This window comes from Halobaculum rarum, assembly GCF_040025155.1.
GTDB classification, from domain to species: domain Archaea; phylum Halobacteriota; class Halobacteria; order Halobacteriales; family Haloferacaceae; genus Halobaculum; species Halobaculum rarum.
In genome coordinates, this window is the sequence record NZ_CP157275.1 from 2,330,172 (window position 1) to 2,784,249 (window position 454,078).

The window sequence follows — 454,078 nt, forward strand, 5'->3', positions numbered from 1 at the left end:
CCTCAAGGAGGGCGTCGGGCTTTCGATCGAAGCGAACGACACCGCCATCCAACAGGGCAAACCCGTCAAGTTCACCGTCACCCGCGACGACACGGGAGCGGCGACCGACGCCACGCTCACCGTCGACGGACCTGACGGCGTCGGGACGCTCTCGACGGACTCGGACGGCAAAGCGGTCCTCACGTTCGGGTCGGTCGGGACGTACACCGTGACCGCCTCGAAGGCCGAAACCGAGACGACCGAGTTCTTCGACGACTCCGTCTCGATCGAGGTGAAAGAAGAGGTCGAGGAAGCATACGTCACGGACTTCACGCTCTCGCCGAACAAGACCGGGACGAACGAGAACGTCACGGTCAAAGCGACCGTGTATAACCCCGCCGACAAGACTCAAGGCGAGACCCTGGAGCTGTACGTCGACGGGGAGAACGTGCAGACGAAGCACATCGACGACCTCGAACCGGGCGAGACAACAGTCGAGTTCGACCGTCCGCTCTCGTTCGACACCGAGGGCGTCCGGGATATCTCCGTCGACAACCTCCCGCCGAAGCAGCTCGAGATCGACGACGAGGCGTTCGCCGAAAGCTTCAGCCTCTCGCGGAGCTCCGTGTTCATCGGGCAGTCGGTGACGATCTCGGCGACCGTCACGAACCCCGGTGACTTGGACGAGGGCGAGACGCTGGAACTGTTCGTTGACGGGAATCGCGTCGAGACGAAGCACGTCCGCGTCGCCGCCGGCGATACTATCACGGTCACGTTCACCCGGACGTTCCGTTCCGCCGGACAGCGCATGATCGCCGTGGACAACTTGAAGGCGAAGCGGCTCAACGTCCGCCGTCGTTCCTCGCCTGACCCGGACCCCGATCCGGATCCTGATCCCGATCCGGACCCGGGAGCCGGTGAGGGGCCGCCAGACGGCGTGCCGGGGTCCGACGTGACCGATACCGACAGAGGGGCGACGGTCACCGTCGACCGCGTCCGCAGCGGCGACACCGTCGGCGTCGAGCTCGGGAACCGGACCTCACGGAACGGGACCGGGCTGACCGGGCTCGAGATGCGGGTCGGTGGGAACACTTCCTCGTTCCGCGTGAACGTCACGCCCGCGCAGGCCGATCCGCCGACCGGCGTGCCGCCCGTGAACGAGACAACCGACGGGGCGAGCGCGCTCAGCTACTTCACCGCGACGCCCGAAGGCGAGACGGCGCCCGAGTTCGACGGCGTGAACTACACCTTCAGCGTCGCAACGTCCGCGCTTCCGGACGGCGTTTCCTCGGACCGAGTCGTTCTGCTTCGCTACAACGAGACGACGAGCCGGTGGGACAGGCTCCCGACGGAGGCGCTCGGCAACGGGAGCTACCGTGCGCGCTCGCCGGGCTTCTCCGCGTACGCGATCGGGGTCCGTCAAGCGCAGCCCGAACCGCGGTTCGCCATCGACGAGACGAACATCGAGTCGCGCTCGCTGGAGGTCGATGAAGAGACCACCGTCACCGCGCGGATCAGCAACGACGGAAACGCCGGCGGGACGTTCACCGCGAACCTCTCGGTCGACGGGCGGGTGATCGACTCGCGCGAGGTGACGATCGACGCCGGCGAGACCGAGTCCGTCGAGTTCACCGTCAGCTTCGACGAGGCGGGCACCTACGGCGTGGCGATCAACGACGAGGAGATCGCCTCAGTGACGGTCGAGGACGCCCGGCAAGCAACCGTAACTCAGACGCCGGCGGACGGTGGCCCGTCGAGCACGCCGATCGATGAGCCGTCCGGCGTCCCGCTGTGGCTCTCGCTCGGACTGCTCGCACTGTTCGTCCTCATCGCAGGGTTCGCCGTGTACCGCGTGCGGACCGGACCCGAATCGGACTCCGAGCCGCTCGAAGAGGAGTAGTCCGTCTCTTCGGTCGGAACGAGACCGAGGGAATCGAGCCGATAGCTGTCTTCGATCGCATCCGCTTCAGAACTCAGTTTTGATAGATTGACAGCGTTTCTTTTCATCAGTATCGGCGTGGCGTCGGTATGGACGCAGGTGGCGTCGCCGAAACGCGGACGGACATCGCGCTGCTGGTGCTTCCGGCGGTGGCGATGGTGCTGGTGTATCCGCTCCCTGAGCAGGTGAAACGGTCGTTTGCGCTCACCTATACGGATCCGACCCTCGCGACCGCGTTCACTGCACACTTCGTTCACCTCGGCGGCGAACACCTGGTCGCGAACCTGATCGCCTACCTGCTGGTCGTCGGGGTGACGTATCAGCTCGCGAGAATTCAGCGAGCGCTTCCGCAGTTCAGGGTGCTGTTCGTCGCGACGCTGGCGGCTGTCCCGTTCGCGCTGTCGGGGCTCAACGTGGCGCTGGTTCGTCCGCGCGTAGGGTTCGGATTCTCTGGGGTGCTCGCCGGGTTTTTCGGCGTGCTCTCGCTTACGCTGTCCGGGTACGTGCGCCGGGGGATACGAGTCGATCTCTCGCGCGAGTGGGACTCACTACCGTACTTCGCAGACCTCTCGTTGATCGGGGTCGTGCTGTTGTGGCGTGCACCCGGAACGTGGGTAGTCGCGTTGACCGCAGGAGTCGTCACCGTCTGGTACACAGGTCGCCTGTACGCGAGTCTCAGCCGCACCGAACCGCTATGGCACGACTGGGTGTTGCGACCGGGGTACGCGGAGCTGGGCGTGCTCGGCGGGGTGCTCGTCCTCGCGTTCCCGATCTTCGCGTTCCTGCCGACCGGTGGGGGCGACAGTTCGGTGGTGAACTTCTACGCACACTTCCTCGGGTTTAGCCTCACCGCGATCGCGGGGTATCTCCTTCCGCCGGTCGATGACGCCGAGACGGCGGTTCCGACGGGCTGACTCGCCGATCGACCGTGCCGACGCACCGACACGTTAGTAAGCGCCGGCGTGGACGATTCGTGTACAGATGGCGACACGCCGGCGCACACGGTTCGTTCGCGCACAGGTGGCGTGGATGCTGGGCGCCACACTGGTGCTCGTCTTGCTGGAGTCGCTCAGCTTCGAGCTCGTGTTCGTCGTGTCGCTGATCGGGTTTCTCGTCGTCACCGAGCTGACGGCGCCGTTCGCGGTCACGCCCGACTGGCGTCGACGCCTCGTGTGGATTATCGCGCTCGGGCTCGCGGTGTTCGGCTACGTCGTGATCCGCCGGATCCTGTCGATCCTGCCGCCGGGGGTGATCTGACGTGCGCGTCGGACCCGTCGACTGGAACTACCCCCGCGTGCTCCTCGCGGGACTCGTCGCCGTCCTCGTCGTCGCCGTGGTGTTCGCCGGCGGCACCTCCGCGGCCGCGTTCGGCTCGTACAACCCCGCATGGGACGGGGCGTCCCAGCTCCGTGCGGTGGGCGCCGACGCTGGCGCCGAGGTGACGGTGCTCACGAACGCCTCGGAGTACGACGGCGTCGATCCGAACGGAACCGTCGCGGTCGTTCTCTCGCCTGACCGCCCCTACACCGCGGCCGAACGCGACCGGCTCCGGCGGTTCGTCGAGCGCGGCGGCACGCTCGTCGTCGCCGAGGATTTCGGCGAGCACGGGAACGCGCTGCTGGCCGCGACCGGATCGTCGCTCCGGGTCGACGGTCGGACGCTCCGGGACGAGCGCGAGTACTACCGGTCGCCCGCGCTCCCGGTCGCCCCGAGTGTCGCTGACCACCCCCTGACGACCGGTGTCGACCGATTGACGCTCAACTACGGGACCGTGGTTACGTCCGCGTCGTCGGCGAACGGCTCGTCGGTCGCCGCGACGAACGCGACGGTGCTCGTGAACTCCTCGCGGTTCTCGTATCTCGACGGGGACGGCGACGCCGAACTCGACAACGAGGAGCGACTGCGCGCGCGCCCTGTCGCGGCGGTCGAATCCATCGGCGACGGGCGGGTAGTCGTCGTCTCCGACCCGAGCGCGTTCATCAACGCGATGCTGGAGCGGTCGAACAATCGCCGCTTTGCGGCGGCGCTGTTCGGCGCGCACGATCGGGTGCTCCTGGACTACTCACACACTGCAGGGCAGCCGCCGCTGGCCGCACTCGCGCTCGCACTGCGAAAGTCGTCGCTCGCGACCGCACTCGTCGGCGGCGGACTGCTCGCCGCCGTCGGCCTCTGGGTCAGGCGCCCGTGGAACGGCCGCCTGAAAGGCAGACTGCGGGCGGATGGGCGGTACACGGGCGATCGGCGACCCGAAGGACGCCGAACGACGGGCGCTGCGGACCCGGGGGCGTCCCCCGACGGGAGGTCGGTTGCGGCGTCGCTCGCGACACTGCACCCCGACTGGGACGACGCCCGAACCCGGCGCATAATGACAGCGGTTTTCCCACGCCGCGCCGAGGATTCCGAGGATGAGTGATGCCGCCGACGCACCGGCCGCGGTGTACGAGGCGATCCGCGAGGAGGCCGGTCGTGTGCTTATCGGGAACGAGGACGTGATCGAGGGGATCACCATCTCGTTGCTTACGCGGGGACACGTGCTGCTCGAGGGAGTGCCCGGCGTCGCGAAGACGACGATCGCGAATCTCGTCGCGAGATCGACCGGGCTGGAGTTCACCCGGCTCCAGATGACGCCGGACCTCCTCCCCGCCGACATCACGGGGTCGCACGTCTACCGCGAGAACACCGGCACCTTCGAGCTGAACAAGGGACCGGTGTTCGCGAACCTCGTCGTCGCCGACGAGATCAACCGCGCGACGCCGAAGACGCAGTCGGCGCTGCTCGAGGCGATGCAAGAACGGAGCGTCACGATCGAGGGGCAGACCCTCTCGCTACCGGACCCGTTCATCGTCATCGCGACGCAGAATCCGATCGAAATGGAGGGCGTGTTCGAACTTCCCGAGGCCCAGCGCGACCGATTCCAGTTCAAACTCCGTGTCGACCTCCCCGATCGCGACGACGAACGGGAACTGCTCGATCGGTTCGACGAGGACCCCGATCTCGGGCCAGACCAGGTGGAACAGGTCGTCGACGAGAACCGACTGCGCGCTGCCCGCGAGGCGGTCACCGGGATCCACGTCGCCGACGGCGTTCGCGAGTACATCCTCGACATCGTCGCGCGAACGCGCGAGGACGCGGATATCGAGTACGGCGCCTCCCCGCGCGCGACGCTCGCGTTCCTCAACGGCGGGAAGGCGCGGGCGGCGATCCACGGTCGCGACTACGTGATCCCGGACGACGTGAAAGCGCTCGCGAAGCCGATCCTGATCCACCGGCTGTTGCTGTCGACGGAGGCGGAGATCGGCGAGGAGTCCGTCGAGGACGTGGTCGACCGGATCCTCGGGACGGTCGAGCCCCCCGCGGGCGCGGCGTCCAACGCGCAGCCGACCGAGTAACGTCCCCTGATCGAGTAGCGTCCTCCGACGCCTGCCGACTCCGCGAGGGGGACCCGAGAAGCCGAAACGAGACCCTCTGCCCCACCGTTATACTGACTCTACTTCCGCTGAGTCGGCGCCGCCCTCGTAGCCGGAGTCGTCGCTGACCGCGTCCGCCTCCCAGCGACAGGTGATCGTGTAGCCCCGTTCGGTCGACGCGACCTCGGTGGACACCGGTGTGTCGAGCCCGACCGCGAGCCCGACCGCGAGCGTCGACGCGACGGGGTCGTCGAACCGGGTCCCGTCGCCGAGAGTGCCCTCGGCCACGTCGAACGAGGCACGGCCGTTGCCGGCGTCGACATCGACCGTCACCGACGAGGCGAGCTCGAACGCCTCGACGATCGCCTCCGCGATCCCGTCGCCGATGCGCCCGGGGGTGGACCCCGGGTCGCCCGCCGCAGACCGCTCGAACTCGCGGTACAGCGGCCCGCCGGTCGGCGTCAGGGACAGGCCCCGCTGGGCGTCCGACTCGGTGACGACGAGCGTCGTTTCCGAAAGCGTCTCCCCGTCGGGAAGGTCGTAGTCGCGTCGCTCAGGGACGAACAAGCGAGCGGTATCGGGGCCGCCGACGGGGACGTACACCCGGTCCGATCGGAGGCCGAGCTCCGCCGCCAGCGACGCCTCGTTGTCGGCGAGCGCCGCGTACACGCGCTCGCCGACGGCCGCCGAGACGAACCGTTCCGGGGTCAGATACCGGGTAAGCACGCCCGCGAAGACGCCGATCGCGGCGACGACGACGAGCACCTGCCTGACCGACGGGAACGCCGCCGCACCGACGAGCGCCGCCGCGCCGACGCCGACGAGCGCGACCGCAGCACGGCGGTATTCGGTCGTTCGCTGGCGTGCGTATGCGCGGCGGAGACGCCGGTTCTCCGCTTCGAGGAGATCGACACGGGCGCGCAGCGTTCGTCCGTCCGGGTCGCCACGCTCGTCGTCGGAGTCCCTGCCGCTCCCGTCGATCCCGTCGACGACACCGGCGTTCTCGCTCGCGTCGCCGCTCATCGGTCACCTCCCGGATCGACGTCGGCGACGAGCCCCAGTGTGACGAGCTCGAAGCGGTGGAGCCCGTAGCTCCCTAGCGCGGCCACCGCGACCAGCGTCGCGGCGACGGACCACAGTCCATCGGTACTGCTGGCTGCGATCACCACGATCCCGGCGAGCCCGGCGGCGGCGAGCCACGCGATCGCGGCGTCGGGGAGGTGGACGCGGCCGGCGACCGGCATCGCGATAAGCGGTGCGAGCGCGGTTTCGAACGCGACGGTAGCGACCGGCCCGACCGTGCCTGCCACGCCAGCCGAGCCGAACACGGCGATCGCCGCCACGTGTGCGGCGAGGATCGCAGCCCCGGGACCGACCAACACCGCGACGGCGGCGACTGCCACGCCCGCCGGAGCGGCGATCGGTCCGGCGATCCACCCGAACGCAGCCGCCAGCGTCGCCCCCGCCACTGCGGGGAGCGCGAGCGAACGACCGGGCGTCGCCTCCGGATCTGCCATACCGGTGATATCGACGGCTTGGTAAAGAAGTGACTGCTTTCGTACCGCTTTCACGTGCTCGGCGACCGGTCGACGCGCGGCCAGTCCGGCGCCGGCGGCGCCCCCTCCGTGGTTCACCGCCGTCGGCGACGCGCGGCGGCCAGCAGCCGATCGAGCCGGTCGCCCGGACCGACCTCGAAGGCGGTAACGCGGGTGATCCCGTCGAGCGTCCGCCTGAACCGTTCGAACTCGAGGTATCGATCGTACGCGGTCTCCGGGTCCACCGGGTCGTCAGCGTCGAAGAGTACGCGCGGCGCGACGAACACGAGCGCGTGCCCGCCGCCGCGGGTCGCCAGGCGCACGGCCTCGAGCAGCCGGTCGGGGTCGGCGTCGTCGGTCACGATCACCGACAGCGTCGTTGTTCCCCCCTCCGTGCGCGCGCGCTCGACCGCGCCGAACAGCGCGTCCCCCCGGATCCGGCGGACGTACGAGTCGCGTGCCTCGAAGAACGGTCGAACTCGCCGGGCGAACGGTGCGTCGTCGGTCAGGCGCTCCGCCCGCGCCACGGCCGCGGCGGGGCGGACCTGCGCGTGGCCCGTGCCGACGATCGACGGGCCGACTCCGTCCGCGGAAGCCGTCCCCCCACCACCTGCACCGATCCCGTCGTCCGTGGGTGTCAGATTCTGGAGGTGGCTCCGGATGCGGTCGTAGCCGGCGCTCGCGCTCGTGGCGTCGAAGCGGCCGGTGACCCCGTCGTCGCCGACGGTCCAACAGCCCAGCGGGTCCGACAACGCCTCCGCCCCGGCGACGAAGCCGAGGGCGACCTCGCGGACGTAGTCGAACAGCGTCGCGCCGGCGGCGCCGAGATCGGTTCGCGCGCGGTGGTCGACGATCAGGACGGTTCGACGGTCGGATTCGGCCTCGAACTCCCGGACGTAGATCTGTCCGTGGCGAGCAGTCGCCTTCCAGTCGATCCGGTCGGCGGCGTCGCCCGGTTGGTACTGCCTGATCTCCTCCGGCGTGATCCCTCCGCCGCTGCGTTCCGCGGGGTGGTCGCCGTACGACAGCGCTTCCCCACCCTTGCCGACGTGAAGATCGGAGGGCGTCCGCGGGTCCGCACGAACCGTCGGCATCGACCCCCGCGGAAGGGATTCGGTGAACAGGCCGTCGGACGAGCGGATCGTCACGTTCGCCGGCGGGAAGCTGAATCGACCCGCCGTCGGGAACGAACACGAGAACGTGGTCGCCGCCTCGCGCTCGCCCGCCGGGATCTCCAGCGTCCGCTCGGCTCGATTCGCACCGGTCGCCCCGACCGGCAGCGGAACGGTGACGGTAACCGGTGTCGGCGCCGGATCGGGTCCCTCGAACCGGGCCGAGGCGGTGACACGCACGGATTCGTCGACGGTCACCGCCGCCCGCGCCGTCGACACCGAGAGTGTCAGCCGGTCGTCGACGTCGCGAAACGCCCGAACCGCGCTCGCCTGCCGGCCGACGATCCATCCGGCGAGCGGAACGCCGGCGAGGACGAGCAACGGTTGTCCGGCGAACGCGCCTAGGGCGACGATCGCCATACCCGCGATCGCCGTTCCCCACGTCCGTCGCCGGGCGTGCATACCTGGGTCGTCATGTCGGTCGACACATGAGTGTTCCCTTCCGGGTTAGTTCGGTGTCGGTGAGCTCGGCGCCGGCACGTGCGGCGATCGCGACCCCGCGAATGGGTACACATAACTGTCGAGCGGGCGTCGTCTTCCTCGTGTACGGGCCCCCGACAGTGCGAGCGGCGGTCGCCTGCCTGTTGCTCGTCGTCGCCGCCAGCGGCGCGGTCGCGGGGGCCCCCATCGATAGCGCAGCGGTCGGGCAGTCGACGCTGTCGGGGAATGCGATCCTCCAGCAGGAGACGCCGGTGGACCAGCGAAACAACTCCAGCGTCAGACACGAGGACCCGGACGCGGCGGACGGACAGGGAGATACCGAGCGCGTACGGTCGTTCCTCGCGTCGTCGCTCGGCGAGCGCCTCGAGGGGAGCGTGATAAACCTGAGTCAGGGCGAGTACGAGCGCGCCCGCGGGATGCTCGGCGACGAGTACGACGAGGACCTCGGCAAGTTCGTCGACGTCGCGGGCGATACCGAGGGAGGTACGGGTGGCGACGCGTTCGAATCCGCCGTCGAGCGCCAACGCGAGTACGTGAACCGGACGCAGTCGTATCGCGAGACGAAAGCGGAGTATCGGGAGGCGATCGAAGCGGGCAACGAGACGCGGGCGCGGGAACTAGCGCGAGAGTTGGCTCGGACGGCCGCGGCGGTGAACCGAACCGGAGAGAACCTCACCGCGTCGTACACCGCCATCGAGAACGCGACGGGGGCGAACATGAGCCGGGAGGAGCGGACCGTTCGTACCATCTCGGCGAACATCTCCGCCGACGCGGCAGCCGTGACGCAGTCGACGTTCGTCTCGACGAGGTTGACGCTGTCGGCCGACCGCGAGTCGGCGTCGTTCCTCGACCCGTTGGAACTGACCGGGCGGTTGATGACCGAGAACGGGAGCCCCGTCTCGAACCGGTCGATCACGCTGTCGGTGGGTGACCGGACGATCGACGTTCGAACTGGAGAGAACGGCTCGTTCTCGACGGCGTACCGCCCGACGACGCTTCCGCTCGACCGAGAGCGGCTCTCGGTTCGGTACGCCCCCGACGACGGGTCCGTGTATCTCCCGAGCACCGCCACGGTGCCGATCGCGGTGCAGCAGGTGACCGCGGCCGTCGACGTGGACGGGCCGGAGACGGCGGCGTTCGGGGAGCAAATAACGGTACGGGGGAGCGTCGCCGCGGAGGACGTTCCCGTCTCCGGGGTTCCGGTTCGAGTCACCTTGGGGGACGCGGTGCTCGGCACCGTCCGGACGGACGACGCTGGCGAGTACGTCCTCCGGACGGCCCTGCCGGCGGGAGTGGACGACGGAAACCGGACGCTGTCGGCGACCGTCGCGCTCGCCGACAGAGCGGTGACGAGCGACGCCGCCTCCGACACGATTCGGGTCACCTCGACCGACACGCGGCTCCGGCTCAACGCCTCGATGTCGGGGGACGCCGCGGCGGTCTCCGGTCGGCTGACCACCGTTGAGGGCGACGCGGTCGCGGGACGCGCGATCGACGTTCTCCTCGACGGAAGGGTCGTCGCAACTGCGGACACGAACGCCTCAGGCGCGTTTTCGACAACGGTTTCGATCCCTGATTCGGTTCCTGCGGGGACGTCGCTGACCGTCCGCGTGACGTTCGACGGCGTGGGCTCGAACCTCGACGGAGCGAGCGCGACGGCGACGCTCTCGCTGCCGGAGGGAGATGACGGCGGCGCCGGCGGAGCGGGTGATGGCGCGTCCGGCGGGCTGCTTCAGGCGATCGTGGACGGTGATGCCCCGATCGTGCTCGGGGCGGCAGCGCTGGTCGCGATCGCGGCCGCGGCGGCTGCGTTCATCCTGCTCCGCGGCCGCGGCGACGACGCCGATCCCTCGACGGACGGAGCCCCCGCGAAGTCCGCGAGCGATACCGGAGGCGACGCAGAATCGACCGGAGCGCTGCTCGAGGAACTGGCCGGCCGTCACCTGGACGAGAGCCCGTCCGTCGCCGTCGAGATCGCCTTCGGTGTGCTCCGTGAGTCCGTCGAGTCCAGGTTCGACATCGACCCATCGCTCACACACCGCGAGTTCGCGGCCGCCTGTCGCGAGCGCGGACTCTTCGACGACCGGGCCGGCGATCTCGTCGCGCTGACCGACAGCTACGAGCGGGCGGCGTTCGGGCCTCGGGGCGTCTCACGGTCGACGGCTGCTGACGCCATCGAACGCGTCCGGGCGTTGCAGCCGTAGCGAGGCCAGGGACCGGCGAATGCGGTGGGTTCGCTTCTCCGTCGTCGACACCGATTATATTTTGCATGACGAATACCTCCGCGTTCACATGGGCGTGGACTCACGGTGGCGACAACTCCTCCCGGCTCCGATACGCCGCCTCCCCGCCGATCTCGCGGCGGTCGTCGCGGCCGTCGCGCTCACGATCGCGGCGGTGTTCACGCCGGTGGTCAACGAGACGCCGCTGCGCGTCGTCGTCGGGCTCCCGTTCGTGCTGTTCGTCCCGGGATACGCGCTCATCGCCGCGCTGTTCCCCGAAGCGGGGTCGGGCCCCGCGACCGACGACGGCACGACCGGTGACGAGAGAACTGGCGATGGCCCGCCCGGCGACGCGAGTGGCGAGCGGGAGGGCGCTACCACGGAACCGGACGGAGAGTCAGGTATCGACGGGATCGAACGGGTCGCGCTGTCGTTCGGAACGAGCATCGCCGTCGTCCCGCTTCTCGGTTTGGTGTTGAACTTCACGCCGTTCGGGATCCGGCTGGTTCCGATCGTCGCGAGCGTGAGCGGCGTCACCCTCCTGTTGACGGCCGTCGCGGCGCGACGGCGCCTGGCGCTCCCCGAGGACGAGCGATTCCGCGTGCCGTACCGCCGCTGGGCGTCGGACGCGCGTGCCGAACTGTTCGAGCCGGACACCCGGACGGACGCGGCGCTGAACGTGCTGCTCGCGATCAGCGTGGTCATCGCCGTCTCGAGCGTCGGATACGCCGTCGCGGTTCCCAAGCAAGGCGAGTCGTTCACCGAGTTCTATCTCCTCACGGAGGGCGACGACGGCGAGCTCGTCGCCGACGACTACCCGACCGAGTTCACGCAGGGGGAGCCCCAGTCGCTGGTCGTCGGAGTCTCCAACCACGAGCACCGACCCGTCAACTACACCGTTGTGGCCGCGATCCAACGCGTCGAGGTGTCGAACAACTCCACGACGGTAGTGGATTCCTCGCAGCTCCGCCAGTGGCGCGTAGAGTTGGCGGACAACGAGACGTGGCAGCTCCGCCACACTGTCGCCCCCGAGATGACCGGATCCCGGCTGCGCTTGACGTACTTCCTGTACACCGGGGATCCGCCGGCGACGCTCCGGACCGACACCGCCTACCGCGAGCTCCACCTCTGGGTAAACGTTACTACACCGACGTGAGCACCCATCTCTGTCGATATGGTGTCGTTTGAGAGTGTGAGCGGGCTCGCCGGAGGAATGGTGTTGCAGTGGATCGTTTCGGGGTATCAGACGATTCCCTCTGTCGGTGCCAGCCTCCTGGCGTTCACTGCGATCGCCGTGGGCGTTCAAGCGGTGCTCGGGAGCTGCTTCATCGGTATCATCCACGACGCCTGCGGTCGCCGCTCGCGCAGCTCGGACTCCGCTCGGCGGATACCGACTTCCTAACCAAGTACCGGGCGTGCAGACGCTCTCATATGCCGGAGTTGGTGTCTCGGGAGTGCCCCGCCTGCGGTCACAGGACCGTCGTCCGGACGGTTCCGTGGCAGGATGACTTCTGCAAGACCTGCGGCGAGTCGGTCCGGCTATCGAACAGGTGACGAGCCAGCCCGCCGACCCGGTCCCGCCGTGTCGTCGCTGAACCGGTCGTACACAATTCCAACAACAAAAGCTAACAGAGTTAACTGTGAAGAACTGGCTATGGGATTCGAAAAGTTCGACGAGTCCGGAGCGGGGCGGGGACGGCCGGCCGGAACGGAGCCGATGATCTCGTTGCGGAAGTCGGCGAGCATCGGCGTGAACAGGCCGGCCCTCGAGGAGTACTTCGGCGACAGCGAAGGGGCGGTGATGTACTACGACGAAGACGAGAACCGTGTCGGGATCGAACCGGTCGCGGACACGGACGCCGACGAGGCCGCCTACACCGTCTCGGTCACCGACTCCGGCGGGACGATCGCGCCGAAGGCGTTCCTCGAACGCTACGATCTGGTTCCCGACGTGACGACCCAGTTCGACCCGGCGTGGGCCGACGAAGACGAGCAGTCGCTGATCGTCCTCCCGCTCGATTCCCCGTCCGGGACGTACGGCTCCGCCGACGACGCTGACGAGGACGCGGGCGATGCGGATGCCGCCGGCGACGCCGCATCCGACGCCGAGAGCGACGCCGCATCCGACGCCGAGAGCGACGCCGACGAGGAGTGATCGGCCAAGTCCGACCGCTCTGTCTCGCTGCGTCCGAGAGGAACCAGCCGTTTGAAGCCCCTCGCGGGTGCCCGTGCTAGCATGACCGTTCGCATCATCGGCGCGCCGACCGACTACGGCCAAGACCGGCGCGGCGTCGACATGGGTCCGTCAGCCATCCGCTATGCCGGCCTCGCGGACGCGCTGGCGTCCGCGGGCGTCGACGCCGTCGACGCCGGCGACCTCACGGTACCCCGTGCGGAAGAGCGCGACCCGGACGCCCGACAGCCGAGCACGGGGAACGCGAAGTTCCTCCAGGAGACCGAGGAGGTCACGACCGCGCTCGCCGACCGCGTCGCCGACAGTATCGCCGCCGGTGAGACGCCGCTCGTGCTCGGCGGCGACCACTCCGTCGCGATCGGATCGCTCTCGGGCAGCGCGCGCGACGCCGAGATCGGCGCCGTCTGGTTCGACGCCCACGGCGACTACAACACCCCGACGACCTCGCCCTCGGGCAACGTCCACGGGATGCCGCTTTCGGCCGCGCTCGGATACGCGGAGTGGGACGGCGTCGACTGGGCGAACGCGTCCGGCCTCCGCGAGGGGAACGTCGCGTACGTCGGACTCCGCGCGCTCGATGACAGCGAGCGCGAGGCGATCCGCGCCTCCGAGATGACCGCCTACACCATGTCCGACATCGACGAGCGCGGGATCACCGACGTGGTCGAGGCGGCGCTGTCGGTCGCCCGCGACGGCGTCGACGGCGTCCACGTCAGCCTCGATATGGACTGGCTCGACCCGACGATCGCCCCCGGAGTGGGAACGCCCGTCCGCGGCGGTGTCACCTACCGCGAGGCCCACCACGCGATGGAACTCGTCGCCGAGACGGACGGGCTCCGATCGATGGAGGTCGTCGAGGTGAACCCCGTCCTCGACGAGTCGAACGAGACGGCCTCGCTCGCGACCGAACTCGTCGCCAGCGCGTTCGGCAAGCGTATCCTCTGAGGCGACGCCCGCTGCCCCCGCGCGCTGATCCTCGTTATGACCGGCTCGTCCCCGATAGATTGAGGGTCCCCTCCGATCCACCCTCACGCATCCGCTGGAGCGACGTCTCGACCGACGCCGATCTCATCGCCTACAGTCGCGACTACGCCGAGTCCGCGGTCGCGACGTACGACTACCGCCTCCCGTCGCTGTCGGTGGTCGCCGACTGGCGCGTCTCCGGGCGCGCAAAGCGCCGCGCGGCGGTCGTGAAGCATCCGAAAATCCCCGGCTCCGGGGTCGGCGACCCACTCGACTGGGACGCCCTCCGGCGCGAGCACGGCGACCGACTCTCCGGTCCCGACTCGCGGTTCGACTCCCTCCGCGAGTGCCACGTCGTCTGTTCGCGCCGCGCGGCCGACGCCTACGACGAGGCGGAGTGGCGCCGGGTGCTCCGCCACGAACTCGTCCACGTCGAGCAGTTCGCCCGGTTCGGCGCCACCGGCCACGGCGCGTGGTTTCGCGACCGGGCGGCGACGGTGAACGCCGACCGCCACTGTCCCACGTTCCACCGCGGGCGCTACCTGGTCCGATGCCGTGGGTGCGGGGAAGTCGTCGCGGATCGGTGCCGGCGCTGTCGGACGACGCGGCTCGCGGCGTTGTCGACGCGAGAACAGCGCGAGCGGTTGGCGCCGACCGACTGCTGCGGAGCGTTCTACGAACTGGAGGACACCCGCGCGGGGGAGTGACCGCGCCGGCTACTCGGCGTCGGCGGCGGCCGACTCCGTGGTCGGCTCCCGCGTCTCCTCGGCGCTCCGCTCCGCCGAGACGCGCTCGGCCGAGAGCACGTCGACGGCGGCGACCGTGTCGCCCTCGTCCAGATCCATCACGGTAACGCCCATGGTGTTGCGCCCGATCGTCGAGATGTCCTCGACGCGGGTACGCATGATCTGTCCGGCGGCGCTCATCGCGAACAGGTGATCGCCGTAGGTCACCGCCTCGACGGCACACACCCGCCCGTTCCGGTCGGCGGTCTTGATGTCGATGAGCCCCTTCCCGTTGCGGCTCTGGGTGCGGTACTCGTCGAGGTCGGTCCGCTTCCCGTAGCCGTTCTCGGTCACGGTGAGCACCCAGTCGTGGGCGTCCTCGTCGATGGCGGCGATGCCGGCGACGCGGTCGTCGCCGGTGAGCTTGATCCCGCGGACGCCGCGGGCGGTGCGGCCCATCGAACGAACCTCGCTCTCGTCGAAGCGGATCGCCATCCCCCCGCGGGTGCCGATCACGAGGTTACGCCCGCCGTCGGTCACCTCCACGTCGGCGAGCGCGTCGCCGTCCTCCAGTTTGATCGCGCGGATCCCCGTCGAGAGGATGTTGTCGAACTCGTCGCCGGCGGTCCGCTTCACGTAGCCGCCCTCGGTGACCATCGTGAGGTACTCGTCGCCGGTGAGGTCGGCGGTGTTGACGACGGCCGTCAGCTCCTCGTCGCCGTCCAGATCGAGTACGTTCACCGCCGACTTCCCGCGGGCGGTGCGCCCCATCTCGGGCACCTGGTACGTCTTCAGCTGGTAGACGCGGCCCTTGTCGGTGAAACACAGCAGGTAGTCGTGCGTCGACGCGAGGAACACCGAGGACACCCGGTCACCCTGCTTCAGGTCGGCGCCGATGATCCCCTTGCCGCCGCGGTTTTGCGCGCGGAAGTCGGCGGCGGGCATCCGCTTGATGTAGTCGTCCTCCGAGAGGACGACCACCGACTCCTCCTCCGGGATGAGGTCCTCGTGAGTGACGGAGCCGGTGTCCTCGACGAAGCCGGTACGGCGGTCATCGTCGTAGGTGTCCTTGATCTCACGGAGCTCGTCCTTGATGACCGCCAGCAGCTCCGATTCGGAGTCGAGGATCTCGTTCAGGCGCTCGATGGTCGCCTGCACGTCCTCGTACTCCGTCTCGATCTCGGCGGCCTCCATCGAGGTGAGCGAGCCCAGCTGCATCCGGACGATGTGTTCGGCCTGCTCCTCGCTGAACTCGAAGACGCTCCGAAGGGCCGTCTTCGCGGCGTCGCGGTCCTCGCTCTCGCGGATCGTCTCGACGACGTCCTCGACGTTCTCCAGCGCCTTCAGGCGCCCTTCGAGGATGTGCGCGCGGTCTTCCGCCTCCTGCAGGTCGTACTCGGAGCGCCGGGTGACGACCTCCTTGCGGTGCTCGATGTAATGCTCCAGCGTCTCCTTCAGGGTCAGGACCTTCGGCTGCCCGTCGACCAGCGCGAGGTTGATGACGCCGAAGGTGGACTCGAGGTGGTGCTCCAGGAGCTGGTTCTTCACGACCTCGACGTTCGCGCCGCGCTTCAGTTCGATGACGACGCGGACGCCCTCGCGGTCGGACTCGTCGCGGAGGTCGGAGATCCCCTCGATGATCCCCTCGTTCACGTCGTTGGCGATGCGCTCGACGATGCGCGCTTTGTTCTCCTGATACGGCAACTCGGTGACGACGATACGCTGGCGGTCGTTGCCGTACTCCTCGACCTCCATCTCGGCGCGGACGCGGACGCGGCCGCGACCCGTCGTGTACGCCTCGCGCACGGAGTTGCGGCCGACGATGTTCGCGCCCGTCGGGAAGTCCGGCCCCTTCACGTGCTCCATCAGGTCCGCGACCGTCGCGTCGGGGTCGTCGATCAGCTCGATCGTCGCGTCGATCACCTCCCCGAGGTTGTGCGGCGGCACCTTCGTCGACATGCCGACCGCGATGCCGGTCGAGCCGTTGACCAGCAGGTTCGGGTACGCCGCCGGGAGCACGTCCGGTTCGGTCAGGCGGTCGTCGTAGTTCGCCGAAAAGTCGACGGTGTCCTTCTCGATGTCCGACAGCAGCTCCTCGGCGATATTGGCCATGCGGGCCTCCGTGTACCGCATCGCAGCGGCGGGGTCGCCGTCCATCGACCCGAAGTTCCCCTGCCCGTCGATCAACGGGTAGCGCATGGAGAACGTCTGGGCCATGTTCACGAGCGTGTCGTAGATCGCGGCGTCGCCGTGCGGGTGGTAATCACCCATCGTCTCCCCGATCACCGAGGAGGACTTCCGGTGGCTGGTGTTGGAGGTGACGCCCATCTCGTGCATCGCATAGAGGATGCGTCGGTGGACGGGCTTGAGGCCGTCCCGCACGTCGGGCAGCGCGCGACCCGCGATGACCGACATCGCGTAGTCGATGTACGACTGCTCCATCTCGTCCTCGATGCGGACGCGGTCGACCTGGGCCGCGGGGACGTCTTCGGGACCTCCGTCGGGGACGTCCGAACTCATCGGAACACCTCCGTCGTCCGGTGGTCGGATCGCGTCGCTTCCGTCGCCTGTGTCGTCGGTGTCGTCGGTGTCGCGTTCGTCATTGTCGTCACCGGCATCAGATGTCCACCCACTCCGCCTCCGGCGCGTGCTCCTTGATGAACTGCTTGCGCGGCTCGACCGAGTCGCCCATCAGGACGTTGAACATACGGTCGGCGGCCGCGGCGTCGTCGATCGTGATCTGCTTGAGCACCCGGTTCTCCGGGTTCATCGTCGTCTCCCACAGCTGTTCGGGGTTCATCTCGCCCAGGCCCTTGAACCGCTGGACTTGGTCGGGCTTCCCGTCGCACTTCTCCTCGACTATCGCCTCCCGTTCGGCCTCGGTCATCGCGTCGTAGGTGTTCCCGCGGTACCGGATGCGGTACAGCGGCGGCTGGGCCGCGTACACGTAGCCCGCCTCGACGAGCGGGCGCATGTGCCGGTAGAACAGCGTGAGCAGGAGCGTCCGGATGTGGGCGCCGTCCACGTCGGCGTCGGTCATCATGATGACCTTCTCGTAGCGCGCCTCCTCGATGTCGAACTCGTCGCCGATACCGGTGCCGACGGCGGTGATCATGTTCCGGATCTCGTCGTTCTGGAGCACCCGGTCGAGCCGGTGTTTCTCGACGTTGAGGATCTTCCCGCCCAGCGGGAGGATCGCTTGGAATTCGGGGTTTCGCCCCTGCTTGGCCGAGCCGCCCGCGGAGTCGCCCTCCACGATGAACAGCTCGGCGTCCTCGGGGTCGCGCGACTGGCAGTCGGACAGCTTGCCGGGCAGCGCCGTCGACTCCAGCGCCGACTTGCGCCGGGTGAGCTCCTCGGCCTGCTTGGCGGCCTTGCGGGCGCGGGCCGCCTCCGCGGCCTTGCTGACGATCGTCTCGGCGGTGTCGGGATTCTCCTCGAAGAACGTGCCGAGGTGCTCGTGAACCGCCGACTCGACGATCCCGCGTACCTCCGAGTTGCCCAGCTTCGTCTTCGTCTGCCCCTCGAACTGCGGGTCGGGGTGTTTCACCGAGATAACGGCCGTCAGCCCCTCGCGGACGTCCTCGCCCGTGAGGTTGCCGTCGAGGTCGCCGATCAGCCCGTTGTCGTTGGCGTAGTCGTTGACGACGCGCGTCAGCGCGGTCTTGAACCCGGTGAGGTGGGTTCCCCCCTCGCGCGTGTTGATGTTGTTGGCGAACGCGTGGACCGACCCCTGCAGCTCGTCAGTCGCCTGCAGGGCGACCTCGACCTGTACGATGCCGTCCTCGGCCTCCTCGTCGGTGTCGAAGTACACCACGTCGCGGTGCAGCGGCGTACGCGTCTCGTTGAGGTACTCGACGAACTCGCGGATGCCGCCCTCGTAGTGGAACGTCTCCACCTCGCCGTCGCGCTCGTCGGTGAGCGTGATCGTGACGCCCTCGTTGAGGAACGCGAGCTCGCGCAGGCGGTTCGCGAGCGTGTCGAAGGTGAAGTCGATCGTCTCGAAGATGTCCGTGTCCGGCCAGAAGCGGATGGTCGTGCCCGTCTCCTCGTCGGAGTCCATGTCGCGGACGCGCTCGAAGGCGCCCTCCTCGGGCTCGCCGTGGTCGAAGCGGTGGCGCCAAACGGCGCCGTCGCGCTTCACCTCGACCTCCAGCCAGTGCGACAGCGCGTTCACCACGGAGACGCCGACCCCGTGGAGCCCGCCCGACACCTGGTAGGACTTGTTGTCGAACTTCCCGCCGGCGTGGAGGATCGTCATGATGACCTCCACCGCCGGTCGGTCGTACTTCTCGTGGGTGTCGACGGGAATGCCGCGTCCGTCGTCGGAGACGGAGACGGAGCCGTCCTCGTGGACGGTCACCTCGATCTCGTCGCAGTAGCCCGCGAGCGCCTCGTCGATGGAGTTGTCGACGACCTCGTAGACCAGATGGTGGAGGCCGCGAGAGTCCGTAGAACCGATGTACATCGCCGGGCGCTTGCGGACGGCCTGAAGGCCTTCCAACACCTGAATCTGCCCGGCACCGTACTCACTATCCCCTGAATCTGACATAGGAACCTTACGAACCCCTAACGGAGCCCCGGTTATAAGTCCTCCCACGCGCGCGCGTAAGCGACCCGTGATACCGTCCGGTGGTCACGCTCATCCGGCCCCCTTGGTCTGACGCTCCGCGCGCTCACCGCGGCATGGATCGGCTGAACGAGCGATCAGGACATACCAATAAGATTGTTGACTGGTCCCGAACCGTCCAAACGCCGACGACTGCCCGTTCACTTCCACCGCGGTGAGGACACGGTTATAACCCCGCGTCGGATAGGGATTGCCACGAGAATGACGTCGTTCCAGTCGCAACTCGGCGAGGACCAGGGGATCGCCGACGAGCTGGCCGAGGGCCAGCGGGAGATCTCCATCGCCGAGTTCTTCGAGAAGAACAAGCACATGCTCGGGTTCGACTCGGGCGCCCGCGGGCTGGTCACCGCCGTCAAGGAGGCCGTCGACAACGCGCTCGACGCCTGTGAGGAGGCGGGGATCCGCCCCGACATCTACGTCGAGATCAGGGAGGTGGGGGACTACTACCGCCTGATCGTCGAGGACAACGGTCCCGGGATCACGAAAGAACAGCTTCCGAAGGTGTTCGGGAAGCTCCTGTACGGCAGTCGCTTTCACGCCAGAGAACAGAGTCGCGGTCAACAGGGGATCGGTATCTCCGCGGCCGTGCTCTACTCGCAGCTCACCTCCGGCAAGCCCGCGAAGATCACCTCCCGCCCGAAGGGCGAAGTCGACGCGCAGTACTTCGAGCTGATCATCGACACGGACACCAACGAGCCGGAGATCAGAGCCGAGCGGACCACGTCGTGGGATCGATCACACGGCACGCGCATCGAGGTGGAGATGGAGGCGAACATGCGCGCGCGCCAGCAGCTCCACGACTACATCAAACACACCGCCGTCGTCAATCCCCACGCCCGGCTCGAACTCCGCGAGCCCGGACTGGAGGAGCCGCTGAAGTTCGAACGCGGCACCGACCAGCTTCCCGCCGAGACCAAAGAGATCCGCCCGCACCCACACGGGGTCGAACTCGGAACGCTGATCAAGATGCTGGAGGCGACCGAGAGCTACTCCGTGTCGGGCTTCCTCCAGGAGGAGTTCACCAGGGTCGGCAAGAAGACCGCCGACAAGGTGATCAAGAACTTCCGTGATCGCCACTTCGGCCGGGAGCTCGGGTGGAGCGCCGACGAGGACGCGGTCGCCGAGGCGATCGCTGCCGCCGTCTCCAACAAGGGTGCCGACGCGACCGACTTCTTCGCGAGCGAGGTCGCGAGCACCCTCGGCGGGCGCGAGCGGACGAGCCATCACGAGCTCGTCGAGATCGTCGACAACGTCGCCGACGCCGCCGAGGACGGGCACGGCACGCGCTTCGGCTCGACCGTCCGCGACAACGCCGTCGAGGCCGCGTGGGCGACGATGACCGCCTACGACGAGGACGCCGACGAGGACGCCCTGACCGGCGACCTGTACGGGCTCGTCGACGATGCCACCTCCACCCGGAAGGACGACGCCGTCGTCACCGGGATGGCCGAGCGGCTCGCCCGGCGGTTCGCCGCCGGCGACGAGAGAACCCGCGCGACGCACTCGGATCTCTCGACGCTCGTCGACGAGGCGGCCGACGACACCGAGGAGTTCGACGACGCGACGTTCGGCGACACCGCCCGCGAGAACGTCATCGATGCGCTGTGGTCGCGGATGGTCACCGTTCCCGACGACGCGCCGAAGGTGCGCGAGACGGCCGCCGACCGCGACACTACCAGCGAACTGCTGGAGGCGATGCGCGAGACCGACATCCTCGCGCCGCCGACGGACTGTCTCGCGCCGATCACCTCGGAACTCGTCGAGGCGGGGCTGCGCAAGGAGTTCGACGCGGACTTCTACGCGGCCGCGACGCGCGACGCCGAGGTCCACGGCGGCGACCCGTTCATCGTCGAGGCCGGCATCGCTTACGGCGGCGAGCTGGAGGACGGCGGACAGGTCGACCTGCTTCGCTTCGCCAACCGCGTCCCGCTGGTCTACCAGCGGGGTGCCTGCGCGACGACCGACGTGGTGAAGCGGATCGGCTGGCGAAACTACGGGCTGGACCAGCCCGGCGGCTCGGGGATGCCGAACGGCCCCGCGGTGATCATGATCCACGTCGCCTCGACGAACGTGCCGTTCACCAGCGAGTCGAAGGACGCGCTCGCGAACATCCCCGCCATCGAGGACGAGATCGAGCTCGCTGTTCGGGAGGCCGCCCGCGAACTGAAGAGCTACCTGAACAAGCGCCGCTCGATGCAGAAGCGCCGGGAGAAACAGGACGTGCTCGGGCGCATCCTCCCGGAGATGGCCGACAAGGTCGCGGAGGTCACCGGGCGCGAGCGCCCGAACATCGACGCCGCGTTGGCGCGCATCATGAACAACGTCGGCATCGAGCGCGAGCGCGACGGCGACACCGTCCGCCTCATCGTCGAAAACCACTCCGACCGCACCGAATCGCCGGACGTGACCGATATCGTGAGCGTCGAGCCGACGGACGTGCCCGAGGAGGCGACCGTCGTCGACCTCGACGGCGAGTGGTTCGTGAAGTGGAACCCGAGCGTCCCCGGCGGCGAGGAGGCCGTCCTGGAGTACACCGTCGCCGGCGACGCCGACTTCGACGTGAACGTCGACGGCATCGAGACCGAGAAGCTGACCGTGAACGCCTGATATGAGCGCAGACACACCCCACACCAAGCTGAACGAGGAGAAGGCCCGCGAACAGCTGATCGACCTCGCGGCGGAGTTCTACGACCAGTTCGATCACGGGGACATCCCCGAGATGACGCTCCCCACGCGGACGAAGAGCAACATCGTCTTCGACGAGGAGGCGGGCGTCTGGGTGTACGGCGATCGCACCTCCACCCGCTCGGCCAACTCCGTGCGCGGCGCGCGAAAGCTCCTGAAGGCGGTGTACGCCGTCGAGTTCCTCGCCCAGCAACTGGACGAGGACCGTTCGTCCACCCTTCGTGAGCTGTACTACCTCTCGGAGTCGTGGGACTCCGAGGAGGCGCAGTTCACCTCACAGGACGAGTCGAACCAACTGATCGAGGACCTCGAGATCGTCTCGGGGGTCACCCGCGAGGACTTCCATATGCGCCCGGAGGAGTCGGGCGCGAAGGTGATGGGTCCGCTCCGGCTCCGCGAGCAGACCCGCCGCGGCGACCGCGATATCCACTGTCAGGAGGACGTCGGGCAGGGGGGATACCAGATCCCCAACAACCCCGACACGATCGAGTTCCTCGACAACGACGCCGAGTTCGTCCTCTGCGTCGAGACCGGCGGCATGCGCGACCGGCTCGTCGAGAACGGCTTCGACGTCGACTACGACTCGATCGTCGTCCACCTCGGGGGGCAGCCGGCCCGCGCGACCCGCCGGCTCACCAAGCGCCTGCACGACGAGCTCGACCTGCCGGTCGTGGTGTTCTGTGACGGCGACCCGTGGTCGTACCGCATCTTCGGCTCCGTCGCCTACGGGTCGATCAAGTCCGCGCACCTCTCGGAGTACCTCGCGACGCCGGAGGCCGAGTACGTCGGTATCCGCCCGCAGGACATCGTCGACTACGACCTCCCGACGGACCCGCTCGCGGACTCGGACGTGAACGCCCTCGAGTCGGAGTTGGAGGACCCGCGGTTCCAGACCGACTTCTGGGAGGAGCAGATCGAACTGCAGCTCGACATCGGGAAGAAGGCCGAACAGCAGGCGCTCGCGGCGCAGGGCCTGGACTTCGTCACGGACACGTACCTCCCCGAGCGGCTCGGGGAGATGGGCGTTCTCTGAGGCGTCGGCTCCTACCGTCGTTCGAACAGCTCCTCGCGTTCTCGCCCGTCTTCGTCCCGCAGCCGGGCCAGCTCCGCGTCGACATCGTCGACGGCGGACCGTCCGTCCGACTCGTCGGCGCAGGCGTCGCAGTAGACGTTCTCGCCCGAGCTCGTCGTCCGCAGCGGGATCCCGGCGACGTAGAACCGCTTCGCGTACCGGCGGTGCTCCCCGCGGAACACCCGCCGACCGCAGGCGGCACACGGCTCCGACGGGTTGCGGACACGCTCGTGCTCGACGGTCTGTGTAGTGCCGAACGTGCCCGGTGATTCCAGCCCGTCGCGGGCCACCTGGGGGATCGCGATCGCGACCAGCGCCGACAGGACGAACACGAGCGAGCCGAGCACGGCGGCGACCACCGAGAGGTTCGCGGCCACGGCCGCGCCGACCCAGACGGCGCCGCCGACCACGAGCAGCCCGGCGGCGGCCGCGGCGATGGCGGTCGCGAGATCCCGCTTGCCGTCGTTGCCGCCCGAGAGGGACCGTTCGGTGCCGTCCGCGTACACCACGCGACGCGGCGCGCCCGAGGTGTAGCGGTACAGGGCGTACAGGAGATTGCCGATCCCGCCGGTCAACAGGAACAGGACGACGTGGATCGGGAGCCGGCCGAAGCCGCGCTTGCGGACGACGACCCGCTCGCCGTCGTCGGCGACCGTCTCCCACCCCTCCGCGTGGAGGTCGGCGACGCGTCGGCGGAGCCACGCGCGGTCCTCCGCGCTCGGGGATCCGCGCCCGGGCTGGTCGCGGTCGGTCGACCGAACGGGGCGGCCACAGCCCGAACAGAACCGGTCCTCGGGATCGATCCGGGTTCCGCAGCCGTCACAGGTGCGCGAGCGATCGGCCGCCGACGATCGGGAGGGCATCGACCGGAATGTCACTCGCCGGAAGGGAAGTAGCTTGCGTGCAGTGTCGTTGCGAGGTGGCTTCACCGCGGCGTCATCGTTTCGTACTGGGCACTCCGCGACCGCAGCCCTGCCCCGGTTCCTTGGTCCGAGTCGCGACTCCCTACTCCGCCGACTCGTCGAGCGCGACCGGGATCGCTCGCTTCGCAACGTCGCTGGCGAACGCCGCGGAGTCGGCCTCGAGAAACGCCTGCGTGTTGTAGTGGATCGGGACGACCAGGTCCGGGTCCATGCGCTCGGCGAGGGCGGCCGCCTCGGGACCGCTCATGCAGACGGACCCGGAGAGGTTCGCGAGGAACAGCGACACGTCCAACTCGGCGAACGCCGCGAGCGCGTCGGAGTCGCCGGGCCAGAACACCGAGGTCCCCTCGCTCCCGACAGTGAACCGGTAGCCGACGCCGAGCCCCTTCGGATGCGGCACGGAGCCGTCGTCGTCCGCGTGCGGCCCGTCCGCCTCGTTGTACGCCGGCATCGACCACACGTCGCCGACGCCGTCGACGGCGACGTGGTCCGCCTCGCCGACGCGGACGACCTCGAACGGCAGCTCGTCGACGGGCTTCGCGTCGCGGTCGATCCCGGCGGCGTCGACGCCCTCGTACACGACGACGGTGGCGTCGTCCGCGGCGACGCGCTCGATCCCCTCTGAGTCGTAGTGGTGGTCGTGGGTGACGACCACGAGGTCGGCGTCCATCGGCCGGTGGTCGGTGGCGCGTGGGTGCGCGGCCTCCTTCGGGTTGCCGCCGCCGGGCGGCGTCCACTCACCCGAGAGCACACCGTAGCGGCCGGGATCGGTGTACGCGACGGTGCCGTCCTCGCTCTCGATGCGCGCGGTGGCGTAGCCGTACCACGTGACCCGTAGGTCGTCGTGTCGAACCGTCATGTGGGTGCGTCGTGGCGGGCGCCGTCTATAGGTATCGCTCGGCGAGCGGGCCGGCGGAAAAGCCGACGGCGAACACGAACAGCACGGTCGAGAACGCGGCGAGTCGGAGCGCGAGCGACAGCGGACCCCCGCCGGCGGCGACGACGGCGGTGGCGACCAGCGCGGCGACGGTCGCGAGGCCCAGCAGCGCCTGCAGGGGGTACGTCGCGACGGTCCGGCGTGGGTTCATATCGGCCCCACGACCGCCCCCCGCTAGTGTCTTGTCACTCGTCCCCGACGAGCCGGCGAACCCGCGTCAGCGAGTCGGCGTCGGCCGGGGACTTGTCCTCGCGGACCGCGAGAAACCGCGGGAACCGCAGCGCGTACCCGGAGTCGTACGTCGGCGACGCCTGGATCTCCTCGTACCCGACCTCGAAGACCACCTCGGGGGCGAACGACACGGTCTGTCCGGACTCGGCGCGCACGTGCGGCTCCAGCAGATCCGTCAGGTCCGCCAGCTCCTCGTCGGTGATGCCGGTCGCGACCTTGCCGACGGTGGCGTACCCGTCGTTGCCGCGGTCGCGGTCGTCCCTGCTGCCGGCGTTCCTGTCGCCGTCGCTCCCGTCGACGTCGCCGGCGTCTCCCCCCGTGCGGACGCTCACCTCGAACGTCCCGAACAGCTCCGCGCGGCGCCCCTCGCCCCACTCGGCGCCGGTGACGACGAGATCGAGCGTCTCCACGTCGGGCTTGCGCTTGAGCCACTCCTTCCCCCGGTTCCCGGGGTCGTACGTCGATTCCGGGCGCTTGAGCATCACGCCCTCGTGACCGGCCGCCAGCGCCTCGGCCTCGAACGCCTCGATCTCCGCGGCCTCGTCGGAGACGAGCAGGTCGGAGACGCCGTCGGCGAGCACCTCGCGGAGGCGGTCGTGGCGCTCGGCCAACGGCGCGTCGAGCAGGTCGTCGCCGCCGGCGTGCAGGCAGTCGAACGCCCGAAGCTCGACGCGCACCTCCTCGCGCATCCGGTCGACGTCGTGCTTGCGCCGGAAGCGCCGGAGGATCTCCTGAAACGGGAGCGGCTCGCCGTCGTCGTCGACGGCGACCGCCTCGCCGTCGAGGATCGCCGGCGCCGTGGCGTGGTCGCGGACGTGCTCGACCAGCTCCGGGAGCGCGGCGGTCACGTCCTCCATGTTCCGCGAGTAGATCGAGATCGCGCCGTCTCCCCCGGCCTCGGTGGTGTCGCCCCCGCCCTCGCCCCCGTCGGCGTCGTCCCCGGTTCCGTCCGCGTCGTCGTCGGCCTCGTAGTGGATCTGCACCCGCGCGCCGTCGTACTTCGTCTCGACGGCGACAGCGTCCCACGCCTCCAGCGCGTCGGCGACGGTCCCCGCCTGCGCGAGCATCGAGCGGACCGGCCGCCCGACCGACAGCGACACCTCCCGGAGTCCCCGTTCGCGCTCGTCGCGGGCGAGTTCGGCGACCCGGCCGTGGTCGTTCGTCACCTGCAGCGCGCGCTCGACGAGCGCGACCAGTTCCTCGGTGCGGTCGTCCTCCGCGCGCTCCTCCGTCGGCGTCGTCACCGACGCGCCGAGGAACGCCTCGGCGGTGGCGTCCCGGAGCGTGCCCGAGCCGACGCCGATCCGCATCTCCCCGAGGACGAGTCGCGCGAGGTACTTCGCCTCGGTCGGGTCGGCCCGCGTGAACAGTCCGAACAGCGTGTCCTCGCGGAACGACTCGCTGCCGTCGCCGGTCGCCTCGGCGACGGCGACGAGTTCCTCGTACACCTCGCGGACGGTCAGGTCGCCGCCGGCCCCGGCGTCGCCGTCGGCGCCGCCGCCCGCGAACGCGGCGAGCCCGGTCTGTCCTCCCAGATCGAGGTCGGCCGCGACCGCGCCGATCTCGCCGGTCTCCGCGAGTCGCTGCTCGATGTCGTCGGCGGTGACGTTCGCGCCCGCGGCCCGCGCCAGCGCCGCGTGACACAGTGACGGGCCGACCGAGAGCGTCCGGCCGTCCCACCCGGGAAACACGGCGCCGCGGAGGAACCGCGCGACGATCGCGAGGTCGTCGCCCCCGGTGGCCCCGTCGTCCTCGGATACGTCGTCGCTTCCGGACGCCGCGTCAGCTCCGGTCGCTGTGCCGCCGCCGGCGGCCGCCAGCGCGTCGGCGACGAGCGCGACGGTGGCGAGGTCGCCGGACTCGGCGGCCATCGACTCCGCGCGCCCGGCGAACGTGGCGAACTCCATGCCCGGCCGGAGTCGGGCGGCGAGAATAACTCCGACGACTCGCGCTTGCGGGCGATCGCGACTGTCGCCCTGGGGCCGTTCGCCGGGCCAGTTCCTTGGACGGCTCTCCGAGTCCGTTCCTCAGGACAGCTCGCCGGACGTCGATCCGAGATCCGCCGCGGTCGGATCCGCCGCGTCCCGCCGGATCGCGAGCTGTTCATCGAGCCACCGCTCCTGTCGCTCGCGACCGCCGATCCCGGCCAGCGGCTCGACCGTCTCCGCGCCGGCGGCGGCGATCCGACTGAGCAGCCCGCCGCGCTCCTTCAGCGCGTCGCGCATCGGTCGGTCGGCGAACACGACGACTCGGTCGTGCTCGTGTTTGCGGACCCGAGAGGCGATCTCGGCCACGACGTCCATCGACCACCGCGCCTGTGCGGCCGGCTCTAGGGCCGTGAACTCCCGGTCGACCCCCTCGACGGTCTCGTCGGGGTCGATCGCGCCGTGACGCTCCGAGAGGACGACCCACTCGTCGCAGACGAGCTCGGCGAGCTCGGCCTTCTTCGTGAAGAACGCCGTCGCGTAGCGATCGACCGCGGTCCCCCGCCCCCGGAAGGGACAGGCGCCGGCCTGCACGAGCCCGAAGGTCTCCATACGCGGGGATCAGAGGTTCAGTTTATAAATTTTGGTTCTCGATCGCGATATCGGTAGCTGTCTCTCTCCCCCGACGGGTTCAAGGCCGACGCGACTGCACCGGGCACCATGACCGACGACGACGGCCATCTCGCCGACCGAGTGCGGGGTGTGTTGGAGACCGACCCCGAGGAGTTTCGACAGCGGGCCGAGGCGGACGCGGAGACTGTGAAGGCGGAGCTTCGCGACGGGACCTTCGACAACCACCAGTCGATCATCGGTCTGGAGTACGAGTTCTACGCCGTCTCGGAGGGGCGGTGGCGGGAGGGGGGCGACGAGGACGTCGACGGGGCGGGACAGGTCGCGGCAGACGTGAACGCCCCACACCTCAGCAGGGTTCCCCGTCGTCTACTGGAGCTCATCGGCTTCGAGAAGGAGTTGGGACTGCACAACGCCGAGATGACGACGAGCCCGCAGCCGCTCAATGCCGCCGGCGTGCGCGCGCAGGCGGCCGAGGTTCGCGCCCGCCTCGAGGCGGCCGAGGAGACGACCGGGGCCGAGGGGATGCGGCTCGTCTCGGACGCGATGTGGACGGTCCCGCCGATCGGCGAGACCGCGCGTGAGTACCTCACGGACTCCGTCGAGGACGACGGGGTTCGGGTCGCGACCAACATGAGCGACGCCGTGCGCTATCACGCGATGGCCAACGGTCCCGGGTCGGGGTCGTACTCGGTCGACGCCCCGCACGTCGAGTTGACGGCGGACACGGTGATGCCCGAGAGCCTCATCACGTCGATCCAGCCGCACTACCAGGTCGCGCGCGCGGAGGACATCCCCCGGATCCACAACCTCGCGCTCCGGATCGCGGGACCGCTGCTCGCGCTTGGGGTCAACGCCCCGTTCTTCCCGCCGGACCTGTATGCCGACGACGCGACCGCGGCGGACGTCCTCGCCGACGGCTGGCACGAGAACCGCGTCGCGGTCTTCGAGTCGGTACTCAACGAGGAGGGCGCACAGAAGGTGACGTTCCCCGAGGACCTCGACACCGTCGAGGAGGCGGTCGACCGCGTCGCCGCCGACCCGACGATCGTTCCGATGCCGGTCGCGGAGGGCAACCGCTTCGACGACGCGTTCGCGACACTGCGTCGCAAACACGGCACCTACTGGCGGTGGGTGCGCCCGGTGTTCGACGGCGCCACCCGGTCGGCCGCGAACGCACGTATCGAGTTCCGGCCGATCCCCGCTCAGCCGACCGTGGGCGACTCGATCGCGTTCCTCGCGGCGTACGCGGGCCTGCTGGAAAGCCTCCCCCGGCGGCGCCATCCCGTGTACGATCTCGACTGGGAACTCGCCCGCGACAACTTCTATGCGGCCGTCCGCGACGGCGTCGAGGCGGATCTCTCGTGGATTACGACCGACGGCGTCGAGACGACCGACTCCGACGCGATCTTCGACGACCTGCTGTCGCACGCCGAGGCCGGCTTGGAGGACGTCGGCCTCTCGGGATCCGAGGCCGAGTCGTATCTCGCGCCGCTGCGCTGGCGGGCGGAGACGGGAGTGACGCCCGCGGCGTGGAAGCGTCGTCGCGTCCGCGCGCGCCTCGACGACGGCGCCGACCTCGCCGACGCGATCCCCGCGATGCAGCGGACGTACGTGGAACGACAGCGCGAGACGCTGGTCGACGGGACGCTCGCCGACTGGGTCGACGAGTAGCGCGTCGATCGGTCGGCTCGTAGCCGGTTCCGACTATCCGGTCGGCCGTGGCCGACCCCGATCACTCCGTGACTCAAAAGCCGATGTGGGAGGTGGAACTTGGACCGTCGTTGTCGTCGTCATCGTTGTCCCGAGGCCCGTCGTGACGGTACGTGTAACCCTCGTCGACGAGGGACACCGCGCCGTCCTCGACTGCGATCTCCACGGCGGTCAGCGTCGTCCCCGCCGCCTCGCCGTTGTCGCAGTCGCCCGCGCAGGCGTCGAACATCGACCCGTGCTTCGGGCAGATGATCTCGCCCTCCCGCATCGCCGCGCCGCGACCCCGGTCGAGCCGCTGGTACTCGTGGGGGCAGACGTTGACCCACGCGCGGACGCCGGGGTCCTCCCCACAGCGGACGAGGATCACCTCGCGGTCGGTGCCGTGGCTGTCGCTGACGGTGAACAGGTGCGAGCCGCGCTCCGGTACCTCGTCGATCGACGTGATCCGCGCGCCGGCGGCCATCGACGGCGCGTTCGCTGGCGGGGGTGAAAAACGTCGTCCTCCCGGCGCTCCGGGTGGCGAGAACCGTGGGGGAGCCGACCCGTCAGTCGAGGAGCTCGTCGATGTCCTTGTGCTTCGTGACCTCGACGCCCTCGTCGGTCACGACGCACATGTTGATGCCGTTGCCGGTGGCGGTGTCGCGCTCCAGCGCGGACTTGACCGAGCGGGCGGCGACGTGCTTCGCGTCGTCGATGGACAGGTCGTCGGAGTACTCCTGCTCGAGGACGCCCAGCGCGAACTGCGAGCCGGAGCCGGTGACGGTGTACTCCTCCTCGGTCGTGCCGCCGGCCGCGTCGATGGAGTAGATGTGTGCGCCCTCGTCGTCGACGCCGCCGAGGATGGGCTGAACGATGAAGAACGCGCCCGAGCGGAGGAGGTTCCCGGTGAGCGTCGACAGCGCCTGCATGCTCATGTCCTTGCCGCGGCGAGTCTCGTAGAGGTTCGTCTCGGCTTTCAGCGTCTGGATGAGGTTCTGCGCCGCGGAGACCGAGCCCGCGATGGTGAGCGCGCCCGTCGGGTGGATCTGCTCGACCTTCTGGACGTCCTTCGAGGAGACCATGTGACCCAGCGAGGCGCGCATGTCCGTCGCGAGCACGACGCCGTCTTCGGTTCGCAGGCCGACAGTCGTCGTTCCGGTCTTCATCTCGCCTTCGCCGGTCGCCTGTGCACGACGCTCGTCGGCGTTGGGGAACTCTCCGAGTTCCGGCCCGAACACGGTTTCGTCGCCGCCGATGGCGTCGAGGTCCGCGAGGTCACTAGATGGTCGCATTGACACGCGGTAAGGCTCCGCCGCTGATAAATGCACCCTTTCAGGAACTCCTCTGATGGCCGGGCTATCTCCCGGTCTCGTCGGCGGAGTCTGCGGCGGCGGCGTCGTACGCCTCGTGGACTCGAGCGACGATCCCTCCGATCGGGAGGGTGACTCCGGCCCGGCGGCCGAGGAGTACGACGGGGAACGCGAGGATCCCCGCGAGGACGGTGAGGTGGTGGAGCGCGTTGAGTCCGACAGTTTGGACGGCGCGTGCGGCGTGCGTCATGACCGTTGACAGCCCAGGAACGTCTCTCAATGATAAACTTTTCGTGGCACTGTGGCCATCCACCCCTCCGCAGTAGTGCGGTTTCATCGATCGGCCCCGATCCGCCGTTGGAGCCGAACCGGTCCCGTGAGAACTGAGGCTTTCGGAGGACGGACGCACCGGATTCTCGTAAGTTACGAGAAACCCGCGGGTGTCGTGCGGGTTCCCATCCAACCGGACCGGCGGCGCGCGTTGGAGCGTGACGTCGTGGACCGCGGAGTGGCGAGGAACGAGGGGTGATGACGAACCGATCGATCAGTTCCGTAGGGACTCGGTCCGCGAACCTGACTGGGTGTCGGCTCCCGGGACCCCCTGCGCCCCGAGTACCGACTCCAGTTCCGTCGGCGAGATCCCGCTCTGTGTGGCCGCCTGCTCGACGGTGAGTGACGTGCCGCGATACAGTGTCAGGGCCGTGGTCAGCGCTTTCAAGGACATTGGCTAGGTACACCGATATAACAGAGTTGCCGGTATTAACTCTTTCTAGTGAATCGGTGGCCGACTCACAGCCGATCCGACTGTAGAACAAAACAATAGTGGCTATTTATTCTCTAACTCTGGGTATACGTGTGATTTACTTTGTCCCCGTGCTGATCGTGTTCTGCCCGCACTGACGTCGGAGCAGATCAGAGCGCATCCGAGGGGAGAGGTCACCTCACCGGAGCCATCGAATGCCCGGCCCCGGAATCAACGGGTTATTGTCCACAGGTCGGCGAGTAGGTGTATGAGCAATTATCTCGTCGCGCTCGAGGCGGCTTGGTTGGTACGAGACGTGGAGGCGATCGACGACGCGATCGGCGTCGCCGTCAGTGAGGCCGGCCGCCGGCTGAACGAGGCGAACAAGGAGTTCGTCGACGTGGAGGTCGGCGCGACGCCGTGTCCCGCCTGTGGGGAGCCGTTCGACTCGGCGTTCATCGCCGCCTCGACCGCCCTCGTCGGCCTGATGCTGGAGATCGACGTGTTCAACGCCGACAGCGAGGAGCACGCCACCCGGATCGCGAAAAGCGAGATCGGCGGCGCCCTCCGCGACGTGCCGCTGGATGTGCTGGACGTGATCGAGACGGAAGCCGACGACGACGAGGACGACTGAGCCGCAACCGTCGGTAACCACCCGGTGCGACCGAACGATTTTTAATTACCTTGGGTAATTCGGGTACATGGAACTCCCGACGCCGCAGGACCTGCGTGAGCGGCGGACGTCGCTCGATCTCACGCAGAGCGCGCTCGCCGAACGTGCGGACGTGTCGCAGCCGCTGATCGCCCGTATCGAGGGTGGAGACGTGGACCCGCGCCTGTCGACGCTCCGGCGCATCGTCGAGGCGCTCGACGAGGTCGAGGGAGACGTGGTCCGCGCTCTCGACATCATGCACGAGTCGGTGATCAGCATCGCGCCCGACGACTCGGTTCGCGCGGCCGTCGACCTGATGGAGGAGGAGGCGTACTCCCAGCTTCCGGTGATCCAGAACGGGACGCCGGTGGGGTCGATCTCCTTTTCGGACGTGAACCAGGCGGGCGAGGACGCCGCGGAGCTCCCGGTCAGCGAGGTGATGTCCGAGTCGTTCCCGCCGGTGAGCCCGGACGCGACCGTCGACGAGATCCGAAACCTGCTGGAGCACTACAAGGCGGTCGTCGTCACCGACGGCGGCGACGCCATCGGGATCATCACCGAGGCCGACTTGGCGGCGCAGCTATCCTGACGCCGGAATCGAGATCGAACTCGCGACCCTCCACGGAACCGCCTACAGCGAGTTCTTGATCTTCTCGAAGAATCCCTCGCTCACGTCGATCTCCTCGCCGCCTTCCTCCGCGAACGTCTTGAGCGCCTCGCGCTGCTCGCTCGTGAGGTCCTCGGGCGTGACGACCTGCACCTGCACGTAGAGGTTGCCGTTCCCGCGCCGCCGGAGGCGGGGCATCCCCTTGCCCTTCAGGCGGAACGTCTCGCCGCTTTGGGTGCCCGCGGGCACCTCGAACTCGACGCTTCCGTCGAGCGTCTCCAGCTGGATCGTGTCGCCGAAGACCGCCTGCGGGAACGAGACGGGCTCGGTGAGGTGGAGATCGGCACCGTCGCGCTCGAACCGGTCGTCGCCCTCGACGCGCACCTCGATGAGCAGGTCGCCGTCGCGCGCGCCGGGCTCGCCGGGCGCGCCCTCGCCGTCCATCCGCAGCGTCTGGCCGTCCTGGATGCCAGCGGGCACGTCGACCGAGAGGCTGGCCTCCTCGCGCGTGACGCCCGAGCCGTCACAGACCGTACAGTCCTCGGAGTACAGTTCGCCCTCGCCCTCACAGCGCGGGCAGGTCCCGGTTTGCTGGACGCGCCCCAGCGGCGTCTGCTGCACCTGCCGAACCTGCCCGCGCCCGTCGCACTGCGGGCACGTCTGTACGTCGGCGTCCTCGGGGTGACCGCTCCCGTCGCACTCCTCACAGCGGCTCGGACGCGCGACGGAGAACTGCTTGGTAACGCCGTCGTGGGCCTCCTGCAGCGAGATGTCGAGGTTCGTCCGAAGGTCCTTCCCGGGGCGCGGGCCGCCGCGACCGCCGCCTCCGCCGCCGAAGAACTCCTCGAAGATGTCGCCGAGGCCGCCCATGCCGCCCCCACCCATCCCGCCACCCATTCCGCCGCCGCCGAAGGGGCCGCCGCCCATCCCGCCGGCGCCCGCGCCGCCGCCCTCGAAGCCGCCGCGCTTCTCGGCCTGCTCGAACTGCTCGTGACCCATCTGGTCGTACGCCTGGCGTTTCTCCTCGTCGGTGAGGACCTCCTTGGCCTTCTTGACCTGCTTGAACTTCTCCTCAGCGTCCTCCGCGTCGCTGACGTCCGGGTGGTACTCGGTAGCCTTCTGACGGTACGCCTGCTTGATTTCCTCCTCGGAGGCGTCCCGCGAGACCCCGAGCACGTCGTAGAAGTCCTCGCTCATTCGTTGTTCGTGGTTGGTCGCTCGTGCTATTTCAATCGCGTGGCTCGCGGAAGGACTGATAGACTTCGGGTTCGACGGATCCTGTTCGGATAGTCACCGAGTAGCGGGGGTGTCAGACCGGTATCTTTCGGGGATCCCCTTCGCGTTTCAGTCGACTCTGTCGAAATTCTCGAATCGTGAATCCGGTCTGAGCAGAGTTTAATAGCGCTCCGTCTGTATCACGTCGGAAGACGAATGGAAGAACTCGACCATGTTTTGCAAAAGTACGCCACCAGTCAGGATCTCATGGACCAGATCCGATATGTTGCCGAGACATTGAGTGTGGAATTCGATAAGTGGGACGACCAGTTCGTGAGTGGTCCTAGTTTGTACTTTCTGGTCGTTGCCGAAACCGATTTCGAGGAATACACCGACCCACTCGGAGAGAACGTCTGGCCGACTGATCGGTGTAAGATCGTACTCGACTCACCTGAGGCGTTCCGGCGGGTCGCCGAAGATGTCGCATTTAGCCGGGATGGCGCTATCATCGTGACTGGAGACGGAACGATTCAACGACAAATGGTTCGAGTTCGGAGCCCCAATCACGCGGAGGTGTCGGCGGTTGCGGACCTTGAGTACCCTGACTGGATGGGGACCAAACACATGAGTGCCCTGGAAACCTCGCTCCGAAAGAACGTCCTGTGGGCGATCACGCTCAGTGAAGAAAACGGCCGTGTCACCACGTATCTTGATGGCACATACCAGGACTATCCCCGTGAGGAGATCGGCGGCCGGTGGCGACCTGATCAATAGTGCCGTCCTCGTCAGTCCGCCACGGTCCTGAAACGGTCCCTTCCGGCAACAAACCGTCCCTGCGTGTCTCTACAGACGATCAAATACCTGTCTGAAAACTGGAACACGGACGCTGTGTATTCACCGGGCAACTCTCAGTACGGTTTGAATACGACCGAAGCTCTGGTGGCCTATTCGCAACCCTACGTCCTCGTCCACTTCAGAACGCTCGCTCCGCTCGCGTTCTGAAAACTACGAAAGACGAGCGAAGCGAGTCTTTCGAGTGGACGACTCGTCGGACGCTTACGCGTCCTCCTCGTCGTCAACGTTCACGAGAGCTTCGCTCTCGTGAGCAGACGAGACGAGTCTACGACTCGTCTTCGTCTACGTCCTCGAAGTCGGCGTCGACGTACTCCTCGTCGTCGCCCTCGGCGCCAGCGGCCCCGCCCGGGCCCTGGCCGCCCATGTCACCCATACCGCCGGGACCGGCGCCCGCGGCGCCTTCGGGGCCGCCCGCGCCGCCGGGCCCGGCTTGGGCCTGCTGCTGGTACATTTGCTTGCCGATCTCCTGGAGCGCCTCCGAGAGCGACTCGGTGGCGTCCTCGATCTCCTCGGTCTCGGCGTCCTCGTCGGCGAGCACCTCCTCCAAGTCCTCGATCTCCTCGCGGATGTCGGACTCGAGGTCGTCGTCGATCTCCTCCTCGTTCTCGTCGAGGAGGGTCTCCGCGCGCTGGACCGCGCTCTCGGCCTCGTTGCGGGCCTCGATGCGGCGGCGACGTTCCTCGTCCTCCTCGGCGTGCTGCTCGGCCTCCTCTTGCATCTGCTCGATCTGCTCGTCGGAGAGGCCGGCGCCGCCCTCGATGGTGATCGACTCGGCGTTGCCCGAGCCCTGGTCCTCGGCCTCGACGTTCACGATGCCGTTCTCGTCGATGTTGAACGACACCTCGATCTGCGGGGTGCCCGCCGGCGCCGGCGGGATGCCGGTGAGCTGGAACTCCCCGAGCAGCTCGTTCTCCTCGGCGATCTCGCGTTCGCCCTGGAAGACGCGCACCTGCACCGAGGTCTGGTTCGCCGCCGCGGTCGTGAAGATCTTCGACTCCTCGGTCGGGATGGTGGTGTTCTTCTCGATGAGCCGCTCGAAGAGGCCGCCCTTCACCTCGATGCCCAGCGACAGCGGCGTCACGTCGAGCAGCACGAGGTCGTCCACGTCGCCCGAGAGGACGCCGCCCTGGATGGCCGCGCCCAGCGCGACCGCCTCGTCGGGGTTGACGTTCTTCTTCGGCTCGGTGCCGAGGATCTCCTCGACCTTGTCCTGTACCTGCGGCATCCGGGTGGATCCGCCCACGAGGATCACCTCGTCGATGTCGTCGGCGTCGTAGCCGGCGTCCGAGAGCGCCTGCTCGGTCGGCTCGACGGTGCGCTCGATGAGGTCCGAGGTGATGCTCTCGAACGTCGCGCGGGTGATCTCGGTTTCGAGGTGGACGGGACCGGAGTCGGTCGCCGTGATAAAGGGGAGATTGACGCTGGCCTGCTTGCGCGAGGAGAGCTCGATCTTCGCCTCCTCGGCGGCGTCCTTCAGCCGCTGGAGCGCCTGGCGGTCCTCGCGGAGGTCGATCCCGTGGTCGTTCTGGAACTCGTCGGCGAGGTGGTCGATGACCGCCTCGTCCCAGTCGTCGCCGCCGAGGTCGTTGTCCCCGTTGGTGGCGACGACCTCGTAGACGCCGCCGCCCAGATCGAGCACGGACACGTCGAAGGTGCCGCCCCCGAGGTCGTACACCATGACGGTCTGGTCGGACTCGTCGTCGAGGCCGTACGCCATCGAGGCGGCGGTCGGCTCGTTGACGATGCGTTCGACGTCGAAGCCGGCGATCTCGCCGGCGTCCTTCGTCGCCTGGCGCTGCTTGTCGTTGAAGTACGCGGGGACCGTGATGACCGCCTTCTCCACGTCGTCGCCGAGGTACTCCTCGGCGTCGCGCTTGATCTTCTGGAGGATCATCGCCGAGATCTGCTGGGGCGTGTAGTCCTCGCCGTCGATCTCGACGGTGTGGCCCTCCTCGCCCATGTGCCGCTTGATCGACTGGATCGTGCGGTCGGGGTTCTGGACGGCCTGGTTCTTCGCGGGCTTGCCGACGAGTCGCTCGCCGTCATCGGTGAACGCGACGACGGACGGCGTCGTTCGGTCGCCCTCGCCGTTTACGATGATCTCGGGGTCGTCCCCCTCCATCACCGCGAACGCGGAGTTCGTGGTTCCGAGGTCGATCCCGAGGATCTTGTTTGTCGCCATCTTGGCCCCGAATAGCGCCGCGAGTCCGTTAAACGTTACTAGACAGAGCGTACCGCGGTCTCCGTGCGACCCGCCGCAGTCTTGCGATTCGGGCTATCTCGTGTTCGGGTGAGTGACAACGCTTATCACGAACCGCGAATCCAGCGGACCGTCCCACCGCCGTGCACGGCATCACCGCCGCGGCCGGTCGCGTGTTCGCGGGCGGGTTCTCTCCACTACGGCACGCTACCGGAGCACACCCGGTCCATCGCGAAGCGCGGCGACCGCGTCCGCGACGACCTCCGTCCGCCCGGGCGACGCGAAGCACTCGTGGCCGCCGTCGTACAGCCGTACCCGGTCGGCCGGCAGCCGTTCGCCGATCGCGTCGACCCCGACGAGTCCGTCGGTCAGCGTGCAGAACGCGACCTCATCGTCGCCGGCGGCCGGCAGCGACGACTGCGCGCGTCGGATCTCCCGTACGAACGACGGAGCCAAGCCGATCGGGTCGCGCGCGCTCGGCTCCGCGAGCTCGCCCAGCGTTTCTCGGTCCGGTTCCACCGAGACGAGTTCCCTCCCCGTGGGGAGGTGTCCGAGCACGCGAAAGAGGATCCGTTGACTCGGGTGCAGCCCCCACCACGGGCTGAGGTGGACGGCGCGCTCGGGCAGTACGCCGGCGTCGATGGCGTGGGCAGCGATCAGTCCGCCGGTGCTGTGTGAGAGCACGCTGTCCGCGGGTGGTCCGTCGTCGACGGCGGCCGCGAGCGGGTCGAGGTACTCACGCTCGAAGCGCCGCACGTTCGTCGGGATCTCGACGGCGCGCGTTCGGAATCCAGCGTCCGCGAGCGCGTCGAGCAGCCAGCCGACGGCGGGCTGGTCGGGCGTGTTTCCCCACCCCATCACGAACCAGAGTGGGTCGCCGTCTGCGGGACCGTGGACGGTGACGTTCACACGAGCATGTCTCGTCGCGGCGACAAAACGGTACGCCTACTCGTCGTCGCTGCGTGTCCGACGGCTCGTTCGCTCGCATCCGCTCACGGCTCGCTTCGCTCACCGTTCGCGTGTCGAGGACTCACATCCGTTCGGCCTCGCATCGCTCACTCGCCGTCGCTAACCGTGACCTGCGCGGCTTCGATCACCTTGTCGGCCATCTCGTACCCCTGCTTGTACACGTCGGCGACCGTTCCCGCCGGGTGCTCGGAGTCGACGCGCATCATCACCTCGTGGCGCTCGGGGTCGACGTCCTGCCCGGGCTCGGGGTCGATCACGTCGACGTTCTCCTCGCCGAGGACCCGGTCGAACGTCTCCAGCGTGGACTCGACGCCGGGACGGATGTCGGCGTCCCCGTCCTGGTCGAGCGCGCGCACAAGGTTGTCCCGAACCTCGGTCAGCCGGCTCACGAGCGACTCGGTCGCCCTCGCCTTCTCCTGTTCCTGGCGCTTCTTCGCGCGCTTCTTGTAGTTCTGGAAGTCCGCCTTCGTCCGCCTGAGGCTGGCTTCCAGTTCCTCGACGCGCTCGGCCGACTCCACGGCCTCGCGTTCGAGCGCGGCAACGTCCCGCGCCAGTGCCTCGTCGTGTGCGGCCACGGCGGCCGCGAGCCCGTCCGGGTCCCGCGCGTCGTCGTCGCCCGCGGCGCCCGCCGGTTCGTCGTGTTCGACGTCGGCCTCCTCGCTCATACCAGCCCGGAGCGGTCCCGCGGAGATACGGATTGCGGATCCGAACGCGCGCGCTCCGGGCGCCCGGCGGCGATCACTCGTCGCCGGCGGCGTCGGGATCGCCGTCCGCGTCGGCGGCAGCGTCGCGGAGGTCGTCGATCCGGCTCGACAGCACCGACAGCGCCGCGTCGGCGTCCACGTACCCCTGGTCGTAGTCGTCGTACACGTCGTCCGCGCCCGCGAGGAACCGCGAGACTGCCTCGTTCATCCCGGCGTCGGGTCGGTCGCCGCCGTCGCTTCGTTCGTGGTCCCCGTCGCCGTCGTGGGCCGCGTCGTCGCTCATGTCTCCCGGTTGGTCCGTGGGGCTTGAGTGGTTTGCGGCGCGGGACGCGCGACGCGCGGCGAGTACGAGGGGGATAACCAACCGCCCGGGCACCGAGACACGACACAGAGATGTCACGGTTCCCCATCCGGGCGCCCGAACGCCGGCCTCCTCCGTCCACATGAGCGACGGGCGAGCGAGGGCGACCGTGGTCACCCTCCGGGCCGTCTTCTTACGAGCCCGCGACGAGTGGATCGGTTTCCTCGCGGCCGCTGTCGCCTACTACGCGCTCGTCTCGATCGTGCCGCTGACGGCCCTGGTCGCGCTCGCGGTGGCGACGGTCGCCGGCGACGCGGTCGCGGGGTGGGTCCTCGCCGCGCTCGGGGACACGCTCTCGGGCGCCGGGCAGGAGGCGATCCGGCGGGTTCTCACCACCGCGACCGCCCGGTCGCAGGCGACGGTCGTGGGACTCCTCGTGCTGCTGTGGGGCGGGTCGCGGCTGTTCCGCGGGCTCGACCGCGCGTTCGGGCGGATATACCGGACCGACGACGGCGACGACACGGTCGGTCACGTGCGCGACACCGTCCTGGTACTCGTCGGCGTGTTGTCCATGGCCGTCGCCGTTGCGACGGTCGGGGCGGTCGCGATCGCGGTCGCGCTCGCGGTCGCCACGGAACTCGACCAACTGCGGTCGCTCGCCGGGGTGCGGGGCGCCGTCGAGGGGATGACGGACGGAGCCGTCGGCGTCGTCGCTCAGGTCGTGCTCCTCGGCGCGCTCCTGTTCCCGGTGTACTACGTGCTCCCGAACGTGCCAGTGACCGTCCGGGAGGCACTCCCCGGCACCGTCCTCGCCGCTGTCGGCTGGACGACGCTGTTCGCCGGGTTCGACCTGTACGTCAGCCTCGCGAGCGGGAGCGCGCTCTCGGGCGTCCTCGGGGGCGTCGTCGTCATCGTGACGCTGCTGTACGCCGCGTCGTTTCTCCTGCTCGTGGGCGCCGTCGTCAACGCGGTGCTTGCCGAGGAGTGACCCGGGTGACGTGCGGAGCGAGCCGACGGTGCGGAACGCATCCGGAGCGCTGGCGTCCCCGACGGCGGACTTATCCACCGCGGAGTCCCACCGCCGATCGTGTCGTCGGTAACGCTCACCTACGAGGACGGAACAGTCGGGGTCGCGGGCGCGCTCGAGGAGCCGCTTCCGGGGGTGGAGACCGACGACCGCTCCGGCACCCGCCGAGCCGCCGCCTACCGCTACCCGGCGCTGCGCGACGCGCTCCGCGAGGCCGGCCACGAGGTCGACGACCGCGTGCTCGAACTCCCGGAGCTCCCGCCGCTGTCGTCGACGTATACCCTCCGCGAGTACCAGCGCGAGGCGCTCGACGCTTGGGAGGCGAACGACCGCAGCGGGGTGCTCGAACTCCCGACCGGGAGCGGGAAGACCGTGATCGCGCTGGCGGCGATCGCGGCGGCGGCGACGCCGGCGCTCGTCGTCGTCCCGACGGTCGACCTGCTGGAGCAGTGGCACCGCGAGCTGTCCGCCACGTTCGAGGTGCCGGTCGGTCGCCTCGGCGGCGGCGAGCAGACCGTCGAGGCGCTCACCGTCGCCACCTACGACTCGGCGTACCTCCGTGCCGACGAGTTGGGCGACAGGTTCGGCCTGCTCGTCTTCGACGAGGTCCACCATCTCGGGGGCGAGGGGTACCGGGACATCGCACGGCTGTTCGCCGCGCCCGCCCGTCTCGGACTGACGGCGACGTTCGAGCGCCCCGACGGCGCCCACGAGACGGTCGCGGAGCTGGTCGGCCCGGTCGTGTACGACCTCGGCCCCGACGACCTCGCGGGCGAGCACCTCGCGGACTACGAGGTCCGCCGGATCGAGGTCGAACTGACCGACGAGGAACGCGAACGGTACGACGAGGCGCAGGGGACGTTTCTCGAGTACGTCCGCGATGCGGGGATCACCTTCCGGTCGGGCTCGGACTATCAGGAACTGGTGAAGCGTTCCGGGAACGACCCACGAGCGCGCGAGGCGCTGCTGGCCAAGCAGCGCGCCCGGGAGGTGATGATGAACGCCGACGCGAAGCTCGCGGAGCTCGCGCGGATCCTCGATCGCCACCGCGGCGAGCGCGTCATCGTCTTCACGGCCCACACCGCGCTCGTGTACCGCATCTCCGACCGGTTCCTGATCCCCGCGATCACCGCCGAGACCGGGACCGAGGAGCGCCGCGAGATCCTCTCGCGGTTTCGCGACGGGACCTACTCGCGGGTCGTCGCGGCGAACGTGCTCGACGAGGGCGTCGACGTGCCCGAGGCGAGCGTCGGCGTCATTCTCTCGGGAAGCGGCTCCGAGCGAGAGTTCACCCAGCGGCTCGGGCGGATCCTCCGGCCCGGAGCCGACGGCGCGAAGACGGCGACGCTGTACGAACTCGTGACGAACGAGACGGCCGAGGAACGGGTCGCACGGCGGCGACGGTAAGGGAAATCGGGCTGGTCCTGCGGCCGCGTCGGATCGACGCCGACCGGCGCTCGACTCAGACGATCTCGACGCGGATCGACCCGCTCTGGCTGAACGACTCGAACGACAACGACGTGGGGATGGTCACGTCCGTTCGCTCGCCCGAGGCGACCGTCACTTCCTCGGAGGCCGTTTCCTCGGATTCGGATCCGTCGACGGTGCCGGTCACGGTGACGATCACGGTCCCGGTGCGCTCCTCGCTGCCCCGGTTCTCGACGGTGACGCGGACGAGTAGGTCGCCCTCATCGCCCTCCACGTCGGTGAAGTCGGTGACGACGAGCCTTTCGCCCTCCGAGGCCGTCGCTTCCGGCGAGCGCGGCGGCGTCATCGGACCCGACGGCTCGGCCGAGTCCGTGCAGCCGGCGAGCGCGGCGACGCCGCTGGCGGCCGCGAGGCGCGCGCCCGTCGCGAGTAGGCGCCGGCGGTTCACGTCTCCCCGGTTTCGCGGATCCGGTATGAGCCTTGTCCATCGCGGCGTCCGACGCTGGCAGCGCGGGTGCCGGTGCCGAGACGGGAACGACACCGCCGCCGCTTTATCGCCCGGTGCGGTACACCCCGTGACAGGCGTGATCACGAAGGACCTCCTGCGCGTCAGCCGCCGCGGCGGCTACCGCCCGCAGTTCGTCGCGGGCGACGCGGACGCCCGTCGTCTCGCCGCGCGCGTGTTCGGCGTCTATCAGGGCCACGTCGGCGAGCGCCGGGCGGATCTCGACGAGGCGCTTTCGGCGCTCGAACGCGAGGCCGACGACTACAAGCTCGTTCGCGGGTTCGCCTCGCTGCTCGATCGGGAGGCCACGTTCGAGACTCGGGCGCCGCTCCCGCCGCGGCGCGCCCGCCGGATCGCCTTCGAGGCCGCGGAGGCCGTCGGCGTGACGAGCGACGAGGAGCGCCCGGCGGCCCTCGGCCGCGCGGGCGACCGCCTCGGCGTCGACCCCGCGGACATCGACTCGTCGCTGTACGCCGACCGCGACGCGAACCAGGTGCTCGCCGCGTTCGACCCACGCTGGACGCCTGCGGAACTGCTCGTACAGTACGACCTCTCCCTGGCGCAGACGGCCCTGTTCGACGCGACGGAGGTGCGTGTCCGGTCGACGGACCCGAAGGCGCTCGTCTCGGCGGCCAAGCGGCTCGGTCTCCTGTACGAGATCCGAGTGCGCGAAGGCGACGGCCCGACCGACCGCGAGGTTGTGATCACCGGTCCCGACGCGCTGTTCCGCCGGACGCGACGCTACGGGACCGCCTTCGCCCGCCTGCTGCGCACCGTCGCCGCCACCGCGGACGAGTGGACGCTTGAGGCGGACATCGACGACCGCGGTCGCGAGTACCTGCTCGAACTCGACGACGGCGACGTGGCGGTTCCCGGCGTCGAGCCGCTCGCCGAGCCCGCGTTCGACTCCGGCGTCGAGGCCGACTTCGCCGCCCGGTTCCGGGCGCTGGATCTCGACTGGGACCTCACCAGGGAGCCGGAGCCCCTCGAGGTCGGTGCCCGAGGCGGAGACGGGGCCTCCGCCGAGGTGGGCGCGAGCGTGATGATCCCGGACTTCGCGTTCGAGTACCGCCACGCCGACTTCCGCGTGTTCTTCGAGGTGATGGGCTTCTGGACCCCCGAGTACGTCGAGAAGAAGCTCGCCCAGCTCGCCGACGTGGAGGACGTGGAGCTGGTCGTCGCCGTCGACGAGAGCCTCGGCGTGGGCGAGGAGATCGCCGCCCGCGACCACCGCGTCGTCACCTACTCGGGGACGGTCCGCGTGAAGGACGTGGTCGACGTGCTCCGCGAGTACGAGGCGGACCTCGCCGACGAGGTGACCGCCGACCTTCCCGCCGAGCTGATCCCGGAGGCGGACGTGGTCGGTGTCGACGACCTCGCCGCCGAGCACGGCGTGCCGGGTGACGCCCTCGACGAGGTCTCCCTTCCGGAGCACGAGCGCGTCGGCAGGACGCTCGTGCGACCCGCGGTGCTGGACCGCGTCGGCGACGAGATCGAGGCGGGGATGGCGTACGCCGACGCCGAGGCGGCGCTGGCGGACTCCGGGCTCACCGACGCGAGCGCGGCGCTGTCGGCGCTCGGCTACCGCGTCGCGTGGGAGGGGCTCGGCGATGGGACGGTGCGCGAAACGGAGTGAGCACCCTCGATGGAGCACTGATCGGCCTAAAACGTCGCGGCTACGGCTCCGTACTCGCGCCGTCGTCGACGAGCGACTCGCCCTCGGCCGCCCTGAGCTTCTCGCCCGCCTTGTACAGGTCGTAGCCGAGCAGCGCCATCCCGAGAACGCTCGCTGGCGGGATCAGCAGAACCACGCCCAGGATCAGTCGCCACCGCGGGACGTACTCGATCCGGGCTTCCACCTCCTCGATCAGGTTTCGGTCGCTCACGGTCGACCCTTCTCCGGGGGATCGGATAGCGATTGTGGGGGTTCTCACTCGCCGAGGTCGGGCAACTCCTCCTGGTACCCTTTCGGCACCACCGATCGAAGCTCGTCGTAGAGGAACAGCCCCACACCGATGGGAACCTGATCGCCAGCCAGCTCGTGGGTGGCGATGAGATAGCCCCAGTCGCCGTCCCACTCTGGGAGGTCCTGATCGTGGCCGGCGGCGAACGCGGTCGCCTCCCCCGGCGACAGTTCGATGACGTTCCTCGTCGCGAGATGGCCCCACTTCCTGACGGCCGTGGTCGTCGGCTTCCAGTGCTCCTGTCGCGTGCGAAGCACCGTCATCCCGACGCCCTCGCGCTCCTGCGGGCTGGGGAGGTCGTCCGCGAAGACCCAGATCTTCCCCTTCCCCTTCTCCCAGAAGGTGTGGGTCTCGAAGGTCTCCGGCGCGATCCCGAAGCGCTCGTCCCACCAGTCGAGCACTTCCTCACGGGTCGCGCGCCCGTCGACATCGCGATCGGCGGCGGTCGCAGGCAGCCGGTCGAACTGGCTTCCGTCGTTGCCGGGGGCGCCGTCGCCGTCGGCGTCGGTGGTCATGCTGTCACCTCCGACTCCGCATCGTCGTCGCCGGCGGCGTCTCCGCTCCCGTCGCCACCCACCCGAAGCTTCGCGAGGAAGAACCCGCCCGTGTCGTTGTGGTGCGGATAGATCCGCGTCGCCTTCGCGACGCTCGGGTCGTACTCCTCGTCGTGCCACTCGGTCACGCCGGAGATGGACTCGAGCGGGCAGTCCCACTCGATGACCTCGCAGTCCTCCTCGCGAAGCACGTGGTCAAGCACGGCCTCGTTCTCCTCGGGCGCGAACGTACACGTGGAGTAGACGACCGTGCCGCCGGGTCGGGTCGCCTGCACCGCGCGGCGGAGGATCCCCTTCTGGATGCCGGCGACCTCGTGGACGTGATCGAGCGTCCACGTGTCGAACGCGTCGGGGTTCTTGCGGATCGTCCCCTCACAGGAACAGGGCGCGTCCACGAGCGTCGCGTCGAACTCCTCGAAGTCGAACCCGTTCAGCGAGTAGTTGCGCGCGTCCTGCTGGTCGACGACGAGGTTCGTCACGCCCAGCCGCTCGGCGTTGTGCCGCAGCGCCGAGAGTCGACCGAGGCTGGTGTCGTTGCCGACGAGAATGCCCGTGTCGTCCATCCGCGCGGCCACCTGCGTCGTCTTGCTCCCCGGCGCGGCGCAGGTATCCCACACGCGCGTGCCGGGCTCGGGGTCGAGCGCGAGCGCCGGGAGACAGGACACTTCCTCCTGTCCGTGAACCCACCCGTGGGCGTACGGCCACGTCGTCCCCGGCGAGCGGTCGGCCATCCGAAACAGGCCGTCATGCCAGCCGGCGCGCTCGTACTCGGTGCCCTCCTCGTCGAACGCGCGGGCGACGCGGTCGGCGTCGGCCGCAAGGGTGTTGACGCGCACGACCGACGGAAGCGGTCGCTCGCAGGCGGCCCGGAACGCCGCCTCGTCGTCGACGAGCGAGGCGTACCGGTCGAGCACGCCGCCGTCATCGTTCATACGCACGAATCCGTGCCGCCGCGGTTGTCCCTTTCGGACGGCGTCGACGCGGATCGACCGCCGCGGCGATCGGCGCCGGTCGCCGCCGCGCACGGCCGGCGTAGCTTTATGCAGCGTTCGGAACCATTCGAGAGTATGGGACACATCGACGTGGTCTCCGAGCGCTCGTTCGACGATCCGGTGCTCGTGGAGGGATTGCCGGGCGTCGGGCTGGTGGGGAAGATCGTCGCCGACCACCTCGTCGAGACGCTCGACATGGAGCTGTACGCGACCGTCCACTGCGACGGCCTCCCCGCGGCGGCCGCCTACGCCGCCGGCGACCGTGCCGTCACGACCCCGGTACGGCTGTACGCCGACGCCGACGCGGACCTGCTCGTCCTCCAGTCGGACGTCCCCGTCTCCCCGGACGCCGCCGAGGAGTTCGCGGGCTGTATCGAGGGCTGGTTTCGCGAGGAGTCGGTCACCCCGCTGTACATCGCGGGGCTCCGACGGGAGGGCGACGGCGAGGAGTTGCCGACGTTGACGGGGCTCTCGGTCGCCGGCGCCGACGCGGTGCTGGACGGACTCGATATCGCCGCCCCGGACTCGGCGGGGCTCGTTTCGGGTCCCACCGGCGTCCTCCTGTCGCACGCGATGGAGGCGGACCTCCCGGCGGTCGGACTGGTCGTCGAGGTCGACCCGCAGTTCCCGGATCCGGTCGCCGCCCGCGTCGTCCTCGAGGCGGCCATCGACCCGATCACGGGCGTCGACGTGAACGTCGAGAAACTGGACGAGCAGGCCGAGCGCATCCAGCGCGCGAAAGAACAGCTCGCCGCGCAGCTCGAACAGCAGCAGGAGGAGAACATCTCGCAGGCGCAGCGGCTCCGGATGTACCAGTAGCGGAGCGGCGTGGCTGTGTTGAGATCGGCCTGACCCTGACCGGGTCTGGATCGGCTACGCGGTCGGTCTTGATCGATCAGTGCAACATACCCGGACCGAGCTGTAGTCCGCTCAGACAGGCGCTTTCGGTCGAGCAGGCTCACCCACTCTCCAGTGTCCAGCACGTTTGGGAGAGAAGGCTGTGATCGATGTGGCTGCGCAACTCACGAACCATCCGCTCTTCGGCCAATCGATACACCGCCCGATGAGTGTACGCATCGGGTGGGAGTGCCGTCGGTGTCGTCCCGTCCGCACCGGTAGTCGGCGTCACCGGCACTGCGTCGAACGTGAGACTGACGATGTATCGACTGCCCACGGTTTCGACAGAGTGTATCCGGAGCGACTCGACACCCCCGTACTCGTCATTGGTCGCGACGGCGTACACGCGTTCGAAGTCCCTGACGAACGTCTCGGCAGTGTCCGCTGTCAGTTCCGACGGCGGCGTGGGCAACCCATCGATATCCGGCAGTGGCTCGCAGGTCTCGGGGAAGGGAACCGGCGTTTCGGTTGGCGTCGGTGTCGGTGACTCCGTGGGCGTCGATCGAGGTCCGGCGCTGCCGGTCGAATCCGACGGTCGGCCGCTCGTGCAACCGCTCAGTCCGCCAAAGCCGAGGACACCGATCCCGGATTTGAGGACGTCACGCCGATGCATATCCGCTGGTATACCCGCGGTATGAAAGTGAATATCGATAGCTCAAACCCCCATTTGTTTCTTAAAACGAGGAAGCGCACGACGGCGCGGGGTATTCGATGGAACTACCGACCACGAGCCGAACGGCTCACCCAGCGAAACGACGACCACGAGACACGACCCCGAAACGGCCGAACCGTCGACGGGCATGGGGAAACGACTAACACCGCCGCAGCCGCGCGTTCTCACATGACAACCTTCTCCGATCGCGTGGAACGGATCTCCATCAGCGGCATCCGCGAGGTGTTCGAGGCCGCCGGCGCCGACGCCATCAACCTCGGGCTCGGCCAGCCGGACTTTCCGACGCCCGAACACGCCAGACGGGCCGCGATCGACGCCATCGAGGCCGGCGACACCGACGCCTACACCGGCAACAAGGGTATCGAGGCACTGCGCGAGGCGATCGCCGACAAGCACGCCCGCGATCAGGGGATCGAGGTCGCCCCCGGCGACGTGATCGCGACCGCCGGCGGCAGCGAGGCGCTGCACCTCGCGATGGAGGCGCACGTCGATGCCGGGCAGGAGGTGCTCATCCCGGACCCGGGATTCGTCGCCTACGACGCCCTGACGAAGCTCGCCGGCGGCGAGCCAGTGCCGGTCCCGCTGCGCGAGGACCTGACGATCGACCCGGCGGCGATCGAGGCGGCGATCACCGACGACACCGCCGCGTTCGTCGTCAACTCCCCGGGCAACCCCACGGGAACCGTCTCCTCGGAGGAGGACGTCCGCGAGTTCGCGCGCATTGCCCGCGAGCACGACGTGCTGTGCATCTCCGACGAGGTGTACGAGCACTTCGTGTTCGACGGCGAGCACCGCTCGCCGATCGAGTTCGAGCGCGACAACGTCGTCGTCGTCAACGCCGCCTCGAAGGCGTACTCGATGACCGGCTGGCGCCTCGGCTGGGTCACGGGGGCGAGCGACCGCATCGAGCGCATGCTGCGCGTCCACCAGTACGTCCAGGCGTGTGCCTCCGCCCCGGCGCAGTACGCCGCCGAGGCGGCCCTCTCCGGACCGCAGGGCGTCGTCGACGAGATGCGTGCAGCCTACGAGCGCCGGCGCGACCTCGTCGTCGACGGCCTCGCCGACGCCGGGCTGGAGTGTCCGACCCCGCAGGGCGCCTTCTACGCGATGCCGCGCGTGCCCGAGGGGTTCGTCGACGAGTGCATCGAGCGCGGCGTCGTCGTCGTCCCGGGCGAGGCGTTCGGCGAGCACGGCGCCGGCCACGCGCGCATCTCCTACGCCACCGGCGAGGACGACCTTGCGGCGGCGCTCGATATCATGGCCGAGGCCGCGGAGGTGGTCCGGTGACGGCACCCGAGTTCGACCCGGACCTGGACGCCGATCACGGCGAGCGTCCCGACTCGCCCGACGCGCTGCGCGAGTCGATCCCCGCGTGCGACCGCGTCGCCTACTTCAACACGGGCGCGACCGGTCCCTCGCCGGGCCGCGTGCTCGACGCGTCGGCCGCGTGGGAGCGGTACCACAAGGTGGACGTGCTCGCGGAGTCGGACCCCTACGAGGTCGCGTTCGCCGAGTACGAGCGCCTCCGCGAGCGACTCGCCGCGTTCCTCGACGCCCCGCGCGACACGGTCGGGCTGACCGAAAGCACCGCCGACGGCATCAGCGCCGTCGCCGCCGCGCTCGACTGGGAGCCCGGCGACGTGGTCGTCCGCACGGACCTCGAACACCCGGCGGGCACGCTCCCCTTCGAGCGGCTCGCGCGCCGCCACGGCGTCGAGGTTCGGGTCGTCGAGACCGAGGACGGCCGGATCGATACGGACGACTTCGCCGACGCCGTCGCCGACGCGGATCTGACGTGCTTCTCGTCGCTGTCGTGGAACTACGGTACCCGGCTCCCGGTCCGGGAGCTGTGTGAGATCGCCGACGACGCGGGCGCGTTCACCCTCGTCGATGCGGTACAGTCGCCGGGGCAGCGCCCCCTGTCGGTGCCCGAGTGGGGCGCCGACGCCGTCGCCTGCTCGGGGCACAAGTGGTGTCTCGGGCCGTGGGGCGCCGGACTGTTGTACGTGGATCCGGCGGTCGAGGCGGACCTGCATCCCGCACAGATCAGCTACCGGAGCGTCGACGACGCCGGCGCCGACGAGTACGAACTGAACCCGGGCGGCGCGCGCTTCGAACGTGGCACCGCGTCGCTGGCGCCGCACGTCGGCCTCCGCGAGGCCGTCGAGACCATGGAGTCCGTCGGGCTGGGGACCGTCCACGAGCGCGTGCTCGCTCTCGCGGATCGGCTGACCGACCGGCTCGACGGCGAGCGGCTGCTATCGCCGGCCGATCCCGACTCTGGGCTCGTGACGGTCGCCGTGGCTGACCCCGAGTCGACCGTCGAGCGGCTCCACGATGAGGGGATCGTGATCCGCGATCTCCCGCACCCGAAGGCGGTTCGGGCGTCCGTGCACGCGTTCAATACCGAGGGCGAGGTCGACCGGCTCGCCGAAGCGTTGAACGGTAGTGAATGACCGGGTCCCGCGGGCCGCTCTCGTTGTCGATACCCGGTAGGTGACGTGCCGCCTCTGGTCTCCATACGGAGGATTCCGAACGATACCCAGTCAGTCAACGGTACCAACGGAGTTGTTGCGATCGCGAGTATGTCGACTCGATGAACCGACGCACCTACCTCGGGGCGGTGGCTGGATCGACGTTCCTCGCTGGCGCGGGCGGCAGCCCGTTCGGCGACAGGGTCGTCGGTCGTGACGGATCGGACGGCGGAAGACTAGCAGAGCGGCAGACGAACGGCACCGGCACGACGTCGGCGTCGACCCCCGGGACGGAGACGACCGGCGCAGCGTCCTTCGGACCGAGGACCTTCTCCGGTCGGGGCACATCGACGACGGGGGAGTTCGAGCTATCGCCCGGGCCGATCGTCGCGGAGTTCTTCCACGACGGCGAGTCGAACTTCATCTCGGAACTCCTCACCGTCGAAGGGGAGAGCTACGAGGATGTGGCGCTCACAAACCTCATCGGGACCGTCGAGGGTGCACAGGTCCGTTCGGTGTCGGCTCCCGGAGCACACGTCCTCAACGTCGACGCCGACGGCGAGTGGGAGATCACCCTCACGCAGTCTGCGAGCCCGGAAGTGAGGTCGCTCCCGCAGACGGCGTCGGGAACCGGACCATCGGTGGTCGCGCCGATCGGGTTCGAGGGACTGACCCGCGCCGAGGGAACCCACGAGGGCGCGTCGAACTTCATCGTCGAGGCGGTGCCGCTGGATCCGGAGGCGTTCGGGTCCCTCGTGTTCAACGAGATAGGCGAGTTCGACGGGGCGACAACCGCCCGGATCCCCCGCCCTTCGTACCTGAACGTGGCCGCGGACGGCGAGTGGTCCCTGTCGCTGTCGGCCTAGTGAGAGAAGCGACGTTCCGGTCCCCCCTCACTTCGCCGTCGAGACGATCTTGATCACGTCGCCCTCCCCCAGTTCGGTGTCTTCGCCGATCCGACGGTCCGCGCGGGCGTCGACAGCGTGGAGATAGCCGTCGCCGATGTCAGTATGGACAGTGTAGGCGAGATCCTTGGGACCGCTACCGCTCGGGAGCAGGGACGCGTCCGGGAGGACGTTCCCCTTCGCGTCGGTCCAGTGGGTCTCGTTCTGGACGGGGAAGGCGGTGATCAGATCGAGCAGGCCGTACACCGCCTCGTTCAGCGCCCCCTGCACGCCGGTCCCCCCGAACTCGTCCATCACCTCCCGGATCTGTTCCAGTCCCTGCGCCTGCTGGTCGTTGAGGTCGCCGACGATCTCGAAGTCCTCGTCGCCGGGGTCGTACTCGATCACGCCGGCCTCCGCGGCTCTGCGCAGTGCGAGTTCACCGTCCGCGGTCGCGGGGATCACGGGCTTGTCGGTCTCGCGCAGGCGTTCGATGTTCTCCGCCGGAGCGATGTCGGCCTTGTTCGCCACGAGGACGATCGGCTTCGTGCGGGCGCGGATCGCCGCCGCGAGCGCCTCGCGGTCCTCGTCGGTCCACTGGATCGGGTCGTCGGGGTACTCCAGCCCGCGGAGCACGATCGTCACGTCGTGCTCGGTCGCGCCGAAGCCGGTCAGTAGGTCCGTCAGTGCGTCATCGAGATCGAAGTCGGGCGAGCGCGACTTGCGCTCGACGGACTCCCAGTTGCGGTCGAGGATGCCCGCGATCCACGCGTCCATCTCCGCCTCGATGAAGTCGACCTCCTCGACGGGGTCGTACTCGCCGACCTCCACCGGCTCCCCCTCGGCGTTCGTCGCGCCCGCGGCGTCGACCACTTGTAGGATCACGTCGGCGTCGGTCAGGGCGTCGAGAAACTGGTTGCCCAGTCCCTTCCCCTTGTGGGCACCCGGGACGAGCCCCGCCACGTCGAGGAGTTCGACGGGGACGTACCGTTTGCCGTCGTGGCAGTCCTCGTCGCCGCAGCGCTGCTCGCGGTCGAGACACGGGCAGTCGGTTCGGACGTGGGTGACGCCGCGGTTCGGGTCGATCGTCGTGAACGGGTAGTTACCCACGTCCACGTCGGCCATCGTCGCGGCCGTGTAGAAGGTGGACTTGCCCGCGTTGGGCTTGCCCGCGAGCGCGATGGATATCATGGGGACCACTCGACTGTGCCGCCGAAAGGCGTTTTCGGTCCCCGGGCTCGGGTCGTCCCCTCACTGTCGCCGCCGGCGGGTCGGGATGCTCGCTCCCTCATCGTCGCCGCCGTGTCCGCCACCACATCCGTTGCCCCGTCTGCTGACGCATCCACCGCCGCGATCGATGCCCCGCACGGTGCCGTTCGTTTAAATACGACGACCGGCTACCCTCGCGTATGACCACGCTCTCGTTCGACGAAACCGGCGTCGACGTCGTCTATCAAGGGACCGAGTTCCGACTGGAGAAAGACCTCATCGAGGAGGCGACCCGCAAGTCGTACATGGACGTGACCGACCACGAGGTGCTGCAGATCGTCGAGGAGTCGCCGTCGCTGTCCGGCGAGCCTCGCCGGATCGGCGACATCGTCTGAGGCGACCCGGAGCCCGGCCGGAGTCACGTTCGGTCACGTTCGACGACCGCCCGCTCCCGTCCGCTACCGCCCGCCGAGCGTCGTTCCGATCGGGTCGTCGCCGTCGGGGACCGTCTTCCGGTGGAGCCGCCCGGCGACCTCGTCGGCGAGCGTCCGCAGGTTCACCGTGTCGTCCCGGTTGTAGGAGATCAGTTGCTCCAGCGACCGCTCGTCGCCGCGCTCGTACTCGTGCCACAGTCGAACCGCGTCGCGGCCGGTGATGTCCGGCCCGTCGCGGGCGATGCCCAACTCCTGCTCGATCGGCTTCAGGCCCCCCGTCAGCCCGAGCGTCCGGCACGGGTACATGAGATCGAGGTGCGGCGTATCGATATCCATGCCGAAGGAGGTCTCGAGGAACGGGACGTCGAAGCTCGTTCCGTTGAACGTCACCAGGAGGTCGGCATCGCGGAACTGCTCGCGCAGCGACTCCGCCGAGAGGTCGCGTCCCTGGACGAGCGTCGTCGTCTCGCCGTCCCGGTGAAAGGAGACGGTGGTGACGCGATCGCGGTCGTGCGAGAGGCCGGTCGTCTCGATGTCGAAGAAACACGCGTCGTCGCGGAAGTCCTCGTACAGCCGCCAGCGCTCGCCCGACGGGAACGCCCGATCGAAGAAGGGGGCGTCGCGGTCGTCGAGGCGCTCGGTCGCCTCGTCGATGAAGGACTCGATGCGCGAGGCCGTCGTCGCGCCGACTCCGGGCGCGCGGTCCTGGCGGAACTCCCCCCACTCGCGGACCCCGTTCTCCCACATACGGCGCTCGGTTGTCGCGCCGACTCCCTCGACCGGAATGAAGCTGTTTCTGATGCGCATGGTGTGTGCGCGACCGCGGGGGCGAGGTGTCGCCCCGAGCCGCGGCCGCCGTGTTGGTCGATGTGGAGTCACACCGAGGCTAAAGGGTTCTGTTGCGCCCCGCCCGACTGTTCGTCCGCCGGCGGCGACCGACGCAGTGGGTAGCTTCACGCGGTACGGTTATTCTGTCCGCGGTATTCTGTCTCGGTATGTGCGGTCGCTACTCGCTCACGCTCTCCGCCGGCGACCTCGCCGAGCGGTTCGACGCCGCGGTCCCCGACGACTGGGAGCCGCGGTACAACTGCGCGCCGGGGCAGGACCTCCCCGTCGTCGCCGCCGACGCCCCCGACGAGTTCCGGCGGATGACGTGGGGCTACACCCCGCCGGGAGCCGACGAGGCACGCGAGTTGATCAACGCCCGAACCGAGACCGTCGACGAGAAGCGCGCCTTCGCGGAGTCGTTCGAGGCGCGCCGCTGTCTCGTGCCCGCGGACGGCTTCTACGAGTGGAGCGACCGCGACGGCAGGAAGCGCCCATATCGAGTGGCCTTCGAGGACGAGCGCGCGTTCGCCATGGCCGGCATTCACGCGACGTGGGAGCCGCCGACACCGGGGCGGCAGGCCGGCCTCGGCGAGTGGGGCGGCGGCAGCGACGACGGTGACGGCGACGAGCGCGTCGAGGCGTTCGCCGTCCTCACGACGGAGCCGAACGAGCGGGTGGCCGATCTCCACCACCGGATGGCGGTCGTCCTGTCCCGGAACCGGGAGCACGACTGGCTCGCGGGGGACATCGGGAAATCGGACCTCCTCGCGCCGTATCCCGGTGACGACATGCGATACTACCCGGTCTCGACGCGCGTGAACTCCCCCGCGAACGACGAGCCGTCGCTGATCGAGGATCGGACCGCTCGGTGACCGTGTGCCGATCGCCCGCGTTCGGATCCGCTCCTGTCGAGTAGGCGGAGCCTACTTGAGCGAGCGGCCGGACCCGACAGTATGGGCAAGCCGCCCGGCCGGTTCGACCTCGCCGACCTGACCCAACAGGTGCTCGGGGCGGTTCTGATCGCCGGGGGGTTGTTGATTCCCGGCGACATCTGGGAGGTCGCCGCCGGGATGAGCCTCGTGCACGCGGCCGCCGGCGTTGCGCTCGGACTCAGTCTGACATACATCGCGCTCTCCACCACCGTCGAGCGACGCGACTCACACGAGCGGCCGATCGCGGGGTTCCCGCTGCGGTTCGCCTCGACGGTCGCCGTCGCGCTCGCCGTCTCGCTGCTGTTCGTTCTGATCTACGACCTCCCGCTGGACGGCGAGAACTCTCTCGTCGAGACAGCCAAGGCCGTGCTGCTCGCGACGTTCTTCTCCGCCCTTGTGGCCGCCGTCGCGGACTCGGCGATCGAGTGACGCGGCCGTGGCCGACCCATTCCTCGACCGTACCGCGGAAACCCGACCGCGTTCGGTGGTTCTTGGCCTCGATGTTCTCCCGGGATCGAAGTCAATTCGATATAGCGATATACAATTTACCCGACCGGCAGCGAACTCCTCCTGCACGATAAATTCATGTATAGTTTCGACAGGATTGAGTGAGATCCCCTGTCTCGGGAGGATACCGGCCGGTCGACGCGGGCGTCGGCGACGCCGTTCCCGCCCGCTCGCCTCCGTTCTGCTACTCCAGCAGCGAGTAGATGTGCTCGTCGTACGTCTCGCGGACGTTGTCGCCCCAGTTGTGGGTGTACGTGTCGATGATGTCGTCACCGACGTCGCCGCGGAGGTACTTCACGACGCCGCGATCCCCGGTTCGGTCCCGCAGGTGGGTCGTGAAGAAGTGCCGGAAGTAGTGAGGAGTCACGTTCTCGGTCGCCCCGGCGCCGCGCTCGTACCAGCCGACGTCCTCCGCGTGCGTTCGGACGATACGCCCGACCTGTTCGGGCGTGAGGCGTTCGCCCCAGCCGCTTCCGGTGCCCGCGAACAGGGGCTCGGCAGGCGAGACGGCGTCGGGGCGGATCGCGAGCCACCGAACGAGCGTTTCGGCGAGTTCGTCGTCGATCGGGATCACCGTGCCGCGCTTGCGCTTGTTCGAAGCGGTTCGCTCTTCGCCGTTGTACGGCTCGCCGACCGACGGCTCGCTGGCGACGAACAGCGAGTCCGGCCGGCCGTCCAACTGGGCACGCGTCCCCGCGTCGTACCCGTCGAGACCCCGCGAGAGAGCCATATCTCGACGATCGAGGTTGCACAGCTCGCCGACACGCATTCCCGTCTTCAGCAGCGTGACGACCAGCGCCCGTTCCAGCGGGTGAGTGATGCCGCCGACGAAGCTCCGCATCCGCGACACGGAAATCTCTCGGCGGGTGGGATCGGTGTCGATCCGTTCGTCGAGTTCCTCCATCACCAGCGCCATCGGGTTCGCGTCGAACGCCCCGACCTGCGTCATGTACGCGAAGAAGCGGTGGAGGTACGCCGCGTACGTCGCCGTCGTCGAGTCCGTCAAGTCAGGGTCGCGACGCAGCTCGTGGACGAACGCCATGCAGTCACGATGGGAGGCCGCGGCCGGCTCGCTCGCGCCACCGGCCGGCCCTCGGCTCTCGTCCGTGAGAAACGACTCGAACCGCCGGAGCACGCGGCCGTACTCCGACTGTGTCCGCCGGCTTTTCCCGTGAAGCTCCATGTCCTCGAGGAAGTAGCCGACCGGATCGTCGCCGGCATCGTCGCCATCGCCGTCCTCCATCCCGTCTGCTGCGCTCATGACTCCACCAACACGTAGCCGCCGTCGCGACCGCTGTAGCGAACCCGACCTCGTGACTGGAGGTTGCCCATCGTTTCGTCGACGCGCGCCTCGATGTCGCCGGCGACCGCCTCGACGAGTTCGTCGAACGACAGAACCTCGGCGTCGGAGAGCGTATCGAGGAGGTCGTCTTCGAGGCCGCTACCCCTGGGGTCGGAGGGGGGAGAACCACCCTCCGCGTTTGCGGAATCGGTTGCCGGTTCGTCGCGATCCTCGGTCGAGCGCGACTCGACTCCGGCGGGCGGGCCGAACTCCTCGGCGATGCCGAGGTCGCGGCGCCCCGCTTGGACCATCGTCCGGAGGAACTCAGATTGAGACATATCGAGGCGCTCGGCGTCTGCGACCCACTCCGCCTTCTGGTAGGTCGGCACCCGCGCGGTCACGGCGACTCGTTCGGTGTCGGCGTCCGCTTCGCTCATATCTCTCCTCTTCGGGGCGGCCCACATGAATCTGATGCAACCTCGTGTCCTAATGCACTAATTCTGTATATTTCATCAAAACACAGAACCGCATCAGCTGCGTTATAACGGTGCTTATCGTCGAGTAACGCCGACTTACCGGACCACGAAACTTGAAGCAATAATCTGTCTTTGTCTCTCCGAAGAACCGCTCAGTCCGTGACGACGTGTTCCTCGACCAGCCGATCGATCTCGTCGATCTCGTCGATCTCGTCGATCTCGTCGATCTCGTCGATCTCGTCGATCTCGTCGATCTCGTCGATCTCGTCGATCTCGTCGATCTCGTCCGTCTGGTCGTCGACCGCCTCGACGATCTCGGTCGTTCCGGCCGCCGTCTCCTCGGTCGACTCGACGACTTCCTCGACCATCGTGGTCACCTCCTCGGTGCCGGCGGCCTGCTCGTCGGTCGCCCGGGCGACCTCGTGGATCTCCTGATCGGCCTCCTCGACTACTTCGTCTCTCTCCTCGAAGGTCTCCGTGGCCTCCTCTACGGCCGTGACCTCCTGCTCGATCCGCCCGTTGGTCTCCGTTAGACTCTCGACGGCGGTCTCCGTCTTCGCGTGGATCCCGTCGATCATCGACTCGATGCTCGCGGCCTGCTCCTGTGAGTCCTCTGCCGGCGACGTGATCTCGTCGGCGACTACACCGAACCCGCGGCGCCGTCGTCGACGCGTGCGGCCTCGATAGAGGCGGTGAGTGCCAGTATGTTCGGCTGTTCGGTGATCCCGTTGAATCAACCTCGATCACCTCGTCGATCTGTTCGACGCTTCCCTGAATGCCCTCTACGTCGGCCGTAACGCTGTCGGCGGCGGCGCTGATCGCCGTCATCACGTCGGCGATCTCCTCGACCGACTCCGCGTCCGACGCCGCGACCTCGCGGGCGTCGGAACTGGCTCCGGCGACCTGTTCGGAGGAGGCGGCGATCTGCTCGACGGCGGCGCTGAGGCTACCGACCTCATCGCAGACCTGCTGCATGGCCTCGTGCTGCTGGGCGACCTGATCGCGTATCTCGTCCACCTGTCGGGCGATCTCCACGGACGATCCCTGCAGCTCCCCGATCGAGGTCTGGATCTCGCTTTCGGTGTCCACGTCGAACCCGTCGTCCGGGTCAACGCCCTCCCGGACCTCCTCGTCGAGTCGACGTCGGCCTGTGAGACGACATACACTGAGCAGTGACCGGCGAGTGAAAATTCAGGTCTCGAACTATCGGGTTCGATCACGGATCCCGTTCGAGCGCGAGGTCGCGCGGCGGCGACGCACCGCATAAATTTCATGTCGCGATATCTAATCGGCCCGCCCGTCACTCAGTCGCCGTCGTACCGTCGAGCCATGACGGCATCGGGCGACTCATACTCGTCGTCGTGGCGGACACACGCGCTGAGCCGGCCGGCGTCGTCGACCGAGTGGTGGTCAGGTCGACGCTCGTCGCATATCGAGCCGAACGTCTCCGTGAGGATCGCGGTCGCCTCCTCGTCGTTTCCGCGGCGCGCGGCGTCGACGGCCTCCTCGACTGCGGCGCGCGCGTCCCCCGACAGGAGCGGCTCGCCCGGACCGACACCCTCGGTGGTCGTCCCGTCACCGGGGCGCCAGCCGAACAGGTCGGCGACCACGTCGTCGATGTCGTCGGCGGCAGTCGCCAGCCCGAGCCGACGCTTCACCTGCTCCGTGAGTCCTGTCTCGGCGTTCGCGCGCTCGCGGAACACCGTGTGCAGTGCGTCGAGCCGTTCCCAGGCGGTTCCCGAGAGGTGGTCGAACTTTTCAGGGCGGACCTTCGCCGGGCAGCGCGTCGCGAAGCGACACCCGGACGGCGGGTCCCGCGGCGACGGGGGCGTCCCGCGCAGCGTCACGCGGTCGCGGTCGGTCCCGGTGTGGCTGCCCGGGATCGCAGACAGCAGCGACAGCGTGTACGGATGTGCCGGGTCGGTGTACACCGGCTCGGTGTCGCCCAACTCGACGATGTCACCGAGATACATCACCGCCACCCGATCGGCGATGTGTCGGACGACGCTGAGGTCGTGGGCGATGAACAGGTACGTCAGCCCGAGTTCCTCCTGAAGGTCCTCGAGGAGGTTGATAACCCGGGCCTGGACGCTCACGTCGAGCGCGGACACCGGCTCGTCGAGCACGATGAACTCCGGTTCGAGCGCGAGCGCGCGCGCGATGCCGACGCGTTGGCGCTGACCGCCGGAGAACTGGTGCGGGTAGCGGTAGTAGTGCTCCTCGTTGAGCCCGACCAGATCGAGCAGCTCGAACACCCGCTGTTTGCGCTCGGACCCCGTCTTCCAGTCGTGGGCGTCGAGCGGCTCCCGGACGATCTCCCCGACGGTCATGCGATCGTTCAGGCTCGCCTCGGGGTCCTGGAACACCATCTGCGCGTCTCGCTGCCACTCGCGAAGCTGCGTTCCCGAGAGGCTCGCCACGTTTCGGCCCTCCGAGACGACCTCGCCGCCGGTGGCGTCCTCGAGTCCGAGGATGGTCCGGCCGAGCGTCGTCTTCCCGCAGCCGGACTCGCCGACGAGTCCGAGCGTCTCCCCGCGGCGGATGTCGAAGGAGACCCCGTCGACGGCTTTGACCGGGTCGTCGCCGAGGAACCCGTCGTCGTCGTAGTACGTCTTCAGCTCTCGAACCTCGACGATCGCCTCAGCGCCGTCAGCCTCGGTGTCGTCGTTCGAGGTCGTCGCCTCGGCCTCGCCGTGGTCCGATCCCCGATCGATCGCGTCGCCGCTGCTCATTCGCGCTCACCCCCGTCAGTCGCGGCGTCTCCACCGGTTGCGGTGCCGTGCCCGGAGCTGCTCGGATCGGAACCGGCCGAGGAGTCCCCGAACTCGTGGTCGTATCCCTCCTCGTGGAGCAGACACGCCGCGGAGTGGTCGGGGCCGACCCTGACCGGCTCCGGGTGTACCCGTTCGCAGGCGTCGAACGCCTCGGGACAGCGGTCCGCGAACCGACAGTCGGTCGGCTCACTCGTCGGCGTCGGGACCTCGCCGCCGATCGTCGGCAGCCGGTCGCCCGACACCGTTCGGCCGGGGATCGACGCCAGGAGCCCCCGCGTGTACGGGTGTTGCGGGGAGTCGAACAGTTCGTCGACGGGGGCCGACTCCACGATCTCGCCGGCGTACATGACGTTCACGCGGTCGGCGGTCTCCTCGATGACGCCCATGTCGTGGGTGATGAACATGATCGCGAGATCCTCCTCCTCCTGGAGTTCGTCGAGCAGCTCCAGTATCTGCGCTTGGATCGTCACGTCGAGGGCGGTCGTCGGCTCGTCGCACACGAGGAGATCAGGATCGCACGCCAACGCGACGGCGATGACCGCCCGCTGGCGCATCCCGCCGGAGAACTGATGCGGGTACTCGGTGACTCGGCGCCGCGCGTCGGGGATGCCGACCGACTCAAGCAGTCGGACGGCCTCCTCGCGCGCCGCTTGGCCCCGCAGCCCCTGGTGGATCCGCAGCGTCTCCCGGATCTGGTTGCCGACGGTGTACACCGGGTTCAGCGAGTTGCTCGGGTCCTGAAACACGATCGAGATGTCGCCCCGGTGGGTGTCCCAGTTGTCGTCGGTCAACTCGTTGCCGCGGAACCGGATCGAGCCCGACTCGACCACCCCGGGAGAGTCGATCAGTCCGAGGATCGACCGGGCCGTCACGGACTTCCCCGACCCGGACTCCCCGACGATCCCGAGGGTCTGACCCTCCTCGACGGCGAAGGAGACCCCGTCGACCGCGCGGATCGTCTCCTTGTCGGTGTGGAAGACGGTCGTCAGCCCCTCGACCTCGAGGAGGGCCTCGCGGCCGCCGTCGGTCCGAGCGGCCTCGCGGGACGGTTCCGCCGCGTGCGTGTCGCCGTCGCGGTTCGGGCGCATCAGGCACCACCCCCGCGGCCGCTGGCGGCTCCCTGGTCCTCGGCGTCGGACTCCGGATCGATCGCGTCCCGGATCCCGTCGCCGAGGGCGTTGAACCCTGTCACGACGAGGGTGATCAGGATTCCGGGAATGAGCGAGATGTGCCAGGAGGCGGTCGTCACGTAGTCCTGCCCGGCGTTCACGGCCCGGCCCCACTCGGGCGTTGGCGGGTTGACGCCCAACCCGAGGAACGAGAGCCCGGCGATGGCGATGATCGCGCCGCCGAGCGTCATCGAGCCGTACACGAGCACGTAGCCGGTGATATACGGGAGCATGTGTTTTCGCATGATCGCCGTGGGTGTCTGTCCGAACGACTTCGCGGCGTCGACCCACTCCCGGTTCGACACCTGCAGCGCCGGACCGCGGAACGACCGCCACATCGCCGGCCAGCCCGTGCCCGCGAAGATCAACGCGAGCACGAACGCCCCCGAGTAGATCTTTCCGATCCACGTTCCAGAGAGGATCACCGAGAGCATGATGAGCAGGAGCAACTGCGGCATCCCCATCACGGCGTCGGAGACCAGCACCGCGCCGAGGTCGATCTTTCCCCGGTAGTACGCCGTCACCAGCGCGAGGACGACCGCGATCGACACCGACAGGCCGACCGAAACGAGGCCGATCACCAGCGAGATCCGCGACCCGTGAGCGATAAACGTGAACAAGTCCTTCCCGCTCGGCAGCGTTCCGAACGGGTGGATACGCCCGTAATCGTCGTACTGCATCGGACCGACGTTCTCCTGTGGTGTCCCCTGCGACTGCGACCCCAGGTTCGCCTGCCCGACCGTCACCGTCCGGGTCTCGCCGTCGGCCCAGTAGGTTACCTCGTGTTGGTAGGGGTTCTCCAGGTTCGCCGCCGTCGTCGTGGGACTGAGCGCCGGCGCGAACATGACCATCACGAAGAACATCGCCACGACGACGACGCCGAACAGCCCCCACTTGTGGCGGCGGAACCGGTCGATCACGTCGTCACGGGGCGTCCAGTCGGCGATCCGGTAGTGAGTCCGGTACCGCTCGTAGCCGACCCACAGCCACGCCAGCGTCGCGAACGAGTACGCGTAGATGAGCGCGACCCGGAGGAGCCACGCCAGATCCGGCGACAGGCCGAGGAACGTGCCGACGTAGCCGCTGCCGTCGTAGTACCCCCGGTTCGGGACCGTCTCGCGCGACAGCAGCGTCGGGACGGCGTCTGCGGCCCGTTCGAGGGCTGCCACGCCGGCGGGGACGGCGACGCCCGGCACCGCGGCGACGGCGTCGGCCAGCAGCACCGCGAGGAACTGCACGACTGCGCCGGCCTGCAGCGCCAACAGCACGGCGGCGATTCCTACCCACACTGCCGCCGGGCGCGGGTTCGCCATGACTCGGTCTCGAAGCGGTGCGGCCTCGCCTTCGGTGGACGTGCTGAATTGTGTAGCCATGGAGTCAGGCCCCGTCGTACCCGACTCGGGGGTCGATCAGGGTGTAGAGGATGTCCTGTGCGATGTTGATGGTGAGCATGAGCAGAATAAACACGAACATGAGCGACCCGACCAGCGGGAGGTCGCCCTGGATCGCGGCGTCGAAGAACAGCTTCCCCATCCCGTTGATCCCGAACACGGACTCGACGAGGACGCTGCCGCCGATGAGGAGGAACGCCTCAGTGGTGATCACGGGGACCAGCGGGACGAGCGCGTTCCTGAACACGTGCTTCCAGACGATCGCCCGTCCGGGGACGCCGCGTGCGCGGGCGAAGTCGACGTACTGTTCGTTCTTCGTCTCCAGAACTGCCGTCCGTCCGATCCGCATCTCGTTGCCCATCGACGCCGAACCCAACACGAGCGCGGCCGGCAGGATCTTCTTGATCGCCGCGAGCGTCTCTCGCGGCTGTGTGAACAGCGCGAGGGGGTCGCCGGCCATGTACGAGAGTCCGGGGTTGCCGGTTACGCCGGACGGGAGGTTGACCAGGAACGTGTCCCAGTCGAAGCCGAACAGCGACTCCGAGCCGACCAGCAGCGCGAGGAGGATCACCGCGAGCCAGAAGTTCGGCATCGCGCGCCAGACGATCCCCGAAACGGAGGCGATGTAGTCGGCGACCGTGTTCGACCGGATCCCGGCGTAGAAGCCCAGCGGAACGCCGATGCAGATCGCGATGAGCACCGACCAGAAGCCGAGCCAGACGGTCCGCGGCAGGAAATCGAGCACCAGCGCGCCGACGTTCGATCCGGTGTACACGAGCCAGGTCTGGCCGAGATCGAGCGTGAACAGGCTCCACATCCAGTCGACGTAGTGCTGTAACGGGGGTTGATCGAGGCCGAGTTCGGTCCGGGCCGCCTCGTACTTCGTCTCCGTGAGTCGCTCGTTTCCGCTCAGGAGATTGGCGGCCGGGTCCACGGGACCCTGATAGATGATGAACCAGGTCATACTGGTTCCCAACCACAGGACCGGGACGGACATGAGAACGCGCTTGACGATGTATTTCAGCCGGTTCATGTGTTTCGGAGGTCTGGGGTCTCGTTGGTCACTTCGATCGTAGTATAAAAATACTGTTGAATCGACGAGTGTCGCGTTCGACCAGTCAGTTCCCGTCCTGGTCCTCGAGCGTGAGGGTGTTGAACGTCTGGTTCTCCATCGTCCCGGCCATGCGGACGTTCACCCGGTCCTGCCAGAGCCGCTGGGAGACGGAGTGAACGAGCGGGAGCTCTTGGACGGCGGCCCAGTTGACCTCCTCCTGGAAGTAGTAGACCTCGTCGCGTGCACGGACCGACTCGTCGCTCGGTCCGCGGTTCTCGAGGTACGTGTCCCACTCGCGGTCCGACTCCGGCATGAGCGGGTCGAACGGCGCCTGCGTGGACTCGGCCTCGCCGTAGTTGTAGCCGGCGTCGTTGACTGCCGACTCCAGTTCGTCGGGAGTGACGTTCTCGATGGCGACGCGGACCCGGTTGTTCTCGGTGTCGACCTTCACGTGGTCCTCGGGGAAGTCGCCGTCGAGCTGCTCGTACACGTTCGAACGGACGGCGTCGACGCCGTCGCCGTCGAAGTCGACGTCCGAGCAGACGACCTGGTAGGTCCACCGGGTGAACATCCCGCTCGGACTGTCGTACGGCGGCATGAATCGGAGGAAGTTGTCCGACTCGGGCCACTCCATCCCGTCGCCCAGCGAGAACATGTCCATCGCCCCGTCGAGGGCCTGCCCGATGATCGTCCCGAAGTCGGCCTTGACGATGTTGATGTCGATGTAGGCGGCCGTCGCCTTGTCGCGCAGCGTCTGGGCGATCGATTCCCAGGCGCCGTCGCCGGAGAACACCGTGAACTCGACCTCCGCACGGTTGTCCTCGCCGTAGCCGGCCTCCTCCATCACGCGCTGAGCCTCGCCGATCCGCGCCTCGCCGACGCCGTACGGGTAGCCATCCGAGAACTGATCCATCCGGTTTCGGTGCCCGTCCTCGTAGTGCTTGGTGTAGTTCTCGCCGGGGTTCTCGCCCTCGCGGGCCATGAACGCTCCGGGCGGCGTGAGGTGGTACGCAGCGGGCTGAAGCCCCTTGTACACGTCCTGAGAGATACGGTTCTGGTTGATCAGGTAGGCGATAGCCTGCCGGACCGGCTTCTCGGTCCGGGCGCAGTTGAACACTAGGTAGTCCGTGTCGAGCGCGGGCGCCTCGCCGTAGTTGACGGTGTTTCCGTTGTCGAGTTCGTAGGTTCCCGTCCGGTAGGTGCCGCGGTTGCGATCGATGGACCGGCGGTTTGAGTTGAACTCAGCCGTCGGCATCCCGTTGAGGAGCACGTCGAGGTTCCCGTTCTTGAACCGGGAGAACCGCGTCTGCTGGTTGCCGATCACGGTGTAGACGATCTCGTCGATGTACGGCCCCTCGCCGTAGTAGTCCTCGAACGCCGACAGCGTGATCGCGTCGCCCTTGCTCCAGGAGTCGATCTGGAACGGGCCCGTGCCCGCGAAGTACGGGCCGTCACCCGACGTGGAGAAGTACTCGTTGTACTCGTACTCGCCCTCCCACATGAGGCCGTCGACGCCCTCGTGGTCCTCGTAGTCCTTCGGGTACGCGACCGCACCCTCCGGAATCGGGGCGAACGTGCCGCTGGCGATCTGCGACATCGTCCCCGTGAACGGGGTCGCCATCGTGAACTCGAAGGTGTAGTCGTCCACCGCCTCGACGGCCAGCGTCCCGGGGATGTACGCCGCGACGCCGTCCATGTCGTCCTGCTTCTCGTGGTCGATGGCGAACGTGTCGCCGACGATGTCGTCGGCGTTGCGCGTCTCCTCGGCGCCCGCGAGCCGCTCCCACGAGTAGACGAAGTCCTGCGCCGTCAGCTCGTCGCCGTTGTGGAACTGTACGTCCTCCCGGAGCTGGAAGGTGTACGTGAGGCCGTCATCGGAGACCTCGTAGTCCGTCGCGAGCCCGGCGACCGGCGGGAGGTCGCCGTTCTCGAACGTCATGAGCGTGCCGTTGTACTGGTTATAGCCCGCGCCCGACCCCTTGGCGTTTATCGGGTCGAGCGTCTGGACCGGACCGTTGGAGGCCAACTGGAGCGTCCCGCCGGTGTACTCCCGCTCTGACTCCGGCGTCGACGTCGCCGTCGAGGTCGACCCCGGCGTGTCGGTGTCGGCTTCGGTCGACTGTTCGTCCGGTTGGTTCCCGGAGCAGCCCGCGAGCGCCGCCGCCACGCCCGAGCCTGCCGCGGTGAGAAAGCGCCGCCGAGTGGTATCCTCGGACATCAAGTACATCCGTTAGTCCGGGCATAATGTAACTTGTCATCTACAGTCCTGTGTGTGTATATACCTCTCCAGTTCCCTCTCTATTCCACATATCTGTATTTCCACGTATCGTCCATGATAGACGTTCGCCCGCGGACCCGGTGTGATCGGTCGGTCTGCGAACGGCCGGGACCGGGACCGTTTTGAGCCGGCTGTCCCACGCCACCGATATGGTCACACCGCTCGACAGGTCCGGCACCCCCGAGGGCTCGCTGATGGCCACGCTCGACCGCCCGTCCGCCGACGAACGGACGCGCGTCGCCGTCATCGCCGACCCGCATCTCTCGACCGAGGAGACCGGCACGTCGAAACTGTTCGACCGCACCGAAACGCACGTCGCCAACGCCGTCGCGGATATCGCCGAGCGCGACGTGGACGCGACGCTGTGTGTCGGTGATATCACGAAGGACGGCGAGCCGTGGAACTTCGATCGGTTCGACGAGCTCGCGGCGGATCTCGATGCACCCTTCTACTCGATCCCGGGCAACCACGACGTGCCCAAGGAGGGGTACGACCACGAGAACCTCCCGATGGCCGAGTTCGAAGCGCGGTACACGCCCGACGGCCAGGGCGTTCCGTTTCACGTCGCCGTCGGCGGGATCGACGTGATCGGCGTCAACACCGCGGGAACCGAGGACTGGCACTACGACTCGCACGCCGGGACCGTTCCCGCCGACCAGCTCGAGGAGCTGGACGCGATGCTCGCGGACGCCGACACGCCGCTCGTGCTCGCACATCACAACCTTCCCGCCATGTCCGAGCAGGTACACGAGCACCGCGAGTTGGCCGAGCCCGACATGTTCGTCCCGCCGGAGATGGACGACCCGGAGCCGTTCGTCGAGACGCTCGAACGCCACGACGCGCCGCTGTTGCTCACCGGGCACCTGCACATGCCCTCGGCCGCGGCTCAGAGGTCCGTCCGCGAGCTGATGATGCCGACGACGTGTTCGTTCCCGCAGGGGTACTGTCTGGTCGAGATCGGACCCGAGGGCACCGAGGTGCGGTTCGTCCCGGTCGCTGACTTCGATGAGATGGTCGTCGGCCACCGTGAGCGATCGACCGACTCGGTGACTGCACGGGGGCTGACCGCCATGGCGGCCACCCGCCTCGCGCAGTTCCCGCTGGTCGAGGAGTGAGATGGCCGGTCGCGACGCGGGGAGCAGCTCCGAAGGAACCTCGGTCGCCGATTCCTCAGCAGCCCCGGACGTGGTCACGCTCGGGGCCGCGACCGTCGATCGAACGTACCACGTCTCGAACATCCCCGAACCGGACGGCGGCGCCTACGCCGACGAGGTCGCCGAGGTGTTCGGCGGTGTCGGCGCGAACGTCGCGGTCGCGAGCGCCCGCCTCGGTCGGTCGGCCGGACTGATCGCCCGGATCGGCGACGACGACGTGGGCACACGCGTCGCCGCCGACCTCGACGGGCTCTCGATCGACGACACCCGCGTCCGGCGAAGGCCCGGAACGAGCACACACTGCGTGATACTCCGAGACGACGACGGGAAACGGAGCATCGTGACCGCCGGCGACTCGGCGAAACGCCTCCGGCTGACCGCCGCCGATCGCGCGTATCTCCTGGACGCCGACGCCGCCTTCCTCACCGCCTACAACCCCGATCCCGTCCACCGCACCGCGCTCGATCTCACGGAACAGGCCGACACGCCCCCGTTCGTCTTCGATCTGTCGGGGCCGCTCGCCGAACTGGCCGGTCGGGGCGCGCGCGAGGAGACGATCGACCGGTGGGTCGGGGCGGCGGACCTGTTCGTCGTCGGCACGGTCGCCGCCGAGTCGTACCTCGGCTGTACGGGCCGCGAGGCTGTCGAAGAACTCCGATCCAGGGGGGCCCGTCGAGTCGCCGTCACGGCCGGCTCGGACGGCGCCGTCCTCGGCGACGAGGAGGGGCTCCACGACCTGCCGGCGTTCGACGTGGCCGTCGCCGACGAGACGGGCGCCGGCGACGCCTACGTGGCGGCGTTGATCGACCGCTGGGTGCTCGGCGGGGACGACGCTCGCGAGGCGGGCCGCTTCGCCGCGGCCGCCGCCGCGCTGAACGTGACTGCCGCGGGAGCACGCGGCGGAGTGGCGACCCGGAAGGAGGTCGAGGCGTTTCTCGCCGACCGGTAGTCCCCGATCGGCGGTTCACTCCCGCAGTTTCTACGGCCGGGCGGCTTCGACGAGGTCTCGCACGCGAGCTTCGGAGACCGGATTCCCCACGTCGCCGTCCTCCTTGAGCGCCGTGCCGACGATGACGCCGTCGGCGAGGTCGAGCAGGCCGCCGACGGTGTCGGCGGTGACGCCGCTGCCGACGAGGATCGGCGTGTCGAGGTCGTTGGCGTCCCGGCGCTCGACGGCGTGTTCCAGATCCGAGCGGTCCGTGTCGTGACCGGTACCGGTTCCGCTGACGACGACGGCGTCCGCGAGCCCCCGCTCGACGCCGTCGGCGACGGACTCGGCGGAGAACCCCCGGGCGGCGATCGGCGCGGAGTGTTTCACGTCGTGGTCGGCGAGCACCGCCACGTCCGCGTCCAGCCGCTCGCGCAGGCGCATCGTCTCGTGTGCCCGCCCGTCGATGACGCCCTGGTCGGTCACACGGGCACCGGTATGAATGTTCACGCGGACGAAGTCGCCGCCGGCGGCCGCGGCCACCGACAGCGCCGCGTCCGCGTCGTTTCGGAGGACGTTCACGCCGACCGGCACGTCCGCCGTCTCGACGACCGCCCGCGTCGCGCGGGTCATGCTCGCGACGACGTGTTTGGGCACGTCGTCCGGGTAGAAGGGGGCGTCGCCGAAGTTCTCGACCATGATCGCGTCGACGCCGCCGGCCGCGAGCCGCCGGGCGTCGCGCTCGGCCGTCTCGATGATCGCCTCACGATCGCCGTCGTACTTCGGGGCTCCGGGAAGCGCCGGGAGATGGACCATCCCGATCACCGGCTGTCTGCCGTCCGCGAACAGCGAGTCGAACATAGCGCCTGCTACCCGCGGTCCCGGCGTTAGTCTGACGATCGGACCGGAGATCGCGTTGTCGTCTCTCGAACAGATCTCTGCCCCAACAGCGACAAATAAACTGTATTTCGCGATATAGAATTACCCTGTCAGTCGAACCGTGCAGTCGACTCACAGTACCGAGACACCTGTCGCCCGATCGGGCTAGGAGACGAACGAATCGAGCGTCTCCTGGCGGACCTCGAAGCGTGCGCCGCCGGACTCGGATTCGGCGAGGTCGACACTCCAGCCGTGGGCGTCCACGATCCCCGAGACGATCCCGAGGCCGAGTCCCGTCCCGCCGTTCAGGGAGTAGCCGAACTCCAGGACGCGATCTCGTTCGGCTTCGGGGATACCGTCCCCGTCGTCGCTCACCGCGAACCCGCGGGCGCCGTCGATCGCGTCGACCGTGACGGTCAGCGACGGAGCCGCGCGCTCGCCCGACGATATCGATCCGGGACCGGAATCGTTCCCGGACAGATTCCCGCTGTCGACGCGCTCGGCGGGGGGTTCGGCCCGGAGTTCGCTCGCCGACGAGGCGTGCTCGACGCTGTTCCTGAAGAGGTTCTCGAGCAGCGTTCGCACCCGCGCGGGGTCGCCGAGTACCATCGGGTCGGCTCGTACCCGCAACGTCGCATCCGGTGCGGCGACCGTCGCCCACGCGTCCCGCGCCGCCTCGCCGATCGACACCGGGACGGGCTCGGTGACCGGATCGTTCACGCTGCGTAGCGACTCCAACGACTCGACGAGATCGCCCAGTCGGTCCACGCCGACCTCCAGCGCGGACAGGTGTTCGTTGGACTCGTCGGCTCCCGCGGGGAGCGATTCCTCGGCGAGGAGGGCTCGGCCGCGGATAACCTGGATCGCGTTTCGCGCGTCGTGAGCGACCGCACTCGACAGGGCTTCGAGTCGATCGCGCTCCTTGCGGAGCAATCGCTCGCGATCGACCCGGTCGGTCACGTCCCGTAGCACCCGACCGACCACCGGGTTACCGTTCGCCGTGTCTCCCGAGAAGTGGACGACATCGAGGACGCGCGCCTCGCCGTTCACGTCCGTCTCGATGCGGTGCTCGCGGCGCTTGCCGTCGGCGAGTACACCGTCGCTGTGCTCGCGGAGTGCATCCGCCACGTCGGACGGAAACAGGTCACGGTCGGTCGCTCCGAGAACACGCTCTCGGGGAAGCCCGAGAATGTCGACGTAGGCGCCGTTGACTGTTCGGTACCGCCCGTTCTCGAGCACCGCCATTGGCTGGTCTGCCCGGTCGACGAGGAGCCGGTGCAGTTCGTGGTCCGCGTCCGCGACGCCGTCGAATGCGTGTCCGTCGATCGTCTCGCGAACGCGCCGGGCGAGCGTCCGGTACGGGTCGTGCCGGTCCGATCGGACGTACTCGGAGACGCCCGCCGTGATCGCGTCGATCGCGATCTCCTCGTTCCCCGCGTCGGTGAACAGGACGAACGGGACCCCCTCGCGCTCGGCGCGTACCTCCGCGAGCAGATCGAGCCCGTCCCCATCCGGAAGCTCGAACGCGCTGACGACACAGTCGATCCGTCGAGCGTCGGCGACGACGCCGATCGCCGCATCCGCGGACCCGACGGCCGTCACCGTCGCGTCCGGGAATTCCCGGTGCAGTTCGTCCGCGGCCCGGGTACAACTCCCCGAATCCGGGTCGACGTAGAGGACGTGTGGGGGAGAAGCTGTCATCGTGCCGTAGATATTAGCCATTCTAAATAACGTTGCCCATTGCGTCCGATCCACACGGCGAGCGCGGAATCGACGGGACGTAGGGGCGGTGACTCGAAACACATCGTCGCGTTGGGTGTACAGTCCGGACAACTCACTCGGGGGCTAACGCAGTGTCGACACCGCTGGCGAGCGCGATCTCGAGCGACCGAGTCGCACGCGTCGCCTCCGCCTCGTTTTCCATGAGGACGGTCTCGCTGGGGAACAGATCCTCCCCGAGCACGAGCCCGTACTCCCGGGCCGTCCCGCCGGTGACGGTAAGGTAGACGCCGAGGCCCGTCTCGGCGATCGCCGCCTCCTCCTCCTCCTGACCGGCGTCGGGGTAGACGAACTCCACGCCGTCGAGCGCGTCGGTGCCGAGGACCGCCTCGACGAGCCGCTCGTAGCGCGGCGAGATACACAGCGGTCCCTCGTAGTCGGCGACGAACGAACGGTCGAGGTCGGCGCCGGCGGGGAGCGTCTCGGGCGTCGCCATCAGGGTGTGTCGGACGGTGTCGCCGAGGCCGGTCGCGATGCGTACGTCGGTGTCTCGGGGGTCGATGCGGGCGTTCACGTCCGCGAGATCGGAGACGCCCTCGGGCTTCAGGCCGACGACTTCCTCCAACACGAGGTCCGCGGAGTCGAACCCCAGGGCGAACTCGTGGGTGCGAAGCGCGCGGAACGGCTCCTCCCGACCGACGAGACGGACGTCGTTGCCGTCGATCGCGATCAGCGCCGAGTCGAAGACGATGCGACGGGGATGACCCTCGCGGTCGTCCCGAATCAGCGTGTACTCGGGGCCGCGCCCCTCCGGGTCGCTGTAGGCGGCGAGCCGGTCGTACACGCCGCGCTCGTCGCGATCGCGGCCCTTGGTGATCGCCTTCTCGTATCGAAGCGTCGAGGACACGTCGTCGGCCAGCGCCGTCGCGTCGTCGCCGGCGACCGCCGCGAGCCGCTCCAACGCGGCCTCCAGCGGTCGCCCTTTCCGGGGAACCGCGACGGAGACGGGTCTGCTCATTGGCGGACCGTGGGGGCCCCGGTGCAAAAGCGGCGCGTTTCCGTCATGCGGCGGTCGACCTCCGACTCGGCTCGTCGGGGCGCGATACCGATCGTCGGCCCGCGATACCGGCCGCTGTCCTGCGACATGGATCTCCGACCGAAAAAGCGCCGACGGGAAGGAAAGGCTCCCGTGGCGGGCGTCGCCGTGTTACTCCCCGCCCGCGTCGTCGTCGGTATCGTCGCCGTCGGCGTCGGTACCACTGGCGTCGGTGCCGCCGGCGCCGGCAGCGCCGCCGGGTCCGAACACCGACGAGAGCCGCGTCCGGAACTCCTCGAACCCCGCGAGGTCGTCGTTGACGTCCTCGAGTTCGGCGCGCATCTCGGACAGTTCGTCGTCGACGAGCGCCGAGACGGACTCGACCTCCTCGCCCAGCGACGCCAGCTCCTCGCGCACCTCCGCGACGGCCTCGTCCTCGTCGGCGACCTCCTCGGCGAGGTCGTCGAGGTCAGCGCTGACCTCCTCGAGCGACGCTTCAAGCGATTCGGCGGTGTCGCCGACCTCGTCGCCCAGTTCGTCCACGTCCTCGCGAAGCGTGTCGACCTCCTCGCCGAGGGAATCCATCTCCTCGCTGGCGGACTGCGCGTCCTCGCCGGCGGTTCGTGCGTCTTCCCGTACCGAGTCGACCTCGTCGCGCATGGACGCGCGCTCGTCGGCAGCGTCGGCGATCTCATCGCGGGCGTCCGCGATGTCGTCGGTCAGCTCGTCGAGGTCGGCCTGAAGCCCGTCCATCCACTCGCTGGCGAGGCCGTTCTCGTCGATGAACTCCTCCAGCGCGTTCGAGTACGCCGCCATGTCCTCGACTTTCGACTGGAGTCGGGAGATGCGCGCGTCGACACTCGTCGAACGGTCGAGTTCCAGTTCCTGCTTGAGGAGTTCGCGGTCCGCCTCCGAGACGGTCCCCGCGCGGAGTTCCTCGGCGAGCGCGGCGGCGACACCGCCGGCGGCAGCCCCGGCTGCGCCCGTTCCTGCGGCAGTTCCGGCGGGCCGATCCGTCTCATCGGTGGCGGTATCAGCCTCGTCGGTGTCGTCGCCCATGTCGCCGACGGCGTCCGTTTCGGACGCTTCGTCGTCCGCGATCTCAGCAGGCTCGTCGTCGAGGTCACTGTAGGCTGCTGCGGTGTCGACACGGTGGTCGTCGGCTCCGCCGTTGAGGTCGCCCTCGCTCTCGTCAGCTGCGTCGTCGTCGAGATCAAGCGGAACATCGGCGTCGGAGTCGGCGTCGGCTTCGACACCGAGGTCGTCGACGCCGGACTCGCCGTCGGTGTCGTACGCCTCGTCGCCGTCCTCGTCGGGATCGAGATCGAGCAGTCCGTCGGGGTCGTCCGCGTCGTCACCGGTCGCCTCATCGACGGTCGTCTCGTCGTCCTCGTGGGTCTCGTCGGCGTCCAACTCGTCGAGTTCGGATTCGACGCCGCCGCCCGCCTCGGAGGAGTCGTCCGCGGCGAGCGGGTCGGTCGCTTCCCCGGCGCCCAGATCCGATTCAGCGCCGGCGAGGTCGAGCCCGTCGGACCCGTCGTCGTCCGCGGCCTCGTCGTCGGTATCGTCCCCGGCGAGCACATCTCTGACGGCCTGCGAGGAGTCGTCGCCGATCACGTCGGCCACGTCGCCGACGGGGTCGTCGTCCTCGGACACCTCGGCGACCGTCGGCGCCCCGAGGAACTGCTCGCCGTCGTCGGGATCGTCGGTTCGGATCCCGTACACCGTGACCACTTCCTCGCCGGCGTCGAGTCGGCGGCGGTACTCGACGCGGTGGTCCTGATACGCCGTCCAGTGTTCGGACTCGTATTCCGGGTGAAAGCCGATACGCTCCATCGGGAAGTCCTCCGGGATCTCGTCGACGAGACGGAACTCGGTCGCGTCCTCGCGGTCCGAGCGGAGGGTGAACTCGATCGCGGGGACGGGGAACTCGTCGGCGGTGAATCGCTTCTCGACGGTGACGCCGTCCTCCTCGACGGTGACGACGCCTGTGGTATCGGGCCCCTGACTCATGGATACATCGAGCCGAGTACAGTATAAAAAGTCACCGGGCCGATTATCGCATCGACAGGCCGCGAGGCCGCCGGACAGCGGTCTCCGGGGTCGGACTCGTCGGCGGGGCGCGCGTCTCCTCAGTCCGCCGCCGGCGCCGTCACACACGCCGGCGGAGGTCGTCTCCGGCTGTCGCCCGCGCGAGCGCTACTCGGTGACGACAGTGACGGGCACGTCGGCCTCGAGGATGATGCGCTGAGTGTCGTCGCCGAACAGCGCCTTGCCGGTCGGCGAGCGCTTGCGCCCGGCGATGAAGACGTGATCGCAGCCGCGCCGGCGCGCCTCGGACAGGACGGTTTCAGCGCGGTCGCCGACCGTGCCGACGGCCTCGTACTCGATATCGATGTCCTCCAAGACTTCGCGGCCGATATCGGAGGCATACGCCCGCGCCCCTTCGACGGCTTGGCCGACGCTGTAGGTGGAGTTGCCCCGGGTCACCTGTGCGAGCTGCTTGCGCTGTTCGTCGTACTCGTCCTCGTCGGCGACGTATAACAGCGTGAGGTCGGCGTCGACGCCGGCGGCGAGCCTGCCGGCCTCCAGCGTCAGCGTCTTCGCGGTTTCGGTCGGTCCGACGACTGCGAGGGCGTGGTCCATGACACCCGACTGTCGGGAGGGAGTGAAAACCCTGAGGGTTTGCGGACGTCGAATCGCGACGGCCGTCGCGTCGCGGGCGTCCCTCAGAGGTCGAGCCGGTCGCCGATCTCGACGATGTCGAGGCGCTCGGGGTACTCGAAGCCACGAACGTGCTTGTGGAGCGCGGTCGGGTCGGCTGTCAGCCCCTTCCACATGTCCCAGTGGCTCGGGAGCATGCGATCCGCCCGCAGCGCCTCGGCGACCTCGACGGCCTGGTTCTCGTCGCAGTACCAGCGCGTACGCTGGGGTTCGCGCGTCCGCTTGTCGGGGACGCGCCCGACGGAGCCGAACGCGACGACCGCCAGGTCGATGTCGTACTCGGCCCCGAGGTCGGCGAAGCCGTCGTGAGGCTTCGTGTCGCCGCCGTGGAAGACGGTCGTGTCGCCGTACCGGATCACGTAGCCGATCGGATGGGTCGCATCGGCGTCCTCGACCCGAACCACGTCGATCTCGAAGCCGCCGACGGAGAACGAGTCGCCTTCCTCGACCTCGTTCAGTTGGTCGTCGTCGACGTCCCAGTTGTCGGTCCAGTCCTCGTCGTCCGTCACCGCGAGGGAGTCGTCGGCGGCGTAGAAGTCGGCCTCGGAGTTCGCGAGGATCGGCGCCTGCGAGGGGCCGTGCGTGTGGTCGGTGTGCTCGTGGGTCGAAAGCACCGCGTCGGCGTCGTACACGTCCCGCGGGTCGAACGGCACCGGGATCATTCGGACGGTGCGCGGCGGGTCGCCGAGCCCGACGTACGGGTCGATCCAGAGGCTCGTCTCGTTCGCACCCTTCAGGACGAAGCCGTTGCAGCCGAGATACCAGACCGCCACGCCGTCGGGCTCGGCGGCCTCGATCGTTCGCGGGAGCCAGTCGCCCCAGTCGGACGTGATCGCCGGGTCGCTCGCGTCGCTCATGGCTGGCGCTTCCGGGCATGAGCGGTAAGGCCTGTCGACTCGACGCAGCCGGCGCCCGCTGGAACGCAGGCCCTGTGACTTCCGTATGGTTCGCTTCTGGAAGCGACCGACTACCGGCGACGCAGCATCCGGATAACAATTAGCCGTGCTATCATCCCCCAAAAGCATATGTCGAAGCACACCACCGACACAAACATGACACCGAGTGCACATCGAACGCTCGAGTTCGCGGCGATGCGCGACAACATCGCCGAGTGCGTGGCGCTCGTCGACGCGCAGACGTTCGGCCGGTCCGCGAACTGATCCTCCGGTGGTCACGAACCGACGCCGTCGGCGTCGTTGGCGTCGCCGTCAACCGCGCCAGGAGCGGTAGAGGTCGTGGCCGACCATTCCGACGCCCGGGAGGGTGACGATCCAGTTGATCAGGCCACCGACCACCGGGATCGCCGTCGCGAGCGCCAGCACGAGCGCGCCGACCAGCACGGCCGTCCCGTCGGGGTCGTCCCCGCCGGTGAGGGAACTGCCGACGACGCCGACCATCACGGCCGAGCCGACGATCCCGACGCCAGCGAGGACGAGTACCCCCGGGATGGCGATCACTAACCCGATGATCGTGATCGCCAGGATCCCCAGCGCGATCGGGACGCCGATCCCGACGATCAGCCCCCAGACGACCGCCTCGCCCGGGTCGTCGCGGAGCTCATCGAGCTTTCGCGCGGCGTACTCCGGGCCGAAGGCGACGAGCGCGCCGCCGAGGAGGAGGTTGATCACGAATCACGCGCCGAAGTTCACCGCGAGCCTGGTTCCGAGGTCGAGCGAGGACCGCGGGTCCGTGGCCCCGGGCTGTGCGGTCGCGACGCCGGCGGCGGCGATCAGCGCCAGCGTGGCGGTCACGGCGACGGCGGCGACGACCGCGACGGCGCCGCCGACCCTGCGGGTGGAGGGCATCGATGTGGAGGGCATCATCGGCGAGGGCGTCGCCTGTGGTGAATAGTTTGCGATGGGCGGTCGGCGATCCTCGTCGTGTTCGTGTGACCGCACGAGAACTCGGACGAAACCGGTGATCGCAGGCGGGTAGTCGACTACGTCGCGCCTACCAGGTGCCGTGGAAGGTGTCGAACTCCAGGTCCTCGAGCGGCTCGTTGCCGACGGCGATCTCGTACTCGCCGGGCGTGAGCATCGGCTTGTGGAACCGCGGCCCGTCGTCGGTGGTGATCCGCGGGCAGCCGGTGTTGACGAACGCGTCGAAGTCGAAGTTGCGCAGGCGGTCGGGCGTCACCTCGTCCATCGTGATGAGGTGGGCGTTGTCGTTGTTCTCGACGATCTCCTCGGCCTTCTCCCAGCGTCCCTGCCCGATCTTCGTGCAGAAGATGACGCCGAAGGTGTCGGCGTCCATCGCGCGGTGGACGGCGCCGTAGCGCTGCTTGAGGAACTTCTCGGTGTCGGCGATCGTGACGACGTTGTTGACGGGGTCGCCGATGACGACCGTCTTGTCGGGATGCTCCATCGCGAGGCCGAGCGGGTGAAACTTCCCGCCGCCGATGTACAGCACCTGATCGGCGTCGATGTCGGCGCTGGCGTAGTTGCAGCCGAGCACCTGCCCCTCGTGGGTGAGGCGGTCGTCGCCGCGGCGGGTGTGGACCTCGTAGCCGCGCTCCTCCAGCCAGTCGACCATGTCGCCGAAGAGGTTCATGTGCTGGGCGGTCGTGACGAGCCCCACGTCGGGGTCGTCCTCGGGGTCCTCGAGTTCCGCCAGCGACTCCTCCATGATCGGGAAGGGGTCGACGTTGGAGAACAGGGGGACGTAGATGATCTTGTCCGAGTCCTTCATCGGCGAGTGGCCGAAGTGGACGAACACGTCACACCGGCGCATCAGGTAGGTGTCGAGGTCGCAGGCGCCGTAGCAGGGCTGGCCCGAGATGAGGTACGTCACGTCGTCGGTCAGCTCCCGGAGGTCGTCGGCGACCGCGGGCGCGCGGCGCTTCAGCCCCTCGGGGAACTGGAGGCCGACCTTGTCGGCGTCGCGCTCCTCGACCGCCTCGACGATGCGGTCGAGTTCGTAGTCCCACTCGCGGTCGTGTTTGAGCGACATCCCCGTCTTGGTGAGGTCGCCCTCGCTCCGCTGGCTCATTGCACCTCGGTAACTACCGGAGGCGGTTAAGCGGCGCGCTCCGGCGACTCCCGCGAGAACGCCTCGCACGCCGCCGATACGCCCTTCAGGGTCCCCGACGCAGTCGTCGACATGACCGGCCACCGGTTCCACGTGGTGGACGTGTTCGCCCGCGACGGCGAGCGCTTCACCGGCAACCAGCTCGCCGTGTTCCACGACACGGCGGACCTCCCCGACGAGGATCTGCTCGCGCTCACTCGCGAGACCAACTTCTCGGAGTGTACCTTCGTCGAGGGGACGACGGACGGCGGCTACGACGTCCGTATCTTCGACCCGGCCGAGGAGATCCCGTTCGCGGGCCACCCGACGCTCGGCACCGCCGCGGTGCTGCGCGAGTTGGTCGACGGCGACCGCGACACCGGCGGTGGGACGGCCGCCGACGGCGACGACACTCCGATCGACCACGACGGCGACGACACTCCGATCGACCGCGAGTGCGACGACGCTTCGACGGACCGCGACGGCGACGAACTGACGCTGAATCTCGGCGTCGGCCCGATCGACGTGTGGATCGAACGCGTCGACGATGGCGGACCCGACGGCGACAGCGTCGCGGACGGTGTACCCGACCGTGACGGCGGCAGTTCCGTTCGTGAGGAGTACTGGATGCGCCAGATCCCGCCCGAGTTCGGCCAGACGGTCCCCGCCGGGGTCGCCGCCGACGTGCTCGGTCTCGACACGGCCGAGGTCGACACGGAGTACCCGGTGCAGTCGGTGTCGACCGGCCTCCCGACGCTGGTGGTGCCGCTCGCGTCGGTCGGCGCGGTCGAGCGCGCGGCCACGACCGAACCCGAATACGGCGAGTTCATCGACGAGTACGGCGGCCACAACGTGCTCGCGTTCGCCCGCGGCGGGGTCGACGGCGGCGACCTCCACGCCCGGGTGTTCGCCGACTGGGCGGGCGTTCCGGAGGATCCGGCGACCGGGTCGGCCGCCGGCTGTCTCGCCGGGTGGCTGCTCGAACACGGATACCTCGGGGACGGACCGGTCGCCGCGACCGTCGAGCAGGGGTACGAGATGGGTCGGCCGTCGCGGCTCCGCCTCCGTGCCGACCGCGATCCGGACGGGGAGCCGGCGATCGAGGTCGGCGGCGCTGTCGTCCCGGTCGCGGCGGGCCGAACCCTGTAGCAAACGGCCCGTGAGGAATCAGATGCCCGGAACGAGCGCCGTGACGCCCAGCGTCTCCAGCACCATCCACGCGAGGAAGACGCCGTACAGCCCGAGCAGCGACACCGCCTCCGGACGGTCGAGTTCGAAGTCGGTTCGCGTGACGACGAGGAAGCCGATCGTCGCGACGGTGAGAAAGCCCATCATCGGGACCGCCGTGCCGAAGTCCAGCGCAACGGTGCCCCCCGGAACGAGCAGGACGCCGACAGGGACCGCCACGAGCAGGTCGAAGGTGTTGCTACCGAGGACGTTCGCGAGGCTCGTCGGCCCGCGACCCGCCTCGGCGGCGCGTACAGACACGACCGTGTCCGGCAGACTGGTCCCCGCGGCGACGACGGTGAGCCCCCAGACGGCCGAGGGGACGCCCAGCGCCGCCTCCAGCGAGAGCGCGGCCTGGACGAGGGCCTCGACGCCGGCGACGATCGCGACGAGCGATCCGGCGAGCAGGAGCCACTGACGGGCGGCGTTCACGTCGTCGACCTCGGGGGCGTCGAAATCGGACACGTCCTGCGACTGGATGAAGAGGTACACGGCGTACAGTCCGAGCGGGATGAGGGCAAGCGGCCGCGTGAGCGTCGAGGTGAGCCCGCCGGTGACAGGCTGTGGCGCGTAGATCACGCCCAGCGAGAACGTGAGCAGCAGCACGGCGACCGCGAGCATGTAGAACTGCGTCTCCTTGTACACCACGTCGCGATCCGCCCGCAACCCCCGACCACGCAGGGCGCTCCAGCCGGGAATGACGAGGATGTTGAACACGGCGGACCCGACGATGGCGCCGACCCCGAGGTCGAAGTCGCCGTGCAACAGCACCGACACCACGACGCTCGTCAGTTCCGGGAACGACGAGCCGACCGCGGCGATGACGGCGCCCTGCACGACTGCGGGGAGGCCATAGTGGGCGCCGAGGCGTTCGCTCGCGGATTCGAGTCGGCCGCCGGCAATCCAGACGACGGCAGTCCCGACGAGCGCGAGCCCGATCGCGGGGAGCAACGAGACCATATCCGGGGGCGGGGACGTCGGACCAAAAACACACCTGAAACGCGACGGCTCTGTGATCGAGACGCGACGACTACGCGATGTCGCGGGAGGTGTCGATGGCGACGCGCTCCTCGAGTTTCAGCTTCACCGTCTCGTCGAGCGCGCGGCCGCCGCGGAACTTCGGGACGGCGAGCTTGTTGACCACGTCCGAGCCGCGCACCTGGGTGTCGAGGTCCCACACCACGTCGGCGACGTGCTCGGTCATCGCGCGGTTGCGCGGCTCGTCGTCCTGCTTCATCGCGTGGAGGAAGGCGACGCTTTCGGTGTTGACCATCGCCGTCTGCAGTTCGGTGAGGAAGCGCCGGTACCGCGAGCGGTCGGCCCGCTCCAGCGGGTCGGCGACGTCGATGATGAGGTTCGCGTTCTCGGGGAGCGCGCTGACGAGCCGGTTGGCCGCGTCAAGCGGCGCGTCGCCCCCGATGTCGCGAACGGTCGGGGTGCCCGCCCGCGACTTCGTCCGTTCGAGCGCGTCCTCGACGGCCTGATCCGAGCGCAGCGTCGTGAGGTACAGCGTGCCGCGCGCGTCCGTGAGCTCGTACAACAGCAGCTCCGACTGGCTCGCCGGATCCGCCGAGAACAACACGATGCTCCCGGCCGGGATCCCGCCGTCGAGACGGCGATCGAGCACGTCGATCCCGGTCGGAAGTCGATCCGCCATGCGATGGAATGACGATCCGGCGCGATATAACCGTTTCTCACGCTCGTGTCGGGTCAGTTTCACTCGGACTCGTCCCGGCCACCGCATCCGCACCCCGCGCGTACGCGTCGACGACCCGCCCGTCCCCGAGCACGGGATCGGATCCGCTCGCGTTCCCGTTCCCGTCCTGCGGCGCCGACGCGCGGGGCACCCGCGCGACGATCGGGCACCCGAGGAGATCGCGCACACCGGGTGGAACGACGGTCGCTCTCGTCACGACGGCGCCAACGACCGGCGTGTCCAGTCGCCGGGCGACGGCGGCGGTCTTCGCGGCGTCGCGCAGGGCCGCCGCGCACGGCTCGGTCACGAGCAGCGCGCCGTCGGCGACGCGCAGCGGCGCGACCGCGTCCGGGGCGGCCCCCGCGGGACAGTCGACGAGCACACGGGTTCCCTGCGGCGCCGACGCGCCGACCGCCCGGAGCGACCCCCGGAGGTCGCGGTCGCGACTGTCGGTCGGCGCCGGGAGGACTCGGACCGCCGGCGCGCCGGCGTCGGCAACCGCGGCAGCCAGCGGCGAGTCGTCGTCTCTCCGGTCGGGATACGTGACCCGTCGCCGCACTCCGGACAGCGCGCCCAGATCGGGCAGATCCCAGTCGGCGTCGACCGCGATCGCCGGCGTCCCGGCCCTCCCGAACGCGCGAGCCAACCCGAGCGCAGTCGTCGTCTTTCCCGTGCCGCCCTTCCCGCCGGTGACCGCGAGCATGGGCTGGCTGGGTCGGTATCCGGTTTCAACTCTCGCGGCGTCGCCGCTGGTCGGAACCGAGTGAACGGACGACCGGGAACACGGACACGGCTGGCAACTACTGGCCCGGCGCCGGCGGTGTGGTCGTCGGAACCGCGCGTCAGTCGTGGCAGCAGCCGCCGGCCTTCCCGCCGAAATCGACGTCGAGCGGATCCGAGATCGCCATGTTCAGCGTTTCGAGGCGGTCCTGTAGCTCGTCTTGCGCCTCGACGTACTCCTGCATCACCGGCAGCGAGTGCAGGTCCTGTTGGGCGGCCTGTACCTTCTCCATCGTCTCTTGGTCGGCCTGCCCGGCCTGCTTGGCCACCGCGAACTCCTGGCGGAGCTGTTCGAACTCGGAGATGCGTTGTTGGGCCTCCTCGTCGTTCTGCACGGCCTCCTTCGCCTCCTCGAACCGGCGGTACGTGGAGGAGTCGGCGATCGCGGCGCCGAGCTCTGCCGCCAGCGTCTCGACGGCGTCGTCGGTCGCGGACGCCTCCGGCGCGTCGGTCTCGATACTCATAGCCGGGCTTGGGTTCGATCGCTGTTAAGCCCCGCGGCTGGGGAACCGCGGGAGCGAGCAGTCGCTCCCGGAGAACGTGCGGTGTGTGCGTCGCTGGCGGACGGTCGTGTCACGTCGCGAACGCGTAGCCGGCGGCAGCGACGGTGACGACGACCACCAGCACGGTCCAGTTGCGCGGGGTGTCGAACGAGCCGTAGGGGCCGCCCTTTCGGGTGAACAGGTACGCGAAGTAGACGACAACCGGGGCGAGCCGGGCCGGCGTTGACACCGACACGCCCCCGAGGAAGTCGAGGCCGAGCGTCAATGCGAGCGCGCCCAGTGCGGCCGCCGCGGCGACGGCGAGGTCCTCACGCGCGTCCGAGAGATCCATCTATCGGGTGATGTGTGAACCGCAAGTAATCGGTGTCGGTTCGGGACCGGCAGACCGGTGCACCGCGCACGGCCGTCGTCCCGCGTGCGACGGGTCAGGTTCGGTCGCTCGCAGGGCGCGGGCGCGTTATTCGTCGGCGTCCTCGAGCTCGTCGACGAGCTCGTCGGCGTCGACGTCGACGTCGTCCATGTCGACGTCGTCGAGGGCCTCCTCGATGTCTTCGCCGCCCATACCGCCGCCCATGCCGCCCATCATGCCGCCCATGCCGCCCATCATGCCGCCGGAGCCGTCGATGACCTCCTCGACGACGACGCGGTCGAGGTCGAGGCGACCCATGATGTCCTGCGCGATCTGCTGCTTCGAGAACATCCACTGCTGGTTCATCTGCATCATCGGCGTCGCCTCGATGTACAGCGTGCGCTTGTCGACCTCCTGCGTCTCGGTCTCGGGCTCGCCGTCCTCGTCGTCGGACTCGACGGTGACCTCCTCCTCGACGGTCTCTTCCTCGATGCGGACCTCGGGGGTCTCCTGGAGGTACATGCCGATGAGGCCGGCGGCCTTCTCCTCGTCGTCGTCGACGAGCTCGAGGATCTCGTAGTCGTACTCGAGGTCGTCGCCCGCCAGCGGGTGGTTGAAGTCGACGCGCGAGCGCCCGCCGATGACCGTCTCGACGTAGCCCTGCTCGCCGTCGATGGTGACCTGGGCGCCGGGGTAGCGGTCGTCCTCCGGGATCTTCTCCGCGCTCACGGTGCGCACGTCGTCGGGGTCGAACTCGCCGAACCCTTCCTCTGCGGGCACGGTGACGACGTTCGTGTCGCCGACTTCCTTGCCAACGAGGTCCTCGTCGACGGAGTCGAACACGTGGCCCTCGCCGACGACGATGATGCGCGGGGAGAAGTCGTACTCGTCGTCGTCGATGCCGGCCTCCTCGGCGACCTCCTTGTGGGTCGTGTCGACGACGCGCCCCTCCTCCTCGTCCTCGCCGGGGACGGTGCGGACGGTGTAGTCCAGCCGGAGGAAGTCCCCGTTCTGGATCCCGTCGTCGGACTCCTCGGTGTCGACTGCGTCCTCGCTCGCCTCATCGCCGGCGTCGGCAGTCTCGGCTGCCTCGGCCTGCTCTTCTTCGCTCATGTGCGCATCGTCGCTCGTCCGCTTCTTAACAGTCACGTTTCGGCCGGACAGGCGAACGCCACGACAACGGCGGAATCGGGCGGCGATCCGGCGGACGACGTCTCTGTGGACACGCCATCCTTTTGCTCGGCCGTCCCCACCGCGGTCGCATGTACGAAGTGGAGGTGAAGGTCCGCGTCGACCACGACGGGGTTCGCGCCCGACTCGCGGACATCGACGCGACCCGCGTCCGGCGCGTTCGACAGGTGGACACCTACTACGACGCGCCTCACCGTGACTTCGCCGAAACGGACGAGGCGCTCCGGATCCGGCGCGAAACCGTCGCCGGGGACACGAACGCAGCCGGCAACGACGAACCGCGAGCCGCCGACGCGGACGGGGATGGGGACGGAGACACCGAGACGAAGATCACCTACAAGGGCCCGCTCGTCGAGGCCGAATCGAAGACACGGGAGGAGTTCGAAACGGCCGTCGCCGACGGCGACGCCGTCGAGGGGATCTTCGAGGGCCTCGGGTTCTCCCCCGCGGCGACCGTCGAGAAGGATCGCGAGTTCTTCTCGGTCGACGGCTACACTGTTACGCTCGACGACGTGGCCCGCGTCGGCGAGTTCGTCGAAGTGGAGCGCGAGGCCGCCGAGGCGGAGATCGAGTCGGCTCGCGAGGGCGCCTACGCGGTCCTCCGTAAGCTGAGGATCGATCCCGACGATCAGATCCGAACTTCGTACCTCGGACTCCTGCTCCGATCGCAAGATATGCCGAACAATTCCTCAGAGTAATCGACTGGTTCGGAACTCTTTCCGCAAGTTATACTGCGACCGGATTCCTCCCATCGACTAATGAGGAACATTCAGGTCTCCGAACTCGACCGGAGGGCGGTTGAGGACCACGAGGTAGAGATCGTCGAGCGAAAGGGGATCGGCCATCCCGACTCGATCTCCGACGGCATCGCGGAGGCGGTCTCGCGTGGCCTCTCCCAGTTGTACCTCGACCGCGTCGGCAAGGTGCTCCACTACAACACCGACGAGACGCAGTTGGTCGCCGGCACCGCGGCACCCTCCTACGGCGGCGGCGAGGTGATCGACCCGATCTACGTGCTCATCGTCGGCCGCGCGACGAAGCAGTACGAGACCGACGACGGGACGGAGCTGACGCTGCCCGTCGGCCGCGTCGCGCTGGAATCCGCCCGGGAGTACCTCCGCGAGAACATCCCGGAGCTGGAGGTCGGCACGGACGTCATCGTCGACGTGAAGCTCGGGGAGGGGTCGGGCGACCTCCAGGACGTCTTCGGCGAGGACGGCGCGCAGGTTCCGATGGCGAACGACACCTCCTTCGGCGTCGGCCACGCGCCGCTCACCGAGACCGAGCGGATCGTCCGCGAGGCCGAGCGTGCGCTCAACGGGTCGTATCACGACGAACATCCCGAAATCGGCCCCGACGTGAAGATCATGGGGAAGCGCGAGGGCGACCACATCGACATCACGGTCGCGGTGGCGATGGTCGACACGTACATCGACGGCATCGACGACTACCGCGAGGCGACCGAGCGCGTCGAGGCGTACGTCACAGATCTCGCCGAGAGCTACACCGACCGCGAGGTGAGCGTCGCCGTCAACACCGCTGACGACCTGGATGCGGGGTCGATCTACCTGACGACGACCGGCACCTCCGCCGAACAGGGCGACGACGGCTCCGTCGGCCGCGGCAACCGCGCGAACGGGCTCATCACGCCGAACCGGCCGATGAGTATGGAGGCGACCTCCGGCAAGAACCCCGTCAACCACATCGGGAAGATCTACAACCTCCTCTCGACGGACATCGCGGAGGCCGTCGTCGAGGAGGTCGACGGCATCCGCGACCTGCAGGTCCGCCTGCTCTCGCAGATCGGTCGACCGATCGACGAGCCCCACGTCGCCGACGCGCAGGTCGTCACCGCCGAGGGCGTTGCCGTCGCGGACATCGAGGAGGAGGCGACCGCGATCATCGACGAGCGCCTCGCGAACGTTACCGACGTGACCCGGCGCGTCATCGAGGGCGAACTCTCGACGTTCTGAGAGGCGCGGTCGCTCGACGCCTTCTGGCGGTAGCGTACACCCAGCGACTGCTGTCGCGCGCGGCGGCGTCGCCGGGAGTTTCGCTGGCCGCCGCGCGGTCGTCGTCAGACCACGCGGTGGCTGGTCCCGTTTTCGCTGAAGAACCTTCGTCCTCAAGTCGGCCGAACAGCGCTCAGCCGTCGGCGAGTTCGCGTGCGAGGTACGTCGCGATGTCGCTGTCGGCGGATTCGACGAATCTGGCCACCTCAGTCCCGCTGCCGTCGAACACGATCACCGTCGGGATGTACTCGACATCGTACTCGTCCATCCCCGGCCCCTGCTTCTCGCCGTCCACTTTCTCGACCGGGAACTGCTCGATGCGGTCCGCGGCGACGCCCGCGGCGTCGAGCGCGGCCGCGAACTGGGGGAGCTGCTGCGTGCAGTCGGGACACCAGTCGCCGCCCCACACCTTGTACGTCAGTCCCTCGTCGCCGAGCGCGGCGGCCACGTCCGGGTCGATGTCGGTGGCTGCGTCGGCATCCATCGTCGAAAGCGTCGTGCTCATGTGCGCTGTTGGGGCGTACGTCGGGTTAAGCACGACGCCGCCGGCAGATCGGGCGCGCAGTCGACGGAGCCGGCCACGCGTTCGTGCGCGCCGACCGCCAGAGGGCTTGCCGCTGACTCGGGAGCATTTACGCGTCACGCGAGTACCGTGGGCATGGACGATTCGGTACTCGACACCATCGGCTCGCCGCTGGTCAGGGTCGACTCGCCGCCCGGCGCGACCGTGGCGGCGAAGCTGGAGTCGCGCAACCCGGGCGGATCGGCGAAGGACCGGCCCGCAGTGCGAATGATCGAGCGCGCCGAGGGCGACGGAACGCTGGAGCCGGGCGACACGCTCGTGGAGCCAACCTCGGGCAACACCGGTATCGGCATCGCGATGGCCGGCGCCGCGAAGGGGTACGACGTGACCGTCGTGATGCCGTCCTCGAAAAGCGAGGAGCGACGGCAGATCATGGCCGCCTACGGCGCCGACCTGGAGCTCGTCGACGGCGGCATCGACGCCGCGAAGGCGCGCGCCGACGAGCTGGAGGCCGAGGGGATGGTCCAGCTCCGGCAGTTCGAGAACGGCGCGAACCCCGGGGCACACTACGAGACCACCGGCGTCGAGATCCTGGACCAACTCGACGGGCGCGAGCCGGACGCGCTCGTCGCCGGCGTCGGCACCGGCGGAACGATCTCCGGCATCGGCCGCCGGCTGCGCGAGGCGTTCCCCGAGATGGACGTGGTCGCCGTCGAGCCCGAGGACTCGGCGGTGCTGTCAGGTGAGGAGCCGGAGTCGGACTCCTTCCAGGGGATGGGTCCCGGGTTCGTCAGCCCCAACCTCGACACGGATCTCCTCGACGGCGTGCTCACCGTCGGGCTCGACGAGGCGGAGGCCGAGTGTCGGCGACTCGCCCGCGAGGAGGGGATCCTCGTCGGGCAGTCCTCGGGAGGCTCGAATCTCCGCGCTCGCGACGTGGCCGCGGCGTTCGCCGCCGGCGAGGACCCCGGCTACAGCGACGTGGCGATCGAGGGATGGGAACCGCGGTCGGCTGATCGCGTCGGCGTCGCCGGCGACGACCCGCTGGTGCTCACCGTGTTCTGGGACTCCGGCGAGCGCTACATGTCGACCGGATTGTACGACTGATCAACGGCCAGCTCCGACTCAGTCGTCGAACTCCTCACGCGTGACCCGGACGCCGACCGTCTCGTCCACGTCGCGGAGGTCGTACTCCGGGAGCTCGGCGTCGTCGCTGCGCGCGAGGTACATCGGCTCGACGAGCCGACCGTCCTCCAGCCCGTACAGCTTCAGGAACCGGTCGGTCTCCTCGCGACGGACGGCGTCGTTGCGGACGGCGGTCGCCAGCGTCCGGGAAAGCCACTCGTCGCGGGTGATCGACGGCTCCCGGATCAGCACCTCGTCGACGAAGCGGACGAGATACCAGTTGAGGTCGTTGCACAGCGACACCGCGGCGCCGAGGCTGACGGTGTCGAGCGCGATCGAGTTCTCGAACGGGGACCGGAGGTCGTACGTCGCGAGCGCCTCCCGTGCCGTCTCCCGCGAGAGCAACTCGTAGCGCAGGTCGGTCTCGGGCTCGCCGACGAGACAGACCGTGGTCATACCTCCGGGTCGCCGCCGCCGGGCAAAGCGGTTACGCTCTGCGGGCGGTGTCACCCTCGGCGTGGACGCCGGGGGCGATCCGCGGCACCGCCGAGCGGCAGGAGGTCACTCCCCGGCGACCCACTCCAGCGCCGCGCGGAGGTCGTGGTTCGGCGGCGAGCAGGTGAAGTCGCGGCACGCGTACGCCGTCGGCGCCCCGTCGCGCGCGTCGCGGTCGCGCCAGATCGGCGGGACGTCCGCGAGCCCGAGGTCGTCGACCCAGGCGGCGACGCCCTCCGCGGTCGGCGGACGCGGGGCGATCACGACGCCCGGAAGGTACCGACTCGCGAGGGTGTCCCGCCAGTCCGCGGGCACCTCGTCGCACGCGAGGGTGAGTTCGAAGGGGCCGGCTTGATCGCGCGCGGCCGCCAGCGCCAACGTGACGTGCTCCAGTGGCGAGGTTGTCACGTCGCCTGCGTGGGTCGCCAGCGCGTCGCGGGCGACGGCGGCGAAGTCCTCGTCGGGCGCGAACAGGTCGAGATCGAGCAGGAGTCGCGTCGCCACGCCGAGGCTGGAGGGGGTCGAGGCGTCCGTCGGTTCCTGCGGGCGGACGACCAGGTCCTCGGCGTCGCTCGGAGTCGAGTAGATCGTCCCGTCGTCGGCGTCGTAGAACGTGTCGACGACAGTCCGTCCGAGCGCGAGCGCGAACCCGAGGTGGTCCGCGTCGCCGGTGACGCCGTACAGGTCGAGGGCCGCCCGCCCGAGGTACGCGTAGTCCTCGAGGTACCCGTTCTCCTTCACCTCGCCCTCGCCGACCGCGTCGCCCTCGCGTTCGATGTAGCGTCGGCTGAGGCGGTCGCCGTCCCAGAGGTGCTCGCGGACGAATCCGAGCGCATCGGTGCCGCGGTCCGCCAGCTTCGGGTCGAGCGTGTGGCCGGCCGCGGCGAACGCCGAGATCGCGAGCCCGTTCCACCCCGCGAGCACCTTCTCGTCGCGCGGCGGGCGCTCGCGGGTCGACTCCCGGTAGTCGAACAGCGCCGTCCGGGCGCGCATCAGTCGCTCGCGTACCGCCTCGACCGGGAGATCGTGCGTCTCCGCGAGGTCTTCGACGGCGGTCGCACGAGTGAGCACGGTCGTCCCGCCTTCGAAGTTACCGCCCGATTCGACGCCGAACCGGTCGCACACCAACTCCGCGTCGTCGGCCTCGAACTCGTGATCGGCGGCCGCGAGCGCCTCCGCGACGGACTCGGGCGTCCAGACGTAGAACTCGCCTTCTCCCTCGCCGGAGTCGGCGTCGAGCGTGCCGTAGAACCCGCCGTTCGGGTGGGAGAGCTCGCGATCGAGGAACGCGAGCGTCTCCCGAGCGACGGTCGCGTACTTCGGCCGACCGAGCAGGCGGTGGGCGTCGAGGTAGACGCGCGCCAGCTCGGCGTTGTCGTACAGCATCTTCTCGAAGTGGGGGACGACCCACTCGCGGTCGGTGCAGTAGCGGTGAAAGCCGCCGCCGACCTGGTCGTACAGCCCGCCGTCGGCCATCGCGTCGAGCGTCTCGACGGCGACGTTCAAGGGTTCCTCGCGGCCGCTGCGCGCGTACGCCTGCATGAGGAGATCGAGGCGCCCCGTCTGCGGGAACTTCGGCCCCTGTCGACCGAAGCCGCCGTGCTCGCGGTCGGCGCTGCGAAGCGCGGCGGTGACGGCGTCCGAGAGTACGTCCGAATCCGGGAGTTCGTTCTCGGATCCCCCTTCGGTCAGGGACGCGTCAGTGCCGCCGGCGCCGGTCGATTCCAGTTCGTCGCGGGCGGCGGCGGTCCACTGGTCGGCGCGGGCCTCCATGTCCGCGCGCTGGTTCGGGTCGTTCCACGAGTTCGCGATGTTGCGACACACCTCGAGTAACCCGGGCATCCCCTGGCGGCCGTCGCGCGGGAAGTACGTCCCGACGTAGAACGGCTTCCCATCGGGCGTGAGCCACACCGAGAGCGGCCAGCCGCCGCGCCCGTTGACGAGTTGGTTTACGGTCTGGTACACCCGATCGAGATCGGGCCGCTCCTCACGGTCGACTTTCACGGGCACGAACTCGTCGTTGAGAACCTCGGCGACGGCGTCGTCCTCGAACGACTCCTCCTCCATGACGTGACACCAGTGGCACGCCGAGTAGCCCACCGACAGAAAGAGGGGTACGTCGCGCTCGCGGGCCGCCGCGAGCGCGTCGTCGTCCCACGGCTGCCAGTGGACCGGGTTGTCCGCGTGTTGGCGCAGGTACGGGCTGGCCTCCTCGTCCAGCCGGTTTCGCGCCGTCGGATCGCTCATTGCCGGTCGGTCGGCGGCGGGACGGATAAGCGGGGCGGCCGTGGGTCGCCTCTCCCGCGCGCGGCGATTTATGATGCACGCACGTGAGCACTGGGTGCCGTTGAGAGAGTAAAGCTTACACGCCCGTGCAGTATCGCATCGAGCATGTCCGAGACAGTGCTCCTCGTCGGGGGCGGCGGACGCGAACACGCCATCGCCCGCGCGGTCGCCGACGACGCCTCGCTATACGCCTGCGCGAGCAACCGTAACCCCGGGATCGCGTCGCTCGCTGACGGGTTCGAGCAGATCGGCGAACGGGACGCCGACGCCGTCGTCGACTATGCCCGGCGGGTCGACGCGGACCTGGCGGTCATCGGTCCCGAGTCGGCCCTGGAGGCGGGCGTCGCCGACGCCCTCGACGGTGCCGGCGTCTACACCTTCGGCCCGCGAGCCGAGGAGGCCCGTATCGAGACCGACAAGGCGTTCCAGCGACGATTCATGGACGAACACGACGTCCCGGGGAACCCGGACTTCGAGACGTTCGATTCGGCGGAGGCGGCCGCGGAGTACGTCGAGGGGTACGACGGCGACGTCGCAGTCAAGCCGGTCGGTCTCACCGGCGGCAAGGGCGTCCGCGTGACGGGCGACCAGCTGACGACCGAGGCCGCGGTCGACTACATCCTCGACGCCGAGTGGGACGAGTGGGTGATCGAGGAGCGCCTCGTCGGCGAGGAGTTCACCGTGCAGGCGTTCGTCGCGAACGGCGAGGTCCGCACCACGCCCGCGATTCAGGACCACAAGCGCGCCTACGAGGGCGACGAGGGGCCCAACACTGGCGGGATGGGCAGCTACTCCGACACGGACCGGACGCTTCCGTTCATGACCGACACGGACTATGAGGCGGCCGTCGAGGTCATCGAGGCCGTCGTCGACGGGCTCCCCGAGTACAAGGGCGTCCTCTACGGCCAGTTCATGCTCGGCGCTGACGGCCCGAAGGTCGTCGAGTTCAACGCGCGCTTCGGCGACCCCGAGGCGATGAACACGCTGCCGGTGCTCGCGACGCCGTTCATCGACGTGCTGACGGCTGCCCGCGACGACGAGCCGCTTCCGAACCTCGAATTCTCCGGCGAAGCGACAGTCTGCAAGTACGCGGTGCCGGCGGGTTACCCGGTCGAGCCGGACGCCGGCGCACGGATCGAGGTGAACGAGGACAGCGTCGGCGACGCGCTGTTGTTCTACGCGAGCGTCGACCAGCGCGAGGACGGCCTGTTCACGACCACGTCGCGCTCGTTCGCGGTCGTCGGCCTCGGCGACTCCATCGCGGCGGCGGAGGCTGACGCCGAGGACGCGCTGTCGATGGTCGACGACGGGTTCCACGTGCGCCACGATATCGGCACTGCGGAGCTGGTGCAGTCACGAATCGATCACATGGCGGAGTTGCGCGGCGAGTAGCCCGCCGGAGTCTCCGGTCGTCTCGGTCGCGTCGCTGGCGGCACGGACGCGTCGCTGACGGGTGGCTGCTGGCGAACACGTGACGCGGCCGCGACGGACTCGGACCGCCCACGTCACGATTTCGCGACGCGGTCCGAGGCGTGAGTCACTGCATGGCGGCGGTGGTCCCGTCATCGGTGAAGAACCCTCGTCCGTGAGGCACTCCCCGTTCGCTCGGTCTCGAACGCACGAGATTGATTAGCGGCGACGTCGATGCTCACCCTGTGACCACCGACGACGAGGCCGACGCACACCGCGCCGGAGACGGCGTTGCCGACGGCGGGGACGGCCGCCCGGCCCGCTATGACCGCGTGGAGCGCCACCCGACGCCGAGCGGACACAACTCCCTGCGCTACTGGACCGACGCGAGATCTCCGGTGACGGTCGCGCTCAACTACCTCGTCGTCTGGCTGATCCGGATCTCGCCGAGCCTGCGACTGAAGAGTTGGCTCCTCCGTCGCCTGGGTGCCACGGTTGGATCCGGCGTTTCGTGGGGGTTGGAGGCGACGCCGGACGTGTTCTGGCCAGAGCGGATCGAACTGGGCGACGACGTGATCGTCGGCTACGACTCGGTGTTGTTGTGCCACGAGTTTCTCCAGGACGAGTACCGCCTCGGCGACGTGGTCGTCGGCGACCGCGCGATGCTGGGCGCGAACGTGACCGTGCTTCCGGGCGTCCACATCGGCGCCGACGCCCAGGTGGCGGCGAACTCCCTCGTCGCCGACGACGTGCCGCCGGGGGAGACCGTCGCCGGCGTGCCGGCGGAGCCGGTCGAGCGGGAGACGGGCGACGGCGAGCAGAACGAGAACTGAGGCGTCGGGCGAGTCAGCGTTCTCCTTATTCCCGGATGCGGACGACGCCCTCGGTGAACGCGTGTCGGTTCGGGACGACGTACTCCGCGCCGTCGCTCTCGACGTGCGTGACGAACACGTTCACCTCTTGGACGACGCCGTCGGTGTCGCCGATGCGGACGCGGTCGCCGATGCTGTACGGCTGTTCGAGCAGGAGATAGAAGCCGGCGGCGCCGGACGCGAGCAGGTCCCGGAACGCGAGCCCGCCGAACAGGACGAGCGCGAAGCCGTACGTGGCCAGGAGGACGACCAGCGCGGCGGTGTCGACGCCGATCTGCCCGAGCGCGACGAGCACCGCGATGAACACCACCGACCACTTGGCGAGGGAGGGAACGATCCCGGCCTGCGGGAGCTTCACCCCGCGCAGGCGGTCGTCGATCAGCAGTTCGACCTTGTCGCCGACGACGAGGCCGACGATGAGCACGAGGACGGCGAGAAACAGCGACGGAAGGAAGCCCGCGGTTCGGTTCCAGAAGGTGGAGATGTACTCCACCCGAGCGATCGTCAGCGCGACGATGAGCCCGAGGATGAAGATGAAGTACCCCGAGAGGTTCGCGACGAGCGAGACGGTCGACGTGCCGAACTCGCGGGCGGTCCGCTCGAACGCCGTCCCCTCGATCGTCTCGGGGACGCCGGCGCCGACGAGGATCCGGCGGTTCACGCGAACGACGAGATAGCCGAGGAACGCGGCGAGTACGATCACGCCGAGCGCCAGCCACAGGCGCGCCGGAAGACTCGTCAACGCCGAGCGAACCGGCTCACCCACGGACTGGAGCGGCGGTGCAGCCGAGGCGACACGCGATGCCGTCGACGGCACAGGCTCGACGGTCGCGATGGGACTCACGTCGATCATGCGTCAGTACTCCTCCGGGTCGAGTTCGAGGATGAGCCGCCCGCCCTTGAACGCACGGACGAGTCCGTCAGACTCCGAGAGCACGATGGCGATGGCGTTCGTGTCGCGCGTGATGGCGCCGCCGGCCATGTGGCGCGCGCCCAGTCCCTTCGGGATGTCGACCCCCTCCGCGCCCGGCTCGAGGTAGCGGTACGCCGAGGCGATCTTCCCCGAGTCGCTGATGACGAACGCGCCGTCGAGCCGGGAGAACTCCTTGAGCATCACGTTCACGATGGGGTCGCCCACGTGAACGTGGCTCTTCTCGAAGGGGTTGTAGCTGAGCGGTCGCGACTTGTTCATCACTTTGCCCGCGTCGCCGACGACGAACAGCGCGCCGACGGGCTTGCCCTTCTGTCCTTTCTTCCCGAGTTCGATCGCCACGTCGAAGACGTCCCGAACGACGGCCGGGTCCGCGCGAGAGTTGGCGAACAGGTCGTAGATACCCGAGTGCATCGACTCGGTGACGGGCGTGCGGATCACGCTGTCGATCGGGTCGCCGAACACGCCGACTGCGCACGCGACCACGTCGCCGTCGGCACAGTAGCCGTGGTCCATTGCCCCCTCGACGCCGAAGCGGATCCGGTCGCGAACGTTGTCGAACTCCAGCGGAAGCTCCACGTAGCGCTCGGCGTCGTGGTCGTTCTCCTGAGCGACGACGACGACCGACTCGCCGTCGACCTCGCGGTAGTCCTCGTACGTCGATCCGGTCGGTGCGAAGAGGAATACCCCGTCGACGTCCGCGACGAGGTCGGCGAGGAGGTCGGCCGAAGTAGTCATTGTCTGAACGTTTCGCGGCGCGTTGATATCGGTTTCGGCACCGTCATGCGATCGTCTTACGCTCCCGCTGGATGTCGCGACGGCCACGATGCCGACGGTACCTCGCCGGCACCGAGTCTCTCCCGACGTGCGGTATGGGAAGTCTCGCCGTTTGGCGAGGAGGACCTCACGCGATGTCCTGCCCGCTAAGCTGGACGCTCCAGCTCTCGGGGTCTATGAGATCGGCGGCTCCGAGCCGCCAGCGCTCCGCCCCACTCGGGTCGACCCGATCCCCGGTATCGGGCTCCGCGTCGGCGTCGTCCTCGCTGTCGACGACTGTCGGCCGGGCGATCAACCGAGTCGGCGTCGAGACCATCGACAGCGGGAACTCGTCGTCCGCCCTGAAGCCGTACCGGCGCAGCACCGACCGCGGGAGTGACGCGCCTGCGCACTTCAGCACGTCCGCGTCGTCGGCGTCCGCGACGAGGGCCGACAACAGCGCCTCGTAGCTCCCCGTCGGCGCCGATCCGTCGGCCGGTACCACATCGAGCACCGAGACCTTCCGCGGCCCGGTGGAATCGGACTCGCCACGGCGGCCGTGGGCGACCGCGACGAGCGCGGCGGCCGGCGTACCGTGCTCGTCGTTGACGACGTACGTCGTCGGGTCCCACCGTGGATTCGCGAGCCGCCAGCGGTACCAGCGGGGGTCGCGACGGACGTGGATCGTCTCCGGAACGCTGGACCGGTACAGATCGACGAGCGTCGCCGTCGGCGTCGTCTTGTGTCGATCGACGGTCCACTCCCCGGGTGGATCGGTGGCCCCGCCGTTCAGCGATGTGAGCCCGCTGACCACCGGTGCGGCGAGGTATCCGAGTCCGGCCGCCGCCTTCCACTGTGGCTTCTCTGTCGACCGCGCAGCCGCGAGCCGGGAGAGGTCCTGCACCCGGTAGTACGTCGAAAGGGTACCGACCTCGCGCCAGTCGAACGACTGGAGCCCGGGGAGGATCGCCGCCGAGGGGAAGTTGTAGTAGAAGTCCGGCGGCCCGTCTTCGTACCGATCTAGCAGCCGTTCGGTCATCTCGGTGAACAGCCCGCGACGGCGGTGGTCCGGGTGGACCATCCAGTCGGCAGGCTGGAACGCCAGCGCCGACGCGTCGCCGGCGCGGAGGGGGACGGCGAGGCACGGCTCCGCGCCCACGAGTTCCCCGTCGGCCTCGGCGACGACCATGGGGACCTCCTCGACGTACGGATTCGCGGTGAACCGCCAGGCGAACCACTCCTTGCCCTTACGGGTCCCCCACACCGCCTCGTAGAGGTCGAGGAAGGCGTCACGGTCCTCGGGACGGAAGGGCCGAACCGTCGCCCGTCGCTGTGTGTGCATGGGTTGGACTCGTTCGGTGCTCCTACGCCGAGCTAATTCGTTATGGACGCGTTTACGGGGGATCGATGCCCGCGCTCGTCTCGACCGATCGTCGTTCTTACTCGGCATGTACCGCTGTCACCCCCGGTAAGTGCCGGCTATCTCGGCGGGTACGAGCGGGCGGTGACGCTCTTTCCCGTTCTCATCGAGGCGCGAGCGAAGCGATCGCCTCGCTCTTCGCTTACGGGTCGCTCCGCTCCGTGTCTCATTCTCACGGCTCTCCCTGCGGTCGATCCGAAGAATGCGCGGGACCGGATTCGAACCGGCGGACCTCTACAGGACAGCGTCCTAAGCGCTGCGCCGTTGGCCTGGCTTGGCTACCCGCGCTCGCCACACAGTATCCCGATTCGCCGTAAGTAGCTGTCGGACCGAGGCGACACGATTTATCACCGCCCGCCCCGAACCAGATATCGATGTACCGCGCCAGCGACGAGGTGGAGAACGAGGAGTGGCTCTCGCGACTCCACCGAGCCGCCGAGTCGCTGGAGCTGTCCGCCGAGGCACGCTCGAACGCGACCGACCTGTTCCTCTCCGGCGTCCCCGAAGACGACCGGTCGAAGCCCGCGATGGCCGCGGCCGCGCTGTACGCCGGCGCGCTCATCGCCGGCGACGAGCGGCCACAGACCGCTGTCGCCGAGGCGATGGATGTGACACGTCTCTCCGTTCAGCAGCACTGGAAGGACGTCCTCGAGGACGCCGGGTTCCGACCGCCGTCGTGGTGAGGCGACCGCTCTGAGTGGTCGACGACGTGGTTTGGGCTACTCCGTGAGCAGTCGATACGCGAGCAGCGCCAGCCCGGTGAACCCGGCCAGTTGGCCCAAGAGAAACAGCGCGCCGCCGACGTACGCGAGTTCGCTGCTCGGGTCCCGTCCGGCGAGGCGAATCGTCTGATAGCCCAGCAGGAGCGCGACGACGCCGACGAGGATCAGCTGCGTCGCCCGCGACCGACGCGCCAGCCAGTCGATCGCGGCGTCGACACCGGCCATCGCCCCGTCACTCCGCGTCCGGCTGCTCGGGGCCACGCCCCTCGCGGTCGGGCGTGCGGTTGCCGTGGCGGTCGATCTCCCCGCGGACGATCCGCGTCGACGAGATCCGATCGCCGTCCTCGGCGGGGACGTGGTCGACGACCTCGATCCGGAGGCTGGGCAGGCCCTTCTGCTCGCGGATCTCGTTGACTCGCTCCGCGCCCGACTGCGTCTCCGGGGAGACGATCAGCGCGTCGAACCCCGGCTCGACGGCGATCCCTGTCGGTTTCGTCAGCTCGCGGATCTCGTATTCGCGGCCGTGTTCGGCCGCGAGCGGCGCGATCTCCGCGTCGAGGTCGCGCTTCCGTTCGGCGAACGGCCGAACGTACCGGTCCGTGTGACGTGTCTCCGGGGCCAACGTGTCGGAGGTGAGTCCAACGGTGAGGTCCCCGAGCTCGAACGCGCGCTCGAACAGCGCGCGGTGGCCGTCGTGGACCGGGTCGAATGTCCCGCCCAGCGCGACGTTCATACCCGGCCGTGGACGCGCCGGCACCTAAAAGCGACGTTACTCGTCGTCCCGCTCTGTCTCGACGGAGATGCGAACCGGCTCGCTCGTCTCGCCGGCGGGCTCGCCGTCGCCCGTCAGTCGGGAATCGAGCGTGAACACGGCGTTTAGTTGGTCTTGCACCTGCCCGACCGCGCCCTCGACGAGCGCGGCGGGCTCGATCGCCTCGTACTCGTACGGGTTGTTGCCGGCGCCGGCGGACTCCCGTTTCGTTCGGGTGACGGTCTCCTCGTCGTTGAGCTCCGCGAGCGCCTCGCGCACGGTGCTCGGGTACAGCCCCGTCCCGTCCGCGACCTCCTCGCTCGTGGAGCCGGGATGCTCGCGGAGGTACACGTAGATCCGCGCCCGCGTCTCGGTGTCGAGCAGCCACGCCAACAGGTCGACGATACGCTCGTCGAAGCCGTCGGCGACGTGGGCGACGTCGGCCGCGCTCGACTCGAGCCGCTGTGCGGCCTCGCGTAGCTCCTCTCGCGGGGCGTCCTCGTCGTCGGCGCCGTCCGTCTCGCCGCCGTCTTCGGGGGCCTCGTCGGTAGCCATGTGTCCCATCTCGCCGGTCAGAACTCCGCAGGGAAAACCCCGTCGCCGACTCTCACGGTGGCCGTTCGGACCGGACCGATCCGCCGGCCTAGGCGTCGTGCTCGTCGATCAGGAGATCGCGACACAGGGCGTCGATGCCCCGCTCCTTGCGGATCCGGCGCTGGCGCGACGCACCCGACTCGCGCTCGAGCAAGAACCGCAATCCATCGACGTCGAGACGGTCGCACTCGCGGTCGACGACCGTCGTCAGGTCGACCACCGAGTCGCCGTCGCGGTCGACGAAGTCGGCGTCGCGGCCGTGGCGCATGGCGCGCCACTTGTTCTCGTCGAGCAGCTCCCGGCGGAGCCCGCCGGCGTGGCCGGAGCCGTCCGCAGCACCTCCCCCGACGTCGCCGGTAGTCGGGTCGGATTCGTCCTCATAGCGTTCGGCCAGATCGACGACGAGCGCGTGGACGTACTCCACGAACGCACAGACGACGTCGGGATCGGACTGTCCGTCCGGCGTACGAACCTCGACGGTGCCGTGCCCGGTGTGCGGGCGCACGTCGAACCAGAGTTCGCCGCGGTCCTCGATCGAGCCGTGTTCGACCATTCGCCGCTCGAAGGCGTCGTACGCCGCGAAGTCGGAGAAGTACCCGGGCATCCCGGTGTTCGGGAGGTTCTCGAACACCTTCGCTCGGGCGGACGCGAGCCCGGTGTCGAAGCCGTTCCAGAACGGCGAGTTCGCCGACAGCGCCAACAGCGGCGGGAGAACCCAGCGGACTCGGTTGGCGATCCACGTCGCCTTGTCCGCGTCGTCGACGCCGACGTGAACGTGGAGTCCGGCGGTCGTGTTGCGGTGTTGCGGGTACTGGATCCGGTCCAACTGCGATCGGTAGCGTGGTTTCTTCGCGTGGTCGAGCTCGCGCCAGACCGCCGCCGGGTGGAGTCCGGCCCCCGCGACCCGGAGGTCGTACGACTCGGCGTGCTCGACGAGCGTTTCCCGCACCGTGCTCACGTGCTCGCGAACGGAGCCCGGCTCCTCGATCAACGGGGTCTGGGTCTCGATGACGGACTTGAACAGCTCGTGATCGATACGTCCCGCGAGCGGCTCGGGGGGCTCGCGGTCACCGTACACGAGCTGATCGCTCCCGGAGGTCGGCCGCCCGTCGCTGTCGACGACGTAGAACTCCTCCTCGACTCCAAGCGTGCCCATCCGCTCGAACGGCGACGCCGAACCCGTATCCATCGCCGACGGCTTCGGCGTGCGGTGGTATATATCTCGGGAAACCGGCCCCCGGACCTAGCGTTGTATTGACGTGACTGCCCCTGTGTTATCCGGCGCGTCGAGACGAACGTTCAAACCGGATGACGAGGGCAGTGCGTCCCGGACGTGCAGGCGTCCGGTCGGGTGACGGGGCCGGACGTGCAGTCCGCGTAGCCGCGCCGACGCGCGGCCGAGCAATTACCGCCGGCGTTCAGGGACAGGGAACCGAACCGTGGGCCCCGAGCGTATGGAGAGCGGTGAGCATGCGAAGGGCGGCGAACGCGCGTAGAGCGGCGGACGTACCCAGTGGCGGCGCTATCGCGGCGTCGCGACGACGCCGAGGTGGTCCTCGTGGAACCGGCCGAGCGGCTGGGTCTCCAGCACCTCGTAGGTCGACTTCAACTCCGAAAGCACGTCGTCGAACACGGCGTCGGGAGCGGCGGCCACGTCCTCCGAGCGCGCCTTCACGGCCAGCAGGAGTCGGCCGTCGTCGGCGAGGAACGTCCGGTTCCTGACCGCCACGTCGGCCTGTCCGCGAGTCGCAACGTCCTGCACGACCACGTCGCAGTCGGCCTCGACGACGTGCGCGTACGTTTCCGGTCGTCGTGCGTCCTTGAGCAGCGGGAAGAGGTTCGGTCGTGGCTCGCAGGCGTCGAGCAGGTCGCGAACCGGGCGCGGCGAGAACTCCACGGCATAGGTCGGCCCGGCGAAGTCGGCGACGTGGCTGACCGTGGTACCGTTTGCGGCGCCGAGGTAGAGTACTGTCTCGTCGCCCACGAGTCCGGTGTCCATCCCGAGTTCGAGCATCCCGCCGAGCTTCGACCGGCCGGCGTCCCACGCGCGCCACTCGCCGTCGGTCGGCTCGCCGTACACCGGCGTCCCGCGCGTGCAGAGTCGCTCGTCGCCGTCGAATTCGCGGCGCTCGACGCCGTTCGGGAGCGACGCGTCGGGTCCGGTCATTCCGAACCACCGCCGTCCTCCTCAGCGCGGACACGGATCGTCCGCATCCGCTCGTCCAACTCCGCCTCCAACTCGGGGCGATAGTCGCCCGAGTAGTGGTCGATGCGTGCGGCGATGGTCAGTTTCCCGGCGAGCGCCCGCGAGGCGGAGCCGCGGTCCTCCGGCCGCGTCCCGCGGACGTACTCGTGGGTATAGATAACGCCGTGTTTAGGCGAGGTGCCGTGACCGCGGAGGTGCGCGAACAGCGCGTCCTCGGCGCCGAGCACCTGCAGCGTCCCTGACGGCTTCTTCGCGAGCGTCTCCAGCCCGCCCGCCAACGAGATGAGTCGCGCGGCGAGCACCGGCCCCGCCAACGCCGAGAGGTTCGGCGCGGCGACGGGCGCGCGCGACTCGATGAAGGCCTCCAGCTCCCCCGCCTCGTGTGCGAGGTCCGTGACGCGGGTCGCAAGCGAGACGACGCGCTCCTCGGCCGAGCCATCCGGATCGCGTTCGGCCAGTTTGCGACAACCCTCAACACCCGTGCCTGCATCGGGGAACAACGTCCCCGCCCACTCGGAGACGCGCTCCGCGAGCTCGTTCGCGACGCGCTCGGCGTCGTCCATTGCGCGAACCGCGTGGAGCAGTTGACGGTCGTCGGCGCGCTCGCGCTCGTCGACCTCGGCGCGGGTCGCTGCCACGGTCGCCTCGCGGAGCGTCGCGTAGTAGTCGTCCTCGTCGGCCGCGAACCCGGACTCGACGGCCAGCGCGGGCCAGTCCGCCGGTGCCTCAGCGTCGCCGTCGCGGACGCGGTCGGCCGGCGACTCCCCGTCGCCGCCGGCGAACCACGCCCGGGAGCCATCACCCGGGTGGTGTGCATCGTCGGTAGTCATGCACATCCGTTCCCGGCGGCGGTTCATGAGCGTTGTCTCCGCGGCCCGGGATACGAACCGAGTAACCTTTGCCCGCGCCGGCGGACCACGCGAGCATGCACCAGCCGAAACTCGACGAGACGGACGCCCCCGAGGTCGGCGAACTCACGCCCCCGACGCGGACGCTGATGGGGCCCGGTCCGAGCGACGTACATCCGCGCGTCCTCCGCGCGATGAGCACGCCGTTGGTCGGACACCTCGACCCGTCGTTCCTCGATATCATGGACGACACCCAGGAGCTGCTCCGGTACACCTTCCGCACCGACAATAAGTGGACGATCCCCGTTTCGGGCACCGGATCGGCATCGATGGAGGCCGCCATCGGCAACCTCGTCGAGCCGGGCGAGACGATGCTCGTGCCGACGAACGGCTACTTCGGCGGTCGGATGGCCGAGATGGCGCGACGCGCCGGCGGCCACGTCGTCGAGGTCCACGCGCCGTGGGGCGAGCCGCTCGACCCGGTCGACGTGCAGGCGGCCTTCGACGAGCACCAGCCCGACGTGTTCGGCTTCGTCCACGCCGAGACGTCGACCGGCGTCCGCCAGCCGGACGTTCCGGAGCTGACGAGCATCGCGCACGACCACGACGCGTACGTGATCGCCGACTGCGTCACGTCGCTTGGGGGCGTTCCCCTGAAGGTCGACGAGTGGGACATCGACGCCGCCTATTCGGGGCCACAGAAGTGTCTCTCGTGCCCGCCGGGCGCGTCGCCGCTCACGCTCAACGACCGCGCGATGGACAAGGTCCTCTCGCGCGAGGAGCCGACCCGCTCGTGGTACCTCGACCTCTCGCTGCTGGAGGGGTACTGGGGCGAGGAGCGTGCGTATCACCACACGGCGCCGATCACGAACGTCTACGCACTGCGTGAGGCACTGCGCCTCGTCGCCGAGGAGGGCATCGAGTCGCGCTGGGCGCGCCACCGCGAGACGGCGGGTGCTCTGAAGGCCGGCGTCGAGGCGATGGGGCTGGAGATGAACGCCGCCGACGAGTACTGGCTGCCGAGCCTGAACGCGGTTCGCGTCCCGGAGGGCGTCGACGACGCCACGATCATCTCCGATCTGCTGGACGGATACGATCTGGAGATCGCCTCCGGACTCGGCGATCTGGCGGGCGAGATCTTCCGGATCGGCTGCATGGGCCACTCGGCTCGGCCCGCGAACGTCTCGCTGCTCGTGTCGGCGCTTGGGCAGACGCTGGCGGAGCACGGCGCCGACGTTGACGTGGGCGCTGGCGTCGAGGCGACCGCCGAGCGGCTGTAACGACGGATCGGCGGATCCTGTTGCTGGGGTGGCCACCAATTCCAAGTGGCCGGCACCGCCACCAGCCCTTCACATGGACGAAGCACTCGAAGCCGCGGAAGCGATCGCGGACTCCGAGTTGGAGGGTGCCGTCGTCTGGGTGTTCCGGGTTATCGGTATCCTGGCCGCGCTCGCGGGCATCGGGCTGTGGCTGTTCACGCAGTCCGGGTTACTGTGGCTGCCCGCGATCCTGATCGCGGTCGGGATTCTCCTGGCGGTGATTCCCGGCATCCTGCTGGAGTTGATCGACGTGTTCGCGTAAGCGGCGATCGTCGCTCGACCCCGGCGACGGGGAACCGGCGGACACTTTTTCTCCCCCGCATGCCAACATCAAACTGATATGTACGAGGACATTCTGTTGGCGACGAACGGCGGCGTCGCGTCGATCAACGCCACCGATCACGCGCTCGATCTCGCGGCCGACCGGGCCAGACTGCTCGACGATCTCGACATCGCGGTCGACCGCGAGGCGACACTGCACGCGCTGTTCGTCGTCGACGAGGACGCGATCACGACGTACCCCGGCGACGAGTACGTCGACGGCCACGAGGGCCCCGAGTACGGCTTCGAGGACCTCGGCGAGGAGACGCTCGCCGAGGTTCAAAAGCGAGGAACTGACGCCGGCGTTACCGTGGAGACGCACATTCGGCACGGAACGCCCGACGAGACGATCCTGGAGGTCGCCGACGAGATCGACGCCGACCTCATCGTCGCCGGGAGCCAGCGACGCCCCGACGAATACCGCATGCTCGTCGGCAGCGTCACCGAGCGCGTCGTGCGCGCGAGCGACCGGCCGGTGCTTGTCGTGAAGACGCCGGTCGACGAGGCGGGCGAGCCGATCGCGTAATCGACACCGGCGGCGACGATCCGGACCGTGTCGCGGGCGGTCCAGCTACCACTCGGCGAGGGCGCTCGTGCCGTGATAGCGTCTGAGGACGGCGAGGAAGGTGAGCGCCCCGAGCACCGCGAACCCGCCGCCGACGAAGAACACCCACTCCATCCCGACGGTTCCCATCAGCCACCCGGCCGCGACCGGGCCGATCACCGACCCGGGACGCCACACCAGTTCCCGGATCCCGAAGCTGGAGGCGACCCCGTCGCCGTCGCTCCCCTCGTCGGCGAACAGCGCCATGCTTGCGGGTTCACGGAAGCTGTCCGCGATTCCAAGCCCAGCGTTCAACAGCAACAGCGGCAGGAACGCGGCGGAGACGGCGCCGAGGTACGGCAGCGCCGACGGCAGCCCGAGCGCCTCCCCGAGGGCCGGCGTGAACGGGACTACAACTGCGACGAGTCCGTAGGCGCCCCCGCCGGCGAAGACGAACAGCGCGCGCCCGCTGGCGTCCGAGAGGCGGCCGGTGTACGGCTGCAACAGCATGTTCGTGAACTTCTCCGAGACCGTGATCACCGAGACGGCGAACGCGGGCATCGCCAGTCCGCCGCTGGCCGCGGCGTAGCCGGCGAACACGGGGATCCAGTTGCGGACGAGCGTGACCGCGACGGAGTACTGCGCCCGAAACGACGTGAGCGTAAGGATCCGGCGGTTGAGCGCGAGATCGGTGAACGGGAACCCCTCGACGCGGGTCTCGTCGGCCGAGAGCAGCAGCGCCGTCGCGAGGAACGTGATCACGTACAGCCCGGTGATGATGAGGAACAGCTCCCGCGACCCGTCGAAGTAGTCGTAGAGCCCGCCCGCCGAGAGTCCGCCGACGATCGACGCCGCGAACGAGGCGGCGTTGGCCCGGCCGATCCGGCTCGCACGGGTTCCCCTCGTGGCGAGTTGGCCGACCAGCCCTAGGGTCATCAGCCCCATTCCGGTGAAGACGATGCCCTGCATCGCTCTGACGGCGAGCAGCCCCGTGTTGTCGGTGACGACGCTGAACGCGCCGTACGTGGCGATCCCGACCGCGAGGGTGCCGAGGAGCACGATCCGCTTGTCGTAGCGGTCGCCGGCCCACGCGAGCGGAACGACCGCGGCGGTCTGCGCGAGCGTGAACGCGGTGTACAACAGCCCGAACGCGACGCCGTCGATGCCGAGGTCGGTCGCGATCTTCGGGAGGACGATGATGAGCGCGATGCTCCCGAAGCCGCCGGCGAACCGCGAGAGATACAGCGTCCAGAACTGCAGACGCGAGGCGGAGGAGTCGGTCACGTTCTCGGCTTCGTGTCGGCGGTCAAATGACCGTCGAACGAGTCTCCCGCCGTCGGTGCGCTGAGAGAAGTCTCACCGTCGGTGCGCCGAGAGAAGTACGGGCTTGGAGGGAGTTGAACCCCCGACCGACGGATTAAGAGTCCGTCGCTCTCCCTGACTGAGCTACAAGCCCCTGCGTCCCAAGGATACGAGGGTACGCTAAAAGACCTTCCGTTTCACCGACGGCGGCCGGAGGCGAACATCACCGCTTAAGTGTCGTCCGTCCCGATTCCGCTCCATATGAGTACCGGCGTCACCGTCTCGTCGATGTCGACGTACGCCATTCTCGGCTGCGGGAGCGTCGGGCACGCGGTCGCCGACGCGCTGACGGTCGAGGAGAAGGACGTGCTGATCCTCGACAAGGACGAGTCCCGCGTGGAGGCCCTGCGCGATCAGGACCTGAACGCCCAGCAGCAGGACATCTCCGACGACGACGTGGTCGAGGCGGTCGCCGACCGCGACGTGATCCTCATCCTCTCCTCGGACGTCGACGCCAACAAGGCCGCCGTGCGCGCCATCCGCGAGCGCGGCGGCGACCAGTACGTCGTCGTCCGCGCCTCCGACCCGGTCAGCGAGGACGAACTCGCCGACCTCGGCGCGGACGTCGTTATCAATCCCTCGACCGTCATTGCCGACTCCGCGCTCCGGTCGCTCGAGTCCGGCGAGTTGGAGTACAAGGCCCGACAGCTCGCGGACATCCTCCGCGGGACCACCGGGACCCTCGCGGTGCTGGCCCACGACAACCCCGACCCGGACTCCATCGCCGCCGCCGTCGCGCTCGCGGCGATCGCCGCCGAGTACGGTGTCGAGGCGGAGATCCTCTACGACGGCGAGATCGGGCACCAGGAGAATCGGGCGTTCGTCAACACGCTCGGGATCGATCTCCACGCCCGCGATGACGCCCAACCGCTCTCGGAGTACGGCGCGCTCGCGCTCGTCGACTACGCCGAGACCGGCGGCAAGGAGATCGACGCCGAGGTCGACATCTACATCGACCACGACGAGCCCGAGGCGGTCATCGACGCCACGTTCACCGACATCCGCAAGAACGTCTCCGCGACCTCGACGATCCTCACGAAGTACCTCCAGGAGTTCGACCTCTCGCCGAACGAAACGGTCGCGACCGCGCTGTTGTACGGCATCCGCGCGGAGACGGTCGACTTCAAGCGTGACACCACGCCCGCGGACCTGACGGCCGCCGCGTACCTCCACCCCTTCGCCAACCACGACACGCTGGAGGACGTGGAGTCCCCGAGCATGAGCCCGGAGACGCTGGACGTGCTCGCGGAGGCCATCCAGAACCGCGAGGTCCACGGCAGCCATCTCATCTCCAACGCGGGATTCGTCCGCGACCGCGAGGCGCTCGCACAGGCGGCCCAACAGTTGCTCAACCTCGAGGGGATCACGACCTCCGCCGTCTTCGGCATCGTCGACGACACGATCACGCTGGCCGCGCGCTCGAAGGACATCCGGATCAACATCGGCAACGTCCTCCGCGACGGGTTCTCCGATGTCGGCGAAGCGGTCGGCCACGCGAAACAGGGCACCGCCGAGATTCCCCTGGGACTGTTCACGGGGATCGAGACGACCGAGTCGAACCGAGACACGCTGCTCGCGCTCTCCGAAGAGGCGGTGCGGAAGAAGCTGTTCGACGCGATGGGCGTCGAGAGTTCGACCGGTTCCGGGTCGAACGAGTCAGCGAACGGTACGTAGCGACCCCACTCCGACCGCCGATAACCGGTTCGCCGGCTCCTCCGCTGTCCTTCTGCTCTTGCCCATCCGCCAGCGATCGATCTCCAGCGTCGCCGATGCCGCGGCAGAAAGATATTTATATCCGTGTGACTTAGTACCACACGAGAGGTGGGCGGCATCAAACGAGGACACACGAACGGCTCGAACGTGGCAGCGACCGCCGACCGACACCCGAACTCCCGGGTCTGACCCCATAGCGCAGCTCGATCCGGCGTGACCGATAGCCGGGTCGAAACCACCGCACAGGCGTTCGATCACAGCACAGGCGTTCGACACGGAACAGGCGATCAACCACCGCTCGGGCGGCTCACCAGTATCGTACGTCGGACGGCCGCGGCAGCGTGCCGCGGTTCCCCGGGTTCTCGAGCAGATTGTAGCGAACGCGACGGGGATCCCGTCGAGCGCGACGCGGACGTAGGCGCAGCTGCGGGACCGGAGATCGGAAACCGGGGACGACCCCCTGCAGTCAGGCGATATCCCGACTCGTGTCGACGACGACGCCGTCGGTGAGCTTCAGCTTCAGGGGCTCATCGAGTGCGGCACCCCCGCGGACCCTCGTGACGTACAGCCGGTTCTCGATGGTCAGCGTAGCCATGCGCACGTCCAACAGCCAAACGCCGTCGACCCGAGCGAGCGCTCGGGTCCGGCCGGCCGCGTCGGTCGCCGGTTCCGGACAGTGGAGGTAGCCCGCCCCGTCGGCGTCTTCGACGGCGGTCGCGGCCGCATCAAGCACCTGACGGAAGTCCGCCGGTGCGAGTTCCTCCAACCCGAGCGTCGGCGTCACGACGAGCGTCCCTCCCTCGGGAAGCGCGGCGAACGTCTCTTCGGGGGCGGCCGCCAGCGTCGCCGGGTCGCGTTCGACGACCGTCGCCTCGTCGGGGTAGCGGTCGGCCACCGCAGGCGCGGGGCGGTTCAGCGAGACGACGAGCGCGTCGCTCGGCTCGGCGGCCGCCTCGAGAAGGAGTTCGGCGCTCGACCCGACCGGCGCGACGAGCGCCGTCAGCGACCCGACGGGGACGCCGCCGCCGAGGCGTCGGTCGAGCGGGTCGATACCGGTCGCGTGCACCTACGCGACCGCTTCTTCGTTGGTCTCGTCTTTGAGGCGCTCGATGGTGTCGTTGACGAGGATCACGTCGCCGACGGCGCGCACCCACCGGTACGGGATCATCACGCCCTTCCCGGGTTCGACCCGGCTGGCGAACAGTTCGTCGCTGAGTTGTGCCAGCGCGAGGCCGGTGACCGCCCGCGAATCCAGGTCGAGGCGGACGTCCTCGACTTCCCCCACGAACACGCCGTTGTTGGAGTAGACCTCCCTCCCCACGAGAGTCGTGATCTCCTGCGGCGCTGCGTCTGCGTTCATGTCCCGCTGATCGGCGGGGCGGGTCTTAAAATCGTTCCTCGCGGGCTCACACACGTCAGACACAGGGCGGACGCCCGTCGCGGTTCCGCGAACGCATCGCGGACGGCGGCTACCGCTCAGGGGGCGCGATCACCTCGATCGGGTGCTCGGCCGACGAATCGAGGAGCGCGTCCAACTGCTCGCCGCAGGAAGTTCCGGAAGCGAGCACGCGGTCGGCGTCGCCGAACTGCTCGACGAGCGGCTCGCCCACGTCCATCGACAGCTCGTAGTACGCGGATTTGTAGCCGAAGCTCCCCGCCATGCCGCAACACTCGGTCTCGGAGCTCTCCACCTCGTAGCCGAGACGCTCCAGCACGGCGACCGTGTACGGCTCCAGATCCAGCGTCCGCTGCTGGCAGTGGGCGTGGTACGCGACCGTGCTATCGTCGGCGGCGACCCCGTCTCCGCCTCTGTCCCCGTTCCCATCCCCGTCGCCGTCGGCGGCCGCGGTGAGGCCGCCCGGATCCGCTCCGTTCTCCAGTAGCCCGTATACGTACTCCAACACCTCGTAGCACCCGTTCGCGACCCGTTCGGCGTCGTCCGTAGGGAGCAGCCGCTCGTACTCGCGCTCGAACGCCGCCAGGTCGCTGGGTTCGATCACGACCACGTCGCGGCCGGCGTCGATCTCGGGCAGGAGCGCGTCGCGACAGCGCTCGGCCTTCCCGCGGGCCGTCTCGATCATTCCCTGCGACAGCGGCGCGCGCCCGCTCGCGACCGCGACAGACTCGGGGACATGCACCCGAACGCCGAGCGCTTCGAGAGTTCTGACGGCGGCCTTCCCGCGGTCGACGGCGACGTGGTTCGTGTACACGTCGGGGTAGACGACTGCCTCCCGACGCGCCATCGACTCGCTCACGCGGGGGCCGCCCCGCGCCGCGAACCAGTCGACGAGCGTCTCGCGCTCGAACGTCGGCAGATCGCGCTCGGGGGCGATCCCGACCCACCGGTCCATCGCCGTACGGACCGGACCGAGGCTCGCTCCCCAGTTCGACAGCGGCGCCGTCGCGCTCCCGAGCTTTGCCAGCGTCTCGAAGTTGCCGAACAGGCGCTTGGCCGGGTCCAGTCCGGCCGGCTCCTCGTCGGGTGTCAGCCCGTCGACGAGGAAATCCAGCTCTCCCGGGTCACCGGAGCGGTTGATCCGGTCGCGGACGACCGTGTTGATCCACGGGATGTCGATCTCGACGGGGCACGCCGGCACGCACCGCGAGCAGCCGGTACAGAGGTCGTTGAACTCGGCGGCCGTGTCGAGCCCCTCGACGCCCGCCTCCCAGCCGGTGGCGATGCCGCCGGAGTACGTCTCGCCGCCGAAGGCGTGGCCGCCGACCGACTGGAAGTTGCCGCAGGAGTTCGAGCATGCGCCACAGCGGATGCAGTACAGCGTCTCGCGGAGGTCGTCGTCCTCGCGCATCGCGAGCCGGCCGTTGTCGACGAGCACGAGGTGGAACTCCCGGTCGGGATGGGGCTCGGTCGCGCCGTCGCCGGCGGCGGTTCCCGGGTCCGCGATCGGTTCGTCGGGGTCGTCGAACCCTATCGGCGGCGACGGCGTCGGGGGCGTGAACAGCGACACGTAGGAGGTGATGTCCTGGCCCGTCCCGGAGCGGGCGATGAGTTCGATGAACGGCGCGAGGTCCTCGACCGTCGGGAGCACCTTCTCGACGCCGGAGACGGCGACGTGGGTATCGGGAACGACCGCGGTCTTGCGGGCGTTGCCCTCGCTGGTCACGAGCGCCATCGTCCCGGAGTCGGCGGTCAGGAAGTTCGCGCCCGTCACGCCCACGTCGGCCTCGCGAATGTCCTCGAGCAGCTTATCGCGGGCGAACGCGGTGAGCTCCTCGGCCGTCTCGAACGGTTCCTCGGGGTCGAACCGCTCGTTGAACAGCTCCGCGATCCCCTCGCGGGACTTGTGGATCGCGGGGCCGACGATGTGGCTCGGTGCCTCGTCGGCGAGTTGGAGCACCCACTCACCGAGGTCCGTCTCGGTGACGCGGGCGCCGTCGGCCTCCAGCGCCTCGTTCAGATCCAGCTCCTCGGTCGTCATCGACTTGCTCTTGACGACGTTGCCGCCGTCGACGACCTCACGAACGTACGCGTTGGCGTCGGCGGCGTCGTCGGCGACGTACAGGTGTCCACCGCGCGCCTCGACCGCCTCGCGGAGGTCGTCGATCAGTTCGGGGAGGCGCTCGATGGCGCCCTCCTTGATCGTCCGCGCCTCATGCTTCAGCGAGTCGTAATCCGCGAGATCGCGGGTCGACTCGTACCGTCCGCGATTGAACCCGCGCGTGTTCTCGGCGACGGCGTCGCCCTCGGTGTCGAGCAGGTGGCGGATCCGGGCGGCCGTCTCGGCGCGTGAGGTGGACTTACTCATCGGTCGCACCCCCGTCGAGATCTCCTTCGTGCGCGGCGATTTCGTCGCCCGCAGTCGTTGACTCCACGAGGACGATCTCCACCTCGCGCGGGCCGTGCGCCCCGATCACCAAGTCCCCCATGTCGGCGGTCGCGGAGGGGCCCGTCGCGAGCACCGCGCTCGCGCCGTCGCGGAGGCGGTCCCCGAGTCGCCCGATCGCCTCGGGCATCCCGGATACCACGTCCTCGGCGCGCACCACCGCGACGTGGCGCTCGGGGAACAGCGAGACAGCCTCGCTGCCGGCGGCGTCCGACTCCAGCACGATCGTCCCGTAGTCGGCGACCGCGAGGCTCGCCGCCGTGACGCCCGTCGCCGCCGCGTCGAGGTCGGCCGGGGTCGGGTCCGTGTCGACCGCGTCGGGGAGTTCGATCCCCCACGAGGGCGGGAGCGGAACGCCGACGGCGGGCGCATCGACGAGGCTCGCGATCGTCGACGTGACCTCGTCGGGGGCGACGCGGTGGACGCTCGCGTGGTGGCGCTCGACGGAGTCGACGAACGTCGAAAGGGTGTCCGCGGTCATGGCAGGCCGTTGTGAACGCCGCGGCTTGTGTGTTGTGTTACCATACTCGACGGTTGGGGCCGTCGTGCGTCGCAATCGGATCGAGCGCGAGGGCGATCGATCGGTCCCGCGGGCTTATGTGACTCCCAGGCACACCTTCGCCCATCCGATGTCTTCCGACGCCCCGACCCCGCCCGACGGCGGACCGGACCTGACCGACGCGGACTACGACTACGGCTCCGAGGACGTGGCACGACCGGGGCTCGTGGCGGACCTGGAGGGACTCGTCGAGGGCGACGTTCGCTTCGACACCTACTCTCGACAGCTGTACGCGACCGACGCGTCGGCGTACCAGCGGACACCCATCGGCGTCGTTCTCCCTCGCTCGACGGAGGACGTTGCCGCGGTGATGGAGTACTGCGCCGACCGTGAGATCCCCGTGCTCCCGCGCGGCGGCGGCACGTCGCTGGCCGGGCAGACGGTGAACGAGGCGGTCGTCCTCGATTTCACGCGGTACATGGGCGAGATCCGCGACCTCGACTCGGACGCCCGCGAGGCGACCGTCGACGCCGGCTGCATCGTCGAGGAACTCAACGAGGCGGCCGCCCCGCACGGGCTGAAGTTCGCGCCCGACCCGGCGTGGCGCGACAAGTCCGCGATCGGCGGCGCGATCGGCAACAACTCCACCGGGTCGCACTCGCTGCGGTACGGCAAGACCGACGCGTACGTCGAGTCCTGCGAGGTCGTCCTCGCGGACGGCTCCGTCGAGACGTTCGGCGAGATTTCGGTGGCGACGATGCGTGAGGAGGCCGACCCCGAGGGCGCGCTGCTCGAACGGATCTACGCGGAACTCGTCCGAGTCATCGACGAGGAGGGCGAGGAGGTTACCGCGCGCTACCCGGACATGAAGCGCAACGTCTCCGGGTACAACCTCGACGTGCTCGTCGAGGAGGCGCGCGGGGAGTGGGGCAGGCAAGGCGAGGGCGCCGACCAACCCGGCGATCCGGGGACGGTGAACCTCGCGCGCCTCATGTGCGGGAGCGAGGGAACGCTCGGAATCGTCACCGAGGCGACCGTCTCGCTGGTCGAGGTGCCCGAGACGAAGGCGATCGCGATGCTCACCTACGACTCGCTGCTCGACGCGATGGAGGACGTGTCCCGGATCCTCGAACACGACCCCGCCGCCGTCGAGGTGATGGACGACACCTTCCTCGACCTCGCCCGCGAGACGGCGGAGTTCGGCGACGTGGTCGGGCTGTTGCCCGAGGGAACCGACTCGACGCTCCTCGTGGAGTTCTACGCCGACAGCGACGCCGAGGGGCGACAGAACGTCGCCGATCTGATCGCGGATCGCTGTCCGGGAACCGACACCGAGGTCGCCGCGACCGCTGACGGCGTCGACGCCGGCGACGAGGTGTTCGCCACGCACGCGCTGGAGGCACACGAGCCCGAGCAGCGCGCGACGTTCTGGAAGATGCGCAAGGCGGGGATGCCGATCCTCCTCAGCCGGACCTCCGACGCCAAGCACATCTCCTTCATCGAGGACTGTGCGGTCCCGCCGGAGCACCTCCCGGAGTACGCCGCCGACTTCCAGGCGTTGCTGGAGGAGGTCGGGACGTTCGCGTCCTTCTATGCCCACGCCGGTCCGGGCGTGCTCCACATCCGGCCGCTCGTCGACACGAAGACCGTCGACGGCCTCGACCAGTTCGAGCGGATCGCCGACGGCGCCTCGGATCTCGTCGTGAAGTACGGCGGCAGCGTCTCCGGCGAGCACGGCGACGGCCGCGCCCGAACGCAGTGGAACCGGAAGCTGTACGGCGACGACCTCTGGCGCACGTTCCGCGATCTCAAGACCGCGTTCGACCCCGACTGGCTCCTGAACCCGGGGAACGTCTGCGGCGACCACAGCCTCACCGAGCACCTCCGGTTCGACCCCGAGTACGCCTTCGACGCGGGCTTCGAGCCGGAGCTGAACTGGGACAACGAGAACGGCTTCCAGGGGATGGCGGAGCTGTGCCACGGCTGCGGCGGCTGTCGCGGCGGACAGTCGACGACCGGCGGCGTGATGTGTCCCACCTTCCGCGCGGCCGACGAGGAGATCCAGAGCACCCGCGGCCGGGCGAACCTCCTCAGGGGGGCGATGTCGGGCGACCTGCCCGCGGACCCGTTCTCCGAGGAGTTCGCGAGCGAGGTGATGGACCTGTGCGTCGGCTGCAAGGGCTGCAAGCGGAACTGCCCCAGCGGCGTCGACATGGCGAAGCTGAAAGCCGAGGTCGTGCACGAACGCCACGAGCGCGAGGGGCCGAGCCTCCGCGACCGGCTGTTCGCGAACGTCAACCTCGTCTCGCGGGTCGGCTCGGCGCTCGCGCCGGTGTCGAACCTCGCGACCAGGCTCCCCGGGTCCGGGTTCCTCGGGGAGAAACTGCTCGGCATCGCCGCCGACCGCGACCTCCCCCGGTTCCACCGCACGACACTGCGCGACTGGTACGACGCCCGCGGCGGCCCGGCCGTCGGCGAGGCCGACGCCGAGCGCGTCGCCGTGCTGGTTCCCGACACGTACACCAACTACAACCACCCCGACGCCGGGAAGGCCGCGGTCCGCGTGCTCGAAGCGGCGGGCGTGCGCGTCGAACTCGCGGACGTGGAGGACACCGGTCGCCCGGCACACAGCATGGGATTTCTCGACGCGGCCCGCGAGCGAACCGCCGCGGCGGTCGAGGACCTCGCGCCCCGAATCGAGAACGGCCGCGACGTGGTCGTCGTCGAGCCCAGCGAGGCGGTGATGCTCCAGTCGGATCTCCTCGATCTCCATGACTCGGAGGCCGCCGCCAGCGTCGCCGCCAACAGCTACGGCGTGCTGGAGTACGTCGACGCCTTCCGCCTCGACGAGGGGATGGACCTCGGCGGCTCGGGGTCGCTCACCTACCACGGGCACTGCCATCAGAAGGCGACGAAGAAGGACCACCACGCCGTCGGCGTGCTGCGACGCGCCGGCTACGAGGTCGACCCGCTTGACTCCACGTGCTGTGGGATGGCCGGCAGCTTCGGCTACGAGGCCGAGCACCACTCGATGAGCGAATCGATCGCGTCGATCCTGTTCGACCAGGTCGAGGAGAGTCGGGGCGAGGAGGTCACCGCACCGGGCGCCTCCTGCCGGACGCAGCTCGCGGAGCGCGACGGCGCCGACAGCGACCCGCCCCATCCGGTCGAGAAGGTGGCCGCGGCGCTCCGGTAAGCATCCCTCGGACGACGAGCCGACTCCCCGGGACGCTCCGTCGCCCTCGTGCTCGCCGCGATACTGTTAACAGGGGTCGTACCCAGCCGTCGGTATGAACCGACTCACCGCCCTCCCGCTGTTCGGATTTTTCACCGTCCTCGCCGCGCTGTACGTCACGGGAGCGCTCGACGGCGTCCCGTTCGTGGACCGTGCCGTGGGTGTCGTCCTCGGACTGTTCGCGGTGTTCGCGATGGTTGCGGGCTACTCGTTCGGGCGGGGCTATCGCGGCGACGACGAGGACGCGGCGGAGTAAGGGATCGGAGTTCGAGACGACGCATGGAAGGTTCGCAGGGTCGGCCGGACGCTGCACCCCGTTTCAGAATCGGTTCTGGAAGACGCGGCCGTCGACGACGACCGTTCCGTCGCCCTCGACCGCGACCTCGTGATCGCCGAGGGAGAACTCGAGCCGCCAGTCGGTCCCGTCGTGGCGCGCGAGCGACGCGAGCGCGTCGGCGTCGACCGCCCCCTGGAGGGTCGTGTTCAGGTCCATCGGGTCGACTCCGTCGACCGTCGCGACCGCGCTGACGACCGCCGAGACGGGCGATTCGGCCGGGGTCGCGTCGGTCGCCTCGCTGGCGTCGGTTCGAGCGTCTTCGAGCACTTGTGTCCGTGTCATTGTGTGTTCGTGGTCCGGATCGCCTGCGAGGCGGCGCACGATGCGGTGGAGTGTCCGCCGCGTTCGGGACTCGCCCTCCAGCGATCTCGTTGAGACAATCTATTGACTTGTGTGTACAAAAACATCCGTCAGACGCACGGATGACGACACGAGAGAGAAGGGAGAGCTGAAGGCGCTCGCTCCGGTCGTCGTCGGGGGTTACAGCTCGTCTAGCACCCGGCCGAACGCATCGAGCGCCGTCTCGCAGTCGTCGGGCGCGCGGCCCAGCGAGACGCGGACGCCGTCGCTCGTCCCGAAGAACCGACCGGGGACGACGAGCACGCCGGCGTCCCAGGCGGCCGCGCTCACCGCGTCGCCGTCGGCGCGTTCGTGTTCCAGATACGCGAACGGCGACCCCGGCTCGACGGACCCGGCGAGGTCGTCGCGGTCGGCGAGGAACTCGGCGAGCAGCTCGTGGTTCCGGCGGCAGTGGTCGCGGGCGTCGGCGACGAGGTCGTCGCGGTGGGCGAAAAAGCGCCGCGCGAGCGCGACGCTCGGCGCGGCGAGCGCGGGGACGTGGTGTTCCACCAGCCGTGCGCGCTCGATGAACGCCTCGGGTCCGGTGATCCAGCCGACACGGAGCCCGCCCAACCCGTGGAACTTCGTGAGCGATCCGACGGTGACCGTCGCCGTCAGTCCGGCGCCCGTCGGGCCGCCGAAGGCGTCGCCAACGCGGGCGCCGTTGTCCACGACCGCACTCTCGCCGTCGGTCCCGCCCGTGTACGGCGCGTACACCTCATCGACGAGCAGGTAGCCGCCGTGGTCGGCCGCGACCTCGGCGGTCGCCGCGAGCGCCGCGCGGTCGACTACGACGCCGGTCGGGTTGTGTCGGTTCGTCACCGTGACGTGCGCGAGCGGTCCCGCGAGGTCGGGGGCGGCCGCCGCGACACGCTCCGGGTCGAGATCGTATCCCGGACCGGGGCGACGAAAGCGCGCGACCCGGCTACCGATCCCGCGTGGCGTCTCGACCAGCGGCTCGTAGGCGGGGGCTTCGACCAGCGCACACGGCTGTGGTCCCTCGTTCCGGGCGGGACCGGTGGGGATCGCGGCGCGCTCCTCGAGTGTCTCGTCGGCGGTGCGCTCCCAGGCGAGCGCCGCGGCCGTGGCGCACGCGAGGAAGCCGCCGTGGGTCGCGCCGGCGGTGAGCAGCACGTTGGCCTCGTCGATGTCGTACTCGGCGGCGACGTACTCGCGCAGTGACCTGTCGTCGCTCGGCTGTGACAGCCCGCGGAGTCGGGGCGGTACCAGGTCGTCCGGGTCGCCGGCGGGCAGGCGCCGGAGGTCGCTGGTGCCGAGGTCGTGCTCGGCGGCGGCCGGACGCCCCTCGATCCACTGCAGGTACGCGAGCGGCGGGAACATACCGCCGAGTTCGGGGCGGCCCCCAAAAGCGCTCCGTCAGCGGACGGGAGCGGGCCGTCTCACTCGCTCGACCGTCCGCCCGCCCGCATCTCGTCGTACGCCGTCGCCGCCGCCGCCTCCGCGGCCGCGACGCTCTCGAACCGCGCTAGATGGGACGGGCAGTCGCAGTCGGAGGCGCCGAAGCCGGCGACCGGGTCGCCGGCGGCGGCCGCCGCCGCGAGCGTCCGCGCGAGGCGACACTCCTCGTCGCGGCCGCCGCCGAGGCGCTCAACGGTCGACAGCGACACGTCGTCGTGGCCCCCCAAGTAGTCGACGTGCCAGTGACGCACGTCGTGCTCGCCGGCGGCGACCCGGCGGTGGCGGTCGATCCGCGAGAACCCCCCGGAACCGAGCGCGCTGCCGGTGTAGACGTACCCGCCCGCGGGGAACTCACAGCGGCCGAGCGCGCCCACCTCGACGGCGATCGGCTCGGGAACGGCGAACACCAGCGTGTAGGTACCGGCGTCGCTCACCGTTCAGCCCCTGCGTCCCTGCCGCGCCCGCCGCCGTCGAACCCGGCGGTGGGGTCGCCGCCGGTGCCGTCGAGCGTGACCTGCACGGAGTCGCTGCGCTCGTGTTCGAGCAGCCGTCGCTTGAGTTCGGGCCCGCCATCGGCGGAGAAGCCGCCGAGCCCCTCGGCGGCGACGACGCGGTGGCACGGGACGACCAGCGGGACCGGGTTGCGCCCGCAGGCGGCGCCGACCGCCTGCGGCGCGTTGTCGAGGTCGGCGGCGACCTCGCCGTAGGTCCGCGTCTCGCCGTACGGGATCGCCGCCATCGCGCCCATCACCCGGCCGGTGAAGCCGTCGGGGTACCGGACCGAGAGATCGAACGCCGTCCGGCTTCCCTCGCGGTACTCGCGCGCCTGCCGTTCGATCTCGTCGGCCGTGGCGTCGACGTACGACGCGTCCAGCGTGAGCTGCCCGCCGGGGACCGCGAGCGTCACCGGGTCGTCGTACGCCGCCCGCTTCGCCGTCGGGTCCATACCGGTAGTGACGGCGGCGTCGTATTCAACCCGGCGGCGATCCGAGGCTCGACGACGGCCGGGGCGCCAGCAGCGGACGGGACCGATGCGGTTTTTCCCCGGGGCGGCCGTACCGCGACGTATGCGCCACCCGGCCGACAGACTCGCCTCGCTCCCGGACGGGGAGTTCGCCGCCTTCGCCGAGCGGTTGGCCGGGGTCTGGCCGGAGTTCGAGGCGGCCGCTTCCCCCGCGACCCCCGACGGGACCGTCGAGGTGTCGCTCACGCGCCGGCAGTCGGACGCCCCGCCCGAGCGAGCGGTCGTCAGCCTCCGTCGCGAGCCCGTGACCCTGGAGGACGTGAACGAGTTCGCGGTGTTCGCGGCCGAACGGGAGCTCTCCTTCGCGGTGCTCGCGACCGTCGACGACGTCGATCCGGAGGCGACTCGGCGGGCCCACGCCGCGCCGGTCGACGTGTACGACGGCATCGGGCTCGTGTCGCTGGCCCGCGACGCCGGCGTCGCGCTTCCGGCGGCGGACAGCGGAGACGATCCCGAGACCGAGTGAGCGACGGTCGGACCCGGACCGACCGCCGGTGGACCCCGAACCGACCGCAACCGGTAAGCGCGCCAGCCACCACGCACGATCACTGTGGACGACACCGTCGAGTGGCTCCGCTCGCGGCCATATTACGAGGGACAGATCGCCGACCGCCGGACGCTCCCCGGCCGCGAGGCGTCCTTCGCCGACGTGGACCTGGAGCCGCGGCTCGCGAGCGCGCTCGCCGACGAGGGGATCGAGTCGCTGTACGAGCATCAGGCGCGCGCCGTCGAGGCGGTCCGCGACGGCGACGACGTAGTGCTCGCGACGCGCACCGCCAGCGGCAAGTCGCTCGCGTACACCGTGCCCGCCTTCGAGCGCGCGATGGACCACGGCGGCCGGACGCTGTATCTCGCGCCGCAGAACGCGCTCATCGCCGATCAGGAGGAGACGCTCTCTGGTCTGGCTCACGGACTCGGCTTCGGCTCGCGCGTCTCCGTCGACCAGTACACGGGTCGGCTGTCGAAATCGGAGAAACGCGACGTGCGCGACCGGCAGCCGACCGTCCTCCTCTCGAACCCTGACATGCTCCACTACGGGCTGCTCCCGTGGGCGTACAAGCACTGGGAGTGGTTCTTCGGGTCGCTGGAGACGGTCGTCATCGACGAGGTGCACGGCTACCGCGGCGTCTTCGGCAGCCACGTCGCGCTCGTGATGCGCCGGCTGAACCGGATCTGCGAGCGGTACGGCGCCGACCCGCAGTTCGTCTGCTGTTCGGCGACCATCGGCAACCCCGTCGAGCACGCCGCGCGCGTGACCGCACGTCCCGAGTCGAACTTCACGCTCGTCGACGCGGACGCCTCCGTGCGCGGGCCGCGCCACTGGCTGCTGTGGAACCCGCCGGAGTACGAGGGCCGGCAGGCCGACCAGCAGTCCGGGCGACGGCGGTCGAGTCACACCGAGACGAAGCGGATCTTCTGTGACCTCGTGCAGGAGGGGTACCAGACGCTCGTGTTCACCCGGGCGCGCCAGACCGCTGAGCGATACGCGAGCGACTCCGCGACGGAACTCCGTCAGCGGGGCGAACACGATGTCGCGGGACAGATCGAGGCGTATCAGGCGAGCCTGACGGACGGGCGTCGCCGCGAGATCGAATCCGGGCTCCACTCGGGGGACGTGGCCGGCGTGTGGTCGACCAACGCGCTCGAACTCGGCGTCGACGTGGGCGGCCTCGACGCGGTGATCCTCGACGGGTACCCCGGAACCCGGATGTCGGCGTTCCAGCAGGCCGGCCGCGCCGGCCGGGGCACCGACGACGCGCTCGTCGTCATGGTCGGCGGGGAGGACCAACTCGACCAGTACCTCATGGCGAACCCCGACGACCTGTTCGAGGGTGACCCCGAACGGGCGATGGTCGACCCCGAGAACGGCGAGTTGCTGCCGGCGCACGTCGCCAGCGCGGCCGACGAGAACTGGCTCCGCCCCGAGGACGAGTCCCACTTCGGCGACAGCTTCGCGTCGGTGGTCGAGTCGCTGGAGGCCGACGGCACCCTCGAGCGGATGGACACCTCCCGCGGCGTTCGCTGGACGTACGACGGTCCGGGGAGCGCCCAGCACTCGATGAGCCTCCGGACGATCGACGACCGCGAGATCGACCTCATGGACGCGCGGACCGACGACACGATCGCGTCGCTGTCGTTCGCGGACGCCCTGCGGGATGCACATCCGGGCGCGGTCTACCACCACCAGGGACAGACGTACGAGGTGGACGAGCTCGACCTCGATCGCGACGTGGCCCGCCTGCGGCCGACGTGGGCCGACTACTACACCCGCGTGCTGACCGACAAGGACGTCGTCGTCAACGAAAACCTCCGGTCGCGATCGCTCGACGCCCGCGAGGACACGGAGGTGCGGTTCGCCGACGTGACCGTCACCGAGCAGATCACCGGGTTCGAGCGGAAGGACGGCTCCACCGGCGAGCCGATCGGCTCGGAGGCGCTGGATCTGCCGGAGACGACGTTGCGGACGCGGGCGCTGTACTACACGGTTCCGGCGGACGTGGAGGGGGAGATGCGCGAGTTAGCGAGCGAGGCCGGGCGAGGCGACGCGGGCTTCAACGGCGGCATCCACGCCGCCGAGCACGGCTCCATCTCGCTCATGCCGCTGGACCTCCTGTGCGACCGCGCGGACATCGGCGGCGTCTCGACACCGTTTCATCCGCACACCGGGCAGTCGACCGTGTTCATCTACGACGGTCACCCCGGCGGCGTGGGGCTGACGCGTTCGTCGTACCGCGACGCCGACCGCCTGCTCGCGCGCACGGCGCGGCTGATCGCCGCCTGCGACTGCGCCGACGGCTGCCCCGCGTGCGTCCAATCGTCCCACTGCGGCAACGCGAACGAGCCGCTCTCGAAGCCGGAGGCGGTCACCCTGCTGAACGCCCTGGCCGGAACCGACGAGCCGATACCTCAGCCGGATTCCGAATCGAGCACGGACGACGGTTCAGCCGAGGGACGCTGACGCACCCTGTCGCCTCGACGCCGGCGAGTCCGTCGTCGCGCGGTTCCCGTCGGGCGCGGTCCACCTGTTCGACGCCGCCAGCGGCGACGCGTCGCACAACCGCTCGCTGGAGGACGCCGCCGACACCGAGCCGCGGATCTGACGGTCGGCCCGCGCTCGTTCTCACGGCGCCCGTCGCCGCCGGTCGACGGCGAGCTTCCGGCGACGCGGGCGTTATCCCCGTCGGTCGACTCGGTGTCGCCATGGAGGCGACCAGTCGATGACCGATCCCGAGCGAGTTGACCACGCCGGGCCGATCCCCGGCGGACGCGTCCGCCACGGAACTGGCGTGAACGCGACGCGAGCGTTCCCGACGGAGGCGCACCCGACGAACCGCGACCCGTTCGTCCTGTTCGAGCGGTTCTACATCGACCCCGACGCGGGGTTCCCGATGCATCCGCACCGCGGGTTCGAGATCGTCTCGTACATGCTCGACGGCGGGATGGAACACGAGGACTCCCTCGGAGTGTCACACACCGCCCGCGAGGGCGACGCGATGCGGATCACGACCGGCGGCGGCATCCGCCACTCGGAGTTCCCAGCTGATGGGGCCGCCTGCAACGGGCTCCAACTGTGGGTGAATCTCCCGCGCGAACGGAAGGAGATCGAGGCCGATTACGCTGACGCCGCCGCTGCGGATCTCCCGACCGCGACCGAGGACGGCGCGACCGTGACGACCGTCATCGGCGACGGCTCTCCGCTCGAACTCCACACCCCGATGGAGTATCTCGACGCCCGCGTCGACGACGCGTGGACGTGGACGGTCCCCGACAACCGGACCGGCTTCGCCTTCGGCGTCGCGGGCGCCGGAACCGCCGACGGCGACCGGATCGACGCGGGCGACGTGCTCCCGGTCGACGGCGGTCGATCGGTCGAGTTCGCTCCCGAGGATTCGGACTCCTCGTCCGACGATGACGACACGGAGTTCCGCGTCGTCTGTGTCGCCGGCGAGCCGCACGGCGAGCCGATCCGCCAGCGCGGTCCGTACGTGCTGTGATCGGCTCGCAGATCCTGTCGGAATCGCTACGTAAAGCGGATTCAGGGAACGCTCTTTTGCCGGAGGGACGTACGACGGTACGCACATGAGCTACGACCTCGATCCGTTGCCGTACGACTACGACGCACTCGAACCGCACATTTCCGAGCAGGTGCTGACGTGGCATCACGATACCCACCACCAGGGGTATGTCAACGGCTGGAACAGCGCCGAGGAGACGCTCGAAGGAAACCGTGAGGAGGGCGACTTCTCCTCCTCGCCCGGAGCGATCCGGAACGTGACGCACAACTCCTCGGGACACATCCTGCACGACCTGTTCTGGCAGAACATGAGTCCCGAGGGCGGCGACGAGCCCTCGGGCGCGCTCGCCGACCGGATCGCCGAGGACTTCGGCTCCTACGAGGCCTGGAAGGGCGAGTTCGAGGCCGCCGCGGGCAACGCCAGCGGCTGGGCGCTACTCGTGTACGACACGTTCTCGAACCAGCTCCGTAACGTGGTCGTGGACAAGCACGACCAGGGCGCGATCTGGGGCGGCCACCCGATCCTCGCGCTGGACGTGTGGGAACACTCCTACTACTACGACTACGGCCCCGCCCGCGGCGACTTCGTCTCCGCGTTCTTCGAGGTCGTCGACTGGACCGAACCCGCCACCCGCTACGACCAGGCCGTCCAACTCTTCGAGTAACTCCGTCTTCGAGCGGCGACGACGGACGGGTCCGGAGGGACCCGAGCAGAACACCCGATTTCTTTCGACGCCACGCCCGGTAGCTGCGGCGCCGCAAGAGCCCACCCGCGCACCGGCGAACCGTCCCGATCGCTCGCAGTGTGCACTATCAGTACCTCGACACCCACAGTTAGGACCCTCACGACCCACACGATACCCATGGAACTCGCCGATGGCGTGTACACCCTGGAGTTGACGATGGAGCGGGAGGAGGGAACGGCCGCGTTCCATCCCGTGGCCGTCGAGACGGCGCGGGGGCTGCTGCTCGTCGACGCAGGGCTCCCGGGACAGACCGACCAGCTGGCGGCGGCGCTGTCGGATCACGGACTCGACCTGGCGGACGTTCGTGCGATCGTCCTCACGCACCACGACGGCGACCACGCGGGCAGTCTGGCGTCGGCGTGCGAGGATGCGGCCGACCCCGTCGTGTACGCCCACGAGGCGGCCGCGCCGTACGTCGACGGGCGGGAATTCCCGATCAAAAGCGATCCCGACGGAGGGCGCTACGAGCCGGTTCCGATCGACGTGGAACTGCAGGACAGCGTGACGTTCCGGACGAAGGCCGGGCCGATGCGGGCGGTGTTCACGCCCGGCCACGCGCCCGGTCATCTGGCGTTTTACCTCCCCGAATCCGGCCTGCTGCTCGCGGCTGACGCGCTCCGCGGCGACGACGGTGACCTGGTCGGCCCCGCGGAACACTTCACGCCCGACATGGCCGAGGCGACCCGATCGGTCGGACGGCTCGCCGAGTTGGACGTGGAGACGGTCCACTGCTATCACGGCGGCACCGTCGACGCCGGGACCGCCGAGATCGAGGCGATATCCGAGTCACTAGCGGCCGACCACTTGGGATAGGGAGTCGAGGTCGAGAACGGACCGCGCCACGGAGGTTCCGCCACCAGACAATTCATGTCGTCACCGACCGAGACGCCGATCGATGGAGCACATCGAGATCGACGAGGTCGAGACCGGCGGCTTCGGCAACGACGTGGAGATGCGACCCCTCACCGACGCGCTCGGGACCGAGGACATGGCGATCAACCACTACCGGCTCGATCCGGGCGAGGGGTTCTCCGGCGGGATGCACACCCACCTCGACCAGGAAGAGGTGTTCGTGATCCTCTCGGGCACGGCGACGTTCGAGACGGAGGACGGCACCGTCGAGGTCGGCGAGGGGGAGACGGTCCGATTCGCGCCCGGCGAGTACCAGACCGGGAGCAACGACGGTGAGGAGTCCGTCGAAGCGCTCGCGCTCGGCGCGCCGGCCGACTCGACGGAGGTACGCGTCCCGGCCGAGTGCCGCGAGTGCGGCCACGAGGCGCTGGCGGCGGTGCCGGGCGAGGACGGCATGGAGTTCGTCTGTCCCGAGTGTGGGACCGAGGCTGACCTCCCGACGTGACCGCCGGCGATCGCGGTCGCTTCCGACCCGTCGCGTTTTAGCGACGGGGCGGGCTACGAACGTCCATGCCGATCGAGAAATCGGAGTTCCCCGGGCTGTTCCCGTGCGACTTCTACACGCCCGCGGAGCTGTTCGAGCCGGACCGGATGTACACCGTCTACGAGATCGCGCGGCTCCTGCAGGGGCTGGAGCCGGACGCCGAGATCGACGAGGGCACCGAGGAGGTGCTGCTCGACTGGGCGATCCCGTGGATCATGACGAACTCTGAGGGCCTCGTCGTCGCGGAGCCACGCGGGGACGACGAGCCCGGCTACTACGGCGTACGCCGCCCGGAGGACCTCGACGATGCCGGTGACTCGGCCGCCGCCGACGACCCCGAGCATCCGGACGACGTGTCGGCCGACGGAGCGTGAAGCTCCTCGTCGCCGGGGGCGACCCCGTCGACGCGGGCAAGACGACGTTCGCGGTCGGGCTCGCCGCGCGGCTCCGTGCCGACGGCTCGCGACTGTCCGTGTTCAAGCCCCGCGCCGGCAACGACCGGTGGTTCGACCACGACGACGTTCGCCGCGCGGCGGGCGAGAGCCGGCTCTACGGAAAGGACATCGACCGACTGCTTCGGGCAGCCGACAGCGACGCGAGCCACGAGCGACGAAACCCGATCCACCGCCTCTGGCGACCGACGCCCGGCGAGACGGGGGTGCTCGGCGAGTCCGGCCGGACGTTCCTCGTCGACCGCGTCCGGACGGCCGCCGGCGACGAGTGGGTGATGAACGGAACCGCCGAGGTCCCGTCCCGGCTCCGCGACGACCTCCCGCTCGCGGGCGCTCGTCGCGTCGACTCGGTCCGGGCGTTCAACGACGCGATGCGTGAGTTGCACCTGCCCGCGCTCGACCGCCTCGCGGACGACGTTCGCGACGCCGGCGAGTCGGGCGTGGCGCTCGTGGAGTCGTACGGCGACGTGGCGATGCCGCTGCGCGGGGTCGGCTTCGACGCCGTCGCCGTCGTCGATCCCGGGCGGTGTCGCGTGTACGACGGCGACCGCTGGGCGCTCGCGCGCGAGACCGCGACCGGCGACCGCGACGAGGGGGCGCTGGAGGTCCACGTCGATCGAGTGACCGCGATGCTGGATCCGCTCTCGACGCACGACCTCCGACCACTGACCGGCGAGGAACAGGGGGATCCCGACGCCGTCGCGTCGGCGTATCGAGACGCGTACGGCGAGTTGCTGGCGGCGGCGCGAGACCGCTGACGGCTGCGCTGCGGCTGGTCGCCCCGCTACCGCGTCCGCGCCGCCCGCCCGGCGAGTTCCACGTGATCGAACGGCGAGTCCAGCACGCTCGGCCCGTGGCCGACGTGGAGCTCGCGGAGGCCGTCACCGTCGACGCGGTCGCGAACGCGGTCGATGCTGCGGATCAGCGCGTCGCGGTCGCCCTCCTCCAGGTCCGTCCGGCCGAAGCCGCCGTTCTGGAAGATCAGGTCGCCCGCGAACAGCACGCCCGCGTCCTCGTCGTACAGGCAGAGGTGGTCGTTCTTGTGGCCGGGCGTGTGCAGCGCCTCGTAGTCGCCGAGGCCCAGTTCGACGCTTCCGCCGTCGGGGATCTCGTTGTCGACCGAGGGCTGGCTCGTGTCGAAGCCCCAGGTCTCGACGCCGAAGGCATCGCACACGGCCTCGAGGTTGCCGACGTGGTCGTGGTGTGTGTGCGTGAGGACGACCGCATCGAGGTCGTCGACGCGCTCGCGAACGAGCGGGAGAACGTCGAAGTTCGAACCGGTGTCGACGAGGACACGCCGGCCCGCGTCGCCGTCGTCGGTCGTCGCGGGCGAGTCGGCGCTTGCGGGACCGGACACGAGGAACGCGTTGCTCGTGAACGCCTGCACGCCGGCGGCGAGATTGTGGATCATGGCCGTGCGTTGGGCGGCACGGGTCTTGGGGGTTCCCGTCGCGGCCGGACGCTCGGGCTCGGGTCCGGGTCCGGGTCCGGTAGGTCTATGATGGACGCCCCGCGCTTCTCGCGTATGCAGCAGTACCTCTCGACCGTGGAGGACGTGCTCCGGGACGGCACCTACAAGCCCAACCGGACCGGCGTGGACACGCTCTCCGCGTTCTCCGCGCACTACGAGGCCGACCTCGCGGACGGCTTCCCCCTGCTCACGACGAAGGACCTCTCGGGCTTTCGCTGGAACTCGCTCATTCACGAGCTCCTCTGGTATCTCTCGGGCGAGGAGCACGTCCGCGACCTCAGCGAGAAGACCGGCATCTGGGACGCGTGGGCCGACGAGGAGGGGCGCCTCGACACCGCCTACGGTCGGTTCTGGCGACGCTACCCCGTTCCCGAGGAGGGGCTGGAGGGCGAGACGTGGCCCGACGAGACCCACCGGTGGATGAACGACGACGAGCGCACCTTCGACCAGCTCGCGTACGTCCTCGACACGCTCCGCGAGAACCCCAACTCCCGGCGGATCGTCGTGAACGCGTGGCACCCCGCGAACGCGACCGTCTCGACGCTTCCCCCGTGTCACTACACCTTCGTGTTCAACGTCCAGGGCGACCGCCTGAACCTCCATCTCACCCAGCGCTCGGGCGATCTGGCGCTCGGCATCCCGTTCAACATCGCCGCCTACTCGATCCTGCTGACGGCCGTGGCCCAGCGCACCGGCTTCGAGCCCGGGACGTTCGCCCACAGCGTCGTCGACGCCCACGTCTACTGCGGCACGGAGGATCGCGGCGATTGGTACGGGCAGAACCGCGAGGAGTTCGCCGAGCGCGTCGCCGCCGCGGAGTCGAGCGAGGCGTACCGCGAACTCGCCGACTGGGTCGAGGACGCCGCGCCCGCGGAGGTCGACGACGACGAGAAGAAGGACCACGTGCCGGGCCTGCTGCGGCAGTTGGCTCGCGAGCCGCGCGAGAAGCCGACGCTGCGCGTCGCCGACGAGCCGCTCGACGAACTGACGTTCGACGACATCGAGCTGCTCGACTACGACCCCGCGCCGGGCATCGAGTTCGCGGTCGCCGAGTGATGGACGATAGCGACAGATCCCTGCCGAGTGACGGGGACGCTGACAACGACAGCGACGGTCGCGTCTCGCTCATCGCCGCCGTCGCCGCCAACGGCGTCATCGGCGCCGACGGCGGGATGCCGTGGCACTTCCCGGCCGACATGCGCCACTTCAAGGAGACCACGACCGGTCATCCGGTGATCATGGGGCGCCGGACGTACGAGTCGATCGCGAGCGACATCGGCGGCCCGCTCCCGGACCGGACGAACGTCGTCCTCTCGCGGTCGAGCCCGGACCTCCCCGAGAACGTGATCGTCGTCGAGTCCGTCGAGGAGGCGCTCGCGGCCGCCCGTACCGACGCCGCCGAACGGGGCGTCGGCACGGTCTACGTCGCCGGCGGCGGCGCCGTCTACGAGCAGTTCCTCCCACTCGCCGACGAACTGGTGTTGACGGAAGTTCACGAGTCGTACGTGGGCGACACCACATTTCCCGAGTTCGACCCCGACGAGTGGCGGGAGGTCGAGCGAGACGAGCGCGACGACTTCGACTTCGTCGTCTACGAGCGCGCTCGGTAGGCCGGTTCGCGCTCGTCCCGCCCGATTCCCCCGGTCGCTCCAGAACGCCTTTCGACGTGCCACCCGACGGGTCGGGTATGTCCACCCGCGGTCTCGCCGCGCTCGCGTGTTGCCTCCTGCTCGTGATCGCGGGCTGTGCCGCCGAGCCGGCCAGCCCGTCGACGGCCACGACCGCCGACGCGACGCGGACGGCACCTCCCGGATCGGGCGGAACGCCGGTCACCGCCGCACCGCCGGCTGACGGACCTCGCGTGACGGTCGTCGAGATCGTCGACGGCGACACGTTCCGGTTCGAGTACGACAACGGCACGATGGACACCGCACGCCTCCTCGGCGTCGACACCCCGGAGGTGTACGGCGAGAACTCCCCGGACGAGTTCGATGGCGTCCCCGACACCGACGCCGGCCGGTCGTGTCTGCGCGAGTACGGCGACCGCGCCAGCGCCTACGCGAAGAACCGACTCCTGGGCGAGGAGGTGACGCTCGGGTTCGATTCGAACGAGCCCCGCCGCGGCTATTACGACCGCCTGCTCGTGTACGTTCACCACGACGGCGGCTCGTTCAACTACGCGCTGATCGACCGCGGACTCGCCCGCGTGTACGACTCCTCGTTCGAGCGCGGCGACACGTTCTACGCCGCGGAGGAGCGCGCGATGACAGCGGATCGCGGACTGTGGTCCTGCCGCGACGGCACACCCGGCCCCGCCGGCGACGACGAAACGACCGCCACCGCGACGGTGACCGCGACCCAGACCGGCGACGGCGTCGTCGTCTCGCGGATCCACGCCGACGCCGAGGGCGCCGACGGCGAGAACCTCAACGACGAGTACGTCGTCCTCACGAACCGCGGCGACGGGGCGGTCGACCTCTCGGGGTGGACGCTGTCGGACGAGGCGGGCTTCACCTACGAGTTCCCCGACAGTGTGACGCTGGCGGCGGGGGCGTCGGTCACGCTTCACGTCGGCAGCGGCGAGGACACCGAGACCGACCTGTACTGGGGTCGGGGTCGACCGACGCTGAACAACGACGGCGAGACGGTGATCCTGCGCGACGCGAGCGGAGCCGTCGTCGCGGAGCGGTCGACCTGAGGTAGCTGCGGCACCCGGGGCGGTTGCGATCGACCCGAGACCCCAGTCGGCGGCGACACAGCTATCCGTCATACGCGGATCGTTCACTCGTGCCACACCTTCGATTCGATCTCTCCGTCGCCGTCACCGATTCTGAACGCACGTCGTTCACCGACTGGGTCGCCGAGACGTACGCCGAGGTCATGAACACCGGAACCGACCACGTGGGTGTGTCGGTCGTCGAGAGCGACCCGCAGTTGGGCGGCGCCGACCCCGACGATCCGGTCGCGCTCGTGAACGCGGACGTCCGCGTCGGGCGGACCGTCGAGCAGCGCCACGCGCTCGCCCGCCGCCTGACCGACGAGCTCGGCGACCGGTTCGGCGTGCCGGAGCGAACGGTGTACGTCGTCATCACGGAACACGAGGGCGTCGACTTCGTCCTCGGCGGCGACCCGTTGGACGCGTGGGACCCCGCCGAGCGCGACGACGGAGACTGAGCGATCCCGAGGAGTCAGCCCTTCCGTAACACCACCTCGTAGTGGTGGTCGTTCGTGTACCGCACCTCGGCGACCGACCACTCGGAGCCGACGCACGCCTCCCGGAGCACGTCGGGCGCGAACGGCCGGAACAGCAGGGTGTCGCCAACGTCCCCCTCGTACTCGAAGTGCACCACGCGGTAGCCCATCCCCGGCGTGGGGTCGGGCCGCCATCCGAGGAGGTCGCGCGCGCCGTCGGCATCGGGGTCGTAGTTGTCGAGTACGGCGACGGCGTCGTCAGCGGTCACGACCGCCAGATCCGCCAGAAACTCGCGGAGTCGGTGTGGCGGGCGCGCCAGCCCGAGTTGGGTACCGTGGGCGTAGACGGCCCGGAAGCGGTCGCGGTCGAACGACTCGCGCAGCGCGAACATGTCGCCTCGAACCGCCGACGCGACGCCGCGTTCGCGCATCGTCGCGACGAGGTGTGCGGACGGTTCGAGGCCGACGACCTCGCCGTCGTACCGCTCCTGAAATCGGAGCACGTCGCGCCCGGCCCCCGCGCCGAGGTCGAGCAGCGGCGTCGCCACCCCGTCGTCGTCGAGCGTCTCGTACACCGCATCGTCGCGCTCGGCGAAGTAGAACCGCTCGATCGGGTGTTCGAGGCGCTCGTCCCCGTCGACGCACCACAGCGGCTCCGTCCGCTCGCCGTGCGCGACGTCACGGATCGCCCGGCCGAACGGGTCAGTTCCGTCGCTCTCGGCGGCGTCGCCTCCGGGATCGGCGGTCGACATACCTACCACGACGGAAGTGGTCGGGAAAACGATATGTGATGAATGGTGCCAGTAAATACGGAGCGTGTGCACATGTAACGCGGCGCAGGAACCGGCAAGGTTGGCAGCTACCACACCGACTACCGACGCGGCCGGCAGTCGGGTGGTATGTCCCAACTGCTCCCCGACGAGGCCGCGGATCGACTCGTCTCGACGTGCCGGACCACCGTCGGCGACAACGCGCGCTCGGTGACGTACTTCTCGCGCACCGACCACGAGCAGCTGTACCTGCGCGACGACCTCGAACAGGACGCCGACCTGATGGCGTTCATCGGCACCGAGCGCCAGGACTTCGCGATGGCCAGCGACGGCTACTCCGGCACGGAGCTGGGGAGGTATCGATACACCCTGCGCGTGTTCGAGAACGGCTACGCCGTTCGCATCGACGGTCGTGACAAGGGCGTGCTCGTCACCAGCGACGGAATGGAGCTTCGGGACTTCAACCACCTCGTCAACGCGGTCTCCGCGACGCTCGAGGAGTGGGAAGGCGAGGACTGAGCCACGGTCCAAAGGCGTTTCTCGTCCGCTGACTGAGTGTGGGTATGGTCCTCCCGCTGGAGATGGGCTGGCGACACCTCCTGTTCGAGAACTGGCCGGTCGACCCCGCCGTGATGGACGCACACCTGCCCGACGAACTGGAGTCGGACACGTACGACGGCTCGGCGTGGCTGTCGGTCGTCCCGTTCACGAACGTCGCCGTCCGGCCGAAGGGCCTCCCGGCGGGGGCCGGCATCCGCCTCCCCGAGTTGAACGTCCGGACGTACGTCACCCGCGACGGCGTCCCGAGCGTCTACTTCTTCAGCCTCGACGCGCAGGGCGCCGCGAGCGTCGTCGGCGCGCGCGTGTTCCACCACCTCCCGTATTACTACGCCCGGATTTCCCTGAACTCGGACGGACGCGGCGGCGTTCGCTTCCGGAGCCGGCGGCTCCATCCCGGTTCGCGCCCGGCGCGCTACGAGGCGACGTATCGGCCGACGGGCGAGGGGTTCCGCGCCCCCGACAACCCCATGGCCGAGTTCCTCGTCGAGCGCTACCGCTTCTACACGGAGGCGCAGGACGGCTCGATCCGCTACACCGACGTCGAACACGAGCCGTGGACGCTGTACCCCGCCGAGGCCGAGATCGAGACGAACACCCTCCTGACGTCGCACGGCTTCGCCGAGCCGGACGCCGACCCGGTGTACCACTACAGCCCGGGACTGGACGTGGTCACCTCGCGGAGCAAGCGGTCGTAGGCGGCACCGGTCGACGGGTGCGACCCTTGGCCGACCGTACTACTCCCAGAAGCTCTTCGTCCGCGCGTACTGCCGCTCCTGCTTGAGGATGTCCCGGTAGAAGTCGTCCTCGTTCTCGCGGAGCTTTCCGATGATCCGCGCTGCGTTGTGCGGCCCCACCCCGCGGGCCGCCAGCGCGATCACCGCCTGCTTGCCGTGCGCCTGCACGAGGTTCGCCGAGCGGTTCGCCTTTCGAGTGAGCTTCTCCTGTTCCTCGTCCTTCTCGCTCGCGCGGACCGCCTTCACGACCTCGTCGGCCCACGGATTCAGCGCCGCGATCCGGGTGGAGCCGCACTCGGGGCACTCCGGGCTGTCGCGGACGCGCCGTACCTTCGTGCGCTGGTCCCAGTCGCCGCAGTGGACACACAGCTGGATCACGTGATCGTCCATAATTCGATCCCGGATCGTCTCGATCACGGAGGCGTCGGCGTTCTCGGGGACGAGGAATTCCCGACCCGACGAGCGGCCGTCGGTCCCCAGCGGCGTGCGCTCACGGGCGGCGACGACCGCCACGTCGCCGGCGTGAATATCGGCGAGCAACTCGGCCGTCTCCTCGACGGCGAGTTCCGTGTGGAACACCTCCCTGACGGCCTCGTCGAAGACGGGCGTACCCTCCAGCGCGGCCATGAGGCGGTCGCCGCCGAAGCGCTTGTTCCCCTGATACCGCTTCAACGCGCCGAACTTCGCTGCGACGTGTGCGAGCGTGAACTTGAGCGTGTCCGAGTGCTTCAAGGCGAGTTCCAGTAGCGCCTCGACGTGGGCGGGGTCGGTCTCCTCCAGCACCTCGATAACCGTCCCCGGCGTGACGCCGTTGGGAACCTCCAACTCGATACGGTAGGGGTCGGCCTCCATCCCGACCGACGAGCCGGTCCGCTGGCCGACGAGCGCCGAGAGCAGGCGCCCGAGCGTGCGGTTCACCTCGTGGCCGAAGGCGGCGTTGACGGCGATCGATCGCCCCCGTCCCTCGACGACGATCCGGTCGTCCGTCGGCATCGGGTGACCCGCCTCGACGTGGCGTCCGACCGTCTCGAGTCCCACGCGGATCGTCTCGGCGTCGGCGGGGTAGCGACCGACGAACTCGCGGGCGACCGCGTCGGCGTCGGCGCCGCCGGCGAACTGCGGCTCCGCCACGTCGCGCATCTCACCCACCTCCGCGGCGACGGCGCGGGGGACCGGGATCTCCTGACCGGTCCAGGACGGAACCTCGCCGGCGGGGTCCTCGATGGGCGTCACGTTCACCTCCGCCTCCTCGTCGTCGATGTCGTTGATCCGCCACATCTCGCCGCGCTGGATGAACGCCTCGCCCGGTTGGGCGAAGTTGACGACGAAGCGCTCGTCGAGCGTGCCGATCTGGCGGCGCGAGGAGATGTCGTACACGTCGTACGTCTCCTCGTCGGGGATCATCGAGAGGTTCCGGTAGTAGTACTGCCAGGTCCCCCCCGACGTTTCCAACACGTCGCGTTCCTCGTCGATCCACAGCAGGCGGTTGCCCGACAGCTCCCGGGCGACCTCCCGGAACGTCTCCTCGGGGAGGTCCCGGAAGGGGTACGCCCGCGTGATCAGCTCGTACGCCTCGCGGGCGTCGACCTCGCCCATGTCCATCAGGAGGCCGACGATCTGGTTGGCGAGCGTGTCGAGGCTACCGTGGTGGATGCCCGACTCCTCCACGTCGCCCTCGACGGCCCGCCGGGCGATCGCGAGCGCCTCCATCGTGTCGTCGGGGCTGTCGGTGACGACGGTGCCGCGGCTCACCTCGTCGCGGCGGTGACCCGCGCGGCCGACCCGCTGGAGCAGGCGCGCGACCTCGCGCGGGGAGTTGTACTGCACGACGTGATCTACCCTCCCCACGTCGATCCCCAGTTCCATCGACGAGGTACACACGAGCCCCGCGACCTCGCCGGATTTGAACCCCTCCTCGACCTCGATGCGGGCGTCCTTCGACAGCGACCCGTGGTGGACGCCGATGGGCTCGCCGAGCGTCTTGAACCGCGATCCCAGCGCCTCCGCGGTCTGCCGGGTGTTCACGAAGATCAGGACCGACTCGTTCTCGCGGACGATGTCGCGGATCAGTCGGACGTGGCTGGCGATATCGGAATCCGTCGCGAGCTTCCCGGCGAGACGTTCGTCCTCCGCCGTCACCTCGGGAGAGACCACGTCGAACTCGACCTTGCTCCCCACGTCCACTTCGAGTATCTCACAGCCCCGGTCGCCGGTGAGGAACTTCCCGACCTCCTCGGGGTCGCCGACCGTCGCGGAGAGTCCGATGCGCTGGAAGTCGCCGGCGAGCCGGCGCACGCGCTCCAGACCGACGGTCAGCTGGGCGCCACGCTTGGAGGCCGCGAGCTCGTGGACCTCGTCGACGACGACGTGGTCCACGTCCGAGAGGGCCGCGCGGAGCTTCTTTCCGGTCAACATCGCCTGGAGCGTCTCCGGCGTGGTCACCAGCACGTCCGGCGGGTCGTTCGCCTGCTTGCTGCGCTGGTAGTCACTGGTGTCGCCGTGGCGCACCTGTACGTCGAGGTCGAGGTACTCGCCCCACCACTCCAGCCGCTCGCGCATGTCGCGGTTGAGCGCCCGCAGCGGCGTCACGTACAGCGCGCCCAGCCCCTCGGGACGCGTCTCCGCGAGCGCCGACAGCACGGGCAGCATCGCGGTCTCGGTCTTCCCGGTCCCCGTGGGCGCGATGACGAGGGCGTCGTCGCCGTCGGCGATCGGCGGGATCGCCCGCCGCTGGGGCGCCGTCGGCGTCGTGAAACCGCGCTCGGAGAGGGCCGCCCGTACCTCGTCGCCAAGCGCCGCGAAGGCGTCCATCCCCGTCGCTCGCGGCATGTCGTTCATCGACACGAATTGCGGCGCGAGCCGGTTAAGCGTCGCGCTCCCGGTGCTTTCCGGCCGCGTCGCTACCGGGCTCGGGCCCGCGGCTCACTCCCGACTGACGGCGATGTTTTGGACGGTGGCGTCGCACTCCGGGCACGTCCCCGGATGGCTGTCCGACCGTGTCCGTGCGCCGCAGCCGAGACACTCGAACACGCCCTCCGACGCACTGTACGGATCGATACCGGATGATGGCATATGACATCGGATAACACGATTCGATGTAAGCGTTATCTGCATATTCAGCACATCAGTTATAGGTGTACAAGGACGAACAGTGGACGAACGATCGGTTATTCGTTACAGCAGTTCCTCCTCGGCCAGCTCGACGGCCTTGCGGACGGCGCCCACGGACGTGAGATAGCCGGCGCCGACGCCCGCTTTCGACGCCCTCGCCGCCGCGCCGGTGAGCACCGTCGGCCCCAGCTGCGCCACGGCGCCGTCGCCGACGGAGACGAGCCAGCCGGGCACCTCGAAGCGGTACGTCGCGAGCCGTGGAGCGAAGTCGTCGGGAGCGGCCGACAGATCGTGGTCGACCAGCCGGCCGAGATTCTCGGCGGCCGTCTTGGCCTCGCGGACGGCCGCGGACGCGGAGGCGGGGACCGGCTCGCCGTCCGCGTCGACGACGCGGGCGGCGTCCCCCAGCGCGAACGTCCGGTCAGTGAGCCGGAGATCCGCCCGTACGACCGGCCGGTCGCCGCCGACCGCGTCGTCGCCGGCGATGCCGCCGGTCCAGACGAGTTGGTCGTACGTGAGGTCGCCGCCGTCGGTGACGATCCGGTCGTCGAACACCCGTTCGACCGCCGTGCCGGTCTCGATATCGACGCCGCGTGCCGCCAGTTGCTCGCGGACGGCCCGGCTGAAGTTCGAGGGGAAGTTCGGGGCGACCTCGTCCAACTGTTCGACCAGCGCGATCTCCACGTCGTCGGGTACCTCGGCGCCCTCCTCGCGAGCCAGCGCGGCGAGTTCGCCGGCCACCTGCACGCCCGAGAGCCCGGCGCCGCCGACCACGACGCGCCCGCCGTCGTCGATCACCTCCGAGAACTGCTCCCGGATCGCCGCGGCGTCGTCGAGCGACTTCAGCGGCATCGCGTGCTCGCGAAGTCCCTCGATCCCGTAGTACGCGGTCTCCGAGCCGAGACACAGCGCGCCGTAGTCCCACTCGATCGCGTCGCCGTCTGCCAACTCGGCTCGGCCCGCCTCGGCGTCCACGTCGACGACGCGGTCGACGACCAGTTCCGTCCGACCGAGCAGGTCGTCGAGGGGAACCGAGATCGCCTCCGCGACTGCCGGTCGGCGGATCGCGCGGTGGGTCTCGTGGACGAGCACGTGGTCCTCGCGGTCGTTGACGAGCGTGATGTCCACCTCCGGCGAGAGTCGGGATTCGAGCCTTCGGGCCAGGGCGACGCCGGCGTAGCCGGCGCCGAGAACGACGACGTGCATGTGAGCCCCTGTACGGGACACGTGGGTAAGGGCGTGACGGGCGGTCCGCTCGGACGCATGCGAACGTTCATGTACTGGACCGGGACCAGCACGCCCGTGACGTGAGGACGACCCGCGGGCGACGAGCGGGTGTGTGGCGCACCGCTCGCGGGAGACGGAGTCGGCCGAGAAGTCGCCGACGCTCCGGGACGCAGCCGCGCCACCTGTCAGTCTAGGGCGCAGCGACGGCTTCGCGTCGGCCGGACCCGCGCCAGCCCCTTCGAAGCCCGGAGCGGTGCCTCCGGATCAGAACAAGGCCTTCGACTCCCCGAGCACGCGAGCGGGGCCGCCAACCTCCCAGATTTCGGTCTCGACGCCGACCTCGGCGACGCGCTCCTCGACGCGCTCGGCGTGCTCGGCCGGCGTGTTGACGTAGACGCTCGCGCCGGTGTCCGTCGAGAAGTACACCGGGACCCCCTCCTCCTCGCGGAGTTCGCGGACGGCGTTGAACACGGCGATGGTTTCGGGCTGCCAATACACCCAACCGGCGGGCCCGGTCATGGTCGTCGCCGTCAGCGACAGCGAGTCGTGTTCGGCGATCTCGAAGATCCCGGAGAACTCACCGACGCGAAGGCGGTCACGCATCCGCTGGAGCTGTTCGTGGACGTGGGCCATCCGGGCGTCGAACATGTGGCTCGCCTCCGCCTCGCGGTGGGCCTCCTCGGTCTCCTTGTAGGCCGGAACGAGCGCCGTCACCACGCGGAGGTCCTCCTCCGGGTCGAAGCCGTTCGGGCCGACGCCCACGTCGAGGCGCTCGGCGCGGCAGTCCTCGTCGTTCATCCCGGCGTACAACACCGAGTAGGCGCCGGTGACGGCACGGGCGGCCGACGAGGAGCCGCGGCGCGCGACCGTCGAGATCTCGGGGCGGGTCATGTCGAGCCCGGCGGCCTCCACGAGCGACATCGCCAGCGCCGCGAAGCCCGAGGAGGAGGAACCGAAGCCGACGTTCGACGGGAAGGAGTTCTCCGATTCGACGCGGACGGCGGCATCGAGATCCGTGAGTTCACGGACGTGATCGGCGACCATCTCGATGCGCTCGGCGCCGCGACCGTCGACGACCTCGCCGTCGATACGGTACTCGTCGTCGGTCGGCGACGCGTCCGGCTCCCACTCGACGGTCGTCGTCGTCCGCGAGGGAGCCGTACAGAGGCTGATCGAGTCGTGGTACGGGAGGCGTCGCTCGGCGTCGCGCATCCCGTGGTACTTCACGAGGCCCTGGATGGGGTGGGCCGTCGCGGTGGCCTTCATACCCGCCGAACGGGCGGGGTGGGGGTTAGTCGTTCCGAATGGTCCGGACCCGGCCTTTCGGGCGGCGCGGACGGCCGACTCGCGTCACTCGTACTCGTAGAAGCCCGCCCCGGTCTTCTTCCCCAGATCTCCCGCCGCGACCTTCCGCTTGAGCAGGTACGCCGGCTTGTAGCGGTCGCCGAGCTCCTCGTGGAGCGTCTCGCTGGCGTCGAGGCAGATGTCGAGGCCGATGTGATCGGCCAGCTCCAGCGGGCCCATCGGGACGTTCGTCCCGAGTTTCATCCCCTTGTCCATGTCTTCCTTGGAGGCGACGCCCTCGTCGTACGCGCGGATCCCCTCGTTGATCCACGGCATCAGGACGCGATTGGTGACGAATCCGGGCTTGTCGTCGCTCTCCCACGTCTCCTTGCCCAGATCCTCGGCGAACGCGTGTGCGATATCCGTCACGTCAGCGTCGGTCTTCTCGCCGGTGACGACCTCGACGCCGGTCATGATCGGGACGGGGTTCATGAAGTGGAGGCCGACGACGAGGTCCTCGCGGTCGGTCGCGGAGGCGATCGTCGTGATCGACAGCGTCGAGGTGTTCGTCGCGAGCACGACGTCCTCGTCGGTCACGTCTTCGAGGTCGACGAAGATGTCCTGTTTCACCTCCATGTCCTCTAGGGCGGCCTCGACGACGAGATCGACGTCCGCGAGGTCCGCGAGGTCGGTCGTGCCCGTGATCCGCGCTCGGATCGCCTCCGGCGACTCGTCGAGGTCGCCCTTCGCGTCGAGGCGCGACAGCGAGGAGTCGATCGCCTCCAGACCGTTGTCGACGAACTGGCGTTCGATGTCGCGCATCACCACGTCGTAGCCGGCGGTTGCGGCGACCTGGGCGATGCCGTTGCCCATGGTTCCCGCGCCGACGACGCCCACCGTCTGGATATCGGAAAGTCCGCGCATGGGCAGTGATGTTCCGGCAGTCACCGTAAGCGTAGCGGAGCGACGGCGGAATTATCCGTACGTGAGAACCCGCGCAGAAAGATTAAACCGTCCGGGTCCGACCCATCGGACAGGTGACCAGGTGTGGGGGATGAGGATGTTAGGGAGTTGAAATTCGTGGGGCCGGCGACGGCCGACGTCCTCGCGGACGCGCCGTTCGACGCGGCTGACGTTCGCGACAAGGCGGTCTCCTACCGGATGTTGATCGACGCCGGGGTGAACCCGGGCGTCGCCGCGCGCATCCGGCGGGAGCACTCGCTGGCCTGGTCGTTCGAGTCCGAGGGCGAGGATCTCGCCCGTCGGTCGACGCAGATACGCGGACTCGGCGACGACGAACGAGCGTGGGTCGCGGCGTCGTCGGGAGACTGGCAGACGGACGACGCAGACCGGCCGAACGCGAGGGGACGGCGGGACGACGCCGGTTCCGACCGGAGCGATCCCGACGACACCGATAACGACGGGATCACGGGCGCGGACGAAGGGTCCGACGACGCGGCGGCCGAGCGGGCGTGGGTCGCCGCCTCCGCCCGCGACGACGCGTCGGGGACGAAGACCGACGGCTCGGGCGACCCGGTCGCCGCGGAGTCAGCGTGGCGTGAGCGCTCCCGCCCGACCCCAGTTGTGGACGTCGAGGGAGTGAGTGACGGAGACGCGGCCGACCTCGCGGAGGCGGGTATCATCTCCGCTCGCGCCCTTGCGGTCGCCGACCCCGAGGAGGTCGCCGAGGCCCTCGACCGCGACGCCGCTCGCGTGGCCGAACTTCGCGACGCGGCCGCCGAACACGTCGACTGATCGACCGAAGGCGATACTCGCGGTCGAGTAAATATCAGTTCTCGTACACCATTTGATTTATCATCGATGCCGTGGCGCAGTTACGTATGCTCCCCGACGCGGACGCAGCCATCACCCGGGACGATAAGGCGCTGATTCTCGCGTACGACCACGGCATCGAACACGGGCCCGTGGACTTCGATCCGAATCCGGAGACGGCCGACCCCGAGCGGGTGTTCGACCTCGCGACCCACGACGCGGTGACGGCGCTGGCGGTCGGGAAGGGCGTCGCGGAGGCGTACTACCCGAGCTACGACGACGACGTGTCGCTGCTGGCGAAGCTCAACGGCACCTCCAACCTCTGGATGGGCGAGCCCGACTCCGCAGTGAACTGGTCGGTCGAGTACGCCGCCGAGTTGGGCGCCGACGCGATCGGCTTCACGCTGTACGGCGGCTCGAACAACGAGGTGGAGATGGCCGAGGAGTTCCGCGACGCACAGGAGGCGGCCCGCGAGCACGACATGGGCGTCGTCATGTGGTCGTACCCGCGCGGGCAGGGCCTGAAGAACGACACCAGTTCGGGGACGATCGCGTACGCGGCGCGCCTCGGTCTCGAACTCGGCGCCGACATCGCGAAGGTGAAATACCCCGGGTCGCCCGAGGCGATGGCCGAGGCCGCGCGGATGGCCGGCCCGACCAAGGTGGTGATGTCCGGGGGGTCGAAGGCCGACGACCGCGCCTTCCTCGAGACGGTCGCCGGCGCGATCGAGGGCGGCGCGAACGGCCTCGCAGTCGGCCGGAACGTGTTCCAGCGGGAGAATCCCGAGGAGATCCTCGACGCGCTGGAGGCGGTCATCTTCGAGGAGGCGTCCGTCGACGAGGCGCTCGAACACACCTCGACCCCCGCCGTCGCCGACGACTGATGGACGGCTCCGACGGTGACCCCGACCGCGCCGGCGACATCGACGACCCGATCGTCGTCGCGGAGGCGGTGCTGGACGCCGCCGCTGCTGCGGCTCCCGAGATCCGCGCCGGGCTGCCGGGACGGCGGCGCTACCTCGACGACGAGAACCCGTCCGGCGAGGACGTGTTGGCGGCCGACGTGTATGCCGACGGGCTGCTGGAAGAGATGGTAGGCGACATCGACGGCGTCGGCACATACGCCAGCGAGGAGCGCGAGTCGGCCGTCGACACCGGCGACGGCGCCGTGTCGGTCGCGGTCGACCCGCTCGACGGCTCCTCGAACTTGGAGTCGAACAACCCGATGGGAACCGTGATCGCGGCGTACGACGCCCCGCTCCCCGCCTCCGGTCGGGACCTCGTCGCCGCGGGGTTCGTCCTGTACGGGCCGGTCACGACGATGGTCGCGGGCGTCGGCGCCCCTGCGGACGCGACGATCCACGAGTTTCTCGTCACCGAGGAGGGCGACCGCGAGGATCTAGGACGGATCGACCTTCCCGAGAACCCGACCGTCTACGGCTTCGGCGGACGGGTCCCGGACTGGCCCGACGACTTCGCCGCCTACGTCGACGAGATCGAGGACGAACTGAAACTGCGCTACGGCGGCGCGATGATCGCGGACGTGAGTCAGGTGCTCTCCTACGGCGGCGTGTTCGCGTACCCCGCGCTCGAGTCGGCGCCCGACGGGAAGCTCCGCCTCCAGTTCGAGGGCAACCCCGTCGCGTATCTCGTGGAGGGCGCGGGCGGTCGCTCCTCGGACGGCGCGCGGTCGCTGCTGGATGTCGGGGCGACCGGGATCCACCAGCGTGTGCCCGTCCACGTCGGGAACACGGAGTTGATCGATCGGCTGGAAGCGGCGCTTTCGGAGGTCCGGAACCGATAGACCCACACGTCGGGCGCCCGGAAGCCGGACAATGAGAGATCGCTACAAAGCGCTCATGTTGCGCAGCTTCAAGGACGCGATGGACATCGTCGACGAGTACAACGGCTGGGCGGCCGAGGCGTTCGACGAGTCCTCGCCGGTTCCCCCGCAGGCGGTGCCGCAGGTGGCGATGATGCTGTACCAGAGCCGGGTGATGGACGGGTGGGGCGGCGAGGGCGGGTTCGACGTGCCGGAGTTCGACGACAAGATGTTCGACTAGCGAGGCCGACCGAGGGGAGGCCTCGGCTCACGGCGGCGAGCTTGCGGGCGAGCCGCCCAGAAGATCAACGAGGTCGATCGGAAGGGAGACCCCGACCCACGACGACCGCGATCCGCTCAGTCGTCGCTCGCGGCCATGTCCGCCTCGACAGTGCCGACGCGTCGCTCGAAGAAGTCGTCGAGCAGTTCGAGGCTCCGGAGCTTGTCGTCGATGTCCGAGGAGCCGTGCCCCTCCTCGCCGAGTTCCTCGTATTCGTAGTCGTCGCTCTCCTCGTAGCCCGCGTCGTCGAGCGCGTCCCGGAAGATGCGCGCCTGCGAGACGGGTACCCGGCGGTCGTTGACGCCGTGGACGATCAGCAGCGGAGCGGCGAGGTTGTCGGCGTAGGTGACCGGCGAGCGCTCCTCGTACAGCGCCTCGTTCTCGTCAGGCTCGCCGAGGTACTTCACCATCAGCTCCGAGCGGAAGTGCGGCATGGTGTTCTCGGCCATGTCGAACAGGTCCGAGACGCCGACCCACGCGACCCCGGCGTCGTAGAGGTCGGGAAACTGGACCAGTTGCCAGTAGGCGGAGTAGCCGCCGTAGGAGCCGCCGAAGACGACGACGCGGTCGTCGTCGAGCCAGTCGTACTCGGTGAGGACGTGTTCGGCCGCGATGGCGACATCCCCCTGCTCGGCGCCGCCCCAGTCGTCGTACAGTTCTTCGACGAACTCGCGGCCGCGTCCGGTGGAGCCGCGGTAGTTGACCTGTAGGACCGAGAAGCCACGAGAGAGCAGGAACTGCGTGCGATAGCTGAACGACAGCGTGTCACGGTGGCGCGGGCCGCCGTGGGGATTGACCACGAGCGGCGACGGCCGCTCGCCGGAGTCGTAGAAGATCGCGCCGATCTCCAGTTCCTCGTAGGGGCCGTGATCGACGGCGCGCTGGGGCGTCTCGGGGACGCCGTCCGATTCGACGGTGAAGTACTCCGCCTCGGCGAAGTCGTCGGGGGAGAACGGCCCGTACTCCGCATTCAGGACCGTCTCGTACTCGTCGGTATCCAGATCGTACGCGAGCAGTTCGGAACGCCGCGTCGGCGTCGTGTGCTGGACCAGCACGCGGCCGTCGTCGAGGGGCGTGTCGTCGGCCAGCGACGCGACGCCGCCGGGCAGGTCCAGTTCACGTCCCTCGCCGGTCTCGGCGTCGTAGACCACGGGAACCGACTCGGCGTCGCGCGAGCGCGTCGCGAGGAAGCGGTCGCCGTCCGGGAGGAAGAACGCGGGCGTCTCCTCGAACTGGCCGTCTCCGTACCATGTCACCTCGTCGGCCTCGAAGTCGTAGACGCCGCAGCGACCCTTGTCCGGCGTGTTGTCGGAGACGAGCAGCGCGTCGTCGTCGGGGTGCCAGTCGGCCGGGGCGGACTCCGCGCCGATCTCGCCGATCCCGAGGTTCCGGGCGTTCGAGCCGTCGATATCAGCGACAAATACGTCGGCGTTGTCGTAGTCGTCGGAGGTGTTGGTCATGAACGCGAAGCGGTCGCCGTCGGGCGACAGCTCCGCCGTCCAGACGGCGCGGTCGTAGTCGGTGAGCTTCGTCGTCTCGCCGGAGGGGAGGTCGTGGCGGTAGACGTTCATCTGGCCGTCGGCGTTCGAGCCGACCAGCAGCGTCTCGCCGCCGTCGCCGACCGACTGGAGCGCCATCTGTCCGTCCATCTCGACGACCGGCTCGGCGTTGCCGTCGCGGTCGATCGCGTGGACGTCGTTCTGCTCGTTGCCGGCCTCGTCGAGGTGGAAGAAGACCCGTTCGCCAGCGGCGTCCCATGCGAACCCGTGGCGGGCGTCCTTCGGAACCTGCCCGTCGGACCACTGCGTCAGATCGCCGGTGTTCGGGTCGAGGAGGTACAGTTGGTTGCGTCCGTCGATGTCGTAGTACAGCGCCACCTCGTCGCCGTCGGGGGTCGGCGCGGGGTGGGCCATCGTCGGCAGCTCTGCGAGGGACCGGAGGGTGTCGTCGTGATCGTCGCTCACGTCCGAACGTTCGGCGCGGTCCCCTTGAGTCTGTCCAGAACGACCGTGTGGAAAGCCATTTGACAGGCGATCGCGGGCAGCCGACCCGGGCCGCCGTCCATGGAAAACTCTTTCCGCAATTCTTGCGCACACCATCGTATGAAAGTCCACGTGGGCGCGGCGGCGACCGAGGAGGAGGCCGGCGCCATCGCCTCGGCGCTGGCCGAGCACTTCGGCGTCGACATCGAGGTGTACGCCGGCGACGACGCCGACGAGCCGATCGCGGTCGCCGAGCCGCCCGAGATCGAGTACCCGCTGGACGACGACCTGGGTCCGACCGACCGCGAGGCCGCCCTCCGCGCGGAGATCGACGACATCCTGCAGGGCGGCCCGGAGAAGTACAAACAGCGCCTCCCGGGGCAGGGGAAGCTGTTCGTCCGCGACAGGCTCGACCTGTGGTTCGGGGACGACGGGGAGGGTGGCGTCGGCGACGCGGACCGGGAGGGCGCCGCCGACGGCGTGAAGTTCGAGGACGGCAAGTTCGCCCACTTCGACGCGTGGCATGGGAACTCTCCCGACGTCGACGAGTCCGACGAGGGGAACCGCCTCCCCGCCGACGGCCTCATCACCGGCGCCGCAGAGTTCGAGGGACGCGATCTCCACTTCATGGCGAACGACTTCACCGTGAAGGCGGGGTCCATGGCCGGCCGCGGCGTCGAGAAGTTCCTTCGGATGCAACAGCGAGCGCTGAAGAACGGCAAACCGGTGCTGTACCTGATGGACTCCAGCGGGGGACGGATCGACGAGCAGACGGGATTCTTTGCGAACCGCGAGGGGATCGGGAAGTACTACTACAACCACTCGATGCTCTCGGGGCGCGTCCCGCAGATCTGCGTGCTCTACGGTCCCTGTATCGCCGGCGCCGCCTACACACCCGTCTTCGCCGACTTCACCGTGATGGTCGAGGGGATGTCCGCGATGGCGATCGCGTCGCCGCGGATGGTGAAGATGGTCACCGGCGAGGAGATCGAGATGGACGACTTGGGCGGCCCGGACGTACACGCGAAGTACTCCGGGAGCGCCGACCTCGTCGCCGAGGACGAAGGGCACGCCCGAGACCTCGTCGCCGACCTCGTCACCTACCTCCCGGACAAGGCCGGCGAGAAGCCGCCGCGCAGCGACCCGAAACCGCCGACGTACTCGCCCGACGGCATCGACGAGCTGATCCCCGAGGCACCGAACCGTCCGTACGACGCCCACGACCTCCTCGACCGCATCTGCGACGCCGAATCCGTCTTCGAGCTGAAACCCGAGTACGGGAAGGAGATCGTTACCGCGTTCGCCCGCATCGACGGCAAGCCCGTCGGGGTCGTCGCGAACCAGCCGACCGAGCGCTCGGGCGCCATCTTCCCCGACGCCGCCGAGAAGGCCGCGGAGTTCATCTGGACCTGTGACGCCTACGAGATCCCCCTGCTGTACCTCTGTGACACGCCGGGGTTCATGGCGGGCTCGCAGGTCGAGAAGGACGCCATCCTCGAGAAGGGGAAGAAGTTCATCTACGCGACCTCCTCGGCGACGGTCCCGAAGCAGACCGTGGTTGTCCGCAAGGCGTACGGCGCGGGCATCTACGCGATGGGCGGTCCGGCCTACGAGCCGGAGTCGGTCATCGGGCTCCCCTCCGGCGAGATCGGAATTATGGGCCCCGAAGCGGCGATCAACGCCGTCTACGCGAACAAGCTCGCCGAGATCGACGATCCCGAGGAGCGCGCCGAGCGCGAGGACGAACTCCGTGAGGAGTACCGCCGCGACATCGACATCCACCGGATGGCCAGCGAGGTCGTCATCGACGAGATCGTGCCCCCGTCGAATCTGCGCGAGGAGCTCGTCCAGCGATTCGACTTCTACGAGGACATCGAGAAGTCGATCCCCGACAAGAAACACGGCACCGTTATCTGATCGAGTTTATATCCGATGGCGGGACCAGCCCGCCCGTGACCTGATCACCGACCGGACGACGGTCCGCGGGTGTGCGGTGCCCCGTCGTCCGATGCGGCCGCATCGCCTGTTCGCCCAACACACACCTCACCCAGCACTGCATCACACAGTGACGTCGCGCAGTGTCGATCAAGCGCCGCGGATCACTGGTCGAGCGTCGCACGGAGCAGTCGAACCTCCTCGCGGACCGCCCGCCACGAGTCGAGCGATCCGGGGATCGCCGGGCCGCCCTCCTCGGCGTCTTCCCGGTCCCGAGTGTGCTCGTCGACGAGCGAACGAACAGCCTGCGGGTCGTCGACGCGACGGAAGGCGACGTCGCCGCCGGCGGTCTCCAGCGTCACGGTGCCGTAGCCGAACAGCGATCCCGTGACGGACTGCTGGTACGCGGAGTTCTCGACCATCGAGAGCCGTGCACGGCCGACGCGCCGGCCGACGATTCCGGTCTTCACCGACGCCGCGCGGTCGGTGAGCACGTACCGCGTGTTCACCAGCGAGAGCAACACCAACCCCGGGATCGCGATGCCGACGAGGACGGCGATTGCGGCGATCGCCACTCCGAACCGGCTCGTCGCCGCCGGACCGACAGCGACGGCCATCCCGGCGATCGCGACAAGCAGCCCGACGAGGCCGGCCGGAGCCGCCGCCGAGAGCCGCGGGCGTCCGGTCCAGAGCACTATCTCGTCCTCGTCGACAGTGACTGATTCCGACACGGCGCCGTCGGACTGGGCGTCGATACTCATCGGCCGTCGGTGGACGTCGACGCCGCGTCGGTATCCAGCTCCTCACCCTCGCGGTCGGCGGAACTGTTGCTTCCGTCGCGTCCGTCGCGTCCGCCGGCGTCGGCGCCGCCCGTGGCGTCGTCAGCGGCGGCGCCGTCGGTCTCGACGGCCGCGCGAATCGCGCGCAGTTCCGCGAGGATGTCGTCGAGCACATCGGCCTTCGACTCGCCGTCGGCGGCGCCGCCGCGGCGGTCGCGGGCGCGGATTCGCTCGTTCACCAGTTCCTGGATCCGCTTGGGGTCCGCGACGTTGTCGAAGCTGAGCTCGACGCCGGAGCCGCCGGCCGTGGAAACGTCGACGCTCCCGTAGCCGAACTGCGTGCCGAAGAAGTCCTGCGCGTATGAGGTGTCTTGCACCTTCTCGAAGCCGACACGCTTCACGTCCCGGGAGACGACGCCGCGTTTCACGTACAGCGCCTCGGTGGTGATCACGTACTCGGTGTTCTCGCGCGAGAGGTATGCGACGACGATGATCGGGATCCCGACGAGCACCAGCGATAGGGGGACGCCGACGACGAGCGCGGGGACGAGGCTCATCGAGTGCGGCTTGCCCGTCCAGACGACCTCCTCTTCGGGGTCGAGCGAGAGCCAATCGAAGCCGTCGGGGAGTTCCCCGTCGGCGGAGGGTGACGACATGGCGGAGGATGTCGCACCGAGCAGCATAAAACCGCCGCCGGTGGTCCTCACCCGGCGTGTTCGCGCTTCAGTGACAGCACCGTCCGCTCGAACGTACACACGAGGGTCTCGCCGTCATCGGCGTCCCCGTCGAGTTTGTACGCGTCCACCCGCATCGTCACGACGCCGCGCTCGCCGTCGCTGGTCTCCCGTTTGTCGAGCACCGTCGACTCCGCACGGATCGTGTCGCCGTGGAACACCGGGTTCGGGTGTTCCACGTCGTCGTACGAGAGGTTTGCAACGATCGTGCCGTCGGTTGTGTCCGGGATAGACAGCCCCGTCGCCAGCGCCATCGTGTAGATGCCGTTGACCAGGCGCTCGCCGAACTGCGTCTCGGCGGCGAACTCGGCGTCGAGGTGCAGCGGCTGCTGGTTCATGGTCATGTCGCAGAACGTCTGGTTGTCGCGCTCGGAGACGGTGCGGCGTTTCTCGTGGACGATCGTCTCGCCGACCTCGAACTCCTCGTAATACTTGCCGGCCATGAGGGGAGCGACGGCGGGGGGGGTGAAAACCGTGCGGGACCCGCCGCCGCTTCTCGCCGGTTTCAGTCGTTCACTCCGATCCAGTCGGCGGGATTGATACCCCGGTCGGACGAACTCCGATCCATGCCACGGCGCAGCGTCATGTTCTCTCCCGGCGACCGTCCCGAACTGATGCGGAAGGCGCCCGCGACCGGCGCGGACACGATCGTCTTCGACCTCGAAGACGCGGTCGCGCCCGGTCGGAAGGCGGAGGCACGGACGGCCGTCCGCGACGTGCTCTCCGACCCCGACTTCGATCCGGACGCGGAGGTGTGCGTCCGCGTCACCGGCACGGAGACGTACCGCGATCTTGAGGTCATCGCCGACGGTGGTGCCGACTTCGACGCGGTGATGTTTCCGAAGGCGGAGTCGGCTGACGCTGTCGAGCACCTGGGCGACCAGCTCCGCGAGCACGACCGCCCGGTTCCCGTGATCGCGCTGATCGAGACGGCGCGCGGGGTACTCGGCGCGGAAGCGATCGCGGACGCCCGGCCGACTGACGCGGTTGCCTTCGGCGCCGAGGACCTCTCGGCGGATCTGGGCGCGACGCGGACCGACGAGGGAACGGAGGTGCTGTACGCCCGCGAGAAGACGGTCGCGGCGGCCGCGGCCGCCGACGTCGACGCCATCGACACCGTCTACACCGACTTCGGCGACGAGACGGGACTCGCCGAGGAGACGCGATTCGCGGCGACGCTCGGCTACGACGGGAAGATGGCGATCCATCCCTCGCAGGTGTCGGTGATCAACGAGGCGTTCACGCCCGATGGCGACAAAATCGCGTGGGCCGTGCGCGTTCTGGCCGCCCGCGACGCCGCGGCCGCCGAGGACCGCGGCGTGTTCGAGGTCGACGGCGAGATGATCGACGCGCCGCTGATCGCGCAGGCCGAACGGGTCCGCGAGTACGCGCGGCTGGCGGGGGAGTGGGACGATCAGCAGGACGAGTGACGATCAGAAAACGGGGGTCTCCGAGCGGAACGCTACCGGATCAGGGCCACAGACCGCGGACGCTCTTCGCCTCGGCGATGCGATCGAGCGCGACGACGTACGCGGCGTCGCGCCACGTGATGTCCTTCGCTTCGACTTCGCCACGCACGGCGTCCCATGCCGAGAGCATCTCCGACTCCAGCTCGGAGTTGACCTCTTCGAGGGTCCACGTGCGGCGGTTGATGTCCTGAAGCCACTCGAAGTAGCTGACGGTGACCCCGCCGGCGTTGGCGAGGATATCCGGGATGACGTGGACGCCGCGCTCGGCGAGGATCTCGTCGGCCGCGAACGTCGTCGGCCCGTTGGCGCCCTCGACGACGACGTCGGCGCGGATGTCGTTCACGTTGTCGACGGTGATGACGTTGCCGACGGCCGCCGGGATCAGCACGTCGACGTCGAGCTCGAGGATGTCGTTTCCGTCGCCGAGCAACTCGGCGCCGGCGGTCTCGACCCCGTAGTCGGTGACGGCGTTCGGCTGCTCGGCGAAGCTCGGGATCGCGTGCGTGTCGAGCCCGGTCGGGTCGTGGACGGCACCGCCGGAGTCGGAGACGGCGACCACGTCCGCCCCCCAGTCGTCGAGTAGACGGGCGGCGTTCGCGCCGACCGAGCCGTACCCCTGCACGGCGACGGTGAGGCCGTCGAGATCGTAGTCGTAGTGATCGGCCGCCTCGCGCGTGATGATCGCGACCGACCGACCGGGCGCCTCCTCGCGCCCCTCCGACCCGCCGACGACGGGCGGCTTGCCCGTGACGACGCCGGGGGTGGTCTCGCCCTCCTGCATCGAGTACGCGTCCATGAACCACGCCATCGTCTGCGCATTGGTGCCCATGTCGGGCGCCGGAATGTCCTTCTTCGGGCCGACGAACTTCCGCAGTTCCTCAGCGAACCGTCGGGTCAGCCGCTCGTGCTCACCGTCCGAGAGGTCCTTCGGGTCGACGACGACGCCGCCCTTCCCGCCGCCGAACGGGAGGTCCATCACGGCGCACTTCCAGGTCATCCACATCGACAGGCCGACGCACTCCTCCTCGCTCACGTCGGGGTGGAAGCGCAGGCCGCCCTTGTACGGGCCGCGAACGTCGTCGTGCTGGGCGCGGTAGCCGGTGAACACCTCGACTGAGCCGTCGTCGCGCTCCAGCGGAACCGCGACGCGGTGGACAGTAGTCGGGTGTTTGAGCCGCTCGATGACGCCCGGGTCGACGTCGAGGTGGGCGGCGGCGTGCTCCAACTGCCGCCGCGCCGTCTCCAGCGCCGATTCCGGTTCGTTCTGTTCGTCGGTGGCGACGCGCTTCTCGCCGGTGCCTGCTGTTCCGGTGGACATTGTGAGGTGCCGACCGCCGGGGTGCGACGGGTCGATGTCCGTCGGTCGGAGAGAGGTGAATATAGTATTGATGGTATAGCCTCATCTTAGGTATATATATTCAATAATACACGCGACGATCGTGAGCGATATCGGTATATTTGTTTGTGAATTGGTTGGTTCGCCCGGGCGTCGGTAGACATAACCGCCGACCGCCGGAATCGGGGCACTATGACGACCGAAGCCAATCCATTCGAGAGTCTTCAAGAGCAGATCGACGACGCGGCGGAACACCTCGGTGTCGCCGACGACGTGCTCGAACGACTGAAACACCCCGAGCGGGTGTTGGAGCTGAACCTCTCCGTAGAGATGGACGACGGTTCGCTGGAACGGTTCCGCGCGTTCCGGTCGGAGTTCAACGGCGACCGGGGTCCGTACAAGGGCGGTATCCGCTATCACCCGGGCGTCACCCGAGACGAGGTGAAGGCGCTGTCTGGATGGATGGTGTACAAATGCGCCGTCGTCGATATCCCCTACGGCGGCGGCAAGGGCGGGATCGTCGTCGACCCGGCCGACCACTCCGCCCCGGAGATCGAACGCCTCACTCGATCGTTCGCGGAGGAACTGCGCCCGTTCATCGGCGAGGACAAGGACATCCCGGCGCCCGACGTGAACACGGGCCAGCGGGAGATGAACTGGATCAAGGATACCTACGAGACGCTCGAGAACACGACCGAACCCGGCGTCGTCACGGGCAAGTCGCTGGAGGCCGGCGGCTCCGAGGGCCGCGTCGAGGCGACGGGTCGGTCGACGATGTTCACTGCCCGCGAGGCGTTCGACTACCTCGACAAGGACATCGAGGGCGCCAGCGTCGCCGTGCAGGGATACGGTAACGCCGGCCACATCGCGGCGTACCTCATCGAGGATCTCGGAGCGGATATCGTCGCCGTCTCGGACTCGTCCGGGGCCGTCTACGCCGAGGACGGGCTCGACGCCCGCGAGGTGAAAGCGCACAAAAACGAGACCGGTTCCGTCTCCGGCTACCCGGACGCGGACGAGGAGTTCACCAACGAGGACCTCCTCACGCTCGATGTCGATCTGCTCGTCCCCGCCGCCTTGGAGAACGCCATCGACGGCGACCTCGCCCGCGACGTGCAAGCCGACGTGATCGTCGAGGCCGCAAACGGACCGCTCACTCCGGAGGCGGACGACGTGCTCACCGACGCCGACGTGCACGTGTTCCCGGACATCCTCGCGAACGCCGGCGGCGTCACCGTCAGCTACTTCGAGTGGGTGCAGAACCGCCAGCGCTTCTACTGGACCGAGGAGCGCGTCAACGAGGAACTCGAGCGCCACATCGTCTCGGCGTTCGATGACCTCACCGAGTGCTACGAGTCGCTCGATCTGCCGAACTTCCGCACGGCGGCATACGTCCTCGCCGTCCAGCGGGTCGCGGACGCGTTCACCGACAGCGGCAACTGGCCGTAGTCGGTCACGCGTTCGTCATCCCGATTCCGATGGCCGGCGCAGTCCGCTCCCCTATCCCGTCGCGTTCTGCCGATCCGGGTCCTTCCTGTTCCATGGCGCGGTGACGTTGTCAGGGTGTTCGACGCGGGCGTTCGGGGGCGCGGACGGCGGGTCCGCGGCGACGGGCGGGACACGGACGAGATCCCGTCGGTCGACGACCCCACGTTCGTCACCGCGGGGGACGCCGCGCTGGCGAACGACGACGTGGTGTTCGACTACGAAAATCAGAGAGTTTCGAGTTCGATCCGACTACGCCTCATCGAACAGGGTCTCGCCGTCGACCATGTGCTCCTCGACGGTGTCCATGTCGAGCGTGACGCCGATCCCGGGCTCCTCGGGGATCGTGATGTAGCCGTCCTCGATCACGTCCTCCTCGACGAGGTCCTCCCACCAGCCGAGCTCGTAGGAGTGGTACTCGACCGCCAGCGAGTTCGGGATCGCCGCGCCGACGTGCGCGCTCGCCATCGTCGCCACCGGCGAGGAGACGTTGTGCATCGCGACCGGGACGTAGTACTGGTTCGCCACGTCCGCGATCTTCCGGGTCTCGCGCATCCCGCCGACCTTCGGCATGTCGGGCGCGATGATATCGACCGCCTGATTTTCGATGAGCCGGCGCTCCTCGGTCACGCGGTAGCGGTTCTCCCCGACGGCGATCGGCGTGACCGTGGACTTGGTAACTTCTTCTTGCACCTTGAGGTTCTCCGGCGGGACCGGGTCCTCCAGCCACCACACGTCGTACTCCTCGATGGCGTCGGCGAGGCGCTTGGCGCTGCCGCCAGAGAACGTCCAGTGGCAGTCGAACGCGACGTCCGCCTTGTCCTTCACGCGCTCGGTGACCGCCTCGACGATCTCGACCTTGTGGCGGATCTCGCCCGGACGGAGGTGACGGTTCGCGCGGTCCTTCTCGAGACCCGACGGAACGTCCAGGTCGAACTTCAGCGCGTCGTAACCCAGGTCCTCGACGACGCGCTCGGCCTCGTCGGCACAGGCCTCGGGGTCCGCCTCCTCCTCGGTGTGACAGTCACAGTACACGCGCATCTCGTCGCGGTACTTCCCGCCCAGCAGCTGGTAGGCCGGGACCTCGAGGATCTTGCCCGCGAGGTCGTGTAAGGCGACCTCGATGCCCGAGATGGCGGAGACGGTCACTCCTTCGACCGACCCCTCCCCGGACATCTTCTGGATGAGGTGCTCGTACAGCCGGTCGATATCGAGCGGGTTCTCCCCGACGAGGAACGGCGTCATCCGCTCGATGAGTTCGGGAACGCCCGCGCCCCAGTACGCCTCTCCAGTGCCGACGATGCCTGCGTCGGTGTACACGCGCACGAGCGTCCACGGGAAGTTCCCGTCGACCATCGTGCACTGCACGTCCGTGATCTCGACGTCGCGGCCGCCGCCCCGCTTCGCCGTCACGCCCATCGTCTCGGCGGACAGCTCCCGCATCGTGTACTCCGCGTTCGGGTCGTGGAGCGAATCGTAGTTTCTGCTCATGAGTGGTCGTTTACTCGAATCAGTGTAAAGGTTATGAGGGGCGCCACCGAAATCTGCACCGTCGGTCCCGCTCGGCTACTCGACGAGGACGGGCGCACTCGGCGTCAATCCCCGGGACGGTTCCAGCGACGGTGTGGAGAGCGGCTCATCGACCGCCGGCGGACCGGACCAACTCGACCGCCCGGTAGGAGCCGTACGAGAGGCCGACGAAGCCGAGGACGAATACGACCGCGCCGGCGGCGAGGCCGTAGTCGCGCCAGACGACGTTGACGAGCACGAGCAGCAGGTAGACGAACCCCGCGAGCGCGGGGATCCCGAGGATCGCCGCGAGCAGCGACTTAGTGTCGTCGTACGGGCGGCGGCTGGACACGAGCGGCGTTCGGAGCGCCCGGCTCAAAACCCCGTCGGACACGGCTCCGGGTACCAGTTGGAAGTGTTCGCTCCGGGTACCGGTCGGAAGTGTGAAGCTTTTTGCGTATCTGCGACAGCGTCACTCCCAAGCAACGCTCGCTGTGTCGCGCGGACGGCGTCGCGCCCGCCCGCGAGCATCGTCCATTCCCTGATGTCCTACCGCCGCATCCTGATCGGTCGTTGGTCCAGACGCGATCGGCTGGCGATCCTCGTCGTGGCGGCCGGTGTGGCGTTCCTGTGCGGCACGGCGCTGCTCGTCATCGTCGCGGGCGGACAGACGACCGCGCTCGCCGCGGAGTACGGCAGCGGCGCGGCCGTCACGACGCACTCGACTGTCGACGCCGCCGTCGGGATGGCCCCGGAAAACGCGACGATCATCCCGTTCGCGCTGGCGCGCGGGGAGGGTGGCCGCGAACGGTACGTCCTCGCCAGACCGGATCGCCCGGATCCGTCGGCAGCCGAGTTCGCCGGCGGCACCGGCGTGACCCTCGCGGCACTCGACAGGCCAACCGAACGGACCCTCGAGGGTGATGACGGGCGAGTAACCGTCCGTGTCGCCCCCCGCGGCGGCTCGCCGCCCGTCCCGGCGAGTTGGTACGTGGCGAACGCCTCGACCGTCGAACGGCTCGGGGTCGACGGCGCGTTCGTGATCCGCTCCGTCGAAGACGGGTCGATTCCGAGTATCGGCGTTCCGCTGCGAACCGCGCTGGCGTTCTTCACCCTGGGTACCCGCGAGGCGCTGACCGCCCTGAGTACTCTCGTCGTCGGCAGCGGCGTCCTGATCGGCGTGGTCGTCCACAGCGTGACACGGATGACTATCCGCGAGCGCGAGGCGACGATCCGGACGATTCGCGCCACCGGCGCCCAGCGGACGACGATCCTCGCGCTGTTCGGCGTCCGCGCGACACTGCTGTCGGCCGCGGGCGCCGCGCTCGGCTATGCGGCCGGCGTCATCGGCGTCAACGCGGCGGTCAGTGCCGCCGTGTTCTTCGGGCTCCCGACCTCGCTGTCGCCGACCCTGACGCCGGCGGCGGCGAGGGTGATCGCCCCGATCCTCCTGACGGTCGTCCTGTTGGGCGGTGCAAGCGGGGTGCTCGCGGCCGTCCCCGTCGTTCGCGGCGCGACCCTTCGTGGCGACACCGACCGATCGGCGGGCGACGAGGGGCGTCCGTTGGCGCGGCTCCGGTCGATAGCCGCGCCGACGCTGCTCGACGGGCGGACGGCCGTGCCGACCGCCGCGACGCTCGCGGCGTTCGTGGCCTTCGTCGTACTCGTGGGATCGATGGCGGGCGTCATCGCGCCGCTGTCGGGGGGCGAGGGCGCGACCGTCACCGAGCCCGGGTCCGTGCATCCGATCGCGAGCACCGTCCCGGCGACGTACGCCGACGCGCTCCGCGACCGGGGGATCGCCGCCAGCCCCGAGCTGCTCCTGTTCGAGGTGCGAGACGGCCGGACGTACACGGTCCGCGGCGCGGAGTTCGCGGCGTTCGCGTCCGTCACCGACGCACGGATGGTCGCCGGCGACCGACCCGCGACCGGCGACGAGGCGGTGATCGGCGCCGATCTGGCGCGGACGATGGACGTGGAGATCGGCGACCGCCTGACGCTCGGCGGGACGACCCGTCCCGGGCTCGCGCGCGTCGAGGTCGTCGGCGTGTTCGCGGCCCCCGGTCCGTTCGACGACCAGCTGTTGGTTCCCCTTTCGACCGCGCGCGGCCTCGCGGGGAAGCCGCCGGGGACGGCACAGTTCATCCGCGCCGAGCGACTCCCGGAATCGGGGCTCGACTCGCGGTCGTTCCGCGTCACCGAGGTTCGTGTCCCCGCCAGCGCGGCGCCGAACGCGACCGTCGAGGCGACCGTCGTCGTCGAGAACCGCCGCGAGGACCGAATCAGGGTTACGGTTCCGATCGCCGTCGGCAACCGGACGGTCGAGCGGAACGTGACGCTCGATCCCGGCGGCGACGCGAGGATCCGGATCCCCGTTGAGACCGGCGATCCCGGCGATCTCACCGTCGCCGCCGGCGAGATCGAGCGGACGATCCGGGTCGGAAACGAAACGGCGGGGGGACTCACGCTCGGGCCGATCCCCGAGCGCGGACCGCCGAACGCGACGCTGCTTGTCCGCGTTCGTGACGCCGACGGCGACCCGGTGGCGAACGCGACGGTGACGGCCGACGGCCGGAACGCGACGACGAACGACGTCGGCATCGCTCGGGTGTCGACCGGGGAACCGGGACAGCTCTCGATCCGCGCCCGTGCCGGAGATCGGACCGGACAGGCGACGATTCGCGTCGCCGCCGACGCGACTCGCCGGCCGATCGCGTCGCTCGCGGTTCGCCCCGAGTCGCCCGACCTCCTCACGCGGCCGACGGTGACGGCGACGCTGTCGAACCCGTGGTCGCACCCGCTCCGGGACGTCGCCGTCGCGGTCGCCGGACCCGGCGGCCGGACGGAACGAACGGTCGCGCTCGACTCCGGGGCGACCCGAGAGATCAACGTGCGCCTCCCGCGACAGCCGCCCGGACGCTACGAGGCGACGCTTCGAATCGACGGCGAGGAGACGGCGGTCGAGCGCTTCCGGGTCACCGGCGACGAGCGGGTTGCGGCGGCGCTCGCGACCGGTGGCCGCGCGGGAACCTCGGGGATCGGACGAGCCGTCGAGACGGCGTTCGGCAACCTCCGACTCGTGTTCGGAACGGTCCTCGTGCTGGCGGCGGGGCTGACCGTCGGCGGCACGACGGCGACGTTCGCGCGGGCCGTCCACGGTCGCCGGGAGACGATCGGGATCCACCGCGCGACCGGCGCCTCGCCGGGCAGGGTGCTCGGGATCGTCCTCGGCGACGCGCTTCGGATCGGAACGGCCGCGACGCTCGTCGCGATCCCCGTCGGCGTCGCCGGCCTTCGCGTCGCGGGGCACCTCGGCTACCTGACGGTGTTCGGCGTCCGGATACACGCGACGGGTTCGCCGACGCTGCTCGCGGGGGCCGCCCTCGGCGGGCTGTCGCTGACCCTGGTCGGCGCGGGGCTGGCGACCGCCACGCTGCTACGGCAGCCGCCGTCACGGCTCGTCCGCGGCGAGTCGGCGACGGGGCCGCCGACGGAGGGTCGCGATGGGTGACCGTCCCGATCGCCGGGTTCTCGCGATCATCGCGTGTTTCGCCGTGGGCGCCGGCACCAGGATGGCGCCCCTGTGGTGGAGCCCGCTCCCGGCGACGCTCGACGGGATCGTCTACGCGAAGCTGGCGAACGCCGTCCTCGCGGCGGGGCACATCGAGCTCGTCGGCTTCCGCGTGGACGCGCTGGCGTCGACGGCGCTGTTGTCGACGGGAAGCCTCGTGACCGGCGCCGCGCCGCTCGGGCTCGCGCAGCCGTTGTACGCGCTGATGGGGTCCGCGGGGGTGCTGCTCGGCGCGGTGTTCGCGCGGCGGCTCGGCGCGAGCCTCGGGTGGCCGCGTCGCCGCCGCGGGCGTGCGGCGGTGCTCGCGGCGTTCGCGCTCGCCGTCGACGGGGTGTTCGTCCGCCGGACGGGCGTCCCTGACGACGACGCGATCACGCTGGTGGCGATCCCGCTGGTGGCGCTGGCGGCGCACCTGTACGCCCGCGAGGAGCGGCCGGCGTGGCTCGTCGTCGCCGGCGTCATCCTCCTCGTGCTCCCCGTGACCCACACCTTCAGCACGCTGGTCGCGGCGCTCGTGTTGATCGGGCTGCTCGCGGGGCACCTGATCGGGCGACCGCTGACGCGCGGCCGGCTCGTCGTCGCCGGGCTCTCGCTCGCCTTCTGCGGGTACTTCGTCGCCTACTACACGCTCGCGGCGTCGACATCGCTGACCGTTCCGTACGTCGACCGCGTCCAGTCCTCGCCCGGACTGTTCGCCGCGTGGCTCGTCGTCCTGATCGCCGTGGTCCCGTGGTACCAGCGGACGACCCGCCGGATGCGTCGGATCGTCGCGATCGTTCCGCTGGCGTTCGTCATCGCGGCGATCGCGGTCAACGCGCGGACCGTCGTCTTCCCGGGGACCGCCGCGACGCCGCGGGTCGTGCTCCTGTTCGTCGTCCCGTTCGTGGTTCCGGCGGTGTTGGCGGCGGCCGCCGGGCACCGGTTCGGGCGGACCGGGCCCGTCGAGGCGCCCCTGCTCGCGCTGTTTCTCGCGCCGGTGGTGGTGATCTGCTTCTCGTTCACCGCCGGGCTCACGCCGGAGTACTTCGCGACGGCGCTGCGCGCGCAGACGCACGTCCACCTTCCGGTGCTCGTTCTCGCGGCCGCGGTCGCGTCCCGGCTCGACGCTCGCGATCTGCTCGGCGGCATCGTCGGCGACGATTCCGAAGCGGTCGGCGACGCGTTCGGGTCCCTGCGCCCGGTCGTCGCCGCGGCGCTCGTCGTCGCGATGGCGGCGACGCTCCCGGTCGCGTACGTGAACCTCGACACCGGCTCGTATCCGAGCACGACGACCGAGTCGGAGTTCGCCGCCGGCACCTTCGCCGCCGACCGGGTCCAGGGGACGTGGACCAGTTCGCATACCGGCGTTCGGGTTCCGGGGAACTACTACGGGGACGTGAACGCGACGGTGGGGCCGACGGCGTCGTGGCTCCGCGGCGGACCGTCGCCGGCGTGCGCGGTCGTGTCTCAGCGCTCGTGGACGACGACGGGCGCGCACCTGTTCCCGGCGGCGCCGGCGACGATCCCGCCGGCCGGCTACGACCGCTGGCTCGCCCAGCGCTCGCTCGTGTACGACGCCGGCGGGTACGACCCGGTCGTCGTGACTGTGCCGTCTCCGATCGGTGGGTCGGGCGTCGATCGGATCGGCGGCGCCTGCTGACCAGAACTCCGTCACAAACCCCCGATACTCGCACGTCGGTCGTCGTTCACGGTGGGTGGTTCGCCGCCGAAGGATCCGCAGCGGCGGCCGCGTCGACGGCGACCGCGACGGGTCGACTACTCCTCGCTGGGTCGACTACTCCTCGTCGAGGTACGGCGCGCACACGCGCCGGACACCCTCCGCGAAGTCGACCTCGGGCTCCCAGCCGGTCGCCTCGCGGATCCTCGAGATGTCCGCGCAGGTGTCGTGGACGTAGTTCTCCAGCGGGATCGGCTCGTACTCCGGCTCGACGTCGGTGCCGAGCGCGTCGTTGATCAGCTCGATCATCTCGTTGAACGAGTAGGGATCGCCCGTTCCGAGGTTGTACACGCCGGCCAGCTCGTGGTCGGCGATCGCCTCCAGCCCGCGGACGATGTCGTCGACGTGCGTGAAGTCGCGCGTCTGGGAGCCGTCCCCCCACAGCACCGGCGCCTCGCCGTTGGCGATGTCGTCGGTGAACTGCGAGACGGTGTTGGCGTACTCGCCTTTGTGCCCCTCGGCGCCGCCGTACCCCTGATACACCGAGAAGAAGCGCGCGCCGGCACAGGCCAGATCGTCGTAGAAGTCGTTGTAGTACTCGGCGTAGCGCTCGCGGCCGAGCATCGACGCGTCGTACCCCGTCGACGCCTCCAGTTCCATGTCCTCGGGACTGGGCTCCGTCCGGCTGCCGTACGCCGAGGAGGTCGAGGCGTACACGACCGTGTCACAGCCGTCGTCGCGGGCCTGCTCGACGACGTTGACGAACCCCTCGATGTTGACGCGGGCGCCCTGCCGGGGGTTCTCCTCGAGCATCTGCCGCGAGGACAGCGCCGCGAGGTGGAACACGGCGTCAACGTCCGTCGGGAGGTCGTCGTCGAGCACGTTCGCCTCGACGAATTCCACGTCCTCGGAGAGGTTCTCGGGCGTCCCGAGATAGCCGTTGTCGAGCGCGATCACGTCGTTGCCGGCCGCAGCCAGCGTGTTCGCGAGGTTCGAGCCGATGAACCCCGCGCCGCCGGTGACCAGCACGCGTGCGTCGTTCATACCCGGCGTGGGTCCCCCCGGCCCAAAAGCCGTGTCGGTTGACTGATGTTCTGCCCGGGGTTCGACACGGGTCACCGAATCGACGACCCGAGGGCCCGACCGAGGATCGGACTCTGATCGGGAGACTGTGGCGGCCTCCGGCCGGCCGAACCGTGCGTTCCGTCGGTCGAACTGACCGCCTCCGTGCGGATCACCCTCGCGGGTGGTCCGGGTCCGTGGTTTTAAGCGGGTTCCCGGACGACCATGAACAAATGTCGTCCATCGAGCTCACAGACAGTCAGCGGAAGATCCTCAACGAACTGGTGAACCTCTACCGCGAGGAGGAGGACGCCGTCAAGGGCGAGACGATCGCGGACGCCGTCGGCCGCAACGCCGGCACGATCCGCAACCAGATGCAGAGCCTGAAGGCGCTGCAGTTGGTCGAGGGCGTACCGGGGCCGAAGGGCGGGTACAAGCCGACCGCGACCGCCTTCGAGGCGCTGGACCTGCAGAACCTCGACGAGCCCGCGTCGACGCCGCTGTTCCACGAGGGCGAGCGCCTCGAGAACGTGAACGTCCAGGAGATCAACCTCACGTCGGTCCACCACCCGGAACTGTGCCGCGCGGAGATCCACGTCCAGGGATCGGTACGCGACTTCCACGAGGGCGACTCCGTCAGCGTCGGGCCGACGCCGCTGTCGAAGCTCGTTATCGACGGGACGGTCGACGGGAAAGACGACACCGCCTCGGTGCTCATCCTCAAGCTCGACGGGATGGAAGCGCCGTCGGAACCGCCCGAGCACTGATCGCGAACCGACGGGGAGCACTCGCCCTGAGGTGATCACGGATGACGGACGAACGGACTACCGAGCGAGGATCGAGCGGGCTCGAACGGATCCGCGAGCGAACGCGAACGGCCGTGCGGTTCGTGGCCGACGTGCTGCGCGGCCACGCCCGGAGCCGACATCTCGACAACCGAGAGAAGTAACATAACTCCGCGGCGACGGCGGCGTGGCTGGCGAACGAAGTGAGACGCGAGAACGAACGGCGCTACGCGTCGGCGGTGACTATCCTTCCCGGGTTACATGTCGTTCCAGGCGTTGAGCGCGCGCCCGTACCCGGAGACGTCGGCGATCCATCGGGTCGCCACCCCCTTCTTCAGCGCCTTGGCGGCCGGGCCGCCGAAGGTGTTGATCGGGACCGTGAACCCCGGCGCTTTCACGTCGTGGGCGACCGCCTCCTCGCCGATGGAGATGAGCGTCCCCTTGTCCTCGTGGCGCCACGACTTCAGCGGCGCGCCGCGCACGGCGCGCGCGAGGTTCTCGCCGGCGACCTCCGCGGCCTGCCAGGCGGCCTGCGCGGTCGGCGGAGCGACGTCGTCGTCGCCCTGGTCGACGAGCGCGGTGTCGCCGATGGCGAACACGCGGTCGTCGCTCGTCTCGAACGTCGACTCGGCGTACACGCGGTTGGAGCGCTCGTCGGCGTCGAGGTGGAAGTCCTCGACCTCCGGCTGGCCGGTGATGCCGCCGGTCCACAGCAGCACGTCGTAGTCCATCACGAGGTCGTCCGAGAAGTCGATGTCCTCCTTCGCGGGCGCGTCGCCGTCGCCGTCCTCGCCGTAGTACTCCTCCTCGGCGCCGCCGAGGTAGACGGCGTGCTCGTCGACCTTCGAGATGAACTCGCCCGTCGAGACGGCGATGTCCTTCCCGTCGAGGCGCTTCCGGATGGCGCCCTGCACCTCGGGGTCGTTGTTCGGGAACACGGAGTCGAGCCCCTCGACGATCTCGATGTCGATGGGCGCCTTGTGGTCGTCGCGGTACTCGGCGATCTCGCCGGCCGACTGGATCCCCGAGAGGCCGGCACCCCCGACCAGCACCGTCGCGGGGTCGGTCGTCGTCGCCTCCTGCCCGGCGGTCTTGACGGCCTGGTGGATCTCGCGGGCGTCGTCGAGCGTCTTGAGGGTGAGCGCGTGATCGCGCAGCCCGTCGATCCCGAAGAACGCCGTCGCCGAGCCGACGCCGACGAGGAGGTAGTCGTAGTCGATCTCGTCGCCGTCGCGGGTATGGACCACACGCTCGTCGGTGTCGACCTCGGTGACGCGACCCCGAACGAAGTTCGTGTCGTCGCCTTTGATCTCCTCGACCGGGATGGCGACCTTGGACTCGACCTCGGGCTTGCGGATGACCCGGTGGGCCTCGTGGAGCACGAGGTGGTAGTCGGTGTCCGACACCCACGTCAACTCGGCCTCGTTCGGTTCGATCGCGTCCTCGAACGCTTTCACCGTCCCGGCGCCGGCGTACCCGGCTCCGACGACGACGACCTGCTGACTCATGGGCAGGTGTTCCCGGGCGGAGGATAAATGCGTGTTGAAACCGCCAGCAGCGGGCGATTCGGGCTGTCGCCGTTCCCGCACGGCTGCTCGGGGCCGCGCGTGGGCGCCGGCGGACGCGGAGCGCGGCGTACCCGACTACTCCAGCGACAGGCCGGCGTGCCAGCGCTCGACGCCCGCCTCGCGCTTCACCTCGTCCATCCGCGCGAGCAACGCGGCGGCGAGGCTGGCACACTCGACCGCCCGCGACTCCCCCTCCGTACGGAACTCCCCGGTGACGCGGTTGGCGTACACCGCGCAGACGGCGCCGGCGCGGAGGCCGTACACGTTCGCGATGGTGAGGATCGAGGCGGCCTCCATCTCGATGTTCTTGACGTTCGCCTCGCGTAGCTCGTCGACGAGCGCGTCGCTGCCGGCGGCCTCGAACCCCTCGAATCCGGGACGGCCCTGGCCGGCGTAGAAGGAGTCGGCCGACATGGTGATCCCGACGTGGTAGTCGTAGCCGAGGCGCTCGGCGGCCGCGACGAGCGCGGAGACGACCTCGTGGTCGGCGGCGGCGGGGTAGTCCTCGCGGACGTACTCCTTGCTCGTGCCCTCCTGGCGGACCGCGCCGGAGGTGATCACTAGGTCGCCGACCTCCATCCCCTCCTGAATGGCGCCGCAGGAACCGACGCGGATGAAGGTGTCCGCGCCGACCCGCGCGAGTTCCTCGACGGCGATGGCGGCCGAGGGGGAGCCGATCCCGGTAGAGGTGACCGAGAGGGACTCGCCCTCGTAGGCTCCGGTGGCCGTGCGGTACTCCCGGTGGTAGGCCTTCTCGTCGTGGTCGTCCCACAACGCGGTCACCTTGTCGACGCGCTCGGGGTTGCCGGGGAGGAGGACGGTGTCGGCCACGTCGTCGGGACCCACCTCGATGTGGTACTGGACCTCGTCGTTCGGGTCCTCGCTGTCGTCGCCGGGGTCGCGATCGCTCATGTCCACGCCCTTCTTCGAGCCCCCTTGTAAGTCCGCTCGTTTCCCGCGGCGACGCGCCCGCCGGTCCACCGACATCGATCCCCCGCCCGGATCCCGTCGTCGCCCGCCGGCTCCCGTCGGTTTTTGTCCCGGCGCCGGAACCGACCCGTATGGAGTTTCCCGACGCCGGCGACGAGGGATTCGACGCCACGGACCCGGAGGCGGTCGGTCTCGACCCCGACGCGGTCCGCGACGCCGTCGAGTTCCACCTGACGACCGGCACCCCGCCCGAACAGGTCGCGTACGATTTCTCGAACCAGGAGCCGTGGGACGAGTCCGAGGGGAAATTGGGGTACACGCTCGGGCCGATGCCGGAGCGCCGCGGCGGCCCCGCGGGACTGATCCTGAAGGGGGGTCGGCTCGTCGCCGAGTGGGGAGACACTCGCCGCGTCGACCACTCCTTCTCGGTGGCGAAGTCGTTCCTCTCGATCGTCGCGGGCGCCGCGTGGGATCGCGGGCTGTTCGAACTGGACGAGCGCGTGGCCGAGAGCCGCGGCCACGCGGACGACGACGGCTTCGACGCGGCGCAGAACGCGCCCATCACCTGGCACCACCTCCTCCAGCAGACCAGCGAGTGGGAGGGCACGCTGTTCGACCGCCCGGACAGCATCGACCGCAACCGGGGCGTCGGCAAGACCGGCGGTCCGGAGAAGGGCGAACACCGCGACCTGGAAGATCCGGGGACCCACTGGGAGTACAACGACGTGCGGATCAACCGCCTCGCGCTGTCGCTGCTGCGCCTGTGGGCGAAGCCGCTCCCGCGTGTGCTCGCCCACGAGGCGTTGGATCCCGCCGGCGCGACGCGGACGTGGGAGTGGTACGGCTATCACAACTCCGACGTAGAGATCGAGGGTCGAACGATGAAATCGGTCTCCGGCGGCGGCCACTGGGGCGGCGGCTTCTGGGGGTCGGCTCGCGACCTCGCGCGGGTGGGTCACCTCCTGTTGAATCGAGGTCGGTGGGGGGATCAGCGGCTCCTCTCGGAGGAGTGGGTCGAACACGCGACCGAACCCTGCGAGGTGAACCCGAACTACGGCTTCCTCCTGTGGCTCAACACCGACCGGACCCTATGGCCGTCGGCGCCCGAGTCGGCCTACGCGATGCTCGGGCACGGGCAGAACGTCGTCTGGGTCGATCCCGAACACGACCTCGTGGTCGTGCTCCGCTGGCTCGCGCTGTCGGACGACCGCGCCGAACGAGAGGACCTCCCAAATCAGGACCGCTTCCTCCGGCGACTGCTCGGTGGACTCTGACACGCCCGACGACGTGACGGGCGGGGACTGATCGATCGCCCGGGGTCGTCACGGACGGCAGGTACATACTGCTCGCGACCGTGATCACGGCTATGACAGAGACGGCGACGTTCGGCGGCGGGTGTTTCTGGTGTATCGAGGCGGCGTTCGAGGAGATCGACGGCGTCGACGGCGTCACGTCCGGCTACGCCGGCGGCCACACCGAGGACCCGTCGTACCGCGAAGTGTGCTCGGGTTCGACGGGACACGCGGAGGTCGTCCAGGTTGCGTACGACCCGGCGGTCATCACCTACGAGGAGCTGTTGGAGGTGTTCTTCACCGTTCACGACCCGACGCAGTTGAACCGGCAGGGACCGGACGTCGGGACCCAGTACCGGTCGATCGTGCTGTCTCACGACGACGAACAGCACGAGATCGCGGCGTCGTACATCGAGGCGCTCGACGAGGAGGGCGGCTACGACGACGACGTGGTCACAGAGCTCGAGCCGCTGGAGACGTTCTACCGCGCGGAGGAAAAACACCAGGACTACTTCGCCAAGAACCCCAACGACGCCTACTGCTCGATGCACGCCCAGCCCAAGATCGACAAGGTGCGCGAGACGTTCGCCGAGAAGATCGACGCGTAGGCTCGCCGGGTGGGACCGCGGCTCCGACTGCAACCCCGTTCGCTGAGGCGCCGCCTACGAACGATCAGGCTCGATGCCCTCGAAGTACCGGTCGTAGTGGGCCGCGCAGCCGGGGTTGAACGGGGCGTCACACGCCGGACAGGCGAACTCGGCGTCGAGGTACTCCTCGACCGACAGCGTCGACCCGCAGACGCCACACAGCACCGCTGGGTCGTCGAACCGGTCGCGCGGCCACGGCTCGGGGTCGTGGTCCGCGAGCGCGTCGTGGCACTCGGCGCACGGAACGAACCGCTCGCAACAGCCGAACCGCAGGGCGATCACGTCCGTCGGTCCGTCGTAGTGGACGCACTGGGTGTCGGGGCCGACATCGACGCCGCGGACGGTCGTGCCGTGGATGTCCCGTCGCACGCGGTACGACGGGGGCGGACGCGTCAAAATCGTTCCGTCACGGTCGCATCCGCGTCCAGGTAGTACAATCCGCACCAGAGTTGACGAACCCGCTCCCTCCCGGTTGCGGCGCGTCTCCGCGGTTATGCGGCACGTTACAATGCCCCTCGCGCCACGTTCAACAGTCGCTCGCGGCGGTGTGCCCCCGCACCGGCCGCGAGGACCCCCGGCGACCACCCGGGCGGTTCGGACCCGCCGGCGGTCGCGACTGGCCCAGCATGGACACCACGGACCCGGACCCCCGGTCCAGTCATCCATTTTTGTTGTGACGACACTGTGACCCAGCTGTGTCAACGGTCGGAACACACAGGTAGTCCCACCACAGCGCACACGCCGACCCCACGGACGAACCGAAATCGGTCCAGATCCGGGGATATACGGCCGATAACAATAGTCGGGTCCACCGTCGGGTAGACCACTCGCAGACGGGGTTCGTCGCCTCCCTCGACGCGAGTACCAGACGAGCCGCGCTCGGCATCGGTGGAATCACGCGCCTGCCGACGCCGCTCGGACGGCTGCCGAACGCGCCCCCCACGCCGACGGTTCGCCATCGCATCGCACCGACCCCGACCGCGCCTTCGGGCGCAGTCATCCGGTTTCGGCCCCACGGGTGGGCCCGACCCACCCCACCCGTTTTTTCGCTCCGCCGGCGCCCGAACTCGACAGCGCCGGCCGGGCCGTCCGATAGCTTTGTGAGTGGCCCGCCGCCGATCGAATCCATGTCGGAACGAGGGGACCTCCCGCCGTCGCCGCCGGGGGTCCCGGTGTTCGGAAACGCCGTGCAGTTCGTCCGCGACCCGTTCGGGTTCGTCCGCGAGTCGGCCCGGACGACTGGCGACGTGTTCCGGATGCGGTTTCCCGGGACGGACGTGTACGTCCTCGCACACCCCGATCACGTCGAAACAGCGCTGCTGGATCGCGAGTCGTTCGGAAAGCTCGACGACTTCTCGATCGCGTTCGGGGACGCGCTGCTCGCGGTCGAGGGGGACCGCTGGCGGCGACAGCGCCACGCGATGGAGTCGTTCTTCGGCCCGACTCGGGTCCGCGAGCACGCGGACACGATGGTCTCGCTGGCGGGCCGGCGGGCCGATCGGTGGACGGACGGGTCGACGGTTCGGATCGACACGGAGATGCGGTCGCTCGCGCTCCGGAACCTGTTCGAGGTGGTCCTCGGCTACGCGCCGACGGCCGACGAACTCGACGAGCTCGCGGAGACGGCGCACGCGCTGAACCTCTGGTTCGAGCCGAGCTCGTGGGTACTACCCGCGTGGGTCCCGACGCCGGCTCGGCGGTCGTTCCGCCGCGGCGTCGCCGAGATGCGCGACCACGCGCGATCGCTGCTGGCCGAGGGAGGCGACGAACCGGGGGACGGGAGCCTGCTCGCCAGACTGGCGGCGTTGCGCGACGACCCCGACTCGGGGTTCGACGAGGCGGAAGTGCTCGATCAGGTCGTCGGGATGGTGTTCGCGGGCCACGAGACGACGGCGCTGTCGCTGACGTTCGCGCTGCATCTGCTCGGCGCCAACCCCGCGGTCGCCGAGCGTGTGTCCGACGAACTCGACGAGACGCTCGACGGCCCGCCGTCCGCGGCGGATCTCGAGGAATTGTCCGTCCTCGACCGCGTGATCCACGAGACGATGCGGCTGTACCCGCCGGTCCACGCGATCCCGCGCGTCACCGGAGCGCCGGTCACGCTCGGCGGACACACGATCCCCGCGAACGAGACGGTGTTGCTCAGCACGTGGTGTCTACACCGCGACCCGCGGGTGTACGACGACCCCGAGACGTTCGACCCGACGCGGTGGGAGTCGACGACGCCACGAGAGCGGGGCTACGCGTTCGTCCCGTTCGGCGGCGGCCCGCGGATCTGCATCGGACGACACCTCGCGGAGCTGGAGCTGAAGGCGACGCTGGCGGAGGTGTGTCGACGGTATCGGATCGACGCCACGGGATCGCTCGACGTCTCGCCACAGATGACCACGCAGCCGGACGGGCCGGTGACGATCCGGGTCAACGACCGACGCCGCTGATCCCTGTCTGCGGCCTGAGTTCGGAGGCCTCCGCGGGAGTGGCTGTCTAGTCGTCCGCTTCGGGCGTGGACGTCTCCGTTCCCGAATCGTCCGCCTCCGGCGTGGACGTCTCCGTTCCCGAATCGTCCGCTTCGGGCGTCTCGGTTTCCTCGTCGGTTCCCGGGGCTGCCGTTTCGGTCGCGTCACCGTCGGGTGTCTCCGTACCTGTCTCTTCGTCCCCGGATGTCGCCGTTCCCGTCTCGGTTTCCTCCGGCGTCGCGGTCCCCGTCCCATCCCTCTCCGGTGTCGCAGTCGGGGTCTCGGTCTCGTCGCCTTCCGGCGTCGCAGTCGCGGTCTCGGTTGCGCCCTTGTCCTCGGAGTCGGGCGGCGATTCGAGCGGGACGAGGACGCCGCCGGCGTCGACCATGGCCGTGAACTGTCCGTCCGTGGCGGTGCCGTCGGCGACGCGGCTCCAGCCGTCGCCGTCGTACCGCCAGAGGTCGACGGCCTCCGCGTCGGCCGCCCCGTCGAGTTCGAACGAGAGGTCCGCCGGAACGATCGCCCCGGAGACCGACAGCGCCTCGCTCGCGACGGGAGTCCCCGGCGGGTCGCCGGGGAGCGAGGCACGGTCGACCGTGGCGAACTCGAACCGGTCGTCGCCGTTCAGGCCGAGGTCCGCGACGCCGTCGACGAACGAGACGGTCACGGCGTCCCCGACCGCGACCTCCGTCACGCCGAGTTCGCCGCGCTCGACGCTGAGTTGCGCGTCGTCGTTCCCCCGGAGCGCGACGCGCTCCAGCCGGTCGCCTCCGGGATAGTCGCCGACGACGCCGGGGGCGGCGTTGTCCTCGATCGTCGTGTCGCGGATCACGTTGTCGCCGCTGTCGGAGAACGCGATACCGGGGCCGCCGTTGTCCGCGACGACGCTGTCGACGATGCGGTTGTCCTCCACGTCGGTGCTGAGGCGGATCGCCGCACGATCGTCGCCGTCGTCGCCGTTGCCGACCGCGCGCACGTCCGAGAACGTGCTCCGGCCGACGTTCTGTGCGAGATAGAGGCCGTGCGCGTCGTTATCCTCGACGTCAAGCCCGCGCACCTCGATGTCGTACGTCTCCCACAGCAGGAGGCCGACGCCGTTGTCGCTCGCGGTCACGTTCCGGAGCGTCGAGTCGTCCACCTCGTTGAAGGAGATGCCCGCGCCCGCGTTGCCGGAGGCGTCGACCTCGACGAATGTGAGGCTCGTCCCGGTCGCGTCGAACGAGCCGGCCTGGACGCCGGTGTCGAACTCCGTGACGCGCACGTCGCGCACCGTCACGTTCGTCAGCGGATCGCCCACGTCGCCGCTGCGGGGAGTCCCGTTGAGCACGAGGAGGCCGACGGAGTCCTCGCCCCCGTCGCCGACGATCGAGTTCCCGTTCCCCTCGAGGACCACGTCCGGGGCGCGAACGTGGAGGCAGACCCCATCGTCGTCGCCGTCGCCATCGCCGTCGGCCTCGAGGTCGTCGGTCACCTTGTACCGCCCCGGTTCGTCGACGACGGTACAGGCGTCGATCTCGCGGGCGGGCGCGTCGTCGGGCTGATCGGGGGTGTCGTCGGGCTGATCGGGTGCGTCGTCGGGCTGATCGGGTGCGTCGTCGGGCTGATCGGGTGCGTCGTCGGGCGTCCCGTCAGGCTGCTCCGGGTCCTCGTCGGGCTCCGGGGTCTCGTCAGGCTGCTCCGGCGTGTCCGTGGACGGTTCCGTCGTACTCTCGGGCGTCTCGGTGTTGTCCTCCGGAGGGTCGGGATCGACATCGTCGGATGGTCCCGATTCGCCGTCGTCAGGAGTACCTACTTCGCCGTTGCCGGACGGTCCCGCTTCGCCGTCATCCGACGGATCTGCCTCGCCGTCGTCCGGCGGGCCCGCTCCGTCGTCGCTATCGTCGGGCGGGGCGCCGTCCTCGTCTACTCCGCCGCCATCGGCCTCGCCGTCGCCGACGGCGGTCGGGAGGTCGCCGGTCACGTCCTCGTCGTCCAGTTCGATCCGGTACGGCGAGACGTTTCCGAACACCTCCACGGAGCGGACCTCGCCGCTCACGACGTAGGCGTCGCCCGCTCCGTTGCCGGTCGCGCCGGCGATCGTGACCGTTCCGTCGCCGTTGTACCGGATCGTGTCGTCGCGGTCGGCGGAGTGGCCGTCGACGACCGCCGATGTGGCGTCGCCCTCGACGACGATCCGGTACCTGAACCGGTCGTCCTCGGCCGCGATCACCGCGAGTGTCGACGTGTTTTCGTCGGGGAGGCCGCCGCGGTTTGCGTCCGCCTGGACGGCGTCGAGGTCGGCAAGCGCGGAGCCGCCATCCCCGTCGAACCCGAGCACGCCGGATCCGAGGTTCTCGACGGTGTCGGTGCGTTCGACGACGCCGGAGACGCCGACGGTGCCCGCCGCGAGCACGACACTGAGCAACACCACCGTGACGATCACGACAGTCGACCGGACGGGAGCCTCACCGGTCATTCGTTCGCCCTCGCCGTTCGTGTCCCCGACGGGGACCCGGGTCCGTTGCTCCCGACGGGCGTGAGGGAGCGAGTCCGCCCTCGGGTTGCGTTCGGGCGGTCGGACGTGTCAACAAATATTCGCGTACTCGGTCGGTTCGACGGTGTGTCCGAATGCGGCATGATAGTGTCGCACGCCCGACCGCGGACGTGTCTGATTCAGCGTTCGAAACGCCGATGAAAAGTTATGACACTGATACGATACGGTAGGTCGACCCGACTGGAACAGCGTCACTCGAAACGCGAACCTACCGAGATAGGGAAGAGCAATCCGCGGGGGACGAGAGCGTGGTCGATCCCGCCGCCGCTTCGGGTATGGTAGTCCGAACCAGTTGTTACTCCCGAGTGCGAAGCGGTATCCGAAAGCCGGGGGCGGGATTCGAACCCGCGAAGTCTCGATTACAAGTCGAGTGCATGCACCGCCCATGCTCCCCCGGCGCGTACTGGGGACGTACTGCGTCCTCCGTTTAATCGCTATCGCTTCGATCCCCCTGGACGGGCTTCTCCAGTTCGACTCGGTGGGGATGATACCCGTGTCGCTGGTAGAACCGTCTCGCATCCTCGTTGTCGGCCATCGCCTCCAGCGCGACCACATCGACGCCGGCGTCGGCGAGCGCCGACTCCGCGGTCGCGAGCAGCCGCGACCCGACACCGGCGCCGCGGTGTCGCTCGCGAACGAAGAGGTTGTACACGACCCCGCGGGTTACGTCGAGGTCGTAGCGACCCGACTCGACGCCGAACGTGACGAACCCGACGATCGTCGGTGCCTCCGATCCCGACGAACCGGTGGTCGCGTCAGCGGCGTCCGGATCCGTCGCGTCCGAGTCTCCGGGTTCCGAGTCCGTGGATTCCGGATCCGGGGCCCGAGCGACGACGAGCCCGTCGGTGACGACCGCGCGCGAAACTGCGTCGGCCGCATCGGGGCGGTTCTCCGCGGCCACGAGGTGTGTGCCGTAGGAGCGCTGCCCTTCCGCGAGGGCGACCCAGAGGTCGACTACTGCGTCGACGTCGTCCATCGTCCCGCGTTCGAGCGTGACGCCGTCGCCTCCACTCTCGCTGGGCCCGTTCTCGCCGGTTCCGCTCTCCCCGGACCCGGTTCCACCGCTGTCGAGTCGGAAGCGGTCGCGCGGGTCGGCGTCCGACGGATCGACGGGCATCCGATCGATCGGGACGGTCGCGTTCGGCTTGGCCCTTGTGCCCAGCCCGCCCGTCATGTCGGATCGACGACGCTGTGCTGCGGGTGAGAGAATGGTTAAGTGCGTCGGGGTACCTCACGAATCGTGAGAAGGAATATCAATGGGCATTAGCGAAACGTACTCACGCGGCAGAGACCTTGCCGTCTCACGGCCGTCCGTCCTCATCGTCGCCGGCATCGTCGCGCTCCTGGTGTTCGATCTGGTCCGCCAGATCACGACGCCCGGGGGCCTCTCGACCGCCCAGCTCGCCGGGTTCCTGTGGGACGGGCTCGTGGTCGGGCTCTCGATCGGGCTGGCGGGCGTCGGGCTCTCGATGACGTACAGCATTCTGAACTTCGCGAACTTCGGCCACGGCGACTACGTCACGTCCGGCGCGTTCGCCGGCTGGGCGGTGACGTGGCTGTTCGCCGGCGCCGGACAGTTCGACTTCACGACGCTGCTGTTCATCGGCTCCGTCTCGACGAGGGACCTCGGTGTGTCGGCGTTCGCGACCCCGCTCGCGATCGTCGCAGGGCTGATCGTCGCGGCGGCCGCCACGATCGTGCTCTCGCTCGTCATCGATCGTCTGGTGTACAAGCCGATGCGCGACGAGGGCGGGATCTCGCTGCTCATCGCGTCGATCGGCGTCGCGCTAGCGCTCCGATACGTGATCTACATCGTCTTCGGGCAGCGCACCCGCGGACTCACCGACGCACAGTCGGTGCCCCAGCTCGCGCTCGGCGGCGGGTTCGAGGTCGGCGGGCACGAGGTCACGCTCGTCGTCATCGCGGCCGGGCTGATGCTCGCCGTGCACCTCCTGCTCCAGACGACGAAGCTCGGGAAGGCGATGCGCGCGATGGCCGACAACGAGGACCTCGCGCGCGTCACCGGGATCCCGACCGAGCGGGTCGTTCAGTTCACCTGGATCATCGGCGGTGGCCTCGCGGGCGCCGGCGGGTTCCTCATCGCGCTCGAGCGCGGGGCGATGAACTTCCAGTTCGGCTGGGTTCTCCTCCTGTTGATCTTCGCGGCGGTGATCCTCGGCGGTATCGGCTCCATCTACGGCGCGATGTTCGGCGGGATCACGATCGGCATCGCACAGAGCATCTCGCTGGTGTGGCTTCCCAGCGAGTTCTCCACGGTCGCCGCCTTCGGCGTCATGATCTTCGTGCTGTTGTTCAAGCCGGACGGCCTCTTCTCAGGGGTGACCACGGCGTGAGTTCTCCGACGGAGTCGGTCGACGCGACCGAGGACGCCGCCGGCAGCGACGCCGGCGACGACGTCGAGCGGGATATTCCCGGTTGGACCCCCTATCGCGAGTGGTTCCGCGACCGGTTGAGCGAAGGCGGCGCCACCGCGTGGGCGACCGCGCTGGGTCACCTGCTGGTCGGGGGCGTGCTGTTCGCGCTCGTAGCTGGCTTCGATCTCGGAACGCTCCCGATCGGCGGGAGCCTCGTCTGGTTCGTCTACCTCTCGATCACCGTCGCGGTGCTGTACGCCGCCACGGCACCGCCGGCCGAGCCGTACGTCACGTGGCTCGAGGACCGCTGGATGGAATCCGACGCCGACAAGCTGCTCATCATCCTCGGTCACGTCGTCGTCGTCTTCTTCGTGTTCGCGGTCGCGCTCGGGCTCCCGTTCAACGGACTCATGGGTGCGCTCGGGTCGGTGCTGTTCTTCACTGCCGTGTACGCGATGATGGTGTTGGCGTTGAACCTCCACTGGGGATACGCCGGGGTGTTCAACATCGGTATTGCCGGGTTCATGGCCGTCGGCGTGTACGTGATGGCGATCCTTTCGTCCTCCACCGAAGCCGGCGCGGCGTCGGTGCCCGGACTGGGGCTGCCACTTCCGATCGGTATCCTCGGGGGCGTACTCGCCGCCGCCTTCGTCGGGCTGGTCGCGGCGCTTCCGGCACTCCGGCTGCGGGCGGACTACTTCGCCATCGTCACCGTCGCACTCTCGGAGATCATCCGGCTCACGCTCAACTCACGAACGCTGCAGGAGTTCACGATCGCGGGTGTCACGACAGGGACCGGCGGCGCGACCGGCATCACGATGCCGGGCAACCCGATCAGGCTCCTCTTCTACGAGGGGTTCGGCGCCGGCGCCGAACCCGCGCTGCTGGGATCAGTTCTGTTCCCGCTGTTTCGCGACCTCCGGATCGAGCTGATCCCGCCGGGATCGTCGTGGCTCGGGGTCGTCTCGCTGCCGGCGTTCACGCTCGATCTCGCCGTCCAGCCGTCGGTCATCAACAACTGGGCGTACGTCGTCGTGCTCGCGGGGTTCGTCGGGCTGTTTTACGTTCTGCTCGTTCGCACGGGGAACTCCCCGTTCGGCCGCGTGCTGAAAGCGATCCGCGAGGACGAGATCGTCGCCAAGTCGCTCGGGAAGGACACGAACCGCTTCAAGATCATCGCGTTCATGTTCGGCTGTGGGCTGATGGGGCTGGGCGGCATCCTCTGGCAGGGGAGCCAGGGGTTCACCAATCCCGGCGCGTTCCGGCCGATCATCACGTTCTACATCTGGGTCGCGCTGATCATCGGCGGCGCAGGTTCTAACACCGGGAGCGTCCTCGGCGGCGCGCTGTTCGCGGGCGCCCTCTGGGAAGGTCCGGTGTACGTTCGGCGGGTCGTCACCAACTACGTCGATTTCGGGGACACCCCGAGCACGTTCCCGGGAGCGGTCGCGCCGTTCGTCGAGGGCGAGGTGCTCCCGTTCCTCGCGTTCATGCTCGACAACGTCTCGGCGCTCCGATTCATCCTCGTCGGCGTCATCCTCGTGATGCTGATGCAGCGGCGTCCCGAGGGACTGCTCGGCCACCGCAAGGAGGAGGCGGCGGCGATCCCGCTGACTCGTCCGGGCGGCACGTCCGCCGGCGGCGACGCGGTCGCGGACGGCGGGCGTGACGCCGCCGACGACGGAGGTGCGCGATGAGCGCCGAGGACGCGGCCGACCGGCCGGACGGCGACGCGATCGACGGCGACGCCGCCGACGCGGAGTCGTCGCAGGCGACCGCACAGGGTGCGCGCGACGTCGACGAGCATCCGCTGGTCGTCGAGAACCTTCGCAAGACGTTCGGCGGGATCACCGCCGTCGACGACGCGAGCTTCTCGGTCGCCGAGGGGACGCTCACCGGGCTGATCGGCCCGAACGGCGCCGGGAAGTCGACGACGTTCAACTGCATCACTGGCGTGCACAAGCCCACTTCCGGGCAGGTGACGTTCCGCGGAACGGACATCACCGGAATGGCGCCCCACGCCATCGCCCAACAGGGGCTCGTGCGGACGTTCCAGATCGCCCGCGAGTTACCGGAGATGACCGTGCTGGAGAACATGATGCTCGCGCCGAAGGGGCAGGTCGGCGAGCGGCTCACCAACGCGGTCGTGCCGGGGCTGCGCGATCGCGTCGTCGAACAGGAGGAAGAACTCCTCGAACGGGCGTGGCAACAGCTGGAGTTCTTCGAGATCGACCACCTCGCCGAGGAGTACGCGGGCAATCTCTCGGGCGGTCAGCGCAAGCTGCTGGAGATGGCGCGCGCGCTGATGACCGACCCGGAGATCGTGCTGCTCGACGAACCGCTCGCCGGCGTCAACCCGACGCTGGAGGAGAAGCTGCTCGACCGGATTCACGAGCTCCGCGAGCGGGGGAACACGTTCCTGCTCGTGGAACACGACATGGACGTCATCATGGACAACTGCGAACACGTCATCGTCATGCACCAGGGGTCGGTGCTCGCTGAGGGCACCCCCGAACAGATCACGAGCGACGAACGCGTCGTCGAGGCGTACCTCGGAGGCGACGTATGAGTGGTGCGGGACGCGAACGAAGTGAGGGTCCCGGGAATTCGAGCGGGGAGCGAAGCGACCCGCGAGAAGGTGAAAACGAGGACGAGCAACGCGAGTCCTCGAACCGGACGGGGAGCGGAGCGACTCGTGAGGACGGCGAGGCCGACCGAAGGGAGGCCTCGGATCGAGCGGGGAGTGAAACGACCCGCGAGATAGGCGAAAACGAGCAACGCGAGGCCTCGAAAGACGTGGCCGACGGACCACCGATCGCCGCTGACGGGGGAACGGCGACCGGGGGCGCAGCTCGAGCGGCCGACACGGTGCTCCCCGAGGAGAGCCTGCTCCGCGTACGGGGTCTCGACGCCGGCTACGGTGACCTCCAGATTCTCACCGACGTGAACCTGGACGTGGGCGACGGCGAGTACGTCACCATCGTCGGTCCGAACGGGGCCGGCAAATCGACCGTGATGAAGTCGGTGTTCGGGCTGACATCGTACATGGGCGGCACTATCGAGTTCGCCGACACGCCGATCCACGGCCTTCAACCCGACGAGATCATCCACGAGGGGATCGGCTACGTGCCCCAGAACGACAACATCTTCGAGAGCCTCTCCGTGCGCGAGAACCTCGAGATGGGCGCGTACATCCTCGACGAGGTCCCCGAAGACCAGATCGAGTGGGTGTACGACCGCTTCCCGATCCTCCGGGAACGGTCGGGCCAGCGTGCCGGGACGATGTCCGGCGGGCAACGACAGATGCTCGCGATGGGTCGCGCGCTCATGCTCGATCCGGACCTCCTGCTACTTGACGAGCCGAGCGCCGGGCTCGCGCCCGATCTTGTACAGGAGATGTTCGACCGTATCGACCGCATCAACGACGAGGGGACCGCGATCCTCATGGTCGAGCAGAACGCCAAGCAGGCGCTGGGCCGCTGCGACCGCGGGTACGTGCTCGTCAACGGCGAGAACGCGTACGTCGACGCCGGCGACGCGCTGTTGAACGACGAACAGGTCCGCAAGGACTTCCTCGGCGGATAACGCCGTTCATCGCGGGGGCGACCGTCTCTCCCCGATGCTCGCCCGGCTACGCCAGCGCGTAGCGGCCGTCCGACTTCTCGACGTGCCCCGCCTCCCGGAGCGTCTTCAGAATGGAGTACAGCGAGATCCGTTTCATCGACAGCCCGTCGCACAGGTTGTCCTCACAGACCGCGCCGTGGGTCGCGAGATACAGGTACACCAGCTTCGCCCGGGGAGAGGAGACCTCGGTCGGAAGCTGCGTCATCGGTGTCGCTTCGTCGACTTCGGCGGCCGCGGTGTCCGCGGCATCCGCGGCGTCAGCGTGCGTGGTAGCCATCGTGAATCCTCCGAATACTTCGACACCTGTAAAACTGTGGTACGACGTTCGTCGAAATAGGTTCGAGGATCCCTGAGACGGCCAGTATCCCCCGAATAAGCGAATTACTCCTCCACGAGTTACTGTGCAGTCGCCGGGTTACAGTCCGAAGTTTCGACTGTTGACGGCGAGAGGGTCGGAAAACGGACGGGCGCGAGCGATCGACGCGAGCGCGGGGGACTCAGTACGAGCGGATCTTCGGCTCGTACTTCTTGTCCTCGCCCTCGAGGATGACCGGCTTGTACCACAGTTCCGGCGTCCCGTCGTTCCACGACAGCATCGTGTGCTTGAGCCACTTCTCGTCGCGGCGCTCCTGGTGTTCCGCGCGCCAGTGGGCGCCGCGGAACTCGTCGCGTGCGAGCGCGCCGAGGGTGATCGCCTCCGCCAGGTCGAGGATGTTGCGCGTCTCCAGCGTCTGGATGAGGTCGGTGTTGAACGTGCGCGAGGGGTCCTTCACAAAGACGTCCCGGTAGCGCTCGCGCGCCTCCGCGATGTCCTCGAGCGCCCGCTTGAGGCCGTCCTCCTCGCGGAAGACGTTCACCTGCTGAGTCATCGACTCCTGCACGTCCGAGCGGATCTCGGCGTGCTGGAGGCCGTCCTCCTTCTCCATGAGCGACTGGACACGTTCGCGCTCGCGGACGACCGCCCGCTCGACGACGGCGTTACCGTCGCCCGAACCGGTTTCGGCGGCCACTCCGCCGTCGGCGACCGCGTCGCCCTCGCCGCCCGCCGGCTCGACCTCGCCGGGCTGAACCGGCGTGTCGACCTCGCCGAGTTCGTACTCGCCGCGCTGGCCGGTCTCGATCTCGGCGGTGCCGAGGTCCTTGCCCGCGGCGTGAGCGCCCGCGCGCTTCCCGAAGACGATGAGCTCCGGCAGCGCGTTGCCGCCGAGGCGGTTCGACCCGTGGACGGACGCGCAGGCGCACTCGCCGGCCGCGTACAGCCCGCCGACGCACGTCTCGCCGTTCTCGTCGGTCTCGATGCCGCCCATCGCGTAGTGCTGGCCGGGCTTGACCGGCATCGGCTCCTCGAGGCCGTCGACGCCCTCGAAGTCCTTCGCGAGGTGGAGGATGTTCTCCAGGCGGTCGAGGATGCGTTCCTCGCCGAGGTGGCGCATGTCGAGGTGGACGTACTCGTCGTCGATGCCGCGACCCTCGCCCACCTCGCTCAGCTCCGCGCGGGCGACGACGTCGCGGGAGGCCAACTCCCCGTCGTTGCTCGCGTAGCCGTACTCGAACATGAAGCGCTCGCCCTCGGCGTTGTAGAGGATACCCCCCTCGCCGCGGACGCCCTCGGAGATGAGCACGCCCGTGCTGGGCAGGCTCGTCGGGTGGAACTGGATGAACTCCATGTCCTCGATGGGGACGCCCGCGCGGTAGGCCATCGCCACCCCGTCGCCGGTGTTGGCGACGGCGTTGGTGGTGTGTTCGAACACCTGGCCGAGTCCGCCCGTTGCGAGGATGACGCCCTCCGTCGCGCGGAAGCCCGAGAGCTCGCCGCTTTGAATGTCGTAGGCGACGACGCCGTGACAGGTGCGGTCCTCCGGGCGCTCCTCGTCGGTGACGGCGAGATCCGAGACGTACCACTCGTCGTAGACCGTGATGCCGCGCTTGACGAGCTGCTCGTACATCGTGTGGAGCAGCTGGTGGCCGGTCTCGGCGCCCGCGTACGTCGTCCGCGGGAACGAGAGCCCGCCGAACGGCCGCTGGGAGACGCGGCCGTCCTCCTCGCGGGAGAACGCCATGCCCCAGTGTTCCAGTTGGATGACCTCCTTCGGGGAGTCCTTGCAGAGCGTCTCGATGGCGGGGGCATCGCCGAGGTAGTCCGACCCCTTCATGGTGTCGTAGGCGTGGTCCTCCCACGAGTCCCCCTCGCGCAGGGCCGCGTTGATGCCGCCCTCCGCGGCGCCGGTGTGACTGCGCACCGGGTGGAGCTTCGAGACGATGGCCACGTCCGCGCCTTCCTCTTGGGCGGCGATGGCCGCGCGGAGTCCCGCGCCGCCGGCGCCGACCACGATGACGTCGTGTTCGTACATGTGTCGTGTGTTGTGTCCGTGTTGCTGCGTTCGGTCGGTGTCGCTGCGTTCGATGGTCGTCCGTCCTCGCCGAACCCCCACGGTTCGTCGTTGAACGCGCTTGGGGTTCGGCCTACTTCAATCGCGTGCCGGCTCGGGTGGTTGACCGGGGTGAGCCTACCAGAACTTCAGGTTGTTCTTGACAGCTTCCCGCTTGAGTTCCTGAATGTGCTCGGTCAGCGGGATGTCCTTCGGGCACACCTCGGTGCACGAGAACTGGGTCTGACACCGCCAGACGCCGTTCTCCTGCTCGAGGATGTTCAGCCGGTGCTGCTTGCGGTCCTCGCCCTCGCGTTCGTCCATGGCGAAGCGGTACGCCTTGTTGATCGCGGCGGGACCGAGGTACTCGTTGGTGCCCGCGGCGATGTTGCACGATGACATGCACGCGCCACACCAGATGCAGCGCGTCGACATCTTCACCTTCTCGCGATTCTCCCGTGTCTGGCGCTGCTCATCCAGTTCGCCGTCGGGGAGTTCGTCGGCGTCGAAGTACGGTTCGACCGCCTCCATCTGGTCGTAGAAGTGCTCCATGTCGACGACCAGGTCCTTCTCGACGTCCGCGTGCGGGAGCGGCTCGACGCGAACCGGCTGGTCGAGGTCGGACAGCTGCGTCTTGCAGCCGAGTCGCTGGCGGCCGTTGACGAACAGCGCGTCCGACCCGCAGATCGCCTGCCGGCAGGAGTGCCGGAACGTGAGCGAGGAGTCGAACGTGTCCCGGGCGTAGATGAGCGCGTCGAGGACGGTCATCCCCTTTTCGTACGGGACGTGGAAGTCGTCGAAGCGTGGTTCCTGTTTCCCCTCGACTTCGGGGTCGAAGCGGAACACCTTGAGGTGGAAGGTGTCGTCGTCACTGTCGGCACGCTCGGCGGCCTCGCGACGCGCGCGCTCCTCGCGGTCGGCGCGAGCCTCGGCCTTCTTTCGCATCCGCTCCTCCTGTGCGGGCGCGAGCGGTTCGCCGTGTTCGACCTCGGTCTCTGCCTCAGTCTCCGTGTCCGTCTCTGGAACTTGTGTGCTCATTGTTAGAAGGTGGGGAGGCCCGCCCAGGCGTTCGCGGTGCGGATCCCCTGCACGACGAGCACCAGGCTCGCCGCGATCAGCGTGTACTTGACGACCTGCTTCTTCGTGCCGGTCAGTCCCTGGTTCTCCAAGGCGTTGTAGACGCCGTTGACCCCGTGGAACGTCGCGGTGATCAGGAACAGCACCATCAGCGAGTAGTAGGTGAGATCCGTCATCCGCGCGCTCGAGGCGAGGAACGACACCTCGTCGGCGTGGTTGACGAAGTGGAGCAGGAAGAAGTGGAACGCGAGCACCACCACGAGGAACGCGGCGGTGATCCGCTGCCACAGCCACCGGCGCCCGCCCTTCTCGAACGAGGAGTAGCGCTCGGCCATCTCTAAAACACCCCCGCGAGGAACGTCGGGACCGACGCGACGACGATGGCGCCCGTCAGGATCAACGACGCGTAGAAGCTCTTGTCTTGACTTTCGAGACCGATCCCCAGGTCGACGAGCAGCAGGCGGCAGCCGTTCAGGATATGGAAGACGGCGACCGCAAGCAGCCCGACCTCGAGGATTCGAACGACCAGCAGACTCTCCAACGCGACGATGACGGTGGTGTACACGTCACTTTCGGTCGCGATGGCCTGCGTCTGTCCGGCCGCGGAGATGGCGGTACTCAGCACGGCGATGTGGGTGAACAGGTATCCCACGAGCACCCAGCCCGTGAACTTGTGGAACACCCAGGCCCACATCCCCGCCGAGAACTCCCGCCACCGGCCGAAGTCCTCGACGAGACCCCTGTCATACGACTGGCTCATACGTCTGTCGCTCCGGCCTATGGGGGTATAGTAGTTACGTGACGCACCCGCACGCCGACGCGACGGATCGGGGGCGGAGGCGGCATACCCGCCGGATCCTCTGCAGGTCGGCGAACATGTCCGGCTGCACGAATTTTTTGTCGACGTGGACCGCACGGCCGACAGTGACCGATCGCGCAGTCGACGCGTTCTCCTTCCTCGGCGACAGCCTTCGGCTGTCGATCCTCCGCGCGCTCGCCGATCGCGAGGCGCGTGCGGGCCCTCGAACCGACCCGATTGCGTACAGCGACCTACGCCGCGCCGTCGACGAGCGCGATAGCGGGAAGTTCAGCTACCACCTCGGGAAGCTCACCGGTCGGTTCGTCGAGAAGACGTCGAAGGGCTATCGGCTGCTCGAACCGGGACGGGAGACCGTCCGGCTGCTGGAGCGCGGCGTCGTCGACGGAGACGCGGATCTTGAGGCCGAGCCGGTCGACGCACGGTGCCCCCGATGCGGCGGCGACGTGCACGTGATCTACGCCGACCACCACCTGTTCACCTGCTGTTCGGCATGTGAGGGCCTCTTCGGTGCCGACGAGTGCCCGTCGGGCACGCTCACGGGGATCGTCCTTCCTCCGCCGATCGTCGAGCAGTTGGACCCCACCCCGCTGTTCCGCCGGGCCCACCAGGTGTTCGAACGCCGACTGCGACCCATGATCGAGGGGATCTGTCTGGAGTGCGGCGGGACCGTCGACGGCCGGCTCAGCCGGTGTCCCGACCACGACCCGGACGGGATCTGTTCCGACTGCCACACTGCGTATCCCGTCCTCGCGGAGGTCGTGTGTGGGACGTGTGGTCGCGGCCGCGTAACCCATCCCCTGTTCGGGAACCCCGGTGCAGACGGAGTCGACACCCGCCGCGGTCCGAACGGTGAGTGGCCGGCGTCGGGAACGGACGCCGCGCGCGAGGAAGTGGACTCGGACGGCGGCGCCGTCGAGTGGAACGCCGAGGGTGATACCGCCTGGCGACGGTTCGGCGCGTTCCTTACGTGGTCGGCGGTTCCGCAGGAGGACGGGGCGATCGCCTTCGAACCACCGGAGGGAGGGCGCCGAGTCGTCGTCGCTCCCGATCTGCGCGTCGTCGAGTGACCCGGCCCGATCAGCGACGCCACCGGCCGACCGTTCCGGAGTGGGTCAGCCGATCGTCCCGGACGGACTCTGGTCCAGTTCGACGACCCGTCGGGTCCGTTCGTCGAGCTCGACGAGGTGACACAGCGGGTTTCCGGGGTACACCACGGGGTTCTCGAGGACGCCGACGAGGAGTCCGGTAAACGGTGCCTCGATGGCGACGTTGTCGTTCTTGAACGGGTTCGTGATGGTACAGACCGTGTCCCCCTCGTGGACCAGCGAGCCCCGCTCGAAGTGCATGTCGACCATTCCGCCGCCGTCGGCCCTGAGCCACGTCTTCTCACGCTCATCTGTGATCACGGTCCGCCAGCCGGGCCATCGGACCTGTTCGGCCTCGAGCATCCCGTACTCCGCGAACGTCGAGCGGACCCCCGAGAGCGCCTCGTCGATCAGCGCCCGCTGGAAGCGGTGTGCCTCGCCCATCTCGACGGTGATCGCCGCGATGCCGTCGGTCACCGCCTCGGTTCGGAGCATCCCGGAGGACCCCTCGCTGTCGATGATGACGTTCGTCCCGTACGCGCGGGCGAGGCGGGCGGCGTCCGGGTCGCCCATGTCGGCGCGGGCGTGGATCATGTTGGTTCGTCCTCGCGTCGACGTGTGAAAGTCCAGTCCGAAGTCGCACGGGTCGATGAAGTTCGTGTAGATGCGCGCGGCCATCCGCTTCGCGCTCGTCGAGTCGGCCGAGCCGGGGAACGAGCGGTTCAGGTCCCGGTCGTACACCGGAAGGTAGCGCTGTTGTGCGAGAAAGCCCGGAACGTTCAACACGGGCAGACAGATGAGCGTGCCCGCCAAGTCCGACAGATCCCACTCGTGAGCCACCTCCCTGACGACCTCGATCCCGTTGAGTTCGTCCCCGTGGGCGGCCGCAGAGAGGAACGCGGTCGGGCCCGGTCGCTCGCCGTTGATGATCGTCACCGGGATCCGGACGGGGTCGCCGAGATACGTCTCCGACACCACGAACCGGATGTTCTGTCGCTCCCCCGGGTCCACCCGGCCCCCGTTGTACGTGAAGACGTCGGCGTCAGTCATGGTCGCCGGTGTGGGACCGAGCGTGATAAACTACCGCGTCGCCGGCGGATCGGCGGCCGTATTCTCGTCTCGGGTTCGCCGCCGTCGCCGCGTTGTACACCGGCGGGGCTCTCCTCGGACCCTCACTGTGGGGCGCGTGTCTGGGATTCGCACGCGGTTCGCCCGACCGGGACACATTTGATGCCCCCGACGAGTCACCCTGTATGACTGAAGAGTCGGTACGCGTCGGGGTGCTCTCGCTCCACACGAGCAAGGAAACGAAAGCGATCTGTAACGCCATCGAGGCGCTGGGGCACGAGCCCGAGTGGCTCCGCCGGGAGAACGCGGCCGTCAGCATCGAGGACGGCGAGGTCGCGATCGAACCGGACGTCGACGTGGTCGCGAACCGAATGCTGCTGTCGAACATCGAACAGCCGGCGGAGGGACTCGGCCTCGCGCACACGTTCGGCCGCGCACGACCGATCCTCAACGACCCGTCGGCGGTCCTCACGGCGATGCACAAGTTCGCCTCCGGCGTCGCGCTGGCGGAGGACGGCGTCCGCGTCCCGGACGCGCTGCTCGCGCTGTCCAACGACCGGCTCAACGACGGTCGCGACCGATTCGGGACTGAGGGGGTGTACAAGACCGCGATCGGCACTCATGGCGGCGGTACCTGGAAGATCGACCTCGACGAGCCGGTCAATCCGATGGTCGGGAACCGGCAGGCGTTCCTGCAGGAGCTCATCGACCGCGACGATTCGCGACACCACGACACCCGCGTGTACGTCGTCGGCGGCGAGATCGTCGCCGCGATGAACCGCTACGCCCCGGACGGCGACTGGCGCACCAACGTCGCACTCGGCGGCGACGTGGAAGACGCCACGGCGTCGCTGGACGAGAAGGCGGAGGCGATGGCGCTGCAGGCTGCCGAAACAGTCGGGCTCGATTACGCCGGCGTCGACCTCGTGCAGGGGTACGACGGCTGGTACGTCCTCGAAGTCAACCCCACCGCGGGGTTCAAGGGGCTGTTCGCGGCCAGCGGTCGCTCGCCGGCGCCGCACATCGCTCGGCTGGCCATCGAGCGCGGCGGCGGCAGCGTCGACGACGAGCGAGTCGAGGAGCTGTCGGCAGTGCTCGACGATTCGACGCCGGCGTGTATGCCCGCCGAGCGCCGGATAAACGACGGGCAGATCCCGACCATCGGGTACATCGAGGAGGTCAACGTCGCCGGGACGCAGGGGGCGACACAGGCGTACGCGAAGTCCGACACCGGCGCGACGCGCTCGTCGATCGACACGCAGCTGGCCGCAGAGATCGGCGCCGGACCGATCAAGAGCATGACCCGGGTCAAGTCCGGCTCGGTGAAGTCCGGGAAGGCCAGGCCGGTCGTCGACCTCGTCGTCGGCATCGGCGGCGAACAGCACACCGTCACCGCCAGCGTCGAGGACCGCTCACACATGGAGTACCCGATCCTCCTCGGGCGTGACATCCTCCAGCACTACCGCGTCGACGTGCAGCGCCGCGCCGACGAGGGCCGGAATCCCGAGAGCGACGAAGAAGAGGAGGAAGGGCTCGAGGAGTAGCACGCGGCAGCAACTCACATCCCCCGGACGGGCCGGACTGCTTTTCCCTGTCGGGTCACCACAGTAAGACATGGGCTTCGGGAGCTACGATGAATCCGAGCAGGAACGTCAGCAGAACGACGGCGCCGACGCGGCCGACGGGTCGACCGTCGACGCCCACGAGAACGACCACGAGGGCGAGGCGAGCTTCGAGGCGGGCGCCTCGACCGACGATCTGGTCTCGCAGCTTCAGACGATGAAAGACGACGACGAGGACGACGAAGAGTAATCCCAGCCCCGAACGGGGCCGGAGCGCTTCGGACCGACGCGTGACCGACGGCGTTCGACCGCAACGGAGCGTCGCCTGATTTTCGCTGACCTCGATACGGAGACGTGTCCGTCCGGCCACGAGACGAGAATATCGTTCCTGAAACTCGGCGGCGAAGGTATATCAACACGCTGGGCACCGATCCGGGTATATCCGATCCCCCGTCGCGGATGGGTCGGAACGACACACAATGTTCGAATTCATCACGGACGAGGAAGAGCGCGGGCAGGTCGGAATCGGGACGCTCATCGTGTTCATCGCGATGGTGCTGGTGGCGGCGATCGCCGCCGGCGTCCTCATCAACACCGCCGGCTTCCTCCAGAGCAAGTCACAGGAAACCGGACAACAGAGCAGTAAACAAGTCAGCGATCGCGTACAGGAGGTCGCCACCGTCGGCAACGTCAACGGTGACGTCATCGACATCGTCAACGTGACGGTGACGCAGGCCCCCGGTGCCGGCGAGATCGACATCCAGAACGCGACCGTGACCTGGATCGGTCCCAGCGGGACCTACCAGCTGACGTCGACGACGCAGAACTATTCACAGAGTCCGACGATGACGGACCGGTTCTCCTACGTCGCCGTGAAGGACGCTGACGGCTCCGACAACGTCCTGAACGACGCTGACGACCGGCTCAACCTCGTGTTCGAGGTTAACCAGTTCGCCACCGAGAACCTCGCCGAGGGCGACGAGGTGACTATCAAGATCAACACGATGGCCGGCGCGACGACGAGTATTCGCTTCTCGGTCCCCGAGTCGCTCGGGAACAAGCAAGCCGTCGAGCTGTAAGCCGGCTCCACCCTTCTGTTCACCCCTGCGAAGTCGAGTAGCGATGCGTTCGAGTCGGCGTACGTCGCCGCGGTATCGGCGCTACTCCTCGCCGACGACCTCATCGACACTCGCGGCGATGTCCTCCTTCGCGCGCCAGAGGTACAGCGACGCGTAGCTGCGGTACGGCGCCCAGCGTTCGGCCTCTTCGACCATCTCCGCCCGGCTCATCTCGCGACCGTACAGCTCCTCCATCCCCTTTCGGATCCCGAGATCGCCGACGGGGAACACGTCCGGTCGCCCGAGCGAGAACAACAGCTGCATGTTCGCCGTCCACTCGCCGACGCCGGTGATCGCTGTCAGCTCCTCGCGTACCTCGTCGTCGCTCATCGCGGCGAAGGCCTCGCGATCCCAGTCGTTGTCGGCGAACGCCTCGGCGACGTTACCGACGTACCGCGTCTTCTGCCGGGACAGACCGGCGCCCTTCAGCGTCTCCTCGTTGGCCGCGAGCAACCCCTCGGGCGTCACCTCCACTGCGTCGAACAGGCGTTCACGCGTCGCCGCCGCGGACGCCATCGACACCTGTTGGCGAAGGATCGACACGACGAGCCGCTCGAACGGGTCCGCGGCGGGATCGATCGTGAGCGGGCCATGGCGGTCGATCACCGGACCGAGCCGGTCGTCGCCTCGGAGCGCCTCCAGCGCCTCGCGGTCGGCCGGGTCGATATCGTCGAACGCGTCAGCGTCTGCGTCCACTGGCATACGTCGTGGTGGAGCGCGGGCGAGAAACGGTTTTCGGGGACGGAACCGAGCGTGTTCGAGGATCGGGAACCGATTCGAGAACGGACGTGCAACTCCGGAAAACTGGTGTCGTGTTTGCGTCGCGACGGAGGGAAACGTTGAATCGGCGGGACTTCGACGCGACGCACATGGACGTTGATGACGTAGAGACGGTCGCGGTACTGGGTGCCGGAAACATGGGCCACGGGATCGCGGAGGTCGCCGCGCTCGCGGGGTTCGACGTGAACCTGCGGGATATCAACGAGGAGTTCGTCCAGAACGGCTACGACCAGATCGAGTGGTCGCTCGGCAAGCTCGCAGAGAAGGACCAGATCTCCGAGAGCGACGCCGAGGCGGCGCTCGACCGCGTGACGGCTGTCGTCCCCGTCGAGGACGCCGTCGCCGACGCCGACCTCGTGATCGAGGCGGTGCCCGAGAAGATGGACATCAAGAAGGACGTATACACCGAGGTCGAGGAGCACGCGCCCGACCACACCGTGTTCGCCTCGAACACTTCCAGCCTCTCGATCACGGAGCTGTCGGAGGTGACCGACCGCGAGGAGCGCTTCTGCGGGATGCACTTCTTCAACCCGCCGGTGCGTATGCAGCTCGTCGAGGTCATCTCCGGCGCGCACACCGCCGACGAGACGATGGATCTCGTCGAGGACGTCGCCGAGCGGATGGGCAAGACCGCGGTCCGCGTCCGCAAGGACTCGCCGGGCTTCATCGTCAACCGCGTGCTCGTTCCCCTGATGAACGAGGCGGCGTGGCTCGTCCACGAGGGCGAGGCGACCGTCGAGTCGGTCGACTCGACGACGAAGTACGACATGGGCCTCCCGATGGGGAGCTTCGAGTTGGCCGACCAGGTCGGCATCGACGTGGGCGTCCACGTGCTCGAGTACATGCACGAGGTGCTCGGCGACGCCTACGAGCCGTGTCCCCTGCTGACCGAGAAGGTCGACAACGAGAACTTGGGCAAGAAGACCGGGAAGGGGTTCTACGACTACGAGGACGGTCCCGGCGCGGAGGTTCCCTCCGACGAGGTCGACGAGGACGTCAAGCACGCCCTGGTGGCGGTGATGGCCAACGAGGTCGCCGGCCTGATCGGCAACGACGTCGCCGACGCCGGCGACATCGACCAGGCGGTGAAGCTCGGGGCGGGCTTCCCCGACGGCCCCGCGAAGATGGCCGACACGGCCGGTCTCGACACGCTGCTCGACACGCTCGAGAAGCGCCACGAGGAGACGGGCGCTGAGCGATACGAGGCAGTCGACTACCTCCGCGAGCTCGTGGATGAGGGTCGCGGTTTCTACGGCGGCGACGGCGACGGCACCGAGGACGCGGTCGACTTCGAGACGATCCGCATCGAGCGGGAGGGCCGCGTCGGCCACATCGTCCTCGACCGACCGCACCGGATGAACACCATCTCCGGCGAGCTGCTGGACGAACTCGGCGTCGCGATCGAGGAGCTGGAGGCCGACGACGACGTGCGCGCGGTGCTGGTCACCGGCGAGGGCGAGCGCGCCTTCTCCGCCGGCGCCGACGTGCAGAGCATGGCCGCCGGCGGCGGCGACCCGCTGCAGGCGGTCGAGCTCTCCCGGAAGGGACAGTCGACGTTCGGCAAGTTCGAATCGTCTGACCTTCCGGTCGTCGCCGGCATCGACGGCTACTGCCTCGGCGGCGGCATGGAGTTCGCCACCTGCGCGGACATGCGAGTCGCCTCCGAGCGCTCCGAGCTGGGCCAGCCCGAGCATAACCTCGGCCTGCTGCCCGGCTGGGGCGGTACCCAGCGCCTCCGCCATATCGTCGGCGAGGGGCGCGCCAAGGAGATCATCTTCACCGCCGACCGCTACGAGGCCGAGACGATGGCCGACTACGGCTTCATCAACGAGCTCGTCGCGAACGACGAACTCGAGGAGGCGGCGATGGATCTGGCACAGGATCTGGCCGCCGGCCCGCCGGTCGCCCAGCGCTACACGAAGCGCGCGATGCTCGCGGGGCGCGACGACACCGATGCCGGGCTGGAGATAGAGGCGCAGTCGTTCGGCCAGCTGATGAACACCGAGGACCTCATGGAGGGCGTGATGGCGTTCATGTCCGACGAGGAGCCGGAGTTCGAGGGGAAGTGAGCGAGACCGAGTGAGCGGAGCGAACGAGGTCTCGGTGTAGCGGCGGCGAGGTCCTCGGGCCGAGCCGCCCAGTAAGTGATGCGGGATACGGCCCGGTCAGGCCAGTTTGAACGCCCGGATCGTGTCCCGTTCCGTCGGCTCCTTCACGACCTGCACGCCGCCCAACTCAGAGAACACCTCCTTCCAGTTTCGGTGGTACAGCGGGAACTCGTCGTTGACGTAGCTCACCTCGGCGCCCTCACGGCCCCGCTCGGCGCCGTTCCCCTCGTTTTCGGCGGTGACGAGCAGGTCCCCGCAGACGCGCACGACCTCCTCGAACACCCACGTGTCGTCGGGGTGGACGTGCTGGAGCGTCTCGACCGAGTACACCGCGTCGAACTCGTCGTCCTCGAACTCCGGAAGCAGATCCTCGATGGCCCCCGTATGGAACTCGCCCGTCTCCGCGAGCGTCGGGAAGTACTCGGCCAGCACGTCGAACGACTCGTCGTTGATGTCGATGCCGGTGAGGCAGTCGAAGTCGTTGCGCCTGAGGTGTTCGAGGTGGCGACCCGAGCCACAGCCGAGTTCGAGCACTCGCGCGTCCGTGCCGACGTAGAACTCGACCGCCGACCGGATCGCCTCGCTCGTGTCGTCGGGTCCCTTCTCGGCGTAGTAGCGCGGGGAGAACTTCCCCTCGCGCTCGGCCCAGTCCTCGCGGACCTCGTCGGGGTTCATACCCGCCGGAACGGACCCCGGGCGTAAACCTCCGCCGGAGTCGGCGGCGGCGGGGCGACCACAGCCCGCGTCGATTCACCTGCGGTCCGCGGTGAGTCGCCCGTGATCAGCGGCGACTCACTCCTCGCGGCGTTCCCGGTAGTCCGGCAGGAAATCGTCCTGCAGCACCGCCGACCGGCCGCCGTCGACCGTGAGGCTCGCGCCGGTGACGAACCCCGCCTCGTCGCTGGCGAGGAACGCGACCGCCGCGGCGACGTCCTCGGGGACGCCGATCCGACCGGTCGGGTGGATGCTCGCGAGTTCCTCGCGGCGCTCCTCGCTCATGTCGCCGGTGGTGCGGTCGATGGCGACCCAACCGGGATTCACCGTGTTGACGCGCACGTCGGGGCCGAAATCGATCGCCATCGAGCGCGTCATCCCGTTGATGCCGGCCTTGACGGCGTTGTACGGGAAGATGCTCGGCGTCGTCGCGAACGCGTGGTTGCTCGATATGTTGACGATGGCACCCTCGTCCATGTGCTCGCGGGCGTGCTTGGCACACAGCCAGTGCGAGCGGAAGTCCGTCTCTAGGACGAAGTTCCAGTCGTCCATCTCGGCCTCGTCGGCGGCGGTGTACGTCTCGACGCCGGCGTTGTTGACGAGTACGTCGAGGCGGCCGAACTCCTCGGCGGTCGCCTCGAACAGCGCCGCGATGTCGTCGGGGTCGCGCATGTCCGCGCGGACGAAGACGGCCTCGCCGCCGGCGTCCTCGATGTCGGCGACAGTTTCGGCGCCGGCGTCCTCGCTGCGGCCGGTAACGACCACCCGTGCCCCTTCGGCCCCGAGTCGCTTCGCGACGCCGGCGCCGATGCCGCGGGTGGATCCCGTGACGACGGCGACCTTCCGTTCGTATCTGGATCGCGGCTCGAGTTCGTCGATAGCGGAGGTGTCGAAGCTAGTCATTGAGTGTGTGAGGTGTCGCGGTCGGGTGACTTGATGGTTGGTTCGCGATCAGTGTTCGTCGGTGGTGGAGACGACGCGAGTACGGCGACGACGACGACCGCGAAAGCCCCCGACCGTCTCGGCGAAGGCGGGCGACGCAAGCACCGGAGGCGAACGGAGTGAGCCGAGGAGCACAGCGAGTCCCCCGAGCCGAGACGGTCGGCCCCTTTCAGTCCCACCCGATTCCCGGACGGGCATCGTCGCCGGCGGCTGTCAGGCGTCGTCGTCTCGGACTACCCCCGTACTGCGGCGGGTAGTCGGAGATCGGCGTCCGTTGAGAGATCAGGTCGTTGCCGCCGGGTTACCACTCGGTGACGCTCCCGTCGGGCCGACGCCAGACCGGGTTGTGCCAGTCGTCGTGGCCGTCGCGTTCCTCCAGAACGTCCTCGTCGATCTCGATGCCCAGGCCCGGACCGTCCGGAACCGGGACGAAGCCGTCCTCGTACTCGAATACCGACGGGTCCGCGAGGTAGTCGAGCACGTCGCTCGTCTCGTTGTAGTGGATGTCGAGACTCTGTTCTTGGATGAGCGCGTTCGGCGCGACGGCGTCCAGTTGGAGACAGGACGCGAGCGCGACCGGGCCGAGCGGGCAGTGTGGCGCGACCGACACGTCGTAGGCGCCGGCCATCGACGCGATGCGGTGGCACTCGGTGATGCCGCCCGCGTGGCTCAGATCCGGCTGGATGATGTCGACGGCGTTCGCCTCCAGGATCTCCTTGAAGTCGGTCCGGTGGAACATCCGCTCCCCCGTCGCGATCGGGGTGGACGTGCTCGCGGCGATGTCGTCGAGCGCGTCGTTGTGTTCGGGGAGTACGGGCTCCTCGATGAAGAACGGGTCGTAGGGTTCGAGCGCCGCCGCGAGCTGTTTGGCCGCGGTCTTGGTCGCCCGGCCGTGGAAGTCGACGCCGATGTCGACTTCGGGCCCCACGGCCTCGCGGACCGTCCGGAGGCGCTCGGCGGCCTGTTCGATCGTCGCCGGCGACTCGACGCGCTCCAGTTCGGGCGTCGCGTTCATCTTCAGCGCGGTGAAGCCCGCGTCGACCTTCTCGGCGGCCGCCTCCGCGACACCCGCGGGGCGGTCGCCGCCGACCCACTGGTACACCCGGACCCGATCGCGGACCGGCCCCCCCAGAAGCTCGTGGACGGGCGCGCCGTGGTGTTTGCCCTTCAGGTCCCACAGCGCCTGATCGATCCCCGCGATGGCGGACATGAGGACCGGGCCGCCGCGGTAGAACCCACCGCGGTACAGTCGCTCCCAGTGGTCCGCGACTGGCGCGGGGTCCTCGCCGAGCAGGTACTCCTCGACGAGTTCCTCGACAGCGCGGCGGACCGTCCGTGCGCGCCCTTCCACCACCGGATCGCCCCAGCCGACGGAGCCGTCGGCACACTCCAGCTTCAGGAACAGCCACCGCGGCGGCACCGCGTACAGCTCGTAGTCGACGATCTCGGTCATATCCGCGTGTCCCGGTCGGTCCGCAAAAGTTCACAGGAATCTCCCGGTGGACGGCGCGCCGGCGACGCGTCCGTCCCCGCGCCTGCTCCAGCCTCACTCCGTCGGCGTCACTCGAACAGCCGCGTCATCACCTTCGCCTCCGCACGCTGGAGGTGTTCCCCGACCGTCGAGATGGCCCGGTCGAGTTCGGTCGCCACGTCGGCGACAGTCGCCGAACGCGGGGTGTCGTAGTAGCCGAGGTCGACGGCCGCGGCGACCGCCTCGCGCTGACGGTCGGTCAGTCGATCGAGCGCCGTCCGTCGGTCGATCCGCCCGCTCCCGACCCGCTCGGCGTCGACGCGGATGTCGCCGGGAACGCCGTCGACGAGCGCTTGCACGTCCGACTCCGTCCCGACGAGCGTGACGGTGCTGCTCCCGTCGTCGTTCCACTCGACTGGAGGGACGGTCATGAGGCTCCCGCGGGTGAAGTGCTCCCACAGCGCCCGAGATTCCGTCGGCGCGCGCCCCTCGATGACGCAGTACCCATCGCGGTCGGCGACCGGGAACACCGCGTGTTCGGTCACCTCGGGGTCGGCGGCGAGGCGCTCCCGGAGCGCCCCGAGGTCGCCGCGGACGCGCAGGAGGAACCCCGCCGGCGGCGTCCGGACGTTCCAGTTCACCGTCTCGACGGCGTCGATGTCCGGCGACTCGGTGAGGTACCGGTAGAGCGCGGGGGTGTCGAGCGACTGGGGGTGGATGGTGAGTCGGATGCGCTTCATCGTGGTGTGGATCCGGACCGAACCCGGTCGCGGGAACGGTCTCCCGACGCGCACGTAAATGGTCCGGACAGTTTCGGATGAAGCGTTTCGCCCCGTCGGCCCGACCTCCGCCCGTGACACGATTACGACTGCGGCCAGCGACCTGGTCCGGGCGGATACGAGGCGACCGACGACGACCGACCGCGTCCGGAGGGCGGCCGTGAGCCGCGACATGGCGGTCGTCGTCGCCGGCGTGGTACTCTCGCTGGTCGTCGTGCCCGCGTCACTCGGGGCCGCCCTGCCGACGCTCGGCGGGACGAGCGACGCGACGCTCGCGTTCGGTGTCGTCGCCATGGCCCCGGGGTTCCTGATGGGTGGGATCGGGCTGTGGCTGTGTGCCCGCGGGTAGGAGGGAGCCCGTCCCGCACTCGGCGTCCACCCGCCCTACCGCACCTCGACCGCCAGCGCCTCCCGAGCGCCCGCGTCGACCCGGCGGTATGCGGGGGCGTCGCCGCCGCGATCCACCTCGAACACGCGGACGGAGATCACGAGTCGCCCCCGGTCGGGAAGCGTCGCCCGGACCACCGGCCCGGTCGCGGTCACGACCAGGTACGGCGGCGCGGCGACCGGCGAGGCCGGCAGGTCCACGCCGAGCGCGTTCGCGCCCGTCACGAGCATCGCGGGGAGATGGTCGAGCACGTCCGCGGCCGCGAGCGCCGCGCGCAGCGCCGGCACCACCGCGTCGCGATCGCCCGTCCGTGGGACGCCGCCGTAGTCGTGATCGTCCCACCGGTCGGCGACCGCGTCGGCGACCGCGTCGACGGCGTCGATCAGCGGGCCGTGCTCGGAGAGCAACCGCTCGCGAACCGCGTCCGCGGGGTCAGCGTCTCCTCCAGCCTCGGTCACGACCGCCCGTTTCCCGCCTCGGGTCGTAAGCCCGTCGGGACCGCTCGTCCGCCAATGTCGCCGCCCGCACCGACCGCTTTTTCCCCGACGACCGCCCACCCTCGCCCATGAGCATGAGCACGGACGAGGTCGAGGCGGCCATCGAGGCCGGCATTCCGGACAGCGAGGCGACCGTCACGACGCCCCGAGTGCCCGACGAGGAGCACGAGGATGCCCACTTCGCCGCGGTCGTCGTCTCGCCCGCCTTCGAGGGGAAGTCGCTCGTCCAGCAGCACGAGCTGGTGTACGACGCCGTCGGCGACGCGATGACCCGGGAGGTGCACGCCCTGGAGATCAAGACGTACACGCCCGAGGAGTACGAGAAACACGGCGAATAGGTCTCGGCTACGGTTCCATCGATCGGCGGCCGACGTTACTCCGGTTCGGTACCGAGGCTCCGCACGTCGTCGCCGACGCGGAGCGTCCCGCCCACGCTTCCCCCGGGAACGACCGTGTTCACCATCAGCCGGAACGCGTGGTCGAAGCGCCCGCCGCCGCTCCAGCCGGGCATCGTCTCCTCACGCTTGCGGATGAACCGCGTCCGGAAGCCGTCGAACTCCGCGCCCGTGTCGGGGTCGCGCGAGGGGACGACGCAGCGCTGGCAGGGGTTCACCCCGAGCAGTTCGGCGTCGCCGACGCGGAAGCGAACCCGCTTGCCGGGCTCGGCGACGAGCCGGTCCTCGACGAACGCCTCCTCGCTCGCGAGTTCGACGTTCGCGCGGAGGCGCCGGCGCATCGAGTCGACCGTCACGCCGTCGAACCACGAGGCGACCTCGCGGAGCGTCCCCCGCGACACCACCGTCGGCCCCGTCAGCTCCGTATCGTCCGGGTAGCCGCCCGTTCGCTCCCCGATCAACGCCACCTCGTAGCCGAGGAACTCCCCGACCCATGACGCGACGCCCTCGCGCTCGTCAGGATCGTCAAGGTGGAACGTCGCGGGCGCGGGGGCGTCGGCGTCGTGCGGGGCCGCAAGGGAGACGGTCCGCGCGTCCAGGGCGAACTCCGCGGACACGCGGTGGATGCGCCGTTCGTTCTTTCCGTTCACGTAGTCGCCGTCGGCGTCGACCAGGGCGAACTCCCGGTCCCGCGAGAATCCGCCTCCCGACGCCAACGCCGCGGCGTCCACGTCGACTCCGTCGAGTGACTTGATCGGGAACACCCGGATCCGATCGAGCGTCGTCGCGAGCGTGTCCTCGGTCATTGGTTGGCCCACGACGCCGTCGCCGTTGAATCGATCGGTCGGCGATGCCGCCTCCGCTGTCGCCCCCGTCGGCGCGATCGCCGTCGCTGTCGCCGGAGCACGGGTCGAGAAAACGGGGACCGATCGGACCGCGTCGCAGTCGGCCGGCCGGGGTCGCGTTACTCCTCGTCCGTGTCGTCGGCGTCGGCGGCAGCGTCGTCGGCGGCGTCTTCCTCGGCGTCGAGGTCCAGACCCTCAACGAGGTCCGTGATCTCGTCGGCCGTGAAGGCGGTGTAGCCGTCCGCCGAGACCGTCGCGAGCGAGACGTCGTCCGCGGTGAGTTCGTCGTTGATCCCGAACAGGGCACGCAGCGCGAGGCCGATCCCGTCGTCGAGCGTGAGGTCCTCGCTCCACTCGTCCTCCAGCAGCTCCTGGATCTCCTGGCGGGAGCCGCCGATGGCGGTCGCCTTCCACTCGTGGGGCGTCCCCGAGGGGTCGGCGCCGAACAGGCGCGGGCGGCCGTCCTCGAAGCCGCCGATGAGGAGAGCGGCGCCGTACGGGCGTGTGCCGCCGCGCTGGGTGTTCTCCTGGATGTGGTCGGTGATGTACTTCGTCAGCGTCTCGACGCCGACCGGTTCGCGGTAGCGCAGACGGTTGCCCTGCGCCATCCGCCGGGCGTGGTCAATGAGCTGCCGGGCGTCGGCCACGTGGCCGGCGCTGGCGGTGCCGACGTGGTCGTCGAGCTTGTGGAGCTTCTCGATGGACTCCGACTCCATCAGGCTGGAGGACGCCTGTGCCTGCGCCGCGAGCACGACGCCCTCGCTCGTCCTGACGCCGACGGAGGGTGCGCCGCGCGAGACGGCCTCGCGGGCGTACTCGACCTGGTAGATGCGGCCGTCCGGGGAGAACAGCGACGTCCCACGGTCGTACGCCTGCTGGTCGTTTCCCCTCATCGGTCATCACCGACGTGAATCGTCGTCGCGAGTGCGGTCATCGCTCCAAGGTATGAGTCCACGCCGGAAAAAGCCTCCCTAAACGGAGTTTTAGCGGGCGGAGGGAAACCGCGGGACGTGGCCGTCGAATCGACAGCTCGGGACCGCCGGTCGGGCTCCCACCGACTCGACCACCCATCGACTCGCCGGACCAACCCACACGACGGAGATGAACTCGGCCGGTGGCGGACGCAGACGCGATCGGTGGCGGGGATACGCGATCGCTGGCGGAGATGCCCCTCGCATGGGGCGTCTGTCGAATACACGTACTTATCCCACTCGGTCACCTACCCGTCGCCATGAGCGACGACACCCAGAACCGCAAGCCCCTCAGGATGCCCGACGACAACCAGGTGTTCGCCACCGTCACCGACATGCTCGGCGGCCGACGCGTCACGCTCCGCTGTGCCGACGGAAAGGAGCGAATGGGCCGGATCCCCGGCCGGATGCGCTTCCGAACGTGGGTCAAGGAGGGCGACATCATCATCGCGGAGCCGTGGGACTGGCAAGACGAGAAGGCCGAGGTCGTCTGGCGCTACGAGTCCGACGACGCCCAGCAGCTCCGCGAGGAAGGCCACATCTAAGAAACGGCGGCGTCCGGTTTTTCAGGCCGCGTCCGGCCCGTCGATCACCCGTACCGGCTCCAACCCGCGCTCGGCTAGCTCCGCCTCGATTCGCTCCACTCGGGGAGCGATCACGTCCGGCCGATGGCTGTCGGTGCCGACCGCGACGGCGACGCCGTGGTCGGCCAGCGCATCGAGAAAGTCCGACGAGGGGTGGAACTCGCCGTACTCGTCGAGCACGCGCCCGGCGTTCAACTCGGGGACGGTTCGCGACTCCGCGAACGCCGCGGCCGCACGCTCGTAGTGCTCTCGGGTCGCGAGCCCGCGTAAGGCTGGATTGCGCTCCACGAGGTCCGGGTGCGCCGCGATCGCGAACAGCTCCGACTCCGCGAGCGCCACCAGCTTCTCGAAGTACTCGTCGACGAGCGCGCGTCGCTCCCGCTCGGACTTGTCCGAGAAGTAGTCCCGAACGTGGACGTTTACGTTCTCTAGGTCGTGAGCGCTCCCGATCGCGTAGTCGAACTCCGCCTCGTCGAGGAACGACGCGATCGCCGCCTCGTCCCGGGGCTCGTAATCCAGCTCCACGGCGTCGAACAGTCGTACGTCGACGCGGTCGCGAAGCCGCTCGATCGCGTCGCGGCGGCGCTCGTAGGTGAGATCGAGGTTGAACCCCATCTCGCGGCGGTAGCGGTCCTCGGCCGACTCCTCCGAGACGACGCAGTGGTCGGCGATACCGATCCCGGACAGCCCCGCCTCCGCGGCTGCCGTCGCCATGAACTCGATGAAGTACCCGTCCGAGTACGTCGAGTGGACGTGGTAGTCGTGGTACACGACAGGCCCGAGGACGGCCCCCCTCACGAATCTTCGGGAACCGTGCCACGGAGTCACACCACTGAGGGGGCGGTGTCACACCACGGCCCAGCGGCGTCGAGAGCGCTCGGGGATCGCCCCGCCTCACACTCGCCGTCGACGCTCCGGATCGTCCACCCGTTAGGCGTCCGTGGCGGCGCCGATGTCGAACCGGTCCGCGACATCGGTCGTCACGAGCGCGTCGGCGAGCGTGGCGAGATCCGTCGCTGTGTCGAGTTCGTTCAGCCAGCGCGCGGGGATCGCGTCCGCGCCGAAGCGCGCCCCCGCGACCGCGCCGGCGACCGCACCGACCGTGCTCGCGTTCCCGCCGCGGCTCACCGCCGAGACGATCGCCTCCTCCGCGTCGTCAGCGGCGACCGCCTCGTGGAGCGCGGTCTCGAACGCGGCCGCTCGGTCGCCGTGGGGATCGATGGTGACGGCGCCGCGGTCGCCGACGACTGCCAGCGTCTCGCGCAGGGCGACCGGCGCGCCGCGCGCCACGGCGACGGTCATTGCGGTCGACACCGCGTCCTCGATCGACTCGCCGTCGACGAGTTCACCGACGATCACCGCGAGCGCGGCGGACGTTTCCGCGGCGCCGGTCCCGACGGCCGTCCCGGCCGCGGTGGCGTCCTCGGCGACCGCCGCCGCCCGGTCGACCGCGTCCCCCGAGAGGAAACCATACGGGACGGGGGCGAGGAGCGAGGCGGTGTCCGTCATCGGCTCGGAGTCCGATGGGAAAGTCGACGAGGCGTCCTCGGCTCGGTCGAGCAGCCGGCGGGCCGACGCGACGGCTGCGGCCGTGGGACCGGTGGTCGTCCCGGCCCGGCGGCCGTCGGCGCCGAGCATCTCTGTCACGCGGCCGTGGCGGTCGCGAACGGCGGCCGCGGTGTCGCCGGCAACGGGGCGACCGAGGGCGTCGCCGCAGGCCAATCCGAGCAGGCTCCCGCGAGCGCGATAGCGGCGAGCGACCGACGGGTCCGTCGCTGCCGCCGATTCGGAGTCGGGATCAGTCATGGGCGGTGGGTCGGGTCGCCGGCGACACAACCGTGTCGGTGCCGGGCGAACGGATCCTCAGGCGAACTCGACGAGCGTCCCCTCGTACCGGCAGTCCTCGAGGGCGTGTTTCGCCGCGAAGCCGGCCTCGTGGGGCGTCGCGCCCGAGCCGACGCCGACCTTGAGCTGGACGTCGGCGTCCGCGGCGACGTGGTCGATGGCGCCCATGTAGTCGTCGTGTGAGAGGTCCGGGCACGCCGCGATGACGTTGTCGCCGCCGACGAAGAAGGAGAGCGCGCCGTGTTCCTCGCGCATGTACTTCATCAGCGAGGCGTACCCCTGCTCGATGTTGATGAACGAGTCGAACTCGTTGAGCCGGTCGGTGTACTTGCCGGTCGCGTCGTTCACGTCGAAGTGTGCGATGTGCACGTCCTCGTCGGTCGGGTCCCCGTCGTGGAACTCGCCGGCGAGCGCCTCGCTGCGGTCCGACGACTGTGCGGAGCCGGCCGCCTGCACGCGCTCGGTTGCCGTCTCCAGGGCGTCGATCGGCACCTCGTCGACGCCGACGCCGAGGCTCACGGTGACGGGATACCGGTTCCCCACGGACTCCTGCAGGAGCTCGTGGTCCCGGCGGTCGAGGCCGTTCGTCACCGCGACCATGTTGTCGAAGCGGGTGAAGAAGACGTAGCCGCCCCGGTTGCCGATGTACTGTGCGATGTCCGCGAACAGACGCGACTGGAGCGTCTGGAGGTCCATCTCCCGACGCGGCTCCGGCGTCACTGTCCACGGGCCGTAGTTGTCGATCTGCACCAACGTCAGCTGCGCGGCGGTCACTGTACCCGATCCCGGGGCTGGCGACACATACGCGTTACCGTTCACGGATCCGTGACGGTCGCCGTCGACGGGCGATGCGTTCAACAGCGTGCCGCGCCAACGGCGGCTGTGATACGCGGCGTCGTGCTCGATGTAGACGGAACGATCGTGCGCGGACGTGAACCGATTCCGGGAGCGCCGGAGGCCGTCGAGCACCTGCGCGATGTGGGCCTCGATGTCTGCTTCTGCTCGAACAACCCGACGAAGGGACCGGCGGCGTACGTCGACCGGCTGGGCGCCGCCGGGATCGACGCACACGTCGAGGAGGTGGTGACCGCCGCCGACAGCACGGTCGCGTACCTCCGCGAGCACCACACCGATGACGCGTTGTACGTCCTCGGGGAGGCGGAACTCGTCGATCAGTTGTCGGCGGCGGGGCTGTCGATCGCGGACGACCACGGCGAGGCGACCGCCGGCGTCGTCTCGATCGACCGCTCGTTCGACTACGACGAACTCGTCCGGGCGCTGACGGTCCTCGGGGACGGAACGCCGTACGTCGGCACCGACCCGGACCGGGTGATCCCCGGGCCGGACGCGCTGGTCCCCGGGTCGGGCGCGGTGCTCAACGCGGTTCGAGGGGTGCTCGATCACGACCCCGACGCCGTGCTCGGGAAGCCGTCGGCGACCGCCCGCGGGTTAGTGCTCGACGTACTCGAGCACGCGCCCGAGGAGTGCCTCGTCGTCGGCGACCGGCTCGATACGGACATCGCCCTCGGCGCCGACGCCGGGATGACGACCGCGCTCGTCCTCACGGGCGTCACCGATCGCGACGACGTGGCCGACTCACCGTACGACCCCGATTACGTCCTCGACGACCTCGGTGACCTCCACGAAGTGATCGACGCGGACCCGGATTCGGACGCGTGCTCCGGTGTGAACGCTGACGCGGACGCGGCAGCCGGGGATGTGAAGCGCTGAGCCCGCGACGGCGCCGGTGACTGTGGGTATCGTGTGTGGTACCGTCTGACGAAGATTTATATCCGAGAGCGTGGTAATTGTTGACATGGAAGAGCGCGACTCACCGTACGTCTTCCGTGACGAGCCGGACGACCCCATCGGGGTCGTGAGCGACCGCACCGACGAGGAGGTCGTGATCATCGACGGCCGCGCGATGACGTACCGATCCTACCGCGGCGACGACACCCGTCGCTGAGTTCGCGGGCGACGCGGAGCCGTCGCTCACGGGCGGTCGCTTTCCGAAAAACGGAACGCTCGCGAGCGGCGGCGACGGCCTCAGAAGGCGTCTGCGCGGGCCCTGATGTCGGCGTGGAGCCCCTCGCGCAGCGCCGAGTGGACGTGACAGATACCCTCGGCGCGCTCGACGATGTCGGCGAGCGTCTCGTCGTCGAGGTCGGCCTCGACGTGGATGTCGAAGCGGATCGCCGTGAGGTCGTCGTCGTCGTCGAGGTCGGCCTCGGCGTCGATCTGGACCTGCCCGAGGTCCTCGTGCCCGCGCTGCTTTGCGCCGACGCGGAAGGCGGGCAGGTAGCAGGAGGCGTAGTCGGCAACCAGGACCGAGTTGGGGTCGGGGCCGTCCTCGCCGAGCGCGTCGATGGTGAGCGAGAAGTCGCCGAGCTGACTCGTACTGGTGAAGCCCTCTTCGCTGACGGTGGAGGTTTCGATGTCTGACATGCGTCCCAGACCACGGGCCGTTCGCGCGTAAACCTTGTTACTGCGGTGTGTGACTCACGAACACGCGGGACATTCGCCCGGCGGATCGGGGAGTCGAGTCCGGCGGACCGGAGAGCCGGCCGACTACTCGCCGATCGTGAACGTCTCGTCGCCGTCGAGAACGACCGCCTCGGCGTCGCTGCCGGTCGCGCGCACCTCGCGGACGAAGTCGTCCGTCTCGATCTCGATCGGCGGGAACGTGTCGTAGTGCATCGGGAACGCGTAGTCGACGTCGAGCCAGTCGACCGCGATGGCCGCCTGCGCTGGCCCCATCGTGAAGTGGTCGCCCGCCGGCACCGCGGCCGCGTCGGGTTCGAGGAACGGCGCGGTCACGTCGCGCATCTCCGTCATGAGCGCGGTGTCTCCGGCGTGGTAGAACGTCGTGCTGTCGGGGTCGGCCTCCTGCGTGGGCTTCGTCTCCGAGATGACGTAGCCCCCGGGCGTGCCGCCGGAGGCGCCGTAGCCGGTGTCGAGGCCGTTCGTGTGGTCCGCGCGGACCATCGTCACGAACGCGTCGCCCAGCTCGACGGTCCCGCCGAGGTTCATCCCCGTCGTGTCCTCGACGCCGTACTCGTCGGTGACGTAGCCCGTGACCTCGGGCGTGCCGACGACGCGGGCGCCGCGGAAGCGGTCCACGTCCGCGATGTGGTCGGCGTGGCCATGTGTGATCAGCACGTGGTCCGGGTCCAGTTCCTCGGGGTCGGTGTCGGTGTGGGGGTTGTCGAAGAACGGGTCGATCAGGAAGGTGGTGTCCTCGATCTCGACTGTCCAGGTGGAGTGACCGTGCCAGGTGAGGTCCATGGCTGTCATGCAGCCGTGTGTTCGGTCGAATTACACATAAATCCGTTCGCCGGCGAGGAACGTTCCGGCGGTGGCGGTCCGCTGAAACCGGCCCACCAGCCGGCCCAACTCAGTCGGCGGCCTCGGCGACCTCGACGGCGCTCGGAACCTCCGAGAGCCGGTGGACGTAGTCGTCCAGCGCCAGCGCGAACTGCCGGTCGCGCGCCTCGGTGATGTCCACCCACGAGAACTCGAACTCGCTGCCGTGTTCGTCGCCGCCGTCGCGGACGACGTGGGTCCAGCGGTCGCGGGGTTCGTGGACGCTCGCGTGGTAGAAGTGCCGCACGTACGCCTTCGGCGGCGAGTCGCGCCGGTTCCACACGTCGGTCGCCAGCTTGTCGACGCTCGCCAGCGTCGCCAGCCCGCTCTCCTCGCGAACCTCCCGAAACAGCGCCCTCCGCGGTCGCTCGCCGGACTCGATCGTTCCCTTCGGGATCTGCAGACCGTCGTGTCCCGGTCCTTCGAACACCAGTAGCTGCGAGCCGCCGCGGGTGATGTACGCGCACGCCTTCCCGACGTACGTCGTCTCCGGCTCGGTCATATGAGTTCGTTGACGCGTTCGATGGTAAAGGTACCCCTGATGTTGTATATACACCTACTAGATATTTCGCCGGTATGTGGACGGATGATCCTCGATTCCGAGGCCGGGCGAGCGCGGGCGACGCGAGGCTCGCTCAGCGCGAGGAGTAAACCGGATCCGGCGACAGTCAGACCGTGAACCTGGTGACGGTGGTCGCAGCCGTCTCCAGATCGTCGTCGCTGGCGGCGGCGACCGTGATATCGTTCTCGCCGTAGCCGATGTCGAGGGTCGCCTCGAACTCGCCCTCGGTGGGGTCGACGATCGCCGAATCGACGGGCGTCGTCACGGCGACGCGCGCGCCGGTGGTCTCGCCGGAGACCACGACGGTGTTGCCCTGAAAGTTCGTGTCGACGCGCAGCGCGGGCTTCTCGTCGCTGTCGTGGAGCCGCCGGTCGAGGAACCGCTCGCGGACGAACGCCGGCGTCTCGGCGGGCTCGCCGGCGTCGATGCCGTGGGCGAGGCGGACGAACTGCGCCATCGACCACGCCAGCGGCGTCGCGCTCCCGGTTCCCTCCCCGTAGCCCCAGTCGTACTCGGTTCGGTAGTCGCGGTCCCACACCTGCTCTGCGATCATCCGTCCGGAGTTGGCGAACCGCTCCATCGTCCGCAGCAGGGCTGTCGGCTCCAGTTCGGGCTCGCGGTCGGTCTCGGCCGGATCCGCCCGAAGCTCGTACTCGCCGCGCTCGCCGGTCAGGAGGGGCCACAGGCGGCCCTTCCCGTGGTTCTCGACCGACCACGGCGCGCCCACGTCGCCCTCGTCGCGCTCGCCGTAGCCGTCGCCGTTGTAGCGGTAGAAGGCGACCCCGACGGGGAGGTCGACCCGGATCGTGTCGTCGACCTCGCGCACGGAGTTGCGTACCGTCTCGTCGTCCCACGGCTTGATCCCGAGGCGCACGAGTTCGAGGAAGCCGGCGTCGATGACGTCCCGCTCGTCGAGGCGCGGGCCGTCGTTGGCGAGCGTCCGCAGGTGGCCGGCCTCCGGGTCGCCGTCGCGGGTGACCCGGACGTAGTACGGCGTGTGCGCGTGGCGGGCGGTACCCGAGTCGGTGGCCGTCCACGTCTCCACCTCGCCGGTCCAGCGGTCGGCCAGCGCGAGCCACACGAGCGCGTCGGCGTCGTCGCCGACCTCCAGCGCGAGCTTCCCGGCGCACGCCAGCCCGGCGATCTCGGCGGCGATCGACGACGGCGAGTAGCCCGCCTCCTCCTCCCAGCGCTCCTGTCCGCTGGCGGGGCCGTTGCGGGCGACGTAGTCGGCCGAGCGCCGGACGTGTTCGTAGTCGTACAGCGTGTCCGCGAAGTCGACGCCCGCCCCCCACAGCTGGTAGGCCATCACCGCCGGGAACGAGATGTTGTCCATCTGCTCGCCGCCCCAGCGAGTGATGCCGTTGAGGTAGGTGTTCTGCGGGATGAAGCCGTCCTCGTCCTGCTGGTACTCGTAGATGTACTCCAACTGGTCGACGGCGGTCCCGATATCGTCGGTGAGCAGCGAGGCGGTGAACACCTGATACAGGTCCCGCGCCCACACGAAGTTGTAGCCGTACCCCTTCTGCTCGTCGGCGTGGACCTCCTCGCCCCACGGCACCGACGGCGAGGCGACCGAGGCACCGTGGTACGTCTTGTCCTCGACGGCCCGCAGCGTCATCAGCGCCGTGCGGTACTGGTTCGCGAGGTCGTCGTCGCCGGCGACGGCCTCGGGCAGCGGCCGGTCCGCGAGGAACGCTCGCCACGACTCGCGGTACGCCGCCGCGACCTCCTCGTAGCCGGTCGCGAGCGAGCCGACCGCCTCGCCGAGCGCCGCCGAGGCGTCGGCCTGCCGTGCGAACCCGAGCGACAGCGTCTCGCTGGTGTGCCTGCCGGCGCCGAGGCGACCCACGAGGACGACGTTGTCGTCGTCGATCGACGAGCGCGTTCGCGGCACCTCGCCGGTCGCGAACAGCGCCGCCAGTTCGTCGCTGCCGGCGGCACAGACGGTCGCCCAGTCGAAGCGGTCGGCCGTCGCCATCGCGACGGCGACGGAGTAGCCGGCGCCGTCCTCGTCGACGAGCCGCGCGTCCTCCCGTTCGCCGGTGTAGGCGCCGGGGTCGCGGGCGACGAGGTGGTGACTCCCGGGCTGGCCGAGGCGCAACCCGCGGTCGCGCGTGCCCGTGTTCGTGAGCGCCGTGTCCGCGGCCGCGAACACGTGGTACTCGCTCCCGTCGGCGGCGCGGAAGTCGACGTCCGCGACCAGGGCGTCGTGGGACGGGTCGACCGCGTACTCGACGCGAAGCTCCCACTCGTGGCCGCGCCCGTCGCCCGTCTCGGTGATCACGTGCTCGTACGCCAGCGCGTCGTCGGCCGCCGGTCTGACGTGCCGCTCGACGGTGTCCTCGTCGCTACGCTGCCCTTCGACGTGTGTTCGGACCGTGTAGTCGTCGTCGGCCGCCGAGACGATGAAATCCAGCGTCCGCAGGTTCATCAGGTCCACGCGGGGGAACCGCACCTCCGTGAGCGCCCCCTCAGTCAGGGTGAACCAGACACGCGAGGCGTCCGGTTCCCCGTGGTCGGCGACCGTGCCGACGCCGAATTTCTCGCCGGTCGTCCACCTCGGTCGGTCGGTGGGCGCCGACGGCGCCGCGGCTGCACTGGGCAGGGCGTCGCGCTCGGCGAGCGTGGCGGTCACGCCCAGCCGGAAGCAGTGGGCGTAGCCGAGCGGCGTCGCGCTGTCGGGCGTGCCGTCGTCGTACCACTGCTCCGGGAGGTACCCCATCCGCGTCGTCAACGGGCCGCCGTCCTCGAGCAGCCCGTACAGCTCCGCCGCCCGGTCGAGCAGCCGCGCGCCTGCCTCCTCGTGGCCGCGGTCGCTCACCAGCCCCCCGAGCGTCGCGGCGGCGCTGGCGCCCATCGCGGTCGAGAGCGTCCACACCTTCTCGCCGTCCTGTCCCTCGGTCCGCCACTCGTCGCCCTCGTAGCGGACCAGACCCTCGACGGCCGACTCGCTCGGATCGCGGTACAGTCCCTCCAACGACGTCCGGACGTGGTCGGTCATGCGGTCGACGGCCTCGTCTTCGACGTGGATCCCATCGACGGCGTCGACGGCCGCGAGCGCGTCGACAAGCGACAACGTCGACGCGTCCAGGCGGTCGTCGTGTTCGCCGCCCACGAGTCGGACCGCGTACGTGCCGCGCTCGTCGTCCCACAGCGCATCGAGCGCGTCGAACGTCTCCTCGGCGGCCGCCCGCCCGCGCTCGGCAAGCTCGTCACTCACCGGCGCGCGCGCGACGGCGGCGTACGCCTCGACGAACGTCGCGGCGGTGTGGGCGAACCGTCCCGACATGTCCTCCCAGAGGTTCTGACAGCGCAGCGGGAGGCCGTCCTCGTCGCGGCTCTCGTCGAGCGAGTCGACGCCGGCGGCGACGCTCTCGCGGATCTGTCGCTCGTCGTCGGGCGATAGCGCGTCGCGGTGCTCACGCAGGAGCGTCGCGAGGAACGCGACGGTGATCGCGGTCTGATCGGCCTGATACTCGTCTGAGCCGACGCGCCCCTCGACGTGCGCGTTGGCCCACCCGGGCGCGAGCGACCCGTCGACCGCCCACACGCGGTGGGGCCAGGAGCCGTCGGGCTGTTGGGTCTCACAGTAGAACCGGGCGCTTCGAACGAGCGCCTCGGGGTCCAACTCCAGCCCGAGCGGCTCGTTCGCCTCCAGCAGATGCTGGGAGATCCGCGCGTCGTCGCGGAACCAGGTGTAGCCGTAGCCGCCGGAGTTGCGGTAGAACGGGTCGAACTCCGGGCCGGCGATCCGAGCGCCGCTGGGCGCCTCAAGCAGCGACAGCGCCCGCATGTCGGCGCGGACCGTTCCCCGTCGTGGCCCGTCGTCCGCGACCGCGACGGCGGCGCGCTCGAGCGCGACGGTGCGGAGTTCGTCGGCGTCGGCGTGGTCGGTCGCGCATTCGCGCAGGTCCGTGAGGGCTCGCTCGCGCTCGGTGTCGCCGTCGGTCAGCGCGGTCACCAGCGTCGTCCGGAGCCCGCGACCCGCGCGCTCTAAGGGTGCGGTGACGACCACGTCGCCGCTGAGGTGCGTGTCCTCGTAGCGGTTGAGCGCGCCCTCCCGCGGGAGCGCGATGGGCTCGGGGTCGAGCAGCTCCTCGAATCGCTCGGGGATCTGGGCTCGGACGTCCTCGAGGCCCGTGGAGGCGGTGACGAAGTCGTGTTCCTCCCGGTGGAACACTTCCACCGCGTCGCCGTCGGCCGGGCCGTCGCCCTCGTGGATGAGCCTGCCGACGCGCGTCTCCTGTCCCTCCGGTGCGAGCGTGAGGAAGGCGACGAGGTGCGCCTCGGACGGGATCGACCCGCGCAGTTCGACGTGGGTGACGTGCTCGCGCCCGATCGTGAGGTCGTACTGATGGACGGTGAACGCGCCGGCGTCGTACTCCGTCTCGACGAGGGTCGTCTCGCGATAGTAGTGCTGGCGGACCGTCTCCAGTTCGTCGAACCAGTACGTTCGCTCGCCGGTCTCGATGCCGAACCGGGAGCGGTCGATGCCCGAGAGGCCGGACAGCGCCGACGAGAAGTCGCGTATCCCACCCGTGGGGGCGACGTGAACCAGTCGCTCGCCGCGTCCGGACAGCGCGCCGTGGACGGTGCTTGCGGTGCCGGCGGAGCCGTGCTCCCGGTCGCGTTTGTAGTCGTTGAGTGCCGTTCGCAGCCGCATTCACCCGAGAAACAACTCGCGTGGGTAAAGTCTCAGCGGTACGTGAGCAGTACGCATTCCATCGACCGCGGTCGCGACCCGTTCGGGACCGGTTCAGATACCCCGACGGGTCGGCGAACGCGCCGGGTCGCCGTTACTCGTGGATCGGGACGACGACCACATCGTCCACGGTCACTGCCCCGTCGTCCGTTCCGACCGCCGCACCCGTCACGAGGTCGTCGCCCCCGACGGCGGCGTCGACGGTAACCTCCGCGACGCCGCCGCCGAAGTTGAGCGCGACGACGACCGCCTCGCCGTCGGCGGCCTCGCGGCGGTAGGCGACGACATCGTCGTCCGTCCCCGCGCGAACGTCGTAGTCGACCCGCGACAGGTCGGCCCGGTGTTGGAGCGCCGGGTGCTCGTCGCGGAGGGCGAGCAGGCGGCGGTAGTGCTCGGTGAGGTCATCGCGGGCGTTCTCGTAGTCCAGGCGATCGCGCTTTCCGAGCTGGCCGGTCTCCTGGCCGGCGTACACCATCGGCGCGCCCGGCAGCGTCGCCAGCGCGCCCGCCGACGCGAACGCCGCGTCCTCGCCGTAGGAGGCGAGATAGCGGGGTTCGTCGTGATTCTCGTGATACAGCATGAACGAGGCGTGGTCCGGGAAGCCCACGCGCCGGCGCTCGTCGACGGCGTCGAGGATCTCCTCGGCGGGCTTGTTGCCGTCGCCGACCTCGCGCAGGCAGAAGGCCGTCGTCGAGTCGAAGTGCATGTCGAACAGCCCGGCCTGGAAGTCCGGGATGTACGGGATCGTCTCGTCGAGGAGGAAGAACTCCGAGTCGTGCGCCTTCATGCGGTCGTGCACCTCCCGCCAGAAGCCGTCCGGCACCGCCCACGCCATGTCACAGCGGAAGCCGTCGACCAGCGGCGCCCACTCGTCGACCACGTCGAGGAGATGTCGGCGCACCGCGAGCGTGGAGAAGTCGAAGTTGGCGATCAGCTCCCAGTCGAAGTACGTCCCGGGCTCGCCGTTCTCCTGCCACTCGTACCACGAGCGGTAGGGGCTGTCGGGGTCGCCGTACGCGTCCTGAAAGAACGGATGCTCACGCGCGGAGTGGTTGCACACGAGATCGAACAGGACGCGGATGTCGCGGTCGTGGGCCGCCTCGACCAGCGCCCGATACTCCTCGCGGCCGCCCAGGTCCGACGCGATCGCGAAGAAGTCGGTGATGTTGTAGCCGTGTGGCGCTCCGTCGTGTTGGAGAACGGGCGTGAGCCACAGCGTGTCGATCCCCAGCTCGTCGAGCTCGTCGAGCCGCTCGCGGATCGCCGCGAACTGCGACCGCTCGGCGTCCGCGTCCGCGAACGTGCGCACGTACACCTCGTAGATGGTCGAGTCGAGCGCCCACGACGGCGGGTCGTACGGTCGATCGACGATCACCGTCCCGCGTTCACTGTCGATGTCGCTTCCGCGTTCCCCGTCGCTGTCTCTGTTCTCGTTGCGGTCGCCGTCCTCGTCATCGATGGGCGGCGATCGCCGCACGTCGACGGCGTCGGGGACGCCGTACGCGTCGTCAGTGAGGGGAACGGCGTACACCCGGGCACGATCCCCGAGCACGGATCGCTCGATCGTGAGCGTTCGTCCCTCGACGGTCACGTCCGACTCGTCGACGTCGTCGCGGTCGTCGAGCAGGAACTCGACGCGTCTCGTGGACGCCGGCGCGAGCTTCGCGTGGATCCGGACTTCCTCGTCGTCGACGACTGTCTCCAACTGGACGCGGGGACGCTCCGGTTCCTCCCCGTCGTCGACGGCTCCCGCGTGCGTCGCGGACCCGACGGCGCCGCCGGAGTCGGACTGTTCGCTCCGCTGTTCTGCTCGCTCATCGTCGCCGGCATCGCCGCTGGCGGATCGGCCGCCGTCCGCGCTCGGGGCGGTCCCCTCGGCGAACGCCCGCACGGTCAGGTCGTGGGTCGTCCGACCGTCGGTGAGCCGAAGCAGGTATCGGCCGGGAACGTCGGGCTCGAACCACTGGACGGGTTCGTCGCCGAGTTCTGCCGTCGAGCCGGACGGCGCGGTTGCGACGCTCCACTCGTAGTCGACGCTCGGGTCGGGATCGCGCGGCGCGAGTTCCACGGCCTCGCCCGCCGCGCACACGCGCGGTTGCCCCGGGTGCTCCATGGCAGGCCGCTCGAACGGTAGCGGTTTCGCTCTTTCGCCGTCCGATTCGTGCACCGGCCGATGTGTGTCGACGACTCCCCGAGGTGACGGGTCGCGTCCGGTCGCTCTCGGGGAATCGCTAAGTGCCCGCCGTCCGATCTGCCGGTATGGACGGGAACGCCGGGGACGCCGGAGCCAACGAGCGCGGGGGTGACGACGGGGACGAACGCCCGGTCTCGGTCGACGTGGAGATCGCCGACGGTCGGACCGTCATCGTCGTCGCGGGCGATAGGGACGCCGCAGTCGTGGTTCGGTCGGCCTCGGGCGAGCGGATCTATCTCCCGCCCGAGGACTTCGATCGCCCGCCCGAGTCGGCGGGAGACGGGCGGCAAGACTCGGATGGGACGGGCACCCGACCGTCCGACAGCCCGTATCAGTCGGCGACCGCGGACAGCCCCTACCAGTCGGTTGCCTCGGACAGCCCCTACCAGTCACCCGGGGAGTCGGACAGCCCGTACCAGCGCGGCGGCCCCGCGTCCGACCGGGCCGGACTGGAGCCCACCGCCGACGGCTTCCGGATCGTCCACCCCGAACCGGTCACCGAGTTCCGGCTACTCAGGTGAACGCGCGAGGAGTCACTGTTCCTCCTCCGATTTTGTTCCTTCCTCCGTCAGGATCCGCTCGTAGAAGGCGACGTGCTCGTCGGCGACCTGGTCCCAAGTTCGCTCCTCGTACTCGATCGGCGTATCGAGCGAGAGCGCACGCTCGATGCCGGCGGCGATCGCGTCGGAGTTCGGCTCGACCTCGATGAGGCAGTCGTCGGGGAGCACCTCGGCGGCGCCGCTGGGGCCGGCGACGACGCGCGTGCCGACCGACAGCGCCTCGACGATGGTGATCCCGAACGGCTCCGCGAGCGACGGCGAGACGAACAGATCCGCGCTCGCGTAGTAGTCGCCCAGCTCCTCCTCGGGAACGTAGCCGACGAACTCGACGTGGTCTTCGAGCCCGAGCAGTTCGACGAAGCGCTTCAGCTGGTCGGTGAGGTGACCGGAGCCCCCGATGACGAGCGTCACGTCGTCGCGCCGGAGCTTCGGCAGCGCGTACAGGAGGTACGCCAGCCCCTTTTGATCCGTGTGCCTGCCGACGAAGAACAGCATGGTCCCGTCGATCTCCAGCTCGGCCTTCAGATCGCGTCCGGTCGGCTGGACTCTCGAGAAGCCGTTGTAGATGACTTCCGCGTCTCCCCCGTACTCGTGGGCGATCTTGCGGGCGGTGAACTCGCTCACCGCCAGGAGGTGATCCGAGCGGTTCACCACGCGCCCCTCGGTGCGCTTCTCGCGCTCGGGCGGGTCGGCGTTGCGGTCCGACGACAGCGAATGGAACGTCGTCACCCACTCGACGTCGTGGGTCGCCTGTGCGCGCGAGCCGGGGTTGTAGCCGAACCAGTCGTTCGTGTGGACGATGTCTGCCTCGGCCGCGCGCTCCACGAACGCGCCCGAGAGGCGGCCGATCCGGGTGATGATGTCGCCGTCGCCGGTGGGAACGCCGTAGATCCCGTCGCGTCCCTCCGGGGCGTACTCCGCCGGCAACACCAGCTCCACCTCGACGCCCTCGCGAGCGTCGAGGCGATCGAACAGCTCGCCGACCGCCGTGTCCAGTCCCCCGGTCACGTTCGGCGGGAACCCCCACCCGAGCATCAGGACGGTGTACGGCATCGAGTCGGATATTGCGGGTGCGGTACTTAGTCACTTGGCGTCGATGTGGAGGATCGATCCGGTAGAACAACCTCGATGGCTCGCCCGACGAGTCGATGCCCCCTCGACGCCCGACCCGTGACCTGCTACTCGACCGACGACCCGATGTCGGACCAACGACCCGATACTTGATACCGCCCGCCCCTCATGGCACACTCGATGCGGTTCGACAGACGAAGCGGCGTCCTGCTCCACCCCACCGCGCTGCCCGGCCCCCACGGGATCGGGGATCTCGGCGCGGGCGCGCGCTCGTTCCTCGACTTCCTCGACCGTGCGGACCAGTCGATCTGGCAGGTGTGCCCCCTGGGACCGACCGTCGGAATCCACGGCCACTCCCCCTACCAGACGTTCTCCGGGTTCGCCGGGAACCCGCTGTTGATCGACCTCGTCGACCTCGTCGACCGGGGATATCTGACCGACGAGGAGGTGGATCCGGACGCCGGCGACGGAGACGTGAGCGAGTTCTCGCTCCACGAGGTGCGCTACGACGCCGTCGAGTCGTTCACGCTCGCTCGCCTGCGCGCGGCCTTCGAACGCTTCGGCCAGGTCGCGAGCGACGACGAGCGAGCGGCGCTCGCCGAGTTCCGCGAGCGCGAGGCCGACTGGCTCGCCGACTACACGCTGTTTCGCGCGCTCAAAGCCGAGTTCGACGGGACGCTGTGGACGGAATGGCCCGAGCCGGTTCGGACGCGCGATCCCGAGGCGCTCGCCGACTATCGCGACGACCTCGCCGACGAGATCGAGTTCCGGGCGTTCTGTCAGTGGACGTTCGACCGACAGTGGCGCGACCTGCGCGCGGACGCCGCCGACCGCGGGATCGAGATCCTCGGCGACCTCCCGATCTACGTCGCGCTCGACTCCGCCGACGTGTGGGCCGCCCCGGAGGCGTTCGACCTGACGGACGACGGCCGACCGGCCGCCGTCGCGGGCGTCCCGCCGAACATGGGCGACTCCGGACAGCGCTGGGGCAACCCGGTGTACGACTGGGATCGCCTCGCCGAGACGGGCTACGAGTGGTGGCTCGATCGGCTCCGCAGACTGTTCGAGATGGTTGACTACGCCCGCCTCGACCACTTCAAGGGATTCGATGAGTTCTGGGCGATCCCCGCCGACAGCGACGACCCCGCCGACGGCGAGTGGCGCGAGGGGCCGGGGGACGCGTTCTTCGAGGCCGTGCGCGAGGAGTTCGACCGGCTCCCGTTCGTCGCCGAGGATCTCGGATTCCTCGACGCCGAGAGCGCCGGGCTGCGCGAGGCGTTCGACATCCCGGGAATGCGCGTGCCACAGTACGCCGACTGGTGCCAACAGGGGCACATGTACCAGCCGATGCACTACCCGGAGGACTGCGTCGCCTACACCTCGACTCACGACACCGACACCGTCGTCGGCTACTACGAGTCGCTCGGCGACCGGCAGCGCGACTGTCTCCACTACAACCTCGGCACCGACGGCGTCGAGATCGAGTGGGACCTCGTCGAGGCGGTGTGGAACTCCGAGGCGACGCTCGCCGTGACGACGGTGCAGGACCTGCTCGGCCTGGACAGTCACGCCCGGTTCAACACCCCGGGGACGACCGACGGAAACTGGCGGTGGCGCGTCACCGAAGCCGGACTCGACGGCGCCGTCGCGGATCGGCTCGCGCGGATCACGGACGCCACCGTTCGGTGAGCCCGCTCCGTTCCTCGTCCGCCGATATTCAGCGTTGATTCTCGGCGGCTGAGATATATGTAGGGGAGCGGCATCGAGTGGAATATCCGCCGTGCGAGAGCGCGCGGGAGTACACCACAGATGTTCGAATTCATCACGGACGAGGAAGAGCGCGGGCAGGTGGGTATCGGGACACTCATCGTGTTCATCGCGATGGTGCTGGTGGCGGCGATCGCCGCCGGCGTCCTCATCAACACCGCCGGATTCCTCCAGAGTAAGTCGCAAGAGACCGGTCAACAGAGCAGTAAGCAAGTCAGTAATCGGCTTCAGGAGGTCGTCACCGTCGGAACGGTCAATGACAGCCAGGACACTATCGAAGCGGTCAACGTGACGGTGACGCAGGCGCCCGGCGCCGGCGAGATCGACCTCGCGAACGCGACGATCAACTGGATCGGCCCACAGGGGACCGAGACGCTGACCCACACCGATTCCAGCGGGACGGACTGGCAGTTCAACACCTACGCCGTCAAGAATACGGACGACTCGACTACGGTCCTCAACGACGCCGACGACCGCTTCAACATCGAGTTCAACCTCAACTCCACCGACGAACCGAACTCGCCCGCGAACCTCGGTGAGGGCGACGAGGTCACGATCAAGATCAACACGATGGCCGGCGCGACGACGAGCATCCGCTTCACGGTGCCCGAGTCGCTTGGGCAGAAGGAAGCAGTCGAACTGTAGGCGCGGCACTCACCTCGGTTCTCTCGTTTTCGTTCCTCGCGGCGTCGCCGCGAGACCGCTAACTCACAACGACTAAGCCTCGGCCAGCCGAGTCGCCGGCAATGCGCTACGCACGGATCCGCGACCCGGCAGGCACCGTTCGCCGCGGCACGTACGACGACGGCACCGTGACCGCGGGCGGCGAGACGTACGACACCGATTCCGACGACGTCGACCTGCTCGCGCCCTGCGAGCCGTCGAAGATCGTCTGCGTCGGTCGCAACTACGCGGACCACGCCGAGGAACTCGGCAACGAGGTCCCCGACCGCCCGCTGCTGTTCCTCAAGCCGCCGAACGCCGTCGCCGACCCCGGATCGACGGTCACGCTGCCGGCCGGAAAGGAGCGCGTCGACCACGAGGCGGAGATCGCGTTCGTGATCGGCGAGCAGGCGCGCAACGTCGCCGCCGCGGACGCGATGAACTACGTCGCGGGCTTCACCTGCCTCGACGACGTGTCGAACCGCGACGACCAGAACGAGGAGCAGAACTGGGTGCGCGGCAAGGCGTTCGACGGCGCCGCGCCGATCGGCCCCTGCATCGCCGATCCCGAACACGTCCCCGACGACGCCGCGGTCGAACTCCGCGTGAACGGCGAGACGAAGCAGTCGTCCTCGCGGGACTACTTCATGTTCTCCATCCCCGAACTCGTCGAGGAGATCACGACGTACATGACGCTGGAGCCGGGCGACGTGGTCGCGACCGGAACGCCCGCGGGCGTCGGCCCGCTCTCGGACGGCGACCGCGTCGAGGTAGAAGTCGAGGGCGTCGGCGTCCTCGAACACGACGTGCGGCAGGGCTGAACTCCCGACCCGCCGTCCGCAGTATCGACGGAGACGCTCCGGCGACCGATAGGCCGCTTTCCTCCGCGATCGATCTACAGGCCCGAGACCAGGTCTCGAAGCACCGCCTCGGGGTCGTCAGCCTTCGCGACACCCGAGGCGAGGAGCACGCCGGTCGCGCCCAACTCGCCCGCGGCGGCAACGTCCTCGCCCGTGGAGACGCCGGCGCCACAGAACAGGTCGACGTCGGCGTCGACGGCCTCCACGGCGGCGACCGAGTCCTCGACGATCGACGGGTCAGCAGTCGCAACCGATACGTCGCCGCCGATAAGTTCGGGTGGCTCGACGGCGACCGCGTCGGGACCGAGCGCCGCGGCCGCGGCCGACTGCGCGGGATTGTTGGCGCACACGACCGTTTCGAGGTCGGCGCGGTCGGCTGCCGCGAGCGAGGCGTCGATGTCGGCCAGCTTCAGCCGATTTTCGGAGTGGTTGATCAGCGTCCCCGTCGCGCCCGCGTCGGCGACCGCCTCCGCGAGCGTCGAGCCGGTGTGGCTGCCGTGCTCGACGGCCGAGACGTGTTGGGCCCACGTCTCGACGCCGGTGTCGGCCACAACCGAAAGGTGCGCCGCCTGCGGCGCGACGGCGACGCGCGCGCCGGTGTCGTCGGCGACGGTCGCGCACGCCTCGGCGATCTCGACGGGGTCACACGGGTACGCCTTCAGATTGACGAGGATCAGGGTGTCGGAGTCGCTCACGAGAACACTGTCGTGGGGACGCGTGAAAAGTCGCTTCGGTCGCGACAGCGGTTGCGGACTGCGAGGGAGACCCCCGCTATCGGCTGTGTCGGCGTCGGTGTCCGTGTCGGCGTCGACTACTCGTCGTTGCGCTTGACCACGTCGCCGAGGGTCATGCTCCCCGACGAGGAGCTCTCCCAGTCGGCGTCGTCGACGGACTCGCCCTCGATCAGCGAGATGCCGAGCTTCTTCTCGAGCTTCTGCTGAACGCCGTCGGAGGGGAGGATGTCCCCGCGCTCGAGCTTTCGGATGACGGACGCCTTCTCGTTGATGTCGCTCGCGAGGTCCTCCTGGCTCAGCCCGGCCGACTCCCGGGCCTTCCGGATCAGGTCGTCGTAGTCGCCCGTGACCGTCTCCATGTCGTCGAACATGTCGCGCTGGCGCCGCGAGGACGACGAAGACGAGGACGAGGAGCCCGCGCTCCCGGAGCTCGACGAGGACGACGAAGACGAAGAGGTGGAGTACTTCGTGGAAGTCGAGGAGGAGCTCTCCGTGCGGACCTCGGTGCCGAAGTCCGAGCAGTCCGAGCACAGCTCCAGCTCCGCGCCCTCGACTTTCGTGGTGGTGAGCGACGCCTTCTCCGCGCCGCACATCTCACACTGGGGCATACCTCGACCTAGCGCGGTGTGCGGTATAAAACGTGTGCCACCTTCGCCCCGTGCGGTGGCCATATAAGTATTCGAAATATCAATAATTAGTTCGGTCGCGTTGATATCAGAATATTTCCGATATCTTGATTTTGAAACGAACCATCGCTGCAAATACAATGTCCGAAAGTGACGCAACGATGTCGCACTGGTTCGCTGACCACCCGCGGATGATGGGCGCGCTGTTCACGCTCGTGCTGCTGTTGTCGAGCGCGGGAAGTGCGGCGGCAAACGGTGTCACTACGGCTGGCCCGTAGATCTGATGATCGATTCGAGGTCGGTCTCGTCTGTCCAGTAGAGGGAGTTGTCGATTCTAATCGGAGTTCGGCCGAAGTCGAGTTCTGAATCGATCGTATCCACGGCGAGAGAGACCTCTGCTGTCTCGACACCGGTAATATAGTTCATGTGAGTGGGATCAAATTGGGCAGCAGACATCGATCCATGTGAGAAATGGATGCTGGGATAGAATCTACTCACGAGCGATATCTTCCCATCTTCCAACTCCCGAACATCAGTTATCATCGGCGCCCCCGTCACACACTGACACAACTGCACCATCGGGTCCCCCGCGATGCTGTACGCGCTCTCGGCGAACGGTCCCGTCCCGACCACGTCGAGCGCGGCGTACAGGGGGAAGCCGGCGTCGAACAGCCGCGCCAAGTCGCGACCGACCCGCGTCGCCAGCGAGTTCGGCAGGTCAGTCAGCGACACCACGCCGCCGAGCGCGCCCGCCTCGACCAATCCCATCCCCTGCTGGTAGGACGTACAGGCGTTGAGGAGGAACGCGTCGACGCCCGTCGTCTCGAGCGACCGGAGGTCGAGGAAGCCGTCCGCACACTTCATCCCGCGCTCGTCGATGTGTCCGACGTAGTGGAAGAAGTCGTGCTCCTCGGCGAGCAGGTCTCGGAGCTCGGTGACCGTCAGGTCGCGTTCCTCGCGGATGTCGAAGGTGACGTGATCGCGGAAGCCGTACGTGTCGCCCAACTCGTCGACCATGGCCTCGTCGTTGCAGACGACGGTGATGCCGATGGTGAGGTCCTCCGCCGGCGTGCGGTTGAGGCGCCGACGATACGTCTCCACGGTCGGCTTGGCCGCCCGCATCGGGAACCCCGGCCCGATCCACGCTTGTGCGATGCTATCGGCCGGCTGCGGAGTCACGATCGATTCGGAGTCGTCGATGGCGTTCTGGGTCGGGCCGCGGGTCGCCGTCGGAGTACGCCTCGCAGGGGACCCGGCGCCGGCGCTCCGCGTCAGCGTCGCGCCGCGGACCGCCTCCCGCGACGTGCGAACGAAGTCGTCCAGTTCGGTCACGCCGCCATCGCTCGTCGCCGCGGTCTGCGGCGGCGGTGAGCGCACCACCGACAGATCGGCCGCGAGGAACGGCAGCGCCGAGTCGTTCTCTGCGGCGGGCACCATGTCCGTCGTGTGGGGCCACTCGAGGCAGTCGAGCGTCGCCTCGGTCGGCACGTCGAGGTAGGCCGCAGTCCGCTCGGCGAGGTCCGCCTCGTACCACTCGGTCCACGGCGGATCGAGACGATCCGTGAGCACCTCGTGGACGTGGAGCTTCACGTCGTACAGGCCCGCCGAACAGGCTCGTGTCGCGCAATCGAGGGTGAAACAGTGTCGCAGGAGATCGCCCAGCGCGGCGGCCAGCGCGTCCGGATCCCGCGGCAGGTCGTGTCGGTACTCGCCCGCGCGGAGATACGGCTCGGCGCTCTCCTCGATCGTCGCCGCGAGGTAGAACGCGAGCGGCGTCGCCGAGAACAGCGCGTCGTACTCGAACGGCAGCCCGAGGGTGACACCCGTGTCGGCGCGCTCGACGAACCGCGGCGTCTCGAACGTCTCGCCGCGCTCGATCAACGGCGGGTGTCCGCGCAGCGTCGGGAACGACCGCTCCGGGGAGGTGGTCGCCAGCGCCGATCCGAACGTCGAGATCGCCCGCGCGAGTCCCGCCGGGGACTCGGGTACCGTCACGGTCCCCGCCGGCGACGTGCGCCGCGACCGCGCGCCGAGCAGGATCTCGCCCGTGTCGTCGCGACGACCGTGGGCGTCGCTTTCGTCGCCGGCGACCCCGGCGCCGACGCCGACGGCGGAGCTGGAGTCGCTCCCCGTGGTCTCCAGTGAGACCCGTGGATAGCGGTCCTCATAGGAGACGCGTGCGGGCCCATCGACGGCGACGTACGTCTTCACGGGAGCCGTCGACAGCTCCAGAACGTGCGGTCCGGGAGGGATCCGCGCGGGGGCTTCCGCCGTCGCGGTGGCGACGAGGGTGTTCTCCGCGTCCCGGACGTACACGTCGGCCGTACAAAGCGGCGTTATCGACGTGGCCTCGACGGCCCAACAGCCGTCGACCGGCGCGTGAAACCGGTCGGCCGTCGCGAGTCGCGTCGACGTGGGGTGGGATCCGACATCGATACCCTCCGTGGCGACCGGAAGGCGAACCTCCTCGATCGCGTCGACGAGTTCGAACCGTCCCGGGCCGTGACCCCGTGCCGGGACGAGTCGAACCGCGGCCGCGTCGGCATCGGTATCGACGTCGACCTCGGCATCCGCGCCCGTCGACGATAGAGAGTCTCGTGTCGTCATACGGTCACCGGAGCGTGTTCCATTCGGTCGTTCCCCAGCCGATGATGTGCCACCGTTCCTCGGGAGCGGACGCCGTCTCACGGGCCCGAAGCTCGACGATCACGTCGAGGTCGTCGCCGAGTAGATCGACGAACTCGCCGACGACGGGGTCCGAACGTGGATCCCCGCCGGCGGGCCGAGGAAGGTGAAAGTGCGCCATCCCGCCGCGGTCGCGTGTCGTCCGCGATACCTCGCTCAACAGCGAACTCGTCGCCTCGCTGCCCAGCGTCGCACAGAGCATGTCGACACGGAACACACCTACGCGAAGGCCCAGCCGGGTCGGCCGGTCCGCGTCGACCTCGTCGATGGCGGTCAACAGGGACGTCCGAATGGCCGCCGCATCGCCGTCCGCTGTCCTGCCATCGTCACCGCCGTCGGCTCCGTCGAGGTCGAGTCGGTCCGGTCCGGCGTCGGGACCGGCGGCCGCGGTCGGCGTGTCGGTCCCGTCGGACCCCGGGCCGACCGCCGACGAACCGCTCCCGTCCGATCCCGACGCGGCGGCCGGGTCCCGGACCGCGCTGTCGAGGCGAACGACCGCGGCGTCGTCGTCATCGGCGTCGACGCCGTCCGGAAACCACGCGTTCGGCGCCTCGGTGCCGCCGGTCGTGAGCGCGAGCACCCGCTGTCGGCGCCGGTGCGGCGCGCCGAAGTACCGCGACGACGCGACACGGTAGGCATCGTCAGAAACGTCGCCCGTGACGAGCACACAACACCCGTCGTCGAGGTCAGCCAGCGCCGCAGAGAGCGTCGAATCCGACCCGCGGCCGATCGGTCCGTCGGCGTCCGGGCCGTCCGCCGTTTCGGTCATACCATCGTCATTCCACCCAGGGGACAAATAGTATTCGTCCACGCACACGTGTCGCCCCGTCGAATCGCGTGACTCGACTATCGTCGCCGTGGATTCGACGCCGATGGCCGGGTCACCGATTCGGTCACCGGATATCCGTCCACGCACCCCAGAAGCGCTGGAGCGCGGTGAAGTGGCCGACGACCGCGAACACGACGAGCAGCAGGCCGACCACGCCGAGTCCGGCGACCAGCGGGTCGGGCACCGCCGCGGCGACGACGCCGACGATGCCGACGAGCGCGAGACGGTCCGCACGGCCCAGCAGCCCGCCGTACTCGCGGCCGATACCGACAGCCTGGATCTGTGTGCCGAGATACGAGGTCATCAACACGCCCGTCACGGCAGCGAGGCCGAGGCCGTAGCGGCCGATCCCTGCGGCGAGCCCCACGAGTACCGCGATATCCGCGTAGCGGTCGAGCACGTGGTCCAGCAGGTCGCCGCCGGAGGAGTCGGTCCCCTGTGCCCGGGCGAGCGCGCCGTCGACGAGGTCGAGCCACCCGTTCGCGAACACGAGCGCCGACCCGGCGACGTACGACAACGGCGCCTCCGAGGGGGGCGCGAGGCCGAACGCGACACCCGCGGCGACCGCACACACGAACGCGAGCACGCTCACGCCGTCCGGCGAAAGCCCGATCGCATCGGCCGCGCGGACGAACGGCGACAGTCCCTTCTCCGCGAGAGGTCTGAACTGATCCAGCGTCATAGGTACTCCACGAAGTCGACCTCGCCCGCCGAGGGCTCGCGGTCGCCGTCGAGCACGCGCCCGAGTTCGGTCGCGACCGCTTCGGGGTCCCGGTCCGTGGTGTCGATCTCGTACACCTGATCCTCCCCGAAGCGCTCGACAGCTTCCCCGAGGATCACGTCGAGCGCCTCGCTCTCGCGGTTCTCGCGGGCGCTCGCTTCGCCCTCGCCGCGCTCGACGAGCCGTCGTTCGAGCACGTCGGGGCGGCACCGCAGCACCGCGACGCGGTCGGCGTCGAGATAGTGCGCCAGGTGAGAGTCGACGACGCCCGTCCACTCGCCGAGGTGCTCGGCCACCGCGTCGAGGTCGGCGACGAGCGAGTCGCGCTCCTCGTCGCGCTCGGTGTACAGTCCCTCCTCGCGGATCAGGTCGTTGAGGTGGACGACCGGGACGCCGCGATCCTCGGCCAGCAGGTCAGTCGCCGTCGTCTTGCCCGTCCCGGGCGTGCCCGTGACGACGAGGCGGTCGACCGGACCGGATGGCGGGTCGGCCCCGCCGTCGGCGTCGACATCGGCATCGCCGTCCGTGGCCGTCGCGTCGTCGCCGTCGGTCACGCTTCGACCCCGGGCTCCAGGTCCGCGAGCACCTCGTTCAGCGTCGCGACCGCCTCGCGGGTCTCCGCTTCGGTCCCGCAGGAGATCCGGACGCACTCGGAAAGTCCGAACGAGCCGGTGTCGCGGACGATGACGCCCCGCTCCTGTGCGCGCTCGGCGACGGTGCTCCCGTCGCCCACCTCCGCGAGGACGAAGTTGCCGGCGCTCTCGAACGTGGGCGCGTCCAACTCGTCCGCGATATACTCCCGAGCCCACTTCGCCGACTCGACGCTCCGCTCGACGTGCTCGTCGTCCGAAAGCGCCGCGAGCGCGGCGTCGAGCGCGACGGCGTTGGCGGCGAACGGCGTGTTCACGCGGGCGTACGCGTCGCCCCACGCCTCGGGGACGAGCGCGTAGCCGATGCGCAGTCCCGCGAGGCCGTACGCCTTCGAGAAGGTGCGCGTGACCGCGACGTTCTCGTACTCGTCGAGGAGGCCGGCTGCGGACGGCGTGTCGGTGTACTCGCCGTACGCCTCGTCGGCGACGACGAGCGTCTCCTCGTCGACGCCCTCCAGCAGCGCGACGAGTTCCTCGCGCGGGAGCTCGGTCCCGGCGGGGTTGTGCGGGGTCGTCACGTAGACGATCCGCTCGCCGTCGTAGGCGTCGAGGATCGCGTCGGCCGTCTGTGCGAACCCATCGGCCTTCACGACGGGATAGGTCGCCACCTCGCCGTGGTGATAGCGGGCGCTCATCGGGTAGTAGGCGAACCCCGGCTCGGGCGTGAGCACCCGGTCGCCGGGCGAAAGCATCGCCCGCGAGAGGTAATCCAGCGCGCCGTCGGCGCCCGGACTCACCCACACCTGCTCGGGATCGAGATCCCACGTCTCGGCCAGCGCCTCGGTGAGATCCGCATGAGCCGCCTTCGGGTACACGTGGGCGGCTTCGGCGGCGTCCTTCGCCGCCTCGACGGCCTTCGGCGAGGGACCGAACGGGTTCTCGTTCGAGGAGAGCTTCACCAGTTCCTCCGGGTCGAGCCCGAGATCGCGGGCCACCTCCTCGACGCCGCGGCCGGGGACGTACGGCACGTTCGCCGAGAGGTCGCGCGTGTTCATGCGCGAGAGAAGTGGTGGACGCTTCTTAAGCGTGCTCACACCGGGCGGCCCGTCCGTCGGCGTTCGTTCCGCGACTCAGTCGCCGCCCAACGTCCGCCTCACGCGGTCGAGCAACCCTCCGTCGTCCCCGAAGAGTTCGCGCTCGATCGCGTCGAGTTCGTCGTCGCCGAAGCGGTCGTCCGCCCGGGCCTCGACCAGCCAGTCGCGCCACTCCTCGTCGGTGAGGACACCGCGCGACTCGGGGCCCCACTGTTCGCGAAGCTCCGTGCGGTCCTCGAAGGGCACGTCCATGTCGCCGCCGCCCCACACCAGCGGCGAGAGCGCGAACGCGTACTCCGCGTGGTCGAGCGGGCGGAACCGGTACGGGTAGCCGTTGAAGCCGAACACCTCGTCCGTCCCGACCGTCTCGCCCGTCGGGAGTTCGAGCGTCACGTCCATACCGACGGAAGGCGCTCGACGGGGATGTGCCTTCGGCTACCCCTCGCGGCCGTCCGACCGGAGGTCGGCCGCCCAACGCTCCGCCTCGTCGACGACCGACGGCTTGCCCGCGAACGATATCTCGATCGACTCGGGACCGTACGTCACGTCGGCGTCGCCGCGCTCGTGGAGCCAGGAGACGAACGCCCGAGACTCCCCCGAGGGCGGCAGCTCGAACGTCGCCGTCGAACCCGGAAGCGCCCCGACCACCGCGTCGCGAAGGCCGTCGACTCCGATTCCGTCGAGCGCGCTGATCGCCACGGGCTCGCGGGTCTCCACGCCGGCCTCGGCGAGCACGTCCGCGACGACCCCGAGCGCGGCCTCGCGGCCCGCGGCGTCCAGCCGGTCCACCTTGTTCACCACGGGAACGACGGGTCCCGTCGCGTCGGCCGCGAGCACCTCGACGGTCGTCTCGACGCGCCGGCGGAGCCGCTCCTCGTCGGCGCTGGCGTCGACCACCGCGAGCACGGCGGCGGCGGCGCCGATCTCGTCGAGCGTCGCCGAGAACGAGCGAACCAGATCGTGCGGGAGATCCGCCACCAGCCCGACCGTATCGGTGAGGAGCACCCGTCGCCCGTCCAGCGTCGCCCGCCGCGTCGTCGTCTCCAGCGTCTCGAAGAGGCGGTCCTCGACGGTTATCGATTCCGTGTGGTCGTCGTTTCGGCCGTCGTCGCCGGACGCGTCGTCGAGCGAGGATTCCGCGTCGAAGTCGTCCGCCAGACGGCGCAGCAGCGTCGACTTCCCCGCGTTCGTGTAGCCCGCGAGCGCGACCAGATCGAACCCCTCCGCGCGCCGTCGCGCCCGACGGTCGGCGGCCGCGTCGGTCAGCTCGTCGAGTTTCGCCTCCATCGCGTCGATACGTTTCTCCATGTCGAGGACGGGTGACCCCTTCTCGGTCGCCGCGTTCAACAGCGACTCCTCGGTCGCGCGGCGTACCCGGGGGAGCTCGTACCGCAGCGTCGCCAGATCGACCTGCGTCGTCGCGGCCGTCGATCCGGCGCCGTCGGCGAATATTTCCAGGACCAACCGGTAGCGATCCGTCAGCGTCGTCCCCGCCGGGAACAGATCCAGCAGATCGGTGTACTGCCCCGGCGAGAGTTCGCCGTCGAACACGACCGCGTCCGCGTCGCGCTCGGCGACGACGTCCGCCAGTTCCCGTGCCTTCCCGCCGCCGAGGTTGTACCGCAGGTCCTCCGTGCGCCGCTGGGTTACTTCGCCGACCACGTCGTAGCCCGCCGCCTCCGCGAGGCGCCGGATCTCCGTCGTGTCGGGCGTCTCATCCGCGTCGCGGGCGGCGACGACCGCTCGCCCGCCGTCGAGTCTGTCTCGTACGTTCACTGTGTGTCGTGACCGCGCGCCCGTCGCCGCCGGGAGGGGAGTCCCGACGGGCCCGGCCCGCAGTCGTTCGTCCGATCGGCCGTCCGTCTCGGGGATGCGGTCACCCTCGCCGTGCCGACCGACACGTCCTCGCCGACGCGGCGGTCAGCGGGACGAAGAAGAGGTCTCCATTGAGTGAACGTTCGTGGGACGCGACAAGAGGCTTGCCCCGGTGTGGTATCCACTGACGTGCCGGGGACTCACTCCACGGCCTCGATCACGTAGTGGTGCTCGTCCTGTTTCACCAGATCCGCGGGCTCACGCATACTCACGGCGTAGCCGGTGGGCCCGCGTTCGAGTTCGTGATCGGCGTTCACCCGAACGAGGTTGCCGATCACCTGCGCGGACGGCGGCTTCTGTGCGGCGCCGCAGTCGTACACGGTGAGGAGCTCGTTGCCGTCGTCGGTCTCGTAGACGATCACCCGGGCGTGCGTCGCGAGCCGCCACCGATCCTCGCCGCTGGGGGGCAGCTTCAGCGTCATGGCGCCACATCCGGGTCGAGGCCGGCGCGCGCTTCGATCTCCGCGATCACCTCGACGAGGTCCTGTTCGTCGGTGTGCTCGCCGTACACGCGCCGGACGAGCGCCGGGAGCGTGTAGGCGTACTCGCCGCGGCTGCGGTGTTCCACGAAGCCGGCACGTCGGAGCACCTTGTTGCGAGCGTACGCGTACCGGCGGTCGCCGGAGCCGTCGGCGGCGCGGTGGGCCTCCACGGGCGTCGTGCGGCCGGCACGTCGGTAGGCGCCGAGCATCCCTCGGGTCACGCCCTCCAGCGACTCGACCGCGCGGGCGACCCCTGCGACGACGGCCTCGCGGTGGCGCAGTTCGTCGCCGTCGAGGAACGCCGCCGCGTCCTCGACGCCGTCGAACCCCGAGCGGGAGCGCGCCGGCGAGATGTCGACCCCGTCGGTGGGCGGCACCGCGCTCCTGACGCGCTCGTCGCTCGCGTCGCTCCCGGCGTCGCCAGCGTCGCCGGCGGCATCGCTCCCCTCCACCGTCGCCGCCGCGGTTCCGTTGTCGGCGACTGTGGCGGTCGCGGCGGCCACCTGCTCCTCGGCGTCCTCGGACGCAGCAGCGTCGCCGTCACGCTCGTCCACCCCGTTAGCCGCTTGGGCTGGTCCGGGCGTCCCGTCCGCCGGGGTGGTCGGCTCCTCGTAGTCGTGGAGTTCGGCTTGGTCGTCCGCTGGCGGACGGCCGAACGCGGCGTCCCCGTCGCGGCGCTGCGGCTCCGGCGCGGAGCCGTCGTGCGACCCCGGCCCGGGAACGGTCGGATCCCCGCCGGGAGAGCGGCCGGTCCCGCCGCGATACGGCGCATCCGCCTTCTGCAGCAGCGCCTGCGCGAAGGTGTCGGCCATCTCCGACATATCGCGCGCCTCCTCCAGTTCGCGTTCGAGCTGGATGATCCGCTGGTCCTTCTTGTCGAGTTCCTGTCGGAGGTCCGCGAGTTCGGACTCGGTCCGTTCGCGCTCGTCCGTGATCGTCTGCAGCTCCGAGACCAGATCCCCGGAGACCGACTTGAGGTCGGGCCGCTCGAAGTCGTCGAGGCCGGGCGTCGCGCCCGCGTCGAACGTCTGTTTGCGGTGGAACTGCACTCGCCTGATGGACTCGGCCCAGTCGGTCATCAGGAACGCCTCCCCGTCGTCCATGTCCTCGATGGCCTCGCCGTAGTCGTTGCCGAGGATGCGCGAGACGACCTTCGTGTCGTTGTCCCAGGTGAGCCGGTGCCAGCACAGCCAGTCGCACTGGGTAATGAAGTCCTTTTTCACGTCGGCCGGGCGCTGGGAGATGCCGACGATGCCGAGGCCGTGCTTGCGCCCCCGCTTGCCGATCTTGATCAGCGTCTTGCCCGTCTTGTCCATCCCGGCGCCCTCGGGGATGTACTCGTGACACTCCTCGACGAGCATCAAGAACGGCTTCTTCAGCTTCTTCTCCTTCGCGAACAGCTGTCTGGCCGTTTCGCGGATCAGATCGGAGGCCTCGTCCTCGTCGAGATAACCCGAGACGTCGAGGATGATCGGGACGTTCTCCTCTAAGGCGAGCGAGGCGATCTTGCCCGCGTGCTCGCTCGACACCTGGATGTCGCACTCCTCGTCGGCGCCGACGTGGAGGATCTCGAACTCCTCTTTCAGCCCGTAGTACTCCCCGTCGGAGTCGACGATGAGCACCGGAAAGCTGTTCGAGAGCAGCTTCTCGATGACGACCGAGGCGGTGTTGGACTTGCCGCTGCCCGATTTCCCGGTGATGAATCCGCGACCCGTCAGGATCTCGACGACCGGGAGCGAGATGGGTGTCCCGGCGGACAGGCCCGACTCCCCGCCGGTCCCGTCGCTCACGTCCGCGACGGTGATCGTCTCGTCACTCATTACCGAACCCTGGCTCCCCACCGGGCTTAAACCTCGGCAGTCGCGTCCGACGTGCGTCTGACGCGGAGCCGAACGCGGTCCGAACCCGAGAACGGTTCACGCGGTCCGTCCAGCCCGCGGCCAAGCCAAGCCGCGCCCGTACACCCGCCACACGTCCGGGCGGATTTACGGTCGAGCACGGAGACCGACCTCCATGGACACGAGCCTCGAACTCCACGCGACCGACGCGACCGGCTGGCGAGCGGGCATGTACGACGACATCCGACACACCTTCCGCGCGCCGGTCGTCAACTGGATCTGGCGGACTGCGACCGCGAACCACCCCGAGTTCACCCGGTACTTGTGGGGCCAGGTGAAGCCCGCCTTCGAGACGCGCGCGTTCGCGGAGGCGTCGGTCGCGTACCGCGACGCCGTGCGCTCGGCCGTCGACGGCCCCCGCTACCGCCCCGGCGACCTCGCCCTCGCGCCGGCGGAGGCACGGGAGCTGCGCGGCCAGATCGGCACCTTCGACGCCGTCGCGCCGCGGCTCGGGGTGCTGTTCGAGCTGGTCGACCGGGCGATGAACGGCGGCGACGTGGCGACCGCGGTGCCCGACGACCAGGCCGCGACCGAGCCGTACCCCGCGGGGCTGGACGCCGACCGCGGGCTCGACCCCTCGATGGTCGCCGTCGACGCCGTCCCCGAATCGGCCGCGGCGACCGTCGCGTCGATCCGGGAGTTCCACGGGTTCGACGAGGGGCTCCCGAGTGTCTACCGCTGTCTCGCGCAGTGGCCCGGCTTCCTCGACCGACTGTGGGACGACCTCGAACCGGCCCTGCGTTCGGACGACTTCGAGGCCGCCCTCGCGGACGCGTCGGCGGTCGTCGGCGAGTACGTCGAGGGGCTGGCCTACCGCCCGGCGCTCTCGCGGGAGGCGGCGCTGGCGGCGGGGTTCGACGGCGACGCGGTCGACGACATCGCCGGGCTGTTCGCCGAGTTCAACGGCGGGCCGGTCGAGACGGTCATCCCCGCGCTGCCGCTGTTCGCCGACGCCGTCGGCGCGAGCGGACGGCGACGGCTGTAAACAGGGTGTGCCGGCGGCGAGCGACACTGGCGAACGCGGCCGGTCAGCCGGCCGCCCGGACCGCTTCGACCGCCTCGTGCCACTTGCGCGCCACCTCGTCGGCGCGCTCCTTCTTGTCCTCGATGTCCTGCTGGTCGCGGAGCCAGTACAGGTCCGTGTAGAAGGCGACCAGCGTCTCCACCTCGCGGTCCGTCAGGTGTCCCACGCGGTCGGCGTTGCTCTCATACACCTGCGGCGGTTCGACGCTCGCAGCGAGCGCCTCGTAGCGGTCCTCCTCGGCCAGGTCGGCCACGTGCGACAGCGCCTCCAGTTCGGTCCGGAACGCGAGCCGGAGGTGGTCCGTCTCGGCGCGTCGCCGCCGGCGGAACACGAAGTACGACCCCGCGGCCGTCGCTACCGCGCCCACGAGGCTCCCGAGCACGAGTCCGGTCGCGACGCCTGCCATACCCGACCAGTGTCGTCCGCGGCCGAAAGGTCCGTCGGCGGCTTCTCGCGCTACTCGAACTCCCCGAGGTCGATCTGCCCCCGACGCCGTCGCCCCCGGCGCTCCCGCTCGGCGTCCGGGTCTCCCTCGTCAGCCCACTCGTCGAGTGTCGCGTCACTGTCGGTTGACCGACGCACCACCTCGTCCTCGTCGCCGACGGCGCCACCCGTGCGATCGGGTGTCCGGTCGGACCCCGTCTCTCCGGTCCCCGACCCCGCGGCGTCCGACGCCCCCTCGTATCCACCGAGGGTCGCCTGCTCCTCGGCGGCGAACGAGAGGTTCGAGACCCGAACGCCGAGCTTTCTGACCTCCTCGCCCGTGAACTCCTCGAGGAGGTCGAGGGCGACCTCCTCGACGAGATCCGGGTCGTCGACCGGCCCCGGAAGCGAGTCGGCGCGGGTGTTCACGTCGAACGGCGGGTGAACCACCTTCACGCCGATGGTGCGGTACATCGCCCCGCGCGAGTGCGCTCGCTCGGCCACGTCGGCCGCGAGGGCGCGAACCCGCTCGCGTTGGGTCCCGGTGTCGGCGGTCCGGCCGGCGGACTCACGCGACAGCGACTTCGGGCGCCCCGTGGGCGTCACCTCGCGGTCGTCCCGGCCGTTCGCGCGCTCGTGGAACTCCCTGCCGCGCGAGCCGAATCGCGCCTCCAGGTCCGCCGGGTCCGCCGCCGCGAGGTCGCCGGCAGTCTCGATGCTCATGTCCGCGAGATCGCTTGCGGTGACCGGGCCGACGCCGTGGATGTCGGAGACGGACAGCGGCGCCAGGAAGTCGGCGGTCTCGCCGGGCTCGACGACGGTGAGCCCCTCGGGCTTGTCGTGATCGGAAGCGACCTTCGCGGTCGCCATGTTCGGCGCGACGCCGACGCTGGCGGGCACGCCCGCCTCCCGTTCGATGCGCTCGCGGACGTGGCGGGCGAGCCCCTCCGCGAGCGTGCGGTCCGGTCCCGCGCCGTCGCCGGCACCGTCGTCGCCTGCTCCCACGGCCTCCCACGAGGTTCGGTCGGTCACGTCGAGGTACGCCTCGTCGATGCTTACCTCCCGCACCGTGTCGGCCACGTCGTGGATGACCGCCTTCACCGTCGACGCGACGTCCTTGTAGAACGCCATGTCGACGGGGCGGTAGTGTCCGGCCTCCGCGGGGTCCGGCGCGTCGGGGTCATCCGGGTCCGCCTCGACCAGGCGGGGAAGCCGCTCCAGCGCCTGAGAGATGGGTTGGGCCGACTCGACGCCGAACTCGCGCGCCTCGTAGCTCGCGGTCGCGACCGCACCGATCGTCTCGCCCGGCTCGTACCCCATCCCGACGACGACGGGGTCGCCCGCGAGTTCGGGTTCCTTCAACCGCTCACAGGAGGCGTAAAAACAGTCCATGTCGACGTGGAGGACGACGCGCTCGCCGCCGTCGTCCGACGTCGGCGCCCCCGGAAGCGTCTCCTCCATGTGCGGGGGTGGAGCCCGGACCACCGTCAACCTTGCCGGTCCGGAGTGGAAGTGAACTCGGTCGGTATCTGGGGGACGGGACGACGACGGGCGGCTCCGCCCGTAGCGAGCCCGAGGCACGTTCCATCGGTCCTGTGATGAGCCGACCGCTCTTTTGTGTGCGTCCCGAACTCACCGTTAGTACCATGAAACTCCCACTCCGCAAGCGTACATCCGAGTCCGCGGACAAGCGACCGACCGAGTCCACGGGGACCCCGATGGACGAACAGCTTCAGAAGGCGGTGACGGACGTGATCACCGGATCGAACGACAAGATCGTCGAGATCAGGCCCGCGAACGAGTCGAAGGGTGGGGGCGGGGGGAAGCTCGCGCTGCTGCTCCTCGGCGGCGTGGTCGCGATCGGCTACTGGATGGGGAAGTCGTCGCGGAAGCCGTCGGAGATGATCGAGAGCGTCACGAACAAGGCCGCGAAGCGGACCAAGGAGACGACCGAGCGGGCCGCAGAACAGATCGAGAAGGGCAGCGAGACGATAGCCGACCGCGTCGAGGAAGAGTCGCAGGAGGCCGGCGAACAGGTCCGGCAAGCGGGCGAGAAGGCGTCCGAGCGGACCGAGGAGGCCGGCGAGAAAGCCTCCGAGAAGACGGAGAAGACCGGAGAGCAAGCGTCCGAGAAGGCGGAAAAAGCCGAAGAGAAGGCCGAAGAGAAGGCCGAAGAGAGCAGTCCGTCAGGCAGCAGCTCGTCGGGTAGCTGATCCGGCGGGGGAGCGCGCCGACGCCCCGTCATCCACGAACGCTCGTTCCGGCCTCGGGCGGCGATGGCTGTACGGCCGTCGCCGATCCCGCGACTGCCGATCGTTTTTCCGACCGAACACGCTCCCGCGCTCCGGCCGGTCGCCGTCGAAGTGGAACGACCGGGGGAGGAGTGCCTCGCGTCCGACGACCCGCCCTACTTCAGCCGCTCTTGCAGGACCGAGGGATGCGCTGCAGTGACCCCCTTGACGCCCCCGATCTCCTCGGAGATCACGTCGCCGAGCTCGTCGCCGTCGGCCGCGCGGACCTCCGCCATGAACATGTGGTCGCCCGAGGACGTGTACAGCGAGACCACCGACTCGAGCTCCTTCAACGCGCGCGTCGCTTCGACGTAGCGCTCGCTATCCACGTCGATGCCGACGAGCGCGATCGTCTGCCCGGAGAGCTTCTTGGGGTCGATCTCGGCGGAGTAGCCGACGATGACGCCCTCGTCTTCGAGTTGATTGATGTACTTGCGCACGGTCGGCTTCGAGACGCCGGCGCGGTCGGCGATCTCGGCATAGGATGCCTGCGCATCCTCCTCGAGCGCTTCGAGGATGCGGTCGGCCGTCGAGGAGGCACTCATTGTCATATGATTTCGCGCCGCAGAAAAAATACCTTGCGAATGAGAAAACGGGACTCGTGTAGGCGTCAATCCACGGCGTGAACGCCTCGACCATACCGCAGTCGTGCGGTTCGGTCGCTCACTCCCGCCGTTCGCTCACTTGTGTTTGTCGATGAACCGATCGTACGAGCGCTCCCACTCGTAGTCGTCGTCGAAGTACCGCTCCGCGAGCGGTTCGTCGGGCATCTCGCCGATCTCCTGTTTCTCCTGCTGGTAGGAGAGGCGGTCGTCGTCGCGGTAGTAGACGCCGGTGAGCACCTCGCCCTCGTACAGTTTGTCCTCGGTCTCGCGCATCAGCTCCTGGGCCTCCGCGCGGTCGGTCGGGTCGAAGTCGTAGTCGTCGGACTCGTTGATGTCCGTGTACGGGACGTACTGCTTGGCGTCCTTGTTCCACGTCGGACACTGCGTCAGGAAGTCGATGTGCGCGAACCCGTCGTGCTCCATTGCCTCCTTCAGGATGCGCTGGGCCTGGTTCGGGTTTACCGCCGCAGTCCGGGCGACGAACGACGCGCCGGAGGTCAGCGACAGCGACAGCGGGCGGATCGGCGTCTTCGCCGAGCCGTGGGGCTGGGTCTTCGATTTGTGCCCCTTCGGGCTGGTCGGGGACGTCTGCCCCTTCGTCAGCCCGAAGATCTCGTTGTTGAACACGATATACGTCATATCGTGGTTCTCCCGGGCGGTGTGCATGAAGTGGTTCCCGCCGATGCCGTAGCCGTCGCCGTCGCCGCCGGCGGCGACGACCTCGACGCCGGGGTTGGCGAGCTTGGCCGCGCGTGCGACCGGGAGCGAGCGGCCGTGGATCGTGTGGAACCCGTAGCTGTCGAGGTAGCTGTTCAGCTTGCCCGAACAGCCGATCCCGGTGACCAGCAGCGTCTCCTCGGGCGTGCGCCCGACCTCGGGCAGCGCGCCCTTCAGCGACTTCAGGACGCCGAAGTCGCCACAGCCCGGACACCACGTCGGCTGCGGTTCGATCTCGGGCGTGTACTCGTTGCGGTCGACCTCTCGTTCCTCGCCGATTGCACTGAATGCGCTCATTGTCAGTCACCTGCCGCGGGCACGAACTTCGTCTCGTTGCCGGGGAGCTCCCCGTCCTCGACGATCTTCGTGGTGAACCCTTCGACGATCTCCGCGGGTTCGAAGGGGTTGCCGTTGTACTTCAGCAGCGAGGAGAGCATCTCCCCGTGCGTGCCGAGCTCCTTCTGCGTCAGGCCGCGGAACTGCGCGGACGCGTTCATCTCGACGACGAGCGCCTCCTCGACGGAGTCGAGGAACGACCGAACCGCGTCGATCGGGTACGGCGCGAGTTCGGCGACCGTCAGCGCCTTCACCGACGTACCGTTCTCGTTGAGACGGTCGACCGCCTCCTCGACGGTCCCCTGCTGGGAACCGAACGTGAGGATGCCGTATTCGGCGTCCTCGGGGCCGTACTCGATGAGCAGGCCGTCGTCGTCGAGGTCGGCACGGATGGCGTCGAGCTTGCGCTGGCGACGGTTCATCTGCGCGACGCGGTTGTCGGGATCCTCGTCGATGTGGCCCGCCGGGTTGTGTTCGTTGCCGGTCGCGAGATAGCGACCGCCCTTCTGACCGGGCACCGAGCGCGGCGAGACGCCGTCCTCGCCCTCGTGCTGGAAGCGGTGGAACTTGCCGTCGTCCGTGTGCGGCTGGTCGGCCAGCTCGTCCTCGGTGAGCGTCATGCCGATGTCGCCGTTGGGCTCGCGGTCGAAGTGCGAGGCCGGGACGTTCGTCAGCTCGCCCGACAGCTTCTGATCGTAGATGATCATCGTCGGGATCTGATACTCGTATGCCAGTTGGAACGCGCGGCGCGACGCCTCGTACGCTTCGGCGACGGTGCCGGGCGCGAGCACGACGCGCTGGGAATCGCCCTGTGAGGTGTACAGGACGTGTTCCAGGTCCGCTTGCTCGGGCTTCGTCGGCATCCCCGTCGAGGGACCGGCGCGCATCGCCTCGATGAGCACCAGCGGCGTCTCGGTCATCTCCGCGAGGCCGAGCGGCTCGCCCATCAGGGCGAACCCGCCGCCCGAGGAGCCGGACATCGCCTTGACGCCCATGTGTGAGGCGCCGATGGCGAGCGCGGCCGCCGCGATCTCGTCCTCGACCTGCTCGGAGATCCCGCCCAGCTCGGGCAGGTTCTGGCTCATGATGGTGAACACCTCGGTCCACGGCGTCATGGGGTAGCCCGCGATGAAGCGGCACCCCTCGTCGATGGCGCCGTAGGCGATGGCGTCGGAGCCGGACATGAGCAGCTGATCCTCGTCGTGTTCGCCCATGGGGACGGACACGTCGGGAGCGTCGACGTCGTACTCCTCGCGGACGAGGTCGTGCGCCGTCTCCATGATCTCGACGTTCGGCTCGAGGATCTTCTCGGGCATCGCGTCCCGCATCAACTCCTCGATGGCCTCGAGCGGAATGCCGGTGATGGCGCACGTAACGCCGACCCCGGCGGTGTTGCGCATGACCTCCCGGCCCTGCTCGCGCGCGAGCGACCGGAGGTCGATGTCGTATACGTGCCAGTCGTTCTCCTCGACGCGTTCGTCGAAGTTCGGGACCTCCGAGGGGTCGAGCAGGCCCGAATCGTAGACGATGACGCCGCCCTCGCGGAGCTCGTCGAGGTTCTCCGCGAGCGGCTTGGCCTCCTCGTTCCCGTAGTAGGCTTCCTCCTGCGGGTTACGGGCGAACGAGTCGCCCAGCGCCAGCAGGAAGTTGTAGCCGTCGCCCCGTGACTTGACGGGATCAGCGGAGGCGCGTACCTCGACGTAGGTATGGCCGCCCCGAATGCGCGAGGGATAGTGACGATGCGTGAAGACGTGCAGCCCCGACCGCATCAGGGCCTTGGCGAAGTTCTGACTGGTCGAGGCGATACCGTCCCCCGACCCGCCAGCGATCCGCCAGATGAGTTCGTCGGCTGACATAGGTACTGATCGGCCCTCCGATGGGCAGTGTTTGACGATTGTTCTGCCCGGAACAAATGCCTTGCTATAGGTTCGCAAAGGGTCGATCGTGAGGGTTTCGGGATCGACCGGACGAGCGATCGCTCATCAGTACGATCGCTCGTCCGGTCGATCCGTAACCGCCGCAGCCAACCTGATCTGCTGGGTATCAACGATGTTGACGGGAATCAGAGCTCTACGGAGTGTTATCGGCGCGACACGAACGGCACTGACTACTCTATCCGAACAGATAATTTTTCCAAATAGATCCTAAAATCTTATAATAGATACCGAGACATCTCGCGTCAGGACATGAGATGCGTTCCATTGGCCGTCGCGGCACTCCTCGTCGTGGCGGCCGTTCCCGCGTCGGTCGCCGCACACGAGGTGGCGGAGAACGACCCGCCGCTTGCCGACGCGGGTCTCGATCAACACGTCGAACGCGGCACTGTTGTGTGGCTGGACGGCGGCGGATCCCTCGATCCCGACGGCGAGCTTGTCGCCCACGAGTGGTCGATCCGCACCCCTGACGGTCGGGAGATCGAACCGAACGATCCGACCGCGGTGTCGACGACGTTCACCGCGTCGACGGTCGGCCGATACGAGGTCACGCTGACCGTTACAGACGATCACGGAGTCCATCGAAGTGACACACTGTACGTCGACGTCGGCGATCCTGAGGTGGGAAGCGACGAGACCGCATCGGAGAACTCGACGCCGCAGCCGAACGAGCCGCCGGTCGGCGGTATCGACGGACCGGACAGCGTCGTCCGCGGCGAGCGAGCCACGTTCACCGCCGACGTGTACGACCCCGACGGGGAGGTCACGTCGTACGCCTGGTCGGACGGGCGATCGACCCGCGAGGTCGACCGCACCGTCGATCTCCCGGCGGGCGAGACGTTCGTGTTCAGCGTTCGCGTCACTGACGACGACGGCGCGACGGCGACGTTCCGGAAATCCGTCCGTGTGCTGACACCGGACGGTGACGTCGCGGAAGCGTCCGCCGATCCGAGTAACGAGGACCCGACCGCGCGTATCGAGGGACCGGACCGAGTCGCGTCCGGCCACGACGCGACGTTTGTTCTCCGAGGAAGCGACCCGGACGGAACCGTCGTTCGACGACTATGGCCCGAACGCTCCGAGACCGGGGCGGTCATCGAGCGCACGTTCTCACGGACGGGGACGTACACGCTGCGCGGTGTCGTCGTCGACGACGACGGGGCGCGAACGACGGCCAGGAAGACTGTCGAGGTGTACGACGAGGGACCGCCGGTGGTCTCGATCGACGGCCCCGACACCGCGCCCATGGGGAGCACACAGGAGTACACGCTGGAGGCGTACGATCCGGACGGCGGGGAGCTGACGATCAGTTGGGATCCCCCGCAGAACCAACTTGAGCGCGAGTCGAGTCGGTACGTGAACCACGTCGGGATCGAGGGCGTCCTGGGTGAGACGGTGGAGGTCTCGGCGACGGTTACGGACGACGAGGGTAACAGCGTGACCGCAGTGAAGGAGACGAACGTGGAGATGCAGACGAGTTTCGGGACTGGAGAATCCGTTCCCCACATCTCGGAGATCTCATCGAGATACGCCACTGATGACACGGAACAGACGTCGGAAACAGACTCCGTAGAACTCGGTACCTACGAATTTCTCGCAACGGTCACACATGAAGAGCCGAAGATCGTTCGCGCGACGTGGCGAGTCAACGACACGAATCGAGCCGTCGTCGTCGATACGCTCGGCCGATTCTCGGGCACCCGAGACACTGAGATCCGTCATATGTTCGTCTCCGAACACGGCGGCAAGGTCACGAGGGAGGTTTCACTCTCGGCCGTCGACGCGGACGGCGATCGGGACGAACAGAAGTGGATAAGTCGCGTTCAATCGGTACAGACGCACGACGAAATCGTATTCTATGCGATGAAATCGGGCGATTCCGCGAGGAAGAACAGTTTGGAGGTTGAACCCGGCGAGCAGGTCGAGTTCGTCGTCGGGTCGAACCAGAATTACCGTCTCGCCTTCGGTGACGGTACATCCGCACGGGGATCTGGAACATCAGGGCTGCGGAACGTCAAGATCGCTCACACGTACGATGACCCTGGAACGTACAAGGTGAGACTCATCTCGACGCAGGGTCCGAACGGTGAAGCGCTGAAAACCGTCGATATCAACGTACGACCGAAGACGTACACAGAGTACTGGTATGAGAGCACCAGTAACACGATTGAACGCGTTATATCTGAGGAATCACCAACAGGGAAAAACTGGTTCAAGAGATCGGTATACGACTCCGGGACCTACTTCACAGGACGAACAGTATCTGTGAGGGCCGACGCGGGCCGACCGTCGATGCTCGGAGACAACTGGGTATCGACCGGGACGAGTGTTGAGCAGCGATCGCGCCGGATCACTCGCGTCAGGCAGTCGGACCCCGACGGAACAGGAGACGACTGGCAGCTCGTGGAACGGAACGTTCGTACCGAGGAACGGACGTACTACGAGGATAAATACCAGTGGCTCTCGAACCGATTCCGGCGTTCGGGATGGAGTTTCACCGGCGAGACCAGAACCGAGCGCGTGGTCGTGGGCGATGGACACGACCACGACCGCGAGCGACACAGTCGAACCACACGAACGTGTACAAACTGGGATCTCGCTCCGAGTCCGTACGGCGGATTCTCGCGCGAGTGTTCTAACTGGAGATACGATACCGATGTCTGGTACACTGGCCACGACCACAGTGGCTACACGTACTATGACACCGACTACCTGTACAAGACCGAGGTCGAACGAACACAGACTGTTCAGTACCACGAGTACGCGAGCGAGCGTGAATTCACAGTTACCACGGAAACCTTCGCGGAAACGGACTCCTGGACCGAGTGGTTATGGGAACGTGAAGGAAGCACCGTCAGACAGGAACAATCACTCAAGAGACCTGAGCCTGGAACATACATTTCTGGAACTCTCCGCACAGTCGAGGTTCGGTGTGGATCTGAGGAGAGCAATCACGATTCAGTAATGTGCTGACGACTAATTACAAATATATAAATTCAATAAATTATTACTGGCACTATGACAATCACAACCGTTCGAACCGATCTGTCCCAACCGAGGTCGAGACCGTGAATAGAAGACACACGACTGCACTCGCACTTATCGCGATGATATCGTTAGCTGGATGTCTCTCCTCTGTCGGATCGAATCCCGAACCGATCGTCCGTAGCCAAGAGCCAGTAGAAATGGAAGGTTCCAGCCCGCAACCGCCGAAATTTGGCCATCATCAGTCGGATAGCGAGGTCGATACACCCACCCCGTTAGAAAATAAAACTCCACGGGAGGATGTTAATGTTACATTATCTGAAATTATATTAGTCGATAAAATAAATGACTATCGGGCAGATAGTGATTCTGGGCGATTAGTCTCAGACCCCCGACTTGCCCGTATCGCCCGCCATCACTCATACGATATGGCCACACGGGACTTTTTCAACCACACCAATCCCGATGGTGAGACGTTCACCGACCGGGTCCAGGAAAGCAGTTATGCCTGCGGTGGCGGTGGTGAAAATCTCAGAGGTGTCTTTTGGAACAGGAGCTACACGCAAACGGAAGAGGAGCTCGCAGAGGTCATCCTTCGGGGATTCATCCGGTCCCCGGAACACAACACGGGGATGCTCCTTCCGAGCCACGACACCATCGGCGTCGGGATATATATCACCGAGGACGGGCGAACGTACGCGACAGTGAATTTCTGTGACGCTAACCCGGGGGAGGAAAACGAACCATGATACGTCTCGACCACGACTCGACGCGAAGACGCTTCCTCGCGGCCACAGGTACCGCTACACTCGTCGGAACCTCGGGCTGCCTCGGCTGGCTGCGCGGCGACTCCGACAGCGACGAACCCCGCAGCGGTTGGCACACGGAGAAGTTCACGACCGCCGAGGAGACGGAGACCTTCGGCTATCGCGAGGGGACCCGCACGCCCTACGCCGGCGTGAAGCAGATCTACGCGGGCGGCGGCACGCTCGTGCTCGTCTGTTTCGATTACGCCCACGAGCCGTCGATCCGGTGGTGGCGCGAGGAGTTCCCGAAGCTGTCGGACCTGCTCGCGGACGACGCGTTCCGTCCGACGCTGCTCATGTACCCGCTTCCGGTCAACGAGTGGTCGATGCTGCTCCCGAGCGCGGTGTTCGAGGTCCGCGCCCGCGGCACCCGCGCCGACGCGTGGCGGTTTCACGAACTGCTCGTCGAGGCGGCCCCCGACTACTCGTTCGACCTACTGCGGGCGTCGGCTGCGGAGATCGGCGTCGACGGCGACGCGGTACTCGAGGCGGCAGAAGCTCGCCGGCGGCGGAACCAGACGCTGTCCGACCGCGAGTTCGGCCGCGACAGCGGCGTCGACGCGGGGTCCATCCCGGCGTTCCGTTGGGGTACTGATCCGATCGAAGGATCCTCCGCCGCCGATATTCGGGAGTTCGTCGAATCGCGACAATGAGCGAACGAACGGACGCGTTCGTCGACTTCCCAGTCTAACGCGGTTTACTCCTCGTTCTCGGGGCTGCTCGGGTGATACTCGGTGTCGTACTGTCCCACCCGTCCGTCCAGCCGATCGGGGGTGATCCGTCCGCCGAGCAGCATGAAGTCCAGCACGGTACAGTACAGCATCGCCTCGACGACCGGCACCGCCCGCGGCGGAAGTACGGGGTCGTGACGGCCGACGACCTGGACCTGCTTCTCCTCGCCGGTCTCCCAATCGACGGTCGTCTGCTCTTTCGGGATCGAGGTCGGCGCGTGCCAGGTCACCTCGCCGTAGATCGGCTCGCCGGTAGTGATCCCCCCCTGAAGGCCGCCGTGATCGTTGCCGACCGGCACCGGATCGCCCTCCTCGCTGACTGTCTCGGGGTGGTCGCCATCGTCGAATTCCCAGTTCTCGTTGCGGTCGTGGCCCGTGACCTCGCGGGCGTCCCGACCGAGGCCGAACTCGAAGGCCGTCGTCGCGGGGATGGACATCATCGCCTGCCCGAGTCGCGCGGGGACGGAGTCGAACCGTGGCGCGCCGAGCCCACGGGGGACGCCGCGCGCCTCGAACTCGATGGACCCGCCGATGGAGTCGCCCGCCTGCTGGTACTCGTCGATCAACTCACGCATCTCCTCCGCTGTCTCCGGGTGCGCGCAGCGGACCTCGTTCTCCTCGCTGTGTTCGAGCATCTCCTCGAAGCTCACGTCGGGCGCGACGATGTCGCCGATCTGGTTGACGTGGGCTTTGATCTGTACGTCGTAGTCGCTCTGGTCGAGCACCGCCTTCGCGACGGCGCCGCCGGCGACCCAGTTCACCGTCTCGCGCGCCGAGGAGCGCCCGCCGCCGCCCCAGTTTCGCGTGCCGAACTTCGCGGAGTAGGTGTAGTCGCCGTGGCTCGGACGGGGCGCGGTGACGAAGGGCTCGTACTTGCCCGAGCGGGCGTCCTTGTTCTGGATGACCATCCCGATCGGCGTTCCCGTGGTGTAGCCGTCCTGGAGCCCGGAGTTGATCACCACCTCGTCGGGCTCGCCGCGGCTGGTCGTGATCATCGACTGGCCCGGCTTGCGGCGGTCGAGCTCGCGCTGAATGCGCTCCTCGTCCAGTTCCACGCCGGCCGGGACTCCCGAGACCGTACAACCCATGGCCTCGCCGTGGCTCTCGCCGTAGGTGGTCAGCCGGAACAGCCGGCCGAACTCGTTGCCGTTCATGCCCGTGTTCGGTGGGTCGGCGGTATAAAATGCGGCGAAGGTGCGAAGAACCGCCGGCGCGGAGGCGCCCGCGGAGAGAACCGTGACCGCCTCAGTTGCGCTCGTGAAGCCGCATCCGCACGGGCTGCGTGGGCCGGGTGGTGATGCTCGCTTCCAGATTCGCTTCGAGGTCGACCGGGTCGACCACCTCGAACGCGAACCGGCGCAGCAGCGTCGCGAGGATCAGCTTCGCCTCCAGCAGCGCGAAGCGGTCGCCGACGCACCGACGCGGTCCCGAGGAGAACGGGAAGTACGCCAGCGGGTGCAGATCCCGCTCCATCTCGTCGGTCCACCGCTCGGGCCGAAACGCGAGTGGGTCATCATAGTGGGCGGGATCGCGGTGAACGACCCACTGACTGATCGCAACCGGTGTCCCCTCGGGGACCCGGTAGCCGCCGAGTTCCACGTCCTCGGTCGGCTCCCGGAGGATCCCGTGCACCGGCGGGAGCAGTCGCATCGACTCGGTGACGACCTGATCGAGGTACTCGAGATCGCGGACGGTGTCGAAGCCCGCGGGGTCGTCGCCGAGTTCGGTCTCCAGTTCATCGAGCAGCCGTTGCTCGATTTCGGGATGACGTGCGAGCAGGTGAAGCGTGAACGTCAGCGACAGCGCCGTCGTCTCGTGGCCCGCCAACAGCAGCGTCTTCACCTCGTCGCGCACCTGCTCGGCGGCCATGCGCTCCCCGTCGTCGTCTTCAGCGGTGAGCAGCGCCGAGACCACGTCGGCGTCGGGCTCGATCTCGCCCTCGCGAAGCGCGCGCCGTTTCTCGTCGACCAGTTCGTCGACGATGCGATCGAGCGAGGCGACCGCCTCGCGGAGCCGCTCCCGTCCGAGTGTCGGCACCGACGGCGGGAGGAGATCGAGCAGACTGCCGCCGGCGGACTGCTCCATCACGGTGTCGAGCGCGCCGCCGATCGCGGGCGTGCGGTCGCGGATGTCGACGCCCATCAGCGCGCGGGCGACGATATCGAGGGTCAGCCCCATCATGTCGCGGTGGACGTTCCGGACCTCGCCGTCGTCCCAGCGCGCGCTCGTCCGCTCGGTCGTCTCGACCATCATGTCGGCGTAGCCCGCGATGCGGTCGGGCGTGAACGCCGGCTGGATCAGGTGTCGCTGCCGGCGCCAGAAGTCGCCCTCGCTGTTGAGCAGGCCGTTGCCGAGCACCGGCCGGAGCTGCTGCTGAAACAGGTCTCCCTTTACGTACCGCTCGTTCTCGGTGACGAGCACGCGCCGGATGGCGTCCGGGTCGGTCAGGAGGAACACGTCCTGACCGAGGATCTGGTAGCGTGCGACGCCGCCGTATTCGGCGGCGACGCGGTCGCGGAAGGCGAAGAAGTCACGCTGGTTCTCCAGGAACGAACCGAGGAAGGGCAATCCGTCTGGGCCTGGTGCTGCCTCTGGGGGACGTGGAACGGAGGTGTCCGTATCGCTCATGCCGAGCGGTACGAGCCAGCCGCCCATAGCGGTTGGTGAACGCGGGGTGGGTTCCGTGGAGTTGTCGACGGTCCGATCGGTCCCTTAGAATGTCGCATCCAGCACCGCCCGCGCGTCGGCCTCCGTGAGATCGTACCCCTCGGGCGCGTACGCCAGCAACGAATCGGCCGCGGTTACGTGGGCGGCCTCGTCGAGCCCGCCGTCGTCGACGCCGTCGATCGTCGACAGCGACGACGGTAGATCGAGCGCGTCGCGGACGCGCTCCACCTCGGCGATCGCTTGTTCGACCGTTCCGACGCCGAACGCCGCCGTGAGCATCGAGAGATCGACGCCGGCGTCGGCCATCGCCCGCAACGCGTGAGGCGCGACCGCCGCGTGCGCCAGCCCCTGCTGGATGCCGAACGCGTCGCGAAGGCCGTGGCCGAACGCGTGGATCACGTTGATCGTCATCTCGCCCGGCCGCGAGATGCCGTACTGCGCGAGCACGACGCCGGCAACCGCGCGGTCCATCGCCGCCGTGTCGTCGGTCATCTCCGGGAGCCCGTCCGTCAGCAGGCGGACCGCCCGGGTCGCCGTCGCATCGGTGACCGCGGTTCGGTTTCGGGAGTACAGCGACTCGATCGCCTTGTCGAAGCCGTTCATCGCCGATCCCGCGAGCACGCTCTCCGGTGTCGTCTCGAACAGCGCCGGATCGTAGAACAGCGCCTCCGGCATGAGGTCCGCGCCCCCGACGCCCGTCGAGACGACCTCGCTGCCGCCCGCGCCGTCGTCGACCTCGGCGGCGATGCCGGCGATGACCGACAGGTCGGCGCCCGCGAGCGTCGTCGGTACGGGGAACAGGGGCGTCAGGGTTGCGGGGTCGTCCGGGGTCGCGATCCCGCCGGTTTCGGCCACTTCCGCGCGGGCGTCGTCGAGCGACAGGCCGCGGGCACGAAGCACCGATGCGACCGTCGCCACGTCGAGGCTGGAGCCGCCGCCGACGGGGACGAACGCGTCCGCGCCGAGGTCGTCCGCGTGCTCGACAGCGCGGGCGGCCTCCCGCAGGCGCTTGTCGGGCGTCGTGCCCGCGAACACCTCCGCGAGGCGGTCGCCGAGCCCGTCGCCGACGGCGTCCATCAGCTCGGCGTTGCCGGCGACGTTCGACCCGCAGACGACGAGCGCGGTGTCCCGGTCGCGCTCGGCGAGCGCGTCTCCGAGGTCGGCGATACAGTCGCGACCGTAGTGGATCGCGCCGGGATCGTAGTCGAACGCGAACGGCGGCGTGTCGAGCGCGGTCATGTCCACGGGGTCGGTCGCCCCGGCGAAAACGGCGTCGGCGGCGGAAGGGTGGAACGACTCTCGCTGCCTCCGATTGTGGAGTCGTCGAGACGTGTTCGAGGGCGTTCGATCGGACGGCAGGACTCGCCCGATCCGTCGACCACTCCCCGACTACTGATCTGTTCTGTACCGAATCAGTGGACGATATCGAGGATTGCAACCCGATCGGGAGTACGCCTATGACCGTACCGACCGTAGATCCGCATCCAGTCATGTCCGGATTCAACAGACAGACGGCGAGCAGGATCAGCACGATATCGACGGTAGTCGACGCGGCGATGGCGTTCGCCCGCGGCCGACGGAAGGAGGCGCTCGTGCTCCTCGGGGCCGCGGCGCTCTCCACGCGCGTGCCCGGACTCGGAACGGCGGTCTCGCTGCTCTCGCGAGTGGTCCGTCGGCTTCGGTGAATCGCTCGGGCTACCGGCGCGGGTTACCCGTCCAGATCGGCAGATCCCCCGAACAGGTCCGACCGGCGACGCAACTCGCCTCGGCGGCGCCTACTCCGTCGAGACTGCCGCGCCCAAGTCGGCCATCGTCTCGAAGAAACCCGGAAACGACACGTCGACGTGCTCGGCGCCGGTGACGGTCGTCTCGCCGTCAGCTACGAGCCCGGCGACCGTCAACGCCATCACGAGCCGGTGGTCGCCACGGCCGTGAACTGTCGCGCCGCCGAGCGTCGACTCGCCGCCGTGGACCGTCAGCGAGTCCTGCTTCTCGGTCACCTCGGCGCCCAACTTCTCCAGCGACTCGGCCATCGCGGCGACGCGGTCGGTCTCCTTGTAGCGGACGTGCTCGGCGTTCACGATCCTCGTCTCGCCGTCGGCGACGGCGCCCAGCACCGCGATCGTCGGGAGGAGATCGGGCGTGTCGCCCACGTCGACCTCGACGCCCGAGAGCGACGACGCGCGGACGGTAATCTCGCCGGTATCCTCGTCCCAGTCGATGTCGGCGCCCATGCGGTCGAGCACGTCGACGATGGCGGAGTCGCCCTGGGCGCTGGGGCGAGCGCCCTCGACGACGACCGTCTCGCCCTCCGCGGCGGCGACGGCGCCCGCCGCGAGCAGGTACGACATCGAGGAGAAGTCGCCGGGGACGGCGTACTCGTCGGCCTCGTAGGACTGCCCGCCGGGCACCCGAAAGCCCGTCTCCGTGCGCTCGGTGTCGACGCCGAAGTCGGCGAGCACCTCGCGGGTGATCTCGACGTACGGCGCGGACTTGAGCTCGGTTTCCAGGTCGACCTCGATCCCCTCGTCGGTGACCGCGCCGGCCATCAGCAGGGCGGTGACGAACTGCGAGGACACGTCGCCGGGGATGGCGACCGTCCCGCCGGTCATCGCGTCGCCGACGACCAGCGGCGCCTGCTCGTTGCGTCGGGTCGACTCCGCGCGTCCCCCGAGCGACGCGACGGCGTCGAGGAGCGGCCCCTGGGGACGCGACCGCAGCGACCCGTCCCCGGTGAGGACCGCGAGGCCGTCAGTCAGCCCGGCGGCGGCGGTGACCAGCCGCATCGTCGTCCCGGAGTTCGCGCAGTCGATCACGTCGTCGGGAGTGCCGGGTCGTCCCCCGAACCCCGTGACCTCGACGGCCTCGGCGCCGTCGTCACCCCCGTCGTCCTCGTCGCCCTCGTCCGTCCACATGACTTCCCCGCCGAACGCCTCGACCGCACGACCGGTGGCTCTGGGGTCCGCGGAGTCCAGCGGGTCCGTGACGGTCGTGCCCGCTCCGTAGCCGGCCGCGAGGATCGCCCGGTGGGTGTAGCTCTTCGACGGCGGGGCGCGGGCGCGCCCGGCGATCCGGGACGGGGAGACGTGTGCGTCCATGTGCCGGAGATGCGGGCGGCCGGGCAAGTGTGTACCGACCGCGACACCCATTGCGGCGTGGGTGTTTCTGCCGCCGGCCTCGTCGACGACCCTCACGGACACACGTGTCACACCGTATTAGTTTGGCAAAGACACTACAACAGTTATAGTAAATAATACTACATGGACGGAACGCACGCAGAACGTCTTCTCGACGAGCTTCTCGGCCGGGGGCTGGTCGCCGACGAGCGCATCGAGGAGATGCAACGGATCCGCGATTCAGGGGAGGTCTGGGGGGCGCTCGAGTACGCGATGAACGGCGAGATCAGCGAACGGTGGGGATCCGAGGCCGAGGTCGCCTGACATTCGGACGCGACCGCCGGGCACGATCGCGGCTCGCCAGGCGAGTTCCCCGCGACGAAAACGACTATCCCGGCGGTCGCCGCACCCTCCACCATGACACACAGGCTCGACGCGCTCGACGATCTCCTCGCGGCGACCGACGCCGACGCGTACTGCATCGAGGCCGGGAGCGCCGACTCGAACCAGCTGTACCTCTCGGGGTTCGACGCGCCGGATCCGTTCTTCACCGCCTACACCGGCGAGGAGCTCGCGGTCCTCACCTCCGGACTCGAGTACGGTCGCGCGAAGAAGGAGTCGCACGCCGACACGGTCGCCCGGCTCTCCACGTATGACTACGCCGAGCGGGCCGCAGAGGAGAGACATTCGACGGCGCTCTCGGGCGTATACGCCGATTTCCTCGCCGACCTGGGCGTCGAGTCAGCGCTCGTCCCCGAGCGCTTCCCGGTCGGCGTCGCCGACGGGCTTCGCGAGGCCGGGGTCGGGATCGATGTGGACCGTGACGACGTGATCGAGACGGTTCGGGCGACCAAGACCGACGAGGAACTCGACGCGGTCCGTCGCGCGACGGCGGCCAACGAGGCCGCGATGGCGGCCGCCGAGGACCTCATCGCCGCCGCGGACGTGGCCGACGACGGGACGCTCGTGATCGAGGAGGGAGTTGACGGCGGAGACGGCGCGGACAGCGAGCGGACCCCGCTCACCAGCGAGCGCGTGAAAGAGGAGATCGAGGTCACCCTCCTCCGGCACGGCTGCGCGCTCGACGAGACGATCGTCTCCTGCGGTGCCGACGCCGCAGACCCCCACGACCGAGGGTCGGGGCCGCTCCGGGCGGGCGAGAGCGTCATCATCGACATCTTCCCGCGCGAGAAGGCGAGCAAGTACCACTCGGACATGACCCGCACGTTCGCGAAGGGCGGGGCGAGCGACACGATCGCCGAGTGGTTCGAGTTGACCGAGGAGGCGCTGGACGCCGCGCTGGAGGCGGTCGAGTCGGGCGCCACCGGCGCCGAGGTGCACGCCGCCGCCTGCGACGTGTACGAGGAGGCGGGCCACCCGACGCTCCGGTCGGACCCGGACACCGAGACGGGATTCATTCACTCCACGGGGCACGGCGTCGGCCTCGACGTCCACGAGCGGCCGGGGCTCAACCCCCGCGGCGAGGAACTGGAGCCGGGACAGGTGATCACGGTCGAGCCCGGGCTGTACGATCCCGCGGTCGGCGGCGTCCGCATCGAGGACATCGTGATCGTCACCGAGGACGGCTACGAGAACCTCACCGCGGACTACCCCGTGGAGCTGGTGGTGGAGTGAGATGACTGACGACCGCGACGCGCCATCGGACGGCGGCGGCGATGCCTCTGAGGATCTGACGAGCGCCGTCGTCGCCGTCTGCCAGCAGGCCCCGGACGGGATCCGAACCTACACTATCGAGATCGACGCCGAGGGCGCCGATAGCGCCGATATCACGGAGGTCACGCCCGGCCTGCTGGAGGCTCACTTCGAGGTCGTCGAGGGCGGCGTCGGCGAGGACCACGTCACGGTCCGCGCGGTCGACTTCCGCGGCGAGGCGCGCACGGTCGAGGCGGAGACGCTCGTCGGCGTCAGATTCGCCGAGCCGGTGCCGCTGGCGGACGTGCGGATGCGGCTGTTGTCGGCGGAGGACCACGGCGGCGACACGCTCCCGTCGGAGTGGTTCCGGATCTCGGCCGTGGAGTAGCCGACGGAATCAACTCGCCGGCTCCGCCGGCCCCGCGTCGGAACCGCCCCGACCGATACCCTTTCGGTCGCCACACCGATAGCGGGAGGCATGAAGTTGCTCGTCGTCGGCGCCGGGGAGATGGGCCGGTGGGCCGCGCGGACCCTCCGCCCGGTCAGCGAGCGCGTCGCGCTCGCGGACACGAACCCCCAGACCGCGATGGACGCCGCCGAGGACGTCGTCGACGGCCGGGTCGTCCCGCTCGACACCGACGAGTCGTTCGACTGCGTCGTCCTCGCGGTGCCGATCCCCGTCGTCGCCGACGCGGTCGCGAAGTACGCCGCCAACGCCGCCGACGGCGCGATCGTCGACGTGACGGGTGTCATGGGCGACTCGCTGGCCGCGATGGACGAGCACGCGAGCGGCGAGTACGCCAGCTTCCACCCCTTGTTCGCCCCGCCGCGCGGCCCGGGTCGCATCGCGTACGTTCCCGGCGAGTCGGGACCGATCGTCGAGCGCGTCCGCGAGCGACTGCGTGAGGTCGGCAACGACGTGTTCGAGACGACCGCGGGCGACCACGACGACGCGATGGAGAAGGTCCAGACGGGCGCTCACACCGCCGTCCTCGCGTACGCGCTCGCCGCCGGCGACGTGGACGAGCGGTTCCACACCCCCGTCTCCGAGCCGCTGGCCGAGTTGGCGCGCACCGTGACCCAGGGCGAGCCACGGGTGTACGCCGACATCCGCGAGACGTTCGGCGGCGCCGACGCGGTCGCGGAGGCGGCGCGGGCGCTTTCGGCCGCCGACCGCGACGGGTTCGCGGCGCTGTTCGAGCACGCCGGCGACGCCCTCGGCACCGAATCGCGGGTGACGGCCGATAACGACGACTCCCGGACCGGCGACGCCGAGTCGCGAGTCGACGAGTGAGGCGGCCGAGACAGAACCGTTACCCCCGCCGGCCGAGTAGCCGCCGACAATGACTCACTCGCCGCACGCGAGCCCCCACCCGCGGCTGCGGTCGCGCCCGGTCCGCGGTCGCCCCCGGGCGCCGCGGTCGCTGCTGTCGCCGCCGTCGCCGCTGTCGCCGACCCCCGCGAGGTGGTCGCCGTGAGCGTCGACCGCGAGGCGCTGCGCGACACCGCGAAGTACCTCCGCAACGCCCGACCCGTCGACCCCGACGAGGTGTACGAGTACCTTCCCGACCGGCCACACCCGGCGGTCGTGCGCACCGCCCTCCGCGAGGAGGCGTTCGGTCTGGGGCTGTTCGAGCGCGAGGACGGCACGTTCGTCCCCACGAACGACGACCCCGTGGACCCGCCGGGCTGGTCGCTGGAGGCGTTCCCCGACGAGCACGCCGAGGCGATCGAGGACCTGCTGTTCGAGCGCTACGGCCTCGACTGGCACGAGGGCGACTCGGGCGACGCGCTCCGCGAGACGATCGACCGGCTGAAGGAGAACTACTACCGCGGCAGGCCCGTCGAGTACGACGCCGACGCCGCGCTCGCGTACGCGGTCTACCACCAGCCGGACTTCTACGCCGCCGTCGGCTACGTCCTCGACCGACTCGCCGACCGCGGGTTGCTCCCCCGGACGCTCCGCGTGCTCGACGTGGGCGCGGGCACCGGCGGTCCCGCGATGGGCCTCCACGACTACCTCCCGGATGACGCGCTGGTCGACTACCACGCGATCGAACCGACCGCGAACGCGGACGTGCTGGACGAGGTGCTCGAGGACACCCGACCGAACTTCCACACCACGGTCCACCGCGAGACCGCGGAGGCGTTCGATCCGGACGAGCGTGCCGTCGACGAGGTCGACCTCGTCCTCTTCGGCAACGTCCTCTCGGAGTTGGACGACCCCGAGGCGGTCGTCTCCCGCTATCTCGACGCGCTCGCCGCCGACGGCTCGTGCGTTCTGCTGGCGCCGGCGGACCTGAACACCTCGACGGAGCTGCGCCGCGTCGAACGCGCGCTGACCCCGCCCGGCGGCGACGTGAGCGTGTACGCGCCCGACCTGCGGCTGTGGCCCGGCGACGTGCCGAGCGACCGCGGGTGGTCGTTCGAGGAGCGCCCGGATCTCGCTGTCCCCTCCTTCCAGCGGAAGCTCGACGACGCGGCGACGCGCGCGTACGACGAGGAGCCGGGCACCTACGTCAACACGGACGTGAAGTTCTCGTGGGTGATCCTTCGCCCCGATGGGGAACGACGCCATCCGGTCGTCGCCGGCGCCGAGCGCCACCACCGGATGACCGACTCCGAGGACCACGTCACCGACCGGGTGAACCTCCTCGCGGTGAAGCTCTCGGACGACCTCGCGCCCGACGACGCGAACCCCCTGTTCAAGGTCGGCGACGGCAGCGAGCAGTTGGAGCACTACCTCGTGCTCACGGGCGAGTCGGCGCTCAACCGCGACCTGCGGGAGGCGCCGTACGGCGCGATCCTCTCGGTCGAGAACGTCCTGATCCTCTGGAACGACGACGAGGGCGCATACAACCTCGTGTGCGGGAAGGAGACGGTCGTGGACATGGTCGCGGCCTGAGGCGGGGTCGGGACGTTCCGGGGGAGCGATCGCGATCGCCGGCGACCCAGCCCGGCCCGTCGTTTCAGGCCGACCCGTAGCGCGCCACGCCGACGCGTGCGACCGCGACGGCGACGCCGCCGGCGACGAGCACGGCGGCGACCGCGAGGTACGACGCGGGGTCGGGGCTGCCGACGGCCAGCTTCGCGGCGACGTTCGCGGGGTTGGCGGGCGACAGCGCCGCCGCGCCGAACAGCCCGAGCACGCCCAGCGAGTACACGGTCTGTGCGGCCCGCCTGTCGGGCGCAGTGAGCGCCAGCGCGGCCCCGAGCGCCGTCACCAGCGCCGCCAGCCCCGCGGTGAGCGCGAGCAGCCCCAGCACGCCCGCGACGGTCACGAGCGCGCTCGGCGAGGGCGCGATGGCGGTACCGTTGACCGACAACAGCGCCAGCCACAGCGCCGCCTGGATCGGCGCGAGGCCGGCGGCCGCCAGCAGCTTCCCCTCGACGATGTCGGTCATCGTGACGGGGGCGACCCGGAGCAGCTCCAGCGTCCCGCGCTCCAGTTCCTCGGTGAGCGAGTCGACCGTCACCGACCCGGCGATGAACACCGGGAGGAACAACAGCAGCGGGACGAGCACCGTGTAGGTGAAGCCGAAGTACGGTGACGAGCCGGCCCGCGGCGGCAGTTCCAGGGTCTCCGCCGTCAGCGAGGCCGAGCGCTGGTCGCGCTCCAGCCGCTCGAACGCCCGCAGCGCCTCTCGGGCGCGCACGACGACCAGCGTCGTCCCGACGTTGCCGTCGGGGACGAGCACACGGACCTCAAGGGTGCCGCGTTCGGTCGCGGTCGCCAACATCGCCGCGTCGACCCGCCCGTCGGCGAACGCGTCGGCGGCGGCCTGCCGGGTCGGGTAGCGCCGGGCGTCCATCCCGTCGGTCCCCCCGACCGCGGCCGCGAGGTCCCCGGCGTCGTCGCCGGCGACGGCCGTCTCCACCGAGTAGCCCGCCGCGGCGCCGGGGTCGTACAGGGAGACGAGGCCGACGACGAGGAACGACGAGAACGCCGCCACGAACAGCTGGATCAACAGCGCCAGCAGGATCGTCTTCTCCGAGCGCAGCGACGCCAACTCGCGCTTCGCGATCGTCCAGCGCGGATCCTTGTTCGCGCGCTCGCCCGCAGCGACGGTGCCGGGGATCGGGTTCGGGGCGTTCTCGGGAGCGCCTCTCGCAGCCTCCCCACGATCGCTATCCAAGGGTGCTCACCACCGTGAAGTCGTAGGCGAAGTGAATCGCCATCGCGACGAGCAGGGTCCCGGCCCACGCGCGCCGTCCACGCGTCGCGCCGACGGCGCCGGTCGCCGCCGTGACGACGTGCAGCGCGAGCGGGAGCGCCAACAGCCCGAGCCCCGCGATCGGGCCGAGTCCCCCGCCCATCCCCGAGGTGCCGAACGCCGCCTGCCCCAGCGGGAGCGAGCCGAGCCCGACGACCTGAACCACGGCCGTCGCCTTCTCGGCGACGAAGAAGCCGGCGCCAGACAGCGCGCCCAGCTTCAGCGCCGTCGGGAGGTCGCGCTCGAAGCGCGACTGGTGGAAGCCGGCGTACACGCCGACGCCCTTGGCGACCTCCTCGACGACCGCGACGACGACGAGCAGGGCGACGATCGCGGCGCCTTGCGGCAGCGCGAACAGCACCGCGATCCCGAGCAGCTCGGCGACGAACACGAACGGGATCGACAGCGCGGCCAGCAGCGCCACGTCGCGCGGGCGGTGCAGGTGCACCGCGAGCGCGTCGAGGAACTTCAGCGGCACCGCGCGCTGGGTGAACATGTCCTCCTCGCGGTAGACGCCGATCCCCATGGCGAACAGGGTGCCCGCGACGAGGTAGAACGGCCCCGTCGAGAACAGGTACTCCGCGACCGACACCGCCTCGCCCTGCAGGTCGCGGACGACGAGCGTCAGCGGCGAGATGAGCGCCACCGGCGTCACGGTCGCGAAGATGGCGGGCACGAACGCGTACGTCGTCAGCGCCACCGAGACCGTGACCGTGACGAAGGTGAGCTCCTTGAACGACCGCGCGAACATCGCGCCGACGAACGTCGCCGCGAGGAACACCAACGCGATCGGGAACACCGCCGCCACCGAGAGCGGTCCGCCGCCGACGGCGACGGCGATGAGCGTCGTCGCCGCGAGCGCGACCCCCGCGTACGGGAGCGTCTTGCCCGCGACGATGTCCGTCCGCGACAGCGGCGCGACGAGCAGTAGCTCGCCCCGGCGGTTGATCCGCTCGTTGAGGATCGTGGACCCGTACGCCTGGATGACGAAGTTCATCGGCACGAGGAACGCGAACGCGAGCACGAGCGAGGAAAACGGGAACGGCGGCGAGATCTCCGCCGGCGACCCGGTCGGCTGGCCGCCGAACAGCGACCCCATGGCGCCGCCGAAGTCGGGGACGCCGAGGCCGCTCCCGGCACCGCCGTCATCGCCGCCCCCCGATCCGGCGGATCCGTCGCTCGCGCCGTCGTCGCCGCCGGCGTCACCGGTTCCGTCGCCGCCGGTCGCGTCATCTCCGCCCGCGCCTGCTGTTCCGTCGGCGGCGCCGACCTGCTGGGTCGCGCGCTCGACGTAGCTGAGGGTGACGCCGACCGGGAACGCGGCCGACTGATTCTCCTCTGCGAGCAACAGCCGGTTGTTGTGCCGCTCGACGGCCGACCGGAAGGCGCCGACCGCGGCCTGTCCCTTCCGGGTGTCGGCCACCGAGACGGTGGCCTCGCGGTCCGACGGGTCCCGGTCGTCGACGTACACGTCGGCGTTCGGTGCGCCTTCCGGGACCGCCTCCAGCGGCGTCGAGTCGCTGACTGGCTCGTGGTACGGGCTGTCCGGGCTGACCGCCACCGCGTAGATGTCCTCGTCGAGCGCGACGCCGCCGGCGAACAGGCCGCCCGCGGCGACGCCGACAGTCAACAGGAGCGCGACGGCGCCGAGGACGGCGGTCTTCCGGTCGACGCTGCCGGTCGCCCGGGACACCTCCCAGCGCGCGACCCGGAGCAGCTTCCGGGGGGAGACGCTCACTCCGCGGCCTCCGGCTGTTCGGACGGCTCCGACGACTCGCGCCCTCGGTCACCGTCGGTCGAGCCGGGGTCAACCCTCCGGCTCCCCGGCATCGGCTGACCGGCCACGTCGAGGAAGATCTCCTCCAGCGTCGACTCGCGCGTCCGGATGTCGACGACCTCGGCGCCGGCGTCGGCCGCCGCCTCGCGGATGTCCTCGACGGCGTCCATCGAGTCGACGGTCGACACGTGGCGGTCGCCGTCGGGCTCGCTGCCCTCGACGGGGACGGTCGTGAACACGCGATACGTCGTCTCGCCGTGTTCTGCGCGGATCTCCTCGACCGTGCCGCGCGCGACGATCTCGCCCTCGTTCATAATCACGACGCGGTCGCACACCGACTCGACGTGATAGAGGTTGTGCGCCGAGAACAGCACTGTCTTGCCGGCGTCGGCGAGTTCGCGGACGTACTCCAACACGTAGTTGGTCGTCAGCGGGTCGAGCCCGGACGCCGGTTCGTCGTAGATGAGCACATCGGGATCGTTGACCAGCGATCGCGCGATCGCGACCTTCCGCTTCATCCCCTTCGAGACGTCGCCAAGCCGCCGGTCACGATGCTCCAGTTCGAGGTCGTCGAGCGCGGTCTCGATCCGTCGGTTCGCGGTCTCGCGCGGCACGTCGTACAGGTCCGCGAAAAAGCGGAGGTAGCTCCGCGCGGTCATGTCCTCGTACAGCGGCGATTCCTCCGGGAGAAACCCCAACGCGGTCCGAGTCTCGGGGTCGCCCGCGGGCTCGCCGGCGACGCGAACGGCGCCGGCCGTCGGCTCGATGAGCCCCGCGAGCGTCTTGAGTGTCGTCGTCTTGCCGGCCCCGTTCGGGCCGACGACGCCGAATATCTCCCCCGGCTCCACGTCGAAGGTACTCCCGTGCACGGCGACGAAGTCGCCATACACCTTCCGCAGGCCGTCGACGGTTATCACACCGTCCGATTCGCTCCCGTCGATAAGAGCCCGTCGCCGCGCCTATCGGCCGTGAGAACGCCGTCGCGTCCGGTTCACCGACGCAGCGGTTTCACACCGTGATCCACTCACTTCGGCGGCCGGTACTCGACGTAGCCGAACGTCGTGTACCGCTCCGAGGTCTCGATCGGCTCGACGGCGTCGATGCCGTACGGGCTGTCAACCGATCGGGGCGTCGTCGGGTGCTCCCTTGGCGACGACGCCGCGTCGGTGTCCGTCGCGGCCACTGCCGTGTACGAACCGAAGGTGCTCTGGTGTGACATGTATCACACTACGTGTTCCACCGGGATAGGTGTTTGACAGGTTACTCTATACTGAGTGAACTTCTATACGGCGTTCCGTGGCCCACGAACCGAACAGTCGTTACGGACGCGCCGAACCGAACGCTCGAGGCGACCAATACGATGTGGCAGTCGCTCCGGGGCGGGAGGTCACTACGGAGCCGATCAGTGTCGGTGAGAACTCAGTCGTCGTCGCGGTCGCCGCCGTCGGTTCGGGGTTCGGGTTTCTCGTTGCCTCGTTCCCAGACGCGGTCGGCGGAGGCGCCGTGCGGTGCGGTGTGGCTGACGTCGGCCATGGTCCGTTCTGTCATCGTGGCTGCGAAAAACACTTCCCGGTATTTGAGCGTTGCATGGGACTACCTTAGACACACAATACCATATTAGGATATTTATATACCTTCGACACCCGGATCCACATCCGATCAGATCTCGGGAGACGATCGGCTCGACGCTCCCGGCACTGTCCACCTTCACCGGATCGAGCGCGTCGGTCTCGACGGCCACGTCTCGGTCACGGTCGAGCGCCGCCGCTCGTCCCGACGGGGCAGACATATGTAGACGGACGTAGACCGCGTCGACATGAACCGGACGATCGTCGACCTACTTGCCGACAACGCCGAGCACGCCGGCGCGTTCGCCGGCCGCTTCGACGAGGTCCAGGACGGACAACAGCCCGAGGCGGTGACGGTCTGCTGTTCGGACTCGCGGGTGTTACAGGACCAGATCTTCGGCAACGAGACGCCCGGGCGGCTGTTCACCTGCGGCAACATCGGCAACCGCGTCGTCCAGCGGACCGACGCCGGGGAGGTCGTCTCCGGCGACGTGCTGTACCCGTTAGCGCACACGGGAACCCGGACGGCAGTCGTCGTCGGTCACACCGGCTGTGGCGCCGTGACGGCGACCTACCGCGCGCTCACGGGAGACCTCGACGCGGACAGCGAGCCACCGGGGATCGAACACTGCGTCAGCCTGCTCGCCCCTCACCTCGAACCGGGTGTCGACCTACTTTCCGGCGATCTCGACGACGCCGAGGCCGTGAACCGGCTCGTGGAGTACAACGTCGACCGACAGGTCGATCGCCTCGTCGACAGCGACGACGTGCCCGCCGACACGGACGTGGTCGGCGTCGTCTACGATTTTCAGGACGTCTACGGCGGCGAGCGCGGCGAGGTCCACGTGATCAACGTCGACGGCGAGCGCGATCCAGAGGCGCTACGGGCAGCCCACGAGGCGGTCGCCGACCGGGTCCGCCGGCTCTGGACCTACTGACACGACGCCCCCGGACTGGCTGCTCCGCTACCGGATGTGACCGGATCGCACGGGGGCGACCGATTGAAACCGGCCGGGACAGATCTCCGTGCATGAACGACCTCTCCCCGTCCGACGACGCGGCGCTGATCGCTGGTCGCGCCGACTGGATCGACGCCGACGCGGCCGCGCGCCTGACCGCCCACCCGCTCGACGGCGTCGACACCGAGTACCCGCACGCGACGGGCGCGATCGATGGCCCCGACGACGTGACGCCGCCGCGCGAGCGCCACCCCGTCTTCTACGGCTGCTTCGACTGGCACTCGGCGGTCCACAGCCACTGGTGCCTGGTCCGGGCGCTGCGACTGTTCCCCGAACACCCCGACCGAGACGAACTCGTCGCCGGCATCGACGAGCGACTGACACCCGAGCGCGTCGCCGGCGAGGTAGCGTGGTTCGACGACCGCGAGACGTTCGAGCGCCCGTACGGCTGGGCGTGGCTGCTCGCGCTCGCCGCCGAACTCGACCGGTGGGACGATCCGCGGGCGGATCGGTGGGGTGACGCTCTCCGTCCGCTGGAGGAGCGGATCCGCGCGCTCGTCGCGGAGCGGTTCCTCCCGATGGAACGCCCCCATCGGGTCGGGACGCACGGAAACACCGCCTTCGCGCTCTCGCTGACCCTCGATTACGCTCGAACGGTCGGCGACGACGCGCTCGAATCGGAAGCCGTGGAGACAGCGCTCGACTGCTACCGGGACGACGCCGACGCGCCGGTCGGGTACGAGCCGCTGGGTTGGGACTTCCTCTCACCCACGCTCGCGGAGGCTGACCTCATGCGTCGCGTCCTCGATCCGGAACCGTTCGCCGCGTGGTTCGACGGGTTCCTTCCCGAGATGGACGCGCTTCCCTCGCCCGTCTCGGTCGCGGACGGCGAGGGCGGCGTCGCACTCCACTTGGTCGGGTTGAACGTCTCGCGAGCGTGGATGCTCGCCGGTGTCGCCGACGCGCTGCCGACCGGGGCGCGGCGGGAGGCGATCCGAGCGGCCGCCCGCACGCACGCCCGCCGCGGGGTCGAGAAGGCGTTCACGGACGATTACGCGGGGTCACACTGGCTGTCCTCGTTCGTCTGCTACCTCCTCACGCGCAACGAGGGTGGGATCGGAGTCCCGAGGTGAGTGGGATCGGGGTCACGCGCTGACGTGTTCGGTGGAGAACGTCGACGCTACAGTGCCGATTTGAGATCCCAGATCAGCGACCGGATCCTGTACCCGATCGAGTCCTTCCGGTAGCCGTTCCAGCCGCTGATGCCGCCCGTGAGCGTCGCGGCATCGTACCCCGCGGCGTCGAGCACGCCCGTCGCGCGTTTGGCGACGACGCCCATCTTGCATACGACGACCACGTCCTCGCCGCGGGGGATCTCGTCGAAGTGTGCGCGGAGGGCGGCGTCGTCCCCGCCTCGGAGGTCGTCGTAGACGGACACGTTGTGGCTGCCGTCGATCGCAGTCCGTTCAAAGGCCGACCGCGGGCGAATATCCAGCACGAACGGAGCGTCGCCGCCGTCGAGGCGGTCGTCCAGTTCCTCGGGACGGATGCTACTCATTGGTGGTGTCTTGTCCTCAGCGTTCAAACTCGTGGCGCTTTCGTGAACGGAGCGGGCGGTCGCCGACGGCTCCCGACTCTCCCGCTGCACCACCTCGTTCAACTCGCCAGCTAACGCACTACAGCCGAGTTCCTATCGCGACTTCCTTCGTTGTATCGGGCTCTGCACGACTTATGCACTGACGAGAGAGGTTTTCGGGGAACGATGTCTTCAGCCCCCACCGCGAACAACGTAACCGTATTTTAACAGGCTGGCAAACACGCCCCGCCAACCACGTTACCGACAGTTGCTAATCCGAGGAAGGTCACGTAGTCGAGCACCGGTATCTCGGAGGAAATAAACAGCCCAAACAGCACCTCGACGTTGCCCGCGATCGAGTGCGGAAGGTGGAGAATACCGATCTCCGGTACAGGTACTAGTCGGACGTGCGATTTTGCGGGCATCGATAGCAGCCATCCTGCTCCCCCCTCGAAGCAGGTTTTCGCACTCTCCGATGAGATAGTCGATACGGCCCGAACCGAAACTGTGGAAGTTGGTGACCGATCATCTCTCTCGTGTCCGAACACGACCGAACAGTCGTGTTCACTCGTCGTTCGCAGTGCTCGTAAGGATCAGTTCAGTCGCCTCGTCGGGAGCGTCCCAATGAGAGTAATGCCCACCGTCCTCGAACCAGTACAACCGGGCGTTGGGGAACCTGTCCAGCGCGCGTGTTGCCTGCCCGGGCAGGGTAACTCGATCCTTGCGACCCCATCCGATCACGACCGACCCCGGTGTGGAGTCCGTCCCCGGTTGGCTCGGGCCGAACGCTAACCGACGAAGGAGTTCGTCAAACGACGGCGAGTCGGCGAAGGTCCGCATCTCCTCCCGTGTGACTTCGGCGGAGAGATCCCAGGGCCGTGCCGAGAGCTGAATCAGGAGCATCGTCCGACCGACGGCGCTCCCCATCAGCCGGTCCATCACGGGTTGGAGGAGGCGAACGAGACGTATCGAGGGGGCGAGCGTCGCGTAGAAGAAGTATCGCTCCCACCCCTTCCAGAACCCACCGGGATCGAGTGCGACGGTCGTGCCGACCTCCCCGCGTCGCGCGAGTTCGAGGACGAGTCGCGCTCCCATCGAGTTGCCGACCACGTCGACGCCGGCGAGGTCGTTCGCATCGAGAAACGACGTGACGGCATCGGCAAGGGTGTCGATGGACACTTCACCGGAGAGCGCCGGGGTCTCCCCGTGACCCGGGAGGTCCACCGCGACGACCTCCCGTTCGGCGGCCAACCCGTCGAGGATGGGGGTCCACGTCCGCCAACTCCCGCCCAGTCCGTGGATCAAGAGTAACGGTTCACCGGATCCGCGACGGACGTGATTCATCTCCATACACTACTGGGGGGTCCCAGCGTTGTAGCAGTTCGTGTGCGAAATCGAAACTCGTCGCCGCGTGCCGCACGCGGTGTACGTAAACAGGATGTCCGGGTTCCTACTACCTGTTCTCCCGCTGTTCGACCTTGTTCAGGTAGCTGAAATCCACTATGGATTTTCCTGAAAGGAGGGTATATTCTGGATTCAATGGTGCCGTAATATACCTGTGAAGGGTCTAATACGCACTAAAATATAAAGTAATGAATGGCCGGGCGCTCAGGAGTCTGAATCTACGGGCCAGTAGTGACGGTATCGCTATCAGTAGCGGATTGCAATTGTATCACCTCCGATTAGTCGTGCAAATTTCTAACTCATAGACGAGGATAGATACAGAGGATATATTCAGTACCGACCACAGTTTAACTCGCACTCCGCTGTGAGAAACGGTTCTGTTAGGCGTTGAGTCGCCCCAATTGCTTTGGTTCCTTGGTCCTGTATGAGGCTTATGAGACGGTGGTGGACGCGACGGTCAGTTCTCCGGGGTACTGCCGGGATAGGACTCGGCGGGGCTGCGGGATGCTCGACGCCTCGCGATCTGATGCCACCACCGGAACCTCGTGTCGAGTTTGAGCCCCGAGATTTCGAACCTTCTCGGCTCGTTATCGACCCAGGTGAGACGGTTACGTGGTGGAACACCGACTTCAATCGCCATACAGTCACTGCCTATGAGGAACGGATTCCGAACGAGGCAGAGTACTTTGCAAGCGGCGGGTTCGATTCTGAAACCGCCGCACGGGGCGAGAACCTTCACGAGGGAATTCTCGAAGAGGGCGACCGCTTCGAACACCAGTTTACCACGCCCGGTCACTACTATTATTGTTGTATTCCACACGAGGATCTCGACACGATGGCTGGCACCATCGTCGTTCGAACGGAGGAAGGCGAGACACCGTCGCCCCCGGAGGTGGTCCAGCCCGAGACAGATCACGTCGTCGGGATGGGTGCCCACGAGTACTATCCCGAGTCTTTACAGGTTGAAGTGGGCGATAGCGTCGGCTGGGTGAACGGCACGGGAATCGCTCACTCCGTCACTGGCGAGGCTGGCGGCGATGTCATTCCCGAAGGCGACGACAGGGAATTCCCGGAAGACGGGGAGTACTTTGCAAGCGGTGGCTTCGATTCCGCGGAGGCAGCACTGGATGGCTGGAGAAACGGACGGGAAGGAGATATTCTCCCCGATGAGCCATTCGTCCACACCTTCGAGACTCCTGGTGAATACCCGTATCTGTGTATCCTGCACCAGCTCTGGATGCGAGGGACGGTGGTCGTACGCAACCCATGAAATAACTCAAGAACCGCTGTTCGCCCCGCTTAAACGGAGGACCAGTTCGTCCAGACGATCGCTCTCTATACAGCAAGCCAATCCAAAACCTCGGTCGGCTGGCAGACTCGCCGAACAGTACGCGGACCTACTGAGCGGCTGTTTCATTCCGGACTAGAGTGTGAGAATTTGCCTCGCCATGCGAAGTAACTTCGATAAGTGCGGGGGTGAATCAATCGCTTGCTATAGGCGTGCTCGCCCTATTGTTTGAATCGTCCAGCGTTGTCCGTCGTACTGATCCCCCACGAGAACTCTCCAGATGCATATACAACACCTCCTAAGATGTTGTCGTACTCTCGGTTAGACGGTGACGGATTGAATGGAACTCGCCCGCCTGTCTCGGGAAGGTTGCCGTCGACTGTGAACTCAACTAAGTAGTAGACGGATTCTGTGAAGATGTTTCTGAATGTCTGCGTCTCACCGGGAGCGACTGACGACGAGGCTGTCAATTCTCGTTGTTGAGGCCTCACGTTCACGTTACCAGAGACGCTGTATCCGTCAGAGTCTGTCTCCGCTTCAGTGCCAATGTCTACGACCGAAATTCCAATGACGTGTGGGAGGTTGTCTTGATTCTCGAATTCGAGGCTTCCGGCAGGAATATCTTCGTTTTGAAAGCTGGAACAACCAGCAAGACCTGACACACCGAGCACACTGAGCGATGCGAGGAGGGCACGACGATTCACGTCCAAGATTCGTATGACCGTCGATAAGTATTTTTATGAGTTGAGAAGTCGGTGAGAGACGACCAAAACATTCGCAGACCTACTGAGTGGTAGTTCCACTCCGAATCAGATCGTAATAACTCATCTCGACGTGGTGAGTGGTTTCGCTAAGAACACAGCATGTACCCAGCGGGATCTCTTGGCGTGTGTCGTCATCTTGGAGACGTCTATGGGCATTACTCCCGCAGGCCAGGGACCTCTCGTTCTCTATCACCTACTGGTGGCCGTTCCGCTCGTTAGATTCCTTCTCGGCGCTGTAGAAGTGTAAAGATAGTATTTCCTGCCAAATAACAGACGATTCTCTTTGGTTTCACTCGAACAAATTGTATTATTTGTTACCGCTTATTACGTTGTTCAACTTTGTTCAGGCCGCTGAAATCCATACTGCGTAGCGGTGGAGTCAAATCTCGATTCTATTCCGGCGAATACGCCGTTGAGAACACTATATCGGCGGGCACATTTGAAGAACTCGCGTATCCTGTAGGCGCCAGTCTCGATCGGCTAGCGCGTGTCGAACGAGTCGATCACGTCGCTCGTCGAGTGAGTCTCGACGGCGACCTGTTCGTCGAACTCGGAATCGCCGCTCCAGATGTCGGCATTGCTAGCCAACGCACAGGCAACGTACAGCACGTCGTCAGGGTCGGTCTCGCCGATTACCGCGTCGGCCTCTTCGATGTAGGGATACAACTCGTCTCCGGGGACGACCTCGATGTACTGGAACAGGAGGTCGATGAATCGCTGGACGCGTTGTGGTTCTATCCCGGACTTCTCGACGAGTAGACCTTCGTAGTTCTCCACGCCTACCTGGATTGGGTTCGAGGCTGAGTTCACGGACAAACTCCATCCTCAAGGAGCGAACCCGTTAGGGTGAGTGAGCTAGGGTGGGGTCGGTGACCAGTCACTTCGCCCCCGACTCCAATCGCTCCAAAACCTCCCAAAACACACGTCCCGGCTGTATACTCCCGAACGACACAGCCACATATTGATACTCGTCAGAGACCGACTGCCGCTTCTGGTAATGCCCCCATCCATCCACGTGTGGGTTCGGTTCGTGATGCCAGCCACAATCAAACCCGGACTCCTCGCTATAGTGGAACGAGAACTCTGGACGAGCGTCCCTCGTGTCGCCTGCATACCAACGTACGGTCAGTACGCCTGTGTTCGACGACCGACCAAGGCGCTCCGGGACAACATCCATCCGCACTCGCGTGAACAACGACGACGGATGCCCACGCGCCTGTTCAACAGCGGGATGCTTCTCGGCACTCCGTCGTACCTCCAACAACGCAGCGTGTGACGATCCCCCCGGGTCGTACCCACCATCAGCAGCAAACACGATTACGCCCGGGCTGGCGCAGCACCAGACGAGTACTCTGCGTAGTGCTCGATAGCATCTTCAACCAACTTGAGTCGATACCGAACCACATCCCAATCCGCCGCCACACGACGTAATTCACGCGTCTGTTCGGCAGTCTCGACCGTTGCGGCCTGCTCACGAAGTTCGTTCGCGGAAATCACATTGTACTCCTCGCTCCACGACTCAATCTGCTCTAACAGCTCCGCTCGCACGTCAATCAAATCATCGCGGTCACGACCGTCCAGCAGTTCTCGCAACGACCGCATGCGTGTATACAGCGGATCAGGCTGGTACAGCGTTGCTTGCTCTCCAGTCTGCCGTTGCAGCACGTTCATCTCCACGAGACGACCCAAGTGGTCTCTGGCGGTGTTTCCTGCCACAGCTGCTTCGTCGGCGATCCAATCTGCCGACCGGGGTTCGCTGAGTGTGACCGCAACAGAGCGTACGCGGTCGAACGCGCTTGTGTTTTTCTTCCACGTCTCGATTCCAGACGCGTCACTACTCATACCCCTCAATTACAGCTAGAGAACAATAATACTATTGGGAGTTCAACTATCTGCACCACTATTTCTCAGTCGTCCTCACCCCGAACGCGAACAGAATCGCGGCGAGATCGCCCTGGACGTCACTGAGGTTCAGTGAGCTTCGACTCCCGATCTGTGGAACACTCACCAGACACTCACTCCACACCCCGTCGGTTCCGGTGTAATCCCTCATCAAAACCCCTCTACTACGTGTTTCTTCAGGGATTCTAAATACAGGAAACTCCAGAACCACTACAACACCGAAACACCCGCTACAGCAACAACCGACCAGCCACCACACACTCTCCACCAGACAACAGCTCTACCCGACCGACATCACTCCGAACGGTATCCAAAATACACTTCTCAGGCTCTGTTGAGATCCTCTAGCGTTGATATTCAAACGAGCGGCTCCTCACACCGGTTTTCGCAGATCCGGTGAGAAACTGGCGTCTCAGCAGAGCGCCAGACATGAAGAGGATTTCAACAATGCCGTCTACGAATCCGAATCTGAGAACCGCCTGAATCCAACCGATCCCAGCAACGCTGCCGCAGCCACACCAACGTATGGTGCCACAAAATCGAGGAATGGCGCGTTTAGAAGGTAGTCTGTGACTTCAGGGCCTTCTGTTGAGATGATGATGTGGTTCTCTGGTTCGTAGTCATCAGCAAGTACTTCGACTGGGTACGCATCACCCGTTACGTACAGATCAAAGAAAGCCGAATAATCGTGCCCAGTAATCTCTTTCAATGCAGCGAGTGCCTCTCGGTGAGAAATTCCATACGGGTACTCAGCGTCTCGATCGAATGATTGATCGTTGACTGCAGTAATGAAATCCGTGATGTCTGCATCGCCGTCGGTCCGGGCACGAATATCCAGATCAAGCGCAGCAAACACAGCCGCACTCTTATAATAGCCATCGTCAGTCGCTGGGGTCAATATTGGGCTGCCAAGTTGGAATCGGGGAGTCGTCACCCACCGTCGGAATAACTCCCGGAACTCTGAGACTGTGATCACATCCGCATCCAGTAGTGTTAGGTTCTGCAGATACGATGGGATCCCCTCAGAAAAGAACCCAGTGCTTGAGTAGTGCCGCTGGTATGTATGTGTATACTCGTGTGCGTACAGGCTTCTTCCCTCACCGACATTGTAGAACCCTCGCCGCTCGTTGGCAATAAACGAGTGTCCCCGCGCAGTCCCACCGGGTTCGTACCCCGCTGGTGTAACTAATCCAAGCCGTGGCAGTTCTTCGGATCCATCGCGTCCAAACTGATCGTGTAGCGTCGGCGTTATCTCAGCGAGGAACTCTGCCATCTCTGAAGCCGTATGCGGTGGTGAGGTTCCTGAGAACACCGCAGCGCGTACCGTCATCCCATCGACACGCCGCTCTGCAACGTCAAAGTCACCGACTGCAAGATATTCATCCGGGGCATTCCCCTGTACCACCACCGGTTCCAATTCGTACGTATTCTCACCGGTGTTGTGGCCCGGTGCTGCGACGTCCCACCCATTCGGCGGAAGAATCTCATATCGGTGGGTAGTCGGGCGATCGTTCGATGTCGGCCCACTCCGCGCAGACAGTGGTAATAGTTCCTTCGTCCCGAGCAACACACCATCATCGAACACACCGTTTTTTCCATCCCGATGCATCACGCCAAGCTGTACCCGGAAGGAAACCTGATCGCCATCCGACGGCTTCCAAGTATACACTGGGTAATCTCCACCACGCAGTTCCAGTACATCCGAACCGCGCAGGATTTCGCGGACCTCACTATCACTCGGATCTATTTCCACTCCATCCCTAGGGAGCTCTGAACCGGAAACTGTCTTTGTGACCACAGCAGATCCGTCCGGATCGATCTCGGCTACAGTATCAACGCTCCAATCTCGGTACTCCACCTCTTGATCAGTACTATCAACCTCGTTCGACTCAGTAGCCTCTCCAGAGCTGACAGTCACGTACGCAGAAGTACTGTCGAGGGATCCGCCGTTCGACTCTTGCAACTGCGCAACAAGACGTTGGGACTCTGAAATCGGGGACGCTAACGTGAACGACGTGTTCTCGGCAACCTCACCAGCCTCCAAATTGACGCGATGCTGTGGCCCACCAGTGAGAATTGTGCCATTCTGGTCTTGAATCATCACGAACGCATCGACAGGCGACGCGGCACGATTGATTGTAAGAGTCTGCCCATCCGACTGTTGGTCGTTGAACGTCACCGACGCCTCTACTGCCTCTCGACTGGCTCGTGCTGAACTGGCCCCTGTCACACACAGCGAGACACTACTCGCCACACTGGCCCCAAGTCCATACAGAACGTCTCTACGTGAGACCGGATTCAAACCGAGTCACCCCACGGATATTGACCGGAGGTACTCAACCACTGCAGCAACGTTAGCAACAGAATCGATTCCCACTCCCGCGGCCCCTGCAGGTGTCCTTGCCTGCCCACTCTTCTCACACAGTCAAGAACGCTTTTCACACGCCACAGTACATATACCTCCTATTTGGCCTTGTTGAAATCCTCAATCAAGGATAATATCAACAGCCGTGCTGGATACAGGGGTTCACGTATCGATCAGTCCGTTGAATTACTCACTACCCGTGAAGAACGGCGTGCGAGATACAGACGAACGACTTAGCATTTGGTCCCGTTTGTATCGGGGGGTTTACCTTGGAGAAATAGGGGAAGTTCGCACAGATGAGAGTAGATGAGTTCGAGAAGTGGTTCGATTTCTTCCCATTGAGGACCTTTCTGTATTGTCTTCTCGACTTCGTTCCACTTGATGTACCCAAATTTTTCGAGTTTGGGGAGGTGAGTGTGATAAAGTAATATACGTTTCTTCTCAGCACCGAACGAAGGTATTTCGGTGTAATTGATACGTTCTCCTTCTCCCGAGTCCAGTTCCTCATAGAGTTTGAACAGTAATCGGCGGCGGCTTGCATGGGATAAGGCATTCAGCGCATGGTCTGTCTCTTCTGCATCAAGCCTTTGGCCCAACATACCGATCATATAGTGTCATAGTACTTATCTGTGATTATCTGGCTAACAGGTGATAACTTCGCACACCTACTGAGCGGCTGCTTCACACCAAATCAGGTGGTGAGAACCCGCCTCGATGTGGTGAGTCGCTTCGGTAAGTACAGATGACACCGGTACCACCGCAATCACCGTTCTACCTATTACCAGTCACAAACGACCTGCTGCATACAGAACATCTATGCAGCAAACAGTCGCTATTCATTTCATTCTGACAGTGGTGAATTAGCCACGCTGTGTATTTTGCTCACTGAATAGTTGATTCTTTGATAGTGGGGTGGATCAATATCGTGTGAACCGCGTTATCGCACACATTATAATCAGCAATTCAGATCCACCTCAGCGGCACGTAGTGAAGAAACGAGTGAGTCGGCTAATGAAGTACCGATATCCTGTGAAGGTGAGGAGACTCAACGAGAGGCCCCAAGCAAGATGGCTTGCCAGCAGCCGGCCCGAAAAACTCGGTATAGGAACCGAAATATCGAGCAACTGAAGCCACACTGGACCAATGAGACTCGCGGCGACAATCCAGAGGAAGAGACTCCAGAGGATACTGACTCCGACATACGTTGAAAGCGTGTTCTGATACCGTTCGAGTGCAAGAGCGATCAGTTCTATATAGATGAACCCGAAGACGACGCTGTGAAACTCGTGGGTAAGCCACCCTACAAGGGGTGTTGCTGTCCCATAAAAGACGCCAATTCCGGCGACTGACCCACCGAGTAGTTCCGAGACAATACCGTAGGGGATACCTGCTATCAATGATGCGACTACCGAGATGAAAAGATGTGGGAGTGCTGGCTGGACACTAGTCAACCCTGGTCGGGAGGGAGCAAGCTCACCCTCGTCATCCTCAACGCGGCGGAAAGTAACACTAATAGTTGTCCCCGTACCGTCAGCATTGGTTTCGACAGTAGCGCCTGCGTTTTCGACGTACAGACGGACGACGTTCAGCCCGAACCCCGTTGTCGGATCGTCGAACACGTCTATATCACCGGACTCAAGTAATTTTTGCTGGAATTCGGGAAGACCTGCTCCGTCATCTGAGATACTAACTGTCACATCTGACTGACTTGGTGTAACGGTGATCTCGGGGTCGCTGTCAGTATGAACGACAGCATTCTCCAACAGGTGCGAGAATAGCTGCGATAGCTGTTCGTTTCCGTATACGGTCACTCCTTGGACTCGTTTCGTATTGAGCGTGATATCTGCTTCAGGATGGTGTTGTGTCACCTCCTCGATGGCTTCTCGCAGCGCATCCGCAAGTACGACTGGTGCTCCTGCTGTGCTCGAAGTATCGACCTCTATAGTAAGATGTTTTACCTCTTCGATAGCCTGTTGAATATCGGCTGCGTGATTGTCGATTATCGACATTGCGTTGGGATGGTCGTCGATGTCAACAGATGTCCAGCCACGGATAACAGCTACCGAGTTGAGTACATCGTGTCGAAGCTTCCGATTGAGTGTCACCAGTCGGTTAGTCTGCTGTCGAAGGGCATCTCGCTGCTGGCGATTTCGTGCTGCATACAGTCCAGTTAGCGTTCCTCCAATACCCCCACCGATCAGAAAGTTCGACAGATAGGTTTGAGACAACGTACTTGACAACGTCACCGATCCGTTGGGAGATCCCAATAGTGTCAAGATGAGTAATATAAGCATTGTTCCGGTCCCGATAACCGACCACACTGCGGTAGTTCGGACGAGTGATGGACTGAAATCACCGACTGTCAGCGCCACACCGAACGCGGCAAGTCCCAAGCCCAGCGCCAGTGGCAGAACGCCTGCGAAATAAAATTGACTTGGATTGTCGTAGATAGCAAGCGTTACTGTGAAGCGAGTAACGAAGAACCCGATTCCAGCGACAATCAGTCCACTATAGTTGATACGTGATGTCATTCTGTCGCTGCTAAGCGTATGTTATAGGCAGATGTAATGAGTGTTCAGGATGCTTGTTTATTGACCGATCAGGACAGCCGTTTCTGACGGCCTCCTGTGAGAGCTACACGCCCTGAATTCAGAACGAACGCCGGACTTTATCACTTTTTGAGGGTTTCAACAAATCTACCCCAACAGAACAAGCGATCAACAGTAGATTAATTCACACGTCGAATCCGTTCCGCCTGAGCGCCTCTGCCAGCTCACCGTCAGGCTCAGCGGTAAACTCAAGCAACGATGATTCTGGTCTTTCAGTCGTATATAGTTCAGAGTCAATATTATCGGGGATTTCGTTCGTGTGTGACTTTTCTACAACTGCAACTGAGATTTTTGGCCCAGTAGTCGTGTCTTCTGAGTCGCTCATTAACTGACGGTACGAGAGAGCGACGGTTGGCCTTTGGCATTTGAGTATAGGATGTACCTTACGACAAGAGGATTTGACGGGGGAAAACTATCACAACCGCACAATATACGCACAATCTGTAGTGAGTGGTCTCAACTTCCTCGAATGTCCCTCTGAAAGTTTGGTCCATTCACACTGAGCTTTCTACTAGTACTGTCCATTTGGCCGCGCCGATAGCACGTTCATTGCTCAATATGCGGGTATGACTTGTCTGTGACCGGGTTCCAGCTTGGGATGTACACGGTATGACGGTTCCAAAGCTGTTCCTGACGCGTCTGGAACTGCGGTGCCGGCTTGGTTGACGGAACAAGTTCCACCGTACTTTCGATGGTTGATCCCCATGGAATCGTCTCGCCTTGCTCAGTCCAGAGTACAATTGGAGCCCCGTCAATTGTTGGAGGGTCTCTTGAAATGTTGAATTCTATCTCTACCGTAGCTGGTAGGCTCATGGGGTCCCGTGCAATCCACCATGCTCTCCCGTTGTATCCCTGTTTTCGGTATCGTTCGTCAAGAAGCGGTTTTGACTCATCCGGAAGAGAAATTCTCCACGAGACGCAATTGGATATCTCTTGCACAGCTCGCTGTTGGCTGCCCACCGCATCACCCTCCTTTGGTATCAGCCGGTCGGTCGTCCCTGGTGCAACAGCACCCCAGAAGAACAGCGTCGTCTCCTGTGGAATCTCGACTCGGTGCGTACCACCATCAAGCGGGAGTTTGAGTTCAACAGAGGGATGATCCATGGTAGAACTGGCCTTCAGTATCCTCGTTTGGGATCTTATCGTGATTTATCTATCTGTCTATGCTAGTTTTGGTCGTGCTCCCGGAAGCTGGAACCGGCGCTATACAGATCGGACCAATTTTTCCTCAGACACGTAGTCCGATACCCCTTCAGCTCTGTCCATCTGATGAGGCAAATTCAAAATACCAACTTGCGAGTGCACTCAACACAGAGGGAGAGTGCTACTGTGAGGTTTCGCTTAATGGTCGCAAGCAGATCGATCTCGTTTGGATAGACCACGAGGGTACTACCGACTCTTCACGAACCGTGGGCATCGAAATCAAGACAGCATCTGAGTTCAACCGGGCGAAACACAAGCTTGAGTCCCAGGTCGATGAATATCACTCCCTGACTGTCGGCGACCTTACGAATGCGACTGCCGTAGCAGGTGATTCTATTATGCGGGCAGACGAGACGTATGTCTTCGACGAAGTGTGGGTCGTCGCTGTAGGCGACCAGGACCGATGGGATCTATCCTGGCGTGGTGATACCCCTGAAGACGGATGGTTAAACTATAATCCAGTCACTGGCCGGCTAACGTACGAGATTGACGCAACACCGTGCAGAGATACCATTCCTTTCGACTTCGGACAGCGAGCCACTGAGGCGCAGTACACCGCTTTCCTGTGGAATCGGTACCGATCGTCTTCAGAGGCAGTCGTCACCGCTGAGTCATGGTTCTCAAAACCGCGTGATAGACTTCTCAAGGAGGGAGATCTCAAGTATCGAAAAGGGAAGGGCCAGGGTGGTAAGACGAAACAAGCGGATTTGGTAGTGAGTAAGAATTCTGAGGTTGATCCACTCAGCGATGACTCCACGATCCGGGGGATAGAAGTGAAGTCTTCGTTCAATGCAAATACGCGAGATCGACTCAACGATCAACTCCCGCTCTACCGTGACTCTGGCCTCTTTTCAGAGGTGTATCTCGCCATCCAAGACGACGACCGGCAAGCAGCGACATCGTTCCTCGAAACTAATTATCCACAAGTCGGGCTGCTAGCGATGGATCTAGTGGATCAAGAGGTCTCTCTGATACGGCAAGCTAAACCGCTCGAACTGAAGAAAATCCCCGTCGGACGATGTCCCGGGTCGAATATTGAGTTTCAGTTATAATCGTCAGCAACGCTGCACAGTAATTCCTTCAAATGAGAACGTTGTGGCAAACCTGAGTTGTATATAACAACCGTCGGAATTCTACGAGTAGTGTCTTTGTTTGGAACGCGCCTCTAACCGAAGTCCCTCTGAGAGTGCGACTGCACCACAGCAAGAGTCTACTGGTGCGATTTTAAGTTCTACTCAATCGCTAAGTAGAGGGGACTGAGGTACCACGCCAGTTAGCGATTCACTCAGTCCTTGACATGGACATCGTGCTGAATACAGATGTTGTATCGGTCACTGAATAGTATTTTCCGTCACTTTCTGAGAAGCGCTACAGCAAGTCTCGTTACGAATTGCTGAGTTCACCCAGGAATAGCTCTCGTTGCCCTTAATCGGTGGCGACAAACCACACGAACTGTAGGTTTTGTCATCAACCAATTGCATTGATCTCATCCGAAATCGAATATCTGCAAAATGCTTTGCTTGAATACGGTCAATGACTGGCCTCGGACTGCGATCCAAGCGGCTACAACCAACAGGAGATTACCCATAGTCGTCAATATTGCCGTCGCCTCGAACGACGCGTGATGATCTGCGACCTGGGCAACATTGTCCGGGTTGCTGATCAGAAAATGGGCTGCTCCTTCGAACCCAAAACTAGCGATTCCACCAATAAACAAGACTGCGCCCCCGTTTCGATGATGACCGGTCATCACGAGCCCCGCACCTGCTACAGGAAGTAGAAATAGTGAGACCATAGCGAAAGCCGCCGTCCATCCTGTTGGGATAACCGGAATCGCTCCGTGAACAAGCCCGTGGAGACCTGTCAGAAGCAGGTGGCCAGCCACCGCAACGAGGATGAGCTTCTTTCGGTTCATCGTCGATTACGTTGCTGACTGTACGCAAGGGGGTGATTCGTCTGCTCCGCTCGCGTATCGCCCCGCAAGCCACTCTTCCCAGGTGACTGTCCCAACCATGTGATCGGGACAGGTCGCATGACCAGCCCGAAACGCCGCCACAGTGTTGCCGGGAAGCGGGCACCTCACAATCAATCGGCGGAGTCCACGCGCAGCACGGTACGCTCGTGCGAGTTCGCCTACTGAGTGAACTTTAGGTCCACCAACTGGGTCGGTTCGACCACTCGCTGTCGCCATCGCGTGATCCACAATGGCCTCTGCGACCTCACCGACATCGATAGGCTGGAATTGCATGTTCGTCGGTAAGGGCCACACCGGAAGTTTCGCCACATAGCCCAATATTTCCGCGATGAACGAGTGAAACTGCGTCGCACGGACGATAGTTGTCGGGACATCACTCTCCTCGACTGCCGTTTCGGCGGCAACCTTGTGTTTGTAGTAGGAGAACGGAATGTTGTCGATACCGACGATGGAGGGATAGAGGAAATTCTCTACGCCGGCCTTCTCGGCTGCGTCAAGCAGTCGTTTTGTCCCCTGTACGTCAACCGCCTCTGAATCGTCCTGTGGGGCAGTCGCCGTGTGGATCACGACATCGACGTCTTCGAGGGTTGATTCCATACCCGCCCCCTCGATCAAGTCAAGTTGTACCCAGTCGGAATCCCCTCTGGTTTGGTCGGGGGGCGAGCGGCTCGCCGCTCGGACAGCGTGTCCTGCCGCTGTGAGGCGCGGTCGGAGTGCTGTCCCGAGCGTGCCTGTTGCGCCGGTCACCAGCGTTTGCGTCATGCAAAGTGATTTGTTCTATCGAGCCGAGTGGTTATTGCCGAGTGAGCTCGGCGTGTTTAAGTAATAGATCGCGTATCGTCGTTCATGAAACACGTTCGGGTGCGTATCACGGCCCACGGCCAAGCAGGTGATATCCACCCGATGTACGGCGTGATGACCGAGGCGCCGTTTATCGAGCGAGCGACGGCAATACAGTGGAACTACACCGGTGACGCGCTGGGTATCCTCCATTACGTCGTAGGCGACGCCGATGCGCTCGAAAGAGCGATACAAGATATCCCGGAGGTTGTCGGTTACGACATCGAGCGAATCGATGAGCAGTCCTGTTACGTGTACATCCGGGACGCGACAACCGACTCGCTCCAAGAAATGTTCGAACCGATATCTTCCGGCGGCCTGATCGTCGTTCCCCCCATCGAATACGACCCTGATGGGACAGTAGCATTCTCGATTTTTGGTCCCGACGACGAGGTACAGGACGCAACTGAGAGCATCTCCGTCCCAGTTGACGTGACTATCGAAGCGGTGGGTGGTCTCGCTGGCACGACCGCTGCTGTCGAGACCCTACTCACCGACCGGCAGCGCGAAGTTGTCAAAACGGCGGTGAACCTGGGGTACTACGACATTCCTCGAACTACCAGTCAGGAAGAGATTGCCGTCGAACTGGACAGTGCGCCGAGTACCATTGCAGAACACCTGCGCAAAGCCGAAGCACGAGTACTCCGGGCACAGTTCGACTGAAAACAGTAGTCTTCGAAATTCGATGTCTTCACTCAGTAAGTTCGCCGATCGTACAGGTTCGAGGCTAGTTCCTCGTTCCCCCCTTCAACTAAATAATGCCGTTTCACTGCTGAACTGTTGGCTACGACTAATAAACACAGTAACACGAGTATTTAGTACTTCACCGCTGGAATCTCACTAGCCCCTACCGATCCGTCTCCACATAAGTTGCCCAAAGATGGCTCTGTTGAAACCCTCCCACGATGACATTCGGGAGAGACGTTCTTCTGACCGTTCACGAGCAACTCGGTCGGAATTCGTGTTTATACGGAGCCGGACGACGGAAAGAGGGTTTCAACAAGGCCAGATTGAACCAATATCTCGATAGACGTGAGATCAAAATTTAAGCTATTTTTCTTCTGTGTCTTCATTCATTAGCTGCGCAATCTCCTGAAGCGTCTCTTGTTGCTCTCGGTCCAGTCCACCAGCCAAGAGACCGATGCCACCACCAACCACCCGAGCGTGCGTCTCGTCGATGTCACGGCCCGACTGACTGGCAACTGTGCCTGCCTGTCGTGCGCTTCGCATGATGAACTCCGGATCTACGTTCGCGAGCCATTCAGCATGGGCGACATCAGCCTGCTGCAAGTACTCAGTCACCCCAGCCATCGTCTCTGTCCCAACTTCATGAACCGCATCGTTTGGGCCAACGCTCCCGGTTCGAGAGCGAGTCGTCTGTGCCATCTCCAACAGGTTGATCTGTGAAACAATCGAATCTGGATGCGTACTTGCGTATGCGCCAGTCGCTGCCCCACCGGCGAGAAGCGCTGCGACTCCGATAGGCGTTGACAGTGAGGCTGCCACTGCAACGCCTCCGAAGGCCAAACCGCTACCAAGCGCATACTCGCTCACATCGCGCCGGTCGGCTCCAGCAATCGTCAGTGCAACCTCATCACGAAGTTGCTGGAGTCTCGATCGGGATGTAGCCGGCTGCAGTGACGTCTCCGCTTCAGGGTCGCTGGCCTGCCGAGTCTGATTGGCTTCCGACACCCCCACAAGAAACTCCTCGAACGACCCAGCGTCAGCAGCCACCTGGTCATAGACGGTGGGTTCGGCGTTCTTTCTAAACTGCTGTGCCAATGCTTCAGCCGCCTCTTGTGCATCGTCGCTTGCAGCAACCGCCTCATCGACTGCGTCCATGAATTTGTACGCCTCCGATTCAGTTGAATCGTGTTGCTGTGCGACGCCGTGCAGATGGGTAGCAGCAATCTCAGTCTCGTCTTCGTCCAACTCAGGAAGTATGAATGTGTATATCGATCCATCGGCCATGGAGAAGATAAGCCGCTTGTTTAGCCATCCCACCGATGACTCCACAGCAACGACATCTGCAAGCGAGACATGGACAGCGAAGTCCTCGTCATTGCGAACACCAAGTGCCAGCATCCGATCATCCGTTACGAGGAGATGCTCGATACCGTCGATGTCCCATGGCTCACCAGTGCTTGTCTCGACTGTCAGAGACGTGCACTCACTCAGAAACTCCGGAGTTTCGTGATCGTAGAGAAAGAAGACAAGCGGTCGCTGGTAGAGTCCGTGTTTAAATCGAAGTGCTTCATTTGTCACACTCTCGTGAGAGCTCTCGATCGCTTTTTTGTCCGCGAGGTCGCGGATCTTGTCTGCAGTCGGCATCTGTTGTGGGAAGCCATCCTCAAGGGGCGCTCCACAGTGAATACAGACTGTTGCTTGCGGGACAAGCTCCCAACACTCAGTGCACGTCTGAATCGTCATGCACAGTGACGTGTGGGCGGCCTCATAGCTGTTCTCCCGAACTAACCGGCGGTGTTCAGATAAGGATGAAGAGTAAGGCGGTTCGTTTTCAAAGTGATCTATGCCCGAAAACGACCGCCTCAACGGCTGTTTAACCGAGATCAAGTTAGGTTTTGTGGAGCGAGAAGCAACATCGAAGCAGTTTATGAAGCTCGGAATTCAGCTCCACCTGCGCGGACTATCACTTTCGAATACCGTCTCTATTCTCGATAAATTCGGTGTTGATCGGGCACGATCCACAGTCCACAACTGGGTTCACAAGGCAGATCTACAGCCGGAAGAAGGTCGAAATCCGGATCACGTTGCGGTTGACGAAACCGTGATCCAACTGAATGATGAACGATATTGGCTGTACGCCGCAGTCGATCCAGCAACGAACGATTTACTCCATACAAAGCTTGAACCAGTCCGAAACAACGCTTTCGCTCACGCGTTTTTGGCTGAACTACGCGAGAAACACGACGTTGATACTGCTGTATTTCTCGTCGATGGCGCCGCACCGCTTCAAGACGCTTGTTCTCGACACGGCCTCGGTTACTGATACGAAAAACATGGTAATCGGAACAGCGTCGAACGTGTCTTTCGTAAAGTAAAACGCAGAACTGCCGGTTTCTCGAACTGTTTCGCCAACGCACAGCGAGAAACTGCTGACAAGTGGTTACGATCGTTCGCCTTCGCATGGAATCAGCTAATCTGAACACTACCCAGCTCTCATAGACCGGCTATTTCAGTCGGGGATGTGTCTGAAGGAGAGGATTTCAACAGAGCCAGTCATTCAACAACAAGTCAAAACCGCATGGCGACAACTGTGAAGAGTATTGTCGGAGTCATCCTTACCCTACGAGGAGGGGCTTTCTCCTTGAATTTCCGTCACCCTGCCTCGTCGATGCTGATCACCGTGTCAACGACGTTGCGAAGCGCGCCGATCGTCTCCCTCTCATGTGCACTGGGGTCAACGTGGTAATGGATAGATCCGCCTGATTCGCGTACTATGCTTTGTCAAGCTGACAAACTGTATCGCCTCCTCCAACGACACGTACTGTAACAGAGCCGTTAGTGAATCGAAACATATCGCTGTCCCTCCATCGTCGGACGCGTCATCGAGTACTTCTGTGAGTGTCATCCCGAGTTTCGTCATGTTCGATGGGTCATTGACCACCTTAACGCACACAGGACTATCATCGGAAACGCCGCTCGGGAGTTCAAATACGTCCTCGATTCCCCCGCGAACCTGTACGAACAATCCATGATCCGGTAACTCATCGTTGTACTGGCTAATCTCGGTGAATTGATCGGCAACAGACCGTCTGAACGAGAAACGACAGTATTCGACGCCATCGTCAGTGTTCGGTAACAAACTGCGGCAGACAACCCGCTCACGGGAATCAAGTCCAGAGACTTCGAGAAGGACTGCTGTTCTGGCCGACCAGTCAAGATCAGTTGAGGCTCCCACCCCACGAAGTACATCCGCTCCCATACACAGAACGGATATCTAGATGTAATTAAGTATTCGTCTCTGTAGTTTCGGCACACGGTGCTGAGATCCTGTTCTAGAGGGTTCTGCCACTTGTGACCTGAAAGGAACCCGGTTGAAACGGAGTGACCGCGGCGGACTACGAGGACATGCCAGGGGCTGTGGTTCGGAACCTCGCCGCGGTCGCCCTAACGTACAGGAGGATCTCTAATTGTTAACAGGTTGTTATTATCTACGGTAAACAGCGCGACAGCCCACGTTGGTAAGTACAGACGCTCGTCATACCAAGAATACTGACGCTGAATCTGGTTCCCTCGAAGCAGATCGTTCTCTCGTAGATGAATTCCCCGTCGCCGTCGCAGAGGTTACATGCCAAAACCGGCACATCGATCGCGTCAAAGCGGTCGCGGGCACTACCGTCAGCAGCCGCTTCGTATCGTGTGTGGCGTCTTTTTGAAACTCTTGGTCGGTGATAGATTTCAGAAGCCGTGTTGACTCTGTCTCACATATGCGTTACGGTAAAATATATGTGTGCTAAAACCATAGAGTAGTGTATGACCGACGAGCCCACCTCTGACGGTCCTAACGAGTTCCCCACCGAGGAGGAACTGCCGGACGACCCGGTAACCGTGGACGACATTGATCCGTTCACTGTTGACGACGAGGACTTCGAAGACGTCGATGCCTTCGCAGCAGCAGAGTGGAAAAGCGAGACGACTGCGAACGAACGAATTCAAACGGTAATCAACAGAACGACGACGCCGAAGTCTGCCGGCGACATCGCAGATACAGCGCTCGTCTCAGAAACAAAAGCCAGAACGACACTCAACGATCTTGTTGACGACGGTATCGTTAGAAGTCACCAGACTGACTCTGGAAAACTGTACGATCGGGACCCATCGTGGCACCTACTCAAGCAGATCAGACAACTCGCCGCGAGCGACACGCTTGTCGATCAAATCCAGCGAGTAAAACAGGAAATCGTAGAGTACAACGAGAAATATGAGGTAAACGATCCTGAGGAACTCCTGGTTTCAGACAAGGATCTCACTCAGGACGAACTCGACGATGTTTCCCACTGGCGAACAGCAAAACGAGAACTCAGCCACCTCAGAGCTGCATACCGTTTCAAACAGGCGGTAGAACAAACGAACACTATGACTGCCCCAGTGATTGAGCACACGGGGACGCAGACAACGCCCTCAACTGGCAGTCAGTCTCCACTCCAGTAATGGGGATGGGGAACGGCTCTCCAATCGATTCGGAAGCGATTGATGAGAGCGTGGAGCGGATGCGCAAGCAACTCGATAACGCGGTTTTCAACGTTCAATTCCAGTATCAGAAGGAGCAACCGTTCAAGCAGAGATCTGGCTCAGACCACAGAGCGGCGCGAGTCACTGTCACTCCAGGAGTCCACAAGCGAGGTGGGTACTTCGATATTCAGTGGTGGGAGAATGGGGACTACAAATACCACTATCGTGAGGAGGGTGTGGAATTCAGGTTCGGGCGTGAGGCGGCGAATGAGAACACCAACAATCCAGTACAGCATTTCCATCCACCACACGATCTCAACGCACACAAGCAATCCTGTATTGGCGTTGAAGAACCACCGGAACTTGTCACAATTGCTGTATTGAAGACATGGTGGGCAGCGGTCAAGAACAGTGATGAGAGCCTTGTGAACGCGCAGAATGGCTTACCATAGTCTGGGAAAGCACACCTACTGAGCAGCTGTTTAGCACAAAATCAGATGATGAGAACCTGCCTTGACGTGGTGAGTCACTTCGGTAAGAACAACAGCCGCATTTCTCATCCAGACGAATGGGACGCAGTCAATAGAGTGAGTCATCGTCGTGGTCTTCCCATGTTTCCTCTTCGGTTCGTTCAAGCCGTTGAGGGTCTGCATCGAACTCGTTCGGTTTTCGCCACTCTCCATGAACTTCCTCAACGAGACCCTTGGTTTCGAGGTGCCCCAAGTGTTCAAGGACAATCTGCTCGTTGACACCTAATCGTTTCGCGAGTGCCCCTGAGGAGAACGACCCCACTTCCGAGGTTTCTTCGAGGATTGCGACACTCACTGATTTGTACTGGCCGTTCTCGTCGCGGGCACGGGCGTCGCCACCACGGAATTGGCCTTCGATATGCCACGATTTGTCTGTCATCGGTGACAGGTCCACCCGAGGTGCCATAAGCAACACCCCTCACCGGCTGTTTCACTGCGGATAGTGTCTGACCGAGAGGATTTCAAGAGAGCCATATCAGTAGTCTGGTGGAGTGTTGGACCGGCGATTCGCCGAATGTTCGAAATTACCTTCGTCGTAGACACTGACGTTTTCGATTCCGTCGGTGCGCTGGCCAATTTCCGAGGTGAAGGTCATATCGAAGAACGCATACTCGGTGTCGGGAAAACCGTCATTCACTTGGTTGCTTGTAGTGGCAACAGTGTAGATGCTGTCTCGGTTGGGGATGTCTGGGAGGTCGTTGATGTCGAGACCAATCGTCCAGTGACCAACGCCGTCGATCTCGCAGTCAATATACCCGGGCATCACGTTCCACGGGTCGTTTTGGAGGATGGCGGACATTAGCATACTCTTTGAGGAGCAGTCTCCATAGTGGTCGTAGAGAACGACGGTGGGACTGGGGTCGTTACCTTGCGGGATGTAGGGTATCATCTGAATCATGCTCCCAAGGACGGAGAGGCGTCCGTGCTGGCTGGTCACTCCGAGGTCGGAGATAGCATCGTACGTCTTCTGAGCGAGTTCTCTGAAATGGCTGATCTCGGTTGCGAAATGACATTCGTAGTTGTAACCATAGGTATACTGATATTGATAGTCGCCCTGCTTGTAGTCCTGTGCTGGTTGGTGTTTGATATGGCAGGAGACGCCAAAGAGTTCGCCGTTGTATGGGGTTCGAGTAACGAAGAAGACTGTGCGTTCGTCATCATCATCGCGGGTTTCCACGTAACCTGCGGGTTTGCTACGTTTATTCCCTCTGACACCGGAGACGCCACGGGGGGGTTCGTGATCGCTAACTCCGTCACCTTCCTGAGTGCGGTAGGTGTGGTTGAAGTTCTCTTCGTTCACCCAGTTGACGCCGTTCTTGTGGGGGACACCAACGAACTGGTGGCGCTTGAGAATGAATTCGATGTCATCATCGAGAGTGGGGTCTATGGCGACGAGTTCGCAGATACTGCCTGCGCCAGTCGGGAGGGTGACGTTGGTGAGGTCAAATTCAACCTTGTGGGTTTCATAGGAGTCGGATCCAGTTGCTGAGAGGGTCTCAGTAGTGGATTTGAAGGTTCTGTTAGCATCACGGACGTAGAGGCGGAGGTCAACATCTCGGTCAACGTTCGTTTCTTTGAGGGTGGCAATTGCGGTATCTTCGCCGGAGACAGTGATGTTGCAGAGGGTGTTGTCCCGATGCGAGATGGACATCTCTCCGGGGACCGGGCGACCGTCGGCCGTACTGAAGTCGTAGAGGGAGAAAGTGTAGTTCGATGCGTGGAAAGAGAATGCAGGGTCGGGTGGATCGTCGAGACCGTCGTTTGACTCTGTATCGTTGTCCTGCGAGTCGTCCGAATAGTCGGGACCCACACGGTCTTTCCCACTTCTCTGTTGGCTACATCCAGCAATGCCAGTCGCGATGCCAACAGCCCCCAGTTGGATGAGGTGACGACGAGTGCGGCCCGATTTATTCATGCGCTGAGAATACCAGTACGGCGTAAATTCCTTTCCTTCAGTATGAGTCGAGAACTGATGTCCTCCAACTCTGGCAACCAAGGTGAATTACTGTACTCTCATTCAACAGTGTCGTCAGAATTGAAAACAGTGGGAGACGCCCGATTCGTCGGCTGAAACGGTAGAATATATCGCTTCCTACCGATTCTCCGGATGCTCCATCTTGCTCAAAACGTTGCTGCGGTCCTCGGGAGATAATCAGTCGTCGTCAGCAGTGTACGCTCCACCCCGGCGCTTGATTCGGGCAACTACTATGCGCTGTTCGTTCTGGCGGAACGTGACGGCGAGACGGAACTCTCCAACACGCACCTTTCTACGGGGACTGTTCTGAAGTGGTTCGCCGTAGTCGGGTGGGTCGCGCCAGGGGGAATCGACGATGTCGTCGAACTTGTCGAGAATTCGGTCTTGTTCGTGGGCGTCAAGCGCGGCGAGGTCATCTTGTGCTGTCGGTGTCAGTTCCCACGTCCACTCACCGTCACTCATCGCCGTCCGTTCCGAACTGCTGACGGGCGTCCTCGGCACTCATCGTTCGGCCCTCGCGGATATCTTCCTCCGCTTCGAGTAGCGCAACGAGTTCGTCACGGTCGAACGCGGGGAACTCGATCGCATCACGGAGCGTGTACCGGATGAACTCGCTCCGACTGTTGAAGCCCCGTCCCTGCCACGTACCGTCTATCTCGTTGAGGAACGACTTGGTGACTTTGAAGTTCACCGTGACGATCTCATCGTCGCCGTTGTTCCCCGTGGTTGCTCCAGACATACGGACGTAATACGTCTGTGTTACCAATAATCGTTTCGGCGGGAAAGGGAAATCCACTATGGATACCCCTGAAATTAGGGAATATTCTGAACTCAAGAGTGCCGCAATCAGCCGATACAGGGTCTAAAACGAACTCGCGTATAAGATAATCTTGCGGTTTGCTGAAAAGCCAGTTTCGTAGCGGATCCGTCTGATCCGGTCGGAAGAGCCGGTCTTCCCAATGTCAACTCTGAAGGATTTCAACAGAGCCAAATCTATCTAATTTGGACAGAAACTGTCTGCGAGATATAGAGTATACCCAGAAATTTTTCTATTAATAATTAAATCCTTATAGTCTATAGATATTGTTAATATATATGGGTGCTGCCTGAGACTTTGATATTGGGAGGTTTACCATAGTTATTTACGGAACATATACCATAATCGCATTCATCAATGAGGATTGCTGATAGGATCTCCACTCGCCGAAAGTTTCTCAGCCTCACAACATCTCTTGGGGCAGTTAGTTTAGCGGGATGTATGGAAACTCAAGATAGTGCGGTCAACTCAACGCCGAAACCTACTCACGGACCTACCACTCGCACTAAAGCCTCATCAACTGCCACGGAAACCACAGCTATCGCCACGGAAACCACCATCTCAGATCTCCGATTGAGTCATCAGGGCGATGAAATAGAGTTGCTAAATGCGGCCAGTGATGAGGTGATACGCAGAGATAGTGACGCTCGTGTTGCCGTTCAATCCGCTCTCGAAGCCCTTGATGAAGGGGGAAGGGTACTCGTTGGTGAAGGTACGTACACGATCCGGGACCAGGCGATAAGATTCCCTTCGGGTGTCTCGCTAGTCGGGGAAAGTCCAGAAAAATCGGTATTTAAGCTCCCCAGTGGAGTTAATCAAAACGCTCACAGTATTATGAAGGTCGGTAGCGGTGTTGAAGATGTCACTATCCGGGATCTGGAGATTGATGGGAACGAATCTAACAACCGTGATATTGAACCCTTCCCTGATTCACCACACAGCCACGGGCTTATAATCCATGATGACGGCGATGGTGTCAAACCGAGACGAGTTACAGTAGATAACATCTATACCCACGACACTATTCGATCCAACATCGTTCTTGCGGGGATAGATTGCACGTTGACAAACCTTCGATTGAGGAATGCTGCTACCGACCATTGGCTCTATCTGGCTCGCGCGGAAGATTGTTCCGTACGAAACGTTGCAGCCAGCGGGTTCATTCGGGGGGGTGGCTTCGTATTTGGAACTGGCGGATACAAGTGTGTTAACAATACGTTATCCAATGTTGATATACGCGGTACAACAAAACCGCCTCATGAAAATCCACTCTCAAATAACGATCTAGCAAGGCAATTTCCCCTTCTTTTCTGTGTTCTCCGGCCGGATGGGGAAGGGTTCGGAAACACCGTCAGAAATATGAAAATTACTGCACCAGAGGGAGAGTTCAGTCACCGGATGCTTGTTGCTCAGCCTGATTCTACAGTTGAGGGGCTGAAGTTCATCGGCCCTGGTGGATATACTCGCAACGTGTTGCAGGTTGGTGCCGCTATGCAGGGGGCAGACGCTCCGGGGAGTGTGATTTCAAACGTTAATATCAAAATCACCGGGAAGGGGCCATTGTCTAATCGACCTATCATTGAATCGTTTGCAAATGACGTAACAGTATCCACTGTGACGATAGCTGACATGGTGGACAACCATTATGGGGTTAGTGTGTCTGGAGAATATCGGTCTATAACTGATAATACATTCAGGGATATCGAAGTAGATACTACAAATGCAGCTTTACTTGTGGATGGGTCAGAGAACCCCGTCACAAATTTAACGATCGATTCTTTGACGGACATAAATGACTCAGGGACCCACATCAAAGGAGATGTAACCTTTGCAGAGAAGGATATAAACTGAAACAGTGTTTTTGCACTGTCTACACCAAGTAATTCGGCGAACTGATCCCTCCGCTTCATCCCTGCCGAAGGAGCAGACTCCATATGCGATTCGACCAACTTGATTCAGACTCCACCTTCCATGCTGAATGTGCGTGATCTACGCAGCATGGCTGAAGAGAATCTACTCGATTCCCGTCACAACAGGCGTGCAGACTATAGATGCTGTATTCAGCACCAACCGAGATGGCGAATCTCGATTCGACGTTGATCAGGTGGTGGTTACTCTGATGACGTCGTGGAATTGGTCGTGGGTTCCGGACCTGAAACGCTTCCACTCACACTCGCCGATCCGCCAAGGAGGGAGCGATTCGAGTCACCGGATAGCGTTATGACCGTCTCGCCGTCGTGTTTGATGAGTAGATTCCATGGGTCTTCACCCGCGGGAATCCGCATCGTTCCGTTATAGCGGGCAACACCTGGACACGACCGGGGTGCTTTCTCCGTCTCCTCTATCGGGACGTTAAGAACGTAGGTGGAGTCGTTCATCCGTTCGAACGTTGGACCTCCGATTGCATACGAGGGCCCTGGCAAGGAGACGTTTCGAGAATACGTAATCTCCGTATTCTCGGCCCCGGCAACCACTGACGTCGAACTGTTAGACATAAAATCATCGGTACAGTGAGCCCCGGCTGATTCGAAGTGCAGTAACGCCGGCGGATCGCTTGTATCGCCGAGAAGGCTACCGACCCCTGCTGGCCCGGTACCGGTAATGCCAATGACGCCACCAATCCCTACCAGTCCCACCAGCACGAGTACAGTGACGACAGCAAGTATACCTCGTCGATTCATTCTGTTCAGAACAACTGGAGAGGCGCAAATAACGCCTGCTATGAGTCAGAGAGTGGTTTGAGTCATCGACCCTCTCGTGTTTGAAAATATTGGGCGATCTAGGCTCAGTAGGTTATATGCTGCATCTGCACGTTGTATCTCGCACAGCTGCGAGAAATCATACTTCATCTGTCAGAGGTCACACCGCTAAATGCGCATACCTACCTCACGGCTGTTTCACTCCAAATCGGCTGGTGAGAACTCGCCTCGATGTGGTGAGTCGCTTCGATAAGAACAGAGTACCTCACTATCGACCGAAGGTATTTAGTCGATCTTGAGTTACTCGGAAAAGTGGAACAAAATCCATTCACCTATCTGAAAGGGGTTGGGTTGGTTCTCGCTCTGTTTTTCGCCCTCTATCCAGCGATCCTCATTGTTCAATTACTGACGAACACGGTTACAGAGTCTATTAGCCAAATAGCGATTCTCCTGTTCATGTCTGTTGTCGCGTGGGTCTGGATAATTCGTCTGTATCGGGCGTATCGCTCCGTTGGATTGAGGATGATGTCTTCTGAATAACGGTGCGGATACGTATGACCCACTGAGCGGTCAGTTCGCACACCTACTGAGCGGTTGTTTCACAGCCAATCAGGTGGTGAGAATCCCATATATGTGGTGAGTCACTTCGGTAAGTACAGACGCGACATGGTGTGTCTTAGCGTATTCGCGCAGAATACTTAACACAGCAGAAATTATGTCTTTAGATGATAGAATCACACGCTTCCTTCCCCCCCTTATGACCAACAGTCCGCCACAACTTGGTCACTGTCCAACCTGCGAGAATGAGATCTCGCAGGCATGGAAGCTCATTGAATACGAACAAACAGATGGAAGTATAGGTGTTTTTGCTGAGTGTCCGTCATGTGACAAAGTCGTAAAACCACAATAACACCAACCACTCCAACGTGAGGAAGCAAACTACTTCTCACCGGTATTGACCGCAAGCAGAATGGAATATGGCTCTACTGAGGATTTCAACAGAGCCGAGTAAATATACGTGGGTGGTATGTACGTATAGATACAATGAGCACCCTCCAACACAAACTCGAAACCCTCCCCAACGCAAGCACCGCCGCACCCTTCCACACCCACGCCATCGGTGATCAACTCCACCTCGTCACTACCAGCGGGAAAAACCTCATCGCAGAACTCGATCACACCCCCATGAGTGACGACCCCTACACCCCCACTGAACTTGAAATAAACCTCATCACCGGACACGCCCCAGACACCGGCGAATTCGCATTCGTAACAGTAGACCTTACCCTCGACGACACTCAGACAGTCATCGACAGCGAGATCACACTGTACGACACCGAGAACGGAGAACGCACACACTCCGGCCAACTCCACCACGCAGAATCCGCCAAAAACCCACTCTAACTCACCTCCGCCGTTCCTCTCGCCGCCCCCGCACATACTCTTCTAACTCCTCGCTCTCCGACGCGCACTCGATAAATCCCTCGAAAATCTCGGTGTTTCTCGATCTCCCTCCCCCTTCGACTCTGCGTCCATGCGCTCGACCCGCAGACCTACTTAGCGGAGCTTTTCAGTCTTCTATCTCTGTAACATCTCAGCGTCCCGGTAGAACCAGAGGCTCGTGAACCCTACGTACTGAGATCCTGTTGGAGAGGGATCCGCTGCTCGCAGCCTGACAGGAACCTCGTAGGAACGGATTGACCGCGGCGGTACATGGAGTATGTCAGGAGCTCCCAGTCCTTCTCACGCCGCGGTCTCCCTGAGATACACGCAGGTCCCCTATTGTTAGCAGTCTATTACGGTCGCTCAGTAAACAGTTCAATCGTTCCTGTTGGTAAGTACAGATGAAGGACTTACTGTTCAGTACGGGGGGACTCACGTACCGATCATCTCAGATATCACTAAGACGCCTTGTTCGATGGCGTCTGAATAGGTAGTTCGACGACGAAGACTGAACCGTTGGGATCGTTGTCTTCGACCCACACGTCGCCACCGAAGTGTTCGGTTAAGAGATGGACGAGATACAGACCGATCCCTGATCCTGGACTGTCTAATCCTTTTTCTCCTTTCCCGAAGATCTGTTCTTTCTGGTTGTCGGAGATGCCAGGTCCATTATCTGCAATCCGATAACGAACGGTATCTGGATCCTCTTCACAGCTAACGGTGATTTCAGGGGTTTCTTTGTCGTTGTGTCGGACCGCGTTTTCGAGGATATTTCGGAAGACCGACGAGAGCATCTCGTTTGCCTGTACCGACACGTCGGAGAGTTCACCCGATACCTGAAACTGAGCGTTCGGGAACGAATCTCGTACTGCAGCGAGTTCAGCGTCAAGAAGCACCTGTAGCTCGATTTCTTCCAATTCAGTGGTTTCATCTTCTGAGAGCGATTCAACGAAGTCGCGTGCGACCTCTGTGAATTGAATCACGTGCCGGGACTTCTGTAGAACTCGGTCCAGAGCGTCTTCCCCATCTTCATCGACATGATCTTTGAGGATCTCAGCCCATCCGAGAATTACGGCCATATCGTTCCGGATGTCGTGCCGCACCACGCGATTCAGGGCTTCAAGCTGTTCGGTTTTCACTTCGAGCCGCTGTCGATACGACTCACGCTCAGTTACGTCGGTAACTGTTACTAACTGGCCGGTCATCACCTCACCAGCTAAGAACGGCGTGCTCGATACATCATAGATTCGCACCTCGTCATCCTGCGTAATCGTCAGAACATCTTGTTTCGTAAGATGATCTGAAAGTGCGGTATTCACAGCGTCGAGAGGTTTGCCAAACGATTCCTCAAGGGCCGGGAAGAGTCTCCGAGCTGCTTGGTTGTAATCTCGAATACAGGTATCCTGATCGAGGAAGATCGCCGGGCTGTCCGACTCTCCGGTTAGTCGGATCGACTCAAACCGCTGCCTGTAGAAGAATAGCGTTCCAACGGCGAAGAGCGCCACACCAGGCGGCTCATACATTAACGGGAGCAGCCAGTCAACTTGGCCGCCAATAATCGTTGCAACAGCTGGAAGTCCGGAGAGCCCAACGAGAACTACCAGCGGACGACTGTCACTGCCAGTATGATAGAATCGCTCAATCAGTACGAAGAACCCGACAGCGATGGCGGCATATGACAGCCCTAAGACGATCCAGTAGAGCAGTCCGTGGTGGATGACGAGGTGGGGAAATGGCTCAGTGACCCATTCGGTCGTAAAATAGAGATTGTGGAGGGGATTCGTGACTTTGAGTGCGGTGAAAAAGAGGAACGTCCCGAGAATGAGATTCCGGAACGGGGCGTGTCGCGGTGGGCGGCCGGTATAGGCAGCACAGAAGTAGAGCCACGCACCAACGGCGACGAACGCAAAGACAAACCCGAGTATATAGAACGCGAGTTTTACCGACTGTGTCGGTGCGATAAGGTAGCCGAGATACCCACCTGACCAGAGAGCGACAGCACCGAGGAAGACAACGAGCCCTTCTCGCGTCCCCTGATGTTGGATCTTCCGTGCTTGTGGAATCGTCGCCACACACACAATTGCAGACAGCGCGAAAATTATGATGTGACCGATAAAGAGAGGCTCCATTACCACGATGAATTGCGGTTATTAGACTATCAGATAATTGTTTGGGAGATGCTCCAACGGAGGTCTATCTGACCTTCTCACGGTCAATAAGCGGTCCTACTTCATAGGTAGCTCAGGTTCTGCATGCTGTGGCTCTGCAGCCCACGTTCCGAGCTGGGTAGCAAGCACCATGACCGCTTCGTAATGCAGGGGTTTCGGCTTCTGAATGCTCTCTGGCCCGAGGTTGAGGTAGCGGTATGCAGAAATCTGCTCCGGTGGCATCCCCATTTCAACGATCAAGTGCTCGCTGATTGTGCTCAACAAGTCATGGAGGTGAATGAGTTCTTGTTTATGCATTGCGACACTCTCGCGGGTCGTCATCGAACGGTCGGTGAACCGGGGTCGTCAGTATTCGTTTCATTGTCTCTCCACGTTCTCAGTATGCCTGTGGCCCACAAAGTGAGAACTATCACATATACAGGTATTTTTGAATAGATGCTTCGCCGGAGAGAGGCGCCTCGCCAGCGATGGTACAGAGGATTCAGTATTCAACGCCACCGCTGAACTGACTACCGTGTTTTCTGGTCCCGCCTTCCGGGGTGCGTCCTGAACTGGCAAAGATATGTAACAAACCGAGATTTTCTGGTAATAACGTGTTTCTTGTTGACAGTCCACATAGCATGCATGGGCCATACACCAGCGTTCTACTACGATCCAGACGACGAGGAAACGCTAAGCACAGAAGTCGTAACTGCGATTGCGGAAGCTCACGACGAGGATGTGCTCGATCAAAAGTGGATCATCAGTAAGGACATCAACACGGACGCACTTGACGGGCTCTTCCAAAAACGAAAATTCAAGACGACACTCCAGTTTGAGGCGGATTCAACGACGGTTACTATCACTGCCAACAAGAACGGACATCCGATCATCAAAATCGAATCACACCGCTAAGTTCGCTATCCTACTGAGCGGCTGTTTCACACCAACTCAGGTGGTGAAAATCTGCCTCAATGTGGTGAGTCGCTTCGGTAAGTACAAGTCATTAACTGAGCTACCGTTTCGTGTTTCTCAACTCACCGGGAATAGGTTGTCTCACGACCACTCCGAAGCAATTTCAATAGTCTTATAATTTAATCTGATATGTCATTTATACATGCGGCCCTCCACAGACAACCTCGGCTTCGCCACGGGAAGCGACTCATCGACTCGGCGAGAGCAAGCCATTGCAGCCACTGAAGCTGTCGGTCTGACCATTGGGAGTGTGATTGCTGGGATCGGTGCCGTCTTGATCGTGGCTATTGCCACTCAAGCGACTGGTCTGCCGTCAACGGATGCGTTTCAAATTCTTCGATCACGGGCCATCCAAATCGGTTTTCTCGCCGTTGTACTCGTGTACCTCGCTATCAGAGAGTACCCTTCGAATTCGATTTCGTTCCGCGTCCCGTCGCTTCAGGGAGGAGTCTGGATTATCGCTATCCTCGTGTTGAGCGCGGGAGTTGGATTCGTTCTTGAGCCCTTCCTTGCGGCGGTCGGCATCGCTCAACCGACTTCATCCACCGGGCTGGCCATCAATAATTTCGGTACACGACCCCTCTTGTGGCTCGCCGTTTTTGTCGGTTGGTTCGTGTTTGCTGCGCCTGTAGAAGAACTTCTGTTTCGGGGGATCATTCAGGGGCGATTGCGGCAAACGTTTGACGTAGTACCGGGGATTCTTCTCGCTGCCGTCTGCTTCGGCCTGATGCACGTGCCAGTCGCTGCCCTGTCAACCGGAATGGAACCAGCTAGCGCTTTCATTGAGTCGTCCGTTGGTGGCGCAATCTTCGGCTTTGCGTACGAACGAACCGAGAACCTTCTGATTCCGTCCGTCGCTCATGCAATGTTGTGGACAAGTGCGTTTGTTCTGTGACTAGGAGTGCGAGTGACTTCGTCGAGTCCCCCAAAGTGAATCATAAAGCGATGGCTCTATTGAAACCCTCAGTAGTTGATATTTTTCTACATCTTCAATCGCTCAGTACAGGTCACAAGCTTACCGGTCGGTGGACGCCACAAAAATCGCGCTGGCGATAATCATACCACCGACGATGAAACCGGACAAAGTGACTAAAGTACCATATCCCCGTGCAGCGTTCGCGACCTCAGCAAGTAAGATCATGCAGAAGCCAAGTTGGACCACAATTATAAGCAGTAAATCGCGGACTGAAAGACTATGAGTTGCGGACGGCATTGGTGACAATTCCGTAAAGACGAACGAAGTTCTACCGATGTTCCGAGAGGGGTTCCTGCAGTAACTAGTGCTGTTACTCCCGTTCAATATGTAGTCCTGCGTAACGGCTTTTCTATCGTCAATAATGTCTGATCAGAAGGAGTTCAACAGAAACATATCAGAAACTTATTTATCTATAACCTTCACGTTCGAGGTTGCCGATGCCCTCCAGAAAGCCCCCTTACAGTCCGCTAGCTAGCGGTGGTCGCAGATCACATGCTACGTGGCTTCGAACAGATCTTGGGAAGCGTGTCGTTACGCTCGGGTTTTTGGCGACCAGTTCCATGTCTGCGCTTGTACGGTATCTTCGGATCCGTCTAGGGTCGGCGGCCCCACATCACGATGTTCAAACCACCTGGCGCCCGATCTCCGAAACCGTTGCGGCCGGAACACCATTGTACACCGGTGAGGCCATCGACAACAAGCCACCACTGTTCGAATATCTAAACCTAGTTGTCGCGGTGACCGACCGCTATCTACTCGTGTTTCTCTTGCTCGTGGCTGTCGCAAACGCCGCTATCGCAGTTGCACTGTGGCGATTCCACGCTCGGAAGGAACGACACTTGTGTGGGTTACTGGCGGGTATCTTCTTTTTGGCTACTGTCCCATTAGTGCATGCCCACGCAATCAACGTGCGATCCTTCTCGCTGGTCGCAGTTCTCGGCGCATTTGCTTTTTCGGGGCCGATAAAGTCTGGTAGCGCACTTGCTGTCGCAGGCTTGTTTTCACAGTATAGCTATCTGGCCATTCCCGTAATACTGCATGACCATATTTCCGAGGAAGAAAACCGGCATCAGATCCGGTTGAGTGGGCGATTCATCGGAGCTCTCGTGTGTGGGGTCGGTGTGGGTTATGCGAGTGTTAGTTTCATCTGGGGCTGGCAATCACTCACTGGGGCGCTTTACTGGTCCCTCGGCTTTGCACGGACGTATGTATTTGTTTGGGGGCCGTCACTGTGGACAAACCCCGGAACCTGGCTCGCCATGCATATGAGTGTCGCAGTCTGGTTGACGCCGCTATTGGCATTGGCCAGTGTTGGGGCCCTCACCGTAGCGAGAAAAGCACGTAGTTCCTCAAACACAAGGTTGTGGGGGTCTCGAGAGCTTTCACTTTGCCTTGTATTTGCCATCCCACTTCTAATTCGCTCACTACCGACTTACTGGCTCTATCCACTCCCATGGTTAGCCTCACTCGGTGCACTCGGGACGCTCACACTCATCCGCTCAGTGACGCCGATATCTTAGTCGATTGAATAATAGACTATTCGTTCAATACATACATGATCCCAACGGGTAACTCGGGTGCAGAGGAATCCTTCCATGTCAAACCACGAACAATATTTGACCCTTCATTACACTTACAGTAGATAGTAGCGCGGTTTCTTTATTCAGAATTGCCTGTGGCACTCGGGGTAATCACAGAGGGCACACCTATCGCCCACTACAGAAATCGCTTGATAGATATCAAAACGAATCTTAGAGGGCCGACTTTACGAGAACGGAAACGAGGATAACGAGTGCAGGGTCACGATTTGATGTCAGCCATCGCGTCATCCAGTGCAACCAGTAGTTCCTCGTTGCTTGGAAGGCCGTCCCACGAATATCGGTAGGTCGTTACGGTAGTTTCTGCTGATGTGGCAACTATCAGGTGAGGGGAAGGGGTAGCCTCACTCCGACCTTTCGTGTTAAACGTATCACGAAACGTGCTACTCTGTGTCCAATCACTCCACGTTGATTGAGCACTGTCTCCAAGAAGGGCGATAGCGCGGTCATCGGTAAGCCACGTCACCACTTGCTCAATATCGGCGTCGGGCTTCGCGTGTAACACGATTAGATCGGCATTCGACGGTGTCTCGACTGTTGGAACCTGATCGGGGACTCGCAGCCCGATATCAGTACTTCGATACAGCGGCGTATTTCTGAGGGACTGATACTGGGGCGTTTGCGAGGGTGAGGAAGTACTGTCGCCAGATGTTGAACAGCCAGCGAACATCGGGACTGAGACGGTGATACTGGTTTGTAGGACTCGGCGACGCGACAGTTCCATATGTGCTTCATAAGACGGTGTAGCGAAAAAAGCAGGGAAATACTAAAATACGCGGTTGACAAACGATGTAGCTACACCGCTTGGCTCGATTCTGCTCGTTGAGGAGGGATATGTATCCCTGAACGAACTGAGTTCAGCTCCCGATACAGTGCGACTCTGTTGGGAGCCTATGCTATTTGATCGGTTCTCGAACGCTCAGGTCGCACACCTACTGAGCGGCTGTTTCACACCGAATCAGATCGTAATAGCTCATCTTGACGTGGTGAGTAGTTTCGCTAAGAACAGGTACTTAGGCAACAGTCATTCTCCGTCTGAGGAACCCCACAAGAGGGATATTTTAGTAGACGAATCGTCTTCTATGGCCCGTGACACCATTGTTTCGTGGAAGACTTTCGCCCTCTTTGTTCTCTTCCCTCCACTCGCTATCATCGCAATCGTGTTCTTTCCGCTGACGCTGTATGTCCTCTTCTGGCTCTATTACCGGGGGAAGAATGAAGTGAGAATGGAGAGAACAATACCAGAATCTGGAGAGCCAGTCTTCGATAACTAGCACCCGTATTGACCGCCAGAGAATCTGCTAATCTACGGAGATCTTCAGAGAGTCATGCTGAATAGAACCGCAGAGTCCGCATCTCGATTTCTAAACCACATCAGTCACGAGAATAGCCCGGAATCGAGATCGTGTCGCGGGTGTCGTTCAAGTTAGCAAACACATCGCCTGCCCGCTTGACGACGGCTTCCAGCTGAAGCGTATCGCTTCCGACAGCGTCACCGAGCGTATTTACCGAGACTACTTCGAGATTATCGTGGGTCTGAGAGTGCGCTGTCAAACTGTAGAATCCCGGGCCGGTATCAAAGTCGTCCACAGTCACTGTGTCACCTGATTCTGGAAGGTCATAACTACCCCAAACGGGCCGCTCAGTAGACCCGTCACGTGGGGCATACACAAGCGTTACATCCATCTCCTCAGGTCGTTGCAGTCGTACTTGCAGGCGGGGGAAGATGACTTAGAAGAGGAGGATGTTGCAGAGTCGGCTCAGTAATTCGGAGGGTTGTCCGAACGGCGGCTTGTGGTGTGTGCGAAGTTGCCTTCGTCCCAGATGACGGGGTTTTCGATTCCTTCGGTGCGCTGTCCGATGTCTGAGTCGTAGGTCATATCGAAGAATGCGTACTCGGTGTCTGGGAATCCTTCATCCACTTGGTCATTCGTAGTGGGGATAGTGTAGAGGCTGTCTTGGTCGGGGATGTCTGGGATGTCGTCTACGTCGAGGCCGATTGTCCAGTGACCAACGTCGTTGAATTCGGCGTCGATGTAGCCGGGCATCACGTTCCACGGGTCATTCTGGAGGATGCAGGACATCATCATACTCTTTGAGGAGCAGTCTCCGTAGTGGTCGTAGAGGACAACAGTGGGGTTGGGGTCGTTAGCTTGTGGGATGTAGGGAATCATCTGAATCATGTCTCCAAGGACGGAAAGGCGTCCGTGCGTGCTGGTGACGCCGATGTCGGAGATGGCTTCGTGGGTTTTGGTTGCGAGTTCGCGGAAGTGGGTGATTTCGGTTGCGAAGTGGCATTCGTATCTGTGGCCGTAGGTGAACTTGTACTGGTAGCTCCCGTTCTTGAAGTCTCGTGCGGGTTTGTGTTTGACGTGGGCGGAGACGCCGAAGAGTTCGCCGTTGCGGGGAGTGCGGGTGACGAGGAAGACTGTGCGTTCGTCATCGCCATCTCGGGTTTCCACGTAGCCTGCGGGTTCACTACGTTTGTTCCCTCTGACGCCAGAGACACCACGCGGGGTTTTGCGGGTGAGGATGGTTTCTCCTTCTTTGATTTGATAGGTGTGGTTGAAGTTCTCTTGGTTGACCCAGTTGACGCCATTCTTGTGGGCGACGCCGACGAACTGGTGGCGCTTGAGGATGTATTCGTAGTCTTCGTTGAAGGAGGGGTCTACGGCGACGAGTTCGCAGATACTGCCTGCGCCTGTCGGGAGGTTGATGTTGGTGAGGTCGAACTCGACTTCGTGGTTCTCATAGGAGTCAGGGTCGGTTTCCGAGAGGTGCTGGGTGTCAGACTTGAAGGTGCCGTAGGTATCGCGGACGTAGAGGCGGAGGTCAATTTTCCGTTCGACGTTTGTCGCGTCGAGGGTGGCGGTTGCGGTATCCTCGTCGTCGATGGTGATGTTGAAGATAGTGTTGTCCTTGTGGTTGATGGCCATATCTCCGGGGACGGGGCGTTCGTCGGCGGTGTCGAGGTTGTAGATGTTATAATTGATGTTCGGTGCTTGGAAGGAGAGGGCAGGGGCGGGGGGTTCGTTGGGATCGTCGTCTGACTCGGTATTCTCGTCGGTCGAGTCCGAGTAGTCCGGGCCCTCGCGATTGGCGCCACTAGTCTCCGATTGTCCACAGCCAGCGATGGCTGCCGTGAGGCTGACGGCACCCAGTTGGATGAGGCGACGGCGAGTGCGGCCCGACTGATTCATGCGCAGGAGATACCAGTACGGCGTAAAGTCCTTTCCTTCGTTACGAGACGAACACTGCTGTCCGCCGACGCTGACAACCACGGCCAACTTCTGCACTCCCACTCGACAGTGTTCTCGGAAGTGAACTTGTTACGCTGTCGGTGTCAGCTCCCACGTCCACTGCCCGTCACTCTTCGCCGTGCGTTCCGAACTGCTGACGAGCGTCCTCGGCACTCATAGTCCGCCCTTCGCGGATATCCTCCTCCGCTTCGAGTAGCGCAACGAGTTCATCACGGTCGAAGGCAGGGAACTCGATCGCATCACGGAGCGTGTACCGGATGAACTCGCTCCGACTGTTGAAGCCCCGTCCCTGCCACGTACCGTCTATCTCGTTGAGAAACGACTGGGTGACTTTGAAATTCACCGTGACGATCTCGTCGTCGCCGTTGTTCCCGGTACTTGCTCCAGACATACAGACGTAATACGCAGGTGATTCCGATAATCGTTTCGACGGGAAAGGGAAACCCACTATGGATACTCACGAGATTAGGGACTATTCTGGACTCATGGGTGCCGTAATCAGCCGGTAAAAGGTCTAACACGCACTCACATATAAATAATAAACGCCCGAGTGATCGGGAGCCTAGTCTACGGGCCAGTAGTGGCCCAGTCGCCATCGGTGGCGGTTTCCAATTGTATCACCTCCGATTATTTGCATGTATTCGATACTAGTAGAAATATCGGTATTGAAGAGTGTGGGTGTTAATCGATGCAGGAGACTCAAGTACCGCTTAGCCGCTGGAACTGCTCAACATCTGTGAAGAGAGCTAAGCGAGACACAGAAGACGACTTCAGTGTAGAATAGTTTTAAAAATGCCAGACAGAGATGATCAGTGTATGTTGGAAAACAAACTCCCTCGTGCTGTCGTGTTCTTCGTGGTTGCGTTCGGCGTCCCTGTTCTCCTAAATCTGTTCACTGGCGGGAACTTTGATCGAGGCGTCCAGATTGGCGTAGTCATGGGAATAATATTCGCAGCGATGAGCCAATTCTTCGAGCCAGCGGCAAGTTAGGTGCCTAGTTTGGCATAAGGACTATCGATACGGCTCTGTTGAAATCGTCAGCAGGTGATAGTTTTCCACTCTCAATCGCTCACTATAGGACCCGTCTCAATCACGAGAACCCGCCGACGCTCCGGTCGTCCGAATCGAGAAATTTGGCGAGACTCCATGCTATCCCGAGGCAGACGACGAGGACCCCAGAGAGGACGACGAGGAGTGAAAATAGCATCCCGAAGAACGCATTCGCAAAGACGCTCGTGACGAATGCGACGCCGCCGACGACGAGTACCAAGCTACCCGTCTTTAGCACTCTCCGGGGATGAGATCCCGTCTTGGACGGATCGCTGTTCCCAATCATCGATGGGAGCGCGATTCCGAATCCAGCAACGCCCATCGAGAGAATGGCCAACGCGCTCCACAGCAATAATGCACCACCGGAGACGAATCCCTCGCCGTCGGCTGCCGCCGATAGAATTGTCAGGAACCCTCGGACCGCAAGCGCGAAGACTCCGACGCCAACACTGACGAGGACGAACCGGACCGCGAGAATCCCCCCTCGCTTCACCGTCGTAGACATGTACTGAAGTGACGCGTACTCCTACAAGGTCTTTCTCGTTGATTCCACCTATATCCGCTTGCGCCTCCATTTGGAGACCGAAGCGCACCGAGTGTGATTCACGTGGTCTCTATGTTCCGGGTGAGGGGTTGTGCCTCTGTTAGGTATGCAACCCAATTTCCCGGCTGTTTCACTCCAGATTAGCTGGTGAGAACCCGCCTTGATGTGGCGAGTCGCTTCGGTAAGTACACGTGTTACGTTCCACGTATCGCAGTCCAGGTTGCACTTGTTTCGACAGGGTTCTCGAACGTGAGACGTGCGACTTCTGGTGAGGAATCGTCGTCGCTACCTGCGGGGAGGTACTGGAACTCTATCGGCTCCCCTTCGGTCCCGAGTTGGGCCGCCAAGGTAACTATGTCGCCGCGCTCGGCGGTGATGAATTCGCGCCTGACGACCGTCTCTCCGCTGGCAACGGAGGCATCGAGTGCCGCGTCGTACTTGCCTGTAGAGACGGTCACTGAGACGTTAACGGCTGTCTCTCCCTTGTTCTCGACGAGGAGCGTTCCACCCGGATACTCCGGATTCTCGCTCTCATTCCCGGACGGGAGGAGTCCCGCACAGCCTGCGAGAGATGCGCTCCCGAGAACAGCACTCATCCCACCGACGTACTGTCTTCTGTCCATTAATCCAGCATTTGGGCCGGGCGAACAAGTGCCTTCTGTTACATCTACACACCTACTGAGCGGTTGTTTCACACCGAAATAGGTGAGGAGAACCTGCCTCGATGTGGTGAGCAGATTCGGTAAGTACAGGTATTGCAGCGAGCAAGGCAACCCATCGGGAAAATTAAACAGTTTGCTGGTAGCAGGAGGTGTATGTCCCTGTCAAGAGATGTCCTCCTGTTCAGTATTGTGTTGATGCTCTGGGCAGTCCAAATTGAAGCCAGCGGATACGGTACCTCGGATACTATCGTTCTCGCTTCACTTGGGATTGGGCTGATTGGACTTATTGGAAGTTTCTTCTCGTCGCTGAGCGCTGTGAGTCAGAGACCAGAATCCGGCTCCTCCGAGTGATACACAGGCTGTCCATATTGACCGTTAAACACATCCCAGCACTATCCGAAAACGACATATGAGTATTCTATGGCAAGTTGGATACGTTACAGCTACAATCCTCGGTATTGCCTACGTTTCCATTCCTCGGAAAGTTCATAGATTCGGCTTTGAGTTCCTTCGGCACTCATCATCCAATCAATCTGAAAAGTCCAATCCTCCTAGCTGGCTTTTTCGAGGATTCGGTGTGTCTCTTCTAATCATCGGCATAACAGGATTACTCTAAGCGGGATTTGTTGAAATTCTCTGGTCGTCTTGGGATTTTCTGAGACGCCATTTTCGCAGCGGATCCGCGAATTCGGTGGGAAGGGTGGCCCTCCACTCTATCAGCTGCAGAATTTCAACAGAGCCTCCGAGATCCCATTCTCATGTAACTGCGCTTTCCTCTGTGCCCGAGCTGCGGATTTCTCGCCATCGCAGACCGGCACCGATACCGACAAGGAACAATCCAGCAGCGAGAATCACGATACCGATCTCACCTGTCCCCGAGACAGTATTTGAAACCTGTAACAGGCTGTACGCTAGCCAGAACGAACCCATACACACCACCATATAGACCTGTTCGCGCGACCGATTGCCGCTCACGTATTGATACACGGCGACTCCAAGAACAACCAACCAGGCGGCTCCAAGAACCATACCGAGTGTCGAATCCGGAATACCGAGCACTGCGGGGAGGGCCATACAGAATCGTCAACTGGGACTGACAAGCAAGTTTTGGTGAGAGATAGAGAACCAGTTTAGTAGAACGTGTTTTATCGTAAACTCTCAAATAGAGAGCATTCGAGCAAGCTCCCTCCAGAGAGTGAAGAAATTCATCTCTCGGCGTAAATGGTGGATCTTTGTAGGTGGTCTCTGTAACGTGAGTACGCTGCTCACATCATCGTCCCGATTGCCATACCGATTGTAGTACAAATCGCCAAGAGAAGTGCCTGTCTCACGGAAATACGGTCGGTGAAGAAGCTAGCAGTGAGGCCGACGACAGCAGCAGCAACGAAACTGTAAGTGATGACTGCCGGCAAAGGGAGGGCCATGGGTACGCCTTGATACTGGCTGTCTCCTGAATAACCTTCGGTCAATCTGCACACCTACTGAACGGCTGTTTCAGACCAAATCAGGTGGTGAGAACCCGCCTCAATACCGTGGATCGCTTCGGAAAGGACAGATGACACCGGTACCACCGCAATCACCGTTCTACCTATTACCTGTCACAAACGGCGTGCGAGATACAGAGGATCTATTCAGCAGCGAACTCGACGCCGGTGATTTCGAGCCGAGCACCGCCCTCTGAGCGACTCGTAATGTTGATCTTCCACTCGTGGGCTTGTACGATTTGTTGTACGATGCGTAGTCCGAATCCGGTTCCCTCGGAATTCGTTGAATACCCGGCTTCAAAAACGGTCTTAACATCAGCCTCTGGAATTCCTGGCCCATCATCCTCAATGTAGAAGCCATCCGCCATGCCACCAACCGTGACGGTCACCGCACTACCACCGTGTTCCACCGCGTTCCGAATCAGATTCTCAAAGAGTTGTTTGAGTCGCGGTTCATCAGCCACGATCGTCTGCTCAGTTTCGAGAACCAACGACGCCTCCGCTGTCTCAACGTTCTCCCAGCACCCCGCAACGACAGCTGCAAGATCGACCGCGTCAACTTCAGTCATAGTCTCTCCCTCCCGGGCCAACGTGAGCATATCCACAATGAGCGTTTCCATCCGGCCGTGCGCTCGCCCAACAGCCTCTAGATGCGGGCTCTCACACTCCTCACGTGCTAGTTCCAGACGCCCCGATGCAACGTTCAATGGATTCCGAAGATCATGTGAGACGAGACTCGCAAACTCTTCTAACCGCTCATTCGCTCGCTTTACTTCTTCGCGCTCCGTAATGTCAATGTACATCGCCAGCGTCCCAACGACCTCACCGGCTCCGTCCTTTCGTGGGACTGACCGCAACACGGTCTCCACCACCTCCCCGTCAGCAGCCACCAACTCACGAGACTCTCTGGTGAACGCACCCCTCAAGGACCGTTCATAGCCACCACCCTCGATTAGTGCCTTCCGCGAGGCTAGCGTGTAAAATTCCGCGAGTTCCCTTCCAATAAGCGTCTCTGTTTCGAATCCAAGCGTGTCTGCGAATTGGTTGTTGCAGTCCTCGATAACTGGTCGGCCGTTCTCTGTTCGTGTAACGACCGCCATCACGGGTGCCTCCTCGAATAGTGTCTGATACTGCGCTTCAAGTAGAGTTGTTAGCGCTTCTAGCTCCCTGGTTTTCTGTTCGAGTTCCTGTTGGGACTGCTTGGTTTCATCAATATCGAGGTGGATTCCAACAGCACGTGTTGGCTCACCATCGCTATCTCGCGCAACGATTTTCCCAATATCCCGAATCCACTTCCACGAACCCTCAGCAGTTCGCATTCGGTGTTCGGTCTCGTAGTACTCCGTTTGTTGGTCGATATGCGCATCAAGCGCAGCAGTGACAGCATCGAGATCATCCGGATGAACGCGTGTCTCCCACGCACTGAGGTGGGATTCGAGTTCGGCAAGCGAGTAGCCGAGCATCTCAGCCCACTGGTTGTTAAACTCTACTTCATCGGTGGTCATGTCCCAATCCCACACGCCGAGGTTTGCGCCTTCGATTGCGAATTCGAGACGGTCTTTGAGCGTCTCGATTTCCTCCATTTGTTGCTTTCGCTCAGTAATGTCTCGGCTGTTCACGACGACCCCCTCGATGGCGGGGTTGGTCAACTGATTGTTGCCAATCGATTCGAACCAGCGCCACGACCCGTCCTGGTGCTTGAAGCGGTATTCAATGGTTGGGGTCATCTCCGAGTCGGCAACGACCTCGCTCACCGTTTCCAGCACACGATCGCGGTCCTCCGGATGGATATAGTCAAATGCGGTCTCGCCACGTAACTCCTCGGGCTCGTAGCCGGTGATGCGTTCGCTGGATGGGCTTTGATACTGGTAGGTGCCATCCGGGTCGAGCACGGTGATGACGTCCGACGAGTGTTCGATGAACGCTTGGAATCGCTCTGTTTGCTGTTTTCGTTCGGTGATGTCTCGCATCGTGATGACCACGGCGGTTGTCTCTCCGTCGGCAACGAGTGGCGAAAGTTGATACTCAAACGTCACCTGTTCGTCTTTCGTATCGAGCGTCAACTCTAATCGCTCCGGTGACCCCGGGGGACGCGCTCGTTTGAACGTGCGTTCGAGTGCCTGCTCGAGTCGTGCAGGAGCATCCGCTTCGAGGAGATACTTCTCGGCAAGGTGCATCACGGGCTGTCCTTCGAGGGCATCGAGCGGACCAGCAACGTACTCTAAAATCGATTCATTGGCGAACTCGACGGTCCACGCATCGTTGACGACGAACGCGACGTCGTCCATCGTTTCGACGATTTTCTCATACTGCTCTAGGCGCCGCTCGTGTTCTTTCTGCTCGGTGACATCACGGTCAGATATCAGCAACGAGACAACCTCACCCGCGTCGTTTCGCACCGGTCGGAACACACCATTGACGACGAGCCGCTCGCCAACCGAGGCGGAGAGATCAAACTCAAACTCGACGTACTCGCCAGCAGCCGCCTGATCGATCCCGTCACGAACTTCCTGTCTGACTGACTCATCACCCGTAAACCACGGTGTTTCCCAGAACGGCTCACCCAAGACATCTGCGTCGTCAGCATCGACATACTCCAAGGCCGTCTCGTTGATGTCGTGGACTGTTCCATCAGTATCGAGCATGCCGACGAGAATATTTGGATCATTGAACACGGCCTGGTAGCGGCGTTCTTTCTCATGGAGTTCCTGTTCACGGGCTTTCCGCTCAGTGATGTCACGGACGCTTACGATGATGCCCTCGATAACCGGATCGTCGAGGCGGTTCCGTCCTCGCACCTCTAGCCAGCGCCATGAGCCGTCCGCGTGGCGAGCGCGATACTCGATTGTGTGTTCCTGGCTTGGTTGTTCAAGAAGGTCGGCAAACGCGTCCGATGAGGCTGCCAGATCCTCTGGGTGGATGTGTTCGAACGCATCGGTACCTTGCAAGTTCTCGGGTGTGTAGCCCAGTACTCGTTCGACTGCGGGCGAGATGTAGTCTATTCGGGCGTGTTCGTCCACGACAATGATGTAGTCGGATGCGTGTTCGAGGATTGTCTCGAAGTACGCTCGTGTTTGTGAAACTTCCTGGACTGCACGGGTTTGCGCGACGGCGTTGGTAATGCGGTTCGCTAAAATCGTGTACTGATCCGTCCCGCTCTCCTTTTGGAGGTAATCAGTGACGCCCGCTGAAATGGCGTCACTGGCGACTTCCTCTGATCCCTTTCCCGTATAGAGTAGGAAGGGCAAATCTGGATGGTCCTCTCGTACAAGTTCAAGGAAGTCGATACCGTTCCGGCCTGGCATCTCGTAGTCAGAGACGATACAGTCGAATTCGTTGGTAGATAGAAGCTCCAGCCCTTCGTCGGCGTTCGTCGCGGTCCGAACGCTGATTCGGTCATCCTCGCGTTCCAGAAACGTCCCAACCATCTCGCACAGACTCGGCTCATCATCGACATGGAGGACATAGATCGTGTCACTCGTCGCGCTCATACATAGTCACACTCCAAGACGCCATGGCTTAAGTAAACCAGTAAATCACCCCGTCTGAACGACTGTACCATGTTGAATACGCGCCCTGAATTCAGAACGAACGCCGGGACTTGTCACTTTTTGAGGATTTCAACAAAGCTAGCCCAACAGAACAAGCGATCAACAGTGGGTTACTTCACACGTCGAATCCGTTCCGCCTGAGAGCCTCTGCCAGCTCACCGTCAGGCTCAGCCGCAAACTCAACCAACGATGACTCTGGTCTTTCAGTCGTATATAGTTCAGAGTCAATATTATCGGGGATTTCGTTCGTGTGTGACTTTTCTACAACTGCAACTGATATTTTTGGCCTCATGGTCGTGTCTTCCGACTCGCTCATTAACTGATGGTACGGGAGAGCGACGGTTGGCCTTTGGCATTTGAGTATAGAATGCTCTTTACGACAAGAGGATTTGACGGGAGAAAACTATCACAACCGCACAATACACCCACAATCTATAGTGAGTGATCTCAATCGGGAAACATCGTCGTGCTTAATTTCTCTGTAATCTCGCACGGCTATTGGAACACCTTTCTGAAGTGGAATAACTCTCGGCGGTCAATACTGAGATATTGTTGGAGAGGGTTCCGCTACTCGCAGCCTGACAGGAACCTCGTAGGAACGGATTGACCGCGGCGGTACATGGAGTATGTCAGGAGCTCCCAGTCCTTCTCACGCCGCGGTCTCCCTGAGATACACCCGGATCCCGCATTGTTAGCAGCCTGTTACGAGGGGAATTGCGTCGCCGGCGCTGGTGGTGTCTGTCTTGTCGCGCCCACACTGTTCAGGTCTGATATCAAGACATGTGACACACGAATCGCTCGATACTGGCCGAGTGCAAGTCGTTCGAAAAAGTATTTTCACCTGTGGAGAAATCGTTATGTTCGCTCGAAGAAATGTCCGTTCGTGAACCGACGTACTGTCTTGAAGTCTCTCTCAACTGCCACTGCAGTCGGAATAGCCGGGTGTCAGGGTGATAGATCGGGACAGGGAGAACCGAGGTCAAGTTCGACCTCCACGCCTACAGAAGTCCAAACTGAATCCTCTGAGCAGAAGAAGACCGAAACGACGCAGACGGAGCAAGAAACAGATGAACCAAATCAATCAACCCATTATGTTGCTCCTGATGGTGATGATTCGAATTCCGGATCGAGAGAGGAGCCGTTAGCATCGGTTCATGAGGCACTGACCAGAGTAGGACCGGCCGAGAGGATAACAGTCGCTCCAGGCGAATATTTCGAAGAGCACGAACCGGGGGAACCGTTGCGGACGATCCGAGGTGGAGAACCGGGCGCGCCAATCACGATAACAGGGCCAGAAACAGCCGTAGTCCGTCCTGGGATTCGAATCAAACACAGCCATGTTCGTCTCGAAGGGCTGACATTCGAAGCATTACTTGACCCCAGCAATCCTGACGATCCCGCCTCCTACTTCGACTATCCAGTTGGAATTCGTCCCATGCCGGGGTCCGACGATTACGTTGAAGACATCGTGTGTGCACCGGCTGCAGTTGGCTATTCAGCCTACGCACTCATCAGAGTTGTCAGAGCGAAAGATATCGAAATCGGGCCGACTCGAATTACTGGCCTCGCAGGAGCCTCATGGATCCTCTCCGAGGAACCTGGACGGCACGCGGGTGAAATTATCTATCTCGGCTCACCACCTGGAATGGTCTTCGATACGATTGACCCCAAGGTGGATTACCCGTGGGAGGGTGAGATTGATCAGACACGGAACGTCCATATCCATCACATCGACAATAGTGCGGGCCACCCCCACTCCGAACTGGTTGATGCAAAAGTCGGCACCCAGGATATTCTCGTTGAATACTGTACTGATGGTGGCGGCTCGCAAAACACGGAAGACTACCAACCAGCATCCATTCGACTTGGGAGTTTCGACGCGACCATCCGCTGGTGTAAGCTCCACGATGGAAGCGGGGACGGAATCCAAATCAATACGGGTAATCGGTATTTGTTCCAGGACGTAGACGTTTCATCCATTGGACCCAGTGACATCGGAACGGGAATCGAGATATACGGAAATCGCGTAACGGGGTTCGAGAATGCCGATCTCATGCTTCGAACGGGCCATCCTGATCCGAATGAGAGGCGATTCGATCCGATTGGGCCTGCTGATTTACGGAAACTCTGTGGAAACGTGATACCGAACGTATTCACCGAGCAACTTGATTACACGGCGAAGAAGAGGGTGAACATCGAACAGCCGACGTGTTCCGATGACACCCCTGAAGGGGATGACATCGGACATACCGGTGGGGAAAGCCCGTGGTCGTGAGACATCCTAGTAGCGGATTCTGAAGTCTGGTGCAGAACAAATCAAGGGTACGTGGCTACCATCAGTCGTGTTGATAATTCATCGAAAGGTGTACACCACTAACTCAACAGTTTTGGTCCGACGGTGTGGTGAATAAGCAACCCCACTTTCCGGCCGGTTATACCAAATCTGGTGGTGAGAACTCGCCTCAATACGGTGGATCGCTTCGATAAGTACAGTGGAAAGACTTACCGAACGATAGACTGAATCTCTGATATAATGACAGCCACGCGAAATTCTATCGTACATGGGCTAACAGTTGTGGTTGTCGTCGCTTTTCTCGGCGTATTAGGTTATTATCTTTTTCAGCCGGGCTATACGTGGACACGTTTGGCGGGTTTCGCGGTTCTCGGTGTGCTCGCAGTCGTGGGCGCAGCCGGGATCATCTACCAGCGGGGACTCCTCACAGGTGTCGGGACGGGCGGGTTGGTACTATTGGGCTTCTGGCAGGCCGTGCTCTGGATATACATTTTCCCCGTCGTTGTGGTGTTCTCTGTCGCTGCTTTCACTACTCCGAACCAAGACTAATCGAATTGTTCGGCTATAGAGTAGCACAACAACACCCTGTGAACCTTCAGACATGGCGTCGGATCACAAGTCTCTACATTCAGACGGTTAACAGAGCGTTCTCAAGAGGTGTTTTTGCGATAAAACCGAGTGATGCCTTCGTGTATGAGAGTCAGAGGAATAAGGATGAGAAGTGCATAGATGAGAAACCACGAAAGGCTTGCAGCAATTTGTGACTCAACGTATACTGCGAAAACTTGTGAGACAATGAGAAGGGCTATTGTGAGAGCGAGGGCCTTTGCGGGGAGTCGCATACACAGTATTTCGCCGCAATCCTCAAATTTCTTGGCGATGTTCGCAGGTCTACTTAGTGACTGTTTCAGTCCAAATCAGCTGGTGAGAACCTGCCTCGATGTGGTGAGTACCTCCGGTAAGCACAGGGGCAGGCTTATTTTCTATCGTCCGTTTATCGTAGTATATGAAAATCGTCCGAAAGGAGGACAAGATGTGGCACTTTGCAGAACCCGATCACTGTGGCTGGGCCCAGACATTCGTCGAGGAGAATTCAGTTGACGAAACAATCGAGATTTCATCAATTGACGAAGTAGATAGTTTCTGTTCGATGTGCAGTGAACGACGCAATCTCTGAGCACACGAACTTAGCGGTGTGGTTCGACTCTGATGCACGGTTTCCGCTCTCGTCGGCCGTGATCGTAACCGTCGTGGTATTCGCTTCAAACTGGAGGATTGTCTTGAGATCCTGTTGGAGAAGGTTCCGCTGCCTGCATCCTGACAGGAAGATCCACCGCTAGTCAGGAGCGTCCGTCCTTCAGGACGAACCTGTCACTGCCGTTTGCTTCGAGCTTCTCTGACACCATTGCCGTCCCGAACGAGATCTTCGCAATTTGGACAGACACGGACAGAATCTGCACCAGTGGGCGCGAAGACATCCACATACCGCTGAGTGACGAACCCCTCGCAGTTACCACAAGCCGGCATGGTTTGGCCACTTGGCTGGCATATCATATATTTTCTGTCTTGTCAACGTCAGTCTCGGTAAGACGAAATAAACGGTCCACTTCGCGCCCGTGGACACTGACCAGTCTGGATCGCGGCGAGATCTAAAACGACTTAGATGAATGTCGGAGCGGACGCGGGCGAACGCACGCGGTCCGACAGCGTCAGCGACGGCACCGATGATCATATTGGACAACCAGACACCGAGGACGGCCGCCCACGCCCGACCGGCGACACCCGACACAGCGAAACCGGTGCCGAGCAACATCGAAATCCCCTGAGGGGAACGCTGCCCACAGTGACGTGAGGGTGATTCCTGACCACAGCGGTGAAGTGAACTGTTGGCTTACGACCCCCAGCTCGATGCCGGCGATCCACACGGTCGTGCCGTCCAGCACCACGGTTTCGACTGCCCGGCGCTGGTCGTTAATCACATGGTTGGGAACGCCTCGGTCGTTGACCCATCCGTAGAGCAGTACGACGCCCACTCAACTGACGATCAATACCCCCGTAAACGACTACGGGTTGGGTGACCCGTGGAACTCTCGCTGTTTTCTTTAGAGATCAAGCAGCTTGGTCTCGCAGAGCTGGGAGTTGAGTTTGAGTGGAGTGATCTAGAGTAGAGACTGTCCGAAGAAACTCCTGTAAAGACTGTAACGACTGTGTCTACTGACGGAAGCGGCTATTCCGCGTCCGTTGTTGTAGATGCAAGTTGCGTCGTCGAGCCAGGAAGAAGTCCCACCCTGAACGCCGCAGATCCATCAGCCATGGAGCATGGGGTAGGTCACTCACCGATACTTGGAAAAAATGGGTCTCTGAGAATTGCTTTGATGTTCTCCGGTGTTGCAGGACACGATCGGATGAGTTCACCGGCTGCAGAGAACTCGACTATGTCTGAATGGATGACGACCCGTTCTTTGTAGGTTTTCTGACCTTCGTGAGGGCAGTACCAGTCCGCGTCTGGGTCCTCGAATTGGGTTCCACCACAGATGTTACATCCGCTGCTGAATGTGTCGATTTCTCGGAAGTAGTTGCCGTCGTCGGTTTTTGTCCAGCCGTACTCATCGAGGTCGAAAGTGTCGAGTGGGTCAGTTTGGTTTGTCATCGTTGGTCGGTTAGATTTTGGAGTGATTGATTGTTCGTTCATTGGAGATGCTAATGAGAATTGACGCAGATACTTTTAAACCACGTGGGATGTGGGAAGTTACCAAGTCACATGAAACCATAGAGATCCGGACGATCCTGAAGAGATGCTCGGACCTTTGTGACTGGGATTGAGTCGAATATCGCAGTTGCCAATGACTCGTATCCGGACAGAATTACTATTACGCTATCACCGAAAGTCGTAGTACATCGGTTTCCCACATAGCATAGAGGCAACATCAACGCGAAGCAAGGCAGAGTGGTTCTTCTCACAACGGGAGCCAGGGACCCCACGCTATGGCGACGATACGGCCATGGACGGGCAATTCGTTGAGGGGTACATCGGGGCTTAGATATCTCATGTCGTCATAGTCCTCGATAACCCTCATGACTTGTGGGGGACGTCCAACTCCCTGTATCAACGCAGCCAGATTTTCTCTCACGTGATCAAACCCAGTATCGATGAGTAGTGTACTGAGTGCTCGATGTTCGCTCAATCAACGCAGTGAATCCCCTAGCCATTTCTTCTCAACTTACGCAATTACCACTCACAAGTATTAACAAATATAATATCATAGTTGAATGATATATCTGGGGAAGTAAATTCATTTACCATTATTTTACCCGATTTCGGGCTACCTACAGCGAATTTTGGGTACCGTACGTCGGAATGTGTCGTTAGAAACCGCGGTACCCGTATGAAGTGTTGTTTTCACGCTCAAGAAGATCACCGTGAAAACCCTAAAATTGCGAGTATCTTCGATGAAGTAGAAGGTTTGACCCTCTAACGGTTCGCGGTACCTGTATGAGAATTTCATATAACACCTTACGAGCACTATTCTCGCGAGTATGAGTGACACACAGCGAAGATAGGGAGTCGTATAGGCTTGCATCATCGGCAAGATCGTACCAAGGATTACCCGATGATGCATTCACTCAAGTGATAAAACTTAGAAGGACAGAAACTATAATATTTCTTATAAATATGTTCGAATTCTACTTAGGCGAACTCACTGACTAAGCGGTGAATCTTGACGAATGTTTAAAAGAGGTTGATGTCAAGAGAGGGGAGATGCCCTCCACATCACCCTACCCCTCGAAGTCGTTCCCGAAGGTCCAACAGCCACTCACCCTGACTCCCCAATTCGGTGCGCTCTCGTTCGCCTCTCCCGAGAGAGATTCACGAGAGGCAGACATCTCTCTCCAGTCTGTCGGGACAGCACGGAGTGAGTGGCTCCCCGAACTCCTCCGACAGTCCCTCCCGTACCTACACGACGCCTCCAAGCGCGTCGCTGAAACACACTACCCACACGGTATCCAGAATCGACGGGAAGGTCCGGTTGGAAACTACCTCCAAGAGTACGGCGTCACTGGCTTGAGAGGCACGTACGCGCTTGCGGCTGCCCAACTCGCCACCTACGCCGACCGTGATACGGTGGACGAGATAGAAGTACCACCAAACCAACAGACAGACCGGTTTGGCACGGTTCTCAGGACACTGACTCGGATTGGATTCGGCAGGGATCCGTTCAACAGCACCATCAACGATATCGAGGACGGTCCCGCTGCACTTGTCGCCCTCCGTGAGGCGACGCCTGTCGTTTATCTATATTTGGACTCGGCTAGTTGGACCGAGAATCGCCGACGGCTACGTGTAGATGCACTCGAGACTATTGCCTGCCTGAAGCGCGGGTACGATGTCCGGTTGGTCGCGAGTGCTGACATTGAGAGGAGTATCCGTACTCGACATCCAGACTGGTGTGACGAGCACCTTACTCAGAATGGACCTGTTCAGGGACTACAGGACTCACGGGTCGCTACCGACGACAAAGACCCCGCCCCTCCGCGCGTTGATCCCGAACTGTGGGAAACCGTCGTCGAACTCCCTCCAGGCAAGCGTTTCGAGTTGCTCGCCACGATTCCGCAAACTAAAGACCAGCGCCGGACCGTCGAGAGTATCAAGAGCGACTCCTCACTCCAGATGTCCCCGGGTACGGTGGATCGGTATTACCGAGAACTCGAAGAGTGTGGGCTCGTCACCGTGCTGGAGCCGAGTGGGTCGAACGAAGTTTTCGTGACATCGGATGGGAACGCGGCACAACAACTCCTGACCGAAGATTACGACCTTCAGCATCCCACCCAAACCGACCTTACTGACTCCCTCACCCACCCCCCTCAGTCTCATACAAGTAAAGTGTGTGGAGGCGATGGTCGCACAGCTAGTCTCGTCGGCCAGTCCTTCGAGGAAACTCTGCGAGCAACCGAGGGAGGTCTCACAGGTCCCAAACCGCGACAGCTCCCGCTCCCGGATTGTTGGCTTGACGAATCTTCGCAGTTCTCCCGACTCTCGATGAATCAACTAGCCGATGGCGTGACCCTGGTGGACGAACCAATCCGCGCGTTCGATGATGGGCGAGTGGCGTACTTCGGTACGCGTGACTCAGAGAGTCACGTGATCGTCCAGTGGGGAGGCGCACTCGCTACTGCCGTGCGTAGTGCAGTCACCTTACTCAGTGACCTCGCATTTAACACAGCGCTCACCAGAGAGAATCTCGACGATCTCCTCTCGGGCCCAAACGCGCTCGACGAACTTCGACGGTGTCTGCAGGTTGGCTGGGTGAAGAGTACGACTTACAGCACACTCCGACGAGAGCTCCAGAAACATGCTCGATCCCTCCTTGGAGAGCTCGCTCCGTCGAAAGGTAACCCCGAGGTCTGGGGTCGTACGATGCGGCAGGCGCACGGTCTTCTCACATCCGCGACGGCTCTCTTCGACGCCGCCGGCTACGACGTGACGCTGCACGTCCGCATCCCGGATACGAACCAACTGAGTCGTGACGACTTGCGCTATCGAGAGTTCATCCAGTTTGTCCAGAATACGGTCCCGAAGAACTACCAGTACCGAGGTCACTCAGCTAGCCGATTCCTCCTGGAGACGGACGGTGACAAACTGAAGTATCGATACAGCGACATCGTCGATCCCGACGATTTGCTCGCTCATCCGACCGCGAATTGGGTTGTCGTCGGACCTGGGGCCACAGAGTTCCGCGACGACGTCGAGAAGGCACTCGAAGCGACGCCGATCAGAGAACAGGTCGCTGACGGGACCGAACTTGGTATTGAGATTCCTGTCGAAGTCGCAACCACGAATAATATCTCTAGTCTTCGGAGCGTCATTGAGTCATCGTTGGATCGTGTTGATAGTCGCCTCCGCGGCGATCTGGATCTCGACTCCGTTGTTCGTCTTTGTATGTATGCACACATGGATCCCGACCACGGGTCTCTTCCTGCTCCTGCTGACGTTTCGGAGATGATGCTCGCGGCGGACGCACTAACTTCGAGAGATGAGCGGATCGGAATGGGCGCCCTCGTGAGGGGGGTGGGTCACGTCGATCCGGAGCGTATCTACCCGTGGCTCCCGCCATCCGCTAGGTCGATCATGGCAGCGCTGTTCCGTAGTGACGAACCGGTTCAGCGGAAGGAGATTCTCGAAGAAGCCGATGTCTCCTTGTCATCGTACGAACGTCACCGGTCTACCCTTGATGAACTCGGGTTGCTGACCGACGTGGGTGAGTACCGGTATGAGGCAACCGTTCCTGGCGAGTGGACTTCGTTGGTGGGGGACGGCGAGGAGTACACAGCCGTTGACGGCTCGCTGCAACAGTATCGTCTCGTCGCCTCCGTGGAAGACTCCCTCTACGTGGGTTCACACCTCACTGAGGAACCTCACACGGTTCGTATCAACGGTGCTGAATAACTCGGATATCAGCGTCTCGGTTAACTTAGTCAACCGTGCGTCGCGCTGCCCGGTAGCCCTGGTATCGATCCAAACAACTCGAACGACCATTCGAGCCAGCATTAATGACCGTCCTGAACTCTACGGGCTCGCGTAGACTGTCGCTCTTTCCGCTCACAGCGTTATCGCCGACATCGAGGCGTGTTCTTCCGGTCTCTGTCGCCTCAAACCCTCCCTCGCGTCGAGGAAACGTGGTGGTGTGTCACAGAAACAGGGAACGCGACACGACCCAACGACATTCTGGCTTCATCGGTAAGTACAGAGCAAGTAGTTGCCAATTTGGTGGGCGAATTTGCTGTTTCCTGGCAAAAACCTCGTTCTGAATTGAGGATACAGAAGGCTAATCAGAAACTTGCTGTGAATTAAGGGGGTACCCGCAGGTTGTTGAGGGCGGGGAGATTATAGTGTCGGCAAACTAAATTGTGGGTGTAATGCCTGCCCCTCCGAGTCGAGAGGACCTCGCACCCGATGGAAACCAATACAGCGCGGTCAAATTCGATGAATGGAAGGCACCCACGGACTCGGACTTCTTCCACAAACTCAGTGAGTTCGATGACTTAGACGACTTGCCAGTTACTACAATTGGTCGAGGAGAGTCGCTCACAATCTACGACGCGGAGGGCAGAATAGTAGCATCGTGGGATGGACCTGACCATCCAACCGCTAACGACATTCCCGAAGTATAACAGACTCGACAACAATTTGGGGATTGAAAATTCAACCAAATAGCGCCGACGAGGGGACAACACCTTACGAATTCTGTAAAACAGTTTCACACACGTGCCTGTGTGCTGTGTTCGTGTCACATGCCTGTGTGATGTGTCGTGCGCTGCTGCACGCAGCTCACCAACACCAAGACTTCTATCGCGACGTGGATTCTTCATTCGAAGCCGTCAAGCAAACCGAAGTAATTGCCGACACTGTTGAGTTCCACGAAGAAACGTACAGTTTGGAGGTCACCAATTTCTATAACTTTTGATAATATGGGGGTCGCCTTGCTTTGTTGTGCGACCCAATGCGTGAAGTCGAAAAGTGTCTGTACAACGCAAGCAATGCAATCGTAAGAACTCCGACTGCTTTGAGGATCCCTGTGCTGCTCTGGTTAATCCGCTGTCGGTACACCATCCGGTCGGACTGCACTCAACTATCCGAACCCTCGGTGGAAGTCAATTAGCTGAGCCTCCGTGAGTTTCTCGTTCCATGATCTCGTTGAGTGGTCGTCCGAGCCAGAGCGCGGTGAGATTGGGGACCAAGTAGCCAGTGATCACGAACGATATCACCGTGAGAACGATGTATGTAGCGGGGTCGCTTAGTTGGTACATTCGGATGAAGAAGTAACTCGCTGCTGCGCACGAGAAAGCTGCAGCAAGGATCGAACACGTCACTGCCTCCTGTGCTGGTGTAACTGCGTGCATTAGACACTCAGCGAGGGAACCGACAGGACGTCAATCTCGTGGATGAACCAGCAGTTATCGCCGGCTGAGACGTAGTTGCACATCTGTTTAGTGGCTGATGGCGACGTAGGGTTCTGCCCCTGGACCACACGGTCTCGCTCAACTTGTCCGAACTCAATCTCTTCTTCTCCCGATCTACGGCTCTTCATGTGTGCGCGCCAGTGGCAGTAGTGTATCGCCCCCATCTCTGTCGCCATTATCCCGACAATCTCCCCTGCAAGCGACCAATCGTCGGTATGGCGAACAATCCAGATTGACTCCATACCTGCGACTCAAGATCTGGCAGGGATAACTCTACTCACCAGTGAGAGAGTCCAAAAAGAGAGATTCAGATTTTCAGCCCTCAACATATCGCTCGCAAAATGCGGCCAGTTTGACCCACTGTGGCGCAGACGTCCACCTTGCACCACTGGCCGCAAGGAACTCAGTCCCAGTGAGGATTGATTCAGCGTATTCCCTCGGCTCGAACCGCTCCGGAGTAAACAGTTCACGGACTAAGCTGCTATCTACCTTCACCAACTCCCGCTCTAACGACTTTGCATCGTCAGCAGAAACACCCTCGTCAAGTAGTTGCTCAGCGTGGGCTCTGACCTCCCGGAGCGCTGCCAGCCGATCCAGCAACTGTCCAGTATCTGGTATGGTGACCCCATCCGGTTGCGGAGTGTTGAACGCGTGTGTCCATCGGTCCTGAACGCGGTGGAGTCGATGAAACTCCTCGATAGATGCACAATCGAAGGCATCGCGGCGCGTAATGTGTCCACCAAAGCGGTACCGCCGCCAACACTTCGTGCCGGCGATATAGACGGGATTCTCGCCCGCATCGGGTGCTAACTGGATCGGCTCATCCGTCGAGTACTCTGGTTCGTTGCCAGGAGGGAATCCGGTCCAAGGATCGTCTCCATCTTCGTTGACAGCAAGCTGGTCACATCGAGAGCAGACTGGATTGGAATATCCAACAGGGAGGTCGTCGGCTTCCCCTTGAGAAACCCCACAGACCGCACACCTGAGGTCCGGAATAGAGTGATCTTCCGCCTCTACCGATACAATAATCTCCTCAGGGGGTACTGTCTCTTCGATAAGCTCCTCTGTTGCGAGAGTTTGCCGTCGCTCCATCGGATACCATCAAACACGAGAGTGACCTTACAAGTTATAGCTTCACCTCTGGATCTCAGGCTTTGCCGAAAACCTCACTTCCAATCCGATTTTATTAGAAATAGCCGCTCAGTGGCTCTACGCGGATTGACCGTGTCCCAACTTTGAGGCTGCGGCAATGTGGGTTAGTGCTCCACCGTCAACTGCCTCCCTTTACCTCAATTCCTTCAGTACCGCTATCTTTCTTCGAGGAGAGAATCCCGCCGTTTACGAAAAATTCGAGGCGAAAGCCTCGCCCTTCAGGGCGAGGATGAAGCCGACCAACAGTATTCAACCGCCAACGATGGCACAGACGGGGTTCCAACACAATCATTAAGCCGTCCGACCGTGATAGTATGCATAGATGGTAAAGAGTACTCGTCACGCGAAATACGAACTCTACTACCACATAGTGTTCGTGCCGAAATATCGGCGTTCGCACCTGACGGGGAAGACGAAGGAACGTCTCGAAACCATCTTCGCGGAAATCTGTGAAGACAAAGACCTCGAACTGGCCGACTGCGAGGTCATGCCCGACCACGTACACCTGTTCATCGGGAGTCCACCCAAGAACGCCCCGTCACTCATCGTCAACTGGATCAAGGGCATCTCAGCGCGGAAGTACAATCAGCGATACGACGACCGCGTGAAGTGGACTCGCTCGTACTACGTCGGAACGGCGGGAAGCGCCTCAAAGGGCGCTGTCGAACGCTACATCGCTGAACAAGAAGGTGACGACGCATGAAGCGCGTCAACACCTTCGAGGTGGTTCCACAGACCGAGAACGACAAAGAGTGCCTCCTACGACTACTCGACGCCTCCGCCTCCCTGTGGAACGAACTGACCTACGAACGTCGGCAGAACTACTTCGGCGACGGCGACGTATGGGACACGTCCGAGTACCGAGGACGCTACAACGGCGTCGTCGGTAGTGCGACTGTTCAACAGGTCACGCGCAAGAACAGCGAAGCGTGGCGGTCGTTCTTCGCCCTCAAGCAGAAAGGCGAGTACGCCAACCCTCCGTCGTACTGGGGCAACGAGGAGGACGGACGCGAGCTCCGTACCTACATCCGAAACAACCAGTACACGATTCAGTGGGGAAAGCGTAGTCGTCTCGAAATTCCTGTCGGGCAAGAACTGAAAGACGAATACGGACTCGGCTACCACCAACGACTCCGCCTCGAAGTCCGAGGAAATCCGAAATGGGACGGCAAACAGGGTCGTCTGGAACTTGAGTACGACGAGGTGAGCGACACGTTCAGGGCTTTTCAACCAGTCACCGTCCCTGATTCTCGACTGGATTCACCACTGGCTTCTCACGAAGCCGCCCTCGACGTTGGCGCGAACAATCTCGTCGCCTGTTCCACGACTACTGGGAACCAGTACCTCTACGACGGTCGGGAGTTGTTCGGACGATTCCGCGAGACGACAGACGAAATCGCTCGCCTACAGTCGAAACTCCGAGAAGGACGCTACAGTTCCAAACGGATTCGACGGCTGTACCGACAGCGGACGAAGCGCCGTGACCACGCACAGAACGCGCTGGTACGCGACCTCGTTGAACGGCTGTACGACGAAGGCGTGGCGACGGTGTACGTGGGCGACTTGACCGACGTGCTGGAAACGCACTGGTCGGTCAGGGTGAACGAGAAGACGCACAACTTCTGGGCGTTCAAGAAATTCATCCACCGTCTCGCGTGCGTCTGTGAGGAGTACGGCATCAGTCTCGAAGCCGAGTCGGAAGCATGGACGAGTCAGACGTGTCCCGAGTGTGGCGACCACGAGAAGACGGCTCGCCATGGCGATACGCTGACGTGTCCGTGTGGATTCGAGGGGCACGCCGACCTCACGGCGTCAGAGACGTTCCTTCGGGAAAACAGCGATTGCGAAGTCAGGCCGATGGCACGGCCCGTGCGATTCGAGTGGGACGACCACGATTGGTCGGGGAAACCACACCCTCACGAACGTCCCAAAGAAGTGCGCACGAACCCGCAAGTTGCCTCCGTCGGTCGGTAGCCGAACCCCCAACGGAGGAATCCTCGCCCTTCAGGGTGGGGAGGATGTCAAATAAGGAGCACACCGACCGCTATCTCAATCTCACCGACGACAACCCTGTCATCCAGCAGGTTATCGACGACTCTGAGCTCGCCACCGCTTGATTTCACCAGAGTTGATGCGCGAAGCGGGCTTCTGTAGGCACGTGCCTCGTTCCTAAGGAGTAGTTCATACGGTGACGAAAAGGTACGACGTCTCTCATGTTCAAGGAGCCGCCCGCAATAGAGCAGCCCGACACCGAAGAGCAGACCGAGGAGGAACTCCGAGAATAGTTGCCGAAGTTGTCAACAGGAAATGAATTTTCTCTTTTTCATCCGTATATCGAGACTAGTAGTTCGGGGGAGGGTCCCCCTTGATGAATTCTGTTCGCCTATAATCAACCCGCGAGGTAGTATTTAAATGCTTTTTACGGAGGTTCAAATACGGCTGGTGAGAAAATAGTGACGCAATCATGAGTCCAAAAAACTCACAGAGAATGTCTAAATCTCCCAAGTACGCCGACTCGGGCGAGATCTTGATTCCCCCCACGGTCTATTCGCAACTCGAAGCAGTACGACGCTCGGGAATCGTCAATATGTTCACCCAGGTATGGCCGGGGCTCGAACTGTTCGAATTCTCGCAGGCGAAGACCTGGTTACTCAGTAACCCAGATGTGTACATGCAAGGGCTCAAGCGTGGATTCGAACCGACCGATCCTTCGGCTGTCGAAGAAATCGACGTCGAACCGGTTTTGGATGCACTTGAGGAGGTGGATACCCCGGACAGAGCCCCACCGACGTCACCCGAAGAAGCGCGCCTGCTAAACTACCTTGAAGAAATCCTCCGTATTTCACCAGAAGCGTACGTATACTACGAGAAAGGGACAAGTCGAACGACGAACGAAATCACGGAACAACAACGGAGAGTAGTCCGACAGGCCGATCAGGCTGTTGGCTTCCGAACTAACCAAGCTTACAGGAATGCACTGACGACAGTGGCGATCCTGGGAGAAAAACACGACATCACGTACGTCGAAGGGTACTACTGGGGAGCGGCTGATTCGTTCCCGGTCGCCCACGCGTGGGTCGAATACGACGGCACAGTGTTGGAGCTCACGTTCTCCGACGGCCCTCAGCCGAACGACGATGCGTTGTACTTCGGCATCTCATTTTCACTTGAGACGGTACAAGACTGGGTGTTCAATAACGAAACCGCGGAACCACTGGCAAAAAAGGAGACCGTTTCAAAGTAGTAAGAGGAACAGCTCGCTCGTCTGCCACCAGGTATCGTCGGCGTGCCGTTAGTAATCCAGATGTGAGCCATATCTCAGAAACCTGGCAATCACAATAGCGTTCGTGTGGGTCCCGTTGCGTTAGTCCTCGAATCCCGGTCCGACGGGAAATGAGTCTGACGCGCAGGCGAGCTGATTGTGTTGACACCAGCGACAGTGATCACCGGACGAGAACCCCTCAAACGAAAGCTCTGAGATTTCGTTCATCGTGGTCGTGATCTCTGATTCGACCGCCGAGAGGTCAGCGTCGCTGAATTGTCGGGATTCGATTTTCGGGCCGATCTCACCGACGTAGGCGTACCCGGCGTACGTAACCGGCTCTTCGTATAAGTCACGACACGCGAGCAAGTAGATCGGCAGTTGCTTGTCGTCTTCTAGGTCGCGGTGGCGTTCGGTTGCCTTGTAGTCGATAACGATCAGTTCGTCGTCGGGCGTCCGGTAGACCGCGTCGATGTACCCGGTGAGTTCGTGCCCGTCGAGTTCCACATTGAATTCGCGTTCAGCATCAATGATCTCGCAGTCGGAGATGTCCAGCTCGAAGTACCGGTCAATGCACTGTTTGGCCGCCGGGAGCGCATCCTCGGCGCGGCGCTGACTGGCAAGGCGCTCGCAAATCTCATACCATCTTTCCCGGTGTTGGACATCTTGGTTCGCGACCTGTTCTGCGGTGTCGTGAAAGAGCAATCCAATGTCGCGTTGCGACACGCCATCAGTCGTACCACTCGTGGCTGCCTGATAATCTGGGAACGCGTTGACCACGTAGTCGAGGTAGTGACTGCGCGGACACTCCTCGTACGCCGCCAGAGAGGTGTAACTGTGTGAGAGCGATGGACTCGGAATCGGCGGACCGGTCAGCGACTCAATGTGGAGTGTCGATCGGTCACCGTCTGTTGTAAGGGTGCCATCGAGTGATGCTGTTGCGAGGGTCAACACGCGGTCGCGTGCCGTCTCAACAGCGAGTTCGTCGCTATCATGACGGACTGTGCCGCCAATCCCGCCAACCGTCTCCATCGCCACGGTGTCAGTCCATTCGACCGCCGCTGTTGGGAGTGACTCTTGGATATCAGCCCAAATCGGGAGGTGTCCACGCTCCGGCTGCCACGGGATTCGCTGCGGCAGCATCTCGCTGACCGCATCAGGCATGGGATGCGTTTCTTCATCAGCGTCGTCGTCCTCTCTGCCGCCCTGCAAGACAAGGATGTCTTCGGCACGCGTGATCCCGACGTGGAACACGCGCCGGGTTTCTCTCGCATCGCGCGTGACGTAATCTTCGTCGAACGCAGCGGTCGCGCCATCCGACAGGCTTGTCTCGAGCGCGTCGTACGTCCTCGAACTCGGCGCCCATTCGTCGGCCGTGACTTGGGGAATGAGGACGACCGGGAAATCAAGCCCCTTGCTCTTGTGGATCGTCATCACGTTCACTGCATCGCCGGCGACGTCCGGCTGACTCGTGGGTGTGGAGCCGCTCTCGTCGAACAGTGAGTCGTAGTGTTCGAGCGAATCGATGAACTCCGCGGTGAGCGGCGGTTGGACGGCACTGTCGCCGTACTGTTCGATGACATCTTCGAGTTGCGCGAGGTCGCGGCGCTCCTGCGCGGTGAGATACCACTCGATGTTCGTGATATCCGTGAGTTCGCGGTAAAGGTGGCTGAGCGACGCCGAGTCTCGAATTTCGAGGAGTTCCGTGACGTGCTCGCGAGCCTCGGCGACGCGGTCGGGCTCCTCGAACTTGGCGAGCGGTGTCTCCCGGAGCGTGTCCACGAGTGGCTCGTCGCCCGCGTTGAGGGTACGGAGGTCCGCATCGGATAACCGGTACCGCATTTGCAGGACGCGATTCCAACTCACCTCATCTTCGGTTCGCGCGAGCGCTTTCAGGTAACCGGTGACCGTCCCGACGCCGACAGATTCCGTGGCTAAATCGCCGGCCACCTGGTACGGGATTCCAGCATCCTCGAATTCCTCGATGACGGGCGTCGCGTGGGCGTTCTTCCGGACGAGCAACGCAATATCGCCCGGATCGTATGCCTTGTCGAGCGTTTCTGCGGCGCCACTCAGCAAATTCTGCACAACGGTGCGAAGCTGGTCTGCGCCGTCCGCGTCTGCATCCTCGTCCGGCAGCTCGACAGTGGCCACAGTATCGCCGTCGTATTCAGGTTCATCGACGCGAGTGAGCGTCTTGTGTCGCTCACGGTGACCGAGTTTCGTGATCGCCTCATTCGCTAGCTCAAGGATCGGCTGTCGAGAACGGAAGTTCTCCTCCAGCGGTTCGTCGGTGAGCGAGTCGAATACAGCGTCAAGTTCGTCAGTGATGTTGGCGACGTGTGCACCACGCCACTCGTAGATCGCTTGGTCATCATCACCGACCACGAACAGATTCTCTTCGGTAACGAGTGATGTGACGAGGTCGAACTGGAGGCGATCCGTGTCCTGGAATTCATCGCAGAACACGTAGTCCCACCTGTCGGCGATCTCCTCGCCGACGGACGAGTCCATCAGGGCAGCTGTCTCCACGACGAGCCCGTCAAAGTCGATGAGGTTCCGTTCGTCGAGTTCGCGTTCGTACGCAGCGTACCCCGCTGTCAGGTCACGCGCAGTGAGACAGTCCGAGAGGAACGAATCGAGATGATCCGTGAGTTCGAGGTCCAGGTTGTCCGGGATGCCTGTCGGTGCACCACTCGCATACCCACCGAGCAGATATTTCGGGAGCTTGTAGGCGTTGTCCGGAAGCGTTCGGTCGTCAGCCTCGTGTGCTTCGAACGCGGCTTCCAGTCCGTCACAAAGCTCGACGAGGCGGTCAAGGAAGTCGCGTGCGCTGGCCTCGATGCCATCCGTCCCTAGGGCGTCGCGTTCCTCGACGAGGTCCGCACGTGCGTCTGGGAGCGAGTTCAGCACGCTCGACACGGAACGACCACCTAGATGGTCGCTGGCAATAGCCTCGATACGGTCGGCAAGTTCACTGAGATCATAGACGCGGTCAGCGGGACCGAGGAAGGTATCGATGTCAGCCGGTGTAATGCCGCTGCGCTTCATCGACCCGATGAAGTTCAGCAGTTTCGACGCCGCGCCCGACGCGTATCCGTCACTCCCGTATACGTTGGGTTTGACCGACCGATACTCGATCTCGTCAAGAACGTCCAACACGATCGCGTATTTCTCGGCGTCCGTCGCCACCTCGAAGTCCGGATCGATCCCCGCCTCGTAGGCGTAGTCGGTGAGAATCTCGTTACAGATCGAGTGGTACGTGTAGGCGTCGATGTCGTAGCCAGCCACACCGAGTTTCGCGTTGAGCTTCTCACGCATCGAGTCCGCGGCGTTGTTCGTGAACGTTAACGCGAGAATCCGGTCCGGCGACACGCCTTGCTCATCGATGAGATGCTCGATCTTCCGCACCATCGTGAACGTCTTCCCTGTCCCCGCCCCGGCCAAGACCCGCATCGGATAGTCCTCGGAGTCGATGATCGTCTGCTGCTGGGGCTCCGGTGAGATGTCCTCCTCCGGAACCGGGACCCACGATGGATGCTGGTCGTCGCTCATCGTCGCACCTCCTCCGACAGGCGGTCAGCACACATCTCCCGATACTCACAGTCCGGGCACGCCTCCTCGCTGAGCAGATCGAACGGCTCCGGCTCGAAGGATTCGCCCGTGATGCCGTCGTGCGCGGCACGAATGAGCGCCCAGATCGTGTCATAGTGCTCGTCGTAGATATCCGTGGTCTCTCGCGGATACCCGCGGGCAGACACCTCGTACCCTGCCGAGGTACTCTCGAAGGATGTACTGTTGAGCAGCCCGAAGAAACTGAACCGGACGTTCATCCCGTCCTCGTAGAACGGCTCGTTCCTCACGCCCTCGATGTACACCGCTGTCTGGAACGCATTCCGAACACGCTTCGGCTCATGTGCCTCTCCCTCCATGTGGTCGCCGAGGTACTCTGCGGTTCCAGACGACAACACGCCGCGCGTGTTCCGCTTGTAGTCGATGACGTGAAGCCCGTCCTCAGTCCGAATGACGTTATCTGCTTTCCCGTGCAGTCCACGCCCATCACGTTCGCACTCCACCCAGCACTCAGTGGCGATGGACTGTCGAGCGTGGTCGATGCCATCGCCGCCATCCGGATCGAAGAACGAATCGATCCCAGCGCGGTTCTCCAAGCGCTGGTACTCCCGGTGCGCCTTGGATTCGTAATCCTCTGGGTTGCTGTGTTCAGCCCACTTCGCCTCGAAGACATCCATCGCACGCTCGTGGATTCTCTCAGCCGAGTCGTCCAGGTCAGTCGCCTCACACACCTCCTCGATCGTCTCGTGGTAGATCGTCCCTTGGTTAAGATACAGTTCGGTGCGATCCGGCGTGTTGATGTCCTGCGCGTACCCGTAGTCGTACTGTCGCGGACACGTCGCGTACGTCGCCAATCGCGACGGCGAGAGGGAGACGTCACTCATCGTCGCACCTCCCCAGTGGCGAACTCAACACGCGCACGCAACGCCTTCCGAAGCTCCTCCCCGCGTGCACCGCTCTGCTCAAGCAGGTCTTGAATCTCCCCCAACTCAGCTTCGACCTCGTCAAGCGACACGGTCACGTCCTGACTGTTCGTGCGGCAGACATCAGCGAGCGCGTCGTCAACCCGTGACAGCAGATAGTCTTCCGCCGCCTGCTCACTCCGTATGTACGACTCGTCTGCCTCGGTCACCCACGGAAGATCCTCATACGCCGCTGTGAGGAACCGCGACGCCTGCGCACGCTCTTCGAGTGCCGTGTCCTCGTACTCGTAAAGACAACAGTACAAGTGCTCAGTGGCAGCACCAGCACCGATAGCCAAACGACGCCGAGCGTGTTCCGTGTGATACCGCGCGAACGGCCGACTCGATGCCGTCGATTTGGTCGAGAACGTCGCGGCCACATCCCCAGCATCAACATCCGTGACGCCAGGATAGTCCGGCATCGACGCAACCCGCTCCGTCGGGAACAATCGCGTGAGGAACGGGTCCCCCGGGTATTCACTATCGACGAGGTTCACCAGAAACACCGCGCAGAACGACTCATTCTTGATCGCTTGCAAGTGGTCCACACGGACGCCGCCGTCGAGATCCGTTGCGCTCGTCTGATTCTGCTGCGGAGCGTACTCATGTGCACGCTCAAGCATCTCCTCGAACGACTCCCATGTCGCATCCAGGAACGCGGTGCCTTCGAGGAACTCAGCCATGCGGAACGCCCGGCGGACATTCCCGAACTGCGAGCGCGCATCCAGCGGCGCCGCCCGCTCCGCAATTCGTTCTTTCAGCCCCGAATCTGTCGCCCACCAGCGGATCGCATCTTCGAGACCGTCAACCTCGCTGACGCGGTCCAAACGCTCCGGATCGAGTTCCGGACCGTGGTCAGGGACTTCATCGTCGTCATCGGCTGCAAGATGCCGGACGGCAGCAAGGAGTTCGCGAATCGCCGGGTCGTCACCAAATCCGGTGACAGTCGTTGATTCTGTCGGCAGTCCGGCTCGTTCGAGCGCTTCGATAGTATCTGTAACCGTACTCCCGCTCTGTTTGGTGGCGACAGCAACGTCGTCGTAATTCCAGTCCGGTTGCTCAACGAGTTCTTCGATCTCGTTCGCTATCTCGGTGAGTTGTTCGTCGCTGGAGTCTGTAGCGAGGACGGACACCGATCCCGTTTCCGGGTCTGCTGGGACTGTCTCGTCGGCGAAATAGGCTGCTGTGGCAGCCGGTCGCGTCGGCGGCGTTCCCGATGCCCCGCGTCGAGACTCGCTGAATGAAACGTAGTCCGTGACTGGCCCTGGCTCGACCCATGTACGGCGCACACTCGCGTTCTCTTCGGCGACACAGACGAGGTCACAGTTCCCCGCGAGCGCGTCGAGATACGCGCGGTCAAGCGGGAAGAACTCCTCAAACTCGACTGCGAGGACCGCGTCAAAATCGACAACATCGTCGCGGGCACTCCCAGTGAGGGCTTCAAGTGCTTCTGAGATCAGGTCCCCGCGCTCCATGTGCCCATGCTTAGCGAGCCACTCGTGGAACGCCTCAAGCGCAGCCGTAATGTCACGGAGTTCCGGAGTCTCGTCAGGCGTGACCGTCTGCCAAGAGATCGTACCCATCACGGCATCCACATCCTCGATAAACGACGGCTGCGCAGACGCCCGTTGGAGATACTCGGTTTCCCACTCGTAGTCGGCGAGGAACCGGTACAGGAGTTCCCGCCGCAGCGCGTCGGAGAGAATGACGCGATCATCGGTCTGACTGAGGACATCAGTAGCGTGCACTACCGGTGATGTCACGTACGGCGTCGCCGCGCCCGGCAGTTCCCCACCTAACGCCTCACGGAACGTCTCTGTACTCGTCGGCGCACCCGTGATAACAAGCACATCCTCAGAATCGTGCTCGTCGAGAAGCATTCGGTATTCGTCTCGCACTGTCCGTTCGACATTCTCAGCACCGAACGGTGCCGAGACTAGTGTGCCGGTGAACTGTTGATAGACAGATGATAGTGACACGTAATCGAACCTCGGATAATTAGATACGTTGGTTGATTCTGTGATAAGGGTACTCCTGACCATCGCTATTTTCTCCATCTACCGCGGTTTGTCGGCAAAGCGGCTATACTTCAGCGTTGAGTTGTCCTGAGATGATGGTATGACTGAGACAAACGACTTGCGGCGGGAATTGAAGACGTTCACGCGCCGGTGGGAGCAACTTATCGCAGTTCCCGAGACCCCTCGGTCACTGATGGACGTGATCGAGTACTCGTTAGGAACGCAACGGAAGGCTGAGGTGTACATCAACCGGCTCTTTGCATACTTCCTCGACCCGGAGCAGCCACACCGGATGAACTCGGAATTTCTCCGCGCGTTCCTCAATGGACTCCCCGACACCTGTGATTTCGAGGAGGATATCCACGACCTTTCCGACGTCGTCGTCAACGATCAAGTACGGCTCACAGAGCAGGTTGACGGAGAGACAGTGTCGTCAGGATACGTCGATCTAGCAGTTCAAGTCCCCAACGAGTGGTTCCTCCTCGTCGAACTCAAATTCTCCGCTGAGGACACCCAGACAGAGTTCTACAGACAGGATGTCACGCATATCGACGGTGTTCCGAAGGACGACTACGAGTCTGGCGCATACTACCTCTATCTGCATCAAGCCGACCGACCTGACGCGAACGACCTGGAATTCAGTAACTGGACATGGACAGCGTTCGTCGAAACCGTCCTGACCGGTTTTATCGTCGATAACGCACCACGGTACCCACAGCGAACGGTCGTACAACTTCACGAATTCGCTGACGATATTCGATCCATCACAGGCATGTCAGACCCCACCGACAACGTTGACGAAAAGATCGAACTGTACCTTGACCACTACGAAGCCATCGCTGACGTGACAGCTACGTTCGAGAGCCAGTGGGAGACCTTTTCGCACAACTGGCCGACTCACCTTGCTGACCAACTCGTGTCAGTTAGTCACGGAACGATCCACTCAGAAAGCGACTACCACGTCCGGTTCGACTGTTCGAACGACGCTGTCGGGGACTGGTGGTTCCGCTCAACGAGCTCCGATTGGGGGATGATCTTCAAACACGGCTGGTGGCGACACACCGATGACCTCTCAGACGTGCTCCACGAGCGACCCGACGATCGGAACGATGCCAGAATCGGGTTCCATCACCGACTCGAAAACGACCGTGAGCAGGCAATCCGAGACAACACGCTCACACTATACTTCCGAAACATGGGGGCCAACGATCAACAGTTCATCGATGCTATTTCTGACCACTTCGATGCGCAAGCCGATGCTATCGAGGCCACGTTGCCGGATACTGCCAGCCTCACCGGTAACAAACGTAATATGATCTCAGCAGAGTACGATATTGCTCCCGACGAGCATGATGATTTCTTCGCGGCCTATATCGCGGCACTCGAACAGGCGTTCTCTGACCTAGTCGTCGAGAATCCAGACTTAATCGCTATCCTCGACGACATCTACACTGACGCCGTCGCGAAGGTCTACGACACCCAGATCACAATGAGCTCCCAACAAAACTGAGTTCGAAGTCCACGGTGACCCGGTTCACAATACCGCTCCCGGTGATTCCGGGTACTGAATGATTTTCACGTCTTCGTCGCGGCTAGCGGGTGTTTCGCGGGCTAACTCGTCAACGAACAGCAACCCCTTGACATCGACTGACTCCAGTAGGTCTTCTGCGGATTCAACGTACTCGCCAGTCGCCGACTGTTTGACAAACGCCATGTACTCCAGTAGTTCCCGGAGTCCGGTTGCGACGTAGTCGGTATTCTGCGTGTATTTCACTTCACCAAGGAACACTTGTTCAAGTTCCTTCCCACCAGCCTCTGTCTCCCCGTATCGCTCCAAGACGATATCAGGACGGCCACCCCACAGTGAATCACTGCCGCCACGCCCAAGCAGATCCTCAGAGATCGTTTGCCAGCGGGAGAGCACCTCGTTCATCCGATACAAGTATCCGTCAGGCTCAATGTCTTCAGACCCAATTGACTCGGAGAACGTAAGCCTCTCACCGGTCGCATCGTGAGATAAAACGAACCGTGACCCGTCCTGCTCCCACGTAGCGATCGTTGAGGGACTATCCCGACTGTCAGTTAACACCCGATACTCCACGCCCTCGTACGACTCAAGGACACGGAACACCCAATACAGTTCGAACAACGTGTCCGAATTCGCTGGCGCAATGAGTGTGTGATTCAATATATCGCGCGCTTCCGTACTGTCCAACTCGTGATTCATTAACTGCCGGTACCGATCCAGCAGAACCGCTGCATCCTGATAGAACTGCGAGCGGGAGCGCTTGACTGACTCGATGGTTCTGTCTGTGATATCGGTATCAGCGACGTTGACCCGCTGCAGGTAGATATTCTGCTCATACATTCGGTCAAGCATCTCCGCTGCTGACTCCCCGCCCTGACCACTTCCGCCTGTGTGCGGCATCACCCATTCGTTCAGCCAGTCATACCCCTCCGGGTTGTCCAGCGCATACGCAAGGTCGTCCGTAACGATCCCGTGAATAATCGTCAGTAACCGTTTCAGCACGAGATTCTCGTCGATGTTGTAGTGCTCTTCAGGCTGTGTACACACAAACATCGGGTCATCCAGCCGTCCAGCGCGTGCCCGAGTCTTCACCGTTCCCTGCCAGTCAATCTGTCCGCGGATCTCACCACGGTACTGGAACGACTCCGGAGCGGTTGTCGTCTTCATCTGCCGAATCCGGTCTTCCAACTGCCGCATAAAATCCAGGACACCGACTTCCGAGCTGTCATCTTCAGCATCGGTCAGGACGAAGTGAATCCGAAGCACCGTTTCGATGTCGTCGATATCCAGATCCGCGTGCGCCGACCCGATGACTCGGTCGAATCGGACGCCTTTACGGAGATACGTCTGGAAATCGTCGGCAATCTCTCCCAGCAACGCCTCTTCAGTCGTCTTCGCCATCTTCAGTTACTCTCCCCCACCCGGCTGCAGGTCAATCTGGAAGAAATCACGTGCAACTGTCCACAACTCACCAGTCTCGTCGTTGACAATCGCGTCAAGCGCCCTGATCAACTGCTCTAACTCATTTCGCCGCAGCCCTTCCAACTGCGGGAACACGTACATAATGATCGGCGAAACGTAATCCGCTGTCTCGGTTGAGGGAGCAGCTGCAACGTGTTCATAAATGTCCTCAACGATGGCAGGCCCGATAGCTCGCTGTTCATTAACCGCTCGCCAGATACGCCCGACCGTCTCGTAGTGATGGTCTGCTTCCGGCACTCCACCGTTTGCCGCCCAGACTGCGACATACTCCGCGACGAGTGATTCGAGCTCAGAATCATCGCCATCCTCACATTCAGGAAGATCAGGGATTCCGACGGGAACAAACGCCCAGCGCCGCATAAACGCGTAACTCATCTCGTACAGCGACGTCTTATCGAGCGTGTTCATCGTCGCCAGCATCCGCCAACCATCTGGAATATAAAATCTGCTCGGAGCTACTTCTGCATGGTCCTGTGACGCATCGAGAATCTGGATCGGGTCACCGTCAGACCCGTCGAACGGTAAAGTGACACTCTCACCAGTGAGTGCAGAGAAAAGTGAGCCGAACGCCTTATCGATATCCGCGCGGTTGAGCTCGTCGATGACCAACCACTCGTTTGTTGGCGTCCCATCGCTATCCTTTTGGAATCGATCTAATACGACCCCTGGCTCAAATTCGAGTGTATTCTGCGATGTCGTCTGATACCCACCCACCGTGTCGAATGTAGACCAGTCAGCGGACGCCGTCACTAGTTCATAGTTATCCGCTCCAACTGTGGCTTCACACACCTGCCGTGCCAGTTTCGTTTTCCCTGTTCCTGGCGGACCAAACAGCAACACGTGATTACCGTTCGCCAACGCTTTTTCAATCCGCGATTGGATCCGTTTCCACTCATTATCGGTGAAATACAGCCCCTCTCGGGAGACTGTTATTTCTGACTCCGCAACGGAGAGGGCGTTATGATGCTCCGTATAATAGCTGCGCTCACCGAGTTCCAGAATCCGGTCGAATTCTGTTTTGGTCAGGGAACACAGATAGTAGTTGTTTCCTGAGGTGACGAGTGCAGATTCTTTGATCTCGGCGTCTGCTTCGATGCGTTCCCAGGAAGGACCGTCAATTGCTTTGTCCCAGACGACGGTGATACCTTCCACCCGCTCATCCCGAGACTCAGAGTAGCCTTCATGCAGCCCACGTTTTACATGTCCTCGACCAACGACGTGCTTTTTATGAGACATGTGGTAAATGAGAACCTCATCGCCAGGTGAGGCGTGTCTGAATCCCTCCTGGTTGTCCCGCTTTGCCCCGCTCTTACTCGTGGAGACCACGAACATCTCGCCTCCAGATCGTTGCCACTCGTCAACACCCGTATTGAGCCAGAAGTATCGCTTCTCACCGATTGTATCACTGAAGCTGGTCTGGGCGAGAATATACGCCGCAGCATTACGTGAGAGATTAGCGAGATAGGCTTCGTTGAGATCGTTGTTCTTATCCAGGGGATAATACTTGTCTGTCCGGTACCGCTCTCTGTCAAGTTCATCTCGAAGTTCCTCATCAACAGGTACTGGGTCATCGAATCGGCGCAAATCAACCTCAACTCGATAGTATTCTTGTCCCTCCGAAGAGAATGTCTCTGCTGACTCCTCAACTGTCGAGATACCGACAAGGGTCCCATCGTAGTTGTGGAAGAGAACATCACCAACAGCTAGTTTCGGTAAATCGTGATGCCAAATATCGTCCACTCGCGCTTTCAAATACTCGTTTTCGATTTCTGGCTGATTCCGTTGATTCACCCAATAACACGACGCGTTCTCCCGTCCGATCTTCTCGAGAGCGCTTACAGACGAAATCTCGCCATTGAGTGTCGTCAGGTCGTACTTCTCATCGTGATGAAGGCTAAACGCAAAATCAGCAATCTCCAATTCAGTTGCCCACTCTGGAATCGGCGTCCCGGTCACATCCTCGACAACCCTTTTCAGGTCGAATTTCTCGCTCGCGTCACGAACCTTCTCGACAAACTCATCATACTGTGACTGTGACGCAGTGTTCTTATTCGGGGCCGAGTACCCGAGCGCTTCAAGCCCGAGTTTTGATCGCGTATTGAGAATAGCAAATCGGTCTGGTTCAAGCGCACGGAGGATCTCCGTGCCAGTAGCCCACCCGAACCCATCTAATTCGGTGAGTGGTTCTACTACCCCTGTATCCAGTGCCTCCTGAATTGTCGCTGCGACTTCCTCCGATGTCTGCCCACCGGCGAAAACAAACTTATCGAGATACTGGTCGGTACTCCCTCGCGCTCTCGTCGCCCAAAAGTGCTTTTTGTCAATCAGCTCGGCAAACGCTTCCCGCGATGGGTTCTCCATGAAAGTAGCTGCCCAATCCTGCTTTCGCTCAACCATCTCCCAGTAGTCCTCAATATCATCAAGGAGAACATCATCAGTCATCTATCGTTATATCACCACAGTCTCGGACAATAATTGTTTGGCTAATCAGTAGAAGCACCTTAGCAACAGTACGGAATAACAAGTCTACCAAGGAATCTCTCACAGAACATCACCGCGGAAAGGTCGCAAGTAATCTTATTCCGTCGTTTGGATCTCCGTTCGGATGTCCGCGAGTTCCGACTTTACCTCCCCCTCGATCTCCTCTAGTTCTTCATCGATCTCATTCGCAGTCTTCCTGATTGAGGTCGTCTTCTTCCGTATCGTACTGAATCGGTCAATCGAATCGCTCACCTCACTCACGGCGTTCTGAATGACTTCCGGATCGAAGGCAGTCCCTGAATCGACGTACCCTTGGACCGCTCGCGTCCGCGCCCAGTTGTACGCGATTCGGAGGAAGCCCGATTCGGCGTCGTCGTCCTCGGTTTCTTTGAGAGCAACGGAGAGCCGCTCGGAATCGAACTCGTGGAAGTACCCGACCTTGTTCGGAATGTAGGACTCACACTCGAAGACGATAATCCCGTAATCTGCGTCACGGTTCTCCACGGCGTCAGCGAGTTCGTCCTTGATATCGCGCTGGGAGTACCCGCTGTCGCTTTTCGCTTCGACAACGATTCGTTGGCTAGTATCGTTAAGCGTGATGACGAAGTCGCCGACTTTTCGGCCGCTAATCTCACCAATCGTGTCACCGGTATACTCGACCTCGTTACTCGTGTTGTACACGAGATTCGAGAGAATGCTCTCGACCGTGTCTTCGAAGTCGTCGCCCTTCAGCGTAGTTCGCTGCCGAATCTCTTCCTCAGTCTCCTCAGCGGTCGCCTGCTCCTCGATCTTATCACGAAGGTCCTGTATCTGATCCTGCAACGTCCGCTTGAGCCGGTACGTCGGCGTCCCCTCCGTATCTGGATCCAGCGCCTTCTGAATGCGTTCGCCGTCCTCACCGAGCTCTTCGTCGAGCCGCTCAGTAAACGGACCGTCTTCACTGAACGCGTCCTCGATGTGTTGCTTGAGGTGCCCATCCTGCCCGAGATGGTCCTCGAAAATCTGGGGTACGTCACCCTCGTCACCGAACTTCTCCTCAACCTCATCCTCGATCCGATCGATATCCTCCTGAAGATCTCGCTGCATCTCGGTGAACTTCCGCTCAACGTACTCCTCCTGCTGAGAGGTTTCCGCAAGATCCAACGTCGTCACACCGACACGCAGCGCCCGGACGAAAGCATCCTCCCGTTCCCGCTCATCCTCAAACTGCTGGAGATACTCAACAACTGCCGAATCCGTGATTTCAACATCAGTAACGTGAGCCCGGTCGCCATCCACCTCTATCCGAGGAACCCCTTCAGTAGCCATGTATCACGCCGGAAATGTCCCCCCAGATGAATAAAATTCCACGCCTGACCTTAACGACGCCGCAACCACTATTCAACCAGTTCCTCTCACTCACACCCACTCAAACGCCTCGTTGTGCTGCGCAACATACTGCGCCTTCAAGCTATCATCCGGAATCGAGATCTGGTCTCCTGCACGGTCGATAATCGTCCGTTGGAGCACATCACTTTGCGTCTCGAAGTTCGGATTCACGCACAACCGGTAATCCTGATCGATAGTGAATAGCTCCCGATCGAACGCCGCGTGATGCGTCTTACTGAGTGGCAACACGTTCGAAAGATCAGCCCTGAGTTCCGGATAATCGCTCCACGACAGGACATGCGCCACGTCCAACAAACCGGGATGATCCACCCCGGAAACCGGGCACGTACGGTCATGTCGAGACAGTACGGTCGCCCGGAACTCCGGATCGACCGACCGTGCGTGGACAGTCGTTTCGTACGTCCCCGCACGCATCCCAGAGTCACTCACCGACGACGTCCAGTCCGAATCAGCCCACTCCACCACCGCACTTTCAACGAACTGCAGGCCATCCTCCGTTAACGCGTACTCGTCGCCCCGCTTCTCGACGACCCCCATGCTCCGCAGCCAATTCACCCGCTGCTTCGCCATATCCGTCTCCCCAGAACTCCACCCTAACTCCGGATGCGTATCGAGCTGCTGCTCACTCACCGCTGCGAGCGTCATCGAGCCAGCAACCAACGCATACAGCAGACTCCGAAGCCCGACGTTCCGACCACACATGATCCGGAGCAACGTCCACACATCACCCTGCTCAGCGTACTCTCGACCAGCATCACCAAGCTCCCAGTGATCGTCCGCCTGGCGAAGGAACCCGACCTGCTGTAAATACCGCACCCGCTGCATAATCGACTCCCGACTCGACACATTCGAAAACGACCCCCGATGCCACCCAACGAACTCATCCGTCGTTGGTTGATACGACTCGACAAACTCGAGAACCGCATTCAACGTCTCGACATACCGCGTCCCACCACCAAACATCGGAACAATACTGCGAAGTCGATCCGAAGGCATGAACAAACAGTGACAGAGCCGGATGATGATCCTTTCCCCGTCAGAACAAATCCAGACCGAGTGTCGAAAGCACTTCTCCGATTACGCCTCTAGTGAGCTATCAATTAGTGGCCACAAGTCTCGCCACCAGAACTCAGCTTCTTCACCGGAGTCAAACGCAACCCGATACAGCTGCGCATCTCACGGAGCATCACTCACTACATCCGCATCATCACGGAACACTACGACAAATCGCCCGTTCCTCCAGTGGTACTCACGATAATCTGGACCCATCTCATCAAGAATATCAACCCTACTCAATCTCCCTCTGAGAACTCCTAACCGCTACACGACCAGACGACACGAACCGATTGCCAATCACCACTGGAGTCCCAAGAAATCACGCGCTCAAACCGGATGCCGAGTCGCTTTGACGCCCCCCTCAGAGATCGTGAGTTCAGTCACGAACGCGTCCCGGTCACAGTACGGCTCACTAATCCGTACCGCCGGTCCAGTGTAGAACACCGCCGTCCCATCACTCGTCTCGAACGTATACCCATCGTCGAAATCTTTGTTTCTCGGTCGGTGCTCATCGCCGATCAACACACAGTCGAATGACACGCGTGACTGTGCGAGTAACCGCTCCAAATCGACATCCGCGTCAGCTCCACGATAGGGGGTCAATCCATCATGGAGACACAGCACGTTCGGCCCTGATGACGACGCGCCAAACGCGATACTGGATGGACTCCAGTGTCGTGAGTGGTACTTACCGATGTCGTCGATTCCTACGTTCCCCGCGGAGATACCATACGCAGCAAGCGATTCGCCAGCAACTGGCGTCGCATCCGTGGATAACTCTGTGACATGGCCTTTACCCACCTGAGTTTTGAGCCAGGCAATCCCGTCAACAGAGCCTGTGTGCTGCGGGTTCGCCGAGTCGTGATCGTGCGACCCGATAATACAGTACACCGGAATCTCCAGCTGTGACAACGTCGCAAAACTCGACTCAGCCGCATCAAGCGTCACCGCATCCACCTCGTGGTCCAAAATATCCCCCGTGTGAATGACCGCATCGACACTCTGTTCTATCGCAATCTGCGCGATTCGATCGAACGTCTCTCGGCTCGAAATATCTCCAATCCACGACACCTTCTTCCCACGCCCCGTCTCCACCCGATTCTCATACCCCAGATGCGTATCACTCACAAACAGTACCGTCGTACTGTCATCTGTGGGCGCCTTCCCAGCATTTAGACGGGCCAAGTGAACACGGTCCGGGTCCAACAACACATCAACACCGTCACCCGGCCGATCAGCCGCCGGTTCAGCCGGGAACTCCGCAAGCAACGAAATCGCCCGATCAACCTCATCCGCCGACACCATCACCGGAAGCACCTCCCCAGACACAGGCGCAACCGGCAACACCACCCCCGACGGCATATACCGCTGATCCTCCGGCCGCGGCTCCGCCACCGCAATCGCCGAAAACTCCGTAATCCGCTCCCCATTCCCCTGTCGGCGGGCATAGTCCCCCCCGTTTACTGCGATTCCGGTCCTTCTGCTGTTTCCCATAACACGACGCCTCCGCAGCCAACAACCCGTCTCCAAATAGTACCGACTTCACCGCGAGTTCCCACTCAGACGCCGTCCCACCCGGCAGCGAATCATACAGCACAGAAAGACAATCATACAGCTCAACCAGCTCATTTCCAGATCCCATCTATACTGCACTCAGAGAGTACCGACCTGTAATAACTATGTGACTCATAGAAGCACTAAGACGACGTTGTTAGATCCTCCGAAATAGGATCAATCGATTACAGGCTAATCTGACAAGCTAGCTCGATTTTCCACAAACTCATCAGCCCAATCTGCCAAGCTATCCACAACATCATGCGAATCGACGATGTTGCCCTCTTCGGAGAGAACAACAAGATGCTCTTCGTCGTCCCCGTCTTTCGACCATCCGCAAACTATCCAGGGCTTCTGAGAGGTTTGTCCAGTATCTTGATCGGGATTCATTCCGTAGGCTGTCGTCGATAGGACTGACTCACCACGTTCTTGCCTCATTTGCGTCGCAAGCCAGGCAAACAACGGACTGCCCGGGGCAAGATAGCGAAGAGAAGGATACTGATCAGAGGTCTTCGAGGAAAATGTCACTCCAATCCCGTCATAGTGTTCAGCGATACTCTCTGCAAGAGTTCCCTCTCCTGCCCGGGGACTCAATGGTGAATCCTTCGGATACCGAAGACAGTAGATGGACTTCTCATCGGACTCCGCGTCAAACTCAAAGTCCGTGTCTAGTTCAGAGAGCGACTCAAACGTGATTCCGAGTTCAGCGAGCCCTTCGTCAGCTACGAATACTGACTCAACTGACTCAATCGAATATACCGGATCCTCTGCTTCATCTGGGTGTCCAACTTCTCCCAGATCAGGATGGGAGTACGTATTCCACGCGTCCAGCTGCGCCTCACGGATAACCTGATCACGGAGAGGTGTCTCGCTGTCTAAGTCCGCCAGCGAGTCCTTGAGTTCAATCGGGTCATCGTCATGTTGTTGCTCATCAATGTCCTTCTCAATATCTCGCTCTAGGTCATCATATTCCTTAGTTCCGGATTTCACACCCTCCTTCATCGTAGCTTGGCGAATCTTCGAACCGACACTAGAGAGAATCGGTTGCATATCCCCGACAACGTATTCAAACAGACCGATCCGATCATCCAGTCTGTCATATATATCGGATTCGACAGTATCCTCATAACTGTAGTTGAGAATAATGACCTCGTCGTATCGCTGTCCAATACGGTCGATACGACCAATACGCTGTTCGACCCGCATCGGATTCCACGGGAGATCGTAGTTGATGAGTGCCCCACATTCCTGAAGGTTCAAACCCTCTGAGGCGGAGTCTGTACAGACAAGAATGTCTACGTCACCATCATCATCAGCGAACTCACGTTTCACGCGTTCTTTCCCGACATTCCGCCACGTATCGGCGTCCTCGTCGTACACCTCGCCGCCATCTCCTGAATAGCACGCAATATTCTCCCCGTATCTCCAACGGAGTTCACGGCGGACAAAGTGCATCGTATCTTTGTATTGGGTAAACACGATGATTCGATTCCGACCCTGCCGATCAAGCATATCGAGGTCTTCGTAGAGCTGATCCATCTTCGGGTCGCTATCAATCTGCTTGACCTCATGAATGAACGACTCCAGCTCATCGATTTCCTCCTCAAGAAGCCCGATACCTTCGTCAGTGAGACTAGGAGCAAGTTCCGTCAAATCTACGTTCAGAACATCTTGGCCTGCGTCTTCCATCTCCGCAATCTCATCTTCATCAAATTCGCTCAGTGCATCCAGCGCAGCCTGCCGATCCGCGTCAGAGTCATCTCGAATGCGCTTCCGTCGCTCTAGAATGTCTCGCTGCTTTCGGAGCTTTTCGAGGCGCGAAGAGAGACTCTCCGAAATCGCATAGACACTGCTCGTAAGCCGTTGGCGATACGTCGTCATTACGAACCCAATCGCCTGTGTTTCCGTCTCACTCGACTGCTGTGCCTTCTTGTAGAACGTACGAGTATACTCGTCGATCCGGTCGTACACTTGCCTTGTCTCATCATTCAACTCGATACGACGCCGCTCTGGCTTCCGCGTTGGAACAGTCTGATCAAGTAATCCAACTTTACGGTATTTGCGAAGCGTGTCGCGCGTATTCCGATGGATACACGCATCTATCGGTGTCGCCCAAGAGAATACATCCTCTAAAACGCGCCACCCCTCTTCGCTGAGTTCGTCAAGAGCATCCAGTCGATCCTTTCTAGACGCAATGATCATCTCCGAATCGAGTACGACCTCTGGATAGAGCAGCCGCTTGAGCTTCGTGTCCTCATTCGCACCGAACGGATCTATGCGCTCCTCTATCGTATCATCTACTTTCTCACGGTAATCACTGTACTGCTCCCCGTAGCTCCGCGCCAAGTTACACGCTTGGAGCAATCTCTGTTTCGCCACACCCCGACCTTCATCCTCCAACCCAAGCTCATCGACCATCCCCTCAAGCACGAAGTCGGCATACTCTGGCGACCTGTCGAACTGGTCTTGGAACGTCCCCTCGAGTGTCGCTTGAGACGTTTTCGACGATGGCGAGCGCCCTGAAATATCAAGTTCACTGCTTAGAACGCCGGACAACGCTTGGCGAGTTTCGAAGAACTCAACAAACCTGTCGCGGTCATCCCAGGCTTCCGGGATATCAAGCAGCGTTAGCAAATCGTAGAGTTCTCTATGGTGTAGCTGCATCGGCGTTGCCGTGAGGAGATAGTAACAGTGCGTGTGGTCCCTCAACCGTTCGAGGAAGTTGTAGAAATTGCTCCCCTGACGAGCATTGTGTGACTCGTCCACGACGACAGCGTCCCAGACTCCTTCACGGGCTCCGGTTTCTCGGCCGCGACAGCTCGCTGGAATGTCTCCACGACGTCGAGAGACTCCCTCATCAGCAGGTGCCACTTGGTCCCAACGGTCGGTCAGACGAGCCGTGTGCCAAGACATAATGACAACCGTAGGACCTGGTTCTGCCTTCTGCGTGTGAACAAACCGCCACAGCGGACTCGACGTCCACGCTTCATCCCTGCGGTCAGCATCGATGTCGAGATCGGCAGCACCAGGGACAGGATGCTCTTCGCCGAACGGATCGATGAATGCGTAATCGTAGTCGCTTCCTCGTTCGTAGCGGAATGCGTTGATATTGAACTTCTCCCAAAGTTCTTCCTGCCACTGAACAACCAGGCTGGCCGGAGCGAGCACGAGACTATTTTCGAGTTCCCCAGTCAAACCGAGACGTGAGAGGGTAAGTCCAACTTCGATAGTCTTCCCCAGTCCGACCTCGTCGCACAGGAGGAATGAATTCGGATACGTGTTGACTGCCGTGTCGGAGACGACACGCTGGTGTGGCCACGGATCGATCGTGCTTGCCTCTTCCGCGAGTTGGATCCCACCGGGTGCTTGGGCACCGTCAGCCAGGATCATTCCCTTGTCAGCTGCAGTCGGCTCGTCCGGACTCTGGAGCTGCTCGACGACGGTGTGGATATCTGTACCCGCATCCGGCGCTTTCCAGTCGATGATCTCCTCCCGCAGAGCATCGGGAAGATCGTATACGTCTACAAACTCGTGATTGTCTTTCCACAACCGTCTGAAGGAATTTTGATCACCGTCCACGTAGTCAGCTTGACCGTCTTCCCACGATCGGTGGACCTTGAAACGTTCGTAGTTTCGAGTCCACCCACCAGCTGTTTCGTTTATGCTCCCCTCGAACGAGATCGTATCGTCACCGTCGTGGAAGATTCCGAGCTTTGGATGGAAGATTCCCCACTCTCCTTGCTTCGGCACGGCGATTTTGATTTCGAGTCGATCTTCACGGAGCAACCAAGCGAGCAACTGCAGTCGTGTATCGAGTTCTTCGTCATCCAGTTCTTCCAATGAGTCCTTGAGATCATCCGCGATAGCTTCGAGAACCGGACGGTCTTTTGGTTGCAACTGGGCTCCAACCACAAGTCGCATCGTTCCGTCATTCTCGACGAACGCTTCGATCCCGTTAGCGGCAGCGGCGAGGGAACCACTATCGAAGTAGCCTGCAATCCGGTCGTACCGATTACTCCGTTCTAATGCCGGTACGTAGAACTCGTCGATCAGGTAGGAAACGTCTTCACTTGGTTGACTCTCGTATATCGACTGCCAATTATATTCGCGTAGGGAACCCTGCATTCGTTGAATCCATATTGAGCGCTATCTGTTATAAAAGACGGGCGCAAAAGCACTGGGCTACGGTCTCGTCAGTTTCGATGTATGAGTAAGTATTTATCATTTTCAGCGCAGTGTCTAGCTATCAGATGGCGTACTCTCTCAACGCGTTTGAGTTAGACGTCCCGGATATCGATGCGGATCTTTACAAAGTAGACCCACAGCCATCAAACGATTCCTACCGGATTCTCGGGGGGTTAGAGAGGAGCTTTGAGCAGCGACTGGAGGGAAAAGCGCAAAAGTGGAAACAAGCGGAGGATGGAGATTGGTACATTGCCGTCATAGGCGCGAGCGAACGGAAAACAATCGAATCTCCGAGTAGTGGTACGAGTGCTAGATATACCACAACCCAAACGTTGGATCCATCGTCTTTCTGGGACCGAATGGTCCTCCAACGAGCGATCTCTGACTCTGTCCGGTGGTACATGACGAACTACCAGGACTTCTGGTACCACGAGGACGCAGACGCCCTATTCTATCCTTCCCCTCGCGGTAAAGTCGATGAGTATGACGTGTACACGGGTTTTTCGCACAGTGTCGAATTCCACGACAGCCCGCAGTTAGTGGTGAGATCGGTTACTAAGTTCATCAGTCGTGAGTCGCTCGCAGACCGAATCAACCACCAAGGGGTCGAGGAAGCCATCGAGAAGTACGGTGGAGAGAATTTCAGGCTTGATCGACCTGAACCCACCAAGTGTACGCTTCACGGTATTTCGACGGAAAAGAAAGTCTCGGACAAAACTATCGACTTTGGAGATGAAATGCTCTCTGTCGTTGAATTCGCACAGCGGGAATACGGGAGCGAATGGGCAGACAAGATAGACCCCGACGAACCACTGGTCCAAATTCGATTCGGAAACAGCGATCCGTACGATACCGCCCCTTCGCTGTTGAACGCATCTCCCGAAGAACTGAACCGCCGCTTGACCAGTGAGGCTGCCCTATCTGCAAAAGAACGGCAAAAAGCCATTCAGAATTTCACCGGTCGAATTCACTACATTCAGGTCGAAGACGAGAAGGTGTCAGTCAGCGATGACGGAGTGAGACCAACCGAACAGGGTGACTTCGATTACCCGGACTTAGCGTTCGGGAACGAAGCTGTCCTCTCGACTGGCGCGCCAAACGCTGTGGACACGAGCCAAGAAGTCCATCCTGGAAACTGGCGCTGGATTACCCGTGACTACCTTGAGGAGTACGGGTTCTGGGAGTCACAGAGGAAGCTATCTGAGATCGTACTCGTTTATCCGGAGGGGGAAGAGACTCGAGCCGAAAACCTCTATCGAGATATTCAGGACAAGCTCTCCGAGATCGGAGGAGTCCAAATCCGATCCGACCCCCACCGTATTTGCTACACTGACCAAGTAGAGTTCGACGAATGGGTGGCTGAGTTCGGGGACTCCATCGACGGCGTCCTCGGTCTCATTGAGGGTGACGGCGACGAATATTACGAAATCATCGATGCATTCGGAGGCGCACCAACCCAGTACGTGAATACATCGACCTACTCCGAACATCAGGGTGCATCTGACGATGTCATCTTCAACACGGCTTGTGGACTCGCCGTTAAGTTGGGTGCGTACCCGTTTGGTCTCGCAAACAACCTCAATTCAGATGTGTACCTGGGGCTTAGCGTCGCTGGAGATCGATCCACGACGGCAACCGCTGTTGCTATCGATGGAAGGGACGGCAGGATTCTCTATCAGACGGAAGAACCACTCGGTCAGGGTAGCAGTACTGTTTCCGAGGGATACCCTGCCAAGCGGATTATCCAACGGAGTCTAAAAGCGGCCAGCTCAGCGTTTAACCGCCCAATCGAGTCACTCGACATTCATCGTAACGGTAATTTCGGAGACGCGGAGCTGGAAACGCTGTCATCAGAACTTCCTGCGCTTCAGGATCAAGAATACGTTCACAGCGATGTTTCGTGGTCAGCGGTTGAAATCATCGAGAACCACCCCTATCGATTGTTCTCAAAACGGGGTAGCTGTGCGCCGGACACAGGTGGATACGCTAAATTAGACGGTGAACACATATTAGTGACCACGTTCGGTGAGCCTCAGATTCACCAAGGAACACCCAAACCGATCTTGTGTAAGAGACGAGTCGGATCTCACGATCAGAACATCACGGCTATCGGTGAAGATGTCTTCAAATTGTCTTTCCTGAACTGGGGCTCGCCGATGATGAAAATGAAGCCGCCGGTGACGACCAAGATCCCGAAGGAACTCAACGAAATCTTCGAAAAGTGCAGTCGAGTCCGCTACCCACCTTTCTGAGCCCACTTGCGGTTCACTTTCACTCGATATCTAATCTCTGAGTCGATCTCTTCAGGAGATTCATCGGAGTTGGCTTTCTCCGTTATCCTCGGTAGTTCGTTGTCTACCTCCCGCTGAGCGGCGTCGCTGATCAGAGCCAATAATTCCTCCGCGACGTAACTATCGTAGTCCTCCGGTTTGTTTTGCCCTTGGTTGTTCAGGTGGCCGTCTATCGAGCTCAATACCGGTTGAACCATCTCCAAAGCGTCATCTGGGAACACATCCCTCGCCAATTGGTTTATGAATCTGAGCCGGAGGGCGTTCGGAGGGTGTTCGGTGAAGAGGTTATACGGTCGTTGGTTATGCAAGTAATCCGAGATCGCATAGACATAGGCAGGGCCGAAAGTGAGGACACCACAGGCATCACAGAGGAACTCTGTGTACCACTCATCCCAGTACTCGGCGAAATCTCCCCTGTCTCCTCCCCATTCATCGTCGATCTCCCACATCCGGTCGTGATACGCACGATCCTTCCCGACTTGATCGAAGAGTGCGTGACCCAATTCATGTGCCAACAAAGGTTGATACTGTCTCGGGTTCGCATGACGAGGTGCTAAGAGACTGTAAATTTCACCACCCCTCTCTTGTAGAGGGAATATCGCGTATGACTCCCAGATCGTCGGGAGTACGGTAATAGAGACGTTCAGAGGACTGCTCACTTCCGAACACACTTCGCTGATATCGTCGATCATCTCTGTGTCCTCCGCGCGTTGACGGGCGTGGAGTTCGATGTACCCCGTTATTTCGTGGAGATTATCCAGACGAACATCGAGGTCGTCGAGCGCGGAGACGTATCGATCATAGAAGTCTGGCACTGAGTCTTCTGATGCCTGTGCAAGTGCCTCTTGGCGTGTCTTCGCTCTTTCGAGCGTATTCTCGACCGGTTCAAGGAACGTCTCGCTCTCCTCGTCAGAAAGACCCGAATCTAGCTCTAAGAGGTCACTACGGAGCTGATCCAACTGACTCTCAAGCCTCGTCAGGCGTCGATTAGCGAGCTCCTCCAGCAAGATTCCCTCTCATATGATCTACATTCCGTTTAGAAGTTTCCGACGTGAACTCTTCGACTCGCTGAAGGAGTTGCTTAGCTTTGTTCAACCCAGACTCCCATCGTAGACTCTCAGAAGACTCCGCCAACGCGGTAGTGGCGGTTTCCAGATCCCGGCTGAACTGATTGGTCGTCTGCTTGCGACCCGTGGTTCGAAGGTGATCCGCTAACGCGAGGTAATAACTTGAAACCTCGTTTGGGTTCTCAATAGCGTCGTGGATTCCCTGTAAGATCTCACAGCCATCCTTCAGGTTCTCCTCCACTTCCTGTGATGTGTACACTCCGAACTCGTCGCTCTCGCTTTGTAGTATAGCGATGGCTAGCAAAGCGTCGTCGGCGGTTTCGTTGAGACCCTGATTGGCCTCATATTTCCGCTTTGCTCGCCAGAGCGACATAGTCTGGGCTAGAACGTAGTGGGTCTGCCACAATAACTTTTCGCCATCTGATAACCCCAGGAGATGCGCTAACATCGGTAACGGCCATCTGGGGACTCTACGGGCGGGATTTCCATTCAGAGATCCCTTCTTCGATCAGAGTGCTGTCTACTGAATTCATGACTAGGTTCTAGAGCAGGCGAAAGCCACCGAGAACCCCTCCACCGTTCTCTGAGCCAGTCCGGGAAAGAAGTAAATATGTAGTTCGACAGATACTACCCATGACTAACGAAGTCCCGGACGACTATCCTCACTTCTGCTCCATCTGTGGTGATACGTTTAACGGGATTCCCCACACAATCTATGCCAATCCCGTCTGTGATGACTGCGATAGCCGGGCTGTATCAGAACCAGGAGTACCGGCTCGACAGGGAGACAACCCAGTATTCATCGATGGGATTCGCTGCTTCCGCCGGTACAAGATGGGTGGGTGGTTATCTCAGCGTGATGCCCTCGGTTGCGACAACTACGACCAGTTCTACGACACCCACTACGACGACTCCGGTCCGATCCATACATTCAACCAGCCAGACCCACCCAAGAGAGGGCGAGAGACCAGGCAACACTCTGAGGTTCAAGGCTCATCGGGAGAGGAGGTAACGGCGAGAGTCATTGAGAACGACATCTTAGAGGAGAGTGCAGATGCGCTCATCTGCGGCATCACTAGCGATCCGTCACTCGACGGTGGAGTTGCAGGCGCAGTATGCGATGCGTCCGAGCATTCGTTACGTCAGTTCGTTCGAGCGAAGGCTCCGCTTCAACTCGGCGACGTCGTCGTCACCGGTGGATTCGACCTTCAATATTCATACCTCGTCTTCGTTGCAGCCACTCCAGCTGAAGATGGAGACAGAGCGACCGAGGAAAGCGTTCAACGCTCAGTGAAGAACGGTCTTCACCAGGTAGCTGATCTCCGACTACCGTCGGTCGTGCTTCCACTCATCGGTGCTGGCGCAGGAGGTCTCGATGCGCAGACCGCTTCGTCAGCGATTTCGGCTGGCATACGCAGTTCCCGAGTCTCTCCTCCAATCTGTGTGAGGATGGTAGCCAGGAACGCGAGTGATCGACGTGCTATGGAGAGTACCCTCTCTGACTCAGGATCAGATGTGATTGACCAGGAGTTCTCTGACCCTCTCGAAAGTAAACTCTCGGCCCACTTGGAGCGCGGCGATAAGTCCGGTTCGCCTTCCGACTGGGAAATCTACCAGTGGGTCACGTTCGATCCGTTTTCCGGCGAGATAACCGAGTTCGACGACCGAGATGACTCCCAACAGACTCTCGAAGACTACGGACCGCCGGAGAGAGCGGTAGAACAGATGAAGGAGGCCGAATCAAAGTTCGTCGAGGATCGGACTCTGCCCGAGCAGTGGTTTGCCTGGTTCAAGAGCTTCAACTCACAGATAGGTGGGTGTCGTGCAGCGATGGACCATCCGAAGCTCGACCGCTATTTATACAATCGAGAGCATTCTTTGATCGGGGTCCTTCGGGGACTCGAACACCGCGATTCCGTATACAGCGATATTCTGGAACTAGCGGTGGACACAGAGGAAAACGAAACCACCGCCAAACTCAGGTATCGAGTACCCGGAGATCGGATAGAGACGGCTGACGATTACACTGACTTATGTCTGCAAACTACTCTTCGCGTAGTAGAATACATGGTGGAGACGATGAGTCACCTCGACTTCGATCACCCCATGAGTGATACTATGGAAACCACAGAAATTGACCGGATCGAAGTCATCGCTCATGCCTTCTCTCAAGCGATTTTCGAACTGCACATCCCATTAGATCTGGCCGAAGATGTCGTCTATGGTAATCTCAGTAAGAATTCACTCCAGACAACTGCGATGAAATGCAGAAAATTCCTTGAATGACTTATAGTGCCACTTAGAGTGCTTCCGGGTGACAATAATGTTTCATCAGGGAGCCGATAATAAGAAAAGGTGGTCTCAGAAGTCTTTTAGCCTCCCTTGTTTTTCGTCATCGCCGGCCTTGGTGTTACTGAAGATATCTGCGTCCAGTTCTAGGTCCAAGAGGTCTCCTGTTTGACCCGCAGCCAAGTCTCGGGCAAGTTTCCAGTCATCGTGATCGTGTGGAAGTACTCTTAGAAGAGCCTCTAAGGTGGCCTTGAAAGAGGGATCCGAACCACAGTTCCGTTCATTCAGCCAGTTCCAGGCTTCTGTAGACCCTTGCACATCATAAATATGCATAGCTGCATGTACCTTATCCAGCGCTGTCGAGAACGAGAGGGATTCGGGGTTAACTGGCTTCCGACCGGAACGGTCCGAGGGATTCTTATTAATATCCTGTACTCGGTCGCTATGTGGGCGAAGGAGAACATCTCCGCTACGTTTCCGCCACATACGATTAGTCTTCTTTAGAGTGTCTAGATCTTCACCAATTCCGATAGCTAACCTTCGTGCTTCATCATACGGGAATCTCTGCGCTTCAAAGACTAACCAGGAGAGAATATACCATTCAGTTTTAGGATCGACATCTCTAACTCCCTTATTCAGATGGCGGTCGATGAAGTAATCTCTGACCGCCGCTCTAGCTTCATCAAGAGCAGTTTGTGGTGAGACTTCATTACCTTCGTCATCAACTACGGGGTAATTCGAAGTAAATATCTCCAGAGTTGGGCCGAATGAAGCAAGGATTATATCAACTTTCGGGAAGTCAATATCTTCTTCAGCCATTTCGGCTGCTCTATCACGAGCAACTTCTCTCGTTTCTCGTTGGATATCACTCCAGAGCGTGAATTCATCCGTCCTTTCCTGTCGTTTCTCGCTTGCTAGCAGAATCGTACTCTCCGCCGCATTTTTACCAGCTTGGTGTAAGCTATTCGGGTTCTCAGTTGAGACAGGATGAGTAGCAGTTACCACAAAGCCGGCATCAATCAACGCATTCGTTAAAGTGTCCCACGCTTCAGTCTTTTTATGCGTGAACATAAGCGTAAAGACACCGGATTGATCAAGAACACGGTGGAGTTCTCCGAAGATCCCCGCCATCTTTGATTCATAGTCTTCTTTTGCTAATTCTTGAGCAGATTGATCACCAGCTATATCTGAGAAGCTAGACGCATTCGCAACCGCTTCATCATGCTTCTCTGTCAGCTCTTGGGTGAAGAATTCTGGATACACATCATTCAGGTGCTTGTCTAGCCATACATAAAAGAAATCAGATAACTCAGAATATATGACGTTATCGTAATATGGAGGGTCAAGAACGATCGCCTCCACCTCTTCATCGTCTAATGGGAGAGTCCGGGCATCTCCTTGGGTTACCTGTACGTTCGCATTGCTGTGACCAGACAGTTCTTTCAATTCCTCATAGACCTCTACGATTGAATCTAAAACCCAGTCATACCCGAGCCCTTCGGCAGTTAAATTACTCTCTCCAAATGACCACTTGAACGCAAAGTCGTGTCTATCAAAAATTTGCGCTAACTTAGGGACGGAGGCATCCCATCTTGACTGACGACAATTCAAGGAGAATGCTTTATCCGCAGCTAAGGCCAAAAAGGTGAGAATTACTTCTGCATTCGGTTTGTCGTGTTCGGCCAAGATCTTTGGCTTCAGCTCTTCAAAGGATTGCCAATATGTGTAGTTCGTGAGTAATTGCCGGGGAGAGTACATTTCCTGCCAAGTATCAATCCCATGCCGGCTGGTTCTGCTTGTCTCCTCTCCCTCTGGAATGGGGATGTCAAGAAAAGTAGCTAACTCAGGATTTGACTCAACCTCCGATACTGCGCGGTGATAAGCCTCTTTGTCTTCTTCAGTTGGTGCGCGAAATGCACGGCTACCTGCCTTTTCGCGGTGTGCAGTATCAGTATATTCGAAGTGGATTGCATAGAGTTGATATCCCATACCGTCTGATTGGGATTGTTCCTTTACCTCATCACTCTCAATCGTTACATTACACCGGGAACAGATTGCCTTTCCATACGAAACTGTTCCGTCTGTAGGATTAAATTCGTCTTTTGTGACTTCATCTGGAAGATGAACCACCTCAAATTCGACGTTATCAGAGGTTTCAGAGACTGAGGGACGAACGGCGACACCTTCGCTACCAGATTCTTTATCGACCCACCAATAGGGTGTCAGAGGGATTTCTAACCCACAATCTGGGCAATCAATCGTGTGAGCCCATAAATACTCAAGTGGGACCTGATCGTCCGGACTTGAGAAATACTTTGAAAGATTATTTCGGGAGAGTTCATTCAATTTGTCACCCCACTTCTCAATATCTTCAGACAGATCCCCATTTACACGAGGGTGCTGTAGTACTGATTTGAGAATTACGGAGGCTACTGGGTTCAGTTCATTTGCAACCGTGGGGAACTCATATCGGAGACTCTCAAATGGAATCGATCCCCCTCCTGCCGTTGCATCGAGGATCGTCGGTAAGTCCCCATCCCAAGTATTTCTCACGCAATCGTGGAGGGCGTCCATACTCTCTCCGTCAGGTAAATTCTTATACGCCTTCCGATAGCCATAGTGCTCATAAATAAGCCCATCACGAGTGTCTTCGCTTGCGTGCTTTTTTCGGACGTGCTCATCTATACTATCCTCCGGAGCCCGGTTATCTGGATTAATTCCTAGCCATTCCAAGAACGTATCGTCATCAACTTCGTCGGGTAGTACAGAGGAAAGTACTCCGAGACGGGTAGCCGGAGTGGGACGTCTCGCCCACCACACATGAATGTAATTTTGTGGGGGGAGGTCGGAGTAATTCTTACGCTCTCGCTGTGTTTCGATGCCTACAGTCCTAAGAGGAAGATTCCCCTGGATTTTCAACTTTCGACGTGTGTTGTTATTGTTTGTCATTTTTCAATTAATAGTGTCCTCAGTGCTTTTGCTCCACCGGGATTATTCGGGGAACGGCATTTGGCATGCCAATAATAACACTCCTCAAGACTCATCTGTGATATTCCCCGAGAAAGCGACCGCATATGGTCTACTCTCCGTAAGGGTTTCACACCGATGAATCCGAGAGTTAAACGGATGCCTGCTGACTCGTTCAATAATATCGATGCATCTCCGGTTCGTGTGATTTTGGTCGGGTCGATTTTGCTACCACGAAGCGTTTCTTCGATCATCTGAAGGATGCTCCGCAGACGGGCACCAGACAAGCGGCGAACCTTTACAGCAACCCATTCGTCCCAAGTCCATTCATCGACGCCATCGACATCGTCGCCGATAACCTCATTGAACGGCATCGTTTTTGAAGCTCGCTGGCGACGACGTTCGAGGCGGCGACGTCGAGCGTCAGCCTGTCCAGTTGGCAGCAGCTCGTATAGCGTCAACATCACGTCGTTACCGCCCTCGTCCCGTACGAGGGCAAACGTCGGACGCCCACCGTAAACACTACTCCCGAGCGCGAACGACTCTGTCTGGTCTTCGTCGTATTGAATACTCATCCTTCGTCCTCCTCAACGTCGCTCGGGCCTTTCGCCTGCACACGGACAGTGATATTCGTCCCGTCCAGCTCGTCACTAAGTTCGGCCAGGATATCGTCTTCTTCGTCCGTGATAGCCTCGGGTTTGTCTACCTGCCACTTAAACTTGAGTTCTATACGTTTCTCGCCGCCGGCACGGTTACTAAACCCCTCAGGACTCTGGTTGAGCGTCGTGAACGCCTCCAGCGGGCCGTTAAAGTCCGCGCTGAAGTTGGCGTCGCCGTCGCCCATATCGGCTCGACTCTTGTAGGTGAGGTCCACCGTCACATTCTCACTCCGGGACTTCACAGGCGAGCGCTGTGCGACAAACGAGCCGTGTTTGAACGGTTCGTCGCCCTCAATGTCGATGATGAGCGACGATACACCGGGTGTCGAATCGCCACCTGCCTGCGAAACTGCGTGACTCCGGACTTCGCTGAAGGCTCGCTTCGCGCTCATCGATCCGGTCGATTTGTTCCAGGGCTTCGGACCGGTTCTCTGGCACTCCTCGCACTTGATCGGCTCGTCCGATTTTGTCGTTCCCTGAATCGTCTTCCCGCAGTCACTACACTCCGCGGGTTGCGACCGGCACTCTTCACAGAGCGAGTGCGGACTATCCTCTGGCAGTTCCGCACCGCAGCTGTCACACTCCGTGGCTTTCGGCGGTTCGATCTCGTCGCCGTGCTGTTCGAGAAGAGCATCGATGCTATCGAACAGCTCGTACTCCTCGCCGATCTTGACCTGTGAGTCGGTGATCGACGTCGTAACGTCCGGCGAGTCAGGAAGTGGTCGGCCGTGGTTCCAGTTCTCGGGCTGACTCTGTGCGTTCCAGTAGGCGGTTCCCGTTTCGCTGTCCCAGTACGCGTATCCGTGATCGGAGACCATTCGAGCAATGGTCTTTCGCAGCGGCTTCGTACTTAAGAGGAAGGGCAGCCCCGGCTTCCGGGCGAACTGGGCTTCGAGCGCTCCGGTCGTCATCCGAACCTTCTGGCTCTGCCAGAGCTTCTGCTCGAACCAGACCTTGCCCTTGGGCTCGTCGTCGTCCCGGATGATGCGGTTCATGTCCTCCATCGTCGCCCGAACCGCGTCAACGAGCTTTGTGCCGCCACCCGCGTCCACCGACGTGATCGTTACGTGTGTGAGTCCGTCGTCTCCGACGTAGAACAGATGCCGATAGACGTTCCGAATGCTCTCCCCGAGGAGTCCACGCGCTTCGTCTTCGCGCTCACGGAGTTCCTGGAGCTGCTCGTCGGAGAGGTCTGCAGTCTGTTGAGAATCGTCGCGGAGATCCTCAATGGCTTCCAGACGAGTCGCCTGATTAATGGCGTTCTCCAACAGCTCGGAGTCGGGAGCGAGGAACAGGACATAGTTCTTGTGCGATCGACTCTGGATCTTTCCGCCGTGTTTCGCGGCCGTTTTCTCGTAGAGTTGCTGGATCTTGTCCGGGACTTCCGTTTCTTCCCCTCGCTTCGTCCGAACTGGTGCTGTCAGCATGTGCATCACGGAGAGCGTCGGTCGCGAAGCCGTGTCGCCGACGTCGGCGGGCTCCTCGGGGAACATCTCGATGTTGAACCCACCACTGCCGACTTCGCGCTCTAGCCGGGCTTCGAACCGACTACGGGCTTGCTCCTCAGCGGTATTCTGAATCCGCTGGTCGATGATCCGAATGAGGTTCGGTTCCGCCTTAAACCGGATCTGGTCCTCATCATAAAGGTAGTAGCAGGCGACGTTCATGTCGTCGCCGCCGAGGTTTTTCAGCGCGTTATCGTAGTGGTCGAAGGAGACCTCAGGATGTCCGATAGCTTCGTTGAGGGCACGCCGAGAGACGCCCGACGCCTGTTCACCGAAGGCGAGGCTATTCCAGAGGACAGTAGTCGTGATGTGTGACCCGAGTGGCGGGATGCCCTTCTCGGTCCATTTCTGGTCTTCGAGTTGAGCGTGTGCGGTACCATCGCGGTTGTAGATGTCAGCAGTAACCGCAGCACTCAGGTCAACGAACTCGAAGAGAGTCTGATTGAGCGTCGCTCGAATACTACCGTCTGGTGCATCGTCTGCTGGTGTCAGGTCATGCAGACGAACAAAGTGACGGTCATACTGCGTTGGCTTGTGATTCCAGAGGTAATGGACAGCGCGTCCGAGAAGTTTGAGCGCTCCCCGTGTCCGTTGGAAGTCCGGGATCGTGTCGATCTTCTCCGTGAGTGTCTCCGTGACTGTTGGGTGGAACGGGAATTCCCGCTCAAGTTTCTCCCGATATTGGTCGCTGTTCACTTCCTGTGGGAATTGCCGAGGCGCCTCGTCGTAGAATTTGAGGTACTTCTCTGCGATCTCGCCACCCACATCGAAATCAATCTCGTCGAATAGACGATGTTGAAGGACTGCTCCAACCTCTGTCTCACCCGTTGGGGTGATGATCTTCTGTTGGCGTACGACGACCTGATCGAGTTCATCGACAATTCCGCGAATCTCCTCTGCCTCATCAGAAAACGCCGAGTCTGCAACGCTGTAAATCACGGTCAGCGAGTCGTCTTGAGCTGCGGTCGTGAGGAGCTTCTTGATGAATGAAACCGTGTGACTCGCAAGAGTAGCGTCTCCGAGAGATTTTGAAGAGCCATCTTCAAGATATTCCGCAATCTCGTCGATGAGGACGAGAGAAGGCTGATCATTGAGTTCCAGTAAATCTTTCAGCGTGTTCGTACCAGGGACGTCGTAGTCCCGATCATAGCTCTCTATTTCCCGGTAGCCCTCGATTCCAAATAGCTGATACGCGATTTCGCCCCAGATCGTGTTCGTGTCGGGCGCATTTGGGTCAGACCGGCTACTTCGAGCGCTCTGGGCGTCAACGTGCCCACCGACGAAGACGGCAGTGTTCACGTCAAGCCCCTGATCGACGGCAGCCAAGTAATCTGAAGCGAGGTCGTCCTTGTCTACAAACCTCGTGAGGTCACCGATTGCAGATGGGTTTGTAGCAAGATGGTAGGAAGCGATCAGTTGGTGAGTTTTACCACCTCCGAAGGTCGTGTCGAGACAGAGAATACTGCTCTTATAGCCATGGGAGTCACGACCGTCAGCATTCAGAAATCGACCAGAAAGATTGCTTAGCAGAGTTGTGAGACCTTCGGTAGGATATGTTGTTTCAAAGAACTCGTCTGTATTACGGTATACCGACGCTGCTTCATCCGGCTCATGTGCAACGGTAGCCAGATTCGCAGCGAATTGCTCTTCCTCTAACGTCCCATCAATGACGTCGGATCGAGGCTGACATGCCTCAAAGAGCGATATGATCTCTTCCCTCTGGGTACTCATGTATGACAAGGAGTGTACGGCACATCATGATAAAGGTTCCAACTGCCGAAAGACGCTACTTCCTCGGGTGTTTCTCTCTCCAATACCCAATCCGAGTATGTTAGCACATTCGCAGTTGTTACTCCCTCCCACCGTGTCTTGAGATAGACTGCTATTCAACCAATTCCCAGAGAAGGGAATTCCCTACTTTCTGACTTCGAACTTCATCCCTCTCTTCGAGTGATTTGAGTTTCAAATAGGCAGTTCGGCGGTCACAACCGACGTGATCGGCAATATCAGTCGTGCCACTTGAGCCGAGTTCAGCCAAAGCTCCTAAGAATTTCTGGGGAGGGTACTCTTCAGTAAATTTCCCGCTATTTTCGTCCCGATCCCGCTCTCCCATAGTAATGGCGAGGATGCCATTTTACATATGGCTACTGGGTGCAAGACCATTAGTCAAATGTCCAAAGGCTTATGCCATTAGACGCTGGACTGATGGATGTGAACTCAGCCGGTGGGTACTAACCGGCAGAAGTGCCCAGGTGTTGCAGCACCCAGGCTGGGTTCTGAATGACGACTCAGGAACCCATGAAACGCTCAAAGTCTGATGCACAAGAAGGCGGCGACAGATCGCTGATTGAAGATATACATAAAATAAATTATATTTCACTCGGGGAAGGGGTCGCGACGTGTCAATCGTGCGGCTATTCTTTTAACGAGGGAGATGCGGTTGCTGTGTACGTGTTTCGACCGGCTGGAGAGGTGATGTTTCAGGTCGGACACGTGGTTTGCAGCGATGGACAGCACGAGCCACCGAAGGAGTTCACACTGGGCGTTCGTGAATTACTGGTCGAAGGCCGTGTCGGGTGGTGTTCTGATGTGGCGACGCAGTCGTCGTGGCCGGTACTGTTAGCTCCAGATGTAGTGGCAGTGAGCGAGGAATCAACGAAGTCGGCGCGGAACGTTCCGAGCGGCGCTGGTGTGAGTGTGGATTTAGCGCTGTGTTCGGATGGGAAGGAGGAGCAGCGGTCGTGGGTGAAAGTGTCGAAGGGCGAGGTGTGGCGTCGTGCAGGGCAGAATGATGACATGGGGTGCGGCGCGTTGTGGGGTGGTCAGCGATGACTACGAGGGAGTCGGAGTGGGTGACGGGGCAGCTTGACGCTGAGGTTGAGTTGTCGGACGTCGAGGAGACGCTGTTTCCGGATGTATATGTCGGGTTGGAGATCGGGCTGCTCGCACCGGGTGATGGTGTCGTTACGGATCGTCATCATGCGTCGGCGGATCGGTACGAGGCGGATGATGCGATGAATCAGATAGAGGGGCAAATTTCACCGTTCACGTTGAGTGGCTGGCTGCGACATGGGTGTGAGGAAGTTGTCCAGGTTGCTGGGACAACGGCGTGTCATCCGGGTGAATCGAACGCCGACTACATGCGTGCGGAGACGTACGAGCGTGATCTTGAGTCGGGGTATCACCAAAAAGGCGCGTGCTTGGATGACCACGACGCAGGCTGTGTCATCTACGACTTGTTCGGTGGGTTCGGCGACCAGCCGGGGAAGTTGTTGCGTCGTCCGGTGTCGTTCTCCCCGATCAGGCGGAACGTGGATGTGCTCGATGGCGAGGCGGAGGCGCACTTTCGGCAGCTCTCCAACCAGGTGCGCTCCCGGAACGACGAGGACGGCGGGCAGCCGCTCCGCCATGCTCAGCGCGACGTGCTTGGGAATGTTGAGGGGACGTGGAAGCTGACGCTCCGGGAGCTGAAGCCGGAGTTCGTCGGGCTCCTCGTCGAAGCTGTGTCGTTCCTTGACGCGCACAGTGATGAGTTCGCGTTTCAGGTGGGTGGTGCGCGGAATTTCGGTGCGGGGATCGCGGATGCGTGGGTGGTGAATCCGTTGTACTCGGAGCGGGAGGTGCGGCGTGTGTTTGATCGGGCGAAGGCGGTGACATCGGCGATGGAGGAGAAGGATGAGGTGTGGCGGTCGGAGTGTCGGCCGGAGTTCGTTAAGGCGCTTCAGGCACGGGCGGCGGCGCGTGACGGGGACGTGTCGGTGCCGTCGCGGGGAGGTGATGGGTCGTGACGGCAGCCGCATCAGATGCTAGCGGTGAGACGGATGCAGCACCGATGTTGGCGGTGTATCGGCATGATGTGCACAAGCTGCGGGGGCGGTCTCACGCTGCGGCTTGTGGGGAGATTGCTGGGAAGCGTGTGAATGAGACGGTGCCGCGCGGGGCGGACGCGGATGCGGCGTTGTTGAGTCGGCCGCGTGGTGACCCGGAGCAGACGGTGCCTGCTCACGAGTCGCCGTTCCGGTTGTCGCTGCTGACCGGGGAGGCGGTGACCAAGGAGACAAGCGTGGATGCGTTCAGCGACGCAGTGCGGGATCTGGTGACGATTGAGGAGCCGGATGCAGCGCACGCGGCGTGGCTGGGATCCAACGTGGCGGCGATGTTCAACGAAGCGGTGCATTACCCATACACGTCGTTGAAGTATCACGTCCTGCTGACGGCGGCGTTGCTGTCGAATTATCGCGCTGGCGCGGCGTTCGAGGAACTCTCCTTGGTCGTCGATGACTCAAACGAGGCGGTGACGCCGCACCGGACGGTGCTGAACACGGGACCAGTGTCGTTACGAGTGACGGCTGCCCCGGGAGATCGGTCGGCGGCTACGCTGGGTGGGGCGCCGACACGGTCGTTCGCTGACGTCTGGAGTCGGCTGCCTGAACTCCCGGTCGATGTGGATGGTGAGCGGCGGTGGCGTGTGTTGGATGCGCAGTTGCGGCGGGTTCGGTCGTGGTCGGTGGCGTTGCAGTTGGTCGAGGACTATGTCGCGGCGACGAATGGGATGGGTGGTGATCCGCGATGACGATGATTCAGCAGGTGTTGTTCGAGATGGAGGCGCCGTACTTCGGGCATCCATATTTCGTAACGGGGCACGCGCTGTTCAACGCGATTGCTCGACAGGTCGCCGACGACGCGGTCCGCGAGCAGTTACAGGTGAGTCACGGCGTGTTCGTGCCCGGGGAGTACGGTGAGTACCCTGAAGTATCGTCGCAGGATGGGTATGCGGGGAAGATCGGGCAGTCGTTGCCGTCCGTCGAATCCTACGATGACTTGTTCGTGTTCCGTGATGCGGCGCAGCGGTGGTTGTTGGAGTCGCGCCCGCGGGATGCGCACAACGTGCTGGATGTGCAGCAGTACGGCGGTCGAGAGGTGTTCGCCCCGATGTGCTGGTTCGGGAAGCCTGAAGGGCAGCGGAATCGGCGACGGTCGATGCAGTGGTACGTGCACGCGTACTTGCACGACGGCGGTGCTGACGAGGTCGTGCCGGTGGCGGAGGACGTGCTGGATGGAGTGCGGGTCGGCGGCGGTCGGAATTACGGGTTCGGGGAGGTGTCGATCGCGGACACTCGGGTAGTGACGCTTGAGGATCTCGACTACACGCGACTCGGTGACGCTGACGCGTACGAGTTGGAGTTGGTGTCGCCGTACGTGCTGACCACGGAGTATCCGGGGGCTGATGATCAGTCGGTGCCGTGGTGGTGGGACGTTTCGGATGTGGGGGTGCGGCGGCGGGAGACGCGGCTGGTCGATGGCGGTGACGAGTACGTGCTTGGGGTGGCGGATCACGGGCAGTGCGTGGCGTACGCTGGGAGTGGTGCGGTGGAGACGGCGGTGAACGGCGTGCTTCGCGTTGGGTCGCACGCGAAGTACGGGTTTGGTGAATTCCGAGTGCGGCCCGCTGCTGGGGATCGCGTTGAGGAGCGTGTCACTGCGAGTGGTAGTGGTGGCAGTGAGCGTGACGCAGCGGGCGGTAGCGGTGGGGGTGCGCGATGACGGACCCGCTTGAGCAAGTCGCGTTCGACATTGAGACGACCGGGTTCGACGTCGATGATGAGGTGACGGTTGTCGGGTTCGCGGTACCGATGGGTGTTCGCGTGTTCGTACAGACTGACGGACGGGCAGCGACGGGAGTGGAGGGCGCGGTCGAGGAGGCAACGGAGACGCTGGTGAATGTCTCAACGCACCCGTCTGAGCATGAACTGTTGACAGCGGTAGTCGGGTTCGTCGAGGAGCGACTGTCCGGTGAGGACGTCCTGTTAGTCGCGTATAATGGTGAGCGGTGGAACGGCGGGTTCGATCTGCCGTTCCTCCGAACGAGGTACGCTCAGTTAGATGTGGCGTGGCCGTTCGTGGAGGTGCCGTACGCGGACGTGCTACCGCTCGTCACGGATCGATTCAACACGACCGTTGATGACGACGAGCACAACGGGCTCGTGACCGCGTACGACGTGTTGTGTGACGGGGCGTACAGTAACGTGGATCCGTTCACTGACAGTGCGGAAGCCGTTACAGCGTTCGATGACGGACGGTTCGCTGAGCTTGTCCTTCACAATGTGGCGGACGTGTTGCGGACGCGGGCGCTCGGGCAGGTTACAGAGCGGTACTGTAGCAAATCCGAATTCAAGGTAAAATCGTTGACTCCAACGAGGTCGATCTAAAATGCTCAGAGAGCAGGCTGTCCACGTCTCGCGGAGTGCCCGTGTCCGTGGCTGTGTCGTGCCGCCAGACTCGTAGTTGGGTCCCGGTAGGTAATCGCGCAGGTACCACGGCGGATTGAAGCGATACTCCACGACTCCCTCGCGCGGTGCAGCGCTGAACAACTGAACGACCCAGCGACGTAACGAATGACGCAGACAGAATCACGAAGTCACGAGGATGCAAGCGGTATAGATGAGTCGAGCACCGACGATCCGTCGGACCAGCGGAGTCCGCATAAGTGCCATGAGACAGTCGATCCGGAGACCCGGCGGGAGGTGCTCGCCAAGTACGGGTATCGGTGTCAGTCGTGCGGGCGGCGTGGCCCGGAGAAGGGCGGGTTAGCGACGCTGCATGTCCACCACATCGAACGCGACCCGGACGAGATGAATGAGCACGACTTGGAGAATCTGACGCTGCTGTGTCGGTCGTGTCACAGTTGGCTGCACCAGCAGTCCACCCCGGAGGACTCTCCAGTCGAACTCACGGAAGCAGACCAGTGCGTGCTGCTCGCGCAGGACATCGAGATCCTGCGGTACTTGGCGGATCAGGGTCCGGCTCGGACTGGCGATATCGTCTCGGGGGTCCCGACGGATCTGTCCGTGTCAGCGGTTCGTGAACGGCTGTGGGTGCTGATGGGGCTGGACAATCTCGTCGAAACCCGCGACCGCCAGATCGTCGATAAAGACGTGGAGACTGGGGAATGGGGGCTCATCGAGCAGATCGAGAATTCGGCGCGCGGACACATCCCGGACGATCCGCAATTGTTGCTCCAGCGCATGGAGGACGAGCAGGTCCGGCAGGCACTCGAACATGGGTGTGATCGTAACGACGTTATCGAGGTGTTCGGTGTCTCGCGGCGCACGACATTCAACAAGCAGAAGCGCGCCTGTGCGTACGACTTTCCCTTGTCCGCGTTCAGCCGCGGGGGACGGCCGACCGACAGCGAACGGTCGGACCGGGGTCCCACAACGACGGACACAGTTACGGAGGACAGTGATGAACAGCAGCGGCTTGACGCAGTGTCCAAACAGGACGCGGACTCGCTGGGCCGGACAGAAACATGGGGGACGACTGAGACCAATCCCGAGGCGCGTGGCTCGAATGGGGGTGTGGCGGATACTGATCAAGCGGTGAGTGAGAACGGTGTTGATGAGGAACTGAGCGTACATTTGCGGCACGCAATTGATGCGCTGCGAGAGGTAGAACAAACGCTGTAGTAATCGTCCGTGGGGGTCAGGACTTGGACCCTGAATTCGGTGTGGTCAGCGATCTTGTTTGGCAACAGGTGAACGATCAGAGCTGGGTGTAGCGTGGTCCGGCGAGTTATGGTGTGTTCGGCTCGGAGACGAGGTCGTGGGCTTTTGCGGTTGGCTGGATCTTACTGTTGGCGTCGCGTTCGAAGTACTCGCCGAGTTCCGAAGTGAGGTATTGCCAGGCTTCTTTTCCTGTCTGGAGTTCCCACGCCTCGGCTAATTCTCCGTTTGATGTTGGGGCTAACTGCACGATGTCGGTGACTCGAGAGCGGAGTTGCGGGTCACCGGGCGTTGTGCGCGTTGGGTCGTCACCAGAGCCATCCCCAGTACTGTTAGTCGTGTTCGTTGTGGTACCTGTGTCGGGTGATTTTCCAGCCGGTGGTTCGATGATGTCGGGTGGGTCACGTGGCTCGGGTGACGGGATGTTGGATGGGTCGATTCCGTCAGTCCAGAGTTCACCGTCCCAGTTGAAGACGCCGCCGTGCTCGCTGGCGTATCGGATGAAGGCACGGAGGGTGTTTGACCACGGTGCTTCGTCTTCGATGGCGGTCTGGTTGCCGACCATGATGAACTGGTTTTTCGGGCGGGTGCAGGCGACGTTGAATCGGTTCTTGTTCCCGGCGAATTGCAGCCCGGATTTCTCGCTGTTGACGGCGCTGAAGATGATCGTTTCTCGCTCACGGCCTTGGAAGCCGTCAACGGTTGAGACTTCGACACTGCCGTAGTCGGTGAGTTCGTCGCTGATTAGGGTGCGTTGCCCGCGGTACGGTGTGATGACGCCGAGTTCGGATTCAGGGACGTCGTGTTCGTCTACGAGGTGGGTGACGAGGTCTGCGACGACATCGACTTCTGCGGTGTTGACGGAGCCGCTGAAACGTTTGCGCCAGGATTGCTCACCGGTGACATCCACGAATGTGACGGGTGGACCGTCGCAAATGGCTTCGACCTTCGAGTCGGGGTCGTCTACAGGATTCCATTCGAATCCGCTGGGGCAGGAGTCGTCGATGGTGATATTCCCGTCGTAGATGTGTTCTTGCGAGAACCCGATGATGTCGGCGTGGCTTCGGTAGTGGTATTCGAGCCACTGGTCGATGTCGTACCGGTTGCGGAGGAACGAGAAGATTGAAGCGTCGTCGGGTGGGCTGCCGTCGCTCGTTGAGAGGGTTTTGAGGACGGGTTGGAGTTGGTGGTGGTCGCCGACAACAACCCATTTGTTCGCGTTGATCATCCCGAGAAGACCGAGTGAGACGGGGATTTGGCTCGCTTCGTCGATGATGACTGTGTCGAACTGGGCTTGGGCGAGCCCGCCGAGTTGGGAGCGGATGATCGTCGCACCGGTTATGTCTGCGTTTTCGATGGAGGTTTTCTCCGCCTCGGACTGGAGTTCCTGGATTTTTCGCTGCGTTTCAGAGAGTTTGGCTTGCTTCGTATCGATTTCGTCCTCGACCTCGCTCATCTGTGTGCTGCTCACCGGACCGGTTTCGGCTGCTCGTTGCAACAGCTCGTATTGCTCTTGGTCGTGCTCTAGCTGATCGCCCATGGTGCTGATCGCTGCTTTGAGATCCTCGACCTCATCTAGCAGCTCTGACACGGAGTCATCGTCACTCTCGTCGATGACTTTCGAGAGCATCACTTCGGACGTGCCCTTCGACATTTTCTCTGGCCGGCCAGCCCGGACGAGTTGATGCCTCTCTTGATGGCTGAGTTTCTCAATGACGTTGTCAACCGCGATGTTCGTGTGTGACGTGACGAGCACGGATTCGCCTCGGTTCGCGAGTTCCTGAGCGGCTTTGGCGATAACCTCGGTTTTCCCGGACCCAGGCGGACCAACAACGAGTGAGAGGTCACCGGGTTCGAGACCGAGGATGTTGGCCAGTACGGATTGTTGTGAGTCATCCAGTTCGAATCCATCGAGACTCCGCGTATCATCTAACTTGACAGGGGTCGCCGGAGTGATCGTGGATTGGTCCAGCGTGTCGCGCAGGTGCGGGCCGTTGACAGCGAGTTTCGCCACTGTTGGATCCGGGTTCTTCTGGTTCCGCCAGCCGGCGAAGTCGCGGCGCAGTTCTCGTAATAACCCGATTTGCTGGGTTGTTGCGATCATCGTTTCGGAGCTGCAGACCGTGATGTCCTGTCCAGCTTCGAGGCTTGTTGCGACGCCGCCCCAGTAATCGACTTGAATGTCGCGGGTATCGATATTCACGACGCGCCCCATGTCGTGGAGACTGCCGTCGATAATCTGGCCGATTTGCCCGCCTTCTTCGATCCACCCTGGAAGCGATGTATTAGAGCGAAGAACGAGGAATCGTTTCTCGGTGTTCTGGCTCAGGACGGTGACGTCGAGCTGTTCGCGCCATTTCGAGTTGCTCTGTTCTTCGCCTTCAGCGAAGACGAGTCCGGACCACCCGGGAAACCGCGTTCCACACGTTGTGCAGCGATAACTGAACGCAGTTTCGAGTTCTTCGCCGCAGTACTCACAGTATTCGTGTGGGTTCTCGTCGTCGTCGTGTGCGTCTTCGATTCGCTTGAGCTCCATCGTATTCGCGTCGAAATACGACCGGACGGTCTCAACTTCGGCGGCGATGTCGCGCCGGGAGGTGTCCTGAAGGAAGTCGTCGATGTAGTTGCCGAGGATGGCGAAGCCAACGGTTAGATCACCTTCTGTGCGGGAGGCGACTTCTGTACCGACAGCATGGATTGTCGCGGCGACCGCGGCGTCGTTCCCGTACCGTTCTTTACAGAATGCGATTCCTTGCGTTGGGTGCTTGTCGAGCCACGTAACCTGCGTGCCGAAGTCGGGTAAATCGTAGTTCAGATACGGCGGCTGATTTTCGGTGAGGTAGCCACCATCAGCGAGCACGTTGACGAGGTGCATCGTTTCGGGAGGAACATCGAGGTCAACGGCGATTTGTTGATACACCTGCCAGGGAACCATGCTACTGTGAATCTAAGTCACACATTTATAGATTTGCCAAGAAGGAGATGAGTTGAGTCACGTCATTTGAATGCCTCAAGCGATGTTTCAAACGTCTCATCGATGATGGTAATGAGGTTCCGGTTTTCTATCACGAGGTCATGGAACGCATCGTCTAGTGCTGCGACATAGGCGTCGAAAAAGTCGTCGTGCTCTCGTACTGGGATATCATAGGTCGCTGTGAGTGGATTTCCACGGCTACCAGCAACACTCACTGATGATGGGATTTCTCCATCGCTTTCTTGGACTTTCGAGGTGAGTTCGTCTTTGAAAGTATACATAAATTGGTCGCCATTGCTCGTCCCATGCCAGAGTTGAAGCTCTAAGACACCGTCTCTGACAGCTTGGTCTCGGTTCTGTTCCAGACGGTGGAAGAACGTTATGTGAACATCGTTTTTGTTCTCAGCTTTCGTGTAGATGTGCGACAGGTCATCTTTGTGCCGCCACCACCCGTTCTTGAAGATGCCTGCCCAGTCTGAATGTCCCTGTCGAAGGACCCACCGTTCGTCCTCGAGCGAGGGTCGGGTGGGTTTGATCGCAACGTCGGTATCCCGTAGCGATGGGATTTCGATCGGTTCGGCTTCACGAATGACCTCGACTAGTTGGTTACCCCAGTTGGTAGCGAACCAGTCCCACTGCTTTTCGAACGCATCCTGTGCCTCGGCGATCTCGTCGTAATACTCAAAATACAGCTTCGCCTTCTCTCGTTGGTTTTCTTGGTATTCAGTCATCGTCAGTTCACGTTGTATCGTATCGACGAATTCGTTGAGTTGTGCCGTCGTGCGCGCTGGGTGTTTCCCGTAACTCTCTGCCAGAAATGACTCTATCTGTGCTGCGATCCATTCCCACGAAACCGGCACGAATTCCTCAGCTTCCGGCGGCGATGCGTCTCTGGGGGCTAAATAAACGTAGTAGTGACCGTCAGTCGGGACATCAGCTTTGTCGATGTTGATGGTTGAGAACGAGTCTGCGGTAACGTAATCCGGCGTTTGATCCTTTCCCTCGGCAGCGCCCACCTTCAGCTCCCAGCAGATGAACCAGTCGGTGCCCGACCAGACCACCGCGTCAGGACGACGGTCATTGGAGGTGACCACCTCACATTCGACTTGGACGTCGTCAAGGTCGAAACGGGAAAATGAAAACCCGAGGTCATCCCGCCCTGTGAGCGCCGTCAAGAGATGGTCTAGCAACGCGTGGTCAAGACCATGCGGTGCATCAGCTGAGAGATAATAGAACAGGAGCTGCTGCCAGTCACGCTCTTGTTTACTTCGTCCGATAACTTGGAGGATTGTTGATGGTGGCTCCTCTGTTTCGGGAAGCAGATTCAGTTGGTGTGATAGCTCAGCGAGGCGCTGATCCAGACTCTCTGCCACCCATGATGATTTTTCGACAACCAAATTAAGCTATGGGGGGCAGAAGACATCTCGTAACCCCGCAGAGCTGACTGAACTCAAGCAAGTGACCGCCACCCTACATTTTTCTCAAGTGTTGTTGTTGGGGTATGTATGGATGTAGATCGCGCTCGGGGAGTGTTGTTGGGGCTTGCGTGTGGGGATGCGCTCGGGCGGCCGGTCGAGTTCGCCTCGGCATCGGAGATCAACGCGGAGTACGGGCGACTCGAAGAGATGGTCGGGCACGGGACGTGGAATCAGCCTGCGGGGACGATTACGGATGATACGGAGCAGGCGCTGTGTATCGCTCGCAGCCTGGTCGAGCACCAAGGGTTCAACCCGGCGGATGTTGCCGAGCGGTTTGTCGCGTGGTACGATAGTGATCCGTTCGATATCGGGCGGATGACGATGCGGTCGCTCAGCCGACTCAAACGCGGCGACGCGTGGGACGAGGCGGGTCAGCACGTGTGGGAGCAGAGTCGCGAAGGTCAGAACGCCGGGAATGGGAGTGTGATGCGGTGCCCGCCGCTCGCTATCCCGTACGCGAGTGAACGGGAGCACCTCGTCGAGGTGAGTCGGCAGTCTTCACAAATCACGCACGCTGATCCGCGGTGCACGTACGGCTGCGCGGTGCTGAATCTCACGTTGGCTGGCTTGCTTGAAGATGCGGACGTGCCGTTACAGGATGCGCTTGAGGACGTCGGTTCAGACGTGCCTGATGAGCTTGTGACGGCGCTGCGACCGCTCATCCATGGTGACGCGCCCGGCACGTTGGAAACTTCAGGATACGTCATTCATTCGCTACAGACGGCACTCCACGATGGACTGGTCGCGGAGAGTTCGGAGGAAGCGATCGTGACGGCGGTCAACCGTGGTGGTGATACGGATACAATCGGCGCGATTGCAGGCGCGGTCGCTGGCGCGCGGTTCGGAGCGACTTCCCTTCCCGACCGATGGCTGCGTGCTATCGACGAGAGTGACGAACTCGAAACGCTGGCCGAGCAACTCGTAGAGGTGACGTGATGTACGTCCTGGCGTTCGACCGGGACTGGACAGTGGACGTGAATCCGCATCCCCATCGAGACGCGGTGCCGCTTGAGTGGGTACGCTACTGGGCGCACGAGACCAGCCACCAAGTCTGGGCGATCGGGAATCAGGACCTCGTTGACGAAGCAGACATCCCGGGCACGGTGGAGTCGATTCAGCAGCGGGACGGGCATATCGACGCGCTGGGTGAGCAAGACGAGTACGGGTACTACGACTGGTGGCCGGAACGCGAGGAACGCCTACAGATTCTCGGGGAATTGTTCCCCGACGCTGAAGGCTATATCGTCATCGACGATCTCGATTTAGGGCACGTCGATGGCTGGGAGCACTACCACGCGTGGGACTTCGTCAAGCAGGTCCGGCAAGGGGAGCTCGGGCTGTCAGCACCGCCCTCGAGTGGTCTGAGTCCGGATGGCGGATTTGAATCCGGTGACGCAGTTCAAGCCTCTATACGAAACCGTCAAAAAGAGTGACAAAGGAAGCCTACGGTTGTATTTGCACTAGCGCGATAGCGTCCTCTGTCGGTCGAAGCATGTGGTTTTCGTCGCGCCGATAATATCCCTCAAGTTCAGATTCGAGATAGGCATGGACTTCAGCTCCAGTCTTTACTCCCCAAGCCTCTGCCAGTTCACCGTTCGATGTCGGCGCCAACTCGACGAGGTCGCCGAGGCGGTCTACCGCTTGCTCAGACAAGTCATGTTCGGGCCGTTGGCTTTGATGCTCGATGAGAGTATCGAGTAAGGAAACCTCTTGTCTAAGTTCGTCATCGATATCGTCAGCTGTTTCGTCGATATAGGCCTGAATCGTCCGAAACTTTTCTCGATATTGACCCGGGACGTGAAGCGGTTCGGAGTCCCGTTCCCACTGTCCTTGTCGCTGACCGTCCATCGGTATCCAGTCGTCTGTACTACGCACAGCAGTGATCCAGTCTTGAAGCGTACTGGCATACCGGGCGAGACACACCGCTTTTTTGATCCCACTTGTCTCGAAGTACTCCGGGGACTCAGCATCGGCGGAGATGTGAACTCGATCCGATTCGATGGTACCGTCGATCTCCTCCCAACTAGCAACAAGGTCCATCGCCTCGGAGGGGGAGCCATCAAGACGTAACAGTATGACCCCGCCCCGGGTTTTGCCGTCGGTCGTTGGCGACGGGAACAACGTTGAGACGGACATGATTTTGCCGGCCGATCGATCAGCGTTTGGACTCCCGTAGATGGCGTCGATATCGACGTCACCGTCCAGTTCTAGTTGGAGATCAAACACCAGTGGCGTAACCATGTACTCGAACTCGTCATCGAGTCGTTGCTTGAACTCCGTATCTGAGTGGACGAAGTAGTGGTTTGCACCCCGGATCTTCGAGAGCGATTCCGCCAGATCGGGGTTTTCGTCGAGTCCCATTCCGATGAACGTCGTGTGGATGCCTCGCGTTGCTGCTTCCTCAACTGTCGCGGTAATAGTGTTCCTCCCGGTAGCACCGGTATTCGGCATCATATCCGTCAGGAATACGATCCGATTCTCGACTTGCGTCGCATCTGCAGCCTCGTGTTCACCGAGGAGATCGATAGCTGTCTCAAGGCCGGCACTCATGTTCGTTCCACCACCGGCCGTCACATCACGAATATGGCCACGGATCGCGTCCATATCTGTCTCTCCGACGAGAGAGAGCGGTTTGGCGATGTGGTCCTGTGAGTTATAGAGGACGACTCCGAACCGATCGTCCGGTTCTAAGTGCGTGGTGAGGGCTGCGAGAGAGTCTGTTGCAGCAGCCATTTTGGTCTCACTCGATGGTGAGTCCACTGACCGGCGTTGCCCGGACTCATCGTAATAGTACTGATCAAATTGGCTGCCCATCGATCCAGAGACGTCGAGAACAGCGACGAGGTTGAGTTGACGGCGTTCAAAGTCTTCGACGCCGATCGTGGAATTGAGACCGACGGTCAGGTAGTGTTCGGTCCGATCTGTGAGAGGATGGTTGGTTACCGCTGTCCTGTACGATGGGTAGAAGAGACTGTCTTTGTCGTCGCGGTTATCGCCTGTGTCGAAGTAGTAGTCGTAAAACAGTCCCTCGGTCGAGAGCGCATCTTCGCCAGGCAGATATCCTTCAGAAATATTGTCTCGGAAGTTATCGACGTCTTTGGCACCACCAGTAGCCATCCCGAGCGACTCTGATGCATTGTTCATCACCGATTCCACAGCGGCAGCATCGTCTGCGTGTTCATCGACTGGTCTCCCACCATGTGCGAGATACCGATCTAATTCGCCTTCGGGGATTGAAAGCGAGCACTCAGTACATCGATATTGGTTCGGAGGGGTGCGGGGACCCCGCTTCGACTCTCGAAACGGTCGCCAATCATCCCTATCTGAGAGCCGCTGGAGTTCCGACTCCTCGGTGATTACGAGGTGTAGGCCGTTGCGTCCTTGTTGGTCGAGTGCTCTGCCGACCGGGTTTGGAACCGATTCGACTCCGGGCTCGAAAGTCAGCTCTGAACCACATTCGGGGCAGTCGTGAGAAGCCGCTTTCTTGAACTGATCCGGGAAGGCTTCCTGGGCGTCGAAACCGACATCAATACCGAGTCCGTGTTCTATGCGATATGTCTCCTCGATCGCCAGCGAGTTCACTCGATCAGCAACACCGCCAACGACGAATTGGTCCCCATTAGTATCCTCAACTTCGAAGAGCGCAACATCGGAAGGCGAATCAGCACGGTTCAGAATGGAAACTTCGATCTCCGCAAGATATTGACCGTGAGTGATATCAGATTTAGTACTTACCATCTTTCCACGTTCCCGCTACAGTTATTTATACTCACTGAAGAGATCTATTCTATACTGCGTTAGTTACGAATAGCAACTAGTATCACTGAACACGACATCCGGAATGGCGATCAGGAGTTCTGAGTGTGCCGGTCGATAGAGCCTCGGAACGCCTCCATACCTTCCACGCGCTCAGTTTCGACGGCGCTCATCTCGCGTGGATGGTCGTGATAGTACGCGAGCGCATGGTACACGTCCGCGACGTCCAAGTCATACCGGTCGGCGACTGTTTCGGGATCAACCCCACGCTCCTCGATCAACGCATACACCTGGCGGACGCTGATTCGCCGTCCGGCAATGTAGGTTCCTCGATGAGGTCGTGTGCAACACGACGACTCTCCTGCTCGGCTATACACGCTACTACCACGTCCTGTCGCAAAAGGGCTCTCCCGCGCCATTGCTTGCGATAGCGGGATATGCGGAGCTAAAGCCATGAGAGGCCAGTATTGAGTTCTTCGAGGAACGACGGCTGTACTTGCGCGCTGGGTGGGAACGAGAGTTGGTCGCCTTGCCGGTCAAGGATCGTTTCGCGGAGGAAGGGATGAGCCGGGTCGAATGAGGGACTCGTTCGGATGCGGTAGTCGCTATCGATGGTGAACAGTGCAGCGTCGAACGCACGGTGGTGCAGCGAGTTCAACACGAGGACGTTCTCCGGGTGTTCGGCTAAGTCAGGGTGCTGACTCCGGGGGAGGACGTGCGCGAGATCCAGCAACGAATCCTCTTGAATGCCGGTTAGGGTGCACTCGTGGCCGTAGCGTTCGAGCGTATCGGCACGGAAGGCGTCGCTCACAGTGATTTTTGACGTCTCATACCGGCGAATCTGACCGCTCTGGTTGAGTGGTTCCCCGGTCGGCCACTGGGCGACCTCCCCGGTCTGGACCCACTGCTGCCAGACATCGGGTGCCTCGTAGTCGTCATTTTGCTGGGCACGGTCGTGCAGCCAGGTGACCGGGACGGCGTTGCTGTTGAGGATCGAGAAGTGGAACTGATAGTTCGGGACCTGTGTCCCGTCCTCAGCACGGTACGCGCGTACCTCGAGGTGGTCGGGAACGCATAGCCCGCAGAACTCAACGACGCCCGATTCGGGTTTTCGGAAGACGAGGACGGGCGGTACGTCCTCACGCCGACCGGCAGCGGCGTTGTCGAAGGCAGCTTTGATCTTCTGGTTTTGCGCGGACTCGTCGTAGGGGTTCGAGGTCTTTGCGTCGCCCCAGTAAGTGATGTAACCGGCGTTGACAGCGAGGGTGTCCTCCCATGGATCGTCATGTTGGGAGATACCGCTGTCGTTCGAGACGAGTACCAGCGTTGCTGGCGTATCGGATCGATCTGCACCAAGATCACGAATTCCGCCAGTGTTCCTGATACCGCTGTCGAGCGGACCACGAATCCATCGGAGAAACTGGTCGTCCGGGTTGCGATAACTCCCGGTATCGCGGTATTGTTGCCCGACCCGGAACATACGTTGCATGCTACCGCGGCGTTACATCTATCAGTCAATAAATGACCGCGTGATACTCGCAAGAGAACTCAGGATGTGATATGTGAGACTCAACAGAACGCGCTCACTGGGGTATAGGGCGACATACCCCTGCTGAGCAGCAGAGCTGTTGTGGGGGACATACGCCGATATTCAGCAAATGAGGTTGAGTGGGACGTAGCCAGCTTTGTTGGAACCCTAAGACACTGATAGGTTTGAGCGGGTGTGCTGTATACAGGGCGCGTATCTCGCACAGAATTCTCTCCACCTGCGGCGCAGTTCGGCCGGTGAGTGCGGACGGCGAGCACCACTTGAGGTGATGCCGACCAGCCATCCGATCTCCGAAGGGGTATCGCCTGTCAGGCGACCGTCCTTGGGAGAGCGGCCGCTAGATCCCCTCGTGGTGGACTTCCTGCCTGCCGTACACCGGCGTGGGGATCTCCTCATAGCGTGCCTTCAGCTGCAGCGCCAGATACAGCGAGTAGTGGCGTGACTGGTGCAGGTTGCCACCGTGGAACCACAGTTGGTCCACCTGCGTCGGCTTCCACATGTTGCGCTGCTCGCCCTCCCACGGTCCGGGGTCTTTGGGCGTGTCTGAGCCGAGCCCCCAGACCTTCCCCGCCTGCCGCGCCGTCTCCTCATCTATCAGGTCGGCCACCCAGTGGTTCATCGAACCGAACCCCGTGGCGCACACGACAAGGTCGGCCGGGAGCTCGGTGCCATCTTCCAGCAGGATCGCATCCTCGTTGAACTCGGTCACCTGCCCATGGGCCATATCAATCTCTCCGTCGATTATGAGCTGACTGGCGCCGGTGTCGATGTAGTAGCCCGAGCCACGGCGGAGGTACTTCATGAACAGCCCCGATTCATCGGGACCAAAGTCGATCCAGAAGCCGGCGTCCTCGAGCGCATCGTAGAAGTCGGAGTCGATTTCCCTGATTTTGTCGTAGTTGGGTTTTTCGAACTCATTCATGATGCGGTACGGGACGGATGCGAAGATCATGTCCGCCCGGTGGGTGTCGATGCCGTTCTCGACGGCCCGCTCGGAGTACAGATCACCGAGTGCGTGCTCCAGTATTGACTCCGTCTTGATGACGCACGTCGATGACCGCTGCACCATCGTCACGTCCGCGTCTACCTCCCAGAGCCCCTCACAGATGTCGTGGGCTGAGTTGTTCGAGCCCACCACTACCACGGACTTGTCCTCGTACTTCTCGTCGGGGCCAGGGTACTCGGATGAGTGTAGTACCTCGCCGTTGAAGCGCTCCTCGCCGTCGAGGTCGGGCATGTTGGGCTTGCCGCTCATGCCCGTCGCCATCACGAGCTCCTGTGGGCGCAACACGAGCTCCTCACCGTCGCGGTTGACCTCGACCTCCCAGGTGCCCGTCTCCTCGTCGTACTGTGCACTGGTGGCCTCGGTCTTCGACCAGTAGTTCAGCTCCATCACCCGCGTGTACATCTCCAGCCAATCGCCGAGCTTGTCCTTCGGTGAGAACACCGGCCAGTTTTTGGGGAACTTGATATACGGGAGGTGGTCGTACCAGATGGGGTCGTGCAGCGCGAGCCCCTCGTACCGGTTGCGCCAGGAGTCGCCCGGCCGGTCGTTCTTCTCGACGATGATCGTGGGCACGCCGAGCTGGCGGAGTCGTGCACCGAGTGCGATGCCGCCCTGTCCCCCACCGACGATCACGGTGTGCGGCTGTTCGGTGTACCCCAGGTTCTCCAGCTCCTCCTCACGGCGCTCTGTCCACGTTTTGCGGTCTGGGTCCGCAACCGGCTCTGCGCCTATCGGTCGGTCTCTGCCCCTGGGCTCCTCATGCCCCTTCAGCTCCGTCAGTGCGGTCAGGAAGGTCCACGCACCGCCATCTTTCAGCCGGACGACACCCTCACCACGACCCACCTCGGTCTCGAAGGTGAACCAGGCGGTGATGATCCCATCCTCCTCCTCCGCCGGCTCGGTAAGCTCGAAGTCCGACGGACCGATGTGCGCGAGTGTCTCCTCGAGCATATCCTCGACGCCACTGGGATTCTCCACCGTCTTGATGTTCCAGGTAAACGCGACCAGGTCGCGCCAGTAGCTCGACTCACAGAACATCTCCGCCGCAGCGGCGGCATCCTCCCGGCGCATCGCATCCTCGAGCTCCTCCAAGTACGCCTGTGCCGTCTCGGTCGCATGGTCGATATCGCCATCGGACATCTGCTCTGGCGAGCTCATCGGCCCACCTCTTCCGCTGCGGTGGTCGCCACAGCGGGTGTCGGTACCGATTGCAGTTCAGGTCCGGTATGTCCATTAAAGAACATAATCTTTCTGAAGTGCCGTCTCTACTTAATGATTATTCACAGGTATTTATCAGCCATACCGGCTCAGTTGCAAGGTTTGGATTGCGACGGTGGAGATCGTTACGCAATTCAAAGCCATCATATCTTCCCGCGAGCCCAGTTAGAACGGGCAGGATACGATTCGGGGAACAACCACCACGACAGGAAGCGTGTGAATGAAATCGAGGCGATCACCACTCATGATGGTATGTCTGAACTTTCATCCAAGCTCTATTAGTCTAGTGCGTCGCAGACCCCGGCTTCTCTGATTTGGACTGTAATATACTCGTGGATGCTTTAAGCGAGGGTTTGTATTGAGTCTGCTTGGTGTTCTGTCGGGTGTTGGCCGCCGTAGTAACTGTCTGTGCGGTCGGTGTCGTACAGCGATCTGAGTTCACGCGTCGTTGCGGCGGAGAGGACGCTGAGGTCAGTTGCTCAGGTAGACAACTATACATTTCGAGGACAGATCGGCGCCGGTGCAGGTTACTATAGCCAAACTACTCTACCACTCCTCAGAGAACAGTCCGATCTCTGTTATGAATATGCGCCTACACGAAACAGAGAGTGTGTGCCATTTCCAGTCCGGGGGTTTCCGAGAGGGGTCGGTAAAATCTGAATTACTAATCATCCTTGCAATCTCTATTAATTACGGATATGTATCCGTAATTAATTTCGATATATCTGCACTACGGACTAGTACAACGAGGAACAACATAAGCATATCCCCGTATAGGATCATTCATTCTCCCCCGACCCCCCTCTCGAAACGCGCCAGACTGGAAATGGCACTCACTCTCTGTAAGACAACCAGACAACATGTCGAGATTTGGCGAGATTCTCTTGAGGACCGCCCTACAACACGCAAAACATGTCGGTGAAACACTGGATTAATTCCGGGTTGCCAATGTCACAGGACTCCTCGTTGTGTGCTGTGTTGCTTACCGAGATAGGAGAGTTACGCGTATCGCTCCTAATTTGAGTAACGCGTGCACCTATGTTGTTGGTCCATTTTGGATATAGTTGTTCGTGGGGACAAAGTTGATGCAGGGTACGGATACTTCAGGCGGACAAGCCGTGAGGCGGCTCTGTTGAAATCTTCTTCTTTAGGCATATACAGCGTGCAACAACCGGGCAGTGCATGTGCGAATGTATCGCTGTCAATTCTGGCAGATTTCGTTGCTGTTCGCGCGACTCTGCAATACAGGGCGCGTATCTTGCATGAGAGATGGTTTGGATTTAGACTGGGCGCGATTCTGGAGCCGACAGAGCGCAACCACGAATTCCAGACCGATCCACTCATCGATCTCGACGGTCGCTTCCAGGTCGTTCATTCCGATCAGCAGTTCGCAAACGTGTATGATCGCGAGCTCTGACTTCCGTCCTTCTCCACCAGAGAAGCTGATAAAGCGACTGTTGTGGCCCAACTCGATGCTACACTTACCACAACTGAAATGCCGAGAGGTGACCCAACTAAGACTGGTAATTAGCAAAATACACTTAAAAGGTTGTGGGGCGAATGTTTAAAAGAGGCTGGTGTTGTATTGTAGTTGCTGTATGCAACCAAACACGGAAGACGCTGATCGGTTCACGTACGTTGACGAAGAGGTCGTATTGGACGTACAGACACTTCATCGGCTCATATCGATCCGAAAAGAGGACGATACCTGGGATACTTCGATCACTCGGCTCCTGGATAACGCGATCCAAAATGTACCAATCGAAGAAATTCTGCGAGATCTCCTCAATCAGTTCGAGGACGCTGTAAGCATCAATGTTGTTCCAACACCTCAGTATGAGCGTCCTCTGCGAGAGATCCGCAATCAGCTCGAGGACGGTGTAAGCATCAGTGCTAATCCAACACCTCAGTATGAGGATCCAGGGAGGTTGATTATCTCGGTACATACTGGAGAAGTATCGTTCGAAGAGAACGTTTCGCTCTACGCAGGGACAGAATCATGCGCCATGATCGAATCAAACACCGGCGAAGAATTCTGCCTGCCGTTCGATATCATCGCAACATGTGACGGACCAAAGAGCGAGACGATGAGTACAACACCCGTCTATGCGACTGATAGCATTCTCGGGATGGAGCCGATTTCGCTTGATGAAGGGCTTGATCAGTTGCGAACGAAGATTGGAATGCCCAGAGACGAACTTCGGGAACTTGATTCCGATCACTAAGGTCACTTATTAATCCCGAAAAGGAAAAATCACTCGTCAGGGTGGTTGTAGACTCGCCGACGATAGTTGAATCGGGGCAACTGAAGGCAACTATTATAAACGTTGCAGCTGACGTTTTGCATAAGCAACCCTGGAACAGCAAAGAAAGACGTCATACCTGGGTGTTGCTCCTGCATATATGCCCGACAACTCCCTATCCACCTCCCCAGACACAGACATCCAAGAATGGGTGTGCCCGTACTGCGAGCAGACCCGACAGTCCCTCCCCGAGATTCGGGACCACATCACTGAATCCACTGAAGGAGCGCACAGAGGAATTGACGGACTGAAGCCTACCCGAGACATTCTTGCCTACGGCACTAATGGTGAGATAGTCGATCGTGTGGAGGGCGTTTCGACGGAACCTGCCGATCCCATCGACGAGTACGACAAGCGAGAAATCATCATCAATAGTTGGTTAGCTGCCGATCGAGACCCAAATCGGAGAGCTGTCGAGGCTATCAGTGATGCTACTCAGCAGTACGTCTCCAAACTTTTGAACGATATTGAGTCTGGAGAAATCCCCAGAGAGACATGGGTAGAAGCAATCGATTACGGCCTCAAAGACGAACTCGAAGAGCGACTCAGGCAGTACGAACCAGAAGACGACACGGAGGACACCATGAGTGCACAAACGACGGCAACTGCGGAAGACATCGTTGAAGAAGCGCCGAAGAAAGACCGAATCATCGCGGCACACCGTATCAGCCCGAGCGCAGACAAGCAGGCCGTCGCAGATGCCCTGGGGGTATCGTACGAATACGTCCGGCAGATTTTCAACGATATCGATAGCGCTCCGGAGGAGTGGCAGAAGCTACGAGACGGAGATCTCGATGAAGATCCTGAACCTGAACTCCGCGACGCTGTCGAACAACGCCTAGTCGATTCGGGCGCACTAGTCGGCGAGCAGGAGGAACAAAGTGAGATTGTGTCGCGCGAGCGGGCGTCTGCGGAGCAGGTCAAGGGGATGGTTCGGGCGTCCGAGATAGATACTGTGATCGAGAAGCTCGAACTCTTGCAAGAGCAGGCAGAATACACGCAGAATGGAGATGCAGAGTTCGTCGCTAAGAAATGCATCGAGTGGTTGGATGAATTGATCGAGCAAGCAGAGTAGTCCCGGAGTCTCTGATGAGTTGTAAGTCAGTTGTGGCTGTGCAACTCTAGTCCATAGTTTTAATACAAGCGGTTGTTTCTGGTGAGGTGAGGCAACCAACAGTGCTGCTGAGACTGCCCGAAAGCGACGGTCACGCCCGCTGTGACAGTTGCTCTGGCATACGCAGTACAACGGGTAACAACCATAGATGACTATCTACCGCTCTCCCCGCGCCCACGGAGGTATCGAACTGTGAGTACCGACACGCCGACTACACCCACGCACGTACCCGAACACGACTCCGACGAACAGGATCACGAGGTTGACACGGAGTCCAACCGGGAGCCTGCAACCATTGCAAGCTCCCCGAACGGTGAGCGACGAGGTGTGGCTATCTACTTGACTGCCGACGACCTTCGCCGGCTCGGCATCCCGCACGACGTCAATGCCGTTGTACCGTGTATTCTCAACGGTGCCGTGCTGATCAAGTCCACCACGTAATCATCCAAATCTGTCGATGAGTGAACAAGTCGCCACGTACATTCCTGATGAAGAATACGATGACTGGGTAGAACAGGCCGAGGAGATGGGAATGTCAACAAGCGACTGGATCAAGTCCATGGTGCGCGCTGGCCAGAAAAAATTCAACCGGGACGTTGAGCCTACCGAGTCGCGCGACGATCTTCGCCGACGGCGGAAAGACCTCCGCAGAGAACTTCAGCGTGCACGCGACCGCATCGAGGAATTAGAGGAGCAGGTTCACAGGAGCGAGCGTGACGCAGTGATTGATTACATCGACGAGAATCCCGGTGCAGAGTACGAGGACATCGTACAACACGTTGTCAACACCGTCAACTCTCGCGTGACGCTGATTTTGGACGACGTTGAGGGCGACAAGATCGAGATTGATGAACAAGGAAGAATGTACACACGATGATTGAAACGAACTACGACTACGACTCCGGATACCACGAAGGATCGATTGTTGAACAGGATGCACTCGCATTCCTGGGTGTCTTCAAAACTCTCGAGGACGTGCCAGCACGGTACCTCCTCGAAAACCATGCATCTGAGGTGACGTCTGAAGGTGCCTGGAATGATTACGATGCGCAGGAATTGGCAGATCTGAGTGCGCATACGAGACGATACGTGTACGGTAAAGCGTATCGTGAATGGCAGAGTTATTGCGACGAACACGACGTACATCCAGCGCTCGCTGACCCGCAGGACATCGAAGATCATCTATCGGAGCAGAGAGACAAGGTGACGAAACTGAAGACAGTGCATGACGCTCGGTTCCGGCCACTCTTCCGCTGGTATCGGTGGATGCAGTACCACGCTGACTATCCGCACCGGTACAATCCGGTCGTGATGGCTGTGCTGCTGCGTGGTGCGGTGCACGACATTTGGCAAACTCGATTGTTTGATCGGAAGAACGTTCCACAAACGCGGGAGGAGAATTAATGCAAGACCCAGAAGACGCTGTTGCTGCAGAGTTTGGTCTCGAAGGTGATCCGCTCGCGGAACTCAATCCGCAGATGAAGGCTATTGACACGGATTGGTTTGAGTACTACTACAGCGAGATCATCGACAACAAAAGAATCAAGGAAGAAACGAAAGGTCACTACGAGGTGTCGTTCCGGAACTGGACGGAGCATATGAGCCAGTACGATCGACACCCGACACTGCCGACTGAGCGTCAAGTTGAAGCGTTCGTTGATGCCTGTCTGCCCCGGATGAAGGGCACACAGGTGCGGAAGAAGATCAACCATGTGAAGAAGGTGTACGAGTGGATGCAGCAGAATCCGAGGTTCCCGCATCCTACGAACTACAATCCGTTCCTCCGAGTCAAATCGAAGCGCGAGATGGCTCTGGAAAACGAAAGCCCGAAGAATCATCCGAAGGTTGAGCTTGAAGAATTGAGCGAGCAGGTGAAGAGCATCAAGCACGTCGGCGAGCGTGCCGTTACTGTCTTCCAACTCAAGACCGGGGTTCGTTCCTCAGAGTTGGCGAACATTCGGATGGAAGAGATTCATATTACGAATCCTGACGTGCTGAGTCACTACGAGTCGATGGGAACGCACGACCAGTTGGACGACGCGGCGAATGCGGTGTACATCGCTCCAGAAGAATCTCGTCATGGCAACAAGCGTGATAGCCCTACGGTCATTCCCCTGGACGATGAGACGCGTCGCGTGCTTATTGATTGGTTATTGATTCGGCCAGATAACGATGCGCCGTGGCTGTTCCTGACGCAGAAGGGGAAGCAGATGAAGAAATCAAGTCTCGGCCACGTGTGGCGGAAGCACTGGTGGCCCGAGTACGAGTTCGATGCAGAAGAGGAGTTCCGGTCGATTACACCGCACTGGTCACGTCACTGGATGTCTACCTGGTTTCGGACACAGGCTGGGATGGAGGAACCGAAGGTGCAGTATCTTCGTGGTGACACCATGGGTGGGGAGCTTGAGAAAAGTCGGTCGGCATTCCATCGGTATGTGCACATGTACTATGATGACGTCGAGTCGGAGTATCGAGAAGGCGTGTTCAAACTCGGTATTTGAACGCGCGGTTCTGTTGGGGTTCTACCTCGTTGACTTATACCCTATTTAAAGGACATTCTGCAAGAACCACTATACCCGCGCCGTCTTGCGATTTACCGGTTTTGTCTTTGTTCTACCTTGTTCAACTCGATAAGCAGTCGGAAGATCGCCTTCACGAGGTTCGCGTCCACGTCGAAGCGCTCGGCGTTCTCGCCGGCGCGGTCCATCACGGCCTGCTCTTGTGTCTCGTCCGTCGTCGGCAGGTCGCGACGCTCCTTCACGCCGGCGATGGTGTCGGCGACGTACGTGCGCCGGGCGATCAACTCGACCAACTCGCGGTCGATATCGGCGATCTCCTCGCGTAGTTCGTCCAAGCTCATCGCCTCCAGTTCCTCGGGGGATTGACTCGTGTCGTCGTAGCTCATTGTCTGATCTCGTGTGTTCGTCGTCGGTCACAGCACCCGTGCGCCGGTCTCGCGGGTCCGGGTCAGTCGCGTTTCGCCGTCGCGGGCGGCCCATCGCTCGCGTACCGCCGTCAACGCCTCGCGGTCGCCGACAGCGACGACGCTCGGGCCGGTGCCCGACAGCGAGACCCCGTCGCAGTCGGCCATCGCCTCCACGGCTGGGTCGGTCGGGAACCCCAGCGCCGCCGAGAAGGCGAGGCCGTTCACCGTCATCGCCCGGGCGTAGTCGCCCTCGAGCGCCAACTCGGTCGCCAACGCCGCCATCGGCGCGACGCGTTCGCACGCGGAGACGTCCGCGTCCGCGGAATACGCCCGATCGGGCGGCGTCCACACGAGCGCGTGCTCGGCGAACGGGTCGTCGCTGGCGAGGAGTTCGTCCTCGTGGTTGTCGGTGACGGTGACGCCGCCGAGCATCGACGCCGAGGCGTCGTCGAACGCGCCCGTCACGGTAACGCCGGCGTCGCGCGCCGCGCGGACGCCGACGCGACACGCCTCGGTCTTGGTCACGTCGGCGTCGGGGTCGTTCGCCACCTCCAGCCCGAGCGCCGACAGCGTCGCCACCACGGTCGCGTTTGCGGCCGCACTCGAGCTCTTCAGTCCCGCCGCGGTCGGCACCTCGCTTTCGGTCTCAACGGTACCGCCCTCGCCGGTGCCGTAGCGGTCGACGACGCGCTCGACGCAGCGCTCGATCAGCGTCGTGTCGCCGTCGGGCGCGCCGGCGATAGTGCCGGTGACGCCCTCGGCGTCCGGGTCGAGCGTGACCGTCGCGGTCGTCTCCAGATCCAGCGCGAACGCGGCGCCGCGGCCCGTCGCGAGGGCGTTGACGACGGTCCCGGCGCCCGGCGCGGCGGCGCGTCCTTCCATGCGTCGACGCGCGCGTTCGCCGGGGTAAAGCGTGGCGGTCGTGTCAACATCGCGGTCGCGACGGGCGCGGCGTGTTGGCGGGCGCGTCCGCCGCCGTGTCCCGCGACGCTCGCTCCGCTCCCGCCGCGCTCTACTCACGGCTCACTCCGTTCGCCGTTCGCTTCCGCGGTCTCCCTTCGTGAGACTCGCTCCGCTCGTCTCACGTGCCCTCGTTCGCTCCGCTCACGAGGACTCCGGTCGACCGCGCTCTCGCCGCGCTTATTCGCGTCCGCCACCCACTCGGAGCCATGAGCGCCCCCCATCGCAACGACATCGCGCCCGCGAGCGTCTCGGTCGCCCTCCGCGAGGAGGGCGTCGAGGTCGAGTACCTCGACGGCCGCGTCACCTTCTACCACGGCGTCCCGCGGGTCGTCGAGGACACCCTCACGACCTCGCCGGGCAAGGAGACGCACGTGCTCGTCACCGACCCCACCGAGACGGAGGGCGTCCTGCTGTACGTGAACGACCTGAAGACCCACGACGACATCCTCGAACAGACCGGCGTCGGCCGCGTCATCCTCGGCGAGGGCGAGGAGGAGGAGCTGTTCCCGGGCGTCACCGCCCGGCGTCCGGGCGGCCAGCGCACCGAGATCGAGGCCGACCCCGAGGTCGCCGGCGGGCGCGTGTTCGCCTTCGTCGAGGACGACTGGGGCGAGGAGAGCTACGAGTTCGCCGCGGGCGACGACGCCGACGGGGAGTCGACGACGGACGCGGACCGCGCCGGCGACGCGGAAAGCGACGAGGACGAGTGAGATGAGCCTCCGGAAACCGTGGCGCAATCTGGACCGATCGGCGGCCGCCGCCGCGCCCGACCGCTACGGCGTCTACGAGTTGGGCGACGCTGACGGGGAGCCGGTCGGATACGGAGTCGGCGTCCTCCGCGACGAGGTAAAGGAGGCACTGGCTTACGGCGACGCCGCGAAGGTCCGGTGGCTCGTCGCGGAGTCGCACGAGCACGCCGAGCGCCTCGTGGACGACCGGTTCTGATCGGCGAGCGCGGCTGTCGAGGCCGTCGAGGCTGGCGGAGCTGCGATGACCGCGGACGCGACGCCCCTACTGGAGGTACGAGGGGTCCTCCGCGTCACAGTGCTCCTCGTGCTGTTCGGCGTCGTCGGGATCGTCGAACAGCAGGCCGCAGGCGTCACACTGGTACCAGGTCATGTCGTCACGCTCCGTTGCCGTGACCATAGGTAGCATTCGACGCGCCGTGGATAAATCGCTACCGGCGGTACGTCGTCATCGCTATCGGCATCGTCGTCGGTGCCGTCCGACGGTTAGAAGTCCGGGAGGTCGTCGGGCGCCTCGAACTCGCTTTCCCAGTCGACGTACTCCTCCTTCAGCACCTCGCAGACGACCTGTCCGAACTCGGTCAAGGCGGCGTTGATCGCCGACACTTGCTCCCAGCTTCGGAGGTCCGGGTGGAGATCGCGCTCCTTCCAATCCTCCGGGATCCCGGGGGCGTGGTAGCCGACGCGGTCGGCGAAGTCGTCCCAGAAGAAGTCGAACCGCTCGAACAGCGCCAGATCGCCGGCGATACGCCACGTGTCGGCGTCGATGTCGGCGTCCGCGGCCCACCGGCCGAACGCCTCCTCCCACGCGCCCTCCCGGAGGAACGCTTCCAACTCCTCGCGGTGGTACTCGTCGCCGGCGACCTCCGTGTCGTCGTACTGACTCGGGTCGACCGTCGAGAGGGTCGGCGTCGGCGGGGTGTCGGCGTCGAGGCTCATGTCCGTCCGTATCCCCGCACGGGGCAAATGCCTGCCGGAGCGGGCGGTCCAGCGCGGCCACGCCGAACCGCCCGACCACGCGAGAACACCGGTAGGCGAGAGCGCCGGAGTTATTCGGATCAGGACCATAACGTGGTTCATGCCAACACGACGCGACGTTCTGGCGGGGCTCGCGAGCGCGGGCGCCGTCGGCGCCGCCGGCTGCGTACAAGTGGGGTCCTCCGACGCCGCCCCGCAGGCGGCCGACTCGAACGAAACCGTGGGCACCGGCGCCGGAGGACGCGAGGCCGCGTCGTCGACGACCGAGACCGACGTGTACCGGTCGACCGTCCAGTCGGTCGTCGGCATCCTCAACTACGGCCCCAACGGTCCGCAGGGAAGCGGTTCCGGCTTCGTCGCGGGCGACGGCTACGTCGTCACAAACCAGCACGTCGTTGCCGGCGCGACCGAGGTGAAGCTCCGTTTTCAGGGCAACACGTGGCGCGACGCCGAGATCGTCGGCACCGACGCCTACTCGGATCTCGCGGTGTTGCGCGCCGAGAACCGCCCCGAGTCGGCGACACCGCTGTCGTGGGTCGCCACCGACCCCGAGCCGCCGGTCGGGACGCCGGTGATGGCGATCGGCTCGCCGTACGGCTTCAGCGGCTCCGCCTCCACCGGCATCATCTCCGGGATCGACCGGGTGCTGTCGGCGCCGAACAACTTCACCGTCGCCGACTCGGTGCAGACGGACGCGGCGCTCAACCCCGGCAACTCCGGCGGCCCAGTCGTCACCTTCGACGGGACCGTCGCGGCGGTCGCCGCCCGCGGCGGCGGCGACAACATCGGCTTCGGCGTCTCCGCGGAGCTGTCGAAGCGGGTCGTCCCCGCGCTCGCGGCGGACGGCGAGTACGACCACTCCTACATGGGCGTCCGCCTCCTCGGGGTGACTCCCGTCATCGCGGAGGCGTACGACATCGACGACGTGGGCGGCGTGCTCATCGTCGAGGTGGTCGAAGACGGGCCCGCCGCCGGCACGCTCCGGGGCACGGACGGGTCCACCACCGTCGACGGCGTCAGCGTCCCCACCGGCGGCGACGTGGTCGTCGGGATCGGCGGCACCGACGTCGAGGTACAGGCGGACCTCTCGAACTACCTCGCGTTGGAGACCTCGCCAGGCGACGTGGTGGAGTTCACCGTGTTGCGTGACGGGTCGGAGACGACCGTCTCGTTCGAGCTCGGGGAGCGCCCGCAGCCCGACGTCTGAGCCTCCGTCGATTCTGCCCCACGGCTATCGGTCCGGGCACCTGCCGTTTCCGGCGCGCACCTTACCCGAGCCGTTCGCTCACGTCCGCCAACTGCGACCGTCGCTCCTCGGTTGCCTCCTCGCGCAACGCCGTCTCCTCCTGCGTCGGACACTCGAGGTCCGGAACGGGCGTCGGCGTACCCTCCTCGTCGAGCGCGACGAAGGTGAGAAACGAGGTGGTGGTCCGCCGCTCCTCGCCCGTCCGGGGGTTCTCAGCGCGAACGTCGACCTTCACGTCGACGCTGGTGCGGCCGGTGTTGAACACGTACGCCTCGAGCACGGCCACCTCACCCAGGTCGATGGGCGCGATGAAGTCGACGTGGTCCATCGACGCCGTGACACACTGGCGTCGCGAGAAGCGCATCGCCGCGATGGCGCCGCAGATGTCCATCCAGTGAAGCACCGCGCCACCCAGCGCCCGCCCGAGGTTGTTCGTGTCGTTGGGGAGCAACAGCTCGGTCATCTCCGTGTAGGAGGCGGCGAGCGTACCCTCCCCGTCGCCGCTGGCGTCTCCGTCGGCTGCTCCGTCGACGAGTCCGTCGACAGCGTCGTCGGTGTCAGTCATACCGAGTCCTTCCGGTGGCGTGTGTATCAACTCCTGTGGTCTCGTCCCGGCGGTTCCAGGAACGAGACGAGCAGTCGCCTCCCGAACCGTTATGCGGGGATCGGCCGAACGATGACGCGTGATAACGAACCGCGAGATCACGTCGCGGGAACTCCTCGACAAGGCCCTCGACGAGTTGGTCGACTCCGCCCGTGCGAACGGCGTCTCCGACGACGAGACCGCGGAGGCGCTACGTGTTCGGGCGGCCGGGATAGCGGGCGGAGACGACGGAGAGACCGAAACGGAGCCCGAACCCTGACCGCGACGGAGAGACCGAAACGGAGCCCGAACCCTGACCGCGACGGTGCTCAGCGGGAGCGGAACTCGTCGTCGGGGTCCGACTCCGAGCGGCCGCTCTCTCGGCCACGGGGTCCGGAGCCGCGGGGCCGTCGGTCGTCGCTGTCGCCGCCCACGTCGAACGATTTCAGCGGCTGCCCGGCGGCGTCGACCACCTCGTCGCTCACGCGGATCGGACACTCCAGCCGTGTGGCGATGGCGATCGCGTCGCTGGGGCGGGCGTCGAAGACGAACCGGTCCGGCTCGCCGTCGACGTAGCGCTCGGCGGTGAGCTTGCCGTAAAAGGTGCCGTCCACGATGTCGTCGATCCGGACGGAGTCGACCGCGCCGCCGAACTCCGTCACCATCTCGACGAGCAGGTCGTGGGTGAGCGGCCGGTCGAACGGCTCGCCCGTAAGCGCGCCGCGAATGGATCGTGCCTGATCCGGTGTCACGAAGATCGGGAGGTACTCCCCGCGGGCGCGGAGCACGACCGCCGGAACCTCCTCACCGTCCGGCCCCGACCCCACGCCGATACCGGCGACCTCGGCCTCGTGTTCCATACGCACACAACGCGGGCCGGGCATGAATACCTACCGCGGCGTCCCGAGCCGAGCGAACGCCGATCCGGAACCCGTCCGCGACGAGGGACGTGAGACTCCGACAGGCGTATACGGGCCGGACGGAAAAACGCGGCCAATGAGTACCGGAATCGGACCGTACGCGGGGTGGCGGCCGTGAGCCGCGATCCCGACGCTGCGGACACCCCCGCTTCTGACGCGGTCGGCGACCGCACGTCCGACGCGGGCGACCCCCCTGCGTCCGCCCCGCCGGCCGCCAACGGCCCCGCCCCAGGCACCGGGCCGCAACCTTCCAACGAGCGCGGCGAGGGGAGCGTCCGCGTCGTCGGCACGGCCCACGTCTCGGAGGCGTCCGTCCGCGAGGTAGAGGAGACGGTCGACGAGGAGCGTCCCGACATCGTCGCCGTCGAACTCGACGAGGGACGCTACCGCCAGATGAAGGGAGAGACGCCCGACGACCTCGACCCCGGCGACCTGCTCCGGGGCAACACCGTCTTCCAGTTCCTCGCGTACTGGATGCTCTCGTACGTCCAGACGCGAATGGGCGACCGGTTCGACATCGACCCCGGCGCGGAGCTGCTGGCGGCCGTCGAGACCGCCGAGGACCTCGGGATCTCGGTCGCGCTCGTCGACCGCGACATCCAGACGACGATCCAGCGCTTCTGGGCGCGTCTCTCGCTGATCGAGAAACTGCGCATGGTCGGCGCGCTCGCGTTCGGGGTCACCGACCCCCGCGTCGCTGGGATCACGTTCGGCCTGCTGGTCGGCGTTCTCCTTGGCCCGGCGATCGGGCTGTTCGGCGGCGCCGTCGGAGTTACGGACGCCGTGCTCACGCGCGTCGGCGTCGGTGCGCTCGTCGGCGCCGTCGCGGGCTATCTGGGCTACCGTGCCGCGTCGCTGTCGCTGGGCGGCGGCGGCGACGCGGATGGATCTGGAGGCGCGACCACGCTCGGCGTCGGCGCCGTCGTCGCGGTCGCGGTCGCCGCCGCGGTGACGGTCAGCGGGGCCGGCGTCGACGCGGTCGCCGGGCTCCTCTCGGGCACGCTCGTTCGCGCGGCCGGGAGCCTCGCGCTGGGGCTCGTCGCCGGGCTGTTCGTCGGCGCGCTCGCGGCCGTCGCCATCGACGCGCTCGGCCTCGCGCCCGACGGCGACGCCGACGACCTCGAGGGGTTCGACCCCGACGATCTGACCGACACCGACGTGGTGACGGCGATGATGGAGGAGTTCCGGGAGTTCTCCCCCGGCGGCGCCGAGGCGCTCATCGACGAGCGCGACGCGTACATCGCCCACCAGCTCGTGGGGCTCCGGAACGAGGGGTACGACGTGGTCGCCGTCGTCGGCGCGGGCCACCGCGCGGGCATCGAGTCGTACCTCGCGAATCCCGAGTCGCTGCCGCCGATGGACTCGCTCGTCGGGCAGGCCGACTCCGGCGGGATCCCGTGGGGGAAGATCGCCGCGTTCGGCATCTCGGCGGCGTTCATCGCCTTCTTCGTCCTGCTGGCGATGGCGGGCGTGCGCAACGAGCAGCTGCTCACGCTGTTCGCCGCGTGGTTCGTGATCAACGGCGTGTTCGCCGCCGGACTGGCGAAGCTCGCGGGCGCCCGCTGGCGGTCAGCGGCCGTCGGCGGCGGCGTCGCGTGGATGACCTCCGTCAATCCGCTGCTGGCGCCCGGGTGGTTCACGGGGTACATGGAGCTGCGCCACCTCACCGTGAACGTCTCCGACATCGGCACGTTGAACGAGCTGCTGTCGGACGAGTCGCGGCCGATCCGCGACATCGCCTCGGACATGCTCGACGTGCCGCTGTTCCGGCTGATCGTCGTCGTCGCGGCGACGAACATCGGGAGCGTCATCGCCTCGCTGCTGTTCGCGGCGTACGTGGTCCCGGTGTTCGCCGGGTCGCTCGACGCGAGCATCACCGACCTGATGATTCAGGGGGCGCGCGAGTCCGCGCGGATCGTCTGGGGGGCCGTCGCGTGAGCCGATCCGGAACGGGGCGGGGCGCGTCCGGCGGCGCCGCCGCGTCGATCGCGGGACTCTCCTTTTCGAGTCGGGAGCTTCGGGACCTCCTGCTGGCGTGGATCGCGCTGTCGGTCGCGTTCACGGTGTTCTTCGCCGGCGGCGGCGCCGTCGTGATCAACACGCTCGCGGCGGGTGCGGTCGGCTCGCTGGGCGGGCTGTTCGTCGTGAGCCTCGTCACCGCCGGCGTCGCGTTCCTGCTGCACGAACTCGGACACAAGGTCGTCGCCGTGCGGTACGGCCAGCAGGCGGCGTTCCGCGCGGACTACGGCATGCTGTTCCTCGCGGTGGTCGCCGCCACCGCGGGCTTCCTGTTCGCCGCCCCCGGCGCGGTCCACCACGTCGGTCGGATCACGAAGCGCGAGAACGGCCTCATCGCGCTCGCGGGCCCCGTCGTGAACCTCGTGCTCGCGGCCCTGTTCGCGCCGCTGCTGCTGGTCGGGTTCGCGGGGTTCTCGTCGCTCGCGCTGACGGTCGGGACCTACGGCGTCGCGGTGAACCTCCTGCTCGCGGCGTTCAATCTGATCCCGTTCGGGCCGCTCGACGGCGCGACCGTCCGGGCGTGGTCGACGCCGGTGTGGCTCGCGGCGTTCCTCCCGAGCGCGGCGCTCGCGGTCGGGTTCGCGCTCACGCTGCTGTTCTGACCCCGGGCTCGACGGGACCGTCGCCGCTCGCGTTCCCGCGGCGTTCTGACTCTCGCGTTCCCTCATAGTTCTGAGTCGTCTCGTTCCCACGGCAGTGCGATGGTGTCTCACACCTATCCGTTCGGTTCGCGTGCTGGCCCGTATGGAGAGCATCAACCCGGCGACTGGCGAGTCGCTCGAACGCTACGACGAGCACACCGAGGCCGAGCTGGACGAGGCCCTCGACGCGGCGGTCGAGGCGTTCCCGGCGTGGGCCGGGCGGCCGATACAGGACCGGTGTCGGGTCCTCTCGCGGGCGGCGGAGCTGTTGTCCGAGCGGGCCGACGAGTACGGCCGGCTCATGACCCGGGAGATGGGCAAGCCGGTGGGGGCCGCGCGCGCCGAGGCCGAGAAGTGCGCGTGGGTGTGTGACTACTACGCCGAGCGCGCGCCCGACCACCTCGCCGACGAGGTGATCGGGACGGCGCCGGACGCGCGGACGCTCGTCAGCTACGAGCCGCTGGGGCCGGTGCTCGCGGTGATGCCGTGGAACTTCCCGTTCTGGCAGGCGCTCCGGTTTATCGCGCCGGCGCTCGCGGCCGGCAACGTCGGCCTGCTGAAACACGCCTCGAACGTCCCCGGCTGCGCGCTCGCCATCGAGGAGGTGCTGCGGGACGCGGGCGTCCCCGAGGGAGTGTTTCAGAGTCTCCTGATCGGGTCGGACCGCGTGGACGACGTGATCGCCGACGACCGCGTCCGGGCGGTGACGATCACCGGAAGCGAAGGCGCCGGCCGCGCCGTCGGCGAGCGCGCCGGGAGCGAACTGAAGCGATCGGTGCTGGAACTGGGCGGCTCGGACCCGTTCGTCGTCCTCGACGACGCCCCGGTCGAGGCGACCGCGGAGCGGGCGGCCGACGCCCGCATGAAGAACAACGGCCAGTCGTGCATCGCGGCGAAGCGGTTCATCGTTCACACCGAGGTGTACGACCCGTTCGTCGACGCCTTCCGCCGGGAACTGGACGCGCTGACCGTCGGCGACCCGATCGACGAGGACGTCGACGTGGGGCCGCAGGCGCGCGAGGACCTCATGGAGGACCTGCACGATCAGGTCGAGCGCAGCGTCGAGGCCGGCGCGACGCTCGCGCTCGGGGGCGAGCCGCTCGACCGGGAGGGGCCGTACTACCCGCCGACACTGTTGACGGACGTGCCGCGGGACGCCGCCGCCGCGACCGAGGAGACGTTCGGCCCCGTCGCCGCGGTGTTCGAGGTCGACAGCGGGGCCGAGGCGCTCGCGCTCGCCAACGACACCGACTTCGGCCTGGGCGCGAGCGTCTGGACCGGCGACCTGGAGCGCGGCGAGCGCTTCGCCCGGCGGTTCGAGGCGGGCTGTTGTTTCGTGAACGAACCGGTGAAGTCGGACCCGCGGCTCCCCTTCGGCGGCGTCAAGGACTCCGGCTACGGCCGAGAGCTCTCTCGACACGGGGTCCGCGAGTTCGTGAACCGCAAGACGATATGGGTTCAACACGGCTTCGGCGACGAAGAGACACTCGGCGCCGACGAGGGGATATTCGGCGCCGACGAGGGAACACGCGACCGCGGGGGCATGGAGTGACCATGCAGGTCTCGAATCTGGTCGTCGAGTGTCTCCTCGCGGAGGACGTGGAGTACGTGTTCGGCCTGCCCGGGGAGGAACTGGAGGAGTTGCTGTTCTCCCTTCGAGACTCCGAGGTGACGTTCATCCCGGTGCGCCACGAGCAGGGGGCGGCGTTCATGGCCGACGTGCACGGCCGGCTCACCGGCGAGGCGGGCGTCTGCCTCGCGACGCTCGGGCCGGGCGCGACGAACCTGATCACCGGCGTCGCGGACGCCCACCTCGACAAGGCGCCGCTGGTCGCGATCACCGGACAGGGCGGTCGCGAGCGGCTGAACAAGGAGAGCCACCAGAAGCTAGACGTCGTCCACGCCTTCGAGCCCGTGGTGAAGTGGAACGCGCAACTGTCCGACCCCGACGGCGTCGCGGAGTCCATGCGCAAGGCGTTCAAGCTCGCCGAGTACGAGAAGCCGGGCGCGACGCACCTCGAACTCCCGGAGGACGTCGCCGCCGAGGAGACCGAGGACGAGCCGTTGCCCGTCCGTCGATCGGTCTCGCGACCGGCACCGGCCGAGGACGCGCTCGCGGACGCGGCCGCCGCTATCGAGGACGCCGATCGGCCACTCGTGCTCGCGGGCAACGGCGCGGTCCGTGCGGACGCGGCCGCGGCGCTCTCGACGTTCGTCGACGCGACCGACGTGCCGGTCGTCTCGACGTACATGGGGAAGGGTGCGCTCACCGACCGCGACGAGCGGTCGCTGATGACGCTCGATTCGGGGCCGGAGGAGGCCGCCGGCGGCGCCGTCGAGTCGGCCGACTGCGTCCTCGCGGTCGGCTACGACATCGCCGAACACGACCCGGCGGGGTGGAATCCCGACCGCGAGAAGACGGTCGTCCACCTCGACAGCGAACCGGCGGAGGTGTACGCCCACTACAACCCCGATGTGGAGGTGATCGGCGACCCATCCACCGGACTCGAACGCCTCGCCGACGCGGTCGACCGTCCGTCGGAGCCGTGGTGTACGGACGCCCACGAGCGGGTGTACGATCACGCGACCCGCCGGCCCGACCCGGACGACCCCCTCACGGTCGCGAACGCGCTCCCGCTGCTCCGGGCGGCGATGACCGACGCCGACGTGCTCGTCTCCGACGTGGGCAGCCACAAGGCCGCGATCGCCCGGAAGTTCCCCGTGTACGAGCCGGGGCGATGCGTGATCTCCAACGGGCTCGCGAGCATGGGGATCGGCGTGCCGGGGGGACTCGCCGCCGACCTCGCGGTCGACGCGAACGTCGTCGTCGGCACCGGCGACGGGGGGTTCCTGATGAACGCCGCGGAACTGGAGACGGCACGCCGGCTCGACTGTTCGTTCACGACGGTCGTGTTCCGCGACGACGACTACGGACTCATCTCGGAGAAGCAGGAGTCTCACCGGGGGGAATCCTTCGGGACGGAGCTGGGCAACCCCGACCTCGTGACGTTCGCGGAGAGCTTCGGCATCGAGGGGCTCCGCGCGGAGTCGCTCACGGCGTTCGACGACGCGATCGACGACGCGGTCGGGAGCGACGACCTGACGCTGATCGACGTGGTGTTGGACGGGTAGCCGGTCGGGTTCGCGCGTGGGGTCTCCCCATAACGGCCGCGTGCGTCGCCACGCACGCTGTCCTCGTGGGCGGAGCGGCACGGTGACCATCGATGCCGTTCTTCGAGGTGCTCGCTCCGCTCACGGCTCACGCCGTTCGCATCGAGGCCTCCCTTCGGTCGACCTCGCCTCGCTCGGCCGCGCTATTTTCGTGGGCGGAGCGGCACAGGACCGCTCCGCCGTTCCCCGCGGCCTCGCTCCGCTCGGCCGCGCTGTCGGTGCGCTTTTGCTCCCACCCGAACCCCTCACGAGTATGACCGACGACGACGCCGGGGGCGACACGGACACCGACGAGGAACTCACCTACGCCGACGCCGGTGTCGATATCGACGCCAGCGAGGCCGCGACCGCCGCGCTAGTGTCGGCCGTCGGCGACGCCGGTGCCGAGGGGAGCGACTACGCCGGCCTGCTCGACATCGGCGACCGCTACCTCGCGCTCGCGACCGACGGCGTCGGGACGAAGCTCATCGTCGCGGAGGCGCTCGGCGACTACTCGACGGTCGGCATCGACTGCATCGCGATGAACGCCAACGATCTTGTCGCCGCCGGCGTCGACCCGGTCGCGTTCGTCGACTACCTCGCCGTCGACGAGCCCGACGAGACGTTCTCCGAGCAGGTCGGCGCCGGTCTGCGCGAGGGCGCCGAGCGCGCCGGTGTCGCGCTCGTCGGCGGCGAGACCGCGGTGATGCCCGAGGTGATCAAGGGCCTCGATCTGGCGGGCACCTGCGCCGGCCTCGTCGCCAAGGACGCCGTCTTCGACGGCCACGCCGAGCCGGGCGACGCGCTCGTCGGCTGGGAATCCTCCGGCATCCACTCGAACGGCCTCACGCTCGCCCGCGAGGCCGCGACCCGCGAACACGAGTACACGGATCCGTGTCCGTTCGACGGCTACGACACCGTCGGCGAGGCCCTCTTGGAGCCGACCCGCATCTACGCGGACCTGCTGGAGCCGATGCGCGAGCACGGCGTCCGCGGCGCCGCCCACATCACCGGCGGCGGCTGGACCAATCTGGAGCGGTTGGGGGAAAACCGCTACGAGGTCACCGACCCGTGGCCCGTCCAGCCGGTGTTCGAGTTCGTGCAAGAGCAGGGCAACGTCGCCGACGAGGAGATGCACCGCACGTTCAACATGGGCACGGGGTTCGTCGCCGCCGTCGACCCCGAACGGGCGGAGTCGCTGGCGGCCGAGACGGACGGTCGTGTGATCGGCACGGTCGCGGAGGGCGAGCGCGTGGCGATCCGCGGCTTGGTGCTGTAACCTACAGCCAAGCGTCCAACTTCTCCATCACGAACTGGTCTCGGTCCCCGTAGGCCTCGATGATGTCGAGAACGGCGTTCGAAACGTCGTAAGCCGAGGTGCGCTGCATGTCGAGCAGCATCACTCCACAGTGTTCCGACGGGCGCAGCGGCGCGAAGTCCTTCACGTCCGCCGTGATGACGATCCGATCGTTGGCGACAGCGTACGGAAGGACATCGGGTTCGTCCTTCACACCTTTTCCGAGCGCGTTCTGCACGTGTTCAGCGTCGTATCCCTCCGTTTCGAGTATCGCCGCGATCTTCGGCTCCTGGTTCTCATCGACAAGAAACGCCCACTCACGCCCCGACACGCTCACTCGGGGTTGACACCTTCGGGACGGTCGATCCGCGTCTCGACCTCCTCCATCGCCTCCGAGCGCTCGCGACGGACCTCCTCCATCTGGCGGGGATGCTCGTGGTAGTACGCGAGCGCCCGATACACGTCGGCCACGTCCAGATCAAGCCGGTCCGCAACGGTCTGCGGTTCGAGACCACGTCCCTCGACTCGCTCGTAGATCGTCAGCACACCGACCCTCGTTCCGTCTATTCGGGGCTCTCCCCCCAGTACGTCTCCAGTCTCCACGATTCGAGCGGAGGTTCCCCCGTTCGACGACGTGGTCTCACTCATACGACGTGATACGTGCAGTATCGTAGAAAGAGCTTCGCCCTGTGTACTTTCGAACCGGCTGTACCCGCCCTGTCGGTACCGTCGGTCGATCGCTCCGGACGCGATCCCACGGAGCGTGCCGGACCCCTCTTGGTCGCCCCGCTCCAACGCCTCGACATGACCGAGGAGTTCACGCTGGTCGGCGACCTCGTCGCCCGCGACCGCCGCAGCGAACGTCCGGCGCTCCACGCCGCGGAACTCGACCGCACGTACAGCTACTTCGATCTGTGCAACACCGCCTGCAAGGCCGGAAACGTCCTCAGCCACATCGGCGTCCGCGAGGGCGACCGCGTCGTCATCGATTCCGAGCCACGCCCGCAGGCAGTGTTCACTTTCCTCGGCGCTGGCCTACTCGGTGCCGTGACGCAGTTCGACGCCGACATCGACTCCGAGTGTGACGCCCGCGTGGTCGTCGTGCCGGTCGAGCGAGAACCCGAGTTCGACCTCCCCGGCGGCTCGAAGCTGTGCGCCTTCGGCGGCGACCCCGACCGCCCGGACACGACCCACTGGGAACAGGAGGTGTGGAGCGAGAACCCCGCGTTCCCGCCGACGTTCCACGACCCGGCGGACGCCGTGCTTCGGGATGCCGGCGCCGACCGCACGTACTCCCACGCCGACCTCCTCGAAGCGGCGCGGGAGGCTGCCGACGCGCTTGACCTCGATGCGGAGTCGCGGGTCGCGGTGCGCGCGCCGCTGTCGGACCCGCGGACGGTCGCCGCCGGCGTCGTCGCGCCGCTGGTGGTCGGCGGGACCGTCGCCTTGCCGGCCGGCGACGCGCCGCTTGACGCGACGGCGGCGGTCGTCGCGCCCGAGGCGGAGCCGCCTGAAGGACAGTCGATCGCCGTCGATACGGTGTCGCTGTAGATCGCCGCCGTCCAGCTCTATCTCGCCTCCTTCAGCGCTTCCAGCGCCTCGGGGTTCTCCATCGACGAGAGATCGCCGGGGTCCTCATCCTCGTAGACCGCCGAAATGGCCCGACGGATGATCTTCCCCGACTGCGTTTTGGGGAACTCCTCGACGAACAGGATCTCCCGTGGGCGGAACGGCTTGCCGTGCTCCTCGCCGACGAGTTCGCGAAGCTCCTCGCGCAGGTCGTCGCTCGGCTCGACCCCCGGTTCGAGCACGACGTACGCGGCGACCGCGGTGCCGGTGGTGTCGTCGGTGACGCCGACGGCCGCGGCCTGATTCACGGCGTCGTGGTCGATGAGGACGCCCTCGATCTCGGCGGGGCCGACCTTGCGACCGGCGACGTTGAGCGTGTCGTCGGCGCGGCCGTGGAGGAACCAGAAGCCGTCCTCGTCCTGCTGGGCCCAGTCGCCGTGGTTCCACATGGGCGGGTCCGTGAACGTCGACCAGTACTCCTCCAGGTAGCGCTCGTCGCCCGACCAGAGGCTCTTGGTCATCGACGGACAGGAGTCGCGCGCGACGAGATACCCCCGCTCGTGGGAGTCCGCGACGCTCTCGCCGGTCTCGTCGACGATGTCGATGTCCATCCCGAGTCCGGGACCGCCGAGCGTGCACGGCTTGAGCGGCCGATCGGGCATCGGCATGAGGAAACAGCCGCAGATCTCCGTGCCGCCGGAGATGTTGATTATCGGCACCTCGCCGCCGCCGACGTTGTCGTAGAACCACAGCCAGGACTCGGGGTCCCACGGTTCGCCGGTCGACCCGAGGGTCCGGAGACTGGAGAGGTCGTGGCCCTCGACGTGCTCGTCGCCGTGCTTGCGCAGCGCGCGGATCGCCGTCGGCGAGATGCCGAACTGCGTCACGTCGTGGCGGTCGATCGTCTCCCAGAAGCGGTCCGGACCGGGGTGGTCGGGCGCGCCCTCGTACATCAGGATCGTCCCGCCGAAGGTGTGGTTCCCGATGAGCGTCCACGGCCCCATCATCCAGCCGATGTCCGAGACCCACCAGAACACGTCGTCGGGCTTCTGATCGAACCCGAAGTGGATCTCCTTGGCGCACTGCAGCTGGACGCCGGCGTGGGTGTGGACGATCCCCTTCGGCGTCCCCGTCGTCCCGGAGGAGTACAGCAGCATCGACTCCTGATCGCTGGGCAGCGACTTGGTCTCGTACTCGGGGGACGCCTCGGCGACCGAGTCGCTCCACCACTCGTCGAGGTCGTCGTTCCAGGGGATGTCGATGTCCTGCTCCGGACCGCTCGCACCCAACCGGTCGTACACAACCACGTCCTCGACGTGCCCGACCGCCTCGATCGCCTCGTCGGCCGTGTCCTTCAGCGTGATCTCGCTGCCGCGGCGGTAGAAGCCGTCGCCGGTGAACAGCACCGAGCACTCGGAGTCGTCGATCCGGGTCGCCGTCGCGTCGACGCCGAAGCCGGAGAAGATCGGCACCGCGATCGCGCCGACCTTGAAGCAGCCGTAGAGGATGCTCATCACCTCCGGCACCATCGCCATATAGAGGCCGACGGTGTCGCCCGTCTCGACGCCCGTCGACTCCAGATAGTTGGCGACGCGGTTCGACTGCTCGTGGAGGTCGCCGAACGTCACCTCGCGCACGTCGCCGGGTTCGCCCTCCCAGACGCAGGCCACGTCGTCGCGTGCGTCGCCCTCGGCGTGACGGTCGAGGACGTTGTGCGCGAGGTTGATCTCGCCGCCGGGATACCAGTCGGTGAACTGCGGACCGTCCGCGTCGTCGCGGACGGCGTCGTACTCCTCATAGAAGTCGATCCCGAGGTAGTCGACCAGCTCGTCCCAGAACCAGTCGACGCCGGAGTCCGGCTCGCCGTCGAGGTCGGTCGTGGTGCGCTCGATCAGCGAGTCGTAGTCGTCGATACCGTACTCGCGCATGAACGCGCGGACGTTGGTCGCCTCGGCGAACGCCTCGCTGGGCTCGTGGACCACGGTGTCGGTGCCGATCCCGCGGTCCGGATCGTCGCTCATGGTCGGCCGTTTTTGCGGCGAGGGCAAGTAGTTTTACACGACTCCACGGCTGCGATCCGCGGACTCCCTACATCGCCGGCCCCTCGTCCGCAACAGAGCGAAGTACCGACGCCGAGTGTGACGGCGTATGACCGACGACCCAGCCGACGCGTTCGATCCGACGACCGCCTTCGACCCCGAGACCGCTTTCGACCTCTCCGGCCGCGTCGCCGTCGTTACCGGCGGTACGCGGGGGATCGGTCGCGCGATCGCGCTCGGCGTGGCGAACGCCGGCGCCGACGTGGTGCCGACGAGTCGTACCGCCGCCGACGTGGACGACGCCGTCGCCGCGGTCGAGTCGCGCGGCGTCGACTCGCTCGCGTGCCCGACCGACGTGACCGACACGGACGAGGTGACCGCGTTGATGGCGACCGTTCGCGAGGAACTCGGCGGCCCGGACATCGTCGTCAACAACGCGGGCGTCAACCCCGACGGCGCGCTCGGGCCGCCGGAGGCGACGACCGAGGACGCCGAGGAGTTCGTACTCGACGTGAACCTCCGCGGCGCGGTCCGCTGTGCCCGTGCGGCCGCCGAGTCGCTGCGCGCGAGCGACGGCGGGAGCCTGATCAACGTCGCCTCGGTGGGCGGCTTGGTCGGCCTCCCCCGACAGCACCCGTACGTCGCCTCGAAGCACGGCCTCGTCGGCGTGACGAAGTCGATGGCGCTCGACTGGGCGCCCGAGGTGCGTGTGAACGCGGTCGCGCCCGGCTACGTCCTCACCGACCTCACGGCCGACATCGAGGACAACGAGCGCCTGATGGACTCGATCCGTGACCGCACGCCGCTGGATCGCTTCGCCGACCCCGCGGAGGTCGCCGGCCCGGTCGTGTTCCTCGCGAGCGACGCCGCGAGCTACGTGACGGGCGCGTGCCTCGCGGTCGACGGCGGATGGACCGCGCGGTGAGGCGGCCCTCCCCCACCGGACCGCGTCACAGGCGGCGGATCCCCCACAAACGGTAACACACCGGCCCGCGTACCGTTCCTCATGTACGTCCGCGACGCCAAGAACCGGGACGAGGCGTGGCTGCTCGATCACATCGAAGCGATGGGGCTCGACGAGCGGTCGTTCCGGTCACGCGATTACGTCATCGCGGTCGAGGAGGGGTCGAACACCCGCGCCGGGTTCGGCCGCCTGCGGGTCCACAAGACCGACGACGGCGAGTTCGTTGAACTGACCGGGATCGGGGTGCTGGACTCGTGGCGCGGGCAGGGGATCGGCGCGCACGTCGTCGAGCGGCTGGTCGAGAAGGCCGGCGACCAGGAGTTCGACGAGGTGTACTGCTTCACGCCGACGGCGGCGTTCCTCGAACAGTTCGGCTTCGAGACGCTCGATGACGGCGAGGTCCCCGACGCGCTCGCCGACCGGCTCGAACAGGTCCGCGCCGACGAGGGCGAGAACGCGACGCCGCTGCGGCTCGACCGCGAGGAGTTCGTGTTGCCCGAGCGGTTCCGCGAGCGGTTCAAGGCCGCCTCCGCCGACGGGGACGGCGCGGAGCCGGAGGTGCAAGAGACCGCCGAGGACTTCGGTATCGACCCCGACGAGGCGACCTACAAGTACGATACCGGCGGGTGACCGCGGCCCGCCGAGCGGACCTACTTCCGGCGATCAGGTCCGACCTTCGAGGAAGTCCGTGGAGAACACGAGGTACGCGAGCATCGAACAGAACAGGACCGGCGGGAGGAGCAGAAAGCCCCACAGCGGTTCGAGCCCCTGGAGCAGGATCAACACCACGTTCCCGACCCCGATCGCGAGAAACGGCAAGACGGCGAGCGCGGCTCGTCGCCTGTTGCGCCCGGACGACTCCTCTGGCGGATCCTCCGGAGCGTCGCCGCCCGCCTCGGGCGTGTCCGCCGCCTCGCCCGTACTCGTGGCCATACTCGGAGTCGGGTCTACGCCCACAAAAACGCCCCGCTCGTCGCTGCCGTCGGTCCCGCCCGAGAAGATCCGAGTGGGTCGAGGCGACCCGATCCGTTCGAGTTAGTTGACCGCGTCGTCGTCGAACCGCGAGGCGACGATCACGAGACCGAACAGCACGACGAGCACCACGATCGAGAGCACCGCACCGTATATCGCGACGGCCGCCGGGGTTCCCGGGACGGTGACGACGCCGAACATCGCGACCGAGCCGACGGCGTTGTTCGCGGCGACGACGTAGCCTGCGGCGGCCGCGAACAGCGTCACGACCGCGGCCGCCCCGAGCAGGTACGGCCGGCCCGACACCTCGACGACCCTCGCTTCCCCCTCGATCAGGCTCCCCTGGCCGCCGACGGTGTCATCGCCGACTCGGTCGTCGCCGCCGTCCTCGACGTCGTCGGTGGCCGCTCGGTCGCTCACGGCCCCGCTTGGGTCGCCGGCGTCAAGGCGCTGTCGGGTACGACACCGCGGCGGTACGGGCAAGAGGGATGCGACGCGATACGGGGCCTGCGGGTGCGTCGCCGCGACGACACACCGTTAAGTACGAGCGGGCGGTCGGCTGAGATATGTCAGTCGACCCCGCCGACGACCCGCTGGTCGCGGCCGCCCGCGACGCCTTCGCCGACGCGTACGTTCCCTACTCGGAGTACCCGGTCGGCGCGGCGCTTCTGACCGCGGACGGCACCGTCTACGTGGGCTGTAACATCGAGAACGCCAACTACTCCAACTCCCTGCACGCCGAGGAGGTCGCGATCGCGGAGGCGGTGAAGCACGGCCACACCGAGTTCGACCGCCTCGCGGTCGCCTCCGACGCCGCCGACGGCGTCACTCCCTGTGGGATGTGTCGCCAGACCCTCGCGGAGTTCTGTGACGCCGACCTAGAGGTCGTCTGCGACGAGGGCGATGCAGTCACGACGTACACCCTCGGGGAGTTGCTTCCGGACACGATCAGTCTCGAGACGCTCACCGACGCCGCGGAACGCCGCCGGCAACGGTAGTCGGCGACCGCGAAGTCGACACCCGGACAGAACAGCTCACGACCCGACCGACAGCTGCTGCTCGGCACCCCATCGACCAGTCAGATCGCCGGGGCCGACCGAGACCGGGTCCACAAAAATCGAGGAGTTCGGCGTCCGCAACGCGCCCGGCGACGACGGCCGTGCCCACGGTCGCGTCGTCGCGTCGCCGGGTACGAGTCGCCGTGTTTCGGCGGCGTCGTCGCCGCTCGAAGACGGAGTTACTCGAAGAGTTGGACGGCCTGGTCGTAGCGGGTGGCGGGTTCGGTCCAGTCGACGACCTCGAAGAACGCGGAGACGAAGTCGCCGCGGGCGGGGCCGTAGTCGTAGTAGTAGGAGTGTTCCCACACGTCCAGCGCGAGGATCGGGTGGCCGCCCCAGATCGCGCCCTGGTCGTGCTTGTCGACCACGACGTTGCGGAGCTGATTGCTGAACGTGTCGTACACGAGTAGCGCCCAGCCGCTGGCGTTGCCCGCGGCGGCCTCGAACTCGCCCTTCCAGGCCTCGTAGGAGCCGAAGTCCTCGGCGATCCGGTCGGCGAGCGCGCCCGAGGGCTCGTCGCCGCCCTCGGGGCTCATGTTCTGCCAGAACAGGTCGTGCAGGATGTGTCCCGAGGAGTTGTGCGTCACGTTCCGGATCGCTCCGGGCGAGGAGGAGAAGTCGCCCTCCTCACGGTTTCCTTCGAGCGTCTCCTCGGCGCTGTTCCAGCCGTTGACATACCCCTGGTGGTGGGTATCGTGATGCCACGTCAGCACCTGCTCGGAAATGTGCGGTTCGAGTGCGTCGTAGTCGTACGGCAACGGATCGAGGTCGTAATCGGTCATAATTGTATTCCTCCGACTACTACAACGGCGTAATAGCTGTTAAAGATTGAGAAGAGGACTGTTAGCAGTTCACAAGAGCGTTTCGGAGCCAGCCCAGTCGTCGCAGGCACGGGGTCGCCGGACGGTCTCGTGGGACGAGCATGCGGATGCCGGCGTCGAACTCGCGGTCCACCTCGCCGGTACCGACGGAGGAAGGCCCCCGCGACGACGACGGGACGACGTGCGCGAGTGGCGCGGCGTCGGGCTGGTCGGCGGCTGGCAGGTGTCGGCGAGCGTCTGTTTTTATGCGGTGTTCGCGACGACGGCGTTCCTCCGCGCGGACTTCGGCCTTACACGCTTCCGGACGGGACTCGCCGTGACGGCGGTGATCGCGGGCTACACGCTGTCGCTGTTCGCGGCGGGCGCGGTCGTCGACGCCTACGGCGAGCGGCTCCCGATGGTCGGCGGCCTCCTCGCGATGGGCGTCGGCTGCGTCGCCGTCGCGGTCGCGCCCTCCTACCCGCTCGTGCTCGCGTCGCTCGTGCTGCTCGGCGTCGCCTACGCGACGGCGATGCCGGCGACCAACCGTGCGGTGCTGGTCGTCGCCCCGGAGGGTCGCCGGAACCTCGCGATGAACGTGAAGCAGGTCGGCGTCACCGTCGGCTCCGGACTCTCGGCGGGGCTGATCACCGTCGCCGGCGCCGGCGGCGACTGGGAGACCGGGTTCCTCGTCGCCGCCGCGGTCGCGGTCGTCGTGGCGCTGGCGTTCGCCCGCGACTACGAGGACCGGGCGGGCTCGGGTACCCTCTCGATGCCAGACGTGCGCGGCTTGCTGTCGGGCCGGGGGTACCGCGGCCTGCTCGTCGCGGGCTTCTTCCTCGGCGCGGCGGTGTTCACCACCACCGGCTACGTCGTGCTCCACATGACCGACGCCGTGCTCGCGTCCGCGACCGTCGCGGGGGGCACGCTCGCGGCCGTGCAGGTGACGGGGAGCCTCGGCCGCCTCGGCGGCGGCGCCGTCGCCGACCGCCTCGCGACGCCCGCGGTCGCGGCGAACGCCCGAGTCCTGTTCGTGCAGGCTGTCGTCAGCGTCGTCGGCTTCGTCGCCGTCACGCTCGTCGGCGGACCGCTCGTCGCCGCCGCGGCGTTCGCCCTGCTCGGCTTCTTCGTGCTCGGGTTTCCGGGGATGTACTACGGCTGTCTCACCGCGCTCGTCGACGACGACGAGGTGGGGGCGGCCACCGCGGGGGGCCAGACCGCGATCAACCTCGGCGGCCTCGTCGCGCCGCCCGCCTTCGGCTACCTCGCCGACACCGGGGGCTACGCGCTCGGCTGGTACACGCTCGCGGGCTGTGCGGCGCTGGCGGCGGTCGCGCTCGTGCCGCTCGTCCGAGAGTAGGGCGCGGGACTACGAGTCGCAACCGGGCCTACTCGGCGCCGGCGATCGCGCCCGGTTCGTAGGCGTCGTGCTGTCGGGTGTACTCCATCGTCGTCGCGACCGACTCGGCGATCTTCGCGCCGGCCTCCCGCTCGACAATGTGCAACGCGAGGTCGATCCCCGAGGTGACGCCGCCGGCCGAGAGCACGTCGCCGTCGTCGACGATCCGTTCCTCGCGCACGTCGGCGTCGGTGTCGCGGAGGTCCTCCAGCGCCGAGGCGTGGGTGACCGCGGGTCGGCCGTCGAAGACGCCGGCTTTCGAGAGGAGCATCCCGCCGGTGCAGACGGACGCGACCGTGGCGCCGGCGTCGTGGTGGGCGGCCACCGCCTCCGGGATCGCGCCGCGCTCGTACTCGGCCCACGCCCCCGCCTCGTTCCGGTCGTTCCAGCCGCCGCCGGGAACGACGAGCAGGTCTATCTCGCCCGGATCGGCGAGCGCGCCCTCCGCCTCGACGCGCATCCCGTGGCTCGCGGTGACGACGCCGGCGTCGTCGAGTCCCACGAGCCGCGTGCGGAAGTCGGCGCCGGCCGCCTCGGCGGTGCGGAACACCTCGAACGGGCCGACCGCGTCCAGTTCGTCGAACCCCTCGTACAGCAGAACGTCGATGTCCATGTCCGTTCCTCGCCCCCCGTGGACAAAGTCGTATCGCGGATCGTACGGGGCAGTCAGTCGGCGCCGGCGCGTTCCTCCTCGGCCTCGCCGCGGGCGCGCTTGAACATCGACAGCGCCGCCTCCCGCATCTCGGAGTGATCGACGATCGGATCGGGATAGCCGGGGGCGAGCTGTCGTCGCCGGCCGACGGAGAGCTCGTGCCACGAGTGGACGCTCTCGGCGGAGACGCTCGCGAGTTCGGGGACGTACTCGGAGATGTACTCGGCGTCGGGATCGTAGCGCTCGCCCTGCGTCATGGGGTTGAAGATCCGGAAGTAGGGCTGGGCGTCCGTCCCGGTCGAGGCGGCCCACTGCCACCCGCCGGTGTCGTTGGCGGTGTCGTGGTCCGCGAGGTGCTCCCTGAAGTGCTCGTAGCCGTGGCGCCAGTCGAGCAGGAGGTCCTTCGTGAGGAACGACGCGACGATCATCCGCACTCGGTTGTGCATGTACGCCTCCTCGCGCAGTTGGCGCATGCCCGCGTCGACGATCGGGTAGCCCGTCTTCCCCTCCTTCCACGCCCGCAGGTCCACCATCGCCTCCTCGCCTTCGCGCCAGTCGATGGGGTGCTCGTACTCCTTGTAGTTCTTCGTCACCACCTCGGGGTTCGCCCACAGCACCTGCGCGTAGAACTCCCGCCACGCGAGTTGTGACTGGAACTCCTCGACGGACGCGACCGGACCGGACTCGTCGTCTCCATCGTCGTCGTTCCCGTCGGCCCCGCCGTCCCCTCCATCGCCCGCCATCGATTCCGCCTCGGTCGTCGCCTCCGCCGTTCCCATTGCCTCCTCGGTGGCGACGTACACCTCCCGCACGCCGATCGTTCCCCACTTGAGGTCCGCCGAGAGCCGGGACGTCGCCTCCTTCGCGGGGTAATCGCGGTCATCGTCGTAGCGGAAGACGGCGTCCTCGCGGAACGCGGCGAGTCGGTCGCGGGCGGCGGCGGTGCCGGCGGACTGCACGTCAGCCGTCGGCTCCTCGAAGCCGAGGTCCGCGATGCTCGGGAGCGCGGCCGCGTCGACGGCGTCCACGTCGACGAGGTCGGCCGCCGTCGGCGCGTCGAACGGGTCGGCCTTCTCCCGGTCGCGCCACTTCTTCCAGAAGTAGGTGAACACGGCGTAGGGGTCGCCCTTGTTCGTCGTGATCGTCCCCGGTTCGTGTTGCACCGCGTCGTGGTGGGTTTCGCGGGCGACGCCGGCGTCGTCGAGTGCCATCCTGACGCGGGCGTCGCGCTCGCGGGCGAGCCCGGAGTAATCCTCGTTCCAGACGACCGCGTCGGCGCCGTAGTCGGCCGCGAGCGCCGGGAGCACCTCGGCGGGGTCACCGCGGGCGACGACGAGATCCGAGCCGCGCTCGCGGTAGTCGTCGCGCAGCTCCGCGAGCGCGTCGAGCATGAAGCGCACCCGCGGGCTCGCGGCGTGGCTCAGCACGTCCTCGTCGAACACGAACACCGGAACGACCGCGTCGCCGTCCGCGGTCGCCTCGGCCGCGGACGCGAGCCCGCGGTTGTCGGCGACTCGAAGGTCCCGCCGGTGCCAAAACAGGCGCATGAAACCGGACACGGGCGCGACGGTAGTAACGTTAGTGGCGGACCGCGAGTGCTCCCGCTCGCAGCAACGCGAGCGACCGCGCCGTCACAGTGGTTCGATCCCGTCGCGCCGCCCGTCGAGGACGGCGAACCGCTCCCCGCGGCGCCGCTCCAGCAGGTGCAGCAGGCGCTCGGCCCAGTCGAGCTTCCGAGCCTTCATGCCGCCCACGTCGGGGTCGTCGAAGTCCCAGCCGGGGAAGACGAGCCGCTCGGCGCCGCAGCGGTCCGCGAGGAACGCCGTCCGGTCGCCGTCGGTGAAGCCGCCGTAGTTGGCGACCGCGTCGACCGGGGCGGCCTGCGTCGTGACGAGCGTGTGCACGGCGTCGTAGCGGGGGAGCCACTCGTCGACCAGATCGCCGTTGTCGCCGTGGGCGTGCGCGACGACGACCGCGCCGCGGTCGGTCCGTTCGAGGCCGGCCTCGGGATTCTTGTCCAGATCGGTCACCATCGCGTCGGCGTCGACGCCCTCGGCGGCGAGACGGTCGGCGGCGGTCGACGCCGCGAACACGAGGTCCGCGTCGCGGGCGAGGTCCACGTCAGCCTCCAGCGACGGCCCCGCGCCGGCGACGGCGACGGTCGCGCCCGCGCAGTCCAGCCGGTCGAGGTCGAACGGCTCGGCGTGGACGGCGGCGCGGTCCCTGACCGCCTCGTCGGCGGCGCGGTCGAACCCGAAGTCGGCGAGGATCGCCTCGTAGATCGGCTCCCAGTCGGTGAATTCCATGGCGGTGCCTAGCGGTGTAGCGGTTCGCAGTAATACGGGATCGGGCCGAAAGCACACCAGAGTACCCCTACCCGCGGTGCCCTTCCGGCTTCCACCGTCCGCTATCGACCGATCGGGTATAAGTTTTCTTACTCTGGCGGACGTGTGACGGACGACAGCGCGGCGTCCAACGCCTCCGTAGCCCCGCTCGCGGCCGCTGCGGCCGCCGCTGTTTCGGCGATGGTCCCGAACAACAGCGCGGACGATTCCCCCCTGTCGGAAACCAGTATCGCCGACGTATCGGCGGTTGCGGCGCGTAGCGCCCCGATCTCCTCGAGATCGAGTCCGTCGAACTCGTACACGCGAGCGACGGCGTCGGCAGCGACGGCGGGGTCGCCGCCGAGTCGGTCGACGTGCCGGCGGGCGTCCCCCGTCGTCGCCACGTCGAGTTCCTCGACGGAGACCTCGCCGCCTCGACGCGTCCGATCGCGGGCGAACTCCTTCCCGATGAGCGCCGCGTCGCGCGTCTCGGCCACGTCGTGCGTGCGGACGATATGGGCGCCGCGCTCGACGGCCATCGAGGTGGCCGCCAGCGAGACGGGCAGTGCCCCCTCGGTGTCGCGGCCGGCGACACTCCGGAGGAAGTTCTTCCGGTTGATCGACACGAGGATCGGCCGGCCGTAGCCGCGGAACTCCCGGAGGCGATGGAACGTCTCCCGGTCGTCCTCCAGGGTCTTCTCCTCGGACCAGCCCCCGAACGCGGGGTCGACGATGGTCTTGTCGGTGAAGCCGTTCAGCGACAGCGCCTCGTAGATGTCGTCTACGGCCTCGACAGCGCCCGGGCGCTCCAAGTCCGGCGGCGACGCCATCTTCGCCACGGCAGCGTCGTATGCCTCACAGACGCGAGGCATCTCGGGGTCGGCGAACCCGCAGATGTCGTTCACCATGTCGAAGCCGCGGTTCAGGGCCGCCTCGGCGACCTCGTGGTACCGCGTCTCGATCGAGAAGACGGCGTCGCCGGAGACGCTCTCGATGGTCTCGATCGCGGTGTCGAGCCGCTCCAGTTCCTCCTCGGCCGAGAGCACCTCGAATCGCTTGTTCGCCGACTCGAGTCCGATGTCGACGATGTCGGCGCCCTCGCCGATCAGCTCCTCGTCGACGTACGCCGCCGCGTCCCCGGGGTCGTCGTACACGCTGGGGTCGTACGGGGACTCCTTCGAGACGTTCAACACGCCCATGATCCGCGGCGGGTGATCGTCGCCGATCGGCAGGCCGGCGGCGTCGACAGTTCGCATGAACCGTGACAGGGGAGGCTCGCGTTTCGATGTTGTGATCGCGGAGGCGACGGTTCGACATCGGTGCAGAACGGTAGTTCGCTGGCTCCCAGAGCGCGCCGCTTATCCCGGACGCGCGGCAAGGCGAGGCAAATGGGTAAGGTGAGTATCGGCCTGCGCGGCTGGCGCTTCGACGAGGACGAGATCTTCACCGACGCCGGCGGGTGGCGGCCGCTGGAGGAGATCCCGAAGGAGCCCCGCCACCGGCTCGTGCGGCTCCAAGTCGTGATGAACAAGCCCTGCGACGCCTGCTACCTGATCCACGGCGAGGAGAACAAACAGCAGTGTCGCCCCGCGAGCATCGTCTACGGCGAGCCCCTCGACGAGGTGCTGCTGTGTGACGAACACGAGGCGGAGTTCCTGTTCTGGTTCCGCGAGCGCGGCGGCGCCTCGATCGCCGGCGAGGAGACGTTCCGCGACGCGTTCCACGAGTGGTTCGACGACGGCGGCCGCGCCCCCGACGGCTACGGGGGGATGGAACACGTCGAGGAGGCGCCCGAGGAACTGCCCGACCTCCGCGATCCGGAGGACCTGTACGAGGGCGAGGACCTCCTCGCGGACGAGCGGCCGGACTTCGACGAGGAATCCGACGACACCGCGGTCGCCGAGGCGGAAGACGGATCGGCGGGGGACGCCGACGGCGTCAACGGCGACGACGCCGATGCGGACACGGACACGAACGCGGACGATGACCTCTCTGTCGACGACCTCGATCTCGATCGGGAGTACCCGACATGAGCGAGGAGTCGGCCGCGGACGCCGGCAACGCTGACCGCGAGTTCGTCGTGGTCGTCGTGGAGCCGGAGACGCCGGGCAACGTCGGTACCATCGCGCGGGCGATGAAGAACTTCGGACTCACGGACCTGAAGCTGGTCGACCCGCCGGAGATCGACCGCGACAGCGAGGCGTACGGCTTCGCCGGCCACGCCCGCGAGGACGTGCTCCCGAACGCCGACACGGTGACGCTCGAGGAGGTCGTCGAGAACTACCACACCGTCGGCACCACCGCGATCACCGGCGAGGACGCGCGACGCCACGTTCGCTACCCGTTCAAGACGCCCGCCGAGTTGCGCGAGTCGCTGGCGACGGTCGACACCGACACCGCGCTGGTGTTCGGCCGCGAGGGGACCGGGCTGAACAACGAGGAGCTCGAACAGTTGGACGAGCTCATCTCCATCCCCGCGAATCCCGACTACCCGGTGATGAACCTCGGGCAGGCGGCGACCGTGACCCTGTACGAGCTGCGGTCGCTGTTTCTCGACGAGTACCAGCTTCCGGAGGTCGAGCACGAGCGCGCCGACGAGCCGGAGATCGAACGGTTCTACGAACAGTTCCACGCGTTCCTCGCGCAGGCGGAGTCGCGCGACCACAAGCGCGAGCGCAGCGAGCGCCTGATCCGGCGGCTGGTCGGGCGCGCACATCCGACGAGCAAGGAGATGACGACGCTGACGGGCGTGTTTCGGCGGGCGACCGATCTCATGGAACACGCCGACCACAGCGAGCGCGAGCGCGACGGAGCGCACGACGACGAACGCGACGACGAACGACGGGCCCGCTGACGGCGACCGGCGCGTTCGCTGACGAGGACCCCGTAACCGCCGCCTACTCGTCGCTTCGGCGGAGGTACATCACGTTCCCGATCATCGAGAACACCGCCTCGTCATCTTGGTTGTACGTCCGCGTTCGCGCCCGGACCAGCCCGCGCTCGGGACGTTCGGGTACTTTCTCCAACACCTCGTTCTCGATGCGGAGGGTGTCCCCCGGCCGCACAGGCACCAGCCAGCGGAGCTCGTCGACCCCCTTCGCGCCGACGGTCGCGGCGTCGGCGAGTTGACTCTCGACGAGCAGGCGCATCGTCATCGCGGCGGTGTGCCAGCCGGAGGCGATCACGCCGCCGTAGGGCGACTCTTCCGCCGCGCGGTCGGGGTCGGTGTGGAACCACTGTGGGTCGTACTGCTGGGCGAACGACAGCACCTCCTCGCGGGTCACCTCGTAGTCGCCGTGCGCCTCGACCGTGCCGACCTCGACGTCCTCGTAGTAGACTGTCATGGCCGGCGATCCACGTGCGAGCACATGAAACCCGGTGTGGGGGATCGCGGTACGCGTCGACTACCGGTCGCTCATCGGATAGCGCCGACGTGAAACGACGTGAACGGTCGACGCGCCTATATCGGTGAGCGGCGTGTCCTTGAACGCCCCTACCCGCGTGTGCCACTTGCACACTGCTCGGTCGCGCCGTCGGAGAATGGACCCGTTGTCGCGTGGCTCCGACGGTGCGACCCGTTTCTTATCGCCCCGGAGCCGTCGCCACGGTAGTCGTCACGTGTCCCGCTCCGAGCGCGATCCGGACCGGTTTTGGGCGCGCGGGGAGAATCCTGACGTAATGGACGACGATCTCACGGAGCGCGTGCGCGCGGAAGCGGAGACGCACGCCCTCTATAATGCCCTGAAGCACGGTTCCGATCCGGAGGTGGGCGCCATCATGGGCCCGCTGATGGGCGAGAATCCCGACTTCCGACCGCACGGCGACGAGGTGCCCGGCGTCGTCGCGCCGGTTGTCGGAGAGATCTCGGGGATGAGCGACGAGGAGCGCCGCGAGCGACTGCTCGAACTCGCGCCCGAACTGGTCGAGGAGTTGGAGACGGAAGACGAGGAGGACGATCAAGTACTCCCCGACCTCCCGAACGCCGACGAGTACGACGAGATCCGGATGCGGCTCGCGCCGAACCCGAACGGCCCGTGGCACCTCGGCTCCGCGCGGATGCCCGCGGTCATCGGGACGTACAAGGAGATCTACGACGGTTGGATGCTCTGCCGGTTCGACGACACCGACCCCGAGACCAAGCGTCCGGACCTGGACGCATACGACGAGATCCTCGACGCCATCGGCTACCTCGGCTTCGAGCCCGACGAGGTGCTGAAGGCGAGCGACCGCGTCGAGACGTACTACGAACACGCGCGCGATCTCATCGAGAAGGGCGGCGCCTACACCTGCTCGTGCCCGGCCGAGCACTTCCGAAGCCTGAAGGCCGACGCTGAGCCCTGCGACCACCGCGACAAGTCCGTCGAGACCGTCCACGAGGAGTTCGAGGCGATGGTCGACGGCGAGTACGCCGACGGCGAGATGGTCCTCCGGGTGAAGACCGACATCGAGCACAAGAACCCCGCGATGCGCGACTTCGTCGCCTTCCGGATGGTCGACACGCCCCACCCGCGCGAGGAGGCGGCCGACTACCGCGCGTGGCCGATGCTCGACTTCCAGTCGGGCATCGACGACTACCTGACGGGCGTCACGCACATCATCCGGGGTATCGACCTTCAGGACTCCGCCAAGCGCCAGCGCTTCGTCTACGACTACTTCGGCTGGGAGTATCCCGAGGTCGTCCACTGGGGCCACGTCCAGATCGACGCCTACGACGTGCCGATGTCCACCTCGACGATCAAAGCGCAGGTCGACTCGGGCGAGTTGACCGGCTGGGACGACCCGCGCGCGCCGACGCTCGCGTCGGTGAAGCGCCGCGGGATCCGCGGACAGGCCATCGTCGACGCGATGGTCGATCTGGGCGTGTCCACGAGCAACGTCGATCTGGCGATGTCGAGCATCTACGCGAACAACCGCGACCTGATCGACGACGACACCGACCGACGGTTCCTCGTCCGGAACGGCGTCGCCTCCGACGCGACCGACCGCGATCGGCTGCCCGGAGGCGCCGTCGAGGCGTTCGACCTCGCCGGCGGCGTGCCCGACGCGGGCCACCCGCCGCTGCATCCCAACCACGAGGACCGCGGCGACCGCGACGTTCCCGCGAGCGAGGCCGTCCTGCTGGAGTCGGAGGACGTGCCCGCCGACGGCGAGCGCGTCTGGCTGAAGGGGTTCGGCTGTCTCCGCCGCGACGGCGACGACCTCGCGTGGGTCGGGACCGACATCGACCTCGTGCGCGAGGAGGGCGTTCCGGTGGTCCACTGGGTCGGCGCCGGCGACGACGAGCACGTCCGCGTGCGACTCCGCACGATGGACGGCGACGTGGTCGGCTACGCCGAGCCCGGCTACGCCGACTACGACGTGGACGGTCTGGTGCAGTTCGAGCGCGTCGGATTCGCCCGATTCGACGCCGCGCCCGACGACGACGCCGAGGAAGCGGAACCCGGCGAGTACCTCGCCTTCTACGCGCACCCGTAGGCGACCGGGACGACGCCCGTCTCGCTCGAGCTCGTTCGATCTCGTTCGATATCGCCCTCGAGTTGGGGACAGACACTACCGGCAACGGTACCTCTTTCCCACGACGTGCGTGATCGATCGTCATGGTAGACCCCATCGGGAACGGCGAGGTCGCGAACAACTACGTCGGCGGCGAGTGGCGCGAGGCGACCGGCGGCGAATCGCTGGACGTCGAGAACCCCGCGAACGGGGAGCAGGTCGGCTCGATCACCTTCTCGTCGGCCGACGACGAGGACGAGGCGATCGCGCTGGCCAACGAGGCGTTCGAGGAGTGGTCCACGACGGCCGTCGAGGAGCGTATCCAGCCGCTGTTCCGCTTCAAGCAACTCCTGGAGGAGAACCAGGAGTCGCTGGCGGAGGTGCTCGTCACCGAACACGGGAAGACGAAGCCGGAGGCGATGGGCGAGATCCGACGCGGGATCGAGAACGTCGAGGTCGCCTGCGGCATCCCGACGATGATGCAGGGGGGCCACCTCCCGCACGCGGCGCCGAACATCGACGAGACGGCCGTGCGCCAGCCGCTGGGCACCGTCGTCGCGGTGACGCCGTTCAACTTCCCCGCGATGATCCCGCTGTGGTTCCTCCCGTACGCGGTCGCAACGGGCAACACGTTCGTCCTCAAGCCGAGCGAGCGCGACCCGTTCACCGCGAACCGGATCGCCAGCCTCGTCGACGAGGCGGGCTTCCCCGACGGCGTCGTCAACGTCGTTCACGGCGGCCCCGACACCGTGAACCGGCTCATCACCCACGACGGCATCGAGGCGGTCTCGTTCGTCGGGTCGACGCCGATCGCACAGCACGTGTACGAGACGGCCGCCGGCGCCGGCAAGCGCGTGCAGGCGCAGGGCGGCGCGAAGAACCACGTCATCGTGAGCGCGAACGCGAACCTGCAGTTCGCCGCCGAACAGACGTGCTCCTCGGCGTTCGCCAACGCCGGCCAGCGCTGTCTCGCGAACCCCGTCGCCGTCGTCGAAGACGAGGTGTACGACGAGTTCGCCGAGCTGCTCGTCGAGGAGGCGAAGGCGATGGAGATCGGTCCCGGGCTGGAAGAGGGGACCGACATGGGGCCGCTCGTGTCCGGCCCGCACCGCGACTCGGTGCTCGAGTACGTCGAGACGGGGATCGAGGAGGGAGCCGAACTCCTCCTCGACGGCCGCGAGCAGGAGGTGCCGGAGGCGGGGTATCACCTCGGCGCGACCGTATTCGGCGACGTGGACCCCGACGCGACGATCGCCCGCGAGGAGATCTTCGGGCCGGTGCTGGCGCTGATCCGCGCGGAGGACTTCGACGACGCCGTCTCTCTGGTGAACCGCTCGCAGTTCGGTAACGCGGCGTCGCTGTTCACCAGCGACGGCGGCGAGGCGCGGCAGTTCCGCCTCGAGGTCGACGCCGGCAACGTCGGCGTCAACGTCGGCACCGCCGCCGCGATGGCGTTCTTCCACTTCGGCGGCGACAAGGACTCGTTCTTCGGCGACCTGCACGCTCAGGGGGACGACGCCGTCCGATTCTACACCGACGAGACGGTGTACATCGAGCGCTGGCCCGACAACTGACCGTCCCGTCAACTGACGGCCACGTCGCGTGACCGGCTCCCGTCGGCCTCGATCGACCGCGATCGACGAGCCGTTCGACGAACTGTTTATCCCCGCTCCTCCCGCCACACAGACAATGACTGACAACGAGGAGACGCCGCCGCCTCGGTCCGGTTCGGCTGAGACGGACGAGGGCTCGTTCCTCGACCCGGCGCTCCTCGATCGGATGACGGACGCGTTCTTCGCCCTCGACGACGAGTGGCGGTTCACCTTCCTCAACGACCGGGGAGAGGAGATCATCCGGGACGCGACCGACGGAACCGTCGACGGCGACCTGGCCGGCCGGAACATCTGGGAGCTGATCCCTGATGCCGTCGACACGGAGTTTCACGACAACTACGTCGAGGCGATGGAGACGCAGTCGGTCGTCGAGTTCGAGGCGTATTACGAGCCGCTGGAAACGTGGCTCGACGTCCGGGCATACCCGTCGGAGTCGGGCCTGTCGGTGTTCTTCCGGGACGTGACCGACGAGCACGAGCGCCGCGAACAGCTCCGGCTGCACGGGGAGGCGCTGGCTGCGGTCACCGAGACGCTCGCGGAGCCCGATCGGACGTTCGAGGAGCGCGTCTCCGGACTGCTTCGGATCGGGGCCGACATGCTCGACACCGAGTACGCTACGCTCTCGCGGATCCGCGACGACCGGTACGTGTTCGAGGTCGTGTACGGGCCCGACGACAGCGTCGCCGCCGGCGACGAGGTCGATCTGTCGACGACCAACTGCGAGCGGGTCGTCGTCACCGAGGAGTCGCTCGTGCTCAATGACGTGAGCGAGCACCCGGAACTGGCCGACCGCGCCGGCAACGCCGACTGGGGGATCTCCTGTTACCTCGGCGCGCCGGTCCGGGTGAACGGGTCGGTGTACGGGACGTTCTGCTTCTACGACCGCGAGCCGCGTACCGAGGCGTTCGACGAGTGGCAGGTGACGCTCGTCGAACTGATGGCGGAATGGGTGTCCGCAGAGTTGGAGCGGCGGGTGATCGAGGAGAACCTCCGGCGCCAAAACGACCGACTCGAGGAGTTCGCGACGATCGTGAGCCACGACCTCCGAAATCCGCTGGCTATCGCGAAGGGGCAACTCGAACTGCTGTCCGCGGAACTCGACGACGAGCGTCTCGGGAAGGCGGCCCGTGCCCACGACCGGATGGAGCGGATCATTTCGGACGTGCTGACGATGGCGCGGACGGGGAGTGCCGTCGAGGATCCGGAGCCGGTCGACCTGGTCGCGGCGGCGTCGGAGGCGTGGGCGACCGTCGAGACCGGGACGGCGACGCTCGACGCCAAGGACGCGCCGACGGTCGTGGCCGAGCGGAGCCGTCTGATCCAACTGCTGGAGAACCTGTTCCGAAACGCCCTCGAACACGGCGGCGACGACGTGCACGTCGTCGTCGAGTCGATGCCTGACGGCTTCGCCGTCGGCGACGACGGCCCGGGCATCCCGGAGGCGGACCGCGAGGAGGTGTTCGGTCACGGGTACTCCACGCGCGACGAGGGGACTGGGTTCGGCTTGGGTATCGTCCGCGGAATCGCGCAGGCGCACGGGTGGACCGTGTCGGCGACGGCCTCGAAGTCGGGCGGGGCACGCTTCGAGTTCATGGACGTGGAACGCGCGTGAGGCTGGGGCGCCCGCGTCAGCGCCGTGCCCCCGCCCGATCGGACCGAGCGAAACGACTGTGGCGCTCGTTCACACGGTCGTGACGCCCTCACAGGGCGACCGTGGGTTTCGTGATGTTTAAGTACGGCCTCCGAGTTACACCGAACGCAGACACTGTAGGGGCGGCGGGTCCCGAGTCCGGAGCCGCGATGGCTCGCGAGGCGACGATACAGCACACAGGTGTTGCGGTAGCCAAGCCTGGCCCAAGGCGCTGGGTTGCTAACTCAGTGGCGCAAGCCTCCGGGGTTCGAATCCCCGCCGCAACGCTGACCACACACCAAGACATGAGTGCAGAAGAACCAGAGAACGCGCCCGACGCCGAGGAGGACGACGAGGATCTCCAGTACTTCGTCCGCATCGGCCAGACGGACCTGGACGGGACGAAGACCGTCGAGCGTGGGCTCAGCGACATGAAAGGTATCGGCCAGCGCACGGCGCGCCTGGTGGCCGAGACGGCCGGCGTGGACCGAACCGCCACGTTCGGCCGGCTCGATCAGGACGACATCGACAGCGTCGTCGACGTCGTCCAGAACTTCTCGGACCACGTGCCCGAGTGGATGGTCAACCGGCAGAAGGACTTCTTCACCGGCGAGACCGACCACATCGTGGGCGGGGACCTCAACGAGAAGCGCCGCCACGACATCAACCGGATGAAGATGATCGACTCCTACAAGGGCGTCCGCCACAAGCGCGGGCAGAAGGTCCGCGGACAGCGGACCAAGTCCACGGGCCGGACCGAGGGCACCATCGGAGTCAACGTCGAGGAGATCCGCGAGGAGCAGGCCGAGGAGGAAGCGGCCGCCGCGGAAGAGGAGGATGACGAGCTATGAGCACCGGAACCTCCACCAAGCGCTACGAGACGCCGAACCACCCGTACCAGGGCGAGCGCATCGACGAGGAGTCGGACCTGCTCTCCCGCTACGGCCTGAAGAACAAAGAGGAGCTGTGGCGCGCGCAGTCGGAACTGCGCCGCTACCGCCGCGAGGCACGACGTCTCATCGGCGAGGCGCAGGGCGACGTCGAGGTGGCCAACGAGGCCGGCGCCGACTTCGTTTCGCGACTCCAGCGCCTCGGAATCCTCGACGACACGGACGCCATCACGGACGTCCTGTCGCTCGACGTGACCGACGTGCTCGAACGCCGGCTCCAGACCGTCGCGTACCGCAACGGCGTCGGTAACTCGACGAAGCAGGCGCGGCAGTTCATCCTCCACGGCCACGTGGTCGTCGGGGACGCCCGCGTCACTCGCCCGTCGTACAAGATCGAGACGGTCGAGGAGAACCTCGTCGACTTCGACGAGATCTCCCCGCTCGCGGACGAACTCCACCCCGAACGCGCGGAGGGTCAGTAAATGAGTGAATCCGAGAACGAAACCGAGAGCCGCTGGGCGATCGCGAACGTCTTCGCGTCGTTCAACAACACGCTCATCACGGTCACCGACATCACGGGGGCAGAGACGCTGATCAAGTCCTCGGGCGGCGCCGTGGTGAAGCAGAACCGAGACGAGGCGTCGCCGTACGCGGCCATGCAGATGGCCGAGGGCGTCGCCGAACAGCTCAAGGCGCAGGGTATCGAGGGCGTCCACGTCCGCATCCGCGGTCCCGGTGGCAACGCCCAGAAGTCCCCCGGGCCGGGCGCGCAGCCGACGATCCGCGCGCTCGCCCGCGCCGGGATCGAGATCGGTCGCATCGAGGACGTGACCCCGATCCCGCACGACGGCACTCGAGCGCCCAAGAAGAACCGCCTGTAATCCATGGCGGATGACTTCGACGTCGAGGTAGTCACCCGAGACGACCGATCCGCGCGGCTGCTCGTCCGCGAGCTCACCCCCGCGGTCGCGAACGGCCTGCGCCGGACGATCCTCTCGGAAGTGCCGACGTTCTCGATCGACACCGTTCGGTTCGTCGAGAACTCGTCGGTGATGTTCGACGAGATGGTCGGGCTCCGCCTGGGGCTCGTCCCCCTGACGACGCCGCTTGACGACTACGAGGTCGGCGAAACCGCCACCCTCGCGCTCGACGTCGAGGGGCCGGCGACGGCGTACTCGGGCGACATCGAGACGTCCGACGACCTCGTCCAGCCCGCCGACGAGAACGTCCCCATCATCGAGTTGAAGGAGGGACAGCGCCTGGAGTTCGAGGCCGACGCGGTGCTCGACTCCGGGAAGGAACACGCGAAACACCAGGGCGGCGTGGCCGTCGGCTACCGCCACCTGCAGCGCGTGAACGTCGTCGGCGACGCCGACGAGTTCGACGAGGAGGAACCGAACATCCTCCGCGGCGTCATCGAAACCGAGGACGGCGAGCTCGTCCACACCGAGGAGTTCGATTCCGACCTCACCGAGCGATACCCCGGCAAGGAGCTGGATATCGAGGACGTGCCCGGCGCGTTCGTCTTCCATATCGAGACGGACGGGTCGATGAGCGTCGAGGAACTCACCCTCCGAGCGGTCGAGTCGTTGCGTGACCGCGCGGACGAACTAGCAGACAAGGTCGCAGTCTAATCCACAGATGTCGCCGTCTCACCACACCAACCGAACGTCCGCCCCCGCGTCGGGTCCGACCGGCCAGCGCACCCGCCGTCACCGTCTCGTACGGACGGGGTGGACCGAAGGGGTTAACCGGTGGGACGGCAAACGACGGGACGCGAGCAGGGGTAGCCCAGTCTGGCCAACGGCGCAGCGTTCAGGGCGCTGTCCTGTAGAGGTTCGCAGGTTCAAATCCTGCCCCCTGCACTCCCGTTTTCTCGCTGTAACTCCCACTCAGGAGGTAACCGTATGAGTAGTAGCAAGACTAATCCGAGACTTCAGAACCTCATCGCCGAACTGAAGTCGGTCGCGCGGTCGTCCGATGCCACCGTCTGGCAGGACGTCGCCGACCGGCTCGAAAAGCCGCGGCGCACGCACGCGGAGGTCAACCTCGGCCGCATCGAGCGGTACGCAAACGAGGACGAGACCGTCGTCGTGCCGGGCAAGGTGCTCGGCTCGGGCGTGCTCCGTAAGGACGTCACCGTCGCCGCCGTCGACTTCTCCGGCACCGCCGAGACGAAGATCGACCAGGCCGGCGAGGCCGTCCGGCTGGAGGAAGCGCTGTCGAACAACCCCGAAGGGACCGATGTCCGGGTGATCCGATGAGTCTCGCAGAGTTCGAGGCCGACGTGGTCGTCGACGGGCGGGACGCCATCATGGGTCGCGTCGCGTCGAAGGTCGCACAGCGGGCGCTCGACGGCGAGCGCGTCGCGATCGTCAACGCCGAGCGCGCGATCATTACGGGAAACCCGGAGTTCACCCACGAGAAGTACCGCACCCGCGCGAACCTCGGCTCCGACTCGGGTCCGTACTACCCGAAGCGGCCGGACCGCATCTTCAAGCGGTCGGTCCGCGGGATGCTGCCGTACAAGACCACGAAGGGTCGCGAGGCGTTCGAGAACGTCCGCGTGTACATCGGCAACCCGTTCGAGTCCGAGACGACCTCACCCGACGAGGACGCACCGGAGCCGGAGGTGCTTGACGGCACCTCCCTCGATCGCCTGTCGAACATCAAGTTCACCACCCTCGGCGAGGTCGCCGAGGACCTGGGGGCCAACGTCACATGGTAACGAACACGTCCGGAAAGAAGAAGACCGCCGTCGCCCGCGCCACCGTCACGGACGGCGAGGGGCGAGTGCGTATCGACTCCCAGCCCGTCGAGCTGGTCGAACCGGAGATGGCGCGCCTGAAGATGCTGGAGCCGTTCCGCGTCGCCGGCGAGGAGCTCCGTTCGGAGGTCGACCTCGAGGTGACCGTCAACGGCGGCGGCTTCGCCGGGCAGGCGGACGCGGTCCGCACGGCCATCGCCCGCGGGCTGGTGCAGCACCGAAACGACGCCGAGCTCCGCGACGCGTTCATGGAGTTCGACCGCTCCCTGCTGGTCAACGACTCCCGGCAGAGCGAACCGAAGAAGTGGGGCGGGCCCGGCGCGCGCGCCCGCTACCAGAAGTCGTACCGCTGAGGTGATCTACCCATGATGATCCCTGTCCGGTGTTTCACGTGCGGCAACGTCATCGGTGAACACTGGGAGGAGTTCAAAGCCCGCGCCAAGGAGGGCGACGAGGACCCCGCAGCGGTTCTCGACGAGCTCGGCGTGGACCGCCACTGCTGTCGGCGGATGATGGTGAGTCACACCGATCTGGTCGACGTCGTCTCCCCATACCAATGAGCGGGAACCTGCAGTACAACCGGTACGAGAAGGCCCGGATCTTGGGCGCGCGAGCGCTGCAGTTGGCGTTCGGCGCGCCGGCGCTGATCGACAGCGAGCAGTCCGAGCCGATCCTCATCGCGGCCGAGGAGTACGACGCCGGCGTGTTGCCGTTCACGGTCCGCCGGGAGGGGAAGTAGATGACGCTGATCGAGTCGGTGTCGCTGCGTCGCGTGCTCGATTCTCGGGGGAACCCGACGGTCGAGGCGGACGTGCTCACCCAGTCGGGCGGCTTCGGCCGCGCGGCGGCGCCCTCCGGGGCGTCGACGGGCGAGTACGAGGCGATCGAGCTGCCGCCGATGGAAGCCATCGCGGCCGCCCGCGAGCACGCCGTGCCGCGGCTCGAAGGCTCGGTCCACGCCGGCAACCAGCGCGACGTCGACGCCGCGCTGCACGCCGCCGACGGGACGGACGACTTCTCGGAGATCGGCGCCAACAGCGCCGTCGCGATCAGCATGGCGGCGTCGAAGGCCGGAGCCGACGTGCTGGGCGCGCCGCTGTTCCAGCACCTCGGGGGCACCTTCCGCGACGCGGACCGGTCGTTCCCGGTCCCGCTGGGGAACGTCGTCGGCGGCGGCGAACACGCCGCCGACGCGACCCACATCCAGGAGTTCCTCTCGGCGCCCGTGGGGGCGCCGTCGGTCGCGGAGGCGATCTTCGCGAACGCCGACGTGCACGCCACGGTCGCCGAGATCCTCGCCGACCGCGGCGTCGCCGCCGCGAAGGGCGACGAGGGCGCGTGGGCGCCCGCCGTCTCCGACGCCGAGGCGTTCGAGATCGTCGACGAGGCGACCTCGCGCGTCGAGGACGCGCTCGGGTTCGAGATCAAGTTCGGGCTCGACGTGGCCGCCTCGGAGCTGTACGACGCCGACGCCGGCGTCTACCGCTACGGCGACGTCGAGCGAACCTCGGCCGAGCAGGTCGAGTACATGGCCGAGCTGGTCGACGAGTACGACCTCGCGTACGTCGAGGACCCCCTCGACGAGAACGACTACGACGGGTTCGCCGACCTCACCGAACGTGTCGGCGACCGCACGCTGATCTGCGGCGACGACCTGTTCGTCACGAACGTCGAGCGCCTCTCGCGAGGCATCGACGAGGGCGCGGCCAACAGCGTCCTGATCAAGCCGAACCAGATCGGGACGCTGTCGGACGCGTTCGACGCCGTCGAGCTGGCCCAGCGCAACGGGCTTGACGCGGTCGTCTCCCACCGCTCGGGCGAGACCGAGGACACGACCATCGCACACCTCGCCGTCGCGACCGACGCCTCGTTCATCAAGACGGGGACGGTCGGCGGCGAGCGCACCGCAAAGCTGAACGAACTCATCCGCATCGCGGAGGAGGCAGTATGAGCGAAAGCGAGAACGACGCAGACACCGAAGAGGCGGCCGACGCCGAGGAGGAGGTCGAGGAGACCCAGCCCGCGGCCGACGAGTCGCCCGACGAGACGGAGGCACAGCCCGAGGAGACCGAGGCGGCCGAGGACGCCGCCGACGAGGAGGCGGACGCGGGTCCGCGCTTCGACGAGGACGTCATGCCCGACGACGAGGCTGACCTCCTCATCCCGGTCGAGGACTACCTCTCTGCCGGCGTCCACATCGGGACCCAGCAGAAGACCAAGGACATGGAGCGGTTCATCCACCGCGTCCGCGACGACGGCCTGTACGTGCTCGACGTGAGCAAGACGGACGGCCGCATCCGGACGGCGGCGTCGTTCCTGGCGAACTACGACCCCGAGCAGGTGCTCGTCACCTCCTCGCGCCAGTACGGTCGCTTCCCGGCCGAGAAGTTCGCCGACGCGATCGGCGCGCGCGCCCGCACCGGGCGCTTCATCCCCGGGACGCTGACGAACCCCGAGTACGCCGGCTACATCGAGCCGGACGTCGTGGTCGTCACCGACCCGATCGGCGACGCACAGGCGGTCAAGGAGGCCATCACGGTCGGCATCCCCGTCATCGCCATGTGCGACTCGAACAACCAGGTGAGCAACGTCGACCTGGTCATCCCCACCAACAACAAGGGTCGCCGCGCCCTGTCGGTCGTCTACTGGCTGCTGGCCAACGAGACGCTCGACCGCCGCGGCGCCGAGCCCGGCTACGCCCTCGAGGACTTCGAGGCCGAGCTGTAAGCCGGTCGCTGGATTTCGCGATCACTCCTTTGTCTTCACGTCGCCAGCGGTGGCGCCGTCGCTCAGCAGTGTGAACACCGAGCGTCGAATCGCGAGCCGCCTACTGTCGAGACAGGATCCGTTCGGCCGCTTCGATGGAGGCGGCGCGGCGGTCGGCGCCGCCGACGGCGTCCTCGTCGCCGACGCGGACGACCGCGGTCGCGCCGGCCATGCGGAGAAACATCTCCCACTCGCCGAGGGCGGCGAGAGCGTTCCCGCGGGCGGTGAACTCACGGACGTCGACGAGGACGGCGAACTCCGTGTCACACTCCTCAGCGACGTGGCGGGCGCGCGCCATCGCCGTGATGACGTCCGATGCCTCGAACTCCCCCGAGAGCTCGACCCGCAAGCGCGTGCCGTCCCGACTCTGATCCACGTTCGGGGCGGCGTCCGGCGTCGTCGTCGAACTCATGGGAACGAGTGGCGCGTTGATCAACATAATCCCACCGCTGCAAGTATCAAATTGGATAGTAACGGATCGCACAGGGGACACAACAGGCGTGTCCGTCGTTCGGAGTAAAGCCACACCGCGGAGCGGACCCGATCCGACCGGATCGCGGTCGCGACAGCGTGCGTCCCTCTTTCCCCGGGTCGTCGATCCGCGGCTGCGGACGTGGCGCCGTCGCCCCCGTGGTTCCACGGTGGCCACGCGCCACGCGTTGACACGGGACGGCACCTCATATAATCGTACCGCAGCACGTATCGAAATCGCGACGGGGACTCGCTTCCGGGAGTCGAAACGGCTGTTAGGCACGGGGTGTTGGTCGCGGGTATGACCACCTGCAGCGCGCCGGGGAAGGTGTACCTGTTCGGCGAGCACGCGGTCGTGTACGGGGAACCCGCGGTTCCGTGCGCGGTCGAGCGCCGCGCCCGCGTCACCGTCGAGCCGCGCGACGACGAGCGCGTCCGCGTCGACGCCGCGGACCTCTCGTTGGACGGGTTCACCGTCACCTGGGGCGGCAGTATCGACGACCGACCGGACATCGACGTGCCCGCGTCGCTGGTCGAGGCGGCGATGGAGTACATCGAGGCGGCAGTGCGACAGGCCCGCGACGCCGCCGACGCGCCCGGCGCGGGCTTCGACATCACCGTCAAGTCGGCCATCCCGCTGGGGGCGGGGCTCGGCTCGTCCGCGGCGGTCGTCGTGGCCGGCATCGACGCGGCGACGCGCGCGCTGGGGACGGAACTCGACCCCGAGGAAGTCGCCCGGCGGGCCTACGAGGCCGAGCACGAGGTCCAGGACGGGCAGGCGTCGCGGGCGGACACCTACTGCTCGGCGATGGGCGGGGCCGTCCGCGTCGAGGGCGACGACACACGGACGATCGACGCGCCGCCGCTGCCGTTCGTCGTCGGCTACGACGGCGGCGCCGGCGACACGGGCGAACTCGTCGCGGGGGTGCGCGCGCTCCGCGAGGAGCACGCGTTCGCCGCCGACACCGTCGAGACGGTCGGCGACCTCACCCGGGAAGGCGAGCGGCTGCTGGCGGCGGCCGACCCCGAGAGCGAACCGAGCGACGACCTGCTCGCGGAGCTGGGCGAGCTGATGGATTTCAACCACGGGTTGCTGGAGGCGCTCGGCGTCTCCGCCCGCTCGCTCGACGCGATGGTGTGGGCCGCCCGGGACGCCGGGGCACACGGCGCGAAGCTCACGGGCGCGGGCGGCGGCGGCTGCATCGTCGCGCTCGATACGTCCACGGAGACCGAGCACGCGCTCGGCTACACCGCCGAGTGCGAGCAGTCGTTCCGCGCCGAGTTGGCGACCGAGGGCGTCCGTGTGGAGGCGGCGTAGATGGTCACCGTGTTGAAGCTCGGCGGGTCAGTCATCACCGAGAAGGACCGCCCGGAGACGCTCGACGGGGAGGCGCTGGCGACGCTGGCGGCCGCGATCGCCGCCGCCGACGTTGAGGATCTGGTGATCGTCCACGGGGGCGGCTCGTTCGGCCACCACCACGCCGCCGAGCAGGGGGTGAGCGCGAGCGAGGGGATCCGGGACGTCGACGGCGTCATGGCGGTCCACGGCGCGATGACGACGCTGAACCGGTTCGTGCTTTCGCGGCTTCACGCCGAGGATGTGCCCGCCCTGCCGGTCCATCCGCTGTCGGCGGCCGCCCGCGACGCCGACGGCGACCTCTCGCTGATGACCGATCAGGTTTCGACGATGCTCGACGAGGGGTTCGTTCCCGTCCTCCACGGCGACGGGGTCGTCCACACCGGGGAGGGCGTCACCGTCCTCTCGGGCGACGAGATCGTGACCGCGCTGGCGGGCGCGCTCGACGCCGATCGCGTCGGCCTCTGCTCGACGGTTCCGGGCGTCCTCGACGGCGACGACGAGGTGATCCCCCGCATCGACGCGTTCGACGAGGTCGCCGACGTGCTCGGCGTCAGCGACGCGACGGACGTGACCGGGGGGATGGCCGCGAAGGTCCGCGAACTCCTCGCGCTCGGATCGCCGGCGTACGTGTTCGGGCCGGACGACATCGAGTCGTTCCTCGCCGGCGAGGACGCGGGAACGCGGATCGGGTGATCGGTCTCACCGGACCCGCCGCCGGAGAGCCGCCCGTATCGGCGCGCGCTGGACCAGAACGAACGCGGCGAAAATACAGACGAACCCCCACGCGGTGTTCACCGCGAGCGTCTCGCTCAACACGACGAACCCGAACAGCGCGGCGAACGGCGGGATCGCGTACTCCAACAGCCCCGCGCGGATCGGACCGAGTCGGTCGAGCAGTCGAAAGTACAGCAGGAAGCCGCCAGCGCCGGGGACGACCGCGAGGTACGCGAGCCACGCCAGCCCGGTCGTCGACGGGTCGAGCGTGGCGGCCGACTGCCCGAGGACCGCGGCGGCGACGTGGAGCAGGAGCGCGCCGACGGCGGCCATCCACGCCTGCAGCGCGAGCGGCCCGAGCGTCGCGTCGTCCTCCCGGGTCGTCACCGCGCCGGCGACCCAGGCGACCGCGGAACCGAACACGAACAGCGCGCCGGCGTTCGCGGCCAGCGCCCCGCCGCCCGCGCCGTCGCCGACGAGCGGGAGGCGGCCGACGTCCGGGTCGGCGATCAGGATCAACCCGGCGAAGCCGACGAGCAGGCCGACAGCGCCCACGGCGTCGATCCGCTCGTCCGGGCGCAACACGCGCGCGGCGACGGGCGTGAGCACCGGAATCAGCCCGAGCAGCGTCGCGGCAACCGCGCTGGAGACGTACTGCTGGCCGGTGAACAGCAGCGCGTGGTGGAGGCCGATACTGAAGGCGCCGCCTGCGAGGATCGGCGCGAGGTCACCCCACCCGGCAGGCCGGAGCCGCTGGCCGGACGCGACCGCGACGGCGACGAGGACCGCGGCCGCGATGTCGAAGCGTAGCGCCCCAAGCAACACCGGCGGGAACTCCGCGAGCGCCGCCTTCGTCGCGACGAACGCGGTCCCCCACAGCGCCGCGAGCGTCAGAAACCCGAGGGCGTCGCGGTTCATCGTGCGTCACCGCTGTCGCCCACAAGCGGCAGCGGCCGTGCTCGTCGCCGGCGCAAGGAGGGGTCCCTCCGGTCGCTTTCCCTCACAGCTCGAATCGGAGTCCGTCGCGGGCGAACCGCACGTCGCCGTCGAAGTGACGGCCGACGGCGTCGAGCATCTCGTCGTGGTGCCCCTCAGTGTGCGGATACAGGTGCGTGAGGTACACTCGATCGATGTCGCGGCCGGCCAGCGTCTCGCCCAACTGCGTCGGCGTCGGATGGTTGTCCACGTCGACCTCGTCGGGGAACGAGCAGTCGTGTGCGAGCACGCGTGCCCCATCCGCGAAGTTGGCGAGCCCCCCGAACGCTTCGGTGTCGCCCGAGAAGACGAAGTCGCTGCCGGCCGTATCGTCGGCGTCCTCGTCAGCGTCGCCATCGTCGGCTGCCTTATCGTCCCCGGCTTCCGCCTCGTCGGCCCCGCCACCGACCCCGTCTCCCGCGTCGCCGCCCCGGTTCGCGAACCGGTAGGCGAGACACTGCTTCGAGTGGCGCGTCTCGAACGCCTCGATCTCCAGGCCGGCCAGCGAGAACTCCGAGCCGGGATGGACCTCGCGGACGCTCAGGTCCGCGCGGCCGTCGAGGTACTCGAACTCCCCGACCGACAGCAGGTCGTCGAGCAGCGCCTTCGTCCCGGGCGGGCCGACGACGTGGAGGCGCTCCTCGCCCGCGAGCCAGCGGGCCTTGAGCAACGCGAGGAGATCCGAGACGTGATCGAGATGGTGATGCGTCAGGAGGACCGTCGAGACGGCCTCGTAGCCGGGGTCGGTCTGGGAGAGCCGGTGGAGAACACCGGCGCCGCAGTCGACCAGTAACGGGGCCCGATCGCCGGGGGCGGCCTCGACGAGCAGCCCGGTCTGGACGCGGTCGGCGACGGGCATCGCCGAGCCCGTCCCGAGGAACGTGACGCGCATGGTGGAGCGTCCGCGTCGGGCCGGGAAGGGATTGCGGTTCGGATGCCGTCCCACCACGGGGAGTCGACACCCGTCCGCGACCCCCACAACCGACTTACCGCCGCGGCTCCTGGCGATCCCAATGACCGACGGTCGGGAGCTGCTCGCCGCGGCCGACGCCGACTACGAGTTCGACCCCGCGACCGTCGATATCGCCGACGGCGACGTGCTCGACCGACTGGAGCCATCGGTCCGTGAGTGGTGGGTCGACCAGTTCGGCGAGTACGTCGGGACGAACGGCGGCTTCTTCACGCCGCCCCAGCGCGAGGCCATTCCACTCATCGACGAGGGCGAGAACTGTCTGGTCGCGTCGCCGACGGGGTCAGGCAAGACGCAGAGCGCCTTCTGTGCGATCCTCAACGACCTGTTCCGGCGCGAGCGCGAGCAAGCCGAGGACGGCGGGCTCGACGACGGCGTCTACTGTCTGTACGTCTCGCCGCTGAAGTCGCTCGCGAACGACATCACCCGCAACCTCGCGGAGCCGATCGACGGGATCGCGGAGAAGCTGGCCGACCGCGGCCACGACACCGAGATCCGGCAGGCGATCCGCCACGGCGACACGCCCGACAGCGAGCGCCGGGCGATGCTCGAGTCGCCGCCGCACGTCCTGAACACGACGCCGGAGACGCTCGCCATCCTGCTCAACTCGCCGAAGTTCAAGGAGACGCTCCGCAGCGTCGAGTACGTCGTCGTCGACGAGATCCACTCGCTTGCGAACAACAAGCGGGGAACGCACCTGTCCGTCTCGCTGGAGCGGCTCGAACGCCTCTGTGAGGGGTCGCCGACGCGGATCGGCTGTTCGGCGACAGTCGAGCCGCTGTCGACGATGGCGAAGTTCCTGGTGGGGGGCGAGGCCGGGGACGGCGAGGTCGGCGCAGGCGACGAGGACGGCGACGCGGACGACGAGACCGGTACCGGCGGGGCGTGGACGCCCCGCGACTGCGAGATCGTCGACACCCGGTTCGTCCGCGAGTTCGACCTCCGGCTGGAGTGTCCGACCGACGACCTGATCGACACGCCCCGCGAGGTGGTCAACGAACGCTTCCACGACCGCCTCCACGAGCTGATCGACGGCCACGAGAACACGCTCGTGTTCACGAACACCCGCTCGGGCGCCGAGCGCGTCCTGACGACGCTGCGCGAGCGCTACGGCTACGACGAGACCGACTCCGGCTGTCACCACGGCTCGATGTCGAAGGAGCACCGCGAGGCGATCGAGGAGAAACTGAAGTCCGGAGACGTGGACGTGGTAACCACCTCCACCTCGCTGGAGCTGGGGATCGACATGCCGCACGTCGACCTCGTCGTGCAGGTCGGCTCGCCGAAGTCCGTCGCCTCGCTGCTCCAGCGTGTCGGCCGCGCGGGCCACCGCCTCGGACGGACCGTCGAGGGCCGGGTGATCGCGCTCGACCGCGACGAGCTGGTCGAGTGTGCGGTGATGCTTCAGCGCGCGGAGGAGGGGTTCGTCGACCGCGTGTTCGTCCCCGAGAACGCCCAGGACGTGGCCGCACAGCAGGTGTACGGGATGGCGATCAACGGCGTGAGACGGGAGGCCGACGTGCGCGATACGCTCGTCTCGGCGTACCCGTACCGGAACTACTCCGGGACCGAGTGGGAGCAGCTCATGCGGTATCTGACGGCCGACCACGAGGGAATGGAGGAGCGGAACGCGTACGCGAAGGTGTGGCGCGACACCAACGACCCGCCGGACGGGGAGCACCACTACGAGGAGTTCGACGTGGGCGAGCCGTTGATCGGGAAACGGGGACGGCTGGCGCGCGTCATCTACATGACGAACATCGGAACGATCCCGGACTCGTTCACGATCGACGTGTTCGTGCGCGGGGGCGACGAGTGGGTCGGCCAACTCGACGAGGGGTACCTCGACACGCTGGAGTCCGGCGACGTGTTCCAGCTCGGCGGATCGACGTACCAGTACAGCTACCGCCGCGGCTCGAAGGTGTACGTCGACCCGTCGAGTCAGCGCCCGACAGTGCCCTCGTGGTTCTCCGAACGGCTCCCGCTCAGCTACGATCTCGGGCGGGAGATCCTCGCGTTCCAGGACGAACTGATGGACCAGTTTGCGGCGGGCGGCCCCGCGAACGCCCGTCGCTGGCTCAGGCGACTCCCGCTCGACGAGAACGCCGTCCGCGCGATCACCCGAATGTTCGACGAGCAGCGTCGGTACCTCGGACCCGACGGTGTCTCTACACCTGACCGGCTCGTCGTCGAGCAGGTACTCGACCGCGCGGAGTACCGCCGCCACTACCACGTCCACAGCGCCTACGGCCGCGAGTTCAACGACGGCCTCTCGCGGCTGGTGGCGTACCGCTGTACCCAACGGGCGAACGCGAACGTCCAGGTCGCCGTCGCCGACAACGGCTTCACCGTCGCGATGCCCCTGAACCGGAAGGTCGACATCGCCGACGTGATCGCGTCCATCGACCCCGACGCCGTGTACTCGGAGTTCCGGGCGGCGCTGGAGGGGACGGACCTGTTGAAGCGGTACTTCCGGATCAACGCTACGCGATCGCTGATGATCCTGAAGCGGTACAAGGGGTACGAGAAGTCCGCTGCCCAACAGCAGGTGTCCGCCGAGATGCTCGTCTCGTTCGCCGCGGACCTCGACTCCTTTGCGGTGCTGGAGGAGACGTACCGCGAGATCGTCGAGGACAAACTGAACGTCGCGGGGATCCGCGAGGTGCTCGGGGCCGTCCGCGCGGGCGACATCAAGGTGGTCCGTCACGAGGTCGACGCGCCGTCGCCGCGGGCGTTCGGGCTGGCGACGCTATCGGCCAGCGACACGGTGCTCGCCGAGGACGAGGACGCCGCCCTCGAGGAGTTTCACGCACGCGTGATGGAGGAGTTGGACGACGAAGGGAACGGGACTGACGGAACCGAGGGAACCGGCGGTCTACTCTCCGACTCCGGGGCTCCGGTCGACTCGGATCCGGACTGATCGGCCCCTCGTCAGCGAGCCACGCTACGCGGCCCCAGCAGATCGCCCCGAGACCCCACAGCGTTTACCGGAGGCGGCCGAACGCCGGGTATGGAATCGCTCAATTCGCGGGTCCGCCTGGCGTGGGTCGCCGGGGCGCTCGTCCCCGGTGCCGTGATCCTCGCCGTCGGCGTCGTCGCCGGTCGGATCGGCGCGCCGGTGCCGCCGGCGGCGGCCGCGGGCGTTGCGCTGGTCATCGTCGCGCTCGGCGTCGCCGCCGCGTTCGTGCGCTATCGGGTGTGGCGCTTCGAGGTTCGTGACGACTCGCTGTATCTGGTTCGCGGCGTCCTCACCCGCGTCGACACCTCGGTGCCGTACGTGCGCGTCCAACACGTCGACACCCGACGCGGGCCGATCGAACGCACGCTCGGTCTGGCCTCGGTCGTCGTCTACACGGCCGGCTCCCGCGGCGCCGACATCACGATCCCCGGGCTGACGCCGGCGCGGGCGAGTGACCTCCGCGAGCGCCTGCGCGAGCTCGCGACCGAGTCGGAGTTCGACGCCGTCTGATGGTCCGACTCCACCCCGCCTCCGCCGCCGTCAGCGCGCTCCGCTCCGGCGGCCAACTGGCGCTGTTCGCGCTGTTCGCGAGCACCGCGTTCGTCGGCATGGGCGGCGGCGACGGCGCCACGCCGCTCGCGCCGCTGGCGATCCCGGCGGCGTTCCTCCTCGGCGCCGGCGCCGCGCTGGCGCGGTGGTACCGCTTCGAGTACGAGACGCTCTCCGACCGGCTGGTCGTCCGATCCGGCGTGATCTCCCGGCAGGAACGGGAGATCCCGCTTCACCGGGTCCAGAACGTGGACGTGCGCCGGAGCGTCCTCCAGCGCGCGCTCGGGCTCTCGACCGTCACCGTCGAGACGGCCGGCGGCGGGGCGACGGAGGCGACGCTCGACGCCGTCGGACGCGAGGAGGCCGACCGACTTCGCGAGGAGCTCGGTCGCCACGGTCGCCGGAGCGACCAGCGCGAGGGGCGCGACGGACGGGACGAACGCGACAGCACCACGGGCGCCGCCGGCGCCAGTGCAGCCGGTACCGGTGCGGCCGGTGATACCGGCGTCGCCGCCGACCGCGGCGTGGGGGCGACGAGCGGGTCCCCGGCGGCGTCGGCAACGGAAGAGCCGCGTCGAGCTGATCCCGAATCGGAGACGCTGTACGAGCTCGCCGGCCGGCGGTTCGCGACGCTGTGTGCGGTGTCGTTCCGGCCGAGCGCGGTGATCGCGCCGTTCGTCGGCGCGAGCCTCTTCGACGACCTGCTGTTCGACGGGGGCCGGCTGCTCGTGCGCTACGGGATCATCGACGTCGAGGTTGGGCCGGGCGACGTGCCCTCGCTGGGGGCGGGCGACCTGGTATCGCTGGGCCTGCTCGGCGTCGTCGGCTTCCTGCTGGTCGTCTGGGTCGTCAGCGCGGCGCTGACGTTCGTCCGCTACTACGGCTTCCGGCTGGAGCGGGTCGGCGACGAGCTCCGCTACGAGCGCGGCCTGCTCGGCCGCTACAGCGGGACGGTCCCGCTCTCGAAGGTGCAGACGCTCACCGTCTCGGAGAACGTCGCCATGCGCCGCCTCGGCTACGCCAGCCTGACGGTCGACACCGCCGGCTACGCGCCCGGCTCGGGCGGCGGCGGCGACGGCGGCGTCGAGACGGCCGTCCCGCTCGACACCCGCGAGCGCGTCGTCGCGCTCGCGGACGACATCCGGTCGGAATTGGGCGCGGACGCCGGGGCAGAAACGGTTCCCTCCGACGACGCATTTGGGGTCGACACCGTCGAACGGCCGCCGACCCGCGCGCGACGCCGCTACGTCGCACGCTACGCGCTCGCGGCGCTTGCGGTGACCGCCGTCACCGTCGGCGTCGACCGGCTCGTGTTCAACCTGCCGCAGTTTGTCGCCCTCGCGCCGCTGGTCGGCGTCGCGCTGGCGCCGCTTGTGGGGCACCTGACGTGGGCTCATCGCGGGCACGCGACCGCCTCGGACGGGTTCGTCAGCCGGACAGGGGTGTTCCGTCGCCACACCCGGCTGGTTCCGTACTTCCGGCTGCAGACGGTGTTCGTCTCGCGAACGATCTTCCAGCGGCGGCGACGCCTCGCGTCCGTCGTCGGCGACTCGGCGTCATCATCGGGCCTGCTCGGCGGCGACGCGGTCGCCCACGACCTCGACGCCGACGCCGCCGACGGGCTTCGCGAGGAGCTGCTCGACCGGCTGCGCGGGGACCTCGTGGCCCGTCGACGCGCGGGCCGGGAGCGACGGCGCCGCCGGGGATCGTCCGAGGCGGCTCCGGACGCGGACGGATCACCGCCGACCGACGAACCCACAGCTCGGACGGACGGGATCGATCCCGTCACGACGGAGCGAGGGAAGCCCGACGACGAGGGGGACCGTGACGCCACCGGCGCCAACGAGGCGGCGGACCATGACGACGAGCGCACGGCTGACGGCGAGCAGACCACCGACGGTGAGGAACCGTCGGACAGCGAGAACACCGGCGAAGGCGACGACCGGACCCGGTGAACGGCGCGCGACACGAGCGCACGGGCGAACGCCGGGCGCCGTCGCCGCCGCCTACCGCCGGGCCCAGTCGAGCATCCGCCCGTAGAAGGGTTCGGTGGCGAGCGCCTCGGCGTCGCCGACGAGACACAGCGCCTTCTTCGCCCGCGTCAACGCGACGTTGACGCGGCGGGTGTCCTCGAAGATCGGCGAGGAGAGGTCGCCGGTGGCGACGAACGAGACGACGATCACCTCCTTGCTCGACCCCTGGAACCGGTCGACGGTGTCGACGGTCACGTCCGTCCGGCGCCCGATCTCGGCGACCTGTGCGCGGAACGGCGCGATCACGCCGATGTCGTCGGGGTCGACGCCGGCGGCGACGTACGCGTCGACGACCTCGGCGACGCGGTCGGCCTCCACCGGGTTCGCGTTGCCCTCGCGGCTCCCGTCGGGGTCGACGAAGCTCACGGCGCCCCGGAGTTCCGGCGGGAGGTCGTCGGGATCGACGCCCAGATCCGCGAGGGTCTGCCCCGCGACCTCGGGCGTCGCCGGACGGAGCTTCCCGTCGTAGAACTCCCGCGAGGAGAACGCCTGGATGCGCTGGCTCATGCGGTACTGGCGGTCGAGCATCACCCCGGCATCGGGGTACTCCTCGATGAGCCGCTGGAACAGCGACTCCCGAAGTCGGTTCTCGGCGCGCACGACCGGCGGGAGCTGCTCGTGGTCGCCGACGAGGACGAACCGGTCGGCGCGGTTCACCGCCGCGAGCGTCCCGGGCTCGGTGAGCTGGGACGCCTCGTCGACGATCGCCACGTCGAACTCCTGCTCGCGCATCGTCCGCGACCCGCACGAGGACGTAGTGGCGGCGACGACCGACGCCGAGTTCAGTTTCGTCGCGCGGTCGTTCGGCTCGCCGCGGGTGACGAGGCGGATGTCCTGCATGTCGCCGCGGACGCCCGTCTCGGTTCCCACCCTAAGCACGTCCTCGAACCCTTGCTCCTGCAGCGCCTCGATGGCGTTGTCGACGGCGCGGTTCGTGAACGCCGAGAGAAGCACCCGGTCGCCACGCTCGACGCGCGCACGGACGATGCGGGCGATGGTGTACGTCTTTCCCGTCCCCGGCGGCCCGTGGACGAGCGCGACGTCCTCCGCGTCGACCGCGCGCTCGACGGCGGCGTTCTGCGCGTCGTTGTTGTCGATGAACGGTGCGGCGTCGGCGTCGTGGTCACGGAAGGCCGGCTCGCGCCGACCGAACAGCACGTCCTTGCGATCCGGGTCGCCCTTGAGCACGAAGTCGTGGACCGCGGTGTGCATCCGCGAGACGGACAGCTCCGAGGGGTACACGTCGAGGCGATGCAGCTCCACGGGTTCGTCGGTCTCGACGACGACTTCCTCGTCCAGCTTCTCGATGCGCCCCAGCTCTGAGTGCCCCGACGCCGGATCGCCGTCGGACGCGAGCGCCACGTCGCCCTCGCGGAGCTTCGAGACGGCGTCGGACGTCTTGCGGGCGGTGAGCCGCCATCGACCGTCGCCGATCGGCTCCTCGGAGACGGGCTCCAGATCGATCAGCGCGCGGTCGTCTGCCGCCCGCTCCTCGGCGGTCTGCTCCCAGAGTTTTCGGTACTCGGCGTGCGTCTCGCGGCGCTCCTCCTCGAGCGCGCGATAGGTCTCCGCGAAGTACTCGCGCTCCTCCTCGGGAAGCGCCGTGCCGATCTGGCCGGCCTTCGACTCCTGATCGAGGCGCCCCGAGACGACCATGCACGTGTCCTGTTCGAAGCAGTACTCGCATTTCGCGCCGGCCTCGTACCCCGTCGGAACGGACATATCGAACTCCGTCGCGGCGATCTCGTTGCGCTGGCGGACGACGAACTCGAGCAGTCCCTTCCCGACCGAGAACTCCTTGGCCGGCGAGAGGTCGCCGGACTCCTCGCCGCGGTCGAGCGCGGTGTTTTTCGTGTACAGCAGCGTTCCCGTGTCGGCGTCGACGCCCCGCTCGCGCAGGAGGAGGGCGTAGCAGGCCGCCTGGATCTTGTCCTGAAAGCGCGGCTCGCGGTTCGTGTTCTTCCCCGTCTTGAGTTCGACGGGCTGTCCGCGGCGCAGCGCGTCGGCGCGGCCCTTGATGCCGAAGGTGGGCGAGATGAGGGTGTACTCCGAGCGCCACTCGGACTCGTCGGGGCCGCCGTCCCACTCCGAGAGCGAGGCGTTGGCGCCGTCGCCGGCGTCCGCGGACCCGTTTCCGCTTCCCGCCGACGCGTCGCCGTCGGTCGCGAGCGTCCCCTGGTTCAGCCATCCCTCGATCGCGGCGGCGTTGCGTCGCACCTCGTCGGCGACCTCCTCGCGCTCCATCCCAAGCAGGCCGAGTTCGAGGCCCGCCTCCGCGACCCGGTCGTCGATCGACTCCTCCAGATCCACGCCCCGGAGGAGGTCGCCGAACACCTCGTGGACGACCGTTCCCTTGACCACGGGGTAGTTCAGCGGGATGCCCGAGAGCTTGTTCAGGTAGTACATCCGCGGGCACTGCACCCACGACCGAACGTCGGTCACGTCGACCAGGAAGTCCGGTTCGAGGACGACGTACGACTCCGAGGAGGTGGTGTACCCCTCGCGGTCGCCGTAGTCGTCGCGCTCGGCGTCGGTGACGAGTAGCTCCATTCCTTCCTCGGCGTGCTCGGCGGTGTGGGTCCACTTCCCCCAGAGGGTGACCGTAACCGGGTCCGCGGCGCCTCCGTCGGGACGAACCGTCAACTCGGCGAGGTCGCGCTCGCCGTAGCGCGTGCTCACCTGCCGGACCTCGCCGACCTTTAGGAGGGGACCGCGGACGTTCACTATCGGAGGGGGAGGCCGCTCGGGAAAAACGGTGTCGGTGCCGTCGGTATCGCCGCACGACCGCCGTCCGACGGCGACCGCCCGATCGCTGGGGAACCGTGTCGGTTGGATCGGTCAGGTCTGTCGGGTCGGTCGGCTCGGTCGCGGTGTGGCGTCACTCCCGCGGGGCGAGTTCGACGCCGCGGATCGCGATCGCCGCCCCGCCGTCCGCTGCGTCGTCGACGGAGACTGTCCACCCGTGAGCGTCGGCGATCTCGGCGACGATCGCCAAACCGAAGCCGGTGCCGTCCGCTGCCGTCGAGTAGCCGCTTTCGAGCGCCCGGCCGCGGACGTCCGCGGGCATCCCCGGGCCGTCGTCCGCGACGCGGAACCCGTCATCGAGGTCGGCGACGGTGACGGCAACGTCGTCGCCGGCGTGGTCGACCGCGTTGCGAAAGAGGTTCTCGAGCAGCTGCGAGAGGCGATCGGAGTCGGCGACGACGCGGCTCGTCGCCTCGATCGACACGCTCGCGTTCGACCCCGCTGTCGCAGTCTCCCACGCTGAGTCGGCGATCGACGCGAGGTCGACCGGCTCGGTCTCGTCGATCACCGCCCCCTCACGCGCGAGCATCAGCAGGTCGTCGACGAGCGTCGTCATGTCCTCGACCGCTCGCTCCGCCCGTTCGAGGTGCTCCTCGTCGCCGGTCTCTCGCGCCAGCTCCAGCGAGCCCGAGAGGACGTTCAGCGGGTTTCGCAGGTCGTGGGAGACGACGCTCGTGAACGACTCGAGCTGCTCGTTCTTCCGGCGCAGCGCGTCCTCGCGCCGCTTGCGTTCGGAGACGTCGCGGATGACGCCGACCCGACCGAGCTCGGCCTCGCCGCTCGTCACCCGGTTGAACCGGAGCTCCGCGGGGAACCGGTCGCCGTCGACCGTGAGGAAGTCGTACTCGACCACTCCGACGTCGCGCTCGCCCGCGGCGATCTCCTCGAGCACCGTCCGTGCCCGATCGGCCACGTCGTCGGTGACCCAGTCGTAGATATGAGTCCCGATCAGGGTCTCGATATCGACGCCCTTCATCTCCGCGTAGCGCTGGTTGACGTAGACGATATCGCCGTCGGGGTCGAGGGCGTACACCGCGTCGTCGAGGTCGTCGAGGACGGTTTCGTACAGTCGCAGCTCGCGGTCGCGGCGATCCCCGTCGGTGGGCGGCCCCTGGGCATCAGTCATCGGACACGGCTCGGCCGTTCATCGGCCTATCGCGGCAAAACAGTACCGCCTCCGGCGGTCGACGCGACGCGCTCGCGGCGGGAGGCCCGTCGTCGGTCGGCCGCTTCCGACGCCGCACCCACCGGTGTTTATCGGCCGGGACCACCACTTCGACGTATGGATTACCTCGCGGTCGCGGTGCGCTGGCGCGACCTCGCGGCCGACTCCGATGGCGGGCTGACGGGTAAACACCGCGTGCTCACGAGGACCGTCGCACCCGCGATGCGGGAGGCGGTCGCCGAGGGCCCGGTGGCCCTGTGGTTCCACTCCTTCTGGGACGCCGCCGGCCGCTACGAGGTGCCGACCCTCCGCGTCGTCTGCGGCGTCGACGGCGGCGGTGACGCGGCGGTCGCCGGCGCGACCGTCGCGGATGCCCTCTCGGCCCGCGGCGTCGCCGAAGGACAGTTCGACGTGGACCTCGCGTTCGACGCCGAGCGCCTCCGCGGCTACTGGGGCGAGCAGCTGGACCTGTGGGTCGAGGCGAAGTCCCGGCTGTCGACGCTCGCGGTCGCGGCGATCGAGGGATCGCTCGGGGAGTCGTACGCGTTCCACCGGACCGTGAACCGGCCGGGCCACGTCTGGGCGAACATGCTCGGCTGCTCGTATCTCGCGGAGGCAGGGGTGTACACCGCCCTCGCGCGGGGATACCTCCGACAGCTCAACCTCGGGGAGGGGCCGCAGTCGGACGCCGTCCGCGAGGCGATGACCGCCCTCGACGCCGCCGCCGACCACCTCCCCGACCCGATGCGGGAACTCGACAGCGAGGAACTGGCGGCGGTCAACGCCAGCGGGACGCGAACGCCCAACGGCGAGCAGTAGAACGTTCCTCCGGACTGTCGGACGGACTGTCGTGGGTCCGGACTCGGTGGCGACACCCCTACCCGAAGCCGACGGGTCTCACCCACAGTTCCGCGATCTACTCGCCGTCGGGGGCCTCGAACGTCACCGTCGTCAGGGTCCGTCCGAGGTGACACACCTCGTGTGGCGGGTCGCCGTGCACCTCCGCGATGCGGTACTCCTCGTCGAAGTCGGCGCCCAGCGGTTCACACAGCTCGTGACTCGGGCAGTCGACGTGCGGACACGGCCCCTCCAGTGACGCTCTCGAGCCGGCGTACGCGCCGCGGGAGGCGACGTTCGCGGTGACGGACGCGGGCTCGACCTCGACGGCGCGGACGCTCGCGTCCGCGTGGACGGCGCAGTCGAGCGCTTGCGTCCCGTCGCGGACGCCGGTCACGCGGTATCGCCGCCCCTCGGTGAGGTTGAGACACTGCCCGCGGTACGGACAGCCCTCGCAGGCGCTGGACTCCCCCTGGTAGACGAACTCGGTTCCCTCGGCGGCGATCTGTGTACCGATGAGCGTGACGATGGACATGGTGGAGATATCCCGCGCGCCGCTGATAACGGCGTCGCCGAGGGATCGGCCGCCGTCGTTCGGACGCGTGTTGCCGCCGGCGGCGACCCGCCGACTCGGCGACACGTCGACCCACCGACCCGCTTACCCGGCTGCGCGTCACTCGCCGCGGATCAGGTCGTCGAGCTTATCGAGGTACGCCTCCCGCGGGACCTGGTAGGCGCCGCGGTAGTCGATCGCGCCGCCGACGAACCGCTCGGTAACGTCGCGGACCCCGTCCAGGGCGTCCGTGCGGTCGTCGAACGTCGTCGACTCGGCCTCGACCTCCGGTTCGAGAAACAGCGTCACGTGCCATCGGTCGGTCCGGCGCTGTCCCGAACCCGGACGTGCGCGCCGGGAGCCGTTCGTGAGGTACACCGTGGGGAGACACGGCGCCGGGAACCGGTCGGCGTCGAACACGTCCGGCCGAAAGACGATGATCGCGCGGCCGTTCGGCTCCTCGTTCCACAGCAGCCAACCCTCGGCGAGCACGTCGGTGTCGAGTTCGGTGACTGTCGCCCCGGGCGTCGACTCGGATCCGGCGTCGACCGCCCTCTCGGATCCGCCGCCGGCCTCGGTGCCGTCGGCCGCGGCCTGTTCGTCGCTGTCGTCGGTCATGGCGGTCGTTATCCGTCCGGCGGCTTAGGCGCCACGCTCGGTATCCGGAACGATGAGACGAAGACACCGGTATTCGACGTACGTGGCTTCTGCCGGTGATATTCCGACGATCGTGTGATCCGATAACCGATCGAGGGCGCGACGGTAGCGGTAGCAATTGCCGACAGGCTTATGTGTGTTAACACCCACCACAACATATAGTCTCGGTCCGACCACGGGACGGAGGCAACGACCCCCACCGGCCGCCCTCACGACGATTCTGTTGGAGACGCAGCCCACGCCGGTTCCCCACGCGGTCGTGTGGTATGAGCGGACACGATGGTCCAGCGGTGCTCGGATCGGTGTCAGTCGGCGGAGCGGGCGTCGGCGCCGACACCGGGTGCCTGCGAGCGGGACCGTCGCGGTCGTCCCCGCACACGTGGCCCCACACATGAGTGAACAGACCGACAACGCGAACGACCGAACGGCGGGGGAGGCATCGAGAACGCACACGCTCGAGGAGCTCAGCCAGCAGTACAAGCGGTCGGTTCCCGCGGACCTCCGGGAGGCCAAGCCCTTCGAGTGGTATCTCCGGGAGGTCACGGCCGACCCCCGGATCGCACGCAACGCCCACCAGCGTGTCGCCGACATGTTCGACCACTACGGCACGCGCTACGACGAGGACGCGGGCGTCGTGGAGTACCTGCTCGCCTCGGAGGACCCGATCCACGACGGCGAGAACACTTTCTACGGTCGGGAGGTCCACGAATCGATCCACGAGTTCGTCAACAAGGTAAAATCGGGAGCCCGCGGACTCGGGCCCGAAAAGCGGATCAAGCTGCTGTTGGGTCCGGTCGGCTCGGGGAAGAGCCACTTCGACTGGCTCGTCCGACGCTACTTCGAGGACTACACCCGCCGCGACGAGGGGCGGATGTACACGTTCCGGTGGACCGACCTCTGTTCGGTGATCGAGGATCAGGACCCGGCCGACGATACCGTTCGGTCGGCGATGAACCAGGACCCGATCGTGTTGCTTCCCCAAGAGCAGCGCGACGGAGTGATCGACGAACTGAACGAGGGGCTCGACGCGCCGTACACGATCCGCAACGAGCAGAGCCTCGACCCCGCGTCGGGCTTCTACATGGACGAGCTGCTCGCTCACTACGAGGACGACCTGCAGGCGGTGCTGGAGAACCACATCGAGGTGGTGCGGCTCGTCGCCGACGAGAACCAGCGGCGGTCCATCGAGACGTTCGAGCCGAAGGACAAGAAGAACCAGGACGAGACGGAGCTCACCGGCGACGTGAACTACTCGAAGCTCGCGGTGTACGGCGAGAACGACCCGCGGGCGTTCGACTACGCGGGGGCGTTCTGTAACGCCAACCGCGGCATCTTCTCGGGCGAGGAGCTGTTGAAGCTCCAGCGGGAGTTCCTCTACGACTTCCTGCACGCCAGCCAGGAGCAGACGATCAAGCCACGAAACAACCCGCGGATCGACATCGACCAGGTGATCGTCGGCCGGACGAACATGCCCGAGTACCGGGACAAGAAGGGCGACGAGAAGATGGAGGCGTTCAACGACCGCACCAAGCGGATCGACTACCCGTACGTCCTGGAGTACGAGCAGGAGTCGGAGATCTACCGGAAGATGCTCCGCAACGCCGACGTTCCCGACATCCACATCGAGCCGCACGCCATGGAGATGGCCGGCCTCTTCGGCGTGCTCACTCGCGTCGAGGAGCCGACCGACGAGTCTATCTCGCTCGTCCAGAAGGCGAAGGCGTACAACGGCGAGCTCGACGAGACCGACGAGATCGACGAGCGAAAGCTCAGGGAGAACGGCGACCGTGCGGCCGACATCGCCGAGGGGATGGAGGGCGTCTCCGCCCGGTTCATCGGCGACGAGATCGCCGAGGCGATCATGGACTCCCGGCACAGAGGGCGGGGGTACCTCTCGCCGCTTGCGGTGTTCAAGCACTTCGAGCACAACCTCGAGAACCACGGGTCGATCCCGGAGGAGAAGCTCGACACGTACCACCGCTATCTCGAACTCGTCCGCGAGGAGTACAAAGAGCGGGCCATCGAGGACGTCCGCCACGCGCTCGCGTACGACGTCGACGAGATCCGCCGCCAGGGCGAGAAATACATGGACCACGTCATGGCGTACATCGACGACACGACCGTCGAGGACGACCTCACCGGCCGCGAGCAGGAGCCCGACGAGACGTTCCTCCGGTCGGTCGAGGAGAAGTTGGAGATCCCCGGAGACCGCAAGGACGACTTCCGCCAGGAGGTCGCGAACTGGGTGAGTCGCCGTGCCCGAGAGGGGTCGAGCTTCGATCCGCAGGAGAACGACCGGCTTCGGCGCGCCCTCGAGCGGAAACTGTGGGAGGACAAGAAACACAACATCAACTTCTCCGCGCTGGTGTCGGCCGGGGAGCTCGACGACGACGAGCGCGCCGCGTGGGTCGACGCCCTGACCGAGCAGGGCTACTCCGCTGACGGCGCTCGCGAGGTGCTGGAGTTCGCCGGCGCGGAGGTCGCCAAAAGCGAGCTCGAGGACTGAGATGTCCGAGATGACAGAGTCGACGGACTACCTCGCGCGCGCCGACGAGACCCTCCGGGGCGCCTACGAGCCGCCCCGCTCGCTCGCGGAGTTCGTCGACCTCGCGTTCGAGCGTCCGGGGGTCGCAAGCCACGCCGCAAGATACGTCCTGTCGGCGATCGAGTCGATGGGCACCCGCACCGTCGTCGAGGAGGGCGTCGAGCGCGAGCGCTACCGCTTCTTCGACGACCCCGCCAACGACGGCGAACACGCGGTGCTCGGCAACACGGGCGTGCTCAACGCGTTCGTCGACGACCTCCGAACCGTCGCCTCGGGGCGGGGGAAAGAAGAGAAGATCCACTGGTTCGACGGCCCGACGGCGACCGGCAAATCGGAGCTGAAGCGCTGTCTGATCAACGGCCTGCGCGCGTACTCGAAGACCGAGGAAGGGCGCCGATACACCGTCGAGTGGAACATCGCCGCCCGCGACGAGGACCGGAGCCTCAGCTACGCCGCCGGCGACGACGACGATGACGACTGGTACGAGTCGCCGGTGCAGGCGAACCCGCTGTCGGTGTTCCCCGCTGAGGTTCGGGCGGACCTCGTGGACGCGCTCAACGCCGCCCATGACGGACACATCCCGATCCGGGCAGACTCGGAGCTGGACCCGTTCAGCCGCGAGGCGTTCGAGATTCTGGAGGAACGCTACCGCCGAGCCGGCCGTCGAGACCTGTTCTCGGCGGCGACGGACCGCCGACACCTTCGCGTGAAGAACTACATCGTCGACGTCGGCAGGGGGATCGGCGTCCTCCACGCCGAGGACGACGGCTCCCCGAAGGAGCGGCTCGTCGGTTCGTGGATGCCCGGGATGCTCCGGGAACTGAACGCCCGCGGGCGCAAGGACCCCCGCGCGTTCAGCTACGACGGCGTCCTCTCGCAGGGTAACGGCCTGCTCACGGTCGTCGAGGACGCCAGCCAGCACGCCGACCTGCTCCGGAAGCTGCTGAACGTTCCCGACGAGAAGCGGGTGAAGCTCGACAAGAGCATCGGGATGGACCTGGACACCCAACTGGTCGTCATCTCCAACCCCGACCTCGACGCCGAGTTGGAGCAGTTCGCCGACCGCAACGACCGCGACCCGCTGAAGGCGCTCAAGCGCCGACTCGACCGCCACGAGTTCCGCTATCTCACCAGCCTCTCGCTGGAGACGGAGCTGATCCACCGCGAGCTGACCGACGAGACGACGGTCTGGGCCGACGAGATCGACGCCGCCGACCCCGAGGCGGCCCACGACCGGCTCCGCGACCGGATGGCTGCGCCGCTCTCGATCCGGATGCGCGACGATCGCGGTCGCCTCCGCACCCGCGAACTCGCGCCCCACGCGCTGGAGGCGGCGGCGATGTACGCGGTCGTCACCCGCCTCGACGCCGAGAACCTGCCCGCCTCGATCGGCCTGATCGACAAGGCGTTGCTGTTCGACCGCGGCGTCGTCCGCGACGGCGACGAGCGCGTTGACGCCGACGAGTTCGAGTTCGACGGCGACGACGGCACCCACGGGATCCCCGTCACGTACACGCGGGACACGATCGCGGACCTGCTCCACGGCGAGACGGACCGCGCACACCCCGAGCTCCCGGTCGAGGACGTGATCACTCCCGAGGACGTCCTCCACGCGATGGCCGAGGGGCTCGCGACGGCGCCCGTGTTCTCGCGCGCGGAGATCGCCGAGTACGAGGGCCGGCTGGCGACGGTGAAGGACCACGCGTTCGAGCTGCAGGAGGCGGACGTGCTCGACGCCGTGCTCTCGGACAAAGGGGTCCCGGAGGAGACCGTCGAGGAGTACGTCGCGCACGTGTTCGCGTGGGACGCCGACGAGCAGGTGGAGACCGACCGCGGCACCGTAGACCCGGACCCGCTGCTGATGAAGGTGTTCGAGACCGACCATCTGGGCCGCTTCGGCGAGGACGACTACGTGGGCAACGATCCGAGCGAGGCCGTCGAGGCGTTCCGCAGGGAGACGGTGATCACGGCGTTGAACCGCTACGCCTGGGAGCACCGCGACGAGGACTTCTCGGTCGCGGACGTGGACCTCTCGACGGTCCCGGTGATCCGCGCGGTGCTGGAGGCGCACTCGTGGGAGGACGTCCGCCGCATCTACGACGACCTGGACCCCGCGCAGTGGGACGACCCGCCCGCGAACACCGAGACCGCCCGGGTGAAGGCGGCGACGATCGACCACATGACGACCGAACAGGGGTACAGCGAGGCGTCGGCCGAGCTGGCCAGCAGACACGTGATGCGCGAGGTGAAGGGCCGATGGGACTGAGGGAGGACCTCGAACGGTTCCGGGAGATCGGCGACGAGCGCCGCCCGGACCTCGCGGAGTTCATCCGCGAGGGCGACCTCTCGGGGTCCTCACGGGACGCCGTTCGGATCCCGGTGAAGCTGGTCGACCTCCCGTCGTTCGAGTACGACCAGCGCGACATGGGCGGCGTCGGCCAAGGACAGGGCGGCACGCCCCAGCCCGGCCAACCCGTCGACGTGCCCGGCGACCCCGGAGACGCCGACGGCGACGAGGACGGCGAGGAGGGCGAACCGGGCGAGGACGGCGGCGAGCACGGCTACTACGAGATGGATCCCGAGGAGTTCGCCCGGGAGTTGGACGAGGAGCTCGGGCTCGATCTGGAGCCGAAGGGCAAACGCGTCGTCGAGGACGTCGAGGGCGACTTCACCGAGCTGACGCGGGCGGGCCCGAACTCCACGCTCGACTTCGAGCAGCTGTTCAAGCGCGGCCTCAAACGGAAGCTGGCCACCGACTTCGACGAGGAGTACGTCCGGGAGGCGTGCCGGGTCGCCGGCGCCGACGCCCGCGACGTGTTCGAGTTCTGCCGGGAGGAGAACGTGCTCGTCTCGCTGGCGTGGATCCGCGAGGCGATCGCGGAGCTGGAGGCCGAGGGCGTCTCCCTCGACGAGTACGACGACTTCGACGACTTCGCCGCGCGTGTCGAGCGCGATCCGATCGCCGCACGCATCCGCCGGGACGGCCTGCAGCAGGTCCCGTTCCGTCGCGAGGACGAGCGCTACCGCCAGCCCGAGGTGGTCGAGAAGAAGCAGAAGAACGTCGTCGTCGTGAACATCCGCGACGTGAGCGGGTCGATGCGCGAGACGAAACGCGAGCTCGTCGAGCGCACGTTCACGCCGCTGGACTGGTACCTCACCGGCAAGTACGACGAGGCGGAGTTCCGCTACGTCGCCCACGACGCCGACGCGTGGGAGGTCGAGCGCGGGGAGTTCTTCGGGATTCGCTCGGGCGGCGGGACGCGCATCTCCAGCGCGTACGAGCTGGCCGCGGAGATCCTCGAGGAGTACCCCTGGAGCGAGTGGAACCGCTACGTGTTCGCCGCCGGCGACTCCGAGAACTCCAGCAACGACACCGTCGAGAACGTCGTGCCGCTGATGCGCGACATCCCGGCGAACCTCCACGCGTACGTGGAGACCCAGCCGGGCGGCAACACGATCAACGCCACCCACGCCGAGGAGGTCGAACGGGAACTGGCCGACCAAGACAACGTCGTCGTCGCGCGCGTCGCCGGTCCCGAGGACGTGACCGACGCGATCCACACGATCCTCTCGACGGAGGGGACGGAGAACTGAGACAATGATCCACGACGAACGAGTCGCGACCCGTCGCGTCGCCGCGGAGCTGGTTGAGCCGGCCGAGCGCGCCAGGGAACTGGCCGAGCGGCTCGGGCTCCGCCCGTACCCGGTGAACTACTGGGTCGTGACCTACGACGAGATGAACGAGCTCATCGCCTACGACGGGTTCCAGACGCGGTACCCGCACTGGCGGTGGGGGATGAAGTACGACCGCCAGCGCAAGCAGGACACCTTCGGCATGGGAAAGGCGTTCGAGATCGTCAACAACGACAACCCCTGTCACGCGTTCCTGCAGGAGTCGAACACGCCGGCCGACCAGAAGGCAGTCATTACGCACGTCGAGGCGCACGCCGACTTCTTCCGCAACAACGAGTGGTTCGGTCGGTTCGCGGGCGAACGCGAGGACCCCGACGCCGCCGCGATGCTGGAGCGCCACGCCGAGACCGTCGCGGACCACATGTCGAACCCGGAGGTCGACCGCGAGGACGTCGAGCGGCTCATCGACGCCGTGTTGTGCATCGAGGATACGATCGACCAGCACCGGGCGCTCGCGGCCGAGCGCGGCGACGACGGAGAGTTCGACGAGGAGTTGGTCGACATCGAGGAGCGCCTCGATCGGCTCGGCCTCTCCCCGGAAGTTCGCGATCAGGTGTTCGACACCGAGTGGGTCGACGACCAACGCGACCGTGAGCGGCTGCCGGAGCCACGCCCGGACGTGCTCGCGTACGTCCGCGAGCACGGCGAGCGGTTCGACGACGAGGAGGGGAAAGCCGTCGAGCGCGAGCCGTGGGCCGACGAGGTGATCGAGCTCCTCCGGCGGGAGGCGTACTACTTCGCGCCCCAGAAGATGACGAAGGTCATGAACGAGGGGTGGGCCTCGTACTGGGAGTCGCTGATGATGGGCGACGAGCGCTTCGCCGGCGACGACGAGTTCCTCACCTACGCCGACCACATGGCGCGGGTGCTGGGGTCGCCGGGGCTCAACCCCTACAAGCTCGGCTTCGATATCTGGCGGTACGTCGAGAACGGCGCCAACCGCCGCGAGGTCGTCGACAAACTGCTGCGCGTCGAGGGAGTGACGTGGCGGACCTTCCACGACGTGATCGACTTCGACGAGGTGGCGGACCTGCTGGAGCCCGACCCGGCGATCGCGGGCGTCACCGCCGACACGCTCGACGACCTCGATCCCGAGGACCCCCGCGTCGACGCCGACGCGCTCGCGCGGGCGAAGGCCGGCGACCTCGACGTCGACGCGTACCCGTGGGCCGTGCTGACCCACGAGGGACTGTGCGAGCGGCACTTCTCGCTGGCGAAGCCGGCGAACAGGGGGTTCCTCCGCCGGATCGGGCGCTCGGAGCTGGAGCGGGTCGCCCGGTACATGTTCGACGACGAGGTGTACCCGGACGTGGAGTCGGCGCTCTCGGACGTGGACTACGGCGCCGGCTGGACACGCATGCGCGAGGTCCGTGAGAGCCACAACGACGTGACGTTCATCGACGAGTTCCTCACCGAGGAGTTCGTCGTCGAGGGTAACTACTTCACCTACGAGTACTCGGAGTCTGCAGAGGGGTACCGCGTCGCCAGCGTCGACGCCGACGACGTGAAGCGGAAGCTCCTCCTCCGGTTCACGAACTTCGGGAAGCCGACGATCGCGGTGTACGACGGCAACTACGACAACCGCGGGGAGCTCCTGTTGGGACACCGCTACAACGGCGTCGCGCTCGACATCGAGCAGGCGAACCAGACGCTCGAACGCGTGTTCGACCTGTGGGGTCGGCCGGTCAACCTCGCGACGATCGTCACCGAGTACGACGACCACGAGGTGGAGATCGCCCGTCGCCGCGGACGCGAACCCAACGGCGAGGAGATCCCGGTCCGCCTCCGCTACGACGGCGAGACGGCCGAACGGCACGCGCTGGAGCCCGACCTGGCCGAGCAGATCGGGGCCGACGACATCGACTACGACACCACGCCCGAGGAGTGGCTGGCGTAACCGACCCGTCCACTCCCTCACCTCACATCACCCCGCCCCACCCTCACCGGGCTGGAATCCACGAGGCGCTTTTCTGACGCGCCGTCGAACCGATCGCATGGCGAACTCAGACCCCCGAAACGGCGTTCGCGCCCGGATCGAGGACGGCGGCGTCGCGCTGGGCGTGCTCGACTCGACGTACGACCCCTCGATGGTCGAGCTGTACGGGGAGCTCGGGCTGGACTTCGTCTGGCTCGACATGGAGCACGGCGGGCCCGACCCCTGGGACGGCCCGACCGTCGAACACCTCCTGCGGGCGGCCGAGCGAACCGGGATCGAGCCGCTCGTGCGCCTCCCCGACAGCGAGCCGACGCTCGTGCGGAAGGCGCTCGACCTCGGTGCCCGGTCGGTGTTCCTCCCGCGAGTGGAGACGGCCGCGGAGGTGGAGGCGGCCGTCACGTCCGCCCGGTTCCGCTACGACGGCGAGCCGGGAGACCGCGGCCTCGCCGCGCCGCGGGCGCGCCGCTGGGGGCTCAAGCAGGGGTACGTCGAGGCGGAGGACCGCGAGACGCTCGTCGGCACCACCGTCGAGACGGTCGAGGCGGTCGAGAACATCGAGTCGATCCTCGACGTCCCCGATCTGGGGTTCGTGTTCATCGGGCCCCTCGACCTCTCGGTGCAGCTTGGCCACCCCGGCGAGCTCGACCACCAGGAGGTTCAGGACGCCGTCGACCGCGTCCGCACCGCGGCGCTGGAGGCGGACGTTCCGGTCGGCGGGCTCGGATTCGGCATGGACGACGTGAACGAGAAGGTCGACGACGGCTATCAGATCCTCAATCTGGGGAGCACCGCCGGGGCGGTCCAGTCCGTGGTGGGCGACTGGCTCGACGCCTACGACGGCGAGCGCCCCTGACCCGACGGCGGGCGACAGTCGGCGACGCGCTCACTCCGGGAGCGATACCGCTCGCCACGCAGCGAACGCGAGAAATGCTCGGTCAGGGATTTGAACCCTGGTCGTCGGCTCGAAAGGCCAACATGATTGGCCGGACTACACCAACCGAGCGCAACATCTGCTACCCGGCGCGGTATGTTAATCCCATCGGATCCGACCGAACGCGCCGGACCGTCGTGTGAACCGTTCGCTCACCTGACCGCCACCGACGACGGCTCAGGTCCAGTCGTCGAGGCCCGTCTGCGTGAGCGCCTCCTCGATGCGCTCGAAGCCGCGCTCGACCTCGTCAGGGTCGACCTCCCACTCGTCGACGACGTACGCTCGCGCGGCGTCGACGTCAGGGGTGATCGTCGTGTCGAACGCGTAGTCGTCGGTGACCGGCGGCGAGTGGAAGAACTCGCGGATGCGATCGGCGTTGGGGATCTCGGCGTCGCGGGCCTCCAGGACCGCGAACAGGTCGCCGTGCTCCTTCACGGCCGTCAGGGCGGTCTTCGGCCCGACCCCACGAACGCCCTCGTTGAAGTCCGTGCCGCACAGCATCGCCACGTCGACGAGCTGCTCGTAGGTGATGTCGTGGTCCGCGAGGGTCTTCTCGAGGTCCATCAGCTCCGGGTCCCCCTTCGAGGTGAGCTGTCGGAGCGTGTGCGGCCCCCCGAACAGCATCGTGTCGTAGTCCTCGCTGCCCGAGAAGTCGGCGTCGCCGACGCGGTTCATGTACGCACACTGGGCCTCGCCCTCCGCTGGGGCCTCGACGACCGGCACGTCGAGCAGGCGTAGCACCTCCCGGGAGGTCTCGTGGATGGTGTCGGTGAGCCGCTGCGTGCGCGCCTCCAGGCGCGCCGCCTCGACCGAATCACCGCGCTCCTCGGCCTCCTTCCTCCGCTCTTCGGCCTCCTCGCGCGCCGCTCGGCGCTTCGCGACCTCGTCGTCCTTCAGGTCGGTGACGCCCCCGTCGAAGACGAACACCGGCGTGAGGTCGTTGTCGAAGAACTTCGGCAGCCCCTGGACGATCCCGATGAGGTTCGCGACCTCCTCGCCCTCGTCGGTGGTGTAGCGGTGGTCGCCGGTGAACTTCACCGTCGTCGTGAGATACCGGTACAGCCAGTTGTGCGCGTCCACCGCGACCACCCCGGAGAGGTCCTCGAAGGCGACGTCCTCGATGTGCGCGATGTCACGCAGATCCGCGTTTCCCATTGTCGGACCGTTGGGTCGGCAGGGTTTGAACCTCCCGAGTTCACACGTTCGACTGGCGACCCGGATCGGCCGTCGCCGACCGCCGCGAACGTATTCGGACGAACGCTCTTTGTGATAGGCGTGGTAGCGACGATCGGATGTTGCCACGTCTGTCTTCCTCGATTCGGAGTAGGGCCGTGGATCGTGAGGTTCCGTCCGCGGACCCGTCGTCCGCCGAAGCGACCGCGTCATCGACGGGAGGATCGGTGTGACGGCGGTCGAGTTCGACGAGGAGCGCGAGTACGACGACGACCGGTTCTCGGCCGTCGAGGCGTTCCGTAGTGACCGGATGAAGGTGGTCTGCGGCTACTTCGAGCCGGGTCAGTTCATTCCGGTCCACGCCCCGTCGAGCGACGTGACGATCTCCGTCCGATCGGGAACCGGGATCGTCAGGGACGGGCAGATCGACCGCCGCGTCGAACCGGGCGACGTTGTCGTGGTCGAGGCGGGCATCGCCCGCGGGGTCAAAGCCGACGAGGACGGCAGGCTCGAGGCGCTGCTCGTCACCGCGCCACCCCCGACCGACGCCGAACACGAGCCCGTTCGCGCCGGACTACAGCGGGGCGAGTTCGACCCGCGGGGTAATGCTGAATGACGACCGTCCGCACGCTCGCCGAACTGGAGGGTGAACCGCACGCGAACGTCTTCCCGGACGACGAGCCGAAGACGATCAGACTCACGCTCGCGGACGGCGAGGAGGTTCCGTCACACACCCACCCGGGGCGAGATATCGTCTTCTACCTCCTCGAGGGCGCGGTCGAACTCCACCTCGGAGAGGAGACGCACGAGCTGACGGCCGACGACATCGCCCGGTTCGAGGGCGAACGGGAGATCTCGCCCCGTGCGCTCGAGGACAGCACCGCGCTGATCGTGCTCGCGCCTCGGTCGGACGAGTAGCGGGCGCCCGATACGCCGTTCGGCGAGTAGCCTATCCGGGCGACCCCACCCGGTCAGCCTACTCGGGTTCGGCGACCGTTTCGAGGTAGTCGAACTGCGCGTCCAACTCGGATCGCCGTTGCCGCGAGATGACGGTGGAATCGAGTACTTCGCCGACGAGCGGCACGTCGAGCGCGAACTCGGTCGTCGCGCGGACCTCCGTTCCGGCGTCGGTCGGCTGCAGCGTGTACGCCGTCCACATCTCCTCGAAGATCCCCTCGCGCTGTTCGTACGCGAGGACGGCGTCGGGGTCGTCCACGATCTCCAACACCAGCGTGATCTCCGTGATCCCGACGTCGTTCGTGATCTCGATCGTCCGTCCGTCCACGCGGACGTCGTCGAACCCCGCGGCGCGGGTGAACGCCTCGATATCGAGGATCGCCTCCCGAACCCCGTCCGCGGACGCCGGTATCTCTCGTGCCACCGTGACCGATTGCATGTCTCCGGGTTCGTCCGGGTCCACGGTATCGGTGTCGGGGAACATGTTCGTCGCCGGGGTTTTGCGGGGGGAGACCGAACGTTCACGTACCGATGAGCACGTCTCACGATCACGACCACGCTGAAGCCGACCCCGTCACCGACCGGATGCACGACACCTCCTGGTCGGCGAACCTCGAACACCCGAAGCACGCGTCCGACCGGGACCTCCTCGTCTCCCAGGCGGTCGACGCGATCGAACACACCGAGCCGGGGAACCACGTCAATCTCGTCACGCACGGCGACCACGGTCACCCCTCCGAGTACCTCTACGAGGCCCTCGAGGACCGGACCGACGGCGACCTCGAGTGGGAGTACATCGAGCAGTGCGGCTGCGGCGGCCACGTGACCCGAGTGTACGTCGACTAGGCGCGTCTCTCGGCGATCATGTTCGGGGGCACTCACAGGCCGCCGGAGGACGTATCGCCACCCATGGTAGGATTCCCGTCACCGTTCGGCGACTCCGACGACGACTTCTTCGACGAGTACGACGAGTTCGCCCCGGAGCATCTTCCGGGCCCGGGCGAGTTCCTCGACGGCCATCGGGTTCTCACCGACGAGGAGCACGTTCGGTTTCACGAACTGACCCGCGACCTGTTCGAGGAGCGGACGGTGTACGACATGACGTTCAACTACAACCTCGCCCGGTTGAACCTCGACATCCGCCACACGACCGCCGGATACCGGTACGCCGAGGAGGCGGACGACCCCTCGGTCCTCCGGGCGGAGTTCACGCCGACGACCCAGTTCTGCCCGCAGACGCACACGCTGACGATCGGGTCCTTCCGCGCGTGGAACGGGCTCTCCGACCGGCACGACTACGATCTGGTCCGGGTTCGGGCCGCGTCGATGCACCAGAACAGCGAGTCGATCAACGACCGACTCGAGGAGTTGGAGGAGGAGTACCGTTCGACCGGCGAGATCAGCCACGTCCCCGGCGAGGACGGGGCTCCCCCCATGGGGCGTGCGACGGAGACGGAACCGCCGAGCAGCGGCGGTCCGAGCGCGCCCTTCTGAGCGACCTCTCGGTACATCTCGTGTGCGGATATCGGTAGCGAGTCGGCTCAGTTAGTTCGGTTCGACGGGGTCGGCGGCGTCCTCGCGTGCCGGGTCCGAGTCCGTTCGGAGCGTGTCGAAGAGAACTCCCGGGATCGAATGGGGACTGTGAATTCTGATCACCTGTAGGATGTTGGCGACGAAGCAGAGCGCACCGACAAAGACGAGTCCGCCACCGACGGCGGTCGCGTCCCGCGGAAGCGCGAGCAGATCCGCGGCGACGAGCACCGCCGTCCCGCCGCCCAGGAGGAGGAAGTCGACGGCCGCGAGCCGGTCGTCGTAGAGGTCGTCGATCATCGGGACGGCCTCGTACCCGAGCAGGTCGCTGTAGCGGTGGACCCAGATGATGAACGGCACGACGTGATACAGCGTCCCGAGGACGACGAAGCCGATCACGCCCAACACGAGGAGGTGAACGGTACCGGGCGCGCCGAACAGCGCGGACGCAGCGAGCGGATCACCGAGCCAGGCCGGAAGCGTGAGCAGCCCCCACAGCGTGAGCGCGGGGACGACGACCGCGTACCGCGAGAGCATCGGCGTCCGCTCGACTCGCGTCTCGTGGAGCCGCCGTCCGAGGATCACGGCGAAGCCCAAGAGCGAACCGACGATGAGCAGTCCGCCGACTCGCGCGACTGTCGCCGCATCCAGCAACCGACCGAGCGCGAGGAGGAGGACGCCGGACGGGTAGGCGACCTCCTCCACGCGACGAAGGTGGACGTCGATTCCGTGGAGTTCCGTCTGCGTGAACATCGCCGCGAGCTGGTAGAGCGCCCCCAGCACCGTCGTGAGGACGGCCCCGAAGACGGCGAGCGTGGCGTGGGCACCGAGGACGTTCGCCCGGCCGATCGACGAGCCGGCGAAGACGGGACGGACGAACCCCACGGCGAGGACGACGCCGAGAGTGCTCACGAGCAGGAAGAAGCCGAGCGCGATGCCGAAGTGGCGCTCGGTCACGTCGTACGCGGAGACCGACGCGAGGGTTCGTCCCATGTTGTACACGAACGTCCAGAACCCGAGCAGCATCACGCCGCCGAACGCCGGGATCCACGCCATGTAGCCGCCGAGGAGGCTCCCGGCGAACCCGACCAGCCCGACCGTGACCAGCCACAGCTGCACGGACGACAGTCGTCGCGAGTGAAGTCCCGTGCCGGACCAGACGGGAACGAACTGCGTCATCGCCCCCATGATCGTGAGACAGACCCAGCCGGCCAACAGCAGGTGGACGTGAGAGAGCACGGCGTACCCGCCGGCCACGTCGAGTGCGACGCCGACCGCGACGAGGAGGCCGACGAGCAACAGGCCGAGCCCGACGACGAAGTGTCGCAGCGGGACCGTCATCGGCGGCTGGTGATCCGTGTCGATATCGCCGGGAACTGCGCCCATAGGCGGCAGTAGGGTTCCCGGGGTCCTGCCGGTGTCCCCGAACATCTTTGTCGAGGGTCCGGCTGACCGCGTCAGTAACATGTTCGGAGTAACTGGCTGGTTCCTGTGGCACCGAGGTTCCGACGTGACCAACGAGACATCGCCGATCGCAGGGACGAGCGCACCGACGGACCGACCGCGAGAGACGTTGGACGCTCGGGACCTCCCGCCGCCACAACCGTTGCAGAACACCCTCGAGCGCTTGGCCGAGATCGACGCCGAGACGGTCCTCGTCCAGCGTAACGATCGGGTGCCCCAGCACCTGTATCCGAAATTGAGCGATCGGGGATACGAGTACGAGACGGTCGAGCGCGACGACGTCGTTACGACGGTGATCTGGACACCGAATCCGGGCGAGTAGCACCTCGACGATCGGATCGGCTCAGTCGAACGCTCCCCCGTCGACGTCGGGCGGCCCCCGCCCGCGCTTTCGCCGGGCGAACGACCGCTCGTCGTCGCCCACGTCCTCGCGGGCGGCGATCGTCGCCAGGCCATCGCGGTAGGTGTCCGGGTCGACGGCGGGCGACTCGTCGGCCGGCCGCTCCAGCACCAACTCCGCGATCCCGGTCTCGCGACCGGTCCACGCGAACCCGACCTTGTGCAGCGCCTCGTAACTGTAGGCGTTGTTGACGGCGATACGGACGCGCTCGTAGCCCCGCTCGGCGGCGCGGGCGACGACGAACGCGCACAGCCGCGGGCCGATCCCCTCGCCGCGTCGGTCGCGGCGAACGGTCACGTACCTGAGCCACAGCGCGTCGGGGTCGGTGCGGTCCTCGTTGAACGCCACCGCGCCCGCGGGCGCGACGTACTCGCGTTTCGGATCGTCGGGAACCCGGAACTCGGCCGACTCGTCGCCGCTGTCGTCGATGTCGCCGTCGACGGCAACGGCCTTCCCCGTGCTCGACATGGCGAACTTCCCCGCGTAGGCGTATTCGCGATGGTCGAGCCGGAGCACGATCCCGTCGGCGGGCCAGCCGAGCAGTCGAAGCTCCACGGCCGCCGTTGGCGCCGGCGGGGCTTCAGTTCGGCGCCACGGCTTTGTCGGAAGGGCGCGTCCGGAACGACATGTTCGGTCACGGCGACGTGGGATTCTTCGACCGCATCGCCCCCCTGTACGACGCGTTCATGCCGCCGGCGAGCGCCGAGGACCTGCGCGCGGGGCTGGCGTTCGCACATCGTCCGGTCGAGCGCGTCGTCGACCTGGGCGGCGGGACGGGACGCGCCAGCCGGACCCTCCAAGAGGCCGGCCTCGACCCCGTCGTGTTCGACTACTCGGCGGGGATGCTCCGACGCGCCGGCGAGGCGGGCCTCCCGGGCGTTCGCGCCGACGCCGCGACGCTACCGGTTCGCGACGGATCCCTCGACGCCGTCGTCGTCACGGACGCGCTTCATCACTTCCCGGAGCCGGAAGCCGCGATCGGGGAGGTCGCCCGAGCGCTTGCCCCCGGCGGCGTGCTCGTGATCCGCGAGTTCGACCCAACCACCCGCCGCGGGCGAGCGTTGGCGACGCTGGAGTCGGTCGCGGGGATGGACTCGCAGTTCTTCGGCGCGGAACGGCTCGTCGGCCTGCTCGGCGACGCGGGGCTGCGCGGGCACGTCGTCGACCCCGGCTTCGGCTACACCGTCGTCGGGGTGAAGCCGACCCGACCGGAGAGGGGCCCGGCGAACGGCGACGCGTCCGAGGGGACGGCGTCGACCGAGGAACGCGGGCGTTAAGCCGGGCGGGGCTAACGGGCGCGTATGGCAACGGATTCGGGCACGGACTCGTTCCTCGCAAACCGGGTCGACCGGGCCGCGCTCCCGCTCGCGGTCGGCGACCTGCTCGTTATCGTCGCGTTCATCTACGTCGGCACGGTCCAGCACGGGACCGTCCCGTTCCCCCCGACGGGCGCGGGCGACGCGCTCACACTCCTGACCGTGGCGGCACCGTTCCTCGTCGGCTGGATCGTCGCGGCGCCGCTGATCGGGGCGTACTCCGCGGGCGCCGCCGAGTCGGCGAAGGCGTCGGTGCCGCTCGCGATCCGGTCGTGGATCCCCGCCGCGGCCGTCGGGCTGATCATCCGCGCGACGCCGGTCGTCGAGGGCGGCGTCGCGATCACCTTCGCGATCGTGATGTTCGTCGTCGGCTCGGTGTCGCTGGGCGTGTGGCGGTACGTGGCCGGGCAGTTCATCTGAGCGCGGGCGAGTCGCTCACGCGTCACTGATCCTTCGAGAAGTCGGTGGGGCTGGGATTCGAACCCAGGAGGCTTGCGCCATCTGCTTTCAAGGCAGACGCAATAGGCCACTCTGCCACCCCACCAAGATTGAAATCTTGGCCCCGCCGCAGTCACGCGATTTCGGGCTTTGAAATCCGAAACAAACGATGAACGCCGACCCAATCCAAGCTAACTTCAGTCAGCCCGGAACAGTCGAAGCCCATCATCACGGGGTGTGTGCGGATGAGTGACCCCGACAAAGTTGAAGGTATCGTTACCATGAGCGCCGAGTCCCACGATACACTCAACAACCGGCAGGTCATCGCATACAAGGCTCATCGATCACAATACATCAAGTGGCTCTGCCGCATGGGGAACGCCCCTGACAAGCTGGAAGGCTACGCTCACGACACCTCAAAGGTCTACGCGAGTGTACTGGACAAGTTCCACCGATGGGCTTGGGAGCAAGGAGGAGAATACACTCTCGACCTCACTCACCAAGAGGCCGATACCTACCTGCGTAACATGGTACTGGCAGACAACGAATACTCCGACAGCTATCTCCACAACATAAAGCTCGGACTCAAGTCGTACTTCCGTTTTCGAGACGACGCCGACGAATGGGAGTGTGAGATCACGATCTCTTCCGACTCCGGAGCCAAGCAACCGAAGGATCTCCTCCATCAGGACGAGCGGAAGGCGATCCGGGAAGCCTCTCTTGAGTTCGGAACAGTTCCCTCATATCACGCGCTTGATCCTGAAGGACGAGAGAAGTGGAAGAAGTACCTCGGCCGGCGCTTCGGGAAAGCCATGCGGGATGTTGGACCTACCGAGTTCGAGCGTGCAAATGGATTCAAGTACCCAAGCATCGTCCACGCGAGCCTCGATGCCGGGCTTCGACCCATTGAGGTTGGGCGCGCTAAGACGTATTGGGTGGACTTAGACAACGCTGCACTTCGAATCCCTGCCGACGAGTCTTCGAAGAACGAGGACAACTGGTCAGTCAGCCTTCGACGGGAGACAGCAGAATATCTCGCTCGATGGATGGAAGAACGACCGATGTACGAGAAGTACGACGATACAGATTCGCTGTGGCTGACTCGCCACGATAATCCATACAGTTCATCGTCTCTGAAGTATCTCCTCGATCAGCTTTGTGAGATCGCAGGCATTGAGCGGGGTCTTTCGTGGTATGCAATCCGACACTCCACGGGGACGTACATGGCCCGGGAGGAAGACCTCGCGGCAGCGCAATCACAGCTCCGGCACAAGTCGGTCGAAACCACCATGAAGTACGACAACGTGTCGATAGAAGACCGTCGGGATGCGCTTGACCGGATGGGCTGAGTCAGACACTACAGCGCTCGAACTGAAGGTGAGAATCGCGCACTTCGCCGCGAGGAGTTCGGAATGGATTAGCGCGTTTCTTTAAACACTTCTCGGGCCACAACTCCGGGGGTTCGACCACCCAAGACTACCTTTCGTTCTTTGTAGAAATTCGACACCGCTGCGGATTTCGGTAGTACTATGCCTGCGGACGTTGTTATAAGAGTAGAGGCAGATTCTCGCGGGACTCCCCTTTCGGCAGTCGAGACTATGTTGTAACACTCGGCGGATCAGCGCATTGAGGGAGGGTAGATCGAACCGCTGAGAGGCTTCTACACCAGCCTAAGTAAATGACTATCGACGTATCTACGTCCACAACAACGAATAGTGGCAAGACGACTGTTATCGACTGGTTCGAAACGGCCCACCCGGATACGACACCACTTGTCCGGTATGGGTTTCCACGAGACGGCGGGGGCCAGACGCAAGAACTGAAACTCCGGTCGCTGTATGAGCCTGTTCCTGAGGAGGCCATCACATCGAGCGCGATCTACTTCGTCACGGATGACCAACTCGCCCGCTTGGAGAAGTTCGCAGACAACCCCTACGCGATAAAAGGGAGCAAGAACATCGTCAAGGAAATTCAAGGCGAGTGTGAGGACGCTGACCGCGTCCGTTACCCTGTATATGCGGAAAGTGACGCTCGCGATGACGGCGTCTCTTTCACCACGATGACCGAATGGATTCGTGGGTTCGTTGAGAGCGAACTGAATGATTCTCCCGCTGAGTGTACGTTCTGGTACTCGGGTAGTCGATCAATTCACGTTCACGTCCCGAAGTTCCTCACGCACACGCAATTGACGGAAGTTCGGAGGAGAGCCGAACAGTTCTGTGAGGAGAGGGACGCAGAACTCGATACAGGGATCTACAAAGCGAAACAGCAATTCCGACTCCCGGGGGCGACTCATCGAAAGAGTGCAGGTGCGTTCCAAAAGGTGCGCATTGACCCATCGTGGGAGAACGACCGGATCATCCGAACTGCTGGTGAAAATCACAGTCGCCCTGAGTCGTACCTCGATATGCTCGAAACAACGTTCTCCCCACAAATGGACGGAGAGGGGTTCGCACTTGATCTGGACACTCCTGAGGACGACATTGAGACACCACTCATAGAGCGAAAGGAATACCCAGAGAACGCTTACGATGTGCCAGAATGGTCGATGTACTGGAGCCAAGAGTTCTCTCCCTACGCCAAAGCGGTAGGCAATCCTCGAAGCCTTGCGGTTTTTGAGGTGAAACGGGGAGCGTTCGCACGGGAGGATAAACGAAATGGTGCGCCGATGGTTCCTGTGTGGTTCATTGGGGCCATCGGTTGCGACCCGAACTTCACGAAAGAGACGGAACATGGGGCGCTCCAACTCTCAGAAGGTAAAGGTAAGGACTACGAGAAATGGGTCAACGGCGAGTATCGCCCTGGCGACTACGTCGTGATCCACGGTGGCCAGAGTCGTAGTTCCATCATCCACTCAGTCACGAAGATCGAGGCACTACAAGCAGGCTATCACCTCATTCGTGAGGGTGGTGGTCGTAACGCCGCTCGTAGGTATCTGTCCGATCAAGGATACGAAGTTGGTGCGTCTGGCTCAAAGGGGACAACTACATCGAGTGGAGGAACATCTTCCGGCGAACCCAAAGGGATCTTTCCGGCGCGAAAGAACTCGGGGAATCCGGCTGAAGACCTCCAACGAAAGGCCGAACTCGATGGTATCGAATCGATCACACATCCGCAACGAGTCCGCGTAGCTTGTCGTCACCTCCGCCAAGGATGGGAACCAACGTGGAACTGGTTCAAGGAACAGTACGGTTCCGACTTCGACTCGGATCTTACGTGGAAGTTGCTTCGAGGAGTAGTTGAGAACCCGGACTACACGGAGTACAACGACATTGACGTACCGGACAAGCCTACCTGACCTTTCCTTCCACTACACACACAACAACTCACTAAGTTATGTTGCGAAACCGCTGTACTGCGTCGGGGCACATAGATAGATGTTCCGAGTAGTACTTAAACTCTGGAGGTGTTGGTGTCCTGATATGACTTCCTCGATCAACTCTTCGGATTGTCGGACACCGTATGATCGAGTAGAACGCCGCTCATGCAACCGAGATCAGGTGTGACCACTACCTCATGGAGAGTCGAGGACGAGGCAGGTAGCCAATCTGGACGGGTAGAAAGCCATCAGAAGATACTCTTCTCTTGTGGACTGTGACGATGCAGAAACGGGTGGATCTCAGGGAAAATTGAGACAGAATTGTCCACTCAACTGCAATCGTGATTACTTCGAAAGTACCTCTTCATAGAGCGGGTGTTCCCCGGGTCTACTGTTCGTTGCATCCTCTCCTCTACACTCATTCATACTACTACTATTACTACTACAACACACACACACAACCTCCATAAGTTATGTTGCAAGACCGCCGTACTGCGGAGGGGTAAGTTGGAAGAAGACGGCAATAGTATATAAAAGAACTAAGTCGGCTTATCTTGCATGAGTACCCTCTACGAATCTGGAGTGACGAGTCTCCATACACTCTGTTTTACTTGATTGTATAATGGAGTAATAGGGGGAGTTCACCGACTGATGAACGCCGCTCAATGGAGTGATCAACGTGGTGGATACGGGTGGTCCATGAATCGCTACGTACAGACGAACCACTACCCGCTACGTACATAGATATATAAGCTATGACAACCAATAGCATACTCGGCGGCCTCCGAAATTGGTTGGGGTCTTGGGGGTGCCTGAGGCCATCGCTCCCAGAGCTTTCTAACAGCGAATAGCTTCTTTGTGTTCTGACATTAGTCTACAATTGAGTTCGTACACCTACTGATCGGCTGTTTCATACCAAATCAGGCGATGATGACTGGCCTCAATGTGGTGAATCGCCTTGGAAGTACTGCGATTTCTTCGAACCGGCCAACTTCAGAGAGGTAACTACTATCAATTGACTTTCCGAACGCTCAGCACCTAAATTCCAGAAGTAGGTGTCTGACCCGGATAAGATATTTATACGCAGATATAGTACCTTCAGTTGAAATGTTCAATAACGATGGACCTTGGGAAAACAACCCCATCGATGAAGAAGATCCGTTTGGAGAAGACGAATCAGAGTATGAACTGATAGAAGACGATAGCGAATTGTGCGACTGTGACCCTGAATATAAAGAGTCTCAAGTTGTACAAAAATCGGCAGGTGCCTCACTCGGAGGAATTGGCGGCCAGATGGGAGATGGAACTACGGTGATCATCTGCACCAACTGTGGAGGTCGGTTCTATGAGGAGGAAGACGATCAGCACCAGAACAGCGGCTTCGATCTCGGGATCTGAGCATGGGAGGAATTGTTGAAGCGATTGGAGGAATAATCTCTTTATATTTCTTATTCGATTTTATTTTTTGGAACGGAGGATTGGTAAATCCAAGTATTCTGAGTAGACTTGCAGATTTCTCCGCTACTATGGGTTTGTTTTTATAGCAGATCGTCAGAGACTCGCCCATACAGAGTAAACGTCCAACGAAATGGACAAACCGTTCCCTTGGGTTTCGTATTTCAACCCCCTCAAATTTGTTCAAAATCCTGACTCTCAATCAGAAATTTCGCAGGCAGAGTCACATAATACACGCTCGCGTACACCCGGTGATGTTCCAACTGGGTGGGTTACTGCATTGAGTCGCTGTTCCTCCCTTTCCTCAATGCAGCGTTACTCGGGTGGATCACTCCGCGGATTCACACACTACCCCTCGTAGTTCTTCGCAGAGTTCGGAATGGTTCTCTCGTAGTACCTCCACGTCGGTCGTGAGTTCGTCGTTGATCTTCCGCCGGACTCGGGAGATGGCTTGGTAGCGGAGGTCTTCATCAACGTCCTCTCCACCCTCAATGAGTTCTCGCTCCCGGTCGGTCAGCAAAGCGCGGCGTGCCATACTGGACGCACACACGCAGAACACTAATCAGTTCCCCTATGTAGGAACATTCCCATATATGGGAACTACTAAGTAGGTGCTGCGTGTACTCGTTAGTACGAAGCGCGGTATCGCCATCGCAGAAATGGCCGTGTGCTGGCACACACGACCGCGCTTCTGGGAAACAGAAGCATGACAGAACACAACTCTGCGGTTGATAAGAGCGTCGTCAATGAATTGGACTTCGGTGCGCGAACAGTCAAGCGTGTCACGTGGGAAGCGTTCGAGTTCACCATTGTCGGCCCGCACCAGATCGAGGTAACGAACGCATCATACGGATTCGAGAAAGACGATCACACCTACACGGTCGGCGTAGAGGAGCGTGAGGGGCGTGCTGTGCCTGCGGAGTGTAGTTGCCCCGCGGATATTCACCGCGAACCTGACTGCAAACACAAGGTCGCCGTGGCCGCTATAGGCACCTCAGTTGTTTTGCAAGCCGCTCTTGACTACCCAACCCCTACGGTTGATGCCGGGGAAACCACCTCACAAACGTTGAAGGAACAACTCCGGGCTGACGGTGGGACAATTACCGACGAGTCTCCCTCCCTCTATGAATCGGAACCTGACGAGTGCGACTGCGACGATCTCCACCACAACTTCCCATGTTGGCCGTGCGTGAGAGACGGGAAGCGGGAACTTCCAGATAGATAGGAACTACCCGATTTCTCTCGGTTCGAGCGGATTTTCGGGTCGGGAAACACGGTCGCGGATGAGTTCTTTCGTGTCCTCATCCAAATCGTAGAGGTCGTACACGACTTCGTTATATCCCTGTTCGAGATCTTTCGCCTTCTCCGGGGCTTCCTCTACGGTATTGCGTGCGTCCTCGTAACGCTCGTACAACGCCACGAGGTCTTCTTTGAGAGCGGGCAGTTCGAGAGCGCGGAGTTCGTCTCCGGTAGTGATTTCGAGAGCCTGTAACAACCCGTGTACGATTTCGGCGGCTCGTTCGTCGTTGAACTCGATGCTCGCCCCTGTCACTCCGAACCGGATAGTCTCCGCATCGAGGCTGGGGTGTAGCTCTCCTTCCAACTCCTGAAAGCCAAGCCGGTCGATATAGCCAGCGTATGACAGAGACTTCGTTTCGAACTCGTCCAGTAGCTCCGCAGAGTTCTCTCGAAGCTGTTTCGCTTCGACGTATTCTTGACGGAGGTCGGAAAGTTCCTCGGCGGCGTATTTGACCTCCTCAACTAATTCGGAGGGTGCGTCAGACGGGTCGGGGAGTGGAACCTTCTTCATATAGTCCCATTGATACCGAAGGTAGTCGCTCCCGTAGCTCGAAGCGACACGCCGGATGAAGAACTGCGCGACGTTGCTGTTGAGAATCCCCAACTGGTAGTAGGGTTCCATCTCCTCGATTAGATACAGCACATACACGCTGTTGAGGCCATACACTTCCCCCGACTCGTCGTACCAGAAGTTGCTGTAATAGCTCATATCGGGGGTGAAGATTAGAGGCTGTCCAAAGGTATCTGGCCTGTATTCCGCCAGTTCGTACCATTCTCGGATTCCATCTGTCACGCAGTACCGAGAGGCCAACCCTTTTTGATCATCCGTATCCTCTTTGTGGTCAAGAAGATATTCTTTCGCACCGGGATACTCGTCTAAGTCGGTGTTTGGAGTGGTGTAGAGTAGTTTGGGATTCTCCGGTACTTCAGAGTGCCACCGGAAAATATTCTCCCCCGCGACTAACGGTTTAACCAGCTCGTCCTCGATCTCGTACTCCTCGATAGTATCGCTGTCAATCAGGAAAATTGGGTTTCGGCCGGTCTGAACACCATTCTTAGCCAGCTTTTCACCGTTAGCATATTCCTGAATCGGTGTACCGTTTGTCTCGATTTGGTGGAGTGCTTCTTCCTCATCAGCGGGTACAAATCGCCAATCCTCCCCGGCAACCATCGAAGAAGGTACGGAGAAAGCACGAAGCGGAGCCTGCTCAAAGACACCGTTGGGGACGAGTTCTTCGAGTCGGGTTTTTATCTCCTCCCACGAAGGCGGTTCCTCGTCAGAAGCAGTCGGAAGACACGCAGAGATGAGATCTGCAATACGCCCTTCTGGAGGGTCTTCCCCGATCTCCCGGCCCGGAGTTGTGAGAGTCGAATCCTCCATTTTGCCATCCGAGGAATCTTCGCCGTTCTCGACTTCTGCCTTAATCGCTGTTTGCGATATTTCGGGGAGAGTGTCAGTAGCTTCTGCGAACGTGAAGACGTAGTCATCTGGCTGGAACTCCTCCGGTGAGCGTGAACGTTCTCCCTTATTGGTTCGCTCCCCGCTGAAGATGATCGGGTAGGCCTGCGGCGTCTCGAAGACTTCGTAGTCCCCGAAATCAATCAAATATTTGAAACGGAAGTTTTGAGCGAGATACGGTCGGATATTCCTCCCGTATCGGTTCGGGATGAACTTGTTCGAGGTGATGAATCCCACCTGCCCACCTTCTCGAAGCCAGTCTCCAGCCTTCCGGAAGAACAGGATGCTGAGGTCGTAGTTCCAGATGGATTCGTCGTAGTCATCGTACTCAGTACGGGCTGGGCCCTTCGGGATATTCTGAATCCGAACGTAGGGTGGATTCCCGATAACGAATCGGTAATCGCTCCGTGTCTTGAGCCGGTTTGCCTCCCGACGTTCCTCGCGGTATCGCCGTTGTACCTCACTACTGTGAAGCGCCGTCAGAGATGATTGATTGTCCGAGCGGAGTGAGTCCGTCTGGTAGATATTGAACCCATTGAGGGTGAAGTCCGGATTCTCCTCTTTCGCCGTCTGGTACTTGTCGATGACTTGGAACAGGAGATTGATTTCCGCAATATGGCAGGCGAATGGGTTAATGTCGAAGCCGTGGAGCCGTTGACGGACAATTTCAATCGTCTCTCCTGCCGGTACGTCTTTCCGATCAAGTCGCTCAAGGAGACGACGAGCGGCCCGTACAAGGAATCCACCACTTCCGCACGCGGGGTCTAACAGGTCGTAGTCCTCCCGTTCGAGTGGTTCGTCCGGTGTGTAATCGACGCTGTCAAGAATCAGGTCGATGATCGCGGTCGGCGTGTAGAACTCTCCGAGCTTCTTCCGTTCTTCGGGAGATAGGTGTTCCTCGTAGAGGTGACCGAGTATGTCCCGGTTGACTTCGCTGAAGTCGAAGTGGTTCAGATGCCATAGCGTTCGCTGAATCACTTCATCGAGGTCGCTGTCGTCTCGAATCTCCCAATCGAAGATACGACGGGCGAACAGGTGTTCGTAGATCTCGCTCAGTTCCTCGGAGGCCAGCTCGAACAGGTCAACGTAGTTCCGTTCGACATACTTTGTGTAGTCATCCCAAAACTCGAAGTAGTCCTCAACGCCGCCGTTGCTGACCATCCGATTAGTGAGTCCTTTGTCCTCAGCAATCCGGATGAGGAGGAGTTTGTTTAATTGGACGTACACACTCTCGCGGCAGAACACGAGCTTGTTGTCCTCGAAATCCTCATCCTGCCGACCGCTGAGGCGAACCCACGTCTCGAAGTCGTTGTAGAACTGCGCGTATTCCTCGTACTCGTCGTTTAGCTTGCTCAACTGCGTTCGGAGTTCCGCGACTTCAGCTTCGTCGTGATCGCTTTCCTCCAGTCGCTCGATCTGATTCGTGAGTTCGTCGCGCTGACTTTCGTACTCCTCGTAGTGGCCCCAATACTGGTCAAACGTTTCGGATGCGTAGGGGACGAAATACTCATCAAGAGAAATGCCGAGTACGCGGATAAGTTCGCGGAATCCTTCGTCTTCGCTAATGTCGGCAGGGTTCTCGAAGGAGAAGTCCTCGTAGCGGTCGGCGTTTAGGACTTCCTCACGGCGGAGGGCGGCCAGCTTCTGTAACGACTGTTGCTGTCCGTGGGAGAGGTCTTCGTGGCTTGCCACTCGGCTGTTGGGCCCGCTAATGGATTTAAAATCAATCTCGGTAACAAGCCGGGCACTTACACCGTGGTGGGTGATTGCGTCGGGATCGGTCGGCTCGCATCGGCGGTAGAGACGGAACGAGTCGATGTTGGTAGAGATAAGGAGGTCGGCATAAGGGGTCTCTGAGGCGTAGCGAAAGACTTGGGGAACACCTTCGCTAATATCAACCCCCTGGCGTTTGCCCTCTATGATGATTACCGGCGTTCTGTCCTCGTCGTAGAACCGAACGTCGTTCCACTCGTCTTCCTGAGCGTACTCGCTATGCTCCCATCCGAGAACGTTACAGAACAGTCGTCGGATGAGTCGAGAACGTAGGTCAAGCTCGCGTCGTTCCCCGTCCTCAATTTCGTCGTAGAGGGAAGCGTACTCCCCGATAATTTCGTCGATGAAGTCGTCCCCGTGTGTTCCAGTCATAGATAAGTCCCTGAATCGCAACTGGTCGAATCGGAGACAACCCGATAAGGTAGTGTTTTCGCATCCTCTATCAGTCGGTTTCGGTGGCACGGTCGTTTAGACCGATGTTGTGGGCGTCATCCCCGGTGTCGGAGCTGTTCTTGGGTATCCTGTATCATGTGATGAGTATCTCCGGTAATTACAGGTTGGTGTAGTAGATATTATTCTCCCCGAGATTAAGCAAGGAAGTGTTTGGACTGGCCCATCGAAGCTTGGGTTTTATCTACGTAGTTTTCGTAAGCTTAGGTAGAAGCCCGCTATCGGGGGAATACAGGGGTCGAACCTACAAAGTGCGCCATCTGCTTTCAAGGCAGACGCAATAGGCCACTCTGCCACCCCACCACGAATACACCTTCCGCCGTCGGCGTCTAAGAGCTAACGGTCCACGGCGGAGCGACGATCTCGGACCGGCGATCCCGGACGAGCGCCGGATCGGCCCTTGCTCACCCGTCGAGCACGACCGCGCCGTCGCGTACGCGCAGGCCGCGATCGTGGACGAACGTCGCGGTGTGCTCGGGGACGACACGCTCGGTTTCGATCCGACCCCACAGCACCGGTAGGAGGTCGCGCAGGTCCACGGCTGTCTCGACGCCGACGTGCATGGGGAGGAACTCGACGCGGTGGCCGGCGTCGTTCGCGCGGTCGACGAGCGTCTCCAGTTCCGCCACTTCGAAGGCGGCCTCGTAGTCGACGGGCGCGGTGAAGCCCGCGTAGTACGTCCGGCCGCGGGTCGACGGTCCGAGGACGGTCTGGTTCCCCCGGAGCTTCATCGCCGCCGAGTCGATCACGGTGCGGGTGAGCAACGGCGCGGTCCCTCGCGTCACGGCGACGGAGTCGACGCCTTCCTCGCGCAGCAGGTGCGTGGCCGTGTTGCCCGCGCGCGCCGAGAGCGTCGAGCCGACCTGCGGCTCGAATCGCGCGTCGGTCACGTCGTCGAGCGCCTCGCCCGCGAGCGCGCGCAGTTGGGCCTCGCTGGCGGTGTCGGCGACGTGCTCGTCGGGGAGCAGGTCGTCGGGGCGGTAGTTGACGAGCAGGTCGCCGCCGGAGCGCTCGACGGCGCGGAACGTGTCCTTGAGGACCGCGGCGTACAGATCGGCCGCGTCCGTGGCCGACAGCGGCGTCGTCTCGACGAGGTCTGGCAGGGCGAGTCCGGGGCGTGGCGGGTCCGCAAGGACGGCGACGACGGTCATACCTCACCGTGGGCGGCCACGGCAAAGGGGTTTATCAAACGGCCCGCCGCAGGAGCGACCATGGGAGTCACAGCGACGCTCGTCCGTCTCGGGTCGCTCGGGTCAGCGCTGGTCGCGGTCGCGGCCGTCGGCCTCCTCGTCGTCGCCGGCGTCGGCGCAGAGGGCGTTCCGGTCGTCGGTCTCCTCGTGACGCTCGCGTTCCTCGTCGTCGGGGTCGTCGCCGCCGTCGTGTGGGGGCGCCGGGAGGCGCTCGTCGGCGGCGAGACGCCGTACTGGTAGATCGCCCGATCAGCGGCTCCGCCGTCCCTTCGTCTGCCGGTAGTCGCGCGAGAAGACGTTCTCCTGCACGTGCTCGAGGAACCGATCCGCGTCGGCGTCGGTGAGCGTCGCGAGGTCCTTCATCGGGAGTAACTCGAACCCGCGGCCGCGGACCGTCGTCGCATGCTCGGCGTCGGCGTCGAAGGAGTCGGGCGCGCGGGTGGTGTACTCGATGGCGAGCGCCTCCAGCACGCGCTGGCCGACCGGGACGATCAGCTCGGGATTGATCATCCGCACCTCGGCGGTGAGGAAGGCGTCGCAGTTCAGCACCTCCTCGTCCGTCGGGCCTCGGTCGGGGTGTCGACAGCGCGTGAGGTAGGTGGTGTAGACGTTCTGGAGGTCGGGCTCGTCGGCGTCGGGCGGCGAGCGCGAGAGGCCCAGTTCGCCGAGCACGCGCTGGATCCGTCGCCCCGCCTCGTCGCCGGTGAACGGGACGCCCGTGCGCTCGGCGCCCGCGGTGGGCGCCTCCCCGAGGAACAGTACCTCCGCCTCGGCGTCGCCGTAGCCGTGGACGACGCGCTCGCGACAGTCGACCAGGACCGGGCAGTGTTGGCAGTCGGTGTCCATCCCGTAGGGATTCGACAGTTCCTCCTGATGCGGCACTGTGTCCCCGTCCGGTCCGGTCGAGAATAATACTGCGGGTCGACGCCGGTTGCCGTACTCCGGATCGCTCAGGCGCGCTTCTGGATCTCCTCGCGCAGCACGTCGCTGACGACCTCGCCGTCGGCCTTCCCGCGCAGCGCACCCATCGCCTCGCCCATCAGGCCCGAGAAGGCGCCCATGCCCTCGGCCTCGACCTGGTCGGCGTTGCGTTCGACGACTTCGGCGACCGCCTCGCGCACCGCCGACTCGTCGACGCCCGAGAGGCCGGCCTCCTCGACTGCCTCCTCGGCGGTGAGGTCGGGCTGCTCGGCGAGCACCGTCAGCACGTCGCCGACACCCTCCTTCGCGAGGTCGCCGTCCTCGACGAGCGCGAACACCTCGCGCAGATGGTCGTCGGTCAGTTCGTCGACGGCGACGTCGTGGCGCCGGAGTTCGGTGAGCGTCGACTCCAGCGTCGTCGCCGCGAAGGTGGGGTCGACGCCGTCGGCGACGACCTCCTCGAACAGCGGCATCCGGTGGCCGTAGGCGACCTGCTCTGCGAGTCCGGCACCCAGGCCGTGTTCCTCCTGGTAGCGCTCGACCTTCTCGGTGAGCAGTTCGGGCGTCTCGACTTCACTGGGATCCGGCTCGACCGGCGGCACGTCCGTCTCGGGGTACAGCCGCGCGGCGCCGGGCAGCGGCCGCATGTAGCGGGTCGTCCCGTCGTCGTTGGCGCCGCGCGTCTCCTCGGGGACGCCATCGATCGCCGTCTCCGCGCGCTCGGCGGCCGCGTCGATCGCGAGGTCGGCGGTCTCGGTGTCGTCGGCGACGAGCGCGACCGCGTCGCCCTCGCCGGCGTCGACGGTCTCGCGAAGCGCCTCGACTTCCGCCTCGGTGACGCCGTAGGCCGGGAGTTCGTCCGTGTGGAAGATGCCGCCGGCGCCGTGGCGCTTCGCGTGGTCGGACAGTTCGGTTCCGAGGCGACGGTCGGTCGCGATCTCGCGGCCCACGAGACCGTCGAAGCCCGCGAGCCTGACCGCGCGGACGACGCCGCCGGCGTCGAGCGCGCCCGCGATGACGCCCGAGTCGGTGTCCGCGAAGGTGTCGGTCACGTCGACGGGGTCGCCGACGGCGGCGTCGCGCTCGTCGAGTTCGGCGGCGATGTCGACCAGTTCTTTCTGTCTTCTGGCCTCCGTTCCGACGATCTCGTCGATCTGGTCGAGCGCCTGCACGCCCTTGATCTCGACGCGCGCGCCCTCCGCGATGGAGACGTTCACGTCCTGACGGATGGTGCCGAGGCCGCGCTTTACCGTTCCTGTCGAACGCAGCAGCATGCCGATGCGCTGGGCGGCCTCGCGAGCCTGTTCGGGCGTCGAGATGTCCGGCTTCGTGCCGATCTCGACCAGCGGGATGCCGAGTCGGTCCAGCGAGTAGCGCACGCCCTCGTCGGTCTCCTCGACGCGCTTTGCCGACTCCTCCTCCAGCATGAGGTCCTCGATGCCGACGGGACCGTCGTCCGTCCGGATCTCGCCCTCCTGCGCGAGCAGGGTGGAGCGCTGGAAGCCGGAGGTGTTCGACCCGTCGATGACGATCTTGCGCATCACGTGCGCCTGGTCGACCACGTCCATGTCGAGGAGGTCGGCGATCTGCATCGCCACCTCGAGTGCTTCCTCGTCCAACTCGTGGGGCGGCTCGTCGTCCTCCTCGACGAGACAGGTGCTGTCGTACGCGAGGTACTCGAAGGTGCGATCCACCTGCGACTCCTCCAAGGCCGCGTCGTCGATCTCTCCCAGTTCCGACTTCGTGGGATGGAGATAGCGCGTGATCGTGCGCGCTGCGTCCTCCGGGTCGCGGAGCGCCGTCGGCGAGTCACAGAAGAGCTTCGTCGCCGTGTCGAGCTGCTGGTGGATCTCCAGCCCCGCGACGAGGCCGAGTTCCTCGGGGTCGAACGAGCGATCGGTCATTGCGCGGACCTGCGGCGGCCGGGGAGAAAAAGGGTGTGAGTCGGTGCGGCCATCCGGCCGTCCGCACACCCGTCGGCCGCGGCGGTCGCGGCGGCGTCTCGTCGGTTCGGTTACTCGACGCGTTTGAGGCCTTCCCCGAGCCCCCTCGCGTCACAGCCCTCCTCGGGACACGCGTAGTGCCAGCCGTCTTCGGTCGCACGTCCCTCCGGGAACTCCGCCCCACATCGTCGACACCGCAGGAGATCCCGACCGGTCGCTCTCGCTGTGAGCTGAGGCATACCTGATACCTTCGAGCGGGAGGAATTGAACGTGCCGGTCTGTTCCGGGGAGTAACCGGCTGGAGGCGGCCGTCTGGCGAATCGACAGTCGGCGTCGCGGTCGCCGGCGGCTCGTCGCGGTCGTCCCGTCGCGGACGAGCGAGGTCACGACACCGGGTTCGGTCAGGGGCGTCGTTTTTCACCGCCCCCCACGTCGCTTCGGTCGATGCGTGACCTCGACGAGACCGACATGGAGATCCTCCGCATGCTCGCGGCCGATGGCCGCCGGTCCTACAGCGACATCGGCGAGGCGGTCGACCTCTCGGGACCGGCGGTGTCGGATCGCGTCTCGCGGCTGCGTGAGGCCGGCATCATCAGGCGGTTCACGATCGACGTGGACCGATCCACGCTCGGAGCGGGCACCCCGGTGCTGCTCCGGTTCGAACTTCCGCCGGGGGATGCCGGCGCGGTCCGCGAGCCGCTTCGCGCGAGCGAGGCGGTCGAACACGTGTTCACCACCGCCGGGAGCGACGTGGTGGCGTACGCCCGGATCGCCGACGAGGCCGTCGACGAGTGGGTCGCCACGGTCGTCGGCGCCGACGCGATCGACGACTACACGGTCGACCTCGTCTCGGCTATCGACTGGAGCCCCAGCGTCACCGCGACGGAGTTCGCGCTGGAGTGTGCCGAGTGCGGCAACAGCGTCACCAGCGAGGGCGTCGCGAGCCGCGTCGGCGGAACGCTGTACCACTTCTGTTGCCCGACCTGCGAGTCGACGTTCACCGAGCGATATGAGCGGATGGAAGAAGGTGCGGCCGAATCCGACTGACTCCGACAGAGCCACGCTCGGTCGCGGTTCGGTTACTCCTCGCCGAGGATGCCGCGGTGGGTCATCGCCTCGGGATCGAGCACCTCGTCGGCCTGCTCCTCGGTGAGGTACCCCTTCTCTAAGACGACCTCACGGACGGTCTTGTCCTCCTTGAGCGCGGTCTTGGCGACCTCGCTGGCCTTGTCGTAGCCGATCGCGGGGTTGAGCGCCGTCGCCAGCGCCATCGACTGCTCGACGCGCTCGGCGGCGAACTCCTCGTTGGCCTCCAACTTCGCGACGAAGCGCTCGCCGAACACCTCGCTGGCGTTCGCGAGCAGTTCGGCCGACTGGAGGAAGTTGTGCGCCAGCACCGGCTTGTAGAGGTTGAGGTCGATCTGGCCCTCGGCGGCGCCCGCCGAGACGGCGGCGTCGTTACCGACGACCTGCTTGTGGACCTGGTTCACCGCCTCGGCGACGACGGGATTGATCTTGCCCGGCATGATCGACGAGCCGGGCTGGTTCTCGGGCTGTTCGATCTCGCCGAGGCCGTTGCGCGGGCCGGAAGCCAGCAGCCGAAGGTCGTTGGCGATCTTGTTGAGGCTCCCGGCGACGGTTCGGAGGGCGCCGTGTGCCTCCGACATCGCGTCGTGGGCGGCCTGCGCCTCGAAGTGGTTGTCGGCCTCGCGGAACTGCGTGTTCGTCTCCTCGGAGATGTACTCCGCGGCGAGTTCGGGGAACTCCGGGTCCGTGTTGAGGCCGGTGCCGACGGCGGTGCCGCCGAGCGCCAGCTCGCGGAGGTGGTACCGGGTGTCGCCGACGCGCTTGATCCCTTTCTGGACCTGTGCGCGGTAGCCGCCGAACTCCTGGCCGAGGCGGACGGGCGTCGCGTCCTGCAGGTGCGTTCGGCCGGTCTTGACGACGCCGTCGAACTCGGCCTCCTTCTCCTCTAAGGCGGCGTGAAGCTCCTCGAGTGCGGGGAGGAGGTCCTTCTCGACGGCCTCCAGCGCGGCGACATGCATCGCCGTCGGGATCACATCGTTGCTCGACTGCCCGAAATTGACGTGATCGTTCGGGTGGATGACGCGGTCGCCGACCTCGGCGCCCGAGATCTCGGCCGCGCGGTTAGCGATCATCTCGTTGGCGTTCATGTTCGAGGACGTACCCGAGCCCGTCTGGAACACGTCGACCGGGAACTGGTCGTCGTGCTCGCCGGCGATGACCTCGTCGGCCGCTTCGACGATCGCCGCCGCGGTGTCCTCCGCTAGGTGACCGAGGTCGCGGTTGGCCTGCGCGGCCGCCTTCTTCACGACGCCCAGCGCGCGGACGAACCGCCGTCCGAACGTCACGCCGCTGATGGGGAAGTTCTCGACCGCCCGTTGGGTCTGTGCGCCCCAGTAGGCGTCCGCGGGAACCTGCATCTCGCCGAGACTGTCGGACTCGGCGCGGAACTCCGTCTCCTCGTTGGTGTCCTCGCTCATACGCGACGCCTCGGGGGGAACGGTCGTAAAAACCACCGATACCCCGCCGGCGCCGATGCGTGTTTCACCCTTCGGCTCCTGGATCGACTATGTCAACCTACCGACGACGCGTTCGTGTGGCCGCGCCGTTCGACGAGGTGTGGGAGTTCCACTCCAAGATCGCCGGTCTCGAGGCACTGACACCCGGGTTCATGAATCTCCGCGTCGAGCGGGTCGTCGGCCCCGACGGCGAGTCGGACCCCGAAACGCTCACCGTCGGCACCGATATCGAGATGAGCGCGCGGCCGTTCGGCGTCGGCCCCCGCCAGTCATGGAACTCGCGCATCGAGGAGCGGGAGGAGGAGCTCGACGCCGGACGCGCTCGGTTCGTCGACACCATGGAGGGGGGTCCGTTCCCGATGTGGCGTCACACCCACCGATTCTACGAGCACGGGGACTCGACGGTCGTCGACGACGAGGTCCGGTACGAGCTCCCGGGCGGTTCGCTCGGACGGACGGCCTCGCCGCTCGGTTGGATCGGCTTCGAACCGATGTTTCGGTATCGACACCGGGAGACGCGCGAGCTGTTGGAGTAGCGGTCGCTCCGGGCGGATCAACGCGACCACGAACCGGATTGCTGTTACGCTCCCCGAGCGCGAGCCGTCGTGATCACGCCGGCGAGCACGACGCTCCCGCCGACAAGCGTCACGAGCGAGGGGAACTCGGCGAGCAGCACCATCGCGAGGATCGTGCTGCCGACGGGTTCGCCGAGCAACGAGACCGAGACGACGCTGGACTCGACGTGTGCGAGCGCCCAGTTGATCACCGTGTGGCCGAACACGCCCGGCCCGGCGGCCATCGCGAGGAAGAGTATCCACTCGTCGGTGCCGTACCCCAGCAGCGGGTGGCCGCGAGCGAGCGTCGCAGCCAGCAGCGCGAGCGCGCACGTCGCGTACACGACGACGACGTACGGGAGCAGCGGCAACCGCTGGCGAAGCGATCGCCCGAGAAGCACGTACGCGGCGGCTGTGGCCGCGCCCAGCACCGCGAGCGCGTTCCCGTAGAGCGGGTCGGGACCTGAGACCGCCGGCGCGGCCCCCAACAGTGCGTCGCCGACACTCATCACAGCCATCCCGGCGAGCGCGACGGCGATGCCGGCGATCGTCTTCGGGCCGACCCGCTCGTCGAGTAGCGCCCACGCGCCGGCGACGACGAACAGCGGCTGGGCCTGCACGAGCGTCACGCTCGCGGCGACGCTCGTCCACCGGAGGCTCTCGAACCACGAGGCGAAGTGGACCGCGAGCGCGATGCCCGAGAACACCGCCAGCAGGAGGTCTCGGCTCCCGATCTTCGCGAAGGCGGCCCGGTCGCGCGGGCGAGCGAGCGTGATCGGAAGCAGCAGCGCGATCGTGAACACGACGCGGTACAGCGCCTTCACGAGGCTCGGGGCACCGCTCCACTCGACGAGGATGGCACTCGTCGAGACGGCGACGACGGCGACAGCGAGACCAACGATCGGGGGAACGCGCTCCTCCAACGCATCGATGGCGGCGAGCGTCGACACACCCGGTGCTACGCGGGTGTGTGGGTAGCGCTTGCGGTTCCGGCTCGGACAGGCGAAACAACGCGATCGCTCGCAGTCGAGTCGGCGAACCGCCGATCTGGCGAACAGGCGACGTGGAATTTCGACGGCGATACCTACGGGCGGCACGTCGCGCAATCGCTGCACGCCCGCGGGCGGGGGTCAGGTCACGGAGGTGATGGCCCCGGTATCCCTCAAAAAGGTTCGTCGA

At 65.1% G+C, this 454,078-nt stretch carries 417 protein-coding genes, 7 tRNA genes and 3 pseudogenes (1 of these 427 running past the window's edge); 193 read left to right on the forward strand and 234 right to left on the reverse strand.

Annotated elements, in window-relative coordinates; all coding sequences use genetic code 11:
* The 5 genes from ABJD39_RS12020 to ABJD39_RS12040 all read left to right on the forward strand — a co-directional run.
* On the forward strand, positions 1–1,879 hold the 3' portion of the coding sequence (locus tag ABJD39_RS12020; protein ID WP_348608926.1) for a CARDB domain-containing protein. 1,301 nt of this gene lie to the left of the window's left edge; 1,879 of the gene's 3,180 nt are visible here — the last part of the coding sequence; its start codon lies beyond the left edge, outside the window; its stop codon occupies positions 1,877–1,879.
* Positions 1,880–2,007: 128 nt separating this feature from the next.
* Complete coding sequence (locus ABJD39_RS12025; protein WP_348608928.1) at positions 2,008–2,832, forward strand: rhomboid family intramembrane serine protease; 825 nt, start codon at positions 2,008–2,010, stop codon at positions 2,830–2,832.
* A gap of 67 nt (positions 2,833–2,899) precedes the next feature.
* The gene (locus ABJD39_RS12030) at positions 2,900–3,175 is read left to right on the forward strand and encodes a hypothetical protein (RefSeq protein ID WP_348608931.1); all 276 of its coding nucleotides are present in this window, start codon (positions 2,900–2,902) and stop codon (positions 3,173–3,175) included.
* A 1-nt stretch (position 3,176) separates the two neighbouring features.
* On the forward strand, positions 3,177–4,331 hold the full coding sequence (locus ABJD39_RS12035; protein WP_348608933.1) for a DUF4350 domain-containing protein: 1,155 nt from the start codon (positions 3,177–3,179) through the stop codon (positions 4,329–4,331).
* Positions 4,324–5,307: an AAA family ATPase gene (locus tag ABJD39_RS12040; protein ID WP_348608936.1), complete on the forward strand. Its 984-nt coding sequence runs from the start codon at positions 4,324–4,326 to the stop codon at positions 5,305–5,307. The genes ABJD39_RS12035 and ABJD39_RS12040 overlap by 8 nt, the downstream gene beginning before the upstream one ends.
* Positions 5,308–5,394: 87 nt before the next feature.
* Here the strand turns inward: ABJD39_RS12040 and ABJD39_RS12045 are convergent, their stop codons facing one another.
* The 3 genes from ABJD39_RS12045 to ABJD39_RS12055 all read right to left on the reverse strand — a co-directional run bounded on the left by ABJD39_RS12045 (position 5,395) and on the right by ABJD39_RS12055 (position 8,434).
* Entirely contained in the window at positions 5,395–6,348 is a 954-nt protein-coding gene (locus ABJD39_RS12045; protein ID WP_348608938.1) for a hypothetical protein, read from the reverse strand.
* Positions 6,345–6,842: a hypothetical protein gene (locus ABJD39_RS12050; RefSeq protein ID WP_348608941.1), complete on the reverse strand. Its 498-nt coding sequence runs from the start codon at positions 6,840–6,842 to the stop codon at positions 6,345–6,347. The genes ABJD39_RS12045 and ABJD39_RS12050 overlap by 4 nt, the downstream gene beginning before the upstream one ends.
* A gap of 113 nt (positions 6,843–6,955) precedes the next feature.
* Positions 6,956–8,434, reverse strand: coding sequence for a DUF58 domain-containing protein (locus ABJD39_RS12055; protein WP_348608943.1), 1,479 nt, complete (start codon positions 8,432–8,434; stop codon positions 6,956–6,958).
* A 140-nt stretch (positions 8,435–8,574) separates the two neighbouring features.
* On the opposite strand from ABJD39_RS12055, the gene ABJD39_RS12060 reads away from it, so the two are divergent.
* From ABJD39_RS12060 to ABJD39_RS12080, 5 genes are all read left to right on the forward strand, one after another.
* Positions 8,575–10,677 carry a DUF4129 domain-containing protein gene (locus ABJD39_RS12060; RefSeq protein ID WP_348608946.1) on the forward strand — a complete coding sequence of 701 codons (2,103 nt, stop codon included), beginning with the start codon at positions 8,575–8,577 and terminating at the stop codon, positions 10,675–10,677.
* A gap of 88 nt (positions 10,678–10,765) precedes the next feature.
* Complete coding sequence (locus ABJD39_RS12065; RefSeq protein ID WP_348608948.1) at positions 10,766–11,851, forward strand: DUF1616 domain-containing protein; 1,086 nt, start codon at positions 10,766–10,768, stop codon at positions 11,849–11,851.
* A 498-nt stretch (positions 11,852–12,349) separates the two neighbouring features.
* The gene (locus ABJD39_RS12070; RefSeq protein ID WP_348608951.1) at positions 12,350–12,850 is read left to right on the forward strand and encodes a hypothetical protein; all 501 of its coding nucleotides are present in this window, start codon (positions 12,350–12,352) and stop codon (positions 12,848–12,850) included.
* A gap of 81 nt (positions 12,851–12,931) precedes the next feature.
* Complete coding sequence (gene rocF / locus ABJD39_RS12075; RefSeq protein ID WP_348608953.1) at positions 12,932–13,834, forward strand: arginase; 903 nt, start codon at positions 12,932–12,934, stop codon at positions 13,832–13,834.
* Between the two features lie 59 nt (positions 13,835–13,893).
* Entirely contained in the window at positions 13,894–14,559 is a 666-nt protein-coding gene (locus tag ABJD39_RS12080) for a SprT-like domain-containing protein (RefSeq protein WP_348608955.1), read from the forward strand.
* Positions 14,560–14,568: 9 nt separating this feature from the next.
* On the opposite strand, the gene gyrA is transcribed toward ABJD39_RS12080, so the two are convergent.
* Together gyrA and gyrB are read right to left on the reverse strand one after the other, a co-directional pair.
* Positions 14,569–17,097, reverse strand: a complete 2,529-nt coding sequence (gyrA, locus tag ABJD39_RS12085) for a DNA gyrase subunit A (protein ID WP_348608957.1) — start codon at positions 17,095–17,097, stop codon at positions 14,569–14,571.
* A gap of 97 nt (positions 17,098–17,194) precedes the next feature.
* The gene (gene gyrB, locus ABJD39_RS12090; RefSeq protein ID WP_348608960.1) at positions 17,195–19,129 is read right to left on the reverse strand and encodes a DNA topoisomerase (ATP-hydrolyzing) subunit B; all 1,935 of its coding nucleotides are present in this window, start codon (positions 19,127–19,129) and stop codon (positions 17,195–17,197) included.
* 279 nt (positions 19,130–19,408) lie between these two features.
* On the opposite strand from gyrB, the gene ABJD39_RS12095 reads away from it, so the two are divergent.
* Together ABJD39_RS12095 and ABJD39_RS12100 are read left to right on the forward strand one after the other, a co-directional pair.
* Entirely contained in the window at positions 19,409–21,814 is a 2,406-nt protein-coding gene (locus ABJD39_RS12095; protein WP_348608963.1) for a DNA topoisomerase VI subunit B, read from the forward strand.
* A 1-nt stretch (position 21,815) separates the two neighbouring features.
* On the forward strand, positions 21,816–22,925 hold the full coding sequence (locus ABJD39_RS12100; protein ID WP_348608966.1) for a DNA topoisomerase IV subunit A: 1,110 nt from the start codon (positions 21,816–21,818) through the stop codon (positions 22,923–22,925).
* Between the two features lie 11 nt (positions 22,926–22,936).
* Here ABJD39_RS12100 and ABJD39_RS12105 read toward each other — a convergent pair whose 3' ends face one another.
* The 5 genes from ABJD39_RS12105 to ABJD39_RS12125 form a co-directional block, all read right to left on the reverse strand.
* A complete protein-coding gene (locus ABJD39_RS12105; RefSeq protein WP_348608969.1) occupies positions 22,937–23,827 on the reverse strand; it encodes a hypothetical protein in 891 nt (296 codons plus the stop codon).
* A 142-nt stretch (positions 23,828–23,969) separates the two neighbouring features.
* Positions 23,970–24,746 carry an MBL fold metallo-hydrolase gene (locus ABJD39_RS12110; RefSeq protein WP_348608972.1) on the reverse strand — a complete coding sequence of 259 codons (777 nt, stop codon included), beginning with the start codon at positions 24,744–24,746 and terminating at the stop codon, positions 23,970–23,972.
* A 25-nt stretch (positions 24,747–24,771) separates the two neighbouring features.
* The gene (locus tag ABJD39_RS12115) at positions 24,772–24,975 is read right to left on the reverse strand and encodes a hypothetical protein (RefSeq protein ID WP_348608975.1); all 204 of its coding nucleotides are present in this window, start codon (positions 24,973–24,975) and stop codon (positions 24,772–24,774) included.
* A gap of 34 nt (positions 24,976–25,009) precedes the next feature.
* Entirely contained in the window at positions 25,010–26,962 is a 1,953-nt protein-coding gene (locus ABJD39_RS12120; protein WP_348608977.1) for an ATP-dependent DNA ligase, read from the reverse strand.
* Between the two features lie 120 nt (positions 26,963–27,082).
* Positions 27,083–27,592, reverse strand: a complete 510-nt coding sequence (locus ABJD39_RS12125) for a DUF6884 domain-containing protein (protein WP_348608980.1) — start codon at positions 27,590–27,592, stop codon at positions 27,083–27,085.
* Between the two features lie 108 nt (positions 27,593–27,700).
* Here ABJD39_RS12125 and ABJD39_RS12130 point away from each other — a divergent pair, with 108 nt between their 5' ends.
* The gene (locus tag ABJD39_RS12130; RefSeq protein ID WP_348608983.1) at positions 27,701–29,284 is read left to right on the forward strand and encodes a hypothetical protein; all 1,584 of its coding nucleotides are present in this window, start codon (positions 27,701–27,703) and stop codon (positions 29,282–29,284) included.
* Between the two features lie 73 nt (positions 29,285–29,357).
* Here ABJD39_RS12130 and ABJD39_RS12135 read toward each other — a convergent pair whose 3' ends face one another.
* From ABJD39_RS12135 to ABJD39_RS12145, 3 genes are all read right to left on the reverse strand, one after another.
* Positions 29,358–29,786, reverse strand: coding sequence for a Rieske (2Fe-2S) protein (locus ABJD39_RS12135; protein ID WP_348608986.1), 429 nt, complete (start codon positions 29,784–29,786; stop codon positions 29,358–29,360).
* 82 nt (positions 29,787–29,868) lie between these two features.
* On the reverse strand, positions 29,869–30,594 hold the full coding sequence (gene psmB, locus ABJD39_RS12140) for an archaeal proteasome endopeptidase complex subunit beta (protein WP_348608989.1): 726 nt from the start codon (positions 30,592–30,594) through the stop codon (positions 29,869–29,871).
* Between the two features lie 64 nt (positions 30,595–30,658).
* The gene (locus tag ABJD39_RS12145; RefSeq protein ID WP_348608991.1) at positions 30,659–30,862 is read right to left on the reverse strand and encodes a hypothetical protein; all 204 of its coding nucleotides are present in this window, start codon (positions 30,860–30,862) and stop codon (positions 30,659–30,661) included.
* Between the two features lie 760 nt (positions 30,863–31,622).
* Between ABJD39_RS12145 and ABJD39_RS12150 the strand changes: the two genes are divergently transcribed.
* Positions 31,623–31,988, forward strand: a complete 366-nt coding sequence (locus ABJD39_RS12150; protein ID WP_348608993.1) for a DUF555 domain-containing protein — start codon at positions 31,623–31,625, stop codon at positions 31,986–31,988.
* A 67-nt stretch (positions 31,989–32,055) separates the two neighbouring features.
* The gene (locus tag ABJD39_RS12155; protein ID WP_348608996.1) at positions 32,056–32,595 is read left to right on the forward strand and encodes a CBS domain-containing protein; all 540 of its coding nucleotides are present in this window, start codon (positions 32,056–32,058) and stop codon (positions 32,593–32,595) included.
* A gap of 42 nt (positions 32,596–32,637) precedes the next feature.
* Here the strand turns inward: ABJD39_RS12155 and dnaJ are convergent, their stop codons facing one another.
* Positions 32,638–33,810 (reverse strand): molecular chaperone DnaJ, encoded by a 1,173-nt coding sequence (gene dnaJ / locus ABJD39_RS12160; RefSeq protein WP_348608999.1) that lies wholly within the window; start codon positions 33,808–33,810, stop codon positions 32,638–32,640.
* A 234-nt stretch (positions 33,811–34,044) separates the two neighbouring features.
* On the opposite strand from dnaJ, the gene ABJD39_RS12165 reads away from it, so the two are divergent.
* Positions 34,045–34,602 (forward strand): hypothetical protein, encoded by a 558-nt coding sequence (locus ABJD39_RS12165; RefSeq protein WP_348609002.1) that lies wholly within the window; start codon positions 34,045–34,047, stop codon positions 34,600–34,602.
* Between the two features lie 346 nt (positions 34,603–34,948).
* Here the strand turns inward: ABJD39_RS12165 and dnaK are convergent, their stop codons facing one another.
* From dnaK to ABJD39_RS12185, 4 genes are all read right to left on the reverse strand, one after another.
* Positions 34,949–36,865 carry a molecular chaperone DnaK gene (dnaK, locus tag ABJD39_RS12170; RefSeq protein ID WP_348609005.1) on the reverse strand — a complete coding sequence of 639 codons (1,917 nt, stop codon included), beginning with the start codon at positions 36,863–36,865 and terminating at the stop codon, positions 34,949–34,951.
* A 225-nt stretch (positions 36,866–37,090) separates the two neighbouring features.
* Positions 37,091–37,792: a hypothetical protein gene (locus ABJD39_RS12175; protein ID WP_348609008.1), complete on the reverse strand. Its 702-nt coding sequence runs from the start codon at positions 37,790–37,792 to the stop codon at positions 37,091–37,093.
* Between the two features lie 146 nt (positions 37,793–37,938).
* Positions 37,939–38,517, reverse strand: a complete 579-nt coding sequence (locus ABJD39_RS12180; protein WP_348609011.1) for a nucleotide exchange factor GrpE — start codon at positions 38,515–38,517, stop codon at positions 37,939–37,941.
* A 73-nt stretch (positions 38,518–38,590) separates the two neighbouring features.
* On the reverse strand, positions 38,591–38,839 hold the full coding sequence (locus ABJD39_RS12185) for a hypothetical protein (protein WP_348609014.1): 249 nt from the start codon (positions 38,837–38,839) through the stop codon (positions 38,591–38,593).
* A 160-nt stretch (positions 38,840–38,999) separates the two neighbouring features.
* Between ABJD39_RS12185 and ABJD39_RS12190 the strand changes: the two genes are divergently transcribed.
* Positions 39,000–39,845 (forward strand): YihY/virulence factor BrkB family protein, encoded by an 846-nt coding sequence (locus tag ABJD39_RS12190; protein WP_348609017.1) that lies wholly within the window; start codon positions 39,000–39,002, stop codon positions 39,843–39,845.
* Positions 39,846–39,944: 99 nt separating this feature from the next.
* Positions 39,945–41,291: a DEAD/DEAH box helicase gene (locus tag ABJD39_RS12195; protein WP_348609020.1), complete on the forward strand. Its 1,347-nt coding sequence runs from the start codon at positions 39,945–39,947 to the stop codon at positions 41,289–41,291.
* A gap of 55 nt (positions 41,292–41,346) precedes the next feature.
* On the opposite strand, the gene ABJD39_RS12200 is transcribed toward ABJD39_RS12195, so the two are convergent.
* Positions 41,347–41,760, reverse strand: coding sequence for a hypothetical protein (locus ABJD39_RS12200; protein ID WP_348609022.1), 414 nt, complete (start codon positions 41,758–41,760; stop codon positions 41,347–41,349).
* 136 nt (positions 41,761–41,896) lie between these two features.
* Here ABJD39_RS12200 and ABJD39_RS12205 point away from each other — a divergent pair, with 136 nt between their 5' ends.
* Complete coding sequence (locus ABJD39_RS12205; RefSeq protein WP_348613640.1) at positions 41,897–43,453, forward strand: DUF790 family protein; 1,557 nt, start codon at positions 41,897–41,899, stop codon at positions 43,451–43,453.
* A 40-nt stretch (positions 43,454–43,493) separates the two neighbouring features.
* Here ABJD39_RS12205 and ABJD39_RS12210 read toward each other — a convergent pair whose 3' ends face one another.
* Genes ABJD39_RS12210 through ABJD39_RS12220 form a run of 3 tightly spaced genes read right to left on the reverse strand, consistent with a single transcriptional unit; the run spans position 43,494 to position 45,267 of the window.
* Positions 43,494–43,703, reverse strand: a complete 210-nt coding sequence (locus ABJD39_RS12210; RefSeq protein ID WP_348609024.1) for a hypothetical protein — start codon at positions 43,701–43,703, stop codon at positions 43,494–43,496.
* A gap of 44 nt (positions 43,704–43,747) precedes the next feature.
* On the reverse strand, positions 43,748–44,296 hold the full coding sequence (locus ABJD39_RS12215) for a DUF7122 family protein (protein ID WP_348609025.1): 549 nt from the start codon (positions 44,294–44,296) through the stop codon (positions 43,748–43,750).
* Positions 44,293–45,267: an RsmB/NOP family class I SAM-dependent RNA methyltransferase gene (locus ABJD39_RS12220; protein WP_348609027.1), complete on the reverse strand. Its 975-nt coding sequence runs from the start codon at positions 45,265–45,267 to the stop codon at positions 44,293–44,295. The genes ABJD39_RS12215 and ABJD39_RS12220 overlap by 4 nt, the downstream gene beginning before the upstream one ends.
* 135 nt (positions 45,268–45,402) lie before the next feature.
* Here ABJD39_RS12220 and ABJD39_RS12225 point away from each other — a divergent pair, with 135 nt between their 5' ends.
* Positions 45,403–46,146 carry a proteasome assembly chaperone family protein gene (locus ABJD39_RS12225; protein ID WP_348609030.1) on the forward strand — a complete coding sequence of 248 codons (744 nt, stop codon included), beginning with the start codon at positions 45,403–45,405 and terminating at the stop codon, positions 46,144–46,146.
* A gap of 139 nt (positions 46,147–46,285) precedes the next feature.
* Here ABJD39_RS12225 and ABJD39_RS12230 read toward each other — a convergent pair whose 3' ends face one another.
* Positions 46,286–46,837, reverse strand: coding sequence for a hypothetical protein (locus ABJD39_RS12230; protein ID WP_348609033.1), 552 nt, complete (start codon positions 46,835–46,837; stop codon positions 46,286–46,288).
* 228 nt (positions 46,838–47,065) lie between these two features.
* Between ABJD39_RS12230 and ABJD39_RS12235 the strand changes: the two genes are divergently transcribed.
* From ABJD39_RS12235 to ABJD39_RS12245, 3 genes are all read left to right on the forward strand, one after another.
* The gene (locus ABJD39_RS12235; RefSeq protein WP_348609037.1) at positions 47,066–48,184 is read left to right on the forward strand and encodes a pyridoxal phosphate-dependent aminotransferase; all 1,119 of its coding nucleotides are present in this window, start codon (positions 47,066–47,068) and stop codon (positions 48,182–48,184) included.
* Positions 48,181–49,353 (forward strand): aminotransferase class V-fold PLP-dependent enzyme, encoded by a 1,173-nt coding sequence (locus ABJD39_RS12240; protein ID WP_348609039.1) that lies wholly within the window; start codon positions 48,181–48,183, stop codon positions 49,351–49,353. The genes ABJD39_RS12235 and ABJD39_RS12240 overlap by 4 nt, the downstream gene beginning before the upstream one ends.
* Before the next feature lie 140 nt (positions 49,354–49,493).
* Complete coding sequence (locus tag ABJD39_RS12245; RefSeq protein ID WP_348609042.1) at positions 49,494–50,237, forward strand: hypothetical protein; 744 nt, start codon at positions 49,494–49,496, stop codon at positions 50,235–50,237.
* A gap of 27 nt (positions 50,238–50,264) precedes the next feature.
* Here the strand turns inward: ABJD39_RS12245 and ABJD39_RS12250 are convergent, their stop codons facing one another.
* Entirely contained in the window at positions 50,265–51,446 is a 1,182-nt protein-coding gene (locus tag ABJD39_RS12250; protein ID WP_348609045.1) for a redox-regulated ATPase YchF, read from the reverse strand.
* Positions 51,447–51,664: 218 nt separating this feature from the next.
* Between ABJD39_RS12250 and ABJD39_RS12255 the strand changes: the two genes are divergently transcribed.
* Positions 51,665–51,859: a DUF5800 family protein gene (locus ABJD39_RS12255; protein WP_348609048.1), complete on the forward strand. Its 195-nt coding sequence runs from the start codon at positions 51,665–51,667 to the stop codon at positions 51,857–51,859.
* Positions 51,860–51,922: 63 nt separating this feature from the next.
* Here ABJD39_RS12255 and ABJD39_RS12260 read toward each other — a convergent pair whose 3' ends face one another.
* Complete coding sequence (locus tag ABJD39_RS12260; protein ID WP_348609051.1) at positions 51,923–52,705, reverse strand: ribonuclease H-like domain-containing protein; 783 nt, start codon at positions 52,703–52,705, stop codon at positions 51,923–51,925.
* Positions 52,706–52,893: 188 nt separating this feature from the next.
* On the opposite strand from ABJD39_RS12260, the gene ABJD39_RS12265 reads away from it, so the two are divergent.
* Together ABJD39_RS12265 and ABJD39_RS12270 are read left to right on the forward strand one after the other, a co-directional pair.
* Entirely contained in the window at positions 52,894–53,598 is a 705-nt protein-coding gene (locus ABJD39_RS12265) for an SOS response-associated peptidase (RefSeq protein WP_348609054.1), read from the forward strand.
* An 81-nt stretch (positions 53,599–53,679) separates the two neighbouring features.
* Entirely contained in the window at positions 53,680–54,087 is a 408-nt protein-coding gene (locus ABJD39_RS12270) for a hypothetical protein (RefSeq protein WP_348609057.1), read from the forward strand.
* Positions 54,088–54,349: 262 nt separating this feature from the next.
* On the opposite strand, the gene ABJD39_RS12275 is transcribed toward ABJD39_RS12270, so the two are convergent.
* The 3 genes from ABJD39_RS12275 to ABJD39_RS12285 form a co-directional block, all read right to left on the reverse strand.
* Positions 54,350–55,426 carry a tyrosine-type recombinase/integrase gene (locus ABJD39_RS12275; RefSeq protein WP_348609060.1) on the reverse strand — a complete coding sequence of 359 codons (1,077 nt, stop codon included), beginning with the start codon at positions 55,424–55,426 and terminating at the stop codon, positions 54,350–54,352.
* A complete protein-coding gene (locus tag ABJD39_RS12280) occupies positions 55,423–55,884 on the reverse strand; it encodes a DUF5805 domain-containing protein (protein WP_348609062.1) in 462 nt (153 codons plus the stop codon). The genes ABJD39_RS12275 and ABJD39_RS12280 overlap by 4 nt, the downstream gene beginning before the upstream one ends.
* A gap of 191 nt (positions 55,885–56,075) precedes the next feature.
* A complete protein-coding gene (locus ABJD39_RS12285; protein ID WP_348609065.1) occupies positions 56,076–56,660 on the reverse strand; it encodes a methyl-accepting chemotaxis protein in 585 nt (194 codons plus the stop codon).
* Between the two features lie 38 nt (positions 56,661–56,698).
* Between ABJD39_RS12285 and ABJD39_RS12290 the strand changes: the two genes are divergently transcribed.
* Positions 56,699–56,923, forward strand: coding sequence for a hypothetical protein (locus ABJD39_RS12290; protein ID WP_348609068.1), 225 nt, complete (start codon positions 56,699–56,701; stop codon positions 56,921–56,923).
* Positions 56,905–57,099, forward strand: a complete 195-nt coding sequence (locus tag ABJD39_RS12295) for a hypothetical protein (protein ID WP_348609071.1) — start codon at positions 56,905–56,907, stop codon at positions 57,097–57,099. Before ABJD39_RS12290 ends, ABJD39_RS12295 begins: the two co-directional genes overlap by 19 nt.
* A gap of 128 nt (positions 57,100–57,227) precedes the next feature.
* On the opposite strand, the gene ABJD39_RS12300 is transcribed toward ABJD39_RS12295, so the two are convergent.
* From ABJD39_RS12300 to ABJD39_RS12320, 5 genes are all read right to left on the reverse strand, one after another.
* Positions 57,228–58,655 (reverse strand): ABC transporter ATP-binding protein, encoded by a 1,428-nt coding sequence (locus ABJD39_RS12300; RefSeq protein WP_348609074.1) that lies wholly within the window; start codon positions 58,653–58,655, stop codon positions 57,228–57,230.
* Positions 58,652–59,785 carry an ABC transporter ATP-binding protein gene (locus tag ABJD39_RS12305; protein WP_348609077.1) on the reverse strand — a complete coding sequence of 378 codons (1,134 nt, stop codon included), beginning with the start codon at positions 59,783–59,785 and terminating at the stop codon, positions 58,652–58,654. The genes ABJD39_RS12300 and ABJD39_RS12305 overlap by 4 nt, the downstream gene beginning before the upstream one ends.
* Positions 59,785–61,179 carry an ABC transporter permease gene (locus tag ABJD39_RS12310; protein WP_348609079.1) on the reverse strand — a complete coding sequence of 465 codons (1,395 nt, stop codon included), beginning with the start codon at positions 61,177–61,179 and terminating at the stop codon, positions 59,785–59,787. The genes ABJD39_RS12305 and ABJD39_RS12310 overlap by 1 nt, the downstream gene beginning before the upstream one ends.
* A 64-nt stretch (positions 61,180–61,243) precedes the next feature.
* Positions 61,244–62,290 (reverse strand): ABC transporter permease, encoded by a 1,047-nt coding sequence (locus tag ABJD39_RS12315; RefSeq protein WP_348609081.1) that lies wholly within the window; start codon positions 62,288–62,290, stop codon positions 61,244–61,246.
* Between the two features lie 85 nt (positions 62,291–62,375).
* Positions 62,376–64,529, reverse strand: coding sequence for an ABC transporter substrate-binding protein (locus ABJD39_RS12320; RefSeq protein WP_348609083.1), 2,154 nt, complete (start codon positions 64,527–64,529; stop codon positions 62,376–62,378).
* A gap of 209 nt (positions 64,530–64,738) precedes the next feature.
* Here ABJD39_RS12320 and ABJD39_RS12325 point away from each other — a divergent pair, with 209 nt between their 5' ends.
* The gene (locus ABJD39_RS12325) at positions 64,739–65,704 is read left to right on the forward strand and encodes a metallophosphoesterase family protein (protein WP_348609086.1); all 966 of its coding nucleotides are present in this window, start codon (positions 64,739–64,741) and stop codon (positions 65,702–65,704) included.
* Position 65,705: 1 nt separating this feature from the next.
* A complete protein-coding gene (locus tag ABJD39_RS12330) occupies positions 65,706–66,692 on the forward strand; it encodes a carbohydrate kinase family protein (protein WP_348609089.1) in 987 nt (328 codons plus the stop codon).
* 30 nt (positions 66,693–66,722) lie between these two features.
* Here ABJD39_RS12330 and ABJD39_RS12335 read toward each other — a convergent pair whose 3' ends face one another.
* From ABJD39_RS12335 to dph2, 9 genes are all read right to left on the reverse strand, one after another.
* Positions 66,723–67,532, reverse strand: a complete 810-nt coding sequence (locus ABJD39_RS12335; RefSeq protein ID WP_348609092.1) for a BtpA/SgcQ family protein — start codon at positions 67,530–67,532, stop codon at positions 66,723–66,725.
* 183 nt (positions 67,533–67,715) lie between these two features.
* Positions 67,716–69,251: an ATP-binding protein gene (locus tag ABJD39_RS12340; RefSeq protein WP_348609095.1), complete on the reverse strand. Its 1,536-nt coding sequence runs from the start codon at positions 69,249–69,251 to the stop codon at positions 67,716–67,718.
* Positions 69,252–69,384: 133 nt separating this feature from the next.
* Positions 69,385–70,287, reverse strand: a complete 903-nt coding sequence (locus ABJD39_RS12345; protein ID WP_348609097.1) for a hypothetical protein — start codon at positions 70,285–70,287, stop codon at positions 69,385–69,387.
* Positions 70,288–70,476: 189 nt separating this feature from the next.
* Positions 70,477–72,318, reverse strand: a complete 1,842-nt coding sequence (locus ABJD39_RS12350) for a hypothetical protein (RefSeq protein ID WP_348609099.1) — start codon at positions 72,316–72,318, stop codon at positions 70,477–70,479.
* A 186-nt stretch (positions 72,319–72,504) separates the two neighbouring features.
* A complete protein-coding gene (locus ABJD39_RS12355; RefSeq protein ID WP_348609102.1) occupies positions 72,505–72,951 on the reverse strand; it encodes a universal stress protein in 447 nt (148 codons plus the stop codon).
* An 83-nt stretch (positions 72,952–73,034) separates the two neighbouring features.
* The gene (locus ABJD39_RS12360) at positions 73,035–73,886 is read right to left on the reverse strand and encodes an MBL fold metallo-hydrolase (RefSeq protein ID WP_348609104.1); all 852 of its coding nucleotides are present in this window, start codon (positions 73,884–73,886) and stop codon (positions 73,035–73,037) included.
* Positions 73,887–74,237: 351 nt separating this feature from the next.
* Positions 74,238–74,657 carry a hypothetical protein gene (locus ABJD39_RS12365; protein ID WP_348609107.1) on the reverse strand — a complete coding sequence of 140 codons (420 nt, stop codon included), beginning with the start codon at positions 74,655–74,657 and terminating at the stop codon, positions 74,238–74,240.
* 3 nt (positions 74,658–74,660) lie between these two features.
* Positions 74,661–74,849, reverse strand: coding sequence for a hypothetical protein (locus ABJD39_RS12370; RefSeq protein WP_348609109.1), 189 nt, complete (start codon positions 74,847–74,849; stop codon positions 74,661–74,663).
* Positions 74,850–74,979: 130 nt separating this feature from the next.
* The gene (dph2, locus tag ABJD39_RS12375) at positions 74,980–76,017 is read right to left on the reverse strand and encodes a diphthamide biosynthesis enzyme Dph2 (RefSeq protein ID WP_348609112.1); all 1,038 of its coding nucleotides are present in this window, start codon (positions 76,015–76,017) and stop codon (positions 74,980–74,982) included.
* A 111-nt stretch (positions 76,018–76,128) separates the two neighbouring features.
* Between dph2 and ABJD39_RS12380 the strand changes: the two genes are divergently transcribed.
* Positions 76,129–77,184: a PhzF family phenazine biosynthesis protein gene (locus ABJD39_RS12380; RefSeq protein ID WP_348609115.1), complete on the forward strand. Its 1,056-nt coding sequence runs from the start codon at positions 76,129–76,131 to the stop codon at positions 77,182–77,184.
* Positions 77,185–77,202: 18 nt separating this feature from the next.
* Here the strand turns inward: ABJD39_RS12380 and ABJD39_RS12385 are convergent, their stop codons facing one another.
* The 6 genes from ABJD39_RS12385 to ABJD39_RS12410 all read right to left on the reverse strand — a co-directional run bounded on the left by ABJD39_RS12385 (position 77,203) and on the right by ABJD39_RS12410 (position 81,703).
* On the reverse strand, positions 77,203–78,222 hold the full coding sequence (locus ABJD39_RS12385) for a sodium:calcium antiporter (protein WP_348609118.1): 1,020 nt from the start codon (positions 78,220–78,222) through the stop codon (positions 77,203–77,205).
* A 70-nt stretch (positions 78,223–78,292) separates the two neighbouring features.
* A complete protein-coding gene (locus ABJD39_RS12390) occupies positions 78,293–78,919 on the reverse strand; it encodes an RAD55 family ATPase (protein ID WP_348609121.1) in 627 nt (208 codons plus the stop codon).
* Between the two features lie 37 nt (positions 78,920–78,956).
* The gene (locus ABJD39_RS12395; RefSeq protein ID WP_348609123.1) at positions 78,957–79,661 is read right to left on the reverse strand and encodes a MinD/ParA family ATP-binding protein; all 705 of its coding nucleotides are present in this window, start codon (positions 79,659–79,661) and stop codon (positions 78,957–78,959) included.
* Between the two features lie 139 nt (positions 79,662–79,800).
* Positions 79,801–80,202, reverse strand: coding sequence for a YlbF family regulator (locus ABJD39_RS12400; protein WP_348609126.1), 402 nt, complete (start codon positions 80,200–80,202; stop codon positions 79,801–79,803).
* Positions 80,203–80,311: 109 nt separating this feature from the next.
* Positions 80,312–80,572: a hypothetical protein gene (locus ABJD39_RS12405; RefSeq protein ID WP_348609129.1), complete on the reverse strand. Its 261-nt coding sequence runs from the start codon at positions 80,570–80,572 to the stop codon at positions 80,312–80,314.
* Positions 80,573–80,698: 126 nt separating this feature from the next.
* A complete protein-coding gene (locus ABJD39_RS12410; RefSeq protein ID WP_348609132.1) occupies positions 80,699–81,703 on the reverse strand; it encodes an FKBP-type peptidyl-prolyl cis-trans isomerase in 1,005 nt (334 codons plus the stop codon).
* 149 nt (positions 81,704–81,852) lie between these two features.
* On the opposite strand from ABJD39_RS12410, the gene cyaB reads away from it, so the two are divergent.
* Both cyaB and ABJD39_RS12420 read left to right on the forward strand, forming a co-directional pair.
* Entirely contained in the window at positions 81,853–82,479 is a 627-nt protein-coding gene (cyaB, locus tag ABJD39_RS12415) for a class IV adenylate cyclase (RefSeq protein WP_348609135.1), read from the forward strand.
* Positions 82,480–82,539: 60 nt separating this feature from the next.
* Positions 82,540–83,754 carry a methionine adenosyltransferase gene (locus ABJD39_RS12420; RefSeq protein ID WP_348609138.1) on the forward strand — a complete coding sequence of 405 codons (1,215 nt, stop codon included), beginning with the start codon at positions 82,540–82,542 and terminating at the stop codon, positions 83,752–83,754.
* 172 nt (positions 83,755–83,926) lie between these two features.
* Here the strand turns inward: ABJD39_RS12420 and ABJD39_RS12425 are convergent, their stop codons facing one another.
* Complete coding sequence (locus tag ABJD39_RS12425) at positions 83,927–84,298, reverse strand: thioredoxin family protein (protein ID WP_348609141.1); 372 nt, start codon at positions 84,296–84,298, stop codon at positions 83,927–83,929.
* A 153-nt stretch (positions 84,299–84,451) separates the two neighbouring features.
* Here ABJD39_RS12425 and ABJD39_RS12430 point away from each other — a divergent pair, with 153 nt between their 5' ends.
* Positions 84,452–85,423 (forward strand): PLP-dependent cysteine synthase family protein, encoded by a 972-nt coding sequence (locus ABJD39_RS12430; protein ID WP_348609143.1) that lies wholly within the window; start codon positions 84,452–84,454, stop codon positions 85,421–85,423.
* An 18-nt stretch (positions 85,424–85,441) separates the two neighbouring features.
* Here ABJD39_RS12430 and ABJD39_RS12435 read toward each other — a convergent pair whose 3' ends face one another.
* Together ABJD39_RS12435 and ABJD39_RS12440 are read right to left on the reverse strand one after the other, a co-directional pair.
* Complete coding sequence (locus ABJD39_RS12435) at positions 85,442–85,897, reverse strand: DUF5804 family protein (RefSeq protein WP_348609145.1); 456 nt, start codon at positions 85,895–85,897, stop codon at positions 85,442–85,444.
* A gap of 105 nt (positions 85,898–86,002) precedes the next feature.
* A complete protein-coding gene (locus ABJD39_RS12440) occupies positions 86,003–88,183 on the reverse strand; it encodes a thioredoxin domain-containing protein (protein WP_348609148.1) in 2,181 nt (726 codons plus the stop codon).
* 144 nt (positions 88,184–88,327) lie between these two features.
* On the opposite strand from ABJD39_RS12440, the gene purD reads away from it, so the two are divergent.
* The gene (gene purD / locus ABJD39_RS12445) at positions 88,328–89,614 is read left to right on the forward strand and encodes a phosphoribosylamine--glycine ligase (protein ID WP_348609151.1); all 1,287 of its coding nucleotides are present in this window, start codon (positions 88,328–88,330) and stop codon (positions 89,612–89,614) included.
* A gap of 263 nt (positions 89,615–89,877) precedes the next feature.
* Positions 89,878–90,465, forward strand: a complete 588-nt coding sequence (locus ABJD39_RS12450) for an acyltransferase (protein WP_431357848.1) — start codon at positions 89,878–89,880, stop codon at positions 90,463–90,465.
* A gap of 25 nt (positions 90,466–90,490) precedes the next feature.
* Here ABJD39_RS12450 and ABJD39_RS12455 read toward each other — a convergent pair whose 3' ends face one another.
* The 4 genes from ABJD39_RS12455 to ABJD39_RS12470 all read right to left on the reverse strand — a co-directional run bounded on the left by ABJD39_RS12455 (position 90,491) and on the right by ABJD39_RS12470 (position 93,899).
* Positions 90,491–91,357 (reverse strand): mechanosensitive ion channel domain-containing protein, encoded by an 867-nt coding sequence (locus ABJD39_RS12455; RefSeq protein ID WP_348609154.1) that lies wholly within the window; start codon positions 91,355–91,357, stop codon positions 90,491–90,493.
* Between the two features lie 3 nt (positions 91,358–91,360).
* Positions 91,361–92,173, reverse strand: a complete 813-nt coding sequence (gene dacZ, locus ABJD39_RS12460) for a diadenylate cyclase DacZ (protein ID WP_348609156.1) — start codon at positions 92,171–92,173, stop codon at positions 91,361–91,363.
* A 166-nt stretch (positions 92,174–92,339) separates the two neighbouring features.
* The gene (locus ABJD39_RS12465) at positions 92,340–93,533 is read right to left on the reverse strand and encodes a GNAT family N-acetyltransferase (protein ID WP_348609159.1); all 1,194 of its coding nucleotides are present in this window, start codon (positions 93,531–93,533) and stop codon (positions 92,340–92,342) included.
* A gap of 281 nt (positions 93,534–93,814) precedes the next feature.
* Positions 93,815–93,899 (reverse strand) — tRNA-Leu (locus ABJD39_RS12470).
* 86 nt (positions 93,900–93,985) lie between these two features.
* Here ABJD39_RS12470 and ABJD39_RS12475 point away from each other — a divergent pair.
* Positions 93,986–94,294, forward strand: coding sequence for a transcription initiation factor IIB family protein (locus ABJD39_RS12475; RefSeq protein ID WP_348609160.1), 309 nt, complete (start codon positions 93,986–93,988; stop codon positions 94,292–94,294).
* A 36-nt stretch (positions 94,295–94,330) separates the two neighbouring features.
* On the opposite strand, the gene ABJD39_RS12480 is transcribed toward ABJD39_RS12475, so the two are convergent.
* The 6 genes from ABJD39_RS12480 to ABJD39_RS12505 form a co-directional block, all read right to left on the reverse strand.
* The gene (locus ABJD39_RS12480) at positions 94,331–94,558 is read right to left on the reverse strand and encodes a hypothetical protein (RefSeq protein ID WP_348609162.1); all 228 of its coding nucleotides are present in this window, start codon (positions 94,556–94,558) and stop codon (positions 94,331–94,333) included.
* 7 nt (positions 94,559–94,565) lie between these two features.
* Entirely contained in the window at positions 94,566–95,066 is a 501-nt protein-coding gene (locus tag ABJD39_RS12485) for a phosphopantetheine adenylyltransferase (RefSeq protein ID WP_348609165.1), read from the reverse strand.
* A gap of 36 nt (positions 95,067–95,102) precedes the next feature.
* On the reverse strand, positions 95,103–95,639 hold the full coding sequence (locus ABJD39_RS12490; RefSeq protein ID WP_348609169.1) for a winged helix-turn-helix domain-containing protein: 537 nt from the start codon (positions 95,637–95,639) through the stop codon (positions 95,103–95,105).
* 88 nt (positions 95,640–95,727) lie between these two features.
* Positions 95,728–96,867 (reverse strand): glutamate--cysteine ligase, encoded by a 1,140-nt coding sequence (locus tag ABJD39_RS12495; protein ID WP_348609172.1) that lies wholly within the window; start codon positions 96,865–96,867, stop codon positions 95,728–95,730.
* Positions 96,868–97,200: 333 nt separating this feature from the next.
* Positions 97,201–97,845: a fibrillarin-like rRNA/tRNA 2'-O-methyltransferase gene (locus ABJD39_RS12500; RefSeq protein ID WP_348609174.1), complete on the reverse strand. Its 645-nt coding sequence runs from the start codon at positions 97,843–97,845 to the stop codon at positions 97,201–97,203.
* Complete coding sequence (locus tag ABJD39_RS12505; RefSeq protein ID WP_348609177.1) at positions 97,842–98,714, reverse strand: NOP5/NOP56 family protein; 873 nt, start codon at positions 98,712–98,714, stop codon at positions 97,842–97,844. Before ABJD39_RS12505 ends, ABJD39_RS12500 begins: the two co-directional genes overlap by 4 nt.
* A 95-nt stretch (positions 98,715–98,809) precedes the next feature.
* Here ABJD39_RS12505 and ABJD39_RS12510 point away from each other — a divergent pair, with 95 nt between their 5' ends.
* The 3 genes from ABJD39_RS12510 to ABJD39_RS12520 all read left to right on the forward strand — a co-directional run bounded on the left by ABJD39_RS12510 (position 98,810) and on the right by ABJD39_RS12520 (position 100,898).
* Positions 98,810–100,012, forward strand: coding sequence for a pyridoxal-phosphate-dependent aminotransferase family protein (locus tag ABJD39_RS12510; protein WP_348609179.1), 1,203 nt, complete (start codon positions 98,810–98,812; stop codon positions 100,010–100,012).
* Between the two features lie 73 nt (positions 100,013–100,085).
* Positions 100,086–100,313 (forward strand): hypothetical protein, encoded by a 228-nt coding sequence (locus tag ABJD39_RS12515; protein WP_348609182.1) that lies wholly within the window; start codon positions 100,086–100,088, stop codon positions 100,311–100,313.
* A 78-nt stretch (positions 100,314–100,391) separates the two neighbouring features.
* Positions 100,392–100,898: a universal stress protein gene (locus ABJD39_RS12520; RefSeq protein WP_348609185.1), complete on the forward strand. Its 507-nt coding sequence runs from the start codon at positions 100,392–100,394 to the stop codon at positions 100,896–100,898.
* A gap of 45 nt (positions 100,899–100,943) precedes the next feature.
* Here ABJD39_RS12520 and ABJD39_RS12525 read toward each other — a convergent pair whose 3' ends face one another.
* Together ABJD39_RS12525 and ABJD39_RS12530 are read right to left on the reverse strand one after the other, a co-directional pair.
* Positions 100,944–102,200 (reverse strand): MFS transporter, encoded by a 1,257-nt coding sequence (locus tag ABJD39_RS12525; RefSeq protein ID WP_348609188.1) that lies wholly within the window; start codon positions 102,198–102,200, stop codon positions 100,944–100,946.
* 98 nt (positions 102,201–102,298) lie between these two features.
* Positions 102,299–102,372 (reverse strand) — tRNA-Lys (locus ABJD39_RS12530).
* Between the two features lie 107 nt (positions 102,373–102,479).
* On the opposite strand from ABJD39_RS12530, the gene ABJD39_RS12535 reads away from it, so the two are divergent.
* Positions 102,480–103,952, forward strand: coding sequence for a DHH family phosphoesterase (locus tag ABJD39_RS12535; protein ID WP_348609191.1), 1,473 nt, complete (start codon positions 102,480–102,482; stop codon positions 103,950–103,952).
* Positions 103,953–104,457: 505 nt separating this feature from the next.
* On the opposite strand, the gene ABJD39_RS12540 is transcribed toward ABJD39_RS12535, so the two are convergent.
* The 4 genes from ABJD39_RS12540 to ABJD39_RS12555 all read right to left on the reverse strand — a co-directional run bounded on the left by ABJD39_RS12540 (position 104,458) and on the right by ABJD39_RS12555 (position 108,314).
* Complete coding sequence (locus ABJD39_RS12540) at positions 104,458–105,057, reverse strand: DUF7125 family protein (protein WP_348609194.1); 600 nt, start codon at positions 105,055–105,057, stop codon at positions 104,458–104,460.
* On the reverse strand, positions 105,058–105,351 hold the full coding sequence (locus ABJD39_RS12545) for a PRC-barrel domain-containing protein (RefSeq protein WP_348609196.1): 294 nt from the start codon (positions 105,349–105,351) through the stop codon (positions 105,058–105,060). It abuts the gene before it with no gap.
* A gap of 109 nt (positions 105,352–105,460) precedes the next feature.
* Positions 105,461–107,755, reverse strand: coding sequence for an LUD domain-containing protein (locus ABJD39_RS12550; protein WP_348609198.1), 2,295 nt, complete (start codon positions 107,753–107,755; stop codon positions 105,461–105,463).
* Positions 107,748–108,314, reverse strand: a complete 567-nt coding sequence (locus tag ABJD39_RS12555; protein ID WP_348609201.1) for a LutC/YkgG family protein — start codon at positions 108,312–108,314, stop codon at positions 107,748–107,750. The genes ABJD39_RS12550 and ABJD39_RS12555 overlap by 8 nt, the downstream gene beginning before the upstream one ends.
* A gap of 148 nt (positions 108,315–108,462) precedes the next feature.
* Here ABJD39_RS12555 and ABJD39_RS12560 point away from each other — a divergent pair, with 148 nt between their 5' ends.
* Positions 108,463–111,528: an FAD-binding and (Fe-S)-binding domain-containing protein gene (locus tag ABJD39_RS12560; protein WP_348609204.1), complete on the forward strand. Its 3,066-nt coding sequence runs from the start codon at positions 108,463–108,465 to the stop codon at positions 111,526–111,528.
* A 94-nt stretch (positions 111,529–111,622) separates the two neighbouring features.
* Positions 111,623–111,823 carry a hypothetical protein gene (locus tag ABJD39_RS12565; RefSeq protein WP_348609207.1) on the forward strand — a complete coding sequence of 67 codons (201 nt, stop codon included), beginning with the start codon at positions 111,623–111,625 and terminating at the stop codon, positions 111,821–111,823.
* Between the two features lie 63 nt (positions 111,824–111,886).
* Here the strand turns inward: ABJD39_RS12565 and ABJD39_RS12570 are convergent, their stop codons facing one another.
* The 4 genes from ABJD39_RS12570 to ABJD39_RS12585 form a co-directional block, all read right to left on the reverse strand.
* Positions 111,887–112,186, reverse strand: coding sequence for a HalOD1 output domain-containing protein (locus ABJD39_RS12570; protein ID WP_348609210.1), 300 nt, complete (start codon positions 112,184–112,186; stop codon positions 111,887–111,889).
* A 198-nt stretch (positions 112,187–112,384) separates the two neighbouring features.
* On the reverse strand, positions 112,385–113,584 hold the full coding sequence (locus ABJD39_RS12575; RefSeq protein ID WP_348609213.1) for a pyridoxal phosphate-dependent aminotransferase: 1,200 nt from the start codon (positions 113,582–113,584) through the stop codon (positions 112,385–112,387).
* A gap of 59 nt (positions 113,585–113,643) precedes the next feature.
* Entirely contained in the window at positions 113,644–114,096 is a 453-nt protein-coding gene (locus ABJD39_RS12580; RefSeq protein ID WP_348609216.1) for a GIY-YIG nuclease family protein, read from the reverse strand.
* A complete protein-coding gene (locus tag ABJD39_RS12585; protein ID WP_431357883.1) occupies positions 114,093–114,569 on the reverse strand; it encodes a methylated-DNA--[protein]-cysteine S-methyltransferase in 477 nt (158 codons plus the stop codon). The genes ABJD39_RS12580 and ABJD39_RS12585 overlap by 4 nt, the downstream gene beginning before the upstream one ends.
* A gap of 160 nt (positions 114,570–114,729) precedes the next feature.
* On the opposite strand from ABJD39_RS12585, the gene ABJD39_RS12590 reads away from it, so the two are divergent.
* From ABJD39_RS12590 to ABJD39_RS12625, 8 genes are all read left to right on the forward strand, one after another.
* The gene (locus ABJD39_RS12590; protein WP_348609221.1) at positions 114,730–115,152 is read left to right on the forward strand and encodes a restriction endonuclease; all 423 of its coding nucleotides are present in this window, start codon (positions 114,730–114,732) and stop codon (positions 115,150–115,152) included.
* Between the two features lie 84 nt (positions 115,153–115,236).
* Positions 115,237–117,645, forward strand: a complete 2,409-nt coding sequence (locus tag ABJD39_RS12595; RefSeq protein WP_348609224.1) for a DEAD/DEAH box helicase — start codon at positions 115,237–115,239, stop codon at positions 117,643–117,645.
* A gap of 259 nt (positions 117,646–117,904) precedes the next feature.
* Entirely contained in the window at positions 117,905–118,681 is a 777-nt protein-coding gene (locus tag ABJD39_RS12600; RefSeq protein WP_348609227.1) for a pirin family protein, read from the forward strand.
* A gap of 85 nt (positions 118,682–118,766) precedes the next feature.
* Positions 118,767–119,366: a superoxide dismutase gene (gene sod, locus ABJD39_RS12605; protein ID WP_348609230.1), complete on the forward strand. Its 600-nt coding sequence runs from the start codon at positions 118,767–118,769 to the stop codon at positions 119,364–119,366.
* 198 nt (positions 119,367–119,564) lie between these two features.
* Positions 119,565–120,260, forward strand: coding sequence for an MBL fold metallo-hydrolase (locus ABJD39_RS12610; protein ID WP_348609233.1), 696 nt, complete (start codon positions 119,565–119,567; stop codon positions 120,258–120,260).
* Positions 120,261–120,342: 82 nt separating this feature from the next.
* Positions 120,343–120,804 carry a cupin domain-containing protein gene (locus ABJD39_RS12615; protein ID WP_348609236.1) on the forward strand — a complete coding sequence of 154 codons (462 nt, stop codon included), beginning with the start codon at positions 120,343–120,345 and terminating at the stop codon, positions 120,802–120,804.
* A 65-nt stretch (positions 120,805–120,869) separates the two neighbouring features.
* Complete coding sequence (locus ABJD39_RS12620) at positions 120,870–121,217, forward strand: DUF5827 family protein (protein ID WP_348609239.1); 348 nt, start codon at positions 120,870–120,872, stop codon at positions 121,215–121,217.
* Positions 121,214–122,053 (forward strand): ATPase, encoded by an 840-nt coding sequence (locus ABJD39_RS12625; protein WP_348609242.1) that lies wholly within the window; start codon positions 121,214–121,216, stop codon positions 122,051–122,053. Before ABJD39_RS12620 ends, ABJD39_RS12625 begins: the two co-directional genes overlap by 4 nt.
* A gap of 26 nt (positions 122,054–122,079) precedes the next feature.
* Here the strand turns inward: ABJD39_RS12625 and ABJD39_RS12630 are convergent, their stop codons facing one another.
* On the reverse strand, positions 122,080–122,706 hold the full coding sequence (locus tag ABJD39_RS12630; RefSeq protein WP_348609245.1) for an MBL fold metallo-hydrolase: 627 nt from the start codon (positions 122,704–122,706) through the stop codon (positions 122,080–122,082).
* Positions 122,707–122,820: 114 nt separating this feature from the next.
* Between ABJD39_RS12630 and thyA the strand changes: the two genes are divergently transcribed.
* From thyA to ABJD39_RS12650, 4 genes are all read left to right on the forward strand, one after another.
* Complete coding sequence (gene thyA, locus ABJD39_RS12635; RefSeq protein ID WP_348609248.1) at positions 122,821–123,822, forward strand: thymidylate synthase; 1,002 nt, start codon at positions 122,821–122,823, stop codon at positions 123,820–123,822.
* Positions 123,822–124,376 (forward strand): dihydrofolate reductase, encoded by a 555-nt coding sequence (locus ABJD39_RS12640; RefSeq protein WP_348609252.1) that lies wholly within the window; start codon positions 123,822–123,824, stop codon positions 124,374–124,376. Before thyA ends, ABJD39_RS12640 begins: the two co-directional genes overlap by 1 nt.
* Positions 124,377–124,453: 77 nt before the next feature.
* On the forward strand, positions 124,454–125,464 hold the full coding sequence (locus tag ABJD39_RS12645; protein WP_348609255.1) for a lamin tail domain-containing protein: 1,011 nt from the start codon (positions 124,454–124,456) through the stop codon (positions 125,462–125,464).
* Positions 125,465–125,553: 89 nt separating this feature from the next.
* On the forward strand, positions 125,554–125,940 hold the full coding sequence (locus ABJD39_RS12650) for a tautomerase family protein (RefSeq protein ID WP_348609258.1): 387 nt from the start codon (positions 125,554–125,556) through the stop codon (positions 125,938–125,940).
* A 14-nt stretch (positions 125,941–125,954) separates the two neighbouring features.
* On the opposite strand, the gene ABJD39_RS12655 is transcribed toward ABJD39_RS12650, so the two are convergent.
* Positions 125,955–126,710, reverse strand: a complete 756-nt coding sequence (locus ABJD39_RS12655) for a class I SAM-dependent methyltransferase (protein ID WP_348609261.1) — start codon at positions 126,708–126,710, stop codon at positions 125,955–125,957.
* Between the two features lie 147 nt (positions 126,711–126,857).
* Here ABJD39_RS12655 and ABJD39_RS12660 point away from each other — a divergent pair, with 147 nt between their 5' ends.
* Positions 126,858–127,247 carry a DUF7522 family protein gene (locus ABJD39_RS12660; protein WP_348609264.1) on the forward strand — a complete coding sequence of 130 codons (390 nt, stop codon included), beginning with the start codon at positions 126,858–126,860 and terminating at the stop codon, positions 127,245–127,247.
* Positions 127,248–127,291: 44 nt separating this feature from the next.
* Positions 127,292–127,984 (forward strand): YqjF family protein, encoded by a 693-nt coding sequence (locus ABJD39_RS12665; protein ID WP_348609267.1) that lies wholly within the window; start codon positions 127,292–127,294, stop codon positions 127,982–127,984.
* A 39-nt stretch (positions 127,985–128,023) separates the two neighbouring features.
* On the opposite strand, the gene ABJD39_RS12670 is transcribed toward ABJD39_RS12665, so the two are convergent.
* From ABJD39_RS12670 to ABJD39_RS12690, 5 genes are all read right to left on the reverse strand, one after another.
* Complete coding sequence (locus ABJD39_RS12670; RefSeq protein WP_348613642.1) at positions 128,024–130,852, reverse strand: DEAD/DEAH box helicase; 2,829 nt, start codon at positions 130,850–130,852, stop codon at positions 128,024–128,026.
* A gap of 93 nt (positions 130,853–130,945) precedes the next feature.
* Positions 130,946–131,095 carry a rubrerythrin-like domain-containing protein gene (locus ABJD39_RS12675; protein WP_348609270.1) on the reverse strand — a complete coding sequence of 50 codons (150 nt, stop codon included), beginning with the start codon at positions 131,093–131,095 and terminating at the stop codon, positions 130,946–130,948.
* A 102-nt stretch (positions 131,096–131,197) separates the two neighbouring features.
* Complete coding sequence (locus ABJD39_RS12680) at positions 131,198–132,340, reverse strand: NAD(P)/FAD-dependent oxidoreductase (protein WP_348609273.1); 1,143 nt, start codon at positions 132,338–132,340, stop codon at positions 131,198–131,200.
* Between the two features lie 285 nt (positions 132,341–132,625).
* A complete protein-coding gene (mvaD, locus tag ABJD39_RS12685; protein ID WP_348609276.1) occupies positions 132,626–133,627 on the reverse strand; it encodes a phosphomevalonate decarboxylase MvaD in 1,002 nt (333 codons plus the stop codon).
* Between the two features lie 84 nt (positions 133,628–133,711).
* Complete coding sequence (locus ABJD39_RS12690; protein WP_348609279.1) at positions 133,712–134,569, reverse strand: 3-hydroxyacyl-CoA dehydrogenase family protein; 858 nt, start codon at positions 134,567–134,569, stop codon at positions 133,712–133,714.
* Between the two features lie 156 nt (positions 134,570–134,725).
* Here ABJD39_RS12690 and ABJD39_RS12695 point away from each other — a divergent pair, with 156 nt between their 5' ends.
* The 4 genes from ABJD39_RS12695 to ABJD39_RS12710 all read left to right on the forward strand — a co-directional run bounded on the left by ABJD39_RS12695 (position 134,726) and on the right by ABJD39_RS12710 (position 137,481).
* Entirely contained in the window at positions 134,726–135,400 is a 675-nt protein-coding gene (locus ABJD39_RS12695) for a DUF7409 domain-containing protein (protein WP_348609282.1), read from the forward strand.
* 86 nt (positions 135,401–135,486) lie between these two features.
* A complete protein-coding gene (locus tag ABJD39_RS12700) occupies positions 135,487–136,302 on the forward strand; it encodes a class I fructose-bisphosphate aldolase (RefSeq protein ID WP_348609285.1) in 816 nt (271 codons plus the stop codon).
* Positions 136,302–137,222, forward strand: a complete 921-nt coding sequence (locus ABJD39_RS12705) for a class 1 fructose-bisphosphatase (protein ID WP_348609288.1) — start codon at positions 136,302–136,304, stop codon at positions 137,220–137,222. Before ABJD39_RS12700 ends, ABJD39_RS12705 begins: the two co-directional genes overlap by 1 nt.
* A gap of 31 nt (positions 137,223–137,253) precedes the next feature.
* Positions 137,254–137,481: a hypothetical protein gene (locus ABJD39_RS12710; protein WP_348609290.1), complete on the forward strand. Its 228-nt coding sequence runs from the start codon at positions 137,254–137,256 to the stop codon at positions 137,479–137,481.
* A gap of 116 nt (positions 137,482–137,597) precedes the next feature.
* On the opposite strand, the gene ABJD39_RS12715 is transcribed toward ABJD39_RS12710, so the two are convergent.
* Complete coding sequence (locus tag ABJD39_RS12715; RefSeq protein WP_348609293.1) at positions 137,598–139,484, reverse strand: S9 family peptidase; 1,887 nt, start codon at positions 139,482–139,484, stop codon at positions 137,598–137,600.
* 138 nt (positions 139,485–139,622) lie between these two features.
* Between ABJD39_RS12715 and ABJD39_RS12720 the strand changes: the two genes are divergently transcribed.
* Positions 139,623–141,419 (forward strand): acyl-CoA carboxylase subunit beta, encoded by a 1,797-nt coding sequence (locus ABJD39_RS12720; protein WP_348609296.1) that lies wholly within the window; start codon positions 139,623–139,625, stop codon positions 141,417–141,419.
* A gap of 182 nt (positions 141,420–141,601) precedes the next feature.
* On the opposite strand, the gene ABJD39_RS12725 is transcribed toward ABJD39_RS12720, so the two are convergent.
* Genes ABJD39_RS12725 through ABJD39_RS12735 form a run of 3 tightly spaced genes read right to left on the reverse strand, consistent with a single transcriptional unit; the run spans position 141,602 to position 143,393 of the window.
* Complete coding sequence (locus tag ABJD39_RS12725) at positions 141,602–142,198, reverse strand: PH domain-containing protein (RefSeq protein ID WP_348609299.1); 597 nt, start codon at positions 142,196–142,198, stop codon at positions 141,602–141,604.
* Positions 142,195–142,872, reverse strand: a complete 678-nt coding sequence (locus tag ABJD39_RS12730) for a PH domain-containing protein (protein ID WP_348609302.1) — start codon at positions 142,870–142,872, stop codon at positions 142,195–142,197. Before ABJD39_RS12730 ends, ABJD39_RS12725 begins: the two co-directional genes overlap by 4 nt.
* A 47-nt stretch (positions 142,873–142,919) precedes the next feature.
* Positions 142,920–143,393, reverse strand: a complete 474-nt coding sequence (locus tag ABJD39_RS12735) for a MaoC family dehydratase (protein WP_348609305.1) — start codon at positions 143,391–143,393, stop codon at positions 142,920–142,922.
* Positions 143,394–143,516: 123 nt separating this feature from the next.
* Here ABJD39_RS12735 and ABJD39_RS12740 point away from each other — a divergent pair, with 123 nt between their 5' ends.
* Positions 143,517–144,380: an HpcH/HpaI aldolase/citrate lyase family protein gene (locus ABJD39_RS12740; protein WP_348609308.1), complete on the forward strand. Its 864-nt coding sequence runs from the start codon at positions 143,517–143,519 to the stop codon at positions 144,378–144,380.
* Positions 144,381–144,420: 40 nt separating this feature from the next.
* On the opposite strand, the gene gdhB is transcribed toward ABJD39_RS12740, so the two are convergent.
* Positions 144,421–145,737, reverse strand: a complete 1,317-nt coding sequence (gene gdhB / locus ABJD39_RS12745; protein WP_348609311.1) for a glutamate dehydrogenase GdhB — start codon at positions 145,735–145,737, stop codon at positions 144,421–144,423.
* A 210-nt stretch (positions 145,738–145,947) separates the two neighbouring features.
* Here gdhB and ABJD39_RS12750 point away from each other — a divergent pair, with 210 nt between their 5' ends.
* Positions 145,948–147,204 (forward strand): Glu/Leu/Phe/Val family dehydrogenase, encoded by a 1,257-nt coding sequence (locus ABJD39_RS12750; protein ID WP_348609314.1) that lies wholly within the window; start codon positions 145,948–145,950, stop codon positions 147,202–147,204.
* 288 nt (positions 147,205–147,492) lie between these two features.
* Here ABJD39_RS12750 and ABJD39_RS12755 read toward each other — a convergent pair whose 3' ends face one another.
* Complete coding sequence (locus tag ABJD39_RS12755) at positions 147,493–148,731, reverse strand: mandelate racemase/muconate lactonizing enzyme family protein (protein WP_348609317.1); 1,239 nt, start codon at positions 148,729–148,731, stop codon at positions 147,493–147,495.
* A gap of 145 nt (positions 148,732–148,876) precedes the next feature.
* Complete coding sequence (locus ABJD39_RS12760; protein ID WP_348609320.1) at positions 148,877–149,101, reverse strand: hypothetical protein; 225 nt, start codon at positions 149,099–149,101, stop codon at positions 148,877–148,879.
* A gap of 192 nt (positions 149,102–149,293) precedes the next feature.
* Here ABJD39_RS12760 and ABJD39_RS12765 point away from each other — a divergent pair, with 192 nt between their 5' ends.
* Together ABJD39_RS12765 and ABJD39_RS12770 are read left to right on the forward strand one after the other, a co-directional pair.
* Complete coding sequence (locus ABJD39_RS12765) at positions 149,294–152,260, forward strand: FtsX-like permease family protein (RefSeq protein ID WP_348609323.1); 2,967 nt, start codon at positions 149,294–149,296, stop codon at positions 152,258–152,260.
* Positions 152,253–153,959 carry a sodium/phosphate symporter gene (locus ABJD39_RS12770; RefSeq protein WP_348609326.1) on the forward strand — a complete coding sequence of 569 codons (1,707 nt, stop codon included), beginning with the start codon at positions 152,253–152,255 and terminating at the stop codon, positions 153,957–153,959. Before ABJD39_RS12765 ends, ABJD39_RS12770 begins: the two co-directional genes overlap by 8 nt.
* Before the next feature lie 135 nt (positions 153,960–154,094).
* On the opposite strand, the gene ABJD39_RS12775 is transcribed toward ABJD39_RS12770, so the two are convergent.
* Positions 154,095–155,021 carry an NAD-dependent epimerase/dehydratase family protein gene (locus ABJD39_RS12775; protein WP_348609329.1) on the reverse strand — a complete coding sequence of 309 codons (927 nt, stop codon included), beginning with the start codon at positions 155,019–155,021 and terminating at the stop codon, positions 154,095–154,097.
* 251 nt (positions 155,022–155,272) lie between these two features.
* On the opposite strand from ABJD39_RS12775, the gene ABJD39_RS12780 reads away from it, so the two are divergent.
* Both ABJD39_RS12780 and ABJD39_RS12785 read left to right on the forward strand, forming a co-directional pair.
* Positions 155,273–155,806 carry an HTH domain-containing protein gene (locus tag ABJD39_RS12780; protein ID WP_348609332.1) on the forward strand — a complete coding sequence of 178 codons (534 nt, stop codon included), beginning with the start codon at positions 155,273–155,275 and terminating at the stop codon, positions 155,804–155,806.
* Positions 155,807–155,847: 41 nt separating this feature from the next.
* The gene (locus ABJD39_RS12785; RefSeq protein ID WP_348609334.1) at positions 155,848–155,988 is read left to right on the forward strand and encodes a hypothetical protein; all 141 of its coding nucleotides are present in this window, start codon (positions 155,848–155,850) and stop codon (positions 155,986–155,988) included.
* A gap of 93 nt (positions 155,989–156,081) precedes the next feature.
* Here the strand turns inward: ABJD39_RS12785 and ABJD39_RS12790 are convergent, their stop codons facing one another.
* Complete coding sequence (locus tag ABJD39_RS12790; RefSeq protein WP_348609336.1) at positions 156,082–157,332, reverse strand: NAD(P)/FAD-dependent oxidoreductase; 1,251 nt, start codon at positions 157,330–157,332, stop codon at positions 156,082–156,084.
* A gap of 135 nt (positions 157,333–157,467) precedes the next feature.
* Positions 157,468–158,304, reverse strand: a complete 837-nt coding sequence (locus ABJD39_RS12795; RefSeq protein ID WP_348609339.1) for a nucleoside phosphorylase — start codon at positions 158,302–158,304, stop codon at positions 157,468–157,470.
* A gap of 149 nt (positions 158,305–158,453) precedes the next feature.
* Between ABJD39_RS12795 and ABJD39_RS12800 the strand changes: the two genes are divergently transcribed.
* Both ABJD39_RS12800 and msrA read left to right on the forward strand, forming a co-directional pair.
* The gene (locus tag ABJD39_RS12800; protein WP_348609341.1) at positions 158,454–159,596 is read left to right on the forward strand and encodes a serine hydrolase domain-containing protein; all 1,143 of its coding nucleotides are present in this window, start codon (positions 158,454–158,456) and stop codon (positions 159,594–159,596) included.
* 92 nt (positions 159,597–159,688) lie between these two features.
* Positions 159,689–160,222 (forward strand): peptide-methionine (S)-S-oxide reductase MsrA, encoded by a 534-nt coding sequence (msrA, locus tag ABJD39_RS12805; RefSeq protein WP_348609344.1) that lies wholly within the window; start codon positions 159,689–159,691, stop codon positions 160,220–160,222.
* Positions 160,223–160,276: 54 nt separating this feature from the next.
* On the opposite strand, the gene ABJD39_RS12810 is transcribed toward msrA, so the two are convergent.
* The gene (locus ABJD39_RS12810; RefSeq protein ID WP_348609346.1) at positions 160,277–160,630 is read right to left on the reverse strand and encodes a CHY zinc finger protein; all 354 of its coding nucleotides are present in this window, start codon (positions 160,628–160,630) and stop codon (positions 160,277–160,279) included.
* A 758-nt stretch (positions 160,631–161,388) separates the two neighbouring features.
* Between ABJD39_RS12810 and ABJD39_RS12815 the strand changes: the two genes are divergently transcribed.
* Positions 161,389–162,699, forward strand: a complete 1,311-nt coding sequence (locus ABJD39_RS12815) for a cytochrome P450 (protein WP_348609349.1) — start codon at positions 161,389–161,391, stop codon at positions 162,697–162,699.
* 46 nt (positions 162,700–162,745) lie between these two features.
* Here the strand turns inward: ABJD39_RS12815 and ABJD39_RS12820 are convergent, their stop codons facing one another.
* The 3 genes from ABJD39_RS12820 to ABJD39_RS12830 form a co-directional block, all read right to left on the reverse strand.
* Positions 162,746–165,172, reverse strand: a complete 2,427-nt coding sequence (locus tag ABJD39_RS12820) for a right-handed parallel beta-helix repeat-containing protein (RefSeq protein WP_348609352.1) — start codon at positions 165,170–165,172, stop codon at positions 162,746–162,748.
* 402 nt (positions 165,173–165,574) lie between these two features.
* Positions 165,575–165,648 (reverse strand) — tRNA-Thr (locus ABJD39_RS12825).
* Between the two features lie 29 nt (positions 165,649–165,677).
* Complete coding sequence (locus tag ABJD39_RS12830) at positions 165,678–166,424, reverse strand: GNAT family N-acetyltransferase (protein ID WP_348609355.1); 747 nt, start codon at positions 166,422–166,424, stop codon at positions 165,678–165,680.
* Positions 166,425–166,506: 82 nt separating this feature from the next.
* On the opposite strand from ABJD39_RS12830, the gene ABJD39_RS12835 reads away from it, so the two are divergent.
* The 4 genes from ABJD39_RS12835 (at position 166,507) to ABJD39_RS12850 (ending at position 171,210) form a co-directional block, all read left to right on the forward strand.
* On the forward strand, positions 166,507–167,604 hold the full coding sequence (locus ABJD39_RS12835; protein ID WP_348609357.1) for a branched-chain amino acid ABC transporter permease: 1,098 nt from the start codon (positions 166,507–166,509) through the stop codon (positions 167,602–167,604).
* Positions 167,601–169,322: a branched-chain amino acid ABC transporter permease gene (locus ABJD39_RS12840; RefSeq protein WP_348609360.1), complete on the forward strand. Its 1,722-nt coding sequence runs from the start codon at positions 167,601–167,603 to the stop codon at positions 169,320–169,322. The genes ABJD39_RS12835 and ABJD39_RS12840 overlap by 4 nt, the downstream gene beginning before the upstream one ends.
* Positions 169,319–170,194, forward strand: a complete 876-nt coding sequence (locus ABJD39_RS12845; RefSeq protein WP_348609362.1) for an ABC transporter ATP-binding protein — start codon at positions 169,319–169,321, stop codon at positions 170,192–170,194. Before ABJD39_RS12840 ends, ABJD39_RS12845 begins: the two co-directional genes overlap by 4 nt.
* Positions 170,195–170,493: 299 nt before the next feature.
* A complete protein-coding gene (locus ABJD39_RS12850; protein WP_348613643.1) occupies positions 170,494–171,210 on the forward strand; it encodes an ABC transporter ATP-binding protein in 717 nt (238 codons plus the stop codon).
* 46 nt (positions 171,211–171,256) lie between these two features.
* Here ABJD39_RS12850 and ABJD39_RS12855 read toward each other — a convergent pair whose 3' ends face one another.
* From ABJD39_RS12855 to sdhC, 5 genes are all read right to left on the reverse strand, one after another.
* Positions 171,257–171,526 carry a TrmB family transcriptional regulator gene (locus ABJD39_RS12855; RefSeq protein WP_431357849.1) on the reverse strand — a complete coding sequence of 90 codons (270 nt, stop codon included), beginning with the start codon at positions 171,524–171,526 and terminating at the stop codon, positions 171,257–171,259.
* A gap of 220 nt (positions 171,527–171,746) precedes the next feature.
* Positions 171,747–173,600: an FAD-binding protein gene (locus ABJD39_RS12860; protein ID WP_348609364.1), complete on the reverse strand. Its 1,854-nt coding sequence runs from the start codon at positions 173,598–173,600 to the stop codon at positions 171,747–171,749.
* A 156-nt stretch (positions 173,601–173,756) separates the two neighbouring features.
* Positions 173,757–174,656, reverse strand: coding sequence for a succinate dehydrogenase/fumarate reductase iron-sulfur subunit (locus tag ABJD39_RS12865; protein WP_348609367.1), 900 nt, complete (start codon positions 174,654–174,656; stop codon positions 173,757–173,759).
* Positions 174,657–174,658: 2 nt separating this feature from the next.
* Positions 174,659–175,030: a succinate dehydrogenase gene (locus ABJD39_RS12870; RefSeq protein ID WP_348609369.1), complete on the reverse strand. Its 372-nt coding sequence runs from the start codon at positions 175,028–175,030 to the stop codon at positions 174,659–174,661.
* 2 nt (positions 175,031–175,032) lie between these two features.
* Positions 175,033–175,455: a succinate dehydrogenase, cytochrome b556 subunit gene (sdhC, locus tag ABJD39_RS12875; RefSeq protein WP_348609371.1), complete on the reverse strand. Its 423-nt coding sequence runs from the start codon at positions 175,453–175,455 to the stop codon at positions 175,033–175,035.
* A 164-nt stretch (positions 175,456–175,619) separates the two neighbouring features.
* On the opposite strand from sdhC, the gene ABJD39_RS12880 reads away from it, so the two are divergent.
* Positions 175,620–176,582, forward strand: coding sequence for a DUF7351 domain-containing protein (locus ABJD39_RS12880; RefSeq protein ID WP_348609374.1), 963 nt, complete (start codon positions 175,620–175,622; stop codon positions 176,580–176,582).
* A gap of 45 nt (positions 176,583–176,627) precedes the next feature.
* Here ABJD39_RS12880 and ABJD39_RS12885 read toward each other — a convergent pair whose 3' ends face one another.
* Positions 176,628–177,650: a succinylglutamate desuccinylase/aspartoacylase family protein gene (locus ABJD39_RS12885; protein WP_348609375.1), complete on the reverse strand. Its 1,023-nt coding sequence runs from the start codon at positions 177,648–177,650 to the stop codon at positions 176,628–176,630.
* A 203-nt stretch (positions 177,651–177,853) separates the two neighbouring features.
* Here ABJD39_RS12885 and ABJD39_RS12890 point away from each other — a divergent pair, with 203 nt between their 5' ends.
* The 3 genes from ABJD39_RS12890 to ABJD39_RS12900 all read left to right on the forward strand — a co-directional run bounded on the left by ABJD39_RS12890 (position 177,854) and on the right by ABJD39_RS12900 (position 180,309).
* A complete protein-coding gene (locus ABJD39_RS12890; RefSeq protein ID WP_348609376.1) occupies positions 177,854–179,212 on the forward strand; it encodes a RimK family alpha-L-glutamate ligase in 1,359 nt (452 codons plus the stop codon).
* Between the two features lie 70 nt (positions 179,213–179,282).
* Positions 179,283–179,480, forward strand: coding sequence for a DUF5786 family protein (locus ABJD39_RS12895; protein WP_348609379.1), 198 nt, complete (start codon positions 179,283–179,285; stop codon positions 179,478–179,480).
* Positions 179,481–179,709: 229 nt separating this feature from the next.
* Positions 179,710–180,309, forward strand: coding sequence for an archaellin/type IV pilin N-terminal domain-containing protein (locus ABJD39_RS12900; protein WP_348609381.1), 600 nt, complete (start codon positions 179,710–179,712; stop codon positions 180,307–180,309).
* 81 nt (positions 180,310–180,390) lie between these two features.
* Here the strand turns inward: ABJD39_RS12900 and ABJD39_RS12905 are convergent, their stop codons facing one another.
* Entirely contained in the window at positions 180,391–181,050 is a 660-nt protein-coding gene (locus tag ABJD39_RS12905; RefSeq protein ID WP_348609384.1) for a DNA-3-methyladenine glycosylase family protein, read from the reverse strand.
* A gap of 167 nt (positions 181,051–181,217) precedes the next feature.
* On the opposite strand from ABJD39_RS12905, the gene ABJD39_RS12910 reads away from it, so the two are divergent.
* Complete coding sequence (locus tag ABJD39_RS12910; protein WP_348609386.1) at positions 181,218–183,197, forward strand: 3-hydroxyacyl-CoA dehydrogenase/enoyl-CoA hydratase family protein; 1,980 nt, start codon at positions 181,218–181,220, stop codon at positions 183,195–183,197.
* A 96-nt stretch (positions 183,198–183,293) separates the two neighbouring features.
* Here ABJD39_RS12910 and ABJD39_RS12915 read toward each other — a convergent pair whose 3' ends face one another.
* From ABJD39_RS12915 to ABJD39_RS12930, 4 genes are all read right to left on the reverse strand, one after another.
* On the reverse strand, positions 183,294–183,911 hold the full coding sequence (locus ABJD39_RS12915; RefSeq protein WP_348609390.1) for a class I SAM-dependent methyltransferase: 618 nt from the start codon (positions 183,909–183,911) through the stop codon (positions 183,294–183,296).
* Positions 183,912–184,028: 117 nt separating this feature from the next.
* A complete protein-coding gene (locus ABJD39_RS12920) occupies positions 184,029–184,853 on the reverse strand; it encodes an SDR family NAD(P)-dependent oxidoreductase (protein WP_348609393.1) in 825 nt (274 codons plus the stop codon).
* A 340-nt stretch (positions 184,854–185,193) separates the two neighbouring features.
* Positions 185,194–186,345: a galactonate dehydratase gene (dgoD, locus tag ABJD39_RS12925; RefSeq protein ID WP_348609395.1), complete on the reverse strand. Its 1,152-nt coding sequence runs from the start codon at positions 186,343–186,345 to the stop codon at positions 185,194–185,196.
* A gap of 107 nt (positions 186,346–186,452) precedes the next feature.
* Complete coding sequence (locus ABJD39_RS12930) at positions 186,453–187,157, reverse strand: helix-turn-helix domain-containing protein (RefSeq protein ID WP_348609398.1); 705 nt, start codon at positions 187,155–187,157, stop codon at positions 186,453–186,455.
* A 145-nt stretch (positions 187,158–187,302) separates the two neighbouring features.
* On the opposite strand from ABJD39_RS12930, the gene ABJD39_RS12935 reads away from it, so the two are divergent.
* On the forward strand, positions 187,303–187,491 hold the full coding sequence (locus ABJD39_RS12935; protein WP_348609401.1) for a hypothetical protein: 189 nt from the start codon (positions 187,303–187,305) through the stop codon (positions 187,489–187,491).
* A gap of 35 nt (positions 187,492–187,526) precedes the next feature.
* Here the strand turns inward: ABJD39_RS12935 and ABJD39_RS12940 are convergent, their stop codons facing one another.
* Positions 187,527–187,988 (reverse strand): hypothetical protein, encoded by a 462-nt coding sequence (locus ABJD39_RS12940; protein ID WP_348609405.1) that lies wholly within the window; start codon positions 187,986–187,988, stop codon positions 187,527–187,529.
* A 107-nt stretch (positions 187,989–188,095) separates the two neighbouring features.
* Here ABJD39_RS12940 and ABJD39_RS12945 point away from each other — a divergent pair, with 107 nt between their 5' ends.
* Positions 188,096–188,365: a BolA family protein gene (locus tag ABJD39_RS12945; protein WP_348609408.1), complete on the forward strand. Its 270-nt coding sequence runs from the start codon at positions 188,096–188,098 to the stop codon at positions 188,363–188,365.
* A gap of 35 nt (positions 188,366–188,400) precedes the next feature.
* Here ABJD39_RS12945 and ABJD39_RS12950 read toward each other — a convergent pair whose 3' ends face one another.
* Together ABJD39_RS12950 and psmA are read right to left on the reverse strand one after the other, a co-directional pair.
* The gene (locus ABJD39_RS12950; protein ID WP_348609411.1) at positions 188,401–189,228 is read right to left on the reverse strand and encodes an MOSC domain-containing protein; all 828 of its coding nucleotides are present in this window, start codon (positions 189,226–189,228) and stop codon (positions 188,401–188,403) included.
* A gap of 158 nt (positions 189,229–189,386) precedes the next feature.
* A complete protein-coding gene (gene psmA / locus ABJD39_RS12955; protein WP_348609414.1) occupies positions 189,387–190,160 on the reverse strand; it encodes an archaeal proteasome endopeptidase complex subunit alpha in 774 nt (257 codons plus the stop codon).
* A gap of 338 nt (positions 190,161–190,498) precedes the next feature.
* Between psmA and eif1A the strand changes: the two genes are divergently transcribed.
* A complete protein-coding gene (gene eif1A, locus ABJD39_RS12960) occupies positions 190,499–190,783 on the forward strand; it encodes a translation initiation factor eIF-1A (protein WP_348609417.1) in 285 nt (94 codons plus the stop codon).
* Positions 190,784–190,804: 21 nt separating this feature from the next.
* Here eif1A and ABJD39_RS12965 read toward each other — a convergent pair whose 3' ends face one another.
* The 3 genes from ABJD39_RS12965 to ABJD39_RS12975 form a co-directional block, all read right to left on the reverse strand.
* Positions 190,805–191,536 (reverse strand): PHP domain-containing protein, encoded by a 732-nt coding sequence (locus ABJD39_RS12965; protein ID WP_348613645.1) that lies wholly within the window; start codon positions 191,534–191,536, stop codon positions 190,805–190,807.
* Between the two features lie 216 nt (positions 191,537–191,752).
* Positions 191,753–192,628: an ADP-ribosylglycohydrolase family protein gene (locus ABJD39_RS12970; RefSeq protein ID WP_348609420.1), complete on the reverse strand. Its 876-nt coding sequence runs from the start codon at positions 192,626–192,628 to the stop codon at positions 191,753–191,755.
* Positions 192,629–192,685: 57 nt separating this feature from the next.
* Positions 192,686–193,441: a GTP cyclohydrolase III gene (locus tag ABJD39_RS12975; RefSeq protein ID WP_348609423.1), complete on the reverse strand. Its 756-nt coding sequence runs from the start codon at positions 193,439–193,441 to the stop codon at positions 192,686–192,688.
* 108 nt (positions 193,442–193,549) lie between these two features.
* Here ABJD39_RS12975 and ABJD39_RS12980 point away from each other — a divergent pair, with 108 nt between their 5' ends.
* On the forward strand, positions 193,550–194,398 hold the full coding sequence (locus ABJD39_RS12980) for an HAD-IIA family hydrolase (RefSeq protein ID WP_348609426.1): 849 nt from the start codon (positions 193,550–193,552) through the stop codon (positions 194,396–194,398).
* A gap of 85 nt (positions 194,399–194,483) precedes the next feature.
* On the forward strand, positions 194,484–194,633 hold the full coding sequence (locus tag ABJD39_RS12985) for a hypothetical protein (protein WP_348609429.1): 150 nt from the start codon (positions 194,484–194,486) through the stop codon (positions 194,631–194,633).
* Positions 194,634–194,713: 80 nt separating this feature from the next.
* On the opposite strand, the gene ABJD39_RS12990 is transcribed toward ABJD39_RS12985, so the two are convergent.
* From ABJD39_RS12990 to malA, 5 genes are all read right to left on the reverse strand, one after another.
* Positions 194,714–195,112, reverse strand: coding sequence for an OsmC family protein (locus ABJD39_RS12990; RefSeq protein ID WP_348609437.1), 399 nt, complete (start codon positions 195,110–195,112; stop codon positions 194,714–194,716).
* 123 nt (positions 195,113–195,235) lie between these two features.
* On the reverse strand, positions 195,236–195,952 hold the full coding sequence (locus ABJD39_RS12995) for a metal-dependent hydrolase (protein ID WP_348613646.1): 717 nt from the start codon (positions 195,950–195,952) through the stop codon (positions 195,236–195,238).
* A gap of 109 nt (positions 195,953–196,061) precedes the next feature.
* Positions 196,062–196,532: an NUDIX hydrolase gene (locus tag ABJD39_RS13000; RefSeq protein ID WP_348609439.1), complete on the reverse strand. Its 471-nt coding sequence runs from the start codon at positions 196,530–196,532 to the stop codon at positions 196,062–196,064.
* 166 nt (positions 196,533–196,698) lie between these two features.
* Positions 196,699–201,258: a glycoside hydrolase family 15 protein gene (locus ABJD39_RS13005; RefSeq protein ID WP_348609442.1), complete on the reverse strand. Its 4,560-nt coding sequence runs from the start codon at positions 201,256–201,258 to the stop codon at positions 196,699–196,701.
* A gap of 133 nt (positions 201,259–201,391) precedes the next feature.
* Positions 201,392–203,410: an alpha-amylase MalA gene (gene malA / locus ABJD39_RS13010; RefSeq protein ID WP_348609445.1), complete on the reverse strand. Its 2,019-nt coding sequence runs from the start codon at positions 203,408–203,410 to the stop codon at positions 201,392–201,394.
* A gap of 146 nt (positions 203,411–203,556) precedes the next feature.
* Between malA and ABJD39_RS13015 the strand changes: the two genes are divergently transcribed.
* On the forward strand, positions 203,557–204,012 hold the full coding sequence (locus ABJD39_RS13015; protein ID WP_348609448.1) for a DUF7510 family protein: 456 nt from the start codon (positions 203,557–203,559) through the stop codon (positions 204,010–204,012).
* 12 nt (positions 204,013–204,024) lie between these two features.
* Here the strand turns inward: ABJD39_RS13015 and ABJD39_RS13020 are convergent, their stop codons facing one another.
* Positions 204,025–205,104 carry a glycosyltransferase family 4 protein gene (locus ABJD39_RS13020; protein ID WP_348609451.1) on the reverse strand — a complete coding sequence of 360 codons (1,080 nt, stop codon included), beginning with the start codon at positions 205,102–205,104 and terminating at the stop codon, positions 204,025–204,027.
* Between the two features lie 198 nt (positions 205,105–205,302).
* On the opposite strand from ABJD39_RS13020, the gene malQ reads away from it, so the two are divergent.
* From malQ to ABJD39_RS13035, 3 genes are all read left to right on the forward strand, one after another.
* Positions 205,303–206,811 carry a 4-alpha-glucanotransferase gene (gene malQ / locus ABJD39_RS13025; protein ID WP_348609454.1) on the forward strand — a complete coding sequence of 503 codons (1,509 nt, stop codon included), beginning with the start codon at positions 205,303–205,305 and terminating at the stop codon, positions 206,809–206,811.
* A gap of 120 nt (positions 206,812–206,931) precedes the next feature.
* Positions 206,932–207,534 carry an archaellin/type IV pilin N-terminal domain-containing protein gene (locus ABJD39_RS13030; RefSeq protein WP_348609457.1) on the forward strand — a complete coding sequence of 201 codons (603 nt, stop codon included), beginning with the start codon at positions 206,932–206,934 and terminating at the stop codon, positions 207,532–207,534.
* Positions 207,535–207,635: 101 nt separating this feature from the next.
* Complete coding sequence (locus tag ABJD39_RS13035; protein WP_348609460.1) at positions 207,636–208,373, forward strand: fumarylacetoacetate hydrolase family protein; 738 nt, start codon at positions 207,636–207,638, stop codon at positions 208,371–208,373.
* Between the two features lie 74 nt (positions 208,374–208,447).
* On the opposite strand, the gene tpiA is transcribed toward ABJD39_RS13035, so the two are convergent.
* Complete coding sequence (tpiA, locus tag ABJD39_RS13040) at positions 208,448–209,089, reverse strand: triose-phosphate isomerase (RefSeq protein ID WP_348613647.1); 642 nt, start codon at positions 209,087–209,089, stop codon at positions 208,448–208,450.
* Positions 209,090–209,223: 134 nt separating this feature from the next.
* On the reverse strand, positions 209,224–209,754 hold the full coding sequence (locus tag ABJD39_RS13045; protein ID WP_348609463.1) for a multiprotein bridging factor aMBF1: 531 nt from the start codon (positions 209,752–209,754) through the stop codon (positions 209,224–209,226).
* A gap of 212 nt (positions 209,755–209,966) precedes the next feature.
* On the opposite strand from ABJD39_RS13045, the gene ABJD39_RS15055 reads away from it, so the two are divergent.
* Positions 209,967–210,050: a DUF7503 family protein gene (locus ABJD39_RS15055; RefSeq protein ID WP_431357884.1), complete on the forward strand. Its 84-nt coding sequence runs from the start codon at positions 209,967–209,969 to the stop codon at positions 210,048–210,050.
* Here the strand turns inward: ABJD39_RS15055 and ABJD39_RS13050 are convergent.
* The 9 genes from ABJD39_RS13050 to ABJD39_RS13090 form a co-directional block, all read right to left on the reverse strand.
* Complete coding sequence (locus ABJD39_RS13050; RefSeq protein WP_348609466.1) at positions 210,034–212,379, reverse strand: hypothetical protein; 2,346 nt, start codon at positions 212,377–212,379, stop codon at positions 210,034–210,036. The genes ABJD39_RS15055 and ABJD39_RS13050 overlap by 17 nt on opposite strands.
* Positions 212,380–212,383: 4 nt before the next feature.
* A complete protein-coding gene (locus tag ABJD39_RS13055) occupies positions 212,384–213,226 on the reverse strand; it encodes a DUF7504 family protein (protein ID WP_348609469.1) in 843 nt (280 codons plus the stop codon).
* A gap of 124 nt (positions 213,227–213,350) precedes the next feature.
* Positions 213,351–213,968, reverse strand: a complete 618-nt coding sequence (locus tag ABJD39_RS13060; protein ID WP_348609472.1) for a CDP-alcohol phosphatidyltransferase family protein — start codon at positions 213,966–213,968, stop codon at positions 213,351–213,353.
* Complete coding sequence (locus ABJD39_RS13065) at positions 213,965–214,420, reverse strand: adenylate kinase family protein (RefSeq protein ID WP_348613648.1); 456 nt, start codon at positions 214,418–214,420, stop codon at positions 213,965–213,967. Before ABJD39_RS13065 ends, ABJD39_RS13060 begins: the two co-directional genes overlap by 4 nt.
* A gap of 137 nt (positions 214,421–214,557) precedes the next feature.
* On the reverse strand, positions 214,558–215,652 hold the full coding sequence (hisC, locus tag ABJD39_RS13070) for a histidinol-phosphate transaminase (RefSeq protein ID WP_348609475.1): 1,095 nt from the start codon (positions 215,650–215,652) through the stop codon (positions 214,558–214,560).
* 75 nt (positions 215,653–215,727) lie between these two features.
* The gene (locus ABJD39_RS13075) at positions 215,728–216,090 is read right to left on the reverse strand and encodes a hypothetical protein (protein ID WP_348609478.1); all 363 of its coding nucleotides are present in this window, start codon (positions 216,088–216,090) and stop codon (positions 215,728–215,730) included.
* Positions 216,091–216,126: 36 nt separating this feature from the next.
* Positions 216,127–217,467, reverse strand: coding sequence for a GTPase HflX (hflX, locus tag ABJD39_RS13080; RefSeq protein WP_348609481.1), 1,341 nt, complete (start codon positions 217,465–217,467; stop codon positions 216,127–216,129).
* A gap of 239 nt (positions 217,468–217,706) precedes the next feature.
* A complete protein-coding gene (locus ABJD39_RS13085; protein ID WP_348609484.1) occupies positions 217,707–217,988 on the reverse strand; it encodes a hypothetical protein in 282 nt (93 codons plus the stop codon).
* Entirely contained in the window at positions 217,985–219,868 is a 1,884-nt protein-coding gene (locus tag ABJD39_RS13090) for a helicase HerA domain-containing protein (protein ID WP_348609486.1), read from the reverse strand. The genes ABJD39_RS13085 and ABJD39_RS13090 overlap by 4 nt, the downstream gene beginning before the upstream one ends.
* Positions 219,869–220,061: 193 nt before the next feature.
* Here ABJD39_RS13090 and ABJD39_RS13095 point away from each other — a divergent pair, with 193 nt between their 5' ends.
* Entirely contained in the window at positions 220,062–220,931 is an 870-nt protein-coding gene (locus ABJD39_RS13095) for a halocarboxylic acid dehydrogenase DehI family protein (RefSeq protein ID WP_348609489.1), read from the forward strand.
* Between the two features lie 43 nt (positions 220,932–220,974).
* Here the strand turns inward: ABJD39_RS13095 and ABJD39_RS13100 are convergent, their stop codons facing one another.
* A complete protein-coding gene (locus ABJD39_RS13100) occupies positions 220,975–221,376 on the reverse strand; it encodes a hypothetical protein (protein WP_348609492.1) in 402 nt (133 codons plus the stop codon).
* A gap of 50 nt (positions 221,377–221,426) precedes the next feature.
* The gene (locus ABJD39_RS13105) at positions 221,427–222,854 is read right to left on the reverse strand and encodes a DNA polymerase Y family protein (RefSeq protein WP_348609495.1); all 1,428 of its coding nucleotides are present in this window, start codon (positions 222,852–222,854) and stop codon (positions 221,427–221,429) included.
* Between the two features lie 185 nt (positions 222,855–223,039).
* On the opposite strand from ABJD39_RS13105, the gene ABJD39_RS13110 reads away from it, so the two are divergent.
* Positions 223,040–223,606 carry a hypothetical protein gene (locus ABJD39_RS13110; protein ID WP_348609497.1) on the forward strand — a complete coding sequence of 189 codons (567 nt, stop codon included), beginning with the start codon at positions 223,040–223,042 and terminating at the stop codon, positions 223,604–223,606.
* 194 nt (positions 223,607–223,800) lie between these two features.
* On the opposite strand, the gene lrpA1 is transcribed toward ABJD39_RS13110, so the two are convergent.
* The 3 genes from lrpA1 to ABJD39_RS13125 all read right to left on the reverse strand — a co-directional run bounded on the left by lrpA1 (position 223,801) and on the right by ABJD39_RS13125 (position 227,198).
* Entirely contained in the window at positions 223,801–224,229 is a 429-nt protein-coding gene (gene lrpA1, locus ABJD39_RS13115; protein WP_348609499.1) for an HTH-type transcriptional regulator LrpA1, read from the reverse strand.
* Between the two features lie 135 nt (positions 224,230–224,364).
* A complete protein-coding gene (locus ABJD39_RS13120) occupies positions 224,365–225,303 on the reverse strand; it encodes a thiamine pyrophosphate-dependent enzyme (protein ID WP_348609501.1) in 939 nt (312 codons plus the stop codon).
* A gap of 2 nt (positions 225,304–225,305) precedes the next feature.
* On the reverse strand, positions 225,306–227,198 hold the full coding sequence (locus ABJD39_RS13125) for a 2-oxoacid:acceptor oxidoreductase subunit alpha (protein WP_348609504.1): 1,893 nt from the start codon (positions 227,196–227,198) through the stop codon (positions 225,306–225,308).
* Positions 227,199–227,543: 345 nt separating this feature from the next.
* Here ABJD39_RS13125 and ABJD39_RS13130 point away from each other — a divergent pair, with 345 nt between their 5' ends.
* From ABJD39_RS13130 to ABJD39_RS13140, 3 genes are all read left to right on the forward strand, one after another.
* Entirely contained in the window at positions 227,544–230,249 is a 2,706-nt protein-coding gene (locus tag ABJD39_RS13130; protein ID WP_348609507.1) for a PKD domain-containing protein, read from the forward strand.
* Between the two features lie 212 nt (positions 230,250–230,461).
* Positions 230,462–231,010, forward strand: a complete 549-nt coding sequence (locus ABJD39_RS13135; protein WP_348613649.1) for a CAP domain-containing protein — start codon at positions 230,462–230,464, stop codon at positions 231,008–231,010.
* The gene (locus tag ABJD39_RS13140; protein ID WP_348609510.1) at positions 231,007–231,720 is read left to right on the forward strand and encodes a DsbA family protein; all 714 of its coding nucleotides are present in this window, start codon (positions 231,007–231,009) and stop codon (positions 231,718–231,720) included. Before ABJD39_RS13135 ends, ABJD39_RS13140 begins: the two co-directional genes overlap by 4 nt.
* Positions 231,721–231,764: 44 nt before the next feature.
* Here the strand turns inward: ABJD39_RS13140 and aroC are convergent, their stop codons facing one another.
* The 3 genes from aroC to ABJD39_RS13155 all read right to left on the reverse strand — a co-directional run bounded on the left by aroC (position 231,765) and on the right by ABJD39_RS13155 (position 235,704).
* Positions 231,765–232,952: a chorismate synthase gene (aroC, locus tag ABJD39_RS13145; protein ID WP_348609513.1), complete on the reverse strand. Its 1,188-nt coding sequence runs from the start codon at positions 232,950–232,952 to the stop codon at positions 231,765–231,767.
* Positions 232,953–233,043: 91 nt separating this feature from the next.
* The gene (locus ABJD39_RS13150; protein ID WP_348609516.1) at positions 233,044–234,426 is read right to left on the reverse strand and encodes a cytochrome P450; all 1,383 of its coding nucleotides are present in this window, start codon (positions 234,424–234,426) and stop codon (positions 233,044–233,046) included.
* 84 nt (positions 234,427–234,510) lie between these two features.
* Positions 234,511–235,704: an iron-containing alcohol dehydrogenase family protein gene (locus ABJD39_RS13155; protein WP_348609519.1), complete on the reverse strand. Its 1,194-nt coding sequence runs from the start codon at positions 235,702–235,704 to the stop codon at positions 234,511–234,513.
* Positions 235,705–235,955: 251 nt separating this feature from the next.
* Here ABJD39_RS13155 and ABJD39_RS13160 point away from each other — a divergent pair, with 251 nt between their 5' ends.
* Positions 235,956–236,150 carry a hypothetical protein gene (locus ABJD39_RS13160; protein ID WP_348609522.1) on the forward strand — a complete coding sequence of 65 codons (195 nt, stop codon included), beginning with the start codon at positions 235,956–235,958 and terminating at the stop codon, positions 236,148–236,150.
* A 90-nt stretch (positions 236,151–236,240) separates the two neighbouring features.
* On the opposite strand, the gene aroA is transcribed toward ABJD39_RS13160, so the two are convergent.
* Entirely contained in the window at positions 236,241–237,563 is a 1,323-nt protein-coding gene (gene aroA / locus ABJD39_RS13165) for a 3-phosphoshikimate 1-carboxyvinyltransferase (RefSeq protein WP_348609525.1), read from the reverse strand.
* A 162-nt stretch (positions 237,564–237,725) separates the two neighbouring features.
* On the opposite strand from aroA, the gene ABJD39_RS13170 reads away from it, so the two are divergent.
* The 5 genes from ABJD39_RS13170 (at position 237,726) to ABJD39_RS13190 (ending at position 242,139) form a co-directional block, all read left to right on the forward strand.
* Positions 237,726–237,905: a hypothetical protein gene (locus ABJD39_RS13170; protein ID WP_348609528.1), complete on the forward strand. Its 180-nt coding sequence runs from the start codon at positions 237,726–237,728 to the stop codon at positions 237,903–237,905.
* Between the two features lie 93 nt (positions 237,906–237,998).
* Positions 237,999–239,216 carry a Xaa-Pro peptidase family protein gene (locus tag ABJD39_RS13175; RefSeq protein ID WP_348609531.1) on the forward strand — a complete coding sequence of 406 codons (1,218 nt, stop codon included), beginning with the start codon at positions 237,999–238,001 and terminating at the stop codon, positions 239,214–239,216.
* A 1-nt stretch (position 239,217) separates the two neighbouring features.
* Positions 239,218–239,622: a hypothetical protein gene (locus tag ABJD39_RS13180; protein ID WP_348609534.1), complete on the forward strand. Its 405-nt coding sequence runs from the start codon at positions 239,218–239,220 to the stop codon at positions 239,620–239,622.
* Between the two features lie 90 nt (positions 239,623–239,712).
* Complete coding sequence (locus tag ABJD39_RS13185) at positions 239,713–240,528, forward strand: prephenate dehydrogenase/arogenate dehydrogenase family protein (RefSeq protein ID WP_348609537.1); 816 nt, start codon at positions 239,713–239,715, stop codon at positions 240,526–240,528.
* Positions 240,529–240,708: 180 nt separating this feature from the next.
* Positions 240,709–242,139, forward strand: coding sequence for a small ribosomal subunit Rsm22 family protein (locus ABJD39_RS13190; protein WP_348609540.1), 1,431 nt, complete (start codon positions 240,709–240,711; stop codon positions 242,137–242,139).
* A gap of 64 nt (positions 242,140–242,203) precedes the next feature.
* On the opposite strand, the gene ABJD39_RS13195 is transcribed toward ABJD39_RS13190, so the two are convergent.
* The 5 genes from ABJD39_RS13195 to ABJD39_RS13215 all read right to left on the reverse strand — a co-directional run bounded on the left by ABJD39_RS13195 (position 242,204) and on the right by ABJD39_RS13215 (position 246,773).
* Positions 242,204–243,313, reverse strand: a complete 1,110-nt coding sequence (locus ABJD39_RS13195) for an ABC transporter permease (protein WP_431357885.1) — start codon at positions 243,311–243,313, stop codon at positions 242,204–242,206.
* Positions 243,314–243,362: 49 nt separating this feature from the next.
* Complete coding sequence (locus tag ABJD39_RS13200) at positions 243,363–245,186, reverse strand: PrsW family glutamic-type intramembrane protease (protein ID WP_348609542.1); 1,824 nt, start codon at positions 245,184–245,186, stop codon at positions 243,363–243,365.
* Entirely contained in the window at positions 245,183–246,142 is a 960-nt protein-coding gene (locus ABJD39_RS13205; RefSeq protein WP_348609544.1) for an ABC transporter ATP-binding protein, read from the reverse strand. Before ABJD39_RS13205 ends, ABJD39_RS13200 begins: the two co-directional genes overlap by 4 nt.
* Positions 246,143–246,249: 107 nt before the next feature.
* Positions 246,250–246,444: a hypothetical protein gene (locus tag ABJD39_RS13210; RefSeq protein WP_348609546.1), complete on the reverse strand. Its 195-nt coding sequence runs from the start codon at positions 246,442–246,444 to the stop codon at positions 246,250–246,252.
* A 200-nt stretch (positions 246,445–246,644) separates the two neighbouring features.
* Entirely contained in the window at positions 246,645–246,773 is a 129-nt protein-coding gene (locus ABJD39_RS13215; RefSeq protein ID WP_348609549.1) for a hypothetical protein, read from the reverse strand.
* Between the two features lie 268 nt (positions 246,774–247,041).
* On the opposite strand from ABJD39_RS13215, the gene ABJD39_RS13220 reads away from it, so the two are divergent.
* Entirely contained in the window at positions 247,042–247,731 is a 690-nt protein-coding gene (locus tag ABJD39_RS13220) for a carbonic anhydrase (protein ID WP_348609552.1), read from the forward strand.
* Between the two features lie 92 nt (positions 247,732–247,823).
* Complete coding sequence (locus ABJD39_RS13225; protein ID WP_348609556.1) at positions 247,824–248,885, forward strand: DUF2891 domain-containing protein; 1,062 nt, start codon at positions 247,824–247,826, stop codon at positions 248,883–248,885.
* 47 nt (positions 248,886–248,932) lie between these two features.
* Here the strand turns inward: ABJD39_RS13225 and ABJD39_RS13230 are convergent, their stop codons facing one another.
* The 3 genes and pseudogenes from ABJD39_RS13230 to ABJD39_RS13240 form a co-directional block, all read right to left on the reverse strand.
* Positions 248,933–249,310 carry a rhodanese-like domain-containing protein gene (locus tag ABJD39_RS13230; protein WP_348609559.1) on the reverse strand — a complete coding sequence of 126 codons (378 nt, stop codon included), beginning with the start codon at positions 249,308–249,310 and terminating at the stop codon, positions 248,933–248,935.
* A 210-nt stretch (positions 249,311–249,520) separates the two neighbouring features.
* Positions 249,521–249,711 (reverse strand): annotated as a pseudogene (locus ABJD39_RS13235) (formate/nitrite transporter family protein); the annotation flags it as partial.
* Positions 249,712–249,892: 181 nt separating this feature from the next.
* Positions 249,893–250,678 (reverse strand): alpha/beta fold hydrolase, encoded by a 786-nt coding sequence (locus ABJD39_RS13240; protein ID WP_348609562.1) that lies wholly within the window; start codon positions 250,676–250,678, stop codon positions 249,893–249,895.
* 580 nt (positions 250,679–251,258) lie between these two features.
* Here ABJD39_RS13240 and ABJD39_RS13245 point away from each other — a divergent pair.
* Entirely contained in the window at positions 251,259–252,002 is a 744-nt protein-coding gene (locus ABJD39_RS13245; RefSeq protein WP_348609565.1) for a cupredoxin domain-containing protein, read from the forward strand.
* Positions 252,003–252,241: 239 nt separating this feature from the next.
* Here ABJD39_RS13245 and ABJD39_RS13250 read toward each other — a convergent pair whose 3' ends face one another.
* The 8 genes from ABJD39_RS13250 to ABJD39_RS13285 all read right to left on the reverse strand — a co-directional run bounded on the left by ABJD39_RS13250 (position 252,242) and on the right by ABJD39_RS13285 (position 260,764).
* Positions 252,242–252,724 (reverse strand): hypothetical protein, encoded by a 483-nt coding sequence (locus tag ABJD39_RS13250; protein WP_348609568.1) that lies wholly within the window; start codon positions 252,722–252,724, stop codon positions 252,242–252,244.
* Between the two features lie 540 nt (positions 252,725–253,264).
* The gene (locus ABJD39_RS13255) at positions 253,265–253,594 is read right to left on the reverse strand and encodes a PIN domain-containing protein (protein WP_348609571.1); all 330 of its coding nucleotides are present in this window, start codon (positions 253,592–253,594) and stop codon (positions 253,265–253,267) included.
* Between the two features lie 507 nt (positions 253,595–254,101).
* Complete coding sequence (locus ABJD39_RS13260) at positions 254,102–254,626, reverse strand: DUF7342 family protein (RefSeq protein ID WP_348609574.1); 525 nt, start codon at positions 254,624–254,626, stop codon at positions 254,102–254,104.
* Between the two features lie 514 nt (positions 254,627–255,140).
* A complete protein-coding gene (locus tag ABJD39_RS13265) occupies positions 255,141–256,940 on the reverse strand; it encodes a DUF7282 domain-containing protein (protein ID WP_431357850.1) in 1,800 nt (599 codons plus the stop codon).
* A gap of 344 nt (positions 256,941–257,284) precedes the next feature.
* Positions 257,285–257,650, reverse strand: a complete 366-nt coding sequence (locus tag ABJD39_RS13270) for an ArsR family transcriptional regulator (RefSeq protein WP_348609580.1) — start codon at positions 257,648–257,650, stop codon at positions 257,285–257,287.
* A 375-nt stretch (positions 257,651–258,025) separates the two neighbouring features.
* Entirely contained in the window at positions 258,026–259,156 is a 1,131-nt protein-coding gene (locus tag ABJD39_RS13275; RefSeq protein ID WP_348609583.1) for a sensor histidine kinase, read from the reverse strand.
* A 628-nt stretch (positions 259,157–259,784) separates the two neighbouring features.
* Positions 259,785–259,985, reverse strand: a complete 201-nt coding sequence (locus ABJD39_RS13280) for a hypothetical protein (protein WP_348609585.1) — start codon at positions 259,983–259,985, stop codon at positions 259,785–259,787.
* Positions 259,986–260,206: 221 nt separating this feature from the next.
* Positions 260,207–260,764: a hypothetical protein gene (locus ABJD39_RS13285; RefSeq protein WP_348609588.1), complete on the reverse strand. Its 558-nt coding sequence runs from the start codon at positions 260,762–260,764 to the stop codon at positions 260,207–260,209.
* 74 nt (positions 260,765–260,838) lie between these two features.
* Between ABJD39_RS13285 and ABJD39_RS13290 the strand changes: the two genes are divergently transcribed.
* Complete coding sequence (locus ABJD39_RS13290; protein ID WP_348609591.1) at positions 260,839–261,915, forward strand: hypothetical protein; 1,077 nt, start codon at positions 260,839–260,841, stop codon at positions 261,913–261,915.
* Between the two features lie 434 nt (positions 261,916–262,349).
* Here ABJD39_RS13290 and ABJD39_RS13295 read toward each other — a convergent pair whose 3' ends face one another.
* Both ABJD39_RS13295 and ABJD39_RS13300 read right to left on the reverse strand, forming a co-directional pair.
* Positions 262,350–262,778 (reverse strand): hypothetical protein, encoded by a 429-nt coding sequence (locus ABJD39_RS13295; protein WP_348609594.1) that lies wholly within the window; start codon positions 262,776–262,778, stop codon positions 262,350–262,352.
* A gap of 6 nt (positions 262,779–262,784) precedes the next feature.
* Complete coding sequence (locus ABJD39_RS13300; RefSeq protein ID WP_348609596.1) at positions 262,785–263,600, reverse strand: SDR family oxidoreductase; 816 nt, start codon at positions 263,598–263,600, stop codon at positions 262,785–262,787.
* A gap of 84 nt (positions 263,601–263,684) precedes the next feature.
* On the opposite strand from ABJD39_RS13300, the gene ABJD39_RS13305 reads away from it, so the two are divergent.
* A complete protein-coding gene (locus ABJD39_RS13305; RefSeq protein WP_348609599.1) occupies positions 263,685–264,341 on the forward strand; it encodes a helix-turn-helix domain-containing protein in 657 nt (218 codons plus the stop codon).
* 387 nt (positions 264,342–264,728) lie between these two features.
* Here ABJD39_RS13305 and ABJD39_RS13310 read toward each other — a convergent pair whose 3' ends face one another.
* Entirely contained in the window at positions 264,729–266,108 is a 1,380-nt protein-coding gene (locus ABJD39_RS13310; RefSeq protein ID WP_348609601.1) for a hypothetical protein, read from the reverse strand.
* Positions 266,109–266,208: 100 nt separating this feature from the next.
* On the opposite strand from ABJD39_RS13310, the pseudogene ABJD39_RS13315 reads away from it, so the two are divergent.
* Positions 266,209–266,844, forward strand: a pseudogene (locus tag ABJD39_RS13315) (IS6 family transposase).
* Positions 266,845–267,099: 255 nt separating this feature from the next.
* Here ABJD39_RS13315 and ABJD39_RS15060 read toward each other — a convergent pair.
* On the reverse strand, positions 267,100–267,624 hold the full coding sequence (locus ABJD39_RS15060; protein ID WP_431357851.1) for a DUF7504 family protein: 525 nt from the start codon (positions 267,622–267,624) through the stop codon (positions 267,100–267,102).
* Positions 267,625–268,175: 551 nt separating this feature from the next.
* Here ABJD39_RS15060 and ABJD39_RS13320 point away from each other — a divergent pair.
* A complete protein-coding gene (locus ABJD39_RS13320; protein ID WP_348609604.1) occupies positions 268,176–268,853 on the forward strand; it encodes a winged helix-turn-helix domain-containing protein in 678 nt (225 codons plus the stop codon).
* The gene (locus ABJD39_RS13325; RefSeq protein ID WP_348609607.1) at positions 268,853–269,326 is read left to right on the forward strand and encodes a hypothetical protein; all 474 of its coding nucleotides are present in this window, start codon (positions 268,853–268,855) and stop codon (positions 269,324–269,326) included. Before ABJD39_RS13320 ends, ABJD39_RS13325 begins: the two co-directional genes overlap by 1 nt.
* 127 nt (positions 269,327–269,453) lie before the next feature.
* Here ABJD39_RS13325 and ABJD39_RS13330 read toward each other — a convergent pair whose 3' ends face one another.
* From ABJD39_RS13330 to ABJD39_RS13345, 4 genes are all read right to left on the reverse strand, one after another.
* Complete coding sequence (locus tag ABJD39_RS13330) at positions 269,454–269,783, reverse strand: hypothetical protein (protein ID WP_348609610.1); 330 nt, start codon at positions 269,781–269,783, stop codon at positions 269,454–269,456.
* Between the two features lie 96 nt (positions 269,784–269,879).
* Positions 269,880–271,319, reverse strand: coding sequence for a hypothetical protein (locus ABJD39_RS13335; protein WP_348609612.1), 1,440 nt, complete (start codon positions 271,317–271,319; stop codon positions 269,880–269,882).
* A gap of 237 nt (positions 271,320–271,556) precedes the next feature.
* Positions 271,557–271,841, reverse strand: a complete 285-nt coding sequence (locus tag ABJD39_RS13340; RefSeq protein ID WP_348609615.1) for a type II toxin-antitoxin system RelE family toxin — start codon at positions 271,839–271,841, stop codon at positions 271,557–271,559.
* Positions 271,834–272,118, reverse strand: coding sequence for a ribbon-helix-helix domain-containing protein (locus tag ABJD39_RS13345; RefSeq protein WP_348609618.1), 285 nt, complete (start codon positions 272,116–272,118; stop codon positions 271,834–271,836). Before ABJD39_RS13345 ends, ABJD39_RS13340 begins: the two co-directional genes overlap by 8 nt.
* Positions 272,119–272,637: 519 nt before the next feature.
* On the opposite strand from ABJD39_RS13345, the gene ABJD39_RS13350 reads away from it, so the two are divergent.
* On the forward strand, positions 272,638–274,047 hold the full coding sequence (locus tag ABJD39_RS13350; RefSeq protein ID WP_348609620.1) for a hypothetical protein: 1,410 nt from the start codon (positions 272,638–272,640) through the stop codon (positions 274,045–274,047).
* Positions 274,048–274,307: 260 nt separating this feature from the next.
* Here ABJD39_RS13350 and ABJD39_RS13355 read toward each other — a convergent pair whose 3' ends face one another.
* A complete protein-coding gene (locus ABJD39_RS13355) occupies positions 274,308–274,877 on the reverse strand; it encodes a hypothetical protein (protein ID WP_348609622.1) in 570 nt (189 codons plus the stop codon).
* A 1,062-nt stretch (positions 274,878–275,939) separates the two neighbouring features.
* Between ABJD39_RS13355 and ABJD39_RS13360 the strand changes: the two genes are divergently transcribed.
* Positions 275,940–276,299 carry a hypothetical protein gene (locus ABJD39_RS13360; RefSeq protein WP_348609625.1) on the forward strand — a complete coding sequence of 120 codons (360 nt, stop codon included), beginning with the start codon at positions 275,940–275,942 and terminating at the stop codon, positions 276,297–276,299.
* A 497-nt stretch (positions 276,300–276,796) separates the two neighbouring features.
* Here ABJD39_RS13360 and ABJD39_RS13365 read toward each other — a convergent pair whose 3' ends face one another.
* Positions 276,797–278,467 carry a histidine kinase N-terminal 7TM domain-containing protein gene (locus ABJD39_RS13365; RefSeq protein ID WP_348613651.1) on the reverse strand — a complete coding sequence of 557 codons (1,671 nt, stop codon included), beginning with the start codon at positions 278,465–278,467 and terminating at the stop codon, positions 276,797–276,799.
* A gap of 96 nt (positions 278,468–278,563) precedes the next feature.
* Positions 278,564–278,827, reverse strand: coding sequence for a UPF0058 family protein (locus ABJD39_RS13370; protein ID WP_348609628.1), 264 nt, complete (start codon positions 278,825–278,827; stop codon positions 278,564–278,566).
* Positions 278,828–279,130: 303 nt separating this feature from the next.
* On the opposite strand from ABJD39_RS13370, the gene ABJD39_RS13375 reads away from it, so the two are divergent.
* The 3 genes from ABJD39_RS13375 (at position 279,131) to ABJD39_RS13385 (ending at position 283,308) form a co-directional block, all read left to right on the forward strand.
* Positions 279,131–279,400, forward strand: a complete 270-nt coding sequence (locus ABJD39_RS13375; RefSeq protein WP_348609631.1) for a HalOD1 output domain-containing protein — start codon at positions 279,131–279,133, stop codon at positions 279,398–279,400.
* A gap of 202 nt (positions 279,401–279,602) precedes the next feature.
* The gene (locus ABJD39_RS13380; RefSeq protein ID WP_348609634.1) at positions 279,603–280,355 is read left to right on the forward strand and encodes a CPBP family intramembrane glutamic endopeptidase; all 753 of its coding nucleotides are present in this window, start codon (positions 279,603–279,605) and stop codon (positions 280,353–280,355) included.
* 2,761 nt (positions 280,356–283,116) lie between these two features.
* A complete protein-coding gene (locus ABJD39_RS13385; RefSeq protein WP_348609637.1) occupies positions 283,117–283,308 on the forward strand; it encodes a hypothetical protein in 192 nt (63 codons plus the stop codon).
* A 100-nt stretch (positions 283,309–283,408) separates the two neighbouring features.
* Here the strand turns inward: ABJD39_RS13385 and ABJD39_RS13390 are convergent, their stop codons facing one another.
* The 8 genes from ABJD39_RS13390 to ABJD39_RS13425 form a co-directional block, all read right to left on the reverse strand.
* Complete coding sequence (locus ABJD39_RS13390; protein ID WP_348609640.1) at positions 283,409–283,630, reverse strand: hypothetical protein; 222 nt, start codon at positions 283,628–283,630, stop codon at positions 283,409–283,411.
* Between the two features lie 164 nt (positions 283,631–283,794).
* Positions 283,795–285,234, reverse strand: coding sequence for a hypothetical protein (locus ABJD39_RS13395; protein WP_348609642.1), 1,440 nt, complete (start codon positions 285,232–285,234; stop codon positions 283,795–283,797).
* A 166-nt stretch (positions 285,235–285,400) separates the two neighbouring features.
* Entirely contained in the window at positions 285,401–285,685 is a 285-nt protein-coding gene (locus ABJD39_RS13400) for a ribbon-helix-helix domain-containing protein (RefSeq protein WP_348609644.1), read from the reverse strand.
* 699 nt (positions 285,686–286,384) lie between these two features.
* The gene (locus tag ABJD39_RS13405) at positions 286,385–286,849 is read right to left on the reverse strand and encodes a hypothetical protein (protein ID WP_348609646.1); all 465 of its coding nucleotides are present in this window, start codon (positions 286,847–286,849) and stop codon (positions 286,385–286,387) included.
* 233 nt (positions 286,850–287,082) lie between these two features.
* Entirely contained in the window at positions 287,083–287,511 is a 429-nt protein-coding gene (locus tag ABJD39_RS13410) for a hypothetical protein (RefSeq protein ID WP_348609649.1), read from the reverse strand.
* A 795-nt stretch (positions 287,512–288,306) separates the two neighbouring features.
* Positions 288,307–288,624 carry a hypothetical protein gene (locus tag ABJD39_RS13415; protein WP_348609652.1) on the reverse strand — a complete coding sequence of 106 codons (318 nt, stop codon included), beginning with the start codon at positions 288,622–288,624 and terminating at the stop codon, positions 288,307–288,309.
* Positions 288,625–289,177: 553 nt separating this feature from the next.
* On the reverse strand, positions 289,178–292,525 hold the full coding sequence (locus tag ABJD39_RS13420; protein ID WP_348609655.1) for a PAS domain S-box protein: 3,348 nt from the start codon (positions 292,523–292,525) through the stop codon (positions 289,178–289,180).
* A gap of 175 nt (positions 292,526–292,700) precedes the next feature.
* A complete protein-coding gene (locus tag ABJD39_RS13425) occupies positions 292,701–292,901 on the reverse strand; it encodes a hypothetical protein (RefSeq protein ID WP_348609658.1) in 201 nt (66 codons plus the stop codon).
* A gap of 567 nt (positions 292,902–293,468) precedes the next feature.
* On the opposite strand from ABJD39_RS13425, the gene ABJD39_RS13430 reads away from it, so the two are divergent.
* Both ABJD39_RS13430 and ABJD39_RS13435 read left to right on the forward strand, forming a co-directional pair.
* On the forward strand, positions 293,469–294,860 hold the full coding sequence (locus tag ABJD39_RS13430) for a right-handed parallel beta-helix repeat-containing protein (protein ID WP_348609661.1): 1,392 nt from the start codon (positions 293,469–293,471) through the stop codon (positions 294,858–294,860).
* A gap of 258 nt (positions 294,861–295,118) precedes the next feature.
* Entirely contained in the window at positions 295,119–295,427 is a 309-nt protein-coding gene (locus ABJD39_RS13435) for a hypothetical protein (RefSeq protein WP_348609664.1), read from the forward strand.
* 822 nt (positions 295,428–296,249) lie between these two features.
* On the opposite strand, the gene ABJD39_RS15065 is transcribed toward ABJD39_RS13435, so the two are convergent.
* Both ABJD39_RS15065 and ABJD39_RS13440 read right to left on the reverse strand, forming a co-directional pair.
* The gene (locus tag ABJD39_RS15065; protein WP_431357852.1) at positions 296,250–296,432 is read right to left on the reverse strand and encodes a DUF7563 family protein; all 183 of its coding nucleotides are present in this window, start codon (positions 296,430–296,432) and stop codon (positions 296,250–296,252) included.
* 775 nt (positions 296,433–297,207) lie between these two features.
* Positions 297,208–297,528 (reverse strand): hypothetical protein, encoded by a 321-nt coding sequence (locus ABJD39_RS13440; RefSeq protein ID WP_348609667.1) that lies wholly within the window; start codon positions 297,526–297,528, stop codon positions 297,208–297,210.
* A 1,110-nt stretch (positions 297,529–298,638) separates the two neighbouring features.
* Between ABJD39_RS13440 and ABJD39_RS13445 the strand changes: the two genes are divergently transcribed.
* The gene (locus ABJD39_RS13445; RefSeq protein ID WP_348609670.1) at positions 298,639–301,323 is read left to right on the forward strand and encodes a hypothetical protein; all 2,685 of its coding nucleotides are present in this window, start codon (positions 298,639–298,641) and stop codon (positions 301,321–301,323) included.
* A gap of 1,453 nt (positions 301,324–302,776) precedes the next feature.
* On the opposite strand, the gene ABJD39_RS13450 is transcribed toward ABJD39_RS13445, so the two are convergent.
* Together ABJD39_RS13450 and ABJD39_RS13455 are read right to left on the reverse strand one after the other, a co-directional pair.
* Positions 302,777–303,079 carry a hypothetical protein gene (locus tag ABJD39_RS13450; RefSeq protein ID WP_348609673.1) on the reverse strand — a complete coding sequence of 101 codons (303 nt, stop codon included), beginning with the start codon at positions 303,077–303,079 and terminating at the stop codon, positions 302,777–302,779.
* A 73-nt stretch (positions 303,080–303,152) separates the two neighbouring features.
* On the reverse strand, positions 303,153–303,929 hold the full coding sequence (locus tag ABJD39_RS13455; protein ID WP_348609675.1) for a hypothetical protein: 777 nt from the start codon (positions 303,927–303,929) through the stop codon (positions 303,153–303,155).
* Positions 303,930–304,311: 382 nt separating this feature from the next.
* Here ABJD39_RS13455 and tnpA point away from each other — a divergent pair, with 382 nt between their 5' ends.
* The 3 genes from tnpA (at position 304,312) to ABJD39_RS13470 (ending at position 307,233) form a co-directional block, all read left to right on the forward strand.
* Positions 304,312–304,692: an IS200/IS605 family transposase gene (tnpA, locus tag ABJD39_RS13460; RefSeq protein ID WP_348609678.1), complete on the forward strand. Its 381-nt coding sequence runs from the start codon at positions 304,312–304,314 to the stop codon at positions 304,690–304,692.
* Entirely contained in the window at positions 304,689–305,963 is a 1,275-nt protein-coding gene (locus ABJD39_RS13465; protein ID WP_348609681.1) for an RNA-guided endonuclease InsQ/TnpB family protein, read from the forward strand. The genes tnpA and ABJD39_RS13465 overlap by 4 nt, the downstream gene beginning before the upstream one ends.
* Before the next feature lie 490 nt (positions 305,964–306,453).
* On the forward strand, positions 306,454–307,233 hold the full coding sequence (locus ABJD39_RS13470) for a hypothetical protein (RefSeq protein ID WP_348609683.1): 780 nt from the start codon (positions 306,454–306,456) through the stop codon (positions 307,231–307,233).
* 120 nt (positions 307,234–307,353) lie between these two features.
* Here the strand turns inward: ABJD39_RS13470 and ABJD39_RS13475 are convergent, their stop codons facing one another.
* The 3 genes from ABJD39_RS13475 to ABJD39_RS13485 are packed head-to-tail and all read right to left on the reverse strand — an operon-like array spanning position 307,354 to position 313,666.
* On the reverse strand, positions 307,354–310,806 hold the full coding sequence (locus tag ABJD39_RS13475) for an ATP-dependent helicase (RefSeq protein WP_348609685.1): 3,453 nt from the start codon (positions 310,804–310,806) through the stop codon (positions 307,354–307,356).
* Positions 310,803–311,708: a RecB family exonuclease gene (locus ABJD39_RS13480; protein ID WP_348609687.1), complete on the reverse strand. Its 906-nt coding sequence runs from the start codon at positions 311,706–311,708 to the stop codon at positions 310,803–310,805. Before ABJD39_RS13480 ends, ABJD39_RS13475 begins: the two co-directional genes overlap by 4 nt.
* Positions 311,705–313,666 (reverse strand): DNA helicase UvrD, encoded by a 1,962-nt coding sequence (locus tag ABJD39_RS13485; protein WP_348609689.1) that lies wholly within the window; start codon positions 313,664–313,666, stop codon positions 311,705–311,707. The genes ABJD39_RS13480 and ABJD39_RS13485 overlap by 4 nt, the downstream gene beginning before the upstream one ends.
* Before the next feature lie 238 nt (positions 313,667–313,904).
* Here ABJD39_RS13485 and ABJD39_RS13490 point away from each other — a divergent pair, with 238 nt between their 5' ends.
* Positions 313,905–315,314: a PD-(D/E)XK nuclease family protein gene (locus tag ABJD39_RS13490; protein WP_348609691.1), complete on the forward strand. Its 1,410-nt coding sequence runs from the start codon at positions 313,905–313,907 to the stop codon at positions 315,312–315,314.
* A 24-nt stretch (positions 315,315–315,338) separates the two neighbouring features.
* On the opposite strand, the gene ABJD39_RS13495 is transcribed toward ABJD39_RS13490, so the two are convergent.
* The 6 genes from ABJD39_RS13495 to ABJD39_RS13520 form a co-directional block, all read right to left on the reverse strand.
* Positions 315,339–316,733 carry a hypothetical protein gene (locus ABJD39_RS13495; RefSeq protein ID WP_348609693.1) on the reverse strand — a complete coding sequence of 465 codons (1,395 nt, stop codon included), beginning with the start codon at positions 316,731–316,733 and terminating at the stop codon, positions 315,339–315,341.
* A 6-nt stretch (positions 316,734–316,739) separates the two neighbouring features.
* Positions 316,740–319,256, reverse strand: coding sequence for an AAA family ATPase (locus ABJD39_RS13500; protein WP_348609694.1), 2,517 nt, complete (start codon positions 319,254–319,256; stop codon positions 316,740–316,742).
* Positions 319,257–319,391: 135 nt separating this feature from the next.
* Positions 319,392–320,603 (reverse strand): hypothetical protein, encoded by a 1,212-nt coding sequence (locus ABJD39_RS13505; RefSeq protein WP_348609696.1) that lies wholly within the window; start codon positions 320,601–320,603, stop codon positions 319,392–319,394.
* 90 nt (positions 320,604–320,693) lie between these two features.
* Entirely contained in the window at positions 320,694–321,680 is a 987-nt protein-coding gene (locus ABJD39_RS13510; protein ID WP_348609697.1) for an HNH endonuclease, read from the reverse strand.
* A 387-nt stretch (positions 321,681–322,067) separates the two neighbouring features.
* Positions 322,068–323,234, reverse strand: a complete 1,167-nt coding sequence (locus ABJD39_RS13515) for a metallophosphoesterase family protein (protein ID WP_348609699.1) — start codon at positions 323,232–323,234, stop codon at positions 322,068–322,070.
* A gap of 252 nt (positions 323,235–323,486) precedes the next feature.
* Positions 323,487–327,419 (reverse strand): helicase-related protein, encoded by a 3,933-nt coding sequence (locus tag ABJD39_RS13520; protein ID WP_348609700.1) that lies wholly within the window; start codon positions 327,417–327,419, stop codon positions 323,487–323,489.
* A gap of 125 nt (positions 327,420–327,544) precedes the next feature.
* Between ABJD39_RS13520 and ABJD39_RS13525 the strand changes: the two genes are divergently transcribed.
* On the forward strand, positions 327,545–329,731 hold the full coding sequence (locus tag ABJD39_RS13525; protein WP_348609702.1) for a hypothetical protein: 2,187 nt from the start codon (positions 327,545–327,547) through the stop codon (positions 329,729–329,731).
* On the opposite strand, the gene ABJD39_RS13530 is transcribed toward ABJD39_RS13525, so the two are convergent.
* Positions 329,716–330,777 (reverse strand): hypothetical protein, encoded by a 1,062-nt coding sequence (locus ABJD39_RS13530; RefSeq protein WP_348609704.1) that lies wholly within the window; start codon positions 330,775–330,777, stop codon positions 329,716–329,718. The two genes, ABJD39_RS13525 and ABJD39_RS13530, sit on opposite strands and share 16 nt — an antisense overlap.
* Positions 330,758–331,210 (reverse strand): hypothetical protein, encoded by a 453-nt coding sequence (locus ABJD39_RS13535; RefSeq protein WP_348609707.1) that lies wholly within the window; start codon positions 331,208–331,210, stop codon positions 330,758–330,760. The genes ABJD39_RS13530 and ABJD39_RS13535 overlap by 20 nt, the downstream gene beginning before the upstream one ends.
* Before the next feature lie 260 nt (positions 331,211–331,470).
* Here ABJD39_RS13535 and ABJD39_RS13540 point away from each other — a divergent pair, with 260 nt between their 5' ends.
* Positions 331,471–333,123 carry a macro domain-containing protein gene (locus ABJD39_RS13540; protein WP_348609709.1) on the forward strand — a complete coding sequence of 551 codons (1,653 nt, stop codon included), beginning with the start codon at positions 331,471–331,473 and terminating at the stop codon, positions 333,121–333,123.
* Positions 333,124–333,198: 75 nt separating this feature from the next.
* Here the strand turns inward: ABJD39_RS13540 and ABJD39_RS13545 are convergent, their stop codons facing one another.
* The 5 genes and pseudogenes from ABJD39_RS13545 to ABJD39_RS13560 form a co-directional block, all read right to left on the reverse strand.
* A complete protein-coding gene (locus ABJD39_RS13545; protein ID WP_348609711.1) occupies positions 333,199–335,700 on the reverse strand; it encodes a DUF1156 domain-containing protein in 2,502 nt (833 codons plus the stop codon).
* Between the two features lie 237 nt (positions 335,701–335,937).
* A pseudogene (locus ABJD39_RS15070) lies at positions 335,938–336,075 on the reverse strand (hypothetical protein); the annotation flags it as partial.
* A complete protein-coding gene (locus ABJD39_RS13550) occupies positions 336,072–336,668 on the reverse strand; it encodes a DUF7680 family protein (protein WP_348609714.1) in 597 nt (198 codons plus the stop codon). The pseudogene ABJD39_RS15070 and the gene ABJD39_RS13550, both read right to left, overlap by 4 nt.
* A complete protein-coding gene (locus ABJD39_RS13555) occupies positions 336,665–339,988 on the reverse strand; it encodes an ATP-binding protein (RefSeq protein WP_348609717.1) in 3,324 nt (1,107 codons plus the stop codon). The genes ABJD39_RS13550 and ABJD39_RS13555 overlap by 4 nt, the downstream gene beginning before the upstream one ends.
* A 151-nt stretch (positions 339,989–340,139) precedes the next feature.
* The gene (locus tag ABJD39_RS13560; protein WP_348609719.1) at positions 340,140–340,370 is read right to left on the reverse strand and encodes a transcriptional regulator; all 231 of its coding nucleotides are present in this window, start codon (positions 340,368–340,370) and stop codon (positions 340,140–340,142) included.
* A 715-nt stretch (positions 340,371–341,085) separates the two neighbouring features.
* On the opposite strand from ABJD39_RS13560, the gene ABJD39_RS13565 reads away from it, so the two are divergent.
* The 5 genes from ABJD39_RS13565 (at position 341,086) to ABJD39_RS13585 (ending at position 345,723) form a co-directional block, all read left to right on the forward strand.
* Positions 341,086–342,045, forward strand: a complete 960-nt coding sequence (locus ABJD39_RS13565; protein WP_348609722.1) for a hypothetical protein — start codon at positions 341,086–341,088, stop codon at positions 342,043–342,045.
* Positions 342,046–342,173: 128 nt separating this feature from the next.
* Complete coding sequence (locus tag ABJD39_RS13570; protein ID WP_348609725.1) at positions 342,174–342,830, forward strand: hypothetical protein; 657 nt, start codon at positions 342,174–342,176, stop codon at positions 342,828–342,830.
* Positions 342,827–343,801, forward strand: a complete 975-nt coding sequence (locus ABJD39_RS13575) for a hypothetical protein (RefSeq protein ID WP_348609727.1) — start codon at positions 342,827–342,829, stop codon at positions 343,799–343,801. The genes ABJD39_RS13570 and ABJD39_RS13575 overlap by 4 nt, the downstream gene beginning before the upstream one ends.
* Positions 343,798–344,466: a hypothetical protein gene (locus ABJD39_RS13580; protein WP_348609730.1), complete on the forward strand. Its 669-nt coding sequence runs from the start codon at positions 343,798–343,800 to the stop codon at positions 344,464–344,466. The genes ABJD39_RS13575 and ABJD39_RS13580 overlap by 4 nt, the downstream gene beginning before the upstream one ends.
* A gap of 186 nt (positions 344,467–344,652) precedes the next feature.
* Positions 344,653–345,723, forward strand: coding sequence for an HNH endonuclease (locus ABJD39_RS13585; RefSeq protein WP_348609732.1), 1,071 nt, complete (start codon positions 344,653–344,655; stop codon positions 345,721–345,723).
* 106 nt (positions 345,724–345,829) lie between these two features.
* On the opposite strand, the gene ABJD39_RS13590 is transcribed toward ABJD39_RS13585, so the two are convergent.
* Together ABJD39_RS13590 and ABJD39_RS13595 are read right to left on the reverse strand one after the other, a co-directional pair.
* Entirely contained in the window at positions 345,830–348,694 is a 2,865-nt protein-coding gene (locus ABJD39_RS13590; protein ID WP_348609735.1) for a DEAD/DEAH box helicase, read from the reverse strand.
* 62 nt (positions 348,695–348,756) lie between these two features.
* Positions 348,757–350,106 carry a PD-(D/E)XK nuclease family protein gene (locus ABJD39_RS13595; protein WP_348609738.1) on the reverse strand — a complete coding sequence of 450 codons (1,350 nt, stop codon included), beginning with the start codon at positions 350,104–350,106 and terminating at the stop codon, positions 348,757–348,759.
* A gap of 132 nt (positions 350,107–350,238) precedes the next feature.
* Between ABJD39_RS13595 and ABJD39_RS13600 the strand changes: the two genes are divergently transcribed.
* Both ABJD39_RS13600 and ABJD39_RS13605 read left to right on the forward strand, forming a co-directional pair.
* On the forward strand, positions 350,239–351,147 hold the full coding sequence (locus ABJD39_RS13600; RefSeq protein ID WP_348609740.1) for an ADP-ribosylglycohydrolase family protein: 909 nt from the start codon (positions 350,239–350,241) through the stop codon (positions 351,145–351,147).
* On the forward strand, positions 351,147–351,644 hold the full coding sequence (locus ABJD39_RS13605) for an adaptin protein (RefSeq protein ID WP_348609743.1): 498 nt from the start codon (positions 351,147–351,149) through the stop codon (positions 351,642–351,644). Before ABJD39_RS13600 ends, ABJD39_RS13605 begins: the two co-directional genes overlap by 1 nt.
* Before the next feature lie 10 nt (positions 351,645–351,654).
* Here the strand turns inward: ABJD39_RS13605 and ABJD39_RS13610 are convergent, their stop codons facing one another.
* The 4 genes from ABJD39_RS13610 to ABJD39_RS13625 all read right to left on the reverse strand — a co-directional run bounded on the left by ABJD39_RS13610 (position 351,655) and on the right by ABJD39_RS13625 (position 357,680).
* Positions 351,655–353,949 (reverse strand): DUF5797 family protein, encoded by a 2,295-nt coding sequence (locus ABJD39_RS13610; protein WP_348609746.1) that lies wholly within the window; start codon positions 353,947–353,949, stop codon positions 351,655–351,657.
* 110 nt (positions 353,950–354,059) lie between these two features.
* A complete protein-coding gene (locus ABJD39_RS13615; RefSeq protein WP_348609749.1) occupies positions 354,060–354,257 on the reverse strand; it encodes a DUF433 domain-containing protein in 198 nt (65 codons plus the stop codon).
* Positions 354,258–354,412: 155 nt separating this feature from the next.
* Positions 354,413–355,447 (reverse strand): HNH endonuclease, encoded by a 1,035-nt coding sequence (locus ABJD39_RS13620; protein ID WP_348609751.1) that lies wholly within the window; start codon positions 355,445–355,447, stop codon positions 354,413–354,415.
* A gap of 406 nt (positions 355,448–355,853) precedes the next feature.
* Complete coding sequence (locus tag ABJD39_RS13625) at positions 355,854–357,680, reverse strand: flavin-containing monooxygenase (RefSeq protein WP_348609754.1); 1,827 nt, start codon at positions 357,678–357,680, stop codon at positions 355,854–355,856.
* A gap of 1,658 nt (positions 357,681–359,338) precedes the next feature.
* Between ABJD39_RS13625 and ABJD39_RS13630 the strand changes: the two genes are divergently transcribed.
* From ABJD39_RS13630 to ABJD39_RS13655, 6 genes are all read left to right on the forward strand, one after another.
* The gene (locus ABJD39_RS13630; protein ID WP_348609757.1) at positions 359,339–359,965 is read left to right on the forward strand and encodes a hypothetical protein; all 627 of its coding nucleotides are present in this window, start codon (positions 359,339–359,341) and stop codon (positions 359,963–359,965) included.
* 178 nt (positions 359,966–360,143) lie between these two features.
* Complete coding sequence (locus ABJD39_RS13635) at positions 360,144–361,118, forward strand: hypothetical protein (protein ID WP_348609760.1); 975 nt, start codon at positions 360,144–360,146, stop codon at positions 361,116–361,118.
* A gap of 231 nt (positions 361,119–361,349) precedes the next feature.
* Positions 361,350–361,598, forward strand: a complete 249-nt coding sequence (locus ABJD39_RS13640) for a hypothetical protein (protein WP_348609763.1) — start codon at positions 361,350–361,352, stop codon at positions 361,596–361,598.
* Between the two features lie 16 nt (positions 361,599–361,614).
* Positions 361,615–362,034 (forward strand): hypothetical protein, encoded by a 420-nt coding sequence (locus ABJD39_RS13645; RefSeq protein WP_348609766.1) that lies wholly within the window; start codon positions 361,615–361,617, stop codon positions 362,032–362,034.
* Positions 362,031–362,561, forward strand: a complete 531-nt coding sequence (locus tag ABJD39_RS13650) for a hypothetical protein (protein ID WP_348609769.1) — start codon at positions 362,031–362,033, stop codon at positions 362,559–362,561. The genes ABJD39_RS13645 and ABJD39_RS13650 overlap by 4 nt, the downstream gene beginning before the upstream one ends.
* Positions 362,561–363,658, forward strand: a complete 1,098-nt coding sequence (locus ABJD39_RS13655; protein ID WP_348609772.1) for a tyrosine-type recombinase/integrase — start codon at positions 362,561–362,563, stop codon at positions 363,656–363,658. The genes ABJD39_RS13650 and ABJD39_RS13655 overlap by 1 nt, the downstream gene beginning before the upstream one ends.
* Positions 363,659–363,750: 92 nt before the next feature.
* On the opposite strand, the gene ABJD39_RS13660 is transcribed toward ABJD39_RS13655, so the two are convergent.
* Entirely contained in the window at positions 363,751–364,062 is a 312-nt protein-coding gene (locus ABJD39_RS13660) for a chorismate mutase (protein ID WP_348609775.1), read from the reverse strand.
* A gap of 27 nt (positions 364,063–364,089) precedes the next feature.
* Positions 364,090–364,965: a shikimate kinase gene (locus ABJD39_RS13665; RefSeq protein WP_348609776.1), complete on the reverse strand. Its 876-nt coding sequence runs from the start codon at positions 364,963–364,965 to the stop codon at positions 364,090–364,092.
* Between the two features lie 287 nt (positions 364,966–365,252).
* Here ABJD39_RS13665 and ABJD39_RS13670 point away from each other — a divergent pair, with 287 nt between their 5' ends.
* A complete protein-coding gene (locus tag ABJD39_RS13670) occupies positions 365,253–365,756 on the forward strand; it encodes a DUF5796 family protein (RefSeq protein WP_348609777.1) in 504 nt (167 codons plus the stop codon).
* A 1-nt stretch (position 365,757) separates the two neighbouring features.
* Positions 365,758–365,991, forward strand: coding sequence for a DUF7508 domain-containing protein (locus ABJD39_RS13675; RefSeq protein WP_348609780.1), 234 nt, complete (start codon positions 365,758–365,760; stop codon positions 365,989–365,991).
* A 66-nt stretch (positions 365,992–366,057) separates the two neighbouring features.
* Here ABJD39_RS13675 and ABJD39_RS13680 read toward each other — a convergent pair whose 3' ends face one another.
* Both ABJD39_RS13680 and ABJD39_RS13685 read right to left on the reverse strand, forming a co-directional pair.
* On the reverse strand, positions 366,058–366,192 hold the full coding sequence (locus ABJD39_RS13680; protein WP_264084001.1) for a DUF7128 family protein: 135 nt from the start codon (positions 366,190–366,192) through the stop codon (positions 366,058–366,060).
* A gap of 86 nt (positions 366,193–366,278) precedes the next feature.
* Positions 366,279–366,731 (reverse strand): hypothetical protein, encoded by a 453-nt coding sequence (locus ABJD39_RS13685; RefSeq protein ID WP_348609784.1) that lies wholly within the window; start codon positions 366,729–366,731, stop codon positions 366,279–366,281.
* A 139-nt stretch (positions 366,732–366,870) separates the two neighbouring features.
* On the opposite strand from ABJD39_RS13685, the gene ABJD39_RS13690 reads away from it, so the two are divergent.
* Complete coding sequence (locus ABJD39_RS13690) at positions 366,871–367,977, forward strand: S1C family serine protease (RefSeq protein WP_348609786.1); 1,107 nt, start codon at positions 366,871–366,873, stop codon at positions 367,975–367,977.
* Between the two features lie 61 nt (positions 367,978–368,038).
* On the opposite strand, the gene ABJD39_RS13695 is transcribed toward ABJD39_RS13690, so the two are convergent.
* The gene (locus tag ABJD39_RS13695) at positions 368,039–368,479 is read right to left on the reverse strand and encodes an acyl-CoA thioesterase (protein ID WP_348613652.1); all 441 of its coding nucleotides are present in this window, start codon (positions 368,477–368,479) and stop codon (positions 368,039–368,041) included.
* 220 nt (positions 368,480–368,699) lie between these two features.
* Here ABJD39_RS13695 and ABJD39_RS13700 point away from each other — a divergent pair, with 220 nt between their 5' ends.
* Complete coding sequence (locus ABJD39_RS13700) at positions 368,700–368,879, forward strand: hypothetical protein (protein ID WP_348609789.1); 180 nt, start codon at positions 368,700–368,702, stop codon at positions 368,877–368,879.
* Positions 368,880–368,928: 49 nt separating this feature from the next.
* Here ABJD39_RS13700 and ABJD39_RS13705 read toward each other — a convergent pair whose 3' ends face one another.
* Positions 368,929–369,459 (reverse strand): bifunctional nuclease family protein, encoded by a 531-nt coding sequence (locus tag ABJD39_RS13705; RefSeq protein ID WP_348609791.1) that lies wholly within the window; start codon positions 369,457–369,459, stop codon positions 368,929–368,931.
* A 174-nt stretch (positions 369,460–369,633) separates the two neighbouring features.
* Between ABJD39_RS13705 and ABJD39_RS13710 the strand changes: the two genes are divergently transcribed.
* The 5 genes from ABJD39_RS13710 to purM all read left to right on the forward strand — a co-directional run bounded on the left by ABJD39_RS13710 (position 369,634) and on the right by purM (position 376,608).
* Positions 369,634–371,457 (forward strand): TraB/GumN family protein, encoded by a 1,824-nt coding sequence (locus ABJD39_RS13710; protein ID WP_348609794.1) that lies wholly within the window; start codon positions 369,634–369,636, stop codon positions 371,455–371,457.
* Entirely contained in the window at positions 371,454–372,140 is a 687-nt protein-coding gene (locus ABJD39_RS13715; RefSeq protein WP_348609796.1) for a metalloprotease, read from the forward strand. The genes ABJD39_RS13710 and ABJD39_RS13715 overlap by 4 nt, the downstream gene beginning before the upstream one ends.
* A 142-nt stretch (positions 372,141–372,282) precedes the next feature.
* A complete protein-coding gene (locus tag ABJD39_RS13720; protein ID WP_348609799.1) occupies positions 372,283–373,731 on the forward strand; it encodes an NAD-dependent succinate-semialdehyde dehydrogenase in 1,449 nt (482 codons plus the stop codon).
* Between the two features lie 2 nt (positions 373,732–373,733).
* Positions 373,734–375,311 carry an acetolactate synthase large subunit gene (locus ABJD39_RS13725; RefSeq protein WP_348609802.1) on the forward strand — a complete coding sequence of 526 codons (1,578 nt, stop codon included), beginning with the start codon at positions 373,734–373,736 and terminating at the stop codon, positions 375,309–375,311.
* Positions 375,312–375,603: 292 nt separating this feature from the next.
* A complete protein-coding gene (purM, locus tag ABJD39_RS13730; RefSeq protein WP_348609805.1) occupies positions 375,604–376,608 on the forward strand; it encodes a phosphoribosylformylglycinamidine cyclo-ligase in 1,005 nt (334 codons plus the stop codon).
* Between the two features lies 1 nt (position 376,609).
* On the opposite strand, the gene ABJD39_RS13735 is transcribed toward purM, so the two are convergent.
* Positions 376,610–376,963 carry a DUF5615 family PIN-like protein gene (locus ABJD39_RS13735; protein WP_348609808.1) on the reverse strand — a complete coding sequence of 118 codons (354 nt, stop codon included), beginning with the start codon at positions 376,961–376,963 and terminating at the stop codon, positions 376,610–376,612.
* The gene (locus ABJD39_RS13740; protein ID WP_348609811.1) at positions 376,960–377,274 is read right to left on the reverse strand and encodes a DUF433 domain-containing protein; all 315 of its coding nucleotides are present in this window, start codon (positions 377,272–377,274) and stop codon (positions 376,960–376,962) included. The genes ABJD39_RS13735 and ABJD39_RS13740 overlap by 4 nt, the downstream gene beginning before the upstream one ends.
* A 156-nt stretch (positions 377,275–377,430) precedes the next feature.
* Between ABJD39_RS13740 and ABJD39_RS13745 the strand changes: the two genes are divergently transcribed.
* On the forward strand, positions 377,431–378,177 hold the full coding sequence (locus tag ABJD39_RS13745) for an AMP-binding protein (protein ID WP_348609814.1): 747 nt from the start codon (positions 377,431–377,433) through the stop codon (positions 378,175–378,177).
* Positions 378,178–378,194: 17 nt separating this feature from the next.
* On the opposite strand, the gene ABJD39_RS13750 is transcribed toward ABJD39_RS13745, so the two are convergent.
* Positions 378,195–380,216, reverse strand: a complete 2,022-nt coding sequence (locus tag ABJD39_RS13750) for an AMP-binding protein (protein ID WP_348609817.1) — start codon at positions 380,214–380,216, stop codon at positions 378,195–378,197.
* A 127-nt stretch (positions 380,217–380,343) separates the two neighbouring features.
* Here ABJD39_RS13750 and ABJD39_RS13755 point away from each other — a divergent pair, with 127 nt between their 5' ends.
* Positions 380,344–381,159, forward strand: a complete 816-nt coding sequence (locus ABJD39_RS13755) for an SDR family NAD(P)-dependent oxidoreductase (protein ID WP_348609820.1) — start codon at positions 380,344–380,346, stop codon at positions 381,157–381,159.
* Between the two features lie 81 nt (positions 381,160–381,240).
* The gene (locus tag ABJD39_RS13760; RefSeq protein WP_348609823.1) at positions 381,241–381,828 is read left to right on the forward strand and encodes a GNAT family N-acetyltransferase; all 588 of its coding nucleotides are present in this window, start codon (positions 381,241–381,243) and stop codon (positions 381,826–381,828) included.
* A gap of 33 nt (positions 381,829–381,861) precedes the next feature.
* Here ABJD39_RS13760 and ABJD39_RS13765 read toward each other — a convergent pair whose 3' ends face one another.
* Positions 381,862–382,131: a hypothetical protein gene (locus ABJD39_RS13765; protein ID WP_348609825.1), complete on the reverse strand. Its 270-nt coding sequence runs from the start codon at positions 382,129–382,131 to the stop codon at positions 381,862–381,864.
* A gap of 102 nt (positions 382,132–382,233) precedes the next feature.
* Positions 382,234–382,590 carry a DUF7520 family protein gene (locus tag ABJD39_RS13770; RefSeq protein ID WP_348609827.1) on the reverse strand — a complete coding sequence of 119 codons (357 nt, stop codon included), beginning with the start codon at positions 382,588–382,590 and terminating at the stop codon, positions 382,234–382,236.
* A 146-nt stretch (positions 382,591–382,736) separates the two neighbouring features.
* Between ABJD39_RS13770 and cdd the strand changes: the two genes are divergently transcribed.
* A complete protein-coding gene (gene cdd, locus ABJD39_RS13775; protein ID WP_348609830.1) occupies positions 382,737–383,168 on the forward strand; it encodes a cytidine deaminase in 432 nt (143 codons plus the stop codon).
* A gap of 239 nt (positions 383,169–383,407) precedes the next feature.
* On the opposite strand, the gene sod (ABJD39_RS13780) is transcribed toward cdd, so the two are convergent.
* A complete protein-coding gene (gene sod, locus ABJD39_RS13780; RefSeq protein ID WP_348609832.1) occupies positions 383,408–384,010 on the reverse strand; it encodes a superoxide dismutase in 603 nt (200 codons plus the stop codon).
* A gap of 220 nt (positions 384,011–384,230) precedes the next feature.
* Here sod (ABJD39_RS13780) and ABJD39_RS13785 point away from each other — a divergent pair, with 220 nt between their 5' ends.
* Positions 384,231–385,388 carry an MFS transporter gene (locus ABJD39_RS13785; protein ID WP_348609835.1) on the forward strand — a complete coding sequence of 386 codons (1,158 nt, stop codon included), beginning with the start codon at positions 384,231–384,233 and terminating at the stop codon, positions 385,386–385,388.
* A 28-nt stretch (positions 385,389–385,416) separates the two neighbouring features.
* Here the strand turns inward: ABJD39_RS13785 and ABJD39_RS13790 are convergent, their stop codons facing one another.
* The 4 genes from ABJD39_RS13790 to ABJD39_RS13805 all read right to left on the reverse strand — a co-directional run bounded on the left by ABJD39_RS13790 (position 385,417) and on the right by ABJD39_RS13805 (position 389,659).
* Entirely contained in the window at positions 385,417–386,040 is a 624-nt protein-coding gene (locus tag ABJD39_RS13790) for a DJ-1/PfpI family protein (protein WP_348609838.1), read from the reverse strand.
* A gap of 53 nt (positions 386,041–386,093) precedes the next feature.
* On the reverse strand, positions 386,094–387,626 hold the full coding sequence (locus ABJD39_RS13795; RefSeq protein ID WP_348609841.1) for a cryptochrome/photolyase family protein: 1,533 nt from the start codon (positions 387,624–387,626) through the stop codon (positions 386,094–386,096).
* 84 nt (positions 387,627–387,710) lie between these two features.
* Positions 387,711–388,385, reverse strand: coding sequence for a 6-hydroxymethylpterin diphosphokinase MptE-like protein (locus tag ABJD39_RS13800; RefSeq protein WP_348609844.1), 675 nt, complete (start codon positions 388,383–388,385; stop codon positions 387,711–387,713).
* A 128-nt stretch (positions 388,386–388,513) separates the two neighbouring features.
* On the reverse strand, positions 388,514–389,659 hold the full coding sequence (locus ABJD39_RS13805; protein ID WP_348609847.1) for a dihydropteroate synthase: 1,146 nt from the start codon (positions 389,657–389,659) through the stop codon (positions 388,514–388,516).
* Between the two features lie 132 nt (positions 389,660–389,791).
* On the opposite strand from ABJD39_RS13805, the gene ABJD39_RS13810 reads away from it, so the two are divergent.
* Together ABJD39_RS13810 and ABJD39_RS13815 are read left to right on the forward strand one after the other, a co-directional pair.
* On the forward strand, positions 389,792–390,436 hold the full coding sequence (locus ABJD39_RS13810; protein ID WP_348609850.1) for a hypothetical protein: 645 nt from the start codon (positions 389,792–389,794) through the stop codon (positions 390,434–390,436).
* Positions 390,433–391,257 carry an RNA methyltransferase gene (locus ABJD39_RS13815; RefSeq protein ID WP_348609853.1) on the forward strand — a complete coding sequence of 275 codons (825 nt, stop codon included), beginning with the start codon at positions 390,433–390,435 and terminating at the stop codon, positions 391,255–391,257. The genes ABJD39_RS13810 and ABJD39_RS13815 overlap by 4 nt, the downstream gene beginning before the upstream one ends.
* Before the next feature lie 43 nt (positions 391,258–391,300).
* Here the strand turns inward: ABJD39_RS13815 and ABJD39_RS13820 are convergent, their stop codons facing one another.
* The gene (locus tag ABJD39_RS13820) at positions 391,301–391,747 is read right to left on the reverse strand and encodes a MaoC family dehydratase (RefSeq protein ID WP_348609856.1); all 447 of its coding nucleotides are present in this window, start codon (positions 391,745–391,747) and stop codon (positions 391,301–391,303) included.
* Positions 391,748–392,081: 334 nt separating this feature from the next.
* Here ABJD39_RS13820 and ABJD39_RS13825 point away from each other — a divergent pair, with 334 nt between their 5' ends.
* The 16 genes from ABJD39_RS13825 to rpsB all read left to right on the forward strand — a co-directional run bounded on the left by ABJD39_RS13825 (position 392,082) and on the right by rpsB (position 403,523).
* Positions 392,082–393,878 carry a glutamate--tRNA ligase gene (locus tag ABJD39_RS13825; protein ID WP_348609858.1) on the forward strand — a complete coding sequence of 599 codons (1,797 nt, stop codon included), beginning with the start codon at positions 392,082–392,084 and terminating at the stop codon, positions 393,876–393,878.
* A 122-nt stretch (positions 393,879–394,000) separates the two neighbouring features.
* Positions 394,001–395,470 (forward strand): CoA-acylating methylmalonate-semialdehyde dehydrogenase, encoded by a 1,470-nt coding sequence (locus ABJD39_RS13830; protein WP_348609861.1) that lies wholly within the window; start codon positions 394,001–394,003, stop codon positions 395,468–395,470.
* A 115-nt stretch (positions 395,471–395,585) separates the two neighbouring features.
* Complete coding sequence (locus ABJD39_RS13835) at positions 395,586–397,121, forward strand: sensor histidine kinase (protein ID WP_348609865.1); 1,536 nt, start codon at positions 395,586–395,588, stop codon at positions 397,119–397,121.
* 221 nt (positions 397,122–397,342) lie between these two features.
* Positions 397,343–397,426: transfer RNA gene (locus ABJD39_RS13840), tRNA-Ser, on the forward strand.
* A gap of 18 nt (positions 397,427–397,444) precedes the next feature.
* Complete coding sequence (locus ABJD39_RS13845) at positions 397,445–397,990, forward strand: 30S ribosomal protein S13 (protein ID WP_348609868.1); 546 nt, start codon at positions 397,445–397,447, stop codon at positions 397,988–397,990.
* On the forward strand, positions 397,987–398,511 hold the full coding sequence (locus tag ABJD39_RS13850; RefSeq protein WP_348609871.1) for a 30S ribosomal protein S4: 525 nt from the start codon (positions 397,987–397,989) through the stop codon (positions 398,509–398,511). The genes ABJD39_RS13845 and ABJD39_RS13850 overlap by 4 nt, the downstream gene beginning before the upstream one ends.
* Positions 398,512–398,910, forward strand: a complete 399-nt coding sequence (locus ABJD39_RS13855) for a 30S ribosomal protein S11 (protein WP_348609874.1) — start codon at positions 398,512–398,514, stop codon at positions 398,908–398,910. It begins immediately after the preceding gene.
* 3 nt (positions 398,911–398,913) lie between these two features.
* Positions 398,914–399,663, forward strand: a complete 750-nt coding sequence (locus ABJD39_RS13860) for a DNA-directed RNA polymerase subunit D (RefSeq protein ID WP_348609877.1) — start codon at positions 398,914–398,916, stop codon at positions 399,661–399,663.
* 146 nt (positions 399,664–399,809) lie between these two features.
* A tRNA-Leu gene (locus tag ABJD39_RS13865) sits at positions 399,810–399,894 on the forward strand.
* Between the two features lie 42 nt (positions 399,895–399,936).
* Positions 399,937–400,293: a 50S ribosomal protein L18e gene (locus ABJD39_RS13870; protein ID WP_222922436.1), complete on the forward strand. Its 357-nt coding sequence runs from the start codon at positions 399,937–399,939 to the stop codon at positions 400,291–400,293.
* Positions 400,290–400,757, forward strand: a complete 468-nt coding sequence (locus ABJD39_RS13875) for a 50S ribosomal protein L13 (protein ID WP_348609880.1) — start codon at positions 400,290–400,292, stop codon at positions 400,755–400,757. The genes ABJD39_RS13870 and ABJD39_RS13875 overlap by 4 nt, the downstream gene beginning before the upstream one ends.
* Positions 400,751–401,149, forward strand: a complete 399-nt coding sequence (locus ABJD39_RS13880; protein ID WP_348609883.1) for a 30S ribosomal protein S9 — start codon at positions 400,751–400,753, stop codon at positions 401,147–401,149. Before ABJD39_RS13875 ends, ABJD39_RS13880 begins: the two co-directional genes overlap by 7 nt.
* A gap of 12 nt (positions 401,150–401,161) precedes the next feature.
* Positions 401,162–401,356 (forward strand): DNA-directed RNA polymerase subunit N, encoded by a 195-nt coding sequence (locus ABJD39_RS13885; RefSeq protein ID WP_222607868.1) that lies wholly within the window; start codon positions 401,162–401,164, stop codon positions 401,354–401,356.
* Positions 401,353–401,535, forward strand: coding sequence for a DNA-directed RNA polymerase subunit K (locus tag ABJD39_RS13890; protein ID WP_348609888.1), 183 nt, complete (start codon positions 401,353–401,355; stop codon positions 401,533–401,535). Before ABJD39_RS13885 ends, ABJD39_RS13890 begins: the two co-directional genes overlap by 4 nt.
* Complete coding sequence (gene eno / locus ABJD39_RS13895; protein ID WP_348609891.1) at positions 401,536–402,747, forward strand: phosphopyruvate hydratase; 1,212 nt, start codon at positions 401,536–401,538, stop codon at positions 402,745–402,747.
* The gene (gene rpsB, locus ABJD39_RS13900) at positions 402,744–403,523 is read left to right on the forward strand and encodes a 30S ribosomal protein S2 (RefSeq protein WP_348609894.1); all 780 of its coding nucleotides are present in this window, start codon (positions 402,744–402,746) and stop codon (positions 403,521–403,523) included. Before eno ends, rpsB begins: the two co-directional genes overlap by 4 nt.
* 100 nt (positions 403,524–403,623) lie before the next feature.
* On the opposite strand, the gene ABJD39_RS13905 is transcribed toward rpsB, so the two are convergent.
* On the reverse strand, positions 403,624–403,974 hold the full coding sequence (locus ABJD39_RS13905; RefSeq protein ID WP_348609897.1) for a hypothetical protein: 351 nt from the start codon (positions 403,972–403,974) through the stop codon (positions 403,624–403,626).
* A gap of 360 nt (positions 403,975–404,334) precedes the next feature.
* Here ABJD39_RS13905 and mvk point away from each other — a divergent pair, with 360 nt between their 5' ends.
* On the forward strand, positions 404,335–405,351 hold the full coding sequence (gene mvk / locus ABJD39_RS13910; RefSeq protein WP_348609900.1) for a mevalonate kinase: 1,017 nt from the start codon (positions 404,335–404,337) through the stop codon (positions 405,349–405,351).
* The gene (locus ABJD39_RS13915; protein ID WP_348609903.1) at positions 405,352–406,086 is read left to right on the forward strand and encodes an isopentenyl phosphate kinase; all 735 of its coding nucleotides are present in this window, start codon (positions 405,352–405,354) and stop codon (positions 406,084–406,086) included.
* 6 nt (positions 406,087–406,092) lie between these two features.
* Here ABJD39_RS13915 and ABJD39_RS13920 read toward each other — a convergent pair whose 3' ends face one another.
* Together ABJD39_RS13920 and ABJD39_RS13925 are read right to left on the reverse strand one after the other, a co-directional pair.
* Positions 406,093–407,025 carry a DMT family transporter gene (locus ABJD39_RS13920; protein WP_348609906.1) on the reverse strand — a complete coding sequence of 311 codons (933 nt, stop codon included), beginning with the start codon at positions 407,023–407,025 and terminating at the stop codon, positions 406,093–406,095.
* Positions 407,026–407,107: 82 nt separating this feature from the next.
* Positions 407,108–407,974 (reverse strand): MBL fold metallo-hydrolase, encoded by an 867-nt coding sequence (locus tag ABJD39_RS13925; protein ID WP_348609909.1) that lies wholly within the window; start codon positions 407,972–407,974, stop codon positions 407,108–407,110.
* A gap of 121 nt (positions 407,975–408,095) precedes the next feature.
* Between ABJD39_RS13925 and ABJD39_RS13930 the strand changes: the two genes are divergently transcribed.
* From ABJD39_RS13930 to ABJD39_RS13940, 3 genes are all read left to right on the forward strand, one after another.
* Positions 408,096–410,972, forward strand: a complete 2,877-nt coding sequence (locus ABJD39_RS13930; protein ID WP_348609912.1) for an ATP-dependent helicase — start codon at positions 408,096–408,098, stop codon at positions 410,970–410,972.
* 90 nt (positions 410,973–411,062) lie between these two features.
* Complete coding sequence (locus ABJD39_RS13935) at positions 411,063–411,521, forward strand: PH domain-containing protein (protein WP_348609915.1); 459 nt, start codon at positions 411,063–411,065, stop codon at positions 411,519–411,521.
* Entirely contained in the window at positions 411,521–413,515 is a 1,995-nt protein-coding gene (locus tag ABJD39_RS13940) for a PH domain-containing protein (protein ID WP_348609918.1), read from the forward strand. Before ABJD39_RS13935 ends, ABJD39_RS13940 begins: the two co-directional genes overlap by 1 nt.
* A gap of 51 nt (positions 413,516–413,566) precedes the next feature.
* Here ABJD39_RS13940 and ABJD39_RS13945 read toward each other — a convergent pair whose 3' ends face one another.
* Positions 413,567–416,317 (reverse strand): AAA domain-containing protein, encoded by a 2,751-nt coding sequence (locus tag ABJD39_RS13945; RefSeq protein ID WP_348609921.1) that lies wholly within the window; start codon positions 416,315–416,317, stop codon positions 413,567–413,569.
* A 154-nt stretch (positions 416,318–416,471) separates the two neighbouring features.
* Positions 416,472–417,524, reverse strand: coding sequence for a two-component system sensor histidine kinase NtrB (locus ABJD39_RS13950; protein WP_348609924.1), 1,053 nt, complete (start codon positions 417,522–417,524; stop codon positions 416,472–416,474).
* A 156-nt stretch (positions 417,525–417,680) separates the two neighbouring features.
* Here ABJD39_RS13950 and ABJD39_RS13955 point away from each other — a divergent pair, with 156 nt between their 5' ends.
* Positions 417,681–418,382 (forward strand): hypothetical protein, encoded by a 702-nt coding sequence (locus ABJD39_RS13955; protein WP_348609927.1) that lies wholly within the window; start codon positions 417,681–417,683, stop codon positions 418,380–418,382.
* 97 nt (positions 418,383–418,479) lie between these two features.
* Here ABJD39_RS13955 and ABJD39_RS13960 read toward each other — a convergent pair whose 3' ends face one another.
* Both ABJD39_RS13960 and ABJD39_RS13965 read right to left on the reverse strand, forming a co-directional pair.
* The gene (locus ABJD39_RS13960) at positions 418,480–418,935 is read right to left on the reverse strand and encodes a UPF0179 family protein (RefSeq protein ID WP_348609930.1); all 456 of its coding nucleotides are present in this window, start codon (positions 418,933–418,935) and stop codon (positions 418,480–418,482) included.
* A gap of 138 nt (positions 418,936–419,073) precedes the next feature.
* Positions 419,074–419,571, reverse strand: a complete 498-nt coding sequence (locus ABJD39_RS13965) for a DUF5820 family protein (protein ID WP_348609933.1) — start codon at positions 419,569–419,571, stop codon at positions 419,074–419,076.
* Between the two features lie 430 nt (positions 419,572–420,001).
* Between ABJD39_RS13965 and ABJD39_RS13970 the strand changes: the two genes are divergently transcribed.
* The 5 genes from ABJD39_RS13970 (at position 420,002) to ABJD39_RS13990 (ending at position 428,637) form a co-directional block, all read left to right on the forward strand.
* Entirely contained in the window at positions 420,002–422,116 is a 2,115-nt protein-coding gene (locus ABJD39_RS13970; RefSeq protein ID WP_348609936.1) for a PrkA family serine protein kinase, read from the forward strand.
* A 10-nt stretch (positions 422,117–422,126) separates the two neighbouring features.
* Positions 422,127–424,421 carry a PrkA family serine protein kinase gene (locus tag ABJD39_RS13975; RefSeq protein ID WP_348613653.1) on the forward strand — a complete coding sequence of 765 codons (2,295 nt, stop codon included), beginning with the start codon at positions 422,127–422,129 and terminating at the stop codon, positions 424,419–424,421.
* Positions 424,412–425,749 (forward strand): DUF444 family protein, encoded by a 1,338-nt coding sequence (locus ABJD39_RS13980; protein ID WP_348609938.1) that lies wholly within the window; start codon positions 424,412–424,414, stop codon positions 425,747–425,749. Before ABJD39_RS13975 ends, ABJD39_RS13980 begins: the two co-directional genes overlap by 10 nt.
* 4 nt (positions 425,750–425,753) lie before the next feature.
* The gene (locus ABJD39_RS13985; RefSeq protein WP_348609941.1) at positions 425,754–427,745 is read left to right on the forward strand and encodes a SpoVR family protein; all 1,992 of its coding nucleotides are present in this window, start codon (positions 425,754–425,756) and stop codon (positions 427,743–427,745) included.
* 97 nt (positions 427,746–427,842) lie between these two features.
* A complete protein-coding gene (locus ABJD39_RS13990; RefSeq protein WP_348609944.1) occupies positions 427,843–428,637 on the forward strand; it encodes an HpcH/HpaI aldolase family protein in 795 nt (264 codons plus the stop codon).
* A 75-nt stretch (positions 428,638–428,712) separates the two neighbouring features.
* On the opposite strand, the gene ABJD39_RS13995 is transcribed toward ABJD39_RS13990, so the two are convergent.
* Both ABJD39_RS13995 and fen read right to left on the reverse strand, forming a co-directional pair.
* Positions 428,713–428,787: transfer RNA gene (locus ABJD39_RS13995), tRNA-Glu, on the reverse strand.
* A 105-nt stretch (positions 428,788–428,892) separates the two neighbouring features.
* Positions 428,893–429,870 (reverse strand): flap endonuclease-1, encoded by a 978-nt coding sequence (gene fen / locus ABJD39_RS14000; protein WP_348609947.1) that lies wholly within the window; start codon positions 429,868–429,870, stop codon positions 428,893–428,895.
* A 247-nt stretch (positions 429,871–430,117) separates the two neighbouring features.
* Between fen and ABJD39_RS14005 the strand changes: the two genes are divergently transcribed.
* Together ABJD39_RS14005 and ABJD39_RS14010 are read left to right on the forward strand one after the other, a co-directional pair.
* Entirely contained in the window at positions 430,118–430,504 is a 387-nt protein-coding gene (locus tag ABJD39_RS14005) for a cupin domain-containing protein (RefSeq protein WP_348609949.1), read from the forward strand.
* Positions 430,501–430,806 carry a cupin domain-containing protein gene (locus ABJD39_RS14010; protein ID WP_348609951.1) on the forward strand — a complete coding sequence of 102 codons (306 nt, stop codon included), beginning with the start codon at positions 430,501–430,503 and terminating at the stop codon, positions 430,804–430,806. The genes ABJD39_RS14005 and ABJD39_RS14010 overlap by 4 nt, the downstream gene beginning before the upstream one ends.
* 58 nt (positions 430,807–430,864) lie before the next feature.
* Here ABJD39_RS14010 and ABJD39_RS14015 read toward each other — a convergent pair whose 3' ends face one another.
* On the reverse strand, positions 430,865–431,284 hold the full coding sequence (locus tag ABJD39_RS14015) for an SRPBCC family protein (RefSeq protein WP_348609954.1): 420 nt from the start codon (positions 431,282–431,284) through the stop codon (positions 430,865–430,867).
* A 92-nt stretch (positions 431,285–431,376) separates the two neighbouring features.
* On the opposite strand from ABJD39_RS14015, the gene ABJD39_RS14020 reads away from it, so the two are divergent.
* The gene (locus tag ABJD39_RS14020) at positions 431,377–431,691 is read left to right on the forward strand and encodes a CGCGG family putative rSAM-modified RiPP protein (RefSeq protein WP_348609957.1); all 315 of its coding nucleotides are present in this window, start codon (positions 431,377–431,379) and stop codon (positions 431,689–431,691) included.
* Positions 431,692–431,754: 63 nt separating this feature from the next.
* Positions 431,755–432,339 (forward strand): hypothetical protein, encoded by a 585-nt coding sequence (locus ABJD39_RS14025; RefSeq protein WP_348609960.1) that lies wholly within the window; start codon positions 431,755–431,757, stop codon positions 432,337–432,339.
* Positions 432,340–432,390: 51 nt separating this feature from the next.
* Here the strand turns inward: ABJD39_RS14025 and ABJD39_RS14030 are convergent, their stop codons facing one another.
* A complete protein-coding gene (locus ABJD39_RS14030; protein ID WP_348609963.1) occupies positions 432,391–433,761 on the reverse strand; it encodes a hypothetical protein in 1,371 nt (456 codons plus the stop codon).
* Between the two features lie 124 nt (positions 433,762–433,885).
* Here ABJD39_RS14030 and ABJD39_RS14035 point away from each other — a divergent pair, with 124 nt between their 5' ends.
* On the forward strand, positions 433,886–434,161 hold the full coding sequence (locus ABJD39_RS14035) for a DUF2249 domain-containing protein (protein ID WP_348609966.1): 276 nt from the start codon (positions 433,886–433,888) through the stop codon (positions 434,159–434,161).
* A 21-nt stretch (positions 434,162–434,182) separates the two neighbouring features.
* Here the strand turns inward: ABJD39_RS14035 and ABJD39_RS14040 are convergent, their stop codons facing one another.
* Entirely contained in the window at positions 434,183–434,794 is a 612-nt protein-coding gene (locus ABJD39_RS14040) for a GNAT family N-acetyltransferase (RefSeq protein WP_348609969.1), read from the reverse strand.
* Positions 434,795–434,865: 71 nt separating this feature from the next.
* Here ABJD39_RS14040 and ABJD39_RS14045 point away from each other — a divergent pair, with 71 nt between their 5' ends.
* The gene (locus ABJD39_RS14045; RefSeq protein WP_348609972.1) at positions 434,866–435,516 is read left to right on the forward strand and encodes a class I SAM-dependent methyltransferase; all 651 of its coding nucleotides are present in this window, start codon (positions 434,866–434,868) and stop codon (positions 435,514–435,516) included.
* 24 nt (positions 435,517–435,540) lie between these two features.
* Positions 435,541–435,975 carry a DUF3054 domain-containing protein gene (locus ABJD39_RS14050; protein WP_348609975.1) on the forward strand — a complete coding sequence of 145 codons (435 nt, stop codon included), beginning with the start codon at positions 435,541–435,543 and terminating at the stop codon, positions 435,973–435,975.
* Between the two features lie 42 nt (positions 435,976–436,017).
* On the opposite strand, the gene ABJD39_RS14055 is transcribed toward ABJD39_RS14050, so the two are convergent.
* Positions 436,018–436,099, reverse strand: a tRNA-Ser gene (locus ABJD39_RS14055).
* 139 nt (positions 436,100–436,238) lie between these two features.
* Between ABJD39_RS14055 and ABJD39_RS14060 the strand changes: the two genes are divergently transcribed.
* The 3 genes from ABJD39_RS14060 to ABJD39_RS14070 all read left to right on the forward strand — a co-directional run bounded on the left by ABJD39_RS14060 (position 436,239) and on the right by ABJD39_RS14070 (position 440,710).
* Positions 436,239–437,342, forward strand: coding sequence for a tyrosine-type recombinase/integrase (locus ABJD39_RS14060; protein ID WP_348609978.1), 1,104 nt, complete (start codon positions 436,239–436,241; stop codon positions 437,340–437,342).
* Between the two features lie 329 nt (positions 437,343–437,671).
* Entirely contained in the window at positions 437,672–439,291 is a 1,620-nt protein-coding gene (locus ABJD39_RS14065) for a hypothetical protein (RefSeq protein WP_348609981.1), read from the forward strand.
* A gap of 1,128 nt (positions 439,292–440,419) precedes the next feature.
* Entirely contained in the window at positions 440,420–440,710 is a 291-nt protein-coding gene (locus ABJD39_RS14070; RefSeq protein ID WP_348609984.1) for a hypothetical protein, read from the forward strand.
* A gap of 385 nt (positions 440,711–441,095) precedes the next feature.
* Here ABJD39_RS14070 and ABJD39_RS14075 read toward each other — a convergent pair whose 3' ends face one another.
* A complete protein-coding gene (locus ABJD39_RS14075; protein WP_348609986.1) occupies positions 441,096–441,302 on the reverse strand; it encodes a hypothetical protein in 207 nt (68 codons plus the stop codon).
* A gap of 171 nt (positions 441,303–441,473) precedes the next feature.
* Between ABJD39_RS14075 and ABJD39_RS14080 the strand changes: the two genes are divergently transcribed.
* Positions 441,474–441,992, forward strand: coding sequence for an SWIM zinc finger family protein (locus ABJD39_RS14080; RefSeq protein ID WP_348609989.1), 519 nt, complete (start codon positions 441,474–441,476; stop codon positions 441,990–441,992).
* A 3-nt stretch (positions 441,993–441,995) separates the two neighbouring features.
* On the opposite strand, the gene ABJD39_RS14085 is transcribed toward ABJD39_RS14080, so the two are convergent.
* Together ABJD39_RS14085 and ABJD39_RS14090 are read right to left on the reverse strand one after the other, a co-directional pair.
* Positions 441,996–445,670, reverse strand: coding sequence for an Eco57I restriction-modification methylase domain-containing protein (locus ABJD39_RS14085; RefSeq protein ID WP_348609992.1), 3,675 nt, complete (start codon positions 445,668–445,670; stop codon positions 441,996–441,998).
* A 482-nt stretch (positions 445,671–446,152) separates the two neighbouring features.
* The gene (locus ABJD39_RS14090) at positions 446,153–446,899 is read right to left on the reverse strand and encodes a hypothetical protein (protein ID WP_348609995.1); all 747 of its coding nucleotides are present in this window, start codon (positions 446,897–446,899) and stop codon (positions 446,153–446,155) included.
* Between the two features lie 60 nt (positions 446,900–446,959).
* Here ABJD39_RS14090 and ABJD39_RS14095 point away from each other — a divergent pair, with 60 nt between their 5' ends.
* Complete coding sequence (locus ABJD39_RS14095; protein ID WP_348609998.1) at positions 446,960–447,178, forward strand: hypothetical protein; 219 nt, start codon at positions 446,960–446,962, stop codon at positions 447,176–447,178.
* A 9-nt stretch (positions 447,179–447,187) separates the two neighbouring features.
* Here ABJD39_RS14095 and ABJD39_RS14100 read toward each other — a convergent pair whose 3' ends face one another.
* From ABJD39_RS14100 to ABJD39_RS14110, 3 genes are all read right to left on the reverse strand, one after another.
* Positions 447,188–447,784, reverse strand: coding sequence for a uracil-DNA glycosylase (locus ABJD39_RS14100; RefSeq protein ID WP_348613654.1), 597 nt, complete (start codon positions 447,782–447,784; stop codon positions 447,188–447,190).
* Between the two features lie 104 nt (positions 447,785–447,888).
* Entirely contained in the window at positions 447,889–449,763 is a 1,875-nt protein-coding gene (gene gatE / locus ABJD39_RS14105; protein ID WP_348610001.1) for a Glu-tRNA(Gln) amidotransferase subunit GatE, read from the reverse strand.
* 110 nt (positions 449,764–449,873) lie between these two features.
* Positions 449,874–450,041, reverse strand: coding sequence for an HVO_2901 family zinc finger protein (locus tag ABJD39_RS14110; protein ID WP_348610003.1), 168 nt, complete (start codon positions 450,039–450,041; stop codon positions 449,874–449,876).
* Between the two features lie 205 nt (positions 450,042–450,246).
* Between ABJD39_RS14110 and ABJD39_RS14115 the strand changes: the two genes are divergently transcribed.
* Entirely contained in the window at positions 450,247–450,849 is a 603-nt protein-coding gene (locus ABJD39_RS14115) for an AsnC family transcriptional regulator (protein WP_348610006.1), read from the forward strand.
* A gap of 32 nt (positions 450,850–450,881) precedes the next feature.
* Here ABJD39_RS14115 and ABJD39_RS14120 read toward each other — a convergent pair whose 3' ends face one another.
* Positions 450,882–452,306, reverse strand: a complete 1,425-nt coding sequence (locus ABJD39_RS14120) for a class II fumarate hydratase (protein WP_348610009.1) — start codon at positions 452,304–452,306, stop codon at positions 450,882–450,884.
* A gap of 89 nt (positions 452,307–452,395) precedes the next feature.
* On the opposite strand from ABJD39_RS14120, the gene ABJD39_RS14125 reads away from it, so the two are divergent.
* Positions 452,396–452,881 carry an SRPBCC family protein gene (locus ABJD39_RS14125; RefSeq protein ID WP_348610012.1) on the forward strand — a complete coding sequence of 162 codons (486 nt, stop codon included), beginning with the start codon at positions 452,396–452,398 and terminating at the stop codon, positions 452,879–452,881.
* A gap of 44 nt (positions 452,882–452,925) precedes the next feature.
* On the opposite strand, the gene ABJD39_RS14130 is transcribed toward ABJD39_RS14125, so the two are convergent.
* On the reverse strand, positions 452,926–453,849 hold the full coding sequence (locus ABJD39_RS14130) for a DMT family transporter (RefSeq protein WP_348610015.1): 924 nt from the start codon (positions 453,847–453,849) through the stop codon (positions 452,926–452,928).
* Positions 453,850–454,078 lie beyond the last annotated feature (229 nt).

Excerpts from the sequence above, each read along its gene's own strand:
- malQ (WP_348609454.1), top strand. The coding sequence starts at position 205,303 with ATGCGGTTCGACAGACGAAGCGGCGTCCTGCTCCACCCCACCGCGCTG.
- ABJD39_RS13170 (WP_348609528.1), top strand. The coding sequence starts at position 237,726 with ATGGACGGAACGCACGCAGAACGTCTTCTCGACGAGCTTCTCGGCCGG.
- ABJD39_RS13215 (WP_348609549.1), bottom strand. The coding sequence starts at position 246,773 with ATGACAGAACGGACCATGGCCGACGTCAGCCACACCGCACCGCACGGC.
- ABJD39_RS13220 (WP_348609552.1), top strand. The coding sequence starts at position 247,042 with ATGAACCGGACGATCGTCGACCTACTTGCCGACAACGCCGAGCACGCC.
- ABJD39_RS14095 (WP_348609998.1), top strand. The coding sequence starts at position 446,960 with ATGGGAGTCACAGCGACGCTCGTCCGTCTCGGGTCGCTCGGGTCAGCG.
- gdhB (WP_348609311.1), bottom strand. The coding sequence starts at position 145,737 with ATGTCCACCGGAACAGCAGGCACCGGCGAGAAGCGCGTCGCCACCGAC.
- ABJD39_RS15055 (WP_431357884.1), top strand. The coding sequence starts at position 209,967 with ATGGGCGCGCTGTTCACGCTCGTGCTGCTGTTGTCGAGCGCGGGAAGT.
- ABJD39_RS12965 (WP_348613645.1), bottom strand. The coding sequence starts at position 191,536 with ATGGCGACGGCAGCCGCGGAGGCGGGGCTGTCCGGGATCGGTATCGCC.
- ABJD39_RS12215 (WP_348609025.1), bottom strand. The coding sequence starts at position 44,296 with ATGACCACCGACGCCGACGGCGACGGCGCCCCCGGCAACGACGGAAGC.
- ABJD39_RS12985 (WP_348609429.1), top strand. The coding sequence starts at position 194,484 with ATGGAAGAGCGCGACTCACCGTACGTCTTCCGTGACGAGCCGGACGAC.
- ABJD39_RS13060 (WP_348609472.1), bottom strand. The coding sequence starts at position 213,968 with ATGACGCTGGATCAGTTCAGACCTCTCGCGGAGAAGGGACTGTCGCCG.
- ABJD39_RS12510 (WP_348609179.1), top strand. The coding sequence starts at position 98,810 with ATGCACCAGCCGAAACTCGACGAGACGGACGCCCCCGAGGTCGGCGAA.
- ABJD39_RS13705 (WP_348609791.1), bottom strand. The coding sequence starts at position 369,459 with ATGGAACACGAGGCCGAGGTCGCCGGTATCGGCGTGGGGTCGGGGCCG.
- ABJD39_RS13795 (WP_348609841.1), bottom strand. The coding sequence starts at position 387,626 with ATGCGCCTGTTTTGGCACCGGCGGGACCTTCGAGTCGCCGACAACCGC.
- ABJD39_RS12100 (WP_348608966.1), top strand. The coding sequence starts at position 21,816 with ATGAGCGCAGACACACCCCACACCAAGCTGAACGAGGAGAAGGCCCGC.
- ABJD39_RS13985 (WP_348609941.1), top strand. The coding sequence starts at position 425,754 with ATGATCCACGACGAACGAGTCGCGACCCGTCGCGTCGCCGCGGAGCTG.
- ABJD39_RS13550 (WP_348609714.1), bottom strand. The coding sequence starts at position 336,668 with ATGAGTATTCAATACGACGAAGACCAGACAGAGTCGTTCGCGCTCGGG.
- ABJD39_RS13455 (WP_348609675.1), bottom strand. The coding sequence starts at position 303,929 with ATGGAGCGACGGCAAACTCTCGCAACAGAGGAGCTTATCGAAGAGACA.
- ABJD39_RS13800 (WP_348609844.1), bottom strand. The coding sequence starts at position 388,385 with ATGGAATTCACCGACTGGGAGCCGATCTACGAGGCGATCCTCGCCGAC.
- ABJD39_RS13660 (WP_348609775.1), bottom strand. The coding sequence starts at position 364,062 with ATGAGCTACGACGACACGAGTCAATCCCCCGAGGAACTGGAGGCGATG.
- ABJD39_RS12145 (WP_348608991.1), bottom strand. The coding sequence starts at position 30,862 with ATGACGCACGCCGCACGCGCCGTCCAAACTGTCGGACTCAACGCGCTC.
- ABJD39_RS13495 (WP_348609693.1), bottom strand. The coding sequence starts at position 316,733 with ATGGCGAAGACGACTGAAGAGGCGTTGCTGGGAGAGATTGCCGACGAT.
- ABJD39_RS13295 (WP_348609594.1), bottom strand. The coding sequence starts at position 262,778 with ATGAACCGAAAGAAGCTCATCCTCGTTGCGGTGGCTGGCCACCTGCTT.
- ABJD39_RS12995 (WP_348613646.1), bottom strand. The coding sequence starts at position 195,952 with ATGGACCTCACCTGGCACGGTCACTCCACCTGGACAGTCGAGATCGAG.
- ABJD39_RS13030 (WP_348609457.1), top strand. The coding sequence starts at position 206,932 with ATGTTCGAATTCATCACGGACGAGGAAGAGCGCGGGCAGGTGGGTATC.
- sdhC (WP_348609371.1), bottom strand. The coding sequence starts at position 175,455 with ATGAGCCAGTCGTATGACAGGGGTCTCGTCGAGGACTTCGGCCGGTGG.
- ABJD39_RS13880 (WP_348609883.1), top strand. The coding sequence starts at position 400,751 with ATGGTAACGAACACGTCCGGAAAGAAGAAGACCGCCGTCGCCCGCGCC.
- ABJD39_RS13450 (WP_348609673.1), bottom strand. The coding sequence starts at position 303,079 with ATGGAGTCAATCTGGATTGTTCGCCATACCGACGATTGGTCGCTTGCA.
- gyrA (WP_348608957.1), bottom strand. The coding sequence starts at position 17,097 with ATGAGTTCGGACGTCCCCGACGGAGGTCCCGAAGACGTCCCCGCGGCC.
- ABJD39_RS13035 (WP_348609460.1), top strand. The coding sequence starts at position 207,636 with ATGCGCTACGCACGGATCCGCGACCCGGCAGGCACCGTTCGCCGCGGC.
- ABJD39_RS12545 (WP_348609196.1), bottom strand. The coding sequence starts at position 105,351 with ATGAACGCAGACGCAGCGCCGCAGGAGATCACGACTCTCGTGGGGAGG.
- ABJD39_RS13930 (WP_348609912.1), top strand. The coding sequence starts at position 408,096 with ATGACCGACGGTCGGGAGCTGCTCGCCGCGGCCGACGCCGACTACGAG.
- ABJD39_RS13605 (WP_348609743.1), top strand. The coding sequence starts at position 351,147 with ATGTACGTCCTGGCGTTCGACCGGGACTGGACAGTGGACGTGAATCCG.
- ABJD39_RS13045 (WP_348609463.1), bottom strand. The coding sequence starts at position 209,754 with ATGCCCCAGTGTGAGATGTGCGGCGCGGAGAAGGCGTCGCTCACCACC.
- ABJD39_RS12560 (WP_348609204.1), top strand. The coding sequence starts at position 108,463 with ATGTCTTCCGACGCCCCGACCCCGCCCGACGGCGGACCGGACCTGACC.
- ABJD39_RS13790 (WP_348609838.1), bottom strand. The coding sequence starts at position 386,040 with ATGGACATCGACGTTCTGCTGTACGAGGGGTTCGACGAACTGGACGCG.
- ABJD39_RS12155 (WP_348608996.1), top strand. The coding sequence starts at position 32,056 with ATGGAACTCCCGACGCCGCAGGACCTGCGTGAGCGGCGGACGTCGCTC.
- ABJD39_RS12785 (WP_348609334.1), top strand. The coding sequence starts at position 155,848 with ATGACGGACGAACGGACTACCGAGCGAGGATCGAGCGGGCTCGAACGG.
- ABJD39_RS12895 (WP_348609379.1), top strand. The coding sequence starts at position 179,283 with ATGGGCTTCGGGAGCTACGATGAATCCGAGCAGGAACGTCAGCAGAAC.
- ABJD39_RS13055 (WP_348609469.1), bottom strand. The coding sequence starts at position 213,226 with ATGACCGAAACGGCGGACGGCCCGGACGCCGACGGACCGATCGGCCGC.
- ABJD39_RS12105 (WP_348608969.1), bottom strand. The coding sequence starts at position 23,827 with ATGCCCTCCCGATCGTCGGCGGCCGATCGCTCGCGCACCTGTGACGGC.
- ABJD39_RS13925 (WP_348609909.1), bottom strand. The coding sequence starts at position 407,974 with ATGCGCGTCACGTTCCTCGGGACGGGCTCGGCGATGCCCGTCGCCGAC.
- aroA (WP_348609525.1), bottom strand. The coding sequence starts at position 237,563 with ATGGACGCACACGTCTCCCCGTCCCGGATCGCCGGGCGCGCCCGCGCC.
- ABJD39_RS13185 (WP_348609537.1), top strand. The coding sequence starts at position 239,713 with ATGAAGTTGCTCGTCGTCGGCGCCGGGGAGATGGGCCGGTGGGCCGCG.
- ABJD39_RS13020 (WP_348609451.1), bottom strand. The coding sequence starts at position 205,104 with ATGCCGTACACCGTCCTGATGCTCGGGTGGGGGTTCCCGCCGAACGTG.
- ABJD39_RS13965 (WP_348609933.1), bottom strand. The coding sequence starts at position 419,571 with ATGACCGACGACAGCGACGAACAGGCCGCGGCCGACGGCACCGAGGCC.
- ABJD39_RS13620 (WP_348609751.1), bottom strand. The coding sequence starts at position 355,447 with ATGTTCCGGGTCGGGCAACAATACCGCGATACCGGGAGTTATCGCAAC.
- ABJD39_RS12630 (WP_348609245.1), bottom strand. The coding sequence starts at position 122,706 with ATGATCCACAATCTCGCCGCCGGCGTGCAGGCGTTCACGAGCAACGCG.
- ABJD39_RS13630 (WP_348609757.1), top strand. The coding sequence starts at position 359,339 with ATGCAACCAAACACGGAAGACGCTGATCGGTTCACGTACGTTGACGAA.
- ABJD39_RS13350 (WP_348609620.1), top strand. The coding sequence starts at position 272,638 with ATGGAAACTCAAGATAGTGCGGTCAACTCAACGCCGAAACCTACTCAC.
- ABJD39_RS12765 (WP_348609323.1), top strand. The coding sequence starts at position 149,294 with ATGTCCTACCGCCGCATCCTGATCGGTCGTTGGTCCAGACGCGATCGG.
- ABJD39_RS12330 (WP_348609089.1), top strand. The coding sequence starts at position 65,706 with ATGGCCGGTCGCGACGCGGGGAGCAGCTCCGAAGGAACCTCGGTCGCC.
- dnaK (WP_348609005.1), bottom strand. The coding sequence starts at position 36,865 with ATGGCGACAAACAAGATCCTCGGGATCGACCTCGGAACCACGAACTCC.
- ABJD39_RS13135 (WP_348613649.1), top strand. The coding sequence starts at position 230,462 with ATGGAAGGTTCCAGCCCGCAACCGCCGAAATTTGGCCATCATCAGTCG.
- ABJD39_RS13625 (WP_348609754.1), bottom strand. The coding sequence starts at position 357,680 with ATGAGCTCGCCAGAGCAGATGTCCGATGGCGATATCGACCATGCGACC.
- ABJD39_RS13320 (WP_348609604.1), top strand. The coding sequence starts at position 268,176 with ATGACCGACGAGCCCACCTCTGACGGTCCTAACGAGTTCCCCACCGAG.
- ABJD39_RS12945 (WP_348609408.1), top strand. The coding sequence starts at position 188,096 with ATGAGCATGAGCACGGACGAGGTCGAGGCGGCCATCGAGGCCGGCATT.
- ABJD39_RS12350 (WP_348609099.1), bottom strand. The coding sequence starts at position 72,318 with ATGAGTCAGGGGCCCGATACCACAGGCGTCGTCACCGTCGAGGAGGAC.
- ABJD39_RS12135 (WP_348608986.1), bottom strand. The coding sequence starts at position 29,786 with ATGGCCGCCGGCGCGCGGATCACGTCGATCGACGAGGTACCGGAGCGC.
- ABJD39_RS13300 (WP_348609596.1), bottom strand. The coding sequence starts at position 263,600 with ATGACGCAAACGCTGGTGACCGGCGCAACAGGCACGCTCGGGACAGCA.
- ABJD39_RS12665 (WP_348609267.1), top strand. The coding sequence starts at position 127,292 with ATGGTCCTCCCGCTGGAGATGGGCTGGCGACACCTCCTGTTCGAGAAC.
- ABJD39_RS12475 (WP_348609160.1), top strand. The coding sequence starts at position 93,986 with ATGTACCGCGCCAGCGACGAGGTGGAGAACGAGGAGTGGCTCTCGCGA.
- ABJD39_RS12420 (WP_348609138.1), top strand. The coding sequence starts at position 82,540 with ATGAGGAACATTCAGGTCTCCGAACTCGACCGGAGGGCGGTTGAGGAC.
- ABJD39_RS13140 (WP_348609510.1), top strand. The coding sequence starts at position 231,007 with ATGATACGTCTCGACCACGACTCGACGCGAAGACGCTTCCTCGCGGCC.
- ABJD39_RS13810 (WP_348609850.1), top strand. The coding sequence starts at position 389,792 with ATGGGTAAGGTGAGTATCGGCCTGCGCGGCTGGCGCTTCGACGAGGAC.
- ABJD39_RS13425 (WP_348609658.1), bottom strand. The coding sequence starts at position 292,901 with ATGAGCGAGTCGGAAGACACGACCATGAGGCCAAAAATATCAGTTGCA.
- ABJD39_RS12990 (WP_348609437.1), bottom strand. The coding sequence starts at position 195,112 with ATGTCAGACATCGAAACCTCCACCGTCAGCGAAGAGGGCTTCACCAGT.
- ABJD39_RS12425 (WP_348609141.1), bottom strand. The coding sequence starts at position 84,298 with ATGAGCACGACGCTTTCGACGATGGATGCCGACGCAGCCACCGACATC.
- ABJD39_RS13365 (WP_348613651.1), bottom strand. The coding sequence starts at position 278,467 with ATGGAGCCTCTCTTTATCGGTCACATCATAATTTTCGCGCTGTCTGCA.
- ABJD39_RS13970 (WP_348609936.1), top strand. The coding sequence starts at position 420,002 with ATGAGTGAACAGACCGACAACGCGAACGACCGAACGGCGGGGGAGGCA.
- ABJD39_RS12275 (WP_348609060.1), bottom strand. The coding sequence starts at position 55,426 with ATGAGCGCAGCAGACGGGATGGAGGACGGCGATGGCGACGATGCCGGC.
- lrpA1 (WP_348609499.1), bottom strand. The coding sequence starts at position 224,229 with ATGAGTGCCTCCTCGACGGCCGACCGCATCCTCGAAGCGCTCGAGGAG.
- ABJD39_RS13395 (WP_348609642.1), bottom strand. The coding sequence starts at position 285,234 with ATGAATCAGTCGGGCCGCACTCGCCGTCGCCTCATCCAACTGGGTGCC.
- ABJD39_RS12455 (WP_348609154.1), bottom strand. The coding sequence starts at position 91,357 with ATGATCGACGTGAGTCCCATCGCGACCGTCGAGCCTGTGCCGTCGACG.
- ABJD39_RS12290 (WP_348609068.1), top strand. The coding sequence starts at position 56,699 with ATGCCCTCTACGTCGGCCGTAACGCTGTCGGCGGCGGCGCTGATCGCC.
- ABJD39_RS12490 (WP_348609169.1), bottom strand. The coding sequence starts at position 95,639 with ATGGCTACCGACGAGGCCCCCGAAGACGGCGGCGAGACGGACGGCGCC.
- ABJD39_RS13545 (WP_348609711.1), bottom strand. The coding sequence starts at position 335,700 with ATGGACGCCCTCCACGATTGCGTGAGAAATACTTGGGATGGGGACTTA.
- ABJD39_RS12770 (WP_348609326.1), top strand. The coding sequence starts at position 152,253 with ATGGGTGACCGTCCCGATCGCCGGGTTCTCGCGATCATCGCGTGTTTC.
- ABJD39_RS13765 (WP_348609825.1), bottom strand. The coding sequence starts at position 382,131 with ATGGCCACGAGTACGGGCGAGGCGGCGGACACGCCCGAGGCGGGCGGC.
- psmA (WP_348609414.1), bottom strand. The coding sequence starts at position 190,160 with ATGAGGGGAAACGACCAGCAGGCGTACGACCGTGGGACGTCGCTGTTC.
- ABJD39_RS13675 (WP_348609780.1), top strand. The coding sequence starts at position 365,758 with ATGAGCCTCCGGAAACCGTGGCGCAATCTGGACCGATCGGCGGCCGCC.
- ABJD39_RS12255 (WP_348609048.1), top strand. The coding sequence starts at position 51,665 with ATGACCACGCTCTCGTTCGACGAAACCGGCGTCGACGTCGTCTATCAA.
- ABJD39_RS12355 (WP_348609102.1), bottom strand. The coding sequence starts at position 72,951 with ATGGACCACGCCCTCGCAGTCGTCGGACCGACCGAAACCGCGAAGACG.
- rpsB (WP_348609894.1), top strand. The coding sequence starts at position 402,744 with ATGAGCGAAAGCGAGAACGACGCAGACACCGAAGAGGCGGCCGACGCC.
- ABJD39_RS13500 (WP_348609694.1), bottom strand. The coding sequence starts at position 319,256 with ATGACTGATGATGTTCTCCTTGATGATATTGAGGACTACTGGGAGATG.
- ABJD39_RS12820 (WP_348609352.1), bottom strand. The coding sequence starts at position 165,172 with ATGACCGGTGAGGCTCCCGTCCGGTCGACTGTCGTGATCGTCACGGTG.
- ABJD39_RS12815 (WP_348609349.1), top strand. The coding sequence starts at position 161,389 with ATGTCGGAACGAGGGGACCTCCCGCCGTCGCCGCCGGGGGTCCCGGTG.
- ABJD39_RS12405 (WP_348609129.1), bottom strand. The coding sequence starts at position 80,572 with ATGGATCTCTCGGACGCGCGTGAGGACCTCGCCGTCGCCGCGGCGGCC.
- ABJD39_RS12070 (WP_348608951.1), top strand. The coding sequence starts at position 12,350 with ATGGGATTCGAAAAGTTCGACGAGTCCGGAGCGGGGCGGGGACGGCCG.
- ABJD39_RS12620 (WP_348609239.1), top strand. The coding sequence starts at position 120,870 with ATGCCGATCGAGAAATCGGAGTTCCCCGGGCTGTTCCCGTGCGACTTC.
- ABJD39_RS13505 (WP_348609696.1), bottom strand. The coding sequence starts at position 320,603 with ATGGCTACTGAAGGGGTTCCTCGGATAGAGGTGGATGGCGACCGGGCT.
- ABJD39_RS14020 (WP_348609957.1), top strand. The coding sequence starts at position 431,377 with ATGAGCACGTCTCACGATCACGACCACGCTGAAGCCGACCCCGTCACC.
- ABJD39_RS13075 (WP_348609478.1), bottom strand. The coding sequence starts at position 216,090 with ATGGACGTGACGCTCGAACTCCCGACGGGCGAGACGGTCGGGACGGAC.
- ABJD39_RS13635 (WP_348609760.1), top strand. The coding sequence starts at position 360,144 with ATGCCCGACAACTCCCTATCCACCTCCCCAGACACAGACATCCAAGAA.
- ABJD39_RS12535 (WP_348609191.1), top strand. The coding sequence starts at position 102,480 with ATGAGTACCGGCGTCACCGTCTCGTCGATGTCGACGTACGCCATTCTC.
- ABJD39_RS13650 (WP_348609769.1), top strand. The coding sequence starts at position 362,031 with ATGATTGAAACGAACTACGACTACGACTCCGGATACCACGAAGGATCG.
- ABJD39_RS12890 (WP_348609376.1), top strand. The coding sequence starts at position 177,854 with ATGACTGAAGAGTCGGTACGCGTCGGGGTGCTCTCGCTCCACACGAGC.
- ABJD39_RS12655 (WP_348609261.1), bottom strand. The coding sequence starts at position 126,710 with ATGTCGACCGCCGATCCCGGAGGCGACGCCGCCGAGAGCGACGGAACT.
- ABJD39_RS12705 (WP_348609288.1), top strand. The coding sequence starts at position 136,302 with ATGGACGGCTCCGACGGTGACCCCGACCGCGCCGGCGACATCGACGAC.
- ABJD39_RS13950 (WP_348609924.1), bottom strand. The coding sequence starts at position 417,524 with ATGACTGATGCCCAGGGGCCGCCCACCGACGGGGATCGCCGCGACCGC.
- ABJD39_RS13120 (WP_348609501.1), bottom strand. The coding sequence starts at position 225,303 with ATGAGCGCATTCAGTGCAATCGGCGAGGAACGAGAGGTCGACCGCAAC.
- ABJD39_RS12265 (WP_348609054.1), top strand. The coding sequence starts at position 52,894 with ATGTGCGGTCGCTACTCGCTCACGCTCTCCGCCGGCGACCTCGCCGAG.
- ABJD39_RS13245 (WP_348609565.1), top strand. The coding sequence starts at position 251,259 with ATGCCACCACCGGAACCTCGTGTCGAGTTTGAGCCCCGAGATTTCGAA.
- ABJD39_RS14115 (WP_348610006.1), top strand. The coding sequence starts at position 450,247 with ATGCGTGACCTCGACGAGACCGACATGGAGATCCTCCGCATGCTCGCG.
- ABJD39_RS12370 (WP_348609109.1), bottom strand. The coding sequence starts at position 74,849 with ATGCCCTCCACATCGATGCCCTCCACCCGCAGGGTCGGCGGCGCCGTC.
- ABJD39_RS12565 (WP_348609207.1), top strand. The coding sequence starts at position 111,623 with ATGAACCGACTCACCGCCCTCCCGCTGTTCGGATTTTTCACCGTCCTC.
- ABJD39_RS12500 (WP_348609174.1), bottom strand. The coding sequence starts at position 97,845 with ATGACCGGACCCGACGCGTCGCTCCCGAACGGCGTCGAGCGCCGCGAA.
- ABJD39_RS12900 (WP_348609381.1), top strand. The coding sequence starts at position 179,710 with ATGTTCGAATTCATCACGGACGAGGAAGAGCGCGGGCAGGTCGGAATC.
- ABJD39_RS14065 (WP_348609981.1), top strand. The coding sequence starts at position 437,672 with ATGACTATCGACGTATCTACGTCCACAACAACGAATAGTGGCAAGACG.
- ABJD39_RS13845 (WP_348609868.1), top strand. The coding sequence starts at position 397,445 with ATGAGTGCAGAAGAACCAGAGAACGCGCCCGACGCCGAGGAGGACGAC.
- ABJD39_RS12430 (WP_348609143.1), top strand. The coding sequence starts at position 84,452 with ATGGACGATTCGGTACTCGACACCATCGGCTCGCCGCTGGTCAGGGTC.
- ABJD39_RS13360 (WP_348609625.1), top strand. The coding sequence starts at position 275,940 with ATGAGCACCCTCCAACACAAACTCGAAACCCTCCCCAACGCAAGCACC.
- ABJD39_RS13005 (WP_348609442.1), bottom strand. The coding sequence starts at position 201,258 with ATGCGGCTGCGAACGGCACTCAACGACTACAAACGCGACCGGGAGCAC.
- malA (WP_348609445.1), bottom strand. The coding sequence starts at position 203,410 with ATGGAGCACCCGGGGCAACCGCGCGTGTGCGCGGCGGGCGAGGCCGTG.
- dnaJ (WP_348608999.1), bottom strand. The coding sequence starts at position 33,810 with ATGAGCGAGGACTTCTACGACGTGCTCGGGGTCTCGCGGGACGCCTCC.
- ABJD39_RS12865 (WP_348609367.1), bottom strand. The coding sequence starts at position 174,656 with ATGAGCACACAAGTTCCAGAGACGGACACGGAGACTGAGGCAGAGACC.
- ABJD39_RS12550 (WP_348609198.1), bottom strand. The coding sequence starts at position 107,755 with ATGAGTAAGTCCACCTCACGCGCCGAGACGGCCGCCCGGATCCGCCAC.
- ABJD39_RS12835 (WP_348609357.1), top strand. The coding sequence starts at position 166,507 with ATGGGCATTAGCGAAACGTACTCACGCGGCAGAGACCTTGCCGTCTCA.
- ABJD39_RS13670 (WP_348609777.1), top strand. The coding sequence starts at position 365,253 with ATGAGCGCCCCCCATCGCAACGACATCGCGCCCGCGAGCGTCTCGGTC.
- ABJD39_RS12795 (WP_348609339.1), bottom strand. The coding sequence starts at position 158,304 with ATGAGCGATCGCGACCCCGGCGACGACAGCGAGGACCCGAACGACGAG.
- ABJD39_RS12400 (WP_348609126.1), bottom strand. The coding sequence starts at position 80,202 with ATGAGTATCGAGACCGACGCGCCGGAGGCGTCCGCGACCGACGACGCC.
- ABJD39_RS12220 (WP_348609027.1), bottom strand. The coding sequence starts at position 45,267 with ATGAACGATGACGGCGGCGTGCTCGACCGGTACGCCTCGCTCGTCGAC.
- ABJD39_RS12340 (WP_348609095.1), bottom strand. The coding sequence starts at position 69,251 with ATGACAGCTTCTCCCCCACACGTCCTCTACGTCGACCCGGATTCGGGG.
- ABJD39_RS13575 (WP_348609727.1), top strand. The coding sequence starts at position 342,827 with ATGACGATGATTCAGCAGGTGTTGTTCGAGATGGAGGCGCCGTACTTC.
- msrA (WP_348609344.1), top strand. The coding sequence starts at position 159,689 with ATGACAGAGACGGCGACGTTCGGCGGCGGGTGTTTCTGGTGTATCGAG.
- ABJD39_RS12235 (WP_348609037.1), top strand. The coding sequence starts at position 47,066 with ATGACAACCTTCTCCGATCGCGTGGAACGGATCTCCATCAGCGGCATC.
- ABJD39_RS12720 (WP_348609296.1), top strand. The coding sequence starts at position 139,623 with ATGAAAGTCCACGTGGGCGCGGCGGCGACCGAGGAGGAGGCCGGCGCC.
- ABJD39_RS13445 (WP_348609670.1), top strand. The coding sequence starts at position 298,639 with ATGCCCTCCACATCACCCTACCCCTCGAAGTCGTTCCCGAAGGTCCAA.
- ABJD39_RS13180 (WP_348609534.1), top strand. The coding sequence starts at position 239,218 with ATGACTGACGACCGCGACGCGCCATCGGACGGCGGCGGCGATGCCTCT.
- ABJD39_RS12440 (WP_348609148.1), bottom strand. The coding sequence starts at position 88,183 with ATGAGCGATCCGACGGCGCGAAACCGGCTGGACGAGGAGGCCAGCCCG.
- ABJD39_RS12675 (WP_348609270.1), bottom strand. The coding sequence starts at position 131,095 with ATGCCATCATCCGGTATCGATCCGTACAGTGCGTCGGAGGGCGTGTTC.
- ABJD39_RS12480 (WP_348609162.1), bottom strand. The coding sequence starts at position 94,558 with ATGGCCGGTGTCGACGCCGCGATCGACTGGCTGGCGCGTCGGTCGCGG.
- thyA (WP_348609248.1), top strand. The coding sequence starts at position 122,821 with ATGCAGCAGTACCTCTCGACCGTGGAGGACGTGCTCCGGGACGGCACC.
- ABJD39_RS12435 (WP_348609145.1), bottom strand. The coding sequence starts at position 85,897 with ATGACCACGGTCTGTCTCGTCGGCGAGCCCGAGACCGACCTGCGCTAC.
- ABJD39_RS13585 (WP_348609732.1), top strand. The coding sequence starts at position 344,653 with ATGACGCAGACAGAATCACGAAGTCACGAGGATGCAAGCGGTATAGAT.
- ABJD39_RS13805 (WP_348609847.1), bottom strand. The coding sequence starts at position 389,659 with ATGCGAACTGTCGACGCCGCCGGCCTGCCGATCGGCGACGATCACCCG.
- ABJD39_RS12570 (WP_348609210.1), bottom strand. The coding sequence starts at position 112,186 with ATGACACGGACACAAGTGCTCGAAGACGCTCGAACCGACGCCAGCGAG.
- ABJD39_RS13100 (WP_348609492.1), bottom strand. The coding sequence starts at position 221,376 with ATGGCAGGCGTCGCGACCGGACTCGTGCTCGGGAGCCTCGTGGGCGCG.
- ABJD39_RS13480 (WP_348609687.1), bottom strand. The coding sequence starts at position 311,708 with ATGAGTGACGTCTCCCTCTCGCCGTCGCGATTGGCGACGTACGCGACG.
- ABJD39_RS13940 (WP_348609918.1), top strand. The coding sequence starts at position 411,521 with ATGGTCCGACTCCACCCCGCCTCCGCCGCCGTCAGCGCGCTCCGCTCC.
- ABJD39_RS12750 (WP_348609314.1), top strand. The coding sequence starts at position 145,948 with ATGACGACCGAAGCCAATCCATTCGAGAGTCTTCAAGAGCAGATCGAC.
- ABJD39_RS13905 (WP_348609897.1), bottom strand. The coding sequence starts at position 403,974 with ATGAGTTCGACGACGACGCCGGACGCCGCCCCGAACGTGGATCAGAGT.
- ABJD39_RS13920 (WP_348609906.1), bottom strand. The coding sequence starts at position 407,025 with ATGAACCGCGACGCCCTCGGGTTTCTGACGCTCGCGGCGCTGTGGGGG.
- ABJD39_RS13465 (WP_348609681.1), top strand. The coding sequence starts at position 304,689 with ATGAAGCGCGTCAACACCTTCGAGGTGGTTCCACAGACCGAGAACGAC.
- ABJD39_RS12615 (WP_348609236.1), top strand. The coding sequence starts at position 120,343 with ATGGAGCACATCGAGATCGACGAGGTCGAGACCGGCGGCTTCGGCAAC.
- ABJD39_RS13815 (WP_348609853.1), top strand. The coding sequence starts at position 390,433 with ATGAGCGAGGAGTCGGCCGCGGACGCCGGCAACGCTGACCGCGAGTTC.
- ABJD39_RS13935 (WP_348609915.1), top strand. The coding sequence starts at position 411,063 with ATGGAATCGCTCAATTCGCGGGTCCGCCTGGCGTGGGTCGCCGGGGCG.
- ABJD39_RS13400 (WP_348609644.1), bottom strand. The coding sequence starts at position 285,685 with ATGTCTGGAGCAAGTACCGGGAACAACGGCGACGACGAGATCGTCACG.
- ABJD39_RS12310 (WP_348609079.1), bottom strand. The coding sequence starts at position 61,179 with ATGGCGAACCCGCGCCCGGCGGCAGTGTGGGTAGGAATCGCCGCCGTG.
- ABJD39_RS13870 (WP_222922436.1), top strand. The coding sequence starts at position 399,937 with ATGAGTAGTAGCAAGACTAATCCGAGACTTCAGAACCTCATCGCCGAA.
- ABJD39_RS12600 (WP_348609227.1), top strand. The coding sequence starts at position 117,905 with ATGACCGATCCCGAGCGAGTTGACCACGCCGGGCCGATCCCCGGCGGA.
- psmB (WP_348608989.1), bottom strand. The coding sequence starts at position 30,594 with ATGCGACCATCTAGTGACCTCGCGGACCTCGACGCCATCGGCGGCGAC.
- dph2 (WP_348609112.1), bottom strand. The coding sequence starts at position 76,017 with ATGAGCCAGCGGAGCGAGGGCGACCTCACCAAGACGGGGATGTCGCTC.
- ABJD39_RS13680 (WP_264084001.1), bottom strand. The coding sequence starts at position 366,192 with ATGGTCACGGCAACGGAGCGTGACGACATGACCTGGTACCAGTGTGAC.
- ABJD39_RS12125 (WP_348608980.1), bottom strand. The coding sequence starts at position 27,592 with ATGGAGACCTTCGGGCTCGTGCAGGCCGGCGCCTGTCCCTTCCGGGGG.
- ABJD39_RS14075 (WP_348609986.1), bottom strand. The coding sequence starts at position 441,302 with ATGGCACGCCGCGCTTTGCTGACCGACCGGGAGCGAGAACTCATTGAG.
- ABJD39_RS13405 (WP_348609646.1), bottom strand. The coding sequence starts at position 286,849 with ATGTCTACGACGGTGAAGCGAGGGGGGATTCTCGCGGTCCGGTTCGTC.
- ABJD39_RS13375 (WP_348609631.1), top strand. The coding sequence starts at position 279,131 with ATGGGCCATACACCAGCGTTCTACTACGATCCAGACGACGAGGAAACG.
- ABJD39_RS13485 (WP_348609689.1), bottom strand. The coding sequence starts at position 313,666 with ATGCTTCTCGACGAGCACGATTCTGAGGATGTGCTTGTTATCACGGGT.
- ABJD39_RS13280 (WP_348609585.1), bottom strand. The coding sequence starts at position 259,985 with ATGAGCGACTCAGAAGACACGACTACTGGGCCAAAAATCTCAGTTGCA.
- ABJD39_RS12590 (WP_348609221.1), top strand. The coding sequence starts at position 114,730 with ATGCGCCACCCGGCCGACAGACTCGCCTCGCTCCCGGACGGGGAGTTC.
- ABJD39_RS13520 (WP_348609700.1), bottom strand. The coding sequence starts at position 327,419 with ATGCAGGGTTCCCTACGCGAATATAATTGGCAGTCGATATACGAGAGT.
- ABJD39_RS12110 (WP_348608972.1), bottom strand. The coding sequence starts at position 24,746 with ATGACGGTTCGACACGACGACCTACGGGTCACGTGGTACGGCTACGCC.
- ABJD39_RS12495 (WP_348609172.1), bottom strand. The coding sequence starts at position 96,867 with ATGGATACGGGTTCGGCGTCGCCGTTCGAGCGGATGGGCACGCTTGGA.
- ABJD39_RS13260 (WP_348609574.1), bottom strand. The coding sequence starts at position 254,626 with ATGAGTAGTGACGCGTCTGGAATCGAGACGTGGAAGAAAAACACAAGC.
- ABJD39_RS12725 (WP_348609299.1), bottom strand. The coding sequence starts at position 142,198 with ATGAGTATCGACGCCCAGTCCGACGGCGCCGTGTCGGAATCAGTCACT.
- ABJD39_RS13225 (WP_348609556.1), top strand. The coding sequence starts at position 247,824 with ATGAACGACCTCTCCCCGTCCGACGACGCGGCGCTGATCGCTGGTCGC.
- ABJD39_RS15065 (WP_431357852.1), bottom strand. The coding sequence starts at position 296,432 with ATGATATGCCAGCCAAGTGGCCAAACCATGCCGGCTTGTGGTAACTGC.
- ABJD39_RS13580 (WP_348609730.1), top strand. The coding sequence starts at position 343,798 with ATGACGGACCCGCTTGAGCAAGTCGCGTTCGACATTGAGACGACCGGG.
- ABJD39_RS12775 (WP_348609329.1), bottom strand. The coding sequence starts at position 155,021 with ATGAACGACGCACGCGTGCTGGTCACCGGCGGCGCGGGGTTCATCGGC.
- ABJD39_RS12300 (WP_348609074.1), bottom strand. The coding sequence starts at position 58,655 with ATGAGCAGCGGCGACGCGATCGATCGGGGATCGGACCACGGCGAGGCC.
- ABJD39_RS13090 (WP_348609486.1), bottom strand. The coding sequence starts at position 219,868 with ATGAGTGACGAGACGATCACCGTCGCGGACGTGAGCGACGGGACCGGC.
- ABJD39_RS12970 (WP_348609420.1), bottom strand. The coding sequence starts at position 192,628 with ATGACTGATCCCGACTCCGAATCGGCGGCAGCGACGGACCCGTCGGTC.
- ABJD39_RS13610 (WP_348609746.1), bottom strand. The coding sequence starts at position 353,949 with ATGGTAAGTACTAAATCTGATATCACTCACGGTCAATATCTTGCGGAG.
- ABJD39_RS12845 (WP_348609362.1), top strand. The coding sequence starts at position 169,319 with ATGAGCGCCGAGGACGCGGCCGACCGGCCGGACGGCGACGCGATCGAC.
- ABJD39_RS13240 (WP_348609562.1), bottom strand. The coding sequence starts at position 250,678 with ATGGAGATGAATCACGTCCGTCGCGGATCCGGTGAACCGTTACTCTTG.
- ABJD39_RS13750 (WP_348609817.1), bottom strand. The coding sequence starts at position 380,216 with ATGAGCGACGATCCGGACCGCGGGATCGGCACCGACACCGTGGTCCAC.
- ABJD39_RS12485 (WP_348609165.1), bottom strand. The coding sequence starts at position 95,066 with ATGAACGTCGCGCTGGGCGGGACATTCGACCCGGTCCACGACGGCCAC.
- ABJD39_RS13440 (WP_348609667.1), bottom strand. The coding sequence starts at position 297,528 with ATGACAAACCAAACTGACCCACTCGACACTTTCGACCTCGATGAGTAC.
- ABJD39_RS14100 (WP_348613654.1), bottom strand. The coding sequence starts at position 447,784 with ATGGACACCGACTGCCAACACTGCCCGGTCCTGGTCGACTGTCGCGAG.
- ABJD39_RS12045 (WP_348608938.1), bottom strand. The coding sequence starts at position 6,348 with ATGAGCGGCGACGCGAGCGAGAACGCCGGTGTCGTCGACGGGATCGAC.
- ABJD39_RS13855 (WP_348609874.1), top strand. The coding sequence starts at position 398,512 with ATGAGTGAATCCGAGAACGAAACCGAGAGCCGCTGGGCGATCGCGAAC.
- ABJD39_RS12115 (WP_348608975.1), bottom strand. The coding sequence starts at position 24,975 with ATGAACCCACGCCGGACCGTCGCGACGTACCCCCTGCAGGCGCTGCTG.
- ABJD39_RS13435 (WP_348609664.1), top strand. The coding sequence starts at position 295,119 with ATGACAGCCACGCGAAATTCTATCGTACATGGGCTAACAGTTGTGGTT.
- ABJD39_RS12280 (WP_348609062.1), bottom strand. The coding sequence starts at position 55,884 with ATGAGCGAAGCGGACGCCGACACCGAACGAGTCGCCGTGACCGCGCGG.
- ABJD39_RS12575 (WP_348609213.1), bottom strand. The coding sequence starts at position 113,584 with ATGTTCCCGCCGCTCGCGTACCTGCAGTGGATCGAGGGGCGTCCGGCC.
- ABJD39_RS12095 (WP_348608963.1), top strand. The coding sequence starts at position 19,409 with ATGACGTCGTTCCAGTCGCAACTCGGCGAGGACCAGGGGATCGCCGAC.
- ABJD39_RS13095 (WP_348609489.1), top strand. The coding sequence starts at position 220,062 with ATGGACACGAGCCTCGAACTCCACGCGACCGACGCGACCGGCTGGCGA.
- ABJD39_RS12860 (WP_348609364.1), bottom strand. The coding sequence starts at position 173,600 with ATGTACGAACACGACGTCATCGTGGTCGGCGCCGGCGGCGCGGGACTC.
- ABJD39_RS13050 (WP_348609466.1), bottom strand. The coding sequence starts at position 212,379 with ATGACGACACGAGACTCTCTATCGTCGACGGGCGCGGATGCCGAGGTC.
- ABJD39_RS12305 (WP_348609077.1), bottom strand. The coding sequence starts at position 59,785 with ATGCGCCCGAACCGCGACGGCGACACGCACGCGGCGGAACCGTCCCGC.
- ABJD39_RS13890 (WP_348609888.1), top strand. The coding sequence starts at position 401,353 with ATGAGCGGGAACCTGCAGTACAACCGGTACGAGAAGGCCCGGATCTTG.
- ABJD39_RS12885 (WP_348609375.1), bottom strand. The coding sequence starts at position 177,650 with ATGACTGACGCCGACGTCTTCACGTACAACGGGGGCCGGGTGGACCCG.
- ABJD39_RS12730 (WP_348609302.1), bottom strand. The coding sequence starts at position 142,872 with ATGTCGTCACCCTCCGCCGACGGGGAACTCCCCGACGGCTTCGATTGG.
- ABJD39_RS12250 (WP_348609045.1), bottom strand. The coding sequence starts at position 51,446 with ATGATATCCATCGCGCTCGCGGGCAAGCCCAACGCGGGCAAGTCCACC.
- ABJD39_RS13590 (WP_348609735.1), bottom strand. The coding sequence starts at position 348,694 with ATGGTTCCCTGGCAGGTGTATCAACAAATCGCCGTTGACCTCGATGTT.
- ABJD39_RS13560 (WP_348609719.1), bottom strand. The coding sequence starts at position 340,370 with ATGGGAGAGCGGGATCGGGACGAAAATAGCGGGAAATTTACTGAAGAG.
- eno (WP_348609891.1), top strand. The coding sequence starts at position 401,536 with ATGACGCTGATCGAGTCGGTGTCGCTGCGTCGCGTGCTCGATTCTCGG.
- ABJD39_RS13370 (WP_348609628.1), bottom strand. The coding sequence starts at position 278,827 with ATGACGACCCGCGAGAGTGTCGCAATGCATAAACAAGAACTCATTCAC.
- ABJD39_RS14060 (WP_348609978.1), top strand. The coding sequence starts at position 436,239 with ATGAGTGACCCCGACAAAGTTGAAGGTATCGTTACCATGAGCGCCGAG.
- mvaD (WP_348609276.1), bottom strand. The coding sequence starts at position 133,627 with ATGAAGGCCACCGCGACGGCCCACCCCATCCAGGGCCTCGTGAAGTAC.
- dgoD (WP_348609395.1), bottom strand. The coding sequence starts at position 186,345 with ATGACCGAGATCGTCGACTACGAGCTGTACGCGGTGCCGCCGCGGTGG.
- ABJD39_RS13960 (WP_348609930.1), bottom strand. The coding sequence starts at position 418,935 with ATGTCCATCGTCACGCTCATCGGTACACAGATCGCCGCCGAGGGAACC.
- ABJD39_RS12050 (WP_348608941.1), bottom strand. The coding sequence starts at position 6,842 with ATGGCAGATCCGGAGGCGACGCCCGGTCGTTCGCTCGCGCTCCCCGCA.
- ABJD39_RS14090 (WP_348609995.1), bottom strand. The coding sequence starts at position 446,899 with ATGACCGTCGTCGCCGTCCTTGCGGACCCGCCACGCCCCGGACTCGCC.
- ABJD39_RS12385 (WP_348609118.1), bottom strand. The coding sequence starts at position 78,222 with ATGGTCTCGTTGCTCCCCGCGATCGGGCTCGCGCTCGTCGGGACTGCC.
- ABJD39_RS13980 (WP_348609938.1), top strand. The coding sequence starts at position 424,412 with ATGGGACTGAGGGAGGACCTCGAACGGTTCCGGGAGATCGGCGACGAG.
- ABJD39_RS12755 (WP_348609317.1), bottom strand. The coding sequence starts at position 148,731 with ATGAGCAGAAACTACGATTCGCTCCACGACCCGAACGCGGAGTACACG.
- ABJD39_RS12030 (WP_348608931.1), top strand. The coding sequence starts at position 2,900 with ATGGCGACACGCCGGCGCACACGGTTCGTTCGCGCACAGGTGGCGTGG.
- ABJD39_RS13490 (WP_348609691.1), top strand. The coding sequence starts at position 313,905 with ATGACTGAGACAAACGACTTGCGGCGGGAATTGAAGACGTTCACGCGC.
- ABJD39_RS14030 (WP_348609963.1), bottom strand. The coding sequence starts at position 433,761 with ATGGGCGCAGTTCCCGGCGATATCGACACGGATCACCAGCCGCCGATG.
- ABJD39_RS12905 (WP_348609384.1), bottom strand. The coding sequence starts at position 181,050 with ATGCCAGTGGACGCAGACGCTGACGCGTTCGACGATATCGACCCGGCC.
- ABJD39_RS13340 (WP_348609615.1), bottom strand. The coding sequence starts at position 271,841 with ATGAGTGACGGTGAGTGGACGTGGGAACTGACACCGACAGCACAAGAT.
- purD (WP_348609151.1), top strand. The coding sequence starts at position 88,328 with ATGTCCGAGACAGTGCTCCTCGTCGGGGGCGGCGGACGCGAACACGCC.
- ABJD39_RS12410 (WP_348609132.1), bottom strand. The coding sequence starts at position 81,703 with ATGAGCGAAGAAGAGCAGGCCGAGGCAGCCGAGACTGCCGACGCCGGC.
- ABJD39_RS13555 (WP_348609717.1), bottom strand. The coding sequence starts at position 339,988 with ATGAGTACCCAGAGGGAAGAGATCATATCGCTCTTTGAGGCATGTCAG.
- ABJD39_RS12680 (WP_348609273.1), bottom strand. The coding sequence starts at position 132,340 with ATGCACGTCGTCGTTCTCGGCGCCGGCTACGCCGGCGTCGCCCTGGCC.
- ABJD39_RS14070 (WP_348609984.1), top strand. The coding sequence starts at position 440,420 with ATGTTCAATAACGATGGACCTTGGGAAAACAACCCCATCGATGAAGAA.
- ABJD39_RS13085 (WP_348609484.1), bottom strand. The coding sequence starts at position 217,988 with ATGACGCTGAAGCTGCCCCCCAGCGGCGAGGATCGGTGGCGGCTCGCG.
- ABJD39_RS13685 (WP_348609784.1), bottom strand. The coding sequence starts at position 366,731 with ATGAGCCTCGACGCCGACACCCCGCCGACGCCGACCCTCTCGACGGTC.
- ABJD39_RS12950 (WP_348609411.1), bottom strand. The coding sequence starts at position 189,228 with ATGACCGAGGACACGCTCGCGACGACGCTCGATCGGATCCGGGTGTTC.
- ABJD39_RS13740 (WP_348609811.1), bottom strand. The coding sequence starts at position 377,274 with ATGAGTGAGACCACGTCGTCGAACGGGGGAACCTCCGCTCGAATCGTG.
- ABJD39_RS12225 (WP_348609030.1), top strand. The coding sequence starts at position 45,403 with ATGGGACACATCGACGTGGTCTCCGAGCGCTCGTTCGACGATCCGGTG.
- ABJD39_RS12505 (WP_348609177.1), bottom strand. The coding sequence starts at position 98,714 with ATGACTACCGACGATGCACACCACCCGGGTGATGGCTCCCGGGCGTGG.
- ABJD39_RS13160 (WP_348609522.1), top strand. The coding sequence starts at position 235,956 with ATGTCCGGATTCAACAGACAGACGGCGAGCAGGATCAGCACGATATCG.
- ABJD39_RS13850 (WP_348609871.1), top strand. The coding sequence starts at position 397,987 with ATGAGCACCGGAACCTCCACCAAGCGCTACGAGACGCCGAACCACCCG.
- ABJD39_RS13565 (WP_348609722.1), top strand. The coding sequence starts at position 341,086 with ATGACTACGAGGGAGTCGGAGTGGGTGACGGGGCAGCTTGACGCTGAG.
- ABJD39_RS13875 (WP_348609880.1), top strand. The coding sequence starts at position 400,290 with ATGAGTCTCGCAGAGTTCGAGGCCGACGTGGTCGTCGACGGGCGGGAC.
- ABJD39_RS13155 (WP_348609519.1), bottom strand. The coding sequence starts at position 235,704 with ATGACCGCGCTCGACACGCCGCCGTTCGCGTTCGACTACGATCCCGGC.
- ABJD39_RS13415 (WP_348609652.1), bottom strand. The coding sequence starts at position 288,624 with ATGGCCCTCCCCGCAGTGCTCGGTATTCCGGATTCGACACTCGGTATG.
- ABJD39_RS13410 (WP_348609649.1), bottom strand. The coding sequence starts at position 287,511 with ATGGACAGAAGACAGTACGTCGGTGGGATGAGTGCTGTTCTCGGGAGC.
- rocF (WP_348608953.1), top strand. The coding sequence starts at position 12,932 with ATGACCGTTCGCATCATCGGCGCGCCGACCGACTACGGCCAAGACCGG.
- ABJD39_RS13380 (WP_348609634.1), top strand. The coding sequence starts at position 279,603 with ATGCGGCCCTCCACAGACAACCTCGGCTTCGCCACGGGAAGCGACTCA.
- ABJD39_RS14050 (WP_348609975.1), top strand. The coding sequence starts at position 435,541 with ATGGCAACGGATTCGGGCACGGACTCGTTCCTCGCAAACCGGGTCGAC.
- ABJD39_RS13755 (WP_348609820.1), top strand. The coding sequence starts at position 380,344 with ATGACCGACGACCCAGCCGACGCGTTCGATCCGACGACCGCCTTCGAC.
- ABJD39_RS12610 (WP_348609233.1), top strand. The coding sequence starts at position 119,565 with ATGGAACTCGCCGATGGCGTGTACACCCTGGAGTTGACGATGGAGCGG.
- ABJD39_RS12660 (WP_348609264.1), top strand. The coding sequence starts at position 126,858 with ATGTCCCAACTGCTCCCCGACGAGGCCGCGGATCGACTCGTCTCGACG.
- ABJD39_RS12710 (WP_348609290.1), top strand. The coding sequence starts at position 137,254 with ATGAGAGATCGCTACAAAGCGCTCATGTTGCGCAGCTTCAAGGACGCG.
- ABJD39_RS13600 (WP_348609740.1), top strand. The coding sequence starts at position 350,239 with ATGGATGTAGATCGCGCTCGGGGAGTGTTGTTGGGGCTTGCGTGTGGG.
- purM (WP_348609805.1), top strand. The coding sequence starts at position 375,604 with ATGACCGACGACGACGCCGGGGGCGACACGGACACCGACGAGGAACTC.
- ABJD39_RS12855 (WP_431357849.1), bottom strand. The coding sequence starts at position 171,526 with ATGGCTACCACGCACGCTGACGCCGCGGATGCCGCGGACACCGCGGCC.
- ABJD39_RS12270 (WP_348609057.1), top strand. The coding sequence starts at position 53,680 with ATGGGCAAGCCGCCCGGCCGGTTCGACCTCGCCGACCTGACCCAACAG.
- ABJD39_RS12645 (WP_348609255.1), top strand. The coding sequence starts at position 124,454 with ATGTCCACCCGCGGTCTCGCCGCGCTCGCGTGTTGCCTCCTGCTCGTG.
- ABJD39_RS13330 (WP_348609610.1), bottom strand. The coding sequence starts at position 269,783 with ATGACAGACAAATCGTGGCATATCGAAGGCCAATTCCGTGGTGGCGAC.
- ABJD39_RS12315 (WP_348609081.1), bottom strand. The coding sequence starts at position 62,290 with ATGAACCGGCTGAAATACATCGTCAAGCGCGTTCTCATGTCCGTCCCG.
- ABJD39_RS13015 (WP_348609448.1), top strand. The coding sequence starts at position 203,557 with ATGGACGGGAACGCCGGGGACGCCGGAGCCAACGAGCGCGGGGGTGAC.
- ABJD39_RS13310 (WP_348609601.1), bottom strand. The coding sequence starts at position 266,108 with ATGACGATTCAGACGTGCACTGAGTGTTGGGAGCTTGTCCCGCAAGCA.
- ABJD39_RS14120 (WP_348610009.1), bottom strand. The coding sequence starts at position 452,306 with ATGAGCGAGGACACCAACGAGGAGACGGAGTTCCGCGCCGAGTCCGAC.
- ABJD39_RS13210 (WP_348609546.1), bottom strand. The coding sequence starts at position 246,444 with ATGTCACACCAGAGCACCTTCGGTTCGTACACGGCAGTGGCCGCGACG.
- ABJD39_RS12185 (WP_348609014.1), bottom strand. The coding sequence starts at position 38,839 with ATGAGCGACGACGCGGCCCACGACGGCGACGGGGACCACGAACGAAGC.
- ABJD39_RS13105 (WP_348609495.1), bottom strand. The coding sequence starts at position 222,854 with ATGGAGGAGACGCTTCCGGGGGCGCCGACGTCGGACGACGGCGGCGAG.
- ABJD39_RS14080 (WP_348609989.1), top strand. The coding sequence starts at position 441,474 with ATGACAGAACACAACTCTGCGGTTGATAAGAGCGTCGTCAATGAATTG.
- ABJD39_RS13760 (WP_348609823.1), top strand. The coding sequence starts at position 381,241 with ATGTACGTCCGCGACGCCAAGAACCGGGACGAGGCGTGGCTGCTCGAT.
- ABJD39_RS13825 (WP_348609858.1), top strand. The coding sequence starts at position 392,082 with ATGGACGACGATCTCACGGAGCGCGTGCGCGCGGAAGCGGAGACGCAC.
- ABJD39_RS12740 (WP_348609308.1), top strand. The coding sequence starts at position 143,517 with ATGCCACGGCGCAGCGTCATGTTCTCTCCCGGCGACCGTCCCGAACTG.
- sod (WP_348609230.1), top strand. The coding sequence starts at position 118,767 with ATGAGCTACGACCTCGATCCGTTGCCGTACGACTACGACGCACTCGAA.
- ABJD39_RS12245 (WP_348609042.1), top strand. The coding sequence starts at position 49,494 with ATGAACCGACGCACCTACCTCGGGGCGGTGGCTGGATCGACGTTCCTC.
- ABJD39_RS12390 (WP_348609121.1), bottom strand. The coding sequence starts at position 78,919 with ATGGCGGATCGACTTCCGACCGGGATCGACGTGCTCGATCGCCGTCTC.
- ABJD39_RS13110 (WP_348609497.1), top strand. The coding sequence starts at position 223,040 with ATGAAACTCCCACTCCGCAAGCGTACATCCGAGTCCGCGGACAAGCGA.
- ABJD39_RS12920 (WP_348609393.1), bottom strand. The coding sequence starts at position 184,853 with ATGACTAGCTTCGACACCTCCGCTATCGACGAACTCGAGCCGCGATCC.
- eif1A (WP_348609417.1), top strand. The coding sequence starts at position 190,499 with ATGAGCGACGACACCCAGAACCGCAAGCCCCTCAGGATGCCCGACGAC.
- ABJD39_RS13720 (WP_348609799.1), top strand. The coding sequence starts at position 372,283 with ATGGAGAGCATCAACCCGGCGACTGGCGAGTCGCTCGAACGCTACGAC.
- ABJD39_RS13975 (WP_348613653.1), top strand. The coding sequence starts at position 422,127 with ATGACAGAGTCGACGGACTACCTCGCGCGCGCCGACGAGACCCTCCGG.
- fen (WP_348609947.1), bottom strand. The coding sequence starts at position 429,870 with ATGGGAAACGCGGATCTGCGTGACATCGCGCACATCGAGGACGTCGCC.
- ABJD39_RS12345 (WP_348609097.1), bottom strand. The coding sequence starts at position 70,287 with ATGAGCAGACCCGTCTCCGTCGCGGTTCCCCGGAAAGGGCGACCGCTG.
- ABJD39_RS13695 (WP_348613652.1), bottom strand. The coding sequence starts at position 368,479 with ATGACCGAGCTGTTGCTCCCCAACGACACGAACAACCTCGGGCGGGCG.
- ABJD39_RS13000 (WP_348609439.1), bottom strand. The coding sequence starts at position 196,532 with ATGACCGAGCCGGAGACGACGTACGTCGGGAAGGCGTGCGCGTACATC.
- ABJD39_RS14010 (WP_348609951.1), top strand. The coding sequence starts at position 430,501 with ATGACGACCGTCCGCACGCTCGCCGAACTGGAGGGTGAACCGCACGCG.
- ABJD39_RS13725 (WP_348609802.1), top strand. The coding sequence starts at position 373,734 with ATGCAGGTCTCGAATCTGGTCGTCGAGTGTCTCCTCGCGGAGGACGTG.
- ABJD39_RS13125 (WP_348609504.1), bottom strand. The coding sequence starts at position 227,198 with ATGTCAGCCGACGAACTCATCTGGCGGATCGCTGGCGGGTCGGGGGAC.
- ABJD39_RS12735 (WP_348609305.1), bottom strand. The coding sequence starts at position 143,393 with ATGGCCGGCAAGTATTACGAGGAGTTCGAGGTCGGCGAGACGATCGTC.
- ABJD39_RS13305 (WP_348609599.1), top strand. The coding sequence starts at position 263,685 with ATGAAACACGTTCGGGTGCGTATCACGGCCCACGGCCAAGCAGGTGAT.
- ABJD39_RS13515 (WP_348609699.1), bottom strand. The coding sequence starts at position 323,234 with ATGGGAAACAGCAGAAGGACCGGAATCGCAGTAAACGGGGGGGACTAT.
- ABJD39_RS12465 (WP_348609159.1), bottom strand. The coding sequence starts at position 93,533 with ATGCACACACAGCGACGGGCGACGGTTCGGCCCTTCCGTCCCGAGGAC.
- ABJD39_RS13955 (WP_348609927.1), top strand. The coding sequence starts at position 417,681 with ATGGATTACCTCGCGGTCGCGGTGCGCTGGCGCGACCTCGCGGCCGAC.
- ABJD39_RS13830 (WP_348609861.1), top strand. The coding sequence starts at position 394,001 with ATGGTAGACCCCATCGGGAACGGCGAGGTCGCGAACAACTACGTCGGC.
- ABJD39_RS12055 (WP_348608943.1), bottom strand. The coding sequence starts at position 8,434 with ATGCACGCCCGGCGACGGACGTGGGGAACGGCGATCGCGGGTATGGCG.
- ABJD39_RS12395 (WP_348609123.1), bottom strand. The coding sequence starts at position 79,661 with ATGCTCGCGGTCACCGGCGGGAAGGGCGGCACGGGAAAGACGACGACT.
- ABJD39_RS13820 (WP_348609856.1), bottom strand. The coding sequence starts at position 391,747 with ATGACAGTCTACTACGAGGACGTCGAGGTCGGCACGGTCGAGGCGCAC.
- ABJD39_RS12690 (WP_348609279.1), bottom strand. The coding sequence starts at position 134,569 with ATGCGCGGACTTTCCGATATCCAGACGGTGGGCGTCGTCGGCGCGGGA.
- ABJD39_RS13385 (WP_348609637.1), top strand. The coding sequence starts at position 283,117 with ATGGCCCGTGACACCATTGTTTCGTGGAAGACTTTCGCCCTCTTTGTT.
- ABJD39_RS13690 (WP_348609786.1), top strand. The coding sequence starts at position 366,871 with ATGCCAACACGACGCGACGTTCTGGCGGGGCTCGCGAGCGCGGGCGCC.
- ABJD39_RS13345 (WP_348609618.1), bottom strand. The coding sequence starts at position 272,118 with ATGTCTGGAGCAACCACGGGGAACAACGGCGACGATGAGATCGTCACG.
- ABJD39_RS13990 (WP_348609944.1), top strand. The coding sequence starts at position 427,843 with ATGGCGAACTCAGACCCCCGAAACGGCGTTCGCGCCCGGATCGAGGAC.
- ABJD39_RS12165 (WP_348609002.1), top strand. The coding sequence starts at position 34,045 with ATGGAAGAACTCGACCATGTTTTGCAAAAGTACGCCACCAGTCAGGAT.
- ABJD39_RS12555 (WP_348609201.1), bottom strand. The coding sequence starts at position 108,314 with ATGACCGCGGACACCCTTTCGACGTTCGTCGACTCCGTCGAGCGCCAC.
- aroC (WP_348609513.1), bottom strand. The coding sequence starts at position 232,952 with ATGAACGGCAACGAGTTCGGCCGGCTGTTCCGGCTGACCACCTACGGC.
- ABJD39_RS12260 (WP_348609051.1), bottom strand. The coding sequence starts at position 52,705 with ATGCGCATCAGAAACAGCTTCATTCCGGTCGAGGGAGTCGGCGCGACA.
- ABJD39_RS12640 (WP_348609252.1), top strand. The coding sequence starts at position 123,822 with ATGGACGATAGCGACAGATCCCTGCCGAGTGACGGGGACGCTGACAAC.
- ABJD39_RS13175 (WP_348609531.1), top strand. The coding sequence starts at position 237,999 with ATGACACACAGGCTCGACGCGCTCGACGATCTCCTCGCGGCGACCGAC.
- ABJD39_RS14125 (WP_348610012.1), top strand. The coding sequence starts at position 452,396 with ATGTCAACCTACCGACGACGCGTTCGTGTGGCCGCGCCGTTCGACGAG.
- ABJD39_RS12180 (WP_348609011.1), bottom strand. The coding sequence starts at position 38,517 with ATGAGCGAGGAGGCCGACGTCGAACACGACGAACCGGCGGGCGCCGCG.
- ABJD39_RS12790 (WP_348609336.1), bottom strand. The coding sequence starts at position 157,332 with ATGAGTCAGCAGGTCGTCGTCGTCGGAGCCGGGTACGCCGGCGCCGGG.
- hisC (WP_348609475.1), bottom strand. The coding sequence starts at position 215,652 with ATGAACACGCGCGACCTCTCGGCGAACGTGCCGTACGTCCCCGGCCGC.
- ABJD39_RS13355 (WP_348609622.1), bottom strand. The coding sequence starts at position 274,877 with ATGAATCGACGAGGTATACTTGCTGTCGTCACTGTACTCGTGCTGGTG.
- ABJD39_RS12800 (WP_348609341.1), top strand. The coding sequence starts at position 158,454 with ATGGAGTTTCCCGACGCCGGCGACGAGGGATTCGACGCCACGGACCCG.
- ABJD39_RS12065 (WP_348608948.1), top strand. The coding sequence starts at position 10,766 with ATGGGCGTGGACTCACGGTGGCGACAACTCCTCCCGGCTCCGATACGC.
- ABJD39_RS13475 (WP_348609685.1), bottom strand. The coding sequence starts at position 310,806 with ATGAGCGACGACCAGCATCCATCGTGGGTCCCGGTTCCGGAGGAGGAC.
- ABJD39_RS13535 (WP_348609707.1), bottom strand. The coding sequence starts at position 331,210 with ATGTCGCTCTGGCGAGCAAAGCGGAAATATGAGGCCAATCAGGGTCTC.
- ABJD39_RS12780 (WP_348609332.1), top strand. The coding sequence starts at position 155,273 with ATGTCGTCCATCGAGCTCACAGACAGTCAGCGGAAGATCCTCAACGAA.
- ABJD39_RS12120 (WP_348608977.1), bottom strand. The coding sequence starts at position 26,962 with ATGGAGTTCGCCACGTTCGCCGGGCGCGCGGAGTCGATGGCCGCCGAG.
- ABJD39_RS13655 (WP_348609772.1), top strand. The coding sequence starts at position 362,561 with ATGCAAGACCCAGAAGACGCTGTTGCTGCAGAGTTTGGTCTCGAAGGT.
- gatE (WP_348610001.1), bottom strand. The coding sequence starts at position 449,763 with ATGACCGATCGCTCGTTCGACCCCGAGGAACTCGGCCTCGTCGCGGGG.
- ABJD39_RS13270 (WP_348609580.1), bottom strand. The coding sequence starts at position 257,650 with ATGTTGGGCCAAAGGCTTGATGCAGAAGAGACAGACCATGCGCTGAAT.
- ABJD39_RS12830 (WP_348609355.1), bottom strand. The coding sequence starts at position 166,424 with ATGACGGGCGGGCTGGGCACAAGGGCCAAGCCGAACGCGACCGTCCCG.
- ABJD39_RS13420 (WP_348609655.1), bottom strand. The coding sequence starts at position 292,525 with ATGAGCGCGACGAGTGACACGATCTATGTCCTCCATGTCGATGATGAG.
- ABJD39_RS12380 (WP_348609115.1), top strand. The coding sequence starts at position 76,129 with ATGACCGGCCACCGGTTCCACGTGGTGGACGTGTTCGCCCGCGACGGC.
- ABJD39_RS12025 (WP_348608928.1), top strand. The coding sequence starts at position 2,008 with ATGGACGCAGGTGGCGTCGCCGAAACGCGGACGGACATCGCGCTGCTG.
- dacZ (WP_348609156.1), bottom strand. The coding sequence starts at position 92,173 with ATGACTACTTCGGCCGACCTCCTCGCCGACCTCGTCGCGGACGTCGAC.
- ABJD39_RS13835 (WP_348609865.1), top strand. The coding sequence starts at position 395,586 with ATGACTGACAACGAGGAGACGCCGCCGCCTCGGTCCGGTTCGGCTGAG.
- ABJD39_RS12870 (WP_348609369.1), bottom strand. The coding sequence starts at position 175,030 with ATGGCCGAGCGCTACTCCTCGTTCGAGAAGGGCGGGCGCCGGTGGCTG.
- cyaB (WP_348609135.1), top strand. The coding sequence starts at position 81,853 with ATGTACGAAGTGGAGGTGAAGGTCCGCGTCGACCACGACGGGGTTCGC.
- ABJD39_RS13745 (WP_348609814.1), top strand. The coding sequence starts at position 377,431 with ATGACCGAGGAGTTCACGCTGGTCGGCGACCTCGTCGCCCGCGACCGC.
- ABJD39_RS14025 (WP_348609960.1), top strand. The coding sequence starts at position 431,755 with ATGGTAGGATTCCCGTCACCGTTCGGCGACTCCGACGACGACTTCTTC.
- ABJD39_RS12670 (WP_348613642.1), bottom strand. The coding sequence starts at position 130,852 with ATGCCGCGAGCGACGGGGATGGACGCCTTCGCGGCGCTTGGCGACGAG.
- cdd (WP_348609830.1), top strand. The coding sequence starts at position 382,737 with ATGTCAGTCGACCCCGCCGACGACCCGCTGGTCGCGGCCGCCCGCGAC.
- ABJD39_RS13885 (WP_222607868.1), top strand. The coding sequence starts at position 401,162 with ATGATGATCCCTGTCCGGTGTTTCACGTGCGGCAACGTCATCGGTGAA.
- ABJD39_RS13860 (WP_348609877.1), top strand. The coding sequence starts at position 398,914 with ATGGCGGATGACTTCGACGTCGAGGTAGTCACCCGAGACGACCGATCC.
- mvk (WP_348609900.1), top strand. The coding sequence starts at position 404,335 with ATGACCACCTGCAGCGCGCCGGGGAAGGTGTACCTGTTCGGCGAGCAC.
- ABJD39_RS12325 (WP_348609086.1), top strand. The coding sequence starts at position 64,739 with ATGGTCACACCGCTCGACAGGTCCGGCACCCCCGAGGGCTCGCTGATG.
- ABJD39_RS13915 (WP_348609903.1), top strand. The coding sequence starts at position 405,352 with ATGGTCACCGTGTTGAAGCTCGGCGGGTCAGTCATCACCGAGAAGGAC.
- ABJD39_RS13325 (WP_348609607.1), top strand. The coding sequence starts at position 268,853 with ATGGGGATGGGGAACGGCTCTCCAATCGATTCGGAAGCGATTGATGAG.
- ABJD39_RS12360 (WP_348609104.1), bottom strand. The coding sequence starts at position 73,886 with ATGAGCGACGCGAGCGACCCGGCGATCACGTCCGACTGGGGCGACTGG.
- ABJD39_RS12910 (WP_348609386.1), top strand. The coding sequence starts at position 181,218 with ATGGACGTTGATGACGTAGAGACGGTCGCGGTACTGGGTGCCGGAAAC.
- ABJD39_RS13665 (WP_348609776.1), bottom strand. The coding sequence starts at position 364,965 with ATGGAAGGACGCGCCGCCGCGCCGGGCGCCGGGACCGTCGTCAACGCC.
- ABJD39_RS13230 (WP_348609559.1), bottom strand. The coding sequence starts at position 249,310 with ATGAGTAGCATCCGTCCCGAGGAACTGGACGACCGCCTCGACGGCGGC.
- ABJD39_RS14085 (WP_348609992.1), bottom strand. The coding sequence starts at position 445,670 with ATGACTGGAACACACGGGGACGACTTCATCGACGAAATTATCGGGGAG.
- ABJD39_RS12320 (WP_348609083.1), bottom strand. The coding sequence starts at position 64,529 with ATGTCCGAGGATACCACTCGGCGGCGCTTTCTCACCGCGGCAGGCTCG.
- ABJD39_RS13510 (WP_348609697.1), bottom strand. The coding sequence starts at position 321,680 with ATGCCTTCGGATCGACTTCGCAGTATTGTTCCGATGTTTGGTGGTGGG.
- ABJD39_RS13645 (WP_348609766.1), top strand. The coding sequence starts at position 361,615 with ATGAGTGAACAAGTCGCCACGTACATTCCTGATGAAGAATACGATGAC.
- ABJD39_RS12515 (WP_348609182.1), top strand. The coding sequence starts at position 100,086 with ATGGACGAAGCACTCGAAGCCGCGGAAGCGATCGCGGACTCCGAGTTG.
- ABJD39_RS13285 (WP_348609588.1), bottom strand. The coding sequence starts at position 260,764 with ATGGATCATCCCTCTGTTGAACTCAAACTCCCGCTTGATGGTGGTACG.
- ABJD39_RS15060 (WP_431357851.1), bottom strand. The coding sequence starts at position 267,624 with ATGGGAGCGGATGTACTTCGTGGGGTGGGAGCCTCAACTGATCTTGAC.
- ABJD39_RS13150 (WP_348609516.1), bottom strand. The coding sequence starts at position 234,426 with ATGAGCGATACGGACACCTCCGTTCCACGTCCCCCAGAGGCAGCACCA.
- ABJD39_RS12335 (WP_348609092.1), bottom strand. The coding sequence starts at position 67,532 with ATGTTCGACTCGCTGTTCGCGGACGGCAGACAGCCGGTGATCGGGATG.
- ABJD39_RS14110 (WP_348610003.1), bottom strand. The coding sequence starts at position 450,041 with ATGCCTCAGCTCACAGCGAGAGCGACCGGTCGGGATCTCCTGCGGTGT.
- ABJD39_RS12040 (WP_348608936.1), top strand. The coding sequence starts at position 4,324 with ATGAGTGATGCCGCCGACGCACCGGCCGCGGTGTACGAGGCGATCCGC.
- ABJD39_RS12700 (WP_348609285.1), top strand. The coding sequence starts at position 135,487 with ATGCTCCCCGACGCGGACGCAGCCATCACCCGGGACGATAAGGCGCTG.
- ABJD39_RS14015 (WP_348609954.1), bottom strand. The coding sequence starts at position 431,284 with ATGCAATCGGTCACGGTGGCACGAGAGATACCGGCGTCCGCGGACGGG.
- ABJD39_RS12520 (WP_348609185.1), top strand. The coding sequence starts at position 100,392 with ATGTACGAGGACATTCTGTTGGCGACGAACGGCGGCGTCGCGTCGATC.
- gyrB (WP_348608960.1), bottom strand. The coding sequence starts at position 19,129 with ATGTCAGATTCAGGGGATAGTGAGTACGGTGCCGGGCAGATTCAGGTG.
- sod (WP_348609832.1), bottom strand. The coding sequence starts at position 384,010 with ATGACCGATTACGACCTCGATCCGTTGCCGTACGACTACGACGCACTC.
- tnpA (WP_348609678.1), top strand. The coding sequence starts at position 304,312 with ATGGTAAAGAGTACTCGTCACGCGAAATACGAACTCTACTACCACATA.
- ABJD39_RS12190 (WP_348609017.1), top strand. The coding sequence starts at position 39,000 with ATGAGCGACGGGCGAGCGAGGGCGACCGTGGTCACCCTCCGGGCCGTC.
- ABJD39_RS13335 (WP_348609612.1), bottom strand. The coding sequence starts at position 271,319 with ATGAATAAATCGGGCCGCACTCGTCGTCACCTCATCCAACTGGGGGCT.
- ABJD39_RS14045 (WP_348609972.1), top strand. The coding sequence starts at position 434,866 with ATGTTCGGTCACGGCGACGTGGGATTCTTCGACCGCATCGCCCCCCTG.
- ABJD39_RS13540 (WP_348609709.1), top strand. The coding sequence starts at position 331,471 with ATGACTAACGAAGTCCCGGACGACTATCCTCACTTCTGCTCCATCTGT.
- ABJD39_RS12130 (WP_348608983.1), top strand. The coding sequence starts at position 27,701 with ATGACCGACGACGACGGCCATCTCGCCGACCGAGTGCGGGGTGTGTTG.
- ABJD39_RS12915 (WP_348609390.1), bottom strand. The coding sequence starts at position 183,911 with ATGAACCCCGACGAGGTCCGCGAGGACTGGGCCGAGCGCGAGGGGAAG.
- ABJD39_RS12150 (WP_348608993.1), top strand. The coding sequence starts at position 31,623 with ATGAGCAATTATCTCGTCGCGCTCGAGGCGGCTTGGTTGGTACGAGAC.
- ABJD39_RS13525 (WP_348609702.1), top strand. The coding sequence starts at position 327,545 with ATGGCGTACTCTCTCAACGCGTTTGAGTTAGACGTCCCGGATATCGAT.
- ABJD39_RS13470 (WP_348609683.1), top strand. The coding sequence starts at position 306,454 with ATGAGTCCAAAAAACTCACAGAGAATGTCTAAATCTCCCAAGTACGCC.
- ABJD39_RS12230 (WP_348609033.1), bottom strand. The coding sequence starts at position 46,837 with ATGCATCGGCGTGACGTCCTCAAATCCGGGATCGGTGTCCTCGGCTTT.